This window comes from Pseudobutyrivibrio sp. ACV-2 (assembly GCF_900107545.1).
Taxonomy (GTDB): domain Bacteria; phylum Bacillota; class Clostridia; order Lachnospirales; family Lachnospiraceae; genus Pseudobutyrivibrio.
The window spans coordinates 57,672-440,583 of record NZ_FNQZ01000002.1 but is presented as its reverse complement, the minus strand read 5'-3'; the positions used below and the strand labels follow the sequence as shown (position 1 = coordinate 440,583).

At 39.2% G+C, this 382,912-nt stretch carries 320 protein-coding genes, 1 tRNA gene, 6 pseudogenes and 1 other annotated feature (1 of these 328 running past the window's edge); of the genes and pseudogenes, 294 read left to right on the top strand and 33 right to left on the bottom strand.

The window, feature by feature from the left end:
- Positions 1-182 (top strand): hypothetical protein (locus BLV53_RS17210; RefSeq protein ID WP_207646217.1); only part of this gene is annotated, 182 nt, incomplete at its 5' end.
- A 170-nt stretch (positions 183-352) separates the two neighbouring features.
- On the opposite strand, the gene BLV53_RS04605 is transcribed toward BLV53_RS17210, so the two are convergent.
- The 4 genes from BLV53_RS04605 to murC form a co-directional block, all read right to left on the bottom strand.
- Positions 353-1,531 (bottom strand): ribose-phosphate pyrophosphokinase, encoded by a 1,179-nt coding sequence (locus tag BLV53_RS04605; protein WP_090297712.1) that lies wholly within the window; start codon positions 1,529-1,531, stop codon positions 353-355.
- A 25-nt stretch (positions 1,532-1,556) separates the two neighbouring features.
- Positions 1,557-2,537 (bottom strand): ATP-binding protein, encoded by a 981-nt coding sequence (locus BLV53_RS04600; RefSeq protein WP_090297709.1) that lies wholly within the window; start codon positions 2,535-2,537, stop codon positions 1,557-1,559.
- A 12-nt stretch (positions 2,538-2,549) separates the two neighbouring features.
- The gene (locus BLV53_RS04595; protein WP_090297705.1) at positions 2,550-3,677 is read right to left on the bottom strand and encodes a DnaD domain protein; all 1,128 of its coding nucleotides are present in this window, start codon (positions 3,675-3,677) and stop codon (positions 2,550-2,552) included.
- Between the two features lie 228 nt (positions 3,678-3,905).
- Positions 3,906-5,285, bottom strand: coding sequence for a UDP-N-acetylmuramate--L-alanine ligase (gene murC, locus BLV53_RS04590; protein WP_090297704.1), 1,380 nt, complete (start codon positions 5,283-5,285; stop codon positions 3,906-3,908).
- A 322-nt stretch (positions 5,286-5,607) separates the two neighbouring features.
- On the opposite strand from murC, the gene BLV53_RS04585 reads away from it, so the two are divergent.
- The 71 genes from BLV53_RS04585 to BLV53_RS04245 all read left to right on the top strand — a co-directional run bounded on the left by BLV53_RS04585 (position 5,608) and on the right by BLV53_RS04245 (position 84,901).
- Positions 5,608-6,882: a glucose-1-phosphate adenylyltransferase gene (locus BLV53_RS04585; RefSeq protein WP_170830755.1), complete on the top strand. Its 1,275-nt coding sequence runs from the start codon at positions 5,608-5,610 to the stop codon at positions 6,880-6,882.
- Positions 6,879-8,012 (top strand): glucose-1-phosphate adenylyltransferase subunit GlgD, encoded by a 1,134-nt coding sequence (gene glgD, locus BLV53_RS04580; RefSeq protein WP_090297699.1) that lies wholly within the window; start codon positions 6,879-6,881, stop codon positions 8,010-8,012. The genes BLV53_RS04585 and glgD overlap by 4 nt, the downstream gene beginning before the upstream one ends.
- Positions 8,013-8,016: 4 nt before the next feature.
- Positions 8,017-8,277: a septation regulator SpoVG gene (gene spoVG, locus BLV53_RS04575; protein WP_090297697.1), complete on the top strand. Its 261-nt coding sequence runs from the start codon at positions 8,017-8,019 to the stop codon at positions 8,275-8,277.
- A 3-nt stretch (positions 8,278-8,280) separates the two neighbouring features.
- On the top strand, positions 8,281-8,850 hold the full coding sequence (gene pth / locus BLV53_RS04570; RefSeq protein ID WP_090297695.1) for an aminoacyl-tRNA hydrolase: 570 nt from the start codon (positions 8,281-8,283) through the stop codon (positions 8,848-8,850).
- Positions 8,851-8,976: 126 nt separating this feature from the next.
- Positions 8,977-10,224: a BTAD domain-containing putative transcriptional regulator gene (locus tag BLV53_RS04565; protein ID WP_090297692.1), complete on the top strand. Its 1,248-nt coding sequence runs from the start codon at positions 8,977-8,979 to the stop codon at positions 10,222-10,224.
- A complete protein-coding gene (locus BLV53_RS04560; protein WP_090297689.1) occupies positions 10,224-10,646 on the top strand; it encodes a hypothetical protein in 423 nt (140 codons plus the stop codon). The genes BLV53_RS04565 and BLV53_RS04560 overlap by 1 nt, the downstream gene beginning before the upstream one ends.
- Positions 10,647-10,757: 111 nt before the next feature.
- Positions 10,758-11,723, top strand: a complete 966-nt coding sequence (locus BLV53_RS04555; RefSeq protein ID WP_242879032.1) for a transglutaminase-like domain-containing protein — start codon at positions 10,758-10,760, stop codon at positions 11,721-11,723.
- An 11-nt stretch (positions 11,724-11,734) separates the two neighbouring features.
- Positions 11,735-12,787, top strand: coding sequence for a type II secretion system F family protein (locus BLV53_RS04550; protein ID WP_090297682.1), 1,053 nt, complete (start codon positions 11,735-11,737; stop codon positions 12,785-12,787).
- A 1-nt stretch (position 12,788) separates the two neighbouring features.
- On the top strand, positions 12,789-13,139 hold the full coding sequence (locus BLV53_RS04545) for a hypothetical protein (protein WP_090297679.1): 351 nt from the start codon (positions 12,789-12,791) through the stop codon (positions 13,137-13,139).
- Positions 13,140-13,156: 17 nt separating this feature from the next.
- On the top strand, positions 13,157-13,639 hold the full coding sequence (locus BLV53_RS04540) for a DUF4860 domain-containing protein (RefSeq protein ID WP_090297676.1): 483 nt from the start codon (positions 13,157-13,159) through the stop codon (positions 13,637-13,639).
- Positions 13,640-13,694: 55 nt separating this feature from the next.
- On the top strand, positions 13,695-14,084 hold the full coding sequence (locus BLV53_RS04535; RefSeq protein ID WP_090297673.1) for a type II secretion system protein: 390 nt from the start codon (positions 13,695-13,697) through the stop codon (positions 14,082-14,084).
- Positions 14,085-14,097: 13 nt separating this feature from the next.
- The gene (locus BLV53_RS04530) at positions 14,098-14,460 is read left to right on the top strand and encodes a hypothetical protein (protein ID WP_090297670.1); all 363 of its coding nucleotides are present in this window, start codon (positions 14,098-14,100) and stop codon (positions 14,458-14,460) included.
- Positions 14,461-14,477: 17 nt separating this feature from the next.
- Entirely contained in the window at positions 14,478-15,584 is a 1,107-nt protein-coding gene (locus BLV53_RS04525) for a type IV pilus twitching motility protein PilT (RefSeq protein ID WP_090297667.1), read from the top strand.
- Between the two features lie 3 nt (positions 15,585-15,587).
- Positions 15,588-17,237 (top strand): SulP family inorganic anion transporter, encoded by a 1,650-nt coding sequence (locus BLV53_RS04520; protein ID WP_090297664.1) that lies wholly within the window; start codon positions 15,588-15,590, stop codon positions 17,235-17,237.
- A 25-nt stretch (positions 17,238-17,262) separates the two neighbouring features.
- Positions 17,263-20,787, top strand: coding sequence for a transcription-repair coupling factor (mfd, locus tag BLV53_RS04515; protein WP_090297662.1), 3,525 nt, complete (start codon positions 17,263-17,265; stop codon positions 20,785-20,787).
- A 68-nt stretch (positions 20,788-20,855) separates the two neighbouring features.
- Positions 20,856-22,058 (top strand): hypothetical protein, encoded by a 1,203-nt coding sequence (locus tag BLV53_RS04510; protein ID WP_090297660.1) that lies wholly within the window; start codon positions 20,856-20,858, stop codon positions 22,056-22,058.
- Between the two features lie 3 nt (positions 22,059-22,061).
- On the top strand, positions 22,062-23,828 hold the full coding sequence (locus BLV53_RS04505) for an ABC transporter ATP-binding protein (protein WP_090297657.1): 1,767 nt from the start codon (positions 22,062-22,064) through the stop codon (positions 23,826-23,828).
- Positions 23,821-25,557 (top strand): ABC transporter ATP-binding protein, encoded by a 1,737-nt coding sequence (locus tag BLV53_RS04500; RefSeq protein WP_090297655.1) that lies wholly within the window; start codon positions 23,821-23,823, stop codon positions 25,555-25,557. Before BLV53_RS04505 ends, BLV53_RS04500 begins: the two co-directional genes overlap by 8 nt.
- A gap of 71 nt (positions 25,558-25,628) precedes the next feature.
- A complete protein-coding gene (locus tag BLV53_RS04495) occupies positions 25,629-26,924 on the top strand; it encodes a UDP-N-acetylglucosamine 1-carboxyvinyltransferase (RefSeq protein ID WP_090297653.1) in 1,296 nt (431 codons plus the stop codon).
- Between the two features lies 1 nt (position 26,925).
- Positions 26,926-27,147, top strand: coding sequence for a Lar family restriction alleviation protein (locus tag BLV53_RS04490; RefSeq protein WP_090297651.1), 222 nt, complete (start codon positions 26,926-26,928; stop codon positions 27,145-27,147).
- A 186-nt stretch (positions 27,148-27,333) separates the two neighbouring features.
- The gene (locus BLV53_RS04485; RefSeq protein ID WP_090297648.1) at positions 27,334-28,824 is read left to right on the top strand and encodes a methyl-accepting chemotaxis protein; all 1,491 of its coding nucleotides are present in this window, start codon (positions 27,334-27,336) and stop codon (positions 28,822-28,824) included.
- Positions 28,825-29,027: 203 nt separating this feature from the next.
- Positions 29,028-29,945, top strand: a complete 918-nt coding sequence (locus BLV53_RS04480; protein WP_090297645.1) for an ECF transporter S component — start codon at positions 29,028-29,030, stop codon at positions 29,943-29,945.
- Between the two features lie 78 nt (positions 29,946-30,023).
- A complete protein-coding gene (coaBC, locus tag BLV53_RS04475) occupies positions 30,024-31,211 on the top strand; it encodes a bifunctional phosphopantothenoylcysteine decarboxylase/phosphopantothenate--cysteine ligase CoaBC (RefSeq protein WP_090297642.1) in 1,188 nt (395 codons plus the stop codon).
- A gap of 101 nt (positions 31,212-31,312) precedes the next feature.
- A complete protein-coding gene (locus tag BLV53_RS17205; RefSeq protein WP_207646216.1) occupies positions 31,313-33,847 on the top strand; it encodes a hypothetical protein in 2,535 nt (844 codons plus the stop codon).
- Between the two features lie 85 nt (positions 33,848-33,932).
- Complete coding sequence (locus tag BLV53_RS04465) at positions 33,933-35,282, top strand: Gfo/Idh/MocA family oxidoreductase (RefSeq protein ID WP_090297637.1); 1,350 nt, start codon at positions 33,933-33,935, stop codon at positions 35,280-35,282.
- 5 nt (positions 35,283-35,287) lie between these two features.
- Positions 35,288-36,274, top strand: a complete 987-nt coding sequence (locus BLV53_RS04460; protein WP_090297634.1) for a Gfo/Idh/MocA family protein — start codon at positions 35,288-35,290, stop codon at positions 36,272-36,274.
- Positions 36,275-36,449: 175 nt separating this feature from the next.
- Positions 36,450-36,824 carry a GntR family transcriptional regulator gene (locus BLV53_RS04455; RefSeq protein ID WP_090297632.1) on the top strand — a complete coding sequence of 125 codons (375 nt, stop codon included), beginning with the start codon at positions 36,450-36,452 and terminating at the stop codon, positions 36,822-36,824.
- Positions 36,821-37,720: an ABC transporter ATP-binding protein gene (locus BLV53_RS04450; RefSeq protein ID WP_090297629.1), complete on the top strand. Its 900-nt coding sequence runs from the start codon at positions 36,821-36,823 to the stop codon at positions 37,718-37,720. The genes BLV53_RS04455 and BLV53_RS04450 overlap by 4 nt, the downstream gene beginning before the upstream one ends.
- Positions 37,695-39,701 (top strand): ABC transporter permease, encoded by a 2,007-nt coding sequence (locus BLV53_RS04445; RefSeq protein WP_090297627.1) that lies wholly within the window; start codon positions 37,695-37,697, stop codon positions 39,699-39,701. The genes BLV53_RS04450 and BLV53_RS04445 overlap by 26 nt, the downstream gene beginning before the upstream one ends.
- Positions 39,702-39,948: 247 nt before the next feature.
- The gene (locus tag BLV53_RS04440; protein ID WP_090297625.1) at positions 39,949-40,260 is read left to right on the top strand and encodes a helix-turn-helix domain-containing protein; all 312 of its coding nucleotides are present in this window, start codon (positions 39,949-39,951) and stop codon (positions 40,258-40,260) included.
- Positions 40,261-40,272: 12 nt separating this feature from the next.
- Positions 40,273-41,520: a type II toxin-antitoxin system HipA family toxin gene (locus tag BLV53_RS04435; protein WP_090297621.1), complete on the top strand. Its 1,248-nt coding sequence runs from the start codon at positions 40,273-40,275 to the stop codon at positions 41,518-41,520.
- Between the two features lie 396 nt (positions 41,521-41,916).
- Positions 41,917-43,092 (top strand): CDP-glycerol glycerophosphotransferase family protein, encoded by a 1,176-nt coding sequence (locus BLV53_RS04430; RefSeq protein ID WP_170830754.1) that lies wholly within the window; start codon positions 41,917-41,919, stop codon positions 43,090-43,092.
- Between the two features lie 256 nt (positions 43,093-43,348).
- Positions 43,349-43,684 (top strand): nucleotidyltransferase domain-containing protein, encoded by a 336-nt coding sequence (locus BLV53_RS04425; RefSeq protein ID WP_090297615.1) that lies wholly within the window; start codon positions 43,349-43,351, stop codon positions 43,682-43,684.
- Entirely contained in the window at positions 43,674-44,084 is a 411-nt protein-coding gene (locus tag BLV53_RS04420) for a HEPN domain-containing protein (RefSeq protein WP_090297612.1), read from the top strand. The genes BLV53_RS04425 and BLV53_RS04420 overlap by 11 nt, the downstream gene beginning before the upstream one ends.
- A gap of 366 nt (positions 44,085-44,450) precedes the next feature.
- Positions 44,451-44,579, top strand: a complete 129-nt coding sequence (locus BLV53_RS17495) for a hypothetical protein (RefSeq protein WP_278335375.1) — start codon at positions 44,451-44,453, stop codon at positions 44,577-44,579.
- A 26-nt stretch (positions 44,580-44,605) separates the two neighbouring features.
- Positions 44,606-45,604, top strand: coding sequence for a TylF/MycF/NovP-related O-methyltransferase (locus BLV53_RS04415; RefSeq protein WP_090297609.1), 999 nt, complete (start codon positions 44,606-44,608; stop codon positions 45,602-45,604).
- A gap of 197 nt (positions 45,605-45,801) precedes the next feature.
- The gene (locus BLV53_RS04410) at positions 45,802-46,980 is read left to right on the top strand and encodes a glycosyltransferase family 2 protein (RefSeq protein ID WP_090297606.1); all 1,179 of its coding nucleotides are present in this window, start codon (positions 45,802-45,804) and stop codon (positions 46,978-46,980) included.
- 126 nt (positions 46,981-47,106) lie between these two features.
- Complete coding sequence (locus BLV53_RS04405) at positions 47,107-47,322, top strand: hypothetical protein (protein WP_090297601.1); 216 nt, start codon at positions 47,107-47,109, stop codon at positions 47,320-47,322.
- A gap of 5 nt (positions 47,323-47,327) precedes the next feature.
- Positions 47,328-48,461, top strand: coding sequence for a radical SAM/SPASM domain-containing protein (locus BLV53_RS04400; RefSeq protein ID WP_090297598.1), 1,134 nt, complete (start codon positions 47,328-47,330; stop codon positions 48,459-48,461).
- A 22-nt stretch (positions 48,462-48,483) separates the two neighbouring features.
- Positions 48,484-49,671 carry a glycosyltransferase gene (locus BLV53_RS04395; RefSeq protein WP_090297595.1) on the top strand — a complete coding sequence of 396 codons (1,188 nt, stop codon included), beginning with the start codon at positions 48,484-48,486 and terminating at the stop codon, positions 49,669-49,671.
- 147 nt (positions 49,672-49,818) lie between these two features.
- Positions 49,819-51,345, top strand: a complete 1,527-nt coding sequence (locus tag BLV53_RS04390; RefSeq protein WP_090297592.1) for a glycosyltransferase WbsX family protein — start codon at positions 49,819-49,821, stop codon at positions 51,343-51,345.
- Between the two features lie 153 nt (positions 51,346-51,498).
- Entirely contained in the window at positions 51,499-53,175 is a 1,677-nt protein-coding gene (locus BLV53_RS04385; protein WP_090297588.1) for a radical SAM protein, read from the top strand.
- 19 nt (positions 53,176-53,194) lie between these two features.
- A complete protein-coding gene (locus tag BLV53_RS04380) occupies positions 53,195-54,271 on the top strand; it encodes an FkbM family methyltransferase (RefSeq protein WP_170830753.1) in 1,077 nt (358 codons plus the stop codon).
- Between the two features lie 58 nt (positions 54,272-54,329).
- Positions 54,330-55,547 (top strand): glycosyltransferase, encoded by a 1,218-nt coding sequence (locus BLV53_RS04375; RefSeq protein WP_090297581.1) that lies wholly within the window; start codon positions 54,330-54,332, stop codon positions 55,545-55,547.
- A complete protein-coding gene (locus BLV53_RS04370) occupies positions 55,548-56,420 on the top strand; it encodes a DUF1919 domain-containing protein (RefSeq protein WP_090297578.1) in 873 nt (290 codons plus the stop codon). It abuts the gene before it with no gap.
- 79 nt (positions 56,421-56,499) lie between these two features.
- Positions 56,500-57,159, top strand: coding sequence for a glycosyltransferase family protein (locus BLV53_RS04365; RefSeq protein ID WP_090297575.1), 660 nt, complete (start codon positions 56,500-56,502; stop codon positions 57,157-57,159).
- 41 nt (positions 57,160-57,200) lie between these two features.
- Positions 57,201-57,353 carry a hypothetical protein gene (locus tag BLV53_RS16965; protein ID WP_170830752.1) on the top strand — a complete coding sequence of 51 codons (153 nt, stop codon included), beginning with the start codon at positions 57,201-57,203 and terminating at the stop codon, positions 57,351-57,353.
- On the top strand, positions 57,346-57,822 hold the full coding sequence (locus tag BLV53_RS04360; protein WP_090297572.1) for a hypothetical protein: 477 nt from the start codon (positions 57,346-57,348) through the stop codon (positions 57,820-57,822). Before BLV53_RS16965 ends, BLV53_RS04360 begins: the two co-directional genes overlap by 8 nt.
- A gap of 53 nt (positions 57,823-57,875) precedes the next feature.
- On the top strand, positions 57,876-59,126 hold the full coding sequence (locus BLV53_RS04355; RefSeq protein ID WP_090297570.1) for a glycosyltransferase: 1,251 nt from the start codon (positions 57,876-57,878) through the stop codon (positions 59,124-59,126).
- A 132-nt stretch (positions 59,127-59,258) separates the two neighbouring features.
- Entirely contained in the window at positions 59,259-59,873 is a 615-nt protein-coding gene (locus tag BLV53_RS04350) for a hypothetical protein (protein ID WP_090297567.1), read from the top strand.
- Positions 59,848-60,030 (top strand): hypothetical protein, encoded by a 183-nt coding sequence (locus BLV53_RS04345; RefSeq protein ID WP_090297564.1) that lies wholly within the window; start codon positions 59,848-59,850, stop codon positions 60,028-60,030. The genes BLV53_RS04350 and BLV53_RS04345 overlap by 26 nt, the downstream gene beginning before the upstream one ends.
- 62 nt (positions 60,031-60,092) lie before the next feature.
- Positions 60,093-60,425 (top strand): helix-turn-helix domain-containing protein, encoded by a 333-nt coding sequence (locus tag BLV53_RS04340; RefSeq protein WP_090297562.1) that lies wholly within the window; start codon positions 60,093-60,095, stop codon positions 60,423-60,425.
- Positions 60,426-60,715: 290 nt separating this feature from the next.
- Positions 60,716-61,789, top strand: a complete 1,074-nt coding sequence (locus tag BLV53_RS04335) for a Fic family protein (RefSeq protein WP_090297558.1) — start codon at positions 60,716-60,718, stop codon at positions 61,787-61,789.
- A 238-nt stretch (positions 61,790-62,027) separates the two neighbouring features.
- Positions 62,028-64,400 carry an adenylyltransferase/cytidyltransferase family protein gene (locus BLV53_RS16960; RefSeq protein WP_170830751.1) on the top strand — a complete coding sequence of 791 codons (2,373 nt, stop codon included), beginning with the start codon at positions 62,028-62,030 and terminating at the stop codon, positions 64,398-64,400.
- A gap of 28 nt (positions 64,401-64,428) precedes the next feature.
- Entirely contained in the window at positions 64,429-65,538 is a 1,110-nt protein-coding gene (locus BLV53_RS04325; RefSeq protein ID WP_090297554.1) for an apurinic/apyrimidinic endonuclease family protein, read from the top strand.
- A 310-nt stretch (positions 65,539-65,848) separates the two neighbouring features.
- Positions 65,849-66,793, top strand: a complete 945-nt coding sequence (locus BLV53_RS04320) for a sugar phosphate isomerase/epimerase family protein (protein ID WP_090297550.1) — start codon at positions 65,849-65,851, stop codon at positions 66,791-66,793.
- Between the two features lie 92 nt (positions 66,794-66,885).
- Positions 66,886-69,930: an EAL domain-containing protein gene (locus BLV53_RS04315; protein ID WP_090297547.1), complete on the top strand. Its 3,045-nt coding sequence runs from the start codon at positions 66,886-66,888 to the stop codon at positions 69,928-69,930.
- 181 nt (positions 69,931-70,111) lie between these two features.
- Positions 70,112-70,864: a DeoR/GlpR family DNA-binding transcription regulator gene (locus BLV53_RS04310; RefSeq protein ID WP_090297544.1), complete on the top strand. Its 753-nt coding sequence runs from the start codon at positions 70,112-70,114 to the stop codon at positions 70,862-70,864.
- Positions 70,865-70,882: 18 nt separating this feature from the next.
- Positions 70,883-71,788 carry a 1-phosphofructokinase gene (gene pfkB, locus BLV53_RS04305; RefSeq protein ID WP_090297541.1) on the top strand — a complete coding sequence of 302 codons (906 nt, stop codon included), beginning with the start codon at positions 70,883-70,885 and terminating at the stop codon, positions 71,786-71,788.
- An 8-nt stretch (positions 71,789-71,796) separates the two neighbouring features.
- A complete protein-coding gene (locus BLV53_RS04300) occupies positions 71,797-73,704 on the top strand; it encodes a PTS fructose transporter subunit IIABC (protein WP_090297537.1) in 1,908 nt (635 codons plus the stop codon).
- 355 nt (positions 73,705-74,059) lie between these two features.
- Entirely contained in the window at positions 74,060-74,323 is a 264-nt protein-coding gene (locus tag BLV53_RS04295) for an HPr family phosphocarrier protein (RefSeq protein ID WP_090297534.1), read from the top strand.
- 30 nt (positions 74,324-74,353) lie between these two features.
- Complete coding sequence (gene ptsP, locus BLV53_RS04290; RefSeq protein ID WP_090297531.1) at positions 74,354-76,057, top strand: phosphoenolpyruvate--protein phosphotransferase; 1,704 nt, start codon at positions 74,354-74,356, stop codon at positions 76,055-76,057.
- A gap of 286 nt (positions 76,058-76,343) precedes the next feature.
- Entirely contained in the window at positions 76,344-77,507 is a 1,164-nt protein-coding gene (locus BLV53_RS04285; RefSeq protein WP_090297528.1) for an SPFH domain-containing protein, read from the top strand.
- Between the two features lie 28 nt (positions 77,508-77,535).
- Complete coding sequence (locus tag BLV53_RS04280; RefSeq protein WP_090297525.1) at positions 77,536-79,116, top strand: hypothetical protein; 1,581 nt, start codon at positions 77,536-77,538, stop codon at positions 79,114-79,116.
- Positions 79,109-79,870: a TPM domain-containing protein gene (locus BLV53_RS04275; protein WP_090297522.1), complete on the top strand. Its 762-nt coding sequence runs from the start codon at positions 79,109-79,111 to the stop codon at positions 79,868-79,870. Before BLV53_RS04280 ends, BLV53_RS04275 begins: the two co-directional genes overlap by 8 nt.
- A gap of 363 nt (positions 79,871-80,233) precedes the next feature.
- Positions 80,234-81,535 carry a sensor histidine kinase gene (locus tag BLV53_RS04270; RefSeq protein WP_090297520.1) on the top strand — a complete coding sequence of 434 codons (1,302 nt, stop codon included), beginning with the start codon at positions 80,234-80,236 and terminating at the stop codon, positions 81,533-81,535.
- Between the two features lie 17 nt (positions 81,536-81,552).
- Positions 81,553-82,272, top strand: coding sequence for a LytR/AlgR family response regulator transcription factor (locus BLV53_RS04265; protein WP_090297517.1), 720 nt, complete (start codon positions 81,553-81,555; stop codon positions 82,270-82,272).
- 195 nt (positions 82,273-82,467) lie between these two features.
- Positions 82,468-83,199 (top strand): hypothetical protein, encoded by a 732-nt coding sequence (locus tag BLV53_RS04260; protein WP_090297514.1) that lies wholly within the window; start codon positions 82,468-82,470, stop codon positions 83,197-83,199.
- Between the two features lie 35 nt (positions 83,200-83,234).
- Positions 83,235-83,489 (top strand): TIGR04076 family protein, encoded by a 255-nt coding sequence (locus BLV53_RS04255; protein ID WP_090297510.1) that lies wholly within the window; start codon positions 83,235-83,237, stop codon positions 83,487-83,489.
- A gap of 28 nt (positions 83,490-83,517) precedes the next feature.
- Positions 83,518-84,075 (top strand): hypothetical protein, encoded by a 558-nt coding sequence (locus tag BLV53_RS04250; protein WP_090297506.1) that lies wholly within the window; start codon positions 83,518-83,520, stop codon positions 84,073-84,075.
- 7 nt (positions 84,076-84,082) lie between these two features.
- Positions 84,083-84,901, top strand: a complete 819-nt coding sequence (locus BLV53_RS04245; RefSeq protein ID WP_090297503.1) for an NAD-dependent epimerase/dehydratase family protein — start codon at positions 84,083-84,085, stop codon at positions 84,899-84,901.
- Here BLV53_RS04245 and BLV53_RS04240 read toward each other — a convergent pair.
- Positions 84,898-85,626, bottom strand: a complete 729-nt coding sequence (locus tag BLV53_RS04240) for an ion transporter (RefSeq protein ID WP_090297500.1) — start codon at positions 85,624-85,626, stop codon at positions 84,898-84,900. The genes BLV53_RS04245 and BLV53_RS04240 overlap by 4 nt on opposite strands.
- 157 nt (positions 85,627-85,783) lie before the next feature.
- Here BLV53_RS04240 and BLV53_RS17700 point away from each other — a divergent pair, with 157 nt between their 5' ends.
- From BLV53_RS17700 to recD2, 20 genes are all read left to right on the top strand, one after another.
- On the top strand, positions 85,784-86,155 hold the full coding sequence (locus BLV53_RS17700; RefSeq protein WP_334292406.1) for a cysteine-rich small domain-containing protein: 372 nt from the start codon (positions 85,784-85,786) through the stop codon (positions 86,153-86,155).
- Positions 86,152-87,291 (top strand): cation diffusion facilitator family transporter, encoded by a 1,140-nt coding sequence (locus BLV53_RS04230; protein ID WP_090297498.1) that lies wholly within the window; start codon positions 86,152-86,154, stop codon positions 87,289-87,291. The genes BLV53_RS17700 and BLV53_RS04230 overlap by 4 nt, the downstream gene beginning before the upstream one ends.
- A 220-nt stretch (positions 87,292-87,511) precedes the next feature.
- Complete coding sequence (locus tag BLV53_RS04225) at positions 87,512-89,014, top strand: nicotinate phosphoribosyltransferase (RefSeq protein ID WP_090297493.1); 1,503 nt, start codon at positions 87,512-87,514, stop codon at positions 89,012-89,014.
- A 2-nt stretch (positions 89,015-89,016) separates the two neighbouring features.
- The gene (locus tag BLV53_RS04220; protein WP_242879031.1) at positions 89,017-89,706 is read left to right on the top strand and encodes a class I SAM-dependent methyltransferase; all 690 of its coding nucleotides are present in this window, start codon (positions 89,017-89,019) and stop codon (positions 89,704-89,706) included.
- Positions 89,707-89,822: 116 nt separating this feature from the next.
- On the top strand, positions 89,823-91,265 hold the full coding sequence (locus BLV53_RS04215; RefSeq protein ID WP_170830750.1) for a cache domain-containing protein: 1,443 nt from the start codon (positions 89,823-89,825) through the stop codon (positions 91,263-91,265).
- Between the two features lie 157 nt (positions 91,266-91,422).
- Positions 91,423-92,412 carry a LacI family DNA-binding transcriptional regulator gene (locus tag BLV53_RS04210; RefSeq protein ID WP_170830749.1) on the top strand — a complete coding sequence of 330 codons (990 nt, stop codon included), beginning with the start codon at positions 91,423-91,425 and terminating at the stop codon, positions 92,410-92,412.
- A gap of 173 nt (positions 92,413-92,585) precedes the next feature.
- A complete protein-coding gene (locus BLV53_RS04205) occupies positions 92,586-93,881 on the top strand; it encodes an extracellular solute-binding protein (RefSeq protein ID WP_090297483.1) in 1,296 nt (431 codons plus the stop codon).
- A 213-nt stretch (positions 93,882-94,094) separates the two neighbouring features.
- Positions 94,095-95,507 (top strand): carbohydrate ABC transporter permease, encoded by a 1,413-nt coding sequence (locus BLV53_RS04200; protein ID WP_090297480.1) that lies wholly within the window; start codon positions 94,095-94,097, stop codon positions 95,505-95,507.
- Positions 95,507-96,349 carry a sugar ABC transporter permease gene (locus tag BLV53_RS04195; RefSeq protein WP_170830748.1) on the top strand — a complete coding sequence of 281 codons (843 nt, stop codon included), beginning with the start codon at positions 95,507-95,509 and terminating at the stop codon, positions 96,347-96,349. Before BLV53_RS04200 ends, BLV53_RS04195 begins: the two co-directional genes overlap by 1 nt.
- 39 nt (positions 96,350-96,388) lie before the next feature.
- Positions 96,389-98,056 carry a glycoside hydrolase family 13 protein gene (locus BLV53_RS04190; protein WP_090297474.1) on the top strand — a complete coding sequence of 556 codons (1,668 nt, stop codon included), beginning with the start codon at positions 96,389-96,391 and terminating at the stop codon, positions 98,054-98,056.
- 87 nt (positions 98,057-98,143) lie between these two features.
- Complete coding sequence (locus BLV53_RS04185) at positions 98,144-98,401, top strand: DUF1292 domain-containing protein (RefSeq protein WP_090297469.1); 258 nt, start codon at positions 98,144-98,146, stop codon at positions 98,399-98,401.
- A gap of 84 nt (positions 98,402-98,485) precedes the next feature.
- A complete protein-coding gene (locus tag BLV53_RS04180; protein WP_090297466.1) occupies positions 98,486-99,694 on the top strand; it encodes an acyltransferase in 1,209 nt (402 codons plus the stop codon).
- A gap of 70 nt (positions 99,695-99,764) precedes the next feature.
- On the top strand, positions 99,765-100,505 hold the full coding sequence (locus BLV53_RS04175) for an alpha/beta hydrolase (RefSeq protein ID WP_090297465.1): 741 nt from the start codon (positions 99,765-99,767) through the stop codon (positions 100,503-100,505).
- A gap of 31 nt (positions 100,506-100,536) precedes the next feature.
- A complete protein-coding gene (gene uvrB, locus BLV53_RS04170) occupies positions 100,537-102,516 on the top strand; it encodes an excinuclease ABC subunit UvrB (protein WP_090297462.1) in 1,980 nt (659 codons plus the stop codon).
- A gap of 121 nt (positions 102,517-102,637) precedes the next feature.
- Positions 102,638-105,463 (top strand): excinuclease ABC subunit UvrA, encoded by a 2,826-nt coding sequence (gene uvrA, locus BLV53_RS04165; RefSeq protein ID WP_090297459.1) that lies wholly within the window; start codon positions 102,638-102,640, stop codon positions 105,461-105,463.
- A gap of 104 nt (positions 105,464-105,567) precedes the next feature.
- A complete protein-coding gene (locus tag BLV53_RS04160) occupies positions 105,568-106,548 on the top strand; it encodes a rod shape-determining protein (protein WP_090297456.1) in 981 nt (326 codons plus the stop codon).
- A gap of 154 nt (positions 106,549-106,702) precedes the next feature.
- Entirely contained in the window at positions 106,703-107,506 is an 804-nt protein-coding gene (locus BLV53_RS04155; protein WP_090297452.1) for a flagellar hook-basal body protein, read from the top strand.
- A gap of 211 nt (positions 107,507-107,717) precedes the next feature.
- Positions 107,718-108,533: a flagellar hook-basal body protein gene (locus tag BLV53_RS04150; protein WP_090297448.1), complete on the top strand. Its 816-nt coding sequence runs from the start codon at positions 107,718-107,720 to the stop codon at positions 108,531-108,533.
- A 27-nt stretch (positions 108,534-108,560) separates the two neighbouring features.
- Positions 108,561-109,016: a hypothetical protein gene (locus BLV53_RS04145; protein ID WP_090297445.1), complete on the top strand. Its 456-nt coding sequence runs from the start codon at positions 108,561-108,563 to the stop codon at positions 109,014-109,016.
- 65 nt (positions 109,017-109,081) lie between these two features.
- On the top strand, positions 109,082-111,319 hold the full coding sequence (gene recD2 / locus BLV53_RS04140; RefSeq protein ID WP_170830747.1) for an SF1B family DNA helicase RecD2: 2,238 nt from the start codon (positions 109,082-109,084) through the stop codon (positions 111,317-111,319).
- On the opposite strand, the gene BLV53_RS04135 is transcribed toward recD2, so the two are convergent.
- On the bottom strand, positions 111,303-112,424 hold the full coding sequence (locus BLV53_RS04135) for an HD-GYP domain-containing protein (RefSeq protein WP_090297439.1): 1,122 nt from the start codon (positions 112,422-112,424) through the stop codon (positions 111,303-111,305). The genes recD2 and BLV53_RS04135 overlap by 17 nt on opposite strands.
- A 236-nt stretch (positions 112,425-112,660) precedes the next feature.
- Here BLV53_RS04135 and metK point away from each other — a divergent pair, with 236 nt between their 5' ends.
- From metK to BLV53_RS04040, 19 genes are all read left to right on the top strand, one after another.
- Positions 112,661-113,842 carry a methionine adenosyltransferase gene (gene metK, locus BLV53_RS04130; RefSeq protein WP_090297436.1) on the top strand — a complete coding sequence of 394 codons (1,182 nt, stop codon included), beginning with the start codon at positions 112,661-112,663 and terminating at the stop codon, positions 113,840-113,842.
- A gap of 172 nt (positions 113,843-114,014) precedes the next feature.
- Positions 114,015-115,439: an ATP-binding protein gene (locus BLV53_RS04125; RefSeq protein ID WP_090297432.1), complete on the top strand. Its 1,425-nt coding sequence runs from the start codon at positions 114,015-114,017 to the stop codon at positions 115,437-115,439.
- A gap of 201 nt (positions 115,440-115,640) precedes the next feature.
- Positions 115,641-116,084: a hypothetical protein gene (locus BLV53_RS04120; protein WP_139298924.1), complete on the top strand. Its 444-nt coding sequence runs from the start codon at positions 115,641-115,643 to the stop codon at positions 116,082-116,084.
- A 13-nt stretch (positions 116,085-116,097) separates the two neighbouring features.
- Positions 116,098-116,520 (top strand): hypothetical protein, encoded by a 423-nt coding sequence (locus tag BLV53_RS04115; protein ID WP_090297425.1) that lies wholly within the window; start codon positions 116,098-116,100, stop codon positions 116,518-116,520.
- A 142-nt stretch (positions 116,521-116,662) separates the two neighbouring features.
- Positions 116,663-117,808 carry a sensor histidine kinase gene (locus BLV53_RS04110; protein ID WP_090297424.1) on the top strand — a complete coding sequence of 382 codons (1,146 nt, stop codon included), beginning with the start codon at positions 116,663-116,665 and terminating at the stop codon, positions 117,806-117,808.
- Complete coding sequence (locus tag BLV53_RS04105) at positions 117,801-118,490, top strand: response regulator transcription factor (RefSeq protein WP_090297421.1); 690 nt, start codon at positions 117,801-117,803, stop codon at positions 118,488-118,490. Before BLV53_RS04110 ends, BLV53_RS04105 begins: the two co-directional genes overlap by 8 nt.
- A gap of 46 nt (positions 118,491-118,536) precedes the next feature.
- Positions 118,537-119,199, top strand: coding sequence for an RluA family pseudouridine synthase (locus BLV53_RS04100; RefSeq protein WP_090297418.1), 663 nt, complete (start codon positions 118,537-118,539; stop codon positions 119,197-119,199).
- Positions 119,200-119,221: 22 nt separating this feature from the next.
- A complete protein-coding gene (locus BLV53_RS04095) occupies positions 119,222-121,507 on the top strand; it encodes a GGDEF domain-containing protein (RefSeq protein ID WP_090297416.1) in 2,286 nt (761 codons plus the stop codon).
- Between the two features lie 183 nt (positions 121,508-121,690).
- On the top strand, positions 121,691-123,130 hold the full coding sequence (gene proS, locus BLV53_RS04090) for a proline--tRNA ligase (protein ID WP_090297413.1): 1,440 nt from the start codon (positions 121,691-121,693) through the stop codon (positions 123,128-123,130).
- The gene (locus BLV53_RS04085; RefSeq protein ID WP_090297410.1) at positions 123,126-124,457 is read left to right on the top strand and encodes a CCA tRNA nucleotidyltransferase; all 1,332 of its coding nucleotides are present in this window, start codon (positions 123,126-123,128) and stop codon (positions 124,455-124,457) included. The genes proS and BLV53_RS04085 overlap by 5 nt, the downstream gene beginning before the upstream one ends.
- A 52-nt stretch (positions 124,458-124,509) precedes the next feature.
- Complete coding sequence (locus tag BLV53_RS04080; RefSeq protein ID WP_090297407.1) at positions 124,510-125,739, top strand: hypothetical protein; 1,230 nt, start codon at positions 124,510-124,512, stop codon at positions 125,737-125,739.
- 290 nt (positions 125,740-126,029) lie between these two features.
- Positions 126,030-126,302: an HU family DNA-binding protein gene (locus BLV53_RS04075; protein ID WP_090297404.1), complete on the top strand. Its 273-nt coding sequence runs from the start codon at positions 126,030-126,032 to the stop codon at positions 126,300-126,302.
- 234 nt (positions 126,303-126,536) lie between these two features.
- Positions 126,537-126,776 (top strand): RNA-binding S4 domain-containing protein, encoded by a 240-nt coding sequence (locus BLV53_RS04070; protein WP_090155384.1) that lies wholly within the window; start codon positions 126,537-126,539, stop codon positions 126,774-126,776.
- A gap of 8 nt (positions 126,777-126,784) precedes the next feature.
- Complete coding sequence (locus BLV53_RS04065) at positions 126,785-127,096, top strand: hypothetical protein (protein ID WP_090297402.1); 312 nt, start codon at positions 126,785-126,787, stop codon at positions 127,094-127,096.
- Entirely contained in the window at positions 127,059-128,426 is a 1,368-nt protein-coding gene (gene tilS, locus BLV53_RS04060; protein WP_090297399.1) for a tRNA lysidine(34) synthetase TilS, read from the top strand. The genes BLV53_RS04065 and tilS overlap by 38 nt, the downstream gene beginning before the upstream one ends.
- The gene (hpt, locus tag BLV53_RS04055) at positions 128,419-128,943 is read left to right on the top strand and encodes a hypoxanthine phosphoribosyltransferase (protein WP_090297395.1); all 525 of its coding nucleotides are present in this window, start codon (positions 128,419-128,421) and stop codon (positions 128,941-128,943) included. The genes tilS and hpt overlap by 8 nt, the downstream gene beginning before the upstream one ends.
- Before the next feature lie 34 nt (positions 128,944-128,977).
- Positions 128,978-130,837, top strand: a complete 1,860-nt coding sequence (gene ftsH / locus BLV53_RS04050) for an ATP-dependent zinc metalloprotease FtsH (RefSeq protein WP_090297745.1) — start codon at positions 128,978-128,980, stop codon at positions 130,835-130,837.
- 217 nt (positions 130,838-131,054) lie between these two features.
- On the top strand, positions 131,055-133,088 hold the full coding sequence (locus tag BLV53_RS04045; RefSeq protein ID WP_090297392.1) for a glycoside hydrolase family 13 protein: 2,034 nt from the start codon (positions 131,055-131,057) through the stop codon (positions 133,086-133,088).
- 106 nt (positions 133,089-133,194) lie between these two features.
- Complete coding sequence (locus tag BLV53_RS04040; RefSeq protein WP_090297389.1) at positions 133,195-133,647, top strand: J domain-containing protein; 453 nt, start codon at positions 133,195-133,197, stop codon at positions 133,645-133,647.
- Between the two features lie 123 nt (positions 133,648-133,770).
- Here BLV53_RS04040 and BLV53_RS04035 read toward each other — a convergent pair whose 3' ends face one another.
- Both BLV53_RS04035 and BLV53_RS04030 read right to left on the bottom strand, forming a co-directional pair.
- Complete coding sequence (locus BLV53_RS04035) at positions 133,771-134,658, bottom strand: RluA family pseudouridine synthase (protein WP_090297742.1); 888 nt, start codon at positions 134,656-134,658, stop codon at positions 133,771-133,773.
- Between the two features lie 107 nt (positions 134,659-134,765).
- Positions 134,766-137,201 (bottom strand): glycoside hydrolase family 94 protein, encoded by a 2,436-nt coding sequence (locus BLV53_RS04030; protein WP_090297387.1) that lies wholly within the window; start codon positions 137,199-137,201, stop codon positions 134,766-134,768.
- Between the two features lie 361 nt (positions 137,202-137,562).
- Here BLV53_RS04030 and BLV53_RS04025 point away from each other — a divergent pair, with 361 nt between their 5' ends.
- From BLV53_RS04025 to ybaK, 28 genes are all read left to right on the top strand, one after another.
- A complete protein-coding gene (locus BLV53_RS04025) occupies positions 137,563-138,576 on the top strand; it encodes a LacI family DNA-binding transcriptional regulator (protein ID WP_090297384.1) in 1,014 nt (337 codons plus the stop codon).
- A gap of 85 nt (positions 138,577-138,661) precedes the next feature.
- Positions 138,662-140,062, top strand: coding sequence for an ABC transporter substrate-binding protein (locus BLV53_RS04020; protein WP_090297380.1), 1,401 nt, complete (start codon positions 138,662-138,664; stop codon positions 140,060-140,062).
- A gap of 87 nt (positions 140,063-140,149) precedes the next feature.
- The gene (locus BLV53_RS04015; protein WP_090297377.1) at positions 140,150-141,064 is read left to right on the top strand and encodes a carbohydrate ABC transporter permease; all 915 of its coding nucleotides are present in this window, start codon (positions 140,150-140,152) and stop codon (positions 141,062-141,064) included.
- A 40-nt stretch (positions 141,065-141,104) separates the two neighbouring features.
- Positions 141,105-141,980, top strand: a complete 876-nt coding sequence (locus tag BLV53_RS04010; protein WP_090297740.1) for a carbohydrate ABC transporter permease — start codon at positions 141,105-141,107, stop codon at positions 141,978-141,980.
- A gap of 300 nt (positions 141,981-142,280) precedes the next feature.
- Entirely contained in the window at positions 142,281-142,430 is a 150-nt protein-coding gene (rpmG, locus tag BLV53_RS04005) for a 50S ribosomal protein L33 (RefSeq protein ID WP_080552267.1), read from the top strand.
- 19 nt (positions 142,431-142,449) lie between these two features.
- Positions 142,450-142,644 (top strand): preprotein translocase subunit SecE, encoded by a 195-nt coding sequence (secE, locus tag BLV53_RS04000; RefSeq protein WP_170830746.1) that lies wholly within the window; start codon positions 142,450-142,452, stop codon positions 142,642-142,644.
- Positions 142,645-142,658: 14 nt separating this feature from the next.
- Positions 142,659-143,189 carry a transcription termination/antitermination protein NusG gene (gene nusG / locus BLV53_RS03995; protein ID WP_090297376.1) on the top strand — a complete coding sequence of 177 codons (531 nt, stop codon included), beginning with the start codon at positions 142,659-142,661 and terminating at the stop codon, positions 143,187-143,189.
- A 30-nt stretch (positions 143,190-143,219) separates the two neighbouring features.
- Complete coding sequence (rplK, locus tag BLV53_RS03990; protein WP_090297375.1) at positions 143,220-143,645, top strand: 50S ribosomal protein L11; 426 nt, start codon at positions 143,220-143,222, stop codon at positions 143,643-143,645.
- An 85-nt stretch (positions 143,646-143,730) separates the two neighbouring features.
- Entirely contained in the window at positions 143,731-144,426 is a 696-nt protein-coding gene (rplA, locus tag BLV53_RS03985; protein WP_090297373.1) for a 50S ribosomal protein L1, read from the top strand.
- Between the two features lie 29 nt (positions 144,427-144,455).
- Positions 144,456-144,594: a sequence feature (ribosomal protein L10 leader region), on the top strand.
- Positions 144,595-144,639: 45 nt separating this feature from the next.
- Positions 144,640-145,188 carry a 50S ribosomal protein L10 gene (gene rplJ, locus BLV53_RS03980; RefSeq protein WP_090297370.1) on the top strand — a complete coding sequence of 183 codons (549 nt, stop codon included), beginning with the start codon at positions 144,640-144,642 and terminating at the stop codon, positions 145,186-145,188.
- Positions 145,189-145,244: 56 nt separating this feature from the next.
- Positions 145,245-145,619, top strand: a complete 375-nt coding sequence (gene rplL / locus BLV53_RS03975; RefSeq protein WP_090297368.1) for a 50S ribosomal protein L7/L12 — start codon at positions 145,245-145,247, stop codon at positions 145,617-145,619.
- A 308-nt stretch (positions 145,620-145,927) separates the two neighbouring features.
- On the top strand, positions 145,928-149,836 hold the full coding sequence (gene rpoB, locus BLV53_RS03970; protein ID WP_090297364.1) for a DNA-directed RNA polymerase subunit beta: 3,909 nt from the start codon (positions 145,928-145,930) through the stop codon (positions 149,834-149,836).
- A gap of 19 nt (positions 149,837-149,855) precedes the next feature.
- Positions 149,856-153,530: a DNA-directed RNA polymerase subunit beta' gene (rpoC, locus tag BLV53_RS03965; protein WP_090297362.1), complete on the top strand. Its 3,675-nt coding sequence runs from the start codon at positions 149,856-149,858 to the stop codon at positions 153,528-153,530.
- A gap of 207 nt (positions 153,531-153,737) precedes the next feature.
- Positions 153,738-154,157, top strand: coding sequence for a 30S ribosomal protein S12 (gene rpsL / locus BLV53_RS03960; protein ID WP_015548550.1), 420 nt, complete (start codon positions 153,738-153,740; stop codon positions 154,155-154,157).
- Positions 154,158-154,301: 144 nt separating this feature from the next.
- Entirely contained in the window at positions 154,302-154,772 is a 471-nt protein-coding gene (gene rpsG, locus BLV53_RS03955) for a 30S ribosomal protein S7 (protein ID WP_170830745.1), read from the top strand.
- A 15-nt stretch (positions 154,773-154,787) separates the two neighbouring features.
- Positions 154,788-156,905 (top strand): elongation factor G, encoded by a 2,118-nt coding sequence (gene fusA / locus BLV53_RS03950; protein WP_090297357.1) that lies wholly within the window; start codon positions 154,788-154,790, stop codon positions 156,903-156,905.
- 106 nt (positions 156,906-157,011) lie between these two features.
- Positions 157,012-158,199, top strand: coding sequence for an elongation factor Tu (tuf, locus tag BLV53_RS03945; RefSeq protein ID WP_090297354.1), 1,188 nt, complete (start codon positions 157,012-157,014; stop codon positions 158,197-158,199).
- Positions 158,200-158,919: 720 nt separating this feature from the next.
- The gene (locus BLV53_RS03940; RefSeq protein ID WP_090297352.1) at positions 158,920-159,270 is read left to right on the top strand and encodes a hypothetical protein; all 351 of its coding nucleotides are present in this window, start codon (positions 158,920-158,922) and stop codon (positions 159,268-159,270) included.
- Between the two features lie 294 nt (positions 159,271-159,564).
- Entirely contained in the window at positions 159,565-160,425 is an 861-nt protein-coding gene (locus BLV53_RS03935; protein WP_170830744.1) for a CPBP family intramembrane glutamic endopeptidase, read from the top strand.
- A complete protein-coding gene (locus tag BLV53_RS03930) occupies positions 160,425-160,571 on the top strand; it encodes a hypothetical protein (RefSeq protein ID WP_207646215.1) in 147 nt (48 codons plus the stop codon). The genes BLV53_RS03935 and BLV53_RS03930 overlap by 1 nt, the downstream gene beginning before the upstream one ends.
- 252 nt (positions 160,572-160,823) lie before the next feature.
- A complete protein-coding gene (locus BLV53_RS03925; RefSeq protein ID WP_090297347.1) occupies positions 160,824-161,768 on the top strand; it encodes an NmrA family NAD(P)-binding protein in 945 nt (314 codons plus the stop codon).
- 100 nt (positions 161,769-161,868) lie between these two features.
- The gene (locus BLV53_RS03920; protein ID WP_242879030.1) at positions 161,869-162,126 is read left to right on the top strand and encodes a DUF1653 domain-containing protein; all 258 of its coding nucleotides are present in this window, start codon (positions 161,869-161,871) and stop codon (positions 162,124-162,126) included.
- Between the two features lies 1 nt (position 162,127).
- Positions 162,128-163,042 (top strand): hypothetical protein, encoded by a 915-nt coding sequence (locus tag BLV53_RS03915; RefSeq protein WP_242879029.1) that lies wholly within the window; start codon positions 162,128-162,130, stop codon positions 163,040-163,042.
- A 185-nt stretch (positions 163,043-163,227) separates the two neighbouring features.
- Positions 163,228-163,602: a hypothetical protein gene (locus BLV53_RS03910; RefSeq protein WP_090297343.1), complete on the top strand. Its 375-nt coding sequence runs from the start codon at positions 163,228-163,230 to the stop codon at positions 163,600-163,602.
- Positions 163,603-163,611: 9 nt separating this feature from the next.
- The gene (locus BLV53_RS03905) at positions 163,612-163,914 is read left to right on the top strand and encodes a hypothetical protein (RefSeq protein ID WP_090297340.1); all 303 of its coding nucleotides are present in this window, start codon (positions 163,612-163,614) and stop codon (positions 163,912-163,914) included.
- Between the two features lie 131 nt (positions 163,915-164,045).
- Positions 164,046-165,311, top strand: a complete 1,266-nt coding sequence (locus BLV53_RS03900; protein WP_090297338.1) for a hypothetical protein — start codon at positions 164,046-164,048, stop codon at positions 165,309-165,311.
- A gap of 30 nt (positions 165,312-165,341) precedes the next feature.
- Positions 165,342-165,818, top strand: coding sequence for a GNAT family N-acetyltransferase (locus BLV53_RS03895; protein WP_090297335.1), 477 nt, complete (start codon positions 165,342-165,344; stop codon positions 165,816-165,818).
- A gap of 16 nt (positions 165,819-165,834) precedes the next feature.
- Positions 165,835-166,317 (top strand): Cys-tRNA(Pro) deacylase, encoded by a 483-nt coding sequence (gene ybaK / locus BLV53_RS03890; protein ID WP_090297332.1) that lies wholly within the window; start codon positions 165,835-165,837, stop codon positions 166,315-166,317.
- A gap of 104 nt (positions 166,318-166,421) precedes the next feature.
- Here the strand turns inward: ybaK and BLV53_RS03885 are convergent, their stop codons facing one another.
- Positions 166,422-168,332 (bottom strand): beta-glucoside-specific PTS transporter subunit IIABC, encoded by a 1,911-nt coding sequence (locus BLV53_RS03885; protein WP_090297329.1) that lies wholly within the window; start codon positions 168,330-168,332, stop codon positions 166,422-166,424.
- A gap of 111 nt (positions 168,333-168,443) precedes the next feature.
- Positions 168,444-169,271 carry a BglG family transcription antiterminator LicT gene (licT, locus tag BLV53_RS03880; RefSeq protein ID WP_090297326.1) on the bottom strand — a complete coding sequence of 276 codons (828 nt, stop codon included), beginning with the start codon at positions 169,269-169,271 and terminating at the stop codon, positions 168,444-168,446.
- 709 nt (positions 169,272-169,980) lie between these two features.
- Between licT and accA the strand changes: the two genes are divergently transcribed.
- The 15 genes from accA (at position 169,981) to BLV53_RS03805 (ending at position 208,578) form a co-directional block, all read left to right on the top strand.
- Positions 169,981-171,630, top strand: coding sequence for an acetyl-coenzyme A carboxylase carboxyl transferase subunits beta/alpha (gene accA / locus BLV53_RS03875; RefSeq protein ID WP_090297323.1), 1,650 nt, complete (start codon positions 169,981-169,983; stop codon positions 171,628-171,630).
- A 51-nt stretch (positions 171,631-171,681) separates the two neighbouring features.
- The gene (locus tag BLV53_RS03870; protein WP_090297321.1) at positions 171,682-177,168 is read left to right on the top strand and encodes a type I polyketide synthase; all 5,487 of its coding nucleotides are present in this window, start codon (positions 171,682-171,684) and stop codon (positions 177,166-177,168) included.
- A 6-nt stretch (positions 177,169-177,174) separates the two neighbouring features.
- Positions 177,175-181,719 carry a non-ribosomal peptide synthetase gene (locus BLV53_RS03865; protein ID WP_090297318.1) on the top strand — a complete coding sequence of 1,515 codons (4,545 nt, stop codon included), beginning with the start codon at positions 177,175-177,177 and terminating at the stop codon, positions 181,717-181,719.
- A 14-nt stretch (positions 181,720-181,733) separates the two neighbouring features.
- Entirely contained in the window at positions 181,734-183,593 is a 1,860-nt protein-coding gene (gene asnB, locus BLV53_RS03860) for an asparagine synthase (glutamine-hydrolyzing) (RefSeq protein ID WP_090297315.1), read from the top strand.
- A gap of 14 nt (positions 183,594-183,607) precedes the next feature.
- Entirely contained in the window at positions 183,608-189,907 is a 6,300-nt protein-coding gene (locus BLV53_RS03855) for a non-ribosomal peptide synthetase (protein ID WP_090297313.1), read from the top strand.
- A 16-nt stretch (positions 189,908-189,923) separates the two neighbouring features.
- Positions 189,924-194,402: a non-ribosomal peptide synthetase gene (locus BLV53_RS03850; RefSeq protein WP_090297310.1), complete on the top strand. Its 4,479-nt coding sequence runs from the start codon at positions 189,924-189,926 to the stop codon at positions 194,400-194,402.
- Positions 194,403-194,438: 36 nt separating this feature from the next.
- Positions 194,439-198,824 (top strand): non-ribosomal peptide synthetase family protein, encoded by a 4,386-nt coding sequence (locus BLV53_RS03845; protein ID WP_090297307.1) that lies wholly within the window; start codon positions 194,439-194,441, stop codon positions 198,822-198,824.
- Positions 198,821-200,110 (top strand): MFS transporter, encoded by a 1,290-nt coding sequence (locus BLV53_RS03840; protein WP_090297305.1) that lies wholly within the window; start codon positions 198,821-198,823, stop codon positions 200,108-200,110. Before BLV53_RS03845 ends, BLV53_RS03840 begins: the two co-directional genes overlap by 4 nt.
- Complete coding sequence (locus tag BLV53_RS03835) at positions 200,107-200,847, top strand: hypothetical protein (protein WP_090297302.1); 741 nt, start codon at positions 200,107-200,109, stop codon at positions 200,845-200,847. Before BLV53_RS03840 ends, BLV53_RS03835 begins: the two co-directional genes overlap by 4 nt.
- Positions 200,848-200,867: 20 nt before the next feature.
- Complete coding sequence (locus BLV53_RS03830; protein WP_090297299.1) at positions 200,868-201,953, top strand: NAD(P)H-dependent oxidoreductase; 1,086 nt, start codon at positions 200,868-200,870, stop codon at positions 201,951-201,953.
- Between the two features lie 19 nt (positions 201,954-201,972).
- Positions 201,973-202,680: a thioesterase II family protein gene (locus BLV53_RS03825; protein WP_090297295.1), complete on the top strand. Its 708-nt coding sequence runs from the start codon at positions 201,973-201,975 to the stop codon at positions 202,678-202,680.
- A gap of 14 nt (positions 202,681-202,694) precedes the next feature.
- The gene (locus BLV53_RS03820; protein ID WP_090297292.1) at positions 202,695-205,202 is read left to right on the top strand and encodes an ABC transporter permease; all 2,508 of its coding nucleotides are present in this window, start codon (positions 202,695-202,697) and stop codon (positions 205,200-205,202) included.
- 15 nt (positions 205,203-205,217) lie between these two features.
- The gene (locus tag BLV53_RS03815) at positions 205,218-205,895 is read left to right on the top strand and encodes an ABC transporter ATP-binding protein (RefSeq protein ID WP_090297289.1); all 678 of its coding nucleotides are present in this window, start codon (positions 205,218-205,220) and stop codon (positions 205,893-205,895) included.
- Positions 205,888-206,559: a 4'-phosphopantetheinyl transferase family protein gene (locus BLV53_RS03810; protein ID WP_090297286.1), complete on the top strand. Its 672-nt coding sequence runs from the start codon at positions 205,888-205,890 to the stop codon at positions 206,557-206,559. The genes BLV53_RS03815 and BLV53_RS03810 overlap by 8 nt, the downstream gene beginning before the upstream one ends.
- A gap of 72 nt (positions 206,560-206,631) precedes the next feature.
- Complete coding sequence (locus BLV53_RS03805) at positions 206,632-208,578, top strand: ATP-dependent helicase (RefSeq protein WP_090297284.1); 1,947 nt, start codon at positions 206,632-206,634, stop codon at positions 208,576-208,578.
- A 696-nt stretch (positions 208,579-209,274) separates the two neighbouring features.
- Here BLV53_RS03805 and BLV53_RS03800 read toward each other — a convergent pair.
- Entirely contained in the window at positions 209,275-210,045 is a 771-nt protein-coding gene (locus BLV53_RS03800) for a histidinol-phosphatase (RefSeq protein ID WP_090297281.1), read from the bottom strand.
- Between the two features lie 178 nt (positions 210,046-210,223).
- On the opposite strand from BLV53_RS03800, the gene BLV53_RS03795 reads away from it, so the two are divergent.
- The 3 genes from BLV53_RS03795 (at position 210,224) to BLV53_RS03785 (ending at position 212,927) form a co-directional block, all read left to right on the top strand.
- Positions 210,224-211,081, top strand: a complete 858-nt coding sequence (locus BLV53_RS03795; RefSeq protein WP_090297278.1) for an SGNH/GDSL hydrolase family protein — start codon at positions 210,224-210,226, stop codon at positions 211,079-211,081.
- A gap of 182 nt (positions 211,082-211,263) precedes the next feature.
- Positions 211,264-212,004 (top strand): ABC transporter ATP-binding protein, encoded by a 741-nt coding sequence (locus tag BLV53_RS03790; protein WP_090297274.1) that lies wholly within the window; start codon positions 211,264-211,266, stop codon positions 212,002-212,004.
- Entirely contained in the window at positions 212,004-212,927 is a 924-nt protein-coding gene (locus tag BLV53_RS03785) for a SufB/SufD family protein (protein ID WP_090297270.1), read from the top strand. Before BLV53_RS03790 ends, BLV53_RS03785 begins: the two co-directional genes overlap by 1 nt.
- Positions 212,928-213,046: 119 nt before the next feature.
- On the opposite strand, the gene BLV53_RS03780 is transcribed toward BLV53_RS03785, so the two are convergent.
- The gene (locus BLV53_RS03780; RefSeq protein WP_139298923.1) at positions 213,047-213,613 is read right to left on the bottom strand and encodes a hypothetical protein; all 567 of its coding nucleotides are present in this window, start codon (positions 213,611-213,613) and stop codon (positions 213,047-213,049) included.
- 338 nt (positions 213,614-213,951) lie between these two features.
- Here BLV53_RS03780 and BLV53_RS03775 point away from each other — a divergent pair, with 338 nt between their 5' ends.
- Together BLV53_RS03775 and BLV53_RS03770 are read left to right on the top strand one after the other, a co-directional pair.
- Entirely contained in the window at positions 213,952-215,472 is a 1,521-nt protein-coding gene (locus tag BLV53_RS03775; protein ID WP_090297264.1) for a radical SAM/SPASM domain-containing protein, read from the top strand.
- A 244-nt stretch (positions 215,473-215,716) separates the two neighbouring features.
- A complete protein-coding gene (locus tag BLV53_RS03770; RefSeq protein ID WP_090297262.1) occupies positions 215,717-216,808 on the top strand; it encodes an acyltransferase family protein in 1,092 nt (363 codons plus the stop codon).
- A 134-nt stretch (positions 216,809-216,942) separates the two neighbouring features.
- Here BLV53_RS03770 and BLV53_RS16840 read toward each other — a convergent pair whose 3' ends face one another.
- Complete coding sequence (locus tag BLV53_RS16840) at positions 216,943-217,116, bottom strand: hypothetical protein (protein WP_207646214.1); 174 nt, start codon at positions 217,114-217,116, stop codon at positions 216,943-216,945.
- A gap of 145 nt (positions 217,117-217,261) precedes the next feature.
- Between BLV53_RS16840 and BLV53_RS03765 the strand changes: the two genes are divergently transcribed.
- Both BLV53_RS03765 and BLV53_RS03760 read left to right on the top strand, forming a co-directional pair.
- Complete coding sequence (locus BLV53_RS03765; protein ID WP_170830743.1) at positions 217,262-218,728, top strand: MBOAT family O-acyltransferase; 1,467 nt, start codon at positions 217,262-217,264, stop codon at positions 218,726-218,728.
- A 22-nt stretch (positions 218,729-218,750) separates the two neighbouring features.
- The gene (locus BLV53_RS03760; RefSeq protein WP_090297256.1) at positions 218,751-220,034 is read left to right on the top strand and encodes an alginate O-acetyltransferase AlgX-related protein; all 1,284 of its coding nucleotides are present in this window, start codon (positions 218,751-218,753) and stop codon (positions 220,032-220,034) included.
- Positions 220,035-220,086: 52 nt separating this feature from the next.
- Here BLV53_RS03760 and BLV53_RS03755 read toward each other — a convergent pair whose 3' ends face one another.
- The gene (locus tag BLV53_RS03755) at positions 220,087-221,178 is read right to left on the bottom strand and encodes an SGNH/GDSL hydrolase family protein (RefSeq protein ID WP_090297252.1); all 1,092 of its coding nucleotides are present in this window, start codon (positions 221,176-221,178) and stop codon (positions 220,087-220,089) included.
- Between the two features lie 169 nt (positions 221,179-221,347).
- Here BLV53_RS03755 and BLV53_RS03750 point away from each other — a divergent pair, with 169 nt between their 5' ends.
- Positions 221,348-222,850 (top strand): NAD(P)H-hydrate dehydratase, encoded by a 1,503-nt coding sequence (locus tag BLV53_RS03750; protein WP_090297249.1) that lies wholly within the window; start codon positions 221,348-221,350, stop codon positions 222,848-222,850.
- Between the two features lie 70 nt (positions 222,851-222,920).
- Positions 222,921-223,670, top strand: a complete 750-nt coding sequence (gene nadE, locus BLV53_RS03745) for an NAD(+) synthase (protein ID WP_090297248.1) — start codon at positions 222,921-222,923, stop codon at positions 223,668-223,670.
- Positions 223,671-223,684: 14 nt separating this feature from the next.
- Here the strand turns inward: nadE and BLV53_RS03740 are convergent, their stop codons facing one another.
- Positions 223,685-224,452, bottom strand: coding sequence for a YlmH/Sll1252 family protein (locus tag BLV53_RS03740; RefSeq protein WP_170830742.1), 768 nt, complete (start codon positions 224,450-224,452; stop codon positions 223,685-223,687).
- An 86-nt stretch (positions 224,453-224,538) separates the two neighbouring features.
- On the opposite strand from BLV53_RS03740, the gene BLV53_RS03735 reads away from it, so the two are divergent.
- The 15 genes from BLV53_RS03735 to BLV53_RS03665 all read left to right on the top strand — a co-directional run bounded on the left by BLV53_RS03735 (position 224,539) and on the right by BLV53_RS03665 (position 242,690).
- Positions 224,539-224,958, top strand: a complete 420-nt coding sequence (locus BLV53_RS03735; protein WP_090297244.1) for a hypothetical protein — start codon at positions 224,539-224,541, stop codon at positions 224,956-224,958.
- A 3-nt stretch (positions 224,959-224,961) separates the two neighbouring features.
- Positions 224,962-225,966 (top strand): asparaginase, encoded by a 1,005-nt coding sequence (locus tag BLV53_RS03730; RefSeq protein WP_090297241.1) that lies wholly within the window; start codon positions 224,962-224,964, stop codon positions 225,964-225,966.
- A gap of 82 nt (positions 225,967-226,048) precedes the next feature.
- Positions 226,049-227,194 (top strand): alanyl-tRNA editing protein, encoded by a 1,146-nt coding sequence (locus tag BLV53_RS03725; RefSeq protein WP_170830741.1) that lies wholly within the window; start codon positions 226,049-226,051, stop codon positions 227,192-227,194.
- 114 nt (positions 227,195-227,308) lie between these two features.
- Positions 227,309-228,061: a YARHG domain-containing protein gene (locus BLV53_RS03720; protein ID WP_090297236.1), complete on the top strand. Its 753-nt coding sequence runs from the start codon at positions 227,309-227,311 to the stop codon at positions 228,059-228,061.
- 24 nt (positions 228,062-228,085) lie between these two features.
- Complete coding sequence (locus tag BLV53_RS03715) at positions 228,086-228,334, top strand: TIGR03905 family TSCPD domain-containing protein (protein ID WP_090297234.1); 249 nt, start codon at positions 228,086-228,088, stop codon at positions 228,332-228,334.
- A 148-nt stretch (positions 228,335-228,482) separates the two neighbouring features.
- On the top strand, positions 228,483-229,391 hold the full coding sequence (gene nadA, locus BLV53_RS03710; protein WP_090297231.1) for a quinolinate synthase NadA: 909 nt from the start codon (positions 228,483-228,485) through the stop codon (positions 229,389-229,391).
- Between the two features lie 442 nt (positions 229,392-229,833).
- Positions 229,834-231,144, top strand: coding sequence for an L-aspartate oxidase (locus BLV53_RS03705; RefSeq protein ID WP_090297229.1), 1,311 nt, complete (start codon positions 229,834-229,836; stop codon positions 231,142-231,144).
- Position 231,145: 1 nt separating this feature from the next.
- Positions 231,146-231,997: a carboxylating nicotinate-nucleotide diphosphorylase gene (gene nadC, locus BLV53_RS03700; RefSeq protein ID WP_090297226.1), complete on the top strand. Its 852-nt coding sequence runs from the start codon at positions 231,146-231,148 to the stop codon at positions 231,995-231,997.
- An 8-nt stretch (positions 231,998-232,005) separates the two neighbouring features.
- The gene (locus BLV53_RS03695; protein ID WP_090297223.1) at positions 232,006-232,533 is read left to right on the top strand and encodes a transcription repressor NadR; all 528 of its coding nucleotides are present in this window, start codon (positions 232,006-232,008) and stop codon (positions 232,531-232,533) included.
- A 168-nt stretch (positions 232,534-232,701) separates the two neighbouring features.
- Positions 232,702-233,376, top strand: coding sequence for a uracil-DNA glycosylase (locus BLV53_RS03690; protein ID WP_090297220.1), 675 nt, complete (start codon positions 232,702-232,704; stop codon positions 233,374-233,376).
- Positions 233,377-233,501: 125 nt separating this feature from the next.
- Positions 233,502-235,946 (top strand): ATP-binding protein, encoded by a 2,445-nt coding sequence (locus BLV53_RS03685; RefSeq protein WP_090297218.1) that lies wholly within the window; start codon positions 233,502-233,504, stop codon positions 235,944-235,946.
- Positions 235,947-235,988: 42 nt separating this feature from the next.
- Positions 235,989-236,753, top strand: a complete 765-nt coding sequence (locus BLV53_RS03680) for a response regulator (RefSeq protein WP_090297215.1) — start codon at positions 235,989-235,991, stop codon at positions 236,751-236,753.
- 23 nt (positions 236,754-236,776) lie between these two features.
- Positions 236,777-238,834: a methyl-accepting chemotaxis protein gene (locus BLV53_RS03675; protein WP_090297212.1), complete on the top strand. Its 2,058-nt coding sequence runs from the start codon at positions 236,777-236,779 to the stop codon at positions 238,832-238,834.
- A gap of 101 nt (positions 238,835-238,935) precedes the next feature.
- A complete protein-coding gene (locus BLV53_RS03670; RefSeq protein ID WP_090297210.1) occupies positions 238,936-240,021 on the top strand; it encodes a metallophosphoesterase family protein in 1,086 nt (361 codons plus the stop codon).
- Positions 240,018-242,690: an AAA family ATPase gene (locus tag BLV53_RS03665; RefSeq protein WP_090297207.1), complete on the top strand. Its 2,673-nt coding sequence runs from the start codon at positions 240,018-240,020 to the stop codon at positions 242,688-242,690. Before BLV53_RS03670 ends, BLV53_RS03665 begins: the two co-directional genes overlap by 4 nt.
- Before the next feature lie 35 nt (positions 242,691-242,725).
- Here the strand turns inward: BLV53_RS03665 and BLV53_RS03660 are convergent, their stop codons facing one another.
- The 4 genes from BLV53_RS03660 to metF all read right to left on the bottom strand — a co-directional run bounded on the left by BLV53_RS03660 (position 242,726) and on the right by metF (position 246,636).
- Positions 242,726-243,007, bottom strand: coding sequence for a hypothetical protein (locus BLV53_RS03660; protein WP_090297204.1), 282 nt, complete (start codon positions 243,005-243,007; stop codon positions 242,726-242,728).
- A gap of 19 nt (positions 243,008-243,026) precedes the next feature.
- Positions 243,027-244,316 carry a UDP-N-acetylmuramoyl-L-alanine--D-glutamate ligase gene (gene murD / locus BLV53_RS03655; protein ID WP_090297201.1) on the bottom strand — a complete coding sequence of 430 codons (1,290 nt, stop codon included), beginning with the start codon at positions 244,314-244,316 and terminating at the stop codon, positions 243,027-243,029.
- On the bottom strand, positions 244,300-245,694 hold the full coding sequence (locus BLV53_RS03650; RefSeq protein ID WP_090297197.1) for a MurL-like N-terminal domain-containing: 1,395 nt from the start codon (positions 245,692-245,694) through the stop codon (positions 244,300-244,302). Before BLV53_RS03650 ends, murD begins: the two co-directional genes overlap by 17 nt.
- Before the next feature lie 90 nt (positions 245,695-245,784).
- On the bottom strand, positions 245,785-246,636 hold the full coding sequence (gene metF / locus BLV53_RS03645; protein ID WP_090297195.1) for a methylenetetrahydrofolate reductase [NAD(P)H]: 852 nt from the start codon (positions 246,634-246,636) through the stop codon (positions 245,785-245,787).
- A 148-nt stretch (positions 246,637-246,784) separates the two neighbouring features.
- Here metF and BLV53_RS03640 point away from each other — a divergent pair, with 148 nt between their 5' ends.
- From BLV53_RS03640 to BLV53_RS03610, 6 genes are all read left to right on the top strand, one after another.
- Positions 246,785-249,526 carry a glycoside hydrolase family 3 protein gene (locus BLV53_RS03640; RefSeq protein ID WP_090297192.1) on the top strand — a complete coding sequence of 914 codons (2,742 nt, stop codon included), beginning with the start codon at positions 246,785-246,787 and terminating at the stop codon, positions 249,524-249,526.
- Between the two features lie 78 nt (positions 249,527-249,604).
- Positions 249,605-250,954 (top strand): ArsB/NhaD family transporter, encoded by a 1,350-nt coding sequence (locus tag BLV53_RS03635; protein WP_090297190.1) that lies wholly within the window; start codon positions 249,605-249,607, stop codon positions 250,952-250,954.
- A 136-nt stretch (positions 250,955-251,090) separates the two neighbouring features.
- Complete coding sequence (locus BLV53_RS03630; protein WP_090297187.1) at positions 251,091-251,690, top strand: cytidylate kinase-like family protein; 600 nt, start codon at positions 251,091-251,093, stop codon at positions 251,688-251,690.
- A 24-nt stretch (positions 251,691-251,714) separates the two neighbouring features.
- Positions 251,715-253,322 (top strand): response regulator transcription factor, encoded by a 1,608-nt coding sequence (locus tag BLV53_RS03625; RefSeq protein ID WP_090297184.1) that lies wholly within the window; start codon positions 251,715-251,717, stop codon positions 253,320-253,322.
- A complete protein-coding gene (locus BLV53_RS03620; protein ID WP_090297181.1) occupies positions 253,319-254,752 on the top strand; it encodes a sensor histidine kinase in 1,434 nt (477 codons plus the stop codon). The genes BLV53_RS03625 and BLV53_RS03620 overlap by 4 nt, the downstream gene beginning before the upstream one ends.
- A 168-nt stretch (positions 254,753-254,920) precedes the next feature.
- Entirely contained in the window at positions 254,921-255,949 is a 1,029-nt protein-coding gene (locus BLV53_RS03610) for an ABC transporter substrate-binding protein (protein ID WP_090297177.1), read from the top strand.
- 1 nt (position 255,950) lies between these two features.
- On the opposite strand, the gene BLV53_RS03605 is transcribed toward BLV53_RS03610, so the two are convergent.
- A complete protein-coding gene (locus BLV53_RS03605) occupies positions 255,951-256,913 on the bottom strand; it encodes a GntR family transcriptional regulator (RefSeq protein WP_170830740.1) in 963 nt (320 codons plus the stop codon).
- A gap of 346 nt (positions 256,914-257,259) precedes the next feature.
- Between BLV53_RS03605 and BLV53_RS03600 the strand changes: the two genes are divergently transcribed.
- The 5 genes from BLV53_RS03600 (at position 257,260) to BLV53_RS03580 (ending at position 263,561) form a co-directional block, all read left to right on the top strand.
- Positions 257,260-258,369, top strand: a complete 1,110-nt coding sequence (locus BLV53_RS03600) for an ABC transporter substrate-binding protein (protein ID WP_090297172.1) — start codon at positions 257,260-257,262, stop codon at positions 258,367-258,369.
- Positions 258,370-258,503: 134 nt separating this feature from the next.
- The gene (locus tag BLV53_RS03595; RefSeq protein ID WP_090297169.1) at positions 258,504-260,018 is read left to right on the top strand and encodes a sugar ABC transporter ATP-binding protein; all 1,515 of its coding nucleotides are present in this window, start codon (positions 258,504-258,506) and stop codon (positions 260,016-260,018) included.
- Positions 260,018-261,082 carry an ABC transporter permease gene (locus BLV53_RS03590; protein ID WP_090297165.1) on the top strand — a complete coding sequence of 355 codons (1,065 nt, stop codon included), beginning with the start codon at positions 260,018-260,020 and terminating at the stop codon, positions 261,080-261,082. The genes BLV53_RS03595 and BLV53_RS03590 overlap by 1 nt, the downstream gene beginning before the upstream one ends.
- Positions 261,082-262,113, top strand: a complete 1,032-nt coding sequence (locus tag BLV53_RS03585) for an ABC transporter permease subunit (RefSeq protein ID WP_090297161.1) — start codon at positions 261,082-261,084, stop codon at positions 262,111-262,113. Before BLV53_RS03590 ends, BLV53_RS03585 begins: the two co-directional genes overlap by 1 nt.
- 158 nt (positions 262,114-262,271) lie before the next feature.
- Positions 262,272-263,561 (top strand): diguanylate cyclase domain-containing protein, encoded by a 1,290-nt coding sequence (locus BLV53_RS03580; protein WP_090297158.1) that lies wholly within the window; start codon positions 262,272-262,274, stop codon positions 263,559-263,561.
- A 103-nt stretch (positions 263,562-263,664) separates the two neighbouring features.
- Here BLV53_RS03580 and BLV53_RS03575 read toward each other — a convergent pair whose 3' ends face one another.
- Both BLV53_RS03575 and BLV53_RS03570 read right to left on the bottom strand, forming a co-directional pair.
- Positions 263,665-265,035, bottom strand: a complete 1,371-nt coding sequence (locus tag BLV53_RS03575; protein WP_090297156.1) for an MATE family efflux transporter — start codon at positions 265,033-265,035, stop codon at positions 263,665-263,667.
- Between the two features lie 69 nt (positions 265,036-265,104).
- Positions 265,105-265,992, bottom strand: a complete 888-nt coding sequence (locus tag BLV53_RS03570) for a class I SAM-dependent methyltransferase (RefSeq protein ID WP_090297152.1) — start codon at positions 265,990-265,992, stop codon at positions 265,105-265,107.
- Positions 265,993-266,502: 510 nt separating this feature from the next.
- On the opposite strand from BLV53_RS03570, the gene rpsJ reads away from it, so the two are divergent.
- The 46 genes from rpsJ (at position 266,503) to BLV53_RS03340 (ending at position 299,413) form a co-directional block, all read left to right on the top strand.
- Positions 266,503-266,814 (top strand): 30S ribosomal protein S10, encoded by a 312-nt coding sequence (gene rpsJ, locus BLV53_RS03565; protein ID WP_015548360.1) that lies wholly within the window; start codon positions 266,503-266,505, stop codon positions 266,812-266,814.
- A 170-nt stretch (positions 266,815-266,984) separates the two neighbouring features.
- Positions 266,985-267,668: a 50S ribosomal protein L3 gene (rplC, locus tag BLV53_RS03560; RefSeq protein ID WP_015548359.1), complete on the top strand. Its 684-nt coding sequence runs from the start codon at positions 266,985-266,987 to the stop codon at positions 267,666-267,668.
- A gap of 29 nt (positions 267,669-267,697) precedes the next feature.
- Positions 267,698-268,318 carry a 50S ribosomal protein L4 gene (rplD, locus tag BLV53_RS03555; RefSeq protein ID WP_090297149.1) on the top strand — a complete coding sequence of 207 codons (621 nt, stop codon included), beginning with the start codon at positions 267,698-267,700 and terminating at the stop codon, positions 268,316-268,318.
- The gene (rplW, locus tag BLV53_RS03550; RefSeq protein ID WP_090297146.1) at positions 268,318-268,617 is read left to right on the top strand and encodes a 50S ribosomal protein L23; all 300 of its coding nucleotides are present in this window, start codon (positions 268,318-268,320) and stop codon (positions 268,615-268,617) included. Before rplD ends, rplW begins: the two co-directional genes overlap by 1 nt.
- A gap of 71 nt (positions 268,618-268,688) precedes the next feature.
- Positions 268,689-269,531, top strand: coding sequence for a 50S ribosomal protein L2 (gene rplB / locus BLV53_RS03545; protein WP_090297144.1), 843 nt, complete (start codon positions 268,689-268,691; stop codon positions 269,529-269,531).
- An 11-nt stretch (positions 269,532-269,542) separates the two neighbouring features.
- Positions 269,543-269,824 carry a 30S ribosomal protein S19 gene (gene rpsS / locus BLV53_RS03540; RefSeq protein ID WP_090297141.1) on the top strand — a complete coding sequence of 94 codons (282 nt, stop codon included), beginning with the start codon at positions 269,543-269,545 and terminating at the stop codon, positions 269,822-269,824.
- Positions 269,825-269,846: 22 nt separating this feature from the next.
- Positions 269,847-270,236, top strand: coding sequence for a 50S ribosomal protein L22 (gene rplV / locus BLV53_RS03535; protein WP_015548354.1), 390 nt, complete (start codon positions 269,847-269,849; stop codon positions 270,234-270,236).
- Positions 270,237-270,247: 11 nt separating this feature from the next.
- Positions 270,248-270,907: a 30S ribosomal protein S3 gene (gene rpsC / locus BLV53_RS03530; protein ID WP_090297139.1), complete on the top strand. Its 660-nt coding sequence runs from the start codon at positions 270,248-270,250 to the stop codon at positions 270,905-270,907.
- Position 270,908: 1 nt separating this feature from the next.
- Positions 270,909-271,337, top strand: a complete 429-nt coding sequence (gene rplP / locus BLV53_RS03525) for a 50S ribosomal protein L16 (RefSeq protein WP_033153074.1) — start codon at positions 270,909-270,911, stop codon at positions 271,335-271,337.
- Complete coding sequence (rpmC, locus tag BLV53_RS03520; protein WP_015548351.1) at positions 271,337-271,543, top strand: 50S ribosomal protein L29; 207 nt, start codon at positions 271,337-271,339, stop codon at positions 271,541-271,543. The genes rplP and rpmC overlap by 1 nt, the downstream gene beginning before the upstream one ends.
- A gap of 36 nt (positions 271,544-271,579) precedes the next feature.
- Complete coding sequence (gene rpsQ / locus BLV53_RS03515; RefSeq protein WP_028234423.1) at positions 271,580-271,834, top strand: 30S ribosomal protein S17; 255 nt, start codon at positions 271,580-271,582, stop codon at positions 271,832-271,834.
- 18 nt (positions 271,835-271,852) lie between these two features.
- The gene (rplN, locus tag BLV53_RS03510) at positions 271,853-272,221 is read left to right on the top strand and encodes a 50S ribosomal protein L14 (protein ID WP_090297135.1); all 369 of its coding nucleotides are present in this window, start codon (positions 271,853-271,855) and stop codon (positions 272,219-272,221) included.
- A gap of 12 nt (positions 272,222-272,233) precedes the next feature.
- Positions 272,234-272,545 (top strand): 50S ribosomal protein L24, encoded by a 312-nt coding sequence (gene rplX / locus BLV53_RS03505; protein ID WP_015548349.1) that lies wholly within the window; start codon positions 272,234-272,236, stop codon positions 272,543-272,545.
- Positions 272,546-272,567: 22 nt separating this feature from the next.
- Positions 272,568-273,113 (top strand): 50S ribosomal protein L5, encoded by a 546-nt coding sequence (gene rplE, locus BLV53_RS03500; RefSeq protein ID WP_028234422.1) that lies wholly within the window; start codon positions 272,568-272,570, stop codon positions 273,111-273,113.
- Positions 273,114-273,123: 10 nt separating this feature from the next.
- Positions 273,124-273,309: a type Z 30S ribosomal protein S14 gene (locus BLV53_RS03495; protein ID WP_015548348.1), complete on the top strand. Its 186-nt coding sequence runs from the start codon at positions 273,124-273,126 to the stop codon at positions 273,307-273,309.
- A gap of 40 nt (positions 273,310-273,349) precedes the next feature.
- Positions 273,350-273,751, top strand: coding sequence for a 30S ribosomal protein S8 (gene rpsH / locus BLV53_RS03490; RefSeq protein ID WP_090297132.1), 402 nt, complete (start codon positions 273,350-273,352; stop codon positions 273,749-273,751).
- 88 nt (positions 273,752-273,839) lie between these two features.
- A complete protein-coding gene (gene rplF / locus BLV53_RS03485; protein WP_090297129.1) occupies positions 273,840-274,379 on the top strand; it encodes a 50S ribosomal protein L6 in 540 nt (179 codons plus the stop codon).
- A gap of 19 nt (positions 274,380-274,398) precedes the next feature.
- Positions 274,399-274,767, top strand: a complete 369-nt coding sequence (rplR, locus tag BLV53_RS03480) for a 50S ribosomal protein L18 (RefSeq protein WP_028242192.1) — start codon at positions 274,399-274,401, stop codon at positions 274,765-274,767.
- A gap of 11 nt (positions 274,768-274,778) precedes the next feature.
- The gene (rpsE, locus tag BLV53_RS03475) at positions 274,779-275,288 is read left to right on the top strand and encodes a 30S ribosomal protein S5 (RefSeq protein WP_015548344.1); all 510 of its coding nucleotides are present in this window, start codon (positions 274,779-274,781) and stop codon (positions 275,286-275,288) included.
- A gap of 13 nt (positions 275,289-275,301) precedes the next feature.
- Entirely contained in the window at positions 275,302-275,487 is a 186-nt protein-coding gene (rpmD, locus tag BLV53_RS03470; RefSeq protein ID WP_015548343.1) for a 50S ribosomal protein L30, read from the top strand.
- A gap of 17 nt (positions 275,488-275,504) precedes the next feature.
- Positions 275,505-275,948 (top strand): 50S ribosomal protein L15, encoded by a 444-nt coding sequence (rplO, locus tag BLV53_RS03465; protein WP_090297126.1) that lies wholly within the window; start codon positions 275,505-275,507, stop codon positions 275,946-275,948.
- On the top strand, positions 275,948-277,264 hold the full coding sequence (secY, locus tag BLV53_RS03460; protein ID WP_090297123.1) for a preprotein translocase subunit SecY: 1,317 nt from the start codon (positions 275,948-275,950) through the stop codon (positions 277,262-277,264). The genes rplO and secY overlap by 1 nt, the downstream gene beginning before the upstream one ends.
- Before the next feature lie 90 nt (positions 277,265-277,354).
- Entirely contained in the window at positions 277,355-277,999 is a 645-nt protein-coding gene (locus tag BLV53_RS03455) for an adenylate kinase (protein WP_090297120.1), read from the top strand.
- Between the two features lies 1 nt (position 278,000).
- Positions 278,001-278,801 (top strand): type I methionyl aminopeptidase, encoded by an 801-nt coding sequence (map, locus tag BLV53_RS03450; protein ID WP_090297117.1) that lies wholly within the window; start codon positions 278,001-278,003, stop codon positions 278,799-278,801.
- Complete coding sequence (locus BLV53_RS03445) at positions 278,792-279,058, top strand: KOW domain-containing RNA-binding protein (protein WP_090297113.1); 267 nt, start codon at positions 278,792-278,794, stop codon at positions 279,056-279,058. Before map ends, BLV53_RS03445 begins: the two co-directional genes overlap by 10 nt.
- Positions 279,051-279,269: a translation initiation factor IF-1 gene (gene infA, locus BLV53_RS03440; RefSeq protein ID WP_015548337.1), complete on the top strand. Its 219-nt coding sequence runs from the start codon at positions 279,051-279,053 to the stop codon at positions 279,267-279,269. The genes BLV53_RS03445 and infA overlap by 8 nt, the downstream gene beginning before the upstream one ends.
- A 143-nt stretch (positions 279,270-279,412) precedes the next feature.
- On the top strand, positions 279,413-279,526 hold the full coding sequence (gene rpmJ, locus BLV53_RS03435; RefSeq protein ID WP_004604068.1) for a 50S ribosomal protein L36: 114 nt from the start codon (positions 279,413-279,415) through the stop codon (positions 279,524-279,526).
- Between the two features lie 210 nt (positions 279,527-279,736).
- Positions 279,737-280,105 (top strand): 30S ribosomal protein S13, encoded by a 369-nt coding sequence (rpsM, locus tag BLV53_RS03430; RefSeq protein WP_028234412.1) that lies wholly within the window; start codon positions 279,737-279,739, stop codon positions 280,103-280,105.
- 35 nt (positions 280,106-280,140) lie between these two features.
- Complete coding sequence (rpsK, locus tag BLV53_RS03425) at positions 280,141-280,533, top strand: 30S ribosomal protein S11 (RefSeq protein WP_015548335.1); 393 nt, start codon at positions 280,141-280,143, stop codon at positions 280,531-280,533.
- Positions 280,534-280,549: 16 nt separating this feature from the next.
- Positions 280,550-281,143, top strand: coding sequence for a 30S ribosomal protein S4 (gene rpsD / locus BLV53_RS03420; RefSeq protein ID WP_090297110.1), 594 nt, complete (start codon positions 280,550-280,552; stop codon positions 281,141-281,143).
- A 164-nt stretch (positions 281,144-281,307) separates the two neighbouring features.
- Positions 281,308-282,267 (top strand): DNA-directed RNA polymerase subunit alpha, encoded by a 960-nt coding sequence (locus BLV53_RS03415; RefSeq protein ID WP_090297107.1) that lies wholly within the window; start codon positions 281,308-281,310, stop codon positions 282,265-282,267.
- A 139-nt stretch (positions 282,268-282,406) separates the two neighbouring features.
- Entirely contained in the window at positions 282,407-282,931 is a 525-nt protein-coding gene (locus BLV53_RS03410; protein WP_090297104.1) for a bL17 family ribosomal protein, read from the top strand.
- A gap of 149 nt (positions 282,932-283,080) precedes the next feature.
- The gene (locus BLV53_RS03405) at positions 283,081-284,100 is read left to right on the top strand and encodes an ABC transporter substrate-binding protein (RefSeq protein WP_090297101.1); all 1,020 of its coding nucleotides are present in this window, start codon (positions 283,081-283,083) and stop codon (positions 284,098-284,100) included.
- Positions 284,101-284,171: 71 nt separating this feature from the next.
- Positions 284,172-285,101 carry an ABC transporter permease gene (locus BLV53_RS03400; protein ID WP_090297098.1) on the top strand — a complete coding sequence of 310 codons (930 nt, stop codon included), beginning with the start codon at positions 284,172-284,174 and terminating at the stop codon, positions 285,099-285,101.
- Complete coding sequence (locus BLV53_RS03395) at positions 285,094-285,891, top strand: ABC transporter ATP-binding protein (protein ID WP_090297096.1); 798 nt, start codon at positions 285,094-285,096, stop codon at positions 285,889-285,891. Before BLV53_RS03400 ends, BLV53_RS03395 begins: the two co-directional genes overlap by 8 nt.
- Positions 285,892-286,042: 151 nt before the next feature.
- The gene (gene ftsH / locus BLV53_RS03390) at positions 286,043-288,070 is read left to right on the top strand and encodes an ATP-dependent zinc metalloprotease FtsH (RefSeq protein WP_090297093.1); all 2,028 of its coding nucleotides are present in this window, start codon (positions 286,043-286,045) and stop codon (positions 288,068-288,070) included.
- 5 nt (positions 288,071-288,075) lie between these two features.
- Entirely contained in the window at positions 288,076-289,920 is a 1,845-nt protein-coding gene (gene uvrC, locus BLV53_RS03385) for an excinuclease ABC subunit UvrC (RefSeq protein ID WP_090297089.1), read from the top strand.
- Between the two features lie 82 nt (positions 289,921-290,002).
- Positions 290,003-290,932, top strand: a complete 930-nt coding sequence (gene hprK, locus BLV53_RS03380) for an HPr(Ser) kinase/phosphatase (protein WP_090297085.1) — start codon at positions 290,003-290,005, stop codon at positions 290,930-290,932.
- A 59-nt stretch (positions 290,933-290,991) separates the two neighbouring features.
- Entirely contained in the window at positions 290,992-292,389 is a 1,398-nt protein-coding gene (locus BLV53_RS03375) for an aminopeptidase (RefSeq protein WP_090297082.1), read from the top strand.
- Complete coding sequence (gene murB, locus BLV53_RS03370) at positions 292,382-293,317, top strand: UDP-N-acetylmuramate dehydrogenase (protein WP_090297080.1); 936 nt, start codon at positions 292,382-292,384, stop codon at positions 293,315-293,317. Before BLV53_RS03375 ends, murB begins: the two co-directional genes overlap by 8 nt.
- The gene (rapZ, locus tag BLV53_RS03365; RefSeq protein WP_090297077.1) at positions 293,314-294,186 is read left to right on the top strand and encodes an RNase adapter RapZ; all 873 of its coding nucleotides are present in this window, start codon (positions 293,314-293,316) and stop codon (positions 294,184-294,186) included. The genes murB and rapZ overlap by 4 nt, the downstream gene beginning before the upstream one ends.
- Positions 294,187-295,029 (top strand): DNA-binding protein WhiA, encoded by an 843-nt coding sequence (gene whiA, locus BLV53_RS03360; RefSeq protein WP_090297074.1) that lies wholly within the window; start codon positions 294,187-294,189, stop codon positions 295,027-295,029.
- 42 nt (positions 295,030-295,071) lie between these two features.
- Complete coding sequence (locus BLV53_RS03355; RefSeq protein WP_090297071.1) at positions 295,072-295,320, top strand: HPr family phosphocarrier protein; 249 nt, start codon at positions 295,072-295,074, stop codon at positions 295,318-295,320.
- A 17-nt stretch (positions 295,321-295,337) separates the two neighbouring features.
- The gene (locus BLV53_RS03350; RefSeq protein ID WP_090297069.1) at positions 295,338-296,231 is read left to right on the top strand and encodes a diacylglycerol/lipid kinase family protein; all 894 of its coding nucleotides are present in this window, start codon (positions 295,338-295,340) and stop codon (positions 296,229-296,231) included.
- 71 nt (positions 296,232-296,302) lie between these two features.
- Complete coding sequence (gene fba / locus BLV53_RS03345) at positions 296,303-297,169, top strand: class II fructose-1,6-bisphosphate aldolase (protein ID WP_090297066.1); 867 nt, start codon at positions 296,303-296,305, stop codon at positions 297,167-297,169.
- 123 nt (positions 297,170-297,292) lie between these two features.
- Positions 297,293-299,413, top strand: a complete 2,121-nt coding sequence (locus tag BLV53_RS03340) for a glutamine synthetase III family protein (RefSeq protein ID WP_090297062.1) — start codon at positions 297,293-297,295, stop codon at positions 299,411-299,413.
- A 58-nt stretch (positions 299,414-299,471) separates the two neighbouring features.
- Here BLV53_RS03340 and BLV53_RS03335 read toward each other — a convergent pair whose 3' ends face one another.
- On the bottom strand, positions 299,472-302,105 hold the full coding sequence (locus tag BLV53_RS03335; protein WP_090297060.1) for a transglycosylase domain-containing protein: 2,634 nt from the start codon (positions 302,103-302,105) through the stop codon (positions 299,472-299,474).
- A 55-nt stretch (positions 302,106-302,160) separates the two neighbouring features.
- On the opposite strand from BLV53_RS03335, the gene BLV53_RS03330 reads away from it, so the two are divergent.
- The 14 genes from BLV53_RS03330 (at position 302,161) to BLV53_RS03265 (ending at position 316,697) form a co-directional block, all read left to right on the top strand.
- Positions 302,161-302,814, top strand: coding sequence for a YigZ family protein (locus tag BLV53_RS03330; protein WP_090297057.1), 654 nt, complete (start codon positions 302,161-302,163; stop codon positions 302,812-302,814).
- A gap of 109 nt (positions 302,815-302,923) precedes the next feature.
- A tRNA-Gln gene (locus tag BLV53_RS03325) sits at positions 302,924-302,995 on the top strand.
- Between the two features lie 55 nt (positions 302,996-303,050).
- Positions 303,051-303,749, top strand: a complete 699-nt coding sequence (locus BLV53_RS03320) for an acyl-[acyl-carrier-protein] thioesterase (protein ID WP_090297054.1) — start codon at positions 303,051-303,053, stop codon at positions 303,747-303,749.
- On the top strand, positions 303,749-304,573 hold the full coding sequence (locus tag BLV53_RS03315) for a CvfB family protein (protein WP_090297050.1): 825 nt from the start codon (positions 303,749-303,751) through the stop codon (positions 304,571-304,573). Before BLV53_RS03320 ends, BLV53_RS03315 begins: the two co-directional genes overlap by 1 nt.
- Before the next feature lie 254 nt (positions 304,574-304,827).
- Positions 304,828-305,202 (top strand): RidA family protein, encoded by a 375-nt coding sequence (locus tag BLV53_RS03310; protein ID WP_090297047.1) that lies wholly within the window; start codon positions 304,828-304,830, stop codon positions 305,200-305,202.
- An 18-nt stretch (positions 305,203-305,220) separates the two neighbouring features.
- Positions 305,221-306,132, top strand: coding sequence for a thioredoxin-disulfide reductase (gene trxB, locus BLV53_RS03305; protein ID WP_090297044.1), 912 nt, complete (start codon positions 305,221-305,223; stop codon positions 306,130-306,132).
- A gap of 145 nt (positions 306,133-306,277) precedes the next feature.
- Positions 306,278-307,507: a C40 family peptidase gene (locus BLV53_RS03300; protein ID WP_090297041.1), complete on the top strand. Its 1,230-nt coding sequence runs from the start codon at positions 306,278-306,280 to the stop codon at positions 307,505-307,507.
- Positions 307,508-308,093: 586 nt separating this feature from the next.
- Complete coding sequence (locus BLV53_RS03295; protein ID WP_090297039.1) at positions 308,094-309,182, top strand: PucR family transcriptional regulator; 1,089 nt, start codon at positions 308,094-308,096, stop codon at positions 309,180-309,182.
- 29 nt (positions 309,183-309,211) lie between these two features.
- Entirely contained in the window at positions 309,212-309,892 is a 681-nt protein-coding gene (gene ftsE / locus BLV53_RS03290) for a cell division ATP-binding protein FtsE (RefSeq protein ID WP_090297036.1), read from the top strand.
- Positions 309,882-310,790, top strand: coding sequence for a permease-like cell division protein FtsX (ftsX, locus tag BLV53_RS03285; RefSeq protein ID WP_090297033.1), 909 nt, complete (start codon positions 309,882-309,884; stop codon positions 310,788-310,790). Before ftsE ends, ftsX begins: the two co-directional genes overlap by 11 nt.
- 52 nt (positions 310,791-310,842) lie before the next feature.
- Positions 310,843-312,132 (top strand): S41 family peptidase, encoded by a 1,290-nt coding sequence (locus BLV53_RS03280; RefSeq protein WP_090297030.1) that lies wholly within the window; start codon positions 310,843-310,845, stop codon positions 312,130-312,132.
- Positions 312,133-312,325: 193 nt separating this feature from the next.
- A protein-coding gene (gene prfB / locus BLV53_RS03275; protein WP_139298921.1) for a peptide chain release factor 2 occupies positions 312,326-313,463 on the top strand; the annotation gives its coding sequence in 2 pieces (ribosomal slippage) (positions 312,326-312,400 and positions 312,402-313,463; 1,137 coding nt in all).
- A 34-nt stretch (positions 313,464-313,497) separates the two neighbouring features.
- Positions 313,498-314,736, top strand: coding sequence for a nucleotide sugar dehydrogenase (locus BLV53_RS03270; RefSeq protein ID WP_090297025.1), 1,239 nt, complete (start codon positions 313,498-313,500; stop codon positions 314,734-314,736).
- Positions 314,737-314,879: 143 nt separating this feature from the next.
- A complete protein-coding gene (locus BLV53_RS03265; protein ID WP_090297022.1) occupies positions 314,880-316,697 on the top strand; it encodes a methyl-accepting chemotaxis protein in 1,818 nt (605 codons plus the stop codon).
- A 97-nt stretch (positions 316,698-316,794) separates the two neighbouring features.
- On the opposite strand, the gene BLV53_RS03260 is transcribed toward BLV53_RS03265, so the two are convergent.
- Positions 316,795-317,142: a helix-turn-helix domain-containing protein gene (locus tag BLV53_RS03260; RefSeq protein ID WP_090297018.1), complete on the bottom strand. Its 348-nt coding sequence runs from the start codon at positions 317,140-317,142 to the stop codon at positions 316,795-316,797.
- 155 nt (positions 317,143-317,297) lie between these two features.
- Here BLV53_RS03260 and BLV53_RS03255 point away from each other — a divergent pair, with 155 nt between their 5' ends.
- From BLV53_RS03255 to BLV53_RS03155, 21 genes and pseudogenes are all read left to right on the top strand, one after another.
- Complete coding sequence (locus BLV53_RS03255) at positions 317,298-318,176, top strand: RpnC/YadD family protein (RefSeq protein WP_090297016.1); 879 nt, start codon at positions 317,298-317,300, stop codon at positions 318,174-318,176.
- Between the two features lie 229 nt (positions 318,177-318,405).
- Positions 318,406-319,611: a glycosyltransferase family 4 protein gene (locus BLV53_RS03250; protein ID WP_090297013.1), complete on the top strand. Its 1,206-nt coding sequence runs from the start codon at positions 318,406-318,408 to the stop codon at positions 319,609-319,611.
- 150 nt (positions 319,612-319,761) lie between these two features.
- Entirely contained in the window at positions 319,762-321,516 is a 1,755-nt protein-coding gene (locus BLV53_RS03245) for an AAA family ATPase (protein ID WP_090297011.1), read from the top strand.
- A 362-nt stretch (positions 321,517-321,878) separates the two neighbouring features.
- Positions 321,879-322,895: an acyltransferase family protein gene (locus BLV53_RS03240; protein ID WP_170830739.1), complete on the top strand. Its 1,017-nt coding sequence runs from the start codon at positions 321,879-321,881 to the stop codon at positions 322,893-322,895.
- 477 nt (positions 322,896-323,372) lie between these two features.
- Positions 323,373-325,124 (top strand): AAA family ATPase, encoded by a 1,752-nt coding sequence (locus tag BLV53_RS03235; protein WP_139298919.1) that lies wholly within the window; start codon positions 323,373-323,375, stop codon positions 325,122-325,124.
- Between the two features lie 606 nt (positions 325,125-325,730).
- Positions 325,731-327,923, top strand: a complete 2,193-nt coding sequence (locus tag BLV53_RS17490) for a hypothetical protein (RefSeq protein WP_278335374.1) — start codon at positions 325,731-325,733, stop codon at positions 327,921-327,923.
- A 289-nt stretch (positions 327,924-328,212) separates the two neighbouring features.
- The gene (locus BLV53_RS03225) at positions 328,213-329,250 is read left to right on the top strand and encodes an acyltransferase family protein (protein ID WP_170830738.1); all 1,038 of its coding nucleotides are present in this window, start codon (positions 328,213-328,215) and stop codon (positions 329,248-329,250) included.
- Between the two features lie 773 nt (positions 329,251-330,023).
- The gene (locus BLV53_RS03220; RefSeq protein WP_090297000.1) at positions 330,024-331,196 is read left to right on the top strand and encodes a radical SAM protein; all 1,173 of its coding nucleotides are present in this window, start codon (positions 330,024-330,026) and stop codon (positions 331,194-331,196) included.
- Positions 331,197-331,225: 29 nt separating this feature from the next.
- The gene (locus BLV53_RS03215; RefSeq protein WP_090296997.1) at positions 331,226-332,440 is read left to right on the top strand and encodes a Coenzyme F420 hydrogenase/dehydrogenase, beta subunit C-terminal domain; all 1,215 of its coding nucleotides are present in this window, start codon (positions 331,226-331,228) and stop codon (positions 332,438-332,440) included.
- A gap of 58 nt (positions 332,441-332,498) precedes the next feature.
- Complete coding sequence (locus BLV53_RS03210; RefSeq protein ID WP_090296995.1) at positions 332,499-332,945, top strand: FAD synthase family protein; 447 nt, start codon at positions 332,499-332,501, stop codon at positions 332,943-332,945.
- A 41-nt stretch (positions 332,946-332,986) separates the two neighbouring features.
- The gene (locus BLV53_RS03205; RefSeq protein WP_090296992.1) at positions 332,987-333,796 is read left to right on the top strand and encodes a LicD family protein; all 810 of its coding nucleotides are present in this window, start codon (positions 332,987-332,989) and stop codon (positions 333,794-333,796) included.
- A 21-nt stretch (positions 333,797-333,817) separates the two neighbouring features.
- Complete coding sequence (locus BLV53_RS03200) at positions 333,818-334,927, top strand: glycosyltransferase family 4 protein (protein ID WP_090296989.1); 1,110 nt, start codon at positions 333,818-333,820, stop codon at positions 334,925-334,927.
- A gap of 15 nt (positions 334,928-334,942) precedes the next feature.
- Positions 334,943-336,187 carry a hypothetical protein gene (locus BLV53_RS03195; RefSeq protein ID WP_090296987.1) on the top strand — a complete coding sequence of 415 codons (1,245 nt, stop codon included), beginning with the start codon at positions 334,943-334,945 and terminating at the stop codon, positions 336,185-336,187.
- Positions 336,188-336,196: 9 nt separating this feature from the next.
- Entirely contained in the window at positions 336,197-337,072 is an 876-nt protein-coding gene (locus tag BLV53_RS03190) for a glycosyltransferase family 2 protein (RefSeq protein ID WP_090296984.1), read from the top strand.
- A gap of 9 nt (positions 337,073-337,081) precedes the next feature.
- Entirely contained in the window at positions 337,082-339,460 is a 2,379-nt protein-coding gene (locus BLV53_RS03185) for a polysaccharide pyruvyl transferase family protein (RefSeq protein ID WP_090296981.1), read from the top strand.
- 51 nt (positions 339,461-339,511) lie between these two features.
- The gene (locus BLV53_RS03180) at positions 339,512-340,729 is read left to right on the top strand and encodes a polysaccharide pyruvyl transferase family protein (RefSeq protein WP_090296978.1); all 1,218 of its coding nucleotides are present in this window, start codon (positions 339,512-339,514) and stop codon (positions 340,727-340,729) included.
- Complete coding sequence (locus BLV53_RS03175; RefSeq protein ID WP_090296976.1) at positions 340,701-342,260, top strand: lipopolysaccharide biosynthesis protein; 1,560 nt, start codon at positions 340,701-340,703, stop codon at positions 342,258-342,260. The genes BLV53_RS03180 and BLV53_RS03175 overlap by 29 nt, the downstream gene beginning before the upstream one ends.
- A 14-nt stretch (positions 342,261-342,274) precedes the next feature.
- A complete protein-coding gene (locus tag BLV53_RS03170; RefSeq protein ID WP_090296973.1) occupies positions 342,275-342,895 on the top strand; it encodes a CatB-related O-acetyltransferase in 621 nt (206 codons plus the stop codon).
- A 21-nt stretch (positions 342,896-342,916) separates the two neighbouring features.
- Positions 342,917-344,059: a Coenzyme F420 hydrogenase/dehydrogenase, beta subunit C-terminal domain gene (locus BLV53_RS03165; RefSeq protein ID WP_090296970.1), complete on the top strand. Its 1,143-nt coding sequence runs from the start codon at positions 342,917-342,919 to the stop codon at positions 344,057-344,059.
- A gap of 601 nt (positions 344,060-344,660) precedes the next feature.
- Positions 344,661-345,671: an acyltransferase family protein gene (locus BLV53_RS03160; RefSeq protein WP_090296968.1), complete on the top strand. Its 1,011-nt coding sequence runs from the start codon at positions 344,661-344,663 to the stop codon at positions 345,669-345,671.
- Between the two features lie 707 nt (positions 345,672-346,378).
- Positions 346,379-346,966: pseudogene (locus tag BLV53_RS03155) on the top strand (reverse transcriptase domain-containing protein); the annotation flags it as partial.
- A 116-nt stretch (positions 346,967-347,082) separates the two neighbouring features.
- On the opposite strand, the gene BLV53_RS03150 reads toward BLV53_RS03155, so the two are convergent.
- From BLV53_RS03150 to BLV53_RS03140, 3 genes are read right to left on the bottom strand one after another with little or no spacing between them, the layout of a single operon-like run.
- Entirely contained in the window at positions 347,083-348,093 is a 1,011-nt protein-coding gene (locus tag BLV53_RS03150) for a tyrosine-type recombinase/integrase (protein WP_090296961.1), read from the bottom strand.
- Positions 348,074-349,057, bottom strand: a complete 984-nt coding sequence (locus BLV53_RS03145; RefSeq protein WP_090296958.1) for a tyrosine-type recombinase/integrase — start codon at positions 349,055-349,057, stop codon at positions 348,074-348,076. Before BLV53_RS03145 ends, BLV53_RS03150 begins: the two co-directional genes overlap by 20 nt.
- Positions 349,050-350,285 (bottom strand): site-specific integrase, encoded by a 1,236-nt coding sequence (locus BLV53_RS03140; RefSeq protein WP_090296956.1) that lies wholly within the window; start codon positions 350,283-350,285, stop codon positions 349,050-349,052. The genes BLV53_RS03145 and BLV53_RS03140 overlap by 8 nt, the downstream gene beginning before the upstream one ends.
- A 217-nt stretch (positions 350,286-350,502) precedes the next feature.
- Here BLV53_RS03140 and BLV53_RS03135 point away from each other — a divergent pair.
- Together BLV53_RS03135 and BLV53_RS17795 are read left to right on the top strand one after the other, a co-directional pair.
- Positions 350,503-351,204: pseudogene (locus BLV53_RS03135) on the top strand (group II intron maturase-specific domain-containing protein); the annotation flags it as partial.
- A gap of 840 nt (positions 351,205-352,044) precedes the next feature.
- Positions 352,045-352,152: pseudogene (locus tag BLV53_RS17795) on the top strand (IS200/IS605 family transposase); the annotation flags it as partial.
- Between the two features lie 256 nt (positions 352,153-352,408).
- On the opposite strand, the pseudogene BLV53_RS03130 reads toward BLV53_RS17795, so the two are convergent.
- Positions 352,409-353,881 (bottom strand): annotated as a pseudogene (locus BLV53_RS03130) (transposase).
- Between the two features lie 442 nt (positions 353,882-354,323).
- Here BLV53_RS03130 and BLV53_RS03125 point away from each other — a divergent pair.
- Entirely contained in the window at positions 354,324-355,409 is a 1,086-nt protein-coding gene (locus BLV53_RS03125) for an acyltransferase family protein (RefSeq protein ID WP_170830737.1), read from the top strand.
- Positions 355,410-355,717: 308 nt separating this feature from the next.
- Here the strand turns inward: BLV53_RS03125 and BLV53_RS03120 are convergent.
- Positions 355,718-355,957, bottom strand: a pseudogene (locus BLV53_RS03120) (transposase domain-containing protein); the annotation flags it as partial.
- 22 nt (positions 355,958-355,979) lie between these two features.
- Between BLV53_RS03120 and BLV53_RS17695 the strand changes: the two are divergent.
- Positions 355,980-356,207: pseudogene (locus tag BLV53_RS17695) on the top strand (transposase domain-containing protein); the annotation flags it as partial.
- Between the two features lie 139 nt (positions 356,208-356,346).
- Here BLV53_RS17695 and BLV53_RS03110 read toward each other — a convergent pair.
- A complete protein-coding gene (locus tag BLV53_RS03110; protein ID WP_170830736.1) occupies positions 356,347-357,756 on the bottom strand; it encodes a glycosyl hydrolase family 28-related protein in 1,410 nt (469 codons plus the stop codon).
- Positions 357,757-357,969: 213 nt separating this feature from the next.
- Positions 357,970-359,607, bottom strand: coding sequence for a hypothetical protein (locus BLV53_RS03105; protein ID WP_090296943.1), 1,638 nt, complete (start codon positions 359,605-359,607; stop codon positions 357,970-357,972).
- A 431-nt stretch (positions 359,608-360,038) separates the two neighbouring features.
- On the opposite strand from BLV53_RS03105, the gene rfbB reads away from it, so the two are divergent.
- From rfbB to BLV53_RS03080, 5 genes are all read left to right on the top strand, one after another.
- Positions 360,039-361,124, top strand: a complete 1,086-nt coding sequence (rfbB, locus tag BLV53_RS03100) for a dTDP-glucose 4,6-dehydratase (RefSeq protein ID WP_090296941.1) — start codon at positions 360,039-360,041, stop codon at positions 361,122-361,124.
- A 14-nt stretch (positions 361,125-361,138) separates the two neighbouring features.
- Entirely contained in the window at positions 361,139-361,999 is an 861-nt protein-coding gene (gene rfbD, locus BLV53_RS03095; protein ID WP_090296939.1) for a dTDP-4-dehydrorhamnose reductase, read from the top strand.
- 24 nt (positions 362,000-362,023) lie between these two features.
- Positions 362,024-362,902, top strand: coding sequence for a glucose-1-phosphate thymidylyltransferase RfbA (rfbA, locus tag BLV53_RS03090; RefSeq protein ID WP_090296936.1), 879 nt, complete (start codon positions 362,024-362,026; stop codon positions 362,900-362,902).
- Positions 362,903-362,920: 18 nt separating this feature from the next.
- Positions 362,921-363,505 carry a dTDP-4-dehydrorhamnose 3,5-epimerase gene (gene rfbC / locus BLV53_RS03085; RefSeq protein ID WP_090296933.1) on the top strand — a complete coding sequence of 195 codons (585 nt, stop codon included), beginning with the start codon at positions 362,921-362,923 and terminating at the stop codon, positions 363,503-363,505.
- A 107-nt stretch (positions 363,506-363,612) separates the two neighbouring features.
- Positions 363,613-364,578 carry a glycosyltransferase family 2 protein gene (locus BLV53_RS03080; RefSeq protein WP_090296931.1) on the top strand — a complete coding sequence of 322 codons (966 nt, stop codon included), beginning with the start codon at positions 363,613-363,615 and terminating at the stop codon, positions 364,576-364,578.
- A 22-nt stretch (positions 364,579-364,600) separates the two neighbouring features.
- Here BLV53_RS03080 and BLV53_RS16825 read toward each other — a convergent pair whose 3' ends face one another.
- Complete coding sequence (locus BLV53_RS16825; RefSeq protein ID WP_139298917.1) at positions 364,601-365,404, bottom strand: hypothetical protein; 804 nt, start codon at positions 365,402-365,404, stop codon at positions 364,601-364,603.
- 962 nt (positions 365,405-366,366) lie between these two features.
- Here BLV53_RS16825 and BLV53_RS03070 point away from each other — a divergent pair.
- From BLV53_RS03070 to BLV53_RS03025, 10 genes are all read left to right on the top strand, one after another.
- Positions 366,367-367,578, top strand: coding sequence for an O-antigen ligase family protein (locus tag BLV53_RS03070; protein WP_139298916.1), 1,212 nt, complete (start codon positions 366,367-366,369; stop codon positions 367,576-367,578).
- 14 nt (positions 367,579-367,592) lie between these two features.
- On the top strand, positions 367,593-368,471 hold the full coding sequence (locus BLV53_RS03065) for a beta-1,6-N-acetylglucosaminyltransferase (RefSeq protein ID WP_170830735.1): 879 nt from the start codon (positions 367,593-367,595) through the stop codon (positions 368,469-368,471).
- Between the two features lie 105 nt (positions 368,472-368,576).
- Entirely contained in the window at positions 368,577-369,566 is a 990-nt protein-coding gene (locus tag BLV53_RS03060) for a glycosyltransferase family protein (protein WP_090296921.1), read from the top strand.
- A gap of 100 nt (positions 369,567-369,666) precedes the next feature.
- On the top strand, positions 369,667-370,212 hold the full coding sequence (locus BLV53_RS17265) for an acyltransferase (protein WP_242879027.1): 546 nt from the start codon (positions 369,667-369,669) through the stop codon (positions 370,210-370,212).
- Positions 370,213-370,526: 314 nt separating this feature from the next.
- Positions 370,527-371,240 (top strand): YveK family protein, encoded by a 714-nt coding sequence (locus BLV53_RS03050; RefSeq protein WP_090296918.1) that lies wholly within the window; start codon positions 370,527-370,529, stop codon positions 371,238-371,240.
- A gap of 11 nt (positions 371,241-371,251) precedes the next feature.
- A complete protein-coding gene (locus BLV53_RS03045) occupies positions 371,252-371,953 on the top strand; it encodes a CpsD/CapB family tyrosine-protein kinase (protein ID WP_090296916.1) in 702 nt (233 codons plus the stop codon).
- A gap of 11 nt (positions 371,954-371,964) precedes the next feature.
- Entirely contained in the window at positions 371,965-372,873 is a 909-nt protein-coding gene (locus BLV53_RS03040) for a COG1361 family protein (protein ID WP_090296913.1), read from the top strand.
- Positions 372,874-372,901: 28 nt separating this feature from the next.
- Positions 372,902-374,032, top strand: coding sequence for a glycosyltransferase family 4 protein (locus BLV53_RS03035; protein ID WP_090296911.1), 1,131 nt, complete (start codon positions 372,902-372,904; stop codon positions 374,030-374,032).
- Positions 374,010-376,142, top strand: coding sequence for a glycosyltransferase (locus tag BLV53_RS03030; RefSeq protein ID WP_090296909.1), 2,133 nt, complete (start codon positions 374,010-374,012; stop codon positions 376,140-376,142). Before BLV53_RS03035 ends, BLV53_RS03030 begins: the two co-directional genes overlap by 23 nt.
- A 3-nt stretch (positions 376,143-376,145) precedes the next feature.
- The gene (locus tag BLV53_RS03025; protein WP_090296906.1) at positions 376,146-377,195 is read left to right on the top strand and encodes a glycosyltransferase family 2 protein; all 1,050 of its coding nucleotides are present in this window, start codon (positions 376,146-376,148) and stop codon (positions 377,193-377,195) included.
- Between the two features lie 13 nt (positions 377,196-377,208).
- On the opposite strand, the gene BLV53_RS03020 is transcribed toward BLV53_RS03025, so the two are convergent.
- Positions 377,209-378,129 (bottom strand): glycosyltransferase family 2 protein, encoded by a 921-nt coding sequence (locus tag BLV53_RS03020; RefSeq protein ID WP_090296904.1) that lies wholly within the window; start codon positions 378,127-378,129, stop codon positions 377,209-377,211.
- A 51-nt stretch (positions 378,130-378,180) separates the two neighbouring features.
- Here BLV53_RS03020 and BLV53_RS03015 point away from each other — a divergent pair, with 51 nt between their 5' ends.
- The 5 genes in view from BLV53_RS03015 to BLV53_RS02995 are tightly spaced (at most 12 nt apart) and all read left to right on the top strand, a layout consistent with a single transcriptional unit that may run on beyond the window.
- Positions 378,181-378,915 carry a glycosyltransferase family 32 protein gene (locus BLV53_RS03015; RefSeq protein WP_090296902.1) on the top strand — a complete coding sequence of 245 codons (735 nt, stop codon included), beginning with the start codon at positions 378,181-378,183 and terminating at the stop codon, positions 378,913-378,915.
- An 11-nt stretch (positions 378,916-378,926) separates the two neighbouring features.
- Entirely contained in the window at positions 378,927-379,883 is a 957-nt protein-coding gene (locus tag BLV53_RS03010) for a glycosyltransferase family 2 protein (protein ID WP_090296899.1), read from the top strand.
- Between the two features lie 2 nt (positions 379,884-379,885).
- A complete protein-coding gene (locus BLV53_RS03005; protein ID WP_090296897.1) occupies positions 379,886-380,980 on the top strand; it encodes a glycosyltransferase family 2 protein in 1,095 nt (364 codons plus the stop codon).
- Positions 380,981-380,992: 12 nt separating this feature from the next.
- Complete coding sequence (locus BLV53_RS03000) at positions 380,993-382,870, top strand: glycosyltransferase (RefSeq protein WP_090296894.1); 1,878 nt, start codon at positions 380,993-380,995, stop codon at positions 382,868-382,870.
- Between the two features lie 9 nt (positions 382,871-382,879).
- Positions 382,880-382,912, top strand: the 5' portion of a protein-coding gene (locus BLV53_RS02995) for an ABC transporter ATP-binding protein (protein WP_090296891.1). Its footprint extends 1,734 nt past the window's final position; only the first 33 of its 1,767 coding nucleotides appear in the window; it begins with the start codon at positions 382,880-382,882; its stop codon lies off the right edge, out of view.

Below are 382,912 nucleotides of genomic sequence, written 5' to 3'. Positions count from 1 at the left end.
CACACGATGGTGAGACATTGAACATAACACTAATGAGTTATAGAGATTTATCCATGAAGAATCTAGAAGAAGATAATTTTACTGCATTCCTACATCCTAATACTACTAAAATAGCTTTTGTTTATAATAACAAGCCTATTATTACATACAATCTTGATGACATAGATACGAGAAATAAGTAACCAGCCCCCTACATTCTTGAGAAAAAGGGCAAGCCCCTATCCCTATAAAAAGGAGATTAAGGCTATTATTTTAATCTGTTAGTCTACCAGGATATATGTAAGCGTCAACTAAAGGGCTTTATATTTACCGCTTACATAAAAAAGGCCCTTTCTTGCGAAAGGGCTCTTTTTTAATATTCACCGTTTTTGTATTTTGTGATGAGTTTTTCAATACGTCCGTATGGATTAAGAAGCTCTGAAATTGAGCAATCATGATTAAGTGTATCGATGATGTATGCGATGTATTTTGACATATCACACTTGATGAAGTATGGCTTGTTGAGCACTTCGTCTGTGAGGTATGTAAGGTTTGTTGTAACAACCTTGTAGATGATACCTTCTTCAACGGCTTTGTCGAATTTCTCCATACCGTTTGTGAAAAGACCGAATGTAGCAACTACAAAGATACGTCTAGCGTTGCGCTTCTTAAGCTCTGTAGCAACATCGATCATAGACTCACCAGAAGAAATCATATCATCAACGATGATAACGTCCTTGCCATCTACGTCGTTACCAAGGAATTCATGAGCAACGATAGGGTTACGTCCGTCAACGATGCGGCTGTAGTCGCGACGCTTGTAGAACATACCAACGTTGACACCAAGTACTGATGCCATGTAAACGGCACGCTTTGTACCACCTTCATCTGGAGAGATGATCATGAGGTGATCATTGTCAAGCTGAAGGTCCTTAACGTTCTTAAGGATAGCCTTAAGGAACTGATAAGTAGGTGAAACAGTCTCGAAACTGTTAAGTGGAATCGCGTTCTGAACACGAGGGTCGTGAGCATCAAATGTGATGATGTTGTCAACGCCCATGTTAACAAGTTCCTGAAGAGCCATAGCGCAATCAAGTGACTCGCGGGCACTTCTGCGGTGCTGACGTCCTTCATAAAGGAAAGGAATGATAACAGTGATGCGCTTTGCCTTGCCCATTGCAGCAGCAATGATACGCTTTAAGTCACAGAAAATATCGTCTGGGCTCATGTGGTTTTCATGACCGCAAACACTGTAAGTAAGGCTGTAGTTGGTTACATCTACAAGGATGTAAAGGTCAAGTCCACGAACAGACTGTCTAATGATACCTTTACCTTCACCGGAACCAAAACGAGGGCACTCAGCATCCACGATGTAAGAATCACTACGGTAACCTGCAAGAGTAATAATAGATTGATCGCTCTTGCGCTCCTGTCTCCATTTAAGAAGATAGTCGTTGACTTTGTCAGCGATAGCTGTGCAGCTCTTATGAGGGATAAGACCTAACTCAGCCATAGGGGGTGTGTTTTCCAACACGATTTCATTGTTTGGCATTGTTTGCTCCTTGAATGATACTTATTTATTTATTCATCATTACTTTCTTAATACGAATATCATCCCCGATAAGCCTAATAGCATCGTAATATGAAAATACTCGCGAAGTAATTCTTTCGCTATAAGTGTCTCTCATTTCTTCGAGAGAAAGATTTGTGGAAATTACGGTTGATTTATTTCTAAGTAACCTTTCGTTTAAACACTGGAATAGTTTGGTAATTTTGAAATTGTTAGGAAATTCAGTGCCTAAATCATCGATGATTAATAAGTCACAGTCAAAAATCTGGTCTGGAAGATCGTCAAGATGGTCCTTCTTTTTGAAGGTTTGATCCTCAAAGACCTTAAATAAGTTAGATGCTGTAAAGTATATAACAGATATGCCTTCATCTAATAAGGCTTTTGCGATGCAATTGGATAGGAAGGTTTTACCACAACCTGTCTGTCCAAGCAACAATAAATTACCACCTTTTTCCTTAAAATGCTGCACAAAGTTTTGAGCTCTTTCTAGGGCTATTTGTGCAGTGGCACGAGGACTTGAGGTGGAATGATCATCATCATACACACTTAGGTCAAAGTAGTTGAAATTCTCCTTTGCAAGGATGTTACTCAGGTTGGATTGTCTGTAGACAATATTAATAGCTGCCTGTTTGAAACAATGGCAGCGTTTTCCGTCTATATAACCTGTGTCCTTGCAATCCGGACAATCGTATGGTGGCTCAAGGTAATCCGCAGGAAAGCCAGCTGATTCCATAAGCTTGATACGACGGTTTTTGATTTCTTTGAGTTTGCGGCGAGAGGCGGCTGAGGCAGCATCAATGCTTTCACCGTTGAAAATAGCGTTGATAGACGATACTGAAACTCTTGAAACCTCTGCGTCTAATTCTGATAGTTTGGGGATGGCAGAGTACACCTCGTCAGTGCGGTAGGCAACGATCTGGTTGTTGCGAGCCTGTTTGTGGTTGTACTGACGCATAAGTGCATCGTATTGTTCATTTGAGAGTGCCATTTTTATTCCCCCTTAGTTTCCAAGAATTTTCTTTTCCAATTCTTCGAAGTTGTAATCGCGCTGCGAGAAGTTATGGAACTTATTGCTCTTAGCCTTTGTAGCTGATGTAACCTGTGATGATTTCTGGCGTGTTGCTGAAGAAATCTTTGCTACAGAAGCTGCAGTGAAGTCTGCATCAAGCTTTGCGATGTCATCAAGTGTTTTAACACCGGCCTTCTGCCAGCTGGTAATGATTTTATCTGCATATGGAAATGATGGCTTGTTAGTCTGGATGATAGTGCGCTTGCAAGCCTCGCAGATAATAGCTAAATCCATGCTGAAGGTGGTGGTCCATTTGTCTATGTAGTTAAGCTCTGTCTCCACAAGTGCACGACCTGTGATGCCAAGAGCCTTCATGATTGAGTAAACAGTGTTGTTTCTGGCGCTTGAAGCTTTGATTGCGTCATCTACAGTGCTGATGCCGTCCTCTGCCCAGTTTCTTGCAACTGTGTCCATGTAGTGGAAGCTTGAGTGTCCGCCGCCAATGCATGTTTCAACAAGGTACTGGATAAGGTCTACTGACATGTGAAGGCTGTCGTACCAGAACAGAAGAGTAGTTGTTTCTGGAACGGAAAGTGGCTTGCCAAGGTATGTCTGTGTAGCGAAAATCAAATCGCTTACGTCGGTATCCTCACTGAATGCCTTTAATTCGTCAGGGCTGTAGCTTGGTTTTTCAACAGCCTGGAGGTTTGAAACTGCAGGAGCTCCGGCTGTAGCTGCTACATTTGACACGCCATTGAAACGTGCTGATGTAGTCATGGATGTGATGTTGGAAATGACAGGGCCGCAAGCCTTGTCAGTTCCGTTCACATCGGCTAAGCAGATTCCAGAAAGCTCATTTTCCGGTGAATACTCCAGGTGAAGCAAACCAACTTTCTCCCAATAAGTTAAAGCTCGCATTACGTCTTTTTCTGTGTGGTCTAAACAGTCCGCCAACTGCGAGATTGAAAAGTCGAACCCATCTCGATTAAGACAACGCAACAGATAAAGGTAAACCTTAACGTATTCTCCATTTGCCTCTTTCATGAAATCGTCGATAAAAGTATTTGAAACACAAGTGATGCCTGTGTTATTGCTGGTGTGTAACATGATGTCTGCCATAAATATATATACATCTCCCTCTTAAGCTGAGGCAAATTATAGCAAAGTAATTCTGAAAAGAAAAGGGCAGGAAAGTCCACAAAGCCTGTAAATAAAGGGGTTGTGACATATGTGGATAATGTGGATAACTATGCGAATAACTGAGAATTTCGCATAAAAAAAATCCACACCCTGTGGTGGAAAGTTTCCCACCAAAAAATGTGGATAATGTGGATAACTATTGGATAACTATTTGTTAAGTAGGTTTTCGCCCACCAGATTAACATCTCCGGCGCCCATAGTTATCAACAGATCGTTGTGTAAAAGATTTTTTTTCAAAAATTTTTCACATTCTTCAAAAGTGCCTAAATAGTGGGCTTCCACGCCCATTTTTTCAAGTCTGTCGGTGATATCTTTTGAGCTTACTCCGTAAATGTCTGGCTCTCTTGCAGGATAAATATCCGGCATGATGACAATGTCTGCAGCGCTGAGTGCTGTGGCAAAATCATCTAAAAAGCTAAGTGTTCTGGTATATGTGTGTGATTGGAAGCACACAATCAGGCGATTATGTGGATAATTTTTAGCAGCTGCAAGGCTGGCTCTGATTTCTGTAGGATGATGAGCATAGTCATCGATTATAGTGGCACCGTTGTAAGTGCCTTTGAACTCGAAACGTCTGTGGGCGCCGCCGAATTTGGCAAGGCCAGCTAAAATGTGGTCGTAGCTTACTCCCATTTCTATAGTAAGAGCGATAGCTGCAAGGGAGTTGCTGATGTTGTGGTCGCCAGGTACGTTAAGCTGCACCCTGTCAAGAGATTTTCCATTGTAAACAGGTACGTAGCTTGCGCATCCTTTTTCATTATATGTAATTTCTGATGGAACAATATCAGCATCACCATGGAGTGCATAAGTGATGACCTTGCATTTTAATCCTTCGGTAAAGAACTTAACATCATCTATTTCGTTATTGATGATAAGAATTCCATCATCTGAAGTATTTCCGGCAAATTTCTTAAATGAAGCGCGGACATTTTCAAGATTTTTGAAGAAATCCAAATGATCTGCTTCTACATTTAAGATGACATTGTATTTGGGGAAAAATGAATGGTAGCTGTTGGTGTATTCACAGGCTTCTGTGATAAATACATCGCTGTGGCCAACATGAACGTTGCTGTGGATGGCATCTAAAATACCTCCTACAGATATAGTAGGTTCATCTGCAGTCTCTAAAAGAATCTGGCTAATCATGGAAGTAGTGGTAGTCTTGCCGTGGGTTCCTGCAACGGTGATGGAACGGGCGTAGTTTTCCATTATCTCACCAAGAAGTTCAGCTCGGGTAAGCATTGGCTTGCCGCTTTCCTTGGCAGCGATGAATTCTGGATTGTCCTCGCGGATAGCAGCGGTGTAGACGATAAGATCTATATCATCTGTGATGTTTGATGCTGCCTGTGGATAATGAATGGTAGCGCCAAGAGCCTCAAGGTGATTTGTCAATTCAGAGGCACTTCTGTCAGAGCCTGAGATGGTAAAGCCGGCACCAAGCAATATTTCGGCAAGGCCGCTCATGCTGATGCCGCCGATACCTATAAAATGAACATGTATCTGTTCGTTGAAATTAAGTTTATACATTGATTTTCGTTTTCCTTCTTAATTATTTATTATTGTTGCTACAATTTTTTAACGCTAAACCTAAAGATAAACCCTATTGAAGTGACTTTCAAGGGTCAACTTGTGAAATAATAGCCATAATTTTGTGTAATCTTACCATTTATTGTCAAAAAATTAACATTGAATGAGTAAAAATAAGAATAATATTGCGTGAAAATAGGCACTTTGTTATACTAAATGCATAAGAGTGCGTTTTTTGGATAAAAAGACACACTTAGGGGAGTGCTATGGGCAAAACTAGGCACATCCTTGACTGACACCACGAGAAAGGCAGATGATAGGGATGATTAGAAAAGAAATGATCGCAATGCTTCTGGCTGGTGGGCAAGGAAGCAGATTAGGCGTACTGACGTCTGATGTTGCAAAGCCAGCCGTCTCTTTCGGAGGAAAGTATCGAATTATCGACTTCCCTCTATCAAATTGTATCAATTCGGGGATTGATACCGTTGGCGTACTTACTCAGTACCAGCCACTTGTTTTAAATTCACACATTGGAATTGGTATTCCATGGGATTTGGACAGAAATAATGGTGGCGTAACCGTTCTTCCTCCATACGAGAAGAGCGATACATCTGAGTGGTATTCTGGTACCGCTAACGCAATTTTCCAAAACCTTAAGTACATGGAGAACTATAATCCTGAGTATGTGCTTATCCTTTCAGGAGACCACATTTACAAGATGGATTACGAGGCCATGTTAGATTTTCATAAGGCAAAGGGTGCTGATGTTACAATCGCTGTAATACCAGTTCCAATTGAAGAGGCATCGCGATTCGGTGTTGTTATTGCTGATGAAGAAAAGCGCATCAGCGAGTTTGAAGAGAAGCCACCAAAACCACGTAGTAACCTGGCTTCAATGGGTATTTATATTTTTAGCTGGAAGGCATTAAAGGAATCACTTTTAGCACTTAGAGATCAGAGCAATTGCGATTTTGGTAAGCATGTATTGCCATACCTTCACGAGAAGGGTTCTCCAATGTATGCGTATGAGTTTAACAGCTATTGGAAGGACGTTGGAACACTTGGTTCATATTGGGAAGCCAATATGGAGCTTATAGATTTAATTCCAGAGTTCAATTTATATGAGGAGTTCTGGAAGATCTACACTAATCAGAACATCATTGAGCCTCAGTTTGTAGCAAACACAGCAGTTGTTGAAAAGGCGATTGTAGGTGCGGGTGCTCAGATTTATGGCGAGATTTACAACTCAGTTTTAGGCGCTGGTGTAGTAGTTGAAGAAGGCGCAGTTATCCGCGATTCTATTATTATGGAAGGCGTTACAATCGGAAAAGATTGTGTTATTGATAAATCGATTATCGCTGAGAATACAGTCGTTGGCGCAGGAGCCAAGATTGGACAGGGCGAGGAGGCAGAAAGCAAGCTGAATGCCAGCATCTATTCATATGGATTGGCAGTTATTGGCGAGAATTCTATAATCCCACCAAATGTTACAATAGGAAAGAATACAGCTATCAAGGGCGAGACTAGCGAGGCAGATTATCCTGACGGACAGTTAGCTAGTGGCGGCTATATTATCAAGGCAGGTGATCGAGTATGAAAGCATTAGGAATTATACTAGCAGGCGGAAACAGCAGCAGAATGCAGCAACTCACAGACAAGAGAGCAATCGCTGCTATGCCAATAGGAGGAAGCTACAGATGTATTGATTTTGTCCTTTCAAACATGACAAACTCGCACATCCAGACAGTAGCAGTACTTTCACAGTACAACGCACGCTCATTAAATGAGCATCTTAATTCATCAAAATGGTGGAATTTCGGTAGAAAGCAGGGAGGACTTTTCCTCTTCACACCTACCGTAACCACAAATAATAGCTGGTGGTACCGCGGTACTGCCGATGCCATTTGGCAGAACATTGACTTCCTTAAGAAGAGACACGAGCCATATGTTATCATTGCCAGCGGTGATGGAGTTTACAAGCTTGACTTTAACAAGGTTCTCGATTACCATATCGCAAAGCAGGCAGATATCACAGTTGTTTGTGCAAAGCTTCCTGAGGGTGATGACATCAACAGATACGGTGTCGTTTCAATGGACAGAGATGGCAGAATTACTGAATTTGAAGAAAAGCCTATGGTGGCTACATCAGATTTAGTTTCTGCTGGTGTTTACATCATCAGAAGAAGAGCCCTTATCGATTTATTGGAGGAGTGCAATCGTGAGGGACGTTACAACTTCGTTACCGACATTCTTATTAGATACAAGAGCATGAAGAAGATCTACGGCTACAAGATGGAAGGCTACTGGTCAAACATCGCAGACGTAGACAGCTACTTCAAGGCTAACATGGATTTCTTAAGAAAGGATGTTAGAGATAATTTCTTCCACACTGAGCCAGGAGTCTTCTCTAAGACTCACGACCTTCCACCTGCAAAATACAATTCAGGTTCGAAGGTGTCAAACTCACTCATCGCAGGAGGATGTATCATCAATAGTACGGTAGAAAATTCAGTATTATTTAAAAAGGCATTTGTTGGCAACAATTCAGTTGTTAAGAATTGCGTCATTTTAAATGGAGCATACATAGGGGACAACGTGCACGTTGAGAATTGCATTGTTGAAAGCCATGAGACATTGCTCAGCGGATCTACATATATTGGGGAAAATGGAGTCCGCATTGTTACCGGTAACAAGAACAGATACGATATGCCAGTTGGGGAGGTATAACACAATGCAAATTACAGACATCAGAATACGTAAGATCGAAAAAGAAGGCAAAATGAAAGCAGTTGTTTCAGTTACTATTGATGAGGAGTTTGTAATTCACGACATTAAGATTATTGAAGGAGATAAGGGACTCTTTATCGCTATGCCTAGTAGACGTGGTTCTGAGGGCGGATACAAGGATATTGCTCATCCTATCCGTTCAACTACAAGAGAGCAGATGCAAACAATGATTCTCAACAAATTTAAGGAAGAGTTCCCAGAGTAAGATATGTATTTAATTGTTGGTCTAGGTAATCCTGAGAAGAAGTATGATGGAACCAGACATAATGTAGGTTTTGAGGCAATAGATGTCCTTTCCAAGCATTATGGGATTGAGGTTAACCACAAAGAACATAAAGGTCTAGTGGGAAAGGGTATGATAAATGGACACAAGGTAATTCTTGTTAAGCCAATGACTTACATGAACCTTAGTGGAGAATGCGTTTTCCCAATGACTGAGTACTACGAGGTGGATCCTGAGACGGAGCTTGTGATTATATCTGATGATGTATCACTTTCCACAGGAAATATCAGGGTGCGAAAGAAGGGCAGTGCAGGTGGTCACAACGGGTTGAAAAGTATAATCAACCTGCTTGGAACCAATGAATTCCCTCGAATCAGAGTTGGAGTTGGCGAGTGCCAAAACGGAGATATGGTAGCACATGTTTTGGGACACTACGACAAGGAAGACAGAGAAAAGGTGGATGCCTCCATGGAGAAGGTTATAGGTGCTGTTGAATTATTCTTAGAAAACGACCTTGACACAGCCATGAATAAATACAATATCAAAGAGAAATAGAGTAGAACAAAAGGGTACACTTTCTAGTGTGCCCTTTTTTATAACAATGTTATTTACAATAACGTTTAAGAAAACTATACTAGGGTTGTAACTAGAAAGAACTCGTAAATAGAAAAGGGCAGTATAATGGTAAATGAAAACATTGTAATAAAAGCAAGAATGTTAGGAAATGTGGAGATTTCTTATCAAGGAAAACCCTTCACAATAGAGCGCAACAACACCACTAAGGTAAATCAGCTTTTTCAGATGCTTCTATATTATCCTAATGGATTGGCTAGAGAGCAGGTTATGTATAATCTCTTCCACAACGAAGATATAGCTGATGAATCAAACAGTTTAAGAGCTTTGGTTTTTAGACTTAGAAAAGCGCTTCCAAGTGTGGGACTTCCGGATGAAGATTATGTTCATGTTAAGCGCGGAACCTATCGCATCAGCCCAAATGTAGCTGTGGATTGCGATGCTATTGAGTTTGAAGAAACAGCTAAAAAGGCATTGGGATCTGAAGATACAAATGAGCAGCAAAAGCTTTTAGAGGAAGCCTGTGAAATCTATGGAGGTGATTTCCTCCCAGGATTAAGCGGAGTTGAATGGGTTGTTACAGTTCAGGTAAGACTGAAGAAACTCTACGACCGTTGTGTAAAACAGCTTCTTGAAACATATGCCCTTCAGGAAAAATATGACAAGCTCTACCAGGTGAGCCACAAGGCGGACCAGCTTTATCCATACGATAATTGGCAGACCTACGAGATGCAGGCGCTTATTGAGCTGGGCAAATCAAGGGAAGCTTTAAAGCTTTATGAGGACACAGAAGCTCTTATGTTTGAAGAGCTTGGTGTTTCCGTATCAGCTGATATGACAAAGCAGCTGGATAAGCTTGGAGAGCAGATTAAAAATAATACTGATGTTATCAGCGAGGTTAAGAAAAACCTGGATACATCAAAGGAAGATATCGAAGGTGCTTTCTACTGCACATACCCTATTTTTGTGGAAAGCTACAGATATATCAAGCGTGTTATTCGCCGTTCCGGCCAGTCAGCATGGCTCATGCTTTGCACCATCACAGATGGCAAGGGCTTTGCTCTTAACGATTCAGATAGACTCAACACTTTGTCTGATGAACTTTCAGAGGCCATCAGAACATCAGCCCGTGGCGGTGACATGTATGCCAGATATAGCAACAACCAGTTTGTAGTTCTTCTTTTGGATATTACTCAGGAAGACTGCGTGCTTGTAGAAGCTCGTATCAATGAGAACCTCAGCAAGGAGTCAAGAAAGCGTTATATCAAGTATCATCTTGCGCCAGTTAACCTTGCAAGTGCAGGCACAGACAACGATACAGATGAGCTTAAGGATATCGTAAGGGGTGATGAGTAATGCCAGTTTCAGGAAGAATGAAAAGAACCCCAAATTGCGTAGGGGTGATTATCGACGAGTCAAAGAAGGGCTTCAAGGGTAGAGTTTACAACTGCTTTGATAAAAATCCACAGCATTTTAACGATATCAACGAGCTATTCTATATAGTTGAAAGCGTTATGGATGCCCTTAATTTTCCAGCATTAAAAACCAAGAGCAGGCAGTTTAAAAGGACTGAAAGCTATTTTGTTCCTAAGAAAATTGATGTGGAAAAACAGCTTGTTGATGCAGAAGGGCTTTTGCCAGATATGGAAAAAGAGGGCTATGTAATCATGGTTACAGGCCGCGACAATGCTACCTGGCAGGGCTTTGTCTATAACAAAAAGGCGGACGAGGAATATAGCTTTAACAGTGAGGTAGAGTTAATTAAATATCTAAAATAAAATTTAATATTTTGTGGACAGGGCAAACTAGTGAAAACTGTCCACAGGTTAAAACATTCGAGGCTAAACAATTATTTTGGGAGAATAATGGAACAAGGATGGAGGAAGCAAGTGAGAAGATGTAAATATTTGCTTTCACTGATTGTTCTGAGTATTAGCCTGGTTGCTTGTGGAACCTTAGAGGGACCATCACCAAACATCACACAGAACGCGGATAAACCAGCTGGTGGCGCAACTAAAGCCAAGGAATCCAACGGAAACAGGGACAATTCCATTACAGTTTTGGAGCCTGTGGCAAGTGGAGTTACGGTTTATTCAAATAAAGATGCGACAATAGATGCCAGCAATGCGACAGATGGATATGTGATGGTCAAATACACAGGTTCTGCAGCAAAGGTGAGAATGCTAATAGAGACACCTGCAAAGAATACCTACAATTATCTGATGGATTTGGATGGGCAATACGATGTCTATCCGCTGTCTGAAGGTAGTGGTACTTATAAAATTGGTGTCTACGAGAACCTACATGACGACCAATATGCAGCAGCATTTACTCAGTCAGTGAGCGTTAATCTGAAAGATGAATACAGTATGTTTTTGTATCCTAATGCCTACGTGGATTTCAATGCGAATTCCGCGGCGGTAAAGAAAGGACAAGAGCTGGCAAGTGGTGCAACGACCGACCTTGAGGTGGTGGAAAATGTATATCATTACATCATCGAAAATGTAACCTATGACTACAACAAGGCGGAAACGGTGCAATCCGGGTACATCCCAAAGGTGGATGACACCCTTGCTACATGCACGGGTATCTGCTTTGACTATGCATCCCTCATGGGAGCGATGCTTAGGTCGCAAGGTATACCAACGAGACTGGAGATTGGTTACGCAGGTACACAGTATCACGCCTGGATTTCAGTATATACGGCTGAACAGGGCTGGATTGACAGTGTTATACAGTTCGATGGTACTCAGTGGACACTTATGGATCCAACACTTGGTTCCTATGCCAATACCAGCACGGTTAAGAAATTTAGAGAAGACGACAGTTACTATCAATTAAAGTATAAATACTAAAGGGTGGGACTATGAGCAATAAATCTAGAAAAATCTTAACGTCAGAAGAACTCTATGCATTCTCCGATGAAATGGGAATGATGATATCAAGTGGTGTATCGGCCATTCAGGGCCTCACCATGATGATTGATGAATCTGAGGGAGGCGAGGAAAAAGAGCTTCTCACAGAAATGGAACAGGTAGTAGGTGAAACAGGCTCTCTTTCAAAGGCTATTGAAAAGGCCGAGGTTTTCCCTGACTATTTTGTTGAAATGGCTAAAATGGGTGAGCAGACCGGTAAAATGGACTCTGTTCTCACTAATCTTGCGGCTCATTATTCGCGAGAAATGGCAATCAGCAACGCCATCAGAAGTGCGGTTACATATCCGCTGATGATGGTTGCGATGATGCTTGTCATCATAATCGTATTAGTTACAGAAATTATGCCTGTCTTTGACAGGGTCTTTAGGCAGCTGGGAGGCACCATGGATGGACTTTCAGCGGGCTTTCTTTCATTGGGCAAATTCATGAAGGCACACGGGGTAGTTTTGCTACTCATTCTAATTGCTGTCGTAGTATATCTCATAATTTTAAATAAAAGTACATGGGGAAAGAATCACAGAAACGCTATTCTTTACAAGAGCAGAAGGTTTAAATCCATTCATTCAAAGATTGCAACAAGCCGCTTTGCATCGGCAATGGCTATGACTTTATCAAGTGGTATGGATGTAATGCAATCTTTAGATGTGAGCGGAAGGATAGTTGAAGCTCCTGAGTTTGAGAATAAAGTGGAAAAATGCAAGGATTCCTTTGCAGAGACCATGGATATAGGAAAAGCATTTTCCGTGTCAGGAATATTTGGCGGATTGTACGGACGTATGGCAATCCTGGGCGCAAAAACAGGTAATATGGAAAATGTTTTAGAGAAGGTGGCTACAACATATCAGGAAGAGGCAGACGAGGAAATTAACGACTTTATCGCTGTTGTAGAGCCTACTTTAGTTATCATTTTGTCTGTAATAGTAGGAATTATTCTGTTTTCAGTAATGTTACCGCTGTTAAACATTATGTCAGGGATGATTTAATATGGCAAAAACAAGGTTCGGAAATTTAGATGGAATTCATCAGATAAAAAAGAAGAACGTCCTAAGCACAACACTGATATCGGCAGGTATGTTTTTGGTTGTATTTGTAGTGTTTTTATATGCTGTTTCAAAGGCATCAGAAGGAAGTGTTCAGGAGCAGCAGAAAAACCTGTCAGATGCCGTAGACAGGGCTATTATCCAGTGTTATGTGACAGAGGGCAGATATCCGGAGAGCTTTGAATATCTAAAGGATAACTATGGAATTATCTACGATGACGAGCTTTTCAGGGTGGATTATGTGATTTACGGCTCAAATATGAAGCCGGATGTAACGATAATCAAGCTACAGTAGTGTAAAGAGGCTCAAATATGGCAATGGAAAATAAGGTAAAAAAACATAGCATGGACATCATCTTTTTGATGGTTTTGTTCCTGATTTTCACGTTTTCGGCCGTGAGTGTGCTTTTGATGGCTGTAAATTCCTATCGCTCTGTAGTGTATGCCAACGAGGAGAATGCAAATACAAGAACTGCTGTGGCATACGTGAGAGAGCAGGTAAGAGCCAATGACAACGCAGGTGCCATTGAAATAGGAAATTTTGATGGTACAAAGGCAATCAAAATCAAAAAGGATGACGGAATTATCCTGTATATATACAGCTACGATGGTTATTTGATGGAAATGGAGACAAAAGAGGGAGCAGATGTTACTCCTGATTTTGGCAATAAAATCATCGAAGTAAAGGATATAGACTTTAATTGGATTAATAATCAGCTGTTGGAAGTGGATGTAGTTGATGCATCAGATAATAAAGAAATTGTAAAAATTGGAATTAAATCAAATATTAATTAGATAAAATCTTTGTGTAATATTTTGGTATGTGATGTAGGAAGGGGATGGCAGAAAAATGAAGAACAGAAACAATGGCTCCAGAATTTTTTTGACTGAGCTAATGTTTTCCATAATGTTTTTTATAATTGTTGCTGCAATATGCGTGCAGTGCTTTGCATTGTCAGTCTCCCAGAGCAGAGATGCAAAGGAGTTGACGAAGGCTATAAATGTGGCCACAAACGCTGCCGAGGAATATCTGGCATCTAAGGGAGACTCAGGGTTCACAGAATATTATGATGGCAAGTGGAATCAAGTGTCTGAAACTACATCTGATGATGGGTACAAGGCCACGGGAATCATCACTGCGGCTGACGGAAATAAGAAATGTGAATCAATGCATATTGTCATATCAAATATGAATGATGAAGAGATTTATTCACTGGTGGTAGAAAAGGCTAAACGCTAGGGGTTGAAGGTTTATGGAACGAAAGAAACGTGAAAACCGGACAATAATAAATATTGGAACGGCTCTTATGGTGGTTATCCTGATAGGAATGGCTTTTGCTGTAATTGCTGCATTGTCCATATCTTCCAGTCATCACGATTATGAACTGACAAAAAAGATGGCAGAGCGCACGCAGGACTACTACGCAGCCAGCAATCAGGCCTATGAAAAGATAGCTGAGAGCAACTGGAAAAATCAGGAATTCACTGTAGATATTAATGAAAATCAGGTGCTGAGCGTAAAGGTTTCAGATGGGGAGATTGAAACCTGGCAGGTGGAAAATACTGGCGATTGGGATGCGCAGAGCTCACAACCTGTATTGATACTTGAAGAATAAGGGGCAAGGAGGGGACTATGGCTATTGATATCGTAACCTATTTGACTGATGCAGTTAAGAAATACAGGGCTTCAGATGTGTTTATCATCACAGGTCGTGAAGTGTCCTTTAGAGTCAATGATTTGGTAATGACCAGATCTGAGCTGGAGGAGAGTTGTATCATAAAATCGGAGCCTGATGATGGACCTGTTATGCCTGCAAAGGCAAATGAGCTGGTGGAGCAGATATACGAGCTGGCAAAGCGCGATCCTACTCATTATAGAGAAACTGGTGATGATGATTTTTCTTTTGCTATCAAAAATGTATCCAGATTTCGTGTTAATGCCTTTAAACAAAGAGGTACATATGCAGCAGTAGTTCGTGTAATCACATTCTCACTGCCTGACTATCAGCAGCTTAAAATCCCGGAGGCAGTAATCAATCTTGCCAATGAATCCAAGGGACTTGTGCTTGTGACAGGCCCTGCCGGAAGCGGTAAGTCTACAACTTTGTCCTGCATAGTAGATAAGATTAATAAAAATTATAATAAGCATATTATCACTCTAGAGGACCCTGTGGAATACCTGCACAAGCATAATAAATCTATCGTTTCACAGCGAGAGATTCATCTGGATACGGAAAATTATGTAACAGCCCTCAGGGCTTCGCTGCGCCAAAGTCCTGATGTAATTTTGCTAGGTGAAATGCGAGATGCAGAGACCATTTCTGTTGCAATGACGGCGGCAGAAACAGGTCATTTGATTTTATCCACACTTCATACTATTGGTGCTGCCAACACAATCGACCGTATTATTGATGTATTTCCATCTGAGCAGCAACACCAGATTGCACTGCAGCTTTCCATGGTAATAAAGGCTGTTGTATCACAGCAGTTAGTGCCGTCATTTGATGGAAGGCTTGTGCCTGCATTTGAGGTTATGACCGTGACTCCTGCCATTAGAAATATGATTCGAGAGAATAAAGTTCCACAAATTGAGGGCGTAATCTATTCTTCTGACACAAATGAGATGATTTCTATGGATTCTAGTCTTTACAAGTTGGTAAAGGATGGTACAATCGATAGGGACGTTGCAATGGAATTTGCAGTGAATCCAGAAATGTTAGGAAGAAGATTAGGAGTTTAGTGTATGGAATTTTTTAATCCAATGCTGTTCACCTGTATGAAAAAGTACAGTAAGGAGCAGTTTGTCAAAGATGTTATTTCAGGTATCATTGTGGCAATCATAGCATTGCCACTTTCTATTGCCCTGGCATTGGCATCAGGTGTCGGTCCTGAGCCTGGCCTTTACACCGCAATAGTGGCTGGTTTTTTGATTTCGTTTTTCGGTGGTAGCACGGTTCAGATAGCTGGTCCGACCGCTGCTTTTGCCACAATCGTAGCAGGTATCATTGCTACAGATGGTATGGATGGCCTTATCATCGCCACAATCATGGCTGGTATCATCCTCATTATCCTCGGTCTTGTAAAGGCAGGAGCTCTTATCAAGTTTATCCCTTATACCATCACCACAGGTTTTACCGCAGGTATCGCCGTTACTATTTTGATTGGTCAGTTCAAGGATTTCTTTGGAATGGATTTCCACGGTGAAAAGCCAATCGAAACTATGGATAAGCTTAGACTTTTCTTTGCAAACCTAGATACAATCAACTGGCAGGCAGTGCTTGTAGGTGTTGTTTGTCTGGCTATCCTTATTATATGGCCTAAATTTTTCAGCAAGGTTCCAGCATCTATCATCGCTGTATTTGTAGCCATCGCTATGGTGCAGGGGCTTAAGCTTAACGTTAATACAATCGGTGTACTTTATCCTGATTTAAAGGCTGGTTTGCCAAGCATTTCAGTACCACATTTCAGCCTTAAGGTTATCAGAAATGAGATGCCAAATGCATTTACAATCGCAATTCTCGCAGCTATCGAGTCACTTCTTTCAGCTGTCGTTGCCGATGGAATGGTAAACAGCAAGCACAGAAGTAATCAGGAGCTTATCGGACAGGGTATCGGAAATATAGGTTCAGTACTCTTTGGCGGTATCCCAGCTACTGGCGCCATCGCAAGAACAGCTGCCAATATCAAAAACGGTGGTCGTACACCAGTCGCAGGTATGGTTCACTCAGTGACACTTCTTATTATTCTTGTAGTGCTTATGCCATACGCAAAATTCATTCCAATGCCATGTATCGCAGCAATCCTTTTCCAGGTAGCTTACAACATGTGTCAGTGGAGACCATTTGTCCGTCTTGTAAAATATGCTCCAAAGTCAGATATTATCGTACTTGTGCTTACATTCATCCTTACAGTAGTATTTGATTTGGTTGTTGCTATCGAGTGGGGTATGATTGTTGCCTGCATCCTCTTCATCAAGAGAATGAGCGAGGAGACACAGGTAAGCGGTTGGACTTATGCTAGCGATGATGAGGAATTTGTTGATGACCTTCGCCCAGTTGCCAAGGAAATCCGTGTTTACGAAATCACAGGTCCTCTTTTCTTTGGAGTTTCAGATCTTCTTGCAGAAAGCATCAATGTAAAGGATTTCACAAAAGTCCTTATCATCAGAATGCGTTCTGTGCCAGCTATTGATGTTACTGCACTTAGAGCCCTCAGAGACCTGGTAGATAAGGCAGAAAAGAAGGGTGTTACAGTAGTATTCTCACACGTTAATGAACAGCCTAGACACATGATGGAAAAGGCAGATTTTATCAAACGAGTTGGTGAGGACAACTTTAGGCCAAATATCGATGCGGCAATTGCAAGAGCAGAGGAATTGCTTTGGCTTAAGTAGATAAGTAGAAAGATGGGTCGTTTAAATGAAAGCATTTTTAGAACCTTTTGAATCACTTACAGCTGTGGAGTCTCTTAGAGAGGCTCTACAGAAGCATGGAAAGATATATGATATTACTGGGTGCGCTGATAAGGCGCACCTTATTTTTGGTATAGGCCACGATGTAAAATACAAGCTTATCATCTCAAGTGACGAGTTGAAGGCCAGAGAGCTGTACGAGGAGTACAGATTCTTTGACAATGATGTAGTGTATTTTCCAGCCAAGGATTTTCTGTTTTATCAGTCGGATATCCGAGGAAATGCCCTTACAAGAGAGCGAATGAAGGCTATAGAGGCCGTTATAAGCAACAATAGTTGTACAGTCATTACCACTATCGACGCGCTTATGAACAAGCTGCCAGCCATGTCTTATTTCGAGGAAGGTGTGGTAGCCATTTCTGATACTGATAGTGTGGAACTGGAGGCCCTGAGGAAAAAACTTGTTGCCATGGGCTATGAACACGTGGGTACCTGCGAGCACCCTGGAGAATTTGCCGTCCGAGGCGGCATCATAGATGTGTACCCACTTACTTCAGATTTTCCTGTTAGAGTCGAACTATGGGGTGATGAGGTAGACAGCATTCGTTCCTATGACCCATCCAATCAGAAGTCTATAGAAAATATCAATTCTGTCCTGATTTTCCCTGCAGTAGAGCTTATATTAACAGCGGAGCAGGTGGAAGCCGGTCTGGCCCGAATTGAAAAAGAGCGTGATGAGAGATATGAAGCCTATCGTAAGGAAATGAAAACAGAGGAGGCTTATCATCTTAAAACTTACGCTGACAGAGTGGTTGAGGAGACCAGAGAATGGGGCTTAAGCCAGGAGCTTGAGACTAATCTGACATATTTTTGTGATAATTTGGGCTCATTTATAGATTTCATGCCAAAGGGCACCTATGTGTTTGTAGATGAGGTTCAGAAGGTCATTAACAAAGCAGAGGTGACCTTTAGCGAGTTTTCCGATGCCATGACCAGGCGCGTAGAGCAGGGATATATGCTAAAGGGTCAGATGGAAATGCTTTATGACATATCAGAAATCTTTGGCAAAATCGAAAGATTCCCTACTACACTTATGTCTGTTTTAGATGCCAAAAATAAGCTGTTAAAGTCTGAGGAGCACTACAGCATTGTAGTAAAGGGCGTAAATGCCTACAATGGCAGCTTTGAGCTTTTAACAAAGGAATTGCTGCAGTATAAAAAGCACAAATACAAGGTGCTGTTGGTGACTAGCTCCACCACAAAGGGACAGCGTCTGGCAGAAGATTTGCTGGATGAAGGCTTGAATTCATATTTTACCACCGATTTAGACCATAGGATTAATCCTGGGGAGACAATGATTTGCACAGGAAATATCAAGCGAGGCTTTGATTATCCTGATTCTGCCTTTGTAATGCTGTCAGATGGCGATATTTTCGGCCATGTGCGAAAGAAAAAGCATCGTGTAAAGAAGTACGAGGGTGAAAGCATTTCATCATTCTCTGACTTGCATGTAGGGGATTATGTAGTTCACGAAAACTACGGCCTTGGCGTGTACAAGGGTACAGAGCAGATGGAGCTTGACAAGGTGATTCGTGATTACATCAAGATAGAATATGCCAAAGGTAGCAATCTGTATGTGCTGACATCCCAGCTTGATATGATTCAGAAATATTCTGGACCTGATGGCAAGAAGCCAAAACTTAACTCACTTGGTGCAGGCACACAGGAATGGACCAGAACAAAACAGAAAGTTCAATCTGCTGTTGGTGTGGTGGCAAAAGAGTTAGTTGACTTGTACGCCCTCCGACAAAACACCGATGGATTTGTGTATGGGCCTGATACCGTATGGCAGCGAGAATTCGAAGAAAGTTTCCCTTATGAGGAAACAGAGGGGCAAATTTCTGCAATTGATGCGGTGAAAGCTGACATGGAATCCACCAAGATTATGGACAGATTGATTTGTGGAGATGTAGGATTTGGAAAGACTGAGGTGGCAATGCGAGCTGCCTTCAAGGCTGTTCAGGAAGGAAAGCAGGTGGCGTATCTTGTACCAACTACCATTCTTGCCCAGCAGCACTACAACAATTTCGTACAAAGAATGGGTGGCTATCCAGTCAACGTAGGCTTGCTATGTCGTTTTAGATCTGCAGCAGAGCAGAAAAAGACCATAGAAGGCCTGAAAAGCGGCATGGTGGACATAGTTATCGGTACCCACAGACTGATATCAAAGGACGTGGAATTCAAGGATTTAGGCCTGTTAATCATCGATGAAGAGCAGCGATTTGGTGTAAATCACAAAGAAAAAATTAAACAGATGAAGAAAACTGTGGATGTACTTTCACTTTCTGCCACACCAATTCCAAGAACACTTCACATGTCATTGGTTGGAATTCGTGACATGAGCGTCTTGGATGAGGCTCCAATGGAAAGAACACCTATCCAAACTTTTGTATTTGAATACAACGAGGAGATGGTTAGAGAGGCAATTGTGCGCGAAATGTCAAGAGACGGGCAGGTTTATTACGTGTTCAACAGGGTGCGTGGCATACAGGATGTAGCGGCTGAAATCGAGAGGTTGGTACCTGAATCAACGGTAGGATACATTCATGGGCAGATGACAGAGGCAAAAGTTGAGGATGTCATGATGCAATTTATCAACCATGAGATAGATGTTTTAGTTGCAACAACAATCATCGAAATCGGTCTTGATATTTCAAATGTCAACACAATCATCATCCATGATGCTGACAACATGGGTCTGTCACAGTTGTATCAATTGAGAGGACGTGTTGGCAGAAGCAACAGAACAGCCTATGCATTTTTAATGTACAAACGTGACAAGCTTCTTAAAGAAGTGGCAGAAAAGAGACTGGCAGCAATTAAGGAGTTCACAGATTTAGGTTCGGGCTTTAAAATTGCCATGCGAGACCTGGAAATCCGCGGTGCTGGCAACTTACTTGGCGTGGAACAGCACGGAAACATGACTGCGGTAGGTTACGACCTGTACTGCAAGATGCTTAACGAGGCTGTCAAAATAGAAAAGGGCGAGGTAAAAGAGGATATCTTCAATACATCTGTGGACGTAAATATAGAAGCATACCTGCCAGATACTTATGTATCTAATGAAGAGCAGCGTATTGATATTTACAAACGTATCGCAGCCATCGATTCCGAAGAATCAAGGGATGAGATGCTAGATGAGCTTGTGGACAGATTTGGCGAGCCAAAACGCTGTGTGCAGAATCTGCTTTGGGTGGCAATGCTCAGGGTAAAGGCTCACGATGCCTACGTTTCAGCCATTGAGCAAAAGGGAGATATAATCAGAATCGTGATGTATGAGAAGGCAAAAATAGATGTGGCACAGATTCCATCACTTCTTGAGCGTAACAATCCGCACATCACCTTTGCCGCAGATTCTAAAAATCCGGCATTTATCTTTAATACAAAGGCCAACACCAGAATAAAGCCTAACGAGGTCTATGATTATTTACAGGATTTCCTGCTTGACCTAAAGAGTTTGAAAGTTGAATAAACCTTCAAGTTTAACTATAATTAAGAAGTTGAACAAAAAGGGGATACGGACCCAGGAAGAAGGACATAATGATGAATTTTAAGATTAAATCCGCTGGCCTTGCGGCTCTTTCCGCTGCAGTATTACTAACCGGCTGCGGTAAGCTTGACCAGAATGCAACACTGGTTACCATTAAAAATGGAGACACTACAGACACAATAAGCCTTGGCTATGGCAATTTTGCTGCAAGATATCAGCAGTCAATGTACGATCAGTTTTTGCTTTCATACTATGGAGAGGGTATGTGGAGCAGCGACATGACAGGCTCTGGCTCAACCATGCAGGATGAGACAAAGGACAATGTACTTGATGAAATAGAAAATCAGTATTTGGCAAAAGCTCACGCAGCAGATTACAATGTTTCACTTACCGATGACCAGAAAAAGGCGATTGCAGATGCTGCTGCCAAATTTATCTCAGACAATCCAGAAGAGACTATAAAAGAAATGGGTGCTACTGAGGATATCGTAAAAGAATACCTCGAAAACAGAACCTACTACACATTAGTTGAAAAAGCTGCCAAGGAAGCTGCAGATCCAGATATTTCAGAAAAAGATACATGGATGAGAAGCTTCACATATGTATTATTCGATACAAATGGCAAAAAGGATGAAGACGGAAATACTGTAGAATATACAGAGGAAGAAATCGCAAATCTTAAGTCTCAGGCAGAGGATTTAAGCAAATCTGAAGACTTTGACAAAGATGCAGAAAAGCTTGGTGTTACAACTTCTAAGTTCTCTTATTTAAAGGGTGAAAAAGAAGATGACACAATGGATATGAAAATCATTAAGGCTGCTGAAAAGCTTAACGAAGGTGATGTTTCATCTGTTATCGAGATTGAAGATGTAGGATATTATGTTCTCCGCCTCGACAAAGATCACGATGAGGATGCATCAGCAAATAAGCGTTCAGCACTTCAGACAGAAGCATTCACAAAGCTCCTTGACACATGGAAGGCAGAAATCACCTGGACCGTTGATGAAGATCAGTGGAAGAAGGTAGAGTTTGATACATTGTTCAAAGCTCCTGAAAAGGAAGAGGAGGAGTCTACAGAAACAACAGAATCTACTGAAGCTACTACAGAAACTACTACAGAAGAGACTGTAGAAGATGACTCAGAGAAAGTAGAGGAGACTACTGAGGAGACAACAGAAGAAACAGAAGAAACTACAGAAGAACAAAATGAAGACTCAACCGAGGAAACTGCAGAGGAGTCAGATGCAGAATAATCTATGAATTTTATAATTAATTACGTTAAAAAATATAAATTCAGAGCAATATTAGCCCCACTATTCAAAATGTTAGAGGCGATATTTGAGCTTTTAGTTCCCCTTGTGATGGCAGCGATCATCAACAAGGGAATTGGAAACTCAGATACCCACTACATCTTAAGGATGAGTGGGGTTTTATTGTTTCTGGCAGTTGTGGGTCTTGTATTTTCTATCACAGCCCAATATTTCAGTGCCTATGTGGCAGTATATTCAGCAGCAGAAATAAGAAGAGACCTGTTTGAAAAGATTCTTTCATTGTCACAGGGAATGAAAGAGAAGGTGGGAGAGGATGTTCTTACCACCAGAATAACCAGCGATATCAACCAGATTCAAAATGGCATAAACATGGTTTTAAGACTGTTTTTGCGTTCACCATTTATTGTGGCAGGTGCTACAATTATGGCATTTATAGTTGATGTTAAATCATCATTAATTTTTTTGGCTGTAGTGGCATTGCTATCAATAATAGTATTTTTAATCATGAAATACACCCTGCCTAGATACAAGCAAATTGCTGCAAAGTTGGAAAAAGTATTAAAGACAACATCAGAAAACTTAGAGGGTGTAAGAGTCCTGAGAGCATTCTCACAAACCGATGCTGAGAGAAACAGGTTCGGTCAGATTACATCGGATTTAACCACAATGCAGATATCTACGGGCAAAATCGCAGCGTTACTCAACCCGGTCACATATGTTGTAGTTAATCTTGGAACAGTAGGTCTGATATACCTAGCGGCTAGAAGAGTTGATGCCGGTTTTATACTAAGAGGTGATGTTGTTGCCATCGTTAATTACATGGGACAGATATTGATAGAACTGATAAAATTGGCAAACTTAATTGTACTTTTAATAAAAGTATTCCCTTCTGCTGATAGAGTTAAAGAGCTTATGGATATGAAATCTGATGAAAGAGAGCATATCCTAGACGGGCAAGAGGCTGGCAATAATGAAGTTTCAAAAGCCTTGGAGTCTAAAAAAAGTGGAAGAATCTCCCTTAAAAATGTTTCCTTTAGCTACAACGGAACAGAGGATTACGATATTGAAAATATATCACTTGAGATTCCAGCAGGTTCTACAATAGGTATTATTGGAGGAACTGGTTCAGGAAAAAGTACTTTGCTTAAACTGTTGAATCATACCTATGATGCTACAAGAGGTTCAGTAGAGATAGATGGAATAAATGTAAAAGCGCTAAGTGATAAAAAGCTGGCAAGATTGTTTGGAATAGTTCCACAAAAAGCTTCATTATTTTCTGGGACAATCAGGACTAACCTAACAATGGCTGAAAATAAAGTAAAAAATGAAGATATTAAAACTGCACTTAATATATCTCAAGCGATAGATTTCGTTGAAGCTAAAGATGGTGGTCTTGACGCCATAGTAACAGGTAGAGGAAACAATTTCTCTGGCGGTCAAAAACAGAGACTGACCATTGCAAGAGCCCTGGTTAATAAGCCTTCCATTTTGATGATGGATGATTCGACATCAGCACTGGATTTATCGACGGAAGCAAAATTGAAAAAGGAACTGGCACACTTGAGCTGGAAACCAACCATTGTTATAGTTTCTCAAAGAGCATCTTCAGTAAAGGATGCAGACCAGATACTAGTACTGGATGATGGCAAGTGTGTAGGACTTGGATCACATGACAAGCTATTAGAGTCCTGCGAAACTTATCAGGAGATATATTATTGCCAGTATCCTAGAGAGGAGGCAACCCTTGAATAATAAGCCTCAATCGCAAATATTAAAACGTGTTTTAAAAGAACTTAAATCATATAATATTAGTCTTTTAGTTTCTATATTATGTGCCCTTGTGACGGTATATTTCACACTGAGGATACCAATTCTCACAGGTAAAGCTGTGGATTGCATTATTGGCGCAGGCAACATCGACTACGATGGACTTTTACTTATTTTAAAGAAGATGTCTGTAGCGGTTGCCATTACATTTTTTTCTCAGTGGATCATGAATCGTGTAAATAATAAGATCACCTATACGGTTACTAAAAATCTCAGAGAGCGAGCTTTTAACAAGCTTCAAAACATGAGACTGTCAGATATTGATAGTCATCCTCACGGAGATTATGTCAGCAGAATTGTGTCCGATGCAGATACATTTTCAGATGGTCTTTTGATGGGATTTACACAGCTGTTCACAGGAGTGCTTACTATCATTGGCACCATATATTTTATGCTGATGATTTCCTGGAAGATAGCACTCATTGTCATTATTGCCACACCGTTCTCATTACTTCTTGCCAGATTTATTTCAGGCAAAACATATAAATACTTTGGCAAGCAGGCCAGCCTTCGAGGAGATACCACTTCTTATATAGAAGAAATGATTATTAATAAAAACATAGTCAGAAATATGGACTACGAGGATGATGCACTTAATCATTTTGAGATGATGAATGATAATCTGGCAGATGCTTCCATGAAAGCTACATTTTATTCATCTATTGTCAATCCAAGCACCAGACTTATAAACAATATCATTTACGCTGCTGTTGGTGTGGTAGGCGGTCTGATGGCGGTAAGCGGTGGCATAACTGTGGGAGGTCTTACTAGCTTCTTATCTTATGCAAGCACCTACGGCAAGCCATTTAACGAGATTTCCGGCGTCATTACAGAGTTTCAGAACGCTCTAGCCTGTGCAGGACGTTTATTTGAAATGATTGATGCTGATGTAGAAATCAACGATGGCAGCAAGCTTATCGATGATGTGAAGGGCCACATTGAATTTAAAAATGTATCTTTTTCATATGATAAAAATAAAAAGCTTATTGAAAATCTAAACCTGGACGTAAAACCTGGTCAGAGGATTGCCATTGTTGGACCAACAGGTGCAGGAAAAAGTACAATCATAAATCTTCTGATGAGATTTTATGACATCGACAAGGGACAGATTCTCATTGATGGAACAGATATCAGGGATATTGACATTGATAATCTGCGCAAGAACTTTGGCATGGTGCTTCAGGAAACATGGCTTAAGGAAGGCACAATAAAAGAAAATCTTAAAATGGCAAATCCTACAGCCACTGATGAAGAAATAATAGCAGCGGCAAAGGAAACCCATTCACATAGCTTTATAAAAAGAATGCCTAAGGGTTATGATACAGTGCTGTCAGGTGATAACGGATTGTTATCCCAAGGCCAAATGCAGCTATTGTGTATCACACGAGTAATGTTAAACATTCCGCCAATGCTGATTTTGGATGAAGCTACAAGCTCCATAGATACGCGTACAGAGCAAAAAATTCAATCTGCATTTGCGAAAATGATGGAGGGAAGAACCACATTTGTAGTTGCCCACAGATTGTCTACCATAAGGGAAGCTGATGTTATTTTGTTTGTCAAGAATGGTCAGATTGTGGAGCAGGGTACTCATTTTGAATTGTTGCAGAAAAATGGCTTTTATGCTAAATTATATCGGAGTCAGATTAATTAGGGGTTAACTATGCCCTTTTGACAAAAAAGCTGCTTGTGAGAGAGCAGTAATTGAGAATTGTAGGAGATAATATGGAGCAGTATGTAATTAAAGGTGGCACTGCCCTTTCGGGAGAGGTCGAAATCAGCGGCGCTAAAAATGCAGCCCTTGGTATTTTGGCCGGCGCCATAATGACAGACGAAACTGTTACTATTGAGAATCTGCCAAACGTTAAAGATATAAATGTACTTATTGGAGCCATTGAGGACATCGGCGCAGCTGTTGAAAGGGTAGACGAACACACCGTAAAGATTAATGGTAAAAGCATTAACAGACTTTCAGTAGACTACGAGTACATCAAAAAGATTAGAGCTTCTTACTATTTAATGGGAGCTCTCCTTGGCAAATACAAGAGTGCCGAGGTCGCACTTCCAGGTGGATGCCTTATCGGTTCAAGACCTATCGATTTACACGTAAAGGGTCTTAAAGCACTTGGTGCCAATGTAGATGTCAGCTACGGCCTTTGGTCAGCCAGAGCAGACAGACTTGTGGGAAATCACATCTATCTGGACAAGGTTTCTGTTGGTGCAACTATCAATATCATGCTTGCTGCAGCGCTTGCAGAGGGCAAGACCACTATTGAAAATGCAGCAAAAGAGCCACACGTAGTAGATGTGGCATCATTCCTCAACAGTATGGGTGCCAACATTCGTGGCGCTGGTACAGATGTTATCCGTATCGTAGGTGTGCCAAAGCTTCACGGCACCACATACGCAGTTATTCCAGATCAGATTGAGGCAGGAACATACATGTGCGCAGCAGCTGCTACACACGGTGACGTTCTCATTAAAAATGTTATTCCTAAGCATTTGGAGGCTACATCAGCAAAGCTAATCGAGGCTGGCTGTATTATAGAAGAATACGATGATGCAGTTCGTGTAATCGGCAAGGGCAGAAAGCTCAGCAGTACACACATCACCACGCTTCCTTATCCAGGCTTCCCTACAGATATGCAGCCTGAAATCACAGCAGTGCTTGCTATATCAGAGGGTACCAGCACAGTTACTGAGTCCATCTTTGAAAACCGTTTCAAATACGTGGACGAGCTTGCCAGAATGGGTGCCAACATCAAGGTTGAAGGTACAGTAGCTATCGTAACTGGTGTTGAGAAATACACAGGCGCCAGAGTGCAGGCACCAGACCTTCGTGCAGGTGCAGCACTTATCATTGCAGGCCTTTCAGCTGATGGCATTACAGTTATCGACGATATCAAATATATCCAGCGCGGATACGAGGACATCGTTGGCAAGTTTGTCAAGCTTGGCGCTGACATGGCAGAAGTTGATTCAGAACACGATTTACAGAAATTTAAATTAAAGGTAAGTTAAAATGGACATTACAGAAAATATTGAAATTCATGACTGCCCAATCTGCGGCGGTGCCGGCCTCATCGAAGCGGAGGCTCAGGGATATTATGTAGCCTGCCTTGATTGTGGTAGCTACACAGGAACAGTTGGTTTCAAGGATGAATCTAAGCGTCTTGAAGCTGCGGAAAGAGCAGCAATGCTCTGGAATACTGGAAAGGTTATAAATAGCGCCCCAGGCGAATAAAACTAGGTGATTATTAAAGCTTGCAATCCGATTTTGTGATTGCAGGCTTTTTTGTTATACAGAACATATTGAATGTGAAAATTCTGTAAATTAACACTATTTTCACACTTTAGTTGATATACTAATGATATTACGATAGGGAGATGGTGTACAAATGATTTAAACAAGTATTGGAGGGGTAAGAGTATGCCAGAGAGAGAAGAAAATATGGATATAAAAACCAGGCAAATGATTGAACGAAATCGTTTAGGAAGATATGCCGGTACGATTTCATGTATTGCTTTAATTTTTTGTACGGCAAGGTCTATCGTACTTGACGGTGTGAATCTGCTTGATATTATAAGACTTGCAATAGCAGTACTCGATGTCATTCTATTTCAGGTTTTATATGCACCATTTGGAGATAAGTATAAATATAAATATACTGTTACTCTTTCAATGTGTGCCCTTTTTATACTTAATATCTATGCTCCAGCAGATAAAAACATGTACATTTTCATGTACACAATTATCCTGATTGTAATGATTTATGGTGAAGCAAGCACAGTTAGAATTGGTTGCTTCATCGCAAATTTCTGCCTCATTACATCTGGCTATATTGAGCTGAAAAAAGGTAATATTACAGGACGAGAGCTTGTAACAGAGCTTGTATTTTCAGTCATTGGCTGCACAATAGCAGTTATCGTATGTAAGATGCAAAGACGTCAGACTACAGAGACTTTAGATACTATCAAAGAGCATGCTGCTGACTTAAAAGAGACTTCAGATACAATCGTAAATCTGGCAGAGCAGCTTAATATCAAATTTGAAGAAGCAAATGAAGTATCTTCACGACTTAACGATGCAATGCGAGCATCAAATTCTTCAGTAAATGAAATCGTGCAAGGCACCAAACATACGGCCGAAGCCATTGAAAATCAGACTAACAAAACAGCTATTATTCAGGAAAGTATTCAGACTGTTGGTATGGAAGCTTCAAACATTGATGATGTTTCAAGCAGAGTAGAAGAGTCGGTTAATGGCGGTGTTGATTTAATTAATCAGTTAAAGAAACAGGCTGAAGAAGTTGCCAAGATTAATATAGAGACAAGTAATACAACAAGAGCTCTTAACGACAGTATTCAGGATGTTCAGGCTATTACAGAAACTATCCTTGGTATTTCAAGTCAGACAAATCTGCTTGCTCTTAACGCTTCAATCGAAGCTGCCAGAGCAGGTGAGGCAGGAAAAGGCTTCGCAGTTGTTGCTGATGAAATCAGAGCCCTTTCTGAGAGCACAAGAGAGGCTACAGAAGAGATTTCTCGCATTATTGAAAGACTTACAAACGATGCAAAATCAGCATCATCAGCAATGTCAAAATCTGCTGAATATGCAACAAAGCAGAATGACCTTATCGAAGAAACAGGTACAAAGCTTGATGCCATCAAAGAAGGTACAGACGAGCTCAGAGGTGGTGTTGTTCAGGTTAAAGGCTCTGTAGATGAGGTTATCGATGCCAACTCGCAGATTATGGACAATATCACGAATCTTTCTGCTACATCTCAAGAAGTTGCTGCAGCTGCCGATACAGTAGGTGCAGTAAGTAATGATGCGATGGACGCACTTGACAACATGAATGTGACTTTAGAGGTAATCAATAAGATTGCCCGTGAGATGGAAGAAATGGCCCTGAAATAAAACTAAATAGATTCTATTTCATCTGAAATGTGTCCAAAGCCCAGACAAGATCCTTTTTTGTGACTTGTACCGGGCTTTTGACACATATGGATGTATGTGATAGAATGCAGATGCTGTTAAAATTTTATCAATTAATTAGCTTGCAAAACCTGTTTTTAACAGGAGGAGACCTGTAAAAGGCTTCTACCAGAAGGAGGAAACATATGCAAAGCAACAATTCTAAGACCTATGAGCTTGTGCTCACAGCGTTATTCGTAGCCATTATTGTAGTTATGGCTTCAACCCCACTCGGATATATTCCACTCGTAGTTATCAATGCAACAACACTTCACATCCCAGTTATCATTGGTTCCATCTTTTTAGGACCAAAGAAGGGCGGATTCCTTGGAGGCGTGTTTGGACTGACAAGTTTTATAAAGAGTTCTCTTACACCAACTCCATCAGCTTTCGCTTTTTCACCAGTGGCAGCTCTTACTATGCTTCCACATGATACTGTAGGACAGGCAATAGCACTTGTATTTAAGAGCACATTTATTGCAATTGTTCCTAGAATTCTTATAGGTGTAGTTCCTTATTTTGTTTACATAGGAATTAAGAAAGCTATCAGCTCAGAGAAAAAAGTTGTTTATGGAACAATCATCAACTTAATTATTTCTTTCATCATGGGATTTGGTGGTTACGCATTCTTTAATAAGATGGTTTCAGAAGGCAAGTTAGGTTTTTCTGCTACAGTTGCTCAGGTTATCGGAGCAGTTGTCGGAATAGTAATATTTGCTGTAATTGAATACTTATTTATGAATAAAGATGCAAAGGCACTTGGTTTTATCACAGCAGGTATTTCTGGAGCTATGACAAATACACTTCTTGTTATGGGAAGTATTTATGCATTTTACAGAATTCCATATTCTGAAGTTCTTCAGATTGATCCAAATGCACTTATGGGTGTAATTGGTGGAATCATCAGCTTCAACGGTGTTATCGAGGCCGTTGTAGGTGCGGTAATCGTATATCTTGTAGGTATCGTACTCGACAAGATTAAGCCAGCCGGCATGTATTCTGGCAAAAATGCAAAAATTAAATCAGTAAATAATAATAGTGACGCATCTAAAAAGATGGCATAAATAGCATTCCCGTAGGGGAAATCATTCAAGTAAGCTAATAAAACAGCATCAACAATCAAACCTGGAGGTAATCATTAAATGTTAAAAGGTAAATGTGTTGTCCTTGGAGTAACAGGCTCCATTGCGGCATACAAAATAGCAAATTTGGCATCAGCCCTTGTAAAGTTAGGAGCAGATGTAAATGTCATCATGACAAAAAATGCTACCAATTTCATTAACCCGATTACCTTTGAAACTTTGACTAGCAATAAGTGTCTTGTAGATACTTTTGACAGGAATTTTCAATTTAATGTTGAGCATGTGGCATTGGCAAAAAGAGCAGACATTTTCATGGTGGCACCAGCCAGTGCAAACGTAATCGGCAAGATGGCTCATGGTATAGCAGATGATATGCTTACCACTACAATTCTTGCAGCTAAATGCAAGAAGCTTGTAAGTCCTGCGATGAACACCAACATGTTTGAAAATCCAATAGTTCAGGACAACTTACAAACATTAAAAAAATATGGCTTTGAGATTATCGAACCAGCCAGCGGATATTTGGCCTGCGGAGATACTGGTGCCGGCAAAATGCCTGACCCAGAAGTGTTACTTCAGTACATTTTAAGGGAGATTTCCCACGAGCATGATTTAACAGGCAAAAAGGTACTTGTCACTGCCGGACCTACGGCAGAGGCCATTGATCCGGTTCGATTCATCACCAATCACAGCACAGGTAAAATGGGCTATGCCATAGCAAAGGCTGCTATGGAGCGCGGTGCTGAAGTAACTCTGGTCAGTGGGCCAGTAAACATCACCCCGCCTATGTTTGTAGATGTGGTTAATATAACAAGTGCTGCTGAGATGGCTGATGCGGTAAAATCCAGAGCCGGGGAGTGCGATATCATTATAAAAAGTGCGGCAGTGGCTGATTACAGACCAACGACTGTTGCTACTGAAAAAATCAAGAAAAAGGACGGCGAAGGCTCAACCATAGAGCTGGAGCGTACAGAAGATATCCTGAGCTATTTGGGATCACATAAAAGAGACGGACAGTTTATATGCGGATTTTCCATGGAAACCGAAAATATGCTGGAAAATTCGCAGAAAAAGCTTAAAAAGAAAAATGTGGACATGATTGTGGCAAACAATCTTAGGACCGCAGGCGCAGGCTTTGGTACCGACACCAATGTAGTGACACTCATCACAGCAGATAGCGCCGATGAGCTACCAAAGATGTCAAAAGAAGATGTGGCTCACGCAATATTAGATAAAATAATAAAATAGCCAAAAGGCAAAATTCGCAACATTCTGTGAATTTTGCCTTTTTTTTCTCTAAAAGTATACAATGATAATATGGTCAATTGCACACAGTGGGGATTAAGAGAATGAGAAAATATAAGTTTAAGGTGATAGAAAACTATATTAAAATTTTCAAAAAAGTAAACAATGAGATTTATGAACTGCTGGCAAAAAAGGATTCAGATATTGAGGGAGCCTGTGTGTATTTAGAAAAAATACAGCAGAAGGCTATTGAACTGGGGGAATTTATCGAAAAAGAAGAGCCCGAGGCAGTATCTGTAATAAAGACTCTGGAGGAGTTTTGCGAGGTGCTATACCAGATTCATGAAGAAATACTATCCGAGCGAGGCCTGGCAGCAAGCTCTGCAAAGGGGCGTTTGGAGCATGCTGTGAACAATATAGAACGAACCGCCGCCGCTGACATCACTATCACCAGAGTAGTAGTATTTCTTCCATATAAGGCTTCTATGTGGGATTCTTTAGAGTCTGTCTGGATGGCAGCAAATGCAGATGAACACTGTGAAGCTTATGTAATTCCAATCCCTTATTATGACAGAAATCCGGACAGGAGCTTTGGCAAGATGCACTACGAAGGCGAGCTTATGCCTGACTATGTGCCTGTTACAAAGTACGAAGAATTTGATTTTGGAAAAATTCATCCTGATTTAATTTTTGTGCATAACCCTTATGATCAGTACAATTATGTGACATCCATACATCCATTCTTCTATTCCTACGAAATAAAGAAATATACAGAATGTCTTGTGTATATGCCATATTTTGCCACTACAGGCGGCATGGGAGATGCACAGGCATATAGCCCGTCATTTGATGTGTTTGACTATATTGTGGTCCAGTCTGACAGCCTAAAGGAATATTACAAGAATATAGATATGGCAAAACTGTTGCCACTGGGCTCGCCAAAATTTGACAGTGTCATCAGAAAATGCAAAAACCCGCCACAGCTACCTGAGGATTGGAAGGAAAAAATGACTGGCAAGAAAGTATATTTCTACAATACCAGCCTAAATGGCATGCTTTATAATCCTCTCAATTTCATGAAAAAGATGCTGTATGTATTTAATACTTTTAGAGCGAGGCAGGATGTTTGTCTGTTATGGAGACCTCATCCTTTGTTTGAATCCACTTTGGAGTCCATGGAGCAGGAATTTGTACCGATTTTTAAGGATCTTCGAGATAAATATATAAACGAAAATTGGGGAATTTACGACACCACTCCAAGTATTGAGGATACTATTGCACTGTGCGATGCCTATGTGGGGGATTCGGCAAGTAGTGTCACAGCATTATTTGGCGTGGCAGGAAAGCCTGTATTTGTCATAAATAACAATATCGATGTATTGCCTGATGAAAATGACTGGCAGGATAACGTCTGGCAGCCATATCTGGAAAACTATCGGGGGGACACCTTCAACAAGTATTGCCTGGTAGGTGATATTAAAGTTTTCTGGTCCCCAAAGGATGACATGCATTTCGAGTTTTACTGTGATTTGCCAAAGGATGTGTACCCGGGAGATTATGGCAGGGCAATTGAGTATAAAGGTCATGTGGTTTTGATACCGTTAAATGCCCAGGATTTCCTAATCATAGATAAAAATAAGAAAGTCAAACGAGTATTTATGGATAAGCAGATGAACATAGCAGGCGCATTCTGGGGGTACTTGATTGACAAAAATTATGTATTTCTGCTGCCAAATAAATATCCATATATGGTTAGATTTGATATGGATAAGTATGAGTTTGTGTGTCTCACAAATGTGGGAGAATTTAACATCCTAAAGACGGAAGACAACCAGGAAGTCCCTGCTCCGGTCTGGGAAAATGAGGAAAAGATTTATATCCTGTCTGCCATCGCTGATGAGCTTTTGATAGTAGATAAAAAAACGATGTCTACCCAAAAGAAATCTACCGGATTAAAAGGCGTCTATTGGGGCGCAGTCAAGGAAAAGGGCGGAACTAGCGTGTGGTTAAATCCATACGAAGGCACTGTGTGGAAGCGATTTAACTACAAGACAGGGGAATCAAAGGACTTTAATATAGCAGTTGATGGCTTAAATGGCTTTGATCGTGAATTTAAGTGTGAATCTACCAGACGACTTTTTTCAAACCTGGCATTTAATGGAGATGAGTTGATTTTCGCGCCATATTGGGGAAATATGTTTGTTTCATTTGACAGGAAAACAGGAAAGGTAAAAAAATGGGATGCCCCATTTGAGGTAACAGCAGAAGATAAAAGCCAATATCAGGTAAACGAAGCCGTGGGCCAATTTATTTATCATGCTAAAAATAACACATACAGCTACATGGATCAGATAAATCGCAAGCACTATACCATTGAATTAAATACCATGGATGCGGTCCTGGAGGAGCAGTTCTTTGATAAAGATGAGGTGATTTCACATACCTATGGTTTTGGAAATCAGGCAAGAAATCTTACCTATATGTGCTTTGAAAATGAATTCAACACTCTGGTAGATTTCATCGATGGCACCATTCATGGCAACAAGCATTCAGTGGAAGAACAGCTTGAAGCCTACAAGAAAATCAATGCAAGTCCTGCAGGGGATTGTGGCGAAAAGGTTTATGAGTATTTGAAGTAGGTAATGAAAAAACATGTAAATAGGATGTTTAATCATTATTTAACAATGGTTGTAACGGGCGCTATTTAGCCGGAGGGCATTAGCTATGAAGAAAGTCATAACCTATGGTTCTTTTGATTTATTCCATGAGGGCCATTATAAACTGTTGAAAAGAGCCAAGGAACTTGGGGATTACCTGATAGTGGGAGTAACCACGGAACATTTTGATTATTCCAGGGGAAAGCTGAATCTTATCGACCCTATTATGACCCGCATCGAAAATGTTCGTGCCACTGGTTTTGCAGATGAAATAATAGTGGAAGACCATGAGGGACAAAAAATAGAGGATATTCAAAGGTACAATATCGATATTTTTACGGTAGGCTCTGATTGGACTGGCAAATTTGATTATTTAAATGCCTACTGCAAGGTTATCTACTTAGAGAGGACACCGGATATTTCCTCTACTATTATTCGTCATGGCAGGGGCCAGCTTATAAGAATTGGCATCATTGGAACAGGCCGCGTTGCGCCTAGATTTTTCGAGGAATCCAGCTACGTTTCAGGCGCAGAAGTGGTGGCTGCATACAATCCAGATGTAGATTCTGCCATGGAGTTTAATGAGAAATACAAGCTGCCAACCTACGTGGATAATTTTGAAAAATTCTTAGATAAAATAGATGCGGTCTACATTGCATCGCCAAATGAGACACATGCGGAATACGTTCGAAGAAGCCTGATGGCAGGAAAGCATGTGCTGTGTGAAAAGCCTATGACATTTACTTACGACGAGGCGCTAGAGCTGTACACCTTTGCAAAACTCCACGGACTGCGGCTTATGGAAGGTATCAGAGCAGCCTATCTGCCGGCTTTTCAGCAAATACTCGCGGTGGCAAAAAATGGCTCCATTGGCAGAGTGGTAGGTATTGATGCCACATTTACAAGATTGCCTGCAATTGGTTCAAGAGAGCAATGTGATTACAAATACAGTGGAGCATTTTTAGAGTATGGTTGTTACGGCATGTTGCCTATTTTTAAAATATTAGGAACTGATTATGAGGACGTGGAAATCAAATCCATACTGGGCGACAGCGGCATAGACATATTCACAGAGATTCATTTTCAGTATAGTGGCGCACTTGCCACAGCAAAGGCAGGGGCTGGGGTCAAATCTGAAGGCGCACTGATAATTGCAGGCACACAGGGGTATATATACGTGCCGGCTCCGTGGTGGATGGCAGATAGTTTTGAGGTTCGTCACGAAGACCCAAACATAGTAGAGCGGTATCGCTCAGAGTTTAAAGGTGATGGCTTCAGATACGAAATCGCCGAATTTATTTCAAAAATCAACGGCGTGGGGCAGTCGGATTATAAACTGACAGCCGGAGAGTCGAAGGAAATGGCAAAGGTTATTGAGCAATTTATGAAGCTTAGAAAAAAGAATCAAGGAGACTAACGTATATGCGAATTGGAATCATTGGAACTGGAAGAATTGCTGGAAAATTTTTAACAGAGTTAGAATATGTGGAAGGTGCCACAGTATCCGCGGTTTATAATCCACACGAGGGCAGTGCTACAAGATTTGTAGGAAAGCTGCAGGACTCTGTAGTTGAGACCATGAAAAATGCAGTTAGAGGGCTTTCTCTGACACAATTGCCGCAGGCCTGTGCTGATATAAGTGAATTCTGGGATATGGTTGATGCTGTGTACATTGCATCACCACATGAGACTCATATCGCATATACGATAGAGGCATTGGAGAAGGACAAACATGTACTTTGCGAAAAGCCATTTGCGTTAAATGAAGCTGATGCAAAAAAGGCATTCAAGCTTGCCGAGAAAAAAGGGCTGATTGTAATGGAAGGTCTGAAAACCGCCTATATGCCGGGCTTCAGGCAGATGCTTCAGGTGGCAAAAAGTGGAGTTATTGGTGATATAGTTCAGGTAAATTCTACTTTTACAAAGCTTGTGCCAGAGGACAGCAGGGAGTTGAACGGCAAAGAGGCTGGAAGCTTTATTGAACTTGGCACCTATGGAATGCTGGCGACATTTAGCCTGCTTGGCACAAACTATAAAGCTGTTCATTTTGACAGTATGAAAAATAAAAAGGGCGTGGATTTATATACGGTGGCTCATTTTGACTATGGCAACGCTTTTGCCACAGCTACAGCAGGACTTGGAGTTAAATCCGAGGGAAACCTGGTTGTTGCAGGAACAAAGGGCTACATCACAGTGCCGGCGCCTTGGTGGTATACCAAGCACTTTGAAGTTCATTTTGAGGATGCAAATAAAGTAATCTCATATGACGATGAGCTAAAAGGTGACGGTTTGCGATATGAAATTCGCGAATTTGTGGAACGTGTTCAGAATAAGGTTGCCCCGGAAATAGACAATGAACCATTAAGCATTGCCATGGCAGCTACAATGGCAAAATTCAAAAAATCCTAATCAAACTAAATAAAAATCGTTGACAAGAAAATCCTAGCGTGCTATAAGTGTATTAGAACAGATAATACAGTTTAGTGCGCTAGGTTTTTTACATTTTACAATAATCAAAACACACATCCCAATACAGCTTTTAGTCTGGCGCACTTCTGTACATCTTTCAAGAGGAGGGTATTAGATGATCCAACTGAACTACAGGGACTCTAAGCCAATCTATGAGCAAATCAAAGACGGTCTACGCAAGCTGGTTGTATCCGGCGCTGTAAAAAAGGACGAGAAGCTGCCAAGCGTTAGAGAACTTGCCACCAGCCTGTCCATCAACCCAAACACCATCCAAAAGGCTTATAGGGAGCTAGAGCAGGAAGGCTACATTTACACCATTGCGGGAAAGGGCAGTTATGCTGCCGAGCGTGCAGATGTTGCATCAGGGAGGAATGAAGAACTTATGAAAGAATTTGATGAAATTGTCAAAGAACTTCTATACCTTTGTCAGGATAAGGATATCCTTATCAAACGAATCGAAGAATTAGCGAAGGGAGGGGCGCAGAAGTGATAGAAGTAAATAATGTTACGAAAAAATTCGGTGATTTTGTGGCCCTCGACGATTTAAATATGAATGTGCCCAAGGGCGCAATTTATGGTCTTGTTGGTCCAAACGGTGCTGGCAAATCCACTATCATCCGCCATCTCTGTGGTGTTTACAAGCAGGATGCAGGCCAGGTGCTTATAGATGGTCAGTCAGTATATGAAAATGAAGCTCTCAAACAGAGATATACCATCATTCCAGACGACATTTTCTATTTCACTCAGGCAAATACACTGGATATGATGAAATTCTACAAAAACATGTATCCAAGGTTTGACGAGACATTGTTCAAAAAAATCATGGATTGCTTTCCTGCCATCAACCCTAAAAAGATGGTTAGAACTCTTTCAAAGGGTATGCAAAAGCAGGTGGCATTTATGCTTTCCATCGCTGCCAGACCGGAGCTTATGATTTTGGATGAGCCGGTGGACGGTCTTGATCCTGTTATGCGCCGTCAGATTTGGAGCCTTATTATGTCAGATGTGGCAGAAAATGGCCTGACAGTTCTTGTCAGCTCTCACAACCTTAGAGAGCTTGAGGATGTGTGCGACCACGTGGGCATCATGAACAATGGCAAGATTTTAATCGAGCGTTCATTGGATGAACTGCAGACATCCATCACAAAGGTACAGATAGCCTTTGAGGGAGAAATGCCTGCACTTCCACCTGAGATAAAGGTATTAAAGAAAATCACAAACGGTCGCGTTCATACGCTTATTGTAAAGGGAGAGCCACGAGCTGCTGAACATGCTATCGGTCAGATGAATCCGCTTTTGATGGACATCCTGCCACTCACCCTTGAAGAAATATTTATTTACGAATTAGGAGGTGAGAACTATGCAGTCAAAGACATCATTTTTTAATATGGCTTTGTTTAAAAAGAACATAAGCCGTACCTGGATTGCTGGCTTGCTGTATTTCATCCTTCTAATGTTGATGTTGCCTGTTTCATTTATCATAAACACTGCTCACAGTGAGGATGATTGGATGGCAGAAATGGGCTACACCATGGAAATGCGCCTGTACGAGCACATGGCATATCAGCCAACAGCCAGCATTGCCATAGTTGTTGCCATAGTTGTAACAGGAGTCACCTTCTGGTATCTGTTTAATAGGCGTGACAATTACATGATGCACGCATTTCCAGTTGGCAGAAAAAGCCTTTATTTTACAGGATTGCTATCCAGCTTTGTTGTTGCCATTGTGCCAGTGCTTTTAGTATCAATTTTTTTGACTATTGCAGCAGCTATTTCAGGCGCCTCAGGCCTGGGATGCATATGGTATTGGGCACTTATAGTGATAGTATCCACATGTCTCTTCATGTCGGTGGCCATGTTTTCGCTGATGACCACAGGTCAGATTGTGACAGCCATAATATTTTATTTTATATTTAATTTTTTATACATATTGATGGAAATTGCCTTCAGAATCACTGCAAGCCTGCTGATGTTTGGCATGAGCGCAGCATTGAATGGCATCAATTACAAAATATGGACTCCGATATTTTTTATCGGCAACAAAATCAAAGTTATTTCAAATGTCCAGACAGACGAAATGGGAAACCGCGTTATCGGCTTTACCCACGAATTTATAGGTGGTAAATATCTTGCAATTTATGCAGTTGCAGCAGTGGTTATTTTCCTTGTCAGCTATTTGATGTACAGCCGCAAGAAGCTTGAAACAGTCCTTGATTTTATCGCTGTTCCATTTATGAAGCCAATCTTTTCAGTGGGAATGTCATTTTTCATTTCCATGGTGGCAGGTGCATACGTGGCAGGAATGATTGAGGCAGTAAAGCCTCTGAGATACAATGCAAGGTACGCTATAGCGATAGTTTCTGCTATTATCATTGGCATCATCATTTATTATGCCACACAGATGCTTATCGAAAAGACCTTAAGAGTCTTCAGATTGAAGAATCTAGTCCATGCCTGCATATATAGCCTGGCAGCTTTAGTAGTGTTGCTTGGAATGCGTTTTGATGTTGTCAAAATAGAAAACAAGATTCCAAATGCAAAGGATATTGCGTGGGCCGGCATTTCAGACCACTATGAGATGGTATTTACAAATCCTGATGAGATTGAACAGGTGAGAAAGCTTCACCAGAATTTCCTTGAGGATAAAAAGGAACTTAGAGATGTAAGTGTGATTTATCCTGATACTGATAGTACAAGATATAGCATAAGATACAAGCTGAAAAATGGTGACATCATTATCAGAGATTACACTGTTGTAGACACTGAAGCGCCAGAGGTGAGTCCTGAATATGTGGCAGCTACACAGCCAATACTGGACTTCATAAATGAGCCATCACGAATAAAAGAACATGTCATAGGCAACACCTGGAACACAGGCGAGATTACACAGATGACATTTTCAGTATACAAATACAACGATAACATCCTAGACTACGAGTATCAGGCTAACAGCTTTGATGAGCTTAGCACCAATGAGAAAAAAGAAAAGTATGGCAGAGTTTACAAGGCTTTGCTTAAGGATGTAGACGAAGGTAAAGTATTTGTACAGAAATTCAATGGTCATGATGGCTATGAATATGATGAAGAAGCCTTGTATAACGACTTTGACTTTACTATAACAGACAAAGAACATCCATATTTCTCAGACACTGAACATTTCTGGGATTACGCTGATGATTATTTCAATTCATATCCAAGATATGAACAAAACATAACTGTCTCACTCAACAAAAACTGTGATAACACGCTGAAAGCTCTCAAGGACGAAGGCTTCTACGAAAGCGACGACGATATCCTGACTTACGAAGAGTACGACAGCCAAACGGGAGGAGACGGCGGTGAGCCTATCCATCTCTACAATGATTAAATTGCTTATTTCTTAATTCTCTATCCGATACAATTCTCAAACCGCCCCCAGGAACTCTCAGCCTGGGGGCAATTTTTGCGGGAGAAGTATTGTATGCAGCATAGTGAAGATGTAGGTACTAGTAGTGATTTATGCAAATATAGACTTGAGGTGGCAAGAAAAGATGTCAAGTCAGACGATTAAGTAGATATAAATTGACAAATACCAATAGTTATGTTTAATATTATAGACATAAGGAGGGCGAAATATGCCTAAAAAGTCAATTGTATTATTACCGGAAACTGAAGATATTCTTTCGCAAATGGGGATGCAGATAAAATATGCTAGATTACGAAGAAAACTCACAGCGGAGCTGGTTGCTGAAAGGGCAGGTATAAGCAGAGCAACATTAGTAGCTATAGAAAAAGGAGCTCCATCTGTTGCTATGGGGTGTTATGCCGCTGTACTGCATGCTCTAAATTACATGGATAAAGACTTACTTTTAATAGCCAGGGACGATGAATTAGGAAGAAAACTTCAAGATTTAGATTTACCTGTAAGAAAGCGTATTTCGAAGTAAGGAGAGGTCTAGATGTCGGAAGAGAAACGAATATATGTATATGCGGATTTTGAACCTTATAAAGAAGAGTTAGTAGGAACCATTTTTGTATCTCAATTAAGAGGAAAAGAGTTTTATGGTTTTGAATACGCAGATAGTTGGTTAAAAAATCAGCAAATGGTGTTAGATCCAGACTTACAGTTATTTAAAGGTCGGCATTACATAAATGATGAAAAATCAATATTTGGCGTATTCGCAGATTCCTGTCCAGATAGATGGGGACGAAAACTAATGAACAGACGTGAGGAAATGCGTGCTAAGGCTGTTAAAGAGCGTCCTAAGAAACTATTGGAAAGTGACTATCTTTTGGGCGTATATGATGAATCTAGGATGGGTGGATTACGTTTTAAAACAGAAGTAGATGGAGAATTCCTTTCCAATGATAAAGATTATGCAACTCCTCCGTGGACTTCACTTCGAGAATTAGAGCAAGCATCTATTGCATTTGAACAAGAGGATAATGCTCTAGAGGAAAAGTGGCTGAGACAATTATTGGCTCCCGGTTCGTCTTTAGGTGGAGCCAGACCAAAAGCATCTGTTCTTGCTCCTGATGGGAGTCTGTGGATAGCGAAGTTTCCTTCGAAACATGATGATGTTGATTCTGGGGCATGGGAGATGGTTGTTCATGAATTGGCAAAACTCTGCGGACTGAATGTACCTGAAGCTAAGGCAGAGAGATTTTCAAAACTTGGAACGACTTTTTTGGTAAAAAGATTTGATAGAATTGGTAGCCAAAGGGTTCATTTTTCATCGGCAATGACAATGCTAGGAAAAACAGACGGGGCAAATGCTTCAGATGGAAGTAGCTATCTAGAGATAGTATCATTTTTAAAAGCAAACGGAGCAAGCCCTAAAGCGGATATAGAGGAACTATGGAAACGCATAGTATTTAGTATGGCCGTGTCTAATACAGATGATCACTTTAGAAATCATGGATTCATTTTGGAGAAAAATGGTTGGTGCTTATCACCTATGTATGATGTAAATCCGGATATATATGGAGAGTATCTGTCACTCAACGTGGACAATGATGATTCGCTTATTGATTTTGAATTAGCAATAAAGGCTGCACCTTATTATGGCATTAAGAAAGTCGCGGCAGATCAGATTTGTGCGGAAATAAATAGAATAGTAGTTGATAATTGGGAAACTCTTGCTAAAAAATATGGCATTAGCAGGGGAGAGATTGAAAGAATGAGCATAGTTTTTAATAAAAAGTAACGTGGCCGCCAGCTGATGCTGGTGGCTTTTTTAAACCACAGATTTAATCAAAAAACTTGGAAAAGTTACAAAAACACCCCAAAAACCATTGGAAAAGTTACAGAAAAAGTTACATTTTTGCCTTAAAAATAGTTGGAAAAGTTACATTACGGTTCATATAGAATAGTTATAAATATTTCAACATTTTGTGAACAATAGAGAATTTTGCGACAAAATGCGGTAAAATAGAGTATCATTTAGATAATAGCAAAAAAGTAAAGGTACGAAGTGACCTCATGTGGTTTTAGCATGTAAGGGTTATATCAAGCCATGAACAAAGAAGAACTATACATTTTAAAACGAAGAATGAAGGCACTGTGTAATAGCATGTGCTTTTATTTGTGTAGAGTTTTTCCTGTGGACAAAAAGCTAGTCAGTGTTTGTACTTTTGAGGGTAAAGGTGGATTTGGTTGTAATCCTAAGTATGTGGTGGAGAAACTGCATGAAATGGATGAATCCATTAAGTTTGTTTGGTTTGTAAATGAAAATGTGTGGGAGAAAGAGTTCCCTGACTATATACAAAAGGTGCCAAATACTCTGTGGTCAAGAGCCTATTGGTTGAGCAAATCAAAGGTATGGATTGATAACTACAGAAAACCATTTGGTACAGTAAAAAGAAGAAATCAGTACTACGTAAATACGAATCACTATACCCTTGGGATAAAGACAGTTGGCTTATGGAGAGGTAAAGGTTTTTCAAAGATGGCATATCTGGTTAGCAAGAACGATTCAGATATGATTGATGATTTGATAATTGATTCAAAGTTTTGTGAGCTAAATAGTCCCAAGGGGCTTGTTTACAATGGCCATTGCTTAAAGACAGGCGCGCCCAGATGCGATGTGCTTTACGGAGACAGAACTGAAAAGAAACGAGAATATCGTAGAAGAAATAACTTGCCAGAAGATGCAAAGATTCTCTTATTTGCACCTACTTTTAGAGAGGGAGCAAAGGACGGAAAACGCTTTGTATATTCTGAGCTATGGAGTATAGATTTTAAGCGTTTAATTGATAATCTGGAGAAGCGATTCGGGGGTACCTGGTATATCTGTTTTAGAGTTCATCCGCAGCTTGCAGCAGGATTTGATGATTATGATAATCCTGATATTAGGGGACGTGTTTTGAATGAATCACAGGCAGACGATATGTATGAAATTATGGCTGCTATGGCTGCCTATATGACAGATTATTCCAGCGCCTGTTTTGAAGCAGGCTTTACAAAGATGCCTGTATTTATATATGCGGATGACATTCAGCAGTATGAGAAAGACAGGGGTGCCTTGTATTGGAATATGGCAACAGAAGATAAGAGCGATATTCGTTGTAACCAGGATATTTTTACTGGAGAGGAGTGGCTATTCCCATTTCCGGTTGCAACCAATAATGATGAGTTGGAAGAGAATGTGTTAGGGTTTGATAGTGCGGTCTATGAAAAAAGATTAGAGTCTTTCCATAATGATATTGGATTAGTGTTTGATGGAAAGGCTAGCAATAAAATTGCTGATAGGATTATAGAGAGACTGCATGAGTCATAGCGGTCTTGATGCTTTGGTTAGAACGTTATATTGCCGCTTGAAAATTTCATACTTTATATGAAGAGTGAACTCCTCATGTAAGGTATGAACTTTGCATGGGGAGTTTTCTAGATACCTACATAGATTTTGTGTAGTGTTTACGGGACATGACGCAAGTGAAAAAGTGAAAGGTATTATAGTGGCTGTGCTAAATGAGAATAATCGGGTATAATTTTCCATAGGATTAACATTGTTTTATAAGAAAAGGTTAAATGAAATGAATGAAATAAATGAATTACTTACAAAATATATAGAAGAAATAAAAAATATATATGGCTCAAATCTTGCGAAAATTATTTTATTTGGCTCTTATGCAAGGGGTGATAACAAGCAGGGCTCTGACATAGACATAATGATACTTGTAAATATTTCAGATGATGAAGCTAAAGAATATCAAAAAGAGCTGTTTAATGAAACATATGATTTTAATATGGATAATGATGTAGAAATAAATCCAATGACTCATAGTAGAGATCTTTTTGAAAAGTGGGTGAATAACTATCCATTTTTTTATAATATTCAAAAAGAGGGAGTTGTGTTGTATGCAGCATAGTGAAGATGTAGGTACTCGTAGTGACTTATGCAGATATAGACTTGAGGTGGCAAGAAAGGATGTCGAGTCAGCCAAAGTGTTACTTGGAATAGATGACTATAGAGGAGCTAATAATAGAGCATATTATGCGATATTTCACGGAATAAACGCGGTTCACGCTTTGGATGGAATGTCTTACAAGAAACATAAAGATGCCATTGCCAATTTTAATAAGAAATATATTAAGACTGAAATATTTTCGAGAGATTGGGGACGTAAGATTAACGAAGCAGAACAGATAAGGCATGCAAGTGACTATGATGATTTTTATATTGCCAATAAGCAGGAAGCTAAGGAACAGGTAGATTTAGCGAAGAATCTACTGGATGAAATAGAGAAGTATTGTACGAGACGCTGGTAGCTGGTTAGCAATGACTCATTTCACACTTTTTTCACAGACACTACCTAAACAACTGATAGAATTAAATATAATAAGTACACTAAAAGTTATATCAATTGTGACTTCATAAGGATGTGAGGCAGAAAGATATAAAGAAATAGGGTAACAGTTTACTTTGAAGGATAACTCCTCATGGAATAGATGAAGGTCTTTTCATGAGGAGTTTTTGTTTATAAAGAAGTTTTATGAAGATTAAAGAATGAGTCGTAGATTATCAAAATGTTACATTTTTACTTGAAAATTTCATACTTTACATGAAGAACGAACTCCTCATGTAAGGTATGAACTTTGCATGGGGAGTTTTTTATTATGTGAGAGTATGTGAGCATGGAATTAATCGAACAAATGATAAAAATATATATTTCACTTCATTATGATGAAGTCATAAACATGCTTGATTTGGGAGATAAAAAAGAGTGGGTTTTGAAATTTAGCTTAGCTGAATTTGAAACATAAGAGTGGTATTTGAAAGGATAATATTAATGGCAGGAAAGATTTACTTTTGGGGAACAGGTCGATTGGCAGGAAAAATCCTCGATAGATGGATACCAATAGAGAGAATAGAAGCGTTTATTGATAACAATCCTAATAAAAAGGAATACTTTAGTAAAAAAGTTCTTACGCCAGAAGATTTAATAGATAAAGAATATGATGCTGTAATCGTATGTACATTAGGATCTAAAGAAATATATAATCAAGCAAAAAAAATTGGATTAGATTTAGACAAGTTTATCTTTTTATATGGAAACTGTTGCCTGAAGGATATAAATGAAGACTATAGTTTTGTGGAACAAATAGTAGGTGAAAAATATGCAAAAGTTATAGAAAAACGATATCACGTAGTAAGAGGAACGGAGGCGTATGGTGTTTTATGCTTCGAAAACACAAAGTATCTAAGTGATTCTTATATGGAAACAGATTATGTAAGGATAAAAACATTCGAATTGGTAGTAAAAGAAATAAGAAAAAAAGATATAAAAGGGGAAGTCGCAGAAGCTGGAGTTTTTAGAGGTGAATTTGCTCAATATATAAACAAAGCTTTTCCGGATAGAAAGTTGTATTTATTTGATACGTTTGATGGTTTTGATGTTAATGAAGCTGTGAGCGAAAAAAAGAATGGAAATTGCACAGAAGCATTTATTGAAGCGTACAAAGATACAAATATAATGTCAGTCTTAGAAAAAATGGATAATCTTGATCAAATAGTAGTAAAACAAGGATTTTTTCCGGCTTCAGCAGAAGGAATAAATGATAGTTTTGCATTTGTCTCTTTGGATATGGATTTTGAAGAATCAATATATGAGGGAATAAAGTACTTTTATCCTAAAATGTCTGAAGGAGGATATATATTTATTCATGACTACAATAGTAGTTTGTTAGGTGTAGAAAAAGCTGTAGATAGATATGAAATAGAAACAGGAAGAGGTTTAAAAAAAGTTCCTATACCAGATGCAAATGGAACATTGGTTATTTCGAAATAGATATTAGATAGTTAGGTTAAAAGTGAATCAAAATATTTGTAAACAATCATATATTAATTATTGAAATTATTTGTGTTAATGATGGGTTATCTAATGTGATAGCAAAATATTTAGATAAGTTGAAAAATAGATAGTAGAGTTATTGTAATTCATCAAAAAATAGTGAAGAAAGTATAGTGTGAAATGCGGATATCATTATGTACGATAAAAATAAATATAATGAATTAGTGAAACCATATATTAGTGTAATTGTTCCCATATATAATGTTGAGAAATATTTACCTGAGTGTATAGAAAGTATTATTAATCAGACATATAAGAAATTAGAAATAATTCTTGTCGATGATGGTTCTACAGATTCCTCAGGAGATATAGTTGACAACTATAAGAAAATTGATAGCAGAATAAAAGTAGTACATAAATCTAATGGGGGAATTATAGGTGCGCGTAAAGTTGGTGTAGATATTGCGACTGGAGAGTATATAACATTTGTTGATGGAGACGACTGGATTGAACCAGTAATGTATCAAGAAATGATTGAGTTATCTTCGGATTTTATGCCAGATATAATTACCTCTGGAGTAAAAAGAGACTATGGAAAACATACTGTTGACGAATTTGATCAGTGTAAAGAAGGGTACTATAACAGAGATGATTTAGAAAATAAGATTTATCCTATTGCCGTATATACGGGTGTTTTTTTTGAATCTGGTATAAATATACATGTATATAACAAACTATTTAAATCAGCACTTATAAAGACGCTATATAAGAATGTAGATGATCGAATTAATGTGGGTGAAGATGCAGCAATAGTGTATCCGTGTGTGTATTCTGCTAATAGCATGATGATTATTCATAAAGCTTTTTATCATTATCGAATACGTAGTGGGTCTTGTATGGATAACAATTTAAAAGATGAAGAAATGCGAATAGCGTGTTTAGAGAAAAATTTAAAAATTAATCTTAATAATTTTTTGGATAAGGAAAATTATTCAATTCTAAACGGAGTGAACGCGTTAATTCTATATTCGACCTTATTACAAGTACCAGAGAGTATTATAGAAAACAGAAATGGAAAAATATATCCATTAGGTAATCTTAAACCGGGGAATCAAATTATACTTTATGGAGCTGGTAGATTTGGTAAGAGACTAAAGGGTATTCTGGAGAATAAGTTCAGTATTTCTGTTGTTTTGTGGCTAGATAAAAAAGATGGTGGAAATAATGATTATGATATTAAAACTATAATGGCAGAAAAAAAATATGATTATGTGCTTATAGCGGTATTGAGGGGAACTATGGTTGAACAGATTATAAAAGAACTAAAAGATTTAAGGATTAAAGAAGAAAAGATTTTACGTATTAGTATATGAGGTGATATTTAAGTGGAAAAGATAATAATATTTGGTGCAGGGATAATGGGAAAGCAGGCTTTATCTTGATGTAAAAATCAAAATTGTATAGCGATTTACTATTGAATGCTTTAGGAGATATTTATAATGATTGTAAAAAATAACAAGGTTTATATATTTGTTCATTGGGTAGAGATAACCGATAATTGTATATGGGTAGAAGATTCTGAAGAAGCTTGGGGAAGAAGATTGCAGGATTCTTCTAAAAGATATTTAAGAACTAATATGCATGATATTATGACAGTTGCTGGATATAATCTCTTTGAGCAGATTAAAGTGATAGAAGAAGCATATTTGGGGTAAAAAAGATGAAGATAGTAGTATTTGGCGCTGGAATAATTGGAAAACAAGCAGTTTCAATGTACAAATCAAAAGTTGCATATATAGTCGATAATAATAAAGAACTTCAAGGGAAAAATGTCGATGGAATTCAGATCAAACCAGTTGAGGTATTGCTAGATGATTGCGATTATAAAGTATTAATTGCTAGTCGAAATGTTGAGATGATGAAAAAACAACTAGATAAATTGGGGGTTACTAACTATGAATACTTTGTTTCAGACCCTCGTGCATACTATTCAACAAACGAGATTGTTTTTAATCCATATGATGGGAATTCTAGAACAGAGGAAAGTGAAAAGGAAAGGATACGTTTAGCAATTGATACTATTAATGCTAATGTAGAGGAATTACATGATAAGGTTCCTTTATTTGATCATGTTGAAATAGAGACCATAAATCGATGCAATGGCGTGTGTGCATTCTGTCCTGTTAACCGCAATCAAGACCCTAGAGAATATGCCATTATGTCAGAATTATTGTTTAAAAAGATAATTGATGAATTATCTGAACTAGATTATCAGGGGAAATTAGCTTGTTTCTCAAATAATGAACCGTTTTTAGATCCTAATATTATTGATAGGTTGAAATATGCACGAGAAAAGTTGCCTAAGGCTAGAATGCACTTGTTTACTAACGGTACCCTTTTGACGTTAGAAAAATTTCTGCAGGTGGTAGACTATTTGGATGAGTTAATAATTGATAATTATAACCAAGAACTAGAACTGATATCAAATAACAAAATAATAGCTGCATATTGTGAAAATCACCCTGAATTAATAAATAAAGTTACTATAGTTCTTAGAAAATCGAATGAAGTTCTTTCGTCTAGAGGTGGAGATGCACCTAATCATGAAATGGATAGTACATTTGAGGACGTAAGATGTGCACTACCATTTAAACAACTAATAATCAGACCAACAGGTGAGGTCTCTCTGTGTTGTAATGATCCACTAGGGAGAGATACCTTAGGGGATTTAAGCACGCAGTCACTAAAAGAAGTATGGTATGGAAAGAGATTTAATGAAGTGAGAGAAGCATTATATAAAGGCAGAGGGAATTGGCCGCACTGTAAGTACTGTGACACGATAAATATTCAGTAAATATCGATAATGGCGGAACACTATGGACAAAGTAAGCATAATAATACCAATATATAATGCTGGGAAATATCTAGGACAATGCATAAACAGTATTATTGCGCAGGATTATCCAAACAAAGAGATAATACTAATCAATGATGGTTCTACAGATGATTCGGAGAAACTATGCCGAGAGTTCAAAAAAGAATACCCAGAAGTAATAAAGTATGAATACCAGAATAATGCTGGTCAAATCGCAGCAAGAAAAAGAGGGTTAGAATTAGCTTCAGGAAAATGGTGCTTATTTGTAGATGCAGACGATTGGTTAGTCCAACAAAATGATGTAATACAGAGTCTTGTTAATAAAGCCAGAATGAATAATGTTGATGTAGTTCTTTATGATTGTAAAAAGGTCTATAGGGATAAAGAGTCTGTGATAACAAACGTTGCACGCGGGACTTATTCTGGTATAGAGTTAGCATGTGATTTTATAAATGATAAATGCTTTTACGAGAGCAAAATGATTACCTCTTTATGGGGCGGGATGTATAAAATAGAGTCGATTCGCGAAATAATAATGAGTTGCCCAAATGATATTCGTATGTCGGAGGATGTGGCCTGTGTATGGAATATTATGGCTAATGTAGATAAAGTATTATCTACAGGGCAGATAGTATATTGTTATAGGATTCATGAGGAGTCATTTTGCCGAACACATTCAAAAGATTTAATGGAATCAGAGAAGAAGTTTTATGAATATCTTAAGGCACAGTTTTTGAAAAAAGAAATATGGAAGAAAGTTGAAAACCAAATAATTTTACAAATGGTAAGAGATATGATGCTTGCCGATTATAATCTGCTACAAGCGTATTATAAGGATGATATATTCCCGTTTAATGTTAAAATAGAAGAAAAAGTGGCAATTTATGGATGTGGAGATATGGGACAAGAATATCTGCGCGTGCTATCAAGGCATGATAGAAATAATATAGTAATGGTAGTTGATAAAGAAAAAACAGGAGAGATAAGTGGATTCAAAATTGACACACCCTCAGAACTAGTTCGTAGGCAAAAAGAAATGGACAAAATACTTATTATGGCAACGCGAACTAAGTTAAGAGAATCAATAAAAAATGAACTTATTTCTTTAGGGATTGATAGCAATAAGATAGCTAAGTTAGACATGAAGCACACAGATATAATAAGAGTATTGGATTTATATAATTTGTAAAGAGGTAGAGTAATGAGCGACAACAAGTTTTTGGATAACAAATGTATTGAGGAATTACATGGTTTAATCGTTTGGTAATTGTTTGATAATTGATATAGAACGAAACAAAATATGTATTTTGTGCTGGTTTAATCGTTTGATATACCGATGGATATGAAAATAATCTCAATGTACCTACCGCAATTTCATAGAACGCCTGAAAATGACAAATGGTGGGGAGAGGGATTTACAGAATGGACGTCTGTAAAATCTGCAGAACCACTGTTTGAGGGGCATATTATGCCTAAAATTCCAAAAGATGGATATTATTACAATCTTTTGGAGAGAGAGACTATGCAGTGGCAGGCTGATTTGATGCATAAATATGGCGTGTATGGTATGTGTTTTTACCATTATTATTTTAAAGATGGACGCAAAATATTAGAGAAGCCAGCAGAGAATCTTTTGCAATGGAAAGATATTGATATGCCATTTTGTTTTTCTTGGGCGAATGAAACCTGGGCTAGATCCTGGAGCAAAATGAGTTCGAAAAATGTATGGTCGTTGGAAAATGACTCAAATCAAGAGAGTAGTGACGGTATATTACTTGAACAAGGGTATGGAGATGAAGAGGATTGGGCAAGCCATTTTGAATATCTTTTAAAATTCTTTAAAGATGATAGATATATAAAAGTGGGGAACAAGCCGCTTTTTTTAATATATAAATCTGATGAGATATTTTGCCTTCCAGAAATGGTTGAATTATGGAATAAATTGGCTAGGAAAAACGGATTTAATGGTATATATTTCATTTCGACGAATGTGGAAAGTGAATCGTGTGATGCCAGGTTAAATATGGAACCACAGTATTCGTTTAGAAGGAGTTATCCAGATAGATATAGAAAACTCGATGACAAGGTTGCAGCAGTTATTGATTATAGTGAGATTGTTGAAAAAAGTATTAAGATTCAGCGTCAAGTGAGAAATCTGAAGAAGAAAACATATTTATCAGCCTTCCCTGGGTATGATGACACTCCTAGAAGACATAAAGCGGGAATTGCTGTTATCAACTCAAATCCAGACGTGTTTAAGGATTATATACGGGAAATCATAAAACAAAGCGTAGATTTGGAAAATGAATTTGTATTTATAAACGCATGGAATGAGTGGGGAGAGACAATGTATTTGGAGCCAGATGAGGAATGGGGATATCGATTCTTAGAGGCGATATATGAAGCGCAGAATGAGAGTTCTGAAGATAATAAAAAAACACATAGTATGGAATCCGATATAGAATTAGAAAAAGTTGAGAAGACCATAACTCAATATCGAAGTTACTGGAAAATCTTTGATAAATGGATGATGTTGAAAGAAAGAGGTGTTTCAACAGCAGAATACTTTGAACGAAAAGGTGTAAAGCGAATTGCTGTGTATGGATTGGGAATGCTTGGTACACATTTTTTAATGGATTTGGAGGGATCATCGATAACAATTGAGTATGGCATTGATGGGAAAGGTGAGGCAATAAAGAAATCATTTCCGGTTTATACATTGCAAAATGATTTGCCAGAAGTTGATATGGTTGTTGTATCAGTTACATACGACTATGTGAATATCAAACAATCACTTGAAGAAAAAGGAATAAAAAAGATCATTTCACTAGATACGGTTATTGGCTCTTTGATTGAGAACTGATGATAGTGTAAATGGAAAATTGGCGGTAGCAAAAACTACCGCTAATTCTTTATGATGATGAATTTTGCGAAAATTCTCAACATTCTGTGAATGATAGAGTATATTTTGACAAAATAGAGTAAAATAGTAGCAACAAGTTTGTGGGGTGGAACGATGAAGTATGCTATTTATGGTGTAAACAGAGTCAGCAAAGATTTCTTGTATATATTTGACAATCTAGAAATAGTGTGCTTTTTCGATGATGAGTATGTAGAGAGTAGATTTCTAGGAGCACCAGTTTATTCATCGAAAGACATCATACCTCATAAAGGTGAGTTTAATAAGCTAATTGTATGTGATTTCGATAAAAAAGATAAGATAAAAGTTCTTAATGAACTGGGATTGAGTTCATGTGATTATACGGCGGAAGACACCTTTTTTGAGCAACTCAATTCAGATAGGATTAATTCCAACAACAAACCAATTCTAATCTGGGGAACAGGAATAGCAGCGGGTAAGCTCCTTGAATGGGACAAGACAATAAAACCACAGTGCTATGTTGATACATATAAATATGGTAAGAAATTTAATGAGGTAGAGATACTAAAACCAGATATCGATTTATGCAGCAAGCACTTTATCATAGTTGCCATAAGAAAGAATCAGGAAATAATACAGCAGCTTCAGCAGTGGGGGTTTAAACACTGGGAGGATTATTGCACTGACGAAGAGTATATCGCTTTGCCTTCGGAATTATTAAAGCGGACGATATTTGACAAGAGTTGCTATGATTTGGGTTGCAGAACAATGTTAAATCATATGGAAGTTGGTACAGATGGGAATAGTATCTGTTGTTGCTCAACATTTATATATCATTCTTTGGGTAGTCTGTTGAATAAGTCGGCTGGAGAACTTTGGAGTTCTTCAATTCATAAAATTATGTGCCTTTCAAATGTGAATAAGACATATAGTTTTTGTAGAAAAGATATGTGTCCATTTTTTATTGGAACTTATAATAAAGCGGGGACAGACTTGTCTTCTCCATATAAAAAAATGGAAGCTAGTCCCACAACAGTAGCTGTAGGATTCGATGAGACATGTAATCTTAAGTGTATTACTTGCCGAGATAGCTATAAGGTGGCATGTGAAGAAGAACAGGAAAAGTTAGATATTATTAGCAATAAGATAAAAGAAGAATTATTGCCAGATTGTGAGTTCTATATTTCTGCAGGTAATGGTGAAACTCTAATGAGTAAGCAATACCGAAATCTTTTGACATGCAAGGCAAATAAAGATACAAAATGGATAAGACTTCTTTCAAATGGACTTCTCTTTAATGAGAAAAATTGGAGAATGCTGCGTGAAACTACATCAGCAAAAATAATGATAACAATATCAATTGATGCAGCTACGAAATCAACGTATGAAGCGATTCGAAGAGGAGGAAATTTTGATATTCTGAAAAAGAATATGGAATATGCAGCTTCACTCCGAAAAAATGGTGAATTATCGTATATGCGGTTAAACTTTGTGGTTCAAGCTATGAATTACAAGGAGATGCCAGGCTTTGTAAAATGGGGACTTGAATTGGGAGTGGATGAGGTTTTCTTTACTAAAATCTTAAATTGGGGTACGTATTCGGAGGAGGAATTTGCGCAGGTTAGTATGATGGAATCTGATGGAGTTACTCCTAAAAAAGAATTAAAAGAGATATTGTCACTACCGATAATGCAAGAGAAAATCGTGGATTTGGGAACTATTCAGTATGGAAGAATGAATGTTGAGAAAGGTAGTAAAGAGAATTATTATCGGTGGGAATTAGAGAGAAAAGTAACAGGACTTTTTGAATAGTGTTAAAAGGGATATGTGTATGAATACAGATTTTATTGAAAAAACAAACAAAATATACGAGCACCTGTTGGATGAAGAATCTAAAAGATTATACGTTAATCGTTTAAAGTACAATTTGACTGGGGATGTGCAATATCTAAACGATATAGTTTGCAGCGGTTCTTATTTGCGAAATGTTCTTCCATGGTTGAATGATAACAAGAATCTACCTGTATATATTTATGGCGCAGGAATTTGGGGTGACAAGTTATACCACGCAATAAAAGACTTGGCATCGGTAGAGGGATTTGTTGATTCCTATAAAGCGGGGGAGTATTACTGTGGAAAAAAGATTTATTCTATAGATGAATTGACGAACAGTGTAAACAACGTTCTTTTTATTGTTTCAATAAAGAAAGGGTATGCCGAGGTAAAAAATTTATTATTAAAAAGAGGTGTTGATGCGTCAAAGATTATTGCCTTAGGTGAGATATATGATAATGAGGTCAATGAATATTTTGAAACCTTTATATGGCACGATGATAATGAAGTGTTTGTAGATGCAGGAGTCTATGATGGAGGTACAACTTTAGATTTTGTGAAGTGGTCTCATAACAAATATAAGAAAATATATATGTTTGAGCCATCTATAGACTATTACAATCGTTTTTACAAAAATGTTGAGCACTTGGATAATTGTGAATGGATAAAGAAGGGCTTGTGGAGTAAGCCAGATACTTTAAGGTTCTTTGATAGACCCGATAGTGATATTGCAACTGAGCAAAACTTAAGTGGCTTAAAAGGAATAGATTACTCGGATGAAAAATGGGTAGATATTCCAGTAACATCGCTAGATAGTTATTTGCCAGATGAAAGAGTGACATTTATTAAGATGGATATTGAGGGCTCTGAACTGGAAGCCATTAAAGGAGCAAAGCGAATAATAACCGAGCAAAAGCCTAAACTGGCTATATGTTTGTATCATAAGTTAGAGGATATTTGGACAATACCTGAACTATTGTTGGAGTATAATCCAGAGTATTATTTTTATGTAAGGCATTATTCAATGGATATGTTGGATACGGTGTTGTATGCGGTAAATAATCAAATGGCTTAAAAAATAAATTCGCTATGTTGAAATAGTATCAATCGTAAAATTATCAGTAAAGGACATTATGATGGATGTTAAGAGTAGCATAAAAATGATAAGCGTTATTGTTCCAATGTATAACGCTGAGAGTTCAATAGAAAAATGTGTAAATAGTATTGTAAATCAAACATATAAGAATATTGAAATAATACTGGTGAACGATGGCTCTACAGATTCAACATTAGAGAAATGTACAGAATTAGCTGCTTGTGATAGTAGAATAAGAATAATTAATAAAGAGAATGGTGGGCAACAATCTGCTAGAAATGAAGGGATAAAAAATGTAAAAGGTGAGTATATCGGATTTGTAGATGCAGATGACTGGATAGATTGTAATATGTATGAAAATCTGATATTGATGATCGAAAATAATGATATAGTATCATCATCAATAAAACGAGTTAATTCAAACACTAATCAAATAGAAATTTGGAATGACAATTTAGCAGAGGGGGTTTATAGAGTAAATGATGATTATTTACAAAATAATTTGATTATATATTCGCACTATAGCGGTGGAAAAGTAATAGGTGGGATAACAAATAACATGGTGAATAAACTGTACAGAAGCGATGTAGTAAAAAATATATTCAACAAATTACAGGAAGTTATATTAGATGAAGAAGACTTTTATTTTAATATATTAGCAATATTGAATAGCGCTAGTATTTGTATATCCCATAGGGCTTTCTATAATTATGTCATTAATACCAATGGTATGTCACAAAAAAGTAATGAAAACTATATAGCTGAAAGAGCGATATTGTACCGAAACATTAAGCATGAAATAGAAAAATTTAATAATGTTTCTATGCTTATACAATTGCAGAGAAGAATATCCTATGAACTTGTTTCTGCTGGAGTAAAAATGGGTTTTTCTGATTGTGCTTTACTACCGATGTACTCGTGTGAAATGATTGATCAAATTTATAATAAGCGCATTATAATATTTGGATTAGGAAATGTAGGTAAATCATATATAAAAATATTGAAAGAAAATAACAAGTGTCAGGTATTAGGGTATTTAGATAATAAAGAGAGGTGTACATATGAAGGTGTACAACCTCTGGATATGAATGAGTTAATGAAAATCGATTATGACTATATAGTTTGTTCAGTTGATAGCAAAATGCAAGCAGATGAAATGTGGAATCAATTGAAAACGATTGGAATTGATGATGAAAAAGTAATATGGGAGAAGCCATATAATTATTATAAAGATTTTTTTTTAGGTGGAGAATAGATGATGTATAAATGTTTGCTATGGGGAATGGGAAAAATTCTGATAGAGAATATTAATTTAATAAAGTATTTTGAAACAAAAGGAGACATAAAAGTTATAGCCATTACTGGAAATGAAGATGCAGTCACTTTTTATGGATACAAGTATATTAACAAAATGGATATTAATGCGGAAGACTATGATTTGGTTATTATTATGGCAAAATCAGTGACTGAAATAAAAAATGAGGCTATCAAAGTTGGCTTTCCAGAAAGAAAAATAATTTTTTATCCTGTATTAAGATATCCAGATTTGAAATTTGATGATTTGAAAAAATTGATAAATAATGTCCCTTCGATTTTTTCAATGAATTGTTGGGGAGGGATAGTTTATCATAGACTGGGACTAGAGTTTAAATCGCCTTTTATTAATATGTTTTTAGAAGAAGGTGATTATATTAAGTTTTTAGGTGAGCCCAAACATTATATAGAAACAAATCTTGAAGTGATTGAATATTTATATAATAAAGATTTAGATATTAATTATCCAGTGTGTTTATGTGACGATATAAAGCTATTTTTTAATCATTATAGTAGCTATGAACAGGCACTTTTTTGCTGGAATAAGAGAAAAAAGAGAATAGAATGGAATAACTTATTTGTGACTATGTACACAAATAATGAAGATATAATAAGAAAATTTTATGAGCTACCATATAAGAAAAAAGTATGTTTTACTTCATTAAATACGGAGAAGAACGATAGTATTTATTTAAAAAGAAAAGCAGATGAAGAATACTATAAAACTGTGAGTAGCGTTGCATGGGGCAAGAATCCAGAAATTGATATTATTCAGTTGTTATTACATGGTAGCAAATCAGTTATATTGAGATAAAATAAACAATTATTATGGCAAAAGCAATACATGAAATAAACGGAGCGGTCAACAGCTATTCTCGTAATAGAGCATAAGTGTGGCAAAAGGGGTATTTATTCAGTTTGTTGATGCCGATGATGAAATTAATGATATTAATTGGAATGAGATTATAGATGAAGCGCTTGAAAAGAAAATAGATGTAGCAGTTTTTGACAGCATTAGAATTACTAATGCTAACAGGACAAATTCATCAATGTTGGATGAAGCAATCGATGATTATATGCCTGGGAAAGAATTATTTGAAATAATAGTTAAAAAGGGGACAATCAGAGAATCTTCTTGTTTATATATCATCAATAGGGATTATCTTAACAAGAATAATATTCGTTTTGGAGAAGGTTATATAAATGAAGATGCGCTTTTTTCATTAAAAGTATTAATAAATGCAGAAAGGGTAAAGTATTATACTCAACGCTACGGATATAGTTATTATAAAAATAGTAATTCGGTGACATTCAAGAAGTTAAGTGATTTTTGTGTTGCAGGTTGGATAAATATATATGAGCTGTTGATGCTAGTGCATTATGATAATGAGAGTAAATTGCCTAAATCTATTATTCAATATATAAATCGTATTTATATGAAAACATTAGATTTTATGAACAGGACTGATAGTAATGAAATAGAAAAAAGATTACTAGAATATGATGAAAAAGTTTATAAAGTATGCGGAGGACTTATTCCTAAGAAAGATTAATTAATGATACTAGTTTATTTAAAAACGGGAAACCAGTGATAGTGTTTGGAATTGGAAATAAAGGAAAGATAGTGGCGAAAGAATTAAATAATTCTGAAGATATAAATTTCTTGGGGTTTGCAGTATCTAAGAGATATGGGGATGACTCTGAGAGAAAAGATTATTTGTTAGCACATCCCGTTCGAATTGGATGATGAGCCTAGTTATTCTTTAAGAGATGAGATACTTACATATTTAAAGTCTTTGGCAAATGCTTTATATAGTAGATACAAAGACATTGATTGCTTCCCAGATGATTATAGGTATAAATATATACAAACTGAGCATGTATTACCTCTGATTCAGGCGGGTTTCTACAAAGGTTATTTCCCATATAAATTTTCAAAAAGCCAGATGGATATAATTAGAAATAGCAATAGAGTTTTGATATATGGAAGAGGTAAAGTTGGAGAAGCTGTCGAAGAACTACTTGTAGAAAGAGGAATTAGTAATTACACATTTGTTGTAACTCAATCCGAGAACTCCAACGAGGCTGTGATAAGTGACTGGATACCTATGAAGAAAAATGTAGTTGTCATTATATCATCGACAAAGTATTGTGACGAATTATATAAAAATGCAACTGATTTAGGATTTACCAATATAATTATTCCCCAATTTTAATAGTTGGCGATTTTATTAGGGGATTTGACATTTATGCCTCATAGAGAGAAATCATGAACAGAAAAACTACTATTTCAATCATCATAACAATTCATAATTCAGCTAAATATATTCCAAGGATAAAAGACTGCCTAAATGTGCAGTCTTTTGCTGATTTTGAGGCCATTTTTATAGTAAGTGGAGATGATGATTCACTTACTATGCTAGAAAGCTATGCTGAATTGGATCAGCGTATTAGAATAATTGCAGATTCAAATTCTAGCTATGGTCATAAGATAAATGTGGGTATTGCAGCAGCTGTTGGTGAATATATAGCTATTCTAGAATCAGATGATGAATATGACCCTGGCTTTTTACAAGAGCTTATCACAGCTATGGAGCCAGAAGTCGATTATGTAAAAGGAAGCTTTACAATGTTCCTCAGAGAAGGCACTCAGCGGATATTATTGCCTTGCTCTTTGGTTCCTGCAGAAGATCATGAAAGAATCATAGAGATAAATCATGAACCGCAATACAGGATAAATGCCTACACCCATATTTGGACTGGTCTCTACAGAAAACAATTCCTCACAGACAATCACATTATCTGCAACGAAAGCCCAGGAGCATCTTATCAGGATGTAGGTTTTAGTGTATTATGCGCGCTTTATGCACAGAAAATAAAATTCTCTCAAAAGCCTATTTACCTGTACAGGGTGGACAATGTAAAATCATCAACCAAAGATGACAGCAAGTACTTGTGTATCAAGGAAGAATTTGACTGGCTTAGAAATGAGTTGAAAACCAGGAGTTTAGAAACACCGGATGCAGTAGAATTTTATGAATTGGTAAAAAAGGGTTCATATTTATGGAATGCCAAGCGACTTCATTCTGTACCTAGACAGAAATTTTTGCAGGCAGTAGAAGAAGGCATCGTTGATTTAAACAGTCTGAAGTTAGTAGAAGAAGCAATAGATAGATTACCTAGTCTGCTTCAAATTCTTAAAAATGAAACTAATTGCATTCTGTGGGGTGCGGCAGGCATAGGACAGGAGGTACTTTTAGCTCAAAAAATCCTTGGTGTCAAAGCTATAAAAAAAGTAGTAGACAACAACCCTGCCATAGTAGGGCAAAACTTATTAGGCTATATAGTCCAAAAGCCAGACATGAAAAACGTAAATACGGATTACAGATATATTATCACCGGTCGAAAAAGTACGCCAGAGTTAAAGCGCCAGCTAATGTCTGCTGGAGTGAATGAAGAAAAAATCTTCGAAATAAGGGAAGGTTTAAGTATAGAAGTGTTGGTATCATATATACAATGATAAACAAGATTTGCTATGTAGAATGGTTTCTATACACAAGGGTATTGTATCAGGCAGGAAAATTTTATAATTGACAAATACGCTATAGCGAATTACAATAAATCTACTTGATTTTAGAAGTAGGTTTAAAAAGTGTTAGAAAAAGAAGAACAGAGATTAGGGAGGAATAAAGAAACTCAGATTAATAAATCATATATTGATAGTAGTGATTACAGGAGAAAGTTTGATACTATTTCAGATAATCCAGCATTGAACAGATTGATATATGATTTAGCAAAACGTATGCTGATACACAGAACCGGAACACATAGAGAGGATATGTTCTGGCTTGATGTTGGAAAATGCCAAATTGTTGCTGAGGAAACAGATGCTGCTATAGACGGTAGAATTGAGTATTCTAGAAAGACTATCTCAACAATTAGGAAATATAAAAAGGATCAATATAGTTTTTTGTTAACGGTACACACGCATCCAAGTAGTTTTCCTCCAAGTATAGATGATTTTAATACAAACTATACTAATGAATACTTTGCAGGGTTAGTTATTTGCCATAATGGCGCTGTATATTTTTATTCGGCAGGTGAATATATCAACCCTCAGTATTATGAGATTAAGGTTGCTGATTATTTTTCCAGGGGATATAATGAGTGTGAAGCACAGATACTGGCATTAGAAAATATGAAGAGTTATTTTGATATAGATTTTGAGGAGGTGTGTGTTGATGATAATGGAAAACGATACATTTAAGATTTCCGAAAGGTACTTAAACATGTCTCCTAAAGACTTGAAAAAAGAAGAAGAGCGATTATTAAAAGAATTGGGAAAACTGCCTGGCGACTCAGCTAAGCACAAGCCGGCACAGAAACTTGTTGTTGCAGGAACGACATTTTTACCATATTTATAATATTATCTTTTAAAGCGGTATTATTGTACCGCTTTTTTTAGAAGAATCGAGAAGCACTAGAGATGATAGTTAACGAAAAAATATTTACACTACTTAAAGAACGAGGAATATCTCAAAAGAGTTTGTCGCAGATGACGGGGATACCAGAGAGTACAATTAGCGACTGGAAGCGCAAGGGGAAGACACCAGGTGCCGATAAAATAGTAGAGGTATGCAAAGCATTGGAGATTAATCCCAGTGAATTACTAGAGATTTCAGAAAAAAAGACATCTGTAAGCAGTTCCTACTCAGAATATAGCGACTTGATTGAAAAGTTTAGAAAGTTGGATTTGGGTAAGCAGCAGAAACTTGTGAGATATTTGGATTTGTTATTATTGGAGAACGGTGAGTACTAATATCAATATTAAATTAAGGCTACTTGCGGTTCGCCAGATTATGAATGGAAAGATATAGTTAGCTATTCAGAGGACGAAATGAACTCATTTAAAGTAATTATCAAGAATAATGCTCATCTTATACTAGAATTTTCCATGAAAGGTGTAATCACGAATGCCTCAGGTTTTTAAGAGTGACGGATATATGTAGAAGATGAAAAATCACTGTTTTTTGAAAAAACAGTGATTTTTTGCTCTTATAATACTATAATTTGATTAAAATAGTGAAAAAATCTTGTTTAGGAGTAGAAATGGAACCGTATATTGCAAAAACAATGCCTTTAGAATATGAAATGGATAAGGAGTTTCTTAGATTACTATCTGAGGCGAATACAAAGTATGGTGAGTACAAAGCCATGCTTAATACTTTGGAATTTGATGCATCATATTTCTTAGATTCAGTATTATTAACAGAAAGCTATAAATCTACACAGATTGAAGGAACTCAGATATCTCAGGATGAAATGTTTTACCTGAAATATATGGAAAAAACAGACGATAATAAGGAAATACAAAATCTAAAAAGAGCAATTGGCTACGCAGAGAGTAATATTTCAGGCGGAATTACCTATGAACTGGTAAATGAGATGCACAAAATACTATTGGATAGTGTAAGGGGCTCAGAGAAGACGCCAGGAAGAATAAGGACTACGCAGAATTGGATTGGACCAAGAGGATGTACATTGGAAACGGCTACATTTGTACCGCCTGTTCCAGAGCAAGTCTATGGGTTACTGATAAACCTATATGAGTATATGAATAGTTTGTTCATAGACCCTTTTTTAATTAACGTGGCGCTTTCACACGCACAGTTTGAGACCATACATGCTTATAAAGATGGTAATGGAAGATTAGGAAGGGCACTTATACCAGTACAGATGGCAGTTTTGGATGAGACCAGACCTATGCTTTATATGTCAGAGATTATTGAATTATACAAACCTTCCTACCAGAGAAATCTCATGGAAATGAGAAGAGGAAACGTAATGGGGTATATTAAATTCTTTTTACAATGCACCATTGATCAGTGTTCAGCCTATATCTACAAACTTGAAAAAGTCAAAAAAATCTATAAGGAAGATATGCAGACTATTGAGGCTGTAAAAGGAAATTCAGTGTATAAGATTATGCCGGTAATATTTAAACAAATAGTTTTTACCAAAAAGGAAGTAGTGGATGCTTCTGGAGTATCTGTAAATGTTGTCTCCAAAGTAATTGATCAGTTGGTTACTTTAGGTATACTTATTCCAGATTCCAGTGTAATGAAAAAGGGATACAGGTATCAACGGATTTATGATGTATTCGTGAATTCTGGCATTGAGTAGAACAAAAAATCACTGTTTTTTGAAAAAACAGTGATTTTTAAATATTAGAAAGGTAAAATTTCACTAAAACAGTGAGAACTCAATGTAGATTGCAGCAATAATGCTCGATAATCTGCATTATTATTTACTGCCCCACCAAAAATTCACAACTTCATCACCAACTATTTCTTCATTGTGGTATATTCATCTTAACTTTAGGACGAATGAGGGATGATTAAGGACAATCTGGGGAGAGAGCATGGACGTTAACAGATATGTGAAGGATTTACCACGGGGGCTCATCAGTTGGTACAATTTCAAAAAGGATACAAAAGCACTTTTAATCACAGGGAGGTATCCTGCCTTTAAGGTGCTTTTTTCTGTATTTGAAGATGTGGGAATCAAGGCAGAAAGTGTGGATATCTCGGAAATTGGCACTGTAGATGGTGGATATGATTACATCATCGTTGCAGCAGGATTGGAAAGCACGCTGGAGCCAAAAGGATTATTAGCTCAAATCAGGAAACTCCTTAAGGGTGACGGCATCCTCTTTCTTGCAACATTTAACAGGCTAAATATAGGACAGGTGGTGGGCGATAAAGACGTTACCACAGGGCATGTGCTGGATGGTCTTGACAATTATAAAAGAATTGTCCCACATAGAATGAAGGAAATGGATGGCAGATGCTATACAAAGCTTGAAATAGAAGAGATGTTAACAACTGCAGGTCTTGAAACAGTTACCACCTTTTCCCTATTCCCAAACCTTTTCCGCCCGCAGATAATGGTGAAATATGGGGAGACGCCAAATGAGCGCTTTGACGGAAGACTTCAGGGAATCTACAATGCACCGGAATCAGTATTTTTAGATAAAGCAAGCATATATGATGACTTCATGAAGCATGGCTTGCTACATACCATGGCAGATGGTTATTTGTTTGTGTGCCGTCAGATAGATTCAAGTGAAGCTATATCCAATGAAATCACAGACATAAAATCCATACAGGAAATCACTGTGCAGACAGGCCGTAAGCCTGAGGCTGCCCAGGCCACTATCGTATATACGGATAAGGTTGTAAAAAAGAACATGTATCCAGAAGGCCTAAAAAGTCTGGAAGAGACAGATGAAAATGCCAGATATCTTAATGACCGCGGCGTGCCTGTAATTACAGGAAACTTCACGGAAAATGGTTACGAGACACCATTCATCAAGGGCCAGATTTTGACAGACTATCTCCGTGACACTCTTATCAAAAATGGTCAGAATGATTTCATCATAACACTTACAACTATTAAAAATATCATAGAACACTCTTCAAATAACCTGTCCTATGATGAAGTGGACTGGACAAAGTTTGATCCCTACTGGGAGAAAAGAAAGCCTGACGACCCAGAACTTTATAAATGGCGTGACCTGGCCCATGGCACAGAGGAAGATAAAGCTGCAATCGGAGTTATCTTAGAGCGTGGCTATCTGGATCTTGCCCCGATAAACTGTTTTAGGACAGAGACAGGCCCGCTGTATTTTGACCAGGAGTTTTATATCAGGCAGTTCCCAGCAAATGCAATATTTTTAAGGACAATCGAGGTGGTCTATGCCGGTTGGAATGAAGGAGAAAAACTAATGCCTTTGCAGCAGGTGCTTGACCATTTCAATCTATCCACACATGCAGAAATGTTCAGACTTCAGATAAGAAAACATTTGTTGGATTTCATAAATGACAATGAACTGCAAGCATACTATGGAAAGGTGCAACCACATCACGGCACACTCACCAACAACCGCTTTCGTATGGATTATCCACAAGCGGAATACGAAAAACTATTCACTGATATTTTCAAAGATGCCGACGGCAAAAAATTATATATCTTCGGCTCAGGAGACTACGCTACAAAATTTGTTAAAAGATTCAGAGACCAATATGTGATAGCAGGAATAATTGATAACAATAGTGCAAAGTGGGGAAAAGACCTTGAGGGAATACGTATTTACGAACCGGCTCATCTTCTCACCGAAAAGACAGGCCTAAAAGTGTTCATCTGCATCAAATTTTACGATGAGGTTCTAACTCAGCTAAAAGAAATGGGAATCACACACATAGGTATTTTCAACCCTTGGCTAACCTATCCAAAGCCACCAAAGCACATTCCAACAGCCACTGCAGATGCCCCTCCAAAGAAATACCACATAGGCTACGTAGCTGGAGTTTTTGACATGTTTCATGTGGGCCATTTGAACCTGCTGAGACGTGCCAAGGAGCAGTGCGATTATCTGATAGTGGGCATTGTCACCGATGAGCAGATTCTTAAATACAAAAAGACCAGACCTGTAATCCCATTCATTCAGCGATTTGCCATAGTGCAGGGCTGCAGATATGTGGACGAAGCAGTCACCATTCCAATAGAGGACGCAGGCTCGGAATACGCATACAACACCTACCAGTTTGACGTTCAGTTTTCAGGAAGTGATTATGAGAACGACCCAAACTGGCTCGCCACCAGGGAGTACTTAAGGCAGCGAGGCAGTGACCTGATATTTTTCCCATACACCGAGGAGGTAAGCTCCACCATGCTGAAGGAGCAGCTCCGGGAGAATACCGAAACTGCAAAAAATATCGAAAATACGGATTGATTAACACACATATTTTATGGAGAAACATATGAAAGTAATCACAACCAGCGACTATATAGATTACAACCGATTCAAGAAACCACCTGTAATGGATGGCGATGAAGGCATTCATTTTCTGGCTGAAGCATTTATGAAAAAATCAGTGACTCAGGGCAAGGAAATAAAACTATCCAAGGCCTTGTGCTTTCAGGAAAAAGAAATAAAAACCCGTCCCAAGGCAGCCATGGAGCGACTCTTTAAAGAGAGCATCATATCAGCTAAAGACTTGGGCTGTAGGTCTATCCTGATAGAGCCATATGCATGGGATAAAAAAACTTCCCTGAAAAAAGATGAAATTACCCAAATGTATCTTGAGGTAGCAGAGCTCTTAAAGGACACAGACATCACTATCCTCATCAAAAATCAATACGACATATATAACGGAAGTTATAACAGAGGCTTCCTATCAGATGCCTACCAACTAAAGGATTTTATCGAAAACCTGAACAGGGCATACGCGAACAAACCATTTAAACTGGCATTAGATACAGGCGTAGCAAATCTGTGCGGACAAAACATTCCAGAGTTGATAGATGGCCTCAAAGAAGAACTAGGATTGATTATCCCAATAGAAAATAATGGACAGGAAGACTCTGCCGCCCTGCCATTTTCAAATGCTTCTAATGGTCAAAGCTGGATAAACTGGGGAGGCATAATAAAGGCCATCAGAAAAATAAAATTTGAAGGTGACATTTTAATTGATATAAGTTCCACACAGTGGAACCTCCCAGGCCTGATGAAACCTGTGATGTCGAGCCGTATCATTGAGATAGGCCACTACTTCGAGTACCTGATATCAATAGAGGACACAATCCGCAAATACGAATCAAGGGCACTCTTTGGTGCAGGTAACATGTGCAAAGTATATATGGAACATTTTGGTGTAGATAATACACCTCTATTTACATGCGATAATAATCCTGCACTTTGGGGCCAAACAGCTTATGGACTTGAAATCAAAGATCCCAAGAGTCTAAAAGACCTGCCGCCTGACACCGCCATCATCATCTGCAACATGTATTACGACGAAATCGTAACCCAACTCATATCCATGGACCTACCAAACCCAATCGTAATATTCAACGACGAGATATTGTAATGAAGTGGCTACTATTCAGTACTATAGTTTAGTGAGGAATGGTTCTGAGTTACTGGCAGTATATATGTAATCAGCCAATAGTTCTTAGTGAAAAAGTATTCTTCAATGGACTTTTCGAGGACTGTTTGAGCACGATGTGTATAGTCATTTAAAGAATGTTTGAAGCGAGTTCCGCAGAAAAGTCCAGCGCCTTGAAGAATGCTTTTGAACTTAGAACTATTGAGCACATATATAGTGCCAGTAACTCAGAACCATTCCAGCCCAGGTATACTATGAATAGTAGCCACCCACCAAAAAGGAGACCCCCACCATGCTAGACATAGGAGTTCAAACCAAAGGCGTAGTAAAAGACGATAACCCTTCAGAGGGCTTCAATCAGCTTAAAGCCGCCGGCTTCACAGCCTGCGACTTTAGTCTCAACGCCTACCTTTACAACAAAAAAATCTACGCAGGCGAAATCAATGATTTCTTCGACAAATCAATAGAAGAGTTAGAAGCCTACTTCACACCACACAAACAGGCGGCCACCGCAGCCGGCATTTGCATCAACCAAATGCACATGCCATATCCCACATATGTGCCAGGCGCTCCCAAGGCTACCAACGATTATTTGCAAAATGTGGTGGCGAAAAAAAGCATGGAAATCTGCAAATTTTTAGAGTGTCCCTACATAGTAATCCATGGCTTCAAGCTGGCAGATTTACTAGGCAGTGAGGAGGCCGAGTGGGAGAAAACAGCCCAGTTTATTGATACAATAGCTCCATTTGCAGCGGAAAATAACATCACTATCTGCGTTGAAAATCTATACAACAGCAGAGCAGGCCACCTCACGGAAGGCCCATGCTGTGACCCTGTCAAGGCAGCAAAACGCATAGACGATTTCAACCAGCGCTATAACGCAGAAGTGCTGGGATTTTGTTTTGACATCGGCCATGGAAATCTGGTTCACCTGGACTTTGACTTTTTCCTTCACACACTTGGCAACCGAATCAAAGTCCTCCATCTGCATGACAATGACGGAGTCAGAGATCTCCACCAGGTCCCATTCACCTTCACAAAGACCCGTGACAACACCAGCTCAACCAACTGGCCAGCCTTTATTAAGGCAATGAGAGATATAGGCTTCAATGGTACCCTTAGCTTTGAAACTGCCCCGGTTTTAGACTCCTTCCCACCAGAACTAAAAGATGATATTTTAGCTTTTATTGCAAAAATAGGCTGCTATTTGTCACATCAGATACAATCAGGCGAATAAACATCACACTTCTACATATCTAATAGACAAAATGTTCACAATTTAATGCTACAATTTTTAAAGGCTGGGAATATCCACTTAGAGGTAAATGTATGGGTGACACTGGTGAACAGAGAAAATGTATAGATGAACTCACAGGTTTGCTTGATAAGCAGACCTTCTACGAGTGTGCCCAGAAAGTGTTGGATGAAAAGGACCCCGACCAGGAATATATCTTTGTTTTTTTCGATTTAGATAATTTCAAAATATTCAATGCAAACTATGGCTATGAACTGGGAGATGAACTGCTCATCTCATTGGGCTACATCATTAATGATGTATTTTATGGTCAGCTGGTTTCCCGTTTCTCGGGGGATCATTTTGCAGTTCTTACAAATAGTACCCAGATTATCCCTGCAATCAAAAATATCCGACAGCGTATAAAGCTGGTTCAGCGCTCAATCAATATTGAGGTAAAAGCTGGTATTTACGTGGTTGAAGGGGACGAAAAAGACGTTATCCGCTGTTGCGACAGGGCTCGAATGGCCTGCACCAGCATCAAAAAGAAATATGATATGGCCTATCGCTTCTACGATGATGCCCTGGGAGGCTCTTTAAAGAGAAAACAGGAAATCCTCGATAGCTTGGAAGAAGCCATTGAAAATAAATATATACAAATCTACTATCAGCCCGTTGTACGTGTTCTCACAGGAGAAGTATGCGGCTGGGAAGCACTGGTTCGTTGGATTGACCCTAAAAAGGGCGTGGTATTCCCTAACGAATTTATCCCGGTTTTAGAGGAATATCGCCTGATTCCAAAGGTAGACTGTTATGTAATGGAGGAAGTATTCTCCAGATATCGGGACGATGTACGAGGCAAAATGAAGGTTGTGCCTGTATCTATAAATCTGTCCCGAATTGATTTTGAGACAATGGATGTGGTTTCCTACCTGGATGCAAAAATGGAGGAATACGAGTGTCCTAAAAATATGTTCCATTTTGAAGTAACTGAGAGCGCCCTTATGGACAGCCCTCTGTTTATTAGGGAACAGATAAAAAAGCTTAGAGAAAAAGGCTACATAGTATGGATGGACGATTTTGGCAGTGGCTACTCTTCACTCAACGTCCTAAAAAGCTATGAGTTTGATCTTATCAAAATCGACATGGATTTCCTAAGCGATTTTGACACACACGATGGCGGAAAGGTTATCTTAAAGCACATCGTTTCCATGATTAAAAACTTAAAAATCCATACCTTAGTAGAAGGCGTCGAGACACAGGAGCAGTACGATTTCCTGAAAAGTATAGGCTGCGAAATGATTCAGGGCTACCTGATAGGTCGTCCTATGCCTTATATGGAAAGCTTGAAAAATGTTAAAAGAAATGGCAGAGAATTAGAGTGTTTCGAGCAAAGATTATTTTGCGAGGCCATCGGTCTTGTGGATGTGTTGCGCCAAAATCCTCTTCAAAATGTGAACAGCTCAGTAGTTGAAAGCCCTCTGCCCCTCGCACTTTATATCAGAGAGAATGACACCTGGACAATTCTTCATGCAAATGACGACTTTAAAAACACCGTATCTTTTCTGAATGCTGATAGTATTGAGGACTTAGAAAAACTGCTCAATAGCCCTGTTGAAGGCAAGGAAATGAATCACAAACAGTTTTTGGCGGTGTGTGAAAGCAGTAAAGTAGAAAACAGGATAGGAAATATGGATTTTGTGAAGGGAGGACATATCATAAACCTGAGAGTGCGCCATATATGCGCAGACGTAACAGGCCGTAGGGACGCATTTTTGGTTTCTATGAGAGTACTCTCACGATTCATAGATTCAAATTATGATAATAGATTAAACACTATCAGCTGGGCAATGTTCTCCCAGTATGAGTGTGTTGATTTGTTTGGAATACATGATGATTACTTTGAAAATGTATACCTGAATGACAACAGACTACACGTAGACTTTTCAAATAAGACTGCCAGAAAGGTTATAGACGATTTGGCTGAACAGAGAGTTCATCCTGATGATAAATGTTATTTCAAGAGTTTCATGGATTTAACCACTGTAGAACAGCGTCTGCATGATGAACCAATGAGTATAAGTGTGGGCTTTTTCAGGTTGAAAGATGCCAGAAAAACCTATGTGTGGAAAGAAATAATCCTTTCTATTATGCGACTTGGAAACACTGACCTCCTCCTTAGCTGTGTGACAGAGGCTTGCAATGAAATAAGCAGGCAGATGAATCTGGCGCAGGAGCGTGAGATTGTTACAGATGAAAATGGCACCGTAGAAATACTGGACAAGAAGCCTGAGTTTGAAAGTATTCTTCAATTCTTGCCGGCAGGTGTATTTTGGAAGGATAAAGACCGCAGATTCAAGGGAGCAAACCAGATGTTCCTTGATTATTACGGTCTGCAGTCTGTAGAAGAAATCCTTGGTAAAACAGACGAGGAAATGGGCTGGCATATTAATCCTGAACCATTTAAGCGGGATGAACTTGCAGTCATAAATGAAGGAAAGTCCATTGAAGCTGTGGAAGGTGAATGCATCGTCAAAGGACAGGTGCGCAAAATTAAGGCATACAAGAGGCCTTACATAAAAGATAGAAAGATAGCAGGTCTGGTTGGCTACTTCAGGGATATTACTGAAGAGCTTGAGGAAATGGAGAAGCTGGAGATGCTGTCTATTACTGATGCCCTGACAGGACAGTATAATCGTCGTGGATTTGCGAAAATCGTTCAAAAATATATAGATCAGTACAATCGTGACAAAACTGATTTTACACTTATCATACTCGATATTGATAAATTCAAGCAGATTAATGACATGTATGGTCATGACTATGGCGATGAGATTTTAAAGAGAACTAGTAAAGTGCTTAGCCGTGTAGCTTTAGATGATAGCGTGGTATTCAGGTACGGAGGCGATGAATTTTTGATTTTACATCAGCATAAAGATATGCAGGAAATCGATAATATAAGACACGAAATTGACATGGGGCTTAAACGATATGAGAAGATGGCTACTACTATGATACCAATCAAGGTGTCCATCGGCCATTCTGTTTATTCGGATTTTGAAGACCTTGGAAAATGCATCGATGAAGCAGATAAAAATATGTATTTAGATAAGGAGAAGCATAAAAAAGAGAAAATTTAATCAACGCCTGGGCATTTGCCTTGGCAAAAATCACAAAACTACAGCCCGAAAAATGTATAAAGTGACAGAATTTGATTATTTGTGACCTCTCGTGATTGTTTATGATTGCTAGAAAAACAAAAGCGTGTTATATTTGCATTAAGGTAATCAAAAACGAGCAAAGATGTTCAGGGGGAAACTAATGCTTACGGAAGAGAGACGTGCACTAATAGTCGAAATAGTGAATGAAAAAAAGGCAGTATCTGTAAATGAGCTGGTAGAGCTTTTGGATACCTCTGCCGCCACCATCAGACGTGATATTAATGCACTCAATCGTAACAGGCAGCTGATAAAGGTATTTGGCGGTGCCACTGCGATTACTTCAAAGCATGTTAACACCAAAGAAGACGCAGTCAAAATGAAGGCTCAGAAAAATGTTGTCGAAAAGGACAGCATTAGCCATTACGCTGCAGAGCTCATTGCAGATAACGACTTTGTTTATATAGATGCAGGAACCACCACACTTGCCATGATTGAATACATCACCAATCACAACGCAAAGTACATCACAAATGGTGTAGTTCATGCAAAGCGCCTCATGGAAAAGGGCCTTGAAACTATTATGATTGGCGGCAGGCTCAAAGGTGCCACAGAGGCAGTTGTTGGACCGGATTGTGTAGAGTTCATTCGCAAATATCATTTCACTAAAGCATTTATGGGTACTAATGGTATTTCAATTCAGGCTGGCTTTACCACACCGGACGTCGATGAGGCCATGATTAAGACCGAGGCGATTCGCCATTCTTACGTTTCCTACGTACTTGCGGATCACACCAAATTCGACGAAATCAACTCAGTTACATTTGCTAATATCGGTGATTGCACAATTATTACAAACAAGCTCACCGTTAAAGAATATTTAAATCACACAACTGTAATTGTTACCAGTGAATAAGAAAACGGAGGTAAAGCGATGATTTATACGGTTACATTTAACCCTGCTATTGATTATGTAGTAAGAATGGATGGTGACTTGCTCCCAGGCATGACCAACCGCTCATCTAGCGAGGAATACTATTTTGGTGGAAAGGGTATCAATGTATCCATGGTTCTGGCGGAACTTGGACTTAAGAGTACAGCACTTGGTTTTGTTGCTGGATTCACAGGTCGCGCTATTGTTGAAGGCGTTCAGGCTGCTGGCATCGAATCAGATTTTATCCAGCTTAAGGAAGGCATTTCTAGAATTAACGTCAAGCTTAAAGCTACCGAGGAAACTGAGATTAACGCTCAGGGACCAAAGATTGACGAGGAAGCTCAAAAGGAGCTCTTCGATAAGCTTTCAAAACTTGTAGAGGGTGATGTTTTAATCCTTGCAGGTTCAATTCCTAATTCACTTCCAGATGATGTATATGAAAAGATTCTTTCAATGCTTGATGGCAAGGGAATCGAGTTTGTTGTTGATGCAACAAAAGACTTGCTCACAAACGTACTTAAGTATCATCCATTCCTTATCAAGCCAAACAATTTCGAGCTTGGTGAAATCGTAGGAAAGACACTTGAGACAGACGATGAGATATATGAAGGTGCACTTGAGCTCCAAAAGATGGGTGCGAGAAATGTACTTATCTCTATGGCGGGAGATGGAGCTATGCTTGTTGATGAAAATGGCAAGCGTTACAGAATCGGTGTTCCAAAGGGAACAGTTAGAAACTCTGTAGGTGCCGGGGATTCAATGGTTGCAGGTTTCGTAGCAGGGTATATGAAGGAGAAGAACTACGAGACAGCACTTAAGATGGGAACCGCTTCAGGTTCCGCAACAGCGTTCTCAGACGGCCTCGCAAAGGCTGCTGATATAGAAAAATTGTATAAAGCATTGTAGGAGGGAATATGAAAATTTCAGAGTTCATTGATCCTAGAGGGATCAAGCTTCAGGTTGGATTAGCTGACCAGAATGAAGCAATCGACCAACTCATCGCACTTCACAGCGAAGTAGGCAATTTAAAGGATGAGGCAGCTTTCAAGAAAGCTATTCTTGCGCGCGAGGAAAAAGGGTCAACAGCAATTGGTAATGGTATTGCTGTTCCTCACGGAAAGTCAGCAGCTGTAGCAAAGGCAGGAGTTACAGCAATCACATGTCCATCAGGTGTAGATTACAAGTCTCTTGATGGCAACCCAAGCAATCTTTTATTCATGATTGCAGCTCCAGAGGGTGGTGCTGATACACATCTTGAAGTTTTATCAAAGCTTATGACCATTCTTATGGACAAGGCATTCTGCAAGACTCTTGTAGAGGCAAAGTCAGTTGATGAGTTCTTAAAGCTTATCGATGCAAAGGAAGCTGAAAGGGACGGCGCTACAAAGGCAGCTGCTCCAGCAAAAGCTGCAACAAAGAAAATAGTTGCAGTTACAGCATGTCCAACAGGTATCGCACATACATTTATGGCTGCAGAGTCTCTTGAGCTTAAGGCTAAAGAGCTTGGCATTTCTTTCAGAGTAGAGAAGGACGGCTCAGCAGGAGCAAAGGATCCTCTTACAGCTGCTGAAATTGCTGAGGCAGATGCAGTTATCGTAGCTTGTGACAAGAACATTGACATGAGCGTTTTCGACGGCAAAAAGGTAGTTATGGCTTCTACAAAGGAAGCTATCCATACTCCAGAAGTTTTATTCCAGAAGGCAGAGACAGCTACTGTATATCATCACACAGGTGCTGTTACTAAAAAGTCTGATGATGCAAACGAGTCAATCGGACGTCAGCTTTACAAGCACTTAATGAATGGTGTATCACACATGCTTCCATTCGTTATCGGTGGTGGTATCCTTATCGCTATCGCATTCTTACTTGATGATTACTCAATCGATCCTAGCAACTTCGGTACAAACACACCAGTAGCTGCTTGGTTCAAGAATATCGGTGGTACAGCATTTGGCTTCATGCTTCCAATCCTTGCAGGATTTATCGCTCAGTCAATTGCTGACAGACCAGGTCTTGCAGTTGGTTTCGTAGGTGGTGCGCTTGCAGCTAGTGGTGCTACATTTGCAAATCCAGGTGGAGCTATTCCTTCAGCTTTCCTTGGCGCATTAGTAGCAGGTTTCGCAGCAGGTTACTTTATGAAGTGGCTTGAGAAGCTTTGCGACAAGCTTCCACAGTCTCTTGAAGGTATCAAGCCTGTACTTATTTATCCACTTTGCGGTATCGCAGTAATTGGTATCATCATGTGCGCAATCAACCCAATCGTTGGTGCACTTAACGCATGGATTTCAGGTGTTCTTTCTAGCATGGGTACTACATCACTTGTACCACTCGGAATTATCCTTGGTGCAATGATGGCTACAGATATGGGTGGTCCTCTTAACAAGGCTGCATACGTATTTGGTACAGCAGCACTTGCAGAGCAGAACGAAGTAGGCTGGATGATTATGGCAGCAGTTATGGTTGGTGGTATGGTTCCTCCAATCGCAATCGCACTTGCTACACTTATCTTCCCTAAGAAGTTCACAGTAGCTGAAAGAAAAGCTGGCCCTGTAAACTTTATCATGGGCTTCTGCTTCATTACAGAGGGTGCTATCCCTTACGCAGCAGCTGATCCACTTCACGTAATCCCATCACTTATGGTTGGTTCAGGTCTCGCTGGTGCACTTTCAATGGTATTCAGATGCACACTTATGGCTCCACACGGTGGAATCTTCGTATTCCCTGTAGTAGGCCACTGGGCACTCTACCTTGTAGCACTTGCAATCGGCTCAGCAGCAAGCTGCCTCCTTCTCGGACTCTTAAAGAAAACAGTAGAAGAATAATAAATAAGCCTTCCCCTTCGAGGGGAAGGTGGCCCGAAAGGGCCGGATGAGGTGTTGCCTTCCCCCTCTGGGGGAAGGTGTCAGCTGTTAAGCTGACGGATGAGGGCTACACAGCCTAAAGGCTACCAACAAAGCCCCAAAATTCCCACCAAATCCCAGATGAGGGGACCCAAAAACCGCGCCCCCTCATCTTTCTATTATTGTTAGCCAAATTGTTTAATTCGTTTGAAAATACACGTTTTTCGTATATATTTTGTAGAAAAACAATGATAGACAAATCAAGTGTTTTTCTATAAAGTATATAAGTACTTTTTTAGGGATTTAATACGCGTTGAAACGAAAGGAGTTTTATATTATGGTTTCAAAAGTAGTTAAGGTTACAAACGAGCAGGGTATGCACATGCGTCCAGCTACAGTTTTCTCTGCAGCAGTTACACCATTCGAGTCAGATGTTAAGATCGGCTACAATGGTATGCAGTACGATGGAAAGAGCGTTATGATGCTTATGGCAGCTTGCATTAAGTGTGGCGCTGAAATCGAAATCATCTGCGATGGTGCTGATGAAGAAGCAGCACTTGCAAAGGCAGTAGAGCTCGTTGAAAGCGGTCTCGGAGACTAATTCTTCATTAGATTAAGGAGGAAAACATCTATGTACAAAGGCATAGAAGCATCGAGAGGTATAGGTATTGGTAGCATTTGCCTCATCGTAGACCGCGACTTATCTTTTGAGTCAAAGCACATCGATGACACAGATGCAGAAAAAGCAAGATTCAGCTCAGCTATCGAAAAGTTCAAGGCTGAGACAGCAGAAATGGCCGAAAACATCCGCAAGAACATCGGTCCTAAGGAAGCAGAAATCATGGAAGGTCACCTTGCTATGATTGCTGATCCTACAATGGCTGGCGAGATGAACAAGATGATTGAGGCAGGTCAGTGTGCAGAGGCAGCTGTTACAGCAGTTTGCGATATGTTCATCGGCATGTTCTCTAAAATGGAAGATGATATGATGCGTCAGCGTGCATCAGACATCTCAGACATCAAAATCAGCTTGCTTAAGATTCTTCTTGGGGTAGAAGATGTTGATATCAGTAAGGTAGCACCAGGTACAGTACTTGTTGCTCACGACCTTACACCTTCAATGACATCACAGATTGTTAAGGAAAACGTTGTCGGAATCATCACAGAGGTTGGTGGAAAGACATCACATTCAGCAATTCTTGCTAGAGCCTTAGAGATACCTGCAGTTCTTTCTGTTCCTGGTATTACAGAAATCGTAAAGGACAAGGATACTGCTATCGTCGATGGTACAGAGGGTGATGTATATATTAATCCAGACGGTGAAGTTGTTTCTAAGTACGTTATTAAGCGTGAAGAGTTCATCCGTGCACAGGCAGAGCTTAAGAACTTCCTTGGTAAGGAGACTCTTACAGCTGATGGTGACAAGGTAGAGCTTTTCTGTAACATCGGTACACCAAAGGATGCTAAAAAGGCTATCGAGTGTGACGGCGAAGGTATCGGTCTTTTCCGTTCAGAGTTCTTATTCATGGACAAGCCACATCTTCCATCAGAGGATGAGCAGTTTGCTGCTTACAAGGAAGCTGTTGAGACTATGGGTGGCAGATGCGTTATCATCCGTACACTTGATATCGGTGGCGATAAGGACATCCCTTATCTTGGCCTCGAAAAAGAAGAAAATCCATTCTTAGGATACAGAGCAGTTCGTTACTGCCTCGCAAATCCTGATATTTATAAAACTCAGCTTAGAGGTATCCTTCGAGCAAGTGCATTTGGCAAGGTTAAAATCATGGTTCCACTTGTTACTTGTGTAGACGAGGTTCGTGCTGTAAAGGCTCTCGTAGAAGAGTGCAAGCAGGAGCTCAAGGCTGAAGGTGTTGATTTCGATGACAAGATTGAGGTAGGATGCATGGTAGAAACAGCAGCAGCTTCTCTTATTGCAGACATGCTTGCAAAGGAAGCAGACTTCTTCTCAATCGGAACAAACGATTTAACACAGTACACAATGTCTGTAGATAGAGGAAATGCAAATGTTGCATACCTTTACTCAGCATTCCAGCCAGCTGTTCTTCGTTCAATCAAGAACATCATCAAGGCTGGTAACGAAGCTGGTATTCCAGTTGGTATGTGTGGCGAAGCAGCAGCTGATCCACTCATGATTCCACTTTTGATGTCCTTCGGACTCGACGAGTACTCAGTAAACCCAGTACTCGTCCTCACAGCTAGAAGCATCATCTCTAAGTGGTCAAAAGCAGAAGCAGACGCTTTAGCAGAAAAGGTTCTTAGCCTTTCAACAGAGGCTGAAATCGTAGCTCTTCTAAAAGCATCCGCAAAATAAATTAATGTAAAGTCCCAGGCGCCAGCCTGGGATTTTTTTTTATTGAAGCCTTCCCCTAGAGGGGAAGGTGGCCCGCCAGGGCCGGATGAGGTGTCTGCCTTCCCCCTCAGGGGGAAGGTGTCAGCATAGCTGACGGATGAGGGCCGTACGTAAAGCCCTTGAAATCCCCCCCCCTTCGCGCAAACAATTTGTCCCCTTACTCCCACTATGCTACAATAAAATAAATTCGGTAATTATTTATAATCTATAATCTAAACTACAAAATCAATTTCGGGAGGGTACAAAAATGGGATTAATCCAGTCATTCAAAGGCTCCGTATCAGGTGAGCTTGCAAACCAATGGAAAGAATTCTTCGTATGTGATTCAATGTCATCAGAAGTGCTTCTTAAGAGAGCCACACACAAGGTATCAGGCAAAAGCTCAAATACCAAAGGTGATGCAGACGTTATTACAAAGGATTCAGTAGTAATCGTCAACGAGGGTCAGGTGGCACTTCTTGTAGACCAGGGCCAGATTATTGATGTTGCTGCGGAAGCAGGTGCTTATTCTTGGGAAGACAATGGCTCTGCGTCAATTTTCGCTGGGGATTTTGCCAATGTATTCAAGGAATTTGGAAGACGTTTTACATTTGGTGGAGAAAAGCCTGTTCAGCAGAGAGTCTACTATGTAAACACAAAGGACATTACAGGACTTAAGTTTGGCACACCAAGTCCAATTCCATTTAGAATTTTAGATGCAAACATCGGTCTTGATATGGATACCAACCTCAAGTGCAACGGAAACTACAGCATGAGAGTATCAGACCCTACACAGCTTTACACAGCGATCGCAGGAAATGTAAGGGATGAATATACTATCGAGGATATTCAGGACCAGCTTAGAGCCACATTTGTACAGGCTCTTCAGCCAGCTTTAGGCAAGCTTTCAGGCATGGGTATCAGACCATCAGGCATTCCTGGCTATACAAAGGAAATCTCTGAAGCAATGGCAGATGAGCTTAATTATGATTGGACAGAAAAATATGGTCTTGCCATCACATCTGTTCAGATTCTTTCTACAATTATACCTGATGAGGATGCCGCAACTTTAAAGGAACTTCAGAAGTCAGGTGCACTTCGCTCACAGTCTATGGCAGGTGCTACACTTGTTCAGGCTCAGGCTGACGCAATGAGAGCAGCAGCAAGCAACTCAAATGGAGCTGCAATGGGCTTCTTTGGAATGGGTATGGCTATGCAGGCAGGTGGTGCCAATGGTGCAGACCTGTTAAATCAGGGGGCAGCTATGAATCAGATGGGTGGACAGCCTATGCAAGGTCAGCAGAACTTCGCAGGCGCACAGGGCGCACCACAGCCTCAGGGAGCACCTCAGCAGAATAGATGGTTCTGTCCAAACTGTGGAAATGAAAACTATGGAAACTTCTGCACAAACTGCGGAACAAAGCGCCCATAGTAATATCAGGATATCAGGAGAAATTTAGATGGCAACAATGTTTCCTTGCCCGGATTGTGGTGGGCAACTAAAATTTGATATTCCAAAACAAAAGCTTAAATGTGGGTCTTGCGGGAATCTACATGATGTAAATAAATACAAAGCCGACGATAAAATAGGCACTGATCACATAACAACAGGCGTGTACCAGTGCCCTAATTGTGGCGGTGAAATACAGCTGATTGACAATGATGGTATGGAGTTCTGCCCATACTGTGGCAGCCAGGCAACCATGCAGGAGAAGTTTTCTGAATATGGTACACCTAAATACATTATGCCCTTTGAAATCAGCAAAAAGCAGGCTAAAAATAGATATGAGAAAGCTACAAAGGGACTGCATTTCGCACCAGATGGTCTGAATGACGATGACAATATTGAAAAAATGGTGCCCCTTTATGTACCATATTATTTTTATGAGTATTCCATTAATGATACAGTCACTTATAAAGGCGTTAAAAGCTATACCAAGGGCTCCTATGATTACGTGGACAAGGCAGATGTTTCAGTGGATTTGAAGGTTGATTCAGTAAAGATACCATACGACGCATCTCAGGCTTTGGACGATTCCATTGCGGAGCATATCGAGCCGTTTGCTCTTGATAGAGTGGAAAACTTTAATCCAAATTTCCTGGCAGGCTTTTTTGTGGAAAATACATCGGTGGATCAGGCTCTTTATCAGCAGGAATCCTTCGATAAGGCTACAGAATATTTAAAACAGCAGGTAACAGCAAATTCAAAAGGTTATTCACCAGACCTTGGTATGGTTGAACCGATCACAAGTCAGATAACAAGCAGTCTAAAGTTTGACGGCATAGAGGGTGCTTATATGCCACTGTATTTTTTGACCACCCGTTATGGTGACAGAGTTGCATACTCCATTGTCAATGGTGTCACAGGCAAGCTTTATACAGATATGCCTATAGAAAAGTCGAAATTATTTAAGAAAGCAGCGGTAGTATCTCTGATAATATTTGCAGTACTTATTGCAGCAAGCTTTATTTTTAATTTTAGTTTTCAGGTTAAAAATCTATGTGCTGTGGCGGCATTTGTTTCTTCTGTTATTGCATTTACAGGTGCATTGCTTGCAAAGGAAACCTACATAAGAGACTTGCATTTAAACGATAAGGGATATTTTAAATCCCCTGAAAATCTATCCGAGGAAGCAAAAAAGCAGGCAAAGAAAAAGCCGATGGGGACTTTTGGACTTACAGTTGCTTTATTTTTAGTTATGGCTATGATAGCTATCATTTTTATATTTGGTGTAGCACAAGCAGGAGCACTTGTTTCGGGAATGCTTTATTTTTGCAGCGTGATATTTGCAATTCTAAGCTTATTTACTGTGAAACAGGGGGAGAAAAAGGTAATGCTGACAGGCCTTGCAGGATGGTTATTGGCCATTTTCATTAGGCTTATAAATCTTCCAAATGATGTTTTCTATTATGGAGCATTAATCGTAGCCTTTGGAATAATCATATATTCCATCCACGCAGTGGTAGATGAGTTCAACAGATTTGCAACCAGACCATCTCCTCAGTTTATGAAAAAGGGAGGAGGGCTTGAACGTGCGTAATATTTTAAAATATATGCTAGGGCTTGCGGTAGCCATTATGCTGATAGTACCACTGACAGTCCAAGCAAAAGATACAAATGTATACGTTATTGATGATGCAGATCTTTTGTCATCGGAAGAGGAAACTGAGCTTCAAACATATCTGGCATCCTTGAGTGCAGACTACAATTATATGGCAATCACAGCTGAGTACAATGACTATGAGAATACTCACGCTCTGGCAGATGCATACTATACAGATATTTATACTATGAATGACCCTGGAGTTGTTTTCATTATCGATATGGATAATCGTCAGATTTTCCTTTCAGGGCATGGAACAGCAAAGAAAAATTTATCAGATGCAGATGCGTTAGATGTTACAGATAATATTTACAAATACGCTTCAAAAGGCGAATATTATAGCTGCTTTGTAAAGGGCTTTGACCAGGTAAACACCCTTTTAAGTGCAGGCTTCATCCTTCGACCAATGCGATACATAGTAGCTGCGTTGCTCTCCATTGTGTTTGGATTCCTGCTCACCTTTTTCTGGGCAATGAGTGAGAATAGAAAGGCCAGCGCCCGCGCAACAGACAGAATGGCAGCCGCTGTGGTAGCAGGTGCAGCCATAGGTGCTTCGGCAGTTATCTACGACAGTAAAAGAACCAGACATGCATCCGACAGCGGTTCTTCTGGCGGAGGAGGCTGGTCATCAGGTGGTGGAGGATTTTCAGGAGGCGGATCCTCATCATCTGGAGGCGGACACAGCTTTTAATGCAGGTAACTCCGAAAATGTGCAGTTTACTTCTAAAGCCAACATTTTTCGGAGTTTGTGTTATGACTTAAATGCGATAAGTTGAAAGTGGGATAATACAATGATCGATTTAATTTTAGATTTAATTGGTTTCTCATTTAAAGGAATAAAAAAAGCTAGGAGCGGCAACTCCTAGCTTTTTTGTTATTACGCTTGAAATGTCTTTCTTGCATTCTTGTCTAAAATCATTATATCAACTATTTCTAAATAGTCAACTGGGTGGATTTACGCTGCCTAGAAGCTCTTTTTATTGGAAATAATTATCGTTTAATGTAAAATAATAAATTAAGGGGAGGTGAGAATTCTGTGGGGAAATAATGTATTATGAAGTCATATTTTGATGTTGCTATATTCTTTTTCTGGACAATTATTGAATTTATAAATATCTATTTGATAGCGGGCGAGTTTTTATATCTTGAAAAGAAAAAGCCCACTATCAGACATATCTTTTTCAACGTATTTGTCTTTTGGGTTTTATGGTGTGTATTTGTAGTAGCTACGATAAAAGACAATCGTATTCTGATAGGTCTATTGTATGTTCCGTTACTATGGAAATCCTTGATTATAGTTAGCTTGTTCTACAAAATAAAAAGGAAAATTGTTTTTATAGTATTCTTTTTTGTTACTATTTCTTCAACATTAGCCAGCAATATAGGCCTTTTGTTGAAGACTATTGGATACCATAAATTTGCAAGCAATAGTTTTGCAATGGAACTACTTGCATCAACCTTTTTTCTTATTGTATTCCTATCGTTATTATTAATAAAAAAGAAATTTAATATGAATGTTATTTTTTCAAGTCTGGGGTATATAGATTATGTTTTATTCATTGTGATTACATACTCTATATCCATGATTGAAATAGGAATGTTTAGATCGGTAAAGTATTCGAATGCTGCCAGAACGGTGGCTGTTATTGCATATATATCTGTAGCGCTTTTGATTTTTAGGTCCATTGTAACGCTTGTGAGAAAAAGTCATCTAGAGGACATTAATCAATTACTGGAAAAACAGATGAAACAGACCACTGAGTATTACAATGAGCTTGTGGAAAAAGAAAAGGATACAAGAAAATTTCGTCATGATATTAGAAATCTTCTAATAGGACTTTATTCTTTGATTCGAGAAAATGAAAATGATAAAGCTCTTGGATATATAGATGAGTTGCAGGAAATGACTTCTCATGGAAGTTCAAAATATAATAGTGGAAATTTTATAGCCGATGCTATATTGACAGCAAAATCACATCGATCAGAAAAAGATGCAATAAAAATTGAACTAAATGGACTAATGCCTTCAGACAAAATTGCGGATTCAGATATAGTGATTATTTTGTCGAACCTTCTGGATAATGCAATCGAGGCTTGTGAGAAGCTTGAGGGAACAAAGACTATAGTCATTAACTCAGTATTGAAAAAGAATATTTGGGTGTTGTTAATCACTAACCCAAGCGAGAAGGTTAATATAAAAAATAGTAATTCGATAAAGACTAGTAAAGCTGAAAAGGATATCCATGGTTTTGGCTTGAGTAATATTAATAGAGTTGCAAAGAAATACAATGGAGATTTTTCATTAGAATACAACGAGGGGATTTTTCAGAGCAAGGTTCAGCTGATGCTCCAGTAAAATAACAGGAAAACGTAATGGTAAATATAGCAATATGCGATGATAATAAGGAAATACGAGAAGGGACAGAAAAACTATTACTTAAGTATTACATTCAAAGGGATCTCGAATATAAAACTACCAAATATGAGTCAGGAGAAGATTTATTAGAAGAAGTAGAAAAATTTGACTTAGTGTTTTTAGACTATGAGTTTGGGGATAAAGGTGAAGACGGCCTCACCATAGCCAAAAGGATACGTGATAAAAAGCTAGATGTTACAATTATCTTCCTTACAAGCTATTCAAGTATAGTGTTTGATGCGTTTGAGGTATCGACCTTTAGATTTTTGGTTAAGCCACTCGTTGAGGAAAAGCTATTTGCTGCAATGGATGATTTCTATAAGACAATGGAGGAAGACGAAATACTGGTAATAAAGAAGGACGGTATTAACTACTTTATTAGAGAAAGCCAAATTTCCTACGTAGAAGCAGATGGAAAGAATTGCATTATTCATTATATTAACAAGGGGGATATTATAAAGTGCAATGAGACTTTGGCTTCGGTGGAAGAGCGAATATCAAAGAAGCATTTCTTTAGATGTCATAAGTCATTCCTTGCTAATATGAGATATGTTGATTCCTTTAGTCATACCGATTTGACCCTACAAAATAAAGAAACAATAATGATTAGTAGGCATAAATATATGCCTTTTAGCACAGCATATGCAAATTATATAGTTCAGGTAGCAATTGGATAGATATATTTTTATTAGATGAGCAGAAATATTTGCTCATCTTTTTTTGTGCAATTAACTCCCATATTACTGCAGAATACTCTATTCAACTTCTTTTTTGTAATTATGTAATAAAATTGTAAAAAATAAACGAAGGTAAAAAGAAATGAGATATACATTTGTAAAACAACATGACTATACAAATATGGAGAAGTATAGATGGTAAAGAAATTGCTTATAGTAGGGGACATTATATTTTTTATAACCATATTGTTTATGCAATATGCAAGTTATAAAAATATAACTGACTACAGGATTGCTTTTGTAATTGCTCCTTTGATAATAGGAATTTTAATTTCTGCCATTCCAAGCTCGATGAATGAACTGGGATTGCTAAGTAATTCTGGAAAATATAACAATGTTGACTTGGTGTTAAAGCTATTGATTATTATTCAGATAGTTTATCTTTCGAATTTTAGTCATTACGTAACAATGGTTTTATGTTTATGTGAAATAATTATTTGTATTGCATGCAAATTAAAGATATGTGAAGAAATTGAGGAAAAGAATGTATCTACAAATGAATTAATTCGTGAACTTAGGGCATACGATTCATCGCATATAGATCGCTATTATAGTTTTATTGTATGTAATTTTGTATTAATACTGATATTTATGTCTGTCCATGAAACATTCCTAGAATTAATAATTTCAGGTTTGATTTGTACTTTATATTTTTCTATAGGAATGATTCGTATATGGAAAAATAAGAGTGTAGGAAAAAAAGATATATATGTATTATTCATAATAGAAATTATAATTCTTATTCTAGTTGTTTTAGATCAAAGATTACTAGTGTATATATTTTTAGGAGAATTCTATTCATACTTCAGAAATGCCTTGAAAAGGAGATTAGAGAATGTGTGCGAGAAAGAAAATCTAGATATATGAGAATAAAACATTGAAATTTGCAAGGAGGTTTATAGTTGAGCTTTGTTGATAAAAAAGTCAAAGTAACAGTAGTTGATAGTCTTTGTCCCCAATACAAAGTCGGGGATGAACTGTATTTTGAAGGAAGTATGCTTGATAAAGAAAGAAGTGCAAATGTATGTATGGTGGCCATGAATGCAATTTACCCGTTCATCTATGCTTTTCGTAGAGGCGGAAATTTGAAGCATGGGCCATATCAATGCACTGATTGTGGTGAGAGAGTTATATTCGAAATAGAAGCTATAGATTAATCAGCTTTATTAAAGGGATGATAAATTGATGAAAAATAAAATTGCGTTTGCTTGTATGTTAATGCTGTTTTTAACGGGCTGTGGAAATATTCAGGATACTGATGAAATATTTGAAACTTCAAATCAGGATGAGGTTTATGAGATAGTATCGGAAATACGAAATGATGAACGTGAGGCTCATTCAGAGATGCTTATTTTCCCAGAAGACGAAGAGGATTTTGAGGACGCATATCTTTATGAGGAAAACTATGGCCTTTCAACAGCTCATCAAATTGTAGTTGAAAGGAAATACGATAGAGAAGAATTTGATTCTGAAATTAGAAGACTGTTAAAGTTAACCTATGAGGGACGACACACCTACTATACTGAGAATCAGTTTAATTTTCCTGCGATAGTAGGGGTTTTTAGTCATAGTAATTGTTATGAATATGCCCTTCTAGACAATAAAAAGAATCAAATAGTCTATGTTTGTAATACTTTTATTGATAATATGGATTTTATTAAAGAGGATTACAGGCCTATTCATCTTGAAGAATTAAATAAAGATAATACTACAGATTATTCAATATATAATTGTTCAAAGTAGAGATTAAATGAAGATACTAATTATAGGTGCCAGTGGGTTCCTAGGTAGCACAATATATCACAAGCTGAAGAGTGTTGAAAATATTGAGCTCCTTGGTACTTACATCACTCACAGGAATCAAAACGAATTCATTCAACTTGATGTGCTTGATACAAAGCAATTGCAAATAGTCGTAAAAGAGTTCAATCCAGACGCAATAATTTGGACTGTCATGAATCATGAGCTAGAGGAAATCATAGCTGATGAGGTGATGCCAGTTCTTTCTGAGTTTATAGGTTCAATTCGATTTATTTTTCTTTCTACATCGGTGGCGTATGAGAAAAATATGACAGAAGAGGTTGAACCTTTCATTAGAACAGAAGACTGGTATAACCATCATTATTTCAATGGAAAGATTAAATCTGAAAGCATTATTAGAATGTTTAATAATTTTTGTATTATCCGACCTGGCAGTATTTATGGTATAAATCCAGATGGAAAGCTAGACAGTAGAAGCCGAACATTAAAAGACTATGTGGAGTCAGACAAAGAATACATTAGGGCGACTAATATAATTTTCAGTATTGTAGAAGTCAATGAATTGGCTGAGGCAGTCATAGAACTATTATCCAGTGAATACATTGGGATAATAAATATTTCAGAGGAGGAGCCAGTATCTCACTACAATTTCAATAAGGCTTTATGTCAGCTATATGGCTGGGATGATAGTTGCATTGTAGGAAAAGAGGAAGAGGAAAATATTTATTACCTCAATAATGATTTGCGCAAAAAGATTCTTAAGACTACCATAGGTACCATAAAGACATCCGCCAGCTACGCAGACTAAAGCTCATACTTACTCTTCTTTTTAGTAATCTCAGCCATATAGGCAGCCGTAATGATACCTGTAGGCAGGGCAATCACAGCCATTCCCACCAAAGCGGAAATCATGGTGATAAGCCTTCCTACAGGGGTTACAGGAGAAATATCTCCATATCCTATGGTAGTAATAGAAATGGTAGCCCAGTACAGGGCATCAAAGAAATTGTTAAAAAGGTCAGGCTCCAGCTGGAATACAAGCATTGCCGAAACAAAAATATACACAGTAATCAAAATCAAAACAGCCATCAGCTGTTTCTTAACCTTTCTAACTACATTTGCAATAATAACCATAGTCTTAGAATATCTGACAAGCTTCAGCACTCTAAAAACTCTAAAAAGTCTAAGCAATCCAATCAACGAAGAAACAGGTAAAAATACATAAATAACTGGCACAATAGAAAGAAAGTCAAATATTGCCAGAGGGGTAAAAATGTAGGCAATATAAGCTCTGTAGTGCTTATAGCCCATTTTATAATCAGCTGTATAAACGCGAGCAATATAATCAATCAGAAAGAGCACGCTGGTAAAAACGTCGATAATAACCGTGTAAATACTATTCCCCTTCATGGTCAAAGGAACCAAACCCACAATAATAGCCGTAGTCATCAGCACATCGTAGGCTCTGCTGGAATTGTCCCCCACATGGGATACTTCAATTACTTCGTAAACACGTTTCTTAAAATCATACATAGGATTTCCCCTAGAAGTTACCCTTAATAAAAGCAACTAAACCAAGCACAGCCAAGGCAAACGTCAAAATATTGCACAGGAAAACAAATCGTCTCGTCTGCTTACTTTTGTTAGTTTCAATTATTCCTTCGTCACTTATAAAAGTGTTCATGTTATCATGATCGCTCATATCAATACCTCACGAAATCATCCTACCGCAATAATATCATCTAGCTGCGAAATAACTGTGAAAGCCTACTCAATAGTTACAATATTGTCAAATAATAGTATAATGTTTGATATGGAGCATTATAAATTTTTCCAAAATACAGAATGTGAATATTTCCCTTGTCACAAGACAAGTCATCCAGAGGATTTTAACTGCCTATTTTGTTATTGTCCACTGTATTGTCTGGGGGATAAGTGCGGCGGTGGCTTCGTATATACGGAATCAGGAACCAAATCCTGTATAAACTGTCTGCGCCCACACGAAAGAGATAGATACGATGAGATTATAGATGTACTGCGTGAAAACAGGAGGACACAATGAAAAATACAAACATGAATGTAGCAGATGCAGTAGCAAATCGTGACCAGATTATCGTCAAGACCAGTATTATCGGAATTGTAGCAAATATTTTCCTGGCGGCCTTCAAGGCCTTGGTGGGAGTGATGTCAAACTCCATTGCTATCATACTGGATGCGGTAAACAACCTGTCGGATGCACTTTCTTCCGTGATTACCATAGTGGGTACGAAACTGGCAGGCAAAATGCCAGACCGTGAGCATCCTTTAGGTCATGGCCGAGTAGAGTATTTAAGCGCGCTGCTTGTGGCTGCCATCATCATATATGCAGGTCTTACATCATTGAACGAGTCGATTTTAAAGATTGTTCACCCTGAAAAAGCAGAGTATAACTCTATAACACTTGTGATTTTAGTGGTGGCCATCATCGTAAAATTTTTCCTTGGCAGATATGTTAAGGCCACAGGTGAAAAGGTCAATTCCAGCGCTCTTGTGGCATCTGGAGCAGACGCCAGCTTTGATGCTATCATTTCAACATCAGTACTGGCATCGGCTATCATCTACATTGCATTTGGCATTTCACTTGAGGCATTTGTAGGTGTGCTGATTTCTGTGATTATCATAAAGGCAGGTTGGGAGATGATGTCCGATACTTTGGATGATATCCTGGGACGCCGCCCTGATAGAGAGCTTTCAGTAGGAATCAAGCGTATCATCTGCGAGGAGCCAGAGGTCAGAGGGGCCTACGATTTGGTGCTTAATAACTATGGCCCAAACAAGTTCTTAGGGTCAGTCCATGTAGAGCTTCCAGATGTTATGACCGTAGAAGAGGTGGACAATCTTACCCGTAGAATACAGGAAAAGGTATTTAAAGAAACAGGCGTTGTGCTTACAGGCGTAGGTGTCTACTCGTTCAATACCAAGGACGACGAGGCAGCCCACATCAGAAACCGTGTGCTTGAAATCGTAAAGGCTCACGAATGGGCCCTCCAACTCCACGGATTTTACGTAAACACCACCACAAGGGAAATGCGATTTGACGTAGTATTTAGCTTTGACATTCCACACACCGAAGGCACCGAAATAATTTACCGCGAAGTCCTCGACGCCTACCCAGAATACACTATCCAAATATCCGCCGACGTGGACATAACGGACTAAATGCGTACCTTAACACAATACGTAAATGCGTCATCGTAGTTCCGTAGATACACATTCAAGCCCGTATGTGCCGCTACTAAACGCATTCCAAACTTTAAATGAGCAGTGTAGCTAACAATTATTACTGCTACCCTGAGGTGAGTATAGCGAAAGCGATACCGAAGGGTAGTAGTAATGATTGTGAGCGTAACACTGCGGACTAGGAGATTAGAAAAACCCAATGAAACAAACACAAGATAAAGCAAGAAACCTAACCATGATGATGGACGAATACGAACTTACCATGGCCAATGCGTATTTTAATGACCCATCCATTGATCCAAATACTAAAGTAAGCTTCGACGTATTCTACCGCGTCAACCCAGACGGCGGTGGCTTCGCCATCTTCGCAGGCCTTCAGCAGATAAAGGATTACCTTTTGAACATGCATTTCACAGATGAGGATATTGATTATCTTAGAAGTGTAGGCCATTTCACAGAGGACTTTTTAGAGTACCTGAAGAATTTCAAATTTACAGGTGATGTGGATGCATTCCCAGAGGGGACCATTATGTATCCAAACGAGCCAATCATCACAGTTACAGCCCCTATTATAGAGGCTCAGCTGGTAGAAACTGAAGTCTTGGCTCAGGTAAATCACCAGTCACTCATTGCTACTAAAGCCAGTCGCATCGTGCGTGCAGCAGCAGGCCGCCCAGTATCAGATTTTGGTGCAAGACGTGCCCATAATAACGATGCTGCTATCTATGGCGCTAGAGCTGCCTATATTGGCGGTGCAGCAGGTACAGCCACAGTATCTGCGGGTCAGTACTTTAACATTCCAATTGGTGGTACTATGGCTCATAGCTATGTCATGTATTTCACCAGTGATGATAATGATTACCATACCTCAGAGCTTGCAGCCTTCAGAAGCTTTGCAAAAAGCTATCCAAATAACTGCATTCTTTTGGTTGATACCTACAACGTACTTAAATGCGGCGTGCCAAACGCTATTAAAGTGTTCCAGGAAATGAAGGAAGCAGGCATCCAGTCAAAGAGCTACGGCATCAGAATTGATTCAGGAGACCTTGCATACCTTACAAAAAATGCCAGAAAAATGCTTGATAACGCAGGCTTTACCGATGCTAAAATCATCGTAAGTAACTCACTTGATGAGTACACTATTACTTCTATTTTGCAGCAGGGTGGACAGGTTAGCTCATTTGGTGTAGGCGAGCGCCTTATCACAGCTAAATCAGAGCCAGTATTTGGCGCTGTTTACAAGCTTTGCGCAGTTACAGATGCAAAAACAGGCGAGACCATTCCAAAGATTAAGATTTCCGAGACCGTTGAAAAAATCACCAATCCAGGTCTCAAGGACGTGTACCGTATCAAAGACGAAAACGGCAGAGCCGTTGCAGATATGCTAGCTATCAAGGGTGAAAATGTGGATATGTCTACCCCAGGTGGATATCGCTTTATCGACCCTGAGCAGCCATGGAAGAGCACACACATTTTTGAAAACTGCACAGCAGAGCTTCTTCAAAAGCCTCTCATCCGCGGTGGCGAGGCTGTTTCTCCGGACGAGGACATGCAGACCATCAGAGAACGTGTAAAAACTCAGCTTGAAACAAGCGTATGGCCTGAGGAGCAGCGTTTCGAGAATCCACACAAGCATTATCTGGATATGACACCGGATTATTACAACATGAAGATGGAACTCTTACGCAAAGAGGATAAATAATATTGATTTCAGATATAAAGTTACAGGAATACAATACAAGGCTCGCTGAAATAGGGCTGGCTCTCACAAATAATGGTGAGGGCTTGTGCCTTACAGATGGCGAGCTTTCTATAATGGCAGATTTTAGAGATATGCTGCCACGATTAAAGCAAAGCAATCTCCAAAGAGAAATGCTTGTAAAGGCGGCCAGAATAAAAGGTCAGGCAATGCCACAGACCCTGGTTGATGCCACAGCAGGCTTTGGCGAGGATTCTCTCATACTTGCAGCAGCAGGCTTTCAGGTACGACTCTATGAGTGTGACGAGATAATTGCCGCTCTTTTGCAGGATTGTATGGATAGGGCAGCCCAAATTCCTGAATTAAGTGCTGCGGTGAGCCGTATGGAGCTAATCTGCGGTGACAGTGTAGCAGGGATGAAACAGCTTGATTATCAGCCTGATATTGTACTTTTAGATCCAATGTTTCCTGCCAGACAAAAAAGCGCGTTGATAAAAAAGAAGTTTCAGCTCATTCAAAGGCTTGAAAGCCCATGCTCTAATGAGGAGGAGCTACTTGAAGCAGCGCTGTGTGCCAGACCCCAACGCATTGTTATTAAACGCCCACTTAAGGGTCCATATCTGGCAAATAAAAAGCCTAGCTATAGCCTGGAAGGAAAAGCTATTCGATACGATTGTTTAGTTAATACCAGATAGATAGACTGTGTAAATTCATCAAATGGCACTTTTTTTTCACGAAATTCCCTTATTTATATAATAAGATGAACATATATAACGAAAGTACTGTGTTAATGAGTAAAAGAGGGGTTGAAATGAAGAGTACCAAGCGCACTACAATCAGGAGAAGGATTACAGTACACGTTGTAATAGCATTATTAGTTACAATCAGTTTTATGACTGCAATCAATCTTATATATTTGTCTCGCCGAATTATCGAACAGCAGGAGACCAAACTGGAGTTGGCCACAACTATGACCACCAATGTGGTTGACAGCTGGATAAATGACATGAGTACCGTTACCGAAGACATGGCTAGCACTCTTACAGCACTTGGCGATTTAAATGAGGTTACTGTTCGTGCTGTGGTTGATAGAGTGGCGCTGAACCATCCTGAGTATTTTTATGTATATTTCTCAGACAAGCTTGGCAATATGACTATGGCCAGAGGAGTTAATTTTGCTGAGGGTGTAGATCCAAGGGAAAGAGTCTGGTACAAAAATGCGGAAAAAGCAGGGCACACTGTAGTTATTGACCCATATGCCAGCGCAACGAGACCGGACGTAATGATGGTAACTGTAGCAACGCCTGTGTATTGGGGCACAATGATGGTGGGAGTTGTAGCAGTTGATGCGGATATTGAATCCATCCAGGAGTTCTTTGGAACAATAGATTTTGAAGCGGGCTCCTATGGATTTTTATTGGATAGCAAGAATAATATTATTATTCATCCAAATGAAGCCTATAATCCTACTTCCGAAAAAATAACAGCCGCTCCAGACGTAATGCCAGAATTGGTGGAGCTATTGTCTACATCTCGTCTAGATGAACATATTACTGCAGCGGATTATACAGGTACCCGTATGGTTTATTCAATACAGTCCCTTGCAGATAGCAAATGGACTGTCGCTATGGCGTACCCAGAGTCCAACTTCATGTCTCATGTTATGAGAGGAATTAGAATCAGCGTTTTTGTTGCGCTCTTTTGCTTGGCTTTAGCCTTAGGTGATATTACAGTTACCATCAGAAAGGTATTAAAGCCTTTAGATAAAATTAATCCGGTTATGGATAAAATCATACAGGGCGAATTTACAACACAGTTGAATTTTGCTGAAGCCAACGATGAAATAGGTGATTTGCAAAACAAGCTTGCCCTTACGATGAATGTTTTGTCAAATGTTATCCAACAGCAGAAATACGTATTGTCAGAAATGGAAAAGGGCAACCTGATGGTGCAGGATATTGATCCTCTTCCAGGTGAATTAAACGATATTTCATCATCGGTCAATTCTATCAAGGAAACCTTTAACGACATCATTTCAGATATTCAGTTTTCAGCCCTAAATCTTCAGAGCTATGCCATGGGCATAAACGAAACCTCGGATTTAGAGGAAATGAAGATGATATTTGAGGAGCTGTCAGCCGAGGCCAATGCCCTTATGGACAAAACCTCACAGTTTACCACCGCAGTGGCAGCCCCTAATATTGAAACACCTACAATGAACACAGAGGATTCCATAGACTCCTTCGATTCATAATACCTCAAAGAGGGCCTTCACAAAAAGTGGGGGCTCTTTTTGTGCTCTTTAACAAAATTTAGCGCAACCAGTTGCAACAGATAGTATCTTGTGATAGCTTTTAATATAGAGCTCAATTTTAGTGAGCATCTTTCTAACTTAAGAAATGGAGAACCCCATGTCCCATACACTAGAATCAATCGCAAAAGAACTAGGTCTTTCTAAAACCACCGTAAGCCGTGCAATCTCAGGTAAAGGCCGTATTTCCGAGGAAACCAGAAATAAGGTAAATGAATATATTAAGCAGATAAACTACAGACCAAGCGCTGTGGCTCGCTCCCTTGCGGCCAGTCGCACCTTTAACGTAGGCCTTGTAGTGCCAGCGGATTCAGCACTTGGAGAGATGCCTTATTTCCAGACTCTTATGACAGGAGTCTGTGATCGTGCTATGGATTTTGACTATGATGTGTTGATAATTCTTGCAGATAACGAGGGAATTTCGCCACTGAAACATGCTGTCCAGAACAGAAAAATTGACGCTGTTATTGTCAGCCGATGTGAGCGTGATTCAAAGGTTATCAATTTCTTAAAGACTGCAAATATCCCATATATCGTGGTGGGGAACCCTATGGATAAAGCTGTTCCATACGTGGATCACGACAATGAGGGGGCAGCCTCAAGAATGATTGAAACACTTATAGATGCTGGAATCACCCGTATGGCTCTTATTGGCGGTGGTGAAAATATCAATGTAACCTCAAGTCGATTAATCGGCTTTAAAAATGGTTTTAAAAATAAAGGTCTCAAAGTAGATGAGGACCTTATTTTCTTGAACATGCATAAAAGTGAGCGTCTGGACTCAGTGCTTAAAACAGCCATGGCAGACGGGGCTGAGTGTATTGTTTGTATGGATGATATGCTTTGCAACTCAGTGCTTAACTGCCTTCACAACGATGGTATTTCTGTGCCTGAGGATGTTAAGCTATGCTCATTTTATGACTCAAATCTCTTATCTACATCAAAGCCATCTATCACCAGTTTGTATTTTGATGCAAAAAAACTGGGGGCTTTGTGTCTTGAAACTCTTATGCGCAACTTAGATGGAGAAAGTGTCGCAAGCCAGATAGTTACTGACTTCAACATTCAAATGCGCGATAGTACCAGATAAACAACTTGGTAATATTTCACAAAAATTTCACTAAATAGTCGTACAAGTTTATTAGTTGACGAAAAAAGAACACAAGTATAGGATAATGTATGTAGAACAACCGGTTGCACAACGTGAACAATTGTGCAACCGAGGTATAAATAATACCTATGAGGAAAATGGAGGATTTTAACATGAAAAGAAAATTAGTATCAGCACTTCTTGTTTCTACAATGGCAGTTACCGCTTTTGTAGGATGTGGCAGCGCAGCTGAAGAAACAACTTCAGATAGCGCACAGACAGAGGCTACAGATGATGGCGCAAGCGACACAGCATCATCAGAGGATGCAGTTGCAAATCTTATTGCAGCTACAGATGGCACAGTAAACATCGATTTATGGTGCTCAGAGACAGAGGCTTATCAGAAGGTTATGAAAGAGCTTTGTGATAAGTTCGAAGCAGAGTACCCAGATGTAGATTTCAACATCACTCTTGGCGCTGTTTCAGAGGCTGATATGAAGGATAGAGTCCTTGAGGATGTCGAGGCAGCAGCTGATGTATTCGTATTCCCAGATGATCAGCTCGAAGCACTTGTTAAGGCTGGTGCACTGAACGAAGTAGCTGCTCAGTACACATATGACATGAACGAGACAGATACTCCTGCAACAGTTGATGCAGGTAAATACGATGGTAAGCAGTACGGCTATCCATTCACAGCTTCTAACGGATATTTCTTGTACTATGACAAGAATCAGTTATCTGATGAAGATGTAGCTTCTTGGGAGGCACTTACAGCTAAGGCTGAGGAGCTTGGCAAGGAAGTTGGATGTGAAGTAGCAAACGGCTGGTACTTATATGGATGGTTCCAGGGTGCAGGTTGTGAGCTTACAGAAAACGAGGATCAGTCAAACAACTGTGATTGGAACTCTGAAACAGGTCTTGCAGCAGCTGAGTCACTTCAGAGCATCGCATCTTCAAAGGCATTCAAGAGCTATGGTAATGATGACCTTCTTGCAAACCTTAATGATGGCAAGGTAGTAGCTTATGTTTCTGGTACATGGAACGTTAATGCATTCTCTGATGCATACGGTGATGGCTATGCAGCTACAAAGCTTCCTACATTCAAAGTTAATGGTGAGGACAAGCAGGTAGCTTCATACTCAGGATATAAGTTCATAGGCGTTAACGCATATGCAGAAAACACAGGTTGGTCAATGCTCCTTGCTGAGTACCTTTCAAACGCTCAGTCTCAGGAAGCAGTTTACGAAGCAACAGGTGAAGGCCCTTCAAACACAGAGGCACTTTCAAAGGCTTCTTCTCCAGCACTTGACGCTCTTGCAGCTCAGTCAGAATTTGCTCAGCTTCAGAGAGTAGGTGGCAATTACTGGAGCCCAGCTGAATCACTCGGAAAGAACATCTTAGACGGCAAGGTATCACAGTCAGTACTTGACGATGCCGTAGCAGGTATCACACAGCCTGTAGAAGATTAATACTTTTTCCGACTGGAAGGAGGAAAATGTATTACTGGAGCGGCCTTTGCCGTAGGCAAACTTTAAATGGCCGCGACTGTCCTTGTTAACGGACTAAGCGTGGTGTTCCCCCACCCAAAAGCGGGGAAGGTGTCAGTGGAGCTGACGGATGAGGGTTTTTACCCCTAACTGCTTTACCCTCATCCAGTCAGCTTTTTTATCAGCGAGGTGTCTATGAACAAAATAAAAAACTATTTTAGTAGCTTCGCCCAAGCCATCGCAAAAGGTGATATCTGGGTAAAGCTTTCTCTTATAATCATGGGCGCAGGATATTTTGGAAGAAAGCAAATTGCACGTGGTATCCTGATGACCCTCTTAGAGGTAGGGGTACTTACTTCAATCTTTAAAGTATTTATGCCATATCTGTCAAAACTTAACACTCTTGGTACTGTTCAAAGAGAAGAAGTATTCGACATTTTAACCATGAAAAAAACAGTAAATGATTACGATAACTCATTGCTGATTCTTCTTTACGGAATCATCGCAATCCTTGTAATCATTGCATTTATAGCACTTTATATCGGAAACATAAAAGCCGTATATCGTGTGCAGAAGATGAAGGAAGAGGGAGAACACATCAATACATTTATGGATGATATTACCTCATTTAAAAATGAGAGATTCCATATCACTCTTCTTACATTGCCAAGTATTGGCGTTCTTCTTATCAACATCATACCTATCCTTTTCATGGTATGTATCGCATTTACGAATTATGATGAAAATCATCAGCCACCAACTTATCTGTTTACATGGGTGGGTATCAAAAACTTCGTAAATCTTTTCACCACAAGCCAGACAATTACATTTGGCTACGCATTCGTAAGAGTTTTAATTTGGACATTAATCTGGGCCGTAGTTGCCACAGCAACAACCTTCCTTGGAGGTATCTTACTTGCCCAGTTCATCAATCATGAGGATACACGTTTCAAGGGTATGTGGAGAACCTTATTTGTTATTACAATTGGTATCCCACAGTTCGTTACCCTGCTTCTCATCAGCAAAATGCTTGGTGACAATGGTATCGTAAATACGTTTTGTTCAAACATCGGTATCACCGATTTCTTCAAGACCATCGGCTTACTTAATCCAGGTGATGCATTTATCCCGTTCCTTTCAAAGCCAGGCTGGGTTCATGCGACCATCATCCTTGTAAACATCTGGATTGGTATTCCATATCAGATGCTTGTTGCGACAGGTATCCTTATGAATATTCCATCTGACCAGATTGAGTCAGCAAAAATCGATGGAGCAAATAAATTCCAGATTTTCTGGAAGATCACAATGCCATACGTAATGTTTATCACAGGACCATCCCTTATTCAGTCAGTAATCGGTAACATCAACAACTTCAATGTTATCTATCTGCTTACCAGCAATTACAAGACTGCAAACATGGCTATGGCAAACTCACACGCCAACGAAGCAGACTTGCTTATCACATGGCTGTTCAGACTTACAAATGAGTACTCTAACTTCAAGATGGCATCAGTTATCGGTATCGTAACATTCGTAATCTGTGCAGGCTTATCACTGTTAACCTTCTCAAGAATGATAGGTGGAGATAAAGAGGGGGTATATAGATAATGAAAAAGACATATAAAATCGTCGGAAGACATGTAGTATTAGCACTCCTTGCTTTCATTTGGCTTCTGCCAATCTTTTGGCTGGTAGTCACCACATTCAGTGCTCAAAAGGGTATCAATACAAACCATTTCTTCCCAGAGCACTGGACACTTGCAAATTATCACCAGCTGTTCTTTGAGCCAGATGCAGCGGCCAACTTCCCTGCATGGTTCAAAAACTCAATGATAATCGGTATTTGCAGCTGTATCATTTCGTCTTGCTTTGTAATTATGACAGCTTATGCATTTTCATTCATTGAGTTCAAGGGTAGAAAGCAGCTTATGAGCTTCTCTCTTATCCTTGGAATGTTCCCAGGTGTTCTTTCAATGATTGCTATGTATTTCATCTTGAAGATGCTTGGACTTACAGACAGTGTAGTAGGATTAATCATCCTCTACTCAGGTGCATCAGGACTTGGATATTTGATTTTAAAGGGCTTCTTTGATACTATCCCTACCTCTCTTCACGAGGCAGCAAAGTTGGAAGGTGCATCAGAGGCTACAATATTTGCAAAGATAGTAGTACCTCTTTCAAAGCCAATGATCGTATATACAATCATCAATTCCTTCTTAAATCCATGGATGGATTTCGTACTTGTACGATTGATGATTAAATCAAAGAACCCTACAGATTGGACTATGGCATTAGGTCTTTTCAACCTGTTACAGAGAGCACTTATTAACCAGTACTTCGCATACTTCTGCTGTGGAGGTCTTATGATTGCGGTGCCAATTTCAATTCTTTTCATCATAATGCAGAAGTTCTATGTTGAAGGTGTTACAGGTGGTGCTGTTAAGGGTTAACTTTCCCGTTAGCCTTAGAAAGAGTAAAGGACAAATATTATGAATTTAGCAGGAATTACACACAGACCATTGTCGGAGCAAGCCTATATGGTGGCCGAAGACAAACTTGTGCTATCCCTGAAAGCTGCAAAGGGAGACCTGAAAAAGGCCTCCCTTTTCTATGGGGATAGAGTGGATAGAGAAAAACAAATCAGAGTCACAGAGGTAGAAATGGAGCTCACCGGCTCTGACCAAATCTATGACTATTTTGAAGCTGAAGTAAAAAGTGATTACACCAGAATTTGTTACTATTTCAGCCTAGAAGATTATTTTGGAATAAAGCTGAATTATAGTGAACACGGCTTTACAGATAACACTGACGTAGACCGTACAGAGTTTTTCCAATATCCGTATTTACGAAGAGAGGATATGATTACCATGCCTGAATGGACTAAGGACATGGTAATGTATCATATTTTCCCTGATAGCTTTGCAGACGGTCACAGAGCTATTTCAGGTCAGGGAAATGATATAGAACAGGATGGTATTCACTTCCGTTCAAACCTTGGTGGAAAAATATCTGGTATTGTGGATAACCTTGATTATATTTCGGATTTAGGTGCAAACTGCATCTACATAAACCCTATTTTCAAGGCTAATAGCTACCACAAGTATGACACTGTAGATTACTTTGATATCGATCCTTGTTTTGGTACCTTGGATGAATTTAAGGCCTTGGTAAAGGTTTGTCACGAGCGAGGTATAAAGGTCATTTTAGATGGTGTATTCAATCACTGTGGTCCTGATTTCTTTGCATTTAAGGATGTTTTGGAAAAAGGTGAAAATTCAAGGTATGTGGATTGGTTCTACAAGCTGAGATTTCCTATTGAAAGATATCCTTATCCAAATTATGAGGCCTTTGCCTACGTTTCAGACATGCCAAAACTTAACACAGGAAATCCAGAGGTATGTAAATATTGCTGTGATGTTGGCCGATTCTGGATTCGTGAATGCGGTATTGATGGATGGAGAATGGATGTTGCCAATGAAATTGACCATGAGTTTTTCCGCCAGTTCAAAAGAGCCATTAGAGAAGAAAAGAGGGACTCCTTCCTAATAGGTGAAATCTGGGAGGATTCCACTGCTTGGCTTTTAGGGGATCAGTTCGATTCCACCATGAATTACACCTTTACAAATATATGTAGAGATTTCTTTGCAGAAGAAAAAATCACTCCATCAAAATTTGACGAAAGAATCCAGCATATGCTTCACCGTTACCCTAGACAGGTTACACTGGCTCAAATGAACTTCCTTGATACTCATGATATAGGACGCTTCTTAAGCTTCTGTAATGGAGATGAGTCTAGGCTAAAGATGGCCTTTGCATTTATGATGTGCGCACCAGGAATTCCATCTGTGTTCTATGGAGATGAAAAAGGAATAACCGGTCTTGAAGAATGTGAATATAGAAAGCCAATGCCATGGAATGAAACAAACTCACTTGAAGATTTTTATAAGTATTGGATTTCCTTAAGAAAGAGCTCTAAGGCGCTAACCAGAGGCAGCTACAGGACGGAGCTTGTGGATGATAAAAAACGTATATACGTATTTTCTCGTGAATACGAAAATGAGAGGAAAACCATAATTATCAATGGCTCAGATAGTGAAATGTGTCTATACTTTGGCGAAAATGTGAATTGTGCCCCAAGGTCTGTTACTATTCTTTAATATTTCATATATTATGCTTAATCTATACACAATTATAATGTAATATACAAACATATAACGGGAAGGTTATGTAAGGAGGACGCCCGCATGAGTGAATTTAGAGAGTATATCACATTTGTTGTCAATACAAAGGATGGTGACGAAGTAGAAATGGCAGTTATCGACCAGTTCGAGTTTGAGAACAAAGGTTATGTAGCTGCGGCGTTAGTAGAAGGTGATACGGTTAACGACGAAGGAGTTTTTCTATATAGAGTTAAAGTAGGAGAGGAAGACTTCAAGGTGGAAAAAATCACCAATCAGATTGACTATAATCGAGTAGCGGAAGCATATATGGAAATGAAGTAAACTTAAAGACAAGGCTAGCCAAAATGATGGTTAGCCTTTTATATTGTGCTATACTATTTTTATAAAATAGGGAGCATATTAGAGATGAAAAAATCAATTAACTTAACATACTGGATGGCGGTTCTTCTTATTGCAGCCGCCTTTACAAAACATTTCAGCTTTATCCAGGACAGACCCAATATTTTTATCGATGCAATGGCACTTGGTGCTATATGTGCCATATTTACTTCGAAAGCAGATGAGCTATACGTCAAAAAATCGCTGGCACTTATCAAATCGAATCACACACCCATCTATGATTATTTAAGAACCATCGCGGTTATTTTAGTGATAGGGATTCATGTGATAAATTGGGATCTACCCAATGCAACTGAAATGAGTGGCACCTTTTTGTACAGCAGCCTGGATCATTTCAGATATTGGTCTTTTGTATGCAACGCTTTGTTTGTGATGCTTTCCGGAGCACTGCTGCTAGGCAAAATCGAACCGGCCACAGCATTTTACAAACGCAGGGTGACAAAAATTGCAATCCCTCTTGTAGTTTATTATCTGTGGTATTTGTGGGAGTATGATGAATTCAAAGCGCTGTCTGTGGGGAAGCTCATCAACCTGATACTCACCCAGGATCATGTGCCGCATTTTTGGCTGATAAATTATCTGCTTCTGGTATACATTTCCATGCCACTTATCAGAATTCTCATAAGAAAGCTGTCATATAAAAATCTAACGATTTTCATGGTGCTCATAGCTGTGGCATCAATCATCGGCGGCTATTTTAACTGCCTTAATGTGCCGGTTGTAAAGGCAATTGGCTGGATACTTGTTAGCATCGTAGGATATTGGTGCTCAAAAGAGGAGACTAGAAGATTTGATTATCTGTTGATTGCAGCCGGACTCATTACAAGCATATTCATTTTCTTTATAGACCCATCAGCTCCTGCAAATGAAGGAATTATAAGCAATCTATCAATATTCAGGTTGCTTGCAGCAACAGGCATCTTCTCCCTCCTATTTAAAATAAAGGGGATACTGGTGGATAACCTGTTTGTCAGATTAATAAGCAAATATGGCTATGGAATAATGCTTATCCACATGTGGGTGCTATACTTTGTATCCAGAAAAATAGTCGATGTATCATCCTTGGAATATCGCGGCGTAGGCCTTGTTATTTCAATATTTGTAACACTGATTATTTCACTGATATTTACCTATTTTATAGATAATCTGGTGATTAATCTTTTTAGCATTTTTAGTCAGCCAAAGCTGGCATCCAGCAAACAAATGTTTGACTAAAACGGTTGCTGTGCTATAATATGAGCAACTGAATTTAACAAAATTCGATAAAGGACAATAAGTAATACACGTGAACACTAAAAATAAAAAGAAGAAACTATTAATTATTTTAGGTGTAGGCTTGCTTTTAATAGCTACTGCTGTGGCACGCCTCGCCTCTTATGTAAACCACTATTATGAAGCCACAGACAGGGCATTAACCTACGTTACTAAGCCAGTGGATGGTGTCACAGTCGTCCGTGATGGATTAAACATCAGCTTTATTCCAGAGAATCCCAAGGCTGGACTGGTATTTTATCCAGGCGCCCTGGTGGAGACAGAAGCCTACGCTCCTGTAATGGAACAGCTGGCAGAAAACGACATCGAGTGCGTCATTGTAGGTATGCCTCACTACCTGGCACTTCTCAATCCAAAGGGAGCCAATGACATTGTAGACAACTGTCCGGAGATTCACGACTGGTACTTGAGCGGCCACAGCCTGGGAGGTGTAATGGCATCCTGGTTTGCCCATTTTCACTCCGAGGATTATAAGGGCATCGTCCTGATGGCATCATATTCCGTGAAGGATTTAACAGAAACAGATTTAGATGTTTTATTGCTCAGAGGTTCTGAGGACAAAGTATTAAAAATAGAAAAGTATAATGAAAATCTTAAAAATCTTCCATCTGATTACACCGAAGTAGTGATAGATGGTGGCTGCCACGCTTTCTTTGGGGATTACGGCAGCCAAAAGGGCGATGGAGAGCCTACCATTACAGTGGAAGAGCAAAATGATATTACAGTAAAAGAAATTTTAAAATTTATTAACTAATTGATTTAGCATAGCATTTTTGGTAAACATTATGGATTTTAAGTTACATTCGCAGTACCAACCTACAGGCGACCAGCCACAGGCTATAGAGGAACTGGTTCGGGGCTTCAAGGAAGGTAATCAGATGCAGACACTCCTTGGTGTTACAGGTTCAGGAAAGACCTTCACCATGGCCAATGTCATTGAACAGCTGAACAAGCCAACCCTTATCATTGCCCACAACAAGACCCTGGCAGGCCAGCTCTATTCCGAGTTCAAGGAATTCTTCCCGGAAAATGCCGTGGAATATTTTGTATCCTACTACGATTACTATCAGCCCGAGGCCTACGTGCCTAGCACTGATACCTACATCGCCAAGGATTCCTCTATAAATGATGAAATCGACAAACTGCGTCTGTCTGCAACAGCGTCTCTTTCTGAAAGGCGTGACGTAATCATAGTTTCATCAGTTTCCTGTATCTATGGCATCGGTGAGCCTGATGATTTCCAAAACATGATGGTTTCTCTGCGTCCTGGTGATATGAAGGACAGGGACGATGTCATCCATGAACTGATAAACATCCAGTACATGCGTAATGATATGGATTTTGCCCGCGGTACCTTTAGAGTGCGCGGTGATGTGCTTGAGGTCATCCCAGCCAACACCAGCGACTATGGTATCCGCATCGAATTCTTTGGGGATGAGATAGACCGTATATGCGAAACAGATATATTGACAGGTCAGGTGAAGCGCACCTTAGAGCACTGTGCTATCTTCCCTGCCAGCCACTATGTTATTCCTCAGGATAAAATCAACGCTGCCTGCGCCAGCATAGAAGCGGAGCTTGACGAGCGTGTTAAATACTTCAAATCCGAAGACAAATTAATAGAAGCCCAGCGTATAGCTGAACGCACTAATTTTGATATAGAGATGCTCAGGGAGACAGGTTTTTGCTCCGGTATCGAAAACTACAGCCGCCACATGACAGCTCAAAAGGCAGGAGAGCCACCAAAATGCCTTATAGATTATTTTGGTGATGATTTCCTCATTATCGTAGATGAGAGTCATATAACACTGCCTCAGGTGCGAGGTATGTTTGCAGGCGACCAGGCCAGAAAGCGCACATTGGTGGAGTACGGCTTCAGACTTCCATCAGCTTTAGATAATAGACCTTTGAATTTCGGAGAATTCGAATCGAAAATCGACCAGATGATGTTTGTATCTGCTACCCCTGGCGACTACGAGGAAGAACACGAAATGCTTCGTGCTGAGCAGGTTATCAGACCTACAGGATTGCTGGATCCAGAGATAGAAGTACGCCCTGTAGATGGTCAGATAGACGATCTGTTCAACGAAATCCAAAAGGAAACAGCAAATAAAAATAAAGTAATGATTACCACTCTAACCAAGCGCATGGCAGAGGATTTGACTGATTATTTGGCAGAGCTTGGCATCAGGGTTAAATACATGCATTCCGACATTGACACCATGGAACGTGCAGAAATCATCAGAGATTTGCGCCTGGATGTGTTTGATGTGCTTGTAGGTATCAACCTTTTGCGTGAGGGCTTGGATATTCCGGAAATCACCCTGGTAGCCATTTTGGATGCAGACAAAGAGGGCTTCCTCAGAAGTGAGCGCTCACTTATCCAGACCATTGGACGTGCTGCTCGTAACAGCGAAGGTCACGTAATCATGTATGCCGACACCATGACAGAATCCATGGAAAAGGCTATCAGTGAAACGGAGCGTCGTCGTGAAATCCAAAAGGCCTACAACGAGGCTCACGGCATCACACCACAGACCATTCAAAAATCAGTCCGCGAGCTCATCTCCATTTCCAGGGACATCGCGAAAAAGGAAATGCAGTTTAAGAAGGATCCTGAAGAAATGGACAAAAAAGAGCTTGAAAAGCTTATCGCAGATATCCAAAAGAAGATGCAAAAGGCCGCTTCTGAGCTCAATTTCGAAGCTGCTGCCGAATACCGCGACAAAATGGTTGAACTTAAAAATATGTTGAGGGATTTATAAGTTAGTAGCCTTCCCCTAGAGGGAAGAGATAATGCTTTAGCGTTATCTGCCACCCCGGCGAGGGGGAAGGTGGCCGCAGGCCGGATGAGGTGTCGTACCTAAAGCAAGAGAGGAACCAAAATTGAAAGAAAAAAAATATATCAAGATAAAAGGTGCCAACGAACACAACCTTAAAAACATAAGCATAGACATTCCCCGTGATGAATTTGTAGTTCTCACAGGTCTCTCAGGCTCAGGAAAATCATCCTTAGCCTTTGACACAATCTTTGCTGAGGGCCAGCGCCGCTACATGGAATCTCTTTCCAGCTACGCTCGCCAGTTCTTGGGCCAGATGGAAAAGCCAAACGTAGAGCACATGGAAGGTATGCCACCTGCCATTTCCATTGACCAGAAAAGCACCAACCACAACCCACGTTCTACAGTAGGAACTGTTACAGAAATCTATGACTACATGCGTCTGTTATATGCCAGATGTGGCATCCCACACTGCCCAAACTGTGGCAAGCCTATCAGCAAGCAGACTGTAGACCAGATGGTTGATGCTATAATGGCACTTCCTGAGCGCACCAAAATTCAGCTACTAGCACCAGTAGTGAGAGGCCGCAAGGGTACTCACGAAAAGCTATTTGAAAAAGCGAAAAAATCCGGTTACGTCCGTGTAAATGTAGATGGAAATGTCTACGATTTATCTGAAGAGATAAAGCTGGATAAAAATATAAAGCACAATATTGAAATTGTCATCGACAGACTTGTAATCAAAGAGGGCATCGAAAAGCGTCTCACTGACTCAATCGAGGCAGTGCTAAAGCTGGCTGATGGTCTTGTGATTGTTGATGTTATCGACGGAGAGCCTATCAAATTCTCAGAAGGATTTTCATGTCCGGACTGCGGCATCAGCATCGATGAAGTGGAGCCACGTAGCTTTTCCTTCAACAATCCATTTGGCGCCTGCCCAGAGTGTTTCGGACTTGGCTACAAGATGGAATTCGACGAGGATTTGATGATTCCAGACAAATCACTTTCCTTTAATGAGGGTTGCGTTCAGGTCATTGGCTGGCAGTCCTCAAACAAAAGCACAAGCTTTGCCCACGCATTGCTTGAGGCTTTATCCGAGGAATACAAATTCTCACTGGATACTCCATACAAGGAGCTTCCGGAAAACATCCGCCATATGTTTATGCATGGTTTCGACCGCTCAGTTGATGTCCATTATGAGGGACAGCGCGGCAGAGGCGTTTATCCTACAGTATTTGAGGGCTTGATTGAAAATATCAACCGTCGCTACAAGGAGACCTATTCGGAGTCTGCTAAAAAAGAATACGAAGAATTCATGTTTTACAGCGATTGCCCATGCTGTCATGGTCAGCGTCTGAAAAAGGAAAGCCTTGCAGTTACAATCGCAGATAGAAATATTTTTGAGATGACTCAGTATCCGGTTCATGAGCTATACGACCTTATCGACAACCTTGACCTTACTGAACAGCAGAAAAAGATAGGTGCTGTAGTCCTTAAGGAAATCAGAAATCGTCTGAAATTCATGGTAGATGTAGGGCTTGACTATCTAACACTTGCCCGTGCTACAGCCACACTATCAGGTGGTGAGGCTCAACGTATACGTCTGGCTACCCAGATAGGCTCAGGTCTGGTAGGTGTTGCATATATTTTAGATGAGCCATCTATCGGACTTCATCAGAAGGATAACGACAAGCTTTTAGCATCCCTAAAGGGGCTTAGAGACTTAGGCAACACCCTGATAGTTGTAGAGCATGATTCCGATACCATGAAGGCTGCGGATTATCTTGTGGATATTGGCCCTCGCGCCGGCAAGGATGGTGGAGAAGTCGTTGCAGCAGGTACACCAGAGGAAATCATGGCAAATCCTAATTCCATTACAGGTCAGTACCTAAGCGGCAAGCTTTGCATCCCTGTTCCATCAGAGCGTCGTGAGCCAAAGGGCTGGCTCACTATAAAGGGCGCTAGGGAGCACAACCTTAAAAATATCGACGTGGATATTCCACTTGGAATCATGACAGTTGTAACAGGAGTTTCCGGTTCAGGAAAGAGCTCCCTTATCAACGAGATTTTATACAAGGATTTGGCAAAGAGGCTTAATCGTGCCCGCAAAATATCAGGAAAGCACGATGATATCATTGGTACAGAAGCACTAGACAAGGTCATCGACATTGACCAGTCTCCAATCGGACGTACTCCTCGCTCAAATCCTGCTACATACACAGGAGTGTTCGATTTAATTAGAGACCTTTTTGCAGGCACAACCGAAGCTAAAGAAAGAGGCTATAGCAAGGGGCGTTTCTCTTTCAACGTAAAGGGCGGACGCTGTGAGGCCTGCTCAGGAGACGGTATCATCAAAATCGAGATGCATTTCTTGCCTGATGTGTATGTACCTTGCGAAGTCTGCGGAGGTAAGCGTTACAACCGAGAGACACTTGAGGTTCACTACAAGGGCAAGACCATCTACGACATCCTTGATATGACAGTAGAGGAAGCAGTGGAATTCTTCAAAAATGTTCCAAGCATCCTAAACAAAATCCAGAGCCTATACGATGTAGGCTTAGGCTACATCAAGCTTGGTCAGCCATCCACCACACTTTCAGGTGGTGAGGCACAGCGTATCAAGCTTGCCACAGAGCTGTCACGTCGCGCCACTGGAAAAACAATCTACATCCTTGACGAGCCGACCACAGGTCTTCATTTTGACGATGTAAACAAACTCGTAGAAATCATGCGAAAGCTATCCGATTCGGGCAACACAGTAGTGGTCATCGAGCACAATTTGGACGTTATAAAGTGCGCTGACTACATAATCGATATGGGCCCTGACGGTGGTGACAGAGGTGGTACCGTAATAGCCAAAGGAACACCAGAGGAAATTGTAAAAGTTAAACAAAGTTACACAGGCCAGTACCTTAAAGAGTATTTAAAGTAAATACTTGAAACCTCTCTTTTTTCGTATATAATAGAAAAGTAAAAATGCGTAATTTTGTCTAATTTAGACAGTTCTATATTAAAAAATAAGAGAGGAACAGTAAAATGGCAGGTTCAGATATCGGAATTGATTTAGGTACAGCTAGCGTTCTTGTATATGCAAAGGGCAAGGGCGTTGTATTAAAAGAGCCTTCAGTTGTGGCTTTTGATAGAGATACAAACAAAATCAAAGAAATTGGTGAAGAGGCACGTCTTATGATTGGACGTACTCCTGGTAATATTGTGGCAGTTCGTCCACTTCGTCAGGGTGTTATCTCTGATTACACAGTCACCGAGAAGATGATTAAATATTTCGTTCAGAAGGCTATGGGTAAAAAGAGCTATCGTAAGCCTCGTATCGCTGTCTGTGTTCCTTCAGGAGCCACAGAGGTTGAGAAGCGTGCCGTTGAGGATGCAGCATTTGCAGCAGGTGCCCGCGAGGTTAAAATCATCGAGGAGCCTATCGCAGCAGCTATCGGCGCTGGTATCGATATTTCACTTCCAATGGGAAATATGATCGTAGATATCGGTGGTGGTACAGCAGATATCGCTGTCATCTCACTTGGTAGCTCAGTTGTCAGCACATCTATCAAGGTGGCTGGTGACGATTTCGACGAGGCTATCGTTCGTTACATGAGAAAGAAGCACAACCTTCTTATCGGTGAGCGTACAGCCGAAGATATCAAAATTAAAATCGGTCGTTGCTACCCACTTGGCGAGCCAGAGACTATGGATGTTAGAGGACGTAACCTCGTATCAGGTCTTCCAAAGACTATCACAGTTTCTTCAGAGGAGACAGAGGAAGCACTCAAGGAATCTACAATGCAGATTGTTGAGGCTATTCACTCAGTTCTTGAAAAGACTCCACCAGAGCTTGCAGCCGACGTTGCAGACAGAGGTATCGTACTTACAGGTGGCGGTGCACTTCTTCGTGGTCTTGAGGAGCTCATCGAGGACCGCACAGGCATCAACACTATGACAGCCGACGAAGCTATGACATGCGTAGCCATCGGAACAGGCCGTTACGTGGAGCTTCTTTCAGATTAATATCAAATATAAATTATCAGGACTTGGATTTTTTCCAGGTCCTTTTTTGTTAGAAGTTTTTATAAAAAATTTGTTACCAGGGTTAAGTATGGCTTAAAGTGTCCGATAACATAGATGGAGAAAGGTTTAAGTATAAGTAAAATGGGGGCAGCTTATGGTAAAAGGACTCTACACAGCCTATACAGGAATGGTAAATGAGCAGAGGCGAATGGATGTTATGACAAACAACCTGGCCAACTCTGCAACTACAGGCTACAAAAAGGAAGCTATGGTAGCGCAAGCCTTTGACGAAAAGCTGGCCATAAAAATAAAAGATACATCTCATTGGCACAACATGCCTGAGAAAATAGGCTACATCTCCCTTGGTGCAAAGATAGGCGAGACCTACACCAATTGGGATCAGGGCCCATTTCAAATTACAGATAAAGAATCAGATGTTGCCCTTGGTGGTAAAGGCTTTTTTGCAATTGAATTTACAAATAAAGCTGGAGAAACTTCCATCAAATATACAAGAGACGGTTCTTTCGTAGTGGACAACGAGGGATATCTTAGAACAGTAGATGGCGACTATGTGCTGAATTCAGATGGTGCATCAGGTTCTCAGTACGGTGATGGTTTTAGAGTGCAGATTGACCCGTCGTTAAAATATTCGATAGCGTCTGATGGAACAATTCGCCAAAACGGAGAAGAGGTAGATACCATCGGAGTAATCGACATAGATAACTACGACTACATCAATAAATATGGTGAGAATCTATATGATTTGATTCCAGGCGGAAATATCATCGAAAGCGAAGCAATAGTTGAGCAGGGCACACTTGAAGCCTCAAACGTAAATGTAGTAGATGAAATGGTTAGTATGATTCAAATAGCCCGCGCCTACGAAGCAGGTCAAAAAATGATACAAACCGAAGATTCAACCCTAGAAAAAACTGCCAATACAATAGGCCGCGTATAATCGTAAACGTAATTATTCGTTGTTAGCAGCGTAACCCACTGCAAAGTAAAGATAGCCTGTAGCTATCAATACTATATATTGCATAAGGGAAGCATTCCAAGCTGACCGTTGCAATATATAGCATTGAGAGCGTAACAGGCGAGCCACAGCGTAACAATATCTTATAGCATTGAGAGCGTAACAGGCGAGCCGTAAACTAGGAGGAAATACCATGGTCAGATCATTATGGTCAGCTGCTTCAGGAATGAAGGGCCAGCAAACATCAGTTGATACAATCGCAAATAACTTAGCAAATGTAAATACAACAGGCTATAAAGCACAGAACGCCCAGTTCAAGACACTTTTGTACCAAACCCTGCAGTCTAAAAGTACAAATGCTCAGGGCGATACCAAACCAACTGCAGCTCAGGTAGGCCTTGGAACCAGAGTGGCTTCTTTGAATTCAAACTTCACCCAGGGCGCACAGCTTGCAAACGATAGCAATACAGCAATGTGTATCATCGGTGAAGGCTTCTTTGCAGTGCAGGATGGCACAGAGACTCACTATACCAGAAATGGAAATTTCAGCTGGGCTATAAATGATGCAGGTGAGAAAGTTCTTACCACTCCAGAAGGTTACCAGGTACTGGACCAGGCCAATCAGCCAATCAAGGTTCCAAAAACTGTAGAAAAAGATTTTAAGGTGGACCCTGATACAGGCGCTATCACAATTCAAAATGCTGATGGAAAATATACAGCCACCGGACAGAGTGTAGCTATTTATCAATTTACCAATAGAGTAGGTCTTAATAAGATAGGCGAAAATCTATATGATGAGTCAGAGGCTTCAGGCGAACCAATGCCAGAGTGGAGCACTCAGGGAGTCATCAGAAGTGAAGTTGTCCAGAATTATCTGGAAGGCTCAAATGTAAATGTAGCTGATGAAATGGTAAATCTTATCATTGCTCAGCGTGCATATGAAATGAACTCAAAGGCGATAACCACTTCAGATACAATGCTGGAGCAGGCTAACAACCTGAAGAGATAGTGTTACTATTAAAAGGGGGATAAGAATATGGATATCACAGGAATGAATCAGTACTTACAAACGCAGTACACAAATCAAGGCAGGGCATCTGCGGCAGATGCCACTACAAGGTCTATCGGAGGCATTTCAAAGAATTCCTCCAGGGAAGACATCACCAAAGCGGTGAAAAACTTCGAAACCTTCATGATGGAAAAGGTCATCAAAGAGATGAAAGAGACCATGACCATGGAAGAAAAAAACAACGATTCTATGAGCATGTACAAGGATCTTTATCTCGACCAGTCCATCACACAGATTGCATCACAGATGGTAGATCAGATTGGAGGAGACCTGACTGATGATTTAGTTGACCAGATTATGCGCAACTATGGAATCACAGGCACTACAAATCTTCCGACAGAAAGCAGTGGTCTCGATAATGAAAAGGTTTCAGACGACATAGCAAGTGAAAACACTTCCACAGTTCAGGAAGTGCTAACCTGATAATGATTGAAATGACACCCAGGGCTTTATAGCTACTGGGTGTTTTTTGTGTTAGTATATATCCTATGGTAGAAATAACAGGATACGTAGAAAACATAATATTTAGAAATCCGGATAACGGATATACAGTGCTTGATTATGTAACGGATGACATGCTAATTACCGCCACCGGGATTTTCCCTACAATCGGTGAGGGAGAGAATCTTTTGCTAAGAGGCGATTACGTGGATCATCCCGTATACGGCAAGCAGTTCAAGGCAACAAGCTATGAGGCGGTGGCACCTACGGACGAAGCTTCCATGGAGCGATATTTAGGCTCGGGAGCTATCCGTGGAATCGGCCCAAAGCTGGCTGCCAGAATTATTAAAACATTTGGGGCAGATACTTTCCGTATCATCGAGGAGGAGCCAGAGCGACTTGAGGAAGTAAAGGGCATCTCCTTAGGAAAGGCCATGGAAATCTCCGACCAGATAGTAGGGGCCAAGGATATCAGAAATGCCATGATATTCCTGGATAAATACGGCCTACATGGAAACACTGCCATCAAAATATATAATCGTTTTGGAAATGATGTATACAATGTCATTCAAAGCAACCCTTATCGAATCGCCGATGAAGTATCAGGTATAGGATTTAAGACTGCCGATGAAATCGCAGGGCAGGTTGGTATAAAGGTAGATTCTGAATTTAGAATCAAGGGTGGCATACAGTATGTGCTGGGACAGGGAGCAGGCTACGGACACACCTATCTTCCAATAGAGACATTGATAGATATGGCTGTGGATTTGCTGAAGGTGGACGCTGAATCGGTAGAGGCTCAGATAATGAATCTGGCAATGGATAAAAAAGTCATAATTAAACGTATGACAGATGATACTAAACAGGTTTACTCTCGTTCCTTCTATCGCATGGAGGAATCCATCGCAGGTATGCTAAAGGAGCTTAACCTGACCTACAAGGCCGACAGGGCAGATTTGGAAAAGGTGATTCGCCGTATAGAAAAAGATGAAAGCTTTGAGCTGGATGAGCTACAAAAGGATGCTGTTATTGCAGCAGCGGAGCATGGCTTTTTCGTACTGACAGGTGGCCCTGGTACTGGTAAAACCACTACTATCACCACTATGATTCACATTTTTGAAGAAGAGGGGTACAACATCTTTCTGGCAGCCCCAACAGGCCGAGCCGCCAAAAGAATGAGCGAGGCCACAGGCTACGAAGCCAGAACCATCCATCGTATGCTTGAGGTATCGGGCAAAATGGGGGATGACGATGATGCTACATCCTTTGCCAAATTTGACCGCAATGAGGAAAATCCACTGGAGTGTGATGTCATCATCATAGATGAGATGTCCATGGTAGATGTTTCACTGATGTATTCTCTTTTAAAGGCCATATCAGTTGGCACCAGATTAATCCTGGTAGGTGATATGCATCAGCTCCCAAGCGTTGGCCCTGGCAATGTGCTAAAGGATATCCTGGCATCTAATCAGTTCACATCAGTTACTCTGGAAAAGATTTTCCGTCAGGCCCAGGAGAGCGACATCGTTATGAATGCTCACAGGATTCACAAGGGTGAGCATATGGTGTTAGATAACAAGTCCAAGGATTTCTTTTTCCTTAAGAGAAATGATGCAGATACCATCATCAGCGTTATGCTCACATTAATTAAGGAAAAGCTGCCCAAATATGTGGATGCAAATGTAAGTGATATTCAGGTCCTCACCCCTACCCGCAAGGGGCTCATCGGTGTGGAACGTCTTAATGGCATCCTACAGCAGTACCTAAATCCACCGTCCACCAAAAAAAACGAGTGGAAGGGTGAGACCAGAACCTTCCGCGAAGGTGACAAGGTCATGCAGATTCGCAATGACTATCAGCTGGAATGGGAAGTAAAGGGCAATTATAATATCACTTTGGAAAAGGGCGTTGGAGTATTCAACGGAGATGTGGGAATTATCAAAGAAATAAATGACTGGTCCAAATCCATAATCGTCGAGTTTGAAGAGGGCAGGACGGTCACTTATCCATTTGCATCGTTAGATGAGCTGGAGCTTGCCTATGCCATCACCATCCACAAGTCGCAGGGTTCCGAATATCCTGCAGTGGTGATGCCTATAATGGAAGGTCCAAAGATGCTTATGAACAGAAACATCCTCTACACAGCCATCACCAGAGCAAAAAAATGCGTCACCATGGTAGGCGACGCAGATGTTTATTATTCAATGATTGATAATGTGTCTCAGGCGAAACGCTACTCTGGTCTAAAAGACAGAATAGACGAAGCCTTTAGAGAATCGATTTAATATACAGCTCATTGTTGGCGCTATCAGCAAGATTAAGGATATCCCCATTGTCAAGGGCTACTACAGGTCGTGAAAGATTGGTTTTGTTAATATAAACCACACGGCCTGTTTTTGCGTTATTAAGCATTATTCGGCTGTTGTTGTATGTGTTAGCTATTCTTTCAAGGAATACAAGAATATATTTTGTGTTGTATTTTTTTAGTCCATCTTTTTCAAATTCAGAAATAACCTGGAAGGAACAAAGCGGATCGCGATGTGCTCTTGCAGAGGTCATTGCATCATATACATCAGCAATAGCTACAATGCTCGCAAAATCGTCAATTTCGTCTTCCCCAAGGCCTCTCGGGTAGCCACTACCGTCACTTCTCTCGTGGTGTTGAAGTGCAGCGTACAAAATACGAGGGTCAAAGCTCTTATCGTTAAGAAGTTTTTTCCCAAGCAGAGTATGGGACTTCATTTGGGCAAATTCTTCATCTGTATAACGACCAGGTTTATTAAGAATACTTTCAGGTATCTGAGTTTTTCCAATATCATGAAGCAACCCAGCCAACGTTATAATGTTCAATTCTTCTTTAGGGAGCTTAAGCCATTTTCCAATAGAGCGGGAAATCAGTGCAACATTAAGGGAATGAGAATAAATAGGATCCTCAAGATTTCGCATGTTGCTTAACATATCTAAAAGCTCAAGTGATGTCTTTGATTTAAACAGACTTTCGCAGTTTTCAAGCATTAAATCAGAACACTCTGCGCCGCCTCCGGCAATAATTGCTTCGAAGTTTTCCTTGAGATAAGTGATATTTAATGCGTAGTCCGATTGGAATTTCTGAAATTGTGGAGAAGCCTTTAAACGCTGTGTATATGTGATTTGCTCACTTACATAAGTCTCATTCGTTGTGGTAGTGGTAGGTGTAGGCTCAGGTTCAGAAGACACAGGTGGCTCTGTATCTTCCACAGTAGCAGTTTCTATCTTATAAAAAGAGAGCTTTGCTATCAGTTGGGGAGTGAGTTTCTCACCTGCCTTTACAATAGTTTGCCCACGCTTGGTAAGAACAGGCTCTGCTGTTATCATGTTAGGTTCAAGTTTGTCTACTGTTAAAGTTGTCATAGTTGCCCTCACGTTACATTTTTAGTGCCACCATTATAGCGGGGCACATGCTATTGCACAATGTAGTTCACAATCATTTCATTAATATTGATTATATAAATCAATTATTATATTCCGGTGAACTAATTGTGAATAAAAATATTTATTGTTGCTATATACAGAACTAGGGTATATACTATACTTTACCTAAGAATGACCTTAGGTAAGACAATTTCATATAGAAAGAGAGTTAAAAGATGGAAAAGTTACTTTTTACTTCAGAGTCAGTAACAGAAGGTCATCCAGATAAGGTATGTGATGCCATATCTGATGCCATCCTCGATGCTTGCTTAGCTGAAGATCCAATGAGTAGAGTAGCTTGTGAGTCTTGCTCATGTACAGGATTTGTCCTCGTTACAGGCGAGATTACTACAAAGGCTCAGCTCGATGTTCCAGCTATTGTTCGCAAGACTCTTCTTGAAATCGGTTATGACGATGGAAAGAAAGGCATCGACGGAAATTCTTGCGCTGTTATGGTCGCTCTTGATCAACAATCCGCAGACATTGCCATGGGTGTTGACAAGGCTCTTGAGGCAAAGGAAGGATCACTTACAGATGACCTGGACACAGGCGCTGGTGATCAGGGTATGATGTTCGGTTTCGCTACTAACGAAACAGAAGAGCTCATGCCATATCCTATTTCTCTTGCTCATAGACTTGCTCTACAGCTTGCTAATGTCCGCAAAGACGGAACACTCAGTTACCTTCGTCCAGACGGAAAGACACAGGTTTCTGTAGAGTATGACGAGGCTGGCAAGCCATTTAGACTTGAGGCTGTAGTTTTATCTACACAGCATGATGAAGATGTTACTCAGGAACAGATTCACGCAGACATCAAAAAGTATGTCTTTGACCCAGTCCTTCCAAAGGACATGATTGATGACAAGACAAAGTTCTACATCAATCCTACAGGCCGTTTCGTCATCGGTGGTCCACACGGTGATGCAGGTCTTACTGGCCGTAAGATTATCGTTGATACTTACGGTGGCTATGCTCGTCATGGCGGCGGTGCTTTCTCAGGAAAGGATTGCACAAAGGTGGATCGCTCAGGCGCATATGCAGCTCGCTATGTTGCTAAAAATATCGTAGCAGCTGGCCTGGCAGACAAATGTGAGATTCAGCTCTCATATGCTATCGGCGTAGCAGAACCTACATCTATCATGGTAGACACATTCGGCACCGGCAAGCTTTCAGACAACCAGCTTGTTGAAATCGTTCGTGAAAACTTCGATCTTCGTCCAGCAGGCATCATCAAAATGCTCGACCTTCGTCGACCAATCTACCGCCCAACAGCAGCTTATGGCCACTTCGGCCGCACAGATGTCAAGCTTCCTTGGGAGCAGACAGACAAAGCTGAGGCTTTAAAGAAATATCTTTAACAGTTAGTAGTTATAACCCAGATTCAATTGAGTCTGGGTTATTTTTATATGGAAAAACCTATGACTTACCGAATCATGCATAGAAAGTAAATTTAAAGTGTGCTATATTATATTCAAATAGATTTAATTAAAAATGATTTGAATAAAAACGATTTGAATATAAGGAGTGCATATGTTTATTGGTAGAGAAAAAGAATTAGAATCATTACAGGCTATATACGAAAAAGATGGTTTTGGAATGACAGTAATTTATGGTCGACGAAGAGTAGGCAAATCATTCCTTATCAGAGAGTTTATAAAAAACAAAAAGGCTATATTTTATACAGCTACAAAAGTAGGAGCCGACAGAAATCTTGAGTTGTTTTCAAAACAGGTTTTTGATGTGTTGGATCCAGCGTATAGTAATGCCACATTTTCAAATATAGAAAGTGTCTTTGACATAATTACTAGCAAAGTATCAAATGCAAATGAAAAATTAATATTGGTTATCGATGAATTGCCATATTGGGCAGAAAAGGATGAGGCATTGCTGTCCGTATTGCAAAAATATATTGATAACCAGTGGTTGGATAAGAACATGATGCTTATTCTATGTGGCTCAGCACTTAGCTTTATGGTAAAGAAGGTGCTTAGTGAAAGAAGTCCGATTTTTGGGCGTAGAGATTCCCAGATAAAGCTAGATGCATTCAACTACAAGGATTCTGCGTTATTTGTCCCAGGCTATTCACCAGAAGATAAGGCAATCTGCTATGGTGTTACTGGTGGAGTGGCAAAGTATTTGGCCCTTTTTGATTCTTCAAAAAGCTTGGATGAAAACATTATTAAGCTTTTCTTTAATACGGATGGCTATCTGTTTGATGAAACAAAGAACCTATTAACCCAAGAATTTTCAGATGTAACTCTTGTAAATAATATTATTGAACAGGTTGCATCAGGCGAGACTGCTCTCAATATTATAGCAGCTAAAGTTAAAGAAAAAGATAGTACGGTTCTGTATTCATTGGAAAAGCTAATTGATGTTGGTCTTGTGGAGAAGAAAAAATGTATTACAGAAGAAAAAAACAAGAAGAAAACCCAGTATGTTCTTAAAGATCATATGTTTAAATTCTGGTATCAGTTTATTCCTAAAGCTATAAGCGTGATAGAAATGGGTCAGGGCCAGGTCTATTATGAAAAAGTTGTAAAGAGTGGATTACATTCTTTTATGGGAAGTGTATTTGAAGATATGTGCCGTTATTACACATTGAATCGCGGTATTCTTGGGGAATTTGGCTCTTTTATTACGGAAGTTGGTACTTGGTGGGGCGTCGAGCAGATGATAGATGTAAACGGAAGAAAGTATCAACAGTCTGCAGATATCGATGTAGTAGGTATATCTACAATAGATAAAACGGCTATTTTAGGTGAGTGTAAATTCAAAAATGAAAAAATAGATAAAGAGATATTCGAGACGCTTGTTAGAAGATCTAAGCTTATATCTGGCAGCTATAATGTCACAACATTAATTTTATTTTCTTTGAGTGGATTTACTGAATGGGTAAAAAATGCTGATACGCCTAATGTAAAGCTAATTACAGTAGAAGATTTATACAAGTAGCATATATTAAAAAAGTATAGAATAGCGAATTTCGTCATAAATTCGGTATTCGTACCCTTTATTATACAACGTGAATTAATAAGGGTTTATTAGGCAGTAGCTAGGAGTTACTATGGTGTTATAGGGGAGCAGGATTATAATCTACTTGCGATAAATGCAGATGCTTATCATGCTAATGATTTTGCAGTCACGTTATATGGTTTGTCTGCATACAATAAGAGTGAACTGATATCACAAAACGGGGCTGATTTTAACTCTAATTTTGAAATGTTCCCAGATAGCATCAAAGAATTTGCTGATGGACAATATGTGTCGAAGATGAACCTAGACACAGATGATTCTTTTGAATATACTATTTTAAGAATTAAGTATTCAGAGGATGATTATAATGCAGAACTGGAAAGATTATCTAATATGGGTGATGCGAAGTCAGAGGTGGGTTCAGGTAATCTAATCTATGACGATAAATCATATAATTACCCGGCATATATAGCTAAGGATGGGGAAGACAATGTATATGAGTATGTTTTAAATAATGAAAACGAGCGTGAGATTATATATGTAATACTTTCAAACCCAATAGTTTCAGAGATGAAGGAATGGTACGAGTATTTAAAAATTGACAGGAATAGCTATGAAAAGTAAGGAGGCCTAAAGAATGGACATAAACTGTGAAAGGATACATCTTAAACGAATAGTTTCTGTGAGTATAGCTGTTCTTATCTATATTTTAGGGGAACAGTTTGGCCGAGGGGCGTTTTCAATATATAGTTTCCCTATAATCATATTATTTGCGACTAATCAAGCTTTTTCCTATTTGTCTATTTTCAATCGAAAGATACATATTAGCAGAGATGACAGGTATCTTGTGGTTGATTATGGTAATAAAACAAAAAGCTATGAACATAACCAGCAAGAAAAAATAATACTTATTGAGGCAAGTGTTTTGGCCAATTATGATGAATTAATTATATTTTTACCTAAAAAAGAATTACATTTTGTTTTGAGTGTACGTGAAAAAGATGCAAAAATGAAAATAGAAAGATTGCAAGAAAGTGTTGCCAGAGGGTTATGTTTTTGAATATTGAGGTAAGATAATAAGAAATAATCAGTTATTGTAATGAGTTTGTAGATATAGGAATAGAAATACATTAAAAATAACAGGTATGCTATAATTAAAGCAGTCACACTATGTGGCTGCTTTTTTGGTGAATGAGGTGCTTATGAAACTAAAAAATCGACTGATTATTTCATTTTTTATAATAACTTTGGTTCCTGTACTACTATTTACTACATTGATGTACGGTCTAAAGGGGATAGTTCGGGAGGCGGCGGCTAATCCCATGGTCACAAATGAATTCGTGGATTCGGTGAAGACCTACATGGATGATAGCGGGCGATTTGATGAGCTGGTAGTCAGCTTTTGCGTTGCTGAGCTCATAATACTGCTAGTTACTGCTGTGATAATGGTAGTATGGATATATCGAGGGATAGCTCCACAGCTAAAAACTCTAAAAATAGCCGCCAACAATGTTAAAGAGGGCAACCTGGATTTTAGTGTGGCATCCACAGGCAAGGATGAAATGTCAGATGTGTGTAATGCCTTTGAGGACATGAGAGTGCGCCTCAAAAACAATGCTAAAGACCGACTTGAGGACGAAGCGGAGCAGAGGGCGCTGATTTCCAATATTGCCCATGATTTAAAAACTCCTATAACCGCCATAAAGGGTTATGCCGAAGGTATGCTTGATGGTGTGGCAGACACCCCTGAAAAACAGGAAAAATACATACGCACCATTTACAACAAGGCTAATGAGATGAACACACTCATTAACGAGCTTACCCTTTATTCCAAAATTGATACCAATAAAATTCCATACAATTTCCAGAAACTCAACCTGCAGGCATATTTCGATGATTGCATCGAGGAGCTTGGAATGGATTTGGAAAATCAACACATTCGCCTTGATTATTCCAATTTTGTGGATCCAAATGTGCTGATTATCGCCGATCCGGAGCAACTTGGTCGTATCATCCACAATATCGTCAGCAATTCTGTGAAATACATGAGGGCCGATGTGGCCAGCAGAATTGGTATTTCTATAAAGGATGTGGGGGATTTCGTTCAGGTAGAGATAACAGACAACGGCAAGGGTATCGCCACCAGAGACTTGCCTTATGTTTTTGATAGATTTTATCGTGCCGATACATCCAGAAACTCAGCCGCAGGTGGTAGTGGCATAGGTCTTTCCATCGTCAAAAAGATTGTGGAGGACCACGGTGGCAAAATCTGGGTCACCAGCAAGGAAAACGAAGGCACAACAATGTATTTTGTAATACGCAAATTTATGGAGGTTGAAAATGAGTAGAATTTTGATTATAGAAGATGAAGAAGCCATTGCAGAGCTTGAGAAGGACTATCTGGAGCTTTCAAATTTCGAGGTGGATATTGAAGCAGACGGAGAAAAGGGTCTACAGAAAGCTTTGGCTGGCAATTATGATATGTATATTTTGGATTTGATGCTTCCAGGTATCGATGGCTTTGAGCTGTGCAAGCGCATCCGCGAGGTGAAAAATGTACCTATCCTTATGGTTACAGCCAAAAAAGAGGAGATCGACAAAATCAGAGGCCTGGGGCTTGGTGCAGATGATTACATCACAAAGCCATTTTCTCCAAGCGAGCTTGTAGCCAGAGTAAAGGCACATTTGGCCAGATACGAGCGTCTGGTTCAGTCGCCGGCTATCAAGAAAAACGAAATCAGCATCCGTGGCCTTAGAATTGACAAGGCCAGCCGTCGAGTTTGGATTAATGGTGAGGAAAAGGTATTCACAGCTAAAGAATTCGACCTTCTCACATTTTTAGCAGAAAATCCAAATGTAATCTACTCAAAGGAGCAGCTTTTCGAGACTCTTTGGGGCGAGGAATCTATCGGTGATATCTCCACCGTTACAGTTCACGTCAACAAAATACGAGAAAAAATCGAACTTAACACATCGAAACCACAGTATATTGAGACAATCTGGGGTGTAGGCTACCGCTTTAAGGTTTAAGTATGTTAAAATAAGGGTATAAATCTATAATTTAGGGGGATTGTGTATGAACGTAATTTTTGAGGATGAAAGCATCATTGTATGCTATAAACCAGCTGGGGTTGCTACCCAGACAAAAAATATTGGTGAGCAGGATATGGTGAGCCTGCTTAATAATTATCTTTCAGAAAAAGGGCAGCAGCCTACTATCCATGTAGTTCACCGCTTGGATCAGCCTGTTGAAGGTGTAATGGTTTTCGCAAAAACAAAGGAAGCCGCTAATAATCTTACAAAACAAATCACTGAGCATAGCTTTAAGAAGCATTACTATGCAATCATTACCAGAGAGTCATTCCCAGAGGAAGGCGACCTGGTAGATTATCTCGTAAAGGACAATCGAACCAATCTTTCAAAGGTTGTCAAGGAGTCAGATCCTAGAGCGAAAAAAGCTACTTTAAGATACCGCACTGTAGATGAATGGGATGACAAAAAGCTTTTGGATATTGAGCTTTTTACTGGTCGTCATCATCAAATCAGAATTCAGCTTGCCAGCCGCACAGCTCCAATACTTGGGGATGTGAAGTACGGTGGCGTGGCTACAGGCCGAAATCTTGCACTGTGTTCTTATTCTATCGGATTTAAACATCCTGTTTCTGGCGAATCTATGAGCTTTGCCATAAAGCCAGAGGGAGAGGATTTTAAAGATAGCAAAATAGCTAACTCTAACTAGAACAGAAAACGGGGGTTTACACTTGATAAAGCTGTATGTATTTCTTTTTTTGCTGACAGCCTTCATCATGCTAGTGGGAGCACTGCATATAGGCTCAAAGCATATCATTAAAAATAGTAAGCTGAATATATCGATATTACAGCTTTTGATAGTTGGAATTGTTACCTGCGTGGTGTATTCGTTTGCGATTTCCACCAAGAATCAGTTCTTGTCGGAAATCGGATATTCTTTATACTTTGCAGGAATAGACTGGGTGCTTATCACATTTTTGTTTTACTCTAGAAACTACACCAGAATCTGGATGGACAACTACGCTGCACCCATGATTACCACATCAATAGCTATAGCTGACAATATCAGCTTGATTTTCAACAGTAAATGGCACCATGCATTTTGGCTGGAACGCAGATATGTAGGTGAAGAGTGGTTCTACCAATTCAAAATCAATGACTACTATATGGTTCACCTTGTGTTCTGCTACATCCTGGTTATTATGATAGTCTTGATTTTCATCAAGAAATCCTTTATAACCAGCGGCTTTCTCAGGAACAGGTACCTGTCCATCCTGGTGATGTTTTTGGGAATTATAGGTCTCAATGTTTTATATCTGTTCTTTGACTATCCGGTAGATGTGTCTATTTGCTTTTATTCTATTGGGTCAATGTTTGTGGCGTATTATACGCTTCTATACAACCCAAAGACATTCGTAGAATATATGCTCAGCACCATCACTGAAAGGATGGAATGTGCCCTTATCTCCTACGATGAAAACGATAACTGCATTTATTCAAATCAGCTGGCCAACAGGATTTTTTCTGCCAGCGGCGATAAGCGTCTCCTTGAAGCCAGATTTAGAAAATGGCGCGAGGGCAGGCCGGCAAACGCCATCTCAAATACCAGCTGGAGTGCTTTATACACAGTGAATGGTGACGAATATCGTTTCGATATCCATTTCAACAAAATATATGATAAAAAGGGCTTCTACTGTGGATGTTATTTCTCCTTCTATGATGTTACAGGAGATTTCCTGGCCTACGAAGAAGAGAAATATCGTTCAAGCCACGACAGCCTCACAGGCGCTCTGAATCGCGAAAGCTTTTACGAGGAAGCAAGGAAAAAGCTTGATGACAATCCGGATGTCAGCTATGTTATGACCTGCTTCAATATCAAAGGTTTCAAGCTTATCAACGACATGTTTGGAATGGAGGAGGCAGATCAGCTGTTGGTAAGATGTGCCGATACTATCAGGGAACACATATCAAATGTCTCCGTGTTTGCCAGATTAGAGGCTGACAGATTTGCAATTCTTCTGCCTAAAAATCGATATAGCGAAGAGGTGTTCATGACTGGCATGAACAAGGTTAGCCATTTCATGAACAATGCCCAATACAGAATGGTCATTTTGGTGGGTGTATATGATATTTACGACCGCAACGCCTCTGTAATGTCTATGTGTGATGGTGCATTCCTGGCGATAGATTCCATAAAGGACAGCTTCAAAAACTCAATCGCCTACTATGGTGATATGCTTCGAAACGAGTACTTAAGCGAGCAAAAGATTATCGGAGAGTTTGAGTCGGCCCTTTCTACAGGACAGTTTGCAATGTTCCTGCAGCCGGTAGTTACCATAGACGGAAAAACTGCTCTCTGCGAAGCACTGGTGCGCTGGATTCATCCAGAGAGAGGCATCATCGCTCCGGCGTCATTCATTCCACTTTTAGAGCGTACCGGCTACATCTACAAGCTGGATTTATACATCTGGGAGCAGGCAGCTAAAAGGCTTTCCTATTGGAAGGCTCTAGGTCATGACGACCTGTCTATATCAGTAAATATTTCTGTAAAGGATTTCTACTACATAGACATTTACGAAACGCTGGTTTCGCTTGTTGAGAAATATAACATAGCTCCATCCAGACTAAAGCTGGAAATTACGGAAAGTGTCTTCATGACCGAAAAAGAAAGGCAGATTGAAATCATTTCATCTCTAAAGGAATATGGTTTTCTGGTTGAAATCGACGACTTCGGCAGCGGTTATTCATCACTTAATATGCTCCAGGAGGTTCCAGCAGACATCTTAAAGATGGATATGGCATTCCTCTCGATGGACAAAAATACCGTTAGAGGACGCAAAATCGTTAATACAATAATTACACTTGCAAAAGCCTTAGGAATGATGGTTATCATCGAAGGGGTCGAAACCCAGGAACAGCTGGATTACCTGAGGGAAACCAATGCTGATTACCTTCAGGGCTACTATTTCAGCAAGCCACTTCCAGTGAAAAAATTCGAAGAAAAATACCTACAGTAATTTAAAGAGCCTAATCTTTCGGGATAGGCTCTTTTGTATATCTGTAGCAATCACCAATAATATTCCAGAAAGCCCATTAATATAGCAACTTGAGGTATAGACTTGTATTGATATTTGTATTAAAATAGGAGAGCTAATTAGAATTAGCAGGATTTTATTGTAATATAAGAAAAGGAGAAAAAAATGGCACAGGAAAAAAAGCTGGTAGAAGCGATTACCTCTATGTCAGAGGATTTCGCACAGTGGTATACCGACGTAGTTGTTAAGGCTGATTTGATTGCATATTCATCAGTAAAAGGATGCATGATTATCAAGCCCGATGGGTATGCTATTTGGGAAAACATCCAGCACGAGTTAGACAGAAGATTCAAGGAGACAGGCGTTCAGAACGTTTACATGCCTATGTTCATCCCCGAGAGTCTTCTTCAGGTTGAAAAGGATCATGTTGAGGGCTTTGCACCAGAGGTAGCTTGGGTTACACATGGTGGCCTTAACCCGCTTCAGGAACGTCTTTGCGTTCGTCCTACATCTGAGACTCTTTTCTGTGATTTCTATAAGGATATTATCCACTCTCACAGAGACTTACCAAAGGTTTATAACCAGTGGTGCTCTGTAGTTCGTTGGGAAAAGGAGACTCGTCCATTCCTTCGCTCACGTGAGTTCTTATGGCAGGAAGGCCATACAGCTCATGCTACAGCTGAAGATGCAGAGGCTCGCACAGTACAGATGCTTAATCTTTATGCTGATTTCTGCGAGGAAGTACTTGCTATGCCTGTAGTTCGTGGACAGAAGACAGACAAGGAGAAATTCGCAGGTGCTGAAGCTACTTATACTATCGAGGCTCTTATGCACGATGGTAAGGCTCTACAGTCTGGTACCTCACACAACTTTGGCCAGAACTTCTCTAAACCTTTTGGTATTCAGTACACAGATAAAAACAATCAGCTTCAGTATGTTCACCAGACATCATGGGGCATGACTACACGTCTTATCGGTGCTATCATCATGGTACACGGTGACGACTCAGGTCTCGTACTTCCACCACGTATTGCACCTACACAGGTTGTTGTTATTCCTATTCAGCAGAAGAAGGAAGGCGTACTTGAAAAGGCGGGCGAGGTTTGCGAGCGTCTTGGCAAGACAATGCGTGCAAAGCTTGATGATTCAGACAAGAGCCCAGGTTGGAAGTTCTCTGAGGCAGAGATGCGTGGTATCCCTGTTCGTGTAGAGCTTGGACCAAAGGATATCGAGGCTGGCAAGTGCGTACTTGTTCGCCGTGATACTCGTGAGAAAATCGAATGCTCACTTGATGAAGTTGAGACAAAGGTAGCTGAGCTCCTTGAGACTATCCAGAAGGATATGTTTGAAAGAGCAAAGGCTCACAGAGACAGCCACATCTGGGATGCTCACAACTACGCTGAGTTCACAGAAATCGCTAATAACAAGCCAGGCTTCATCCGCGCTATGTGGTGCGGCGATGTGGCTTGCGAGAACAAAATAAAAGAAGATTTAGCTGTTACTTCACGTTGTATGCCATTCAATGACCAGGAGCACATTTCTGAGGTTTGTGCATGCTGTGGCAAGCCAGCTAAAAAGTTAGTATATTGGGGTAAAGCTTATTAATATGAATTTACCAGCAGACGTTCAAAATATTATATCGGTATTAGAATCAAACGGACACGAAGCCTATGCAGTAGGCGGCTGTGTCCGTGACTGCATTCTAGGGAAAATTCCACACGACTGGGATATTACCACTTCGGCTTTGCCAGAGCAGGTCAAGGCCTTGTTTTCGCGCACTTTTGACACCGGAATTGAGCATGGTACAGTCACAGTGTTGATGCATGGCGTGGGTTATGAGGTCACCACCTATCGAGTGGATGGCAAATACGAGGATGGACGACACCCTAAGGAGGTCACCTTTACAGCATCCCTCGAAGAGGATTTAAAGCGCAGGGATTTCACTATTAATGCCATGGCATATAACGAAAGCAGAGGGCTGGTAGATTTATTTGGTGGAGAGGCAGACCTTCAGGCTGGAATTATCAAAGCCGTCGGCAATCCTACAGAGCGTTTTACAGAGGATGCCCTTCGCATGCTTAGAGCCCTTAGATTTTCAGCGCAACTTGGCTTTGAGATAGAGCCAGCTACCTATCAGGCTATTAAGGACTTAGCACCTACACTTGAGCGCATCAGTGCAGAGCGCATTCAGGTCGAAATGGTAAAACTGGTCACCTCAGACCATCCAGAGAGGCTTCGTGAGGTATATAATACAGGTCTTTCAAAGGTATTCTTCCCAGAGCTTGACGTTATGATGGAATGCCAGCAAAACAATGTGCATCATGCCTATACAGTAGGTGAGCACACCATTAAGGCTATGGAGCTGATTCCTACCGATAAAGTGTTGCGATTGACCATGATGCTTCATGATATCGCTAAACCAGCCTGTAAGACCACAGATGATAAAGGACAGGACCACTTCAAGCTACACCCGATAAAGGGTACAGATATGGCTCGTACAGTCCTCAGACGTCTGAAGTTTGACAATGATACCACAAGCAAAGTCTGTAACCTGGTTAAAAATCATGATGACAGACCGGCTATAAATGACCGTAATGTCCGAAGAATGATTATTCGCGTAGGTCAGGAAAACTTTCCAGATTTACTGGAAGTTAAAAGAGCGGATACACTGGCTCAAAGCACTTATCTGAGGGACGAAAAGCTTGCATATATCGCAGAGCTCGAAAGAGTCTTTCATGAGATAGTTGAGGCTGGCGATTGCCTTAGAATTAAGGATTTACAGATAAATGGCAAGGACTTGATAGCTATGGGTGTTCCACAGGGACAAAGGATTGGAGAAGTTCTAAACGACATTTTTGATGCTGTAGTAGACAATCCAGAACTAAATGACAGACAAATTCTGTTAAATATGGCACAAAGTATGATAAAATAATCCCATGAGAGGGAACTTTTCTAAAAAATGGGTCAATTTAATAGTTGTAATAATGATACTTACAGGAGCCTTTGCGAGCTGTGGCACTCATCCTAACAATGCCACAGTTACTAACCGCACAGGCTCTGCTGTTTTGCCGAAAGAGGAGACTATAGAGGATACGGATGAGGAAGAATCTGTAGAAACTTCGTCTGAAGACGTTAATCTATACATCCTTGAAAATTTGGATATGACGGACGAGACTATATCCTTATATTCCCTGTCCACAGACAAACAGCTTCGTTACAAGTACAACATGACCACAAAATTTCTTGATAAATATGGCGGTAATAGCACCTGGGCTGAGTTTACCACAGGTTCAGTGGTAGATATCGGTAGCCTTCTGCCGGCATCCGGGGCTTTAAGCCAGATTCAAAAGTCAGCAGATGTTTGGTATTTTGAAGATATCACCAAATATAAAATCGATGAGGGCAGAGGTCTTATTCAAATCGATGGGAAAAATTACAAGCTGACAGATTCCACAAAAGTATATTCAGATTCAGAGAAAATATTGCTGTCAAGCATTAGCGAAGATGATGCTATCACTGTTATTGGACGGGATAAAAACGTTATTTCCATTGCTGTTACCACAGGACACGGCTATCTCAGCTTGGTTCATACAGAACTGTTTGACGGCAGCATGATTTTTATTGGAAATAAAATAGTTTCTATAGTAAACGGCCCAGAGGTGATAGAGGTGCCGGAGGGAACCTATAAAATCACTGTTGCAAACAACGGTTGGGGTGGTTCCCAGACCTTTACTATTCCACGCGGAGAAGAAGTCAGGGTTGATTTGGATGATATGAAGGGTGATGGCCCATCCTACTGTTTGCTTACATTTCTTGTGACTGTACCTGATACTTATGTTTATCTGGATGGTAAACTCATCGATACCAACGAGCCGCAGAACGTGCAATATGGCGCCCACAGGCTCGTGGTAAAATGTGCAGGCTATGCTTCCTGGAACAAAACACTTGTAGTCAATTCAGAGTCTGCAGAAATCACCCTTGCCATGGAATCAGAAAGTGAGTCAGAGTCAACCCAGACATCAAATGAGACTACAAATGAAACGGAAAGCCAGACAGCGGCACCTGGTACAGCCGAACCTGCCAGTGGCGAAGATGTATCTGAAAATAATGGCCGGGAAGAAGAAACTGCAGGAAGTGCCATTAAAAATGATTATGACTACGAAGTGGATTATTTATCTACAATTTCCGATTTAATCGGCAATCTTATGAACTAAAAAAGAAATTACAAACCTTAAATTTACGGGCAAAACTCAGTTATTTTAAACAAATTGCGTAAAATGTGTGAAAAAATTGTGAACTCCTAGGAAAATCAAGGGTTTGTAAATGGTAATAATGTTTAAAAATACCGCAAAAAATTTGTAATAATCCATAAAAACCTTATAAAATGGGCGTTTTTAAGGCTTTTTGGTTGACATGACATACCAAAAGAATTATAAAGGATATTGAAATTATACGGGATTAAGGTCCTAAATATAAAATAAGAATTCTCGAGGAGGAATAAGTAATGAACAAGACTGAATTAGTAGCAGCTATCGCTAGCAAGGCTAACATTTCAAAGAAGGACGCAGAAGCTTCTGTTAAGGCATTTACAGATGTTGTAGCTGAAGAGCTTAAGAAGGGTGAGAAGATCCAGCTCGTTGGTTTCGGTACTTTCGAAGTATCTGAGAGAGCAGCTCGTACAGGTAGAAATCCACAGACAGGCGCTGAGATGAAGATTCCTGCATCTAAGGCTCCTAAGTTCAAGGCTGGTAAGGCTCTTAAGGATTCTATCAACTAATACATTAGTAAATTGAGAATCTTTTCGGGGTTCGGCATTGCCGAACCCCTTAGTTTTTCTCAATGGCGGCGCTGTCTACGGCAACAATCATATATTACATATTTGGGTATCGCTTTCGCTATACTCACCCAAATATGCAATATATAATTGTTACCTGACAGCTTACACTGTGAAAACTTACTTTCACAAAGCAGAAATCTACAACTATGGTACGAAAAGAGGTAAACGAAACGCATGAGACTAGATAAATATTTAAAAGTATCACGCTTAATCAAGCGACGCACCGTAGCCAATGAGGCTTGCGATAGCGGGCGTGTTCAAATTAATGGAAAAATTGCGAAAGCATCCACTGATGTAAAAATTGGTGATATAATAGAAATAGCATTTGGGAATAAAAACGTAAAGGTCGAAGTTCTGGATATTCAGGATACTACTAAAAAGGATGCTGCGGCAGATCTTTTTAAATACCTTTAAGGTTGGTTATGAGAAATAATAGAAGACAAGTTAGAAGACGAAAGAAAACCTCAACTGGTAGAATATACGTGGCTGTAATTATGCTTTTTATGCTGGCAGTGTTTACTGTCCAGATTGTGCGTCTTTACGATAAAAACGAAGAGCTTAAAAGGAGGGAGGAGTCCCTTAAAACAGAGCTTGGAGCAGCAAATGAAAAAAGCAGACAGCTTAAAGAACAAGAGGAATACGTCGGTAGCGATGAATACATAGAGAATGAGGCTTCACAAAAGCTTGGGTTGACGCATGACAATTGGATCATTTTTAAAGAAAAAGAAGATTAAAGAGTATCTTGAAAAACATAATATGTTACAGAAAGGTGACAGAGTAGTACTTGGCCTATCAGGCGGGCCGGACTCTGTTTGCCTTTTTTTTGTGCTTTTAGCGCTAAAAGAAGAATACGATTTGGAGATTCATGCCCTGCACGTAAATCACTGTATCCGAGGGACGGATGCAGACGAGGATCAGGCATATGTGGAATCACTGTGCCAGGATTTTGATGTACCATTGAAGGTGCTTAAGATAGACATTCCATCACTGGTAAAGGAATCGGGCCGTTCTACAGAGGAGGAAGCAAGGCTTGCCAGATATCAGGCATTTGAGGATTATGCTATGGCTCTAGATACCTACAATCCTGATACATCGGCCACCAAAATAGCTATAGCCCACAACGCAAATGATAACGCTGAAACAGTTCTATTCCATATGGCTAGAGGTACGGGGCTTGATGGAATGTGTGGTATTGCTCCAGTCAGAGAAAGAATCATCAGGCCACTCCTTGCAGTGTCCAAAGCAGATATCATGGAATTTTTAAGTGCCAATGACATCCCTTATTGTATTGACGCCACCAATTCAGAGATTCAATACGACAGGAATCGCATCCGTCACAACATAATTCCTGAACTTCAGGAGATTAATTCCAGAGCTTTAGAGCACATCAACGAAATGACTGAGAAGTTAAATGAAATTGCAGATTATATCGAAATGGAATCGCAAGGACTACTGCTTATAGCTCAGTCTGGTGAGGGCAGGCTTAGAAAGCGTACCATTGCTACAGCCCCTAAGGTTATAGCGAGCCACGCTCTAAAGGAGTATCTAAGCTCTTACATGCCACAGCGCAAGGATGTTAGCGCAGTACATATTGATGCCATTTTAGGCCTGCTGAATGAGGCGGGAGAGCGTCAGGTGCAGCTTCCATATAAAAAGACACTAATCATTTCCTACGAGGATATATATGTTGTAGATGAGGCAAAAGAATCGGCTTCAGAAGACACTTTTACATACAGAGAATTCGACTATGAACAAGGTATGAATTACCCTGTGGAAAACTATACTAAATGGTTTGATTGTGATAAAATCACAGATAATGTTGAAATAAGAACCCGTTTAGAGGGGGATTATCTGACTATAGACGCCGCAGGAAACCACAAATCCCTGCAGGATTATTTCGTGGATGCAAAAATTCCCCGTCATTTAAGAGACAATATTCCGCTGGTATGTGATGGAAATCACGTTATGTGGGTGGTTGGATATAGAATCAGTGAACATTATAAAATTTCTAATAATACCACTCGTGTATTAGAGATAATTTACGGAGGAACAAAAAATGAGTGAAAACATCAGAGTCCTTTTACCAGAGGATGAGTTGGCTGCAAGAATCGCAGAGCTTGGCGAGCAAATCAGTAAGGATTATGAAGGAGAGTCAGTCTTTCTTGTATGTATTCTAAAGGGCGCGTCTTTCTTCGCATGTGAGCTTGCAAAGAGAATTACAGTGCCAGTTATCATCGATTTCATGGCTACATCAAGCTATGACGGAGGCACAGTATCCTCTGGCGTGGTCAAAATTAAAAAGGACCTTGATTTAGACCCAACAGGACAGAATGTCATTATTGTTGAGGATATTATTGATAGTGGAAATACATTAAATTACCTTGGTCAGCTTTTCAAGGATCGTGGCGCAAAGTCAGTTCGTATGGTTACCATGCTTGATAAGCCTGATCGTCGTGAGGTAGACGTACATGTTGATTACACAGGCTTCACAATTCCCGACCAGTTCGTAGTAGGCTATGGCTTGGATTACGACCAGAAATACCGCAATCTCCCATACATCGGTGTTGTTGAGCTAGACTAGGAGGAGCACATTGAAGAAAAGCAGAGCTTCAGGAATGATAATCTATGGATTGTTTGTCTTGGTAGTGCTTGCAATCCTTTACACAAGCATGGGGCGTAACACATCCACCTATACCATGAAACAATTCCAGAAGGCTATTTCAAATGATGAAGTACTATCCGTTACCATTTCTCAGAATGAGCAGGTTCCTACAGGTAGCGCTTTGATAAAACTCAAGGGCGATAAAACTTCTACACTTTATGTCTCAGATGTTAATGAGTTGCAGGATTTGCTAGATGAGAGTGAAATCTCTTACAACTTAAATGACGTGCCACATGACAGCTGGATTTCAGAATTGCTTCCAATGCTTATAGTCCTTGGAGCGGTGTTTATTCTGTTCATGATTATGATGAATGCACAGGGTGCCAGCGGTGGCGGGGCCAATGCCAAAATGATGAATTTCGGCAAAAGTCGTGCCCGCATGACAAGCAAAGAGGATATCAATACTACATTCAACGATGTGGCAGGCTTAAAGGAAGAGAAAGAGGAAGTAGAAGAGCTGGTTGATTTCCTCAAAGACCCTAAAAAATATACCCAGCTTGGAGCCCGTATTCCAAAGGGGGTCATTTTGGTGGGCCCTCCAGGAACAGGTAAGACACTCCTTGCCAAGGCTATTGCCGGCGAGGCAGGTGTTCCATTCTTCTCTATTTCAGGTTCAGACTTTGTAGAGATGTTTGTCGGCGTAGGTGCATCCCGCGTCCGCGACCTTTTTGCAGAGGCAAAGCAGAATGCACCTTGTATCGTATTTATCGATGAAATTGATGCTGTAGCCAGACGCAGAGGCACTGGTATGGGAGGTGGCCACGATGAACGTGAGCAGACTCTAAACCAGCTCCTTGTTGAGATGGACGGTTTTGGAGTAAATGAGGGCATCATCGTCATGGCTGCTACCAACCGTGTTGATATTCTTGATCAGGCTATTATGCGTCCAGGCCGTTTCGATAGAAAGGTTTATGTGGGACGCCCTGATGTTAAGGGGCGTGAGGAAATCCTTAAGGTTCACGCATCAAACAAAGCTTTAGGTGATGATGTAGATCTTCACCAGATTGCTCAAACTACAGTAGGTTTCACAGGCGCAGACCTCGAAAATCTACTGAATGAAGCAGCTATCCTTGCAGCAGGAGAAAATCGTCCTTTCATTCGACTGGACGATATAAAGAAATCCTTCATCAAGGTTGGAATCGGCAAAGAAAAGAAGAGCCGTGTTGTTTCAGAAAAAGAAAAGAAAATTACTGCATACCATGAGGCAGGCCATGCTATTCTTTTCCATGTGCTGCCAGATGTAGGTCCGGTTTATTCTGTATCTATCATCCCAACTGGAGCCAGTGCAGCAGGCTACACCATGCCTATCAATGAAAATGATGACATGTTCCTTACAAAGGGAAAAATGCTACAGGATATAGTAGTATCCCTTGGTGGACGTGTGGCTGAGGAAATTATATTCGATGATGTAACCACAGGTGCGTCAAATGACATCAAACAGGCTACACAGATGGCCAAAAACATGGTTACTAAATATGGTTTTTCAAAGACACTTGGCATGATTCACTACGGTGATGACGATGAAGAGGTCTTTATAGGCCGTGATTTAGCTCATGCAAAAAGCTTTTCAGATGCCACAGCCAAGGCTATAGATGATGAAGTTAGAGCAATAATTGACGAATGTTATGAAAAAGCTGTGAAAATTTTGCGAGAGAATGAAACAATTCTCCACAAATGTGCTAATCTATTATTAGAGAAAGAAAAGATTAATAGAAGCGAGTTTGAGGCCTTGTTTGGCATCGAAACACAGTCGGATGAGGCGGATCCTAGCGAAGAAGGAGTCGCTGTAGAGGGAATTAACTGGGGTGAGTAGTGCAATATGCACAAAAAATAATGTTGGGTTTTGGCATGTTTGTGCACACTTGAGTGTTGCATCGCCATATAATAAACATCGTAAAAACCCCCCAATACATTATATAATTTTTACTAACCCCATAGTAAAAATACCTTCTCCTAAAAAGACAGCGATCGTTGCTGTCTTTTTTACTGTATATTTTTATACTGGCAAATACTGCGTAAGGGGAGTCTAAATGAATATTCACGCAATATACTCGGACGGAACAGATGAATACAGATATCCAGTGGAGCCGGAACCAAATTCCCTGGTCACCATCAGCATCAGAGTCTATCATCAGGAGGACGTTGAAGTATTTTTGATGTCCAAATCAGAAAATCTCAATCTCAGGATGCATCTGGATAGGACAAGAGGAGAGTTCGATTTTTATTCTTGTAATGTTCATCTTGGGGAAAAAGAATTTCGATATCATTTTGAACTCGTAGGAGGTCTTGATCATTATTATTACGACAGGGTTGGACTCTGGCGTGATTATCGTGAACACTACGAGTTTTCTATAATGCCAGGCTTTAAGACACCAGCCTGGGCTAAAGGCGCGGTTATGTACCAGATCCTGGTAGACCGCTTCAATAACGGGGACAAATCCAACGACGTTGAAACAAATGAATACTGCTATGTCAGTGGCCCTGTGCAACGTGTCACTGATTGGGAATCTATGCCAGCAAATCTCGACATCGGCAGATTTTATGGAGGAGATTTGGAGGGCGTTAGACAGAAGTTCCACTATCTAAAGAGTCTTGGAGTAGAGGTCATCTATTTCAACCCTCTATTTGTGTCGCCTTCTAACCATAAATATGACACCTCTGACTACGATTATATCGACCCTCATTTTACTGTCATCAAAAATGATGGCGGTCAATGTTTGAGTGAGGGGGACTTCGATAATACCCATGCAACAAAATACAAGCAGAGAGTTACAAATAAAGAAAATCTTGATGCCAGCAACAAGTTCTTTGCTGATTTTGTAAGAGAGGCCCATGAAAAGGGAATACGTGTAATCATCGATGGTGTGTTTAATCACTGCGGTTCCTTTAATAAATGGCTAAATCGCGAAAAGATTTATTCCCGTGAGGAAGGCTATGCTCCGGGGGCTTACGAATCAAAGGATAGCCCATATCATTCCTTCTTTAAATTTTATGAGGATTTATGGCCAGACAACAGGAGCTATGATGGCTGGTGGAGCCATGACACCCTTCCTAAGCTAAATTACGAGGAATCGCCAGAGCTTTGCCAATATATCCTTAATATCGGTAAAAAATGGGTTAGCGAGCCATATAACTGTGATGGATGGCGTCTTGATGTAGCAGCTGATTTAGGTCATTCAGAAGAGTTTAATCATAAATTCTGGCGTGACTTTAGAAATGCTGTCAAAGAGGCTAATCCGAATGCTATCATCCTTGCGGAACACTATGGCAATCCTTCGTCTTGGCTTGCAGGAGACCAATGGGATACAATCATGAACTATGATGCCTTTATGGAGCCGCTGACATTTTTCCTTACAGGAATGGAGAAACACTCCGACGAGTTTCAGCCTAGTGCCTTAGGAGATGGTGAAAGATTTAAAAATACCATGCTTCACTTTATGGCAAGACTTAAAACGCCATCCCTGTACTGCTCCATGAATCAGCTTTCGAACCACGACCATTCCAGATTTTTGACTCGAACCAACCACACCGTAGGACGAATTGCTACAAAGGGAACAAAAGCTGCTGAAGAAGGTGTAAGCATCCCTATAATGAAACTTGCAGAGATGATTCAGATGACCTGGCCTGGAGCCCCTACCCTATATTATGGTGACGAGGCGGGAGTATGCGGCTTTACAGATCCTGACAGTCGAAGGACCTTCCCATGGGGCAAATGTAATTATGATTTGATTGATTACACAAGAGATATAATCATGATTCACAAGCATAGCCATGCTATAAGAGAGGGTTCCTTCACATTCTTGAATTGTGGACAGGGATTTATTAGCTATGCCCGTTTCACAAGCAGTGAGCAGATAATCATTCTTATCAACTCAAATGCCGAAGAAATTACAGTAAATGTGCCGGTTTGGATAGCAGGAGTACCGCTTAACTGCCAACTTGAAAGATTAATTTTATGCAATGAGGTTGGATATTCCATCATGCCTACCGATATAAATGTTGAGGGCGGAAATCTTAATGCAACCCTCACGGCCTATTCGGGCATAGTGTACAAAAGAGTTTAAAATATACTGCCTATTCTTCTAATTTACAATGCCAAAAATCCTATTGTATAATTGACTCAGGTTTAGGCGGTGGCTCAAACCCCGAGTTTTTAGTGGGAGATATTTTATGGCAGAAGAACGCACATGTCAGGAAACAATCGACATGCAGGCACTTGAGGACCGACATAAAGAGTTAGAAAAAGCATGGAACGATTTATTAAAAGAAAAGCGAGAGGTCGAAGCAAGAATCCACACTCTTGAGCAGCAGGAAAAGACTTTCAGTCTAAAATGGGATATGCTCATTCGTGAAACACAAAAGCTTGCCGATGACAAAAAACAATTCGAACTTAAAAAGAAATTTTATGATCAGGTTCAGGCACATTCCGTTGAGCCTTACAGCGAGGATAACAATATTGTCCACGGAGAAATGTTCTTCTCCGGTGTCTCTACCGAAAAGGCTCTAAAGAAGCGCTACAAGGACCTGATAAAGATTTATCATCCAGACGGAGAATCCGGTGACACTGCCACTGTAGCAGAAATCAATCGCGAATACGAAGATTTAAAATCATCAATGAATTAGAGATGCCTTCCCCTTGAGGGGAAGGTGCCCGAAGGGAAGAGATAATGCTTTAGCGTTATCTGCCACCCTGGCGAAGGGCGGATGAGGTGTCGTAACTAAATTACTTAAACACCACTTCCTTCATCAGCAAAACACCCTATTCATATCCTCCGGCATCTCCGCCACAAATTTCATTTCCTCTCCAGTTATAGGATGTGAAAATGCAATAGCATGTGAATGCAGAGCCTGCCTCTTCATCCACTCAAAGTCAGGATTATAAATCTCATCCCCAATCAGAGGATGACCAATATACTTAAAATGAACACGAATTTGATGGGTACGACCTGTCTCAAGATGAATTGAGATTAGGCTGTGCCCATTTTTTTCTTCAATCACCTTGTAGTGGGTGACAGCTCGTTCACCATTTTCAAAGTCTACCTGTCTTGCTATGGTATCACCAGCGATTCGTCCTATAGGAGCATCTATCGTGCCGCAAGGCTTTTCAAGCTTTCCTCGAACGATTGCATAATATTCCCTGTGAAACTGTCTGTTTTTTACCATGGTAGAAAGTATATTTCCACTAACCAGATGCTTTGCTATCACTGTAAGCCCAGAGGTATTTCTGTCTAATCTATTGGTGCATCTAAATATAAATGGCTTTCCCTGAGACTCGTAATAATATGCAAGCCCATTTGCCAGAGAATCTTCATAGTGATTGAGGCTTGGATGTATAGGAAGCCCTGCTGGCTTATTTACCACGATAATATCTTCATCCTCAAAAATAATATCTAGTGGCATTTCAACAGCAGGAATGCGCTCGGAAAAATTATCCTCCTGAATGTTTACATGCAAAATCTCTTTTGCTTGAAGCTTTCTATTCAAATGTTCCCATTGTCCGTTAATTACCACGTTTTCATCCATTTTTTTTAGGGCAACTATATTTGCTTTGGAAAAACCATGGTCTTTTAAATATTTTTCAATGGTAAATCCATCATATTCAGTTTCGATTTCATAAATTAATGTTCTGTTCATATCTAAAATTGTAGAAGCAGCTTTCACACAAGTCAAATAAAAAACCTGACCACCCACATAGGGCAGTCAGGTTTATGAAGGAGAAGTTTATGTATATGAAAAGATATTTATTTCATGGTAGCAACTACGCTAACGGTCTTTTTGCTTCCATCAAATGGAATGATATTTCCTGTGATTTCCTTGCCATCAACAATGAGGCTTGCAACGCCCTTTTGAACTTTGTTAGGGTTCTTGATTTCGATGTTGTAAGTAACTCCACGATAAACACGAGTAACATTGAAATCGCCAAACTCAGCAGGAGTACATGGATTTACAGAAAGTCCCTCAAGTGTAGGGTAAATACCTAAAATGTACTGAGAGATGTTTGTAAATGTCCATGCAGCAGTACCTGTAAGCCAGCTGTTCTTAGCCTCGCCGTGGAAACGTGCATCTGCGCCAGCAACCATCTGCGAGTATACATAAGGCTCTGTTCTATGGATTTCAGAAATATCCTCGATGTATGAAGGGCAAGTTTTCTTGTATACTTCAAAGGCTCTATCGCCACGACCAATGCAGGTCTCTGCAATTGAAATCCAAGGATTGTTGTGGCAGAAAATACCAGCATTTTCTTTGTATCCTGGTGGATATGAAGTGATTTCACCAAGCTCAAGGTGATATCTAGTGTATGCAGGCTGAAGAATCATAACACCATACTTTGTATCCAGTCTTTCCTTAACAGAATCAAGGGCTTTCACAGCATTGCCATCTTCGATGCCCACGCCGGCCATTACACACATACCCTGTGGCTCGATGTAGATTTGACCTTCGTCGCATTCCTTTGAACCTACCTTGTGGCTGTAGGCATCATATGCTCTAACAAACCATTCGCCATCCCAACCATCCTTTTCGATAGCTGAAATCATCTTGTCCACTTCAGCAAGAACTCTTGCTTCCTCAGCGGTATCACCCATCATCTTGCAAAGAGCAGCATATTCGCGACCATATTTTACAAACATACCAGCGATGAATACTGACTCGGCAACAGGTCCCTCTGAAGGTCCGAAGCACTGGAAGCTTTCACCTGGATGCTCTGAGAAGCAGTTCAAATTCAAGCAGTCATTCCAGTCAGCGCGACCTATAAGAGGAAGGTCATGTGGACCCTTGTGATTTACGATATAATCAAATGATCTCTTTAAATGCTCCATAAGTGTTGTTGCAACAGACATATCGTTGTCATATGGAACCATTTCCTTAAGGATTGAAGTATCTCCAGTCTCGCGGATGTATGCTGAAGTGCCAGCAATGAGCCAAAGTGGATCATCGTTGAAACCAGAACCGATATCAGAGTTACCCTTTTTAGTAAGAGGCTGATACTGGTGATAAGCAGACCCATCCTGGAACTGTGTTGATGCAATATCAATGATTCTTTCACGGGCTCTGTCTGGAATTAAGTGAACGAAACCAAGCAAATCCTGGCAGGAATCTCTAAAGCCCATTCCACGTCCAATACCTGTTTCATAGTAGGAAGCAGAACGAGACATGTTAAATGTAACCATGCACTGATACTGATTCCAGATATTTACCATACGGTTTACATGCTCATCCTTAGACTCGATGTGGAATTTGCTAAGGAGTCCATTCCAATATTCATTTAAAGCAGCAAATGCCTTATCAAAATCCTCTGTTGTCTGGTATTTTGAAAGAAGAGCAGTTGCCTTCTTTTTATTGATGATACCAGGAGCTTCCCATTTATCATCCTCTGCGTTTTCCACATAGCCAAGTGCGAAAACATAAGTTTTGCTTTCACCAGCTTCAAGGGAAATGTTAATCTGATGAGAAGCGATTGGGTACCAGCCAGAAGCGATAGTATTGTGAAGCTTTCCTTCAATAACAGCGGCAGGCTTGTCAGGGCCGTTGTAAGCACCTCTGAATTCATCGCGGCTTGTCTCAAAAGCATCAATCTTTGTATTCACAGAGTAAACGGCATAGTGATTACGGCGCTCTCTATATTCAGTCTTGTGGTAAATAGTAGAATCTATAACTTCTACTTCACCGATTGAAAGATTTCGCTGATAGTTTTTCATATCGTCATCAGCATTCCAAAGACACCATTCAACATAAGAGAAAAGTGTAATATCTTTCTTTGAATTACCCTTATTTGTAAGTGTTACTTTTGTAAGTTCGATTGGATCATCTACAGGTACGAAGGTTACAAGGGCTGCTTCGATATCATTTTTAACACCTGTAAACTTGCTATAGCCGATACCATGGCGGCATTCGTAAGAATCAAGTTCTGTCTTTGTTGGCTGCCAGCCAGGATTCCAGATGGTATCGCCATCCTTAATATAGAAGTACTTTCCATTTGTATCTGGTGTTGTGTCATTGTAACGATATCTTGTCATGCGAAGAAGCTTTGCATCTTTATAGAAAGTGTAACCTCCGCATGTGTTAGACAATAAAGTAAAGAAATCCTTGCAGCCTAAGTAGTTAATCCAAGGCAGTGGAGTCTTTGGAGTGGTGATGACATATTCTTTGTTGTTATCATCGAAAAATCCGTATTTCATGTGTTCCTCCTAGATATTTTATATTGGAAATTATGAAGATTTAATCAATATAGAACCGTGTATGTAAACGATTAAGCAGCTAGGAACTAATACACAGTTCTATTTAAAGATGATTTAGCCGTAAACGTTTAAGTGAACGGGCACACTAAATCCACCTAAACAATAACATACACAGCCGAAAAAGCAATAACACTATTATAGATTTGTAAAAATGTTACTAAAAGCCATTTCGAAATCTTCACGAAATAACAAATTTTCGAAAAATACTTGTAAAATAACTTAAAGGGAGATATATTTAAGTTGCGTAAACGATTAAGGAAAACGATTAAGGCCTATAAATTTGGGCATCTGGGAGAAAACAATGGTTTCACTAAAAGACATAGCAGTCAACTGTGGTGTATCGATAGCTACTGTGAGCAAAGCTTTAAATGATCACAGCGATATTGGTACCGATACTAAAATAAGGATTCGAAAGGCTGCAAAAGAAATGGGATATGTTCCCAATGCCGCAGCGAAATCAATGAAAACTAACCGCACACATAATATTGGAGTCCTGTTCATGGACGAGGCCAACAGCGGTTTGACACACGATTTCTTTGCGGGAGTTTTGGAAAGCTTCAAAAGAGAAGTGGAAAGAGAGGGATATGATATCACCTTCGTTTCCAACGACAGAAGCAAACCAGGCAGAGCTTCATATTTGGAGCATGCCAGATACAGAAGATTTGACGGAGTGATTATCGCAAATGTTCACTTCGATGACCCTGAGGTTGTTGAGTTGGTAAAAAGCAACATCCCAGTGGTTACAATTGATCATATTTACAACGAAACAACGACGATTCTTTCCGACAATGTGGGAGGAATGTCAGATTTAATTGATTTTGTAGTTGCGGCTGGTCATACAAGAATCGCCTATATTCACGGCGCCGACTCAGCTACAACAAACCTTCGACTCACTACCTTCAATAAAAAGCTTGAAGAGTATGGAATAGAAGTTCCAGAGGAATACATTAAAGAGTCTCCTTACAGGGACACTCATGGGGCCTATGAAAAGACATTGGAACTGCTAAAGCTTAGAACCAGACCTACCTGCATCTTCTATCCAGATGATTATGCAACCTACGGCGGTATGAGAGCTATAGCAGAAAGAGGACTTAAGATTCCTGATGATATCTCGGTAATAGGTTTTGATGGAATAAAAGTAGCAAGACACATTAGGCCACGACTTACCACCTATCGCCAGAACACAGAAGAACTTGGAACTCTGGCGGCAAAAAATCTGGTGGATTTAATTGAAAGACCAAAGACAACGCTGATTCAGCAGATAGTTGTCAAAGGTACATTGCTAGAAGGGGATACACTTAAAAAATTAAATTAGGCATTTAGTAGATATTATCTACTTATTATAAATGCAAAATTACAAATTACGTATTAACGTAAACGATTTGGGAGGAACAAAAAAGATGAAAAGAAAAATTGTGAGTTTACTTGCTATCGCAACAATGACCGCAACAATGTTCGCTGGATGTGGAGGTTCAGACACAGCTTCAACAGATTCAGCAGCACCTGCAGAGGGCGGAGAAGCAACAGAGACAACTGAGGAGACAGTTGCAGAGCTTCCTGAGGACACAGGAAAAGTATTTAACATCTACTGCTGGAACGAGGAGTTCAAATCTCGTCTTACAGATCACTACGCTGATTACACAGAGGTTGACGCTACTCACGGCAAAATCGGCGATGTAGATGTTGTTTGGAACATCACACCTTCTACGGACAATGCATATCAGAATAATCTCGATGAGGCACTTCTTGCACAGGAAAGTGCATCTGCAGATGACAAGATTGACTTATTCTTAGTAGAAGCTGACTACGCTCTTAAATATGTTGATACAGATTTTGCTATGCCACTTAGTGACCTTGGTATCACAGATGCAGATCTTGCAGATCAATATAAATACACACAGGATATCGTAACAGACAGCAACGGAAAGCTTAAGGGCGCTTCATGGCAGGCTTGCTCAGCTGGTTTCATCTACAACAGAGAAGCTGCTAAAGAAATCCTTGGCACAGATGATCCTGATGAAGTTCAGGCAGCAGTAGCTGATTGGGATAAGTACAACGAGACAGCTAAAAAGGTAGCTGATGCTGGATATACAATGTGTTCAGTAAACGATACATTCCGCGTTTATTCAAACAACGTATCTGGTAAATGGGTACAGGATGATAAGGTTGTTATCGACAAGAACATCGAAAAATGGATTGATGACTCTAAGGCTTTAGTAGACGCAAAGGCTGAAGATACAGACGACCTTTGGGGCGATGACTGGGCAAAGGGTAAGACACCTGCAGGAAAGGTATTCTGCTACTTTGGACCAGCTTGGTTCTTCAACTTCTGTCTTGATGCTGATCAGGACGGAACAATCGCTAACCAGGGTGGCTGGGGCTACTGTGTAGGACCACAGTCTTACTACTGGGGTGGTACATGGCTTTGCGCAGCAACAGGCACAGACAATGCTAACCTTGTAAAGGATATCATCCTTACAATGACAACTGACAAGGCAGTTCTTAAGGAAATCGCTCAGAAGGATGCTGACTGTGTAAACTCTAAGACAGTTCTTAAGGAACTTGCATCAGATGAATCTGGTAACCTTGATCTTCTTGGCGGACAGAACCCATATCCACAGCTTGCAGAAGGTGCTGAGAAGGTTGACCTTTCAAATATCTCTGCATACGATCAGGGCTGCAACGAAGAACTTCAGAAGGCTATGAAGAACTACTTCCTTGGTAAGGCAACAAAAGATGAGGCACTTGATATGTTCAAGAAGGCAGTAGTTGAGAAGTATCCAAACCTTACAGCAGAGTAATAAAATAGTAAGTATATTGGAATAACAATAAGGGGCGTATAGGGTTTCCTGTGCGCCCCGTAATTTAGAAGAAATAAGGGAGCACTTATGAACAAAAAAAGCAAAGTTGTAAGCTACAATAAGTGGGGATATATTTTCTTGATACCATTTGTAGTAATCTATTTGGTTTTCCAGATGATTCCATTGGTATCTACAATCTACAATTCATTATTTGAATATTATCGTTCAGGTTTAACACAAATCGGACCTAATTTCGTAGGTTTCGAAAATTACGCAACTATTATCACAAATGGAGATTTACCAACCTATTTCAAAAACACAATGATTATGTGGGTACTGGGGTTTGTGCCACAGATTGTTTTGTCTTTACTTTTGGGTGCTTGGTTCACAGATCCTTCATTAAAGCTTAAATGCCAGACATTCTTTAAGACCGTAATTTACCTTCCTAACCTTATTATGGCATCAGCTTTTTCTATGTTATTTTTCACATTATTTGCAGATAGCGGCCCAATTAACTCAATGCTTATGCAAATAGGAGTATTCCACGAGGCATACAAATTCATGAGCAATGTATGGTCTGTTCGTACACTTGTTGCAACAATGAACTGCCTGATGTGGTTCGGAAATACGACAATTCTTCTGATGGCAGGTATGATGGGTATCGACCCTTCACTCTTTGAAGCTGCTCAAGTAGACGGCGCAACTGCTACACAGATTTTCTATAAGATTACATTGCCTCTGCTTAAGCCAATTCTTATCTTTGTTATGATTACATCCCTCATTGGTGGTTTGCAGATGTTCGATGTTCCACAGATTTTAACAAATGGTAGTGGAGATCCAATGAGATCATCAATGACACTTATTATGTACTTGAATAAGCATCTGTTCAGCAAGAACTACGGTCTTGCCGGTGCACTATCTGTATTCATGTTCATTATTACAGGTATTCTTAGTTTAATAGTATTTAAGTTCACAGGAAAAGAGGATAAAGATGGACGCTAATATTTTAAGCTATGATAAAAAAGTTAGAGAGGATAATAATATGGCTGAAAATACAAGCAGCGTGACAAAAAAGAAGGACAACGGAGCTTCGATACATGCCAGACGATTTGTGGCATATCTTGTTTTGATACTGGTTTCATTCCTATGCCTGTTTTGGTTTTATGTATTGTTCATCAACGCTACAAGAAGCCATTCTGAATTAAGTCAGGGATTTACTGCAATACCAAGTTCTCACCTGATTGATAACTGGGTTAATCTTAAATCTGGTACATTACCAATCTTCAATGGTATGGTCAATTCGCTGATTATATCTGTTGCAACAGCAACACTTGCTACTTATTTCTCAACAATGACAGCCTATGCAATACACGCATATGATTTCAAGTTGAAGAATTTTATGTTCACATTTATTCTTATGATTATGATGATTCCAACACAGGTTACAGCCCTTGGTTTCTTACAGTTAATCGATAAGATGCATTTGGACAACAGTGCTATTCCACTTATTGTTCCTGCAATTGCTTCTCCAGCGGTATTCTTCTATATGAAGCAATACATGGATTCCACACTTCCTTTATCTCTCGTGGAAGCAGCCAGAATCGATGGCTCAGGAGAATTCAGAACCTTTAATCAAATCGTTGTACCACTTATGAAGCCAGCTATTGCTGTTCAGGCAATCTTTAGCTTCGTTGGCAGCTGGAATAACTACTTCACTCCAGCTCTTGTACTTCATGATGATACAAAAAAGACATTGCCTATTCTTATTGCACAGTTACGAAACGCCGACTGGCTCAAGTTTGATATGGGACAGGTTTACATGATGATAGCTTTCTCTATTTTCCCAGTTATCATTGTTTACCTTCTTCTTTCACGCTTCATCGTTGGTGGTGTAACTCTAGGCGGAGTTAAGGGATAAGCAGACGGGAGGGCCCCGCTTGCGGGAGTCGCGCGTCTGCCACGGCATAGCCCTTGCCGAAGGCAATCTTCAATGGCTGTGCCTTCCCGTAGCCTTAGAATGTATAAAGGCTAGCCAGGAACAGTTCGATTTTTAATTAAAGAAAAAGACTTGACACATCTTGAATCCTATGCTAAATTTAGCTAGCGACTAAGAAAAGCAGGTCTTTTTTTTATGCTCTTTTTTCGCCTCATCAAATTGTTCGCTATGATGAGTGAGCATAAGCAGGACCAAGTTAGAAATTTAACGGAGGTGGAAGTTGTGCGCACAAAGATAACATTAGCTTGTACAGAATGCAAGCAGCGTAATTACAACATGACAAAAGACAAGAAGACACACCCTGACAGAATGGAAACAAAGAAGTACTGCAGATTCTGCAAGACACACACATTACACAAAGAGACTAAATAGTCTTAAGGAGGATGTGATTATGGCAGACGAGAAAAACAAGTCAGGACGCTTAAAGGGTCTCAAGACAGAGTTTAATAAGATTGTCTGGGCAGATCCAACAGACGTGTCAAAGCAGACTACAGCGGTTGTAGCTGTGTCAGTAGTTGTGGCAGTGATCATCATCGTATTAGATGCAGTGATCAACAAAGGTGTAAATATCCTAGTTAATTTATAATGGAGGCATCAAATATGGCAGAGGCAAAGTGGTATGTAGTTCATACTTACTCAGGCTATGAGAACAAAGTCAAGACAAACATTGAAAAGGCTATCGAGACTCAGCATCTCGAAGAGCAGATTCTTGATGTACGTGTACCTATGGTTGAAGTTACCGAAACAAAGGACGGCGTTAAAAAACAAGTATCTAAAAAGATGTACCCTGGTTACGTTCTTATTGAGATGATTATGAACGACGAGACCTGGTACGTTGTCAGAAATACCAGAGGTGTTACAGGCTTCGTTGGACCAGGAAGTAAACCAGTGCCATTGTCAGAAGCCGAAGTTAAAGCATACTTACTAGGTGATAACACTGAAAAAGTTAACGTTGAGGTTGACTTCGAGCTTGGTGATACTCTTAGCGTCATCGACGGTACCTGGAAAGATACAGTCGGCGTTGTTAAGTCTATCAACGCAAAGAAGCAGACTGTTACTATCAGCGTTGAGATGTTCGGACGTGAAACACCGGTTGAGATAGATTTCACGGACGTTCGCAAAATGGATTAATTTACATATTTGCAGGAGGAATAGGATATCATGGCAAAGAAAATTGAAGGCTATATCAAGTTGCAGATTCCAGCAGGCAAGGCTACACCAGCCCCACCAGTTGGTCCAGCACTTGGTCAGCACGGTGTAAACATCGTGGAGTTTACAAAGCAGTTTAACGCAAAGACAGCAGATATGGGAGATACAATCGTTCCTACTATCATCACTGTTTATGCAGATAGAAGCTTCAGCTTCATCACAAAGACTCCACCAGCAGCAGTTCTTATCAAGAAGGCTTGCAAGATTCAGAAGGCTTCAGGCGTACCTAATAAGACAAAGGTTGCAAAGATTACAAAGGCTCAGATTCAGGAAATCGCAGAGACAAAGATGCCTGATCTTAACGCAGCTTCACTTGAGGCAGCTATGAGCATGATCGAAGGAACATGTAGATCAATGGGCGTTGAGGTTGTTGAATAATTAGCAGCTTAGCGAAAACAACGTTTTTTAACTATTAACTATTGAGTGGGAGAGCTAAAAGCTCGATTAACCACAGGAGGTAAACATGAAAAGAGGAAAGAAATACGTAGCAGCTGTACAGTCATACGACAAGTCAGTTGCATACGATCCAGCAGAAGCAATCTCTCAGGTTAAGAAGAATGCTACTGCAAAATTCGATGAGACAATCGAGGCTCATATCAGAACTGGTTGTGACGGACGTCACGCAGAGCAGCAGATCCGTGGTGCTGTTGTACTTCCACACGGAACTGGTAAGACAGTTAGAGTTTTAGTATTCGCTAAGGGTGCTAAGCTTGACGAGGCTCAGGCTGCTGGTGCTGATTTCGTTGGCGGCGAGGAACTCATTCCAAAGATTCAGAATGAGGGATGGTCAGATTTTGATTCAGTAGTTGCTACTCCAGACATGATGGGTGTTGTTGGTCGTCTTGGTCGTGTACTTGGACCTAGAGGATTAATGCCAAACCCTAAGGCTGGTACAGTTACTATGGATGTTGCTAAGGCTGTTGAGGAAATCAAGGCAGGTAAGATTGAGTATAGACTTGATAAGACAAACATTATCCATGTACCTATCGGAAAAGCTTCTTTCTCAGAGGAGCAGTTAGCGGACAACTTCCAGACTCTTATGGATGCAATCAACAAGGCTAAGCCATCAAGCTTAAAAGGTCAGTATATTAAGAGCATTTCACTTGCTCCTACAATGGGACCTGGCGTTAAGCTTAATGTTGCTAAGGTTTCAAACTAATTGTTGACAATCCTATATACATAATGATATAATGCACAAAGTTGTTGCCGAAGACAGCAGGTGGCGCAAGCCGTAAAGAGTTTTATCTCTACCAGCCGAGGACGATTAAGTATTTATCGATTACTTAACCTCTATGTCTTTTTGGCATAGAGGTTTTTTAGATGAATAAATCCTCATATAAGCAACACAAAATATTATAAGGAGGAAAAATTCGTGGCAAAAGTTGAATTAAAGCAGCCAATAGTTAACGAGATTGCAGAAGCAGTTAAGGATGCAGCTTCAGTTGTAGTTGTAGACGCTCGTGGACTTACAGTTGCAGAAGACACACAGTTACGTAAGCAGCTTCGTGAAGCAGGTGTTACATACAAGGTATACAAGAACACACTTATGAAGCGTGCTTTCGAGGGAACAGATTTCGCAGCTCTCGACGAAGTTCTTGAGGGACCTAGCGCAATCGCAGTTTCTAAGGATGATGCTACAGCTCCAGCAAGAATCATTGCTAAGTTTGGCAAGACAGCACAGAACCTTGAAATCAAGGCTGGTGTTGTTGAAGGAACTTTCTATGATGCACAGGGTATGGCAGCAGTTGCAGCAGTACCAAGCAGAGAGGAACTTCTTTCAAGATTACTTGGAAGTATGCAGTCACCTATCACAAACTTCGCTCGCGTTATCAAGCAGATCGCAGAGAAGGACGGCGCTCCAGCAGAGGAAGCTACTGCAGAGGCACCAGCAGAAGAGCCGGCTGAGGCTCCTGCAGAGTAATCATTACTCAAAACAAAAGTTAAATGATATTAAATTTTTAATGGAGGAAAATTATCATGGCAAAGATGACAACAGAAGAGTTTATCGCAGCTATCAAAGAGCTTAGCGTATTAGAATTAAATGACCTTGTAAAGGCATGTGAGGAAGAATTCGGCGTTTCTGCAGCAGCAGGCGTTGTAGTTGCAGCAGCAGCTGGCGACGGTGCAGCAGCTGAGGAGAAGGACGAGTTCGATGTAGAGCTTACAGAAGTAGGTTCTGAGAAGGTTAAGGTTATCAAGGTTGTTCGTGAAGCAACTGGCCTTGGTCTTAAGGAAGCTAAGGAGCTTGTTGATGGCGCTCCTAAGCTTATCAAGGAAGCTGCTGACAAGGCTACAGCTGAGTCAATCAAGGCTTCTCTTGAGGAAGTTGGCGCAAAGGTTACTCTTAAGTAATTTAGCCCTACTCATACACAGAGCAAATAATGAAAATAGTATCTCAGAGAGTATCTCACTGAGGTACTATTTTTTTGTTCGATGGGCATTGCGGGTTCTTACAAATGCATACAGCGCGGGCATTTGTGTAATAATTGAAAAATAATAAAAATAATACTTGACTTTATTATTGCTTTTGGCATAGAATGTAATTTGCACTATTATGGTGCAGTGTGCATTGCTATGCTTATTTTTATGGGCAATGTTTTTGCTACATTTTTATTGAAAGTTATATCCAAATTAAAAATATTATGAGAGGTGGAACGTCAATGGAGAAAAACAGAATACGTCCAGTGAAAGCTGGAAAGAACTTGCGTATGAGTTACTCGAGACAAAAAGAGGTACTTGAAATGCCTAATTTAATCGAGGTCCAGAAGGACAGTTACGACTGGTTCGTTAAGGACGGATTAAAAGAAGCATTTGCAGATATCTCTCCTATTCAGGACAGGGGTAACCAGCTTGAATTGCATTTTGTTGACTTTCAGCTGTGCAAGGATGAGGTGAAATACAACATTCCACAGTGCAAGGAAAGAGATGCAACATACGCAGCACCATTAAAGGTCAAAGTGCGCCTTGTTAACAAGGAGTCCGGCGATATGCAGGAGCACGAGATCTTCATGGGTGATTTACCACTTATGACAGATACAGGCACATTCGTTATCAATGGAGCGGAGCGTGTTATCGTATCTCAGCTTGTTCGTTCACCAGGTATTTACTATGCTATTGGTCACGATAAAATCGGTAAGGAGCTATACTCTTGTACTGTAATCCCTAATCGTGGTGCATGGCTTGAATATGAAACAGATTCCAATGACGTTTTCTATGTTCGTGTAGACCGTAACAGAAAGGTGCCTGTTACCGTACTTATCCGTGCTCTTGGTCTCGGAACAAACCAGGAAATTATCGATGTATTTGGCGAGGAGCCAAAGATTCTTGCTACATTTGCAAAGGATCCAGCTATCACAGAAAAGAACCCACAGGGTAGCTACGAAGGCGGTCTTTTAGAGCTCTATCGTAGACTTCGTCCAGGTGAGCCTCTTGCAAAGGATAGCGCTGAGAACCTTATCAATGGTATGTTCTTCGACCCTAGACGTTACGACCTTGCAAAGGTTGGTCGTTACAAGTTCAACAAAAAGCTTATGCTTAAGAACCGTATTACAGGTCACGTTTTAGCAGAGGATGTTGTAGATACAACTACTGGTGAAATCATCGCTAAGGCTGGCGACAAGATTACACTTGAGATGGCAGAGGACATCCAGAACGCTGCTGTTACTCATGTATTCATTCAGACTGAGACTCGTAATGTAAAGGTTCTCTCAAACATGATGGTAGACATCACAAAGTTTGTAGACTGTGATGCTAAGGCTCTTGGTATTAATGAACTTGTTTACTATCCAGTTCTTGAGAGAATTCTTGCAGAGAACTCTACAAAGGAAGACATCGAAGATGCTATCGAGAGATCTGTAGCAGACCTTATTCCAAAGCATATCACTGTTGAAGATGTGTTCGCATCTATCAACTACAATATGCACCTTGAGTATGGTATTGGTAAGGAAGATGATATCGATCACCTTGGAAACCGTCGTATTCGTGCCGTTGGTGAGCTTCTTCAGAACCAGTACAGAATTGGTTTATCACGTCTTGAGAAGGTTGTACGTGAGCGTATGACTACTCGTGACCTTGAGGATATCTCTCCACAGAACCTTATCAACATTAAGCCTGTAACAGCTGCAATCAAAGAATTCTTTGGTTCATCACAGTTGTCACAGTTCATGGATCAGAATAACCCTCTTTCAGAGTTGACACATAAGAGACGTCTTTCAGCTCTTGGTCCTGGTGGTCTTTCAAGAGATCGTGCCGGATTCGAGGTTCGAGACGTTCACTATTCACACTATGGACGTATGTGCCCTATCGAGACTCCTGAAGGACCTAACATCGGTCTTATCAACTCACTTGCAAGCTATGCTCGCATCAATGAGTATGGTTTCGTTGAGGCGCCATACAGATGGATTGACAAATCCGACCCACAGAATCCTCGCGTAACAGACAAAGTTATTTATATGACAGCTGACGAAGAGGATAACTACCATGTAGCACAGGCTAACGTCAAGCTTGACGAAGAAGGCCATTTCATGAGAAAGAACGTATCTGGTCGTTTCCGCGAGGAGACACAGGAGTACGATAAGACTATGTTTGATTACATGGACGTATCTCCAAAGATGGTATTCTCAGTTGCTACTGCTTCTATTCCATTCCTTCAGAACGATGACCCTACTCGTGCCCTCATGGGTTCAAACATGCAGCGTCAGGCCGTTCCTCTTCTTACTACAGAAGCACCAGTTGTTGGTACAGGTATGGAACCTAAGACAGCAGTCGATTCAGGTGTCTGCGTAGTTGCAAAGCGTGCAGGTATCGTTGAGATGTCTGAAACAAACAGAATTATTGTTAAGGCTGATGAGGACGGAACAAGAGATGAGTACACACTCTTCAAGTTCACACGTTCTAACCAGTCTAACTGCTATAATCAGCGCCCTATCGTATTCAAGGGCGATCATGTAGAAGCAGGCGAGGTTATCGCTGATGGACCTTCTACAAAGAATGGTGAGCTTGCCCTTGGAAAGAACCCACTTATCGGATTCATGACATGGGAAGGTTACAATTACGAGGATGCTGTTCTTCTTTCAGAGCGCCTCGTTCAGGATGATGTTTATACATCTATCCACATTGAAGAGTACGAAATCGATGCTCGTGATACAAAGCTTGGACCAGAAGAAATCACTCGTGATGTAGCTGGTGTTGGTGATGAAGCTCTTAAGGATCTTGATGAGAGCGGTATTATCCGTATCGGTGCTGAGGTTCGTGCTGGTGATATCCTTGTTGGTAAGGTTACACCAAAGGGAGAGACAGAGCGTACTCCAGAAGAACGACTTCTTCTTGCAATCTTCGGTGAGAAGGCAAGAGAGGTTCGTGATACTTCACTTCGTGTACCACACGGTGCATATGGTATCGTTGTTGATGCAAAGGTATTTACTCGTGAGAATGGCGATGAGCTTTCTCCAGGTGTTAATAAATCAGTACGTATCTACATCGCTCAGAAGAGAAAAATCGGTGTAGGTGATAAGATGGCTGGTCGTCACGGTAACAAGGGTGTAGTTTCCCGCGTACTTCCAGTAGAAGATATGCCATACCTTCCAAATGGTCGTCCACTTGATATCGTACTTAACCCATTGGGCGTACCTTCGCGTATGAACATTGGTCAGGTCCTTGAGATTCACCTTTCACTTGCTGCAAAGGCTCTTGGCTTTGACATTGAAACACCAGTATTCGATGGTGCAAAAGAAATTGATATTCAGGATACACTTGAGCTTGCAAATGACTATGTAAATATGCCATTTGACAAGGAAGAGGCTGAAAACGGTGAGGAGACATTCTACGACAAGTACGTAGATATCCTTCGTGACGATGTAATGGATTACCTCTCAACAAACCGTGCTCACAGAGCTCTTTGGAAGGGTGTTCCTATTTCTAGAGATGGTAAGGTTCAGCTTCGCGACGGACGTACAGGCGAGCCATTTGATGGTCCTGTTACAATCGGTCACATGCATTACCTGAAACTCCATCACCTTGTTGACGATAAGATCCATGCTCGTTCAACTGGTCCTTACTCACTTGTTACACAGCAGCCACTTGGTGGTAAAGCGCAGTTCGGTGGACAGCGTTTCGGAGAAATGGAAGTTTGGGCTCTTGAGGCTTATGGTGCTTCATATACACTTCAGGAGATCCTTACAATGAAGTCCGATGATGTAATCGGTCGTGTAAAGACATACGAGGCTATTATTAAGGGTGAAAATATCCCTGAACCAGGTATCCCTGAGTCATTCAAGGTATTACTTAAGGAATTACAATCACTTGGTCTTGATGTTCGCGTTCTCGATGAAAATCGTGAAGAAGTGGAACTCATGGAAACAAGTGAATACGGCAATACAGACCTCAACGCAATTATCGCTGGAAGCGATAGAAATTTCGCATTCGAAGATGACAACTCATTTGCACAGGCCGGCTTCGGAATGAAGAAGCTTAACGAAGAGGGTGACCTCGAGGACGTAGAAGATGATGAGCCATTCGCTGAGGATGACGATGACTTTTCTGATATACCAGAAGATTTTGATGAGGAATAATTAGGAAGGGAGCTACAAAATGCCAGAGAATAAAGAAGCGACATATCAACCAATAGCTTTTGACGCAATACAGATTGGATTGGCATCACCTGAGAAGATCAGACAGTGGTCTCGCGGCGAGGTTAAAAAGCCTGAGACAATCAATTATCGTACACTGAAGCCTGAAAAGGATGGTCTTTTCTGCGAAAAGATTTTTGGACCAAGCAAGGACTGGGAATGTCACTGTGGTAAGTACAAAAAGATTCGTTATAAGGGTGTAGTATGTGATCGTTGTGGTGTTGAAATCACAAAGGCATCAGTTCGTCGTGAACGTATGGGACACATTGAGCTTGCTGCCCCAGTTTCACATATTTGGTATTTCAAGGGTATCCCTTCACGTATGGGACTTATTCTTGATCTTTCACCAAAGACATTAGAGAAGGTTCTCTACTTTGCATCATACATTGTACTTGATGCAGGTGAGACTGCTCTTATGTACAAGCAGGTTCTTACAGAGGCTGAATACCAGGAGGCTAGAGAGCAGTATGGTAGCAGCTTTAGAGTAGGAATGGGTGCTGAAGCTATTCAGGAGCTTCTTAGAGATATCGATCTTGATGAAGAAGCTACTAGACTTCAGATTGAATTAGATAACGCTACAGGCCAGAAGCGTTCACGTATCATTAAGAGACTTGAGGTTGTTGAGGCATTCCGCGAGTCAGGAAACAAACCTGAGTGGATGATTATGACAGTTATCCCTGTTATTCCACCAGATCTTCGTCCTATGGTTCAGCTTGATGGTGGCCGTTTTGCAACATCAGATTTGAACGATTTATATCGTCGTATCATTAATAGAAATAACCGTCTTCGTAGATTATTAGAGCTTGGTGCTCCTGATATCATCGTACGTAACGAAAAGCGTATGCTTCAGGAAGCTGTTGATGCTCTTATCGATAACGGTAGACGTGGTCGTCCTGTTACAGGTCCTGGTAACAGACCTCTTAAGTCACTTTCAGACATGCTTAAGGGTAAGTCAGGACGATTCAGACAGAACCTTCTTGGTAAGCGTGTTGACTACTCAGGACGTTCAGTTATCGTCGTTGGACCAGAGCTTAAGATTTACCAGTGTGGTCTTCCAAAGGAGATGGCACTTGAGCTCTTCAAGCCTTTCGTTATGAAGGAGCTTGTTGGCAATGGCATGGCCCACAACATTAAATATGCTAAAAAGATGGTAGAGAAGTTTGAGCCAGAGGTTTGGGACATCCTTGAAGATGTCATCAAAGAGCATCCTGTTATGCTTAACCGTGCTCCTACACTTCACAGACTTGGTATTCAGGCATTCGAGCCTATCCTTGTAGAAGGTAGAGCTATCAAGCTCCATCCACTTGTATGTACAGCTTTCAACGCCGATTTCGACGGTGACCAGATGGCTGTTCACCTTCCACTTACTCAGGAGGCTCAGGCTGAGTGTAGATTTATGCTTCTCTCACCTAACAACTTACTTAAGCCTTCAGATGGTGGTCCTGTTGCCGTTCCTTCACAGGATATGGTACTTGGTATCTACTACCTTACACAGGAGCGTGGTACTACAGTAGGCGATTCACGTGAAGAGCTTGGTGAAGGTACAGCATTTAAGAACCTTAACGAAGCAATCCTTGCATACGAGAACAAGGCTCTTACAATGCATGCTCGTATCACTGTTCGTGTTACAAAGACATTAGCCGATGGTACAACAAAGACAGGTACTGTTTCATCAACACTTGGTAGACTTCTCTTTAATGAGATTATTCCACAGGATCTAGGATATGTTGATCGTACAAATCCTGAGAATGAGCTTGTACCAGAGGTTGACTTCCACGTTGGTAAGAAGCAGTTAAAGCAGATTCTTGAAAAAGTTATTAATACACATGGAGCTACAAAGACAGCAGAGGTTCTTGATGATATCAAGGCTATGGGTTACCACTACTCAACAATTGCTGCCATGACAGTTTCAATTTCAGATATGACAGTTCCACCTCAGAAGCCAGAGTTAATCTCACAGGCTGAAGAGACAGTAGATAAGATTACACGTCAGTACAAGCGTGGTCTTATCACAGAAGAAGAGCGTTATCGTGAAGTAGTTGATACTTGGAAAGAGACTGATGATCAGCTTACTAGAGACCTTCTTGATGGTCTTGATAAGTACAACAACATCTTCATGATGGCTGACTCAGGTGCCCGTGGTTCTGAAAAGCAGATTAAACAGCTTGCAGGTATGCGTGGTTTGATGGCTGATACAACAGGTAAGACTATCGAGCTTCCAATCAAGTCAAACTTCCGTGAAGGTCTTGACGTACTTGAGTACTTCATGTCAGCTCATGGTGCTCGTAAGGGTCTTTCTGATACAGCTCTTCGTACAGCCGATTCAGGATACTTGACACGTCGAATGGTTGACGTTGCTCAGGAACTTATTATTCGTGAGTCTGACTGTGTGGCTGGAACAAACCGTGAAATTCCAGGTATGTGGGTATACGCATTTATGGATGGTAAGGAAGAAATCGAGTCACTTAAGGATCGTATCACAGGTAGATTCTCATGCTACTCAATCTATGATGCTAAGGGCGAGATGATTGTTAAGGCTAACCACATGATTACACCTAAGCGTGCAGCTGCTATCATTGACCGTGGTGTTGATGAAAAGGGCAACCCAATTAAGAAGGTTAAGATCAGAAACGTACTTAACTGTCGTTCGCATGTCGGTGTTTGTGCTAAGTGCTACGGCGCTAACATGGCATCAGGTCGTGCTGTTCAGGTTGGTGAAGCAATCGGTATCATCGCTGCTCAGTCAATCGGTGAGCCTGGTACACAGCTTACTATGAGAACTTTCCATACCGGTGGTGTTGCTGGTAACGATATTACACAAGGTCTTCCTCGTGTCGAGGAGCTTTTCGAGGCTAGAAAGCCAAAGGGTCTTGCAATTATTTCAGAGATTGCTGGTACTGTTTCAATCGAAGAAGACTCTAAGACAAAGAAGAGAGAGGTTGTTGTAACTAATCCTTCAACAGGAGATGTTGAGAAATACCTTATCCCTTACGGATCACGTATCAAAGTTCTTTCAGGACAGGAAATCGAAGCAGGTGATGAACTTACAGAAGGTTCTGTAAACCCACACGATATCCTTACTATCAAGGGTAAGGCAGCTGTTCAGGATTACCTTATCCGTGAAGTACAGCGTGTTTACCGTTTACAGGGTGTTGATATCAACGATAAGCATATTGAAGTACTTTGTCGTCAGATGCTTAAGAGAATCAGAATCGACGAGGCTGGTGATACAGGATTCATGCCTGGTTCACTTGTTGATTGGCTTGATTTCGAAGAAGCAAATGAGCAGATGGAGGCTGAAGGCAAGGAAATTGCAACAGGTACTCAGGAACTCCTTGGTATCACAAAGGCAGCTCTTGCTACAAACTCATTCCTTTCAGCTGCTTCCTTCCAGGAAACAACAAAGGTACTTACAGACGCAGCTATCAAGGGCAAGGTTGATCCACTTAACGGACTTAAAGAGAACGTTATCATCGGTCGCTTAATCCCAGCTGGTACTGGTATGAAGAGATACTCAAATATTCCACTTTCTACAGATGCTGAATTGCAGATGTTAGATACATATGAGGAATATATTGAAGACTACGAAGGAAAATCAGCTGCTCCTACAGAGGAATTAGTTGAAGTTGATGAGTAAAATATAGACTTAAAGACAAGGACTGGAGAAATCTGGTCCTTGTTTTTTTAAGAAGTCTAAAAATTCTGTGAAGAGTATGTGAAACGAGAAAACTAGTAATATTTTCGCTTGACATAATGAAATTAAGGAAATATAATGTTCTAGCATGCGCAAACATGGTTATTTCAACCATTAGCATGTTAAGAATAAATTAGGAGGTAAAAAAGAATGCCAACATTCAACCAGCTAGTTAGAAAAGGTCGTCAGACATCTGTAAAGAAGTCTACAGCACCAGCACTTCAGAGAGGTTACAACTCTCTTCAGAAGAAGCCTACAAACACTTCTTCTCCACAGAAGCGTGGTGTTTGTACAGCTGTTAAGACAGCTACACCTAAGAAGCCTAACTCAGCTCTTCGTAAGATTGCCAGAGTTCGTCTTTCAAACGGAATCGAAGTAACTTCATACATTCCAGGCGAAGGTCACAATCTTCAGGAGCATAGCGTTGTTTTGATTCGTGGTGGTCGTGTTAAGGATTTACCAGGTACACGTTATCACGTAATCAGAGGTACACTTGATACAGCCGGCGTTGCTAACCGCAAGCAGGGACGTTCAAAGTACGGCGCTAAGAGACCTAAGGACGCTAAATAAAATAGCTTAGGTAAATTATTGTAATTCACATGCACTTTGGTTAATGTTGTTATTTTTTCTCTATAGAATTAATAGCGCATGAACACATGAGTTTTAATGTGAGTACCGTTGATCTAACAAATATTAGTTAAGGAGGGAAGTATCGTGCCAAGAAAAGGACATACTCAAAAGAGAGACGTTTTGGCAGATCCTATATACAATAGCAAGGTCGTTACAAAGCTTATCAACAACATCATGCTTGATGGTAAGAAGGGTGTAGCACAGAAGATTGTATATGGTGCATTTGACAAAGTCGCAGAAAAGACTGGAAAGCCAGCACTTGAGGTTTTCGAAGAAGCAATGAACAACGTTATGCCTGTACTTGAAGTAAAGGCTAGACGTATCGGTGGTGCTACATATCAGGTACCTATCGAGGTTAGACCAGATCGTCGTCAGGCCCTCGGCCTTAGATGGCTCACAATGTTCTCACGTAACCGTACTGAGAAGACAATGGAAGAGCGTCTTGCAAACGAGATCATGGATGCAGCTGGCAACACAGGTTCAGCTGTTAAGAGAAAAGAAGAAATGCATAGAATGGCAGAAGCTAACAAGGCATTTGCTCATTACAGATTCTAATAGGAGGGACAAACAGTGGCAGGAAGAGAATATCCACTTGAGCGTACCAGAAATATTGGTATTATGGCTCATATCGATGCCGGAAAGACTACACTTACAGAGCGTATTCTTTACTATACTGGTGTTAACTACAAGATTGGTGATACTCACGAAGGTACTGCAACCATGGACTGGATGGAGCAGGAAGCTGAGAGAGGTATCACAATCACTTCAGCTGCTACAACATGTCACTGGACTGAGCAGGAAAACTGCAAGCCTAAGAAGGGTGCTCTTGAGCACCGTATCAACATCATTGATACACCAGGCCACGTAGACTTTACTGTTGAGGTTGAGCGTTCCCTTCGTGTACTTGATGGCGCCGTTGGTGTCTTCTGTGCAAAGGGTGGCGTTGAGCCACAGTCAGAGAATGTTTGGAGACAGGCTGACACATATAACGTACCAAGAATGGCTTTCATCAATAAGATGGATATCCTTGGTGCAAACTTCTACGGAGCTGTTGATCAGATTCGTGACAGACTTAAGAAGAACGCTATCGTTCTTCAGCTTCCAATCGGTAAGGAAGATGATTTCAAGGGAATCATCGATCTTTTCGAGATGAAGGCATACATCTATAACGATGATAAGGGTGATGATATTTCTATCACAGATATCCCAGCTGATATGGCTGATGATGCTGAACTTTATCACACAGAGCTCGTTGAGAAGATCTGTGAGTTAGATGATGATCTTATGATGGCTTATCTTGAGGGTGAAGAGCCTTCAGTTGAAGAGCTTAAGGCTGCACTTCGTAAGGCAACTTGCGAGTGTAAGGCTATCCCAGTATGCTGTGGTTCTGCTTATAGAAACAAGGGTGTTCAGAAGCTTCTTGATGCAATCCTTGAGTATATGCCAGCTCCTACAGACGTACCAGCTATCCAGGGTACAGACTTAGATGGCAACCCAATTGAGAAGCACTCTTCTGATGACGAGCCATTCGCAGCATTAGCATTCAAGATTATGGCTGATCCATTCGTTGGAAAGCTCGCATTCATCCGTGTATATTCAGGTACATTGAACTCAGGTTCATACTGCCTCAATGCTACAAAGGATAAGAAGGAGCGTGTAGGTCGTATCCTTCAGATGCACGCTAACAAGCGTTCAGAGTTAGACAAGGTTTACTCTGGTGATATCGCAGCTGTTGTAGGTCTTAAGTTTACAACAACTGGTGATACAATCTGCGATGAGCAGCATCCAGTAATTCTTGAGTCTATGGAATTCCCAGAGCCAGTTATCGAGCTTGCTATCGAGCCTAAGACTAAGGCTGGACAGCAGAAGATGGGCGAAGCTCTTGCAAAGCTTGCTGAAGAGGATCCTACATTCCGTCAGCATACTGATCAGGAGACAGGCCAGACTATCATCGCTGGTATGGGTGAGCTTCACCTTGAGATCATTGTTGATCGTCTTCTTAGAGAGTTCAAGGTTGAGGCTAACGTAGGTGCACCTCAGGTTGCATACAAGGAAACCTTTACAAAGCCTGTTGATCAGGAATACAAATATGCTAAGCAGTCAGGTGGTCGTGGACAGTACGGTCACTGTAAGGTTAGATTTACTCCAATGGATGCTAACGCTGAAGAGACATTTAGATTTAAGTCTTCAGTAGTTGGTGGTGCTATTCCTAAGGAATACATCCCATCTGTTGGTGAGGGTATCGAGGAAGCAGCTAAGGCTGGTATCCTTTGCGGATTCCCTGTACTTGGTATTGAAGCAGACGTTTACGATGGTTCATACCATGAAGTCGATTCATCAGAAATGGCATTCCACATTGCTGGTTCAATGTGCTTCAAGGAAGCTATGGCTAAGGCAGCTCCAGTTCTTCTTGAGCCTATCATGAAGGTTGAAGTAACTATGCCTGAGGAATACATGGGTGATGTAATCGGATCTCTTAACGCAAAGCGTGGTCAGATTCAGTCTATGGACGATCTCGGCGGCGGTAAGATTGTTAGAGCACTTGTTCCACTTGCAGAGATGTTCGGATACTCTACAGAGCTTCGTTCATCAACACAGGGACGTGGTAACTACTCAATGTTCTTCGAGAAGTATGAGCCAGTACCAAAGAACGTTCAGGAGCAGATTATCTCTAATCACGCTAAATAATTCTAAATAGTTGAAAAATCTCGGTATTTCCATTATAATCGGAAATATCGAGAGTTTAGAACTAAATAGCCCAGAGTGGGCATTATTTTAAGGAGGATTTTAAAAAATGGCAAAAGAGCATTTTGACAGAACCAAACCACACTGTAACATCGGTACAATTGGTCACGTTGACCACGGTAAAACAACTCTTACAGCAGCTATCACAAAGGTACTTGCTGAGAGAGTAGCAGGTAACGCAAAGGTAGATTTCGAGAACATCGATAAGGCTCCAGAAGAGAGAGAAAGAGGTATCACAATCTCTACAGCTCACGTTGAGTATCAGACAGAGAAGAGACACTATGCACACGTTGACTGCCCAGGCCACGCTGACTATGTAAAGAACATGATCACTGGTGCTGCTCAGATGGACGGCGCTATCCTTGTAGTTGCTGCAACTGACGGTGTTATGGCTCAGACAAAGGAGCACATCCTTCTTTCTCGTCAGGTAGGTGTACCTTACATCGTAGTATTCCTTAACAAGTGCGATATGGTTGATGATGAAGAGCTTATCGAACTCGTAGAGATGGAAGTTACAGAGCAGCTTGAAGAGTATGACTTTAACGATTGCCCAATCATTAAGGGTTCAGCTCTTAAGGCTCTTGAAGATCCAAACGGCGAGTGGGGCGACAAGATCATGGAACTTATGTCTACAGTAGACGAGTATATTCCAGATCCACAGCGTGAGACAGACAAGCCATTCCTTATGCCAGTAGAGGACGTATTCACAATCACAGGTCGTGGTACTGTTGCTACAGGTAGAGTAGAGCGTGGTGTTCTTCACCTTAACGACGAACTTGAAATCATCGGTATCAAGGAAGATACACAGAAGACTGTTGTAACTGGTATCGAGATGTTCCGTAAGCTTCTTGATGAGGCTCAGGCTGGTGATAACATCGGTGCACTTCTTCGTGGTGTTAACCGTGATCAGATCCAGCGTGGACAGGTACTTGCTAAGCCAGGTACTGTAACATGCCACACAAAGTTTACAGCTCAGGTTTACGTTCTTACAAAGGATGAAGGTGGACGTCATACTCCATTCTTCAACAACTATCGTCCACAGTTCTACTTCAGAACAACAGACGTTACAGGTGTTTGCGAGCTTCCAGCAGGTACAGAGATGTGCATGCCTGGCGATAACGTAGAGATGACAATCGAGCTCATCCACCCAATCGCTATGGAGCAGGGTCTTACATTCGCTATCCGTGAGGGTGGTAGAACAGTAGGTTCTGGTCGTGTTGCTACAATCATCGAGTAATAACGAGCGAACAGCCCAACCCAAATTATAAAATTATGCCCTTCGAGGATTTCCTCGGAGGGCTTTTTTATAGTTTGACAAATATCTATTGTATGGTATTCTTTAGTAAAGATAGAACTCGACCCATCGCTGGATTTAGCGAAGGGCCAGAGTTCTGTTCTTTAATATTAAGAAACATATAGTTGTAATATGTTATAGGGATTGATAAAATAAATCTGTAAATATTTACAAGGATTATCCGTAAGGCTCTGGCCCACCGGCGAATGGGGATTTACCTCATCATATTGGAGTGAAAAATCAGTCCACATGATGGCGGGCGGGACGCCCATCAATGATATTTGACGAAATAAGCTATAGATGTTAATATTTATATACAAAGAGTGCTACCGATAGACGGTTAGCCCTAGTATAAAACGATTAGAAAATAACCGCTCAGTTTGTCAGGCTCGGGCGGTTATTTTTGTATCTTGGCATCATGCTTACCTCGCACGTAACCAAGACTATAGAAAGTCGCACGCAGTCCTAAGACTGCGATTAAGTCCGTGATTGTAAGCATACGCACAAGTCCTTCTGTAAAGATTTCCCTCAAAGAGGGATTGGAATCTCTAAATTAACTGAGGTCACAGTCCTCCGAGAGAAGGACCAACCGCCTACCGTAAATGGTAGCACTAAAAAGCATTATAGAGAACAATTGTTTGTGTGCCAATGGGAGAATTAGATATGGCAGGTACAATTATTTATTTAGCAATATCATTTTTTGTTTCGCTTATATTTATTATATTGGGGATTCAACAGTACAAAAGTAAAAAGCCAGTATCAATTAACACTGGAGAAAAACCACCAAGCGAAGATGAGTTAACTAGTGTCACAGAATGGAATCATAGGCATGGAAGAAATTTTATTCTTTATGGATGCATGTTATTTATTTCACTGTTTATCTTTGGTGTTCTTATGAATCAGGTTAGTAGCGGTGTACTTCAAGTCGTTATGTTTATGATAGTGATATTTGCAGAGGTAGCTTGGCTAGAGGTCGAACATATCATGATGAAAAAGAAAATGATTAAGAATTAATAGTTAAGCAGAAAACAATAAGAGTCAATAGAAGATAATATATTAGGAAAAGCATTTGTAATTAACGGATTTATCTGTTTTACAAATGCTTTTTTATTTAGGAGGTAGGTATTAGGGCAGGTTTTAAGTAAATCAATTGAATAAGATATAAAAAGATGAAGTCAAATTCAAAATACTAAGCAGTCGAAATTCTTGGCTCAATTAGCAGAAAGCAAAAACTCTTTCTTAATAGCAATTCTTTGAATAATAATGTACAATAATTACCAAATTACTAACAATGTGGAGAAGATAGATATGAGTAAAGTTTTTTTAACAGACAACAAATATAGCAGAAAGGTAGTTATATTTTTTTTAGCTATGGTTATACTGTTTTCTGTAGTATGCGAGACACTGTATTGTTTGGGTGGTTCTGAGTGGTTAGTCGCGCTGTTAATGTGGATACCGGCAATATCGGCTATCATTGCTTCTTTTATAAGCATCAAAGAGAATGGAGAAAAATATTCTTTTAAATATCACAGAAGTCTTATAGGTATTAGACTTAGCCATATAAAATATATACTAATGGGAGTCATTATTCCTTTTATTTATATTTTTATTCCATACAGAATCTATTGGACAATGCACCCTGAAAATTTTGGATATACTGGAGTGGCATTTTCAGTTGTATTAAAGGATTTGGCTCTATATACAGTAATCAGCGTATTTATTTCCTTAATTACTGCCTTAGGAGAAGAAATTGGGTGGAGAGGATTTATGCTACCTGCTCTATTAGAGAGTATTGGAGTGATTAAAGCTTTTATTATAGTAGGACTGTTTTGGTGTTTGTGGCACTTTCCACTTCTTATTTGGGGCGGATATATGGAAGGTACGCCTTTATGGTGCGGGCTGATTGCATTCGTACTTTGCATTTTTCCAGTTAGCATAATTGCTGCAATTCTTACAATCAAAAGTCAAAGTGTATGGCCTGCAGCATTTCTTCATGCAGCACATAATGCATATGATCAGGCTGTTTTTGGTGTAATTACTTATGGTGATGACAAAATGTATTATGTAAGCGAGACAGGGTTTATCACAATCATCTGTGCTTGGGTTGTAGCAATTATAATGCTTTATTTTTATAAACCTTGGAAAGAGGATAACGGGAGGCTATTATAATGGCAGATAAAGCATTAGTTTACATTCATGGCAAGGGTGGCACAGCCTCTGCTTCAGAACAATTTAAGTCTTTATTTCCTGATTGTGATATATATGGATTTGATTATAAATCAGAGTATCCTTGGGAAGTTCGATGCAAACTATGAGAATCTTAAGGATATAATTCGCATATACGATATAGATTATATTGGATTTATGTTGTGTAATGACATGAAAAGCGAAAGGATAATTTGCTTAAAAGTTGACACAAATCTACATTTCATAAAATCAACAAAATTTGGTAATAAAATCGACACTTGTAAGATTATATAATAGTCTGTCGGGTTGTGAATTGGATGTTTGATATAAATTTAACTATTATTTTTTCAAATTTAAAGGGGCATCCCAAAGGAGGTAATATGGGGAAATTATTATTAACAGGTGTTGATGGTAACTTAGGTTCAGAGGCTGCCAGAGTATTACTTACTCTTGCTAATAAAGAAGATCTTATTTTTGTGGGCTATAGCAAAGAGGCCCTTGATAAGTTTGCAGCACAGGGTGTAGAAACTCGACAGGCAAACTTCAACGAATATGAAGGTCTTGAGGAGGCATTTGCAGGTGCTGAAAGACTAGCGCTTATCTCTATGCCATTCGTAGGTGCCAAGAGACAGAATGCTCAGAAGAACGTAGTTGATGCGGCAAAGGCAGCTGGGGTAAAACAGATTATTTATACCTCACTTGTAAATGCAGGTGACGAGACAAATCCTTCAGTAGAAAAGAAGGATCATATTTATACAGAAAACTATATCAAGGAAGTAGGACTTGACCATATTTTCCTTCGCAATTCACAGTATGCAGAAGCTATGATTACAAACTACTTTACATATGTTAAGGGCGACGGAGTATTAAAAAATAGCCAGGGCGATGGCAAGATGGCATACATCTCCCGTAAGGATTGTGCAAAGGCAGTAGCTTATGCCCTTTACAGAGGTGCTGAATACGACCACGCAACTCTTGATATCAATGGTCCAGAGCTTATGACAATCACAGAGTTTATTGAGATTGGTAACAAGGCCACAGGAAACCATATCACATATCAGGAACTTACAGACGAGGAAAACTACCAGGTATTTGATGCCATGGGGGTGCCAAGAACAACTGATGGTGTATTCCAGAAGGGTTCAGAGGCTCCATTTTCATCAGATGGAATGGTTACATTTGCTCAGGCAATTCGTGAGGGCAAGATGGACACATTCACAGATGACTTCAAAAAACTTACAGGTGATGACCCTATCACTGTCAAGTATATGTTTGAGCACAGTGATGATTTCCAGATTGGTGAGCGCCACTCTAAGGATGCATAAATAGATTTATCAGGCTTTCGAGGATTTGAGGTCTTCGAAAGCCTTTTATATTGTTTGGGGAAATCACATTGGCTATAATCAAAGAAGCAAATAAAGATATTTGAAAGGAACTGATACAATGCAGGAGTTGCAGTTACATAGAATCTACAAGCATTTTAAGGGAAACTATTATCTGGTGGAGGATGTATGCAGAGATTCGGAAACCCAGGAGGAAATGGTTTTATACAGAAAGCTTTATGATGATGGCTCACTTTGGGTAAGGCCAAAGGAGATGTTTTTGTCTGAGGTGGATCACGAAAAGTATCCGGAAGTAACACAGAAATATAGATTTGAGCTTCAGGATGTTCCAAAGAAATAATATGGAAAATAGTAAGATAAAAATGAAAGCATATTTTCATCTGCCAGGATTATTTGAATTCTACGAATTTTATAAAGTCTTTCTTCCGCTATATCGCACTCATCCAGAATATTTTTATGATTGGTGTGAGATAGGTTCCATCTACGGTGCACCGGCAGATTGTCTGTGGGGAGGTGGTCGAGTCGGATTTGGTGATGAAAGCCCAACCGATGTTCTTAATCTTATGGAAGAATATAACATTTCGCCGCGCCTTACTTTTAGTAATTCATTACTTAGAAAAGAGCATCTTGCAGATAAAAAATGCAACAGATTATGCAAGCTATTTGAAAACAGCAGCATAGAAGAAGTTGGCGTTATTCTTCATTCAGATTTGCTGCTGGAATACATGAAAAAGACCTACCCAGAATTCTATTTTGTTTCATCCACCACGAAGGTTTTGACAGATTTTGGTGATTTTGAAAATGAACTTAATCGGGATGAGTTTAAGTACGTAGTGCCTGATTTTAGACTAAACAAATCATTTGACAAGCTTGAAGCACTATCCCAGGCGCAAAAGGACAAGGTAGAATTTCTATGCAATGAATGCTGTTCCTTTGGTTGCAATGACAGGAAGGCCTGCTATGAAAATGTAAGTAGAAAAAGTCTTGGGGAGGAATGTGAGGACCATATATGTGCTTCACCTCAGGCCAACAGAGGCTACAGATTCTCAGATGCCATGAAAAATCAAGGCTTTATCAGCGTAGATGATATACAAAACATTTACATGCCTATGGGATTTTCAAACTTCAAAATAGAAGGGCGAAGCCTCGGCAGTGCTATAGTGTTGGAGTTTCTACTACATTACATGACAAAACCTGAGTATCAGCTTATTGTACGAGAAGAAATATATTTAGATAGTATGTTGGATTTGTTTTAAAAATATCAGCCCTTCAAGTTTTGACTTAGAGGGCTCTTTCTATTCCAAACAGGAATGACAAGTATCTATTTTTGAATAATCAAAGGCTTATGCTGTAGTTTAACAGTACTCTATTATTGATATAATACTAATGATATTTTACGGTATTCCAAATTGGAATGAAAATTAAGAGGAGGATAAGAATTATGGCTTGTTTTACAGTTCCAGCAGGAGAAGCTATTGTTACAACAATTGTAAAAAAGACAATGGAAAAGAAGGGTGTAGAAAAGAAGGAAAGTAGCTCAACAATCCCAATGTCTAGAAAGCTTAAGTGGCTTTCAAATCTTTTATGGGGAGGTTCTGTGTTACTTGCTTTTGAGCATGTATGGCACGGAGAGGTTCAGCCATTCTTCCCATTTTTAACAGCTATGTCAAATCCAGAGGACACTGCTGAGATGTTACATGAAATCGCAACTGTAGGTGTTTCTATGGCTGTTCTTGTTACTGTTGTATGGATAGGAATTTGCGTAACAGCAGACATGATTGTAAGAAGACCTTTATCAGACAAAGCAACATTGTAGGAGGCAGACATGACATTATTAATTACAGTAATCGCAGCTGTCATCACAACAGCACTTTGGTACAACAGAAAAAATAACGATATGCAGTTACACGTGTTGATGTTCATGTTTTGGGGTGCGTCATTAATGTGGCTTGTAGATGCTATATTTGAATACGCAGAGCTCAGAGCTGAATACTTCACACCAGCATTAGAGGATATGATTAACGATTCATTTTTAGGATTTTCAGTAGTTGCACTTGCACTTGTAATCTGGATTGTATTTATCCTAATCAAGGATCCCAAGGGTGTTGTTAGAAAGACATTATCATAAAAGAATTGCTATTGAAAGGATTTTAGAGACTCAGATTTTGAGTCTCTTTTTGTTTGTCCAAAAGTGGCTGATTGTCTATAATAAAAGCGTTGAGTATAAAATTCAAAAATAGCGACCAGGAGAAATGAGACATGAATTATTATGATAAAAATGCATTTAATATAGAATCTATAGAAGAGGATTCTGATGGAATAAAATGGGCGAAAAGGTTGCTTCTTTCAGATGGGATAGCCCTTTTATATGTCATAGCTTATATTTTTGTTTGTATATACTATGTCAAACAAAAGCTGATACTTGCTCTAGATCTTGAGAGGCATATAAATTTCCTAATTATCGGCTCGGGGTTTTTCTTATATTTGGCAGTGATGCTGTTTGTAGCTGCTGTAATCAGAAAGAAAACAAGTAAGATAGATATACAGGAGAAAATCTATTACGATTTATATCTGTACCATATAATAGGAACAAAGCTTAAGGGATATGGAAATATTTTAGCACTTGCTATGGCCAGGTTGGAAGCTGTAAAGGGCGATAAGCAAATGTGCAAAAATGCATTGGCGCTCTGTAAATTTAGGCGTGAAATCCAGGATTACAACATCCTTAAAAATTGGGCGGATGGCCCTGATTGCCCTATAGATGTGAGCCTATTAAAGAAGGTAACAGCGAAATGGGTGCCTTATACCATAATTGAATTTGTGCTGTTTTCTATGACATGCCTGTACATTTGCTTTGATAGAGATATGCTAACTGCTTATGGCATATCAAGTATTTTGCTAAATGTGCTGGATACATTTACTGCTTTAGCTGTCGCAGTTATGTACACAGCAGTGTTGTCACTTATAATTACTAGAAATAGAAGCCGCAAAGCAAAAGCAATTGTAACTACCATTATTTTTGTTATTACAATGGTTTTATCTTCATTTATTTATATAAGTAGTTTCCGTAACGCATTGTTATATTCAAATACTCAAGATGAGGACTACGATTATTATGATGACTATTACAACGATTATGATTATTCTGATGAAGAAGATTACTCAATAGACGCATCATCAGAGCCTTTAAATGATGTAGATATAATGAACCACATGATTACTCTGGCAAACTATCTGTTAGATAACGGAGTGATTGAAGACTTCAAAGAGGTAAAGCTAAGCTACACTGCAAAAGGCGTAGTCATGGGAACAATAGACAAGGATGATTCCTACGAGTACAATCTTTATGATAATGGAATCAAAACTGATGACGCCGGTAATGAGTGCGTCGAGCTTGTTTTAGAGGCAGAGCCATTAGACGAGGATGGCAATTCTCTAGGCCAGACCGAAGCAAGTCTTAAAGGATTTTATATGGTAAATCTTGAAACCTCAGAGGTAATAGATGAACACAAGACACATTGGTAAATAGATTTAAAAGGAGAGTTCATAGACAAAATGATTATAAGAAGAGCAAAAGAAAAAGATATTACAAAAATTATAGATTTATTGGAGCAGGTGCTTGAGATTCATGCTGACATCAGACCAGATATTTTCATTTCCGGAACAACTAAATATGATTACGATGAAGTAAAAGAGATGCTTGGCAATGAAGCAAAACCTATTTACATTGCAGCAGATGATGAGGACAATGCTCTAGGCTATGCCATCTGCGAGATAATAGATACCCCTGAAGATGCCACAAATAAAGTAAAAATCAAGCAGATGTATATTGATGATTTATGTGTGGACGAAAGCGCCAGAGGCCAGCACGTAGGCGAAGCATTATTTGAGCATGTAAAATCAGAAGCTAAAAAAATAGGATGCTATGAGATTACCCTCAGCGTCTGGTCCGGAAACGACTCAGCTGAACACTTTTATGAAAAGATGGGTATGAAAAATAAATATAGAATGATGGAATACATATTAGAATAATTTCGAGGTAAATCACATGAAAAATAATGATAAGACCAATGTAATGCGAGTTCTGGATTCAAAAAAGATTACATACACCAGTCACTCTTATGAAGCAGATCCAACACTTACAGGTGAGGAAATTGCAGGAATTTTGGGTGAGGACGCTGATAAGGTATTTAAGACACTTGTTACCCAAGGTAAAAGCGGAAGCTATTATGTGTTTGTTGTGCCTGTAAAGGCAGAGCTTGATTTGAAAAAAGCAGCAAAGGCTGCAGGCGAAAAATCTATTGCTATGATAAAACAAAAGGATTTGCTAGGGCTCACAGGCTATGTTCATGGAGGATGTTCACCTGTTGGAATGAAGAAACAATTTCCAACATTTATCCATGAGACAGCAGAAAGCTATGATAAAATATTTGTCAGCGCTGGTAAGGTAGGGCATCAGATAGAGCTTGCACCTAAGGATTTGATGGCAGTGGTGGGCTGCAAGAGTGCAGATATAATTACGACTATTTAAATTAAATAACCAAAAGAAAGAAGGAGACTCGGGTAAATGAGTCTCCTTTTTTGGGGTTAGAAAATAGATGATTATAATTAAGAAGTGAAAAGAAAAACTTCTTATTATAATAGAGTAATTAGTTCGTCGCCGTAAGTGACAGTGTTTACATCCGTAGGAATGATGTCCAAGTAGGTTTCAGAATTGGTGATTACTACAGGAGTATCCAATGAATATCCAGATTCTCTAATAAAATCAATGTCAAATTCAATCAGAAGATCTCCAGTTCTCACCGAATCACCTTGTTGAACAACAGGTGTAAATCCTTTTCCGTCGAGCTGAACCGTATCCATACCAATATGGATAATAATCTCTGCTCCCTGGTCTGTAGTGATGCCGATGGCATGACCAGTGGAAAAGAGTGCAGTCACTGTACCGTTTGCAGGGGAATAAACCTTCCCCTCAGTTGGTACAATGGCAATACCCTGCCCTATTGCTTGGGATGAGAACACGGCATCTGCTACCTGGGTGAGGGGTTTGATAGCACCCATGATAGGAGAAAAAATTACTTCGTGTTTAGGGGTTTCGATAGGGAGTGCTACATTAGTTAATTCAGGAGATAAATCTGTAGCTTGGGGTTTTGATGTAGATTTTTTCTCATCTTGGTAACAGATAAGCTCCACTACCCATCCCACAATAAGGCAAAGTAAAGTAACAAAAATGGTTATTATTGTTCCAGAAACATCATTTGCATCACTGTTTACAAATTCAGGATAGGAAAGAATTCCAATACCTGAAAGGCGATAAGCCTTGACACCCAGTGAACAAAGGATTGCTCCTGCAACTGACGAGATTATACAGGCTCTGAAAAAAGGAGCCTTTTTTGGAAGTGTCAGACCATACATAGCTGGTTCAGTAATACCAACAAGGCCTGAAATAATAGCAGCTGGTGCTAGGGATTTAAGTCTTTGATCTTTTGTTTTCATCATAATTCCCATGCAGGAACCAGCTAATGCAAAGCTGGCACCAGTCATTGCCACGAGTATAGTGTCCTGCCCAGATGTGGTCAGGTTGGTAAGGGCAACTGCTGCTAGCGACCAATGCAGTCCAAACATAACAAGTATCTGCCAGAAGTAGCCTACTAATCCACCGACAAGGGTAGGACTAATATTATTGATAGTGTTAAATAGAACTGACAAAACATAAGTCAGTCCACTTGAAAGAGGACCGATTATATATAATGTTAAACAAAAGGTTACAAATAATGTAACAAGTGGTATTCCAAATTGTCGTATTGCGTCAGGTACAATTTTTTTGACGATTTTGTTTTCAAACCATGCAGCAAAAGCAACTGCAAGTATGATAGGAATAACTGATTGAGTGTAATTGCCGGAGGGGGGCATTATTACAGGTATTCCAAAAAGTGAACCACCGGTAAAGGATTTATCTGTTAAATTTGGATAGACTAAAGCTAAACCGATAACCAATCCCTCTATTTCCGGAAGCTTGAATTTTTTAGCAGAGGTAACACCCAGTATCGCAGGGAGAAAATAGAAAATGGAATCTCCCAAGGAATACAAAAAGATGTAGGTTCCACTTGTTTCTGTAAGAACATCTACGGCAAGTAGCAGAGACATCAGCCCTTTTACAAGTCCACAAGCACAAAAGACTCCCAGAAAAGGAGTGAACACTGTGGTGATTACGCTTATGAAATAATTAAACAATGCATGTAGTTTACTATGACTTTGCGCATGTATCTCATCTGGAGAATTTGAACAATCTTCCAGATGCCCCACCTCAATTACGGCGTCATATACTTCTGAAACATGACTTCCGATTACAAGCATATACTGGCCGCCAGATTGTCTGACGGTAACAACTCCATCAGTATTATTTAATGCAAAGGTGTCTGCTTTTCGTTCATCCTTCAAAGCAAATCTTAATCTAGTAAGACAATGGGTTACACTGATGATGTTTTTGCTTCCGCCTAAATGTTCAATAATGAGTGTAGCTAATTTACTATACTTACCGTGCATCTACTTTCTCCTTAAAAGAAAAACCCGCACAGAGCCATAGACATGCTATGACTCTGTACGGGTTTAGCCGACTATTACGCCGTAACTATCCCTTAGCTAATTATCAGTTACTTATCTTCTATCTGTGATACGGGAAATGTGAACTACTAGGTAAAGCATTTCCTCGTCTGTTATCTCATCTGGGTATCTGGATTCCATGTAGCTTTTAATGCGACTGGCGCATTTAAAAGCGGCTGGAAATTTATCCTTCATGGATAAATATAAATCGCGGCTATCCGAAGGGTAGTACTCTCTGCGCTCTGCTCGCTGTAAGAAATACTTGAGATGAGTTACAAATCGCTCAAAGGAGAGGGAGTCCTCATCCAACTGAGTTTTAAATGTGTATTTGACAATGCTTACAATGTCATTTATTACCTCTGAGGTGGCAACGGTATGATGCATGTTGCCATCTAATTCAGCATTGACTACATGAAGTGCGAAAAATCCTGCTTCATCTTCTGGAAGTTCAATGCCAAGCTTTGATTTTATAATCTCAAGAGCGTGACATCCGATTTTAAATTCTGTTTTGTAATAATTTTTAATATCCCAAAGAAGTTTGTTTTTTAAAAATGTGCCTTCTTCGGCTCGTTGGATTGCATAACCTAAGTGATCGGTTAATGTGATATAAATGTTTTTGCTGAGACGTCTATTTAGTGTGTCAGATGCATATCTAATAATTTCATCTGCTACTTGAATTTGTTCGTATGGAAGTTCAGAAACCAATTTTTCAAATTGTCTACATGGTTTTTCCATGACGAAAGTTTTTTCGATTTTGCTTTCGTCTAACGGGTCACCTGCTTTCTTCCGAAAACAGATGCCGCAACCAGTATAAACTATTTCATTCCCGGCACTATCAACTGCCAGGGCTGCGTTGTGGTTTAAAATCTTTTTAATCTTCATACTTCATTCTCTGCAAAAAAAATGACTGAACCAATCCCAAAGATAAAAACAAAAACCATCAAAGATGATTTAGGGTTGATTCAGTCTTGCCTGCCGAACAGTAACAATCCGAACAAATAATTTTTTTATACTCATACTTTACAGTGAAAAAGTCTTCTTGTAAATACTTATGATCGAATTTTATCTTTTTTGACGTTTTGACCCAATAAAGGGTCTTTTTTTGTACTTTTTTCACAATTTGGACACAAAAAAACTAGGCAATAAAAACAATCACACGCAATTGTTTTTTCGCATTACGAAAAATTTCCGAAAATGTCAAGGGATGGATTGCGCGCAATTTGGAATAAAAAATGCCCATTTTTGATTGAGTTGATGATTGAGATGCAGTAAAACAATCACATCAAATCATCCTTTATTCGGTTAAAGTGTAAAAGTTTGATTGAGTTCAGAGGAAAATAATCAAAGAATAAGCAGATAATAGACCCTTTTGTAGATGTTTTACGAAAAATAATCAAGATTTTTCCACCATGATGTACAAAAATCAAATAATACTCAAAATTGTGTTGACCAAATAACACTCTTTCACTTAATGTGTTAACAACGTTAAGCGATTTGTGAACAAACTGTGAACGGATTGCTAATAAATCACGGACCGGTTCGAAAAACTTTGGGAAAAGGCTGAAGCCTAAGGTTTTTAAGGAGGAATAAAATGGAGGGCCAAGAGTACAGAACCTGTAAAAAATGCAAAACCACATTTGAAAAAATCGTGGTTCAAAACAATTATTCAATTTGTCCTAACTGCGGTGCTTACTTAAGAGTTCATGCTTATCGCCGTATAGAGAGCCTGGAGGATAAAGGCACCTTTAGGGAATTCAAGCATGAGATTGATTATCCAACTCAGGTAAAGGATCCGGCCTACAAAGAAAAAATTAACGAGATGTCTGCTAAATACAATTTGGACGAAGCGATAGCAATCGGTGAAATGAAAATTGGTGGACATGATGTGGCAATCGGTGTCATGGACGGAAGATTTTTGATGGGTAGCATGGGATATATAGTTGGTGAACGAGTAACCAGACTATTCGAGATTGCAACAAGAAAAAAGCTTCCAGTCATTCTGTTTTGTTGTTCCGGTGGAGCCAGAATGCAGGAAGGGATGATTTCTCTGATGCAGATGGAGAAAACTGCAAATGCTGTAAAGGTATTTAACGACGCAGGCGGTTTTTATATTTCTGTTTTAACAAATCCTACAATGGGCGGAGTTACGGCAAGTTTCGCAATGCTTGGTGATGTGATTTTAGCAGAAAAAGGTGCCATGATTGGATTTGCTGGTGCAAGAGTTGTTGAACAAAATACAGGTGAAAAGCTCCCAGATGATTTTCAGACAGCTGAGTTCCAAAAGTCCCATGGATATGTGGACGATGTAGTGACCAGGCAGGAGCTTAGAGACAAGCTCATATTTTTACTGGATATGCATAAGCGAAAAATTAACCTTCCAAAGCTGTTTGGCATGAAGCGAAAAATCCCCTTTAGAAAGAGACAATCGCAAAAAAGAAGTCTTGATTTAACAAACAGAAGAACCGCTTGGGAAACGGTGGAAATTGCCAGAAGTCAGAAGCGTCCAACCTGTAGAAATTATATCGACAAGCTGTTTGATAATTTCTACGAGTTGTACGGGGACAGAATTGGTGGAGAGGACCATGCCATCATCGGCGGCATAGCTTCCTTCCACGGCAGACCTGTTACGGTTATCGGAAATCAAAAGGGCAAGGAAAACATACAGGATGCCCTCTACAGAAATTTTGGAATGGCATCTCCATCGGGTTACAGAAAAGTAATGCGTTTGGCTGAACAGGCAGAAAAATTTGGCAGACCAATTGTCTTTTTCATCGACACCATCGGTGCTGATTGCAGAAAACAGTCTGAAATAAACGGACAGGGTGTTGCCATTGCAAATGTGCTAAATAAAATCGGCACACTTAAAACACCAACACTATCAATCATTATCGGCGAAGGCGGAAGTGGAGGCGCCCTTGCTCTTGGAATTGGTAACGAGGTGTGGATGCTTGAAAACGCAGTGTATTCTGTACTTACTCCAGAGAGCTATTCAAGTATTATCTGGAAGGACAATTCCAGAGCACCTGAGGCAGCAAACAGGATGAAAATGTGTGCAAGAGATTTATTGGAGCTTGGCATTATCGACAGAATCATCGACGAGGAAACTCCTGTTACAGTGGAAAATATGGCTGGTATTTGTAAGGAATTAGACATGAATATTAATTCATTTTTGATGAAATATGAGGGTATAAATCCAGATCAAATCGCAAAAGAGAGATATATACGTTTTAGAAATTTCTAAGACATAACGAGGAAATTAAATTTGGCTTTAAAGATATTGGGAGAATAAGAAATGAGCGATAATAGTAATTTTTACAAGAATCATGAGGATGCTGTAGCAATAATCGGAATGGGGTGCAGATTCCCAGGTGGTTCCAACGATGTAGAAAAGTTTTGGGATGTTCTTGCAAATGGTAAAGACGTGGTAGTTGAAATCCCTGAAAACAGATGGGATAGAAAAAGCTTCTACAACAAAAACAGAAATTATAAAGGCAAGACAGTAAGCCAGTATGGCGGTTTCTTAGATAACATAGACGAATTTGACGCTGAATTTTTTGGCATCACACCAAGAGAAGCCCCATTTTTGGATCCACAGCAAAGACTCTTACTTGAGACCAGCTGGGAAGCTATGGAGGATGCAGGAATTGTAGTTGAAAAATGTGCCGGCAAGGACGTGGGCGTGTATATGGGTGCATTCACACTCGACTACAAAATTCTTCAGTTTGGAAGTGAAAATTACGATTTGATTGATGTTCATACAGCAACTGGAGCCATGATGACAATGGTTGCAAACAGAATATCATACGCTTTTGATTTTACTGGCCCAAGTATGGCTATTGATACAGCTTGTTCTTCATCACTTGTTTCAATTCATACGGCATGCCAAAGCATCAGAAATGGTGAATGCTCGATGGCTTTAGCCGGTGGAGTATTACTTAACATGGCACCTCAGTACACAATTGCAGAATCTCAGGGCGGTTTCCTTTCGGTAGATGGAAAATGCAAGACCTTTGATGAATCGGCAAATGGCTATGTTCGCGGTGAAGGTGTTGGCGTGGTAGTTTTAAAGCCTTTGGCTGAAGCGATAAAGGACAATGATAACATTTATTCAGTGATTTTAGGCAGTGCTGTAAACCAGGATGGACACACCAGCTCTATCACAGTGCCAAATCCAGAGGCTCAGAAAAAAGTAATCAGAGCAGCATTAAAAAGTGCAAAAGTAGATGCTAAGGATATCCAGTATGTGGAAATGCATGGAACAGGAACATCAGTAGGTGATCCTTTAGAGGCAGAAGCTATTTCTGAAATCATGTCTGAAGGAAGAGATGCAAATAAGCCATGTATCGTTGGTTCTTTGAAGACAAACATCGGACATACAGAAGGCGCAGCAGGTGTTGCAAGTATCATCAAGACTTCACTTTGTCTTACAAAAAAAGAGATTCCACCACATCTAAATCTAAACAAGCTTAATCCAAAGATTAACTTGGAAGAGAAAAATATATGCGTATCAAAAACTCTGCAGCAGTGGCCTAAGACCGAGGGTGTGGCGCTTGCAGGTGTAAACGGATTTGGATTTGGTGGAACAAACAGCCATGTAGTTTTGGCTGAAGCTCCAGAGAAAAAAGTAATTAACTCAGACCATAAGGATGAAATCAGACTCTTCCCTATCACTGCAAGATCAGAAGCTGCACTTAGGGATTATGTTGAAAATTATAAGGAGCTTGTAGAGAAAAACGAAAACGTAAATACGTATGACCTGGGATATAGCATGTCCTATAAAAGGGATAGACATAATCACAGACTTGCGTTTATGGCAGCAAACAGACAGCAGCTGTTGAAGGAATTTGATGACTATCTAAGGGATGAACCAAACCTTTTAGTTCAGAAAAATAAAAAGAAAAAAACAAATGGAATCACCTTTGTTTACACAGGAATGGGTCCTCAGTGGTGGCGTATGGGACGCGACCTGATGGCAAGAGAAGAGGTATTCAAAAACGAAATTTTAAGATGCGATGAGGAATTCAAAAAGTACTCTGGCTGGTCACTCTACGAGGAAATGATGAAGTTTGAGGAAGATTCCAAAATGGCAGAAACCAAGGTGGCTCAGCCTGCAAACTTTGCAATTCAGGTTGCTCTCACAAAGCTTTGGGAATCAAAGGGAATAGTGCCAGATGCAATAGTTGGCCACAGTGCCGGTGAAATAGCAGCATTTTATTGTGCCGGAGTGATGAACTTTGAGGATGCTATCAAGATTCTTTTCTACCGAAGCAGTTTACAGCAGAGACTTACAGGAAAAGGAAAGATGCTTGCTGTGAGTCTGACATTATCAGAGGTTAAGGAATATATAGACCGTTATGACAGCGTTGATATTGTGGCGATTAACAGTAACAGCGGTTTGACTATAGTAGGCGAAGAAAGTGATTTGCTTGAGATAAGCGAAGAGCTTACTGCAAACAAAATATTTAATAAGTTTTTACGTGTAAATGTACCATTCCACAGCCACTACATGGAAGAAATCAGAGATGAATTTAATCAGGGTGTGGCTGACGTAAAGCTTAACAATCCAACAGTAACTCTATACTCATCTGTTACAGGTCAACTTGTTACAGACATGAGCTCAAATATTTACTGGTGGAAGAATGTAAGACAGACAGTGCTATTTGCTGATGCAATTAACAATATGCTAACCGATGGATTTGATACCTTTGTAGAAATTGGTCCTCATCCAACTTTATCAAACTACATTAATCAGCTAGCAGACGATAAAAAGCTAAAAGTCAATACATTTTCCTCTCTTAAAAGAAAAGTGGATGAGACAGAGACCTTCTATGGTGCCTTCGGAGCGTTGTTCACTATTGGAGCGGCAAATAGCCTGGATTGTTTTTATCCTACAGAAGGAAACTATATCAAGCTCCCATTTTATCCATGGCAGCGTGAAAAATACTGGCTCGAAAATGAGGATGCCAGAAAAAGAAGACTTGGAATATTTGACCATATCATTTTGGGACACAAGGTTCACAGCGTAACACCTTGTTGGGAGCTTGAGCTAAATGAACAGGTTTTAAAATTTATACCAAACCATAAAATTCAGGGGAACACAGTCTTCCCTGCAGCAGGCTATATGGAAATGGCTATGGAGGCTGCAAAGCAGCTTTACGGTGAAGGCTACTATGAATTAGAGGATATCAAATTTGTTAAAGCTACATTTATTAATCCTAATAAAGCCACAAGATTACAGATTGTTTTGGATGAGACTAATCCATCTTTCACGATTTACAATGTGGCAGATAAGGAAGTTGTAGCAAAGGGAAAATACAGACAATCTCAGATGTGTGCAGCAGGCTTTGATCTGCCTGTGGATGAAGTTGAGGCCATGGTACGCAAGCAAAAGCTTAGAAGCTATCAGCACGAAGGCATCTACGAGAGATTCAAAGCAATGGGCTTTTTCTACACAAACCATTTTGCAAATATGGAACAGCTGGTTAATTGCGAAGACAAAGCAATTGCACTTCTCAAGCTAAACCAGGAAGTGATTGCAGAGCAGAATGATTACACTATACACCCTGCAGTGATAGATGCTTGTTTCCAGACGGTGATTACCACAAGCTTTGAGGATACAAACAGTGAACTTAGACTTCCTGTTGGAGTAGGACATTTTAGTGTCTATGGAAAAATTGAAGAAAAAATGTGGGCTTTATGCGAAATAAAGGAAAACACACATGACTATTCAATCAGCGATATTTCTTTGTACACCATGGACTATAAGTGCATTGCCAGAATCGAAAACTTCAAGGTAAATGTGCTTGAGGCAAGTAATAAAAAGCCATCTACACAGACTATTGATAAATGGCTTTATGAGTTCACCTGGAAGGAAAAGGAGCTTGTAAGAAAAAGTAAGCGTACAAACCCATGGATACTCCTTGAGGACGACAAGGGCATCGGTAGGATGATTGCTGAAAAACTTAAGGCTGAAGATGTGGACTGCTACGTATTTACGTATTCGGATGAATACAAAGAAGAGCTTTTAAATCATCGCATAACATTAACAAAAGACAGCGATGAGGATATGCAAAATGCTATTGCAGCAGTTAGAAGCATTTCTGAAATCGAAGGAATTATCGACTGCTTAAATATAAATCTTGCGGGAAATGAGGACATCTCAAAATCAACTATTTTAGAGGTAGGAGATACAGGTGTTTACACATTTATCAGTGTTGTAAAGGCACTTGAAGCACTTGGAGTAAATAAGACCAAAATCTTTACAGTAACACTTGGAGCACAAAATGTTGTACCAGGAGATGAAGGTCAAATCCTTCAAAGACCAGCATGGGGCGTAGCTCGACTTCTTAGAAATCAGGAAAACACATCCTTCTGGGGAGGTGTAGCTGATATCGTAAATACGGATTCAGAGGATGGAGTACATCAGCTGGTTCAGGATTTATTATACGGTGACGAGGAAGACCAGCTGGCCTACAGAGATGGCAAACGCTATGTGGGAAGACTCAACAACATCGAAACTCTCACAAAGCCATTCCCTACAAGCTTTAGTGCTGATGATTATTACATGATAACAGGTGCTTTCGGAGAGCTTGGCCAGTTGTTTGTAAACTGGATGGTTGAAAAGGGTGCAAAACGTTTAGTGCTTGTTGGACGAAATACAGTTCCAGCAAAAGCTCTTTGGGAACGTCCTGAAAATGATGAAAGAACAAAGGCAAGAATAGCATTTGTAAAAGGTTTAGAGACGCAAGGTGTAGAGGTAGTACCTGTAAATCTAAACATGGCTGATGAAGAAAGCGTAAATAATTTCTTCAAGGAAAATACTGAGCTAAAGAGAAAAATCCGAGGCATCATTTCCACAGCTGGAATGGTCAAAGACATGCTTATGACCGAGATGCCAAAGGAGACATTCCACCAGGTATATGATGTTAAAACAATCGGAAACTGGGTGCTTCACAAGCAGTTTGAAAAGCAGCCACTTGACTTCTTTGTAATGTTCTCATCTATCACCGCCATGGTTACAGCAACAGGACAGATTAACTATATTTCAGCAAATTCATTTTTAGATGGACTTGCTGAGTACAGAAGACAAAAGGGACTTGCAGCTTTAAGCGTTGCCTGGGGCCCATGGGATGCAGGAATGATTAGCCAGCTTGGCCTTCAGGAAACCTACATCAAAAAGGGTATGACTCCAATTTCACCTATAAATGGAGTATGCACTTTGGAACGAATAATTATGCAAAATATTCCTTATGCCCTTGTGGTTGAGGCTGACTGGCAGAAGGTAATTGATTCAGTTTCAAGAAACTCAAATCCATATCTTGATCACTTAAGAGGTGGTGCAAGTGATGGAAATAATTTGATTCTTACAGATGAAGAAGTGTTGGCTCAGTTTAACGAAACCTTTAAGACACTTGAAGACCAGGAGCGAGAGGAATTTGTTTTAACCACAGTTAAAAAGTTGGTTGGACGAGTATTACATTTACCAGTTGAAAAAATTGAGTCAGAGGTTTCACTTAACGAGCTTGGCATTGATTCAATGATGTCTACAGAGCTTAAGAACCGAATCGAGATGAATACAGGTGCGGTGATAACTATCGTAGATTTACTTAACAATGAGTCTATCGCTCAGTTAGGACAGTTTGTACAGTCTCAGGTTCAGTCAATACTTGAGCTTGATACAGTGGAAGAGCTTGCAGAAGAAATATCTGATGACGAGCTTGAAGCACTGTTACAGGAAGTTATTTCTGAGTTAGAAACAGGAGAAGAAATCGCGGGGTAAGCGCAGATGGATGATAGATTAAATGGTTTAACAGAAGCACAAAAAGCCATTCTTTTGAAGAAGCTGAGAGAGAAAAAACTTGCAGCAGCAAAGAATGAAAACAATTTAATAAAGCATGATCCTGCAAATAACAAGGAGTACCAGGTTTCCTACAATCAGGAAAGTATTCTGATGGTCGAAAAGCTGTATAACCACAACACCATCTATAACATTGGTGGTATTGCAAAAATTAAAGGTAGTCTAAATTTAGAAGCTTTCTCTGCAGCCTTTGATTTGCTGGTAGAAAAGCATGATATCTTAAGGACTGTTTTTGAAGAAAGGGAAGGCAAGTCGGTTGCCAGGACTTTAGAGTCTACAGATTTTGCCATAGGTATTGTGGATTATTCAGGTCGCCGCGATGAAGCAAATGATTTTATTCTAAGCGAAAGAGACAAGCCATTTGATTTGAAGAATGCTCCAGCCTATAGAGTGGATGCAATAAAACTTGAAGATGAAGAGTGGATGATAGTACTTGTCATCCACCATCTCCTGGCAGATGGTGCCAGCACAGGCATCATTTTCAAGGAGTTGATTCAGTATTACGAGGCAGGCCTTGAAAACAAAACCATCGAAAATCCTAAAGAGACAATTACCTACGGTGATTTCAGTCTCTGGCAAAAGAGTTTAAGAGATGAAAAGCTAAACGCCAACTATTGGAAAGACAGATTATCCGGCACAGATTTTCAGCTTGAGTTTTTCAGCAGGTGCAGTGGATTAAAACAGCTTGACCATGAAAGTAGTCGCATTAATTTTGAAATTGATGAAGCAAGAGTAGGTCAGCTACAGGTCATTGCTAAAGAAAAAAAGATAACTCTATTTAGTCTGTTGCTTGGAGCGTTTTATATCACACTGTATAAATATTCAGGTCAGAAAGATTTGGTATGTGGAGTCCTTACTTCGGGAAGAGACAATGCCGAAATAGCAGGACTTATAGGATGCTTTATCAGTGCTCTTCCAATTAAAACAGAAATAAGACCAGAGGTTTCCACCATTGAATATTGCAAGGATTTATACCAGCAGTTCCTAAAGGATTATCAGCATAGAGAGGAGCTGATGGTCTATGAAAATGAAAGCTTGGAGCATCAGATACTTTTCAGTTATGAGGAAGATCCTGAAAATCATATTGAAATAAAAAGTCTTGATATGAGCTTTGAGGAAATCCCATCAAAGTTCTGTCGAAGCGAGATGGAAATTGAATTAAATAGATTAAAGGGAAAAATCCGAGGCTGGATAAATTATCGCAGTCACCTGTTTGAGCATGAATTTGTAGAGCAGTTTGTAAATCATTTTAAGGTGGCACTAGGCATCATAGCTGCCTCACCTGAGACATTAATAAAGGATATTGAGCTGGTCCAGGCAGAGGAAAGAGAGCAGATAATACATAGGTTCAATCCGCCAAAAACTGAATTTGAAAGAGAGTCATCAATCATAGATTTATTTGAAAATCAGGTTGATGCCCACCCTGAAAAAACAGCACTTTTCATGGGAGATAAAACCCTATCCTACATAGAGCTTGATAACAAAGCCAACGCAGTTGCAAACACCCTGATAGAAAATGGCGTCAAGCCAAAGGACAAGGTGGCAATCATCTGTAACAGGGGATTTGATATGCTTGCCGGAATACTTGGAATCTTAAAGATAGGTTGTACCTACGTTCCAGTCGATGCAGAAATACCAGATTCCAGAAAAGAATTTATTTTAAATGACAGTAAATGTACAGCAATCATATGGGATAGAAATGATTATCTGAATACAGACTTGGTAGAAAACTTACCAGCCATGTTAATCCAGGATTGCTACGAGAAAGATACGAAACGTCCTGCCATTAAAGTGGCACCGGACACCAGTGCATACATCATATATACCTCAGGTACCACAGGAATTCCAAAGGGTGTAGAGGTCAGTCACAGAAATGTCCTTAGGACTATGCGACACACTAACTACGCGGATGCAAAGGATGACGACAGGCTAATAGGCCTTTCAAGCTACGCATTTGATGCATCAATATTTGATTTTTTCTACACTCTTCTAAACGGACTTGGACTTGTGATAGTCAGCAAAAATCTTCAGCTGGATATTCCAAGGCTGATAGATGAAATCGAAAGCAAAAAGGTCACTATCATGTTTGTCACTACAGCATTTTTCAATGCTCTGATAGACATAAAACCAGAGGGACTAAAGGGGCTAAGACGTATTTTGTTTGGCGGCGAAAGAGCATCAGTAATGCATGTTAAAAAGGCCATTGAAGTAATAGGCTCAGGAAAAGTTGCCAACATTTATGGACCTACAGAGACAACAGTTTTTGCGACCTACTGGGATATAAATGAAGATCTGCTACAGCAGGAAATTATACCAATCGGAAAGCCACTTTCTAACACTACGGTAAGAATAGTTAATGAGGATGGAAACATAAATCCTGTAGGTGTTGCCGGTGAAATATTAATCGGTGGCGAAGGTGTTTCAAAGGGATACAGAAATAACCCTGAGTTAACTGCCCAGAAATTCATAGTGGATAAAACCGGCGAAAGATTTTATCGCACCGGTGATTTAGGTCGATACATGACAGATGGCAAAATAGCCTTCTGTGGCAGAGTAGATGATCAGGTAAAATACCGAGGCTTCCGTATAGAGCTTGGAGAAATCGAATCGGCAATCCTGTCATTTGATGAAATAAAACAAGCGATAGTAGTGCTATCGAAGGATGAAAAGCTGGGAGCTTACCTTTGTGCCTACTATGTTCCAAGTGGACAAATAAAAATCGAAGCGCTGAAAAAATCACTTCGCGAGAAGCTTCCGGCCTACATGATTCCAAACTATTTTGTGGAATTGCAGGAGCTGCCATTAAACGTAAATGGCAAGGTTGATAAGAAAAAGCTTCCAAAGCCAGAGCTTATCATAAATGACGATTACGTGGCACCAAATGGAGAACTGGAGGAAGCTCTTGCAGACATTTGGGAAGAAGTGCTTGGTGTAGATACTGTTGGCACCACAGACAACTTCTTTGAGTTAGGCGGTCACTCCATCAAGCTGGCCAAAATGTGTGCCCTTGCAAATGAAAGATTGGATTTAGAGATTCCACTTAGAATCGCTTTCCAGAATCCAACTATTTCAACCCTATGCAACTATTTGGAAAATCAGGAACAAAGTACTGATACCAATTTTGAATACAAGATTGAAAAGACAGAAAAAAGTAGCAGATACGAAGCGTCCCCAACCCAAAAACGAATGGTATTTGCTCACATGCTGGACAAAAGCAGTGTCAGCTACAACATTCCATTTGCTGTGAAGCTAAAGGGAGTGGACACAAAGCTTTTAGGGCAGGTATTTAATGAGATTATCGAAAAGCATGAAATCCTGCGAACCAGATTTTCTGTCAGCGATGGAACTGTTTACCAAATAGTTGAGGAGCCATTCAAATACGAAATAAAAACCATTAACACCCTTAATACCATTACAGAGTACTTCAACCAATTTATTACTTCTTTCGATTTGAATGAGCTCCCACTCTTTAGAGTGGAACTGGTAAAAACACCAGATGATGAGACATACCTTTTGGGCGATTTCCATCACAGCATTTTTGATGGTGTGTCCATGCAGGTGTTGTTTGAAGATTTAAGCACTATATATAACGGAGAAAAACTAGAAAATCCAAAACTGCAATACAGGGATTTTGCCGCTTGGCATAATAAATTCTTAAGCTCTAAAACAATTGAAAATCAGGGACAGTACTGGAAAAAGCGTTTCGAGAATTTTGAAAATACACCAGAGCTTCCACTTGATTTTGCACGACCTGCACATAAGACAGGAAAGGGCGAAGTAATATTCTTTTCAATTGATGAGGAGCTTACCAAAAAGCTAAGGGCAAAAGCTAACAATCATAAAACCACTTTAAATGTGGTGCTAATGAGTATGTATCACGTACTCTTAAGCCATTACACAGGAAGCGATGAAATCGTCACAGGAATGGCGGTAGCAGGCCGCAGACAGGAGTCGCTCCAACGCATGATGGGAATGTGCCTAAACACACTTGCCATTAGAAGTAATCCGACAGCTGCCAAGTCAATTTATGATTATATCGAAGAATTCAAGACTGATTTTGTAAAGGATTTTGATAATCAGGATTATCCATTTGAAAAGCTGGTTGAAGATTTAGGCATTCCAAAACAGATAAACAGAAATCCTATTTTCGACACAATGTTCATCATGCAAAATTCCGTGAAATGGGATTTCAATTTCGATGGTTCAAGCTTTAGCCTATGTGATTTGGATTACAAGACTTCAAAGTTTGATATGCAGATGGAGGTCTACGAGGAAAGTAATCACCTGAAATGTCTGGTGGCTTATGCAGATGATTTGTTTTACAGAAGCACCATTGAAGGATTTATTGATGCCTACAAAGCCATTCTTACACAAGCAGTTGAAAATGAAAGCATGTTGCTTGGAGACATTAGCCTGGGGCAGACAGTAAGTCCAGATATGATTAATCCTTTTGCAGTAGATTTAATAGTTTAAGAAAGAGGCAGAATATGTGTGGTATATGCGGAATCATAGATAAAACTAAAAACGTAGAAGGTCAGGTGGAGATAGTTCAAAAAATGATGGATGTTCTTTACCATAGAGGCCCTGATGACCGTGCATACCACACTGATTTAGGAATAATTCTTGGATTTGTAAGACTAAGTATCCTAGACCTTGAGTCTGGAATGCAGCCTATGCAAAACGAGGATAAAACGGTGACTGTAGTATGTAATGGAGAAATCTACAACTACAGAGAACTGAGAGATGAGCTAAAGGCCAAAGGTCATATTTTTCATACGCAGTGTGATGTGGAGGTTATCTCCCATATGTATGAGCAGTACGGTCCGGATTTTATTAAAAGATTAAATGGACAGTTTGCCATTGGCCTTTATGACAAGAAAAATGATTTGGTTTTCCTGGGAAGAGATCAGGTAGGAATTGCACCGCTGTTTTATACAAGAGTTGGTGAGGCTGTTGTATTTGCATCTGAGATAAAAGCTTTACTTAAATATCCTGGTGTGAGTAAGGAGCTTGATCTGACAGCAATAGACCAAATGATTTCCTTCCCGGGAATAATCGCTCCAAGAACTGTGTTCAAAGGAATAAACAGCTTGGAAAGCGGTCACTATCTCATTATCAAAAATGGTGAGATAACAAACACTGAATATTGGGATCTTTTATACGACAAAGAGATTAAATACAAGGATGAAAACGAGGCGGCCGAGGCACTAAAGGCTGAGCTTGAAAAGGCAGTAAGGTATCGCCTAAATGCCAGTGTTCCAGTGGGATTTTACATAAGTGGCGGTCTTGATTCTTCAATCATTGCATCCCTAATAAACATGGTTGGCAGCGACACCATAAGACATTCATTTTCCATTGATTTTACAGCTAGAGAAATTTCTGAACGTAAATATCAGCAGCTGGTTCAAAAGCAGGTGAAAAGCATCCACCATGAAAGATTATTTGGAATAGGTGATATTGTTTCAAACCTAAAGGACGCTGTGTACTATTCAGAAAGCGTGCTAAAGGAAACCTATAACACTGCATCCTATGTGTTATCAGGCCTTGTGCACGAAAACAACATGAAGGTAGTTCTCACAGGCGAAGGTGCAGATGAGCTGTTTGGCGGTTATGTTGGATACAAATTCGACAAAATGCGAGAGGCTTCAAAAGCACAGAGAATGAGCCAGCTTACCAAAGAGGACATGGAAATAAATGACTTCCTTTGGGGCGACCCATGTTACACCTACGAAAAAAATCATGGAAGCTTTTTAGACCAGAGACGAAAGCTGTTTTCAAACAAGCTGGTTGACAGCCTAAAGGATTTTGATTGTTCAAGGGTAAAGGTAGTTGATACCAAAAAGCTTGAGCATATGGATTTATTACAGAAACGTTCCTATCTGGATTTTAAAATGAGACTTTCAGATCATCTTCTTTCAGACCATGGGGACCGCATGGCAATGGGGCATTCTGTTGAGGCCAGATATCCAATCCTTGATATCAACGTGATTGAAACAGCTATGACAATCCCGTCTGAAATGAAGCTGAAGGGATACGACGAGAAATACATCCTAAAAAAAATAGCAGAGGGCATAGTTCCCAAGGAAATTGTAAAAAGACCAAAATTTGCTTTTGTTGCCCCGGGAAGCTCGGACATCCTAAAGCAAAATGATGAATACATAAATGAAATATTAAACTTCGACAGGATAAAAAGTCAGGGGATTTTTGATCCGGAATACGTTGAAGAATTAAAAAAGCAATACAGTCAGCCTGATTTCAAATTAAACCTGCCCTATGACAGTGACATGTTAATCATTGTTATAACCACAGGAATTTTAATGGATATATTTGAGGTTGCGGGAGTTTAAGGAGAGGGAAAGTAATGAAGTATGAATTAGTTCAGGATTATTTGGCACAGGCCTTCAAATTATTTGGTGAAAGCGAGGCGGTGAGATACAAAAAAACTTCCTATACCTATAAACAACTGAATAATGATTCGTCAAAGGTGGCAAATAAATTACAGGCCATAGGCGTTGAAAAGGGAGATTTGGTTGGAACCCTTTTAGAGGATAAATATCAGGCTATTGTAGCCATGATAGGTATCTGGAAAATAGGTGCAATATTTGTTCCATTCGATCAGGAATATCCTTTAAAACGTATATACGAAATGATTGAAAGCTGTGGAGCCTCATATTTAATCAGAGATGATCGTGCTATTGGAGATGAACTTTTAAACTCTGTAGAGACCATTTCCGGAATCGACTATCAGGAGTTTTTCGATGCAACAACTGACTATGAGGAGCCTGAACTTTTACCTACTGACGGAGCTTATCTGTACTTCACGTCAGGAACCACAGGCAAACCAAAGCCAATCCTTGGTATGAACCGTAGCCTGGCTCAGTTTATTGAATGGGAAATAAATGAGTTTGCCATTGAAGAAAAAACTCGTGTGAGTCAGCTTACTCCAATTTGCCACGATCCATATTTGAGAGATGTGCTTGTACCTCTTTTTGCAGGCGGCGTTTTATGCATCCCTGATGACAAGAAAACCATCATCTCAAGGGAAAGCTTTATAGGCTGGTTAAATGATGAGGCAATTGAGCTGATGCACTGCACACCATCATTGTTTGCAAGCATCAAGCCAGATAACATCCTAAAGGATTCCTTCAGTAGTCTCAAAAACGTGTTACTTGCCGGTGAAAAAATAGTTCCAAATTCCCTTAGAGATTGGTACGAAGTATTTGGCGACAGAATTCAGCTGGTAAATGTTTACGGACCTACAGAGACTACTCTTGCAAAGCTTTTTTATAGAATTTCTCCTACAGACATAGAAAAAAATGCAATTCCAGTAGGAAAGCCTATAGCTGGTGCACAGGCAATTATCTTAAATGATAATTTAAAGCCATGCCCTGTTGGTGCTGTAGGAATGATTCATATCAGAACTCCTTACCGTACATTAGGCTACTTTAGAGATGATGAGCTGAACCAGGAAAAATTCATCGTAAATCCATTCAACAATAGCGAGGACGACCTGATTTATAAAACAGGAGATTTGGGAAGAACACTCGCTGATGGAAATATTGAATTTGTTGGCAGAGCAGATCGTCAGGTAAAAATCAGAGGATTTAGAGTAGAGCTTACTGCAATCGAAAATGCGTTATTAAAAATAGAAAGCATTAAGGATGCAGCAGTAGTATTTGAGAACGATGATACAGCAAAGCTATTAAAGGCATTTATCGTAACAGAAGAAAGTGAAACAGAAGATAACTGGGAAAAGGAAATCCATGAGACTCTTGCAGCAGAGCTTCCAGAGTACATGATTCCAAACAAGCTCATTACACTTGAAAAGCTTCCAATGACACCAAACAACAAGCTTGATTATAAGGTACTTGAGCAGTACAAGGTGGAAGTTGCTGAAGAGGTTGCACTGCCAGAAACTAAAACCGAAGAAGTCATTCATGAAATCTACTGCACTCTGTTAAATCAGACTCAGGTGGATGTGAACCAGTCCTTCTTTGAGCTAGGTGGAAACTCTCTTAACTCTATGGCTCTTATTGGTGAGGTTCAAAGGCAGTTTGGGGTAGAGCTTCCACTTGGAATGATTTTTGAAAATGGTTCAATAAAAGGCATTGCCGCATTTATTGATGATAATAGTGGAAACGAAAATGATGCTGACACCATCAGCCATATTGAAGATGCAGAAAGCTATCCTGTAACCAACGCACAAAAGCGAATGTATCTTTTAAATGAGATGATGGGGCGAAACACCATTTACAATCTTCCAAATGTTGTGAAAATCACAGGCAATTTTGATGTCAATGTGTTAAAGGCTTCAATGGAAAAAATCGTAAATCGCCATGAGAGCTTGCGTACAACCTTTGAAGTAGTAGATGACGAAATTATTGAGAGAGTCCATGAAACAATGGAAGTCGCTGTTTCCTATGAAAAGCTTTCAGGAAGAAGCATCGACACAGTTATAAAAGAATTTGTAAAGCCATTTGACCTGCAAAACGGACCACTTATCAGAGCAGCTGTAGTAGAAGAAAACAGCAATGTTTTCTATCTGATGTTTGACATGCACCACATTATTTCAGATGGTACATCACTTGGAATATTTGTTAGAGAGCTGATGCAGATTTGCGGTGGCAAGGAGCTTGAGCCACTTAAGCTTCAGTACAGAGATTTTGCAGCATGGCAGCACGACAGATTAAGTGAGGAAAACCAGGGAGAGCAGGAGAAATTCTGGTTAGAGCAGTTTAAGGATGAAATTCCAGTTCTTGATTTTCCAGCAGATTATCCAAGACCTCTTATCAAAACCTATAATGGCGCCAAGGTTGAAGCCATTCTTGATACCAAGGTGATGGATAAGATTTCAGAATTTGCAAGAAACATAAATGTTTCAGAGTTTGCAGTTTACTACAGCGCTTATCTGGTGCTGCTTCACAAATATACAGGCCAGGATGAGTTTGTAGTGGGCACTCCGGTGCAGGGAAGAAATCACTACGAGCTTCAAAACATGATAGGCATGTTTGTAAATACCCTGCCATTAAAAAATAAGGTGGAGTCTGATAACAACATAGCATTTTTCATCAGGGATGTGCAAAGCTATCTGACCGATGCTTTAGAGAACTCAGAGTATCAGCTTGATGATTTAATCGAAAAGCTTGATTTGGTGAGAGATACCAGCAGAAATCCTCTTTTTGATACAGTGTTTGGCTACCACGATTACGATGTTTCAGGCGTTGAAATAGAGGGGATAGAATTTGAAAATTATGCTCTTAAAGACGTAACAGCAAAATTTGATTTTGAGCTTGCAGTGATAAACAGAAACCGCAAGGTTTCAATGCAGATTGAATATTGCACAGATCTATTTGCCCATGAAACCATGGAAAGATTTATGAAGTATTATGAGTTGATTTTGACTCAGATTACAAACATGGGAAGCAGCATCAAAGACATAAACCTTTTGTCAGAGTCAGATAAGAATATCGTATTTACGAATCAGGAAATCTCTGAAATAGGCTATCCACAAAAGACAGTAGTAGAGCTGTTTGAAGAGGTAGTTAGTAAATATCCACTTAACACAGCCCTGACCTTTGGCGATAAGCATATGACCTACAAGGAGCTGAACACCAAGGCCAATCTTTTGGCTAGACAGCTTCGTGAATACGGAGTAGGGCTAGACACCTATGTGCCGCTGGTGGCTAGAAGATCCTTTGAAATGATTATCGGAATTCTTGCCATAATCAAAGCCGGTGGAGCATATGTACCTATCAATCCTGATTACCCTGCAGAGCGTATCAGATACATGCTAAAACAGGTTGATGCAGATGTGATAGTTAGAACGGATGCAGGCATTGCCTTACCACTTGATGACAGCTTAAGAAATGTTGAAATTATTGACCTTTCAGATGTACGTAATTACGTAGGAACAGGTGAAAACTTAAAGAAAGAAAACACTATAAATGACAACCTGTATGTGATATTCACATCAGGTACAACAGGCAATCCAAAGGGAGTAGTGATTTCCCACTACAACCTGGTGAGACTTCTTTTCAACGACAGGAATTTATATGACTTTAACCATAACGATGTGTGGATGATGTTCCATGAATTCTGCTTTGACTTCTCAGTATGGGAGATGTACGGAGCACTGTTAAACGGTGGTCGTCTGGTACTTTTAGACAAAGATGTGGTTCGTGACACTTATGCAGTTTCAAACATTATTGCCGAGGAAAAGGTGACAGTGTTCAACCAGGTGCCATCAGCATTTTACAACTACATCAAGGTAGACTCAGGCAAAAAGACAAATCTTAGATACCTGATATTTGGTGGAGAAAAGCTGGTGCCTACCAAAATCGCAAAATGGTGTGAAAACCACAAGGACGTAAGGGTAATAAACATGTACGGAATTACAGAAACTACAGTACATGTTACCTACAAGGAGCTGAAACCAGCTGACCTTAAAAAAGATACGAGCAACATCGGAAGACCAATTCCAACCCTAAAGACTTATATCTTAAACGGTGATGAGCTTTGTGGCATTGGTATTCCTGGAGAGCTTTGCGTGGCAGGCCTAGGCTTAGCAAAAGGCTATTTGAATAACAGTAAGCTTACAGAAGAAAAATTTGTAAACAATCCTGTAAATCCGGGAGAGAGAATATATCGCTCCGGAGATTTAGCTAAATGGCTGCCAAACGGTGAGCTTGAATATTTGGGAAGAATAGACGAACAGGTGCAGCTGCGAGGCTTTAGAATCGAGCTTGGCGAAATCGAAAGCAAATTGCGAGAGTATGCAGGAATCACTGATGTTATTGCAGCAGTCAGAGAAAAAAATGGAGATGAATATCTGGTTGCATACTATGTGGCAAAGGATGAGCAGGAAAATGCCAAGCTTAGAGAATATCTGCTGAAGCGCTTACCTGAATACATGGTTCCACAATTCTTTGTGAGAGTTGATGAAATAAAGCTTACAACAAATGGAAAGGCAGACAAACGAGCTCTTCCAGATATAACTATTGAAAATGAAGGTGCTGAAAATGCACTTCCAGAAAATGAAATGGAAGAGGCACTTGTCCAGGCTTGGATTAATGTGCTTGGCCTTGAAAAAGTTAGTGTAATTGACAATTTCTTCTTACTTGGTGGAGATTCCATAAAGGCACTTCAGGTTGTGTCAGAGCTAAAAAAATCAGGCCTTACCACAAAGGTGGATTTGATTTTCCATTACCAGACCATCAGAGAATTGGCGCCTTATGTTGAGGAAATGACCCAGGTGGCAGAACAGGGAATCATCACCGGAGAGGTTACACTTCTTCCAATCCAAAACTGGTTTTTGAATAATAATCCAGAAAATTATAACCATTGGAATCAGGCGGTGCTTTTAGCTGCAAATGCAGACATAGATGAGGACTATTTCGAAGGGGCGCTTCAAAAGGTTGTGCTACACCATGACGCTTTAAGAACAGTCTTCAATCCAAAGGGGCTGACCGCTGAAATAAATGGAATAGGAGGATCCTTATTTGAGTTTGAATTGTGTGAAACTGCTGGTTGCTGTGATAGTGCATTTATGCTTGCAAAAGCTAATCAGCTTCAAGAGACGTTTGATGTAGAAAATGGTCCGCTATTTAAGTCGGTAATGTTTAGAGATGATGATGACTGCTTCATCTTTATCTGTGCACATCATCTGGTGATTGACAGTATCTCATGGCAGATAATACTGGATGATTTGATTCATTCATATTATCAGCTCAAAGATAATGAGGAAAACAGCATTCCACTTAAGACTGATTCTGTCAAAGCATGGGTAGAAGCTCTAAAAGATTATTGGAATAAAGAAAGAATTGAAGATGAGATTAAATACTGGAGCGATTTGGTACAAAGTCCATCAGCAAAACTAAACGTAAACAGGGATGTAGATAACACCTACAAAAACAACGAAAAACAATCCATTACAATCAACCCTACAGATACATCCTTGATTACAACTGAGGTCAACGTGGCCTACAACACCGAGACTCAGGATATATTACTCAGTGCCTTGGCAAGGGCGCTGAGTGTATGGAGTGGAGATAGCAAATACTTCATCAATTTGGAAAGTCATGGAAGAGAAGCAGAGGCAGGAAAAAATCTTGATGTAACAAGAACTGTTGGCTGGTTCACCTCACTTTACCCAGTGCTTGTAGACAGTGATTATGCAGATGAAGGAATGCTTATTAAATTCACAAAGGAAATGCTTAGAAGAATTCCAAGTCATGGAATTGGATACGGAATTTTAAACTATATGAAGGAGAGCCCATACAAGGGCACTTTGGATGTAAATACAGAGATTGGATTTAGCTTCTTTGGAGACATTAATAACACTCAATTAGGTGGCGATTTTGAAATGGTAGATATGCATTATGGCAATCTAATCGGGGATGAGGTTACTCGCCCTTACATTTTAGATATTGTTTCATTTATTGAAAATGGCCGTTTAGTGTTTGAAGTCAATTACAACAAGCTACATTTTAGCAAGGAGCAAATCGAGACTCTGTTGCAGCACATAAGTGATAGTCTCCTTCAGCTTGGCTCACATTGTCTGGGCAAAAAATCAGTTGAATACACACCAGACGATTTCGGCTCAAATGAAATATCTATGGATGAACTTGCATTTATCCTAGAAGCAGCAGATTCTATCGGCTAGTAAACAGGAGGCATCAATGGAAGCAAAGGTAGAAAAAATATATCCACTGACCCCCCTTCAGGGGGGAATGCTTGCATTCACAAAACTATATGGGGACAGCATGTACATAGTGCAAAAGCGCATCCCATTGGAAGGTGAGATAAATAAAAATGCAATAGATGAGGCACTCGCCTATCTCGTAGACCGCTACGAGGTTCTAAGAACATTTTTTGTCACAGTAGGCGTAAAGGAGCCTGTACAGGCAGTACTTAAAAATAGAAAAATTCTTCCGGAATATATAGATATCTCTCAGAAATCTACAGAGGAACAGGAGCAATTCTTAGAGGACTACTTAAGCAGCACAAGAAAAAAAGGATTTGATTTAGCAAGAGATCCGCTGTTTAGATTTGCAGTAGTTAAAACAGGCGATAGAAAATACGAGCTTCTTTGGACCTTGCATCACATCATTTTGGATGGCTGGAGCACAGGAATTCTCCTTTCGGATTTCATTAATATCTACACAGATATTTGCTGTGGTAGGAAGGTGCAGACCTATATAAGAAATGAGTTTTCTACCTATGTAAACTGGCTTAAGAGCAAGGACAAAAAGGATATTGAGTTCTGGAAGGATTATTTAGCAGATTACAAAAATATCCTTACTGTGGAAGGAAAGGATTTAAGCACTGGAAGCTTTAACTATAGTCCAAGCGAACTGTCCGTGTTTATTGATGGAAGCTTGGGCGAAGGCATTAACAACCTTGCCAAAACACTTGGAGTCACAGTCAACCTCTTGTTTGAAACCATCTGGGGATTGATGCTTCAAAAATCAAATTACACTGATGATGTAGTTTTTGGCTATGTTTCAAGCGGTAGAAATGTGCCGGTGGATGGAATTGAAAATATGGTGGGACTTACCATAAACACCATCCCAATCAGGGTAAATACAAATGAGGCTGATAGCTTTAAGTCTCTTGCAATCAGAATGCAGGAAAATTATGGAAAGCTGCAGCAGTATGAGTATTCATCATTGGTAGAAATCCAATCAGGTACCGAGCTAAAAAACAACCTTATAAACCACATCATGGTGTTTGAAAACTACCCATATGATGAGTCAATCAACAGTGAAGAGGCGGTGAAAAATCGTGGCTTTAAAATCCTTGGAGTAGCTGGAAACGAGCAGACAAACTATGACTTAAATGTGGTAGTTATACCAGGAGCAGATGCATTAGAGCTTAAGTTCATGTACAACAGCCAGGTTTTCACAGCTGAAAATGTGAAAGCCATCAAGGAACGTTTCCTTTTGATTATGGAGCAGGTCATCGCTAATCCAGATATTTCATGTAAGGATATTAACATCTGCTTCTCAGAGGAAAAGGAAAAGCTCTTAAAGTGGTCTGTAAATCATGAATGTGGATACCCTACAGATAAAGCTATCCAAGATATTTTTAGGGAAGTAGTAGAAGAGTATCCTGACAGAATTGCAGTTCAAATCGGTGAGGAAGCTATCACCTACAAAGACCTTGATACGAAATCAGATTTGCTTGCAGTAAAGCTTAAAAAGCTTGGTGTAAAGGCAGATAGTCTGGTGGGACTTTGCATAGAAAAATCTATTGAACTGATAGTTGGAATGCTTGCCATCCTAAAGGCTGGTGGAGCATACATCCCTATGGATCCTGATTATCCAATAGACAGAATCAACTACATGATTGAAAAAGCAGGGGCAACTCTCGTTCTTGTAAATGACAAGTTTGATACAACAAAACTAGAAGGTGTAACACCTGTAAATGTATGTGAAGAAACAAATGCATCTGACGCAGAAATCCAGAATATCAAGGCTTTAAAAAGTGCACCGACAGATGCCGCCTATGTCATTTTCACATCCGGAACAACCGGCAATCCAAAGGGCGTTTTGATACCTCACAGAAATGTGGTAAGACTCCTCTTTAACGATAGGTTCCAGTTTGATTTCAGTGAAAATGATGTATGGACCATGTTCCACTCAGCCTGCTTTGATTTTTCAGTGTGGGAAATATATGGAGCTTTGCTCTATGGTGGAAAGCTGATACTGGTTCCAAAGTCGGTTGCAAAGGCTCCAAAAAGCTTTGCAAAACTTCTTGAAGAAGAAAAGGTTACAGTGCTAAATCAGGTTCCTTCATCCCTATATAACCTGATTCAGTTTGTAGAAAATCCGCTTCCAGCACTTAGATATTTGGTGACAGGTGGGGAGGCTTTAAAACCTACAAAAACCATAGAATTCAAAAATAATAATCCGTATTTACGAATCATAAATATGTATGGAATTACAGAAACAACTGTCCATACAACCTACAAGGAAATCCTGGAGGCTGATGCTGCAAGTGAGCTTAGCAACATCGGAAAACCACTCCCTACCTTAGACACCTACATCATGAACGGTGACAACTTGTGTGGCATCGGTATCGTGGGCGAGATATGCGTTGCAGGCGAGGGACTTGCCAGAGGCTATGTAAATCTGCCAGAGCTTACCGCTGAAAGATTTGTAGAGTCAAAGCTTTTAGGCACTAGGATTTACCGCTCAGGCGACTTAGGCAGATGGCTTGAAAATGGTGAAATAGAGTATTTAGGCAGAGCAGATCAGCAGGTTAAAATCAGAGGCTTTAGAATTGAGCTTAAGGAAATCGAAACTGTGCTATTGCAGCAGCCTGGTGTGGCCGATGCGGTAGTCATCGTAAAAACAAGCAGTGCCGGTGACAAGCAGCTTTGTGCATTTATAGTTGGCGAAGCATCTGATTACGAGATGCTAAAGAACAATCTAAAGAAACGTCTGCCAGATTATATGGTTCCAACTAGCTATTGCAATATTGAAACCATACCTGTTACCAAAAACGGAAAGGTGGATAAGGGAGCTTTAGAGGCTATTGATCTGGGGAAAAATCTTGAGTATGTAGCCCCTGAAACAGAAATAGAAAAATCTATCTGTAGCTTCATGGAAGAGATTCTTCATACTGAAAAAATAGGAGCCACAGACAACTTTTTCGTAAGAGGTGGACACAGTCTGTCAGCTACTATTTTAGAGGCAAAAATCGCTCAGATGCTAAAGGTAAATATTCCACTGGCAAAAATCTTTAGCGAGCCTACACCAAGGCAGATAGCAAAAAATGTTGAAGCACTACTTTCTCAGAAAAATGCTGATAACAATGAAAATAAAATAGAGGCTCTTGGTGAAAGGGAGTTCTACCCACTAAGCTACAACCAGCAAAATCTCTGGTCTACAGTTTCAATGGGAAATGACAATGGCACCTTAAATATTGTGTCAGCATTTATCTTAAGAAACATTCATACAGAGTGTTTTGAAAAGACTATCAGAGGCCTTGTAGAAAAGCATGAAGCTCTTAGGACAAGAATCAAACTTGTTGAAGGAGTTCCTGTTCAGTACTTCAGCTCCGTTGATGAGATTATGCAGGAGTATAAGTACGAGGACTTTGTGGATAAAGATGTAAATATAGAAGAAATTGTTGATAAAGAGTATGAAACTCCATTTGACTTGTTGAAGGATTCACTGGTGAGATTTCAGTTGATTCAAACAGGTGAAAATGAGCACCTATTCATTTTAACTCTTCATCATATCATCGCAGATGCATGGTCATTTGATGTGCTCTCAAAGGATATGCTTAGGCTATACGAGAGCTATTTAAGTGGTAGTGCTCCTGAAATCAAAAAGCAAAATATTCGCTATGTTGATTTTGCGGCATGGCAGAAAAAGGAATTACAGAAAAATAAGGATGCTTTAAAAACATACTGGAGTGAAAATCTAAAAAATCCTATTCCAGTCTTAAACATGAACACCGACTTTAAACGTCCAATAGAAAAAGAGGTTGTTGGTGCAGGAATAGATATCGATTTTGACAAACAGCTTGTTAAAAAGCTTCAGGCCTATGCAAATGAAAAACAGGTGTCTGTATTTATGGTGACTTTATCAGCGGTTTATCTGCTTTTAAATATGTACAGCGGACAAAAAGACATCATAATAGGCACTCCAATCGCAGGCCGCGATAATCCAAAGCTTAAGGATTTAGTGGGATATTTCCTGAACATACTTCCACTTAGAGTAAACCAGGAAGGCTGTGAAAATGTAGATGATTTGCTAAGCAAAGTAAAAAGCACAACCCTTGAGGCATACAATCATCAGGATTATCCATTTGCCATGATGGTTGAGGATAAATACATCAAGCGCGACCCATCCAGAGCTCCATTTTTTGATGTGATGGTGCAGCAGATAAATACAGCAGAGCAAAAGCTGGTACAAGTGGGTGATGCTGAAATAGAGGTCGTAAGTTTCAAATCAAAGCAGAGCAAGTATGATTTAGTATTTAACTTCCTTCAGACAAATGATGGTTATAGTCTCAGACTAGAATACAGCACCAAGCTGTTTAAGCCGCAGACTGTGGAGCGATTGCTTGAAAGATATCAATTGATTCTGAGTCGAATCGTTGAAAACGTATATACGAATTTGGCTGACATAAAAGAAGACCTATAAATTAAATTTAGAGGGTCAATATTGGGAGGCAATGTAATGAAATATGTAGGATCTTATCACCAGGAGAGAATCTGGTTTATTGATGCCTTTGAAAGAGGCAGCCTATATGAGGGTGGCCCTGTCTATCACAACATTCCTTTGATACTTTATGCAAAGGATGGTTTTGATAAAAGAACCGTAAGGGCAACCTTGGATTTTTTGGCAGAGCAAAACGAAATCTTAAGAACCAGAGTTGTAACAGTAGACAATCAGGTGTTCCAGGAAATATCTGAGGATGTGACAATTCCATTTTGTGTTATTGACAAGCAAAATGGAAATGTGACCTGTGACGAGGCAGTGGATACCCTTCTAAAATTTAATGACGAGGCATTTATTAAAGGTATTTCAGGCAGCCTGATTCAGGCTATCATGCTTAACGTAAATGTTTGTGAGTCATATCTTCTTGTTACGCTCCACCATCTGATTTGCGATGATACAACAAAACAGCTGTTCAAGGATGCATTTTTACAGGTGTATCAGCAGCTTGAAGCCGGAGAGGAGCCTCATATAGATGCCGAGGATGATGAGGATGATATGACAGCATTGCTTGGAGCCTTCCTGGATCCAGATATGTTGGTTGCCTCTGATGAGTCTGAAGCCAAAACCTATAAGGAGCTTGCTATGCAGCAAAAGGACATGGCAGATGACATAATCGAAAAAGAGGTTATGTACTGGAAGGGACGACTCCATGAGAGGATTCAGGCTCTTGAAATCCCTACTGATGAAAAGCGTGCAGCAGTCCACATTTATAAAGCTGCTGTAGAACAATATCCACTATCAAAGGAACTACTTGATGAGCTTAATCTGTTTAGTATCCGTTATGGAATTTCTAAAGAAAAGTTCTTCCTTACAGTATTTAAAATCATTCTTATGAAATACTCTAATCTTTCAGAGATAAACATTGGAACAAGCATCTGCGATAAACGGCAGGAGAGCTTGAAGCAGGTGATGGGACCTATGTCAAATCTGGTTTTATTAAGTGATGATTTGGATGAGGATAAATCATTTATAGATATTGCTGAAATAGTGGGCAACACATTGGATGATGCCAGGGAACACAGTGTTATTCCATTTGACAAGCTGGTTATGGAAATCAATCCGGAAAACGATATGAGCCGTACTGCTTTGTTTGACATCCTTTATAACTACAGAGTAGAGGAAAATGATTATCGTATATGCGAATTGGATTACAACCTTGGCTGGGGTAAATATGACTACAATCTGCTTGTCAAGGAAAACCCTTCAGGTATCAATTTCATAATGACCTACAACGGTCTTTACTTTAAGGAAAGCACCATCAAGCGTCTTCTTAAAAATATTGAAAAGCTTTGCAGCTGGGTTCTCGAAAATCCAAACACAAGCATTGTAGAGGCTGACTACATTTCAGATGCTGAAAAGCAATATTTGTTAAACGAATGGAATGAGACCTATAAAGGGACACTTTCAAACAAGGCTATTCACCAGGTGTTTGAGGAAAAGGCAGCCCAGTTTAAGGACAGAATTGCAATTACAGATGAGGTATTTGAAATCACCTATGATGCTTTAAATAAAAAGGCAAATCGAATTGCAAACTATCTGAAAAAAAAGGGTGTAGCTGATGAGGATAAGGTAGCAATTATCCTTGATAAAAGCATTGACTGTCTGGCAATTATCCTTGGAATTTTAAAGGCGGGTGCATGCTATGTTCCTATGAACACCCACCTTCCAATAGAACGTATTGATTACATGCTTAAGGATTGTAATGCAAAAATATGCATTGTCAGCGAGAACTTTATAAGTGACAGGCAACTCTCCCCGGCTCTTGTCACTTGTAAAGAGCTGGCAAAGGAATGTGAAAATGAGTCTGAAGAGTTTGCATCACATTACAATCCAAATGGGCTTGCATATATTATTTACACTTCAGGCACAACAGGAAAGCCTAAGGGTGTATTACTGGAGCACAAAAGTGTCACCAGACTTATTCAGGACAACGCAGCACTATTTAACTTTACAGAAAATGATGTGTGGACCATGTTCCATTCCTACAATTTTGATTTCTCAGTTTGGGAAATGTATGGCTGTCTGTTAAATGGTGGAAAGCTTGTCATCGTATCTGAGGATGCGGCCAGAGATGTAAAACGCTTCAGAAGGATGTTGGTAGAAAATGAAGTTACCATTTTAAATCAGACTCCATCAGCGTTTTATGTGCTCGATAAAGAAGAAGCTACTTATGAAAATAAAGAGCTTTCTGTAAGGATGATTATTTTCGGTGGCGAGGCGCTGAACACCGCTAAATTAAAGGGCTGGGCAAGTCGCTACGAAGATACAGAATTTATCAATATGTATGGCATCACAGAGACCACCATACACGTTACCTTTAGACGTCTTACAAGAGACATCATCGAAAATGGTGTAAACACAATCGGCAAGCCACTGCCTACTTATAAGGGCTATGTATTAGATAAAAATATGCAGCTTGTACCGGCAGGTGTAAAGGGCGAATTTGTAGTAGGTGGAAGCGGTGTGGCCCGTGGTTATTTAAATCTGCCGGAGCTTACAAACCAGAAGTTTATTGATAATCCATTTGCTTCAGGTGAAAGGCTATACCGGTCAGGAGACCTTGTAAGAATAAACGCAGATGGTGAGCTTGAATATTTAGGACGTATCGATAAGCAGGTTCAGATCAGAGGCTTCCGTATTGAAATCGGAGAGATAGAGACAAGGCTCCTAAGCCATCCTACTATTCAGGAAGTAAGTGTATTATCGCAAGACAACGGCATGGGCTCACTTGAACTTGTGGCATTTCTTGTGATAAAGGAAGGAACAAAGGTTAACAGCATAGACCTTTCAAACTATTTGAAAAACACACTTCCAGACTACATGGTTCCGGCCAAGTTCCTAAAGGTGGATGCTATTCCACTTACATCAAATGGCAAGGTAGATGAAAGAAAGCTAAGGGAGCTTGAAGGTGAAAGCCTAGGCTCAGGTGAGGAATTTGTAGAGGCTACCACAGAGCTTCAAAAGCAGCTTGTGGAAATTTTTAGGCAGACAATCAATACTGAAAAAATCGGTATATACGATAATTACTTCCACCTGGGTGGTAACTCAATTTTAGTTACCAAGCTTACATATCTTATCAATGAAAAATTTAAGGTAGAGGTTCCATACAGATATTTCTTTACAAAGCCAACAGTCAAGGCTGTGGAAGACTATATCGTAAATGCGAATCCTAAAAATGCAGAGGCTGATGTAACAGAGGGCTGGGAAGCGGATTTAGATATGCCACTTGCTATTGAAGCAGGTGTTCCATATGCAAACACCTGTGAAAACGTGCTTTTGACAGGTGCCACAGGATTTTTAGGCGCATATTTGCTTAAGTCATTATTAGAGAAAACGGATTGCAATATTTATTGTCTGGTGAGAGCTGAGGATGCTGTAAAGGCATTCGAGCGTGTAGCTTCAAATCTTAAATACTATGGAATTGATGTGCTGAGTCAGTTACATCGTGTGAAGGCCATCGCCGGTGATTTGGGACAGCCTTTGCTTGGCCTAAATGAAAACCAGTTTGCTGAGCTTGCAAACACAGTTGATGAGATATATCACAACGGCGCCATTGCCCTTTATGGCTATTCATATGAACAGCTTAGAGCAGCAAATGTGCTTGGTACGGCAGAGATAATAAAGCTTGCAGCACAGGCAAAAAGAAAAGCTATCCATTATGTATCCACAGTTTCTGTATTTGATGGTTCGGCAAAAAACAAAGTCCTTGAGGATGATATCCCAGACTGTGGAAAGCTTAAAAATCAAGGTGGCTATGGAATGACAAAGCTTGTTGCAGAAGCTTTGCTTCGAAAAGCCAGAGAGCAGGGACTTAAAGTAAATATTTATCGTCCAGGCAGAATCGTAGGCTGCACTGAAAACGGAGCATGCCAGACCAAGGATTTCCTATGGATGCTGGTAAGAGCCTGTGTTGAGATAAACAGCTTTATGGACAGCAATGTGCCATCAGAAATGACACCGGTAGATTTGCTGGCAGATACCATCGTAGACATTTCAAAAGCAGACATTGAAAACAACCACACAGTGAACCTGAACATGAGACAGAACATTTCTGCAGAGCTAATCAGAGAGTGGCTTAACGACTGTGGCTACAATATTGAATTTGCTACCTATCAGGATTGGTACAAAAAGGTATCTGACAAGGCTACCGAGGATATGGGCAGTGTGTGCGCACAGCTTCTTCCATTCTTAAGTCCAACTGAAATAGAAGAGATAAATGTTTCTTACGACAACAGCAATGCTAAAAAGCTTTGTAATGTAGAGGAACGACTTCATGTAGACAGCATGGAAGAAATCTTTAAAAAGACAGTAGGCTTCTTTAAGGATAGGAGATTGATGGCATGAACGAAAAAATAAAGTTTTTTGTGCTGTGGTTTGGGGAATTTCTATCAGTTATAGGAACAGGAATTACAGGCTTTGCTTTAAGCGTTGATATCTATCAAAAGACTGGTATGGCAAGCTACTATTCACTGATAACCCTTTCCACAGTTGCACCTAGTATTTTAATCAGGCCAGTGGCGGGAGCCCTGGCTGATAAATACAGTCGCAGATTGATAATGATTATCGGAAATATGCTTGCAGGGTTTGGCATAGTGCTGCTGTTTTTCCTGCTTCATTTTGAGGCAGGTGCCATAAGCATACTGCACATCTGCCTTTGCATGATAGTAAGCTCCATCGGAACAGGCCTTTCTGTGCCAGCCTACACATCCTGCATCACACTTTTAATACCAGAAGAATTTTATCAGGTGGCAAGTGGAATGATTCAGGTATCGGCGTCAGCCCAGTACATTATATCTCCTTTGCTTGCAGGAATTTTACTTCCAATCATGGGTGCTGAAAATGTGATTTTACTTGATGCTGCATCTTTTTTAATCGTCATACTGATTGTCTTTTGGATAAAGGTACCGCTAAAGGTATCAGACAAAGAGGATGAAAAGGAAAAGCTTTTAGTATCCATCAAAAAGGGAATGAAGTACCTAAGAGATTACAAGGAAAATGTAAAGCTTATCATCATGGGAATGCTTGTAAATTTCTTTATGGGATTTTTAATCGTTTTGATTGGACCTATGATTTTATCTTTTTCCACACAGACCTGGCTTGGAATTGGCGAATCCATTTCAGCCTTGGGAATGGTGGCAGGAAGTGTGCTTGTAATGTTTGTAAAGCTTCCTAAAAACCTTTACAGCAAAATCTATTCATATGTAATCCTTATGGGAATAGGGTATGCCATGGTCGGTCTGACCCAGAACTATTTATTTATTATCGTGGCCTGCATCACATTTTTTTATTCAATACCCTATATCAACACCTACGTGGATGTGGTATTTCGCACTACCATCGAAAAGAAAATGCAGGGCAGAGTATATGCAATACATGGCGCCTTGGTCCAAGCAGGCTACATAGTGGCCTACTCAGTGGCGGGGCTTTTAGCAGATTATATTTTTGAACCTATGTTTAAAGAGGGCGGCTATTTCTACAATAACCTTGGCAGAATATTTGGAACAGGCGAAGGCCGTGGCATAGGTCTTATGTTTGTTATTTGTGGAATCTGCATTGTTACCATAGGTTTATTTTTCAAAACAAGAATCGATCGCCTAAGCATTGGCGATGAACAGGAGGTTGTAGCGTGACTAGTTACAGTATGGAAACATATAAAAGAATTAACTCATCCTTTTCACCAAAGGAGCGAAGCATATTAACAGTGGGTGGAATTGCAACAGCAGTTTCTGCAATTATCTACTTCGTAATTACGGTATTGATTGCAATCGATCCGGTTGGAATGTACATTTCAGGTGGCGAGGGCTTTGACACATTACTAAACAATCCATATATAAACGTGACCTGGAGATTATTATTTGCATTTAACAATATGTTAAACGTGCTTATCATTCCGGCATTCGTGTTATATGTCTCAAAGAACAATGACAAATTTTTCGGCTTATTAAATGCAGCCAAAATCTTTATGCTATCAGGTGTAGTTTTGGCAGCTGTGAACTGGGTACATTTTGTAGAGGTTACAAAAATCATGTTAAACCAGTACAAGGCCGGAATTAGCATGGATACAATTACAGGAATTCATTATTTTCCTATCGATTCATTTTTCTTATGGACCTGGGGGCTTTATGGTCTTGGATTTTTCATTACAAATCTAATCGGACTTTTAACAGGCAGATTCACTAAAAAGATGGGAATCCTTGGAGTGGTTTGCGGCTTACAGCTCATGCTTTTAGTAGTCTTTTACATCGGCGGTGTCGCAGTGGCAATTGCAGGAGTTCAGTACAGCATGATGATGATTTGTGCAGGACTTTTAGGCGGCATAACAGGACCGATTTTCATGTTTAGCTGCAAGAAATATTATTTGGCATAAAAGCCTTTAGGAGGATATGTGTGAGAGCTTTAGTTTTAACTTCCAGTCCAAAGGAAAAGGAATATAGTGTGACTCAGGTGCTGGCATCTCAGTTTGCAAAGGGAATGCGTGAGGCTGGTGCTGATGTGGAAGGGTACGATTTAACTCGTATGAATATCAAGCATTGCATGGGATGTGGAGCCTGTTCTACAGTTACAAATGGACACTGCATCATAAAGGATGAGATGACTGAAATCTTATATACAAAATTCATAGAAGCAGACGTAGTGGTGCTTGCCTCTCCTATCTATTTTGGAATGCTAAATGCGGTGATGAAAAATTTTATAGAGCGTCTGTTTCCTTATCTTGATCCAAAGCAGATAGCAAAAGGAGATATGGTGGTTCAGAATTTCAGAGGCCCATTTCCAAAGATAGTTGCTATATCGGCAGCGTCATGGCACAAAAGTCATGCCTTCATGCAGATGTCAGCTTACTTAAAATATCTTTTTGACGACAAGCTTATAGCTGAGCTTTACAGAGGAAACTCCGATGCAATCCTGTTTAGCCCTGTGTATGCAGACAAAAAAGACGAAATACTTGAGGCGGCATTTAAAGCAGGTGAAGAGTTGGCTAAAACTAATGCAATCTCACAGGATACCATAGAAAAAGTCTCACAGGATTTAGACGATTTGGAAAAAGTGGTTTCACTTCACAATCTGAATATGAAGCTAAGCCAGGAAGAAAAGGTAACTATTCAACAGTACATTAAAAACAGACTACATGACCACGGCAGAGTGCTACCAAAGTCCGTAGAAAGCTTTGTAGAATATGTTGAACTGTTTTTTAAACCAAAGGGTGAGGACACAGATACAGATTTTAGTGCACAATTTGTATTCAACGGAGACGAGAAAAAATACTGCTTTTTTGATATTAAAAATGGAAAGCTTACTTCATCAATGGAAAAAAGTCCTACTGCAGATATTACCCTAAAAAGCAGCTTTGAAACTATATCAGCCATTGTGGGTCACAAGGCCAGCCTCATGGAGGAGATAATGAATGGCAGAGTTATAGTGAAGGGGAAAATCGATGAATTAAATCGGGTAGGAACATATTTATTAATGGAGTAAATACACAAGGAGTGATAAGATGGGTACAACTGTCATTGTAATTCCTCACGCAGGAGGAATGGCATCTGCATACTATGATTTTTTGAAATTTGCGGATGCATATGTAGATTTTAAAATAGTGGAGCTTCCCGGTCATGGTGGAAGATTTGATGAGAATTTAGTAAATACCTTTGAGGAAGCTGTAGATGATATTTACCTTCAGTGCAAGGATGTAATAGAAAATGGAGAATATGTAGTCTTTGGGCACAGCATGGGAAGCTGGCTGGCTTACGAGCTGTATTACAAAATTAAATCAGAGGGAATGCCTCTTCCAATGCATATGTTTTTCTCAGGTAATAATTCCCCTTACAAGGAGCGAAGCCTTTCATTTTCAACTCTGAGTGATGAAGAATTCATACAGCATATTTTAAAAAATGAGCAGACCTCAGAGGAGATATTTAAAAATCCAGAGCTTAGAGCACTGTTTTTGCCAGTCCTTAGATCTGACTATAGCCTGCTTGAAAATTACAAGCCTGTGCCAGGCAGGGAGCCAGTGGATTGTAATATTTCCATCCTGTGTGGTATGAGCGACCCGCTTCTTATGGGTGGTGTTTCAGAATGGAATGAGCTTACCGCAAGGGAATGTGAAATCACTTATTTTGAGGGAAACCATTTTTATCTGTTTAACAATCTAGAGGAAGTATTTGACTACGTTTATAGAAATATTGAGATGTGCAATAACTACTAAAACAGGAGGTCAACTTGAGCTTAATAGTAAAATACATTTTAAATAATGTGCGGGAAAAATTAGTCAGGACCATACTTGTGCTTTTATCTATAGCTGTATCCTCAGCCCTGTTTTTTGCCACCATAGGTATGAAAAATACCTGTCGGCAGATGTATGTGGATCAGGCAGTGCAGCTAGGTGGAAGCTCTGATATCAAGGTTGCTTTAAAGGATGAGATTGGCGGGGCTGAATTCATAGCGAATGATTCCCTGACTGCTACATCTGAAAAACTTGATTACCAGATAAACATCATGAGTGTGGAGGGCCTTTACAATCCTGACGATATAGAAAATTCAGAGTATATAAATCTATGGGGTACAACTCTTGAGGACCTAGAGACCTTTAATAGTTATGAGCTGGCTGAAGCAGGTGACACTTCCTCTTTTGAGGGTAACAAAATCATAGTAAGCCAGGTGTTTGCAACAGAAATTGGAGCCAAGGTCGGTGACACTGTTGATATCAAAATAAATGGTGAGGTTGCTTCACTTGAAGTAGTAGGTCTGGCAGAGCAGGTAGGATTTTTCCTAAATGAAAGTACAGGCTACCGTGCCATCGTTCCAAAGGATTTCTTAGAGACAACTTATGGTGTTTCTGAAATGAGCAATCTGTTTTTCTTAAAGGTTGCAGATGGAGCTGATGTAAATGACACTATAGACCAGTTAACTGAAGCAATGGAAAACTGCACTGTTCAGGCATCTGTAAACGAATCAGATTTAAATCAGGCTGTAAACACCGTTGTTATGCCATTTATGGTGTCGGCTCTCACAGTAATTTTCATGAGTATCTTCATTATTTATACCTCGTTTAATCTGATTACATTGGAGAGAATGCCAGCCATTGGAACCTTTAGAAGCGTGGGGCTATCAAAACGCAGATTAAAATTCGTATTTACGGTAGAAAGTATTATCTGGGGATTAGTTGGTGGTGCCATAGGCTCAATCCTCGGTATAGCAGTTTTATATACTATTGTAGTTGCCTATGTGCAGCAGCTCAGTGAGGGAACAAAGCTTACAGTATCCGTAAGCGGAATGCAGATAGTAGAGACACTATTGTTATCAGTTGTTCTTACCATGGTCAGTGCTATACCACCACTTTTTAAGGCACTAAAGAAATCCACAAAGGATATTATTTTAGACCTGGATACAGAAAAGAAAAAAGCAAAAAAGCATGTGCTATTAAAGCTTATTGTACTTGTGGCTATCTATGGGTTATGCATCATTATTCCACATACATTAAGCACAAGCCTGCTTTGCATGATAGTTACTATCGTATGCATGACGGTTATTATTGTGGTAACACTGATGCTTGTTCCTTTTGCTATTGACTTTATCGCAAAGCTATTTGCAAAAAGCTCTGACAATACCACAATGCTTGCTATGAGAAATATCGAGACAAACAAAACTCTTCTCAACATAGTAAGACTCCTTCAAATTGCAGTGGCCAGCATACTTATTATTTCAAATATTTCAAATGTTATTTCAAACACTATTAACAGTGTATATGAAACCTATCATTTGTATGATATCTCGCTGGTAGGAAGAGCCATTGATCAGGATTTTTGCGACAGACTATCAGAGGTTGAGGGTGTAGAGTCATTTGCAAACTCTTACGAAATCAGCCTGGCTCAGATAGAGGATAAAAATTTCTACTTCAATACTTTGTATGGAATTGATGATGAAAGCTTTTTCGATTACATGGGTGCAGAAATCGGCGATGAGGCATATGAGGCTTTATGCAGCTTAAATGATGGAAGAAACATAGTATTGACTGAACTGATTGCGTCTAAGGTAGGTGTAAAGGTTGGTGATATCATCAGCATTAAGGTAGGTGCTAAGAGCTATGACTATACAGTTACAGGTCTTGTGGATAGCTCATTTAAGCTGGGCAATATCGGATTTATTTCCGCAGCTAATCTCAGCAGTGACTACGAGGTTACTTACTACACAAACACCTATGTAAAGGTGGCAGATAAAGCATCAGTCGAGCAGGTGAGAAACAATATAAAGGCTGAATTTTTAGAAGAGCTAATCAGCATTCAGACACTTGATGAACTGATTGAGATTAACAGTGATTTGATTGTAAGCATATTTAGAATCATTAACGCATATGCGATACTTGCTCTTATAATTGGAATCATCGGTATGGTAAACAACGTGCTGGTGTGCTTTGCCACCAGACAAAGAGAGCTTGCCATGTATAGAACAGTTGGAATGAGCGCCAAAACCATGCGTCAGTTATTTCTTAAGGAATCATTTTTCCTTGGCGTATTTGGAGTATTATTTGCATTCATATCAGCAACAGGAATTTTAAACATTGTTCCATATATGCTAAGCTTCATATTCGGCAACGTAACAATGAAATATAATCTAACCCTATATATCGTATTTACGATATTTGGAATTGGAGTGATGTGCATGATTTCAATTATTCCAATTTCACGCAGCAGAAAGTTAAACATAATAGAGTGCATCAAGTACGAGTAATCGGGAGGGTTTCAAATGATAGAAGTAAACAACGTAAGCAAAAGCTTTGCACTAGGTAAGGCAAGTGTGCCAGTTTTAAAAAATATAAATCTTACAATTTCGGATGGAGATTTTGTATCAATCATGGGTCCTTCTGGTTCAGGTAAAAGCACCCTTTTATATTTGATGGGTGACTTGGACAACGTTTCCGAGGGCAACATCGTTATCAACGGCAAGGAAATCAGCAAGCTAAGCGACGAGCTTCAAAGCAAAATGCGCAGAAAGGAAATCGGTTTTATCTTCCAGTTTTACAACCTGATTCCAAACCTCACTGTAGAGGAAAATATCATGCTTCCAGCTCTTTTAGACGGGGCAGATAAAAAGGAGCTAAAGAAAAAGGTAGATGAGCTTTTAACTCTGGTAGGTCTTCAGGAAAGAAGAAAGCACACACCACGAGAGCTGTCTGGTGGTCAGCAGCAAAGAACAGCCATCGCCAGAGCACTTGTGACAAATCCAGACATCATATTTGCCGATGAGCCTATAGGAAATCTGGACAGCAAATCCGGTGTAGAAGTTTTAAAACTTTTGCAGAAAATTAATAGAGAAAGTGGTAAAACTATAGTGATGGTTACCCACTCTGAGGAATCCACCCAATATGGTAACAGGGTAATCAGACTAAAGGATGGACATGTAGTAGAGCAGGCTAATGGTTAAACAGTACGGGTTAAATATTTCAGATATAAATATAGATGAAAGGTTTTTTGAGCTGTGCAGCTGCATTTCAGCAGAGCGTCAGGCGCGAGTGGAAAGATACAAAAAGCCGAAGGATAAAATTCGTTGTCTGTATGCTGAATTGTTGCTTAGACAGGCACTGAGGCAGCAGGGATTTAATCCTGATGATATTGAGTTTGAATATGGCTCAAGTGGTAAACCTACACTGAAAAATGCACCTGGAGTGGAATTTAATCTATCCCACTCCGGGGATTGGATTGTGTGTGCCATTTCTGAAAAGCCTGTTGGAATAGACGTGGAGCATATTAAGGTAAGAGACTTTGCGCTTCTAGCCAGACATTGTCTTACAAAAGCAGAGCAGGCTGAATTAGCAGGGCTTTCTCCTGAGGCGCAACAGGACTATTTCTTTAAGATATGGACCATTAAAGAAAGCTATGTAAAAAAGCTTGGAACAGGGCTAGGCAAAGATTTTCAGAGCTTCGAAGTGAGAGCTGTTGATGATGTTTACAGAGTGCTGGAGAATGGAAGTAATGTATCGCCTGAGCAGTTTCGGGTGTATCGTATAGACGAATATCATCAGGTGGCAGTCTGCGCAGATGAGCCTATTGAGAATACTATTTGTCTCACATATAAGGATTGGATATAATGGTGAAAGTTTATAGGGTGCATATTCCTATAAACTTTCACCATTTTTTTATAGGAATAGAAATTAAGATATATGACAGAACAGAATTTTTTAGATACATATGGAGCCAGCTTAAACCCACAACAGCTTGAGGCGGTAAAGACTGTGGAAGGCCCAGTACTACTTCTTGCAGTACCAGGCAGCGGCAAAACCACAGTGCTTGTAAATCGCTTAGGCTACATGATTTACTGCAAGGGTATCGCCCCTGAAAATATACTTACACTGACTTATACTGTAGCAGCCACAAAGGACATGGCATCAAGATTCAATCACATTTTTGGAGACCAGCTTTCCGGCAGACTTGAGTTTCGTACCATCAATGGAATCTGTGCCAAAATCATAGCCTATTACGGCAGACTCATAGGCAAACCATCCTTTGAATTATGTAGTGATGATAAGGACACCGCAGGGCTACTGACTAATATTTATATCAACGTGGTAGGCGAGTTCCCAACAGAAAGTGATATTAAAAATATCCGTACTCTGATTACATATTGCAAAAATATGTGCCTGACTAAGGAAGAGATAAAAGACCTGGGAAAGACCGAGGAGATAGATTTACTTCGTATATACGATATTTATAACAATGAGCTTAAAACCCGAAGCCTGATGGACTACGATGACCAGATGATTTACGCTTACAGGATTCTAAAGGGCTCCAAGGAAGTAAGAGACTATTACCAGAGACTATATAGATATATCTGTGTTGATGAGGCTCAGGACACTTCAAAAATTCAACACATGATTATATCCTTGCTGGCAGGTAGTGACGGCAATTTATTTATGGTAGGCGACGAGGATCAAAGTATATATGGTTTCAGAGCAGCATATCCTGATGCTCTTTTGAATTTCGAAAAGGACCATCCAGGGGCGAAAGTTCTTTTCATGGATAAAAACTATCGCTCCAACGCCAACATTATTGCAGCAGCTGATATCTTTATCCAGCACAACAGAGACAGACATAAAAAACACATCTGCGCCACCAAGGAAGCTACAAGTGAAATCAGTTTGGTGCCAATCGACAGACAAAAGCAGTACCAGTATCTGTTAAAGGTAGCCGGAGAAATTCAGGAAAAAACGGCTATCCTCTATAGAGACAACGAAAGCATACTTCCACTAGTTGATTTGCTGGAGCGTTCCTCCGTCCCATATACCATCAGAAGTGCTGACATGGCTTTCTTCACCAACAGGGTAGTCATTGACATTATAAATATGCTTCGCTTTGCATTTGTGCCAATGGACGAAGAAATCTTCATGAAGATATATTTTAAATTCCAGACCTACCTCAGCAAAAAGGATGCCATAGAGATGTGTCGCATTGCAGAGCGCAATCATTCAGGGATTTTGGATGCAGCAGAGTTTGTAGATATAAAGGGACACATTCTAGGGAATTGCCGTTCACTTCGAACCCATTTTAAAAACATGGCAAATGAAACTCCATATAAGGCCATCAATCGCATTGAAAAATTCATGGGCTATGGCGAGTATCTGATATCGAACAACATCGACACAAACAAAGTGTTCATCTTAAAGATGCTAGCCAAACAGGAGCAGGATATTCCATCCTTCATCAACCGACTAAATGAGCTGAGAATGATATTGCAGGAAAAGAAAAATGTACCCGGTGCAAAACTCATCCTGTCAACCATCCACTCCAGCAAAGGATTAGAGTACGACAATGTGTACATGATAGATGTAATAAATGGAGTGTTCCCAAACAAAGTTATCAGAAACCCTGAGAAGGCCACAGCCCAGGAAAAGAAAAACTACGAAGAGGAGCGCCGTATATTTTACGTAGGTATAACCCGCGCCAAGGACAAGCTCACCATCTTCAAATACGCCGACAAGCAGTCCACCTTCATCCAGGAGCTGAAACCATCTTCTGACAAGCCAAAACCACCTGAACCAAAATTTACACCGAAAACTTCATACACCACCGCTGCATCCTCATACCTAAGCCGCATGAGAGGCCAGCGATAAAACTACCACTCACAGTTTTTGATACAACAGGGGAGCCAGGTCTTTTTTGACGGGCTCCCCTATATTTTTGCCCCGGCTCCAGCCCCCTTATGGCCCCCGCGACCCACACCTTCAAACAGGCATATTTGGACAAGAATTTTGTATTTTCTTAATGGTGCAATCAAGCTTCACGTAGGTGTCCGTTCACTGCTTTTACATTTCGCCGAAGATGTGTGACCTACACAGACACATTTTTAGTCTCCGGAATATTTCATCAGCCAGGTGGCAGGATACCCCCTACTCATACTCCATTCACCAAGTGGTAATTGGCAAGTGAGTTTTGATAGTTTGGGCACCAGTCGATATTCGCATCCGTGCTCAGCATCTCCTTGACCTCGCCGTCCATGGCTCGGTCTGCCCAAACTAGCAAAACTCACTTACCATTACCACTAGGTTCATTCCAAAATCGTAGGGGGTATCCTGCCACCTGGCTGATGAAATATTTCTATAGTTTATATATGTGTCTGTGTAGGGCATACAGCTGAGAAGAAATGTAAAACATTGAAAGAACACCTACCAATAAAAGAAGCTTGATTGTACCATTTAGAAAATACAAATTCTTGGACTTTGCCTGATTGAAGGTGTGGGTCGCGGGGGCCATAATGGGGCTGGAGCCGGACACCAAGTTTAGAGGAGCCCGTCAAAAAAAGCTAAGGCCTATACAGGTCTTAGCTCGATTACGTTGTCACCGTAGGTGATGTTGTTCTTATTTAGGAAGTCCATAAATTCTGGAACGTCTTCAGGCTGTTTCATATCCAGTGGGTTGTGGGCGTCGCAGCCTATTACAAAGGACGCGCCCATTTCTGAGGCCAGGGAGAAGAAGCGGTCGCTTGGATAGTTGCGTCCATCTCTGAAGCCTAGCATGTTTACTTCAAGGGGAAGCTTTAGGTTGATAGCGGTCTGGATTACTCGCTTCATGTGTTTCTGGAATATTTCGTCTGGTCCGTCGTAGTATATTAAGTCTGGGTGAGCCAGATAGCTGAACAGGCCAGTGTGCATTCCTTCTATGGTGAGGTCGGCATATGCGGCAAGCTTTTCTTCATCGTCCATCATTGCGCCTGAATAGAATCCGTTGAATTCATCTGGTACAAAGTGCTGTCCTTGGATGATGTAGTCTAAAGGGTATTGCTTTAGGTGAGGGATTAGTTTGTCGAAATATTTGTGGGTGTATTCCACTTCGTAGCCGATAAAAATCTGGATGTCGTTTTTGTATTCCTCACGAAGCTTTACAAGGGTGTCTGTGTAGTTTTCAACCTCGTCCATTCCCATTCTGATGTGAGATTCATACTGTGGTGGGTATGGCTGTGGAGTGTGATCTGAAAATCCTAAAATCTTGAAGCCATTTTTGATGGCACTTTCAATGTATTCTCTTTCTGTGCCAGAGGCGTGATTGCATCTGACCGTATGTGAATGGTAATTAGCTAACATATTATCATTTTCCTTTCAAACATAGAAAATGATATCACAATTAAGGGGAAAAATAAATTTTGACAGAATATATTTTTAATGATATATTTCATATCAGGTGTGAAATTTTAACAAATTCGACACAAATGAGTACTATAATGCAAAAGGTTTGTAACTATATTAATTTTAGAAAGAGATTATGGATAAAAAATATATAAAAAGTATTGCAGTAGTATTGTTATTGAGCTTGTGTGTGCTCTCTAAAAAAAATACCATGGCCGAGGAGATCCAGCCCGAACAGCCGGCTCCTGTAATTATGCAACCAGAGGTTCCGGTAGTTGAACAGGAGACCATTCAGGATGTTACAGTGGCTGAGGAACAGATAGTAGGTCAGGTTGACGAGGCGCTACAAAAAGAACAGATTTTGGCACAGGTCACAGCCGACCAGGCGTCACGTCAGCTTGTTATGATTGGTGATTCCAGAACAGTGGGCATGAAGAGTGCTGTTGGGAAAAACAGCAATCTTTGGTCTGCAAAGGTTGGCATGGGCCTGTCATGGATGAAAAGTACAGGTGTGCCAGCTGTGGATTCTGCTATCAATGCCAACTCTGACGTAATCATCATGATGGGTGTCAACGATGTCAGAAGCCTTTCAAATACTAAAAAATATGTGTCATACATAAACAAAAAGGCGGCAGAGTGGACAGATCGTGGAGCAAATGTTTACTATGTGTCGGTCAACCCAATGGTATTTGAAACCTCAAATTATCCTGGCATTACAAATAGTCTTATCGAAAGCTGGAACAGCAAAATGCAGCAGGGACTTAGCGCTGATGTTACTTACCTTGATACCTATTCTCAGGTGGCGGGAAGGCTTTCGTCCAAGGATGGTATCCACTACACAAATAAGAGCTATAAGCTTATTTATAGCCTTGTAAATCAGCAGATTATCGAGAAAAAGACAGCGGCTAATTTGGCAGATGCGCAGGCAGAGGCGCAAGCACAGCCTTCAAATGAAATAATCGAAAATGTGTCAACTGTGGCAGTACAGCAATAGAAATTCAGGCCTACTGATAGTTTTTATCAGTAGGCCTTTTGTTTACCAATAAGTGCTAAAAATAATTTTTAAATCGTGGTAATATATCAATTGTGACTTTAGTTAGTACATTAGTTGTGGCTAGATCTTTTTGAAAGATTCCGCTGGCACGGATGGCCACGCTATAGAATAGGAGTATAGAAATGTTAGAAATCAAAAACCTTACCTATAGGGTTGATGATGAAAATGATTCCACAAAGGAAATCATTGATGGACTCAACCTTACAGTTGAAGATGGCAAATTCATTGTCATCACAGGACCAAATGGTGGAGGTAAGTCTACACTTGCAAAGCTTATCATGGGTGTAAATCAGCTTACTTCAGGTCAGATTATTTTAGATGGAGTGGATATCTCTGAAAAAAATATCACTGAGCGTGCAAAAATGGGCATCAGCTTTGCATTCCAGGCACCAGTTCATTTCAAGGGTATCAGAGTAATCGATTTACTTCGCCTTGCTGCAGGAGAAAAAATATCAGTTGCTGCAGCATGTGAGTACCTTTCAAAGGTAGGACTTTGCGCAAAGGATTATGTAGAGCGCGAGGTAAACTCATCACTTTCAGGTGGAGAGCTTAAGCGTATCGAAATCGCTACAGTACTTGCCCGTGGCACAAAGCTGTCTATTTTTGATGAGCCAGAGGCAGGTATCGATCTTTGGAGTTTCCAGAACCTTATCAAGGTTTTTGAAAATATGAGAAAGACAGTCAACGGAACTATTATCGTTATTTCACACCAGGAGCGTATCCTTAACATTGCCGATGAAATCGTTGTAATCGAAAACGGCAAGGTAAAGAAGCAGGGACCAAAGGATGAAATCCTTCCACAGCTCCTTGGTACAGATTCAGCAGCAAGTATTGCTTGCGAGAGATTAGGAGGTGACGAGTAATGGCTCTTGATGCAATTCAACAGAACATTCTGCACGAGGTTGCAGATTTAGATGGTATCCCACAGGGAGCTTATAATATCCGTGCTAACGGTGCCAGCGCAGCCCGCAACACTACTGCCAATATTGACATCGTTACAAAGGAGGACAAGCCAGGTATCGATATCATTATCAAGCCAGGCACAAAGGGTGAAAGCGTGCACATTCCTGTAGTCCTCACAGAAAGCGGACTTAAGGATATGGTATACAATGATTTTTACGTTGGTGAGGATGCAGATGTTACTATAGTAGCAGGCTGCGGTATCTCAAACTGCGGTGACCAGGATTCACAGCACGACGGTATTCATACATTCCATGTAGGCAAAAATGCAAGAGTTAAGTACGTAGAAAAGCACTACGGCGAGGGTGATGGCAAGGGAGCCCGCATCCTTAATCCTGTTACAGAGGTTTACCAGGAGGAAGGTAGCTTTGTAGAGATGGAGATGGTGCAGATTAAGGGCGTTGACTCTACTGTCCGCACTAATCTTGCAGAACTTAAGGAAGGAGCCACACTTCAGATTCACGAAGCACTTATGACTCACGGCAGTCAGTCAGCCACATCTGATTACAAGGTGGCTTTGAATGGTGAGGGTGCCAGCGCAGACGTTGTTTCACGTTCGGTTGCCAAGGATGACTCAGAGCAGATTTTCGAGGTTGCCATAGAGGGTAACACAGCCTGCAACGGACACGCAGCCTGCGATGCCATCATCATGGGCAATGCACACGTAGTTGCTATTCCAAAGCTTGATGCTAAAAATGTAGACGCTGCCCTCATCCACGAAGCAGCCATCGGTAAAATCGCCGGTGATCAGCTTATCAAGCTTATGTCTCTTGGTCTTACAGAAGAAGAGGCCGAGGAGCAGATTGTGGCTGGATTCTTAAGATAATAATTAAAAAATATGAGTAAAAGGGGCTGTTAAAAAACTCCCCTAAAAAGGATAGGATTCAGTGACTATTGGTGCTGAAGCCTTACCTTTTAGGGGAGTTTTTTAACAGCCCCTTTTGATTATTTTCCGATTCTTATTTTTCTCCATAAAGCTGTAATACTAACAGATACAACTACAATTACTAGTCCTGCTGGAATAATCATTGGTTTCTCAAACCAAGGTATACCAAGAGTTGTCATAATTCCCTGAACATAGTGGATAACAATCCATTGAACAATATAAATTGTTGGTAGATTGTTTCCCAGATAAGCTACCATTTTTTCTATTGGAGCAAATCTAATATATTTAGAACATCCATAATAAATTGGAAGCGCAGTCATAATTACAAATGTTGTGAAAATATAATGCAGGATTGTCTGTGCATAGAACACTCTGCCCGAAAGCATAAACATTGTTTTGATATCTATTCCAGCAAAAATATAAATAACCGATACAAGAATTGTTCCTGTTATACCTGTAAGTAATATTCTGAAATAAAAGCTTCCCTTATCTGTGACACGACGTAGCACATTAGCAAAAGCCATACCAATCAAAGGATAATAGAGCCACAGGAAAAGTGGAAATGTTGTAATGTCATTTGTCATGAAGAAAAGGCCAAAGAAATATTGAAGCCATGAACTGCTCATATGTATGGATTATAACCATAACTATAATTGTGAAAGCCTTTGCCCAATCAAGCTCTTTTTGCCTACCTATGTTTACTACATCCCTACCTATAGTACAGCCAAACAATCTATTTTCCTCCATATCTATGTGTTTGAATCTTAATCACTATATTTTTAGTCAGCAATGTTCAGAATTATATCATCATAGATAGGATTTTGCCAGTAAATTCAGGTTGTTATACATATTTTTAGTAATGTACATCTTTTGTCAACACAACTCAATTGATGATTATTGCTGTATCTGGCTATTCAGCCTACCATTAACTTAGAGAAGGTTATTTGTAGATGGAGGTAGAATAATGGCAAACACAATTGCAAGTATAAAACATTCAATTCAGCGAGAAGCTTTTTCTCTTGCTATACATAAATTCTTAAGTAACTTAAATGACAACTCCCATAGAACTGATTACTATCTGCAGCTAATCGATTACGCTGAAAAGTTTTGGGGGAAAGATGGTGCTAAAAAAGAGAGCCTGGATAAAGTTCGAAAGGCATTTCAAAATTCAGATAACCGCTGGGTTAACTTTATTAACAAGGTTATCGATGAATCTAATCCAGAGTATGTTCATAAGATGGCGCTAAATCTCGGATACGAAGCCTTTTTCAGGGGAACAAAAATGATTCGTGCCAACAGAGAAAAATACAATTGCAACATTCCATGGTTGATATTATTTGATCCAACAATGGCTTGTAATATGCATTGTGTTGGTTGTTGGTCAGGTACATATGGACATAAGGTAAAGCTGAGCTTTGAGGATATGGATAAAATTGTCACTGAGGGTAAGGCGCTTGGTGTTTATGTCTATATGATGACAGGGGGAGAGCCAATGTGCGCAAAGAAGGATATTATTAGACTTTGTGAGAAGCATAATGATTGTTTCTTTGCTGCATATTCAAATTCAACTTTTATTGATGAGGAGCTTTGTAAAAAGGTCGTTGAGTTAGGAAATCTTACATTTATGCTTTCTATAGAAGGCACGCCAGAGACAAATGATAAACGTAGAGGTGAAGGCCATTATGATGCCGTAATGAAGGCCATGGATCTTTTAAAGAAATACGGGATTGTCTATGGCACTTCGATTTGCTATACGAGAGATAATATTGAAGCCGTCACTAGTGACGATTTCCTTCGCTTTATTGCATCTAAGGGCGCACGCTTCGGTTTTTATTTCCACTACATGCCAGTTGGAAACAATGCTGTTAAGGAATTGATGCCTACAGTAGAACAGCGAAGAAAGATGATAGAAAGAATACGTGAAATTCGTTCCGATAAAAGTGACATTGAGTTCTTCCCAATGGACTTTCAGAACGATGGAGAATTTGTTGGTGGTTGCATCGCAGGTGGTCGCAACTATTTCCATATCAACTCCAATGGGGATGCTGAACCATGCGTGTTTATTCACTATTCAGATTCAAACATACGCGAGAAATCTATTTTAGAAATATTGCAGAGCCCGCTATTCATGGCTTATCACGAAGGACAGCCATTCAACAGAAATCATTTAAGACCTTGCCCTATGCTTGAAAACCCTGAGCTTCTCCGCAAGATGGTAAATGAAACTGGTGCGTGCCAGACAAATTTGGAATCGCCAGAATCTGTGGACCACCTCTGTGAAAAAGCCGATGACTATGCGAAAGAATGGGCTCCTGTTGCTAATGAAATCTGGGCAAGCCAGAAGCATAAAACTCCTGCTTATGAAAACTATTGCAAAAATCATAGAGACAATCCTGACCTTGCAGCATTTGAGCAGAAGACTGAGTCAGTGTCTCAACACACGCATAAGATAAAGAAACATAATAATAGACATAGAACAGCGTAAATTTGATTAAGGCCGCCTTTCGAGGTGGCCTTATTTTTTGTTTGCGCGCCATGGGCGCGCTCTAACGGCTGCAAGTCCCGAGCATGCCCGGGTAGTGGGAAATCTAATCGCTAGAATCAAAAGGCATTGAATAACCAACCAAACCAGTGGACAGTAAGGTTCAAACCTGAAATTCACTGGTTTGCTTTTTGTTTAAATATAGTATTAAGTTGGGTATAATATTGTGTATATTAAGGAGGCGAACATGACAAAGTCAAAGAAAAACGGACGGGTGGAGTTTTTACGTTTTATTTTTGCTTTAGCTATCTTGTTTTTTCACATTCACAAACGCTTCGCAGGAGATGATGTAATTGAGCTTGGAAATACTGGGCTTAATTTTTTTGCCAGAGGGTATATTGGGGTTGAATTCTTTTTCCTGGTTTCAGGATATTTGCTGGCAGCCAGCGTCTACGCTAAAAGAGAACAGCCTATAGAGTTTCTTGGAACGGAAACAGCACTTGTGATGAAGAAAAAGTTTTGGAATATTTTTCCATATCACTTATTTGCCATAATACTTACGATTATCGTAAATGCGTATTTTCTTGAGAAGACTGCTCTGGATAGATATCATTATGTTGTAGATTCTTGGGCATCAATATTCTTCCTGCAGGTATTTGGATTTGATAGTAACTGGGTAAACAAGCTTACCTGGTATCTGGATGTGTGGCTGATGGTTACATTTATTTTTTATCCTCTTATACGAAAGTACTACGAGGTGTTTGTAAAAATCATCTGTCCACTTTTAGCACTTTTCATACTGGGGTACATGGCTCACGAATATGACGGCATCGCTGGCGTTGATGGGTGGACAGGAATGTTTTATAAGTGCTTCTTGAGAGGTCTGTCTGAAATGGCACTTGGTTGTAGTACTTACAGTCTTACCAGACAGTACAACAAATACAATTTTTCGCAACGAGGTAAGAGGGTATTGGCTATAGTGGAAGCGGTTTGCTACATTATAGTGTTTAATTATTCCTGCACAGAGATGGATGTAAAGTATAGCTATCCAGTTATATTTGTCATGTGGGTTGCGGTTATACTTTCGTTTTCTGATATCAATCCTTGCCATGAAATTTTTGATAAACCAATTTTTGCATGGCTTGGGAGAATCAGCTTGTTGATATATCTGAACCAGTTTTACGCCATTAGGCTTGTGCAGGAGCTGCTTGAAGAAAGAAGCTTTGCAACAAAGGCGATTATGTGTACTCTGTTCACATTTATTGGAGCTTTTGCATGTGATAAAGTGGTTGGATGGTACAAGAAATATAGACCTATTAGGAAATTGCTTTTAGAATAGCTAAAGTTTGACATTTTGTGATGACTTGTTATAATAATGATAGACAAAAAATGCACAACATATGTTGAACGTACTAACAAAAAAGCTAGGAGTTGCAGCTCCTAGCTTTTTCTATGCCTTTTGGTCAAGGAGGCTTAATCCTTAGGCTCATTGCCAGATTCATCTCTGTCGAGCCATTTGCAGATGTAGTGACAAGCTATACCTGCCATAACAGAGACTAAAAATGCAACAACTACGTCAAGCGTACTAACACCCCCTTCCTGTGCCTGTCTAGGGGTGGCAACGTTCATTATTATATCATTTAACAATGCTATTCTCTACTTAATAATGAGGAATCAAATTCTATTGCTCAGGTTGAGGCAAAACATTGAAACAATAAATATAAATCAACAGTCATCTATCAAAGTGGTATAATGGATATATATTGAAAATAAATGTTTTGGGGAGAATGACTTGGTATTCAGTTCACTTTTATTTTGTACAATTTTCCTGCCTTTGTGCTTGCTTTTATACTATGGTATACCTAAAATTTGCGGAGGCGGAATAGATAATAAAATTCAAATATCAAATTATATATTGCTAGCCTTTAGTCTTGTTTTTTATGGCTTTGGTGGGATTAAATATCTGCTGCTTATTGCTGTGGTAATCCTGATAAACTGGGGCTGTGGATTTTTGTGTAAGGTTGGAAGGCATGGCATTTCTGTGAGAAAGCTTGGATTGATATTGGCTACAGCCTGTGATTTAGGCCTTCTGTTTTTCTTTAAATATTTCAATCTATTTATTGCTACAATTGAAAATCTGTTTTTTGCAGATGGGCTCACAGAGGCTGAGAGGGCTTCTGGGATTTTCTCGGGAGTTGGTACGGGGGCTCTTGGACTAGAGCAGATAGTTTTGCCTGTAGGTATTTCGTTTTTTACATTTCAGGCGCTGTCATATGTAATAGATGTGTTTAATGATGATGCTGAGCTTCAGGATAATCTGGGGTATTTTGCACTTTATATTTCCTGCTTTCCTCAGCTGATAGCAGGTCCTATAGTCCATTACAAGGATATTGCCACACAGCTTTCAGACAGAAAAGTGGGGTCGTACGAGTTTGCAGAAGGAATTAAAAGATTTTGTTTTGGTCTCAGCAAAAAAGTGCTTATCGCAAATACGTTAGCAGCTGTTGCAGACAAGGTGTGGGCAACCAATCTGTCAAATCTTGATGCTACAACCGCATGGCTTGGAGCCATCTGCTATACATTCCAGATTTACTATGATTTCAGCGGCTATTCAGATATGGCCATAGGCCTCGGGAAAATGTTTGGTTTTGATTTCAAGGAAAACTTTAATCATCCATATAGAGCAGAATCCATAAAAGAATTCTGGAGACGCTGGCACATTTCACTGTCTACCTGGTTTAGGGATTATGTGTATATTCCTATGGGGGGCAGCAGATGCTCTATTTCCCACACTTGCCTGAATATATTTATGGTGTTCTTGCTTACCGGAATCTGGCATGGAGCCAACTGGACGTTTTTAGTCTGGGGAGTGGTTTATGGAATTCTACTTATTATAGAAAGACTATGGTTTGGCAAAATTTTGGAAAAGAATCCTGTTAAATTTGTAAACAGACTTCTTATTTTTATAATTGTTACACTGCTTTGGGTGGTATTTCGTGCGGAAAATATCATGGATGCAGGTGTGTTTATTTCAAGAATGTTTATAGGTGGTTTCAAGCCATTAAACCTTATAAATTATCTATCTGGTCTTAGTGTGATAGCCCTTGTGTGTGCTCCTGTAATGGCAGGCTTTATTCAGGATCATATGAGTGTAAAGGCGGTAAAAGGAAATGCATTTGTGTGTCTCGCGCTGCTTATGCTTAGTATGCTGTTTTTAGTTAATGGTACCTATAATCCTTTTATTTATTATCAGTTTTAATAGGATTTGAAGAGGCTTGTATATGAATTATAGAAAGATAAAAAACTACATATTTATTATAGTCTTCCTGACGGTTTTGTCTTTCCCTTGGATAGGTGGTGGTGTTTTGCGCCTTTTTAATCCTGAAGTCTTTGCCAGCTTGTCGATAGTGGAAACTGAAAAGCGTGACATGCAGCAGATTGAGTGGAAGCAGCTTTTAAGCACGGGAGAAAGTGTATCAGGATTTATAGATGACAGGATTCCTTTCAGATATACCATGATTTCCTGGTATAAAACATTAAGTGATGCTATCGACGCCAAGTATCAGGTGGTGGCAACAGCAGTGGGGCAGAAGCTATATACTAAATCAGCTGCAAAAAAAGAGGTCGCGGTAGATAAAGGAAAGACCAACAAACCAATAGTGCCTGCAGAAGAGGTCCCTAAAGAAGAGCCAGAGGAAGTTATATCAGATTATTTTTATCCACTTCAGACATACGAGGATGTAATAATTGCCAGAGATGGATGGCTGTTTTTATATGGGGAAAATGAGATAGAGTGTTATCAGGGAACCAATATTCTATCAGAAGATGAGACCAGGCACTTCATTAATTTGGCAAATATTTTACAAAGTATATGTGCTGCACAGGGAAAGGAACTATATATTTATATTGCTCCCAACAAATCATCGGTCTATTACCAGTACATGCCTACGGTGGAAGTGGTCAATCCATATCGACGCATCCAACAATTCAATGACAGGTTCCACGAAGCCAGTACTGTACCTTTTACATATCCACTTTTAGAGGAAATGGTAGCCTCAAATTCAAACCAGGTTTATTACAAATATGATTCACACTGGAATCACTTAGGCGCTTTATATGGTACAAATGCACTTTATGCAGCCATGGGAGTGGAGCAGACTGACCCTATGATGTGGGTTACAGGCCAGCAGGATGCTGATAAATACGAGCTATACACCTACATGGGTATTCCTGATTCCATGGTCACTCACGATGATGTGGAATACACTATGAACTATCGCCCAGAGGTGACTGTGGAAGGACTGAATCCAGAGGCAATGATATGTCACACCACTTCAAATGGAGCAAACCAGAAAAAGCTATGCCTGATAGGTGACAGCTTTAGAGTAAACATGGAGCCATACATAGCCAAAGATTTCACCCAGTGTACCTTTGCTCATAGGGATTATATGGGAGAGGTCAAAAATGATATAAAGGATGCAGATATCATAGTCATTGAAGCTGTGGAGCGATACGATTATGAGGCATTCCATACTATCCAGAGAGTTATTAATATCTTCAATTAAAAAAAGCCAACGACTCAAAAGTAGTGAGTTGTTGGCTTTAAAAATTTTATTATTAAAGTGCATTTATCAAATGCTGAGCAATAGCTTCAAAGCCTGCGTCGTTTGGATGCCCGGCCAGGAATGAACCGATGGTATAAACTCTGCCGTCAGGGGTGACGTATTCCTCGCCCTGCTGGAGCTGGTATGCCGAAACACCCTGTATATCAGAAAGGCTGACATAAGTGGCTCCGTTTTCTGATGCAACAGCTTTTTTGGTAGAGATGATACTCTTGTAAGCCCAGAAATTATCAAGTATTACAATTCTTGCGTTTGGGTTGTAGTGCTTGATGTATTTAATCATATCGGTAAGGTCTTCCTTGAAGTGGGTTTCATGCCCCTTTACATTTTCCCCAAGCTCGATTACGACAGTTCCGTACTGATAGTTGGTGATGTATGGATCCAAATCGTCCAGCTCGTAGTTTCGGGTGCTTGAAAATTCCCAGGCACGAAGTGACATATAGTCGTATGAGCTGTAGCCCTTTGCAGCTACTGTCAGATGTACATAATCATTTTCAGGAGCTGTAGCGCCACATCCCCAGCCTGAACCCCACCAGTCGCTTGTGGCAGGATAGAAGGTGATAGAGTTTCCTATAAATAGGATATCTTTTGTAGCACTAGGTATGCCCTTGGAGCTTGATATTGGAAGAGGGATATCAATGAAATCCTTTGAAACATCATCAAATGCAATGTAGCCATAATCGCTGTTTGTTTTGATTTTGTAGTAATCAGTCTGATTGCATTTTGAAACGATGCTGACCCTTTGATCTAAGGATAAAGTGCCTAGCACATCAGCAGTGTCGTATGGCTCTTTGCGTACAGTCGCTTTGCTTTGAGCATAATATGTGGCTTCTAATTTAGTAAATGTATATTTTTGCTTTTCGGCTTTGGCAGCTTTTTCAGCCTCCTTTTCAATTTTAAGTTTTGCAGCAGCCTCTTCCTTTTCTTCTGCAATGCGCAGTTCTTCTTCCTTTTTCTCCTGCTCTATTCTGGCCTGCTCAGCAGCTTTTTCAGCTTCAATTTTATTTTGGTAAACTACCAGACTGCCAAAGGCAATCACAAGCATAACCAGAGAAATCCACAGTCCAATAACTATCTTCTTTTTCAAAATTATTCTCCTGTCTCAACTTGTTGAGATTTCTGAATGCATTTTCCTCTTTTGCATTCGGAAACCTATTAAAATGTGTTCGGTTAAACTATAATTGCTGTAGATGCCTGCTAGAGGCATTAACACATTATAACACTATTACACAAATAAGTCATATAAGGGAGTTTGTATGAAAAAAGTATTATCCGCGGCAGAAATGAAGGCCTGCGACACAGGCACAATAGAGGAGTATGGTATTCCATCGCTGGTATTGATGGAACGAGCGGCCCTTGGTGTGTGCAACGTATTATTTGAAAAATATCCTAAGGCAAATAATATAGGGATATTTTGCGGCCCCGGCAATAACGGCGGCGATGGTGTTGCCATTGGAAGAATACTTCATAATATGGGCTACTCCGTGAAAATGATAGTCCTTGGAAATCCAGAAAAATTCTCACCACAGCTTAAACAAGAGATAGATATAGCAGTTAATTACAAAACAGAACTCCTAATAACTGGGGATATTACGATGGATGCCAATTGCTTTGATGAATTGCTTGAGGGTACAGATTTATTCATAGATGCAATGTTTGGTATTGGCTTGACTCGTGGGCTATCAGGCTCATTTGAACATATGGCCAGATTCATAAATAACAGTGGAAAGCCAGTTATAGCTGTGGATATCCCATCCGGCTTTGACACTGATAGTGGAAAACTTTTAGGAGATGTGGGAGTAAAAGCTGATACTACAGTAACATTCGCATACCTGAAAAAGGGATTGTTGCTTGGGGATTGCAAGGCAGCTGCCGGTGAAATCAAGGTGGCCGATGTAGGCATTTACGGTGCTGATGAAAATGCAGCAGCGCTCTTGGATGATAGTATTTTAGAGGTTATTCCACCGAGAGATGTCACTGCAAATAAGGGCACCTGCGGAAAGGTTCTTGTGATTGCAGGTAGTGAGAATATATATGGAGCCTGTTATCTTTCGGCAAATGCTGCTCTCACCACAGGCTCAGGGCTTGTAAAGGTTTATACCCACAAAAATAATATCCAATCTATCCAGCAGAATTTACCTGAGGCCATGTATTTAGGCTATGATGATTTTAATGAAACAGAGCTTTTAGAGCAGATAAAATGGGCTGATACTATTTTAATTGGTCCAGGACTTGGAATCTCAGAAGTAGCCGTTAATATCGTAAATACGATACAAAAATCAGCTCAGGTGCCTGTTGTAATTGACGCAGATGGAATAAATATCGTTGCAAAAAATCTGCCTCTATTTGATGAATTAACAGGGCGTGTTCCAGTCATCCTCACTCCTCATCTAAAGGAAATGGAGCGACTGTGTGGTGTTCCTGTAAAGGACATAAACTATGACATGGAAAAAGTTGCCAAAGACTTTGCAGTAAGCCATAATTGTGTTGTAGTTTTGAAAAATCACACCACAGTGATTTCAAACGTAAATACGGTATTTTATTGCAATAGTGGAAACGAAGGGCTGGCTACAGCTGGAAGTGGTGATGTGCTTGCAGGGATTATTACATCCCTTCTAGGACAGGGGCTATCAGCATTTGATGCAGCAGCCGCTGGTACTTATATACACGGCAGGGCGGGCGCCATTGCCACCAGAACTACTGGAATAAAAGGACTTTTAGCCAGAGATATTATTGCAAACATTAATCAATTGATATAGAAATACGTAGCAGAACAAAGGCGTTCTGCATTAATGCAGGGCGCCTATTTTTTTATGAAAGGCATATAAAATGAGAGAATTTGATGTAGAAAAACAGACAAAGCAGCTTATCGAATACACTAGAGAGTGGTTCAACAAATTTGGAGAAAACAGCCGTGCAGTCCTTGGCATTTCAGGTGGAAAGGATTCTTCTGTTACAGCAGCTATTTTAAAGGAAGCGCTTGGAGCAGACCGTGTCCTTGGAATCATCATGCCAAATGGTGAAATGAGTGATTTAGATGATGCAAAGCTTCTCGTGGATTTCCTTGAAATCCCAAATGAGATAGTACCTATCACAGACTATTACAACGCAGCAATAGCTACCTTTGAAAAGGCTGAAAAATGTGAGGTGACAAAGGATTTAAGAATCAATCTTGCACCTAGACTTCGTATGTCTACACTTTACGCATTCGCACAGGGACAGCCTGTGACCACATTTGTAGTAAATACCTGCAACGCCTCAGAGGATTACGTAGGCTACTCTACAAAATACGGTGATGCAGCTGGTGACGTTTCACTTTTACAGGATTTCACAGTTACAGAGGTGCTTCAGATTGGAGAATACTTAGGACTTCCAGAGCAACTGGTACACAAGGTTCCATCGGATGGACTGTCTGGAATGTCAGATGAGGATAAGCTTGGATTTAAGTATGCACAGCTCGACGAATATATAGCCGACAAGGATGCTGATATCCCAGCAGACATCAAAGCATCCATCGACAAAAAGCATGTGGCAAACCTCCACAAGCTTCAGCTTATGCCAGCTTATAAGAGACATTAATTATTTAAGAAATGTTATTTACCAAAAATCTCTACAGTGAGATTCAGCTTTCCTTTGCGGGAAAGACCACCCTCTTCAAGGAGGTTAAACTTTCCAAAACCGCGGACAGATACTGAATCTCCGGCGGAGAGGAGCTTGTCGTTGTTTTCTACAATGTGGCCGTTGACAGATACCTTTTTCTCAGTGAAATAAGGTATGGTGTCCTTGCGGCTCAGGTTGTAGACTCTGGCAATGACAGCATCTGCTCTAGGTGATGCCACCTGAATGGTGACTTGCTTTAGAGCAGCCCGCTTGTAGGATTCTGGAAGCTCTGAGATAGAACATTTCACAGAGTTTCGCCCTACAGAAACAAAATTTTCGATAAGATAATCGGCGGTAGATTCGTCGGCATAGATATAAGCATCCATGCCATCCACGAAGATATCGCCGAATTTTTTGCGGTCAATTCCAAGACTCATCAGGGAGCCCAGGTAGTCTCTGTGAGTATATTCTTTTGCAAACTTTTTGGCTAAAGGCTCTACCTTTATGCATTTAATAGGAAAATCCACTTCGTAGCCAAATTCTGCTTCGTTTCCAAAGCGCACCATTTTTCTCTCGCAGTTTTCATATCCGCCAGACAAATCGTAAGAAATAGGCGCAAAGGATTTGTCCCTGGCAGCCTGATACATCACTTCCTGCTGGCTGAGGGATAGAAAATCGCTAAAGGTATAAATGTTATTTTGATAGGCTCTGTTGGAAAGCTCTATTAATCTTTTATATAAAAGCTGTTCGTCATCAGTCATGATAAAATCCTTTCTGTGAGTTTTCATTATACCGAAAATAAGGTAAAATAGCACCTAGTAAAACCGAAAGAAACAGGAGAAGTGTTATGGGTTACAATGTAGAAAAAATCTTTGAGGATGTTGCATATCTAAGCAAGGTTCACAGCAAAAACGATTACGATTCCCACACCAATAAATTTAAGGAAGATAGGTACTCTGAGCTTGATGGGCTTGTACATGCAACTGATGTTGCAGCAGAGGCAAAGGTGTTCTGTGAGGATGTTTTTGTGGCATTTAAAAAGTTTGGTAAGGTTCGCGGGGCAGACCTTATGAACCTGAACTATTTTATGATTTACTACGTGTTTCCAACCATCCTTTCAGAGGAGGAAAAGGGGGCTGAAATCTGTGATACTATCAGGGATGTTTGGAACGAGCGTTTCAAATGCAATATCAACTATACAGATTTTGAAACTTTAAAGGAAGGCTTCCAGACCAAGATATTTGGCATTCCAATTGGAAAGAATTAAGCAATGAAAAAGATATTAATGATAGGTACTGGCGGTACCATCGCTTCAAAGCAGACAGATGCTGGTCTTAAACCAGGACTTACAGCAGAGGATGTTTTGTCCTATATCCCAGCGGTAAAGGATGTGTGTCGGGTGGAGACACTGCAGGTGTTAAATTTAGATAGCACAAATATGACTCCTGCCCACTGGAAAAATATCGTAAATGCGATAGAGGAAAACTATTCAAAATATGATGGCTTTGTTGTGTGCCACGGCACAGACACCCTGGCCTACACTGCAGCGGCATTAAGCTATATGGTGCAAAACAGCGCCAAGCCTATAGTGGTAACAGGCTCACAAAAGCCTATCAGCAAGGATGTTACAGATGCAAAAACCAATCTTTTAGATTCATTTATCTATGCTGCCGATGACGAGTCGCAGAATGTCAGCATAGTTTTTGATGGCAAGGTAATATGTGGAACCCGCGCCAAAAAGGAAAGAGCAAAAAGCTATAATGCATTTTCCAGCATCAATTTCCCATATCTTGCAGTGATTCAGGATGGGGTGATTTTGCGCTACATTCAGGAAGTTCCTGTCAGGGGCATTCCAAGCTTTTACTATGAGATGTCAGACAGGGTCACACTTCTAAAGCTTTATCCTGGAATGAAGCCAGAGGTACTAAGCTATCTGTTTGAAAACTATGACATAGTTGTTATTGAAAGCTTTGGCGTAGGCGGTATGCCAGAGGCTTTAATGCAGACATTTTATGCAGAGATGGAAAAATGGAAAAATGCCGACAAGCTTGCCGTGATGACCACACAGGTGGTAAGCGAAGGCAGCAACATGACAGTCTACGAGGTGGGCCGTCAGATTAAACAGGACTTCCATATGATAGAGTCCTACGACATGACTTTAGAGGCAACCATCACCAAGCTCATGTGGCTTCGTGGAATGAACTACAGTCACGAGCGTCTGAGGGAGGCCTTCTACACAGAAATAAACAAAGACATGCTTTATAGAAAGAAATAAGCCTTCAAATAAGCCTTCCCCCTCTGGGGGAAGGTGCCCGAAGGGCGGATGAGGGTCTACCTAGGGCCAGATGAGGAATTCCATGAAAACACAACCACTATACGACAACAATCCATTCCAAAAAACATTCCAGAGCAAAGTCTTATCCTGCACACAAGCTGACACAGGCTACAAGGTGCTCCTTGATCAGACAGTATTTTTCCCAGAGCAGGGCGGCCAGACCAGTGACATAGGCACACTTGGCGATGGAAAGGTTATAGATGTCCAAATTGAAAATGATGAAATAGTCCATTACACAGATATCGCATATACGGTAGGAACGACTGTGACAGGAGAGATAGACTGGCAGCATCGTTTTTCAAAAATGCAGCAGCATACAGGTGAGCACCTTTTTACAGGGTTGGCTCACAATAAGTTTGGCGCTGAAAATGTAGGCTTTCATTTAAGTGACAACACAGTTACCTTGGACCTTAATATTGAGCTTGATTTGGAAAAGGTGAGACTGCTTGAAAGACTGGCAAATGAAGCCATAGCTGAGGATATTCCTGTCAGAGCTTTTTATCCATCTGATGAGGAACTATCTCAAATCGAATATCGTAGTAAAAAAGAGATAGATGGTGCCATCCGCCTGGTGGAGATTCAGGGTATAGATATGTGTGCCTGCTGTGCACCTCATGTGCGTACCACAGGACAGGTGGGGATACTCAAGGTAGTTTCTTTTAACAAATACAAGGGCGGCACCAGAGTATATATAGCTTGCGGTCTTAGAGCACTTGCGGATTACAATCGTAAAATGGATATCCTGTCACAGACATATCAGGTTCTAAACTGCAAGGAAGATGAAATCCCAGAAAAGGTAAAGGCTCTGCTTTTAGACAACAAGCAGCAGAAATATGAGATTTCTGAGATAAAGGCCAAAATCCTTATGGAACAAATCGAAAAATATCCATCTGAAATAGTGGATGTGACTATTTTCACTGAAGATTTAGATGCCAAAAATATGCGTGATGGTGTAAATGCACTCGTGGAGAAGCATGAAGGGCTATGCGCTATTTTTTCAGGAAATGATGATGATGGCTACAATTTCGTAATAGGCAGCCGCACCAGAGATTGCAGCGCTATTGCCGTAGGGCTTCGTGAGCTACTTGGGGCTAAAGGTGGCGGAAGCAAGCAGATGGCACAGGGCAGCATAATGGCCACCAGAAGCCAGATAGAGCAGACTTTATAAACAGATGATTAAATTTGGTAATATTTCTGTAACATAAACGAAAAAGATATGTTATACTAACTAATGGTGTTGGATAATTTTACACAATTAGCAAAAAGATAGGGAAGAATAATAATGGGAGATTTAAGAGACAGAATATTAGATTTTTTTGATTATTTGCGAGATACCTTCGATGACATTCGTTACGGCATCAAGGATTATTTTGAGGCTAATCCATTTGCAAAGCGTTGGCTACTGGAAGGTCTTATCTGTTTGGTTGTAGGTGTTCTCGCCGGAGGTATTACCTTTGGAGTTTTGAATCACCAAAAGAAGACATTGTCTGTTAAGCAGGAAAATGCGGCTACACCAGTTCAGGAGCAGACTGTGGAGGGGGATGAAAATATCGAAGCAGCCTCATCTATGGAAGGCACTGAGGTACAGGATTATGGCGATGTGGTAATTGAAGTAGTAGCTCCTGGAGAGTACGCAGAAGCAGTGGCCAACTGGTCTCAGGAAGAAATAGATGCAGCAGTCACAGAGCGTGCAGGCTATCTGGACAAAACAAAATACTGGTCGGCAGTATCAGCATATTGGGACGCAAAAGGAATCAGTGGAAACGCAAGATTTGCCACATACCTTTTTGATACATCAAGCAAAGTATACACAGCAGCCGATTTTGAGGGCTTGTCTCCAGAGGTTATCCATGTTATCAAAAATGAGATGTACGCCCGTCATGGATATTCATTCCGTGACCAGGATTTATACAACTATTTCATGGGACAGATTTGGTACAATCCATCCATCATGCCTGCTGATTTTTCAGAAAAGACATTTACAGAGACAGAGGTTAAAAACCTTGATCTGATTAATTCTATTGATAATATGTAAAGTAATTTGAAAAAGGAGTTTATAATGGCAAAATACAGTTACTCTCCAAAGGGAGTTTGTGCTAGAAAAATCGATTTTGAAATCGAGGACGGAAAGCTTCACAACGTACATTTCACTGGCGGCTGTGATGGCAATACCAAAGCCATCGCAAAGCTTCTCGAAGGAGCAGATGCTAAAAACACAGTGGATATCCTAAAGGGAAACCTTTGCGGTATCAAAGGCACTAGCTGTGCAGACCAGCTAGCACGTGGAATCGAAGCAGTATTACAGTAATCATTATCCCCTATAGAAATCAGGTGGATTTCTATAGGGGATTTTTTTATCTGTATTATTAGCTTTACAACTGTCTTGTCAGTAGACAATACATGTGCTATTCTATTTGTCAAACGCAACTGGTCAACCGTAAAAGGAGAATAACGCAATGTCTACATTGGTAGAAGAGATTAAACAATTAAAAAAAGAAAAGGATGCTGTAATACTGGCCCATTATTATGTAAATGATGAGGTTCAGGAAATAGCAGATTATATTGGTGATAGCTACTATCTGGCAAAGGTAGCTGTTGGTCTGAAGGAAAAAACTATAGTTTTTGCAGGCGTTAAATTTATGGGAGAGTCTGCAAAGATTTTAAATCCGGATAAGACTGTGCTTATGCCTGATGAAAAGGCAGATTGTCCTATGGCTCACATGGCAGAAATTGAGCGCATCGAGGAAGTGAGAAGGGAATATGATGACGTGGCTGTAGTGTGCTACATCAATTCCACTACAGAGCTTAAGATGCATTCAGATGTATGCGTCACTAGCGCCAATGCAATGAAAATCGTAAAGGCTCTGCCTAATAAAAACATCTTTTTCATCCCTGATGAAAACCTGGGCAGATACATCGCCGAAAAGGTTCCAGAAAAGAATTTTATTTTCAATGATGGATACTGCCACGTACACAAGGCGGTAACAGCAGACATGATCAAACGCGCAAAGGAGTCTCATCCAGAGGCAGAGGTGCTCATCCACCCAGAGTGTACATTGGCCGTTTTAGAGCTTGCCGACTTCATCGGAAGCACATCAGGAATCATAGACTACGCTACCAAATCTGATAAAAAGGAGTTCATCATTTCCACAGAACTTGGCGTGCTCTATCAGCTCAAAAAGAACAACCCAGACAAGACCTTCTACGCAGCAGGCTCCGTTCAAATCTGCCCTAACATGAAAAAAGTCACACTGGAAAAAGTACGCAACTGTCTCCGCGACACTACGGGAGTAGTGGAAGTAAGCGACGAAACCCGCACCCGCTCCCTCGTCCCACTCCAGCGTATGCTAGAACTGGCGCAGTAACGCGTAATCAACGTATTTTTAATTATTAGATGAGCCAGCATTAGGTAATACATATTATTTCCCGAGAGTATAACGAAAGCGATGAGGGAAATGATATGTATTGACTGATGCTGGCGGATTATGGGATTTAGAAGAGCCTGTACTAGGGAATAAATATTATTTTCTGAGAGTATAGTGAAAACGATGAAGAAAATGATATTTATTCCATAGTACAGGCGGACTAAAAGATTGAGATGAGCCTGTATCAGGGAATGAATATTATTTTCCGAGAGTATAGTGAAAACGATGAGTAAAATGATATTCATTCCATGGTACAGGCGGACTAAAAGATTGAGATGAGCATATAACTGGATATAGATGGTTTTCCCGAGAGTATAGTGAAAACGATGAGGGAAAATTATCTATATCCAGTTGTATGCGGACTATAGGATTGAGAAAAACTATGGATAATAGAAGATTTGATGTAATTATTGTAGGCAGCGGCGTGGCAGGTTTATTCTGTGCCCTGAGCTTGCCTGAATATAAGAAAATACTTGTAATTTCAAAGGATGCGCTAGATGGCTGTGATTCTTTTTTGGCACAGGGCGGTATCTGCATGCTCAGAGATGAGGATGACTATGATTCATATTTTGAAGATACCATGCGTGCAGGTCATTACGAGAACCGTAAGGAATCTGTAGAGATAATGATTAGAAGCTCTCAGGATATAATTAAAGACTTGGTAGGCTATGGCGTGGAATTCGACAAAAAGGATGGTCAGTTCTTGTTCACAAGGGAAGGGGCACATTCAAATAATAGAATTCTGTTCCATGCAGATGTAACAGGAAAGGAAATCACCAGCAAGCTTTTAGCCAGAGTAAAGGAGCGAGCAAATATCACTCTTATGGCTCATACCACAATGGTAGACTGGGTGTGCCAGGATAATGTGTGCTATGGCATTGTGGTTGCTGATATGGATGGAAAGACCACAGCTATAGAGGGGGATGTGACAGTCCTTGCCTGTGGCGGTTTGGGTGGTGTGTATCCACATTCCACAAACTTCCGCCATATTTCAGGTGATGCTCTGGCACTTGCCATGTATCATAACGTAAGGCTTGAAAACTGCGACTATGTTCAAATCCACCCAACCACATTGTACTCAAACATGAGTGGTAGAAGCTTTCTTATTTCTGAATCTGTGCGAGGAGAGGGTGCAGTGCTTAGAGATAAAAATGGTGAGCGTTTCACAGATGAGCTTCAACCAAGAGATGTGGTAAGCAAAGCGATTTTTGCAAAAATGAAGGAACAGGGCACAGAGCATGTATGGCTGGACTTTTCCCCTATTCCAAGGGAGGAAATATTAAATCATTTCCCAAATATCTATGCCAGATGTAAAGAGGCAGGCTATGACCCGCTAGAGACCTGGGTTCCAGTAGTTCCTGCGCAGCATTATTTCATGGGGGGAATCTACGTGGACAAGGATTCCAAGACCACCATGGAGCAGCTTTACGCAGTGGGCGAGACTAGCTGTAATGGAGTGCATGGACGTAATAGACTTGCCAGCAATTCGCTTCTTGAAAGCCTGGTGTTTGCAAAAAGAGCAGCACAGGATATCGTAAATACGGATTCATTTAAGAAGTCTGATAATTTTGAAAATCTGGTAAATATGGATGGCTATGAGGATTTGCCATCTATCATGGAAAACTATCATGCGATGGTAGTAGGTGAAATTAAAAGAGAAGAAAAATTAAGAGCCGCTAAGGAGGCAATATAAGATGAACAATATTACAATGACACTCAACGCAGACGAGCTTATCAAGATGGCTCTTAGAGAAGATATTTCAAGTGAAGATGTTACTACAAACTCAGTGATGCCTGAGGCACAGCCAGGTGAGGTAGACCTTATCTGCAAGCAGGATGGTATCATCTGTGGTATGGATGTGTACGAGAGAGTATTCAAAATCCTTGATGAAGCTACTGTTGTAGAAAAGTATGTAAAGGATGGAGATGAGGTTAAAAAGGGACAGCTCATGGCTAAGGTAAAGGGAGATATCAGAGTGCTCCTTTCAGGAGAGAGAGTAGCCCTTAACTACCTTCAGAGAATGAGCGGTATCGCCACATATACTCATCAGGTAGCATCACTTTTAAGTGGCAGCAAGACAGTACTTTTGGATACCAGAAAGACTACCCCAAACATGAGAATCTTTGAGAAGTACGCTGTAAAATGTGGTGGTGGTCAGAACCATAGATATAATCTTTCAGATGGTATCCTTTTAAAGGACAACCATATCGGTGCAGCAGGCTCTATCACAAAGGCCATCGAGATGGCAAAGGCATATGCTCCATTTGTTAGAAAAATTGAGATTGAGACTGAAACTCTTGAGCAGGTAAAGGAAGCTGTTGAGGCTGGTGCAGACATCATCATGCTCGATAACATGGATGTTGCAACTATGAAGGAAGCTGTTAAAATAATAGACGGTCGCGCAAAAACTGAGTGTTCAGGAAATGTCACAAAGGAAAACATCGCAAACATTATTGATAGCGGTGTAGATTACGTTTCAAGCGGTGCACTTACACATTCTGCACCTATTATGGACATTTCAATGAAAAATTTACACGCAGTTTAGGAGGTGCTATGGACGGACAGGCTAGAAGACAAAAGATAGTAGAAATCATTCGTAAATCTGGCAAGCCTGTATCAGGTACAGCCTTGGCAAATGAACTAAATGTCAGCAGACAGGTGGTTGTCACAGATATTGCCCTTATCAGGGCAAATGGTATAGAAATCACTTCCACCAACAGAGGTTATGTGGTTTCAGAATCCAAAAAATGTAAGCGTATCATTAAGAGCCGCCACACAGATGATGAGATTTTAGATGAGCTGTTTACCATAGTAGACAATGGTGGAGTGGCAGAAAATATCATTATCAACCACAGATATTACAACAGACTTGAGGCTCCCCTTAATGTCAGCTCACGCCGTGAAGCCAAGGAATTTATGGAAGCTATTGCTTCAGGTAAATCAAAGTCCTTAAGCTCCGCCACCAGCTGGTATCACTATCATGTTATTAGCGCCGACGATGAATCCACGTTAGATATTATCGAAGAGGAGCTGAAAGCTAAGGGCTTTTGGCTGCCTATCGATGACTGGATATTACAGTAATAAATATCGAAGCCACGGTTGTCACCCAGCCCTAAGGCACTCTGCAATCCCTATTTGCTATCGCTTTCGCTATACTCAGCAAATAGGAATAGCAGAGCACCTGAGGGCTGGGTGACAACCTAGGTATCAAAATATCTAAATTTCTTGATTACGATTGGAGATTATTTAATGTCAGCAATTAGCAACGATTGGTTAGAGCCACTTACGCCGGAGTTTAAGAAGCCTTATTATAAAAGCTTGTACGAGAGCGTTAAAAAAGAGTATCACGAGCATCCGGTGTATCCACCAGCAGATGATATTTTTAATGCATTTGATTTCACACCACTTTCTCAGGTAAAGGTGGTTATTATTGGGCAGGATCCTTATCATGAGCCGGGACAGGCGCATGGTTTGTGTTTTTCGGTAAAGCCTGGAGTAAAGACTCCACCATCTTTAGTAAACATATATAAAGAGCTTCAAGATGACTTGGGCTGCTACATTCCAAACAACGGCTATTTGGAAAAATGGGCCAGACAGGGAATCCTTATGTTAAACAATGTGCTTACTGTAAGAGCTCATCAGGCAAACTCTCACAAGGACTTGGGATGGGAGCAGTTTACAGATGCTGTTATCGACATTTTGAATCAGCAGGACAGACCTATTGTATTTTTACTTTGGGGTTCACCAGCTCAAAAGAAATGCTCAAAACTCAATAATCCAAATCATTTAATTCTAAAAGCACCACATCCATCGCCTCTTTCAGCATATAGAGGCTTCTTTGGCTGCAAGCATTTTAGTCAGACCAATGAATTCCTAAAATCAAAGGGCTTAGAGCCTATCGACTGGCAGATAGAAAACCTTTAAATCGATAATAATACACAGAAAGTTCATCGTTTCTTCATTGAGTCGCTTATATTATTATTTTATTATTTATATTAGAGAGAATTTACACTAAAAGATTGTGCGCAATCTTTAATTGGAGATAGATTTTGAAAAAATTATTAGCGCTTGGAAGATACTTTTTTAGTCCGGATTTACCTACGGATTTAATACTTTTTAACATTATAACTATAATCGGTTTTATAGGTGGAATTATCGCAATTCCCTTTAATGCCATAAACAGCACATCACCGGCTCTTACTATAGTTATCATTATTGCCATCTTTATGGATGCGATTTGCATATATCAGGCCAATTACAAAAACAGGCTCAAAAACGCCACAATAGCAGTGTGCTTTGTGGTTGCTGTGGCTGTTTTTCCAGTGATGTTCTTTTTGACAGGTGGAATAAACAGTGGAATGGCCTGCTGGTTTACCCTAGGCCTTATTTTCATATTCATGCTATTAGATGGCATGGATTTTGTCTTTATGTTACTTACTGACATTGCCATCATTATTGGGTGTTATGTTATTTCCTATTACCATCCGGAGTATGTAATAAAGCTGGATAGAACAGAGAGCGTTTTCTTTGATGTAATCCAGTCAATGCTCATCTGTGCATTTGCAGCAGGTGCTATTTTAAAGTTCCAAAAATCCATATATGTGAGACTCTACAAACAGGCCTCAATCAACAACGATGACCTGCTTGAAAAGACTCTTCAGGCAAAGAAAGCGGAGAAACAGGCTCAGTCAGCAACAGAGGCCAAGAGTAATTTCCTTGCAAATATGTCTCATGAAATCCGTACACCAATCAACACTATCATGGGTATGGATGAGATGATTTTAAGGGAAACAGACGACAAGATAGTGGAGGAGTATGCCCTTGATATCAAGACTGCCTCACAGAATCTGTTGTCTCTGATAAATGATATTTTGGATATCACAAAAATCGAAACAGGTAAAATGGGCCTTGTAAATGGTGAGTATCAGTTTATGAGCCTTATGCATGATGTGCTTAATAATGTCACACTTCGTGCAAAGGAAAAAGGTCTTGAAGTTCGCCTGAAAATAGACGGAGATATTCCATGTGATATGTATGGCGATGATGTGAGAATTCGTCAGATTCTCACAAACATTATCACAAACGCAGTTAAATATACACCTGAAGGACATATTGATATCACCGCAAGATGTAAGCGAAATTATAATCACACAGTAGATTTATATTTTTCAGTAGAGGACACCGGAATTGGTATCAAGCAGGAGGATATCAAGCGTATGTTTGAATCCTTTGAACGCCTTGAAGAAAATCGTAACAGAAACATCGAAGGTGCAGGTCTTGGTATGGCCATCACCCAGAATCTGTTAAAAATGATGGGCAGCACTCTTCAAGTGGAGAGTGTCTATGGTCAGGGTTCAAAGTTCTCATTTGTAATTAATCAGGATATTGTAAACGGCGAAGGTATCGGCGATTTTGAACACAAGCTAAAACAGCTCACAGCCAATTATGAATACAGCACCAGCTTTGAAGCTCCAAACGCGCATTTTCTCGTTGTAGATGATAATGCAATGAACCGAAAGGTTTTTGCAGCGCTGTTAAAGGAATCAAAGGTAAAGGTTTCTGAGGCAGCAAGTGGTGATGAGTGCCTTGACCTTATCCAAAAAGAGCATTATGACATGATTTTCCTGGATCACATGATGCCTGGCATGGATGGTGTGGAAACCTTCAAGCGCATGGCTTCATTAGATGGCAACAAGTGCTTGAGAACTCCGGTTATAGCGCTTACAGCCAATGCCATCGCTGGTGCCAGAGAACGATATTTGACAATGGGCTTTCATGGCTTTCTGTCAAAGCCTGTAGTTCCAGCTCAATTAGAGAAAACCATCAGGGATTTCCTGCCAAAGGATTTGATGGAGCATCATGAAATAAATGCTATAGACGAGGCCAGAATGAATCGTGTAAAGCCGGTAGAGCTTCCTGAAATAGAGGGGGTTGATTGGGATTATGCACTACTTCATTTCCCGGATTCAAAAATGGTGCTCACTACAGCAATAGACTTTTATGATTCCATTGGATACGAGGCAGAAATAATTGATTCATACTATAGTTTGATAGATGATAATTTCCCACTGGCTGATTATCGCATAAAGGTTCATGCTGTAAAAAGTATGGCAAATACAATAGGCGCCACTGCTTTAGGCGGCCTTGCAAAGATATGTGAGTACGCAGCAAGGGATAAAGAAATCGACAAAATCAGAAGTCTTACTCCAGTTCTTTTAGAAGAAATGGAAAGCATGAAGAAAAGACTTAAAATCCTTACATCAGAAGTTGAAAAACCACAGATGGAGGATTTGGATGAGCTGTATGCTCTTCTTGAAATGCTAAAGATGTCTATAAAGGCTCATGATTCTGAGCTTGCGGACAATATTATAAAACAGATTACATCCTTTGCTTACGAGGATGATATTCAGGTAAGAATAGACGAATTAAATCAGTCTATTATGAATTTAGATGAAGACGAAGCTTTAGCACAAATCGAAGAATTACAAAAGTAAATTCACAAGTAATAACACAGGTAATACAAGGAGAATTGGAAAATGCGCAAAATACTTATTGTTGGGGATTTTAACAACGACACCTCGGATGTTAATTCCTATCTTTCACATCACTTTCATACCCAGCTATGCACTGACAGCGCAAAAATCGTAAGGAGTATGCTGAAGCTATATAACCCGGAACTTGTGCTTATGGATATTGATGATTTCGAGTTAAATCATGAGGAAGTATTTGAGGCTATTCGTGAATTTAACTCAGAGCTTCCGGTACTCACTTATGGCAGGGAGACAAAAAAGCAAATGTTTATCTCCTACTATTATTCAGGACAGTGCAAGCATGTGGCGCAACCTTCCAAGGAACTGCTTATTCAAAGCATCTGCAAGGAATTCAATATGAATGCCGATGCGATTTTGAATGCAGTAGAGGAAACAGATAAAAAGCATATTATCGTTGTGGATGACAACCCAGTATTGCTTCGCAACATGAGAAATATGCTTCAGGATAAATACAGAGTGACACTGGCAACATCAGCAGCTCAGTGCATGAAGGCTATGGGAACAGATAAACCGGATTTGATTATTTTGGATTACGAAATGCCAGTCGTTGACGGAAGACAGACTCTTGAGATGATAAGGGCCGAGGATGATGTCAAGGATGTGCCTGTAATCTTTTTAACAGGAATAGCAGATAAAGAGCATGTAGATGCAGTTCTTGATTTGAAGCCTGCAGGCTATTTCGTAAAGCCACCAATGCAAACCAAAATAATAAATGCAATTGAAAACATTTTCTTAAAACAGAGTGAGTGACATTTGGGGACGGGGGGTACACTATGAACTTTAAGAAGATCGGAACTAAGATGTTAGTACTTATTTTGCCAGTGCTGGTTGTAGCACAAATTGTACTAACGATAATTTCTGCAGTTTCAAGCCAAAATCTTGTGGACGACAAGACGCAGCAGGCTATGGATGCTGAGTTGCGTGCTAACGATGAAGAAATTGTAGCCAAGCTGATGGAAGTTGAGATTTTGGCAGATGCTATTGCAGTAAGCGTGGCAAACTCATATACCTACACTGAGTGGGGAAACTATGAGAAAATGCTGGAGAATATGATAGACAGTAATGATATTGTCTTGGGCTCTGGTCTTTGGTTCGAACCTTATGCATATGATCCTGAGCAGCAGTATTATGGTCCATATGTAATGAAGGATGGCAACGGTCATACAACTACATGGGAATATAGCAATGCAGAGTATGATTATTTCTCACAAGAATATTATACAAACGCTATGGCATCAAATGACGCTGCGATTACAGACCCATATTATGATCCTTCATCAGGAGTAATTATGTCATCTTGCTCTACTCCTATTATTGTAAATGGAACAAAAATCGGCTGCGTTACAGTTGACATAGAGCTTTCTTCTATTACCGAGATTATTGGAAATGTAAAGGTTGGCCGGACTGGTGTTGGTATCTTAACTACAGGCGAAGGTATCCTTATCGCTGGCTACGATGATCAAAAGGTTCAGGATAGCGCCAACATCTTGGATGACTCAAACACATCATTTGCAACAATGGGTAAGGAAGTTATTGCAAATGAATCTGGTACTAGCGGTTATACAGATGGAAAGACAGAGTATAGAGTTTACTATGATACCATCCCAGAAACAGGCTGGAAGTTCATGATTGCAATTGAAGCCTATGAGCTGATGAGACCTATCTATCTGCTTATAAACATCCTTGTATTTGTATGTATTGCAGCAGTTGTTGTTGCAACTATCATAATAGTGTTTGGTATTGGTGGTATTGCAAAGACAATCAGAAGGGTTCAGAATTTTGCTTCTGAGCTTGCTGAAGGTGATTTCACAGTTGATAAGCTTTCTGTTAGGGGTAAAGATGAGCTGGCAGTCATGTCTGATTCTCTTAACGAAATGTACGGAAATAACAAGGGCGTAATCAGCAGTATTGCAGACTACTCAATTGATATTAACGATTCAAGCAGTAAGCTAAAGGTTGCTGCTCAGGACTTAAAGATAGAGTTCGACAAAATTGTAGATATCATGACAGCTGTTAATGCCGATATGATGAATTCTTCAGCTGCAACAGAAGAGCTTTCAGCGTCTGTAGACCAAGTTGCTCAGTCTGCTGACAACCTTAACGAAGAAACAAAGGGCAGCTTAGAGCTGGCAGTTGATATTCAAAAGCGAGCAAATGCAATTGGTAAGGAAAGTCAGGAAGCCTTTGATAAATCACAGACCTTACAGAGCAACTTCCAGACAAAGCTTGAAGAAAGTATTGCCCAGTCTAAGGTTGTTGAAAATATCGGTGAAATGGCAAGTGTTATTGCTGATATTGCAGATCAGATTACGCTGCTTTCACTTAATGCATCCATCGAGGCAGCACGTGCTGGTGAACAGGGCAAGGGATTTGCTGTAGTTGCTACAGAAATCGGAAAGCTGGCAGGTCAGACTACCGATTCAGTTGAAAAGATACAGGAAACAATTTCAGCTATTCAGGGTGCTTTTGAGGGACTGGAAACAAATGCAAAATCACTTCTTGATTATGTATCTGGAACAGTTACTCCTGATTACAAGAACTTTGTAGCAGTAGCTGAAAGATATGGACAGGATGCAGAATCTATCAAGGATTCATCTGAAAAGCTTTCAGTTATGACTGATTCTATTCAGAATATTATGAGCGAGGTTCGACTTGCGCTTCAGAACATTGCGGAAGCTACTCAGAATACAGCTGCCAACAGTGGTGAGGTAATGGATTCAGTTGAGAACCTGTCAGAGACAGTTGCAGAAATCAACAATATGTCTGATAAACAGAACGGTATTTCTGATAATCTTACAAAAGTCGTCAGACAGTTCAAACTTGAGGATTAACATAAATATTATAACGAGGGTGCCCTTGGTGCCCTCGTTTTTTTTATTTGTATATGTTAAAATAACTTTAAATTGGGAGAATTTTATGTTAGGGAGAAACTATGCGTATTATTCATTGTGCAGACCTGCACCTAGACTCCAAAATGGAAAGCAATTTAGATAAAGAACAGGCACTTCTCAGGCGCTCAGAGTTAATTGAAACCTACGAGCGCATGGTAGAGTACGCCCATGACAATGATGTGAGGGCGATTCTCATTGCCGGAGATTTGTTCGACAAAACCCACATTCGCAAGGAAGTAAAAAAGCGTGTGGTAGAGCAGATTGTGTCGCATCCAGAGATTGAATTCTACTATTTAAAGGGCAACCATGACAGATGTGATTTTATGGAGCCAGGTATAGATGAAATACCTGCCAATTTTCATATGTTTTCAGATGAGGGCTGGACTAGTTACGAATGCGACGATGTGGTTATTTCAGGAATGGAGATTAATTCTTCCAATGTCTCTACCCTGGCACAGCGTCTGGTACTTAATTCTGCAGCTATCAATATCGTCATGCTTCACGGTCAGCAGTCTGACTACGACGGCAAGGACGGAGCGGAGATTATAAACACCACTGCCCTAAAGGGCAAATTCATAGATTACCTTGCCCTTGGTCACATTCATAAATACATATATGAACAGCTTGATGACAGAGGAGTTTACTGCTACCCAGGCTGTCTTGAGGGCCGAGGCTTTGACGAGACAGGAGACAAGGGCTTTGTGGTTCTTGAAATAAATGATGGTCATATTGAGTCTGAGTTTATTCCATTTGCAAAGCGCAGACTTCATGAGATAGAAGTCCCTGTTACAGCCGAGATGGACATTCAGGCCACAGTAGCTAAAGCCAAGAGACGTCTTGATGATGTGGATCCCCAGGATTTGATTAAATTCGTTCTCACTGGAGAGCGTGAGCTTGATGACGAGCTTGATATAGCCCGCTTCGTCAGAATGTTTGAAAATAAATATTTTTTCGTGAAATGTTATGACCATACCAAAACACTGGTAGATTACGACAGCTTCCAGTACGACAAATCCCTAAAGGGAGAGTTTGTCCGCTTGGTTCAGGCTCAGGACATGAACGAAGATGAAAAAGCAAAAATAATAGAACTTGGCATTAGAGCCATAATGGGGGAGGATATAGAATGAAATTAATATCGTGCCATATAGCCCATTTTGGCAAAATTAACAACTTTAAATACGATTTCAAAGATGGCTTTAATTCTATTCTTCAGGAAAATGGTTGGGGTAAAACCACATTTTCTGTATTTATGAAGGCTATGTTTTACGGCCTTGAATATTCACCAAACACGAAAAAGAAGCTGCTTGAACGTAACCATTATCTTCCATGGGATGGAAGTGTATGTGGCGGAAACATCGTATTTTCCACCAAGGATAAAGAGTATCGAATAGAGCGCACCTTCGGTCAGACAGACAAGGATGACACTTTTGCTTTATATGACAATGTTACCGGACTTGCATCTTTAGATTTTACAGAAAACATCGGTGAAGAGCTCTTTAGGGTAGATAGGGATTCCTTTGAAAAAAGTGTCTATATTCCGCAGACGTCTCTTGGCACTGGCATGACCGATTCCCTCAATGCAAAAATGGGAAATCTTGCAGCTGCAAAGGATGACATCAGCAATTTCGATGTGGCTTTAAAGAGTATAAAAGATGCCAGAACCAGCTACACCAGAAACAGCAAGGTCAACCCTGGCAAGCTTGTCAGCATCAAAAATGAAATAAACAAATTAAAAGAAGAATACGAAAAGCTCCCAGCATTGGAAGAGAGTGTGGAGGCTATGAGCTGTCTTGTTGAGGAAAAACAGGATACCTTAGGCCGTCTACAGGCTGAAAAGCAAAAACTCGCAGAAACAATTCAGCTACAGAGTAAAAGAGAGCAGGAGCTTGGAGCCTATCGCACCCGCATTGACACACTTAAAAATGAGCAGGAGCGAATAGCAGTTTTAGATGAGTTTTTTGCAGCAGGAGTTCCATCTGACGAAGAAATCGCCATGCTTGAACAGACCGACAGAGATTTGGCTGTTCATGAGCGTGCAGTAAAGGGACTCACCGACGAGCAGGAAAAGGAAACTCCTGTGTTTGAAAAACCATTTGAAAACAAAATCCCAGATGATAGTGAATTTGCCCTATGGAATAAAATGGCAGCCAATCTTGCAGAGCTTAGAGCAAAAGCAGAGCACTCCAAACTATCAGAGGATGCCAGCCGCCAGCTGACAGAGCTTAAGTTTTTCTTTGACAAGCTGGTGCCTACAGACGAGCAGTTGGCCCATATAGAAAGACAGACTACGCTTATCACAGGACTAGAAGCCCGTGTAGATCAAAGTAACGAGCGACTTTTGATGATGCAGGCAGAAAAGGCTGCTGATGAAAAGCACAAGAAAAGTAAGAGCATTAATGTTTGGCATATATTAGGTACTATACTTCTTATCATTTTCATTCTCACAGGAATTCTATTTACCAATTTCCTGGACAATGAGCTTGGTAGAATCATCGAATATGGTAGCTTCATCGCCAGCATATTAGATGTCATAATACTTATTATCACAGGCCGAAAAGCATATCATGCAAGAATTGCATCAGAACTGGAAATTGAAGGCCGTATTTCAGATGAGCAGGAAGCCCTTGAAGAAACAAAGCTTGAACTGAACGAATTAAAGGAAGAGTGTGAGGAATTCCTATCGAATTTCCTTTTAACCAGAGCATCTTCCATGCAGGAAAATGTTTATGAAATCAGGCGCAAGCTTGACCAGTATAGACACCTGTTAGATGAAGAACAGTCACGTCATCAGGAGGCTGAAGGTACACTTGATGAACTGGCCGATTTACAGCTTGAGCTTTACACCAAGATTCAACCTTTTGCATCTGCTTATGGCATCAATCTTTACGACATGGGTGGAGAATACGAATTCCTCTCTCAGCTGAAAAAGGATGCCAACAGATACAGCGAGTACCTTGCTCAGCTTGAAAGCATTGCTAGACATGAAAATACTATTCGTACTCTCGACATTGATATTAAAAATGTGCTGTCCAGATTCCCGGTGGATGCTTCACTAGAGCGCACAGAACAGGTACAGACTATCGGTATCAAAAAGCGTGAGTATGAGGCTATAGCTGAGAGAATAGGTGCCTTAAAGGCTGAAATAAGCAAATTCGAAGCAGAATATGATGTGAACGAACAGGTTCAGTCTGTAGACGATTTACAGAGACAGCAGACAGCCTTGGATGACCAGATTATGGAAATCAATCGTCAGATAATGCAGGAAAAGGAAAATCTTTCCAGCTCACTTGAAGAGGTTGAAAGACTTTCAGATGTATCAGAGCAGCTTGAGCGTCTTGAAGCTACTGAAAAGGAATACAAGAAAAATGCTGCAGTTCTTTCTAAAACAGAGGATTTGCTGCAGAAAGCCAGAGAAAGCTTTTTATCAAAATACATGCAGCCGCTTCAAAATGGTTTGCATAAATATTTAGGTCTTATAGATGGCCCAGGTGGTACAAACTCAGGTTACGCTGTTGAGGATTTTGAGCTGGATATGGATTTGAATATAAAGCTTTCCTATTCAGGCAACACCAAGAGCGGAGAATACCTCTCTCAGGGATATCAGGATCTGGTGGCATTGTGTTCACGACTTGCTCTTGTGGATGTACTGTATCCAGAAGAAAAGCCTATCCTTATTTTGGACGATCCATTCACCAATTTTGATGACAAAAAAATAAAGGAGTCATTAAAACTCCTTAGCAAAATAGCTGAACAGCGACAGACGATTTATTTCACTTGTCACGACAGCCGATTGTAAAACTATAATAATAGAGGGGCATTGAAGCCCCTCTATTATTGTTTTGGAAAATTATTTTTTCTATATTCTAAGTGACCTTCATGAATCCATTCATGAATGATTGATTTGTCGATGCCGAGCTCTGCGGCAAGTAACATCTCGTTTACGTATTCGTTTTCAATTATATAATCTTTTACCTTTGGAAAGAGCTCCTTTTTCATGCATTCCTTGCACAATTCGTACTCAGAACTTAAAGGAATTCTACATCCACAATTGGTACAGTGTTTAACTGCTGGGCCCTTTTCTTTTAAAAAATCCGATTTTGACCGTCGTCCCATCGTTATACCTCATAAAAAATTATAAGCCTATATGCTCCTTAAAGAAGTCACCACGCTGCTCGAAATTCTTGAATACTCCGTAGCTTGCAGAAGCAGGAGAAAGAATAACTGCAGTTCCCTTGCTGGCATTGCTCTTTACAAATTCACATGCAGCACCAAGATCTTCTATGTAATGAACATGCTCCATAAATGCATCTGATGCCACACTGCTTAATTTATCAAGTAATACCTTGCCACTATCATACATTAAGATGATATGCTCAAGGTTTCTAGTCTGTAAAAATTCTACAAGAGGATCGTAATCAATACCTCTGTCCATTCCACCAAGCAAAATAGTACCAGCATTTGGGATGGCTTTAATGGCGCTGATAGCAGATTCTACGGTGGTGGAAATAGAGTCATCATAGTAATCTACATCGTCTAGCTTGCCGATGAACTGTAATCTGTGGGCAAGTGTTTTAAATGTAGCAAGGGCATCCATAAATTCCTGATTTGAAATATCGTATCTTCTGCATACATCATATACAAATGCTGTGTTGAAAAGATTGTGTGTGCCTCTAAGGGTAACACCTGGTATTTCGTCAAAGGATGCAAACGGTAAATCACCACTGCTAACCTTTACGATAGTAGATTTGCAATCTCCCTTTGCTGGAAGAAATTCAGGATTACAGAACAGATAGTCATTATAGTCCTGATTACGATAAATGTTTTGCTTTGCTTTCCAGTATTTTTCTACTGAACCATAGTGGTCTAAGTGATCCTCGTAGAGATTTAAAAGGATTGCCTTGGCAGGAGAATAGTGTGCATATTCTAACTGATGGCAGGAAAGCTCGAACACAATAATAGTGCGTGGATGAATCTGGTCTGTGATATCAAATATAGGAAGACCTATATTCCCGCCGAAAAGCACATCTTTCCCACATGTCTTGAGTATATGATATAAAAGTGAAGAAGTTGTGGATTTTCCCTTAGTTCCTGTAATTCCTATAGTTTGCGCACCAAAAACCTGCAGAAAAAGGTCAGCCTGACAGGTTATGTGGCATTTGTATTCATTTATATCCTTTGGAAGAACAATTCCTGGACTTTTAAATACTACGTCATAGTCATCCAGACAATTCAGATATCCTGCACCTGTGATAACATTGTGCATTGCTGTAAGGTCAGAGCTCACCGCATTGGCATCTGCGATGTCAAGACATGTAAATCCTCCTACAGAAGAAATCATTCTAAAGCTTGACTGGCCCTCGCGACCAAATCCAAGAATAAGTACCTTTTTATCTTTAACTAAATCTCTAATTGTTTCCTTCATTTGCTAAAGCGTCCTTTATTATATTTTCAAAATATTCATCCAAGGCATGCTCAGATGCGAACTGACTTACGTATTTCTTAAAGTCAATCGTTGGTACAACTGCCTCATCCTGATAATGAGCTAAAAGGGTAGGAAGAGGAATCTGTAAATCGGCATATTTACTAATAGTTTCAGTGATTGCAGCATTTACCTCATCACGACTACCCACACATTCAAATGGCTTTTCAGGCAGAATTCCGCAAAGCTTGTCGAAATCCACCATCATTGTTTCGTCCTCGAAGAGTCGCTTGCCAAAGATTGTATCTAATTCCTCAATACTGAGGAACGGAGATAAAATGATATATACGAACAGACACTTAGGGCAGTGACCACACCATATATCCTGTTTGCTGCCTACATTACAGCTTTTGAAAATGCCGTGATATTTCTTAAAACGTGAAAACAGCATGGCAATCTGAAGCTCTGAAAGTGGACGTAAAAAGCTAAAGTAATATACACCAGAGCCGATGAATTTTTTTTCATAGTTTCTAAAATCAGCTTCAAACTCAAAGCTCTTTGAGTACTGATGATTTACGTAGCTGTCAAGGACAGTAGATTCATTGGCGCTGGATTCATTTGAAAGGGCTACATATGAAAGCCCATTTAGGTATCCTGCAATGATACTTGAAAATGCAACCAAAGCAGAGAATGGTGTGTGCCCATTTAAAAATCCCTTTGCATTTAAATCAAGCATGTTTTTATCCAGGGTACGCTTTGCATAAATGGTGCGCTCAGTAAGCTCAGCCACCTGAACTGTTGAGTCAGTGGCGCCTCTTGAGTTAATGACATAGCAATAGATATCTGCATTATTCTTTAATAGCTCAATAGATACTACAGAATCCTTGCCACCACCTACAGGTACCATGACCTTTGGTTTGTTATCACCAAAAACTGATGGGGAGGAATGGTTTTCAATCACTCTGCCTGAAGGCTTGCTCTCACATTTGATAGTCATGAACTCGTCAAAGTCTTCGTCAATCCCATTGGTATAATAGAATTCTCCAAGACCATTGAAATAGAGCTTTTTCCACCAGCTGGCCTGGTCAGCAGATATGCTTTTCTTCTTAATGATAACAGTAGGCGGACATGCAATTTTCCAATAGCTGACAAGCTCAACCATGCCAAGTGAAAACACCATATCATCGATAAGGGCTTCATCAACATTTGCGATGGTGTTTATGCGTGGTATTTTCCAGGTAGGATGAAACTCTGATAGTCCGTCTATAGAAAAGTCGAATACCATGCTGATTTCCGACTCTGTCAATTCATAGGAATAGCCCTGATATGTGAAAGTAGGATATTCCTCTCTACATTTTTTGTAAAAATCTTGTCTACTCATAATTTTTCCTTATAAAAAAATAGTAACTGTCCAGAACGAAAAATCCTGAACAGCTACAATTATATCACAAATAATATTAACCTCACATAATTAAAGTGCATTGCAGATTTCGGCTGTCATTTTAGCCTTGTTCATGCAATAGATGTGAATGTGACCCATACCGCATCTCTTTAAGTCTTGAATCTGGTTGATAGCATATTCGATGCCGGCGGCACGCATTGCTTCAGCGTCCTCGCCATAGCGGGCACAAATATCGGCAAGCTTCTTTGGAACAGATGAACCAGCCAGTGTGACAGTGGAACCAATCTGCTTTGCAGAGGTGATTGGCATAATACCGGCAACGATTGGAACGGTGATTCCAGCCTGAGAAGCGCGCTCAACAAAACGATAAAAATCTGCATTGTCAAAGAAGAGTTGGGAAATAAACATCTTGGCTCCCATATCCTGCTTCATTTTCATAAAAGCAATATCTGAGTCCATAGAAATAGCCTCTGGGTGCTTTTCAGGATAGCAGGATGCTGATATATTAAGGTTAGTATTTTTATTAAGGAACTGTATCAAATCGGTGGCATGAGGGAAGATACGTTTCTCAAATTGTTCGTCCGACATATCTCTTGGTTTGTCACCTCTAAGAGCGAGCACATGTGAAACACCGGCCGCTTCAAGATCCTTTGTTACAGCTAAAATATCCTCTTCACTGGAACCGACACAGGTCATGTGAGCCATGGCATCTAATTTTAGTGTGTTTTGGATGTAGCTTGTAATATCGACGGTCTTTTTGGAGCGACTTCCACCGGCACCATAAGTAACACTTATGAAGTCAGGGTTAAGGGTTGCAAGTGAGTCTAACACTTTGTAGCAATTCTCAAATTCGTCATCCTTTTTTGGGGGGAATACCTCAAATGAGAGTGATGAATCCTTAGCGAACATGTCTTTTAGCATAGATATTCTCCTTTTTTGAAAAAGTGTGTATAAAGTGCTCGGAATTTTAAAAATGTGTATATATTTTTAACAAAAAATACACAGATTATAAATAAAAGAATAGTATCATACTTTATAATGGAAAAAAAGGGTTAGGGAGCAACATGTCATGAATTTTCGACAACTTAAGGGAGTCATAACTAAAAGTGGAAAGATGAACTTTCCAGAACACAGAAATTTAGCCCGTACATTTGGTGCCGACAGTATGGTGCTGCTCAAAAACAACGGAATCCTTCCAATGAATAAAGGAAAGGTTGCTTTGTTTGGAGCAGGTGCTGTTGACACTGTTTTTTGCGGCATTTTTTATAATTACGTATTTACGGATGGAAATATAAATGTTAAGCAGGGGCTTATAAATAATGGCTTCACATTCAGTACGGATATATGGCTTGATAAAATGGAAAAGGCCACTAAAAAGGCATACAAGTCCAGCCCGAATACAAAATCCACTAAGTTGTTTGCCGGCATGAGAACCCTTGCTGAGGAAGTTCCTATTTCTGTTGCGGATTTGGCTGAAGCCATCATTGGCACAGATACCTGTATATATGTTACCAGGCGTCAGCAGACCTTTGAGAATAGTCATGACGTATCAGAAAAGCCTTATCATCTGTCACAGGTGGAACAGGAAAATCTTAGCTTGATAACAGGTGCATTTAAGAATGTCATCCTGGTAATCAATTCTCCGATGATGGAGATAGCTTCTATAGCAAGATTAAAAAGCGTTAAGGCTATTGTTTTTATGGGAATAGCCGGAATGGAAGCAGGAAATGCTCTTGCAGATGTCATAACAGGTGCGGTTAATCCTAGTGGGCATTTGACTAATACCTGGGCAAAAAAATACAAGGATTATTCTACCTGCATGCACGGCTCTAGAAAAGGTAAGTCTTACGATGCAGGTGAAATAGATTACAAAGAGGGTATCTACGTTGGGTACCGCTATTTTGATGCATTCGATGTAGCACCTCAATATCCATTTGGCTACGGCCTGAGCTATACCACATTTGACACATCTTTAGAGTATTTTGAGGCCAGCTGGATATCTATTATCATGCGTGTGAAGGTGACAAACACAGGTAGTGTTGCAGGCCGCCATGTTGTGCAGGTATATTGCAGTCAGCCGGAAGGCGAGATAGAAAAGCCATATCAGATACTTTGTTCCTTTGCCAAAACAGGAAAGCTTAAACCTGGAGAATCAGAGGAGCTTACTTTAAAGATTCCTATTATGACACTGACATCCTTTGACAATGAGGATGGTGCCTGGGTTATGGAAAAGGGAGATTATCTGTTTAGGATAGGAGACAACTCCCGAGATACCAAAATCGCAGCCAAGGTGGTGCTTGATAAACGCACAGTTATCATGCGTGTAACTATAAGTGAGAAAAACGCCAAGCCTATGGAGTTCCTCACACCACCTCCAAGGATGCCGGTAGATACTGGCTATATAAAAGTTGCTTCACTTTCCGGGGATGCATACAATTCAGAAAAAAAGATTATAGAGCCATTCAGAGAGGTTACCACCTACGTTCAGGAAGACAGCAAATATATTTCCTATGTAAACGATAACACCTACAATATCCCTTACAGAGTCAAGGAAAATATAGAGGTGGTCAAACCTTGCGGCTCTGCCACATTTATAGATGTCATAAAGGAAAAGGTATCTATGGAGGAATTTATAGCTTCGCTTTCTCCAGAGATTTTAGCCAGAATCGTTGTAGGTGCCACAGAGGAATCAAAAATTTCCAGCGAAAACAGATTTACTTTCAGCTTCAATTTTGATTCCAAGGGTGTAGAAATAGCAGCCAAGACCACCAATCAATTTGCAAATACACTTGGCATTCCTAGTGTCAAAATTGCAGATGGTCCATCGGGATTACACCTCATTGGTATTTCCTGCACCTGCTTCCCATCTCCTATGAATATGGCGCAGACCTGGGATATGAGTGCCATGGTTAGAATGGGGCGCGCATACGGAAGAGAGATGGAGGCTCATGATATCGATTATTGTCTGGCACCTGCTTTAAATATTTCTAGAAAGCCTATGTGGAACAGGGCTTACGAATTCTACAGTGAAGACCCAACCATTTCCGGAGTGCTTGGGGCTGGCTTTATCATGGGCGTAAAGCGTTACGAAGGCAGAAACGTTATCATTAAAAATTTACCTGTCTTCAATCAGGATTCGTCAAATCAAAATGTAAATATAAACATTGAGAGAAGAACCTTCGGTGAGATTTATCTGAAACCATTTTCCATCTGTCAGTTTGTAACCAAGCCAGCAGGCATATTGACATCAAGTCTAAAAATAAACGGCAGGTGTATATCTTCGAATAAAGTGTTGAACACAGATATCATCAGAAGGGACTGGGGATTCTCAGGAATCGTTTTATCGGACTGGGGTTCAATGTCAGATAAGGGTGAAGATGTTCACGCAGGATGTGATTTGATAATGCCTGGATTTGATCCTGACAAGCTCTTAGAGAGTATGATGAATGTGCCGCCTACATTTGAAGAAGACGGATATGTATCGGTAGTTGAAAAAGCTTATCTCTATGGTTCTCCTATGATTAAATACGAAAAGTGGGGCTCATTCGTATTGGATAAAAATGGAGATACTGTTGTTACCGCAAAGGTTGAGCCGGGAAATGAGGTCAGTGAACGAGCCTTAAAATTGCAAAATAAGGGCTTATGCACCATCAAAACTGAAATTGATGGAACAAAGACTATTATCTATAAAGGATTTAATAGAGGGCCTTACCTTGCGCTTGGCGAGCTTCAGCAGGCAGTCATCAATATTTTAAATGAAATAAAAAATTCAGGCGCTATGAAGAAATTGATGGAACAGGCAAACATTTAGCTCAAAATGTTCATTCAAAATAATACCCCCTTCGTTTACAATTAGTTACAGTAAAACATGTAAACGGAGGGGGTTTTTATGTTAGCGGAAATATTGGCTATAGCCATATTTGTGGCTATGTTTGCAATGATTGTATGGGACAAAATACCCAAGCACAGGGTTACTCTTGGCTGTGGAGTTCTGACAAGCATTTTTGTTTTTGGAATAGGAATGCATGACAAGCAGGCATTTATAAACACTCTTGCAGTGAAAGGCATTTTTAAACCGAGCTTCTGGTATGCAGCAGGAGAACATGCCGAGCAAACCTCTGGGATTAACTGGGCTACCATTATTTTTTTGTGGGGAATGATGATAATGGTTGAAGGCATGGCTGAGGCAGGCTTTTTCGACTGGCTTTGCCTTAAAATCGCAAAGCTTGCCCATTATGAGCCTACCAGAATTTTTGTATCATTTATGGTACTTGCGTCTATACTTGCCATGTTTATAGACTCAATTACAGTTATTTTATTTCTTGCAGCAGTCACTATTAGACTTGCAAGAACCCTCAGGTTTAACCCGATTCCAGTCATTATGGCCGAAATCTTTTGTGCCAACCTAGGTGGAAGCGCCACAATGTGCGGTGACCCGCCAAATATCATCATCGGTACATCGCTTGGCTATTCCTTTGCAGATTTTGTAGAAAATACAGGTGTAATTGGTGCCGTCTCTTTGGTGATTATCATTGTTTATTTCTATTTCACCATGAGAAAACGTCTCCAGGACCCTGCGGACAAGGTAGATATCAGTACCATCAATGTGGAGCCGACAATAGAAAACAAGCGTGACTTTTTTGTAAGCACTGTTATATTTGCACTGGCAGTGACCATGCTTATCACTCATGCGATGACGGGGCTCACAGTTGCATTCATAGGTGTTTTCATAGCAGCGATTACTTTGATTACAGCAGGTCATAAGGCACCTATACTTTTAAAGAGAGTCGATTATCATACACTTCTATTTTTCATAGGTCTGTTTGTTGTAGTTGGAGGCCTTGAAGAGACAGGAGTACTTGTTGTGATTGCAAGCTTTATAGCGAAAGTATCAGGTGGTAATCAGCACATTATGATAGCTATTATTCTTTGGGTAAGTGCATTTTCATCAGCATTTATCGACAATATTCCGTTCTCAGCCACAATGATTCCTGTTATAAATGCATTGGCTGAAACTACAGGTGTAGATCTTTCCACAATGGCATGGACGCTGGCTATAGGTACAGACATCGGAGGTAGCATGACTCCAATCGGTGCTAGCGCCAATGTAGTTGGTATATCTACAGCTGGTAAGGAAGGTTATCCAATCAGCTGGGCAACCTACTGTAGAGAACTTGTACCAGGTACCATTATCGTGCTGGTTGTTTCTATGATAAATATTTACATAAGATATCTATAAGTTTTGATTCATTACAAAAGCTCTATTAAGCATAAAAATTATTGACTAATTAAGAAGTCTTGAGGCGTAGCCTCTCGACTTCTTTTTCTTAATATAATAAAATAAAGATAGAGAGATACTGGAAGGGGGTTAGTTTATGGGGCAGTTTATCATTTCAGTAGGAAGAGAATACGGAAGTGGGGGACATGAGATAGCAACCGTACTTTCGGAGCGATTTAATGTGCCACTATATGATCGAAATATGTTGGATCAACTAGCTGCGCGCAACGGTATTGACGCAGATTCACTACATCAGCATGAAGAAATGAAGCGTAGGGGTCTGGTTAGAACCGTCCGTGAGCACTCTTCTTCAATGCAGGATTCAGTGGCCCAACTTCAATTTAGATTTATTCGTGAAAAGGCTGAAAGCGGAGAGAGCTTTGTGGTGGTTGGCAGATGCGCAGAAAATGTATTGCGTGACAATCCGGCTCTTATTTCTATATTTGTGAGAGGCGATGAAAAGACAAAGGCTGAAAGAATAAGTCGTCTGTACAAACTCACTATTTTAGAAGCAAAAGCAAAGATGTTTCGCCATGATAAAAAGCGTAAGGCATATCACAATTACTATTCAAAGATGAAATGGGGCGATAGCAGAGGCTACGATATCTGTATCAATAGCTCTCTTATGGGAGTTGAGGAAACAGCCGAGCTTCTGTATCAAATGATTAGTACGTACTTGAAGAATAAAGAGCAATAATTTAAGAAGGATATTTGGGGAATAATGTATAGTGTTTTTTTGGTCGAGGATGAAATTGTTATCCGCGACGGTTTGAAGGCCAGCTTTCCATGGGAACAGTGTGGCTTTGCGTATGTGGGCGATGCAGCAGATGGGGAAATGGCATTGCCTAAGATTAGACAGAGTAAACCGGATGTGGTTATTACAGATATTAAGATGCCATTTATGGATGGTATTTCTTTGTCTAAAATTATAAAAAAGGAGCTGCCGGAGACTCGCATTGTCATCATCAGCGGCTTCGATGATTTTTCCTATGCACAGGAGGCCATTGGCATTGGTGTGGACAATTACCTGCTGAAGCCTATCACAAAGGGGAAGCTTTCTGATGTTATGTCCGATGTGAAAATCAAGCTGGACAAGGAAAATGAAAAAGATAATTATCTGGAACAATTCAAAGCAGAAAGTCAGGAATACGAGCAATTCGCAAGGGTAAGATTCTTTAATCAGTTAGTCAGTGGCGCCATGTCTACCTCAGATATATTTGAAAAATCTGAGGAGCTGGGGCTTTCTCTTGATGCAACCCAGTACAATCTGGTTCTACTTGATTTCACTCCCATGAATGGACAGGTGGCAGCTCCTGCTTATTCTAAGCATAGAGCCCGTCTTACAGATCGGCTGATGCAGTATTTGAGATGCTGTCCTGAATACATAGTTTTCCATTGGAACATGGATACCTACGCCATTATCGTAAAAGGCGACGAGGAAAATATTAATGCACGTACCAGAACTTTGTTTGAAAATATTCAACGTAGATGCATGGTTTACGAGGATGAAATCAATTGGTATCTGGCTGAAAGCGGTGTGATAAGCAGGCTTTCTGAATTTGCAGCAGCCTGCCACAGGGCAAATAAACGCCTGAGTTGTCGATACGTAAATACGGTAGGCCACATTTTTACAGATGAAGATATTGAGAAAATACGCAGCAGTAACGATGAAAACGACAAAGCGGCAATAGACCAGCGACTGGTAGGACTTTTTCTTGAGAACGCTATGGAATCAGAGATAGATAGCTTCCTTGAAAATATTATTGGAAAGCAGACGAAAAATGCTTTGAATTCAAATCTCTTTTGCAAATATTTCTCTATGACAATGTATATGTGTGTCTGTGATTATTTGAGAAAAATAGATCTTGATCCTGATAAGGTGTTAGGTTCGCAAATACGTAGAAGTTTAGAAAACGCTGAATCCTCAAATGTGTTAGATTTGGTAAAGGATATGTTTGCCTGCGCTATAAAAAAGCGTACAAATGAGGTGGGTAAACAATCCCAGTCACAACTGGATGCTGCCATAAAATATGTGGACGAGCATTTTTCAGATGCTAATCTCAGCCTTAATGAAGTGGCAAAGGAAGTAAATATTTCCCCTAGTTATTTGAGTGCCATGTTTTCCCGTGAAAACAAGACCACCTTTGTAGAATATATTACTGCAAAACGTATGGAGCAGGCTAAAGAAATGCTTCTTACCACCTCAAAGAAATCCCAGGAGATTGCAGAAAAGGTGGGCTATAGAGACCCACACTACTTCAGCTATATCTTTAAAAAGACATATGGTCTTAGTCCTAAAGAGTTTCGCGCAAAGGGTCAAGAGTTATGAAAAAAATATTGACCAAAAGAAAATCCAACATGAGTATCATGCTTGGAAGATTAATAACTGTAATATTCATACCTATGAGTATCGTAATTGCGATACTCATAGGTATTTTGTGCTGGTATGCCTATCAGTATCATACCATTTTGCACAATGTTACCTCAGCTTCAGCCTTCAACCAGGATTTTAAAAACGAAGTTGACCTAAAGATGTTTTACTATGTCAGCGACAGCGCATATTCAGTAGGCAAGCCTATTGATGAAGTGGAAAACGCCAGGCTTTTGGCAGAGGAACTGTTAAAGCAGACCAGTGATAAAAAAAGTATAGAATCCATCAAATCGGTGCGAAATCTTTGCCTCACATTGGAGCAGCGCATGGATGAAATAGATGATGCAGGCTCCTATGATGAGAGTATGAGTCAGCTGGATAACAACATATATATTTTGACGGATTTAATTCAGACCTATATGTATGATTATCTATATCACGAGTCTGTACATCTAAGTCTTTTGCAGGAAGAGCTCACAGCCCAGCTTCAATATATGATATATGGCACATTGGCCTTGTTTATCATAATGGTTATCCTTGTTGCCACCTATATCTCAGGCATTACAGAAAGAATTACTGCTCCTATAGCAAAGCTTTTAAAACGTGTAGGAGATATTAAGGGTGGAGACTTCGAGGTGAAGCAGCCTGTAGAAGCCGATGCCATAGAAATCCAGACTTTATCCGATGGCTTTGAAGAAATGGTAGGTCAGCTCAACACTCTGATTCAGGAAAATAAACAGGCAGAGAGAAGAAAACGACATGCTGAACTGGAGCTTCTGCAAGCCCAGATTAACCCACACTTTCTGTACAATACTTTGGACACAATAATCTGGCTGATAGAGGCTGACAAAAAGCAGGATAGTATAAATATGGTCAGTGCTCTTTCTGATTTCTTCAGATTCTGTCTCAGCCGAGGCAAGGATATCATTACTCTAGAGGAAGAACAAAAGCATATTTTAAGCTACCTTTCCATCCAGAAAATTCGTTATCAGGATCGAATGGATTATGAGGTAAATATCCCGGACAGTTTATATCCTTATTCAATTCCAAAGCTGACACTTCAGCCCCTTGTAGAAAACAGCATTTATCATGGGATAAAGCTTCAACGTGAAAAGGGCTCTATAAAAGTAGAAGCCATTGATATGGGAGACAAAATAGAGCTAACAGTCAAAGATAATGGCGCAGGCATGACCGAAGAAAGACTTAAAGAAATGCGAAAGGTCATCATCAACGGTGAAAAAGTAGGCTTTGGCCTAAGAACTGTCCACGAAAGAATGCAACTGCTATACGGTGAAGAATACGGCCTCTCCATCTCAAGCACTGAAGGAGTAGGCACCACCATAACAGCCGTAATACCCAAAATAGAAGAAACTAAAGCCTTCCCCTAGAGGGGAAGGTGCCAGAAGGGAAGAGATAATGCTTTAGCGTTATCTGCCACCCCGGCGAGGAAGAGATGATGCTTTAGCATTATCTGCCACCCCGGCGAGGGGCGGATGAGGTATAGCCTTCCCCCTCTGGGGGAAGGTGTCAGCGCAGCTGACGGATGAGGGCTAATAATGACTAAAAAACACATAATAACCATACTAACATTCACATTACTACTCCTACTCTCCATCACCACCATATCCTGCAGCCTATCAAAATCTGCACCCAATGATACAGATGATGAAAACCCAGACCTGACCGTAGTAGGTTTCTCACAACCAGGCGCTGAATCAGCCTGGCGAGTGGCTCTAACAGATTCGGTAAAAGAATCCTTTACAGAGGACAAGGGTTACAAGCTCATTTACAAGGATGCCCAGTCAAAACAGGATAATCAAATTAGAGACATCAGAACCTTTATCCAGCAGGGGGTAGACTATATAGTAATCAGTCCTATTGTGGAAACCGGCTGGGACACAGTGTTCTCGGAAGCCAAGGCAGCCGGAATACCCGTCATCATCTGCGATAGAAATGTGGTGGTCTCAAATGAGTCACTGTACACAGCCTTTGTAGGTTCAGATTTCAAGGCTGAAGGGGAGAGTGCAGTTTATCTCATGGAAAAGCTATTTGAAGACTCTGAGCCAGATTCAAATAAACCTTTAAACATAGTACACATCCAGGGGACGCTAGGTTCCTCAGCTCAGATAGGACGCTCTCACGCCCTTGAACTAGGCCTTGGCGACCATGAAAACTGGAAGGTAGTATACGAAGACTGCGGAGAATTTACCAAGGCAAAGGGCAGGGAAATAATGGCTATGGCCATTGATGAACTTGGAGCAGAAAACATCGATGTAGTGTATTGCGAAAATGACGAAGAAGCTTTTGGAGCTATGGCTGCTTTAAACGAAGCGGGGATAAGCTACGGACCAGACTCGGGGATAAAAATCGTATCCTTCGATGCAGTGAACACTGCACTTATCATGTGCATGAATGGCCAGATAAGCGCTGAAGTGGAATGCAATCCACTTCAGGGACCCTATATTTATAATCTGATTAGTCATCTAAAAAATGGTGAGGCCGTCCCAAAGATTACCTATGTGAAGGAGCAGTACTTCACTTCGGAAAGCCTCACTGCTGATTTTATCGAAGGTAGAAAATATTAAACTATTTATAAGGAATGGTGATAGATTTACTGTTACCATTCTTTTTTAATGCAATAAAAGCTTTGGCGAGTTCTTTACCAAAGGATTTTGATAAATGAAGGTTGCTTCTGTAAACCGGATATGCACCCTCTGGATAAAGTGTAAAATCATCTACATAAATAACAGAGGCATCCTGATAGGCAACTCTTAAAAATTCATTTATAGTATGTTCTGCTCTGGTGAGCATTCCAGGAAAATCAATGGAATTTACAAATAAAAAGTATGCATCATTAATAGATAAATTGGCGTCGCGGATTGCATCAATAAAGCCTGAGTATGCCAGAGTGGATGCAACATCATCCTGTAAAAATATTCCTCCAATATTTTTATGCCCTTCGTTTATATAGCTACGGGCCATGTAGTAGCCCCTGGCATAATTATCGGCAGCAATCACTGTAGGGTTATATATATCCTTTGGAGCAGAATTGATAAAGACAATAGGCACCTGCCTCTTTAATAAAATCTGCATCAAGTCGGCATTTGTAGAGCTTACACTAGAGTGAGTGGGCAGTATAATAAGTCCTCCATAGGCATCGTTTAACATTGACGAAAGGTATTCTCTTTCAGAGTTTACACTTCCCTTTGTCTCACAAAAATCCGGTTGGAATCCTTCTTTTAGAAGCAAAGTTTCTATATCCTCTACCAGGTTTTCATAAAATGGATATTTCTTATCTGGCAGGATAATTTTTACTACATTTTTTTTCGAAGTATTATTTTTAGAAATGATAGTATTACCGCTTCCCCAACGCTTTGAGATAATACCATCTTCCTTTAGAAGTTCTAGGGTCTGACGCACTGTTGATCGACTCACATTATACTCATAGGCCAGCTGCATCTCAGTAGGAAGCTTAGAGCCTATAGGATATTCGCCTTTAGAGATTTTGTCGTTAATAATTTCTTTGAGTCTTATATATTTTGGAATCATAAAATAATCCCCCATTTAAATAAGAGTTTCCACTTTTTATATCACAATACTATCACACTATAAAAGAAATTGGTATGAAAATTGTGAGATAGATATACATACCAATCTAAAAATTTTAATATATTTGTTTAAAATTTTCCACCCTCAAAAGCGCAAATATACGGCTTTTTAAAAAGATTGGTATGCAAAAATACAAACATGCAAAAATTGGTACTGTTGGTTCTATAGAATCAATGATATTTGCTGTGAATTTATTGTGACTGTATTTACCTAATGCTAAATTATTCCCAGATAAATAAAGCGCCAGGGAACGACAGACTGGCCACAATAGGAAGGAGAAAACCTTATGAAAAAGAAATTAGTAGCAGGAATGCTAACAGCACTTATGGCAGCTTCTATGGTAGCTTGCGGAGGCTCAGATGCAGGTGCAACAACAGACACATCAACAACAGATACAGCTGCTGAAACAACAGACTCAGGAAGCAGTGAGTCTACAACAGATGACGGAGAAAAAATCATCGTTGGTTTTGCTCAGGTTGGTCACGAATCAGATTGGCGCACAGCTTCTACAAACTCAGTTCAGGAAGCTTTCTCAGAGGCTAACGGATATGATCTTGAATTTGTTGACTGCGATAATGATTCTGCAAAGCAGATTGAAGCAGTTAGACAGTTCATCCAGGATGACGTTGACTACATCGTAATCGACCCTATCGTTTCAACTGGTTGGGATACAGTTCTTACAGAGTGCGAGGATGCAGGTATTCCTGTAATCGTTATCGATAGAACAATCGAAGATTCTGATAAATATGTTTCATGGGTAGGTTCAGAGTTCATGAACGAAGGTCTTGCATCTGGTGCATGGCTCAAGGCATACGCTGAAGCAAAGGGCATCAAGGATCTCAACATCCTTGTAATCGAAGGCTCTAACGGTTCTTCAGCTCAGATTGGACGTACAGAGGGCTTCAAGAAATATGCAGATGCAGAAGGCTGGACAATCCTTGATTCTCAGGATGGTGACTTCACACAGGATGGCGGACAGCAGGTTATGGAGTCATACTGCAAGTCATATGAAGGCAAGTTCAACGTAGTTGTTTGCCAGAATGATAACGAAGCATTTGGTGCTATGGATGCTATGAAGGCAGCTGGTGTTTCTTATGGTGTTGATAATGATGTTATCCTTATCTCTTTCGATGCTTGCAAGGCAGGTCTTGAATATGTAGAGAGTGGCGACATCAACGCAGACTTCATGTGCTACCCACTTCAGGGTTCTTATTGTGCAGACATCATCAAGTCTCTTAAGGCTGGTGAGACAGTTGCAAAGCAGACATTCATGACAGAGCCATGGTATGTTGCAGAAGATATCCTTAAGTCAATCACATACACAAACAACGCTGGCGAAGAAGTTACAGAGGACCTTATCCTTGTAACAGATGCTGCATCACAGGCTAGCTACTAAATCGTAAATACGAATTATACATGGGGAAGGATATTTTCCTTCCCCATTTGTTTAAGAACTGATGGCGATCTACACACCCTCGGCCTATGGAAAAACAGTAGACCGCCAGTTAATTAAATAAGCGGAGAAAGATTATGGATGAAAATTTACTTATAACCATGCGCAATATTTCCAAATCCTTTCCAGGTGTTAGGGCTCTTTCAAATGCCCAGTTCACCCTTAGAAAGGGCGAAATACATGCGCTTATGGGCGAGAATGGCGCCGGCAAATCTACATTAATCAAAGTCCTTACCGGTGTCTATTCATTAGATGCGGGTGAAATCCATGTGGCTGGCATTGATGGACCTGTTGTAAACCACTCCACACTGGAGGCTCAGGAAAAGGGAATAGCTACAGTTTACCAGGAAGTAAACCTTTGCCCTAACTTAACAGTAGCTGAAAATTTATTTATTGGCCGTGAGCCAAAGACAAAGCTTAACACCATCGACTGGCGCACAATGAACAAACGTGCCAAAGAAATAATGGATGGTCTTGATATTAAAATTGATGTTACACTGGCACTCGAAAATTATTCTCTTGCTATTCAGCAAATGATAGCAATAGCAAGAGCTGTAGATATGGACTGTAAGGTTTTAATCCTGGATGAGCCTACATCATCCCTTGATGATAATGAGGTTGAAAAGCTCTTCAAGGTTATGCGAGACCTTAAAGCAAAGGGAGTTGGTATTATATTTGTCACTCATTTCCTGGAGCAGGTATATGCGGTATGCGATACCATTACTGTTCTTAGAAATGGTGAATTTGCTGGAGAGTATTCAGTTGAGGAGATGCCAAGAGTCAAGCTTGTAGCGGCAATGCTTGGTAAGGATTTCGATGATTTGGCGTCTATCAAAAAAGAGGGTGGTACAAATACTTCGGGGGAGGTAGTGATTGATGCTAAAAATCTTAGCCATAAGGGTACTATTAAGCCATTTGATTTTCAGATTAAAAAGGGCGAAGTTGTTGGTGTTACTGGCCTTCTTGGGTCTGGTCGTTCAGAGATGGTTCGCTGCATCTATGGTGCAGATAAAGCTCAGACTGGCACATTAAAGGTCTATGGAAAGGAACTCAGCATAAAGGAGCCTTTGGATGCAATCAAGTCCGGCATGGGATATCTTCCTGATGACAGAAAGGCTGATGGTTGTATCGGAGATCTTTCAGTAAGGGAAAATATTATTCTTGCACTTCAGGCAAAAAATGGAATGTTTAAAAAGATTCCGGTGGCGAAGCAAAATGAAATAGCGGATAAATTCATTGAAATGCTTCAGATTAAAACAGCCTCAAGGGAGACACCTATAAATCAACTTTCAGGTGGTAATCAACAAAAAGTAATTTTGGCCAGATGGTTATGCACACATCCTGACTTTTTAATTCTTGATGAACCAACAAGAGGTATTGATATCGGTACTAAAACTGAATTCCAAAAGCTTGCCCTCAAATTCGCAGAGGAGGAGGGCATGAGCATAGTATTTATATCATCAGAAATCGAAGAAATGCTCCGCACCTGCACCAGAATGTACGTAATGCGAGATGGTGCTCAGGTGGGAGAAATCTCTGGTGATATGACTCAGGAATCAGTAATGGCAGCCATTGCAGGAGGTGGAGAATAATGGAAAATTTAAGAAAGCTTACGAAAAAGCCGCTGTTCTTGCCAATCTTCTGTATGATATTGGTACTGCTTATTAATCTGGTAAAGTCACCTGACTTTTTCCTGATTAAAATCAATCACGGCGTTTTGTATGGTAGATTAATTGATATTTTAAACAGAGGTTCTGAAATTGCTATCCTTGCTGTCGGTCAGACCCTGGTTGTTGCAGTTTCTGCAGGAACAGATATCTCTGTAGGTTCTGTAATGTCACTTTCAGCTTGTAGCTGTTGTATGCTTCTAGCAGGCTATGGAAACAATTCCGTATCAACACTTGCAGTTCCAATGATAGTTGGTATGCTATTTGGTGTTTTGATGGGCGGTGTCAGTGGTGCCATGAACGGAGCTTTAGTAGCAAAGCTAAAGATTCAACCTATGGTGGCGACATTGATTTTGTTCACAGCTGCAAGAGCTATTGGACTTCTTCTTTGCAACAACCAGATTACGTATATACGATATGAGCCATACAAATATCTGGGTAATTTTATTCCGGGATGTCCAATCCCAACACCTGTGTTTGTGGCAGTTGTGGTAATATTAGTTGTTGCAATATTGCTCAGAAAAACAGCACTTGGACTGTATATCCAGTCAGTAGGTATTAACAGCCGTGCTGCAAGAATCTCTGGTATTAATTCTGATGTAATTTGTTTTATCTGCTATGTAGTATGTGGTGTATGTGCAGGTATCGCAGGTATTGTTGCATCCTCTAGAATTTATTCAGCTGATTCTAATAACATTGGTCTAAACTATGAGCTGGATGCCATCCTTGCAGTAGCACTTGGCGGCAATTCACTTGGCGGTGGTAAGTTTAATTTAGCAGGCTCTATCATCGGTGCTTACACTATTCAGGCTATCACAACCACCCTTCTTGCAATGGGTGTTTCAACTGATAAAGCCCCAGTGTTTAAGGCTATCATCGTTATCATCATCGTAGTTGTGCAGGCCCCAGCCTTCAAGGCATACATGGCTGCAAGACGTGCTCAAAAGGCACAAAATGCCAAGGCAGCACTTGTAAAGGAGGCAGCATAATGAAGACAAAAAAGAAATTAGATTCTAACTCAGTACTTATAATTATTACCATATGCTTATTTGTATTTATGTATGCAGTGGGTTGCGCAATCTATCAGGATAAAGGATTTAGTAACCTTCAGACATTTTTAAACATCCTTATCAATAATGCTGGTCTGATCTGCGTCACTTGCGGAATGACCTGCGTAATGCTCACAGGTGGAATTGACATTTCCGTCGGTTCGGTAATTGCTATGGACTGTATGCTTTTAGTATATGGTATGACTGAGTGGCATGTAGGGGCAGTCCCAATGGTAATCCTTGTACTTGCAATAGGGCTTGTATTTGGGTTAGTCCAGGGCTTCCTTGTAGGCTACTTGGAAATTCAGCCATTTATTGTAACCATGGCAGGAATGTTCTTTGCAAGAGGCATGACAGCCGTTATCTGCTCAGGACAGATTTCTATTACTGAAGCAGATAATCCACTGTTTTATGCATGGGCAAACTCAAAAATTAACCTTCCTGAATTTTTGGGCAAAGCCAACCGCCACGGTAAAATCGTGGTACCTTACATGAGACCAACAGTCATCATTGCGCTGGTAGTCCTTGTACTCATCTTCCTAATGTTAAAATATACAAAGTTTGGCCGTAATCTCTACGCAGTAGGCGGCAATCAGACTTCAGCCACAATGATGGGTCTCAATGTAAAAAAGACCAGAATGTTATCACACATTCTTTCATCCTTCCTATGCTCAATCGGTGGAATTCTCTATTGCCTTAACACTATGTCAGGTTCAGTAAACCAGGCAAAAGGCTTAGAGATGGATGCCATTGCATCAGCTGTCATCGGCGGAACCCTTCTTACAGGTGGTGTTGGAAATGTTATTGGATCTCTATTTGGAGTTCTCATTAATGGTACCATCACTGTTCTTGTAAATACAAATGGAAAGCTTCTTTCCAGCTGGGCAAACATCGCAACAGCAGCACTATTATGTGTTTTCATCATCCTTCAATCGGTTTTTGCTCTTGTTAAAGCACAAAGAAATAAATAATCTTAAGGGCCATCGCATTAAGCGGTGGCTCTTTTATGTTCACCATAAATTCATATAAATATGGCATTATGAACGAGAAGGCTTTTCGTTGAGTAGAATCTGTCTGCATAGTTGACAGATGAGGTGTGTACCCAGGTGTTTAGAAAAAGGTGATTATCATGTCACAAAAAAAATTATCCAACAGTCTAAAAAATCAAATGCTTCGCATCACTCTAATTCCCCTTGCAATTATGACTACAATAATTGTTAGCTTCAGTGTGAGTGGCCTATATACTATCACCGCTGACAAAGCCGAAGAAGAGCTTATTAGAGATGCAGATTTAGCGATGTATGTTTTCGATACAGTATATGTAGGTGAATATTGGGCAGAGGATGCAAATGGTGATGGTGTCCTTGAAATGTACAAGGGTGAGCAGCCCATAAATGGCGAGACCACCTTACTTGATGAACTGGGTAAAAAGCTTGAAATCGATATTACGATTTTTTACAATGACGTGCGCTTGCTTACTACACTTAAGGATGCAGAAGGAAATCGTGCAATAGGTACAAATGCCTCTGTTATAGTAAAAAATGATGTTCTAGAAGCGGGCCAGAGCAAATTCTATGAAAACGTCCTTATCTATGACGTAAAAAGCTGCGCCTTTTATAGACCAATAAAGGATGATAAGGGGCAGATAAGTGGAATGGTAGGTGTAAGCAGGTCTAAAGAATCTGTAAAACGAGAAATGTTCATCTACACAGGACCTGTGTTCATAGTATGTATAGTTTCGGCACTCTTTATTGGTTTCATCATGGCATATTTCCATAAGAAGCTGGCTGAAAGAATTTCCAAAATGAATAAATATATAGACAGCCTCGCAAATGGAGAATTCGACGTTGCAATGCCTAGGGAACTGACCCAGGAAGATGATGAAATAAAGGTTCTTGCAAATGATGGAAAACGAATGGCTAGAGCTATTCAGACATTGGTAAACTACGATGCCCTTACTGAATTGTACAACAGAAGATATGCAGATAAGAAACTTGAAGAAATTAGAGTTGATGCATTAGAAAGAGGTACAAAATACTGTGTATGTATTTCAGACATAGATTTCTTTAAAAAAGTGAACGATACATTCAATCATGAAATGGGAGATTATGTTTTAAAAAGAGTAGCAGATAAATTAAAAGCTGGAATGGTAGCAAAAGGCTTTGCTGCACGCTGGGGTGGTGAGGAATTTCTGCTTATATTTGAGAATTTTGAACTTGAAATAGCACGACGTGATTTGGAAATTATAATGAGTGAAGTTAGAACTATTTGGATTCCAAATTCTAATCAGCAAATTACAATGTCATTTGGCCTGACAGCACTCATACCAGGAGAAAACATCGACGAATTTTTAAAGCGAGCCGACGCAAACCTATACGAAGCAAAAGCAAACGGTCGCAACCAAATAATCTGCAAATAAAAAAGCCTTCCCCGCTAGGGGAAGGTGGCCAGCAAGGGAAGGATGAGGTGTTGCCTTCCCCCTCAGGGGGAAGGTGTCAGCGCCAGCTGACGGATGAGGGCTACTACCTAGCGGTCCTAAACTCATCTCTCCTAAATTCTCTAACCAAAAGAATCAAACAAATCGTAAACGAAAGCGCATCTGCAATTGGTCCTGCAAAAAGTACTCCATTGAATCCAAGGAATAGAGGTAACAATAAAATAAGTGGTGTAAGGAAAAGCACCTGTCTAGTAAGAGACATAAAAATACCCTTGTAAGGCTTTCCTATTGATGTAAAGAAGTTTGATGCAAGTGGCTGCAGGAAACATGTGAAAATACCAAATAGGAAGACTCTGAAATATTTAGTACAGAATTCAAAGTATAAATCAGAACCGGAACCAAAAATCGAAACTAACTGTCTAGGGAATATCTGAAAGCATGCCCAGCTTCCAATAGCTATAACAGCAGCAATTTTTGTTGCAAGTAAATAAGCATCTTTAACTCTCTTATAATTCTGAGCTCCATAGTTAAATGAAACGATTGGCTGCAATCCTTGAGAAATACCAATGATAAATGAAAAACATATACCTGTAACCTTTGAAATAATGCCAGCGCAGGTAATAGGAATATCAGCTCCATAGATGGATTTTGCGCCATAATATCCCATCACATGATTCATAACAATCTGAACAATCATCATGGCAATCTGATTGATGAAAGGTGCTGCGCCAAGGGCTATAACAGCAGCAATCATATGTCCGTTTAAAACAAAATGCTTCTTTTCCAGCTTAACAGTTTTAAATTTCGTAAGGTAAACAAGTACCATAATTCCTGCAATGTATTGACCGATAATGGTTGCCACAGCAGCTCCTGTCATTCCCCAGTGGAACACAGCTACAAAAAGAAAATCAAGGACGGTGTTAATAATAGCACCAGTCATATTGATTGCCATGGTCATATTAGGACTACCATCGGCTCTGACGATATGAGCACCGCCGGCTGATAAAATAAAAAGTGGATAGCCAAGTGCACAAATGCGTGAGTACTCCACCGCATAAGGTAAAATGTTTTCAGTAGCACCACAACCAATAAGGATAGGCTCTAAAAATAGCTCTGTAACAACTGTGAGAACAAGTCCACCTAAAAGCATTAAAGAAACAGCATTTCCTATATAATAACCGGCGCGTTTTGTCTCACCACGTCCCATGGCTAGATTGAATGTGGAAGCTGAACCAATTCCGCATAAAAGTGCTATTGAAACATTAAGTATTGATAATGGAAACTGGATATTTGTTGCTCCATTTCCGAGAGGTCCTACAAAGTTTCCAATGAAGAGTTGGTCAACCATGTTGTAAAGTGAGCCTACAAGCATGGCTATAATACTAGGAATGGCAAACTTCCTAAGTAGTTTTCCCACTGGTTCAGTGCCGAGTGGATTCATTGTTGTTTCAGTCATAACATATTTTCCTTCTATATTAATGTATTACGAATAGTGTGTAGATTATTCTAAATAAAAATTAAAATATTAATTTCGTACCCATCGTCCGCTTGCGCCACATGGAAGTACAAGCCCTGACTCTGTAACAGGAAGACCTATTTCATCAGCTGTAACTGTACCAGGATGCTTCTTTAATAGTGCAGTGCTTATCATATAGTTTAAAACTGCAGGCTGAAGTCCAGTTGTATATGAATTAACAAGGAAGAAAAGGGCGTCATCCGAAAGTATCTGCTCGCAGAGTTCAATAAATGGGAAGATATCATCTTCGATTTTCCAAACCTCGTTTTTAGAACCTCTACCATATGAAGGAGGATCCATTATAATTCCATCGTATTTATTGCCGCGGCGGATTTCCCTTTCCACAAACTTTCTGCAGTCATCCACGAGCCATCTGATAGGAGCATCACCAAGGCCAGATGAAACAGCGTTTTCCTTAGCCCAGCCAACCATTCCTTTTGACGCGTCCACATGTGTGACCTGAGCACCAGCTGCGGCAGCTGCAAGTGTAGCACCGCCTGTGTATGCAAAAAGATTTAAGACCTTTACAGGACGATTCTTTTCTTTTATTTCCTTATTTATAATAGAAGAAAACCAATCCCAGTTGACAGCCTGCTCTGGAAACAGACCAGTATGCTTAAAAGCAAAAGGCTTCAGATTAAATGTTAGGTTCTTATCGCAGATAGGATAACTGATGGTCCACTGCTCAGGCAAATCGAAGAACTCCCATTCACCACCACCTTTATTTGAACGATGATAATGAGCGTTTAGCTTCTTATAATAAGGAGAGCTTTTTTTAGTGTTCCATATTACCTGTGGATCAGGACGAAGAAGAACATACTCGCCCCAACGCTCCAACTTTTCGCCAGAGCTACAATCTATTATTTCATAATCTTTCCAATTGTTTGCTGCTTGCATAATTTAAATAACCTTTCTATTATATATAGAAGCTTCTCCAAAATGAGAAGCTGTCAGCGCAGCTGACTGATGAAGCATTTCACAACCTTCACTCCGATATTATACTTGAGAATTGTCAATGTTCAATGACTAATAGTTTCGATATTATAATAAAACCACAACATGTAGTGCTCTTTTGGATTGTACTAAATAAAGTACAATTATTTTCATCTTTCTCTTGCATATATGGACTCTCCCGTGTATATTATTACTTGCTGTGACATGATAGCTATGAAGCGTGAGGTTGCAACTCAATTACGAGTTGGTTTTCCGTGGAGCGAATGTCAAGTTAGGAAACTGACGACAAGTCACTGTACAACAGAAAACCGTCCGCATTCGCGGAGACGACGTGTGAGAACTTAGGTTCAAACTTTGAGTTTAAATCTATGATACACACGGGTAAGTGTACAGTCGCCACTTGTTCGATTTTTCTCAGAAATCAGAAAAACGAAAAAGGAGGAGACTTTTTTTATGGCAAATCAAGTTATGAGAATCACACTCAAGGCTTATGATCATGAGTTAGTAGATTCATCTGCCAAGAAAATCATCGAGACTGTTAAGAAGAACGGAGCACAGGTTAGTGGTCCAGTACCTCTTCCAACAAAGAAGGAAGTTGTTACAATTCTTAGAGCTGTACATAAGTACAAGGACTCTCGTGAGCAGTTCGAGCAGAGAACTCATAAGAGATTGATTGATGTCATTGATCCAACACAGAAGACTGTTGAAGCACTTTCTAAGTTAGAGATGCCAGCAGGTGTTGAAATCAGCATCAAGAACAAATAATTGAGTTCATTTAGTTAAGTAAACATCCAAGATGGTTTTATATAGAAGCAACTTAGATTTCTTATCGGGTTCCACTTATATGACACTGTTCTAGGATGAACGGTTCCGCTACCCACTCTATATTAAATAGGGCACGAAGCGTTCCGCTGTAGAAAATGGAGGTAAGAAAAATGAAGAAAGCTATTTTAGCTACAAAGGTCGGAATGACTCAGGTCTTCAACGAAGGCGGCGAGCTTATTCCTGTAACTGTACTTTCTGCAGGTCCATGTGTTGTTACACAGATTAAGACAGTAGAAAACGACGGTTACGATGCAGTTCAGGTTGGCTTTGTTGACAAGAAGGTTAAGCTTGTTAATAAGGATGCTAACGGACGCAAAGAAATCATTCATCGCAATGGCGTAAACAAGCCTGAGAAGGGTCACTTCGATAAGGCTGGTGTTGAGCCAAAGAGATTTGTTAGAGAGTTTAGATTTGATAATTGTGCAGATTATGCACTTGCTCAGGAAATCAAAGCTGACATCTTTGAAGCTGGTGACAAGGTTGATGCAACAGCTACTTCAAAGGGTAAGGGATTCCAGGGCGCTATCAAGAGATTAGGCCAGCACAGAGGTCCTATGGCTCACGGTTCTAAGTTCCACAGACATCAGGGTTCAAATGGTGCATGTTCATCACCTAGCCGTGTATTCAAGGGCAAGGGAATGCCTGGTCAGATGGGCGGAACAAGAGTTACAATCCAGAATCTTGAGATTGTACGTGTTGACGTTGAAAACAATCTGCTTTTAGTAAAGGGTGCTGTTCCAGGACCAAAGAAGTCTCTTGTAACAATCAAAGAGTCAGTTAAAGCAGGAAAGTAATCTTACGATAGGAAAGGAGGAACTTAGCGATGGCTAAAGTATCCGTATACAATATGGAAGGCAAAGAAGTTGGCACCATGGATCTTAACGACAGCATCTTCGCAGTTGAGATTAATGAGCATTTAGTTCACATGGCAGTTGTCCAGCAGCTTGCAAATAACCGTCAGGGAACACAGAAGGCTAAGACACGTTCTGAGGTTTCAGGTGGTGGTAGAAAACCTTGGAGACAGAAGGGAACAGGTCATGCAAGACAGGGTTCTACAAGATCTCCACAGTGGACAGGTGGTGGCGTAGTATTCGCTCCAACACCAAGAGATTATTCATTCAAGCTTAACAAGAAGGAAAAGAGAGCAGCTCTTAAGTCAGTTCTCACTTCTGCAGTTAACGAGAACAAGTTCATCGTAGTTGACGAGCTTAAGCTTGATTCTATTAAGACAAAGGATTTCGCAAAGGTTCTTACAAACCTTAACGTTGAAAAGGCTCTCATAGTTCTTGATACAAATGATCAGAACGTAGTTATGTCTGCAAAGAACATCCCTACAGTAAAGACTGCCCTTACAAACACAATCAACGTATATGACATCCTTAAGTACAACACAGTAGTTGTAACAAAGGCTGCTGTTGATCAGATTCAGGAGGTGTATGCATAATGGCAAACGTACAGTACTATGACGTAATCCTTAAGCCTGTAATCACAGAGAAGTCTATGAACGCTATGGCTGAAAAGAAGTACACTTTCTTAGTTCATCCAGAAGCTAACAAGACTATGATTAAGGAAGCTGTTGAAAAGATGTTCGACGGAGTTAAGGTTTCATCAGTTAACACAATGAACGCTGATGGTAAGACAAAGAGACGTGGAATGACTTTCGGAAAGACAGCAAAGACAAAGAAGGCTATCGTTCAGCTTACAGCTGATAGCAAAGATATCGAGATTTTCTCAGGACTTTAAAATATAGCTGATAAATAATTTTATGCGCAGTCGAGCGCGATAATAAACGAGTTTTTGAAAGGAGAACAAAAATGGGAATTAAGACATATAACCCATATACACCTTCGAGAAGAAATATGACTGGTTCTGATTTCTCTGAGATCACAAAGAAGGCTCCAGAGAAGGCACTTCTTGTTTCACTCAAGAAGCACGCTGGTCGTAATAATCAGGGTAAGATTACCGTTAGACATCATGGTGGCGGTAACAGACAGAAATATAGACTTATCGATTTCAAGAGAAATAAGGATGGAATTCCTGCAAAGGTTATCGGCGTAGAGTACGATCCAAACAGAACAGCTAACATCGCTCTTATCTGCTATGCAGACGGCGAGAAGGCTTACATCCTTGCTCCAGCTGGTCTTACAGACGGCATGACAGTTATGAACGGTGCTGAAGCTGAAGTTAGAGTTGGTAACTGCTTACCACTTGAGAAGATTCCAGTTGGTACTCTTATTCATAATATTGAGCTTTATCCAGGTCGTGGCGGACAGCTCGTTCGTTCAGCTGGTAACTCAGCTCAGCTCATGGCTAAAGAAGGAAAGTATGCAACACTTCGTCTTCCTTCAGGCGAAATGAGAATGGTACCTCTTAACTGCCGCGCATCTATCGGTGTAATCGGTAACGGTGATCACAACCTTGTTAAGATCGGTAAAGCTGGTCGTAAGAGACACATGGGTATCAGACCTACAGTTCGTGGTTCTGTTATGAACCCTAATGACCATCCACATGGTGGTGGTGAGGGCCGCGCTCCTATCGGACGTCCAGGTCCATGCACACCTTGGGGCAAGCCAGCTCTTGGTCTCAAGACAAGAAAGAAGCACAAGCAGTCTAACAAGCTCATCGTAAGAAGACGCGATGGTAGAGCTATCAAATAAGGAGGATACACATGGCACGTTCATTAAAAAAAGGACCATTTGCTGATGCAAGCTTATTAAAGAAGGTTGAAGCTATGAACGCAAACGGCGACAAGTCAGTAATCAAGACATGGTCACGTCGTTCTACAATCTTCCCACAGATGGTTGGACATACAATTGCAGTACATGACGGTAGAAAGCATGTTCCAGTATATGTTACAGAAGATATGGTTGGACACAAGCTTGGAGAATTCGTTGCTACTAGAACCTACAGAGGTCACGGTAAGGACGAGAAGAAGTCAAAGGTACGCTAATTAACAGAAAGGAGTTTTAATCATGGCTAAGGGACATAGATCTCAAATTAAACGTGAGAGAAACGATGTAAAGGATACAAGACCTTCAGCAAAGTTATCTTATGCTAGAATGTCAGTTCAGAAGGCTTGTTTCGTACTTGATGCCATTCGTGGTAAGGATGTTGACACAGCTCTTGCTATCGTAATGTACAATCCAAGATACGCTTCAAGTGTTATAGAGAAATTACTTAAGTCTGCTATTGCAAACGCTGAGAACAATAACGGCTTAGATCGTAAGGATCTTGTTGTAGCTGAGTGCTACGCAAACAAGGGACCTACAATGAAGAGAATTAGACCAAGAGCACAGGGTAGAGCTTACAGAATCGAAAAGAGAATGAGCCACCTCACAATCGTGCTTGACCAGAAAAATTAAGGAGGCAACACATGGGACAGAAAGTTAATCCTCATGGCTTAAGAGTCGGTGTTATTAAGGACTGGGATTCTAAGTGGTATGCTGAGGGCGAGAACTTCTCAGACTACTTAGTTGAAGACTATAATATCAGAAAGTTTCTTAAGAAGAAGCTTTATGCTGCAGGCGTTTCAAAGATTGAAATCGAGAGAGCTGCAGGTCGTGTAAAGGTTACTGTTTACACAGCAAAGCCAGGCGTTGTTATCGGTAAGGGCGGCGCTGAAATCGACAAGATTAAGACAGAGCTCCAAAAGCAGACAAGCGATAAGCTTGTTGTAGATATCAAGGAAATCAAGAGACCAGATCGTGATGCACAGCTCGTTGCTGAGAACATCGCAGGTCAGCTTGAGAACCGTGTATCATTCCGTAGAGCAATGAAGTCTTGCATGGGTCGTGCAATGAAGACTGGTATCAAGGGTATCAAGACAAGCTGTTCAGGACGTCTTGGTGGTGCTGATATGGCGCGTAGCGAGTCTTACAATGAAGGTACTATTCCACTTCAGACACTCCGTGCTGATATCGATTATGGATTTGCTGAAGCTGACACTACATATGGTAAGGTTGGCGTAAAGGTATGGATCTATAAGGGTGAAGTACTTCCAAAGAAGAAGAATGTGGAAGGAGGAGCTCAGTAATATGTTAATGCCAAAGAGAGCGAAGCATAGAAAGCAGTTCCGTGGGAACATGGCTGGAAAAGCTTCAAGAGGAAATAAGATTTCATACGGTGAGTATGGTATCGTTGCAACAGAGCCAGCTTGGATTAAGTCAAATCAGATCGAAGCAGCTCGTATCGCTATGACACGTTACATTAAGCGTGGTGGTAAGGTTTGGATTAAGATTTTCCCAGACAAGCCTGTTACTGCAAAGCCTGCTGAAACTCGAATGGGTTCAGGAAAGGGTACACTTGAATATTGGGTAGCTGTTGTTAAGCCGGGCCGTGTATTATTCGAGATCTCAGGAGTATCTGAGGAAGTTGCTAGAGAAGCACTTCGTCTCGCTACACACAAACTTCCTTGCAAGTGCAAGATAGTTTCCCGTGAGGATTTAGAAGGCGGTGAAGCATAATGAAGAATACAAAGTACGTAGAAGATTTAAAGAATACTTCAGTAGCAGAGCTTAATGCTCAGCTCGTTGAAGCTAAGAAAGAACTTTTCAACTTAAGATTCCAGAATGCTACAAACCAGTTAGATAACACAGCAAGAATTCGCGAGGTTCGTCGTAACATCGCTCGTATTCAGACTGTTATCACAGAAGCTGAGAAGAACGCGTAAAAAAGAATCGGAAGTTTTTGAAAGGAGAACAAAAACGTGGAAAGAAACTTAAGAAAAACACGTACAGGTGTTGTTGTAAGCGACAAGATGGATAAGACAATCGTTGTTGCAATCCGTGACAATGTAAAGCATCCACTTTACAACAAGATCGTTAAGAAGACATATAAGCTTAAGGCACACGATGAGAACGGCGATGCTCACATCGGTGATACAGTAAAGGTTATGGAGACAAGACCACTCTCTAAGGATAAGAGATGGAGACTCGTTGAAGTAATCGAGAGAGCAAAATAATTAAAGGAGGCTACTATAATGGTACAACAGGAAAGTAGATTAAAGGTAGCTGATAATACTGGTGCCAAGGAAATCCTTGTTATCCGTGTTATGGGTGGATCTACAAGAAGATATGCCAACATTGGCGACATTATTACTGCTACCGTTAAGGATGCAACACCAGGTGGCGTTGTAAAGAAGGGTGATGTAGTTAAGGCAGTAGTTGTTCGTTCAGTAAAGGGTGCCCGTCGTAAAGATGGTTCATATATCAAGTTTGATGAAAATGCTGCAGTCATCATCAAGGATGACAAGACTCCAAGAGGAACTCGTATTTTTGGACCTGTAGCTAGAGAGCTTCGTGAGAAGCAGTTCATGAAGATTGTTTCTCTCGCTCCAGAAGTATTGTAGGAGGAAGAGTAAATGGCAACTATGAAGATTAAAAAGGGCGATACAGTTCGTGTCATCGCTGGTGGCGATGTAAATAACGAAGGTAAGGTTATCGCAGTAGATAAGAAGAATAACACTGTTACAGTTGAAGGTGTTAACATGGTTAAGCGTCATGTTAAGCCTAGCATGGCTAACCAGGCAGGCGGTATCATCGAGCAGGAAGCTCCTATCGATGCTTCAAATGTTATGTTACTTCATAACGGTCAGCCTACACGCGTTGGCTTCAAGATGGACGGAGATAAGAAAGTCCGTTTCGCTAAGAAGACTGGCGAAGTGATTGACTAATTGAAGAAAGGAGAACAGTTCGTTGAGTAGATTAAAAGATCAGTATCTTAATGAGATCGTACCAGCAATGGTAGAGAAGTTCGGATACAAGAATATTATGGAAGTTCCTAAGATCGAAAAGATCGTTGTCAACATGGGTGTTGGCGAAGCAAAGGACAATGCAAAGCTTCTTGAGTCTGCAGTTAATGATATGGAAAAGATTACAGGCCAGAAAGCAGTTACAACAAAGGCTAAGAATTCAGTTGCTAACTTCAAGATTCGTGAAGGTATGGCAATCGGTTGCAAGACTACACTTCGTGGTGAGAAGATGTATGAGTTCGCAGATCGTCTCATCAACCTTGCACTTCCACGTGTACGTGACTTTAGAGGTGTAAATCCTAATTCCTTCGATGGAAGAGGAAACTATGCACTTGGTATCAAGGAGCAGATTATCTTCCCAGAGATCGAGTACGATAAGATTGACAAGACTCGTGGTATGGATATCATCTTTGTAACTACAGCTAAGACAGATGAAGAGGCTAGAGAATTACTTCGTTTATTCAATATGCCTTTCGCTAAGGAAGCATAGGAGGAAAGTTATGGCAAAGAAGTCAATGAAAGTTAAGCAGCAGCGCGCAGCTAAGTTTTCTACACAGGAATATAGCCGCTGCAAAATCTGCGGTCGTCCACATGCATACCTTAGAAAGTATGGTATTTGTAGAGTATGTTTCCGTGAATTAGCTTACAAGGGACAGATTCCTGGCGTTAAGAAAGCTTCATGGTAATTAAGCGAGCACAGATTGATAATTAGGAGGAAATTGCATCATGACAATGAGTGATCCAATAGCAGATATGCTTACAAGAATCCGTAATGCAAATACTGCAAAACATGATACAGTAGATGTTCCTGCATCAAAGATGAAGATTGCAATTGCAGACATTCTTGTTGATGAAGGATTTATCACAAAGTACGACATCGTTGATAATGGTAACTTCAAGGATATCCGTGTTACATTAAAGTACGGTGCAAACAAGAACGAGAAGATTATTTCTGGTATTAAGAGAATCTCTAAGCCAGGTCTTCGTATTTACGCAGGTAAGGACGATATCCCATACGTTTTAGGTGGTCTTGGTATCGCTATCCTTTCTACAAACAAGGGCATCATCACAGATAAGGAAGCTCGTAAGCTTCAGGTTGGTGGCGAAGTTCTTGCATACGTTTGGTAATCAGACCAAACCATTAGTTACTAATTTACCTAAAGTATAACCCGGTTATAGAAGCCGGACATACAGTTTATATTAAGGAGGTACGGGCATGTCACGTATAGGAAGAATGCCAATCGCAGTTCCAGCTGGTGTTACAGTTGATATTGCAGAAAATAATCATGTGACTGTAAAAGGTCCTAAGGGCACTCTTGAGAGAACACTTCCATCAGAGATGGATATCAAGCTTGAGGGTGAAGAAATCGTTGTTACAAGACCTAATGATTTAAAGAAAATGAAGTCTTTACATGGTCTTACAAGAACACTTATCAACAACATGGTTGTTGGTGTTACAGCAGGCTATGAGAAGACTCTTGAGGTTAACGGTGTTGGTTACAGAGCATCTAAGGCTGGAAACAAGCTTACTCTTAACCTTGGTTATTCTCACCCAGTAGAGATGGAAGATCCTGAGGGTGTTGAGTCAACTGTTGACGGAAATAAAATTATCATCAAGGGTATCGACAAGGAAAAGGTTGGACAGTACGCTGCCAACATTAGAGATAAGAGAAGACCTGAGCCATACAAGGGTAAGGGTATTAAGTACGCTGATGAAGTTATTAGACGTAAAGTCGGTAAGACCGGTAAGAAATAAGTAAAGGAGTGAATGTATAATGGTAAGTAAAAAATCTAGATCAGTAATTCGCCAGACAAAGCATAGAAGACTTCGTAACACTCTAGCCGGTACTGCAGAAAGACCTCGTTTAGCAGTGTTCAGAAGCAATAATCACATGTACGTTCAGGTTATCGATGACACATGTGGAAATACACTCGTTTCAGCATCTACTCTTGACGCTGACGTTAAGGCAGATCTTGCAAAGACAAATAACGTAGAAGCTGCTTCAAAGCTTGGTACTGTTATTGCTAAGAAGGCACAGGAAAAGGGAATCAAGGAAGTCGTTTTCGACAGAGGTGGTTACATTTATGCCGGCAAGGTTGCAGCTTTAGCAGATGCAGCTAGAGAAGCTGGATTAGAATTCTAGGAGGAGAACACATGAAACGTGAAATCATTGACGCTAGCCAGTTAGAATTAACTGAGCAGGTTGTAGAAATTAAGCGTGTAACAAAGGTTGTTAAGGGTGGACGTAACATGCGTTTCACAGCTCTTGTTGTAGTAGGCGATAAGAACGGACACGTTGGCGCTGGACTTGGCAAGGCAGCTGAAATTCCAGAAGCTATCCGCAAGGGTAAGGAAGATGCTATGAAGAAGCTTATCACAGTTAAGCTTGATGACAACCACAGTATTACACACGATATTCAGGGTAAGCACACAGGCGCTTCTGTACTTCTTAAGAAGGCTCCAGAAGGTACTGGTATCATCGCTGGTGGTCCAGCTCGTGCCGTATGTGAGCTTGCAGGTATCGGAAACATCCGTACAAAGTCACTTGGATCATCAAATAAGCAGAACGTTGTTCTTGCTACTATCGAAGGACTTAAGCTTCTTAAGTCACCTGAAGAAGTAGCTAAGGCTCGTGGCAAGAAGGTTGAAGACATTCTTGCTTAAGGAGGAAAGGTAAATGGCAGAGAAGAAGTTAAGAGTAACACTCGTAAAGTCTACAATCGGTGCTGTTCCAAAGAACAAGAAGACTGTAGAAGCACTTGGCCTTAGAAAGGTCAATAAGACTGTTGAGCTTCCTGACAACGACAGCGTTCGCGGAATGCTTAGAATGGTCAATCACTTAGTAAAAGTTGAAGAAATTTAATAGAAGGAGGTGCCATAATGGATTTATCTAACTTACAGCCAGCAGAAGGCTCAAAGCACAGCGATAATTTCAGAAGAGGCCGTGGTCACGGTTCAGGAAATGGCAAGACTGCTGGTAAGGGTCATAAGGGACAGAAGGCTCGTTCTGGCGGAAGCATTAGACTTGGATTCGAAGGTGGACAGATGCCTTTATACAGACGTCTTCCTAAGCGTGGTTTCAAGAATAGAAATACAAAGGAAATCGTTGGTATCAATGTTTCTTATTTAGAGAGATTTGATGATGGTGCTACTGTAACTGTTGATACACTTATCGAGTGCGGTATCATTAAGAACCCTCGTGATGGCGTTAAGATTCTTGGTAACGGAGAGCTTACAAAGAAGCTTAATGTCAAGGCTAATGCATTCAGCGCTAGCGCAAAAGAAAAAATTGAAGCTTTAGGCGGAACAGTTGAGGTGATCTAATGCTTCAAACACTACGCGATGCTTTTAAAATCAAAGATTTAAGAAGACGAATTGGTTTTACATTTTTGATGCTTATTGTTGTTAGGCTTGGAAGCTTGCTTCCAGTGCCTGGCATCAATGGCAGTGCCTTTAGCAGTCTCTTCGCGGATAGTGACAGTGCATTGAATTTCTTTGATTCAATCACTGGTGGTTCTTTTTCATCAATGTCAGTTTTCGCGCTGAACATTACACCATACATTACATCTTCTATCATAATGCAGTTGCTTACAATTGCATTTCCAAAGTTAGAAGAAATGCAGCGTGATGGTGAAGCGGGCAGAAAAAAGATGACACAGATAACACGTTATCTTACTATTGCCTTGGCACTTGGTGAATCAATTGCAATGGCAATTGGTTTTGGAAGAAGTGGATATCTTGTAGCTTATAACCCACTTTATGTTATTTTAGTAGTTGCTTCTCTTACAGCTGGTTCTGCTGTTCTTATGTGGATCGGTGAGAGAATTACAGAAAAGGGTATTGGTAATGGTATTTCTATAGTTCTTACTATCAATATCATTAGCCGTATTCCAGCTGATTTAACAAAGCTTTATGAGCAGTTTATGTCTGGTAGAACAATTGCAAAAGCAACACTTGCTGGTGTTATTATTGCCGCTATCATTGTTGCGCTTGTTGTGTTCGTTGTAATCTTACAGAGTGCAGAAAGACGTATTCCAGTACAGTATTCCAATAAAATTCAGGGCAGAAGACAGGTAGGAGGTAACTCGTCTGTTATTCCTATGAAGGTTAATACAGCAGGTGTTATCCCGGTTATTTTCGCTCAATCATTACTTCAGACACCTATAATGCTTGTTCAGTTGTTCGCAAAGAACGGTGTTACAGGATTCTGGGGTAAAGTATTAAATGCTATGAATCAGTCAAATTGGTTCAATCCAGGAAACTGGGTAAATTCAATAGGAGCATTTGTATATGTTCTTTTAATTATTGGATTTGCTTATTTCTATACAGAGATTACTTTCAATCCTCTTGAGATTGCTGAAAATCTTAAGAGATCTGGTGGATTTATCCCTGGTATCAGACCTGGTAAGCCAACTTCAGACTATTTAACAGGTATCTTACAGCACATTATTTTTATTGGTGCAATTGGACTTGCAATCGTAGCATTACTTCCACTCATCTTTAATGGCTTGGTTGGCGCAAGCGTTTCTTTCGGTGGTACTTCAATTATCATTATTGTTGGTGTTATCGTTGAAACACTTAAGCAGGTAGAGTCACAGATGATGGTTCGTAATTACAAAGGATTTTTAAATGACAAATAGTCATTAGTTCATCTAAGGGATACGCAGAATACTGTGTATCTCTTTAGGTGTTTATAGAGAAAAATACATCTATCCAGGAGGGTTTATGATATGAAGATTATTATGTTAGGTGCACCTGGTGCAGGCAAAGGAACACAGGCAAAGCAGATTGCCAGCAAGTATTCTATTCCTCACATTTCTACAGGTGATATATTCCGTGCTAACATAAAAAACGGGACAGAACTTGGTAAAAAGGCAAAGGAATACATGGATCAGGGTTTGCTTGTTCCAGATGAACTTACATGTGATCTCGTTATGGACCGTATTGCACAGGATGATGCTAAAAACGGATTTGTTTTAGATGGTTTCCCAAGAACTATTCCACAGGCAGAGGCTCTTGACGCTGCACTTACTAAAATTGGTCAGTCAATGGATTATGCAATCGATGTAGATGTTCCAGATGAAAACATTATCAACAGAATGTCAGGTCGTAGAGCTTGTCTTAACTGTGGTGCAACATATCACATCGTTTCTATTCCACCAAAAAAGGAAGGCGTTTGTGATTCATGTGGCAGCGATCTTGTTCTCAGAGATGATGACAAGCCAGAAACAGTTAAGAAGAGACTTGATGTTTATCATGATCAGACACAGCCACTTATTGATTATTATAATGGCAAGGGTATTCTTAAGTCTGTAGATGGTACACAGCCAATGGAAAAAGTATTTGAGGATATCACAGCTATTTTAGGAGCTTAAGATGTCAGAAGTTATTACTATTAAAACTGAAGAAGAAATTCAATTAATGCGTGAAGCTGGTAAAATCCTAGCTCAGGTTCATGAAACTCTTGCAAAAGAAATTCATGAGGGCATGTCAACACTTGAGGTTGACAGATTAGGCGAAGAGGTTATCAGAAGCTTTGGTTGCGAGCCGAATTTTAAAGGCTTGTATGGATTTCCAGGAAGTGTTTGTGTTTCAGTTAATGACGAAGTGGTTCATGGTATACCAACGGATGATCGTATCCTTGTAAGTGGTGACATTGTCAGTCTTGATACTGGAGTCCTTTATAAAGGTTATCACTCAGATGCTGCTCGTACAGTAGGCATTGGTGAAATAAGCGAGGAAGCAAGACTTCTTATTGAAAGAACCAGACAGTCATTTTTCCAGGGTATGAAATATGCAACTGCGGGAAATCATTTATTTGATATTTCCGGTGCCATTCAGGAATATGCCGAGAGTTGTGGTTACGGTGTAGTCAGAGAATTGGTAGGGCATGGAATAGGAACTTCACTTCATGAAGCTCCAGAGATTCCAAACTTCCGTCGTAAGTTTAGAAAAGGTACTAAATTAATAAAAGGTATGACACTTGCCATTGAGCCAATGATTAATGCGGGTGGTCCTGAAGTTGCATGGATGGATGATGAATGGACAGTAGTTACTATGGATGAATCACTTTCAGCTCATTATGAAAATACAATCGTAATTACAGATGGTGCTCCTGAAATATTAACTCTTACACCAACAGAGCTTGCAAATCCGGAGGGAAACAAATGGATTTAATGCTTGCAACATCAAAGGCTGGTCATGATGCTAAACAAGTATATGTAGTTATTGAAGAAATCGGTGATTACTATATGATTGTAAATGGTACGACAAAGACCATGATCAAGCCTAAGAAAAAGAAAAAAATTCATTTACAACTAATAAAAAATCTTCCAACTGAGGTTTTTGAAATTTATGATAGTTCAAAGCCATTGGATGATTTAACCATTAAAAGAATTCTTAAAGTTTATAATAGGAGGAATAAAGATGTCTAAGGCAGATGTTATTGAAGTAGAGGGAGTTGTAGTTGAAAAACTTCCAAATGCTATGTTTAAGGTTGAGCTTGAAAACGGTCATCAGATTCTTGCTCATATAAGCGGTAAGTTAAGACAGAATTACATTCGTATCTTACCTGGTGATAAAGTTACTATTGAAATGAGTCCTTATGATTTATCAAAGGGTAGAATCATTTGGAGAGATAAATAGACACAGATTTGACACAAAAATAAATTAATTTGTTATTGACATACCTAAAAACGCTAGCTATACTATTAACCGGACGTTTTCAGTATGTTCAATTATAGATTGACCACAACCTTTGAAAAAAGGGCATGGAAAGGAGGAAAATCGTGAAAGTAAGATCTTCTGTAAAGCCTATGTGCGAGAAGTGCAAGGTCATCAAAAGAAAGGGTAGCATTCGCATTATTTGTGAAAACCCAAAGCATAAGCAGCGTCAGGGTTAATTTCTGTCCACTTATGTAATGCATTTATTATGTGCGGCTGCAGTCTAAAGTGTATCTAATTTAGACTGTTCATAATAAAAAGGCCTATCATACCGAGGCCAACTATTTGTACCAGATATGGGGATACACACATTTCAGGCCGAGTAATCGGAGCTGTATTTTCTATATCGATTATTAATTGTAGAAATATTTATGGAGGTGTAAACACACATGGCTCGTATTGCAGGTGTAGATTTACCAAGAGACAAGAGAATTGAAATTGGTTTAACTTACATTTACGGAATTGGTAGAGTAAGCTCAAACAAAGTTCTTGAAGCAGCTGGTGTAGATCCTAACACTCGTGTTAAGGATTTAACTGACGAAGAAGTTAAGAAGATCAGCACAGTTATCGATGAGACATTAACTGTAGAAGGTGATCTTAGAAGAGAAGTTGCACTTGATATCAAGAGACTTCAGGAAATCGGATGCTATAGAGGAATCCGTCATAGAAAGGGTCTTCCTGTTCGTGGACAGAAGACTAAGACAAACGCTCGTACTCGCAAGGGTCCAAAGCGTACAGTAGCTAATAAGAAGAAGTAATTATTTATAGATAAAGAAAGTAGGTTAGTTTAATTATGGCTAAAGTTGCAAAGAAGACAACAAAAAAGCGTGTAAAGAAAAACGTTGAACACGGACAGGTACATGTTCAGGCATCTTTCAATAATACTATCGTTACTATTACTGATGCTCAGGGTAACGCTCTTTCATGGGCAAGTGCTGGTGGTCTAGGATTTAGAGGTTCAAGGAAATCTACTCCTTATGCTGCACAGATGGCAGCAGAGACAGCAGTTAAGGCTGCATTAGTTCACGGTTTAAAGAGTGTAGATGTATTCGTAAAGGGACCAGGTTCAGGACGTGAGGCTGCAATCAGAGCAATCGATGCAAACGGCGTTCAGGTTCTTACAATCAAGGATGTTACTCCAGTTCCACATAACGGATGTCGTCCACCAAAGCGTAGAAGAGTCTAATTAGGAGGGAAATCTAATGGCAGTTAATAAGACACCAGTTCTTAAAAGATGTAGATCTCTTGATTTAGATCCAACATTTTTAGGATATGATAAAAAGTCACGTAGACAGAAGAATAGAGGAAGAGGAAAGAAGTCTGAGTACGCACTTCAGCTTCAGGAGAAGCAGAAGGCTAAGTTCATCTATGGCGTACTTGAGAAGCCTTTCCGTAATTATTATGAGAAGGCTGACCGTCAGAAGGGTATGACAGGTGAAAACCTTATGACAATGCTTGAGAGCCGTCTTGACAACGTAGTATTCCGTATGGGATTTGCTCGTACAAGAAAAGAAGCTCGTCAGGTTGTTGATCACAAGATGTTCCTTGTAAACGGTAAGTCAGTTAACATTCCTTCATACCTTGTAAAGGCTGGAGATGTTATCGAAGTTCGCGAAAAGTCAAAGAACATTCAGAGATTTAAGGATATTACAGAAGTAACAGCAGGTAGAGTTACTCCTGATTGGGTTGAAGTAGACGCTGAGAACCTCAAGGGTACAGTTAAAGAGCTTCCTAACAGAGAGCAGATTGATGTTCCTGTAGACGAAATGCTTATCGTCGAGTTATATTCTAAGTAAAATAATTAAATATTTAGTAAAATCTTACAAAAAGCACTTATACAAGCTTGCTTGTATAAGTGCGATTTGTTAAAATTTTTTTATACGGCATAAGCATTGAATCAGAATATTATTTAATATTCTGTTTTTTAGAGTCTAGCAAATTACATTAAGGAGGCAATGTAGTGTTAAATTTTGAAAACCCTAATATTGAAATCGCTGAGATTTCTGAGGACAAAAAATACGGCAGATTCGTTGTAGAACCTCTTGAAAGAGGTTATGGTATAACACTGGGTAATTCTCTTCGTAGAATTATGCTTTCATCTCTGCCAGGAGCTGCAGTTAGCCAGATTAAGATTGAAGGCGTTCTCCATGAGTTTAGCGCTATTCCGGGCGTTAAGGAAGACGTTACAGAAATCGTTATGAATATCAAGGAACTTGCTATTAGAAATAATAGTAGTTCAGATGAGCCAAAAACAGCATACATCGAGTTCGAGGGAGAGGGAGTAGTTACAGCTGCTGATATCCAGGTAGACTCTGATATAGAAATCATCAACCCTGATCTTGTTATTGCTCACCTTAATGGTGGCAATGATTGCAAGCTTTATATGGAGCTTACAATCACAAAGAATCGTGGTTATGTTTCAGCAGACAAGAATAAGACTCCAGATACTCCAATCGGCAAGATTGCAGTTGACTCAATTTACACACCAGTTGAGCGTGTAAATATGACAGTTGAAGACACTCGTGTAGGTCAGGTTACAGATTATGACAAGCTTACACTTGATGTATATACAAACGGTACTATGGGACCAGATGAGGCAGTTTCTATGGCTGCTAAGGTTCTCAGTGAGCACCTTAATTTATTCGTTAATCTTTCAGAGGCTGCACAGGATCTTTCAGTTATCGCTGAAAAGCCAGATGATACTACAGGTAAGACTCTTGAAATGAGCATTGATGAGCTTGAGCTTTCAGTTCGTTCATACAACTGCTTAAAGAGAGCTGGTATCAACACTGTTGCAGAGCTTTGCGACAAGTCACCTGATGACATGATGAAGGTACGTAACCTTGGTCGCAAGTCTATGGAAGAAGTAGAGCAGAAGCTTAGCGAGCTTGGTCTTTCGCTTAGATTAATTGAAGACTAATTCGCATAAGTATATTAGTAACAGGAAATAATACGTGGACTATAAGACCGATGAGCAAGTTCGCGCATGCCTTTCCATTAATCAAGTTACGGGGTAAGACCGATGAGCACCTGTGACGCCAGTAACAAGGAGACAAGAAATGGCAAAGTACAGAAAGTTAAGCAGAACATCTTCACAGAGAAAAGCACTTTTAAGAAACCAGGTAACTGAGCTTCTTTACCACGGCAAGATCGTTACAACAGAGGCTAAGGCTAAGGAAGTAAGAAAGATTGCTGAGCACATCATTACACTTGGTGTTAAGGAAAAGGATAACTTCGAAGAAGTTACAGTTCAGGCAAAGGTTGCTCGTAAAGATAAAGATGGTAAGAGAGTAAAGGAAGTTGTTGATGGCAAGAAGGTTACTGTATACGATACAGTAGATAAGAAGATTAAGAAGGATTCTCCTTCAAGACTTCACGCTCGTCGTCAGATGATGCAGGTTCTTTACACTCCAACAGCTAAGGGCGAGAAGAAGAGCCAGACACGCAAGGTTGACATGGCAAACTTCGTATTTGATGAAGTTGCTCCAAAGTATGTTGATCGCAAGGGTGGTTACACACGTATCATCAAGATCGGACCACGTAAGGGCGATGCTGCTATGGAAGTTGTTCTTGAGTTAGTATAATTTAAGACTTTCATTATCCCAGGACTTATAGTCCTGGGATTTTTTTTTAGACATAAAACTACAATATTGTTACACAGAATAACCATTGACTTTAGCAGATAAAAGTGCTAAAGTGAACACCATAATTAAAGACATAGGAGGAGAGTTGTATGAAGAAAATTTTTGCATTAATTATGGCTTCAGCTATGACACTTTCTTTGGTTGCATGTGGTACAGATGCAGCTGCTCAAAAGGAAGCTGACAATGCTTCAGCACCAGCTGCTGAGGAACAGGTTGAAAATGATGATGCTAAAACTTATAACGTCGGGGTGATCCAGTTAGTTCAGCACCCAGCTTTAGATGCAGCTACTGAAGGTTTCCAGGATGCACTCAAGGAAAAGCTTGGTGATAATGTTACTGTTACAATTGAAAATGCATCAGGTGACAGTGCTACATGTGCTACCATTGCTAATACTTTTGTATCTGATAACGTCGATTTGATTATGGCAAATGCTACACCAGCATTACAGGCAGCTGAGACAGCAACCAGCACTATTCCAATCGTTGGAACATCAGTTACTGATTATGCTTCAGCTCTTGATATATCAGACTGGAATGGTTCGACGGGCGTTAATGTAACAGGTACATCAGACCTTGCACCACTTGACGGACAGGCTGAAATGTTAAATTCATTATTCCCTGATGCAAAGGAAGTTGGAATTATCTACTGCTCAGGTGAAAAGAATTCATTATTCCAGGCAAAGAAAATTACAGAATATCTTGAAGATTATGGATACAATGTAACAGATTACACATTTTCAGATTCAGCTGATGTTGCGACAGTTGTACAAACAGCATGCGGATCAAGTGACGTACTTTACGTTCCAACAGACAACGTAGCAGCAAATGCAGCTGAAACAATTAATAATATCGCCGTTACTGCAGGTATTCCAATTGTTGCAGGTGAGGAAGGAATTTGCAAAGGCTGTGGAATTGCAACACTTTCGATTTCTTATTATGACATTGGCTATAATGCAGGCCTTATGGCATATGAGATTCTTGCAAACGGAAAAGATCCAGCAACATATGATATTCAGTATGCTACAGAATTTACAAAAGAATATAATGCCACAATAGCTGAAAAGCTAAATATTGAAATTCCTGAGGATTATGTACCAATCGAGGAATAGAGAAGTATTATTTAAATTTAAAAATAATTAATACGGGCAAGGCCATATGGCCTTGCTCTTTGGAGTTAAAAATGGGAATTGAAACTTTAATTGCAGGAATGCCAGGTACCGTAGCACAAGGTATAATATACGGAATTATGGCATTGGGTATTTTTATAACATTTAAATTATTGAATTTCGCAGATTTGTCTGTAGACGGTTCATTTGCCACAGGTGGAGCAGTGGCAGCCATGGTTATTATCAGTGGCCATTCATGGATACTTGCATTGATTCTTGCATTTGTTGCAGGAGCCTTGGCTGGTCTCATTACAGGCGTACTACACACTGTATTTGGTATCCCTGATATCTTATCTGGAATATTGACGCAATTAGCGCTTTATTCTATAAACCTAAGAATTGCTAATAATCAGCCAAATACACCAATTTCAGTAGACAAATATAACTTAGCAGTATCTTTAAGATACAAAAATGATGCATTAATTACTGTACTTGTATTTGCTGCAATCATTATTGCTTTAATGTATTGGTACTTTGGTACTGAGATGGGTTCCGCTCTCAGAGCCACAGGCACTAACCCAGCTATGACAAAGGCACAGGGTATTAATGTTAACTTTATGAAGGCCTTTGGTCTTGTTATTTCAAATGCTATTGTTGCATTTGCAGGTGCATTATTTGCACAGTTTAACGGAAATGCTGACGTTAACATGGGACGAGGTGCAATCGTAATCGGTCTTGCTTCTATCATTATTGGTGAAGTTCTCTGTACTACATTATTTAAGAAAAAATCTAATTTCGCTTTATCACTTGCATTTGTGGTAGTTGGTGGAATTTTATATTACATTTTCATAGCTATCGTTTTATGGCTAAAGATGCCAGCAAACGATATGAAGCTGTTCACAGCTATTATAGTTGCTATATTCCTTGCAGTTCCTTACCTTAAGAACAAGAGCAATAGCTCGTTTAGAAAGGCAGCTAAGAGAGGAGGTAAGGAAAATGCTTAATGCTATTAATCTTCAAAAAACCTTCAATGCCGGAACTATTAATGAAAAAGTAGCTTTAGCAGGAGCAACACTTCGCCTTGAAGAGGGAGAATTTTGTACAGTAATCGGTGGAAACGGTGCAGGTAAATCTACATTTCTGAATGCTGTTGCAGGTGTATGGCCTGTAGATGGTGGAAGCATAATGATAGATGGCGTTGATGTTACTGGACTCCCAGAGCACAAAAGAGCTAAATATTTAGGACGAGTGTTCCAGGACCCAATGACAGGTACAGCAGCAAATATGCAAATTGATGAAAACATGGCTCTCGCAGCGCGAAGAGGCAAATCTAGAGGCCTTGGATGGGGAGTTACCAGAACAGAGCGTGAAAAATATCATGAGATGCTTAAAGAACTGGATTTGGGCCTTGAGGACCGTCTTACAGCAAAGGTAGGTCTACTTTCTGGTGGACAGCGACAGGCGTTGACTCTTCTTATGGCAACTATTCAAAAACCAAAGGTATTGCTTTTGGATGAGCATACAGCAGCCCTTGACCCAAAGACTGCATCAAAAGTTTTAGAAATTACAGATATGCTTATTAGAGAGCATAATCTTACAGCCATGATGGTCACCCACAACATGCGCGATGCAATCAATTATGGTAATCGTCTTATTATGATGAATGAGGGACGTGTTATTTTAAATATCAGTGGTGAAGAAAAGAAAAATCTTACTATCGAAGATCTTCTCCATAAATTTGAAGAGGTTTCGGGTACTGAATTTACAAATGATACAGAAATTCTTTCTAAATAAATAATTAAAGCTTTATACCGCTAGTTATGCTATCAGGCAGCTAGCGGATTTTTTGTTTTATTTGTATTAAAAATTTATTAAAAACGATACATTTCAAGCCTTTTATGATACATTAATTAAGTACAAAATTTGATTTTACACGGAGGCAGATGTGAACGATAATAACAATTCAAATGGCGGAGATAAAAAGAATAACCGTCAGCCTTTTTATACATTAGGCATATTAGTGCTCATAGCTCTCTTCTTTACAAGTATGATGTACAAAGGAGCCAGCGCTAGCACAAATCAGGAAATAAGCTACACTGAATTCCTGGACCTGGTGGAGGATGACAAGGTTTCAGAGGTTAACTTTAAGGATGATGTGATAAATATCACATTAAAGGAAGGCGTAAGCTATTCAAAGTCCGAAACAACAGAAGAAGATGAAAAGCTTCAGCAAATATATGAAGCAGCAGGTCAGCCGACTGCAAAAGTAACGTTATACACAGCTTATCTTAAAGATGATGACCTTTTGGACAAGCTGGATGAGCATGGCGTTAAATACGAAGGAACCATTGCAGATTCAACAGCAGCGATTATTTATAATATCTTATCCTTTGTATTGCCGCTTGTTTTACTTTGGGTAGTTCTTGGCTTCCTTATGAAACGTATGGGCGGCGGACCAATGGGCGTAGGCAAATCAAATGCCAAGCTCTACAATATGGAAAAGGCTACAGGCATCACATTCAAGGATGTTGCAGGCCAGGATGAAGCTAAAGAATCCGTACAGGAAATGGTAGATTTCCTTCACAATCCAAAGAAATACACCGAAATCGGTGCAAAGCTTCCAAAGGGTGCGCTTCTTGTAGGCCCTCCTGGAACTGGTAAGACACTTCTTGCAAAAGCAGTAGCCGGTGAAGCAGGTGTTCCTTTCTTCTCACTTGCAGGTTCTGATTTCGTAGAGATGTTCGTAGGTGTTGGTGCGTCACGTGTGCGTGATTTGTTCAAGGAAGCACAGAAGGTTGCACCATGTATTGTATTCATCGATGAGATTGATGCCATCGGTAAGAGTCGTGATGCTCATTATGGGGGTGGCAATGATGAACGTGAGCAGACACTTAATCAGCTCCTTTCAGAGATGGATGGTTTCGACTCTAACAAGGGTCTTCTTATTCTTGCAGCTACAAACCGTCCAGAGGTGCTTGATAAAGCACTCCTTCGTCCAGGACGTTTTGATAGAAGAATCATCGTTGACAGACCAGATCAAAAGGGACGTCTTGAAATTCTCAAGGTACATGCCAAGGATGTAAAGATGGATGAATCTGTAGATTTAGATGCACTTGCACTTGCATCGGTAGGTCTTGTGGGTTCAGACCTTGCCAATATTATTAACGAGGCAGCTATCCTTGCAGTAAAGGCTAAGAGACAGTATGTTACTCAAAAGGATTTATTTGAGGCATTTGAACTTGTGGCTGTAGGCGGTAAGGAAAAGAAGGACAGAGCAATGAGTGAGAAGGAACGTAAAATCGTTTCGTATCATGAAGTTGGTCATGCGCTTGTTTCAGCATTGCAGAAGGATGCAGAGCCAGTTCAAAAAATTACAATTGTTCCTAGAACAATGGGTGCTCTAGGATATACACTTCAGACTCCAGAGGAAGAGAAATTCCTTGAGACAAAGGATGAGCTCATTGCTAAAATCGTCACTTACATGGGTGGTAGAGCAGCCGAAGATATTAAATTCGGTTCATACACCTCAGGTGCCGCAAACGATATTGAACAGGCTACCAAGATTGCCAGAGCTATGGTAACTCGTTTTGGTATGTCGGATAAATTTGGTATGATGGGGCTTGCCACTGTTGAGAGTCAATATCTTGATGGTAGAGCATCTCTTATCTGCGGTGACAACACAGCCGGCCAGATTGATGAAGAAGTTCTCAAGATGATTACAGATGCATATACAAAGGCTAAGGAGCTTCTCACTGAGAACATGGAAAGTCTTGATAAGATTTCAGAGTATCTTTTCGAGCATGAAACTATTACTGGTAAGGAATTCATGAAGATTTTCAGAGAAATCAAAGGCATCCCTGAACCAGAAGAGAAAAAGTCAGAGAATAACTCGTTGTTACCTGAACATAAGAGTATTTTCGAAGACGACAACGATCCAAATAATGTAGTAACTGATAGCATTTTTGACGAATAAAATTTATGGTAACAGAACAAGATTTAAGTAAACTCCCGGACCAACCGGGAGTTTATCTAATGCATGGTAGTAATGACGAAATAATCTATGTTGGTAAAGCTCGTTCATTAAAGAATCGAGTACGTCAGTATTTTCAGCCAAGCCACGATGAAGGGCTTAAGAAAAAACAGATGGTTGCCAACATAGATTATTTTGAATTTATAGTGACCGATTCAGAGCTTGAAGCTCTGATATTAGAATGTAATTTAATAAAGGAATATCGTCCGAAGTACAATACTATGCTTCGTGATGATAAGACATATCCATACATCGAGGTCACCCTTACGGAAAGTTATCCGAGGGTGCTTTTCTCTAGGCGGTTAAAAAAGAATGGCAGCAAATTCTTTGGACCATTCACTTCAGCGGGAGCTGTGCACGATACCATCGAGTTGGTTCAAAAGCTTTATAAAATCAGAACCTGTTCTCAAAAGCTTCCTGAGAATTTCGGTAAAAACAGGCCATGTCTTAATTATCATATAGGCCAATGTCTTGGCCCTTGTCAGGGCAATGTACCAGTGGAAGAGTACAGGAAAAATGTGGAAAAGGTCATAGCCTTTTTAGATGGAGACTATTTTGATACTCTTGAAGATTTAAAGGCTAAGATGCTTGCAGCTTCAGAGGAACTAGACTTTGAAAAAGCAGCACTTTACAGAGATTTGATAGAGTCTGTAAAGGCCTGCGCTGGCAGGCAGAAGGCTACGCAGCTTGACGGTGAGGACAGAGACATCATAGCCATGGCCAAATCAGCGGAGGATGCAGTAGTCCAGGTATTTTTTATCCGTGGCGGAAAAATGATAGGACGAGAGCATTTCTTTATCAATGTGAGAGTGGATGACACTGACGAGGATCTTATCCAATATTTCCTCAAGGATTACTATACCGGCACTCCTTTCATCCCTAGAGAGGTGTTTGTCCAATATGAGCTTGAGGAAGCAGGTCTTATCGAGGAGTGGCTTTCAAATAAAAAGAATGCCAAAGTATATTTGAAAACTCCAAAGCGTGGTGCAAAGGGCAAGCTGGTCGAACTGGCGGCTAAAAACGCACAGATGGTTTTAGACCAGGATAAAGAAAAAATCAAGAAAGAAGAAGGCCGTACCATAGGCGCTATGAAGGAAATAGCAGATATTCTTGGAATTCCTGGTGCAAGCCGTATGGAGGCATACGATATATCCAATATTTCTGGTTTCCAGTCAGTAGGCTCCATGGTGGTTTTTGAAAAGGGCAAGCCTAAGCGCTCAGATTACCGCAAATTCAAGATTAAAACTGTTGAAGGGCCAAATGATTATGCTTCGATGCATGAGGTTCTTACAAGGCGTTTTTCGCACGGTATCGAGGAGCTAGAGGAAAATGGAGGAGTGATTGAGGGCAGCTTTACCAAATTTCCTGATGTAATCATGATGGATGGTGGCAAGGGACAGGTTCATATCGCAGAACAGGTCATGGCTGAACTGGGACTGCATATTCCTATCGCCGGCATGGTAAAGGATGACCATCACCGCACCAGAGGGCTTTATTTCAGAGATGAAGAATTGCCTATCGATACTCACTCAGAAGGTTTCAAGCTCATCACACGGCTTCAGGATGAGGCCCATAGATTTGCTATAGAATACCACAGAAGTCTCAGAAGCAAGGGACAGGTAAAAAGCTTTTTGGATGATATTCCAGGTATTGGCCCAAAACGAAGGAAAGCCCTTATGAAAAAATACATTTCAGCAGAAAATATGGCAAAAGCCACAGTTGAAGATTTAATGGAAACAGAGGCTATGTCCAGAGAAGCTGCTGAAAACGTGTACAACTTCTTTCACCACTAGGAATTATCACAAAAATGAAGTATCATTATATATTGCAAAGATATTTGCGTAGGGAAGAAAATAATTTAACGGAGGGATTTTTATGGCACAAAAATATGTTACAGTGGCAACTATCCAGGAAAGATTTAACCTTACAAATTTCACACCAGAATTAAATTTGGAGGAGATGCAGGTTACTGTGGCTGATGTTAACAGACCAGCCCTTCAGCTTCATGGATTTTATGAGCATTTCGAGCCAAAGCGTATCCAGGTAATCGGAAATGTTGAGGTTGCTTATATATCAAAAAAGACAGATGAGGAGAAAGCTGAAAGCTTCGACAAGCTTTTCTCATATGACATTCCTTGTATCATTTATTGCCGAGGCGAGAAGCCGGCAGATATTTTACTTAGAGAAGCTGTTAAGGCAAATGTTCCAATTTTAGGAACAGATAGAGCTACATCTGAATTTATGTCAGCTCTTATTTTCTCACTTAATATGGATTTTGCTCCATACACCACCATTCACGGCGTTCTCGTTGATGTTTACGGTGAAGGTTTGCTTATCACAGGTGAGTCTGGTATCGGTAAATCAGAGGCTGCTCTTGAGCTAATCAGACGTGGTCATCGTCTTGTTTCAGATGATGTTGTTGAAATCAGACGTCCAAACAATGAGCGTTTGTACGGCCGTGCGCCATCTATCACACAGTACCTTATTGAGCTTAGAGGCATCGGCATCATTGATGTTAAATCTCTTTATGGTGTTGAGGCTGTTAAGGACGAGCAGAGAATCGACCTTGTTATCAAGCTTGAGGATTGGAGCAAGGAAAAGGAATATGACCGTCTTGGCATGACAGATGAATACATGAATATCCTTGGTATTGATGTCACATGTCACTCACTTCCAATCAGACCAGGTCGAAATCTGGCTATCATTTGTGAAGCGGCAGCTGTAAACCACCGTCAGAAGAAGATGGGTTACAATGCAGCTGAAGAGCTCTATCGCCGAGTTCAGGATAATATTAATAAAAACTAATTAGCTTAAAAGCGTTTATCGCTTAATATATTTTTTTTAGAAACAGGAGTTATATCTTAATGGAACGTATTAATGCTTGGAGTAAATATACTTCAGAAAATGATTTAAAGAAGGTTATGGACTTTGGTGAGGATTACAGAAAGTTCTTATCAGAGTGCAAGACCGAAAGAGAATGTGTTGATTTCTTCATCGAAAAGGCTAAGGCAGCCGGATATATTGATATCGAAGATGCTATTGCTAATGGAACACAGCTTAAGGCTGGAGACAAGGTTTACGCTGTAAATAAGGGTAAGATGATGGCTGTATTCAACATCGGTAACGAGGCTCTTGAGAATGGCCTTAACATTCTTGGTGCACACATCGACAGCCCTCGCATGGACTTAAAGCAGAATCCATTATATGAGGATTCTGATATTGCCCTTCTTGACACTCACTATTATGGCGGTATTAAAAAGTATCAGTGGGTAACTATTCCACTTGCTCTTCACGGTGTTCTTGTTAAAAAGAATGGTGAGGTTGTAAAGGTTAATGTTGGTGAGGATCCAGCAGATCCAGTATTTGGTATTTCAGATCTTCTCATCCATCTTGCAGCAGATCAGATGGACAAAAAGGGTGCCAAGGTTGTTGAAGGTGAAGACCTTAACGTAATCGTTGGAAGTATTCCAGGCTTTGATGAAAAGGGCGAGAAGGAAAAGGAATCAGTTAAGAAGAACATCCTTAAGCTTCTCAAAGACAAGTATGAAATCGAGGAAGAGGATTTCATTTCGGCTGAAATCGAGGTTGTACCTGCTGGAGCAGCCAGAGACTTCGGATTTGACCGTTCTATGATTTTAGGATATGGTCACGATGACAGAGTATGTGCTTATCCTTCGTTTATGGCTCTTATCAACACTACAGAAACTCTTAGCAAGACAGCATGTGCTCTTCTTGTAGACAAGGAAGAAATCGGTTCTGTAGGCGCTACAGGTATGCAGTCTAAGTTCTTTGAGAACACATTAGCTGAGCTTTACAATCTTGTAGGCGATTACTCAGAGCTTAAATTACGTCGTGCTCTTACAAATTCAAAGGTACTTTCATCAGATGTTTCAGCAGCATTTGATCCAAATTATGCTTCAGCATTTGAAAAGAACAATTCAGCATATCTTGGACGCGGTCTCGTATTCAACAAGTACACGGGTGCAAGAGGAAAGAGCGGTTCAAACGATGCCAGCGCAGAATATGTTGGAGAAGTTCGCGCTATCATGGACAAGGACAACGTTAGCTGGCAGACAGCAGAGCTTGGTAAGGTAGATCAGGGAGGCGGTGGAACAATCGCTTACATCATGGGTAACTACAATATGCAGGTTATCGACTCAGGTGTAGCTGTTCTTTCTATGCACGCTCCTTGTGAAATCATTTCAAAGGTTGACTTATATGAGGCATTGTTAGGATACGAGGCATTTATTAAGTATGCATAATAGTTTTTCAAAAACAGACTTTTATAACGAACTGCAGCAGACCTTTCCTGAGGTTGAGTTTCTCATTGATGAACCAATGAAGAAACATACAACCTTCAGGATTGGCGGTCCTGCAGATATTTATGTGGAGCCATCTATTTCAGAGGTGGTTCCTCTTATTACGTTATTGAGAGAAAAAAATGTACCATTTATGGTTATAGGAAATGGCAGTAACCTTTTGGTGTCTGATGATGGCATAGAGGGTGTAGTGATTTCCTTCGGTAAAAATACAGGGCAAATTTCTGTTGATGGCGACATTATTACAGTCCAGGCTGGAGCGATACTTTCATCAGTATCAAGTCAGGCGGTAGCCGCAAGTCTGACAGGCTTTGAATTTGCTTCAGGCATACCAGGCTCTATGGGTGGTGCCGTCTATATGAACGCTGGTGCTTATGGTGGCGAGATAAAAGATATTTTATTAGATGTCACTGTGCTTACATTTGACAACCAGGTAAAAACCATTCCTGTAGAACAGTTGGATTTATCCTATAGACACTCTGCTTTTATGGAAATGGATGAGCTATCAATAATCCTTAGTGCAAGAATTAAGCTTGTACCAGGAAATCAGGACGAAATCAAATCTACTATAGATGACATTAAGCAAAAGCGAATCGAAAAGCAGCCCCTTAATTTCCCAAGTGCTGGATCAACCTTTAAACGCCCAGAAGGATTTTTTGCGGGAAAACTTATTGATGATACGGGCCTTAGAGGCTATACTGTAGGAGGTGCCCAGGTATCTGAAAAGCACTGCGGCTTTGTAATTAACAAATCTGATGCAACTGCGGCAGATGTTTTGCAACTTATGAAGGACGTGGACACTAAAGTTTATGACAAATTTGGAGTACATCTTACTCCAGAGGTCAGAATCATTGGGAGGAACATCGATTGAAGCTATTAATTCTTACTGGAATGTCCGGTGCGGGTAAAAATACGGCATTTAAAATGCTGGAGGATATGGGGTATTATTGTGTTGATAATTTGCCTGTACAATTACTTAGGTCATTCGTGGAATTAGCTGAAAGTGGCACATTTGAGCAGAAAATTGTAGTTGGAATTGATGTGCGTAATGGCAGGGCGATGAAGCTTTTGCCGGATATATTGCAGGAATTAGACAATGATAGCAAGCCATATTCTATACTATTTTTGGATGCTGAGGATGATGTCCTTATTAAACGCTATAAGGAAACACGTCGAAATCATCCATTATCTGGTAGGGAAAGAATTGCCGCAGGAATAAAAGAAGAACGTCAGTCTATTGGTTTCTTACGAGACGAGGCTGATTATGTTATAGACACCACTCATCTTCTCACAAGAGAGTTAAAGGAAGAGCTTCAAAAAATCTTTGTGGATGATGCCCAGTACAAGAGTCTTTTTGTTACCATTGTTTCATTTGGGTTCAAGTATGGAATTCCAGAAGATGCGGATTTAGTATTTGATGTTAGATTTTTGCCAAATCCTTATTATGATTTAGAACTTAGACCATTCACAGGCAATGACCAGCCTATAAAGGATTTTGTATTAAAATATGATGAGGCCAAGGAATTTCTTGAGAAGACAACCGATTTAATCAAATTCCTTATTCCTAACTATATTAAAGAGGGAAAAAATCAGTTGGTAATAGCTGTGGGATGTACAGGAGGCAAGCATCGCTCTGTATGTCTGGCTGACGAGATTTTTGAGGCGTTAAATGGAGATGAGTCTTACGGACTTAAAATAGAGCATCGTGATATAGGAAAGGATGCTTTGAGAGGAAAATAATTGTCATTTTCAAAGGATGTAAAAGAAGAACTTTTTCAGGTGGTTCCCAAGAGTAGACACTGTATGGTGGCGGAGCTTGCGGGAATTCTGATAATTCAAGGAATAGATCAATACAAAGAAAAAACAGAAGACCATTTAAACAGAAAAGTCTTTACTTTATTAAATAATACTTGTAATATAGGGAAAGATGTCACCACTATATCTGCAGATGTCTATTTAGAGACAAAAAAAATGCTAAAGCTGTCTGAAGACAGCACTATGATAGATGAGCTGGTGGTCCAGCAATCATGCTGCAAACGTTCATTTATCAGGGGAGTGTTTTTGGCAGCGGGTTCAATATCCGATCCTAATAAGGGATACCATTTTGAAATCGTATGTAATACAAGTCCGCAGGCTGATTTTATTAAGCGGACTATGAATGCATTTGAAGTGTATGCTAAAACGGTTGAGAGAAATGGTAAATATGTCGTCTACCTCAAAGAAGGGGCTCAAATAGTTGAGATTCTTCGTGTTATGGAAGCGTCACATTCCGTTATGGAATTGGAAAATATCCGAGTTGTTAAAGAGGTGCGTGGCACTATAAACCGAAAGGTTAACTGTGAGACAGCTAATATCAGCAAAACGGTAAATGCAGCCGTTCGTCAAATTGAGCAGATTCATATTATCGAAGAAAAGATGGGACTGGATAATCTGCCGATACAACTTCAGGAGATTGCAAAGCTTAGACTTACTTATCCTGATACACCACTTGCAGACTTGGGAGAAATGCTCACACCGCCTATTGGAAAGTCGGGAGTTAATCATAGGTTTAAAAAGCTGGCCGCTATAGCAAATGATTTGTAGACTGGCTAGAGTTATGTTTTATTAGATATTCAGGAGGACGTCATGCAAAAAGAAGTTACTATTCAGATGTCAAATTCAATGGAGGCTACACCTATAGCACATTTAGTACAGTTAGCTAACAGATTTTCAAGCTCAATCTATTTTGAGATGGATGAAAAAAAGGTTAATGCTAAAAGTATTATGGGTATGATGAGTTTGGTATTGTCTTCAGGCTCACAGGTTGTTATCGATGCAGCAGGCGATGATGAAGAAAAAGCAGTAGCTGAGCTTTCTGATTTCCTTACAAAATAAATAATTAGAGGGTTACAATGTCAAAAAGATTATTATTTATAGCTAATCCCCGTTCGGGAAAAGGACAAATAAAAGTACATCTGGCTGACATCTTAGACATCATGATTAAGGCAGGCTATCAAGTCAGTGTTCATATTACACAGGCTGGTGGCGACGCTACAGTTAAAACAATTGAACAGGCAGAGAATTACGACAGAATCGTATGCTCAGGAGGCGACGGCACCCTGGACGAGGTTGTCACAGGTATGATGCAGCTTCCAAAGGAAAAACGTAAGCCAATAGGATACATTCCAGCAGGCTCCACAAACGATTTCGGTAATTCTCTAGGTATAGATAAGAACATGTTGAATGCAGCACGTATTAGTGTTTCTGAGCATCTATTTCCTTGTGATATCGGAAGGTTTAACTCAGACTCATTTGTTTACGTAGCTGCATTTGGTATTTTTACAGAGGTTTCTTATGCTACACCTCAGGACTTAAAAAATGTTCTTGGACATGCAGCTTACATCATCGAGGGTGCAAAGCAATTGCGAGATATTCCATCCTTCAGAATGCAGGTGGAATACGAAGGAAATGTTGTCTATGATGAATTCATCTTTGGTATGATTACCAATTCCAAATCAGTTGGTGGCTTCCAGGGGATTATTCGTGGAGATATAGGATTAAACGATGGAGTGTTTGAGGTCACCCTCATCAAAATGCCTCGTAATCCAATCGAATTAAATGAAATACTTGGCTTTATGTCAGGGCTTATTCCAGACTCAGATATGGTTTATGCATTCCAGACAAAGGAGATAAAGTTCACCTGCAACGAACAGGTTCCTTGGACTTTAGATGGTGAATTTGGCGGGAACCATGATACAGTGCTCATATCTGATGAGAACAACGCCCTGGAAATAGCTATTGAATAGAGATTTAGCTTATGCTAAAATCTCGTTTAGATAGGGTTTTGACCTAAATACGAATATATGGAGGAATAATTATGTTAGTTTCTGCAAAAGAAATGCTTGATAAGGCAAAGGCTGGTCACTATGCAGTTGGTCAGTTCAACATTAACAACCTTGAGTGGACAAAGGCCATTCTTCTTACAGCTCAGGAGCTTAACTCTCCTGTAATCCTTGGTGTATCTGAGGGTGCTGGAAAGTACATGACAGGCTTCGGTACTGTTGCAGCTATGGTTAAGGCTATGGATGAGGAGCTCGGAATCACAGTTCCTGTAGCACTTCACCTTGATCACGGTACATACGAAGGATGCTACAAGTGTATTAAGGCTGGTTTCACATCTATCATGTTTGATGGATCACACTATCCATTCGAGGAGAACCTTGCAAAGTCTACAGAGCTTGTTAACGTTGCTCACGGTCTTGGCCTTTCAATCGAGTGTGAAGTTGGTTCAATCGGTGGTGAAGAAGATGGTGTTGTAGGTATGGGCGAGTGCGCTGATCCAGAAGAGTGCAAGACAATCGCTGACCTTGGCGTAGATATGCTTGCAGCAGGTATCGGTAACATCCACGGAAAGTACCCAGAGAACTGGCAGGGACTTTCATTTGAGACTCTTGATGCTATTCAGCAGAAGACAGGTGCTATGCCACTCGTACTTCACGGTGGTACAGGTATCCCAGCTGACATGATCAAGAAGGCTATTGAACTTGGTGTTTCAAAGATCAACGTTAACACAGAGTGCCAGCTTTCATTCGCTGATGCTACACGTAAGTACATCGAGGCTGGTAAGGACCTTGAGGGTAAGGGATTTGACCCACGTAAGCTTCTTGCTCCTGGTACAGATGCTATCAAGGCTACAGTAAAAGAGAAGATGGAATTATTCGGTTCAGTAGGTAAGGCTAACTAATAAAATACAATAGCTCCTACAAGGGCTTTGGAAAAGACAATCGGCATAGCTTTATTGCTGATTGTCTTTTCTATTATGTAGCTGTATAGTTACAATTTATTTAAAGTGAAAGGATACATATTAATGGAAGAATATTTCAATGTGGCAGACATCTTTGGTGAGAACGTATTTAATGACACGGTTATGCAGGAACGCTTGCCAAAGAAGACTTATCAGAAGCTCAAGCAGACCATCTCTGAAGGCAAAGAACTTGATTTAGAGACTGCAGATGTTATTGCTCATGAGATGAAGGAATGGGCTATTGAGAAGGGTGCAACACACTACACACACTGGTTCCAACCACTTACAGGAATCACAGCAGAAAAGCATGATTCATTTATTTCAGCACCACTGCCTTCTGGAAAGGTTCTAATGAGCTTTTCTGGTAAGGAATTGATTAAGGGTGAGCCAGATGCATCATCATTCCCTTCAGGCGGTCTTAGAGCCACATTCGAGGCTAGAGGCTACACAGCATGGGACCCTACATCCCCTGCCTTTGTAAGACAGGATGCAGCAGGTGCTACACTTTGCATTCCTACAGCCTTCTGCTCATACACAGGTGAAGCCCTTGATCAGAAGACACCACTTCTTCGTTCTATGGAAGTTGTTTCTGAGCAGGCTATCAGACTTCTCAGATTATTTGGTAATACTACATCAAAGCGTGTAATCCCATCAGTTGGTGCAGAGCAGGAATACTTCCTTATCGATCGTGAAATGTACCTTGCACGCAAAGATTTAATGTATACAGGACGTACTCTCTTTGGCGCTATGCCTCCAAAGGGACAGGAAATGGATGACCATTATTTCGGTACGATTCCTGAGCGTATTGAGGCATATATGAGAGATGTAAATATCGAGCTTTGGAAGCTTGGTGTTTCATCTAAGACTCAGCACAACGAGGTTGCTCCAGCTCAGCACGAGCTTGCACCTATTTATGCACAGTGCAACGTTGCTGTTGATCACAATCAGATTATTATGGAGACACTTAGAAAGGTGGCTAACCGTCACGGTTTACAGTGTCTTCTTCATGAAAAACCATTCAACGGAGTAAACGGTTCAGGTAAGCACGACAACTGGTCCCTTGTAACAGATGATGGCATCAATCTTTTTGAGCCAGGCAAGTCCCCACATGAGAACATCCAGTTCCTGCTTATCCTTTGCCTTGTTCTTAAGGCTGTAGACCGTCATGCAGACCTCCTTCGTGAGTCGGCATCAGATGTAGGAAATGATCACCGTTTAGGCGGAAATGAGGCACCTCCAGTCATCATTTCAGTATATCTTGGTGAGCAGCTTGAGGACGTACTCACACAGCTTATTTCCACTGGTATGGCTACTAAATCAAAGAAGGGTGAAAAGCTTGCTACAGGTGTTAAGACTCTTCCTGATTTCAGAAAGGATGCCACAGACCGTAACCGTACATCACCTTTTGCTTTCACAGGAAACAAATTCGAGTTCAGAATGCCAGGTTCTCAGGATTCAGTAGGTGAGCCTAATGTAGTACTTAACACAATCATGGCTGAAGCACTCTGCGAGGCATGTGATGAACTTGAAAAGGCTGAGGATTTTGATGCAGCTGTTCACAATATGATTAAGAAGCTTGCTACAGATCATCAGCGTATAGTATTCAACGGAAATGGTTATGGTGCAGAGTGGATTGAGGAGGCAGGCAAGAGAGGCCTTCCTACTATTAATTCACTTGTAGAGGCTATTCCTGCGCTTACAACAGATGCTACAGTTTCAATGTTTGAAAAGTTTGGTGTATTCTCAAAGGTAGAGCTTGAGTCTCGTGCCGAAATCGAATACGAGCAGTACATCAAGTCAATCAACATCGAAGCACGTACAATGATAGATATGGCTTCTAAGCAGTTTATTCCAGCTGTAATCAGCTATGCAACAGAGCTTGGACTTTCTATCGGCACTATCTCAGATGCATGCCCTGAGGCGGATGTAAGCACACAGAAGGAGCTTTTGATTAAGCTTTCTAATTATCTTCGTGAGTCAAAGGATGCGCTTGTTCGCCTTAGAACTATCAACGAACAGGCTTACACAATGAAGGCTTCTAGCTGCGAAAAGGCCAACTTCTACCATGATGAAGTAGTCAAGGCTATGGAAGAGCTTCGCGCTCCAATAGATGCCCTTGAAATGATTGTTGACAAAGATTCATGGCCAATGCCAAGCTACGGAGACATGATTTTCGAAGTATAAAACGTAAAATAATAGGACTAGCTATTCGATTGATAGCTAGTCCTTTTTCTATGGGGCTTTATTCACCGCCAACAACTTCGATTTTAATATCTCCGCCAGTGTCAGTACCTGGAGAAGAGTCTGGGTTTTCAACGATAGTTATATCATTGCCTCCGCTAACATTTCCACCAGAGCTTCCTCCGAAGCTTCCAGAGTTAGGAAGTGGCTCACCTCCGTGGATAGGACAATATTGACCAAATGTACCAGAATCTACGCCGAATGGTGCATCACTGGTGCCTGCGGCGGCTCCTATGATAAATACGCCACCATAATGTGGACATTCTGAATTGGCAAACATATGAGATTCTGTACATACATTTCCAAGGTAGTGCTTGTCACAGTATTCTGTAGGCTCTGTGCCCTCTTCGAAATATTCTGTGTAAACCTGTGAACCTCTAGGGTCGTGGTCACAAACACCTGCTACTGCCAGCTTTCCTGATTTCTTACATACTGTTGCTGTAACTATGCCAGAAGGCTGTGGGAAGCTTTTGTTCTCCAGACCTTCATGGATTCGGCTCATTACTGATTTCCATATTGCTTTAGAGTAGGCTGTGTAGCTTTGTGGCGTATTATCGTCAAAACCGCCCCAAATAACGCCTGTGTAATATGGAGTGTAGCCTGCAAAGACTGTATCTTTATTTTTCGTTGTAGTACCGGATTTGCCGGCTACAGTCATGCCTTCAAAGTTGGCTGGCTTACCTGTTCCGGAAGTCATAACATCCTGCATTGCGCTTGTAAGAAGCCATGCAGAAGTTTCCTTTAAAACCCTTGTAGGAGTATTTTCTCTATTATCTAGAAGAATATTACCCTGATGATCTACTATTGTGGTATAGAAGATTGGTTTGTTGTATTCACCGCCATTTGCGATAGTTGCATATGCAGCAGTCAGGTCAAGATTTGTAACACCGTCTGTGATACCACCTAAGGCAAGAGCCTGGTTGTTATCGCCATCAGTAAGTGTTGTGATACCCAAATCCTTTGCGTATTCAAAACCAAGGCTTGTACCTATGTCGCCCATAACCTCAACTGTTACAACGTTGATAGAGTTTGTTATGGCTGTTCGGATGTTGGTCCATCCCAGGTATTGATTGTTGTAATTCTTAAGTGATGTGCCATCACGGTAGGTGGTTGGCATATCGTTTTCAACTGAAGCCAGTGTCATGCCGCCGGCATCAAGGGCAGCAGCATAACAAGCGATTACCTTAAAAGTAGAACCAGGCTGACGTTTAATGCCTGTAGCTCTGTTAAGGGTCTTGGCAGCTGTTTTATCGCCACGTCCACCGACCATAGCAACTACCTCTCCGGTGGATTGGTTCATGATGGTCATTGCAGCCTGAGGCTGTAAGGTGTAGGTAACGGATTCGCCGCCTACTTCATCGCCCTCATCCATAACAGCCTCCTTGTAGGCTTCGATGGCTGCATCGGCAGCTTCCTGATTGTCAAACTCAAGATTATAGCTCTTGTCGCTTGACTGGTAATAAGAAAGCATTGTTATGTCGGAATAGTTTTTAGTGGTTCCATCGGCTTTATTGACTGTGAGTCGATATGAGAATGAAACCTTTGCTAAATCGTTATAATTTGCTGAGTCATTTATTTCTTCCTCTACTATAGACTGGATATTTGAATCCTGAGTAGAATAAATGGACAAACCGCCTGAATAGAGGAGTGCGTATGCCTCTGATTCGGAATAGCCAAGCTTATTTTCTAGATCTTCAACTATTTCATCTGTAAGAGCATCTACAAAATAAGAAGTAGAAGATGTGGATAGCTCGGTGTTTAATACCTGAATCCTATCATAAACGTCATCAGAAAGGGCATCCTCGTAAGCGCTCTTTGTGATGAATCCCTGGTCTAGCATATCGCCAAGGACTTTTTTACGACGTTTAGCGTTATCCTCTGGATGTGTAATTGGGTTGTAGCGGGAAGGGTTTTGGGTGATTCCTGCTATAACAGCACTTTCAGATAGGGTCAAATCCGAAACTGATTTGTTGAAGTATCTTTGTGCCGCAGCTTCAACACCGAGAGTGTTCTGTCCTAAGTTGATACTGTTAAGATAGTTCTCAAGAATGGTATCCTTTGAAACAATTTTTTCAAGCTGTACAGCAAGGTATTGTTCCTGAATCTTTCGGTTGATGCTGTCCATCTTGGTGTGCTCGGATGTCCAGGTGGTAAAGTAATTATTTTTTAGTAACTGTTGTGTAAGCGTACTGGCACCCTGTGAAAAATGGAATCCGTTTAGAACTCCGGTTACACCAGCTCTGATGATACCTTGAGGATCAATTCCGTTGTGTTCATAGAAACGGGAATCCTCGATGGCAACAAAGGCGTGCTGCAAATCTTCCGGTATCTGTGCAAGCTTTACATAGGTTCTATTTGCACCTGTTGAGGCAAGAGTCTCAATTTCTTTTCCGTCGGAATCATAGACCGTGCTCATGTATCCGGTAGGTGAGATATCTATGGTGGATACGTCTGGAAGCTGGTCGATAAGATTCCTTGCATAGAGGTAAGCAACAATGCAGCCGGCTACTACTACAGATATGACGCAAAGCAACGTGATTCGGATGATAGCCAAACCAGCCGAATGACGCTTTCGTTTTCTGCGTCGAGAAAGCCGGGCAGATTGCTTAGCCGCATTTTCTTTTCCGTAATTCATATTAACCTCCAATTTAGGCTTCATTATAGCAAAATTATCAATTATAATAAACCTTATGGAAAAAAAGACTTTTAAAATCGTTTACGAGGGCGGAGTAGGAGAAATCGAGGAAAAGAAATCCAGATTCATTGCTCACGTTGCCCCAATCACTTCCGAGGAGGAAGCAGTTAATTTCATAAATGCCAAGAAAAAGGAATTCTGGGATGCAAGACATAATTGCTCTGCATTTGTAATCGGAGACAATAATGAGGTAACCAGATGCAATGATGATGGCGAGCCTGCCCAGACTGCCGGCAGGCCTATGCTTGATGTGCTTTTAAAAGAAAACATCCACAACTGTGTAGTGGTTGTTACCAGATATTTTGGTGGAGTGTTGCTTGGGACAGGTGGACTTGTCAGAGCATACCAGAAGGCTGTTCAGGAAGGATTAAAGGAGTGCAAGCTTTTAGAGCCAAAAATTGGATGCCCTTGTACCATCTCTACAGACTATAATGGCTATGGGAAAATAGAATACGTTCTTAGAGAAAATAATTTTCCAATTTTAAATACTCAGTTTGCGGCAGATGTAGAAATTAATTCAGTGATTCCATCTGAGGATATGGAAGGCTTTGAAAAAATTATCGCAGATAAGACTGCTGGTTCAGCAAAAATAATCTGGGAAAAACCTGTAAAATACGACATTCTTGACGGTCGGCTATTAACATTCTAAAAAAAAATAAAAAAATTTTAAAAAAGTACTTGCACTTTTTAAAATCATGCCCTATAATAGCATTCGTTGACACGGCAAAGCAAACAAAACACAGCAAGCCGTAAGATAATGGCCCATCGCCAAATGGTAAGGCAACGGACTCTGACTCCGTCATTTCAAGGTTCGAATCCTTGTGGGCCAGCTTCAAGACCTAAGCGAATCGCTTAGGTCTTTTTGTTTTATGTGAGGTAATTAAAATGTACAAATACAATGCCAGAGTTACATACAGTCAGGTAGACTCTAATCTTAATCTTACATACTACGCCCTTGTAAATTTCATGCAGGACTGTAGCTGTTTTCATTCCGATGATGTGGGAGTGGGAGTCAGATATTTGGCACCTCGTATGCGAGGCTGGTTTGTAACCACCTACGAGATTCACATAAACAGAATGCCTACTTATATGGAAAATATCACCATCACCACATATCCGTATCAGGTAAAGGGGATGATGGCCAGACGTATCTACACCATAGAGTCGGCTGAAGGCGAGCTTTTAGTCTATGCGGATTCACTTTGGGTGCTTATGGATTTGGAGCATCTTCGCCCAGCCAGAATCACAGAAGAAATTGCAGCAGCTTATCCGGAGGATACTGATCGACCTGTATTTGAATTTACTCGAAGCAAGCTCAAATATAATGGAGAGGGAACTAAGGTAGGTACATTTACAGTCAATGAAAATCACATTGACACAAACGGTCACATGAATAATTCTTTTTATATCGATGTGACTAGAAGATTTTTACCATCTCAGGAATTTTCATCAATTTTTGTAAATTATAAGAAGGCTGCCCTACTGTTTGATGAATTAGACGTGTATTTGGTAGAATTAGGACATGGATATCAGGTTGTTCTGAAAAAGGACGATGAAGTTTATACAATAGTGGAGTACAAATAATGAAATTAGGAGAAATACAGAATCTCAAAATAGAAAAAAAGGTGGAATTTGGAGTTTATCTTACAGATGGTGCAGATAAGGTCCTTCTTCCAAAAAAGCAGGTGCCAGAAAATACCAAAATTGGTGATGAGGTATCGGTTTTTGTATACAAGGATTCAAAGGACAGGCTCATAGCCACCACTACCACACCAAAGCTTACTTTGGGCCAATACGGTGTCCTTACAGTAAGCCAGGTAAATAAAGTGGGCGCCTTTATGGATTGGGGTCTTGAAAAGGATTTATTCCTTCCTTTTAAGGAAATGACACGCCAGCCATCAGAGGGTGACGAAATAATCGTCAGAGTCTATATCGATAAAAGTGAGCGCCTTTGTGCCAGCATGAAGGGCATATATGATTTATTATCTAAAAAGCCACCTTATCAGGTGGGTGATGAGATAGAGGCTCGTATCTATGAATTTGGTCATGATTTCGGTACATTCGTAGCCCTTGAGGATAAATATTCAGCAATGATTCCTAGACATGAAGATGTTTCAAAATACCGCATCGGTGACGTAATTATGGTTCGTGTCACAGGCATCAAGGAAGATGGTAAATGCGACGTTACCATCCGTGACAAGGCATATGTTCAGATGGAGGATGATGCAGAAGCCCTTCTTGATTTGATAGATAGCTACGCAGGCGTACTGCCATTTACAGAAAAAGCATCACCAGAAGTAATCAAGCGTGAGACAGGCCTTTCGAAAGCAGCCTTCAAGCGCGCTATAGGCCGTCTCTACAAAGAGCGTAAAATTACATTAACCGACGGCAAAATTCGTCGTGCGTAATTAAACGTTTTCAGTTATAATATACTCACGTAATTTTTAATAGGCTTGTATAAACCAAGTCCAAATAGCCTGTAGCTAACAAACTATATATCTCTTAAGCGAGGCATTCTAAGCCGAGTGTAGAGATATATAGTTTGTGAGCGTAACAGGCGAGAGAAAAACTAAGGCTTACCGGTGCAATAAGCAGGCCAGAACCTTGGCATACAAGCGAATTAAGTACTAATGGGAGACATAAAAAGCGGAGGATTAATGCTATGAAGAACGTAATTTCTACTGAAAATGCGCCAGCTGCAATCGGCCCATATTCACAGGCCATCGAAGTAAACGGTATGGTGTACACATCTGGAATTATTCCAGTTGATCCTGCTACAGGAGTTATTCCTGAAGGCGCTGCAGCACAGGCTGACAGAGTTTTCAAGAGTATGACAGCTCTTTTAGAGGCTGCAGGCACATCTATGGCTAATGTTGTTAAGACAACAGTGTTCATCAAGAACATGGAAGATTTTGCCGCTATTAATGAAGTATATGCAAAATATTTTCCAGAGCCATTTCCAGCACGTTCGTGCATCGAAGTTGCCAGAATCCCTAAGGATGTATTATTAGAGGCAGAGGCTATCGCCACTAAATAATTAAGCCGGGGGAATATTATGATTTATGACGTTATTGTTGTAGGGGCAGGTCCTGCAGGCCTTGCTGCGGCCATTTACGGCAAGCGAGCAGGCATGAACCTACTTGTCCTAGACTCCAGCTCAATCACTGGCGGACAGATACTTAGCACCTATGAAATAGACAATTATCCTGGAATGCCTGGCGTATCAGGAGAGGAATTGGCACAGTCCTTGAGAGCCCACTGCGATAAGCTTGGGGTGGAGTTTGCCAGAGGAAAGGTTACCTCTATTGTTGACAAAGGTGCTACCAAGGAGCTTGTCACCAAAAAAGGAAATTTCGAAGGTAAAGCCATTATCCTTGCAACAGGTGCTTCAAATAGAAGTCTCGGTTGTCCTGGTGAGGATGAGCTTTCTGGCGTAGGCGTTTCTTATTGCGCCACCTGTGATGGAGCCTTTTTCAAGGATAAGGTCGTTGCAGTTGTCGGCGGTGGAGACGTAGCCCTTGAGGATGCTCTTTATCTTGCCAGATTTTGTGAAAAGGTTTATCTCATTCATCGTAGGGATGAATTTAGAGGGGCTGTTATTTTACAGGAGCAGGTAAAAGCTTCTGATAAGATTCAGATTGTATTTGACAGTACTGTTGAGGCTATAAATGGTACTGAAAAGGTTGAGTCTATTCTTATCAAAAATAAGAATGACGGCACTGAAAAGACAATTGGGTTAGATGGTGTGTTTATTGCTGTTGGTAATGTTCCAAATGTAAATGGAATCGCTGGACTCCCTAAGCAGGATGAAGCGGGATATATTATTGCAGGGGAAAATTGTGAGACGTCTATTCCTGGTATATTTGCAGCAGGTGATGTTCGTACAAAGCAGCTTAGACAGGTTATTACAGCCACTGCTGATGGAGCAAATGCTATAACATCAGTCGATAGATATTTACAAAAGTAAATTATTTATCGATTGTTACAAATACTCAGTTGGCAATTTTGTTGAGTTTACGGGGATTTTTAAAGACTTGACAGGAAAAGATTTAGACTATATAATGTTAAAAGTTGTAACAAAGTTGTAACATATTTGGAGGATTTATTACAGAATGAAAATTAATTGGACAAGAGCTGTTAGCTATACACTTGCCGCTTGCGTCGTAGTTTCTGCAGTATCACTTAGCTCGGATGCAGCTAGTGTTACATCTGGTGTTAGTGCTTTATCCAGCACCACAGGAGTTTTAGATACTAAAAGCTACACAGCATTCGCTGGTTCAGTAGGGTCGGTTAATGATATGTTAGCCAATGCCACAGTCATTGCAGCTGAGACACAGCTTGCGGCTAATGATGCTGAGGCAGTTGCTTCGTCAGAGGCTAATCCATATGAAAATATAGCTATTGCTCAGGTTGATAATTATGTATACATTCGTTCAGAGGCATCAGCCGATAGCGAATACGTTGGTAAGCTCTATAACAATTCTGCCGCTACAGTCTCAGAGACAGTTGATGCAGCAGATGGTACATGGCTTAAGATTACATCTGGTGATGTAACAGGCTATGTTAAGAGCGAATACGTAGTACAGAACGACGAGGAATTGGCTAAAAAGGTCTCAAGACGTATGGCTACAGTCACCACTACTACTCTTAAGGTTAGAGAGTCTGCTACTACAGAATCATCAGTTATCGAACTTCTTCCTATGGGAGACGATCTTGTAGTTGTCGATGAATCTACAGCCAGCGATGGTTGGGTAAAGGTTACAAGTAATGACGGTGAAGGTTATGTCAGCACCGATTATGTTAGCCTTTCTACAGATTTCACAGTTGCTGAATCAAAGGCAGCAGAAGAAGCTCGTTTAGCCAGAGAAGAAGCAGAAAGACTTGCAGCTCAGGAAGCAGCAAAGAAGGCAGTGGCTTCAGCTTCAAACAGCAAGTCATCATCTTCTAAGTCTTCTAAGTCATCATCAGGCTCAGGTAAGAGCTACTCTTCACCATCAGGTGCAGGTGGTAGCGCAGTTGTTAATTACGGTTCGCAGTTCGTTGGTAACCCATACGTATACGGTGGATCATCACTTACGAACGGTACAGACTGTTCTGGTTTCGTAATGAGCGTATATTCAGCATATGGTGTCAGCCTTCCACATTCATCAAGCGCTATGCGTAGCGTCGGATATGGAGTATCATATGACGATATGCAGCCAGGTGATATTGTATGCTACTCAGGTCATGTTGGTATTTATGCAGGTAATGGTACACTTCTCCATGCTTCTAACAAGAGAACGGGTATCACATACTCAAATGTTAATTACAAAAATATCCTGGCTATCAGAAGAATATTCTAAGATATGAAATAGTAGGGCATCCCATTAGTGGGATGCCTTTTGTATATAATATTCGCGAAAAAGTCTGATAATAATTTCGTATCATAAAGGATAAAAATTCATAAATGTGCACAAAGCCTCAGATTATTAAAAATACATATAATTAATAATTGTGTGTAAATGTGAAATCTTATCAACAATAGTTCACACAATCTTCACGAATTTTCAGACTTGTTAACCACTTATCCACTTTATCCACTATAATTGTGAATACAGAAGAAAAGTTATCCACATTTTTGAAAAACGAGCATTTTGTTCCAAATTACCAAAACATGTGATTTTACGAAAATTTCTTGACAGATAAAGTGAATAAACAATCTACAAAATTCTGCGTATTGTCAGATTATATCTAAAATTGTATATTAGAATGTTAAAATTACACAATAATGTTTTTGCTATAATACTTGTAAATTTGCATAATAAAATATAAGTTTGCTATTTCAATTTTTGGCTATTTATATTAAAATGACGTTAGGTTATGTTAAAATCTATGAAATAGAACTATTTTCATTGTTGATATTGCATAGAGGAGCGGGAGGTATTCGATATGATTTCGAATCAAATTATGCAAAATACACTAGAAGGATTACATCAGCTCACAAAGGTTGACTTGGCTGTTATGGATTCCGACGGGGTTATGTGTGCGTCAACCTTTTCAGATACTGCACAATTTACAGACGCCGTAGCTGTTTTTGCTGCATCAGAGGCAGAGAGCCAAGTGGCTTTAGGCTGCCAGTTTTTTAAAGTTTTTGACGACCAACAGTTGGAGTTTGTAGTTCTCGCCCTTGGTGATAATGAAGAAGCATCAACAGTTGGTAAAATTGCTGCGTTCCAGATTCAGGAATTGATGATTGCATACAAGGAACGTTTTGATAAGGATAACTTTATCAAGAATCTTCTATTAGACAACCTTCTTCTTGTGGATATCTACAATCGCTCTAAGAAGCTGCATGTGGATATCGCTGCACGTCGTGTAGTAATGATAGTAGAAGTGAGTCCTAACAAGGATGGAGATGAGTTGGACCGAGTTCGTTCCGTATTTGGAGGAAAGAATAAAGATTTTGTCACAGCTGTTGATGAACACAATATTATCGTTGTTAAAGAACTTGGCGAGAATGATACAAATAATGAAATCGATAAGATTGCCGCAGTTATCATTGATGCTTTCCATGACAAAGAAAACAAAAAGGTTAGAGTATCATATGGTACTGTTGTAGGTGAAATCAAAGAGGTTTCACGTTCATACAAAGAAGCATCTATGGCAATGGACGTTGGTAAGATTTTCTTCAACGACCAAAATGTCATTGCATACTCACAGCTCGGAATAGGTCGTCTGATATATCAGCTTCCAATTCCACTTTGTAAAATGTTTATTTCAGAAATTTTTGAAAATAGATCTCCAGACGATTTTGATGAGGAAACACTTGTGACCATCAGCAAGTTCTTTGAAAACAGCCTGAATGTTTCCGAAACATCTCGTCAGCTTTACATCCACAGAAACACACTTGTGTACAGACTTGACAAGCTTGAAAAGAGTACCGGTCTAGATCTTAGAGTTTTTGAGGATGCAATCACTTTCAAAATTGCTCTTATGGTTGTAAAATATATGAAGTATATGGAGAGTGAAAAGTTCTAAGGGAGTTTTAACTAGAAAGAGGTATTAAATTGATAAGATTAGATCATGTTAGTAAGTCTTACGAGGCTGGCAAGCCAGCACTTGAAGATGTCACTATTCACATTGATCCAGGTGAATTTGTTTTTGTAGTGGGCGACAGCGGCTCTGGTAAGTCCACTCTTATCAGATTATTATTAAAGGAGTTAGAGCCTACCAAAGGAAAGATTTATATCAATGGTCAGGATTTAAAGAAGGTTACCCATAAAAAGATTCCTACCTATCGTAGAAACGTAGGAGTTGTCTTCCAGAATTTCCGTCTTTTACCTGATAGAAATGTTTATGAAAATGTAGCATTCGCTATGAAGGTTGTAGAATCTCCAAATCGTGAGATTAAAAAGAAAGTTCCTACTATGCTGTCACTCGTAGGACTTGCAGCTAAATACAAATCAAAGCCTAGTCAGCTTTCTGGTGGTGAGCAGCAGCGTGTGGCTATCGCCCGTGCTCTTGTAAACGAGCCAAAAATCATTTTGGCGGACGAGCCTACTGGAAACCTTGACAGCGATAATACATGGGAAATTATGAAGCTGCTTGACGAGATTAACCAGAGAGGCACTACAGTTGTTGTAGTTACTCACAACATGGAAATCGTCAGAGCTATGAATAAGCGAGTTATCACCATCAAAAAAGGCGTGGTAGTCAGCGATGTTGGAGGTGACGACTTTGAAGATTAGTACCCATATCTACAACATCGGACAGGGATTAAAAAATGTATGGAGAAATAAAATGTTCTCCCTTGCATCAATAGCCACCATGACAGCATGTATTTTCTTGTTTGGTATTTTTTATTCACTGGGCACCAATTTCCAGTCCATGGTAAAGACTGCTGAGGAAGGAGTTGCTGTAACAGTATTCTTTGATGAAGGCATCACTGAACAGCGCATCGAGGAAATTGGAACAGAGGTAAAGAAGCGTGCAGAAGTAAAAAGTGTCAATTTCGTATCTGCAGAGCAGGCATGGGAAGATTACCAGAAGGAATATTTCCATGGCAATGAAGATGCTGCAGCAGGTTTTGCAGAGGACAATCCTCTTGCCAATTCAGCAAACTATGAGATTTACTTGAATGACGTTGCTATGCAGCCTACACTTGTGTCTTTCCTTGAGGATTTAGATGGCGTTCGTCAGGTAAACCAATCAGAGGTTGCAGCCAAAACTTTAACTGATATTAACAAAGCCATCACAATTGTGTCACTTGCTATTGTTATAATCCTTCTTGCTGTTTCGGTATTCCTTATCAGCAATACCGTTATGGTTGGTATTTCAGTTCGTAGAGAAGAGATTGCCATTATGAAGCTCATAGGTGCGAAGGATGCATTTGTCAGAGCTCCATTCGTTGTGGAAGGTATTTTCATTGGACTTATTGGTTCAGTTATTCCACTATTACTTCTGTATTTGATATACGAGAAGGTTATTGCTTACGCAAGCTCGGAATTCAGTTTCTTGAGCAATATGGTATCATTTATACCTGTTGAAACTATTTTTAGGACACTGGTTCCAATCTCACTTATTCTTGGTATTGGAATTGGTTGGGTAGGGTCTAGAGTGACACTACACAAACATTTGAGAGTGTAGATTTTAGTGCCTTAGTAAACCTGAGGCACTTATTTTTTTAGGAGGTAATCCAATGAATGAAAACAAAGAACCAGAATACACATATTACTATGAAACTGTAAATGAAACAGGGACAAATAAAGCACCTAAGATGAAAAAATGGCCGGTGGTTTTAGCAGGTATTTCAGGGATAGTACTTGGTGGTGTTATTTCTGCACTTGTACTTGTGTTTGGTTTAAGTGCTGGAATGCCAGTGAAAGCCAATGAACAGGCGTCAGATGTGCTTAATTCAATTCAGGAAGGTAATGCTTCAGAATCAAAATTGGGGACTATTCTTTCTGTAATTGAAAACTACTATTACCAGGATGTAGATGCTGAAAATCTGGTTAATGGAATCTATAAAGGTGTAGTGGAAGGTCTTAATGATCCATATTCAGAATATTACACAGCAGAAGAGTTTAAAGATTTGATGGCATCTCTCACAGGAAACTACAGTGGAATCGGTGCCCTTCTTCAGAAGAATATGGAAACAGGTCTTGTGTCTATCACAAAGGTATACAAAGGCACACCTGCGGAGACAGCTGGATTAATGGCTAATGATATTATAGTATCTGCAGATGGACATCTTTCAACCGAGGAAAAACTGGATGCCTTTGTACAGCGTATCCGTGGTGAAGAGGGAACAGAGGTAACTCTTGTTATTGCCAGAGATGGTAAAGAATTAAACATAAAATGCAAAAGAGCATCCATTGCTACACCAACTGTTGAATATCAAATGTTGGCAGGTAATGTAGGCTACATAGAAGTTTCTCAATTTACAGATCACACCTTTGACGATTTCAAGGCTGCCTATGAGGACCTTGAAGGCCAGGGCATGACATCAGTGGTGTTTGATATGAGAAATAATGGTGGCGGTCTTGTGGATTCAGTAGTGGAGATGCTTGACTATATTCTTCCAGAAGGAACTGTTGTGTACACGATGGATAAAGCTGGGCATAGAGAGGATTTTACATCTGATGCCGCCCACAGCAAGTCTATTCCATCAGTTGTTCTTGTAAATGGAAACACTGCATCAGCTGCGGAAATTTTCACAGGAGCTGTTAGAGATTTCAAATATGGTACAATAATAGGCACTCAGACATTTGGAAAGGGTATCGTACAATCTACTATTCCACTTTCAGATGGCTCAGCAATGAAGCTTACAACTCAAACCTATTACACACCAAGCGGTGAATGCATCCACGGCACAGGAATTAAACCTGACGTAGAGCTTGAATATCAGTTCCTAGGCGGTGAAGACGCCACTTACAGCGTAGACCTGGACAACCAAATCCAAAAAGCGTTGGAAGTTTTAGGAAAGTAATTTTACGCTGTAAAAGACCGTATTCGGCGGAACAATTACACAAAGTTTAAATAGCCTGTAGGTATCAATGCAGGCGCTTGCTTAAACGGAGCGTTCTAAGCGAAGTGTAGCAAGTGTCAGTATTGATACCGTAACAGGCGAGCCAACAACCTAGATTAGAACATAATTGCACTATTTGAAAAGAGGTGATTTCGTGATAGAACTAGACCAGTTCAAACAGCGACTTAGTTCGCAAAAAAATTCTATGACGGAAGTGAGGGATTCACTTTGACGTCGCAGCTAAAAAGGCTCGCATAGAAGAGTTAGAGCGTGAAATGGAAGCTCCTGATTTTTGGACGGATGCTACTACATCTACAGCCAAAATGAAAGAACTGAAATCTATGAAGGACGACGTAGCTGTCATAGATAAGCTGGATGATTTATACAAAGAAATAGAAGATTACATCGAGCTTGGCAATGAGGAAGAGGACCAGGAAATTGTTGATACAGTGGCTCTTCTCATAGAAGAATTTGAAAATGATTTGGAAAGTCTTCGCATGAAGACTTTACTTTCAGGAGAATATGATGCCGATAATGCCATAGTTACACTACATTCCGGAGCAGGTGGTGTAGAGGCCTGCGATTGGGTACAGATGCTTTATCGTATGTATGGAAGATGGGCATCTGACATGGGATTTGCTGTGGATGAGCTTGACTATCAGGAAGGTGACGAAGCTGGAATAAAGTCAGTTACATTCCAGGTAAATGGCGAGAATGCCTACGGTTATTTGAAATCAGAAAAAGGTATCCACCGCCTGGTTCGTATTTCCCCATTCAACGCGCAGGGAAAGCGACAGACTTCATTTGCCAGCTGTGATATTATGCCAGATATAGAGGAAGATGTGGATGTTGAAATCCGTGATGAGGATATCCGTATTGATACGTACCGATCATCAGGAGCCGGAGGTCAGCACATCAATAAAACAAGCTCGGCCATTCGTATTACACATTTCCCCACAGGTATCGTAGTAACTTGTCAAAATGAGCGAAGCCAATTCCAAAACAAGGACAAAGCGATGCAGATGTTGAAAACAAAGCTTTTGCTTTTGAAACAGGAAGAAAACGCTGCAAAGGCCAGTGGAATACGTGGCGAGGTTTCTGAAATCGGATGGGGCAATCAAATTCGTTCCTATGTCCTTCAGCCATACACCATGGTAAAGGACTTGCGTACAGGAGAGGAATCAGGAAATGCAGATGCAGTTCTTGATGGAAAGCTTACTCCATTTATGAATGCCTATTTAAAATGGTTGTCACTTGGTTGCCCTGACAGAGGCGCCATGGCAGATGATTAATCTTTTAGTGTGAAAACACAGATGGGAGAAAATAATGAAAATTGCAGTAGCAGGTACTGGATATGTAGGACTTTCTATAGCCACACTTTTGTCACAGCATCATGAAGTTCATGCTGTGGATGTTATTCCTGAAAAAGTTGAGAAAATTAACAATAAAATATCTCCAATTCAGGATGATTACATAGAAAAGTATCTTAAGGAAAAAGAACTTAATTTGGTAGCCACATTAGATGCGAAGGAAGCATATGAGGGTGCAGAGTTTGTAGTTATAGCAGCGCCTACCAACTATGATTCGCAGACTCAGCATTTTGATACATCTGCAGTTGAGGCAGTTATTGAGTTGGTCTTGAAATACAATCCAAATGCGATTATGGTTATCAAATCTACCATCCCAGTAGGCTATACCAAATCAATCAGGGAAAAATTCAACACTAAAAATATCATGTTTAGCCCGGAGTTCTTAAGAGAGAGCAAAGCGTTATATGACAATCTTTACCCTTCAAGAATCATCGTGGGAACAGATATGGATGATGAGAGGCTGGTTGCTGCAGCTCATACTTTTGCAGGTCTTCTTCAGGAAGGAGCTCTAAAGGAAGACATAGATACACTGTATATGGGCTTCACTGAAGCAGAAGCGGTTAAACTTTTTGCCAACACATATCTGGCTCTTAGAGTTTCATACTTTAATGAGCTTGATACTTATGCCGAGATGAAGGGACTTGATACGAAACAGATTATTGAAGGTGTTTGTCTTGATCCTAGAATCGGTTCTCACTATAACAATCCTTCATTTGGTTACGGTGGCTATTGTCTGCCAAAGGATACTAAGCAGCTCCTCGCAAACTATAAGGATGTTCCGCAGGATATGATGACAGCTATTGTGGAAAGCAACAGAACCCGTAAAGATTTTATTGCGGATCGAGTGCTGAAAAAAGCCGGCTATTATGGATATTCCGAAGGAAATACCTGGAACGCTGAAAAGGAAAAGCAGGTTACCGTAGGTGTGTACAGACTGACTATGAAATCAAACTCTGATAATTTCCGTCAAAGTTCAATTCAGGGTGTTATGAAACGAGTAAAAGCAAAGGGGGCTACAGTTATCATTTATGAGCCAACGTTAAAAGATGGAGATACATTCTTTGGAAGTTTGGTTGTAAATGATTTACAAAAGTTTAAGGAAATGAGCGATAGCATTATAGCAAATAGATACGATGCAATATTGGATGATGTTTGTAATAAAGTGTACACAAGGGACATCTTTATGCGAGATTGACAATTTATATAACGAAAAAATGAAATTTGTAGGTTAAATGTTATTAAATTGTGAACAATACAATTAAGCTATTTATATATAATTAAATACATGTTATTATAGGGACGTTTCATGGGATAGTGTTTTTCTAGAGAGGTATTAGAATGAGAAACAAGAATGACAACGTCTCTTTTGTTAATTCTATGGCATTTAAAATTGTCGTAGTATTTGATATTGTTTTTATTTTGGCGATGATCGCGGTAGGTGGGATAGCTATTAGGTTTTCTAAGGATACCCTTAATAATACCTATCGTAACTATACACAAAATCTGGCGGAAGTTGCTGCAAGTACAGTAGATTCCACTATGGATTCTACAGGAAGATATATCACTTTAGAGGGATACAACGATCTGTCAGGCCCTACTATCGAAAGATATCTATATTCAGAATTGATGGCAAATCCAGCAGAGAATACACAGTCTACCTTTGAGACTTTCGACAGACCTTTAGGTGGAATTCAAATTGAAGGTGTAGAAGGCTCTTATGCTTATTATGTCAGCAATGAAGGTATTATGATTTACCATCCTTCAATAGAAAAAATAGCTCAACCTGTTGAAAATGATGCTGTAAAAAGCATTGTTGCACGTCTTCAGGCTGGTGAGACAGCTGAAGATATAGGCAGTGGTTCCATAATTTATGAGTACAAAGGCTCCCAGAAATATGCAGGTTATGCCTTTACAGGTGGAGGAAATATCGTAATTATTACTGGTGATTATGATTTGATTATGAAGCCCGTATCAAATCTCAGCAAAATAATCAATATTTCTGTGTTAATTGTATTGCTAGTGTACATGATTATTTTCTATCTGGTGATTAATGGTATGTTGCGTCCATTAAAGGATATTGTTGATATCATAAACAATACAGCTCATTTTAATTTCAAGACCAGCAAGACGGGCACAGCTTTAACAAAGCGTAAAGATGAAATCGGTATGATTGCAAATTCTGTACGAGTGATGCGCAATGCCTTAAGAGAAATGGTTACAGATATCACAAGTACCGAAGATAGAATTAACGGAAATGTAATTACACTAAAGGGAACTGCAGATGAAGTAAACTCTATGTGTGCAGACAATTCTGCTACAACTGAAGAGCTTGCTGCATCAATGGAAGAAACATCAGCTGCAACAGCCGAAATCAGCAATAATGTTTCGCTTATCAAAGATGAAGCTAAAAATATCGATGGTATGGCATTGGAGGGAGCTAATCTTTCAAAGGATATCATGGGTAGAGCCAAGGATCTTAAAGCCAGCACAAAGCAGGCAACAGACAGGACAAAAGAAACTTACGAGAATGTAAGAAAGCAGACAGACGAGGCTATCGAAAATGCAAAGGCTGTAGAAAAGATTAATGAGCTGACCAACACTATTATGCAGATTTCGTCACAGACATCATTGTTGGCACTTAATGCTTCTATCGAAGCGGCTCGTGCAGGTGATGCCGGAAAGGGCTTTGCAGTAGTTGCTTCAGAAATCAGTAACCTGGCAAAACAGACAAGCGAAGCCGTTGGAAATATTGATGAAATCGTAGGTGAGGTTAACAATGCTGTTTACCAAATGTCTTCATGCCTTGAGGACACAACAAACTTCCTTGAGGAGACAGTATTAGGAGACTATGAAGATTTTGGAAAAGTATCAGAACAATACTATTCTGATGCAGAAATATTCCAGGATAGCATGAGCTCTATTTCTGCTGGTGTTGAGGAACTTTCAGGTTCAATAGAAAGTATTTCTATAACTCTTGAGCACATCAATGCTACAGTAGGCGAATCAGCTCATGGCGTATATGACATCGCAGAAAAAACTTCCGGAATCGTAAACGGCACTGGAGACGTAAATGACAAAGTAGGCGATACAGAAAAAGCAATTGAGTCACTTACAAAGATTGTAAATCTTTTTGAGATGGATGAGGAAGCGGAATAAAGTATAAATATAGAGCCAAATTATGGGCTTAGTAAAATAAAATAATTAATTGGCCTGGGGCATGATGCCTCAGGCTATTTGTTTTTATGAATTTTTTTTAATCATTTTTCATCAGCGCAGATGCATATATGGCAATACGTTTAACAGTAGCATTATCATAGGTTGAGCATACTTTTAGTAATTCAAATAGTTCTGGATTTGTAGTTTTATCAATTACAAGCTTAGTAGGCTCAATGTCGTCTGTCTCTCCTGTGAGATATTCTACAGAAGTGCCAAAGCATTGTGCTATGACTTCAAGTGTTTGTGGTGATGGGGTGCGATCACCATACTCATATCTGCAGTATCCTATTTTTGATAAGTTCAATCTTCGAGAAGCTTCTGCTTTGGAAATGCCAAGGTTTTCTCGTGCAGCGGTAATTCTTTGAGAAATAATATTATCGTTCATATTTGACTCCCATATTGAAAAGTAACCAATGGATATGTATAATGTATGTTATCCAATGGATAATATATTACATTACTCACTAAAGGTCAAGATACTTAGATGAATAAGTTTTATATATCCAAGGAAATAAGAAGCTATAGGAGTAATAAAAGGCAATGGTAAAAATGAAAGTAAAGGATAGCTTATTTACCCATATGTTTGGTGATGAGAGTAAGGAGTATCTGTTGCAACTATATAGAGCGTTGCACCCTGAAGATACTGCCACAGATGAAAGTGGTCTGGACGTTATATCAATAGAGAATGTTTTTACAAATGATATCTATAATGACCTGGGCTTTATAGTTAATGGAAAGCTTATTACATTAGTAGAGGCTCAGAGTACATGGAGTTCAAATATTATATTCAGACTATTTTTGTATCTGGCAAAGTCCTATCAGAACTATGTTTACAGTAGTAAGATACTGAAAGCAAAACTTTATGGTGGGGAGGCTCTGAAATTACCTGAAGCAGAACTTTATGTAATATACGCTGGATCTAAGGGGGATAATCCAGATGTGTTGTCGCTTAAGGAGGAGTTTTTTGATGCTGACAGTGCAATAGATGTAAAAGCTAAAGTAATATATGCAGATGAAGAACGTGACGATATTATAGGAGAATATCTGGCCTTTTGTACTATTTTAAAAGAGCAGCTTAGAGTGTATAATAAAGATAAAGAGGCAGCTGTGCGTGCGACAATTAAAATATGCATCGAGAAGGGAAAACTATCTAAATACCTCTCCGAACATAGAAAGGAGGTCGAAGAATATATGTTAGCAATAATGACTAGTGAAGAAGCTTATGAAAGCTATGGTGATTATAGAGAGCTCCTTGGTGAGGAAAAAGGGATAGAAAAAGGAATAACACAAGGAGTAGAGAAAGAACGTTTGGAGTCCGTTAAAAACATCATGCGTAGTTTTAAAGTTACTGCAGAACAAGCAATGGAGTCGCTGGGGATACCGGAAGGCGACTATGAAAAGTACTTATCAAAATTATAGTTGATTATATTTAGCTAGATTGTAGAGGATGTAGGTTTATATGCCTACATCTTTTTTGTAGCCATGCATTTTGCTGAATTTTATAAATATCGTAAATAATTACATATTATAACTTAAATAGTAGATGAAGTTTGTGTTAATCAATGATTGTCAACAGTGGTTGCTAAGTTGTATAATTCAGCAGGATAACTATTATTATGGTTGAATATTATGGGAAGCGGAGAATATTATGAAAGTACTTATGGTAAATAAGTTTTTGTATCCTAATGGTGGATCAGAAACATATATATTTAAATTAGGTGAAGCTCTAATGGCAAAAGGCCATGAGGTTCAGTATTTTGGAATGGAGCACGAGGGCAGATGTGTTGGCAATAGAGTGAATGCATACACATCTGATATGGATTTCCATGACGCAAGCAAATTCGAAAAGATGACATATCCTCTTAAGACAATATATTCCAAGGAAGCTCGCCAGAAAATCAGATTAGTTTTAGATGATTTCCAGCCTGATGTTGTTCATTTGAATAATTTCAACTATCAGCTTACACCATCTATGATTCTTGAAATCGTAAAATGGAGAAAGCAGACTGGCCACAAGTGTAAGATAGTGTTCACTGCTCACGATTATCAGCTTGTTTGCCCAAATCACATGTGCAACAATCCTAACACTCGTGAGAACTGTGAGAAGTGTCTCACAGGAAGCTTTATGAATTGTACAAAAGGTAAGTGCATTCATGGCAGCACAGCCAAAAGTTTTATTGGTACACTTGAGGCTTCATTCTGGAAGCTCAAAGGTACATATAAATACATTGACAAATTTATTTGCTGCAGCAAGTTCATGAAGAGCAAGCTGGATACCAATCCTCTTTTTGCACCAAAGACAGTGGCTATTCACAATTTTATTGAATCCATTCCATGGGTGGAGGCTGAAAAAGAAGACTATGTTCTTTACTTTGGTAGATATTCTGAGGAAAAAGGAATCAGAACTCTTATTGAAGCTGCGAAAAAAATGCCAGAAGTTAATTTCGTTTTTGCAGGAAAAGGACCTCTTGAGGACTTACTTAAGGGCATTGATAATATCAAAAATGTTGGTTTCCAAAGTGGTGACGATTTAGCAAATCTTATTCGCAAAGCTAAGATGTCAGTTTATTCATCAGAGTGGTATGAGAACTGTCCATTTTCTGTAATGGAATCTCAGATGTATGGTACACCTGTGATTGGAGCAAATATCGGTGGTATCCCAGAACTTATTAAGGTTGGCGAAACTGGACTTCTCTACGAAAGCGGTGATGTCGATGCTCTCTGTGATGCCATTCATACTATTTGGCAGGATGATGCCAAGGCAAAGACAATGCATGATAATTGCAAGGAGTTAAGCTTTGATACAATTGATGAGTATTTGGAAAAGATACTTTGTATATATACTGAAAATTAAAGTATAGCCTATTTGTCTTAACTTCCAAGGCGTATATAAATAGTTTATAATAAAAGCTGTGAGCATGTCATGTTTCACAGCTTTATTTTTAATTAAGTTTGAATAGCGTAAAATTGACGTAAAATAATATATTAAAATTCGAGGTTTAGAGTGAAAAAAATCGGAATAGGGTATGAGAATTACAAAGAGTTCATAGATAATGATCTGTATTACGTAGATAAAACATTGCTGGTACGGGATATAATTGATAATGGAGGCAAAGTCACCTTATTTACTAGACCTCGTAGATTTGGTAAGACTTTGGCAATGTCTATGCTTCGCACTTATTTTGAGCAAGTATATGACAAAGAAGGAAATATTATTGATAACTCTAGATACTTTGAAGGGATGCAGATTGCAAATGCAGACGAAGATATACTGACTAAGATGGGTCAATATCCTGTTATAAAATTATCTCTTAAATCAGCAAAACAACCGGATTTTTATAGTTCGTTTATTAAGTTACGTGATGAAATAATAGGTGAATTCGCTAGACATAGTTATTTAAAAAAGATGATGAACGGCGATGCTAAGAGGATAGCTGAATTTGAAAGTTATGAATATGGTGTATCAAATTGGGCTGAAAAGGAGGCTCTTATAAAAGAAAAGGATGAGCGAGAGTCTGCCATCAAAATCGAGTACGCAAAATATTCTACCGCAATAAAAACTCTTGCAGATTTTTTAAAGGAGTACCAAGGAAAGAATGTTATTATTTTAATAGACGAGTATGATGTTCCTCTTGAAAATGCATATCAAGAGGGATTTTATGATGAAATGGTTGCGTATATCAGATCGCTATTTGAGTCTGCATTTAAAACCAATGATTCCCTTGAATTTGCAGTTGTTTCCGGTTGCCTTCGAATTAGTAAAGAAAGTATATTTACAGGACTAAATAATCTAAAGGTTAACTCTATTCTTAACGCAGATTTTTCCGAGGGATTTGGATTTAATGAGTCAGAAGTTAAGGAAATGCTTAAGGCATACCAATTGGAAGATAGGTATACTGAAGTAAAAGAGTGGTACGATGGATATTTATTTGGCGTTTCAGAAGTTTATAATCCTTGGAGTGTTATTTGCTATGTGGATAGTAAGGTTAATGGAAAGCGTGAGTTTCCGATTCCATTTTGGTCTAATACTTCGTCAAATTCTATTATAAAGGACATGGTAGAAAATGCTGATGATACAGTTAAAGCTGACCTTGACACATTGATATCAGGTGGAACTATAGAAAAGCGTATACATGAAGATATTACATATTGGGATATTGATAAAAGTGACGCTAATCTATGGAATTTCCTTTTCTTTACAGGATATCTAAAGAAGGTATCGGAACGTCTTCAAAATGAGGATGTATACATTAGTATGAAGATTCCTAATGCTGAGGTGATGAGTATATACAGACATCAAATACAAGATTGGTTTGATAGAAGGATTAAAGAAAAAGATTTTTCGGCCTTATATAAAGCTATTGCAGAGATGGACTGCCAAGGTATAGAAGACTTTATCAATGAATTGCTCTCAAAGAGTATTAGTTATTTTGATAGTGAAGAAAGTTTTTATCATGGGTTCTTGTTATCTCTTCTTTATGGAATGAAGAATTATGCGCCAAAGTCTAATAGGGAAGAAGGAAATGGGAGGCCGGATATAATTTTATATCCAGAACGTCCGAGGGATGCGGCCTTTATTTTTGAACTAAAAGTACGTAAGAAGTTTAATGAGATGGAAGAGGGATTGAAGGCGGCTTTTGATCAGATACGTACCAAGAAATATGAAAACGGAATTCTTCAGGAAGGATATACCGGAGTAGTTTCATATGGAATCTGCTTTTGTAAGAAAAGTTGTATAGTTGGAGTCATGAATAATTAAAAGATGAATTAAAATGATTATCGACAAAGCTATAGCGTTTTTATGAAAAATAAGTGGCTTTAGGCTGAATAATTTAAATAGGTTTAAGAGTAGAGGATGTAAAGAAACAATCCTAAATTCTACAAAATGTTACATAATATAACTGAAATATGAATCAAGTTTGTGATAAATAGGTAATTGTCACCGGTGGTTTCTAGGATGTATAATTTTACATGTTGATAAAACAATGTAAATAATGAGAGAATTGATGAAGTTATATAAGGCTTGGAGTCTTGACTCCAAGCCTTTTCTGAATTTACAGTATGCCACATTCTTATCTTGTGTAAATTATTAATGAAGGGATTAATGTTAAGAAAATGGTGATGATACTAGCGCTTATATTTTTACTGGTGGATATTCTATATGGGATTAAGGTTAGTGAAGTAAACATCAGCTTTTTTGATAAAAATAATACTCAGGCAATGAGAGGATTTTGGTGCATAATAGTTATGTTTGTACATGTACCAGCTAGTTATCAAAATACAATTCAAGATTTGATCGGATGCTTTGGTTTTATTGGAGTGACGTTCTTTTTTTTGACATCAGCATATGGAGTTACAATGTCACTTGATAAGAATTCAAATTCTATAAAAAATTTTTGGCGTAAGAGATTACCTAAATTATTAATTGTATCTTGGACTATAGATGTATTTTTTTACCTTGTTAGAACTGTTTTATACAGGGAATATGTAAATCCAATAAATCTTATATATGTCGATGATTGGGTAAAGTGGTTGCTGGGATGTTTGTTTGCTTTATGGGTATCTAATAAGTTGCTTAAAAAAACATTGTATTGGAAAGTAAGTACTTGTGTGATAGTAGTATTATGGAGTCTTTTAGTATATTATCTTGTAAAAATTGGTGTATTTACCCATACTGCATGGACGACAGAATGCTACGGATTTGTTTGGGGAATTATACTAGGGACAATTAGACCATATTTTTTGAAATATTTCTCAGATAGATGGAGTCGCAAATGGATAATAAGCCTGTTAGTATCTTTGGTTCTTGGAGTCTTGTACTTAAAATTTAAATGGCTGCCATTTGCCGGTGATTATTTATTAAAAATTCTGTTAGGGATTGCAATTACAATGTTTGTATTAATCGCAAATACCAGAATAAGTTTTGGAAATAAAATCAACATGTTTTTAGGGGAGATATCTTTCGAAATATATTTAGTTCATGGATATGTATTCAATATTTTTGAAAAATATTATGAATGGAATAATTCGTCTGTATTTATTATGATGAGCATAATTACAACTGTTATGTGTTCCTATATTATTCATTTGATCGACGTAAGGCTAATTAGGGCTGCAACTCGAATTATAAATGTCTAGTGTAGAAGGGGTTTGAGTATAAGGGATGTAGGTATTAATGTGTGCCTGCGTCCTTTTTGTATATTCGCGTAGAGTTGAAATATTTGAAAATATAATGTCAAATGGTTATAAAATGATATGTAAATAATAAAATTGGCATTTACATAACTAGAGCTATATGGTATATGGATTTTTCACCCAAATGCATAAGTGCATCTAGGTCACTTCGACCACATTTCCATATTAAAACATATTACATTGAGGGAGTTATTGAAAGAGTTTTGGCGGAAGCTTTTCGTATTACAAGGTAGTATTCTGGTTTTCTGATAAAGCACTTATGTATTTAAAGAAGATACATGAGGAGGTAGTCAGTTTAAGTTGGCAGGATGTAAATAAGTTTACCTTTCAGAGTTGGAAAAGTAACCGGCGGTTTGTGTTTTATTGATATTAAATGGTATACTCTAGTGGAAGGCGTTTTTAATAGTGGAGGCTTTTGTAGTGAAAAAAATTGGAATTGGATATGAAAAATATAAAGATTTTATAGATGAGAATATATATTATGTCGATAAGACCATGTTTATAAGGGATCTTATTGAAAAAGGCGGCTTGGTTACTTTGTTTACACGCCCAAGGCGGTTTGGTAAAACACTTGCACTTTCTATGTTACAGACCTTTTTTGAGGATGAAAGAGATAGTCAGGGTGATAAAGTAAATAATGAAAGATATTTTCATAACATGAAAATAATGGAAGCTGGGCCAGAAATTATTTCTAGGATGGGACAATATCCTGTTATTCGCATGTCATTTAAGTCTGCCAAGCAGGATGATTTTGACACAGCATTTCTAAAAATCCGTGAAGAAATAATTAGTGAGTTTAAGAGACACTCATATTTAAAAAAATATATGAATCGGGGTTCTGTAGAAATTGCCGAATTTGAATCCTTTGAACAGGGTATGTATCTTTGGGATGAGAAAGAAAAAACATTCTGTTCTAGGGAGGATAGGGAACAAGCCATCAAATCAGAATATGTAAAATATTCAACAGCAATTAAAACTCTTTCAACATTCTTAAGAGATTATCATCATAAAAACGTGGTCATTTTGTTAGATGAATATGATGTGCCACTTGAAAATGCGTATAATCAGGGATTTTATGATGAAATGGTGGGATTGATTAGATCCTTGTTTGAATCAGCACTCAAGACAAATGATGCTTTAGCGTTAGCTGTTGTCACTGGCTGTTTACGAATTAGTAAAGAAAGTATTTTTACTGGCCTCAATAATCTTGAGGTTAATACTATAAATGGCGTTAATTTTGGAGAGTTTTTTGGCTTCACGACACGTGAGACTGAGATTATGCTCAGTGATTATAATTTAACTGACGACATAGATACTGTTAAAGAGTGGTACGATGGATATTTATTTGGAGATTGTGAAGTATATAATCCATGGAGTGTTATAAAGTATGTAAATGATCATATTTCTAATCCATCTAGATTTCCGGAGCCATATTGGTCCAACACATCTTCTAATTCAATCATTAGAGAAATGGTCGAAAATGCTGATGAGGCGGTAAAAAATGAACTTGATATATTGATATCAGGGGGAACACTTGAAAAGGTGATTCATGAAGATATTACATATGGTGATATTAGAGAAAATGATGATAATTTGTGGAACTTTTTGTACTTCACAGGCTATATGAAAAAGGTTTCTGCAAGAATTCAAGATGAGACAATATACTTTACTATGAAAATTCCAAATAGGGAAATAGCATATGTTTTCAAAAACCAAATTCGACAGTGGTTTGAGAAAAGTATAAAACAGCTTGATTACAACAGTTTGTATAATGCTGTAAAAAATCAGGATGTCTCTTCTATTGAAGGTTTTGTTAGGGGGCTTCTAGCTAAAAGTATCAGCTATTATGATAGTGATGAAGGTTTTTATCATGGATTACTATTGTCATTATTATATGGAATGCCCAATTATACTGTGAAATCAAATCGAGAGGAAGGGGATGGACGACCTGACATTGTAATTTATCCTAATAATCCAGAAGACCCAGCGTATATATTTGAAATAAAAAATAGAAAGAAATTTTCAGAAATTAGTTCAGGATTACAAGAGGCACTTTCACAGATAATTGATAAACGCTATGAAGAGGGCATTCTTGATGATGGTTACCTGGGAGTAGTTTCCTATGCCATTTGTTTTTGCAAAAAAACATGTGTTGTTGGGACAGTTAAATAGTAGATAATTATACAGCTCTGAAAGGTAAAATAATTCGCACTAATTAAGCATATAACCTCTGAGAAATAGAAGAATAAAAGAAAAATTTTTTTAGAGGTGCAAGATTGGTAGAGCTAATGACAGAATATTGAATATAATCAAAGTAGAGATGCAGAGATTAAAAATGATAATCTAGAACGAATTATAAACAGGGGATCGCAGACAAAAGCCAGCGAGACAGTTGGGGTGAGATATATGCAGAGATGGGAAGAAGAAGCAATCATAAAACATGAAGCGAGGGAAGAGAACAAGAACACCTGGCATCTGTTAAAAGCATCATGCGTAGCTTTAAAGTGACTGCAGAACAGGCGATGGAATCGTTAGGGATACCAGAGGATGAGTATGAAAAGTATTTATCGAAGCTATAGTGACTGATTTAGCGATTAGAAATGTTGTAGATATTTTGTGCCTTGAAAGGTTATGAGTATAGAGGATGTAGGTTTAATGCCTACATCCTTTTGCGTATAATTACAAAGTGTGTATTGAAAAATAAATGTAAGAACTATGGACAATTGCAAACTAAAGTGGCATATTCAGAATAAATACATATTTAGAGGAGGATAATATATGAAAACACGTAAAAGTGGGCTGCTATTGGCGACAACAGCAGTGTGCTTTTCTCTGCTTGTAGGAACGCCTGTTTACGCTGCAGAAAAGCCAATTAATTTAGGGTGCGAGGAGGAACTACGCTCATTATTTGATGGTGAGTGGTATGCATCACAGTATCCTGATGTTGTAAAGGTATACGGAACAGATGAAAATGCGCTGTTCAATCATTTTATGTCATTTGGTATTTATGAAGGAAGGGAAATAAATGCCAATTTTGATGTAACGGATTACAAGGAAGCAAATCCAGATTTGGCTAAGGCCTTTGGTGATGACTATGCTTCATATTATAAGCACTATGTTACTTATGGAATCGCTGAACAAAGACCAATGAAGGAGAAATATTTGTTGGCTTCGGCAGTTTCAAATAGCAATAGCGAATCTACAAGAGGAGCCTCAAAGGAATTGAAGAGTGATGATTCGCCAAAAGTGGCTGATGACAAGGCTATTCAGGAGGCTTATCAGAAGGCTCTCATCGATGATGGCGTATATGCTATGATTGCAAATATAAAGAAAGATCAAAAGGATTATGCAAAATGGTGGGACGATTATTTTAGTCAAGGCGAAAACTATAAGCATGAGTATTATTCAGAGTTAGATGCTGCCAAATTTGAAAGTGAATTGTCTGACTATGCACTTTTAAAGGAAAAGTCGGAAAATGCACATATGGAATATGATAACAGGGATGAGGTATATAGAGCAAATTTTGCAGCGTTAATTGGCAAGCTTTATGAGGTCAAACAAGATGAAGCTACGGATGAACAAGTGAATGAGGCAGCAGCAATAGCAAAATCTACATTGGAATTGGCTGAATATAATAAAACCTTGTCATCAGAGTTAGTTGATAATGACAAAAATAGAAAGAGTAAAATCGAAAATATACAGAGAATTATGAATGACTTTAAGTCATCAACCATGACGGATATGGAATATGTGTATGATGAGCCTTATTATATCAGTGCCCGTGATGGGTATGGCCTATTATCAGTAAGTCAAGCGGAAGTTATGGATATGGAGGAATACTTGATAAGCAAAACCCAATATTGGAATGAGGGGATGTTTGCTAATTATGATAGTAGAGAACTTGCTTCAGTAATGGATGAAAGCGATTACTATGAGTATGAAAACAGAAGATGGGGATATAATCCTTCTTATTATGATATGGAATCTGCACGTTTAAGTAGTGTTATTAGATCTATAGGTTATGGTTATGGATATGGTGACTGGGAGGAGCGAGGTGCAATTCTAGAAAAGTATTATCCAGAAGAAAAAGCTGCTAGATTAGAATATGAGTCATCTGCAACATGCCAAGCATATAAACAACTGTTGAAATATTTTAGAGATGAAGTAAATAAAGCTGCTGAATTTTATGATGAACATGGGATAGAACAACATGATATTCGCTATAAAGAAATAGAAGCAAGGATTTTAGCAGCCGATGAAAACTATTTCCATGAGCACATCTCAAAGGAAACCGAGGATTATATTAATCAGGAAGTGATTAATTCTCGAAATATTTTATCGGCATCACAGAAAGCATGCAAAACTGCTGAATCTAATGTGGCAGCTGCTAATAATGCAAAAGAAGAAATAGAGGAAATTCTTGAGGCAAGAAATATTGACCCAAGTCAGCCAGACAATCCAGGAGAGCCAACAAATCCGGACCAGCCAGACAATCCGGGTGAGCCAACAAATCCGGACCAGCCAGACAACCCAAGTGAGCCAACAAATCCAGACCAGCCAGACAACCCAGGTGAGCCAACAAACCCAGACCAGCCGGATAGCCCAGGCGAGTCAACAAATCCAGACCAGCCGGATAACCCAGGCGAGCCAACAAACCCAGACCAGCCGGATAGCCCAGGTGAGCCAACAAACCCAGACCAGCCGGATAACCCAGACGAACCAATAAATCCGGACCAGCCAGACAATCCAGGAGAGCCAACAAATCCGGACCAGCCAGATAATCCAGGTGAGCCAATAAACCCAGGTCAGCCGGATAATCCAGGTGAGCCAACAAACCCAAATCAGCCAAAACCATGCTATCCAACAAAAATCGTAATTGATATTGATGGAACAATTACAGTGAATATTGTGAGTGAAATTGAAGCAAGCATAGACTTTGATGGGCATTTTGGAATTAAATTTCAACCATAAATGAGAGTGTAAGAAGAAAATATAAAGAGGGGAACAATCCTAAATTCTACAAAATGTTACATAATATAACTGAAATATGAATCAAGTTTGTGATAAATAGGTAATTGTCACCGGTGGTTTTTAGGATGTATAATTTTACATGTTGATAAAGCAATGTAAATAATGAGAGAATTGATGAAGTTATATAAGGCTTGGAGTCTTGACTCCAAGCCTTTTCTGAATTTACAGTATGCCACATTCTTATCTTGTGTAAATTATTAATGAAGGGATTAATGTTAAGAAAATGGTGATGATACTAGCGCTTATATTTTTACTGGTGGATATTCTATATGGGATTAAGGTTAGTGAAGTAAACAGTAGTTTTTTTGATAAAAATAATACTCAAGCAATGAGGGGGTTCTGGTGCCTTGTAGTTATATTTGCCCACATTCCTGTTAGCTACCAAAACAGAATTCAGGATATGATTTCTAGTTTTGGTTACATAGCAATTACCTTCTTTTTTATGACATCAGCGTATGGTCTGACTTTATCACGTGATAGTCATCCTGAAATGATAGTTTCTTTTTGGCGAAAGCGATTACCTAAATTAATCATTGTTTCAATAGTTGTTGATGTGTTTTTTTATGTAATCAGATTGTTAATGTTTGGAGAGTATAATAGTCCTCTATCCCTATTGTATATTGACAATTGGGTGCGATGGTTGATTGGCTGCTTCCTTGCATTTTGGATTGCCAATAAGCTGTTTAAAGAAGAAAAAAAATGGAAAATATTTGCAAGTATATTAGTAATGATAGGAAGTTTGGTTACATATAATCTATCAAAAGCTGGAATTATGACAAGCACCATATGGCCTACTGAGTGTTACGGGTTCATATGGGGCATAGCTTTAGCAACAATCAAAACTTGTTTTTTTAATGCATTCTCTAAAAACTGGATTTATAAAATGCTTGCTTGTCTGGTTTTATCATTAACGCTTGGTGGTTTGTATCTACAGTATAAATGGATTCCATTTGCAGGTGATTATTTGCTGAAAATACTATTGGGCATTGCAATTACTATGTTTATATTGATTGCAAATACAAGGATTTATTTTGGCAATAAGATAAGTATGTTTTTAGGTGGGATTTCCTTTGAATTATATTTGGTTCATGGATACGTTATTAATATTTTAGATAAATATTATTCATGGGATAATTCAGGAGCGTTTATAGTATGTAGTTTTGTTATTTCAATTACATGTGCATATTTTATTCATCTGATAGATAAAAATTTAATTGGAATGGGAAAAAATATATGCAAGTATAGAATGGAGAGGGGGCACTCATAATGAGTTGCTCCTTTTTGAATAGCAGATAAGGTTTTTTGATGTAAGGCTCCTTTTTTGTGGTAGAGATAGAAGAATTCTTAAAACAGAGTTTCGTTTTTTACACAAACGGACTGAATGTGATTTAATCTGATACGCTAACTTGTAGAAAAGGATTGTTAAATATTAAATATGGATAAAAAAATATATATTCCTCATGCAGAAATACCAGTGGTTGAACATTGCAACCAGAATTGTAGCCTCTGTAATAGTCATGAATAAATTAAATGTATAATTTCATAGGAGTAAATATATATTATAGGTGAGATTAATGTGTAAGAATGTATCAATAGGTGGTTTCCATGGGTGGTTGGAAGAACTAAAATTACCACTAGAGGTTAAAACATTAATTCATAATCTGAGTGCTACATAAAAGCATATATATTTATTAATTGTTTTTGCCAGAATGATTCTGGTTTAATTAGTGTCTGCCATTTTCGATGAAAACATAAGTGGATAAACAGCTTAGGAAATAAAATATAAAGGGTTCAGGGCCAAGATAGTCACTGAATCCTTTTCTTGTTTAGGGGAGTTTTTTATATATCTTTTTTGTGTCATAATTGTGAATTGTTACATAATATGATAAGAAAATACTCACTAAGTTTGTGTTAATCAGTGATTGTCAACACATGCAATGAAAGTGTATAATTCTGCAAGGTGCCTCATTATGGGTAAACTGCAACTTTTAACAAACGCTAAGGTTTAGATAAATTATAGTACCAAAAAAGGAGAGAATAATGGCTGAGAAGAAACTCAACGGAACCGTAATTGTAACTTACAGATGTAACGCACGCTGCTCTATGTGCAACAGATATAAGGCGCCATCAAAGCCTGAGGAAGAAATCTCAATTGAGACAATCAAGAAGCTTCCAAAGATGTATTTCACAAATATTACAGGTGGTGAACCTTTCATTAGAACAGATATCAAGGATATTGTTCGTGAATTATATAAGAAGTCGGATCGTATCGTTATTTCTACAAATGGTTTCTTTACAGATCGTATTGTAGATCTTTGCAAAGAGTTCCCACAGATTGGTATTCGTATTTCAATTGAAGGACTTGAGCAGACAAATAATGAAATCAGAGGACTTGAGAATGGTTTCCAGAGAGGATACCAGACTCTTAAGAAACTTCGTGAAATGGGTATGACAGATGTTGGATTTGGTATGACAGTACAGGACAAAAATGCTCCTGACCTTGTGCCTCTTTACCAACTTTCAAATGAAATGGGCATGGAGTTTGCTACAGCATCACTTCACAACAGCTTCTATTTTGTAGAAGCAAAGAACATTATCAAGGACCGTCCAATGGTTGCTCAGAACTTTGAGAACCTTGTAAACGAGCTTCTTGCTAGCAAGAGCCCAAAGAAGTGGTTTAGAGCATACTTCAACCATGGTCTTATCAATTATATCTATGGACAGAAGAGACTTCTTCCATGTGACATGTCATTTGATACTTTTTTCATTGATCCATATGGTGACGTTATGCCATGTAACGGAACAAAGGATAAAGAGGTTATGGGTAACCTTAACAATCAGTCATGGGATGAGCTCTGGAATTCTCCAGAAGCAGAGGCAGTACGTTCAAAGGTTAGATGCTGTGATAGAGACTGCTGGATGATTGGTTCAGTTTCTCCTGCAATGCACAAATACATTTGGGTACCGCTTTGGTGGGTAATTCGTCACAAGCTTAAGTTCTGGACAAAGAAGAAATATAGCATGTACGAGAACAAGATTGTTCGTGACTTACGCGATGGAAAGGTTACAAAGGAAGATCTTGATAAGTGCAGTACATGCGATATGTGCGCAACAGTAAACAACGGTCTTTCAGCAGCTTCTATGGAGCAGCTTAAGGATAAGACTGGTGAAGAAATTGTAGATGCTGATATTGCAGCACAGATGGGCAAATAATTAGTTGTCAAAAATAAGGAATCGGAAATATGATTGAGACATTTCTTGATAACAAGGATACTTCATCGTGCTCTGGATGTGCCGCGTGTAGTGATGTTTGTATGGCAGGTGCTATAGGGTTTTATTATGGTAGAGATGGGGGGAGATACCCTCAGATTGATACACAGAAATGCATTTCTTGTGGTGCATGTAGGAAGGTTTGTCCTATCGGTAAGAAACCGGATTTGATAGAGCCCAATTATGAAAAGAAAGCTTATGCTTTGATGGTTGAATCACCTGAGTTGCGAGAAAGAAGTGCATCAGGAGGAGCTTTTGAAGCAATAGCTACGGCTCTTCATAGTCAGTATGACGATTTGATGGTTGCTGGAGCAGTATGGGGAGACGATTTGAGAGTCTATCACAGAATTGTTCCATTTGATGAGAGAGAGTCGTTAAAAAAATCTAAATATGTTCAGAGTAATTGCGAGGGAATATACAAAGAGGTAAGGAGAAGACTTAGTGAAGGAGGCCACGTTCTATTTACAGGTACGCCTTGCCAAGTAGCTGCGCTTAGGAACTTTCTAAAAAAAGAATACGATAATCTATTTTTGGTTGATCTGGTATGCCATGGTGTACCAGGAGAGGATATTTTTAGAAAATATATTGAGGAATTAAATAAAAAAAGGGGCAGTCAGGTCATAAAGGTCGATTTAAGGCATAAGGTTAAGGATTTATACGGTGAGATACATTCGAAGAATATCTGCATAGAATTTTCTAATGGTAAGACTATTGTAGAGAGTGGTAAAAGAAATCCATATTTACATGGTTTTACAGCAGGGTTATTTTATAAGGATAGTTGCTATGATTGTAAGTTCGCGAATAAAGATAGGTATGGCGATATTACTGTTGGAGATTATTGGAGAATTCAGGAATTAAATCCTGAATACGTTGATTATTCTGGTGTGTCGTGTGTACTTGTTAACACATCAAAGGGGCGGCAACTGTTTAATAAATTAGAAAAGTGTGAACAGTTTGAAACCAGTGTGGATGCATTGTATAAGCGTAATAGCCAACTGCTTTCCCCAGCAAAGATGAATCCTAAACGTGAATATTTTATTTCAAAATATAAAACGGAATCTTTTGACAAATTAGTTGATTCTTGTGTAAAAAAAGAAAAAATGTATAAGCTTATTTTGTCTGCGCTTTTACCAGGTAAGTTTAAAAGAAATGCAAAACGAGTGCTTCAAAAAGCAAAGGGGAAATAACTATATTAGAACTTAATAATATATGAATTGTTATGTAGATATAGAAGGAGAATAATAAATGAGTGACAAGAAATTTAGGATTGGATATACCACAGGTGTTTTTGACCTATTTCATATTGGCCATTTAAATGTGTTAAAGAATGCTAAAGCTCAGTGCAATTATCTTATTGTAGGTGTGAGTACAGATGAGTTAGTTCAGGAATATAAAAACAAAAAGCCTATCATTCCTTTTGAAGAGAGAGTAAAGATTGTCGAGGCAATCAAGTATGTAGATGAAGTTGTTCCACAGACAAGTATGGATAAATATGCTGCTTGGGAAAAATTAAAATACAATGCACTTTTTCATGGAGATGATTGGAAGAATAGCCCAATGTACAACAAATACATTGAGGAGTTTGATGGGACAGGTGTTGAATTAGTCTTTTTGCCACATACTGATGGGACTTCTTCAACCCTTCTTACAGAGGTGCTTCATTCAATTCGTGATAAGGAAAATGAGAAATAATAATCAGATATAGTTAATCAAATGAGGATATCGTAAAAATTATGGAACAGAATAAATTGGATAAAATTCATAGTATACAATTGGAAATGTTACGCTCTTTTCATGAATACTGTAATTCGCATGGTATTAGATACACAGTTATATGTGGCACTTTACTTGGTACTATACGACATAAAGGATTTATTCCCTGGGATGATGATATTGATGTTGGTCTCCTAAGGGAAGATTATGAGAAATTAATAAAATTTTTACAGGAAGAACCTATAGAAGGATGTTTTATCCAAGATTATTCTACAGATTCTCATTATTATATGCCTTATGCTAAGCTTGTAAAAGAAGGCACAGTATTTGTTGAAGAATATAGAAAAAACTGTAAAGCGAAAAATGGATTATTTATAGACATTTTCCCATTTGATAGTATTCGTGAGCCTGGGTTAAAAAGCACAAAGCTTCGAAGAATGATAGCTAGGCTCCTTACATTTGCTGTTTGGAGTAAAGAAGAATGTCATATGGAAAGAAAAGGAAATAAGAAGCTAATAAATCTCGTGAGCGCAGTTGTTGGTGTATTACCAAAACAGACGCTTATTAATATACAAAATAAGCTTGTTATAAGAAATCATGATGATTGGGAATATCTGGCAAGTATGTTCTCGAGTAATTACGATAGTGACAGATTGTACTTTAAAAAGACAGATTTCGATAATCTTATAGAGTTACCTTTTGAAGACATAGTTGTAAATGCACCTAGTAATTGGGAAGAAAATTTGAAACGACTTTACAAAAACTATATGGCATTACCGCCAGAAGATAAAAGAAATTCTGGACATGATGTATATAAAATATCTATATAATACTTATCTTAAGGAGTATATATGAAAGTTTTAAATCTGCTTACAAGCGGTGAGGCAGGAGGAATAGAGAGTCTTTGCAGAGATATAGGATTGAATAGTGAGTATGATAACGGATTTTGTTTTTTGTTTTCAGAGGGCTCAATTCATGATCAAATGCGTGAACTAGGATTAAAGACATATTCACTAGCTAATATCAAAGGCAAAATAAACATAAAGAGACTAATACAGCTTAGGAAGATTGTGAAAAACTATGATATTGTAACGGTACACCATGGTGATCCATTTCTTAAGTTGTATTGGTTATTAGCCACTTTAGGAACAAAAACGAAAAAAGTTACGGTTGCACATTCGTGCTACGATCGTAAATATTTTTTCACTAAGAGCAAGATGAAGTTTTATTTTGCCCATTTTATGTTTAGAGTAAGTTTAAATGCTTCGGATTTAATAATTTTTGTATCAAATGCAGGTAAAGAATCCTATGAAGAGGAATTTGGACTATCAAACAAAAGAAAATGTGTTGTATATAATGGTATTTCAATGGATAAATTAGAGTGTGGTAAAGAGCACTCTATTCCTACAGATAAACCATATAAAATTACTTATATCGGTAGATTAAATTATGTAAAGGGAATTGACTATTTGGTTAGAGCTGTAGGGCTTATTAAGGATAAGTTTCCAATTTCTGTTTCGTTGGTTGGCGATGGACCAGAAAGAAAAAACTTAGAAGAACTAGTAAATCATCTAGGTCTTGGAGATATAATAAAGTTTGAGGGAAGATATCCAGATGTAATCCCATTTTTGAAAGAAACTAGTATTTTTGTCTATCCATCAGTATGGAAAGAGGTATTTGGTATATCGTTAGTTGAAGCAATGTCATTTGGTATTCCTTGTATAGCAAACAGAGTTGGAGGAATACCTGAAATTCTAAAAGATGGGGAAAATGGATTTTTGACAAACAAAATAAGTGACGAAGCTTTAGCTGAAGCTATATCTTTTACACTTGGCATTTTGAGCGATAAAGAAAAAGTTGAAAACATGTCAGCTAATGCAAAGAAAACTGCAAGTATTTTCTCGATAAAAAATACTTGTACTAGATTAAAAGAAGAATATTCTAAACTGATGTATATATAAAAGTGAGGTTATATTTTGAAATATATCAAAGTTGACACAACAAATATTTTATTTGTATTGTTATTTTTAATTCCTGATAGAATGATTTTTTTGGTTAATGAAAGTCGATTTTCAAGTTTATTTCATATAGAGTATACGGATTTTGTTTTAGATATATATTTATGTGTATTTCTATATGTTATATTACGTTACAGAATTAATATTTTAAAAAATTATTATTTCTCAATCAATGTATTATGTATTATTCCAATAGCAATAGTTGCAGCTATTGTTCCACATGTCTTATTTGGACAGAGTATATGGGACGGATTTTGGGCACAGCGAGAGTTTTTAATGTTGATATGTAGTTATTATCTCTTTAGAGCTCTTATTGTTGAGAAAATAGTTTCTGCTGAATATCTTTGGAATTGTATATATAAATTATCATTTATTGTTACAATTGTTATTATAGTCCAGCATTTTTTAGCTAGGTATGGAATACAAATATTAGACTTAAGATATAGAACAAGATTCGGTGTTCGAATTACTAATAATATCACTTTTTCGACAATATTAATTGTGGGCTCGTTGGTACTATATTTTTCTGCATCAAGCAACAGGGAGAAAATTATAGGGGGCATAGGTTTGGTGATGGCTTATTACCATTGTATTTTCGTGCTTCAAACAAGAATAGTAATGGTTGCATATGGTGCTTTAACTATTTTTATAACGATGTTTTATAGGAATAAAATTGGTAAAAAAGTGTTTTATATGTTTATTATACTTGGTTTAATACTTGTTGTCTTACAGTCTGAGTTAGGTCAATATTTATTAACGTCTGTTATGGATTCATCTACAGATAAGTCAGCTTTAATACGAGAGATAGGAAAGGAATTGTATAAAGTTGAAATAAGTAAGTCTCCTTTGGTTGGAAGAGGTTATCCTCATTATTCTTGTCCTGATGCTTGGAGTGCTGCTGGTCTATACGATAGATTAAATTTAAATGATAATGGTATGTATGCATTTGCGTATATTTATGGCTTTATTGGACTAGGATGGTATATTTGGATAACAATTAAAATGTTCATATGTTCCTATGAAGCGGCTAAAAAGGGTGATTTTAGATTTTTACTATTCACATTATTTTTACAAATAATATGTACAAATATTATTTGGTGGTATTGGAAGTTTTCATTTGGTTCAATTATGACCCTTATGCTTGCAATGATGGAAGAATATCATAAAAACATTCTAAATTCAAAGGTGAGAATAGTTTTATAGGAGAGATTTATGCATAAGAGACGACTGGCCATAGTTGTATTAAATTTTAATAAATATGATGATACGATAAAGTGTGTTAGGCAACTACTGATATCTCAAAAGACAATACATATCGTTGTTGTGGATAATGCATCGACTAATGATTCATATGACATTCTAAAAGCTGAATTTGGTGGTGAAGAGAGTGTAGATGTTATTGTGAATACTCATAATGCTGGATATGCTGCAGGTAATAACTTTGGATTTAGATATGCTATTCATAAATGGCCAGATATAGAGTTCGTTGGAATAATGAATCCAGATACATTAGTTGATGAAGAAGATATTTTTGAGAAACTGATGGATAAAGCTTCAATGTTTGAAGATGTTGCAGTAATAAGCCCAGTACTTTTGACCCATGATAATTATGATATTTATCATTCATATTGGGATATACCAACATATCCAGAGATGATAAAACGTGGATATATAAAATATGGTAAGAGAAGTCAATCTAAACTTGTAGTTCTACCAGAAAAATGCGCATATGTAGATATTGTGCATGGAAGCTTGCTCCTTATAAAGAAAGAAGCATTGCTAAAGATTAATTATCTTGATGAAGGTACATTTTTGTATGGCGAAGAGAATATTTTGGGGATAGAACTTAGGCAAGCAGGTTATCGTGAAATGATTGATTTAGAGCATTTCTTTCATCATAATCATGCTAAAAAAGGAAAAGCAACCTCTTTAAAATCCAAGTTGTATGTTCCAAATCAGGCATTAAAATCACGAGAATATACATGTCGAAAGTACTACGGCAAAAAGGCATATATATTAAAAGTTTTTAAAGTAATTAATAATATTATTCTGACTTTTTCTTATGCGAAAGAAAGAATAAAAAAATAAGGAGCATGTATGAAAATAGCCATTTTAACTTGGGTCGCAGGAACATCAAATTATGGTTCAATTCTTCAAGCTTATGCGCTTCAGGGATATTTGAGTGCATTAGGTTTTGATGTAACTGTATTGGATTATAAACCTGTTATGGATGATTATATTTATCCATCAAAAAAATGTTTATATTATAAGAAAATTACAAATAAAATTGATCGTACTATTCATAGGAATGCTAAAATGAAAGGTATACTGAGGAGGACACAACTAGTTTGTGATGAATTTGTTTCTTATAACATTAATCTCTCAATGCCTTTTACAGGAATTAACGGACTGAAGGGTATTTCAAATGAATATGATGTATATATATGTGGAAGTGATCAAGTATGGAGCATGAATAAACACATTAATCCTGCCTATTACTTGGATTGGATTCCAAACTCAAAAATAAAAATTTCTTATGCTCCAAGTCTTCCGGTTCATAATCTTAACAAAATTAAGATTGATTTTCTTAAAGAAAAGTTGGCGGATTTCACTGGTATTTCTGTACGTGAAGCAGAAACTGCGAAAGTGTTGAATACACTTACGGATAAAACAGTTGAAACTGTGCTAGATCCCACCTTATTGGTAGACAAGAAGCTGTGGGATGATTTAACTGAAAAAGCATTAAAGTCTGAAGACAGGTATATAGTTTGTTATTTTTTAGGAAATAGAGATTTTTATTCTAAAGGTATTGAAGAGGTTAGAAAGGCTACAGGCCTTCCAGTAAAAGTAATACCAACATCAGTTGATAGCATTAAGCTAGGGTATGAGATGGTAGAAAACGTAGGTCCTGCAGAGTTTGTAAATCTTATCAAAAATTCTGAATATGTTCTTACAGATTCGTATCACGCTACAATTTTCTCTGTTATTTTCCACAAAGAGTTTTCATTGTTTAAACGATTTGATGACAAAAAAAATGACACTCAGAATATTCGCATTTATGATTTAGTAAATAAATTAAATTTGGGTGATCGAATAGTCGATGCCAATTCTGAAAGTGTTTATTTTTCCGAAAAATTAGATTATTCAATAGTGGATGATAATTTATTAAAATTTCGTGAATTCTCGAAACAATTTCTTGGTAAGTATTTGCCTATAGTCAACGAGGAAGTAAATGTTACATTAAAATCAGAGGTGAATACAGAGTTTGATACTGTATATGCTGATAAAAGTAAGTGTTCAGGATGTGCTGCGTGTCATGATGGTTGTCCCGTTCATGCTATAGATATGGTTGAAGATGAATATGGGTACAAATATCCATCTATTAATCATGATGCTTGTATAAAATGTGGGAAATGTAAAAGAATTTGTCCACTTGCAAATCCTGTCAAGAATGAATATAAAAAGAAATCGTATATTGCAGCTACAAAGGATTGTTCGAAATCCGAGAAATCATCTTCTGGTGGAGTGTTTCCATTGTTATGTGAAGCTTTTTTAAAAAATGATGGAGTTGTTTATGGAGCTGAAATTAGTAAACATAGCAATGGATTTTTCTATGTTTCACATGTTGGTGTGGATTCTTTAGAAAATGTTGAAAAGCTATATAATTCTAAATACATACAAAGTAATACGGCAGGTATCTATGCTGATGTGAAAGAGAAACTTTTATCAGGAAAAGATGTTTTATTTTCAGGAACTCCTTGTCAGATTAATGGATTAAAAAATTATTTAGGTAAGGATTATACAAATTTATATACAACAGAAGTAATATGTCACGGAGTGCCATCACATAAAATTTTTCATAAATATCAAGAATTGTTAAACTCCACGATTGGTGGAACTATAACTAATATTGTGTTTAGAGATAAGGCTAAAGGTTGGGACAAGAATATAAATATATTTTTTAAGGATAAATGTGGCTTAGTTAAAAATAAAATTATTCCTTTTTATAAATCTTCATATTTTATGATGTTTTTAAAAGGTGATATTTTGCGAGATAGTTGTTTCAGTTGTCCGTTTGCTTCTAGAACACGTGGAGCTGATATAACTCTTGGCGATTATTGGGGCGCTGAATATGAACATCCTAGTTTTGTAAAAGAGAATGGTAATAAAGATATCAGGAAACAGGGTATGTCATGTGTCATAGTTAATAGTGACAAGGGAAGGGCTATGTTAGATAAAATTAAAAATCAGCTAGTTATTGAGGAGTCATCATATGAAAAAATCGCCCTTCATAATAAGCAACTGTTATTCCACTTGCCTGTTTCAAAGAATAGAGATAGATATTTGTCGCAAATTAATGATAAGGACTATGCTATTTTAGATAGGGATGTTTTAGATAGATATGGTAAGATTAGTAAAAAAAGTTATATAAAGAATAATTTAACGCTTAAGATTAAGTTATTGTTAGATTTATAAAAAATTTGCTTAATCATAATTAGATTTGTAAGAAGTGAGAAGAAATAGATTATGAAAAAAACAATGAATGTATTATTGTGTGGATTACTTGTGACAAATGGAAATCTTGGTTGTATAGCATTGACGTATTCTGCAATAAGTGTTTTTCAAATGGTTTCTGAACAATTGGGTATTGTGTTTAATTATAAAGTAGTTGCTAGTAAAATCGATGAACAATCAATAGATTTGTTATGTGATCAACTGGACATATCAAGGAATCTTGTTAAAGGGGAAGTAATAAAGAATGTATATAAGGATAGAAATGATAGACGAAAATTCCTAGATATTGTTAGAAATTGGGCAGATGTTGCTGTAGATGCAACTCAAGGAGACAGTTTTTCCGATATTTATGGTTGGAGACGATTTATCAATTATACCTATGCCAAATTATTGATTGAGAAGAATGGTATACCATTGTTACTTGCACCACAGACATATGGCCCTTATAAACAATTCAGAACTAGGTTCATTGCTAAGAAAGCATGCAAGAATGCTTCCCTACTTATGTCTCGTGATGAGATATCAAAAGATGTACTAAGAAATATGGGGATAACTAATCCAATTACTGTCGTATCAGATATGGCTTTCTTTTTGCCATATAATAAACAGAAAATGAACGACACAGTTAAAAATATAGGTATAAATGTTTCAGGATTACTGTGGAATGGTGGTTATACTCAGAATAATCAATTTGGTCTTTCTGTAAATTATGAGAGTGTGATTAGAACGATTATAGAGGAACTTAAATCTAATCCAGTTAATCGAATATATTTGATAGGACATGTGATTTCTCATAGTGTTGACAGTGTGGAGGATGATTATACGGTATGCTATAAATTAGCTGAAGAATATGGCCTTGAATGTGCACCTAAGTTTAAAACACCAATAGAGGCTAAGTCATTTATTTCTGGACTAGATGTGTTTATTGGTTCTAGAATGCATGCTACTATTGCCTCATACTCAGCTGGAGTAGCAACAATTCCTTTGGCGTATAGTAGAAAGTTTAAAGGATTGTTTAATAATCTAAATTACCCTTATGTTCTAGATTTATGTAGTACCTCTGAGAATGATTTGGTTGATATGATTGATAGATATATTTTTGAGTATAAGGAACTTACAAACTGTATTTTGAAGTCTAAGAACCTGCTAGATGAGAAAAAAGTCATGTTTGTGGATGAAGTAGTTAGATGGGTTAAAGCTAATGAAAAATACAGCAAGGGAGGAAGATAGTCTTATGGCACAGTCACGCTCGAAAAATGCTTCTAGAAATATTTTTTTTGGCTTACTAAATAAGATAGTAACAATTATTTTTCCTTTTATTGTAAGAACTGTAATAATATATACACTTGGCAATGAATATGTAGGCCTTAGTAGTTTATTTACATCGTTACTACATGTGCTTAATCTTTCTGAATTAGGATTTAGGAGTGCTATTGTTTATGCTATGTATAAGCCCATCGCAGAAAAAAATAGTTCTAAAGTTAATTCGCTATTAAATGAATTTAAGGTAGTGTATAGGATTGTTGGCTGTGTGGTGCTTTTCGCTGGTTTTATAATGAGTTTCTTTTTGGATAGGCTCGTAAAAGGCGATTGTCCTCCTGATGTTAATCTCTATATATTATTTTGGATTTATCTATTCAATACAGCAATTAGTTATTTCTTATTTGCATATAAAAGTTCATTGCTAATGGCAAATCAGAGAAGAGACATAATTAGTACTGTAGAGATGGTTCTGTCGATTATTGAATATACTATACAGATTGTTTTGCTTGTCTTATTAAAGAACTATTATGCATATATCATTATTGTTCCTATATATACAATGGCTAATAACATTATTTGCGCTATAGAAGCAAAAAAAATATGTCCTAATTATATTCCAGATGGAAGGTTGTCTAAAGATGAGAGAAAAGACTTGTATTCAAGAACAGGTGCTGTTTTGGGACATAAAATAGGTGCTACTGTTATTAATTCTGCTGATAGTATAGTGATTTCTGCTTTTTTAGGTCTCTCAATTTTAGGTATTTATAGTAATTATTATTACATAATGTCTGCGGTTATCAGTATTTTCACTGTAGTGTATACGTCAGTAGTTCCTAGTATAGGTAATAGTATTGTAACTGAAAGTAAGGAAAAGAATTACGAACTGTTTCTTAAGCTAAATTTTGTATCAGCTTGGTTAGTTGGTTTTTGCGCTTGCTGTTTTATGTGTTTATATCAGCCATTTATGAAGGTATGGGTAGGCGAAAAACGTATGTTGTCCCTAACAGTTGTTGTTTGGATGGTAATATATTTTTATACTTGGCAGATTCGTGCGATGGGATTACATTTCAAAGATGCTGCAGGTATGTGGAAACAAGATTTTTGGAAACCTTACATAGGCGCAGTTATTAATGTTGTTACCAATATAATTTTGGTTCAAAAAATTGGATTGATAGGTGCACTTATATCAACTATCATCATATTTGTTTTTATATATTATCCTTGGGAGACAAAAGTGTTATTCTCTGAATTGTTTAAGTGTTCCTGCAGAAAATATATTACAGATAATTTAATCTATTTGGTCGTAACTTGTTTTGTTACGGCAATTTGCTATTTTTTGTGTAGTATTATTGGTATAGGAAAACCTCTATTTCAATTAATTGTAGATATAGTTATTTGTTGTGTATTGTTTAACGTTATATTTTTCATTATTTTTATGAAATCAAAATACATTGAAGAGGTTAAGCTGATGGCTTTTAAAGCTATAGGGAAAAAATAAAAGAGGTTGAGTCAATGAAAATATTTGATACTTTATTTAGATATTTAAGAAACAAAAAAATACAAAAGGAAGGTGGACAACTCTATTCAGGAACATTACGAGAGTACACAGAAAAAAATTATAGAGTTTCAGTAGGGATGTATACCTATGGAAGCTGTTTTGAGAAGAGATTTAATTTGGGAGGACAAGCTGAAATTGGCAGGTATTGTAGTGTCGCAGCAGATGTTCATTATTTGGCTGCGAATCATCCTATTGATTTCATTACTACTTCAGCCATTTTTTTTAATAAGAGATTTTCTCATTTTGAGGTTAAGGATGTAGAACGACACAAGCTTACAGTAGGAAATGATGTTTGGATTGGCTCTAGAGTTATAATCACATCATCTTGTTCAAAGATTGGTAATGGGGCAATAATTGGAGCGGGAAGTGTAGTTACTCATGATGTTGAACCTTATACCATAGTCGCCGGAAATCCAGCCAAACTTATAAGAAAACGTTTTACCGATGAACAGATACAAGAGATTGAAAATTCAAAGTGGTGGGATTATACTCCGCAGGAATTAATGAAGTATTATCCAGATATGGCTGATATTTCTTCTTTTTGTTATAAAATTCAGCAGATTTCTAAAGAATAATTAAGAGAAGAGGTAGAAGAAATGAAAATATGTGAGAATTCAAAATGCACAGCTTGTGGTGCATGTAGAGATGCTTGTCCTAAAGGATGTATAAGCTTTGTGAAAAATGAATATGGTGCTGAAACTGTTGTGATAGACGAAAAGCTATGCATAAATTGTGGACGATGTAGTCATGTTTGCCAAGTTGTAAATCCTGTAGAAAAGAAGGAACCGATTATATCATATGCTGTTTGCTTAAAAGATTTAAAAAAAAGAAATGCTTCTGCTTCGGGAGGAGCAGCATATGCTCTTTACTCAAAGATTATAGAAGAGGGTGGAGTTGCGTATGGTGCTACTTATTCTGATAAGAATGTAATTACTTTCAAGAAAACAGATAATATTGAAGACATAGCGAAATTTCAAGGTTCCAAATACACATATAGTGATATGGTCGGAACATACAAAGAAATTATAGAGGATCTTAGGCAAGGAAGAACTGTAATATTCATTGGTACATCATGTCAGTGTGCAGGGATAAAGAAATTTGTACCAGAAGTTATGCAGAAAAATCTATATCTTACAGATATTATATGTCATGGTATGCCACCAGCAGCTTATTATAGTGAATACATTGAAGAACTAGATACCAAGTATGGTCATATAGATGAAATATCTTTTAGAGATAATAATAAATTTAGATTTAAGGCTGTTTCAAATGGCAATACTGTTGTAGAGGATAAAGCTATAGATAATTTATTTATGTCAAACTATACTAGAAAAGTCTTCTATCGCGATAACTGCTATTCATGTGATTATGCGTGTGCTGAAAGAATATCAGATATTACTATTGGAGATTATTGGGGGAAAGATAGATTTGAGCCAACTGACAAAGGTATGTCGGTTGTAATTTGTAACACAGAAAAGGGTGTTTTACTCTTTGAAAAGTGTAAGAATGATTTGTTTTTCACACTTAAAAAATATATAGATATAGTAAAGACAAATGAGCAGTTACGTGGACCTTCTGAAAAGCCTTATTACAGAGACATTTTTCTCAATGAATATAAGAAAAATGGTTTTATGTACGCATCTTCAATGACACGAAATAAGATTACTGATGATCTTAAGAAAAGTCGTCATCCTTTTCAGAAAATAAAAAGAAAGATTAAACATCTATTTATCGGGTAATTACTGATGGGTATTGATTGCCACTTACAATTAATTCAGGTTTTTGAAAACTATGAATCTAGGACGTGGTATTACCAAGACAGGGGTCTGGCAAATCAAATCTACGGAATCTGTAATAATCGTAATCACTGTAAGGAGCCTGGTATATGTCCTTTTAGGATTAGTACTTGGTAGACCTAAGAAGTATTCTAAAGTGGATAAAAACAAGAATACATTGACAACACGGATCTAATTGAAGCTGAAAGAGCATTTGCCATAGCTAGGCATAGCTATGGTTTAGGATTCATAACAATAAAGATTGATGAAATAACAAGATATTTGATTGCATAATCAGTATTGATAATGAATGTAGGAAGAATCATAGCTACACCTTTGTATCGTTTGGAATATTGAATATTTCAAGTTACAAAGTACAAAAAGAGGTCAGTGTTAAGGGGGGAACACACAAGAGATGCGTTATTTCAAAATGGTTTTTAGTATTTTGAAATTCTTTAAGATTTGGGAGGAATGATGAAAAAAAGCACATCGAAAAAGAACTGAATATCGGATATTAAAGAGCTTTCAAGAGTGTTTTATAAAAGTTTAGGAAGGAATTATTGATATGAGTAAAAGAATAGAGTGGGTTGATTTTGGAAAATACATATGTATCATGTTTGTGATGCTTTCTCATTTGGAAAGTGGAACAAGAGTACTTAGGACATTTTATTCACCATTTTTTTTAACGGTGTTTTTCTTCCTTGCGGGCTATGTATATAAACAACCATCATCATTTAAAGAGTTCTTTATTAAGAAGACAAAAGGGCTTTTTGTTCCATGGTTAATTTTAAGTAATGTAACAATTGGTATGTCGGCTATCATTACACTAAAAAGTGATCATAATTTATTGCATGATATGTTATGGAATTTATTACAGATTAGATCGGTAGGAGATGTGATGTGGTTTGTGCCGGCATTATATGTAGCGTTTATTCCATTTTATTTTGTTATAAAAATTAACAATAGTGAAAAAGGTATTGCATTAGCGCTGCTTCTTTCGGTTATTAGTAATCTCTATGGCGCATTAATGCCAAAGAATATATTGCCTTGGGGAAATTATACATTGCCTTGGCATTTAGAGTATATTTTTGTTGCTATGTTCTGGATGGTTTTGGGATATTATTATAAAAGTGAATATGAGTGTTCGCTGAAAAAGTTTGATACTTGGCGTGTGCTTATAGTTATTGCCGTAATATATATGATTTTAATATATGGTCCAGCAGCTCAGATTAAGAATAAGGCGTTTACAATAATGTTTTCGTATATAGAGAGTGTGGTAGGTATTCTGATGATTATAATGATAAGTAAAAGATTTAGAATATCTAGGTACATTGCATATGTTGGAGCTAATACTATTATTTTCTTTGCTTTCCATGGAAAAGTTTATGCGGTTGTGGAATATGTTTTGCGAACAAAAGCTTCAGGCTTTTATTCAACATGTTTGAATAATGTGCTATATTCCTCTCTTTTAGCAATTATAATTACTATATTTTTATCTATTGTTCTTATAATACCGGCGTATTGTATCAATAGGTGGTTCCCGTGGGTGGTTGGGAGAACAAGAAAAATACACTAATAGCGAAGGGGCTGAAAAAAAGTTCCCCTAAAAAGGACAGGATTCAGTGACTATCCTCGGATAGCCCCTGAATCCTCGATTATTTTGCTTTGGGATTTTCTTTTGCCCATATAGGCATATTATATACCGGATTTGGGTCACAGCTATAGGTTTTTGGCTCATTTTTTTATAATAATAAAAGGTAAGGAGTGAAATCCGAAGATTTCACTCCTTACCTTGTTTGCGCGCCATGGGCGCGCTCTAACGGGTGAAAGTCCCGAACATGCCCAGATAGTGGGAAGTGTATAGCCGAACAGCAAGGGTGTCCATTGTGAGGTGGAATCTGAAGGAAGCTGTAAGCAAATCTCCGGTCCGACGGACAGAAATCACATATAAGGCTAGGCTACGAGAGATAAGTTGGCAAGGAACAACGAAGTCTAATAACTATCACATTTGTAGTAGCAGAGTAAATGTGGCGGATATATGGAGAGAAAGAGCGTGCACCTTAAGCGTGGAGGTCTCACAGAGGTTTCATTAGCCTAGTAACAACGAACTGTGAGAAGTCAGCCGAACCCATAGTAGTGAAGAAGTTTCTGTAATGGAAATTGAGCGAAGGGGTGAACAATCAATAAGTTTGAGTAGGTCTCGTGTTGCAGAAATGACAACATCTGCCGTAACCAATCGGGTGAAGGGTGGTCAAATCTAGCGAGACGGAAAGGAAAGAACGCATGGACACAAGTAGTCTAATGGAGCAGATACTATCTAGTGATAATCTCAATAGAGCATATCTGCAAGTCGTACGAAACAAAGGTGCAGAGGGAGTGGACGGAATGAAGTACACAGAACTCAAAGAACACCTTGAAAAGAACGGCGATATCATCAAGGAACAGTTGAGGACAAGAAAGTATAAACCTCAGCCAGTACGAAGAGTAGAGATACCAAAGCCTGATGGTGGCATCAGAAACCTAGGAGTACCAACAGTAACAGACAGATTCATACAACAAGCCATAGCACAGGTTTTAACACCAATCTATGAGGAACAATTTAATGACCACAGTTATGGATTCAGACCTAATAGATGTGCACAGCAAGCAATCCTAACAGCGCTCGACATGATGAATGACGGTAATGATTGGATTGTAGACATTGACTTGGAGAAGTTCTTTGACACAGTTAATCACGATAAACTTATGACTATCATAGGTAGAACCATAAAAGATGGAGATGTTATTTCTATCATTAGAAAATATTTAGTCAGTGGAATCATGATCGATGATGAGTACGAGGACTCTATTGTGGGTACACCACAAGGTGGGTTATGCGGATATCTCCATAATCCGCCTTATGTTGAGCTAGTTGTTATGCCGAGTTAAACTTCATACATATGGCATTTACATTAACAAGACATAGTTTACTCGGCATAACCATTTTGCTAAAAAGAGTTCAGGAAACTTAAAAGATTCTGATCTTTCCTCCAGTCGGGAAGGTCAATGTCATCGGTTATTTTAGGTGCCAAAGCATTTATAGCTTCATTTTTCAGGCGATTATCGGCTCTGCTGTATATCATCGTCGTAGAAATATCTTCATGTCCGAGAAAATCGCGGATATATACAATGTTTATATCAGCTGCGAGCATGTGCATTGCCTTGCTGTGGCGGAATTGATGGCAATGGACATGCGCAGGAAATGAGCAGTCTTCGCCATGGATTTTAGAAACATATTTATCAATTATGTACTGTACGCCATCCCTGCTTATGGATTTTCCGATTCTATTGGTTATAAGCGGATGATCTGGCATGGCACCTTTCCTAAGGCGGATTATGTATTCCTTTACAAGCCTTGTGGTTTTATCATCGATGACAACTGTTCGGTATTTATCACCTTTTCCATGAAGCCGCAGTGTTGGATTAATATCGGTATTTATGTCCCTGAGCTTTATGTCACACAATTCCTGAACTCGGCAGCCACTATCATAAAGAAGGGTAAGCACTGTCCTATGGCGAAGACCACTGCTCGTATTGACATCAGGATAATTGATCAGCTTTGACATCTGTTCCACGCTCAGGAAGGATATTTCCCTGCCTTCTGTTTTTTTGGAACGCACAGCCTGCACATCCAGAAGCGTTGCGATATAGTCAATGCACTCTATCTGCGCAAAGGAGGAAAAGGACTTCAGCGCAGCCAACCTCTGGTTTGTCGTTGATACTGAACATCCTCGGTTTCTACACCATTCGAGGAATTCAATAATAAGCGGACGTGAAAAATCTGCCATGGTGAACGTTGACAACTTCATATCCTTATCCTCAGTTAGGAATAGTACAAATAGCTTAAGCGTATCCCTGTAACTTAGGATGGTGTTCTTTGAATATCCCCTCTGAAGAGGCAGATAGTCAGTCAAAAAGGAAGTAACTGCTTTTGAGAAATCAGTAGTAGTCCCTGTCATCAAAAGTCACCTCCTCAATAATAGACGGAAAGCTGCGTTGTAGGCTTTCACGAATAAACGGATATGCGTCTGCGGTAAGTTTGAGATAGTATGCAGTTTCCTCAAATCCCTCATGACCAAGCATGGTTCTCATATATGGAAGATATGCCATCAGATCCTTGCCTTCTTTGCTCCATTTAAGCAGTAGATTAACACAAAAAGTATGGCGAAAATCATGAATACGAGGGCCTCGTCCTGTATGTGGGATGCCTGCTTTGCTAAGATATCTACGAAAGTTTTTATAAACGCATACTAAGGTCATGGGTCTTCCGGGGTACTGCATAAAAAAGTACTCGTCATCTGAAGAATACTTGTGAATACTGCATTTCAGTTCCCTACATTTCTCTGCAAGAGAGTGATGGATTGGTACTATCCGATCTTTCTGATTTTTGCCACCTTTCACAATGATATATTTATCATCGAGGTTTATATCACTTATCTTGGCCAGTCTGAGTTCAGATACACGCATTCCGCTCGTATAAAGTATCCTAAAGAATACAGGCATGACCTGGCCCCGGTACGGGCATTCAGAAGGCACTGACTTACTTTCATCTACAGCTGCAAAGAATCGCTTAAGTTCATCGTCTGTATATATGTGAGCATTGTAATGATGTTTTTTACGTGATGTTCCTGATAATGGAACATAAGCAGCCACACCAATATCATTCAGATACCTTGCAAAAATGCGCATAACACTTATTCTGTTGGACTGATTTGTTAATGTCTCATGACTTCGTTTTCTACACCACCCATCAGATATTTCCCTTGTGATTTCTCGGAAAGTTACATTGTTATCTGCAAAATATGTATCTATACGCTGTAGCATCCCCTGCTCACTAACGTATTTGAACCCAAGTGCTCTTTTTAATGAAATGAATTCCTGTATATCATCAGCAAACACGCTTTTAAAGGTATATTCACTCATGGGCAAAATCCTCAGGAGGCAAGACACATTCAGCAAGCTTTTGTATATCATTTTTTAAATACACAGCGGTTATATCCATGTCTGAATGTCCTAATACAGTAGTGATTACAGGAAGAGGCGTTTCCATTTCCAGCATCATTGATGCTGCGGATTGTCTCAAAGAATGAAACCCGGAGTGCCTGTTTTTGTCCCTGCGTATGCCAGCTTTCTGCATGTGGTATATGATACGCTGCTGTAAATGATCACTGTCAGAAAACGAATTGAATGGAGGCCTATGTTTCAGAAACACGTAATCAGAACCGTTATAATCAGGTCTCCCGTTCTTGATGTAATCAATAACAGCCCAGCCTACCTGATCGGGAAGAGGAAGTTTTAGAGGCTTTTTTGTTTTATGCTGCACAATAGACAGTGTTTTGTTATTCCAGTCAAAGTTGGAAAAACGCAATGTCTTGATATCACTGATTCTTAGACCCATTACACAAGCAATAACCATCATAGCATAGTCCCGTTTCCCGATAGGACTATTACGATCCACAGCTGCCAAAAGCTTTTTTAATTCTTCAGGCTTCCATGCTGATGGAATGTGAGAAGTCTTTGATACAAGCGGAACGTGAATCTTATCAGCAAAGTTGTTTTCTAAAATACCTGACTCATTGAGAAATCGAAGGAAATGCCTTAGTCCGCAAATATCCTGCTCAATGGTTTTGAAGCTGAAACCAGCTAGAGTTTTGATATAGCCGTTGCATAATTCCATGTCCAGATCTTTGATATCAGACACACCTTTTTGAGTAAGGTAATCCATGAATACTAATGAAATGCGCTTATAGTGCTTCTGGGTACTTTGGGAGATCTCAGGAGAGTTTAAAAACTCAACATACCTATCATGAATTCCGGAAAAGTAGTCATTAAGCTTAAGTGGATTCTTTGATGCATAGAAACGCTGAGTAAGAACCTGGTGGAGACGATAATCCTCCAACATATGGACTACTCTTAAGAGTTGCACTCTTTGCTGGGATAACGTGCCATCGTTATATTTGGTTACAAGGTTATAGGTCTTTTCAAGATAAGCCATGCCGCGTTCCATGTCGAATTCTTCGTCTCCGTACTCGGAGAGGATAAAACGGCTGATTTTTGACCATTCACGTTTATAAAACTTAATGGTTGTCGGATTGTAATTGTTTTTCTCAAGTAACGAGAACAATCCATCTGTAATCACTGTCAGAGTCATATCGGGTCCTCCTTTCATCTCTTGGTGATTACAGAATAGCTGATAAATACTGGATTTATAAGTCTGATAATAAAAAAGTATTTGCTGCATACTAAAAGGATAGGGATATTGAATTAATAAAACGCGCGCATTTATTATGCCGAGTAATATGAGACTCAAGTCATACGAACTCTATGCCGCGAGGGACTAACTCTACATAACACAAAACTCTACATAAGGAGGAAATCTCTCGCCATTATTGGCAAATATTATGTTGAATGAACTTGATAAAGAGATGGAAAAGCGAGGGCTTAACTTTGTAAGATACGCAGATGATTGTATCATCATGGTCGGAAGTGAAATGTCTGCTAATAGAGTCATGAGAAATATCTCTCGATTCATTGAGGAGAAACTAGGTCTCAAGGTCAACATGACCAAGAGCAAAGTAGACAGACCAAGTGGATTAAAATATCTTGGATTCGGATTCTACTACGACGCAAGTGCGCATCAATATAAGGCGAAACCACATGCGAAATCAGTAGCGAAGTTTAAGAAGAGAATGAAAGAACTCACTTGCCGTAGTTGGGGCGTCAGCAACAGCTATAAAGTAGAGAAACTCAATCAACTTATCAGAGGTTGGATTAATTACTTCAAAATAGGAAGTATGAAAACACTTTGTAAAGAACTTGATGGAAGCATCAGATTCAGACTTCGTATGTGTATTTGGAAGCATTGGAAAACTCCGCAGAATAGAGCTAAGAATTTGATGAAGCTAGACGTACCAAGATGGGCAGCGTATCAAATTGCCTACTGTGGAGACAGATACGCAAGGCTCGCTCACAATGGATGGGTACAAAAGGCTATAAGTACAAAGAGACTAACCTCATTTGGATTAGTCTCAATGTTAGATTATTACACCGAAAGATGTGTTACTTGTTAAGTTGATTGAACCGCCGTGTACGGAACCGTACGCACGGTGGTGTGAGAGGTCGGGGGATTATTCAAATCTCCCTCCTACTCGATTTAGGGGCGTTTTTTTAACAGCCACGTTTGTGTCTTAATTGTGAAAAGTTACATAAGATAATGGGGAAATATAAACTAACTTTGTATCAATCAGAAATTGTCAACATAAGAGCTAGGGCTGTATAATTTATTTCATCCCTATTATAGGTGACAATAAATAAGGGCTAGCGTGGGAAATATAAGTAAATGGTAAAATATCGCATCTATATCAATTACGTCCTTATTGAGGTAGTAGTTGTGAAAAGTCAGGCCGGACTTTTTACAACATTTTCAAATGGGGACGAACAATGGATACAAGACTTCAAATAAACAAATCAAAGCCCAACAATAGGTTGCAATTATTAAAGATTGAATTGATAGAGGTCTAAAAGTCAAAGAATACAGTGAACAACATAACATCTTAAAAACATAATACTATTATTGGTTGAGGGCAATCTTAGAACACTGCATAGAAACCCGAGCGTCTCAGCTGGTGGAGTTACAGCCTCAGGCTGAACCACAAAAGCTCAATGAATCATGCTTTTCTGATGACTTTAAATGAAAAGTTCTATTAATCCCCCCATCTGAGATGGGGGACCGGCGAAGCAATAGCGTTACCTAGAGTATAAAAAAGAAACATCCAATGTTAGAATGATGTGGGTTCGCAACCATAATCAAATAACAAAGGAGGGGCTGACCAATGGACAATAAAAGTATACAACATTCTAGGTGGAACTGAACATACCATATTGTGTTTATTCCATAATATCGGCGGAAAGTAATGTATGAAAGCAATAAGAATGACATAGTTGAAATAATAAAGAAGTTATGCGAAATGAAATCGGTTGAGCTTATAGAAGGCAAGGTATGTGTGGATCATGTTTAAATGTACGTAGAAATACCGTCCAAAACGGCAGTATCGGAGTTCATGTCTTATCTCAAAGGAAAAAGTTTGCTAATGTTTTTTGACAGGCATTCAGAATATAGACCATAGGTAATTGCGAAACTCATTAGAAATTTAGGCGTAACATTAACAAAAGTATTCTGGAATGCTTTTTTGAGGGCAAAGACGTGAACTGGGCTGATAAATCTTATTTTAGGCGCACTTGAATAAGGCTGATGTCTTATTAAGTTGGTAAGTCCTATGCAATGAGAGGCTTGAGGCTTCTGATGTATTCATGGTGATGAATCTTATCGGCAAGTACGACAGATATCAGCTGAGTGATTCCTGCAAGTATCAGGTCAGCATACAGAGTTTTCTCATTTTGAGTGCGGCGTCCTGCTAAACAAAGGTTATCCTTTATGTGGTTGATATCTCGCTCTACGATAGTTCTGATCTTGTAGGTATTATCCCATTCTTCCGTTCCGCGAAGGACACCTGGATAAGCACGAAGATTCTTCTCGGGATAGATGTGTATCATTCGTCCACATGAAGAATCGGTGCAGGGATTGGTGCATTGGCATTCTCGATGACATTTGCGTGTGCTTTTATCATAGACATAATTGATTTTGGGGCATACAAATTTATATCTGACAATGCCGTTTGGCCTTGTTGAAGAGCTCTTGTATTTCATGTGGAGTGTGTCATCGTTAGGTCAACATGAAATGCCATCTGCGTTAACTTTGCAATCAGGATATTTGATGCCGGATCTGGAATTAAGCGGTATATAAGTTTTGGAGAAATGCCTATTATCACCAAATGTATCACCGGTAAGTAGCTGACGATACAAAAGTGCTGAGTCAAATGCAGCATCTCCAAGAAATGTTTTAGGATTTATTAAAGGGTGTTTGGTAAAGAAATCCTTTAGCGTAGGAATGAGCAGTTTTGCATCATGAACGCATTTATCTTCATCAGGAGAGGATGATTTCTTTTCGACAACTATATCTGGATGTGATGTCAGGAATTCCTTGTTATAAAAGGATATGTGGCGGATAATGCCAATACCATTTGTTACAATACCAAACTTGAAGATATAACAAAAATGGCCATTGATGTATAACTGCTTTATCTCTGGATTGGCAGAAGCATGTGAAGGCATGGAGCTATAGGCTGCCTTATAAGGATCATAAGATTTGGAAAAGCCCTTGGCTTTGGCATATGCTTTAAGCTTCCTGATTATCTGGTTTGCATACTTTGGATTGTTTTCAGTAACAAATGCTTCAATGCCAGAAGAATCAAAAATGGTCATATCTGCTTTGGCGGCATCAATAGCTTGGCAGATTGGCTCAGTTACATCTACAAGGTTATCAAAGACTAGCTGTAAGTCCTCTAAAAAATCTTGTTTAAAGCGAGTAATTTTGGATGCGTCAGGAACTTTTGTGAAACCACAGAATTCACGAAGTGGTTTTGAATAAGCGAGAAATGTTAATAGAAGCTGGTCAGTTGGTATCGAGAAGATGCGCTGAATGATAAGAGCCCACAGAAGAGCTTTTAAAGGGTATTTACGGAATCTACCCGTTGATGCATAGAAATGATTTCTAAAAGAAATCGGAATAATTTCATCAAGGTCGATATGGTTTTCTAATAGAGACAGAAACGCAGGCTTGTCATTTTCAAATTTATCTTGGCAATCTGAATAAATATCAGCCAAAGAAAGCTGTTTATATGGTATCATATATATCAGAATAACTCCTTTCTTGGTGTGTGCAGTGGTTTCTCGTCAATTCTATTGTACCATATCAGTGGGGAGTTATTCTTTTTTGCTAACAAAAAATGCCGTATTTATGCGGCTTTTGGCGTTTCGCAAACGACTATTAACCCCCATTTGAGGGGGGGCTTTTGATAAGATGATTTGGCTTCTTATGTAAATTTATTCAAAGTAATATTGTTAGAATATTAGGTTTATTTTGACACCTGTTTTGATTCAGCTGTAATTCAATTGAATCAATTTTATTATCAGCATACAACATATATGACTGTTTGCCAGTTTGGGTAATTGTATATAAGATATGTATTTAATAAAATAATCATTTTTTATCATACTGAGACTTATATGTCATAATGTGAGTTCACGAATATATATAATGACGATAGATAATACACCGTTTGGAGGAAATATGGATACAAAAAGAACTGTACAAGATAGAATAGTTTCGTTTCAAGCATTGAGGGCACTTGCTTTTCTGGGAATATTTCTTAGTCACGCCGGATCGGATATAAGGTGGCCTACTCTAGGCGTTTCGATATTTTATGTTTTATCAGGTTTTTTGACATTTTATAAACATGGGAATGATTATATGAATAGTACTGTGAAGGATAATATTAGATTTTCGTGGAATCATATTTCTAAATTATATCCTCTGCATATAATAACAATGTGCTTTGCGGTTTTGCTTGAGATTATACTCAAAATACAATATGGATTAACTGTAAAGGGATTACTTGTTATTTTTGGAAAAATAATCTTAAGTATTTTATTGATACAAACATGGGTGCCTTATAGTAGTATTAACGTTTCTTTAAACGGTGTTTCATGGTATCTTTCAGTATCTTTATTTTTATACTTCATGTTTCCTGTTATAAAAAATATAATTATCAAGAAAAAAAACAGTTTTCTTTTTATAACCTGTCTTTTTATACTTCTGCTGGAAATAATATTATGCATTCCATGGGTTTATATATTGGGAGAAGATAGTAAAATATATATCTGGTTTATGTATTGTTTCCCAGTTTTTAGAATGGGTGATTTCATTGTGGGCATATGCTTAGGAAAGTGGTATAAAGAGGGTGTTTTTGACCATGACCTAAATTTTTTTAAAATGTCTGTAGTAGAAATTTTTGCTACGATTATAACAATTTTAGCGTATAGATGGAAAAATGTTAGAGGAGGAGTGTTAATAGAGTCAACGCATAATAGGACTACTATATATATAGTTATAGCAGCAGTGTGGGTTGTCTTATTTGCAAAAGCTAATGGAGTTATTACAAAATCACTTTGCAATAAAATGACGTATTTTTTGGGAGATATATCACCGTATATTTTTTTAATTCATTATGTTGTGACCAGCTGGACTAATGTGTTTGTTTCTTGTTCTGGATTGCAATTAGGATTCGTAATTAAATATATAGTAATAGTATTGGAGTTGATTATTTCTGTACTACTTGCATGTGGTTACAAAAGGATAAAAACACATTGTATATGATTATTTTAGGTGGAGTTCCCAGGAAAGACTGCCATTATCCATGTGGGTTCCTGACTTTTACTTGAATACCCCAAGAAATTCAGAACATTTGTGATATTATATTCATTCCATGTACAAACCGACTATAAGGGCTTTGAGGTTTTGCTACTAGATGTACATTGTTTTTTCTTGCCTAGAGGTAATTGCTTTAATGTTAGTATCCTTTCAGTTATACCAATTTTGTAGAAAAATACGGTTGTACAACGTGCACAGGCAACTTTTCCGTAAGCGTCAAATAATCCGCCATCCCAAAAATAAACGCCGCAGTTTTATTTGCGGCGTGGTTTACGGCATTTTTCTGGTAAAGTTTCAGACCAAGGTAATAATTGATTCATACCTGCCATATCTATATTTCCTTTTTCATCACGGAGTTTAGGTAGTTCTGTAAGGAGATGTTCAACGTAATAATACACATTTAAACTATTAGCCCTGGCTGTTTCTACGACTGAATATACTAGTGCGCTGGCTTCAGCACCTTTTATGGTATTCATGAATTCCCAATTCTTTCGATTATGTTCTATAGAACATAAAAGAAAGAACTGGGTTTTGATTGATACAATCTCTGGTGCCAAAGCAAGTGCCGTTGCTTAAAGCATAGCCGAAACTGCCAAGACGAATAACTTTAAACCTTATGAGTATTTCAAATATCTTCTTACTGTAATTCCATAGCATCTGGATGACACAGATAGAAGCTTTATGGATAAACTACTTCCTTGGTCAGATGAACTTCCAAGTGAATGTAGAAAACCAGTGAAGTAACTTCCGCACCCTCTTGTGACATTTTCATTTTGAGCTACTAACGCTGATTTGAAAGTGAGCCACTTGAGTGGACGGTATAATTTTAGGACAGTACCTATGGTTTACCGTTTATGGTTATATTTCATGAGGGGGATCTTCATTAGTATTTTAATATTTCATTTGCTTGCCCTTGATCTCTAACTTTTACTGTAGATGGAGCACTCAAAGACATGTTTGAAGTTTTTTTTGTTAGCCAAATAGATGCGTTATCATAATCTATATTATTCATATCTATGTCTGTTTCACATGAGAAGATTAGTCCAACCTTTGAATTAGTATTATTGTATTCGATACTTGAATCAGAAAATGAAACATTACTATTTTTTTCACCGCGGAATCTAACATTGACAAAATTGTCATTTCCTTGTCCACAATTTGTAGTTGTTAAATTAGTTATAGTAAGGTTTGTGCAATCTTTAACTTCAAGTCCATCTTGTTGGATATTGTAGCAAATGTTGTCACCTAAAACTGCATCGGTACAGTCGTACATTCTAATTCCAGCACCGTTAGTTAAATTAGAAATAGAATTATTTAGAACCTGCACATTTGTAGAATTTACCACTTTTATACCAGTGGCACAGGAATCGATAACGTTGTTTATTATTCTAATATTATGGTTAGGTTGTAGTCCAGCGACCAAGACACCGCATCCCGAAGTCTTGTTTGACATGTGGTTGTTCTCGATAAGTACGTTATCATGTGACCCATCAGCGAATAGTGATACTGGCTCGGAAGCACGATGTCCATCGAATACACAATTTCGTACTATAATATCATGAGTATTATATTTACCTAAAGTAATAAATCCACAATCTACATTTAAAAAACTACAGTTTTCTACAATAACATTGTTTGTATTAACATCTCTTATAGCGGCATAAATATTATCAATAAAATAGCAATTACTAATTGTAATATTGTTGCTAGTCGAGAGATCTAGTAGATGAATACCGCCTATGGTATCCATATTTTCATAATTAACAGAGGAGTTGCCGCTGATACAAATGTTTTCCAATTTAACATTTGATGCATTATATATCTTGAGCATAGTGGCGCCTCTTTTAGTACCTTCTTTTGCAATAATAATGGAGTTTGAAGAATCACCTGCTATATGTATATTTGATGGTATACGAATTACATTGGATATAACGTAAGTACCTGTAGGAAAATATAATTCTCCATTGGGACAGCTATATATAGCTTGCTGAATAGCATCTGTATCATCTGTGATGCCATCACCTACAGCGCCGAAATCACGTACGGAAGCTGTAACTTTTCTTTCAGGTTTAGGACCGCTTTCCGCCTTACCATATACTTCAATGCCGTTTTCACCATGCCTAATGTTATTCCAAACTACATGATAGCTGTTTCCTACGAAAGCACTATTATCAGGTGCGGTTACTACGGAACGTTCAACGGCCATTTCTCCTGACTTTTCATCTGAGGAATTTATTAAACCATCACCGATGCAGACAATTTGGCCATTATCTGGCATTTCTACATAGAACATTGCCTCTATATTGATTGAAGAAAGCGGAGTCTCAGGTTCTATAATTCGTCGCAGCCCAATTCTAGCGACAATAAAACAAAAAATAACTAAGCAAAAAATCATTATAAGAGATATAATTTTTGGCTTAGTCATATATTCTTTGAATGTCATGTATTTTACCTCCATTTAAAAGGAATAATTAAAATATTCAAGTGCACATTATAGCATAAATATTTATTTTAAACCGAATAATTTCTTTAAGAAACTAAAAATTGAATTATTGTTATTCTGTTGAGTATTATTGGTTGTATTATTTTGTGTACTATTACTACTCTTGTTGGTAGATTTGTTGGTTGTACTGTTAGTTGAAGTTGAACCAGTTGAAGGTTTGGTTTCTGCCGGTTTTTCTTCAACTGCTGGTTGGGTGCTCTTAGGCTTCTCTACAACTGGTGCTGGAGCTTCCGGTACCTTAGGTTCTTCCATAACAGTTATTGGAGTTTCAGGTTCTTTAGACTCTTCTGCTATAGTAGTAGGAGCTTTAGATTCATCAACAACCTCAGATGGTTCTTCTACAAGTGTTTCTTCTAATATAATCTCATCAGCAGTCTCATCATAAACAGGCTTTTCAGGTAGTTCTTCAGGTAGTGCTTCTGGTTTATCATTTCCCGAACTGAAATAATCCTTTAAAAGTCCTAAAGGTGTTGGATTCGTAAGTTCAATACTAATATTCTGAAAAGCTTCATTCAAATTACCTGATTCAATAGAATAATGAACAGACTCTCCTGTTACACTTCTGATATAAAATGATCGAATATTGAATTTGCCTGGGCTGTATTCATCTGTTATATCAGGGCTAGCATACCAATTATCGTCAGATAAATACTCGAAAGAATCAGATTTGTGATTGAAATACATTCCATGTCCAAGGGCTACATTGATATATTGATTATTACTATAATTTGCAAAACAAATCTGAGCAAACTCTATATCAAAATCCTCTTGGGAAATTGTAAGGCATATAACTGGATCGTTTTGACCAATTGTACATGTCTGATTTGAAATAGAAACAGATACAGAAGGCTCGAATGCATCCTTTGGTTTCACATACCCGCAGTAAATACATTTTTTGTTTTCGTCATATGTACAATCTTCTATTTCCTCGTAATCACATTCGCCCTCAATAATTTCAGTACCATCTTCAGATGCTTGAGCCAATGGGGCAATACATTTAACGGTATGTGTACCGTTTTCATTACTTACATATGTATATTCATGCACATGTTCTGGAATTTCGATTTTTACATCTTTTGTAGTTGCGTCTTTATCTGCATCAGTGAGTTCTTCTTCTGACTTATCATCCTCTGTAAGGTCAGTAGAGGTCTTTTCTTCAGTAGAAGTCGTTTCTTTATCAGACGATTTATCAGTAGTCATTGTTTTAAGTCGCTTAGGTATAACTGTTTTTTCCGAATCTTTTGTTTGATCTGTGACTGTGTCGGTGGCTGTTTTAGATTTTGTCTCAGAATCAGTAACAGTTGGTTCATCAGAAACAGTTTCTGAAGATGTTTGTTCTGATGCAGAATTGTCATCAGTTGTTCCCTCAGTATTTAGTTTTTCCTCAGATGAGGTTTCAGGGTCTGATACGGGTACTTCCCCAGTGGTAGATTTTTCTGTAGTAGTAGGTTCCGTTACATGTGTAGGTTCAGATTCAGCCGGAGTAGGCTCTTCTGTTGGAGCAGGCTCCTCTGATGGAACAGGCGTAGATTCACCTTCCACAACAGCTGGTGTCTGAAGGGGGGTATCTTCTGTTGCAAATGCATAAATAGGGGATAACGAAAGCATTGCAACTAAGATAAGGGAGAATATCTTTTTCATATACTTCAACAGCTCCTTTCATGGATAAAATATCACCATAAAAAAAGTGTAAGTAATGTATATGAATAAAATGTGTAGTAACTGGGAAAAGACCCTGAAAAAAGTTATAAAAAATACTGATTTTGATAATATAACTCTTTTTGTAGTATTTGGGGCGAAAAACTCACGTGGAATATATTACAATAATATTACATTGCGTGCAATGGGTTTGTAAAAAATAAGGGATTTTTATAAAGTACAAGAAATCTATGATATCATCATAAAATGCAAGAGGACCAATTGTAAATATTGTTTAATAATATGAAAATAAAAACAAATGAGGTTATCAAACATTCACAGATATTATTTTATGGATAGAAAATTATATGAATTATGTATATAATACTAAAGGTTAATATTAGATTTCTACAAGGGATAGAAGGAGAATAATAATGAGAACTTACTTGGTAACAGGTGGAGCAGGTTTCATCGGTTCAAACTACATTCACTACATGTTTAAGAAATACGACAACGAAATCAGAATTATAAATGTTGATAAGCTTACATACGCTGGTAACCTTGAGAACCTTAAGGATATCGAGAATCGCGACAACTACACATTTGTAAAGGCTGACATTTGTGATAAGGAAGCTATCAGCAAGATTTTCGCTGAAAATGATATCGATAGAGTAGTTCACTTTGCTGCAGAGTCACACGTAGACCGTTCAATCAAGAACCCAGAAGTATTCGTTCAGACAAACGTACTTGGTACAGCTGTAATGCTTAATTGTGCAAAGGCTGCATGGGAGCTTGAAGATGGTACATTCAAGGAAGGCAAGAAGTTCCTTCACGTTTCTACAGACGAGGTTTACGGATCACTTCCAGATGATGACAACGCTTTCTTCTATGAGACATCACCTTATGATCCACACTCACCATACTCAGCATCAAAGGCTTCATCTGACATGCTTGTAAAGGCTTACATGGATACATATAAGTTCCCAGCAAACATTACAAACTGCTCAAATAACTACGGCCCTTACCAGTTCCCAGAGAAGCTTATTCCACTTATCATCAACAATGCTCTTCAGGGCAAAGACCTTCCAGTCTATGGTGATGGCAAAAACGTACGTGACTGGTTATTCGTAGAAGACCATGCAAAGGGAATCGATATGGTTCAGGAGCAGGGTAGATTGTTCGAGACATACAACATCGGTGGACACAACGAGAAGCAGAACATCCAGATTATCCACATCATCCTTGATACACTTCAGGAGATGCTTCCAGATGGTGACCCACGTAAGGAGCTTGTTTCAGAGAACCTTATCAAATACGTCACAGACCGCAAGGGTCATGACAGGCGTTATGCTATCGCTCCAGACAAAATCAAGGCTGAGGTAGGCTGGTATCCAGAGACATGCTTCGAGGAAGGTATCAAGAAGACAATCGCTTGGTTCTTTGAGCACGAGGATTGGATGAAAAATGTAACATCTGGTGATTATCAGAAGTATTACACAGATATGTATTCTAATAAATAAGGCAGGAATATATGATGAGAAAAATATTAGTCACAGGTTGCAATGGTCAGCTTGGCCGTGCAATTCAAAATGAATACAAGGATGAGGTTGAATTCATCCTTACAGATGTTGTTGAAGGAGAGCATATTTCTCCGCTTAATATCATGGATTTGAATGAGGTCCTTACATTTGTAGAAGCTAACAAGCCAGATGTTATTATCAATTGTGCAGCAGCTACTAATGTAGATGGATGTGAAAAGGATTGGGATTTTGCCTATAAGCTCAATGCACTTGGACCTAGAAATCTTGCTATAGCAGCTACAAAGGTTGGTGCAAAGCTTGTACATGTCAGCACAGATTATGTATTCCCAGGTAATGCATCAGCTCCTATCACAGAGTTTGATCAGCCAGCGCCTATCAGTGCTTATGGCAAGACAAAATACGAGGGAGAGAAGTTTGTTCAGCAGTTTGCAGATAAATGGTTTATCGTTCGTACAGCGTGGCTTTATGGAGATGGAAAGAACTTCGTTAAAACAATGCTTAGCTTGGCAGAGACACATGATACACTTTCAGTAGTGTGTGACCAGCTTGGCTCACCTACATCGGCTGTAGAACTTGCTCGTATGATTCATCATCTTGAGCCTACTGAAAACTATGGTATTTTCCACGGTACATGTGAGGGTGATACAAACTGGGCGGATTTCACAGAAGAAATCTTTAGACTCAAGGGGATTAATGTAAAGGTTAATCATGTCACTAGTGAGGAATACAAAAAGATGAATCCTGCAAGTGCAGATAGACCACATTATTCGATTTTAGACAATTACATGCTACGCTTAACAAGTGGCTACAAGATGGCTGATTGGAAGGACGCATTAAGGGAATATTTAAACTAAAAACTTCGAAAGGAAAATGAAACCATGAAGGGTATTATTTTAGCAGGTGGTTCAGGTACTAGACTTTATCCACTTACAAAAGCTATTTCAAAACAGATTATGCCAATTTATGACAAGCCAATGATTTATTATCCATTATCAACACTTATGCTTGCAGGTATTCGAGAGGTACTTATTATTTCTACACCTAGAGACTTGCCAGTGTTTAAGGAACTTTTAGGAGATGGTTCGCAGCTTGGTATGGACATTCAGTATGCTGTACAGGAACATCCAAACGGACTCGCAGAGGCTTTTATCATCGGTGCGGATTTCATTGGAGATGATGCAGTAGCGCTTGTACTTGGAGACAATATTTTCTATGGACAGTCATTCTCAAAGGTACTTCTTTCAGCAGCTAACAGAACTCAATCTGAGCCAGGTGCAACAATCTTTGGGTACTACGTTCGTGACCCTAGAGAATACGGTGTCGTAGAGTTCGATGAAAATGGTGTGGCTATTTCTATTGAGGAAAAGCCAGCAGAGCCAAAGAGTAATTACGCAGTTCCAGGACTTTATTTCTATGACAATTCTGTTGTAGAAATTGCAAAGACAATCAAACCTTCAGCTCGTGGAGAACTTGAGATTACTGCGGTTAATAATGAATACTTAAACCGTGGAAATCTTCATGTTGAGACTCTTGGACGTGGATTCGCATGGCTTGATACTGGAAATCATGATATGCTTCTTGCAGCAGCTGAATTTGTCAGCACATTCCAGAAGCGTCAGGGCATGTATGTTTCATGTATTGAAGAAATTGCTTATAAGCGTGGATTTATTGATAAGGAGCAGTTACTCAAACTTGCCGAGCCACTCATGAAAACAGATTATGGCAAATATCTTGTTGATGTAGCAAACGGACTATAATAGAATCGAGGATTTAAAATGGCTATTACAGTAGAAAAAAATGTAAATGGTATTGAAGGTCTTTGCGTCATTACTCCAAAGGTGTTTGGAGATGATAGAGGATACTTCATGGAAACATATAATGAAAATGATATGAAGGCAGAAGGTCTTGATTATGTATTCGTTCAGGATAATCAGTCTGCAAGCAAGAAGGGCGTGCTTCGTGGCCTTCATTTCCAAAAGAATTTCCCACAGGATAAGCTTGTAAGAGTTATCAAAGGCGAGGTTTATGATGTTGCAGTAGATCTTCGTGAAGGCTCTGCTACATTTGGCAAGCACTATGGTATTCTTCTTTCAGAGGAAAACAAAAAGCAGTTCATGATTCCAAAGGGATTTGCACATGGATTTTTAGTAGTAAGCGAATACGCTGAGTTCTGCTATAAAGTTACAGATTTTTATCATCCAAACGATGAAGGTGGTCTTGCATTTGATGATCCTGACATCAATGTTCAGTGGCCAATCCCAGAGGGAATGACAAAGGAAGATTTAATCCTTTCTGATAAGGATAAGGTTAATGCTAGCTATAGAGCATACTGTGAAGAAAAAGGTATCGTAGTTGAATAATTGATTTATGCTGGCTGACTACTATTGTGGTCAGCCAGTTTTTTGGATAATGAATTGTAAAAGGTCTAAAAACTTATGAAAAAGATTAAGTTTAATAAAGAGTAATAATGAGTAAGTGTGATATATCTGTAATTATTCCTGTATACAACAGGGAAAAATATATAAAAAAGTGTTTAGAAAGTGTATTGAACCAGAAGGATGTTAATACTGAGATAATCATAGTGGATGATGGTAGTACAGATGAAACTCTAAATATTTGTCTGAAGTATAGTAAACTCAATCCTAATATAAAAATTATTAGGCAGGAAAATAGTGGTGTATCTGTGGCTAGAAATATTGCTCTTGATAATGCTACAGGTGACTATATCACTTTTATCGATAGTGATGACTGGATTCCTAAGGAGACATTTTCTACAATGCTTGTAGCAATCAAAGAACATAATGTTGATGCTGTAATAGGCGAGTCGGACGTTAGTAGGGATGATGGCGAAATACAGCAGCACATGGCTATTCCAAATGAATATTGTAAGCAGGTAATTGATGCAAATAGTTTTTGGAAGTTAAATGGCAGTAAATCCAGCAATTTTCTTTTTACGGTTGTGTGGGGTAAATTATATAAGAAATCCGTGTGGGAAGGGCTAAGATTTGATACTGAAGCGACATTTGCCGAAGATGAGTATGTTTTGCCTGAATTGGTGGATCGATGTCAGAATTTTTACTTGTTGGATCGAACGGTTTATGTCCAACGCGTATCTGATTCAAGTCTTTCAAGGAGCCTTTTTGATAGCAAAAAGCTAAAATCACCAGATTCAAAGCTTAAAACCTGCAAACATTTAATAGAAAAAGGCTTATTTGACTGCGCTGTGGAAAAATGGGGCATAGCAGTTGGAGAGATAATCCTTATGACAAATTTGGCAGAAGATATAGAGACGAAAAAGCAATTACAGTATTTACATAAAGAAGTGTGTAGACTTGGCAAATTTATTTTCAAATATATGGATACTTCTAAAAAAATAAAATTCATAGGGTATTATGTTGGATATCCGATATTATCTATCATAAAGAAAAAATAGCCTCCGCAGGGAAGGCTATTTTTTAATGTTGAGCATTTATAAATTCTTTTGTTTTTTCTTCTGAAGGAACTAAATTTCTTATTATGATTAAATTATGAGTGATTCTGTGCCTATACATTGTTTTTGATAAGTTATCCTTTTGATGTATATTGAGTGGCCAATTGATATCACTATCAAACTCAGGTACTAATAAGTCTATTTCTGTTTCCGTGTTTTTATCAGCAGTTTGAAATTGAAGGATAATATCGTCTGCTAATGCTTCACACTGTTCAAATGGGATATTACAATAATTTAGTTCTTTGTAGGAACTGGTAGCGAATATTGTACCAAGTGCAGCTACTAAAGCTATTGGGGCTAATGCAATTTGGCTGTATTTGAAAGACTTGATTAGGTCGATAAATAATAGCATCAATATTAATAGTAGCCAAAAATGACTGGCGTACATTACATCAATTCTGCTGACATACTCGCTGTTAACAACAGAGCTTAAGAGTAAAATGTAAAATGTTGTAAGGAAATATGCTAGAAAATATTTTACATATTCATCCCATCTTTTATTTTTAACGGTTAATATCCATAAAAAAATGGTTCCTAAAGAGAAAATAACAAATAATGGATTGAATTTATTAAACCAACCTAGTAGATTGATGATACATTCCTTGAAACTTAGCAGGAAGTTTTCTTCTTTATCAGCTGAGCGTCCACCGGTATTTTCTATAATAAGTGCTATAAACCAAGTTACTATTAAAATCAAATGGATAATATTTGTTTTACAGTAAGTCTGAATGTTAAAGGTGTGAGTTTTGCCCTGGTTAATTAAAGTCATCAGAAGCAGGACACCTACATATACAATAAAAATAATATTAGTATATAAGCTGGAAAAGATAGCTAAATAACTCCATGTAAAGAGTAAGAATTTATGCTTCTTAGAATAGTCCTTCCAGTTCCTAAAACCATCAGTCCTTATTAAATGCATGACAAGGGCGGCGTTTAAAGCTGTAGATAAAGTATAATGATAAATGCAGGTCATGTCGTAGGCGTAAAATAAATGTTCATTATTATCTCCTATGTGGAAGACAATTAGAAAATGAAGGGCGATGAAAATGACATTTATGAGTATATTCTTGATGAGAGTGAACTGGTATTTTTTTTCTATAAGCAGAAAGAATTCAACGAAATATAAAGTAAGTATAAAACAGACAAAAAGACCGTTCGTGATTGAAAGTGAAAAACAGTATCTATTATTTAGTGGATATAAGGTGTATGCACCTAAATATGAAAAGAATGTCATAAGACATTCAGGAAATACTTTTATGGGATTCCATGCTCCTATTGTTGGGATGGGTAATCGAAGATGATAGGTGGCATACCAATCGTCGGTATCGAATATTGCGATGGGATGTATTGCAATGAAGAATATTACAAGAAATGTAAATATCGATAATGAATACAAGAATGTTGTCTTTTTCATAATAAAATATAACCTCACAAGTTTAATGCTGATACGAAACATTATATTACATAATGGAAAGAAAAAAGGTTGCAAAATATCGTTATTTTTGATAATGTTTTAGGCGATTTAACTTTCTTGTTAAAAAAAGAACGGAGTTTTTAATAATGTTCAATAGTATTGTTTTATGTACCTTTTCGATTACACTTTTGCTCGCAAATATATATTGCTTTATAAAAAAGAAATATTTATATTTGTTCATTCCATGTGTGCTATTTTTACCTAATTACTATGGAATTGAATTTAGTTCATCATTACCATTACTATCAGTGACCAGAATGATGTACATCGTTTTTTATATATATACTTTTATTAATAAAAGGCGTGATTTTGTCATTAAAGAGATTGATTTCAAAAAGCTTCCTAAAGAATATTATTTATTATTTGGATATTTTATATTAAGAATTATTTCGAACCTTTATTATGTTACAACTTATGGACAAGCGCTAAAAACGTTGTTGGTAGTAATATTTGAACAGCTACTTCTATTAGTTGCAGTTTATATGCTGGCACCTACCAAAGCAGAAATGATTACAATGATTAAAGCTGTAGTTTGGGCTGCATCATTTTTGTTTGTTGTGGGTGTAATTGAAAGTATTAATGAATTCAGACCTTTTGATGGGCTTTATACAATTTCTAGGAATATATATATTCTGTTTTATTACAGATTGGGATTACTTAGAGCGCAAACTACAATGATGGCACCAGCATTATATGGCAATATGTGCATTCTTATTCTCCCTCTAATACTTTATTTATATGATTATTTACGAGAAAAAAAATATATAGTGATAGCAGGTCTGGATGTTTTGGCAATTATTCATTCAGGTAGTAGATCTGACATGATATTTCTTTTTATGGTAATAGCCATATATTTCATTTATGTTCTTAAAAGTAAAGAAAGAAGAATGTTTTTTGTAAAGCATTTTGTTATTGTTTCATTGGCGCTATTGAGCTATATGGGAATAGCTGGTTTTTATAATGATAATTTGAGATATTACTATGTTGGTACGGCAAAATCTGTATTAAATGAGGTGGGGTTTGATTTTGATTTAGATGAAGGTGCACCAGTAAATACGAATGGATTTGGAGGTAATTATAATGGCTCAGTATCTCGCACACGTCAGTTTACGGGGATGTATTACGTAGCCCAAATTAATCCTCTATTTGGATTAGGTTCGGGTGCTCAAACAAGAAGACAGGTTCAATTCTATTGGCATTTTGGAAATGGAAAAGATGGCTGGATTTCAGCAACCGCCTACGATGTTGGCTGGGTGGAAATCTTTTGTGATGAAGGTCTAATCGGTATGCTTGGACTTTGTTCATTGCTGGTATTTATGGTAGTAAAATCACGTGGTGATAGATTTTTGGTTTTATCTAATGTGTGTTATCTATTGTCTATGCTGAGTACAGGGAATATGTATTCATTTTTAATGCTTTATGTTGTATTGATAATGAATAGAAGTTATAACGAATGCCAGTTAGCATAGAGGAAGACGGTTTTATGTCAAAACATGCATATCTTATAATAGCCCATGATAAATGGGGACAATTACAATTTTTGTTAGATATATTAAATGATTCTCGCAATGACTTCTTTTTACTGGTTGATGCTAAGGCAAAGGAATTTGATAAAGAAAGGTTTATGAAACGATGTCCAGTAAAGAACCTTTTTATTCTTTCACCGGTTAATATTTATTGGGGGGATTATTCACAGATAGAGGCAGAGCTTCGATTGCTTAAAGCTTCAACTAACGAGGGGAAATATAGTTATTACCATCTCATTTCAGCAGTTGATATGCCTCTTAAAAATCAGGATGAAATACATAGTTTTTTTGAAAAAAATCAGGGAATGGAATTTGTAGACTTTGATTCCTATGGGGAAACTAGTAGTGCTTTTGAACGTAGTGGGTATTACTATTTCATGCAAAGAATCATTGGTCGAAGAAGGAAGCATCCTTTAAAGTTAGTGCGGGATTTTATAATTAAAATGGAAAAGGTCTTTAAAGTGAATAGAGTGGAAGGCTTGGAACATTATCTTGGAAAAGGGGCTAACTGGTTTAGTATAACTGATGATTTCGCAAGATATATTGTGAATAATGAGGAGTTTGTGCGTAATCATTTCAAAGAAACCTATTGTGCTGATGAAGTGTTTTTACAGACTTTGCTTAAGTTGTCCCCATATGCATCTAATTGGTATGGGTTTAGAAACCCAAATATTGAATTTCAAAATCTACGATATACAGATTGGAATAGAGGTAAGCCATATACATTTTCTAAAGATGAATTTTTTGAATGCTGCAGTAGAGAAGAGTATATGTTTGCTAGAAAATTTGCAGGTGATGTTGTAGATGAAAAAATAAAAATGTACTTAGAATGTTAATGAAACATAATGTGGTAGGTTGTTTTGTATGTCAGCTTATTGCAAATCTTACAAGAATACAATGTTTTTGTTCTAAAAATATTAAGGAAAGTAGAGGATTATAAAATGGCGAAATATTGGCTTTTTGATTTTATGCCTAAGGATTCGATGAAAGAAAGGTGGCAAATTGCATTTGGTACGTCAGAAATTGAATTCCTTGGAACAGTTAGAGATAAGAAAAAGAGAATTTATCAATGGATTGATGGTGCTAATAATGCGCTTAAATCAACGAAAAATGGAGATACAATTTTGTGCTGGTTTGATTTACAAGCGGTGATTTTGTTTTATCTTTCCAAACTTACTTTTAGAAAGAGAAAAATAGTAGCGCAAAATATCATGCTAAAGTTTAATAGCGGCTTTAAGGGAAGATTATATAAGAAAGCATATCAGATAGCATTTAAATCAAACGATTTTGGTGGGACGGTTTCAAGTAGGTATTATGGAGAATTGCTTTCAAAAGAATTAGGAGTAAAGAATGATTTTAAAGTAGTTCACGATCAATTTTCAGAAAAATACGACAGGTTTTTCAAGGAAGCGAAAGATTCCATAGAAAAAAAATATGATGTGTTTATGGGAGGTAATTCATCTAGAGATTGGAAGTTTGGATTTGAGATTGCAAAAATGATGCCTGATGTAACATTTTGTTTTATTCTCAAAAAAGAAAAACTTGCTAACCTTGGAATAAGTGCAGATGATTATCCTAATGTGGAAATCAAGTGTAATGTTAAATTAGATGAATTTAATAGTGATTTGTATTCATCTAGAATTGTCATGTGTCCAGTGACAACTGAGTGTCCAGCTGGCCTAATAATTATGTATACAGCTGCGGCAGCAGAAATACTTTTCATGTCGTTGGATACTGCGACTTATAAAGAGTATGTTACAAATGATAGGGGGGAGATACTTCCACATGATGCTACTGTATGGAAACAGCGTATAGAATGTATGTTGGATGATGATTTTGAGAGAAACAGAAAAGGGAAAAATCTTCATAAGTGGCTATTGGAAAATTGCGATATTGAAACGTGTGCTAAAGGACTATATGATTGTTTTTAGAATAATTGGCTATTACTCTACTTTCATCAAATAGATTTGGTTGACTATAAAGCTATACAGTTTATTGAAAAAAACATTTATTTTGGAAAGGTATATTATCATGTTTAAATTACGAGAATTAAAGAAAAAAGGCCAGCATATATTTGGTTTTGTTAGATGTTTGAGGAGTGGGATACAATATAAAAAAGGAATATATATTGGTAATAACGTTCATACAACAAATGGGAAGAATATAGAGCTTGGGGAGAATGTTAAAATTAGACCATTTTGTGATATTTTTGGTCTAAAAAACATGGTTATTATGGACAATTGTGATATTGGTACAAGAAATAGAATCGCTGGAAATGTTGTGATTGAAAAGGCAGTGCTCATAGGGCCAGATAATTATATATGCTCTTATGATCATTGTTTTAACGACTTATCAAACCCTATAATGTTTCAAGGTACACATAGTCCTAAGAAAAATGGTCATGATCATTTGAGAATTGGAGAAGGTAGTTGGATTGGTACACATTGTGCTATCATAGGAGATGTTCATATTGGAAAACATTGTGTTATTGGTGCCAACTCCGTAGTGACTAAAGATATTCCTGATTATTGTGTTGCAGTGGGGACGCCTGCAAGAATAGTAAAAAGATTGAAATGATCAATAACGCTCAAAGATAAAACTAAGAGTTTTACCTCTAATAGTTGAAAAAACTGAAAGGGAAATTTAATTATTGAAAATGATATTATCGACGATTCCTAAGGGACTGGCATACGCTAGTTCCTTATTTATTTAAGGTATAGTAAAAATGTATGATTTGACAGAGTGTGAATTATTTGTGAAAATAGCCAAAAATCATTTTTTATTGCAATGTAATATCAAGTATTTAATCAATATACATTAATAGACTAAGATGTTATAATCTATAACAATGCGAAATGTATCATTAATAAGGTAGGAAGGATATTTTGATTATGTTTAAAAATGAGTTAGAAATTGATGTGGGACGATGCCTCAAGGCACTCATCAAAAGAAAAAAGTTCATCGCGTTATTGACGGTTCTTTTCTTTATAATAGGATTGGGACTTACACTTAATGTTGGTGATGATAAGTATTCGGCTACTGCTACGGTTTATGCGGCAGCAGATGGTTCTTACGCAGACGCTACAAATGCTGTAACAGCCATGAATGCATATCTTAACGTAGCAAATTCTTACAAGGTAAGTCAGAGAGCTGCTTTAATCATTGGTAGAAGCGATATTACTGCTAAAGATGTTCAGGATTCAGTTTATGTTAGCTCTTCAGCAAACAAAACATCTTCATCTGCAATATCAAACTTCATGAATAGTTCAGCTACAATCATTAGCTTTAGCGCTACTACAACAGATGCTGCACTTTCTATGGAAATGGCAGATGCTATGGCTCAGTCTTACGCCATTGAGATGTCAGAAATTTTAAATAAAGATTCAGTTAAAACACTTGATAATGCCTATACATACAATAAAACAACCAATGCTACTCTTTCAGCATGGAAGAAGCGAGTTGAGTTTATGGTTGTTGGTTTTGTATTAGCATGCCTTGTGGTTGTACTTGGTGAGATCTTCGATAGAAAGGTTCGCACAGTACGCGAGGCTTCAATCAGAGAGGAACTTCCTGTAATTGGAATCATTCCAGATTACAAGGGTTAGGAGGCATTACAGTGAAAAAGTTAGATATTTATAAAAATGATAATTATGTATTAAATGATGCCTTCGATCAGGCAGTCATGAATCTTCACATCCTTAAGAAACAGAACGGATATAAGTCTTTTGTTATTTGTGGTTGTGAAGCAGGCAATGGTTCTACTACAGTGGCTATCAACCTTGCAGCAGCTCTTGCAAGCTCAGGGTGGAGGACAGCTCTCATTGATGGAGATATGAGAAAGAAAAGCCGTTACAAGAGATTAAATGAAAATATCACAGAAGGTCTTTCTGATTACCTTATGGATAGAGTAGAACTTGACAAGGTTATTTACGAGACAACCACAGATAATCTTTCATACATTCCATGTGGAGAGCTTATTGATAATCCGGTACGTCTTCTTTGCTCAAACAAGATGACCGTTGCCAGAAATGAATTAACAGACATGTTTGATTTTATAATCTATGATATGCCAGCTGTAAACGCTGCAATGGATGCAAAGGTTATCGCAGTTAATGTTGATGCTACAATCCTTGTAACAGGAATTGGGGAGACAACAAAAAATGGTCTTATAGAAGCTGCCAACTCACTTAAAGAAGTAAAAGCAAATCTTATTGGAACTATCGTAAACAAGCTTGATATGGATGAGTATGTCGCTCAGAATGCTGATTACGATTATTTCCAAAATGAAAGATATGCAAAGAAAGTAAACAAAAAGTAGTGGAGGCAGAAATGAAAAACTTAAAATCTATTATAAGAAAATTTACAGTATGCCTCTGTGCAGTAATCTGTCTTGGGGCTAATATCACAATGGTAGCAAGCGCTGATGAGGTTGAAGGATCAAGTGTAGCCATTATTGAAGTTCAGGATTATACAATTGAAGGTGGAATGATTGAAGCCGGAAAAGAAATCACTGTTAATCTTACATTACATAACACTGCATCAAATGCAAATGCTAATAGTGTGTTAATGACATTATCAAATTCAACAGGTTCATTGTTCCCTACTTATGGAAATGATAATCAGGTGTATATTGGTACTATTGTAGCTGGTGATACAAAAACAGTGTCAGTTCCATTGACAATCGGTGACAATTTCATGGGAAGTGCAGTTGACCTCATCTGTGATTTCAGATATGAGACAATGAACATGTCAATGAATAATACTGCTACAGTTGTTATTCCAACATCAGGTGGAAGTACAATAGGTGTTAAGTCTGTGGATGTTAGCACACATGCTATTGTAAATGGTAAGTCATTGCTTAGCATTAGCTATGTAAACCAGAGCGCATCAAATATTACAGATGCAGTTATTCTTGTAGATGGTAATGTTTCATCAACTAGTAGAGAAATTAAGCTTGATACAGCATATGCTGGTAAAAGCTACACAGAAGATTACTATGTAACTTTCACAAAGCCAGGTAACCAGGAAATTGGTGTTTCACTTCAGTACACAGATACTAATGGTGAGACAGTTACTACAGATTTGGGTACTTTTGGTGTAACAGTAAGCAAAGAAAACACGGAGACTGTACAGGCTAAGGCGGACAATCCTATCCTCAAGTGGGCTGGAAGAGGTGTTTCAGGATTAGTATTACTTGCTACAGCAGCTATTATTGTTATATACATTAAAAAGAAATAATAGTTTTTGCAATAAAGGGAGATAAGCAATGAAAATCGCAATGATAGGTCATAAGCGAATTCCTTCTCGTGAGGGAGGAGTTGAAATTGTAGTTGAGGAGCTGGCTACAAAAATGGTTGAAGAAGGCCACGATGTATATGTTTACAATCGTGCAGGTCACCATGTATCTGGCGCGGAAAACGATGTTAAAATAGGAAAGATGTATAAAGGAATACACATTATTACTGTTCCAACATCTGAAAAAAAGAGTCTGAATGCTACAATATATTCAATTCTAGCGACCCTTCATGCGATTTTTTGTCGTTATGATGTTATACATTTTCACGCCTCAGGTTCCTGTGCAATGATATGGTTACCACATTTATTGGGAATACATACTGTTGCAACTATCCATGGTATAGATAGTCAGAGAGCTAAATGGGGTGGATTCGCTACAAAGTATCTTGAATTCGGAGAAAAATGTGCAGCAAAATATGCTGATGAACTTATTGTTCTTTCAGAGGGAAACAAGCAGTTTTTCAAAGAAAAATATGGAAGAGAAGCTACATTAATTCCTAATGGTATAGGAAAACCTGAAATACTTGAGGCCAATGTAATAACAGAACAATTTGGTCTTCAAAAAGATGAGTACATACTTTTTTTGGCTCGTATAGTTCCTGAAAAAGGACTTCACTATTTAATAAAGGCTTATAAGCAGATTCATACTGATAAAAAGCTTGTAATCGTAGGTGGCACTAGTCACAGCAATGATTATGTTTCAAAAATAAAAAAAGCAGCCCGAGAGGATGATAGAATTATGCTTTTGGGCTTCCAACAAGGCAAAGTATTAGAGGAGCTTTATTCAAATGCCTATCTGTACGTCCTTCCTAGTGATGTGGAAGGAATGCCAATTTCCTTGCTTGAGGCAATGAGTTATGGCAACTGCTGTTTGGTGAGCGATATAAATGAGACAGCAGGTGTTGTTGCCGACAAGGGTATCACTTTTAAAAAAGGTGATGTAGAGGACTTGAAGCAGAAGCTTATCCAGCTACTTGATGATCAGAAAGAGGTTCATACATACAAGTCGCAGGCTGCCGAATATGTTCTTAGTAAATATAATTGGGATGATGTAGTGGCTCGTACAATTAAGCTATATCGTGGCAGACTACAAAAATTGTAAAGATATGAAAAAGCTTGCAATTCTTGCACCATGTATTCTTCCAGTCCCTGCCTCAAAAGGTGGGGCTGTTGAAGAATTAATTACATGTATTATCAATCAAAATGAAATATCAAAATATTTTGCAATAGATCTTTTTACTATTGCTGACATTTCTTATGAAAGTTGTAGTTTTAATTTCACTAAAATTTTCCCTATTTCCTTAGGTAAAGGTTTTGCATTAGCAGATAAATGTCTAGATAAGTGCTATCGTACTGCAGGAACAAGTCATGGTACTAAAAGAAGCTTTGACAAAAAAATAATTACTGATTTTATGAATCATTACAAATCAATGAATGAGGATTATTATGCAGTAATTGTTGAAAATCAAATGTCTCTAGCAATAGAGTTATTAAACGTACTGGGTGAGCGTAGAGCATTTCCAGTATATTTTCATATGCACAATGATGTGGACATCTATCGTTCACCATATTATATAAATCAATTAGCTAAGGCTGGTGTGCAGTTTATAGCCATCAGTCAGTATATTAAATCTCAAATTCTTAAATATGAAAAAAATGCAGTAGTGCATGTCCTGTATAATGGCGTTGATTTAAAATCATACGTCAAAACGAACAGGCACGCTGATGAATATATAAAATTTCTGTATGCGGGGAGAATAATTGCAGAAAAAGGTGTTCTAGAATTAGTGAATGCCTTTAATTTGCTTCTAAAAAATTCCCCATCATCAATATCAGAAAAAGTAACCCTTGATATTATAGGTTTTTCAGGTAAAACAACTAAATATGAGAATAAGATAAAAAAGGCAGTAGGGTCAAATGCCAGTAAAATAAAGCTTGTTAGTCGTCTATCTACAAAAGATATGGCAGCTAAATACAATGAGTATGACGTAGTTGTTATGCCTACTATCAATGAAGAACCATTTGGGCTTGTAGCGCTAGAAACCATTGCAAAAGGAATACCTCTTATAACTACTAACTCCGGTGCACTTCCAGAAGTAGTAGGCGATGGCGCTGTTATTGTAGATAAAAATACTAATTTCATCTTAAATTTATATACAGCAATGCTTGATTTGGTGCATAATCCCTTAAAAAGAGAAAGAATAGGCATAAAAGGATATAAATGGGCAAAAAATACACTAGAGTTTAATATCGATACATATTATGATAGGCTAGTACGATTTGTAGATAATCATGAAAAACTAGAACAGATTTCAGTTATCGTACCAGTTTTCAACGTGGAGGACCAACTGATTAGATGTGTTGATTCATTAATTAATCAGAGCTATCAGGCCTTAGAAATAATCCTGATAGATGATGGCTCTACAGATTCAAGTGGTAGGCTATGTGATGAGTTAGCGTCAAAGGATAAAAGGATAAAAGTCATACATCAGTCAAATAAAGGCTTATCAGGAGCTAGAAATTCAGGCTTAGATGCAATGAGTGGGGACTATGTGTTCTTCATCGATAGTGATGACTATATCACTACAGATGCCATAGAAAAACTATACTATCAGATCAAAAGACATAATGCTGATGTAATGGCATGCGGTATCTCATATGTTTGGGATGGTGACACTCCAGAAAAACCATTTACTTCAAATGAGACAGGTGCATGGTCTGGTCATGAAAGCGTAATCCGGATGATGCGTACTAATAGTATTTGTACTGTAGCCTGGAATAAATTGTACAAGGCTTCTCTTTGGAATAATGTTCGATTTCCAGAAGGTCGTCTTCATGAGGATGAAGCCACAACCTACAAGGTTTTATATAAATCAAAGCTTGTAGCCTATATGCCAAACTGCTTGTACAAATATTATCAAAGACCTGGTAGTCTAATGAATGCTGGTTTGAATGGCAGATATAAGGATTATATTAAAGCAATCAGGGAGAGAATTGATTACTTTAATGATAAAAAAGAACACGACTTGGTAGATTATAGTTTGATAACATTATTGGACTATATCAAGTATGTTTATAGAATCTCTGACAGTGATACAAAAGTAGAGCTGACTAGAGAATTCCGGGAAATATTGAAAGGTTATGGAATTCCAAAAATTCTTGGTATCAAGAAACAGATAGCATTGCTATTGTGGAATTATTACAAATTCTAAGCTATGGAAAAGTTGTTGTTATCCATTGTAATACCAGTTTACAATGCAGAAAAATACATAAAGTTTTGCTTGGATGCAGTTGTAAATCAGTCATATTCTAATCTTGAAGTTATTGTGGTTGATGATGGTTCGACGGATCACTCTTTGGCTATCATAAACGAATATGCCTCGAAAGATAAAAGAATAATAGTTCTCAGCCATGAAAACAAAGGCGTCTCTTACACTAGAAATGAAGGTATTGAAGCTGCGTCAGGCCAGTTTATTACCTTTATAGATGCGGACGATTATCCTGATTCAGAACTTGCACAAAATTATATTGCAGGTGTTGATAGATGGAAAGGAAAAGATATTAGTTTTTTCATGTGTGGCATGTATTTTGACAATTTATACAATAGGAACATTAGGAATAAGAAACTAATATTGGAAACTATTCATGGTTTTATTGAAGGTGAATGTTATTTATTAAATCGAAGCTCTGCTGCGACACTTTCATGGCTTGGTATTTTTAATTTTGTAACTAATAAATGTTACGATTTGCGGAAAATAAAAGAATACAACATTAGATTTGATGAAGGAGTACATATTGGGGAGGATTTAAAGTTCAATCTTGATTATTTGGATAAATGTCCTGGATATATTGGAATGAAAAATATTGCTCTTTACCATTATGTAAAACGACGCGATGATAGTCTTTCCATTTCATATCATTCAAATGATTTAGAGGATACAAAATGTATCTATCGACGTTTTATTACTTGGGAATCATCCCAACATGATGTTACAGATGACAACATACTTGTTATAAAGGGAATCTACATAAACGATTGGGTCAGCCGATTAACTGCTTGCTACGATCACTTTAGAGGAACGAGTGATGCAGGTATGGTAAAACATAAAATAAATAAAGAAATTAGATCCAAAGAGTTCCAACATACTCTTAAGGAAATAGGAAAAAGCAAGAAAATCGGCTTCCTTAGATACTTGTGTTTACGTACAGGTATATACGAGATTTTTTATTTGCTTAGGATTTTTTACAGAATTGCAAAAGGCTAATATATTACAATTGTTACCTTAAAATGTGACTAAATATGAGCGGGCAATAAACATAAGCCAACCGCCTCTTAGAAACATTGCTAGGATGAGTACATTTTAGTTCCTTTTGCACCAACCGAACCTGAGTAATTACATCTTTTTTACCGCCCTTGTAGGCAACAAGCAGATTGTACATGCTAAATTCCAAAATGGAATTATAGCTCTCTTCAATAAACTTAAAGGGAGCCATACTTCTAATAAGGTCAAATGCAGGTTTATATTTGAAGACCCCATCCTTGAAATAGTTAATGCCATTGGTGGCAGACATACTATTTTGGACATAGTGATAAAGAGGTGCGTTTACACAAGCAAATTTAAGATCAGGTATAGAGGAAAATATTGTGGTTTGAAACAATAAATCCTCACACATACTGATATCAGTATTAAATTGAAAAGCTTTTACTACATCAGCCTTAAAAAGTCGGGTAAAAAGAAAGCCTCTTACATTATCATCAGTAAACATAGCTTTCAATAATTCCTTAGAACTAAAGCTACCGTATGATGTAAAATATTCGGTTGAAATCCCGTCCTTTTCGGTAAAATAGCCGCAAACACAGCCAGCTACATCATCGCTTAAGTTTTCTAACATTTGTGCATACATTGTACTTTCAATGTAGTCATCAGCATCAAGAAAGCTTATAAATTCTCCGGTGGCTACTTCGAGTCCCAGATTTCTAGCGGCAGATACGCCAGCGTGCTCTTTCTTAATATATTTAATAAAAGGATAACGAGCAGCATAATCGCTTGCTATTTTAGGAGAATCATCTGATGATCCGTCATCAATAAGTAATATTTCAGATGGAAGAACAGTCCCTGCAAGAATGCTGTCAACCATGACAGACAGGGCAGTACCGCTGTTAAAAAAAGGTATGATTGTTGTTATTGTTTTATTCATACTTTAATTATAATTATATTTTATATCAAACGCAACAACAGTAGGAGAGTAATGGAAAATCTATTAATACCTAAAACAATTCATTATTTCTGGTTTGGTGGAAGTGAAAAACCAGCCAGTGTCAGAAAATGTATAGATTCTTGGCGTAAAAATTGTCCAGATTTCGAGATAATAGAATGGAATGAAAACAACTACGACATTCACAAGCATCCGTTCATGGAAAAAGCTGTTAATGATAAAAAATGGGCATTCGCAACAGATTATGCCAGACTGGATATATTACTTCAGTATGGTGGTATATACTTGGATACAGATGTGGAAGTGATAAAGAGCCTGATTCCACTATGTACTCATGAAGCTTTCATTGGATTTGAAAAAGAAGATTTAATCGCAGACGGACTTGGTTTTGGAGGCGTTCCGGGGTTTTCTTTATTTCAAGAGATGATAAATCTGTACGACGGGTTAGAAGAATATATAGAAAGTCCAAAACTAAGGACAAAAGTTCTACTAGAACATGGCTTAAAACTTGATGGAACACGTCAACAGATAGATGGTATGGCAATATATCCTGTTGAATATTTTTGTCCCAAAAGTTGGGATACAGGGCGCATAAAGATTACTAATAATACATACTCCATTCACCACTATGATGGAAGTTGGCATGGCAAAAGTGGGAAAAAATACACCATATTTATGAGAATATTGAATCGTTTATTTGGAGTAGAAAAGGGAAATCTGCTTTTTGGAAAAATGATATATTTTAAAGATAAAATTAAAGGGAGATAAATAGTAGGGAAATGGATTTTAATAATTCAAAGCTGGTTTCGGTGATTGTACCGGTCTACAATGTTGAGAAATTTCTTGATCATTGTATCGAGTCAATAGTTCAACAGACCTATTCTAATATCGAATTAATTTTAGTGGATGATGGTTCTACAGATTCAAGTGGAACACTTTGCGACATTTGGAAAACTAAAGATTCTAGAGTTACTGTTTGTCATCAAAATAATCAAGGGTTATCTGCAGCAAGAAATACGGGCATTGATATATCTAAAGGAGATTATTTATGCTTTATTGATTCTGATGATTTCGTTACTGATAATTACATTGACTCCTTTGTAAATGAAATTGAAGCGACGAATGCGGATTTTGTTTTATGCGATATTATTTCTTCGAAACTCACCGATTCTTCCATGGAACTTGATGAAAATAGAATCCTTTCGCCAGAGGATTGTAGAAATTGGCTTACCAATCCAATTTCCAGAGAATATGTACTTATGGTTGTTGCTTGGAATAAACTATACAAGCGTAAGCTATTTGAATCATTTCGTTTTCCTGATGGCAAGCTTCATGAGGACGAGTTTATGATTAATCATATGATTTATAATATTGATAAAGTGGCGTACATATCAAAGGCAAATTATGTGTATCGAAATAATGAAGCTAGCATAACTGGAAAGGACAACGCGAACAATATAAAGCATCTTAATGGAGTAGAAGCATATGAAGAACGTCTTAGTATAGCTCTTAAACATAATGACGATGAATTTGCTTCTACTACATTAAAATGGTCACTACTTAAGCTCGCTCATTTCTATAAGAATGGAAACGATAAAATGAAACATCAATCTATGGAAATGTTCATCAGACTTTATGACAGTTACCATAAAATACTAACAAAAAAACAGCAGGCTAAATACAGAATGTTTAAGAGCACACCAGGTATTTTCTGTAAAATGTTTATACAAGATTAATTATGGATACATTGGATTTTAAAGCAAATAAGTTGGTCTCAATAATAATTCCAGCATTTAATATAGAAAATTATATAGGACAATGTCTGAAATCTGTTTTATCACAGACCTACAGGCATATTGAATTAATTGTTGTTGATGATGGCTCAACAGATAACACATGGAACCATATAGAGACTGCTATGAAAAATGACCATAGAATACGAGGATTTCATCGTGATAATTCAGGTGTTTCCACTGCACGAAATTTTGCATTGGAGCAGGCTGACGGAGATTATATTTGTTTTGTAGACGGTGATGACTACGTATCCAATGACATGGTAGCGACTATGGTGGAGGCCATTGAAAGGGATTCCTCTGATTGGGTGAATTGCCAATATCATAGAACTGACGACTCTGGAAATCTTTTAGAAGAGTATGATTTTCTACAGGGAAATATTAAAACCGAAACAGATGACATGAAGCTTAATTTGATTTTAAATACATTGGCTGACTATCAATTAGGCTATGAGGTTTGGAACAAGCTATACAAAGCCTCCATAATAAAAGATAATCATATTTCATTTATTCAGGATTGTCATATTGGAGAGGATCTGGCATTTAATATATGTTATGCACTTCATGCAAATAGTATTTCCAGCATAGCTGCCAGAACATATTATTATCGAATCAGAAGTAATTCAACGATGGGGTCGGTAAACAGTATAAAAAAGAACTTTGAAGAACATCTGATATTTGTTAAAGGAATTCAACCATATTTCGAAAATGCCTTTAGCGGTCAGATTAAAGAAAAATATTATCAGCTGGTATTTAAATTCATGGCTCATGCCGGCGAGGGGCATACAGCAGATGACATGGTTAATGCTATAAAAGCAACAAAGGATAGTTACTATCTTTATTGGCTGAATGTTGCGTTAAAGCACAAATCATCATTTACAGATTTTTATAGCTATGATAAAGCAAAGATTTATTATAGGTATGGTTTATATATCAAAACAAAAATCGAAGGAGATGTATTTGGGGATATATATTTGAAAATATACGATGTTTATCGTAAATTGCGAAAGCGACCTACCATTGGGGAATGGAAGGGTTAAAGGGAGATTTTTGTGGAAAAGAAACATGCATTTCTAATAATGGCTCATAATGATTTTGAGTCACTTAAATATCTTTTATTCACCTTAGATGATAAGAGAAATGACATTTTCATACATATAGATAAAAAGACCAGTTATGCAGATTTTGATGAAATCCGTTCCTGGGTAAAAGAGTCAGGTCTGTATTTTGCACACAGGTTGAATGTTCGCTGGGGCCACACTAGTTTTATTCAATGTGAGCTAGAACTATTTAAACTGGCAACTGGTCAAGGACATTATCACTATTATCATCTTTTATCTGGTGTAGATTTTCCTATCAAATCTATGGATTATATTCATCAATATTTAGAAGATAAAAATCTTGAGTTTATTAATTATCACCACAATGGAGAACAGGACGATAGATTTTTCTACAAAATTAAATACTATTATCCTCTAATGCGCTGGGTAGGCAGAGGTTATTTTGATGGCCCAGGGAAAAAACGTGCTTTTCTCAGAAAAATGGTTCAGTTTAACTGGTGGCTGGTGGACAGGCAACGGGAACACGGTGTAGACAGAACAAAAAAGCATCCTGATATTCAGTTTGTTAAAGGTGACAACTGGTGCTCAATAACAGATGACTTCGCCAGATATGTAGTTGCAAATGAACGTCAAATACTAGATATGTATAGATTTACAGACGCACCTGACGAGATATATCTGCAGACGCTGGCTTTCAATTCAGATTTTAAAAGTCGTATCGCAGGTGAGTCATTTCGATTAATCGATTGGAAGAGAGGCAATCCTTATGAATTCGTATATACGGATTTGGCGGAATTAAAAAATACAGAAACTGCGTTATTTGCAAGGAAGATATCTTATGTCAATGAGCCTCAATTGGTCAGGGGCCTTATGGAACATATAGGAAAACGCAGCTATACGCCAAAGGATAATCCACTTGTGAGTATAGTCGTTCCAATCTATAACGTTCAGGACTATCTGAAGGAATGTTTAGACTCTCTGGCAGTTCAGACATATTCCAATATAGAAGTATTTCTTATAGACGATGGTTCAAAAGACGGTTCAACAGAAATAGCCCAAAATTTTGCCAAAAAAGATCCGAGATTTACTTACATCAGGCAGGAAAATCAAGGATTATCAGCAGCTAGAAATACAGGCTTGGATCAGGCAAAGGGTGACTACATAGCAGTAGTAGACTCGGACGACTGGGTGGAACCTGACTACATAGAAGCCATGCTTAAAGAGGCTCAGGCCAAGGATGCCGACGTTGTTGTATGTGGCATCCGAAAGGAAAATGACAATCCATCTGATATAACGATGGGCACTCAATCGATGTCAAAGACAAAGGCAATGCTACTACTTGGCAATATTTTCCCACCGGAATATTTATTAATGATAGTTGCATGGAACAAGTTATATAAAAAATCTGTTTTTGATAATGTTCGTTATGCGGTTGGGAAAATACATGAAGATGAGTACGCAATTCACAGGATAATAGATGCATCAGATATGGTATGTACGTTAGACAAACCACTCTATCATTACAGGATTAGGTCAGATAGTATTATGGGGGCAAAATGCCAGGCTGATATGAGACATTTTGATATTTTAGACGCTCATTTAGATAGGATAAAGTGTTGCGAAAAACAATTATATGGAGAGTTTCTTCATCTGATTGTCTATTCAATGTTTGAGGAGCTACTACTTCTTATACTCAGGTATGATAAAAATGATTACAAACATTATCATTTGACAAACAGATTTAGAAAACTGTTAATAGCTGAATGTATAAATAACTATAAATATTTAGACAGACATCAAAAGAAAGTATACATGATGGTCATTATAAGTCCAACTTGGTATAGAAGACAAAAAGCGGATGCTAGTTAGGAGTTAGTTGTGGGAAGAATAAAGAATAAGGTTAAATCATAT

Coding starts and splice junctions, on each gene's coding strand:
- BLV53_RS04605 (WP_090297712.1), bottom strand. CDS start 1,531: ATGCCAAACAATGAAATCGTGTTGGAAAACACACCCCCTATGGCTGAG.
- BLV53_RS04600 (WP_090297709.1), bottom strand. CDS start 2,537: ATGGCACTCTCAAATGAACAATACGATGCACTTATGCGTCAGTACAAC.
- BLV53_RS04595 (WP_090297705.1), bottom strand. CDS start 3,677: ATGGCAGACATCATGTTACACACCAGCAATAACACAGGCATCACTTGT.
- murC (WP_090297704.1), bottom strand. CDS start 5,285: ATGTATAAACTTAATTTCAACGAACAGATACATGTTCATTTTATAGGT.
- BLV53_RS04585 (WP_170830755.1), top strand. CDS start 5,608: ATGATTAGAAAAGAAATGATCGCAATGCTTCTGGCTGGTGGGCAAGGA.
- glgD (WP_090297699.1), top strand. CDS start 6,879: ATGAAAGCATTAGGAATTATACTAGCAGGCGGAAACAGCAGCAGAATG.
- spoVG (WP_090297697.1), top strand. CDS start 8,017: ATGCAAATTACAGACATCAGAATACGTAAGATCGAAAAAGAAGGCAAA.
- pth (WP_090297695.1), top strand. CDS start 8,281: ATGTATTTAATTGTTGGTCTAGGTAATCCTGAGAAGAAGTATGATGGA.
- BLV53_RS04565 (WP_090297692.1), top strand. CDS start 8,977: ATGGTAAATGAAAACATTGTAATAAAAGCAAGAATGTTAGGAAATGTG.
- BLV53_RS04560 (WP_090297689.1), top strand. CDS start 10,224: ATGCCAGTTTCAGGAAGAATGAAAAGAACCCCAAATTGCGTAGGGGTG.
- BLV53_RS04550 (WP_090297682.1), top strand. CDS start 11,735: ATGAGCAATAAATCTAGAAAAATCTTAACGTCAGAAGAACTCTATGCA.
- BLV53_RS04545 (WP_090297679.1), top strand. CDS start 12,789: ATGGCAAAAACAAGGTTCGGAAATTTAGATGGAATTCATCAGATAAAA.
- BLV53_RS04540 (WP_090297676.1), top strand. CDS start 13,157: ATGGCAATGGAAAATAAGGTAAAAAAACATAGCATGGACATCATCTTT.
- BLV53_RS04535 (WP_090297673.1), top strand. CDS start 13,695: ATGAAGAACAGAAACAATGGCTCCAGAATTTTTTTGACTGAGCTAATG.
- BLV53_RS04530 (WP_090297670.1), top strand. CDS start 14,098: ATGGAACGAAAGAAACGTGAAAACCGGACAATAATAAATATTGGAACG.
- BLV53_RS04525 (WP_090297667.1), top strand. CDS start 14,478: ATGGCTATTGATATCGTAACCTATTTGACTGATGCAGTTAAGAAATAC.
- BLV53_RS04520 (WP_090297664.1), top strand. CDS start 15,588: ATGGAATTTTTTAATCCAATGCTGTTCACCTGTATGAAAAAGTACAGT.
- mfd (WP_090297662.1), top strand. CDS start 17,263: ATGAAAGCATTTTTAGAACCTTTTGAATCACTTACAGCTGTGGAGTCT.
- BLV53_RS04510 (WP_090297660.1), top strand. CDS start 20,856: ATGATGAATTTTAAGATTAAATCCGCTGGCCTTGCGGCTCTTTCCGCT.
- BLV53_RS04505 (WP_090297657.1), top strand. CDS start 22,062: ATGAATTTTATAATTAATTACGTTAAAAAATATAAATTCAGAGCAATA.
- BLV53_RS04495 (WP_090297653.1), top strand. CDS start 25,629: ATGGAGCAGTATGTAATTAAAGGTGGCACTGCCCTTTCGGGAGAGGTC.
- BLV53_RS04490 (WP_090297651.1), top strand. CDS start 26,926: ATGGACATTACAGAAAATATTGAAATTCATGACTGCCCAATCTGCGGC.
- BLV53_RS04485 (WP_090297648.1), top strand. CDS start 27,334: ATGCCAGAGAGAGAAGAAAATATGGATATAAAAACCAGGCAAATGATT.
- BLV53_RS04480 (WP_090297645.1), top strand. CDS start 29,028: ATGCAAAGCAACAATTCTAAGACCTATGAGCTTGTGCTCACAGCGTTA.
- coaBC (WP_090297642.1), top strand. CDS start 30,024: ATGTTAAAAGGTAAATGTGTTGTCCTTGGAGTAACAGGCTCCATTGCG.
- BLV53_RS17205 (WP_207646216.1), top strand. CDS start 31,313: ATGAGAAAATATAAGTTTAAGGTGATAGAAAACTATATTAAAATTTTC.
- BLV53_RS04465 (WP_090297637.1), top strand. CDS start 33,933: ATGAAGAAAGTCATAACCTATGGTTCTTTTGATTTATTCCATGAGGGC.
- BLV53_RS04460 (WP_090297634.1), top strand. CDS start 35,288: ATGCGAATTGGAATCATTGGAACTGGAAGAATTGCTGGAAAATTTTTA.
- BLV53_RS04455 (WP_090297632.1), top strand. CDS start 36,450: ATGATCCAACTGAACTACAGGGACTCTAAGCCAATCTATGAGCAAATC.
- BLV53_RS04445 (WP_090297627.1), top strand. CDS start 37,695: ATGCAGTCAAAGACATCATTTTTTAATATGGCTTTGTTTAAAAAGAAC.
- BLV53_RS04440 (WP_090297625.1), top strand. CDS start 39,949: ATGCCTAAAAAGTCAATTGTATTATTACCGGAAACTGAAGATATTCTT.
- BLV53_RS04435 (WP_090297621.1), top strand. CDS start 40,273: ATGTCGGAAGAGAAACGAATATATGTATATGCGGATTTTGAACCTTAT.
- BLV53_RS04425 (WP_090297615.1), top strand. CDS start 43,349: ATGAATGAAATAAATGAATTACTTACAAAATATATAGAAGAAATAAAA.
- BLV53_RS04420 (WP_090297612.1), top strand. CDS start 43,674: ATGCAGCATAGTGAAGATGTAGGTACTCGTAGTGACTTATGCAGATAT.
- BLV53_RS17495 (WP_278335375.1), top strand. CDS start 44,451: ATGGAATTAATCGAACAAATGATAAAAATATATATTTCACTTCATTAT.
- BLV53_RS04415 (WP_090297609.1), top strand. CDS start 44,606: ATGGCAGGAAAGATTTACTTTTGGGGAACAGGTCGATTGGCAGGAAAA.
- BLV53_RS04410 (WP_090297606.1), top strand. CDS start 45,802: ATGTACGATAAAAATAAATATAATGAATTAGTGAAACCATATATTAGT.
- BLV53_RS04405 (WP_090297601.1), top strand. CDS start 47,107: ATGATTGTAAAAAATAACAAGGTTTATATATTTGTTCATTGGGTAGAG.
- BLV53_RS04400 (WP_090297598.1), top strand. CDS start 47,328: ATGAAGATAGTAGTATTTGGCGCTGGAATAATTGGAAAACAAGCAGTT.
- BLV53_RS04395 (WP_090297595.1), top strand. CDS start 48,484: ATGGACAAAGTAAGCATAATAATACCAATATATAATGCTGGGAAATAT.
- BLV53_RS04390 (WP_090297592.1), top strand. CDS start 49,819: ATGGATATGAAAATAATCTCAATGTACCTACCGCAATTTCATAGAACG.
- BLV53_RS04385 (WP_090297588.1), top strand. CDS start 51,499: ATGAAGTATGCTATTTATGGTGTAAACAGAGTCAGCAAAGATTTCTTG.
- BLV53_RS04380 (WP_170830753.1), top strand. CDS start 53,195: ATGAATACAGATTTTATTGAAAAAACAAACAAAATATACGAGCACCTG.
- BLV53_RS04375 (WP_090297581.1), top strand. CDS start 54,330: ATGATGGATGTTAAGAGTAGCATAAAAATGATAAGCGTTATTGTTCCA.
- BLV53_RS04370 (WP_090297578.1), top strand. CDS start 55,548: ATGATGTATAAATGTTTGCTATGGGGAATGGGAAAAATTCTGATAGAG.
- BLV53_RS04355 (WP_090297570.1), top strand. CDS start 57,876: ATGAACAGAAAAACTACTATTTCAATCATCATAACAATTCATAATTCA.
- BLV53_RS04345 (WP_090297564.1), top strand. CDS start 59,848: ATGATAATGGAAAACGATACATTTAAGATTTCCGAAAGGTACTTAAAC.
- BLV53_RS04340 (WP_090297562.1), top strand. CDS start 60,093: ATGATAGTTAACGAAAAAATATTTACACTACTTAAAGAACGAGGAATA.
- BLV53_RS04335 (WP_090297558.1), top strand. CDS start 60,716: ATGGAACCGTATATTGCAAAAACAATGCCTTTAGAATATGAAATGGAT.
- BLV53_RS16960 (WP_170830751.1), top strand. CDS start 62,028: ATGGACGTTAACAGATATGTGAAGGATTTACCACGGGGGCTCATCAGT.
- BLV53_RS04325 (WP_090297554.1), top strand. CDS start 64,429: ATGAAAGTAATCACAACCAGCGACTATATAGATTACAACCGATTCAAG.
- BLV53_RS04320 (WP_090297550.1), top strand. CDS start 65,849: ATGCTAGACATAGGAGTTCAAACCAAAGGCGTAGTAAAAGACGATAAC.
- BLV53_RS04315 (WP_090297547.1), top strand. CDS start 66,886: ATGGGTGACACTGGTGAACAGAGAAAATGTATAGATGAACTCACAGGT.
- BLV53_RS04310 (WP_090297544.1), top strand. CDS start 70,112: ATGCTTACGGAAGAGAGACGTGCACTAATAGTCGAAATAGTGAATGAA.
- pfkB (WP_090297541.1), top strand. CDS start 70,883: ATGATTTATACGGTTACATTTAACCCTGCTATTGATTATGTAGTAAGA.
- BLV53_RS04300 (WP_090297537.1), top strand. CDS start 71,797: ATGAAAATTTCAGAGTTCATTGATCCTAGAGGGATCAAGCTTCAGGTT.
- BLV53_RS04295 (WP_090297534.1), top strand. CDS start 74,060: ATGGTTTCAAAAGTAGTTAAGGTTACAAACGAGCAGGGTATGCACATG.
- ptsP (WP_090297531.1), top strand. CDS start 74,354: ATGTACAAAGGCATAGAAGCATCGAGAGGTATAGGTATTGGTAGCATT.
- BLV53_RS04285 (WP_090297528.1), top strand. CDS start 76,344: ATGGGATTAATCCAGTCATTCAAAGGCTCCGTATCAGGTGAGCTTGCA.
- BLV53_RS04280 (WP_090297525.1), top strand. CDS start 77,536: ATGGCAACAATGTTTCCTTGCCCGGATTGTGGTGGGCAACTAAAATTT.
- BLV53_RS04270 (WP_090297520.1), top strand. CDS start 80,234: ATGAAGTCATATTTTGATGTTGCTATATTCTTTTTCTGGACAATTATT.
- BLV53_RS04265 (WP_090297517.1), top strand. CDS start 81,553: ATGGTAAATATAGCAATATGCGATGATAATAAGGAAATACGAGAAGGG.
- BLV53_RS04260 (WP_090297514.1), top strand. CDS start 82,468: ATGGTAAAGAAATTGCTTATAGTAGGGGACATTATATTTTTTATAACC.
- BLV53_RS04250 (WP_090297506.1), top strand. CDS start 83,518: ATGAAAAATAAAATTGCGTTTGCTTGTATGTTAATGCTGTTTTTAACG.
- BLV53_RS04245 (WP_090297503.1), top strand. CDS start 84,083: ATGAAGATACTAATTATAGGTGCCAGTGGGTTCCTAGGTAGCACAATA.
- BLV53_RS04240 (WP_090297500.1), bottom strand. CDS start 85,626: ATGTATGATTTTAAGAAACGTGTTTACGAAGTAATTGAAGTATCCCAT.
- BLV53_RS17700 (WP_334292406.1), top strand. CDS start 85,784: ATGATCGCTCATATCAATACCTCACGAAATCATCCTACCGCAATAATA.
- BLV53_RS04230 (WP_090297498.1), top strand. CDS start 86,152: ATGAAAAATACAAACATGAATGTAGCAGATGCAGTAGCAAATCGTGAC.
- BLV53_RS04225 (WP_090297493.1), top strand. CDS start 87,512: ATGAAACAAACACAAGATAAAGCAAGAAACCTAACCATGATGATGGAC.
- BLV53_RS04215 (WP_170830750.1), top strand. CDS start 89,823: ATGAAGAGTACCAAGCGCACTACAATCAGGAGAAGGATTACAGTACAC.
- BLV53_RS04210 (WP_170830749.1), top strand. CDS start 91,423: ATGTCCCATACACTAGAATCAATCGCAAAAGAACTAGGTCTTTCTAAA.
- BLV53_RS04205 (WP_090297483.1), top strand. CDS start 92,586: ATGAAAAGAAAATTAGTATCAGCACTTCTTGTTTCTACAATGGCAGTT.
- BLV53_RS04200 (WP_090297480.1), top strand. CDS start 94,095: ATGAACAAAATAAAAAACTATTTTAGTAGCTTCGCCCAAGCCATCGCA.
- BLV53_RS04195 (WP_170830748.1), top strand. CDS start 95,507: ATGAAAAAGACATATAAAATCGTCGGAAGACATGTAGTATTAGCACTC.
- BLV53_RS04190 (WP_090297474.1), top strand. CDS start 96,389: ATGAATTTAGCAGGAATTACACACAGACCATTGTCGGAGCAAGCCTAT.
- BLV53_RS04185 (WP_090297469.1), top strand. CDS start 98,144: ATGAGTGAATTTAGAGAGTATATCACATTTGTTGTCAATACAAAGGAT.
- BLV53_RS04180 (WP_090297466.1), top strand. CDS start 98,486: ATGAAAAAATCAATTAACTTAACATACTGGATGGCGGTTCTTCTTATT.
- uvrB (WP_090297462.1), top strand. CDS start 100,537: ATGGATTTTAAGTTACATTCGCAGTACCAACCTACAGGCGACCAGCCA.
- BLV53_RS04160 (WP_090297456.1), top strand. CDS start 105,568: ATGGCAGGTTCAGATATCGGAATTGATTTAGGTACAGCTAGCGTTCTT.
- BLV53_RS04155 (WP_090297452.1), top strand. CDS start 106,703: ATGGTAAAAGGACTCTACACAGCCTATACAGGAATGGTAAATGAGCAG.
- BLV53_RS04150 (WP_090297448.1), top strand. CDS start 107,718: ATGGTCAGATCATTATGGTCAGCTGCTTCAGGAATGAAGGGCCAGCAA.
- BLV53_RS04145 (WP_090297445.1), top strand. CDS start 108,561: ATGGATATCACAGGAATGAATCAGTACTTACAAACGCAGTACACAAAT.
- recD2 (WP_170830747.1), top strand. CDS start 109,082: ATGGTAGAAATAACAGGATACGTAGAAAACATAATATTTAGAAATCCG.
- BLV53_RS04135 (WP_090297439.1), bottom strand. CDS start 112,424: ATGACAACTTTAACAGTAGACAAACTTGAACCTAACATGATAACAGCA.
- metK (WP_090297436.1), top strand. CDS start 112,661: ATGGAAAAGTTACTTTTTACTTCAGAGTCAGTAACAGAAGGTCATCCA.
- BLV53_RS04125 (WP_090297432.1), top strand. CDS start 114,015: ATGTTTATTGGTAGAGAAAAAGAATTAGAATCATTACAGGCTATATAC.
- BLV53_RS04115 (WP_090297425.1), top strand. CDS start 116,098: ATGGACATAAACTGTGAAAGGATACATCTTAAACGAATAGTTTCTGTG.
- BLV53_RS04110 (WP_090297424.1), top strand. CDS start 116,663: ATGAAACTAAAAAATCGACTGATTATTTCATTTTTTATAATAACTTTG.
- BLV53_RS04105 (WP_090297421.1), top strand. CDS start 117,801: ATGAGTAGAATTTTGATTATAGAAGATGAAGAAGCCATTGCAGAGCTT.
- BLV53_RS04100 (WP_090297418.1), top strand. CDS start 118,537: ATGAACGTAATTTTTGAGGATGAAAGCATCATTGTATGCTATAAACCA.
- proS (WP_090297413.1), top strand. CDS start 121,691: ATGGCACAGGAAAAAAAGCTGGTAGAAGCGATTACCTCTATGTCAGAG.
- BLV53_RS04080 (WP_090297407.1), top strand. CDS start 124,510: ATGATACTTACAGGAGCCTTTGCGAGCTGTGGCACTCATCCTAACAAT.
- BLV53_RS04075 (WP_090297404.1), top strand. CDS start 126,030: ATGAACAAGACTGAATTAGTAGCAGCTATCGCTAGCAAGGCTAACATT.
- BLV53_RS04070 (WP_090155384.1), top strand. CDS start 126,537: ATGAGACTAGATAAATATTTAAAAGTATCACGCTTAATCAAGCGACGC.
- BLV53_RS04065 (WP_090297402.1), top strand. CDS start 126,785: ATGAGAAATAATAGAAGACAAGTTAGAAGACGAAAGAAAACCTCAACT.
- tilS (WP_090297399.1), top strand. CDS start 127,059: ATGACAATTGGATCATTTTTAAAGAAAAAGAAGATTAAAGAGTATCTT.
- hpt (WP_090297395.1), top strand. CDS start 128,419: ATGAGTGAAAACATCAGAGTCCTTTTACCAGAGGATGAGTTGGCTGCA.
- ftsH (WP_090297745.1), top strand. CDS start 128,978: ATGATAATCTATGGATTGTTTGTCTTGGTAGTGCTTGCAATCCTTTAC.
- BLV53_RS04045 (WP_090297392.1), top strand. CDS start 131,055: ATGAATATTCACGCAATATACTCGGACGGAACAGATGAATACAGATAT.
- BLV53_RS04040 (WP_090297389.1), top strand. CDS start 133,195: ATGGCAGAAGAACGCACATGTCAGGAAACAATCGACATGCAGGCACTT.
- BLV53_RS04035 (WP_090297742.1), bottom strand. CDS start 134,658: ATGAACAGAACATTAATTTATGAAATCGAAACTGAATATGATGGATTT.
- BLV53_RS04030 (WP_090297387.1), bottom strand. CDS start 137,201: ATGAAATACGGATTTTTCGATGATAACAACAAAGAATATGTCATCACC.
- BLV53_RS04025 (WP_090297384.1), top strand. CDS start 137,563: ATGGTTTCACTAAAAGACATAGCAGTCAACTGTGGTGTATCGATAGCT.
- BLV53_RS04020 (WP_090297380.1), top strand. CDS start 138,662: ATGAAAAGAAAAATTGTGAGTTTACTTGCTATCGCAACAATGACCGCA.
- BLV53_RS04015 (WP_090297377.1), top strand. CDS start 140,150: ATGAACAAAAAAAGCAAAGTTGTAAGCTACAATAAGTGGGGATATATT.
- BLV53_RS04010 (WP_090297740.1), top strand. CDS start 141,105: ATGGCTGAAAATACAAGCAGCGTGACAAAAAAGAAGGACAACGGAGCT.
- secE (WP_170830746.1), top strand. CDS start 142,450: ATGGCAGACGAGAAAAACAAGTCAGGACGCTTAAAGGGTCTCAAGACA.
- nusG (WP_090297376.1), top strand. CDS start 142,659: ATGGCAGAGGCAAAGTGGTATGTAGTTCATACTTACTCAGGCTATGAG.
- rplK (WP_090297375.1), top strand. CDS start 143,220: ATGGCAAAGAAAATTGAAGGCTATATCAAGTTGCAGATTCCAGCAGGC.
- rplA (WP_090297373.1), top strand. CDS start 143,731: ATGAAAAGAGGAAAGAAATACGTAGCAGCTGTACAGTCATACGACAAG.
- rplL (WP_090297368.1), top strand. CDS start 145,245: ATGGCAAAGATGACAACAGAAGAGTTTATCGCAGCTATCAAAGAGCTT.
- rpoB (WP_090297364.1), top strand. CDS start 145,928: ATGGAGAAAAACAGAATACGTCCAGTGAAAGCTGGAAAGAACTTGCGT.
- rpoC (WP_090297362.1), top strand. CDS start 149,856: ATGCCAGAGAATAAAGAAGCGACATATCAACCAATAGCTTTTGACGCA.
- rpsL (WP_015548550.1), top strand. CDS start 153,738: ATGCCAACATTCAACCAGCTAGTTAGAAAAGGTCGTCAGACATCTGTA.
- tuf (WP_090297354.1), top strand. CDS start 157,012: ATGGCAAAAGAGCATTTTGACAGAACCAAACCACACTGTAACATCGGT.
- BLV53_RS03940 (WP_090297352.1), top strand. CDS start 158,920: ATGGCAGGTACAATTATTTATTTAGCAATATCATTTTTTGTTTCGCTT.
- BLV53_RS03935 (WP_170830744.1), top strand. CDS start 159,565: ATGAGTAAAGTTTTTTTAACAGACAACAAATATAGCAGAAAGGTAGTT.
- BLV53_RS03930 (WP_207646215.1), top strand. CDS start 160,425: ATGGCAGATAAAGCATTAGTTTACATTCATGGCAAGGGTGGCACAGCC.
- BLV53_RS03925 (WP_090297347.1), top strand. CDS start 160,824: ATGGGGAAATTATTATTAACAGGTGTTGATGGTAACTTAGGTTCAGAG.
- BLV53_RS03915 (WP_242879029.1), top strand. CDS start 162,128: ATGGAAAATAGTAAGATAAAAATGAAAGCATATTTTCATCTGCCAGGA.
- BLV53_RS03910 (WP_090297343.1), top strand. CDS start 163,228: ATGGCTTGTTTTACAGTTCCAGCAGGAGAAGCTATTGTTACAACAATT.
- BLV53_RS03905 (WP_090297340.1), top strand. CDS start 163,612: ATGACATTATTAATTACAGTAATCGCAGCTGTCATCACAACAGCACTT.
- BLV53_RS03900 (WP_090297338.1), top strand. CDS start 164,046: ATGAATTATTATGATAAAAATGCATTTAATATAGAATCTATAGAAGAG.
- BLV53_RS03895 (WP_090297335.1), top strand. CDS start 165,342: ATGATTATAAGAAGAGCAAAAGAAAAAGATATTACAAAAATTATAGAT.
- ybaK (WP_090297332.1), top strand. CDS start 165,835: ATGAAAAATAATGATAAGACCAATGTAATGCGAGTTCTGGATTCAAAA.
- BLV53_RS03885 (WP_090297329.1), bottom strand. CDS start 168,332: ATGCACGGTAAGTATAGTAAATTAGCTACACTCATTATTGAACATTTA.
- licT (WP_090297326.1), bottom strand. CDS start 169,271: ATGAAGATTAAAAAGATTTTAAACCACAACGCAGCCCTGGCAGTTGAT.
- accA (WP_090297323.1), top strand. CDS start 169,981: ATGGAGGGCCAAGAGTACAGAACCTGTAAAAAATGCAAAACCACATTT.
- BLV53_RS03870 (WP_090297321.1), top strand. CDS start 171,682: ATGAGCGATAATAGTAATTTTTACAAGAATCATGAGGATGCTGTAGCA.
- BLV53_RS03865 (WP_090297318.1), top strand. CDS start 177,175: ATGGATGATAGATTAAATGGTTTAACAGAAGCACAAAAAGCCATTCTT.
- asnB (WP_090297315.1), top strand. CDS start 181,734: ATGTGTGGTATATGCGGAATCATAGATAAAACTAAAAACGTAGAAGGT.
- BLV53_RS03855 (WP_090297313.1), top strand. CDS start 183,608: ATGAAGTATGAATTAGTTCAGGATTATTTGGCACAGGCCTTCAAATTA.
- BLV53_RS03850 (WP_090297310.1), top strand. CDS start 189,924: ATGGAAGCAAAGGTAGAAAAAATATATCCACTGACCCCCCTTCAGGGG.
- BLV53_RS03845 (WP_090297307.1), top strand. CDS start 194,439: ATGAAATATGTAGGATCTTATCACCAGGAGAGAATCTGGTTTATTGAT.
- BLV53_RS03840 (WP_090297305.1), top strand. CDS start 198,821: ATGAACGAAAAAATAAAGTTTTTTGTGCTGTGGTTTGGGGAATTTCTA.
- BLV53_RS03825 (WP_090297295.1), top strand. CDS start 201,973: ATGGGTACAACTGTCATTGTAATTCCTCACGCAGGAGGAATGGCATCT.
- BLV53_RS03815 (WP_090297289.1), top strand. CDS start 205,218: ATGATAGAAGTAAACAACGTAAGCAAAAGCTTTGCACTAGGTAAGGCA.
- BLV53_RS03810 (WP_090297286.1), top strand. CDS start 205,888: ATGGTTAAACAGTACGGGTTAAATATTTCAGATATAAATATAGATGAA.
- BLV53_RS03805 (WP_090297284.1), top strand. CDS start 206,632: ATGACAGAACAGAATTTTTTAGATACATATGGAGCCAGCTTAAACCCA.
- BLV53_RS03800 (WP_090297281.1), bottom strand. CDS start 210,045: ATGTTAGCTAATTACCATTCACATACGGTCAGATGCAATCACGCCTCT.
- BLV53_RS03795 (WP_090297278.1), top strand. CDS start 210,224: ATGGATAAAAAATATATAAAAAGTATTGCAGTAGTATTGTTATTGAGC.
- BLV53_RS03790 (WP_090297274.1), top strand. CDS start 211,264: ATGTTAGAAATCAAAAACCTTACCTATAGGGTTGATGATGAAAATGAT.
- BLV53_RS03785 (WP_090297270.1), top strand. CDS start 212,004: ATGGCTCTTGATGCAATTCAACAGAACATTCTGCACGAGGTTGCAGAT.
- BLV53_RS03780 (WP_139298923.1), bottom strand. CDS start 213,613: ATGAGCAGTTCATGGCTTCAATATTTCTTTGGCCTTTTCTTCATGACA.
- BLV53_RS03775 (WP_090297264.1), top strand. CDS start 213,952: ATGGCAAACACAATTGCAAGTATAAAACATTCAATTCAGCGAGAAGCT.
- BLV53_RS03770 (WP_090297262.1), top strand. CDS start 215,717: ATGACAAAGTCAAAGAAAAACGGACGGGTGGAGTTTTTACGTTTTATT.
- BLV53_RS03760 (WP_090297256.1), top strand. CDS start 218,751: ATGAATTATAGAAAGATAAAAAACTACATATTTATTATAGTCTTCCTG.
- BLV53_RS03750 (WP_090297249.1), top strand. CDS start 221,348: ATGAAAAAAGTATTATCCGCGGCAGAAATGAAGGCCTGCGACACAGGC.
- nadE (WP_090297248.1), top strand. CDS start 222,921: ATGAGAGAATTTGATGTAGAAAAACAGACAAAGCAGCTTATCGAATAC.
- BLV53_RS03740 (WP_170830742.1), bottom strand. CDS start 224,452: ATGACTGATGACGAACAGCTTTTATATAAAAGATTAATAGAGCTTTCC.
- BLV53_RS03735 (WP_090297244.1), top strand. CDS start 224,539: ATGGGTTACAATGTAGAAAAAATCTTTGAGGATGTTGCATATCTAAGC.
- BLV53_RS03730 (WP_090297241.1), top strand. CDS start 224,962: ATGAAAAAGATATTAATGATAGGTACTGGCGGTACCATCGCTTCAAAG.
- BLV53_RS03725 (WP_170830741.1), top strand. CDS start 226,049: ATGAAAACACAACCACTATACGACAACAATCCATTCCAAAAAACATTC.
- BLV53_RS03720 (WP_090297236.1), top strand. CDS start 227,309: ATGGGAGATTTAAGAGACAGAATATTAGATTTTTTTGATTATTTGCGA.
- BLV53_RS03715 (WP_090297234.1), top strand. CDS start 228,086: ATGGCAAAATACAGTTACTCTCCAAAGGGAGTTTGTGCTAGAAAAATC.
- nadA (WP_090297231.1), top strand. CDS start 228,483: ATGTCTACATTGGTAGAAGAGATTAAACAATTAAAAAAAGAAAAGGAT.
- BLV53_RS03705 (WP_090297229.1), top strand. CDS start 229,834: ATGGATAATAGAAGATTTGATGTAATTATTGTAGGCAGCGGCGTGGCA.
- nadC (WP_090297226.1), top strand. CDS start 231,146: ATGAACAATATTACAATGACACTCAACGCAGACGAGCTTATCAAGATG.
- BLV53_RS03695 (WP_090297223.1), top strand. CDS start 232,006: ATGGACGGACAGGCTAGAAGACAAAAGATAGTAGAAATCATTCGTAAA.
- BLV53_RS03690 (WP_090297220.1), top strand. CDS start 232,702: ATGTCAGCAATTAGCAACGATTGGTTAGAGCCACTTACGCCGGAGTTT.
- BLV53_RS03680 (WP_090297215.1), top strand. CDS start 235,989: ATGCGCAAAATACTTATTGTTGGGGATTTTAACAACGACACCTCGGAT.
- BLV53_RS03675 (WP_090297212.1), top strand. CDS start 236,777: ATGAACTTTAAGAAGATCGGAACTAAGATGTTAGTACTTATTTTGCCA.
- BLV53_RS03670 (WP_090297210.1), top strand. CDS start 238,936: ATGCGTATTATTCATTGTGCAGACCTGCACCTAGACTCCAAAATGGAA.
- BLV53_RS03665 (WP_090297207.1), top strand. CDS start 240,018: ATGAAATTAATATCGTGCCATATAGCCCATTTTGGCAAAATTAACAAC.
- BLV53_RS03660 (WP_090297204.1), bottom strand. CDS start 243,007: ATGGGACGACGGTCAAAATCGGATTTTTTAAAAGAAAAGGGCCCAGCA.
- murD (WP_090297201.1), bottom strand. CDS start 244,316: ATGAAGGAAACAATTAGAGATTTAGTTAAAGATAAAAAGGTACTTATT.
- BLV53_RS03650 (WP_090297197.1), bottom strand. CDS start 245,694: ATGAGTAGACAAGATTTTTACAAAAAATGTAGAGAGGAATATCCTACT.
- metF (WP_090297195.1), bottom strand. CDS start 246,636: ATGCTAAAAGACATGTTCGCTAAGGATTCATCACTCTCATTTGAGGTA.
- BLV53_RS03640 (WP_090297192.1), top strand. CDS start 246,785: ATGAATTTTCGACAACTTAAGGGAGTCATAACTAAAAGTGGAAAGATG.
- BLV53_RS03635 (WP_090297190.1), top strand. CDS start 249,605: ATGTTAGCGGAAATATTGGCTATAGCCATATTTGTGGCTATGTTTGCA.
- BLV53_RS03630 (WP_090297187.1), top strand. CDS start 251,091: ATGGGGCAGTTTATCATTTCAGTAGGAAGAGAATACGGAAGTGGGGGA.
- BLV53_RS03625 (WP_090297184.1), top strand. CDS start 251,715: ATGTATAGTGTTTTTTTGGTCGAGGATGAAATTGTTATCCGCGACGGT.
- BLV53_RS03620 (WP_090297181.1), top strand. CDS start 253,319: ATGAAAAAAATATTGACCAAAAGAAAATCCAACATGAGTATCATGCTT.
- BLV53_RS03610 (WP_090297177.1), top strand. CDS start 254,921: ATGACTAAAAAACACATAATAACCATACTAACATTCACATTACTACTC.
- BLV53_RS03605 (WP_170830740.1), bottom strand. CDS start 256,913: ATGATTCCAAAATATATAAGACTCAAAGAAATTATTAACGACAAAATC.
- BLV53_RS03600 (WP_090297172.1), top strand. CDS start 257,260: ATGAAAAAGAAATTAGTAGCAGGAATGCTAACAGCACTTATGGCAGCT.
- BLV53_RS03595 (WP_090297169.1), top strand. CDS start 258,504: ATGGATGAAAATTTACTTATAACCATGCGCAATATTTCCAAATCCTTT.
- BLV53_RS03590 (WP_090297165.1), top strand. CDS start 260,018: ATGGAAAATTTAAGAAAGCTTACGAAAAAGCCGCTGTTCTTGCCAATC.
- BLV53_RS03585 (WP_090297161.1), top strand. CDS start 261,082: ATGAAGACAAAAAAGAAATTAGATTCTAACTCAGTACTTATAATTATT.
- BLV53_RS03580 (WP_090297158.1), top strand. CDS start 262,272: ATGTCACAAAAAAAATTATCCAACAGTCTAAAAAATCAAATGCTTCGC.
- BLV53_RS03575 (WP_090297156.1), bottom strand. CDS start 265,035: ATGACTGAAACAACAATGAATCCACTCGGCACTGAACCAGTGGGAAAA.
- BLV53_RS03570 (WP_090297152.1), bottom strand. CDS start 265,992: ATGCAAGCAGCAAACAATTGGAAAGATTATGAAATAATAGATTGTAGC.
- rpsJ (WP_015548360.1), top strand. CDS start 266,503: ATGGCAAATCAAGTTATGAGAATCACACTCAAGGCTTATGATCATGAG.
- rplC (WP_015548359.1), top strand. CDS start 266,985: ATGAAGAAAGCTATTTTAGCTACAAAGGTCGGAATGACTCAGGTCTTC.
- rplD (WP_090297149.1), top strand. CDS start 267,698: ATGGCTAAAGTATCCGTATACAATATGGAAGGCAAAGAAGTTGGCACC.
- rplW (WP_090297146.1), top strand. CDS start 268,318: ATGGCAAACGTACAGTACTATGACGTAATCCTTAAGCCTGTAATCACA.
- rplB (WP_090297144.1), top strand. CDS start 268,689: ATGGGAATTAAGACATATAACCCATATACACCTTCGAGAAGAAATATG.
- rpsS (WP_090297141.1), top strand. CDS start 269,543: ATGGCACGTTCATTAAAAAAAGGACCATTTGCTGATGCAAGCTTATTA.
- rplV (WP_015548354.1), top strand. CDS start 269,847: ATGGCTAAGGGACATAGATCTCAAATTAAACGTGAGAGAAACGATGTA.
- rpsC (WP_090297139.1), top strand. CDS start 270,248: ATGGGACAGAAAGTTAATCCTCATGGCTTAAGAGTCGGTGTTATTAAG.
- rplP (WP_033153074.1), top strand. CDS start 270,909: ATGTTAATGCCAAAGAGAGCGAAGCATAGAAAGCAGTTCCGTGGGAAC.
- rpmC (WP_015548351.1), top strand. CDS start 271,337: ATGAAGAATACAAAGTACGTAGAAGATTTAAAGAATACTTCAGTAGCA.
- rplN (WP_090297135.1), top strand. CDS start 271,853: ATGGTACAACAGGAAAGTAGATTAAAGGTAGCTGATAATACTGGTGCC.
- rplX (WP_015548349.1), top strand. CDS start 272,234: ATGGCAACTATGAAGATTAAAAAGGGCGATACAGTTCGTGTCATCGCT.
- BLV53_RS03495 (WP_015548348.1), top strand. CDS start 273,124: ATGGCAAAGAAGTCAATGAAAGTTAAGCAGCAGCGCGCAGCTAAGTTT.
- rpsH (WP_090297132.1), top strand. CDS start 273,350: ATGACAATGAGTGATCCAATAGCAGATATGCTTACAAGAATCCGTAAT.
- rplF (WP_090297129.1), top strand. CDS start 273,840: ATGTCACGTATAGGAAGAATGCCAATCGCAGTTCCAGCTGGTGTTACA.
- rplR (WP_028242192.1), top strand. CDS start 274,399: ATGGTAAGTAAAAAATCTAGATCAGTAATTCGCCAGACAAAGCATAGA.
- rpsE (WP_015548344.1), top strand. CDS start 274,779: ATGAAACGTGAAATCATTGACGCTAGCCAGTTAGAATTAACTGAGCAG.
- rpmD (WP_015548343.1), top strand. CDS start 275,302: ATGGCAGAGAAGAAGTTAAGAGTAACACTCGTAAAGTCTACAATCGGT.
- rplO (WP_090297126.1), top strand. CDS start 275,505: ATGGATTTATCTAACTTACAGCCAGCAGAAGGCTCAAAGCACAGCGAT.
- secY (WP_090297123.1), top strand. CDS start 275,948: ATGCTTCAAACACTACGCGATGCTTTTAAAATCAAAGATTTAAGAAGA.
- BLV53_RS03455 (WP_090297120.1), top strand. CDS start 277,355: ATGAAGATTATTATGTTAGGTGCACCTGGTGCAGGCAAAGGAACACAG.
- map (WP_090297117.1), top strand. CDS start 278,001: ATGTCAGAAGTTATTACTATTAAAACTGAAGAAGAAATTCAATTAATG.
- BLV53_RS03445 (WP_090297113.1), top strand. CDS start 278,792: ATGGATTTAATGCTTGCAACATCAAAGGCTGGTCATGATGCTAAACAA.
- infA (WP_015548337.1), top strand. CDS start 279,051: ATGTCTAAGGCAGATGTTATTGAAGTAGAGGGAGTTGTAGTTGAAAAA.
- rpsM (WP_028234412.1), top strand. CDS start 279,737: ATGGCTCGTATTGCAGGTGTAGATTTACCAAGAGACAAGAGAATTGAA.
- rpsK (WP_015548335.1), top strand. CDS start 280,141: ATGGCTAAAGTTGCAAAGAAGACAACAAAAAAGCGTGTAAAGAAAAAC.
- rpsD (WP_090297110.1), top strand. CDS start 280,550: ATGGCAGTTAATAAGACACCAGTTCTTAAAAGATGTAGATCTCTTGAT.
- BLV53_RS03410 (WP_090297104.1), top strand. CDS start 282,407: ATGGCAAAGTACAGAAAGTTAAGCAGAACATCTTCACAGAGAAAAGCA.
- BLV53_RS03405 (WP_090297101.1), top strand. CDS start 283,081: ATGAAGAAAATTTTTGCATTAATTATGGCTTCAGCTATGACACTTTCT.
- BLV53_RS03400 (WP_090297098.1), top strand. CDS start 284,172: ATGGGAATTGAAACTTTAATTGCAGGAATGCCAGGTACCGTAGCACAA.
- BLV53_RS03395 (WP_090297096.1), top strand. CDS start 285,094: ATGCTTAATGCTATTAATCTTCAAAAAACCTTCAATGCCGGAACTATT.
- uvrC (WP_090297089.1), top strand. CDS start 288,076: ATGGTAACAGAACAAGATTTAAGTAAACTCCCGGACCAACCGGGAGTT.
- hprK (WP_090297085.1), top strand. CDS start 290,003: ATGGCACAAAAATATGTTACAGTGGCAACTATCCAGGAAAGATTTAAC.
- BLV53_RS03375 (WP_090297082.1), top strand. CDS start 290,992: ATGGAACGTATTAATGCTTGGAGTAAATATACTTCAGAAAATGATTTA.
- murB (WP_090297080.1), top strand. CDS start 292,382: ATGCATAATAGTTTTTCAAAAACAGACTTTTATAACGAACTGCAGCAG.
- BLV53_RS03355 (WP_090297071.1), top strand. CDS start 295,072: ATGCAAAAAGAAGTTACTATTCAGATGTCAAATTCAATGGAGGCTACA.
- BLV53_RS03350 (WP_090297069.1), top strand. CDS start 295,338: ATGTCAAAAAGATTATTATTTATAGCTAATCCCCGTTCGGGAAAAGGA.
- fba (WP_090297066.1), top strand. CDS start 296,303: ATGTTAGTTTCTGCAAAAGAAATGCTTGATAAGGCAAAGGCTGGTCAC.
- BLV53_RS03340 (WP_090297062.1), top strand. CDS start 297,293: ATGGAAGAATATTTCAATGTGGCAGACATCTTTGGTGAGAACGTATTT.
- BLV53_RS03335 (WP_090297060.1), bottom strand. CDS start 302,105: ATGAATTACGGAAAAGAAAATGCGGCTAAGCAATCTGCCCGGCTTTCT.
- BLV53_RS03330 (WP_090297057.1), top strand. CDS start 302,161: ATGGAAAAAAAGACTTTTAAAATCGTTTACGAGGGCGGAGTAGGAGAA.
- BLV53_RS03320 (WP_090297054.1), top strand. CDS start 303,051: ATGTACAAATACAATGCCAGAGTTACATACAGTCAGGTAGACTCTAAT.
- BLV53_RS03315 (WP_090297050.1), top strand. CDS start 303,749: ATGAAATTAGGAGAAATACAGAATCTCAAAATAGAAAAAAAGGTGGAA.
- BLV53_RS03310 (WP_090297047.1), top strand. CDS start 304,828: ATGAAGAACGTAATTTCTACTGAAAATGCGCCAGCTGCAATCGGCCCA.
- trxB (WP_090297044.1), top strand. CDS start 305,221: ATGATTTATGACGTTATTGTTGTAGGGGCAGGTCCTGCAGGCCTTGCT.
- BLV53_RS03300 (WP_090297041.1), top strand. CDS start 306,278: ATGAAAATTAATTGGACAAGAGCTGTTAGCTATACACTTGCCGCTTGC.
- BLV53_RS03295 (WP_090297039.1), top strand. CDS start 308,094: ATGATTTCGAATCAAATTATGCAAAATACACTAGAAGGATTACATCAG.
- BLV53_RS03280 (WP_090297030.1), top strand. CDS start 310,843: ATGAATGAAAACAAAGAACCAGAATACACATATTACTATGAAACTGTA.
- BLV53_RS03270 (WP_090297025.1), top strand. CDS start 313,498: ATGAAAATTGCAGTAGCAGGTACTGGATATGTAGGACTTTCTATAGCC.
- BLV53_RS03265 (WP_090297022.1), top strand. CDS start 314,880: ATGAGAAACAAGAATGACAACGTCTCTTTTGTTAATTCTATGGCATTT.
- BLV53_RS03260 (WP_090297018.1), bottom strand. CDS start 317,142: ATGAACGATAATATTATTTCTCAAAGAATTACCGCTGCACGAGAAAAC.
- BLV53_RS03255 (WP_090297016.1), top strand. CDS start 317,298: ATGGTAAAAATGAAAGTAAAGGATAGCTTATTTACCCATATGTTTGGT.
- BLV53_RS03250 (WP_090297013.1), top strand. CDS start 318,406: ATGAAAGTACTTATGGTAAATAAGTTTTTGTATCCTAATGGTGGATCA.
- BLV53_RS03240 (WP_170830739.1), top strand. CDS start 321,879: ATGATACTAGCGCTTATATTTTTACTGGTGGATATTCTATATGGGATT.
- BLV53_RS17490 (WP_278335374.1), top strand. CDS start 325,731: ATGAAAACACGTAAAAGTGGGCTGCTATTGGCGACAACAGCAGTGTGC.
- BLV53_RS03225 (WP_170830738.1), top strand. CDS start 328,213: ATGATACTAGCGCTTATATTTTTACTGGTGGATATTCTATATGGGATT.
- BLV53_RS03220 (WP_090297000.1), top strand. CDS start 330,024: ATGGCTGAGAAGAAACTCAACGGAACCGTAATTGTAACTTACAGATGT.
- BLV53_RS03215 (WP_090296997.1), top strand. CDS start 331,226: ATGATTGAGACATTTCTTGATAACAAGGATACTTCATCGTGCTCTGGA.
- BLV53_RS03210 (WP_090296995.1), top strand. CDS start 332,499: ATGAGTGACAAGAAATTTAGGATTGGATATACCACAGGTGTTTTTGAC.
- BLV53_RS03205 (WP_090296992.1), top strand. CDS start 332,987: ATGGAACAGAATAAATTGGATAAAATTCATAGTATACAATTGGAAATG.
- BLV53_RS03200 (WP_090296989.1), top strand. CDS start 333,818: ATGAAAGTTTTAAATCTGCTTACAAGCGGTGAGGCAGGAGGAATAGAG.
- BLV53_RS03190 (WP_090296984.1), top strand. CDS start 336,197: ATGCATAAGAGACGACTGGCCATAGTTGTATTAAATTTTAATAAATAT.
- BLV53_RS03185 (WP_090296981.1), top strand. CDS start 337,082: ATGAAAATAGCCATTTTAACTTGGGTCGCAGGAACATCAAATTATGGT.
- BLV53_RS03180 (WP_090296978.1), top strand. CDS start 339,512: ATGAAAAAAACAATGAATGTATTATTGTGTGGATTACTTGTGACAAAT.
- BLV53_RS03175 (WP_090296976.1), top strand. CDS start 340,701: ATGAAAAATACAGCAAGGGAGGAAGATAGTCTTATGGCACAGTCACGC.
- BLV53_RS03170 (WP_090296973.1), top strand. CDS start 342,275: ATGAAAATATTTGATACTTTATTTAGATATTTAAGAAACAAAAAAATA.
- BLV53_RS03165 (WP_090296970.1), top strand. CDS start 342,917: ATGAAAATATGTGAGAATTCAAAATGCACAGCTTGTGGTGCATGTAGA.
- BLV53_RS03160 (WP_090296968.1), top strand. CDS start 344,661: ATGAGTAAAAGAATAGAGTGGGTTGATTTTGGAAAATACATATGTATC.
- BLV53_RS03150 (WP_090296961.1), bottom strand. CDS start 348,093: ATGACAGGGACTACTACTGATTTCTCAAAAGCAGTTACTTCCTTTTTG.
- BLV53_RS03145 (WP_090296958.1), bottom strand. CDS start 349,057: ATGAGTGAATATACCTTTAAAAGCGTGTTTGCTGATGATATACAGGAA.
- BLV53_RS03140 (WP_090296956.1), bottom strand. CDS start 350,285: ATGACTCTGACAGTGATTACAGATGGATTGTTCTCGTTACTTGAGAAA.
- BLV53_RS03125 (WP_170830737.1), top strand. CDS start 354,324: ATGGATACAAAAAGAACTGTACAAGATAGAATAGTTTCGTTTCAAGCA.
- BLV53_RS03110 (WP_170830736.1), bottom strand. CDS start 357,756: ATGTTCTATGTAGAAATGCCAGATAATGGCCAAATTGTCTGCATCGGT.
- BLV53_RS03105 (WP_090296943.1), bottom strand. CDS start 359,607: ATGAAAAAGATATTCTCCCTTATCTTAGTTGCAATGCTTTCGTTATCC.
- rfbB (WP_090296941.1), top strand. CDS start 360,039: ATGAGAACTTACTTGGTAACAGGTGGAGCAGGTTTCATCGGTTCAAAC.
- rfbD (WP_090296939.1), top strand. CDS start 361,139: ATGAGAAAAATATTAGTCACAGGTTGCAATGGTCAGCTTGGCCGTGCA.
- rfbA (WP_090296936.1), top strand. CDS start 362,024: ATGAAGGGTATTATTTTAGCAGGTGGTTCAGGTACTAGACTTTATCCA.
- rfbC (WP_090296933.1), top strand. CDS start 362,921: ATGGCTATTACAGTAGAAAAAAATGTAAATGGTATTGAAGGTCTTTGC.
- BLV53_RS03080 (WP_090296931.1), top strand. CDS start 363,613: ATGAGTAAGTGTGATATATCTGTAATTATTCCTGTATACAACAGGGAA.
- BLV53_RS16825 (WP_139298917.1), bottom strand. CDS start 365,404: ATGACTTTAATTAACCAGGGCAAAACTCACACCTTTAACATTCAGACT.
- BLV53_RS03070 (WP_139298916.1), top strand. CDS start 366,367: ATGATGTACATCGTTTTTTATATATATACTTTTATTAATAAAAGGCGT.
- BLV53_RS03065 (WP_170830735.1), top strand. CDS start 367,593: ATGTCAAAACATGCATATCTTATAATAGCCCATGATAAATGGGGACAA.
- BLV53_RS03060 (WP_090296921.1), top strand. CDS start 368,577: ATGGCGAAATATTGGCTTTTTGATTTTATGCCTAAGGATTCGATGAAA.
- BLV53_RS17265 (WP_242879027.1), top strand. CDS start 369,667: ATGTTTAAATTACGAGAATTAAAGAAAAAAGGCCAGCATATATTTGGT.
- BLV53_RS03050 (WP_090296918.1), top strand. CDS start 370,527: ATGTTTAAAAATGAGTTAGAAATTGATGTGGGACGATGCCTCAAGGCA.
- BLV53_RS03040 (WP_090296913.1), top strand. CDS start 371,965: ATGAAAAACTTAAAATCTATTATAAGAAAATTTACAGTATGCCTCTGT.
- BLV53_RS03035 (WP_090296911.1), top strand. CDS start 372,902: ATGAAAATCGCAATGATAGGTCATAAGCGAATTCCTTCTCGTGAGGGA.
- BLV53_RS03025 (WP_090296906.1), top strand. CDS start 376,146: ATGGAAAAGTTGTTGTTATCCATTGTAATACCAGTTTACAATGCAGAA.
- BLV53_RS03020 (WP_090296904.1), bottom strand. CDS start 378,129: ATGAATAAAACAATAACAACAATCATACCTTTTTTTAACAGCGGTACT.
- BLV53_RS03015 (WP_090296902.1), top strand. CDS start 378,181: ATGGAAAATCTATTAATACCTAAAACAATTCATTATTTCTGGTTTGGT.
- BLV53_RS03010 (WP_090296899.1), top strand. CDS start 378,927: ATGGATTTTAATAATTCAAAGCTGGTTTCGGTGATTGTACCGGTCTAC.
- BLV53_RS03005 (WP_090296897.1), top strand. CDS start 379,886: ATGGATACATTGGATTTTAAAGCAAATAAGTTGGTCTCAATAATAATT.